Here is a 439,537-nt window from a genome sequence, read left to right on the forward strand (position 1 = left end):
TCGAGCGCCAGGACGAAGGCCCGGGCGATATCGCTCACATGGACGAAATCGCGCCGCTGGGCGCCGTCTTCGAAGATCATCGGCGCCTGGCCGTTGGCGATCCGGGCGGCGAAGATGGCCAGCACGCCGGTATATGGGTTCGAAAGCGCCTGGCCCGGGCCGTACACGTTCCAGAGCCTCAGCGCCGCGCCCTCCATGCCGTACTGGCGGGTGAGCATCAGGGTCAGCTGTTCCTGGACGTACTTGCCCAGGGCGTAGACCGACCGCAGGGCGTTGACCTTGCTCTCGGGCGTCGGAACCGGGGTCAGGGGCCGTCCCTGATCGTCGAGGGGGTCCCAAGTACCGTCGGGATTGCGGCCGGCCCGCACCACATCCTCCATCAGCCGCCCGTCGGCGGCGCGATAGAGCCCTTCGCCGTAGATGCTCATGGACGAGGCCACCACCACCCGGCGCACCGGGGCGGCGATCAGCTCCTGGAAGAGCACGGCCGTGCCGTAGTCGTTCACCGAGGTGTAGCGGTCCACCGCATACATGCTCTGGCCGACGCCCACTTCGGCGGCCAGGTGGACGACGCTGTCGACGCCTTTCAGCGCCTGGCGCACGGCGTCGGGATCGCGCACGTCGCCGACGGAGAGCTCGACCTCGCCCGCCAGCTCGGCCGGGCGGACGCGGTCGGGATGCACCTGCTCGATCAGGCTGTCGAGGACGCGCACGCGGTCGCCGCGCTGAAGCAAGGCATGGGCGAGGTGGCGGCCGATGAACCCGGCGCCCCCGGTGATCAGGACTGTTTCGGGCATGGTCCGCTCAGCGGTTCACGAATTTCGAGAAGCGGCTGACTTCGCCGCTCTTGGTCTCTTCCTGCTCCAGCAGGGCCAACTCGTTCTCGTCGAAGATCTCGAAGAACTCGTCCCAGGAAATCTCCTCGAGCCGCTCCTCCTTCTCGCCGAAGTCGAACCTCAAGATACCGCCTTCGCCGCCCCGTTCCGTACCGGCGACCTTGGCCGGGCGGCCGCCGCGGGCCTCGGCCCACGAGCGGATCTCGTCATGGTCGGTCAGCTTTCTTGCTTCGCTCATGCGTCCCTCCAAGCGTGCGGAGGGTGAACATCTTCAGCAGCTTCTTGTTCCGCAGCTTTACTGCTGGAACTTAAGTATATGGCATACCAAGCAGTAAGCTGGGATTTAAAAGGACGAATAAGTATAGATTTTAGCTTCGCTGTTCAAGAAAATAACCTGTGCGATGGGAACAAAGAAGCTCCACGGTCTTTTCTGCAGGGCCGAGCTTGCGCCGGGCGCGCTCAGATCGACGGGAAATCCATGGCACGTTCAAAGGTTCGCATCGGACTCATCGGTGTCGGCAACTGCGCCTCCTCCCTGGTCCAGGGACTTTCGCGATACGCCGGCGCTTCGCCCGAGGCGCCGCCGCCCGGCCTGATGAACGTCGACCTGGGCGGCTATCGGATCGAGGACGTGGAGGTTGCCTGCGCCTTCGACGTCAGCGCCGCAAAGGTCGGCCGCGGCCTGGCCGCGGCGATCTTCGCGCCCCCGAACAACACCTTCCGGTTCGCGGACGCACCGGCGAGCGACGTGGTGGTGCGGCGCGGTCCGACGCTCGACGGCATCGGGACCTACATGGCCGGCGACATCGAGGAATCGCCTGAAGAGCCCTGCGACGTGGCCCAGGTGTTGCGCGAAACCGGAACCGAGGTGCTGGTGTCCTATCTGCCGGTGGGCTCCCAACAGGCCAGCGAATACTACGCCCACCGAGCGCTGGAGGCCGGCTGCGCCTTCGTCAACTGCATTCCGGTGTTCCTGGCCTCCAATCCGGTCTGGGCCAAACGCTTCGAGAGCCGCGGGCTGCCGATCGTAGGGGACGACATCAAGAGCCAGGTCGGCGCGACCATCGTGCATCGGGCGCTGGTGAACCTGTTCCGCGAGCGCGGCGTGCGGGTGGACCGCACCTACCAGCTCAATTTCGGCGGCAATTCCGACTTCAAGAACATGCTGGAGCGCGAGCGCCTGGCCTCGAAGAAGATCTCCAAGACCCAGGCGGTGACCAGTCAGCTCGAGACGCCGCTGGCGGATGACGAGATCCACGTGGGGCCGAGCGACTTCGTGCCCTGGCTCTCGGACCGCAAATGGGCGCACATCCGGATCGAAGGCACCACCTTCGGGGACGTACCGCTGAACGTCGAACTGAAGCTGGAGGTGTGGGACAGCCCGAACTCCGCCGGCGTGGTGATCGACGCGGTGCGCTGCGCCAAGCTGGGCCTCGACCGACGGTTGGGCGGGCCGCTGCTGGGTCCCTCCAGCTATTTCATGAAATCGCCGCCCGAGCAGTACACCGACCACGTCGCCCACGAGCTGACCCGGCGGTTCATCGAAGGGGAGGGCGGTCAGGTCCGCGTGGGCCGTTCGGCGCGCATGGCCTCTTGACGACGACGGTGTTCCTGGTGCGGCACGGAGCGCACGACCGGCTGGGCCGGGTTCTCTGCGGGCGGATGGCGGGCGTCACCTTGAGCGCCGCCGGCTCGGCCCAGGCCGCCGCCGTGGCCGAGCGCCTGGCGGGCGAGAGCCTGGCCGCCGTCTATGCGAGCCCCCTGGAGCGCGCGATCCAGACGGCCGAGCCCATAGCTCGCCGCGCCGGCCTGGACCCCATCACCGACGACGACCTCGCCGAACTCGACTTCGGCGATTGGACCGGAATGCGCTTCGACGACCTTGAGGGCGACCCGGCCTGGGCGCTGTGGAACACCGCCCGCAGCCGCGCGCGTCCTCCAGGCGGCGAGGCCGCGGCCGAGGCCGCCGCGCGCATGCAGCGCTGGCTGTCGCGCGTCTGCGCCCGTCACCCGGAGGCGGCCGTGGCCGGGGTCGGCCACAGCGAACCGATCAAGGCCCTGGTCGCGACCGTGCTCGGCCTCGATGCGAACGCCCACGAACGGTTCGAGATCGGCCCGGGGTCCGTCACGGTGCTAGCGGCGGGGGCGTGGGGGCGAAAGGTCCATACCCTCAACGAGGTTCCGGCATGAAGGCCCTGTCTCCCGAAGAGATCCGGTCCCGCGCCCAGGCGCTCGGCCAGTGGTTCCACAATATCGACCTGAACGGCGTCCAGACCGCCCCGGACCACTTCCTCTACGACTATCCCAACATCAAATGGCGGCGGTTCCAGCACGCGGTGCCGAAGGACCTGACCGGCAAGACCGTGCTCGATATCGGCTGCAACGGCGGCTTCTATTCGCTGGAGATGAAGCGCCGGGGAGCCGAGCGCGTGCTTGGCCTGGACATGGACGAGCGCTATCTCGCCCAAGCCCGCTTCGCCGCGGAGGTGACGGGCCTCGACATCGAGTTCCGCCAGCTCTCGGTCTACGACGTGGCCCAGCTCGGCGAGCGTTTCGACGTCGTCCTCTTCATGGGGGTGCTCTACCACCTGCGCCATCCGCTGCTGGCTCTGGACCTGATCCACGAGCACGCCGCCGGCGACCTGCTGATCTTCCAATCCATGCAGCGCGGAGCGAGCCAGGTGGACGAGGTCGCCGCCGACTACGACTTCTTCGAAGCGGCGCATTTCGACAGCCCCGGCTATCCGAAGCTGCACTTCATCGAGCATCGCTATGCGGGCGATCCCACCAACTGGTGGGCGCCCAACGCGGCCTGCGCCGAGGCCATGCTGCGCAGCGCAGGCTTCGCCATCCTCGAGCACCCGGAGGAGGAGGTCTATGTCTGCCGCCGCCTCGACCGGGCGGAGCCGGGCGGGGCCGTCTATCCGGCGCGGGGGCGCAAGACCAACGGATCTGCGGCAAGGGAGACGGACCGGTGATCGAAGCGGTGAAGATCTGGAACGAGCCGAACAACAAGTCCCACTGGGACCCCGTGCTCGATCCCGAATGGGAGCTGTTCTCGCAAATGACCGTTCTGGCCGGCCAGGCGATCGCCGCTGAGAATTCCCGCCTGCCGCGGGTGCTGGGCGGGATTTCGCCCATCGATCCCGGATTCATCCGCAGGCTGGAAAGCCGGGGCGTGCTGCGTCACATCGACGTGGTGGCGGTCCACGGGTTCCCGCTCGACTGGAACCTCTGGAAGATCGACGACTGGCCGGCGAAGCTCGCCGAAGTCCGCGGGGTGACGGACAAGCCGGTCTGGGTCACCGAGGCCGGCGTCTCCTCATTCGGTTCGGAAGAGGTTCAGGCGTGGGGCGTCAGGCGCACCGCCGACCTGCTGATCGGCCAGGCGCCACGGATCCACTGGTACAGCCTCTACGACCTGCCCGCCGCCTGGGAGGCCACCACGCGGCACAAGGAGGCGGAAGGCTCCTCCTACTATCGCCATTTCCACATGGGCCTGCTGCGCGAGGACGGCTCTCCGAAGCCCGCCCTGGACGCCTACGCCGACTACGCCTCGGAGATGGGGCTCTGCCAGTGGTTCCACTTCCATGACCATCGGCTGGACGACGCCGTCGCCTGGATGCGCCGCCTGGGGGTGCGCCATGTCCGCACCGGGCTTTCCTGGGCCGACAGTTTCCGCGAGGGCGCGCTCGACTGGTTCGATCGTCAGATGGAGGCCTTGGCGGACTTCGAGGTCACCGTGACGTTCTGCTTCACGCCGGAGCATCGCGGGATCGAGCCGCATCACACCAGCCCGCCCCAGGTCGCCGAAGAATTTGCGGAGTTCTGCGCCCAGATGGTGCGCCGCTACGCCCCCGCCGCCCCGGCGACGGTGCGCCGGATGAGCGCCATGGGCGCATAAGCGTCGTCAGGCCTTTTCGACGAAGGAGTCGATCACCTTCTTCTCGCCAGCCTTGTCGAAGGCCACGGTCAGCTTGTTGCCGTCCACCGCGGTGACCGCACCATAGCCGAACTTCATGTGGAACACCCGGTCGCCGCGGCGATAGGCGCTGGAGGAGGGTTCGGAGACCGCCACCAGCCGCCCTTCGCCTTCGATCACCTGCTGGCGGCCGGGATGGCTGCCGCGATAGCTGCGCTCCTGGGCGCGCTTCCAGCCCGGCGAGGAATAGCCGGCGCCGAAGGAAGGGCTCTCGTCCCATCGGCTGCCGTGCTGCTGCATCCCGGGTCCGCCGCCGTAGTAGCCGGTCTCCGAAGAGGCCTCGACGTGGGCGAGCGGAAGCTCGTCCACGAAGCGGCTGGGCAGCTGGCTGGTCCAGCGGCCATAGACTTGGCGGTTGGCGGCGAAGGAAATCCGCGCCTCCTCCCGCGCGCGGGTGATGCCGACATAGGCGAGGCGCCGTTCCTCCTCGAGGCCCTTCTCCCCGGTCTCGTCGATGCTGCGCTGGGACGGGAAGACGCCTTCCTCCCAGCCCGGCAGGAAGACCAGCGGGAATTCCAGGCCCTTGGCCTGGTGCAGGGTCATGATCTGGACGGAATCGTCGCCGGACTCCCGCTCCAGGTCGAGCACCAGGGAGACGTGTTCCAGATAGGCCTCGAGCGTCTCGAAGGCGCCCATCGACTGGACGAGCTCCTTCAGGTTCTCCAGCCGGGTCTGGGCGGTCGGGCTCTTCTCCAGGCGGAGCGCGTCGGTATAGCCGCTCTCCTCCAGCACCTGCTCCATCAGCCGCGGGTGGGGCAGGGCGCCGGCCTGGGCCCGCCAGCGGTCGAGGTCGCGCAGGAAGTTCGAGAGCGCGGTGCGGGTGCGGGCGGCCAGTTCGTCGGTGCGGACCACTTCGCGGGCGGCGGCCACCACCGGAACCCCGTTCAGGCGCGCGATCTGCAGCAGCTTCTGCACGGTGGTGTCGCCGATCCCGCGCTTGGGCGTGTTGACGATCCGCTCGAAGGCGAGATCGTCGTCCTCCGACTGGATCAGCCTTAGGTAGGCGTGCGCGTCGCGGATCTCGGCCCGCTCGAAGAACCGGGGGCCGCCGATCACCTTGTGCGGGATCTGCAGCAGCACGAACCGCTCTTCGAAGGCGCGCATCTGGAACGAGGCGCGCACCAGTATGGCGATGTCCTTGTAGCGGCGCTTGGGCGCGTCGGCCGATCCGCGCACCGCCCGCTCGATCTCGTCGGCCACCAGCCGGCTTTCGGCCTCGCCGTCCCAGACCCCGCGCACGATCACCTTCTCGCCGCCGGGGGCCTCGGTCCAGAGCGTCTTGCCCAGCCGGCCTTTATTCGCCGCGATCAGGCCGGAGGCGGCGCCTAGGATATGGCTGGTGGACCGATAGTTGCGCTCCAGGCGAATGACCTTGGCGCCGGGGAAGTCGCGCTCGAAGCGCAGGATGTTGTCCACCTCCGCCCCGCGCCAGCCATAGATCGACTGGTCGTCGTCGCCCACGCAGCAGACGTTCTGGCGCTTCTGGGCCAGCAGCCTCAGCCACAGGTACTGGGCGACGTTGGTGTCCTGGTACTCGTCCACCAGCAGGTAGCGGAACCGCTCGTGGTACTCGGCCAGCACGTCCGGGTGGCCCTGGAACAGGGTCAGGTTGTGCAGCAGGAGGTCGCCGAAGTCGCAGGCGTTCAGCACCCGCAGCCGGTCCTGATAGATCCTGTAGAGCGCCTGGCCGCGGTTGTTGGCGAAGCCAGCGCCCTCGCCGGCCGGCAGCCGGTCCGGCGTCCAGCCGCGGTTCTTCCACTGGTCGATCAGCCCGGCCAGGTGCTTGGCCGGCCAGCGTTTGGCGTCGACGTTCTCGGCCTCCAGCACCTGCTTGATCAGCCGCTCCTGATCGTCGGTGTCGAGGATGGTGTAGTTCGACTTCAGCCCCACCAGCTCGGCGTGCCGGCGCAGGATCTGGGCGGCGATGGAGTGGAACGTGCCCAGCCACCGCAGGCCCTCGGCCTGGGGCCCGATGATGTGGGCGATCCGCTCGCGCATCTCCCGCGCGGCCTTATTCGTGAAGGTGACGGCCAGCAGCTCCCAGGGCTTGGCGCGCCCCGTGGCCAGGATGTGCGCCAGCCGCGTGGTCAGGACCCGCGTCTTCCCCGTACCGGCGCCGGCCAGCACCAGCACCGGTCCCTCGGTGGCTTCCACCGCCGCCCGCTGTTCGGGGTTCAGGCCGTCGAGATAGTCCGCGGGCCTGGCGCGCGCCAGGTCGCTGATCCGGGGGGCAGGCGAGGTTTCGAACGAGTCAGGGGCCGACATCGGAGGGGGTTTAGCATGCCCGCCGCGCGGCGGCATCCCGGCGTTCGCGGTGCGTTCCCAGCGGCAAGCGTGAAAGCCTCATTGACAATAAAATTTGTCAAAGGCATCCTCGGTGCATGCTCGACCTCGACGTCATCGACGATCCGGCGGCGGCTACCGCCGCCCTCGATCCGATCAAGGCGCGGCTGCTGGCCGAACTGGCGGAGCCGGCCTCGGCCGCGGCCCTGGCCCAGCGGGTGGGGCTGGCGCGGCAGAAGGTGAACTACCACCTGCGCGGCCTGGAGGCGCACGGCCTGGTCCGGCCTGTGGAGGAGCGGCGCTGGGGCGGGCTCACCGAACGGCTGATGGTGGCGAGCGCCGCCAGCTATGTGGTCTCGCCCGGCGCACTGGGGCCGCTGGCAGCCGATCCGGGACGCGCCGCCGACCGGCTGTCGGCCGGCTATATGATCGCGCTCGCCGCCCGCATCGTGCGCGAGGTGGGCGTCCTGTGGCGTCAGGCGCGGGATAGCGGCAAACGGCTGGCCACGCTTTCCATCGACACCGAGATCAGCTTCCGCTCGGCCGCCGAGCGGGCCGCTTTCACCGGCGAGCTCAGCCGGGCGATCGCCGCCCTGGCCGCTCGCTACCACGATCCCGACGCCTCCGGCGCGCGGCCACATCGCCTGGTGGTCGCCGCCTATCCCACGCCGGGCGAACCCCAACCCAAGGAGCCGTCATGTCACTGAAAAAGGACGCCGAGCGCCGCTACGTCGAAATCGAGCTGGAGCTGCCGGGCACGCCTGAGCAGATCTGGCAGGCCATGGCCACCGGGGCGGGCTATTCGGCCTGGTTCACCCCCACCGAGATCGAGGAGCGCGAGGGCGGGGAGATCCGCTTCCATCTCGGTCCGGACATGACCTCCTCGGGCCGGGTGACCGAATGGCGCCCCCCGTTTCGGTTCGCCTACGAGGAGATCGGCTGGAGCGGCGAGGCCCCGCCGCTCGCCACCGAGGTGGTCATCGAGGCGGCGTCCGGCGGCCTCTGCAAGGTGCGGATGGTCCACAGTCTCTTCACCAGCCGCGACGACTGGGACGACGAGATCGCCGGCATGATGGACGGCTGGCCGGCCTATCTGGGGATCCTGCGCCTTTATCTGCAGTCCTTCGCCGGCCAAGAGGGCGCCTCCGCCCGTCCGACGGTCCGCTTCGCCGGTTCGCATGACGAGGCCTGGACCGCGCTCCGCAAGGCCCTTTCTCTGGAAGGCGCCAAGGTCGGAGATCGCCGGGAGATCGCGCTCGCGGACGGACCGCGCCTCGCGGGGGCGGTGGAACGGGTCGCCGAAGCGCCGCGCAATCGGGAGTTCACCCTGCGCCTGGACGCGCCTCGTCCCGGTGTCGCCCTGATCGGGACCTATGACTGGGGCGGGCAGGTGAACGTCGCGGCGATGCTGTTCTTCTACGGCGAGGGCGCGCAGGCCGCCGCCGAGGCGGAGGGCGCCAGGTGGCAGGCCTGGCTGAACGCCCGCTTCGCCGCCGAGGCCGCGGAGGCGAAACCCGGATAGTAGCTCCCGCCCTTCGCCTGACGGCGAAACCGGGATGACAGCCGGGGTGGCGGTCTCCATCGTCCCAAGGCGCCGTCGGAACCCGCCTTGCCTGCAACCGTTTCCCAGGCTCGACGGACGGGGTCTTCAAGGGAGACCGCCATGGCGGACAACGGTGGGGGTTCGACCCCCGTTCTGGCCTTTATCGTAGGCGCCTTGGTGGTGGTGGTCGCCGCCATCGCCTTCTTCATGTACTCGGGCGGCGCGCCCGCGCCGGACGCCGGCGTCGACATCAACGTCAAGGCCCCCGACATCTCCGCACCGGCTGCGGGCGGCGGGTGATCCATGGCGAGGGAGGCCAACAACGCCGTCCCCTGGCTCGCCCTGCTGGTGGGCGCGCTGGTCGTGGCCGTGTTGGTGATAGGCTACGTCGCCTTCCGCAGCCAACCAACCCAGGTCGTTCCCGATCGGGTGGATCTGCAGGTGGAGTTGCCGGAGCCGCCCCGGATTCCGGATGCGCCGCGGATTCCCGACGCCCCAGTTCCCACGCCGAAATAGCTGATGAGCGACGACTTGCCCGGCGAACCGAGGAAAGGTCCAGGGGGGCGGCCGATCCCGGTGCTGCTCTGGGCTGCCCTCGGGGTGCTGGCGGTCGTCGCCTTCGTCTTCGTGATGCGGGCGCTCAACCCTCCGACGCCCGGCCGGACGCCGCCGATGACCGATCTGCCGGCTTCCGCGCCTCAACCTCTGCCGATGAGCCCCCGATGACCGATCCCCAGACCCCGCCTAAGCGCCCCGACCCGCCCGGCCGGCGGATTCCCCCGCTCGTCTGGGTCATCGTCGCCTTCCTGGTCGTGATCGTGGTTCTCGCGGTGATGGCCTATGGCGGCAAGCGCACCACGCCGACGGGAGAGACGGTCCTTCAGGGCGAGCCGAGCGAGGCGGTCATGCCGCCGGATCCGCGGCCGGCGACCCGCTAAGCTCCGCAAACCGCAGGGCGGCCACACGACACGCCGAGGCCAGCGGGCGGTCGGCCCGGCCTGAGTCGATGCGTCCGATCAGGGCGGCCAGGCTCATGCCTTCGGCTGCCGCCATCTTCTCCAGCACCGTCCAGAACTCCGGCTCCAGCGCCAGGGAGGTGGCGTGGCCGGCCAGCAGGACGGATCGTTTACGTAAGCGTGGCATGGAGCCCTTCTTTCGCTCACGCGGTCGTCAACGCCAAGCCATTGGCAGGGGACTTGCCAAAAGTTGACGCTAGCGTCATCTTCGATCCGAACACTGTTTGAGGGGATTTCCGCCCATGGCCATGACTGCCGACGCCTATGACCTGTCCGCCCAGCGGGAGGCCGCGCCGGCCAATCAGCCGCTGCCCAAGCCCCGGCTGCAATGGGGTGCGGCGCTCAAGGCTCTGCGCCGGCTGCTGAACGACAAGGAAGACACCGGCCAAGTGTTCGAGATCATGCGCGCTCTGAACGGCTCGGCCACTGCGCGCGCCTATCATCGCCTGCTGACCACCACCCAGGGCGGACGCATCGCGTATGAACGCCAGGAGTTCGCCCAACGGCTGATGGACGACACATGGCTCGACTCCTTCGCGCCCGGCACGGTCGGGGCGACCTATCGCGACTTCGTCCGCTCGGAAAACCTCTCCGCCGAGGGGCTCGCCGAGGTCAGCCGCGCCAGCGGCAATCAGATCGAGGTTCCGCACCCCTATGCGTGGATGGGGCGGCGAACTCGCGACGTGCACGACATCTGGCACATCCTTTCCGGCTATCATCGCGACGGCCTGGGCGAGGCGTGCCTGGTGGCCTTTTCCTACGCCCAGACCAAGGGCCTGGGCTGGGCGCTGATCGCCCTCGGCGCGGCGGCTCGCTCGCGCAAGGGCGCCTATCCCTACGCCAGGGCCATCTGGCAAGGCTACAAGCGCGGCAAGGCCGCCGCCTGGCTGCTCGGCGAGGACTATGACCGCCTAATGGCCGAACCGCTGGAGGCCGCGCGGCGGCGGCTCGGCATCACGCCGCCGACCATCTACGACTCCATCCCGCCCGAGGCGCGGGACGTCACCGCGCCGCCGCGGATGTAGCCGGCGTCTCAGGTCTCGCGCTTGGCGCCGTCGAGTTGGCGGGCGGCCTTGTCCGCCTCGGCCTTGGCTAGCGCCTTCTCGCCCTTCGCGCGCCCGAACTTCACGCGGTTGGCTTGAGCCTGCGCGGTCGCCTCCGCGCGGGCGCGGGCCTTACGCGCCTTGTTCAGATTCACGACCTCGCTCATGGGCGGCCCTCCGCTGCAGCAGGCCGGGAGCATGCGCGGATCGGAGAAGGTAGGGAAGCGCGACTCCGCGTCGCCTGGGGAATCCTCGACAGGACTCGCGCTTTCGGGCACGGAGAGAGTTCAGGCTGCGAGGGGCGCAACCTTGGCTAGAGCCGTGGATTCGAAGGCGACCAAAAGGGTGCGCCGCTGGCCGTTCGCCTTGCCCGCCGCGGTGGCGGCCGTGGGCCTGGCCGCGACGCTTGCGGCCGGGTTCCTGATCGGCCGGGCCGGGGAGGTGCGCGAGCGCCTGGAATTCGAGACCCGCGCCGAGGCGGCTTCCGACGCTCTCGCCGACCGGATGGACACCTATATGGCCGTGCTGCGCGCGGGGGCCGGTCTGTTCGCCGCCAGCGAGGCTGTCTCGCTGGAGGAGTTTCGCGCTTTCGCCGAACGGGTGGAGGTGCAGGCCCGATATCCCGGCGTGCAGGGCGTTGGCTTTTCGATCCGCATCCCGCCGGGCGGCGCCGCGGCGATAACGGCGAGGATGCGAGCGGCTGGATCAGAGGACTTCACGATCCGACCGACGCCCGGGGCGGGGCACAACCACGCCATCGTCTATCTGGAACCGATGGACGATCGCAATCGCGCGGCCATCGGTTTCAACATGCATTCCAATTCGGTTCGGCGGGAAGCCATGGACCGCGCGCGCGACACGGGCCTGCCCGCGCTTACGGGAAAGGTGCGGCTGGTTCAGGAGATCCACCCGGAGAAGCAGGCAGGTTTCCTGGTCTATGAACCGGTCTATGAGGGCGGCGCCGTGCCGGGCACCGTGGCCGAGCGCCGCACGAGGCTGACGGGCTACGTCTACGCGCCGTTCCGCGCCGGCGACCTCCTGCACGCGGTCCTGCCGCCGGAGGAGGCCGAGGGGCTGGACTACGCCATCTATGACGGGGAGCCGCAGGTGGAAAACCTGCTGCATGCGAGCTCATCAGGCCCGCCGCGCGGTGCGCTGGTCTCGACGCGGGCGCTGGAGATCGCAGGCCGGCCGTGGACCATCGTCTACTGGACGCCGCACGCCTGGGCGGGTCCCGGCCACTACACCGCGATGGGGGTGGTCCTGGCGGGGCTGGCCATCACCGGGCTGCTGGCCGTCGCCACCCTCTATCAGGGGCGGGCGCGGCTGGCGGCCGAGCGCGAGGTGGAAGCCCGACGGGTCGCGGCGGCCCGGCAGCGGCTGCTTCTGGACGAACTGAACCACCGGGTGAAGAACACCCTGGCCACCGTTCAGTCCATCGCCGCCCAGAGCTTGCGCCACGGGGCCGACGTGAACAGCGTGCGAAAGACCTTCGAGGCCCGGCTGATCGCCCTGTCAGAGGCCCACAACCTGCTCACCCGCGACAACTGGCGCGGCGCCAGCCTCGCCGATCTCGCCCGCACGGAGCTCGAGCCCTATGGGGGGGGGCGACGGGGAGCGCATGTCTTTGAACGGACCGGAAGTCTGGCTTCCGCCCAACACCGCCGTCGCGCTCGGCATGGCGTTCCACGAACTCGCCACCAATGCGATCAAGTACGGGGCGCTGTCGAACGAATTGGGCCGCGTCGTCCTGACGTGGAGCCTTGAGCCCCGGAACAGCGCGCCCGACCGGCTCTCCATCGTCTGGCGGGAAGAGGGCGGGCCGCGGGTCATGCCGCCCGCCCGGAGGGGCTTCGGCTCGCGGCTGATCCAGGGCGGCCTCGCTCACCAGCTCGACGGCGACGTTACGTTGGACTTCGCCCCCGAGGGGCTGGTCTGTACGATCGACTTTGACCTGCCCGACACTGCGGAGGTGGGTCAGCCGATGCTGCCGCTGGGGACGGCCGCCTAAAGCGCGGGCGCGCGCTTCGGCTCCGACGCAAGGGCCTGACCGAACATCAGGACAGCCCCGATCAGGTAGGCGCCGGCCATGGGCGCCCACATGATCAGTCCGCCCAACTGCTGGTCGGCAAGCGGCGTCAGGCCCCAGGCCTCGGTGGTGGTCAGGTGGGGAGCGTAGAGCGGTCGCCCCGCAAAGGTGATGAGCGCGCCAAGGAGGCCGGTCTGCATCAGGGTGGAGAGCAGGGCCGCCGCCGCGCCAAGCTCCGAGGCGCGCCGCGCCGCCGCCCAGAAGGCGAGGCCTGAACCCAGCAGCGAGGCCTGCATCAACCAATAGGCGCCGTCGTTCGACAGCGCCCAGTCATAGGCGGCCGGTGCGTGCCAAGCCCACAGCGCCACCGTCTGGGCGAGAGTCGCTGCAGCCAGCGAGGGCGCAGGGACTCGCGGAAGGCCGAAGGCCAGCAGCGGCGCGGCCACGGCGATCAGCAGGGCGTGGTGGAAGACCCGCGCCGAGAACAGGGCCGAACTCAAGGCGCAGAGCGGCGAGACAAAGGCGAGCGCCAAGACCGCCAGCCCGCCGAGAACGAGGAGATCGCGCCCTTCCCCGCCTTGCCGGCGATGCAGGGCGTAGGCGCCCGCCGCAGCGGCCAGGCCGACCATCACCCACGGATCAAGGTTCCAGCGGCTCAGCAGCTCCGAAGGGCCGGGCCCTGGGCCGCAATAGGGAATGGCGGTCGGCATCGCCTGCGATAACCGGGCGGCGGGAGGGTGGTTCCGAGAACCTGCGGCGCCTTGTCGCCAACGGCGCCGCGTCCGTGCAGGCCAGGCCGAACAGCCGCCGCCGATTCAGCCGCGGGCGGCGTCCATGTGGCCGGCGAAGCGCTCGAAGAGGTAGAGGGAGTCCGTCGGGCCGGGCGAGGCTTCCGGGTGGTGCTGGACGCTGAACACCGGCCGGTCTTTCAGCGCGATGCCGGCGTTGGTGCCGTCGAACAGCGAGACGTGGGTCTCCACCACCGGCGCGGGCAGGCTGTCGCGGTCGACGGTGAAGCCATGGTTCATGGAGACGATCTCCACCTTGCCGGTGGTGAGGTCCTTGACCGGGTGGTTCGCGCCGTGGTGGCCCTGGTCCATCTTCACCGTCCTGGCGCCGAGGGCCAGCGCCATCATCTGGTGGCCCAGGCAGATGCCGAAGACGGGCAGGCCGGACTCCACCAGCTTGCGGATCTCCGGCACGGCGTATTCGCCGGTGGCGGCCGGATCGCCCGGGCCGTTCGACAGCAGCACGCCATCGGGCTTGCGGGCCAGGATCTCCTCGGCCGAGGTGTTGGCCGGCACCACGGTGGCGCGCGCGCCGACCGAGGTGAGCGCCCGAAGGATGTTGCGCTTCACCCCGAAGTCCATGACCACGACCTCGTATTTCGGTTCGGCGGGCTTGGCGTAGCCCTCCGGCCAGGACCACAGGCCCTCGCCATAGACGAAGGGTTGCAGGCAAGAGGCGTCCTTGGCGAGGTCGAGGCCCACGAGGCCACTCCAGGCCTTGGCCTTGGCGACAAGCGCCGGGATGTCGAAGCGCCCCTCGGGCGAATGGGCGATCACCGCGTGGGGCATGCCCTGCTCGCGGATCTTGCGGGTGAGCGCCCGAGTGTCGACGCCGGCCAGGCCCACCACGCCCCGCCGCGCCATCCAGCCGGCCAGGTCGGCGTCGGCCCGCCAGTTGGCCGGAACGGTGGGGACGTCGCGGAAGATCGCGCCGCGGGCGGCGGTGGCCGCCGAACCGGACATCTGCTCGATGTCCTCCACATTCGTGCCGACATTGCCGACGTGCGGGAAGGTGAAGGCCACGATCTGGGCCATGTAGGAGGGATCGGTGAGGATCTCCTGATAGCCGGTCATGGCGGTGTTGAAGCACACCTCGCCGACCGCCTCGCCCGTGGCTCCGACGCCGATCCCCTGCAGGACGGTTCCGTCGGCCAGGACCAGGACCCCAGTGACGCCAGGAAGCAGGTCGGCGGTCATGTGCAAGGCTCCTCAACGGCTCGGCGCAGGCTCGCAGCTTCGCCGGCCCGGGTGAACCCCCGGCCGCAAGTCTGGCCTGCTTTTCGGCAAACGGCCGCGTAGGTAATGAGTCCCGAGAGGGCGGTCAATGCGGCGCGTCCACTTCGGCAGGAAAGGAACACCATGAGCGGGCATGTCGATCCCGACCGCGAGGCCTGGAGCCTCTTCAAGTCGCTGCCGCGGGATGAACCCATCCACATGCTGAACCTGATCCGGCTGAAGCCGCTGGCGGACTACCCGGCCGATCATCCGGACCACGGCAAGGGGCTCACGGGCCTCGAGGCCTATCGCGCCTATGGCCGCACCACCGCGCCGATCTTCCAGCGGCTGGGCGGGCGCCAGGTGTGGGCCGGCAAGCCGCAGGTGATGGTGACGGGGCCGCAGTCGGAGGCCTGGGACCTGGCCTTCATCGCCGAATATCCCAACGCCGGCGCGTTCCTGGAGATGGTGACCGACCCGGACTATCGCGAGCATGTGAAGCACCGCACGGCGGCCGTGGCGGACTCGCGCCTGCTGCGGCTCGCGCCGCTGGAGCCGGGCGAGGGCTTCGGCGAATAGCCGGAAAGGTGGGATCTGCGTCGTTGGCGCCGGGTGCGGCGGCGTCCAGACTGCGCGCCATCGCCAGGAGACCGCCCATGCTCGCCCTTCGCCCCAACTGCGAGTGCTGCGACCGCGACCTGCCGCCCGACAGCGAGGCGGCGCGAATCTGCAGCTTCGAATGCACCTTCTGCGCCGATTGCGTGGACACGCGGCTGGGCGGCCGCTGCCCCAATTGCGGCGGCGAGTTCGTGAAGCGCCCGGTCCGGCCGCCCGCCCTGATGGCCCGGTTCCCGGCCTCGACCGAACGCGTGCTGAAACCGGACGAGCCCTGCGCGGCGTAGGTGCACGCCGTTCCTTCCTCTCCCGCGAGCGGGAGAGGATGCCCGGAGGGCAGGTGAGGGCGAGGCGCAGCCGAGACCGCCGCAGGCGGGCGACGCGAAGCGGCGCAATAATCTGCTGCGTTTGAAAGTGTTGGCGCCTGCGGCGCCAGCGGCTCCGCCGCCCTCGCGGCCTTCGGCCGCGAGCCCTCACCTGGCCTTGCGGCCTGTCCTCTCCCGCATCGCGGGAGAGGGAGATGCGCGAGTTCGGCCGCGACAGATCGCGTCTAAAGCACCGCCGAGATCGCCTCGAACAGGGTTTCGGCGCGAACGGGCTTGGCGATGTGGCGGTCGGCGCCGGCCGACGCCGAGGCGGCCAGGTCGTCGGGGGAGGTGTTGGCGCTGATCACAATGATCGGGGCGCGGGGCAGGCCGGCGCCTTCGGCCTTGCGGATCGCCCGGATGGCCGCCAGCCCGTCCATCACTGGCATGCGCAGGTCCATCAGCACGAGGTCGAACCCGCCCGCGCGCCAGGCCTCGACCGCCTCGCGCCCGTTCTCGACGCTCACCACCTCGGCGCCGGCCGCGCCCAGCATCAGTTCCAGAACCTTGCGGTTGGTGGGATTGTCGTCCGCAGCCAGGATACGCAAGGGCGCGGCCTCGACCGTCGAGGGGAGGGCGGCCGGCGCCGCGTCCGCTTCATGGGCGGCGTCGCCATAGTCGAGCAGGCCGCCGACCAGCCCGTCGAGCTCGCGGGCGGAGGCCAGGATCTCCTGCGCCAGGGTCCGCTGCCGGGGCGAAAGTTCAGTGGCTTCCAGCGCCTGGGCCAGGCCCATCACGCCGTTCAGCGGCGTGCGCAGGGCGTGGCTCATGTCGGAAAGGAAGTCGCTCTTGGCGCGGCTGGCGACCTCGACGCGATGCAAGGCGTCTTCCAGGGCGGCGGCCTGGCGCTTCATCTCGGTGATGTCGACCCGCAGCCCCACCACCCCGCCGTCCGAGGTTCGGCGCTCCTCGATCATCAGCCAGCGCCCGTCGGCCAGGCGCTGCTCGTGCCGCTCGCCTGTGGGATTGGCGAGCTTGTCCAGCCGCGCGGCCAGCCACGCCTCCTCGCGCCCTACGGCCTCGGGATAGTCGCCTCGCGCCACCCCCATCCGCAGGGTGTCGGCCAGCCGCGCCTCTGGGGAAAACAGGTCGGCCGAGCGGTGATAGATCTCGGCGTAGCGCTTGTTCCAGAGGACATAGCGGCCCTGGGCGTCGAGGAAGACCACGCCCTCGGGCAGGAGGTCGATGGCTTCCCGCAGGCGGGCGTCGGCGGCCCGGGCCTCGGCCTCCGCGGCGGCCAGCGCCCGCCCGCCGAACATGCGCGCGAGGCTTGCCCCCAGGAAGCGCACAAGCCTCCCAAATCCGGTCCCCGACATGCTACGCCCCCGGTCGAATCGCGGGAAGGATGCGATGGGATCGGCGGCGGAAGGTGACGGCTCCGTCACATTCGCTGCAGCCCGGGATTCGTGCGAGATCGGCGCCTAAGGTTTGGGCGCCGTGCGCCGCCGGACCGGGCAGGCTGTCGAGCGGATAGGACGATGCGGATCACCACGGTCGGTTTGGACGCCGACGACACCCTCTGGCACAACGAGACCCTGTTCCGGCTGACCCAGGACCGGTTCTGCGAACTCTTGTCCGGCTACACCGAGCGGGCGGTGGTGGAGGCGCGGCTGGCGGAGGTGGAGAAGCGGAACCTTCGGCTCTACGGCTACGGCGTAAAGGGCTTCACCCTCTCCATGATCGAGACGGCCATGGAACTGGCGGGGGGCGAGGCCCCGGCGCGGATCGTGCGCGAGATCCTGGCGGCCGGCCGGGAGATGCTGAACGAGCCGGTCGAGCCGCTGCCGGGGGTCGACCAGGCGCTGGCGGCGCTCTCCGAACGCTATCGGCTGGTGCTGATCACCAAGGGCGACCTGCTGCACCAGGAGCAGAAGCTGGCCGCCTCTGGCCTCGGCGACCTGTTCGCCGCGGTGGAGATCGTCAGCGAGAAGGACGCCTCCACCTATGAGCGGGTGTTCTCGCGCCACGGAACGGGCGCGGCCCAGGCGGCGATGTGCGGCAACTCGATGCGCTCCGACGTCCTGCCCGCCCTGGAGGCCGGGTCCTACGCCGCTCACATTCCCTATCCTCTGACCTGGGCGCACGAGATGGCCGATGCGCCGATGGACCATCCGCGCTTCGCCGAGCTGGCCTCGATCCGGGACCTGCCGGCCTGGCTGGATCGGCTGACCTAGCGCTCTTTTTTTGCACTTCGCGTCACAGGCGCGCGGGCTCGGCCGTCCTCCCTTCTGAAAGTGTCGGAGGGATCGAATGTCGCGCACGCTCGCCGCGGTGCTTGCCCTGGTGCTGGGGCTGAACGCCCTGGCCATGCTGTTCGCCTCGTTCTGGTGGTACGGGGCCGTGCCGGGCGTGATCGCAACCGGCGCCTATAATCCGCATTTCGTGCGCGACATCGGCGCGGCCTATCTGGTCGCGGCCGGTGGACTGGCGTGGTTCGCCTGGCGGCCGGTCCAGGGCTGGCCGGCCCTGGCGGCTGCGGCGGCCTTCCTGACCCTGCATGCGGTCATTCACGTCTATGACGCCGGCTGCGGGCCGCGACCGGTCTCCGACGTGCTGCGCGACCTGCCGGGCGTCTACCTGCCGGCGCTGATCGCCCTCGCCCTCGTCCTTCTTCGCAAGCCTCGGGAGATCCAATGATGCTCAAACGGTTCCTCGTCCGGCAGATCGACAGGTTCGAACGCCAGTGGCGCTACGACGGCGCCTATATGCGCCGCCTGCTTGAGGACGGCGGGACGGCGCCGTTCGTGAAGTTCTGGATCGCCACCTCCATGGTCGACCGGAAAGCCGCACCGCCCGAGGCGCTGGCCGCTGCGGGGATCGTGGGGACGATGTACGAGGACTGCGGTCCCTGCACCCAGATCTCGGTGGACATGGCCGCCGCGGGCGGGGTCTCGGAAACCGTGCTGCACGCCATCCTGGCCGGCGACGAGGCGGCCATGGGGGAGGATGCGGCGCTCGCCTACCGCTTCGCCCGCGCCAGCCTGGCGCGCGACGTCGAAGCCGCCGATCCCCTGCGGGACGAGGTGGTGCGGCGCTGGGGCGAGCGCGCGCTCGTGGCGCTGGGCCTGGCGATCACCACCGCGCGGATGTATCCGACGTTGAAATACGCCCTCGGCTACGGCAAGGCCTGTTCGCGGGTGACGGTCTCCGGCGAGCCCGCCAGGATCGCCCACCTGGCCGCCGCGGCCTGATCGGAGGTCAGCCATGCCCGCCCCCGATGTCGCGATCTTCGAAGCCAATCGGCCGCGGCTGCAGCGGCTGGCCTACCGGATGCTCGGCTCGGTGGCCGAAGCCGAGGACGTGGTCCAGGACGCCTGGCTGCGCTGGACCAGGGCGGGCGACGAGGTGGCTGATCCCGCAGCCTGGCTGGTGCGGACCACGAGCCGGCTCTGCATCGACCGCCTGCGCTCGGCCAAGGCCCGGCGCGAGGCCTATCGCGGCCCCTGGCTGCCGGAGCCGCTGATCGAGGAACTGACGGAGGATCCGGTCGAGCGGGCGGAGGACGTCTCGGTCGCCTTCCTGCTGGCGCTGGAGCGCCTTTCGCCGCTGGAGCGGGCCGTCTTCCTGCTGCACGACGTGTTCGACCAGGACTATGCGGTGGTGGCTGGGACCCTCGGCCGCAGCGAGGCCGCCGTGCGCCAACTGGCCAGCCGGGCGCGCGCCCATGTGCAGGACGCCAGGCCCCGCTTCAGCGTCGACCAGCAGGCCGCTGCGCGCCTGGCTACGGCCTTCATGCGGGCGGCCTCGCAAGGGGACATGGCGGCGCTCTCCTCGCTGCTGACCGAGGACGCGATCATGGTGACCGACGGCGGCGGCAAGCGTTCGGCGGCCCTGCGCCCGCTGATCGGGCGCGAAGACGTCATGCGCATGTTCGAGGGCCTGGCCTGGCGCGGCGCCCTCACCTACGAGGACGACACCTTCCGCCCGGTGCGGATCAACGGCTATCCAGGCGTGGTGCTGAACCGGCCGGACGGGCCGATGACCATGGCCTTCCAGCCCAGCGAGGACGGCCGGCTCGCCGCCATCTACATCATGCGCAATCCCGAGAAGCTGCGCCACCTGGGCTGAAGCGGCTTCGCAGGCGGCGGAAAGCGGCGCATATGATCGAGCCGTGCGCTTCGACGAACACTTCCTGGACGAGCTGAAATCGCGGCTGCGCCCTTCCGACGTGATCGGTCGGACCGTGAAGCTGCGCAAGCAAGGCCGCGAGTTCGTCGGGCTGTCGCCGTTCAACAAGGAAAAAACGCCGTCGTTCTATGTGAACGACGACAAGGGGCAGTTCTTCGACTTCTCCTCCGGCAAGACCGGCGACCTGATCACCTTCCTGCAGGAGACCGAGCGGCTGACCTTCGTGGAGGCCGTCGAGCGGCTGGCCGCCGAGGCGGGGCTGGCCTTGCCGGCCGCCGACCCGCAGGCCGCCCAGCAGGAGAAGAAGCGCCAGGGCCTGGCCGATTGGCTGGAGCTGGCCTGCCAGTGGTTCGAAGCCGCCCTGCGCCGGCCGGAGGGCAAGGAAGCGCGCGCTTATCTGGAACGCCGGGGCCTGCCGGAGAAGGAGTGGGAGCGGTTCCGCCTGGGCTATTCCCCGCCGGGGCGTACGGCGCTGAAGGACTATCTGGTGACCAAGGGCGCGCGGCCGGGCGACCTGGTCGAGGCCGGCCTGCTGATCGCGCCGGAGGAGGGCGGCGCCCCCTACGACCGGTTCCGGGACCGGATCATCTTCCCCATCGCCGACGCCCGCGGGCGGATGCTGTCGTTCGGCGGCCGCGCCATGGACCCGCAGGCCCGCGCCAAATACCTGAACGGGCCGGAGACCCCGCTCTTCCACAAGGGGCGCACGCTCTACGGCCTGGCCGAAGCGCGGAAGATCCTGGCCGCCGCGCCGGCCGCGGAGACCCCGCCCCTGGTGGTGGTGGAAGGCTATATGGACGCCATCGCCTGCCAGCGCGCCGGCGTGCCGGCCGTGGCGCCCTTGGGCACGGCGCTCACCGAAGAGCAGATGGAGATGCTCTGGCGGCTGCATCCGGAACCCACCCTCTGCTTCGACGGCGACCGGGCGGGGATGCAGGCGGCCTCGCGGGCCATCGATCGGGCCCTGCCGCTGCTGAAGCCCGGCCGCAGCTTCAAGTTCGCCATCGTCGAGGGCGGCAAGGACCCGGACGAAGTGCTGCGCGAGCAGGGCGCGGCGGCCCTGCGGTCTCAGCTCTCGGCCACCACGCCCTTCGTGGACGCGCTTTTTTCCCGCGAGCGCGACATCGAGTCGCTGGATACGCCGGAGCGCCGGGCGGGCCTGAAGGTGCGCCTGCGCCAGGCCGCCGCGGCCATCGGCGACAAGGACCTGGCCCAGGCCTATCGCGACGAGCTCTTGCAGCGCTTCGACGCGGCCTTCGGCCGGCCCGTTCGGCCGGAGGGAGGCGGGCGGCCGTTCGCCTCGGGAAATCAACGGTTTGACAGATACGCCCCGCCGGCCCGTCCGACCCCGCAGGGGCGGGCTGCGGCGCGCCGGCTCGCCCAATCTCTGGACCCTGCGCCCGCTGCGCTCGCCCGCTACGTGTTGCTCGATCCCATGGTTCTGGACGACCATCTGGAGGATGGCTTCACCGCCGGCGGCTTCGGCGATCCGGCGCTGTCGGATTTGGCGAAGCAAATCATCCGTTTCCGCCTGGAAGCCGAGCATCTTGACTCTCAGGCCCTCGCACGCCATCTCGCGGCCTGCGGGTTTGACGCGCTCTTGACAGACATCGACCGGGCCGCTGCGACATCGGGCGCGCCCTTCCTGAAACCGGATGTCTCCCTCGAAGGCGCACGATCCCAGTGGTCGTTGGCCTTTTCCGGTCTATCCCGGCTGGCCGCGCTGGAGCATGAGATCGACGCAGCCAAGCGCGGCTTGGGCGGCGAGGCTTCGGGCGCGGCGGCCTTGATACGCCTGAAGGGTGAGCGCGACGCACTGAAACGCGCGATCAGAACGGGAACGATTTGGGCGGAAGACGGGTCGTAAAGGAAATCGACCCCTATTGGCCGTCATTAAGCATCTTCGGCCCGACCCTTGCATGGGGGGCGGGCCGGAAGTCGGAGACATAGATGAGCACCAATACGGCCGAAGCGGAAACTCCCGAGGCGACCGGCGGCGACGGGCCGCTGCTCGACCTGACGGACGCCGCCGTCAAGAAGTTCATCAAGCAGGCCAAGGCCCGCGGCTACGTCACCATGGACGAGCTGAACAAGGTGCTGCCGTCGGAGGAAGTGACCTCCGAGGCCATCGAGGACACGCTCGCCATGCTGTCGGAGATGGGCGTCAACGTCGTCGAGGCCGAAGAGGACGCCGAGGGCGGCGAAGTGGCCGTGCGCGAGGAGAGCGCCGTCGTCGAGACGACGAAGGAGCCGGCCTACGACCGCACCGACGACCCGGTGCGCATGTACCTGCGCGAGATGGGCTCGGTGGAGCTGCTGTCCCGCGAGGGCGAGATCGCCATCGCCAAGCGCATCGAAGCCGGCCGCGACACCATGATCCGCGGCCTGTGCGAAAGCGCGCTCACCTTCGAAGCCATCATGGTGTGGCGCGAGGAGCTGGGCTCGGGCCGCATCCTGCTGCGCGAGGTGATCGACCTCGAACAGACCTATGGCGGCCAGAACGCCGCGGTCGCCGCGGACGCCGAGGCCGAGGAGGAGGAAGCCGAGGCCGAAACCGAGGACGGTGAAGCCGCGGCCAAGGCCGAGGGCGAGGACGACGACGATTTCGACGACGGCGCCGGCCCGACCATCAGCGCCATGGAAGGCGAGCTGCGCGAGGGGGTCATGGCGACGCTCGACGCCATCGCCGCCGAGTTCGACTCCTTCCGCAGCCTGCAGGAGAAGCTGGTCGCCAAGCGCCTGAAGGGCGAGGACCTGTCGGACGCCGACCGCAAGGCCTACGAGGCGGCGACCACGGCTATCGTCCAGCACCTGAAGACCCTGAAGCTGAACAACAACCGCATCGAGGCTCTGGTCGAGCAGCTCTATGCGATCAACAAGCGCCTGATGGGCCTGGAAGGCCGGCTGCTGCGCCTGGCCGACAGCTACGGCATCAGCCGCGGCGAGTTCCTGAAGGCCTATTTCGGCAAGGAGCTGACGCCCGACTGGACCGACCAGGTCAAGCAACTGGGCGTGCGCTGGACCAAGTTCGCCGAGAACGACGCCGGCCAGATCGCCGATATCCGCCAGGAGATCGCGGCGCTCGCCACCGAGACCGGCGTGCCGATCGACGACTACCGTCGCATCGTCCAGACCGTGCAGAAGGGCGAGCGCGAGGCCCGTCAGGCCAAGAAGGAGATGGTCGAGGCCAACCTGCGCCTGGTGATCTCCATCGCCAAGAAGTACACCAACCGCGGCCTGCAATTCCTTGATCTTATTCAGGAAGGCAATATCGGCCTGATGAAGGCGGTGGACAAGTTCGAGTATCGCCGCGGCTACAAGTTCTCGACCTACGCCACCTGGTGGATTCGGCAGGCGATCACCCGCTCGATCGCCGACCAGGCCCGGACGATCCGCATCCCGGTGCACATGATCGAGACGATCAACAAGATCGTCCGCACCAGCCGCCAGATGCTGCACGAGATCGGCCGCGAGCCGACCCCGGAGGAGCTGGCCGAGAAGCTGGCCATGCCGCTGGAAAAGGTGCGCAAGGTCCTGAAGATCGCCAAGGAGCCGATCTCCCTCGAAACCCCGATCGGGGACGAGGAGGACAGCCATCTGGGCGACTTCATCGAGGACAAGAACGCCGTCCTGCCCATCGACGCGGCCATCCAGTCGAACCTGCGCGAAACCACCACGCGGGTGCTGGCGTCCCTGACGCCGCGGGAGGAGCGCGTGCTGCGCATGCGCTTCGGCATCGGCATGAACACCGACCACACCCTCGAAGAGGTCGGCCAGCAGTTCAGCGTCACCCGCGAGCGGATTCGCCAGATCGAGGCCAAGGCCCTGCGCAAGCTGAAGCACCCCTCGCGGTCGCGGAAGCTGCGGAGCTTCCTCGACAGTTGACGGGTTTGGCCGTCGGTATGAGCATGGCGCCATGGCCGACGGCGAACTGACCCTGAAGCTCGACGACGACACCGCCCGGCGGCTGCAGGAAGCCGCCGACGCGGCCGGCCGGCCGGTGGCCGACTATGCGGCGGGAATCATCGCGGATTCTCTTGATGGGGACGGCCATTGGCTTGCCGCGCGTGAGGCCGTGGCCGAGTTCGAGCGGACCGGCGAGAGCTACGATGCCGAAACCGCGATGGCGGAATTCCGCGCTTCCGTTGCGCGACGGGTTCGGAAGGCTTGAGGCGGCGCGTCGAGGTCCTCGCCGCCGCGCGCCGGGACCTGATCCGACTGGAGGCCTTTCTCGTCGAGCGCAATCCAGGGGCTGCGGTGCGAGCGGCGGCGGTGATTTCAGACGCCGTGCTGTCACTCGGCCAACTGGCCGAGCGCGGCCGGCGAGATCCGGAAAGCGAACTGCGCGAAATCGTCGTGCAGTTCGGGCGCAACGGCTATGTGATCCAATGTCTCGTGGAGCCCGAGCGCGTGCTCGTCGCCCGCATCTTCCACGCCCGGGAAGCCCGCTGAGGCGCCCTACCGCCACGCGTAGTTGAAGCTGACCGAGATCCGCTCCTTGCGGGCGGCGTTGGCGGGCACTTCGTGGCGCAGCCAGCTTTCCCACATGAAGATCGTGCCGGGCTGCGGGGTCAGGTAGACGAAGGCCTGGGCGTCTTCCTCCGCATCGGGCCGGCGGGGCGGGGCGGCCATCATCAGCGGCAGGCGCGGATCTTCCAGCTTGAGCGCGCTCGCGCCCGGCGGCACGGCCACATAGACGGTGCCGGAAAGCACGCTGTGCGGATGGATGTGGCCCGAATGGCCGGCGCCCGGCTTCAGGACGTTGACCCAAAGGCTGTCGAGCTTCAGCCGGCGGCCGCCCAGATCGAAGGCCAGCGCCTGGGCGTAGGCGGCGGCGTGGCGGTCGAGCCGCCGCTTCAGCTCGGCGAAGACGGTCGCCCGCTGGGGCAGGTCGTCGAGCGACGCATAGGACGTGTAGCCGCCATAGCCATGCTCGCGGCACCAGGCGCGGCCGGCCGCGTCCTCGGCCGCCAGCATTCGGCAGGCGTCCTCGAGTTCGGCGTTGAGTTCCGGAAAGCCGCGCTCCTCGGCGAGGCTGGCTTCATAGACCTGGGTGACGAACAGCGGGCGCAGAGACATGCCCGGCGGCTAGAGCACGATGCGGTCAGACGAGATCGTCTGACCGTTGAATCGTGCTCTAGATTCAAAAGTTTGAGCGCGTTCTGATCGCAAAACCGGGTCCCACTTTTGCGGAACGCGCTCTAGGCCCTGACGGACCGTTTGTCAAAGCCGCGTCAGGCCAGGATGTCCAGCAGGGCCTTGTTCATCTCGTCGGCGGTGCGGACCACGGCTGCGTTGGCGGAGAAGGCGGTCTTGGCCCCGATCTGCTCCACCGTCTCGGCGACGAGGTCGACCTGAGCTTCCGGGTCGCCCATCTGGGCGGTGCGCAAGGCCGAGGCCTCGAAACGCTTCGAGGCCTGGAACATGCCGTAGGCGGCGGTGGCGATCGGATCCATGCGAGAGCTCTCCCCTCGGAGAGTTTCGGCCATGGCTGGTTAAGCCTTCGCGTGACGACGTGGTGAAGCGGCCCCTAACGCGCGGCCCCGAAATCGGCGATGTTGCGTTCTTACGATGGGGCAGAATGTTCGAGGGAATGAAGCCATGCATCGCATCCTGATCGCAGCCGCCGGGGCGCTGGCCCTGACCGGGCCGGCGGCGGCCCAGAGCCTGGACAACCCGCCGACCGAGACCGTGCTCTGCCTGGACGTCGGCGGCCGCAGCCTGCCGCCGGTGTGCAAGGTCCCCGGCAGCCGGCTCGATCCGCGTGAGGATATCTGCATCTGCCGCGAGGGGATGCGGGTGATCGCGCCGATCTGCCCGCCGGGGGTGAGGCCGCCGGCCGAGAGCGTCGCCTATGAGAAGGCTCGCCAGCTCGCCGCCCGCGACGGGACCCTGGTCGGCGACCTCTACGAGGGCCGGCCGATGTGCGTGGCCCCGCGGACGCCGTGAGGATCAGGCCTTGGTCGCCAGGAAGACCTTTTCCCCGCGTTGAAGGCGGTAGCGTACGCTGTCGGAGCCGCCGGCTTCGTATTCAGCGAGGGTGAAGCCGGCGCGGCGGAGGCGGTCGCGGAAGTCGGCCCCGTAGAAGCGCACGTGGTCCTCCTGGCCGAAGTGGTGGAAGCGCGCCTCTTCGTCCGCGACCGCGGGGTTCTCGTAGGTGCGGCTCCAGCCCTCGATGAGCGGCACCATGGCCACCAGCCGGCCTCCGGGTCGGAGGATGCGGTGCAACTCGCCCATGGCCCGCGCGTCGTCCACATGTTCGAGCACGTGCGAGGCCACGACGACGTCGCTGGAGGCGTCGGGGCGGTCGATGGCCTCGAGATTCAGCACAAGATCGGCGCGGCCAGGCTCAATGTCCGCCGTTACGTAGCTGTTGGGGCGGTCGGCGCGGACCAGTTCGGCGATGAACCGCTCCGGTGCGAAATGCAGCACGTCGGCCCCGGCGAACCCGATCAGACCCTCGCGATGAGCCAGGTGGAACAGGCGGTGACGCTCCAGGGAGCGGCACTTCGGGCACATGACGCCGGTGCGCAACGGCCGGCCGAAGCCCTCGAACAGCCCGCCGTAGCCGCAGCAGGGGCATTCGGCGGGGCCGAGCAGGTCGCGGCTATAGAGGGCCGACAGCATCGCCGAACGCTCGGGGCGCGAAGCCATTCCCCGCAATAGCCGGACTGCGACCGCAAGCTTCGACACAGGACACCCGATCGGCTGTCATCCGTTCCGCCGGAGAAGGCTAACCCAGGCGTGTGTCGCTTTGAAGCGGTCGATCGAGCCTCACGCCTTCCCGAGCGCGCCGTAGACCAGTTTCTGGAACACCGGCAAGGCGGCGCGGCCGCCCATGCGCTGGCCGGTGGCGAGCTGGGCGGCGGCTTCGGGCCCCAGCGGCATGGAGTTCTGGATCAGGTAGATGAGGATCATGTCCTCCTCCGGATCGGCCTGCCACCAGGTGCCGAAGGCCCCGGGCCAGCCGAAGGCGCCCTTGGAGCCCGCGCCCATCCAGGCCTGCTTTTCCGGATCGACGATCGTCGACAGCCCCAGGCCGAAGCCCTGGCCCAGCCAGAAGGGGATGCCCATGAAGGGGATCTGGCGCTGCGCGTCGGTCAGCCGGTTGGCCGCCATGAGCTCGACCGTCTCCGGCTTCAGATAGCGCACGCCGTCCAGTTCGCCCTTGTTGAGCAGCATGCGGGCGAACTTCAGATAGTCGTCGGCGGTGGAGATCAGGCCGCCGCCGCCGGCGCAGAACTCCGGCGCGGCGTCCCCATGCGGGAAGGAGACGTCTTGCAGGCGGTCGGTCTCCGGGTTGATCCGATAGAGCTTGGCCATGCGGCTGCGCTTTTCCGGCGGGCACCAGAAGTCGGTGTCGGCCATGCCCAGCGGCGTCAGGATCCGCTCCATGATGAATTCGCGATAGCCGGTTCCGGCGACGCGGCCGACCAGGAAACCCAGCACCTCGGTGGCGTGGCTGTAGTGGAAGCGCTCGCCCGGCGGATAGGAGAGGGGCAGGGAGCCCAGGCGCTTCAGCCATTCGTCGGGGGTATAGGGCACGCCCAGGGGCGGCCCCAGAACCTCCTCATGCGCCTGGGCGATGGGACCGACCGAGGTGAAGCCGTAGGCAAGCCCGCTCCGATGGGTCATCAGGTCGTCCACGGTGATCGGCCGCGGAGCGGGATAGGTGTCGTCGAGAGGTCCGGTGGGCGAGGTCAGCACCCGCATCCCGGCGAGCTCGGGCAGCCACTTGTCGATCGGATCGTCCAGCGAGAGCTTGCCTTCCTCCATCAGCATCAGGGCGGCCACCGAGGTGATCGGCTTGGTCATGGAGGCGATGCGGAAGAGAGTGTCGCGGGTCATGGGCAGGCCCGCCTCCACGTCGCGCCAGCCGACGGTGTTCAGCTGGGCGATCTCGCCCTTGCGCCAGACCAGGGTCACGAAGCCGGAAAGGTCCCCGGCGTCGACCACCGCCTGCAGGCTGCCGGGGATCGCCCCAAGGCCTTCGCTCGAAAATCCGCCCGGCGCCTGATGCCCGTCCATGCCGCGTCTCCCTGCCGCCCGGCTGGAAGCGCCGGGGCTGTCGGCGCCGATATGCCCCGGGTGACGCAGGCGCCGTCAAGCGGCCTTCACTGGCGGGTGGGCGCTTCGTAGGTGGCGACCATTTCGCCCTTGGCGATGGTGGCGGCCTTCAGGGCGTTCAGCAGTTCCTCGAGCGGAGTCTCCGGCGGCATCTCCAGCCGCTCGCCCAGGGCGAAGACCTGGAAATAATAGCGATGAACGCCGTGGCCCTCCGGCGGCCGCGGGCCGAACCAGCCATGCTCGCCGTGATCGTTGCGCCCCTGGATGATCGGATGGGGCGGGTTGGCGTACATGGCGTGCGGCACGCCTTCGGGCAGGCCGCCGGCCTCGGGCGGGATGTTCCAGACCATCCAGTGCACGAAGGGCTTGTCCTGCGGGGCGTCCGGATCCTCGACGATCAGGGCGTAGCACTGGGCGTCCTCGACCTCCGTCCAGGTGAGCGGCGGCGAGATGTTGTCGTGATAGGCCGAGTGGCGGTCCGCGAGACGGCCGTCCGGCGATTGGGATGGCGAGGCGACGATCAGGCCCTCGTCGCGCCACGGATCGACCTTCAGGATGGTGATGGCTTCGCCGGAATGTTCGGGCATGGGGGGCTCCTTCGCCGCCTCAACCGCATCGCCCGCACGAAGGTTGCGGTGGCGAAGGCCGTTCGCCCAGCGCGTCAGGCTGACGCAGCGGCGCCTTGCTGCAGCGCAAGAATTGAAGCAAACGCCGTTTGCGCCTATATCCGCAGGCCGCCCACCTTCGGGCTGTTTCGGCGCCGCCGCGAGCATAAGGAAGCTTTTCGCCCCATGCTGGTGACCCTGATGAAGTCCAAGCTGCACCGGGCCACGGTGACCCAGGCGGACCTTGACTACGAAGGCTCCATCGCCATCGACCGGGACCTGCTGGACGCCTCCGGCATCCTGCCGCACGAGCAGGTGGACGTGCTGAACATTACCACGGGCGCGCGCTTCACCACCTACGCCATCGAAGCCCCCCGTGGTTCCAAGGTGATCGGCGTCAACGGCGCGGCCGCCCGCCTGGTGCAGAAGGGCGACAAGGTGATCGTGGTCACCTATGGCATGCTGCCGGCGGAGGAAGCCCGCAACTACGCCCCCACCGTCGTGCTGCTGGACGACGGCAACCTGATCAAGAAGGCCGCGTGAGGGCCGGGCTCACCGCCGCCGCCCTCCTTGCCCTGACCCTTGCCGCCTGTTCGCCATCCGCCCCGGAAGGGGTGGAGAAGGCTGTGCTTGACGAAGCCATCAGCCGGGCGGTCGGCGATCCCGGAACATGCGTGATCCTGGCCGAGCGCGGCTCCGGCAAGACGGTCTACAAGTTCGGCGGCCTGGTCGCCTGCGGTCGCGGCATGCCGGCCTGCGAAGGCCAGAAGACGCAGTCCGTCGAGGATCTGGCCAAGGCCGCAGCCGCCGACGGCCAGCCGCGCACCGCCAGCTGCCCCTCGACGGCCGACCGCTCCCGCGGCGTGGCCTGGGCGGCGGGGCCGGTGGAAGGGCGCGAACTCGTCTACGCCGCGGCGATGGAAGGGGCGAACACCCCGCCCGGGCTTGTCATCGCCGACAAGCTGGACGGCGCCTTCCGCCGGGCGGGCCTGACCCCGCCCGGATCCTGAAGGCCTTACCGCGCCAGTTCGTAGAGGCCGGTGACGTCGATCCGCACCCGCATTTCGCCGGGCGAGACCGGCGTGGCCATCATGTCGGCCTTTTCGGCCCGGGCGTAGGCCATCATCGGCATGGGCGGGGGCGGCGCATAGCCGCCACCCTCGCTCAGGCTGACCATGCGGGCGACGCGGTGGCCGGTGGCGCGGGCGTAGAGCTCGGCCTTGGCGGCCAGGGCCTTCACCGCTTCCTCGCGTGCGGCGTTCTCCGCCGCGGCCGGGTCCTTAAGGCCGAAGGAGATGCCGTTGACGCTGTTGGCGCCGGCCTGGACCGTGGCGTCGACCGCCCGCCCGAGGCGGGAGAGGTCGTTGACCGTCACGGTCACCTGGTTGGTCGCCTGGTAGCCGCGCAGGCGCGGCGGCTCGTTGGGCAGGTAGTCGTATTGGACGTGGATGTTGAGGCCGCTGGTCTGGATGTCGCGCTCGGCGATGCCGGCCCGGCGCAGGGCGGCCATGACCTGGTTCATCTTCTCCGTGTTGGCGGAGAGCGCCGCGGCGGCCGTGGGCGCCTCGGTCACCACCCCCAGATTGATGGTGGCCATGTCCGGCGCGACCTTGGTCTCGCCATAGGCCGAGAGGTTGAGGGTGGTGGCTCGGAACATGGAGTCGGCGGCCGGCGGCGGTGCTTGCGAGAACGCCGCAGGCGCGGCGGCGAGGGCGAGCGTCAGGCCAAGGGCGCCGGCGCGGACGAAGGATTTCATGGCTGTCTCCCGACTGGGGCGATTGAGCGCCGCCCCTGGCCGCCGAACGGCGGACGGAAGCGGACGGTTCCGCTTCTCTCAAAGCGAAGCTGAACGGCGGCTTTAAGGCGCATGCAGCCCATGCTAACCAGCGGTCCCTTCGCTGCAGGGGCCTGTAGCTCAATGGTTAGAGCCGGCCGCTCATAACGGTCTGGTTGCAGGTTCGAGTCCTGCCGGGCCCACCAGCGAAGGGTTTCTCGCGTTCGCCGGCTCCCGCCCACATTATAGTAAAGTATTGTTTTACAATAGCTTGATGTCAGCCTTGGCTCGGCCTTCGTCCGCGGTGTTCCAAGGATTTCCATTCAGGTTGTGGGTATCGAAGGGGATCCAAAGAGACGGCGGAACATAACAAGAACATTGCTGGTCAGCGACTCCCCTCCAAGTGTGCAGGTGCGGCTCGCTATCTCCGGTGAGCAGCGCTAGAGGCGCTGTGGTGCTCTAGACGATCGGGCCGCTCCTCATGAACGTCGCCGTGGGTTCGAAGCGCAGCGTTCCGCCTTCGGCGCGTCGCGGATAAAGAACCTCCGGCCAGGGGCCCGGCTCGAGGTGACGCAGCCGCTGGCTATCCTTCATGCCCAATAGCCACGGCTCGATCCGCAGGATGTTGAGGCGCCGGAATCCCGGCTCGATTGGCTCAGGCGGGGCCGAACGCATCCCATAGTAGACCCATAGCTTCAGGGCCTCTTCGCTTACCCGTCCCAGCTTCAACAGCGACTCGTGCCGCCAGCAACTGTCCACCTCGAAGACGATGGGCAAGCTCCCGCCCTCGCGTGGAGACCACATCACGTCGAAGCGCCCGGAATACCTGCGCCGCCTGTAGCCCGTGGCGACCTCGATCTTGGAGTCGTATCCGAAGCGGTCGCCTAACTCCGAGAGGCGGCGCTGCAGGAGATCGTGCCGCTGGAGCTTGGTGATCCGTTTGGGGAGCGGCCGGGTCAGTTCGCGATGAATGGCCGCGATGAGGGAGCGATCAAGACGCCAAGCGGCATCGGCTGCGGGCCAGAAGGTCGGCGGTGCGGAGGACATTGTGGGGAGCCTTTCGAGAGCGCAAATCCGCTCCCCCCGACTTCCCTTTGACTCGTCCGGCGATACCCGCTGAGGGGCTTTCCCGACTGCCGAGATGTTCAAGTCTGTTCGACTGGCGACAAGAGGCGCGACAGGAGTTTGGCGGCCCATTGACGGGCCCGGGGTGGCGGTGCACGGGGCTGCCGTCCTTGAGGTCTTCCCGTTCCTCGGCGGCAATTGGGAGAAGCGCCAAGTTGAAAAGCAGCTCGGGCGTCGCCTCTGACGGTGCGGCGCCATGCGGGCGGCGAGTACGTTCCCTCTGCGATAGGTTTAGTGCTCTGCCAGACCCCCTTAGTGACGCCCCCAGAGCGCTCAGGGTCTTACGCAGCCGCCGGAGCGAGGCCGTGACGAGCCGCCGGTGCAGGCCCCGTATGCCCGCTGCGGCGGCGCTAATGAGTTGACCGCATGAGGGACAATCGCGGTGATGCTGACGGAGAAGACGCTGCTGCGAGCTGGCAAGGGGCGCGCTCTAGCGAAGAATCCTCCCAGCGCAGCCCGACGACTGATGAGGGTCAGGAAACCTCAAAGATCTCATAGGCGACGCCGCCTTGGATGAGCCGACCAACTCCCACGCTGACGATGCCGTTCAACCACCTGTATGAGTGGTGTCCCGTTTCAAATACTGGAACTGTTCGAAAATAGTACCGTCGAGGATCGACCTCGTGCCGTGCTCTGCTGTCGGCGATCTGTTCCATCACCCCTGGGTCGAACCAGATGCGACCGCCATAGCTCATGTGGATTAGGGCCCCATCATCGCACTTGAGCACCAAGCGAGCGTCGATGAATCTCATTCCGCCTGCGGTCAACATCCAGTCGCCTGTTCCAGGACAGACCTGGCCGTTTAAGCGCTCCCCCAGGAAGCGCCCGCTTGAGACTGCGTTCAGCACTCGGCGACCAAGGGCGCCCTCGCCCGCGTCCAACGGACTTGCGAGCGTCGCCTCAAGGGTCAGCAAGTGACGCAGACCTGGGGGCGTGGCTTGTAAGGGGGAGGTGGGCATAGGGTTCTGTCCTGCGGGTGGAAGTCGCCGAGACGCGGCGGCACCCGAAAGCCAAGCTGGATGCAGCCCGCCTCGAAGAGGGAACAGGAGCTCAACTCGGCAGAACGCCGGCTACGCGGAACATCATGAGCCGCGGATAAGGCCTTAACTCCACGGTGGCCCAGGCGGCTCGTTCGTTTGGAAGCTCATTGAGGCGCCCAATGCTGCTTCGAAGGAAGCCCAACCCAGCAGGCTGGAGAGGCAGCGGAGGGCAGAATTCGGCATCGCTTGACTATGGAGCTGCCCATCCCTCGACGAGCACGACTATGGTATCGGTGCCGGCCCGTCGATCGGCGGCGATAGCCTGATACTCTGAGGAGTTGATCCACCGCTCAGCGGCTGCGCGGTCGTCGAACTGCAGCAACACGAGCTTTCGGCCGTCCCATTCTCCTTCGACGGGCTGCGGCTGCTCCTCGGCCACAAGTAGGCGGCCGCCATATTGCTTGAGAACCGGGAGAAAGGCGTTTGCGTAGCGTGTATACCGTTCCCGGTCGTGAATCGCGACGCGTCCGACGACGTAGGCGCTCATGACGGCCTCCTCAACCGATCAGACGCCTTGCCGGTGATGCGTTGGAGGGCGATTCGCCCGCGAGAATTGAAGTTCATGTCTTCGACGGCTCCGGTGGGGGCATCAAGTCTCAACTCGTGGCGACCCGCTCTGCGAAGGCTCTCAGCAGGCCCTTCCGCCCACAAGGACCAGAGTGGCCATTCTTGGGGTCGGATTCGCCAGACCGGTCCACGAGCAGAAGGCCAGCCCGCTCGCCGATCAGCGGGGGACGTCTTCGACTTCCTGTGAGGGGCAGTTCACAAGCCTTGCGGGAACACCGACTGCGGTGCAGCCGGCAGGCACGTCTCTCAGAACGAGCGAGCCTGCGCCGACCTTTGCGTAGTCGCCAATTGCGACGTCACCTAGCACCTTGGCGCCGGCCAACAGGGACACGCCGACACCGATCGTGGGGTGCCGTGGTTTGGCTTCCACGCCGTTTCCCCCAAGCGTAACTCCCTGCAGGATCGAGACGTCGTCGCCGATCTTCACGGTCTCGCCAATGATGATCTCAGTGCCGTGGTCCACGAAAACGCCCCTGCCAATCTGCGCAGCCGGGTGAATATCAACGTGGAAAAGCGCGCTGGCGCGGCTTTGCAGATGGTGGGCGAGCGCCCGCCGCCCGCTGCGCCAAAGCCAATGGGCGACCCGATAGGTCTGGAGCGCTTGGTACCCCTTGTAGAACAAGAAGGGTTTTAAGAAGCCCTGGCAGGCGGGGTCTCGATCCACCGCCGCGAGGAGATCGCAAGCGGCGCTCTGCACAATCGATGGCTCAGTATTGTAGGCCCGCTCGATCACATCGAGCAGGACGAGCGCCCCTACCTCCTGGTCGTCGAGCTTGCCGGCAAGGCGGCGCGCCAGCGCCACCCCCAAGTTATGGTGAGCCAGCACCGCGGCCGAGATCAGACCGGCAAGCTCGGGTTCACAAGCGGCGGCGCGCGCGCCTTCTTCTCTGAGCGCACTCCAAACGTACGCATGCGGAGGAGACCTCGAGGGTTCACTCAAGTCGAGCATCGGGCTCCTCGGCCGTAGGGGCGGGGTTCAGTTCAATAGCTCGCCACGACCGGCCACTTACCCTAGGGGAATAAGTCCCCCGCCGTGGGTGAGGGATCTTTAAGTATCGAATAGCTCGAGTGGAAGTTGGAGCTGCAAATTGGTCAAAAACCGGGGCATAATCACCTTCCGGCAAATGAAAATTCTGTTGAGATCATGACTGATTTATTCATGTTCAGTATGTCTCTATGCCTTGAACAAGGGCTAGATGCTGGCTCGAAGTGAAGCGCAGGGAGGAAGCGGATTGCTCGATGCACTCTTCATTGCTTTCCACGTGGTCGCACTTGGCGGCTGGGCGGCTTTGCTTCTCCTTCGGTCGCGGCGAGGCGCGACCATCGCCCGGGCCGCAGGCGCGCTCTTGGCGGCGGCCTATGGCGCCCTATTCGCTCTGAGCTGGACTCAAGCCGGGGTCCTGGCAGAGGGCTATAGACTTCGAAGCGTCGGAGAGTTCTTCTCAGACCCAACCTTGCGCCTTCTCGGATGGACCCACATCCTCGCGTTTGACCTTTGGGTCGGAGCCTGGATTGCCGAAGAAGCAAGGCGGATCGACATGCCGAGGCTTGCTGAAGGCGTAAGCCTTTCCCTCACAGCGCTGCTCGGCCCACTGGGGCTTCTGGCGTTCATTCTGCTGCGGGCGTTCAAGTTTCCCCCCGCCGCGCGGCTCTCCAAGCATTGATTTGGGCGCCTCGCGGGAGGCGCCGCGTCCAATCCCCCCAGAAGACAGAACCCATCGGCGCGTGGCTCATCTGGCGCCGTTCCCGGGAACCTGACGTCAGATGCGCTCCTCGGCCAGTCTGGCGAGGGCGCCCTGAACTTTGTCCTCTTTCGACCTCGTGGCCCGCAACTTGGTCCTCCAATTGTGCCGGCCCGCGTTTCGCTCGCCGAACCGCACGCAGGTGTGTGGGTCAGCTCGGCCACGTCTCTCCAGTGGGGGCGCGTGGGGCCGTGGCCTGGGAGACGCTCGCTGGAAAGAAAGAGCAGGGCTCATGTCGAGAGTTCCCACCGAAGAGGCGAAGAGCGGCGGGAATATCCGTCGCTTAACGGCGCCGGCCATCGCATCACGCAAGGGTGGTGAACCCGTCGTCATGCTGACAGCCTACACTGCGCGCACCGCCGAGCTCCTCGATCGCCACTGTGACATGCTTCTCGTCGGGGACAGTGTGGCGCAGGTGATCTACGGCCTTCCCAGCACTTTGCCGGTGTCGCTCGACATGATGATCGCTCACGGCGCCGCCGTCGTCAGAGGTTCCGCCCGGTCGCTCGTTGTCGTCGATCTGCCTTTCGGCAGTTACGAGGAAGGGCCGGAGCAAGCCTTTCGCTCCGCCGCGCGTGTGTTGCAAGAGACCGGCGCTGGCGCGGTGAAGCTGGAAGGCGGGGTGAAGATGGCTCCAACCATCGAGTACCTGACGGCGCGGGGCATCCCGGTCATGGCGCACGTCGGCCTCACGCCACAAGCCGTCAACACCTTGGGAGGGTACCGGGCGAGGGGCGGACGAAACGACGAGTTCTCGGAAATCTTCGACGACGCCGTCGCTGTAGATAAGGCTGGCGCCTTCTCGATGGTGATTGAGGCGGTGCTTGAGAGCCTCGCTGTTTCTATCACCCACGCCGTCAACTGCCCGACCATTGGGATCGGAGCCTCCGCGCGATGTGACGGCCAGGTGCTTGTCGTCGACGACATGCTTGGAATGTTTGAGCGAAACGCGAAGTTCGTTAGACGCTTCGAGAACCTGGCGAGCAGGATCGATGCTGCGGCCGAAACCTACGCGGCCACCGTTCGCGCCCGGCAGTTCCCTGATCCCTCCCATACTTACGCTGCGCGCGTTCGTTCTCGCGCAGAGGCGTGAGGCAAATCCTCCTTTGAACTTTCGCCAGGCAGCCATTGCATTCAAGACCGCGCCACCAATAATGATGATCATCATTTAAAGGTGGGGCATGAGGGAAGACGCTGACGCGGGGCTGAGGGCGGCCCTGGATGAGGATTTGAAAGAGCTTTCCTGGTGGCTCAGCTTGGGTCAGGTGCTCCGCATCAGCGAAGCTGCACGGCGCAAGTTGCTGCCCGTCGGGCCAGCCGCAGCCTCTCGGGATGTTCTCCTGGGCACAACCCCAGGCGGCCCGGTTGTCCGGATTGGCCTTGACCGCCTTCAGCTTCTGTCACCCGGCGATGCGTGGCTGACCGAACGCCCCCATATTCTCCATCGCGGCGTGCTTAGAGATCCTCACTTGGTTGCAGAGGTTGATGCTGAGACCTCCGCGACAGATGCGCTGCTTCGGTCCATTTTCGCGATCGCCCCGGGGCGCAGCCAGTTCGCCGCACTTGCCGAATTGATGCCTCTGGCCGCGCCCTGGGCGCTGAAAGCCAGCGCAAGAGCTGCGGCGCTGGTCGAACAACTCAGACCAAGTCTCCTCGGCGCGTTCGCTTCGTCGGGGCAAGCATCGTCCACGCGCTTGCTGGACTACTGGTTGCTGATCCACGTCTCCGCTCACCTCGCCCTGCTCGCCATAAGCTGCGGACCGCACGACTGGCTAAAGCCTCTCCTTGCAAGCGTGCAGCCGAAGGCCTGGACCCCCTCCCTCGCCTTTACCAGGGAGCGAACCTTGTGGCTGGCGGCTGCCGGGGCCCGCGTCGCTGCGGGGTTCGGTTCTGCCGCCGCTGACGTCTACTTTAGTGTTCTGGACGGGACGCCACCGTTGGGGCGGGTCTTCGATGCGGTTGTCGGATTGCTCGCCATCGCGAAGGCCCACCCAAAAGAGACCGATTGGATCCTGAACGCGCTTGAGGAGCGGCTTCGTGAGCGTCGCCGCGGATCCGAAGAATTTACTGAAGTGTGGACCGCGATCGCTCGGGCTATCGCCGAAGCGAGGGCGCCGACGAAGGCCGGGAAGCCGCCTGATCCCCTTTCGCTCATTGATCCTGCAGCGGTTGATTCAGGCGGGGCTCTTCCGGCGCTTCGCTGCGGCCAGAGCTTTGCTGCAAGGCCCTGCCGCGACCTCTACCCCAAAAGCAACCCCACGCGGCCCCACGCAGGGGTTCTCGCTGCGATGCTCCTCCGCAGCTGGAGGCTTAATCCAGAGGGCGCGATGCATTAGCGCGTGAAGGGCTCTGCAGGCGATTGACAACCGTCCAGCGCCCTATAATGATGATCAACATCATTATAGGGCGGGCGGTGATGAGCGAGCACTGGATTGAAGTCTGGATCGACGGGGAAAGGCGCCGCGGCCGAGTGGAAGCCCGCACCCTGCTGATCTACGCGCTGCGCGAACAGTTCGGCGTCACGGGGCCTCACATCGGCTGTGAAACGGGCCGTTGCGGAGCCTGCACGGTGCTCTTGGGGGGGCGTGCGGTGAAGGCCTGCATGGTCCTTGCCGTCCAAGCCGACGGCCAATCGATCACGACGGCTGCGGGCCTAGCAGGCGGGGAAGAGCTGCATCCGCTGCAGGCCGCATTTCACGAGCGTCATGCGCTTCAATGCGGCTTCTGCACGCCCGGCATGCTCTGTGCGGCCGCCGATCTCCTGCAAGCCAATCCTGAGCCCGACGAAGAGGCGATCCGGCAGGGCCTCCGCGGCAACCTCTGCCGATGCACGGGCTACCAGCACATTGTGGAGGCGGTCGCCTCGGCCGCAGAGGCCCTCCGGGCGCGATGAGGTCAACCATGTCGGATGAAGTTCTGGAAGACCACAACGGCAAACAGATCGGCCGACCGGTACGTCGGCTGGAGGACCGCAGATTCCTTGTTGGGCGGGGCCGATATGTCGATGACATCGTGCTGCCGCGCCAGCTCTACGCCGCCTTTGTTCGGAGCCCCCACGCGCATGCGCGTATCCGCGCGGTCCGCACCGAGGAGGCCCTGCGGGCTCCAGGCGTAGCAACGGTCTGGACTTCAGAACAGCTCGCGGGCGTTCCAGACCTCAAGCCGAACTGGATCTTTCCGGGTTCGAAAGTTCGAGGGCGGCCTCCGCTGGCGCGGGAATGGGTTCGACACGTCGGGGAGGGCGTCGCCGTCGTCGTCGCCGACAGCCTCTCTGCAGCGGTCGACGCAGCCGAATTGGTCGAGGTCGAGTATGAGGTCTTGCCCGCGATCGTGGATCAAGTCGCTGCGGCTGCCGAAGGCGCGGGGAGAATCCACCCCGACATCCCAAGAAACATCGCCACGGTGTTCGCGGCCGGGACGGGCGACTTCGACAAGTGCGCCGAAGGGGCTGACCTGCGGCTGACGATGAAGCTTCGCAACCAGCGCCTCGTACCCTTCCCGCTTGAGCCCCGGGCGGTCAACGCAGACTACGATCCAGCTACTGGGAAGCTGACATTCTACTGCTGCAACCAAATCCCGCACATGCTTCGGCGCATGCTCGCGGCCGCTATCGACTTCCCCGAGCAGAAGCTCCGAGTGATTTCCCCAGATGTCGGCGGAGGCTTTGGACCAAAGATGCACCTCTATCCCGAAGAGGTCGTGCTGGCGCGTCTCTCCCAGAAGCTTGAGCGGCCCGTAAAGTGGACGGAGACGCGCCGGGAGAATGTCGTAAGCACTACGCATGGGCGGGACCACGTGATGACGGCCGAGGTCGCAGCGCGGGCCGACGGTAAGATTCTTGCCCTCCGCGTCCGCAGCCTTGCGAACGTCGGCGCCTACCTTTCGTCAATGGGAACAGGGGTCCCGACCGTCAACGTGGGACTCTTCCTGCTCGGCGTTTACGCCATTCCCAGCTCCGAGGTGCTCATTCAGTGCGTCTACACCCACACGACGCCCGTGGATGCTTATCGTGGCGCAGGGCGGCCCGAAGCGGCCTACCTGATCGAGCGCGTGGTTGAGCGTGTCGCCCAAGAGCTCTCGCTGGATCCTGCAGAAGTACGCCGGCGAAACTTCGTGTCGCCAGAACAGATGCCCTATCGCCAACCGACCGGCACCACCCTCGACAGCGGCGACTACGCATCGACCCTAAATCTGGCGCTCGAGAAGGTGGGTTATGAGGCGCTGCGAGAAGAACAGCGGCGCGCCCGCGCTGGCGGGCGGCTGATCGGTATCGGGATTAGCAACTACACCGAGACATGCGGGATGGGAAACGCGGCGGTGTTGGGCTTTGTCGGTTTCGACCGCGGAGGATTCGAGAGCGCCATCGTGAGGGTTCAGCCCGACGGTCGGGCCACGGTGCTCTCAGGATCCCACAGCCATGGGCAGGGACATGTCACGACCTTTGCGCAGATCGCCGCAGACGAGCTTGGCATCCCGCTGGAGGACATTGAGGTGATCCAAGGCGACACCGACGTGGTGCCCTTTGGGATCGGGACGTTCAACTCGCGCTCAATTCCGGTAGGCGGGAGCGCCGTGAAGCTCGCCGCAGGTCGTGTGGCCGAAAAGATGCGTCGGATCGCGGCACACCTCCTCCAGTGTCCCGTGGAGGATCTCCTCCAGAACGACGGCCTCTTTCGGACCCGGCAAGGCAATGGGAGCGTCAGTCTCCGTGAGGTCGGCCGAGCAGCGTGGACCGGCCAGGGTCTGCCTCCCGGGATGGGGATCGGCCTCGAGGAGACGGAATTCTACCACCCGCAAGGCATGTCTTCTCCGTTCGGCAGCCACGTCGCCGTGGTTGAAGTCGATACTGAGACGGGTGACGTCCATCTTAGGCGCTATCTGGCGGTCGATGATTGCGGGGTGATTATCAATCCGCTCCTCGCGCGCGGCCAGGTCCATGGCGGGGTTGCGCAGGGCATCGGTCAGGCTCTGTGGGAAGGCGCGGCCTATGATGGGGAAGGGCGGCCTGACCCTGATCCCCCGATCCCACGCTTTGACATGCTGCCGGCGATCGAGACCGATCACACCGTGTCTCCAACGCCGACCAACCCGCTTGGAGCCAAAGGCCTGGGCGAAGCTGGGACGGTTGGGGCCCCTCCCGCGATCGTCAACGCTGTGATCGACGCGCTCTGGCGGCTGGGGGTGCGAGAACTCGACATGCCGCTTACGCCGGAGCGGGTCCTGTCGAGCATTGAAGCGGCTTTGCGGGAGCGAGCCGCATGATCCCCGCAGCATTCGATTATGTAAGGCCTAGCCAGGTCGAGGAGGTGTTCGAAGCGCTTGAGGCGCAAGCTGCCGGCGAGGTGTCGCTGCTGGCAGGTGGACAGAGTCTCCTAAGCCGCCTCAAGCTTCGCGAGGCTCGGCCGTCAACCGTTGTCGACCTGGGCGGCGTTGAGAGTCTGAGGCGCATGGATGTGTCGGGTGGCGCGATCGTCATCGGCGCGATGGTGTCTCAAGCCGAGGTGCTTCGTCACCCATTCGTCTGTGAGCACCTCAGCCTTCTCTTGCAGGCCGGCGCAGCCGCGGGCGATCCGATGATCCGCAATCGCGGGACCCTGGTCGGAGCCCTCTGCGCCGCGGAGGTCTCGGGGGATTGGGTTGCGGCCGTCTTAGCCTTGGACGCGGTGGTGCATATCGCCGGTCGAGGTGGTGTTCGTCATGTTCCAATCTCGGATTTTGTTCGGGGTCCGGGCGCGGTCGAGCTGGCCCCGGCCGAATTCGTGACAGCTGTCTCAATCCCCGCCCAGTCGAGCGCGACCAAGTCCCTATACCGCAAGCGAAAGCACCACGGCGTGGGCTGGAGCGTCGTCAGCTTGGCTCTCTCCCTCGAGATGAACGATCAGGGGCGATGCCGACAGGCGCGGGTCGCGATCTCGGGCGCCGGGACCTTTCCTCAGCGCTTACCCCATCTCGAAGAGAAACTAGTGGGCGTCGAGATGGCGAACCTCACGCAGTTCGCACGCCAGCAGGAGGGAGCCCTGCCCGATCTCGAGGCCAGAACGGATCGCTGGGCGTCGGGCGACTACCGCGCCCGCATGCTGGACGTCCTCCTTCGCCGAGCCCTGCTGGAGATCGGCGGCGACACAAACCTCATAACCTGAAGAGATCGCAATGACCGAAGAACCTTTGGTGCGACGGGAGCACCACGGCCCCGTTTGCGTGCTCACCATGGGCTATCGCCCCTACAACCTCGTCGGGCCCAAGCTCCTGGGGGCTTTGACGGCCGAGCTGAAGCTAGGGCTCGAGGCTGGCGCCCGAGCCGTCCTTCTTTGCAGCAGCCTTCGTCATTTCTCTGCCGGAGCCGATCTGGACCTCTTTGAGAGCCGATCAGAGGCGCCCCCTCCCGCGGCGGCGGCCACCACGAAATCCGGCAGGTCCTCGACGGTGGAGTTCCTGCGGAGTTTCGAACTCGCACCGGTTCCAATCGTCGCCAGCGTCCATGGGGTTTGCCTTGGCGGCGGCTTCGAACTCGCCTTGGCGTGCGACTACGTGATCGCCGCGAAGTCAGCCAAGATCGGTTCGGTCGAGGCGACGCTCGGCCTCCAACCGTTGATGGGCGGTATTCAGCGCCAGGTGCAACGGGGCGGTATGGCTAGGGCCAAGGAGATGTCGCTTCTGGGTCGACGCTACGATCCAGAGACCCTGGAGCGCTGGGGAATGATCAATCTGGCTGTCGCCGATGAACTCCTGGAGTCGACCGCCATGACCATCGCCCAAGAACTGGCGCATGGTCCGACGCTGGCCCACGGCGCAACCAAACAGCTTGCCTACATCGCCGCAAACGAGGGCGTCCTGGCGGCCGACGAGGCCATGGCCGATATCCAAAAGCCCATATGGGCGTCGGAGGATTTGAAGTTGGGCTTGGCCTCGTTTCGCAAGAACGGCCCGGGCATGGCCAAGTTCGTGGGGCGCTGAAATGCCGGGGCCTCTCGCAGGATTGAAGGTCGTCGATTTCTCACGTGTGCTGGCAGGGCCCCTCTGCGCCCGCACCTTGCTCGACCTCGGCGCCGAGGTGATCAAGGTTGAGCCGCCGCGGCCGGACGTCACCCGTTTCGCTCATCCGAGCTCCGGCACCATGTCGGGCTATTACGCACAGCAGAACGCGGGCAAACGCAACGTCAGCCTGGATCTGAACGTCCCGGCCGCCCGCGAACTGGCGCTCCGGCTTTGCGATCAGGCTGACATTGTCGTGGAGAACTTCCGCGCTGGCGCGCTTGCGTCGTTCGGCCTGGACTATGCGACTGTGTCGGCGCGCAACCCGCGTGTCATCTACGCCTCGATCACGGGATACGGCCAGGGCGGGCCGTGGCGCGCACGCATGGCCTACGCGCCGACTGTTCAAGCGGAAGCGGGTTTCACCGCCAATAGCCTGCGGCACTACGGAGAAGCGCTGCGGGAGGCCAAGACAGACAGCCTCTCTCACGCCGATGTCTATTCAGGTCTGCAGGCGACAATCGCCATCCTCGCGGCCCTTCAGCATCGCGAACGCACCGGCGAGGGCCAGTTTATCGACGTGGCGATGGCCGCGACTCTGATGGCGGTGAACGAGCGGGCGCACGTCGACCTGTCAGAGGTCGACTTGGGGGCCGAGCCGGCCGTGCTCGGCGCAACCGACTGCCCCTTCTTCTTGGGGCCTCAGGGAGAAACCCTGACGGTCGCCACGAGTCTCGTCGGCTCCCTCACGTTCCGCTCGTACCTAGCGGCGATGAGGCGCCCCGATTTGGCGGGAGATCCTCGGTTCGCGACGGCCGAGGCACGCCGTCAGAATCTGGTCGAGCTTCATGAGATCGTCCAGACCTGGATCCTGAGCTTCCCCGACCTTCCCACCCTAGACGCCCAGTTCGACGAGGCGAAGATCGCCATGGGACGCGTCCGAAGCCTCAAGGAGATCGCCGAGAGCGATTGGGCAAGCCACTGGGGCGCTGTTCAGGAGGTTTCCGATCGTGCTGGAGGCTCCTACCGACTGCCCGGTCGACCTTGGCGCTTCTCATCGCACGAGCTCGAACCCTTGGGCGAGCCGGCATTGCAGGGGGAGCACAACGGCGAGGTATTCGCCGAGCTTGGCTTGTCCGCGGCTGAGATCGAAACGTACCATCATCAAGGCGCCCTCGTCGTTCCGCCGCCCCCTCGTTCGCCAGGGCCGAGATGAGCACCGGCTCCTGGGTTCCCGGCGCTGACGGGTCCGGCTACGCGCTGAGCAACCTTCCGTACGGCGTGACTGTGGGTGAGATCCCGCGGGTTGTGGCGGCTATCGGAGACTACGCGTTAGATCTCTCCGCCTCTGCTCAAGCAGGATTGCTGGATGGATTAGGCGCGCCTCGCGAGGTCTGGGCGCAGCCTCGTCTCAACGACTTCATCGATCTTGGCCCAACCGTGCATCGCAAGGTGCGCCGAAGGCTAAAGAGCCTGCTTGGGACAGGTGCTCGGCATCGTCGGCGGGTCGAGGCTTGCCTGTTGGAGCGCTCGAAGCTTGTGCTGGGCCTTCCCGTAGCGCCTCGCGACTTCACGGACTTCTACGCCAGTGAGCATCACGCTGTGCGATCTATGCGCGTTGCAAACCCGGAGGCTGTCCTGGGGGAGAACTGGCGCTCGATGCCGCTTGGCTATCACAGTCGGGCCTCCGCCTTCCTGGGCACGCAGGCGACGATCCGCCGGCCGCAAGGTCTTCGCCGCACGAAGGATGGCCCGCAGTATGAGCAAAGCCGGTCGGTCGATTTCGAATTAGAGGCGGGGTTTGTCCTCGCCCTCGGCACCGGCTTCGGGGCGCAGACCCGCCCAGATCAATTCCCCCAGCGGGTCTTCGGGTTCGCGCTCCTGAACGACTGGAGTGCCCGCGACATTCAGGCATGGGAGGCTCAGCCTCTCGGGCCTTATCAATCGAAGTCGTTCGCCACACAGCTCGGGCCCTGGGTCACGCCCGTGGAAGTGCTCGCAGAATGCGGGACGGTGAACCAGAACCAGAGTTCGGCCGCGCTGCACCTTCGGCACGCGCATCCCTTCACGTTTGACGTGGAACTGGAGGCCGCCATCTCGACCGCCAAGATGCGCGCGAGGGCTATCGATCCGCAGGTCGTGTGCCGCACGAACCTCAAGCACATGTATTGGGACCCGGCGCAGCAGCTTTCGCAACTGACGGCCAACGGGGCTCCGAGCCGGTCGTGCGACGTCTATGGCACTGGGACGGTGTCCGGGCCTGACCCATCGTCAAGCGGCTGCCTGCTCGAGCTCACGGAAGGGGGACGTGAGCCGCTCCTTCTTCCCACGGGAGAGAAACGGGGCTGGCTTGAGGATGGCGACGAAGTGGTGCTTACGGGCCGCGTTCGACGTAGCGGCGAAGTCATCGCGGACTTGGGCGAACTCGTTGGGCGGCTTAGGGCGCCGCAAAAGTCGCATCTAGAAGGGAGGCGATAGGGGGATGGACCAGGAGTTTACCGTCTATACCCGCCCAAACTGCCGCTATTGCGATGCAGCCCTTGAGCTTCTGGCCCGCCGCGGACTGCGCTTTCGCAAGCTGGACGTCCGCGCAGATCCGGCGCTGTTGGAGGAGATGTACTCCCGTTCAGGCCGCTTCACTTTCCCGCAGATCTTCGTTGGCGAGCGTCACCTGGGTGGTTGCGACGAGGTTCTGGCGCTTGATCGCACAGGCGAGCTGACGCTGCTAGCGGCGGGAGCTGCGCAATGATCGTCGTGCTTGGCTCGCCCGTCTTCGGCGTTCCTCTGGACTCGGAGCGGAGGGGGCGGTCCAACGGCCCTGCCTCCCTCGCAGACCTCCGCGGCGGTGAGGCGTCATCTATTCGGATCCCAATGAGTTCGGGGAGGGGATTCCGGCGTCGGACGAGGGATGTCCGATGAGGTCGGAGCATCGGATGACCCCGAGGGGGCGTCTGCGGGCCCGTGGGGCCGGGGTGCCTTTGGTGGGGGAGCCAGGGCCGTGGAACGCGATCACAGACGTTGCGGGAGTCGAGGTTGGCTACTGCACGCTCATCAAAGGCGAACCCCCGTTACAGGTGGGGGTTGGACCCGTTCGTACGGGAGTGACAGCCATCTTCCCGCGCGGTCGCGCTCGGCCTGAAGCTGGCGCCTACGCCGGTTTCTTTAGCATGAGTGGAATAGGGGAGATGAGTGGTGCGGCCTTCGTCGACGAGCGAGGCCGGTTTGACGGACCCGTCACGATAACAAACACGCATTCTTGCGGGCTTGCCCGGGATGTCACGGCCCGCTGGCTCTTTGCGCGTCACGATCCCGGAGAGAAGCCGGATCAGCCATTCTATCTTCCCGTCGCGGCCGAGACCCATGACGGTGCGCTGAATGACATCAACGGGCATCACATCAAGGAAGCTCACATCATTGAGGCATTGGAAGCAGCGCGGTCCGGCCCGGTCGACGAGGGCAATGTCGGGGGCGGGACTGGTATGCGATGCTTTGAGTTCAAGGGCGGCTCAGGAACGGCGTCGCGAGTAGTGCCGTACGAAGGCGGCGTCTATACAGTTGGGGCTTTCGTCCAATCCAACTTCGGCAAACGCCACCTCCTGCGCATCGCGGGCGTTCCCGTCGGCTTGGAGATTCCTAAGGTACAGTCCACGGTGCCGGAGTGCGGTTCGATCATCGGGATTGTCGCCACCGACGCTCCGATGGCCCCACACCAACTAAGACGGATCGCCAGGCGAGCGGCATATGGGATCTCCGCCACTGGAGGAATTGCTTCCAACGAGTCGGGCGATCTTTTCCTCGCCTTCTCGACCGCGAATGATCAGGCTGTGCGGCAGCACGAGGGTCTCGTGACCACCGAGTTTCTCGGAGAGGGGGCGATGAGCGGGTTCTACGAGGCGACCATCCAATCCGTAGAAGAGGCCATTTTGAACAGCATGTTTGCGGCTGAGACGATGGTTGGAGTTGACGCCTTCACGGCCCACGCTCTTCCAGTATCCCAGGTGCAGGAGATCCTGCGCCGCTATAACCGCATTAGCGAAATGGCCTAGATCGCCGGTCTTCGGTTCGAAGCGACAAGCAATTCGAGGCGAGCACGCTGACGTGGAGCTTGAGAGCCAGATTCAGGCGCGCGGTGCCAGTCACTCTCCCACAAATCCTTGCGCGTCGCGCCACCCTGGAGCTTGCGTCTGCTTTTCGAGCGCAAGTCTCGCCGGGGATTGGTGCAGAAACGGACGGGCGCTTTAGAGCTCGGCCTCGTTGTCCGTGGCGGCCCTAATATCGTTCAGCGCTCCTGCGAGGGTTGCTGTGAGCATCTCTCGTGCAAGCTTATCCGTCGAAGGAACGCTGCGGGAGAGCATAAGCGCACCGACGCACTTCGCGACGAGGTTAATTGCGAGGGCCCGGCGCTCGGCAGCACCAGCAGGCGTCGATGCGGGAAGGCCTCGCTCGAAATCCCTGATCATGCCCTCGATCCCCCGAGCGAACGCGCGCTTGACGTCCTCGGGCTGCCGCGCCGCGTCAGCGCCGAGCGCCGCCGCGGGGCAGCCCTGGCCGATTGCAGAGCTATGTGTCCGAGTCAGGTAGCGGCGTAAGACTTCGCTGGCGTCGGCAGCTTGGGACAGGTCGGCGGACCGCTCTTGGAATGCGAAGTCAGTCGCCTTGGCGGCGAGTTCTTCCTTCGATTGGAAATGATTGTAGAAGCCGCCGTGGGTGAAGCCTGCGCTCTGCATCAGGTCCGCGATGCTCACCCCGTCAAAGCCGCGCTCGCGGAACAGCTCAGCAGCCGATTCCACCACAAGATCGTGGTTTCGCTGAACCTGCTCTTTGCTGATCCGCATGGTTTTCGAGGCCGATCTATTGCTGGCGGGTGACATCAAATAGAGGCCGCGGCTCTCTCGGGCAAGGCCGCGGCCTCTTACGGCCGGCTCGCTTAGATCGCCTCAAGGATTGTTGCGACGCCTTGACCGCCGCCTACGCACTGCGTCGACAGCGCGTAACGGCCTTTGGTGCGGCGCAAGAGCTGGGCGGCCTTGCCTGTGATCCGCGCGCCGGTGGCGCCGAGAGGATGGCCCAAGGCGATCGCACCGCCATCGAGATTGACCTTCTCTTCCGGGATCCTCAGTTCCTGGAGGCAGGCGATGGCTTGGCTCGCAAACGCCTCGTTGATCTCGACGAGATCGATGTCTTCGATGCTCAAATGCGCGCGCCGCAGCGCCTTCTCCACCGCCGCTACGGGTCCCATTCCCATGATCTCGGGCGGGCAGCCGGCGCTCGCGACCGCTTTGACGCGCGCCATCGGCTCAAGGCCTGTCTTCTCCGCGTAGGCTTCAGAACAAACCAGAGTCATCGCAGCACCATCGGTTAGGGGTGACGATGTTCCAGCCGTGACCGTGCCATCTGTCTGGAAGGCGGGCTTAAGGCCAGCTAGCGCTTCGAGACTCGTGCCTGGCCGCAGACAGCCATCGACGGCGATGACAGCTTGGTCGGTGGATATTGGGGTGAGCTCATCGTCAAGCCGACCGGCCTCGAGAGCCGCCGCGGCCTTCTGCTGAGAGCGAAGTCCGAAGGCGTCCTGTTGCTCGCGGCTTAGGCCGTAGCGGCGGGCGACATTCTCCGCCGTCGCGCCCATGGCGATATAGGCTTCGGGCATGCCGCTTTCGCCAAAGCGCGGGTTAGGCGAGGCGTTGAACCCGCCTTGAGGCACGTAGGTCATCGACTCAACCCCGCCACAGACGAATACGTCTCCCGCGCCAAGGGCGATTTGCCCGGCGGCGAGGTGAATGGCGCTCATCGACGAGCCGCAAAACCGGTTCACCGTCACGCCTGCGGTGGCCAGCGGAAGTCCCGCCAGCAAGGCTGCGATACGCGCGACGTTCGAGCCCTGCGCCGCCTCGGGATAGGCGCAGCCCATGATGACGTCTTCGATGTGCTCGGGATCTATTCCAGACCGCGCCACCAGCGCGCGCAGGGCTTCGGCCGCGAGGTCATCGGGGCGCATTCCAGCAAGGGCGCCCTTCTTCGCAAAGTGGAACGGGGTGCGGTCATAGCCGACGATTACGGCGGGTGAGGGCACGATCTGGCTCCTAATAATGAGATATATCATTATTGCAGCTGCGGGCGAGCCTGCCAAGGCGTACAAGCGGCGTGGCGAGGCCCACCCGAACTTTGTCCAGAGCCCGCCTGGAGGCGCATGATCGCCTTCCGCCATGCTCCTCTGATCGGTTTCCATTCAGGTGCTGAGGGAGAGATCGATGAGCGAGGGAGATTTCGTTCGCCTCACCCGGCAAGGTTCGCTCGCCGAGATCGTGCTGTCGAACCCTGAGCGGCGCAATGTCGTCAACTTGGCTTTCGCCCGGCAGCTTCGCGCCTGCGCCTCGTCCTGCGCATCCGACCCGGCAATCCGCGCAGTCCTCATGCGCGCTGAAGGCGCTTCCTTCTGCGTTGGCGGCGACCTTGCGGAGTTTCATGCGCTCGGGCCCGCCCGGCAAGACTATCTCTCGGAGATCGCTACCGAGTTTCACGCGGCGCAGGCGCTTTTGATGACGATGCGTCCGCCCTTAGTCGTGGCGGTGCAAGGCTCTGCCGCGGGAGCAGGCCTTGGCCTAGCACTCGTCGGCGACATCGTCCTCGCAGCGGAATCCGCAAGCTTCACCGTCGCCTATACGGCGGTTGGCCTCTCCGCTGACGGTGGATCAACCTACCTGTTGCCACGCCTGGTCGGGCTACGGCGGGCGCAGGAGCTGATGCTCACCAATCGGAGGCTCACGAGCGCTGAAGCGTTGGACTGGGGGCTTATCACCGCCTTGGCGCCCGACGATCAGCTGAGACCCGAAGCCGAGCAGATGGTTTTGCGACTGTCAGCCGGACCTGCGGCGGCGCAGGCTTCGATCAAGGCGCTGCTGGCCGAAACGCACCAGCATAGCTTCTTCGAGCAAACAGACCTCGAAACGCGAGAGGTCGTGCGGAACGCGGGGCGAGCAGATGCGGCCGAAGGGATTTCGGCCTTCGTAGGGAAGCGACAGCCCCGGTTTCGCGGGGACTGATCTATCCGCGCGGTCTGCGATCCGCTCACCGGGCCCACGAAACCCCATTGCGACTCTACTTAGAGCGCTCTAAGTAATGAGAGGGAGGTGGTGAGATGGATGCGTTGCCAAGCGCATTGCGCAGGCTTGCCGCTTGCCGCGGCCTTCCAGTCGGGCGAGCCGCGCCGGCCTCTCGCACGTTCGAGACCAGCGATGGTGTGAGGCTCCACTTCCTTGACTGGGCCGGCGAAGGGGAAACGCTCGTGCTCCTGCACGGAGGGCTGCTGTCGGCCCACACGTTTGACCTCTTCTGCTTGGCCATTGGCGCTGCGCATAGGTGCCTTGCGGTGGACCTTAGGGGCCATGGCCAGAGTGGCTGGGCTGAGGATTACAGCGTTCCCCGCATGGCCGCCGACGTCGCAGAGCTAGTTGAGGCTCTGCGCCTTCGCGATCTCCACCTGCTTGGAATGTCGCTTGGCGGCTGCGTCGCCGGCCATGCGGCGAAACTCATAGTCGATCGGTTGGGAAGCCTCACGTTCGTGGATGTCGGACCCGATGTGAACTTTGGATCCACCGCACGGATGCGAAGCTTTCTCGAGAGCGTGCGGCCAGCACCCACCATTCAGGCGGTGGTGGAAGAGGCATTGATCGTCAGCCCAGGGTCCGACCCGGATCTCGTGACATACCGCTACAGTCATCTGCTCCGTCGGACGCCTGAAGGCTATTTCTGGAAAGCCGATCGCCGGCGGCCGACGGACTTCCCCCACATCCTAGCCAAGCTTGCTGAGCTTCAAGACCTGGCCAAGGACGTGAGGTGTCCGACGCTGGTCGTCCAAGGCGGCCGCAGTCGGGTCCTAACTGAGCCCGCAGCCAAACAGTTCGCAGCTACTTTTCCGAACGGTGCGCACCGGCTGATCCCAGCTGCCGGCCACAACGTCCAGGAGGACGCCCCCGCCGAGTTGGCCCTCCTGACGCTTGAGCTCATGCAGACCACCCTCAGCAGGCGCACCAGCGCCGCCGAAGTTCCCGAGCGCCCCTGATCCGGAGATGTTCATGAGCCTCATCCCACAGTTCGTCGCCCAAAGGGCAGCCTTCGAGGAAGCTTATCAGACCGGTCAATGGCACTTGCTCTCAGGCTTCTTCGCTGACGACCTCGTCTACGAGGTGCTGAACATGCCCTTCCACTGCCGCTTGGAGGGAAGAGCCGCGGTGATCTCCGGTCTTCAGCGCTCGGTGGAGCGCTTTGATCAGCTGTGCCGACGCACCGTCGGCATCGGAGCCGTCATCCGTGAGGAAGGCGCAAATGTCCTGGTCAACAGCGGCATCCGGTTCGAGCGGGACGATGCGCCTCCGATCGAGGTGAGGCTGTGGGAGATCGCCACGTACCACGAAGGGAAGATTAGGCGGCTGATGGACATCTATGACGCGCCCGACCACGACCGGTTTGCCGAGTGGATGGCGGAGTGGGGCGAGGGGCTCGACCCAAGCTACGCTTGATCGAGCCTGCTCCCGCCGTCTGCGAAGCGGGCGGCAAGCCACTGAAGCAGATCAACATCTGCTTCTGCGTCGAGCCCAACACTCCGCATCAGCGCGTCCTTCATGAAAGCGGTGGTGAAAGCCACCGCCATCATGACAGCGACCATTCGGGCGGCGTCTGCTCGGGTCTGGCTGCGATCGGAGACGTTCGGGCTGACCTGGGAACAGTGAAGTTGATCCACGAGCCCGCCCAACATGCCTTCTCCTTCAGGCTTCCAACCTGACAGGGTGAGCCATGCAAGGAGCCTTGCGGTTTCGCCCGAACGGAAAAGTTCCGCCAGCTTCGTTGCGACGGCAGCCGGGACTTGCCCTCCTTGCTCGGATTGCGGAGCGGTCGCCGCCAGTTCGTCCAGAAACCTGCGGCCTGAACGGCGCAGCAGCGCCTCCAGAAGGCGTTCGCGACTCGCGAAGTGGTAGTGGATGGCGGCGTCCGTGAGGCCAAGATCCTGGGCGATCCGCTGAACCTTCACACCCGAAAGACCCTCGAGGACAAGGCGCTGCTCAGCAGCCTGCAGGATCTCCTCTCTTGCAACCTCTGCGCTTCGACGGACCCGCTTGCGCGCCGCTTTGTTCATAACCACCTCGGACAACGCTTCGGCCTCTCGACTGCGGCGGGCCGCGCGGCGGTCGCGATCGCACATCCCAACTTGAGAGGACGCGGAAGGCGACCTGCCATTATCCGTCTTTTGTAGCGGCGCTTGTCGCGGGCGGCCAACGCAACACGACCAGAGCGACAATGACGGCGAGCGCGCCGCCGAGAAGAAAGGCTGGCGAATAGTCGCCCGCGAAATCACGGATCAGGCCCGCCCCGGCCGCCGCCGCTGCGGCTCCCGCCTGATGACCTGTGAAGATCCATCCATACACGATCGGGGCTTCGCCTTCCCCGAAGTAAGCATTCGTCAGCTTCAGGGTGGGGGGCACTGTGGCGATCCAGTCCAGGCCGAAGAAGATGGCGAACACCAGAAGGCTTGCTGCGTCGAGGCTGAGGAACGGTAAGGCCAGCAGGGAGAGGCCGCGTAAGCCGTAGTAGGTAAAGAGCAGCTTGCGAGGATCGTAACGATCGCTCAGCCAGCCGGAGCCGGTCGCTCCGATCAGATCGAACACGCCCATCAGGGAGAGCAGGGCGGCTGCGTAGACGGGGGCGATGCCGCGGTCGCCGCAGAATGCAATCAGATGGGTGCCAACTAGGCCGTTGGTCGTAAGGCCACAAACGAAGAAAGCTGAGAACAGCAGCCAGAACGCGGGTACTCGGCTCGCACGAAACAGGACCTGAAAGGCGAGGCTTGCGCCTCGATGCGGGGGATGGGCTGGCGCGAGCCCCTTCGACTCCTCCCCTAATCGTGCCAGGCCGACATCCTCGGGCCGTTCGCGCATGAACAGCCACACGATGGGGATCAGCGCCGCCATGGTAAGGGCCACCACCCACACGACGGGCTGCCAGGCTCCGGACTGTGCAAGGCGGGCCATGGCGGGAAGAAAAACTAAGGATCCTGTAGCGGTGCTGGCGGTGAGAACACCCATCATCAGCCCCTGGCGTTTGGCGAACCAGCGGTTGACCACCGCAGCGGCAAGCACTCCGGCGACAGCCCCGCTTCCAATTCCAGAGACCACACCCCAGGTGAGGAAGTACTGCCAGGGCGAACTCATGAAGAGGCTTGCAAAGGTCGCAGCTGCCATGAGCGAAAGGCCCGCGAGCAAGACGCGCCGAATGCCGTAAGCCTGCATCAGACCAGCCGCGAACGGACCGACGAGGCCATTCATGAGGATGCCAAGGCCTGCCCCGGCCGACACCGTTCCCCTGTCCCACCCGAAGGAAAGCTGGAGGGGGATGATCAGGACGCCAGGCGCCGAGCGCAGGGCTGCGGCGGCGAGCAGCGCCAGAAACGCGGTCGCCGCGACCACATACGCATAGTGCACGGGAAGCCAAGTTCTTTGCGGACCTATCGGCATCGGCTTGCGCACCAGACTGCGCCGAGTTCAGTAGGCCCGGCCATCTTTGTGAAAGAAGCGCCAGCCGGACGGTTCGCGCTGGGCCGCCAGGTCGTCACGGGGGTATTCGACGGCATCGCCGGGGCGGCGATCGCCGACCTCGAGGTAGGCGGCCGGGCGTGCAGATCGGTTGACAATTTGGTGGGCCGTCCCACCAGCGCGAAAGGCCGCGCACATCCCGGGATAAAGGGTCTCTTCTCCCACGTCGGTGACCAGGACCACCTCACCTTCAAGGACGAAGACGAACTCGTCTTGAACCGAATGCCGGTGAAAGAGAGCAGACACGGCCCCAGGCGCAAGCTCGGTCAGATTGACGCCAAAGCCGGTTAGACCGTGCGGGTCTCCGAGGGGGCGCTTGGTGCGCCCCTGCATCTGCTCGGCGAAAACCGCAGGATAGTTGGAGCTGCGATCTCGCGTGGCGGATTGTGCCGCCTCAAAGCTGAGGCGGCGTCCGATTTGCGAGCCCGTCGGCTTGTCTTCCGGGTTCATGCGTCATCCTCAGGTGAAGCCAAGGGTGTCCAGGTTCGAGGGCGTCCGTTGCGCCGCTTCGGGTTGCTAGCCCCCACAGCGCCGTGAGGCGCGCAGCGGAGGGACTTCAAGGTCACTGCCTCAAGAGCTCAGTGATGGACGTCTTGGCCCTGGTTCGGGCGTCGACCTGTTTCGCGATCACGGCGCAGTAAGTTGCGGGCAACGAAGGATCGACCGCGTTGGGACGCGTGCCTGGAAGCACCACCGAAAAAGGCGGGACTTCGCCGGTCCAACTGCCGCCCGTGCGCCGGTCGACGATTGGCGTGCTCGCTGTGATGAAGACACCCATGGCCAGGACGCTCCCCCGTCGGACGATCACGCCCTCTGCGACTTCCGACCGAGCTCCGATGAAGCAATCGTCTTCGATGACGGTCGGCCGGGCTTGGAGCGGCTCCAAGACCCCACCGATCCCAGCTCCCGCCGAAATGTGGCAGTTTCGGCCAATCTGAGCGCATGATCCGATGCTCGCCCAGGTATCGACCATTGTTCCCCCACCGACATAGGCGCCGAGATTGACGAACGACGGCATCAGGATGACGCCAGGAGCGATGTAGGCGCCCCGCCGAACCAGGCTGCCCACCGCCGCGCGAAACCCCGCCCGGCGGAAGTCCTCGGCGCCCCAGCCCCTGAATTTCTGCGGGAACTTGTCCCAAGCAGGACCTGGCTCCTGAAGTTGCTCTTCCTCGGTGCGAAACGCCAGGAGCACCGCGGCCTTCACCCATTCATTGACCTGCCACGCTCCGCTCTTGGTGGGCTCCGCCACCCTCAGTTGGCCCGCATCGAGGCCGGAGAGCACATCACCGACGGCCTCAGCCAACTCGCATGAGACCGGCGCGCTCCAGACGTCCGGTTCGGCGATGGCGCGCTCAATGACGGTCTTCAGGTCTTGGGCCGCGAGGTTCATTCGACACGCTCAAGCTCGGCGCCGGCCTTAACCGAGCAGCCGCTCTTTAAAGAAGGCCAGGATTTCATCGCGGGCTGCGAGTGTAGGCTGTCCGGCCTCGTCGATGAGATGCACCGTCACCACGCTATGAGGCGTGGTGACGAACTGCTCAAAGAAGGGCGGCTTCGGACCTGGGTTCGCCGCGGCGTCGGGGAGCACGCGAGGCACGAAGCGGTCGCCTAGAGCTTTCTCATAGGCCGCAAACCGTTCAGCCCGGCAGAAGGAATCGCCCTCGAAGCGATAGGCGAGCACCGTCAGCTCTTCCCTCTTGAGGCGCTCGGCCACTGCCTCGAGCTCTTCGGGAGAAATCTCAAGCCCGCCTGGGTCATCCAAAGGAAGGGAGGGTTGGGACACCACTGGCGCGAGCATGGACGGCTCCAGCATCATGGTCAGAGCAAAATTGCCCGTGAAGCACATGCCGATCGCGCCTACCCCTGGACCGCCGCACTCTTCATGGGCGAGCCTCGCCAATGCACGCAGCCACTTGGTGACTGGGCTTGAGCCGCCCGCGCCGAACGCACGGAATTCCGCGCTTACACAGGCGTGGCGAAAGACCCCGGCGGCTTCCTCGGCGCTTGGAACAGCGCCATCTCGCCCAAAGAGCGAGGGCATGTAGACGGTGAAGCCAGCGTCGCGGACCCAGCGAGCGAACCTGGCGACATGAGGGCTAATCCCCGGCATCTCGGTCATGACGATCACGCCAGGGCCGTCGCCCGTCACATGCACCTTCTTTGCGACGTCGAGCAGCGTGATCTCTCGCGCGGCGAAGTCCGACAGGGAATCCGCCTCCAGCAGGCTTTCGGCCATACAGAACCTCCAACACTTGCGGAGAAACTGCGCCTGAGCGATGCTGGCGAACAGATGTCAAAAACGACTATGATCGAGGTGATTTCGCCATGACTGTCGTGGAGGTCCTGGTGCTGCGGGGCGCTTCGCCTTCAAGCGTCGCCATCACGGTCGAGCTCCTGCAGACCGCCAACCAGATCCGCATCGCGTCAGGCCGCCTGCCGCCGTTCAGCGTGCGGCTCACCGGGTCAGGAGCAAAGGCGGCGCAGAGCTATTTCGGCGTTGGGGCCGCGGCGTCTGTTGAGAAGGCGGACGTGCTCGTCGTCCCCGGCCTGGCCTTGACCAACGAGGAGGCGGTCATAGAGGGGCTCAGCCGGAAGGATGCAGTAGCCGCGAGGCGCCGCTTGATGGAGGCCTTCACCCAAGGCGCCGAGATCGCCAGTTCGTGCTCGGCGGTCTTCCTTGTCGCCGCAGCGGGCGTGCTGGACGGGCGGCGCGCCACGACGTCCTGGTGGCTGTCGCCTCTTTTTCGAAGGCTGTATCCGGCGGTGAGCTTGGATACGGACGCCATGGTGGTCACCGACGGGCGCGTCACGACAGCAGGCGCTGCAATGGCGCAGATGGATTTGATGCTCTCGGTTATCGCTCGCCACAGCGATGTCTCACTCGCCGAGCGTTGCGCCCGCTATATGCTGCTTGAAGAGCGAAAGTCGCAGGCGAGGTACATGGCGATCGGTTTCCTCAGCGGCGCCGACGAGCAGATTTCTCGGGCGGAGCGATGGGCGCGCAAGCGTCTTGAAGAGAATTTCCCGATCGGCGCCCTAGCAGAGGCCGCAGGTTTGACCGCCCGGACCTTTGCCCGGCGGCTTGAACGCACTACCGGGCTGTCGCCGGTCCGATTCCTGCAGCGCTTGCGCGTTGAGCGAGCCGTGGAGCTCTTGGAGACCACACGTCTGCCCTTCGATGAGATTGCCCGCCGGGTTGGCTATGCCGAGCCCTCGACGCTGCGGCGACTGCTCCGGCGTGAAGGGGGTTTGGGCGCTCGCGAGATCCGAAGCCTGGTCTGACTCTCCGCGGCCCCCGCCCAGGTCCCGCTGGGAGCTAATTTGACGGAGGCGTTCGCGCAAGACGCAGCGCCATGGCGCGAAGTGTCTCGTGAAGGTCCTCCAGCTCGGGGTGGTGCGGCTTACCCGGCGCCATCAGCAGCGTTGACCCGTCGATCATCACACTGATCGCCGCGGCTCGGCTAAGCGCCTCGCGCTCGCTGAGCGCGGGATTGAGGCCCCGCATCGCGAGGCCCAAGAAACCTCGGTAACGCGTCATGAATAGATCCAAGGTCTTGGCGGCGTCAGGGTCATAGGCTGCGAACGCCCAAAACTGGACCGTGAAGCTTGCCGTCGGCTCTGAGCGAATGTCGTCGAGCAGCCAGTCCAAAACGCCGAGGAAGAGGCGCTCTGGCGCATCGGGCAGGGTGCGGATCCGCTCGCTCAGGTGAAAGCCATACCAGTCCAGTCGGTGTTCGATCACCGCGTGCAGGAGATCTGCCCGAGTGGGGAAGTGGTGCTGCAGCGAAGCGAGGGTCAGTCCCACCTGCTCCGCGGCACGCCGCATGGAAAACGCTTCGAATCCGCCCTTGCGAAGGAGATCCGCCCCAGCTTCCAGGATTTCGGCGGCGCGGGGCGAAGGGATCGGCCGCCGCGCGTGAAATTCAGCAAGATAATCGAGCAACGCCTCTCGCGTGACAGGTTGCTCTGAGACTGCCCCTAAATGCATGAGATACCTTGATAAGTGGCGTGCAGTGCGCGTGCCAGCGAACTCTCTCCGTCGTTCTAGCGCAGGAGAGAGCTTGACTCACCTGTCAACTGACCGGTAACCACCTGTCACCTGACAGGGGGGGCGGCTTTGACCAGGAGAACCACGGTGTCGCGGAGAAGCCTCGCGCTTGGCGCGGTCACAGCCGTAGCGGCTGCGGCGAGCCAAGCGGGAGCGCAGCCCAGGTTGAATGGACCCTGGGATGTTCTCGTCATCGGAGCGGGGTTTGCCGGTTTGGTCGCCGCCCGTGAGGCGTCGCGTCTGGGATGTTCGGTGCTGGTGCTTGAAGCCCGGGATCGCCTCGGAGGCCGTGCGTGGTCCGAGCGCCGCCATGGGCATGTGCTGGAGCTCGGAGGCACCTGGGTGCACTGGAGCCAGCCTTTTGTCTGGACAGAGCTTGAGCGGTACGGCCTTGCTCTTGAGGAGACGCCATCGGCGGTTCCAGAGGAGGTGATCGTCGCGCGCGGTGGACGCCCAGAGCGCCTGAGCGTCCGTGAAGCGGGCGCGGCGCTCTCACAGGCGCTCGCACTCGCGCTCTCCGAGGCTGAGCGCGTGTTTCCCCGGCCTTTCGACCCCGGATTTGCAGCCTCCGAAGTCATGGGCAGGGCCAAGATGTCGCTGGCGGAACGCTTGGCCCAGCTCAATCTGCAGCCGCTACAGGCGGAGTTGCTGAGCGCTTTCTTCGCCACGCTGGGCCACTGCCACCTCGACGACCTCGCGTATGTCGAGGCTTTGCGGGGATGGGCGCTGGCGGGGCGGGATTATGAGCGGTTCAGCGACGCCCTGGCCAGGTACCGGCTTCGCGACGGGACGGGCGCTCTAATTGAGGCGATCCGTGGCGACGCCGATGCGCAAATCAGGCTCTCCTCGCCCGTCGTCAGCGTCGAGCAATCGGCCGATCATGTCCGATTGCAGATAGAAGGGGGGAAGAGCGTACTGGGGCGATCCGTGGTCGTGTCAGCGCCCTTGAACGTCCTTACGGGCATTGACTTCTCTCCACCCTTGAACGCGGCGAAGACGCAGCATGCCCTTGAGGGTCACGCCGGCCGCGGCGTGAAGGGCTATGCAGCAATCCGCCAGAATGTCGGCGTCTTCCAAGGATTCGCGGCAGACCCAGCCCCCATCACCAATGTGATGACGGATGCCTCGGGCCCGCAAGGGTCCCGACTGATCTTCTTCGGGCCAGATCCGTCCCGCTTAAACGCCGGCGATGCCCGCGCCGTCGAGGCGGCGCTAAGGGCCTTTATCCCAGACGCAGAGGTCACCGAGGTCATCTCCCACGACTGGGTGGGAGACCCTTATGCGAAGGGCACGTGGTGCCACTTCAGGCCGGGCCAGACGGCCTACTTTCCTGCCAGCCGAGACCAGGAAGGGCGCGTGTTCTTCGCGAGCGCCGACACGGCCGATGGCTGGCGGGGGTTCATCGATGGAGCGATCGAGCGGGGCCTAAAGGTGGGCCGCGAAGCGGCGCAGTTCACGCCCGGCCTCCGCCGCTGAACGCCGGCTTAAGACAGACAACCAAGGAGGGGATGATGAGCAAGTTGGGTCTCATCGCAGGGGTGGCGTATTCTAGTTTTCTGGCCTCGGCGGGTGTGTCCGCTGCCCAGCCCGCCGACACGCTCGTCGTCGAGGAAGTGGTGGTCACCGCACAGAAGCGGTCCGAACGCTTGCAGGACGTGCCCGTTTCGGTGACGGCGCTCAGCGGAGAAGCCTTGGCTGCTCAGCGCGTGACCCAGATCGATGATCTGGTGAACCGCGTGCCCAATCTCCAGCTCAGCGCCACCTCGGGCGCGAACACGCCGATCTTCGCCCTGCGCGGCGTGTCGATGTCCGACTACAGCCTCAACCAGGCCAGTCCCGTCGCGACCTATTTTGACGAGGTGTACAAAGGGAACTTCGCCCTGTTGGGGGTGGCGATGTTCGACCTTGAGCGCGTCGAGGTCCTGCGGGGTCCCCAGGGCACGCTCTATGGCAAGAACACGACCGGCGGCGCGGTGAACCTGATCAGCCGCACACCGACGTTCAATCAAGCGGCTGACCTTGAGGTCGGATACGGTGCCTACGAGCGATTTGACCTTAGCGGCGCCGTCAACCTCCCTCTCTCAGACCAAGTCGCCGCAAGAGTCGCGTTCACGCGCTCCACGGCCGAGGGGTGGTACCGAAATCGCTATCGAAGCCTGCCAGACGCCAGCGGCATCGATGAGTTCGGAGTCCGGGCGAGCCTTCTATTTGCGCCCAGCGAGGCCGCCCGCTTCGTCGTGCGCGCCTCGACGTCCCTGCAGCGTCCGATCCAGGACGGCATCTATGCTGAGCCTGGCCCGCTCGGAATTGGGGCGGGCGTCTATCAGCTGTTCGGGGAGCCTGGTTATTTCCGGCGCGATCTGGAGGCTCGGGAGATCGAGTCAAACTTCGTAGCTCGACGGCGAGCGCAAACCTACGCTTTTGCCTTGACCTCTGAGTTGCAGCTCTCCGACACCCTCGCTCTGACGGCGGTCAGCTCCTACGACCGAGGCAGTATCTCCATCCCAGAGGATACCGATGGCAGCCCGCTCTCCACACTAGAGCTGCCGTCAGGGGGGAAGGCCACGCAATTTGCCCAGGACTTGCGGGTTTCCGGCGGCGACGGCGCATTCCGCTACCTGCTCGGCGCCTACGCCCATGTGGAAGAAGTGTTCAATCGAAACGAGTTGGGGATCTTCAAGGACCTTGACGTCGACCAGGACGGGCGCGTCACGGCCGCGGACTGCGCGGTGGGCTTCCCATTGGCCTGCCGCGTGCGCAACCGCTTCGACCAGGAGAAACGCAGCTTCGCCGTCTATAGCGACATGAGGTTCGAGCTTACGCCTAGGGTGACCATTAGGGGAGGGCTCCGGTACACTCAGGACCGGGGAGAACTGCGTGGTCTCAGGTCGGAGCTTCGTGGGGTGGACGACGGCCTCGTCGGGGTGCTGATCGATGCGCCGGACGGCCGTGGCTATCGATCGCGGAACCTGTCCGGCAAGGCCGGCGTGGATCTCAAAACGCCCAACGGTGACCTCCTTTACCTCAGCTACAACCGCGGTTACCGCGGCAGCGCTTTCAACGCTCAGGCGCTTTTCGACATCTCTGAGCTCAATGTCGCGAAGCCTGAACTCATCGATGCATTCGAAGCCGGAGCCAAGACCCAGCTTCTAAGCCGCCGCGTCACGCTCAATGGCGCAGCTTTCTACTATCGCTACCGAGATCAGCAGTTTCTGGACATTGACCCAGCCAACTCAACCCAGCGGCTGGTGAACCTTGAACGCTCGCGCATCTACGGCGCTGAGCTTGAGCTTTCGGCGGTGGTGACGGACGCGCTGAGGCTTAGCGCGGGCCTGGGTCTGCTGAACTCCCGCATTGAACGTGGGTCGCTGCGGGGTGTGAGTTTGAAAGGGAAGGTGCTTCCCAATGCGCCTGCTGTGACGGCGAACGCAGAGGCCACATACATCGCCATCGATGACGACCGGGGGCGGCTCACGGGCAGCGTCCATTTGAGTTACGCATCAAGCCAGTTCTTCGAGGTGTTTAACGTGCCGCGACTAGAGCAGGACGGCTATGCCCTGATTGATGCTCGACTTTCCTACGAGCTCCCCGGCGAGCGCTGGGCGGCGTCGATCTGGGGAAAGAACCTCACCGACGAAACCTACTTCACCTCGCGTATCGATCTTCGCGACACCTGGGGCTTTGACTACAACCACCTCGGCGCGCCGCGCACGTTTGGCGTCACCCTGGCCGTCCGCAGCCGCTGAACGCCGGGGCCCCGGGAGCAGGAAGACAAAGCGCGACCGAACTTTGTCGATTGTCGACCTCTCCTCTCACCTGTTCCGCAAGGACGATGAACCAGCTTCGCGAGGAGGCGCTGGATGCGTCAATGGACCATAGATGCCTTCGCCATGCGTCCGTTCGAAGGGAACTCAGCCTGCGTGGTTGAGCCCCTGGACGCCTGGCCGAGCGCAGATTGGATGCAGGCCCTGGCGCGTGAGAACAACGCTGGAGCCACGGCCTTCCTCATGCAGGGCGAGGCTTCGCATCGCTTCGCGCTTCGCTGGTTCACCCCGGCGGTCGAAGTGCCGCTGTGCGGACATGCAACGCTTGCCGCCGCACACGCGCTGTTTGCGCACGCGCGCCTGGACGCGGCCGACCTGGAGTTTCAGACCGCCTCAGGTCTGCTGAAGGTCCGCCGCGACGGCGGCGGCTATGCGATGGCTTTCCCCTCGCAGCCTTCGAGGTCGATCCCCGCGCCGCAGGGACTGGGGGAGGCGCTTGGCGTGGAACCTCAAGAGGTTTGGGCTGGCGCCTATCTTGTGGCGCTCCTGGGCTCGGCCGGCGAGGTCAGGGCGGTTGAGCCCAAACTCGACCAGTTGCGCACGATTTCCCTGGAGTTGGGCGGCCAGGGAAACGTCGGCATCGCGGCGGTCGCGCCGCCCACTGCAGACTTCGACGTCATCGACCGCTTCTTTGCGCCTGGCTACGGGATCCCAGAGGATGCGGCCACGGGGTCCTTCCACTGCATCCTCACGCCGATCTTTGCGCGGAAGCTCGGAAGACAACGCTTGCGCTTCCACCAAGCCTCGCCAGGCCGAGGGGCGCACCTCGAGGGGCGACTCATCGACGGCGGGGTGATGATCTCCGGCTGCGCGTGCACGATCCTCGAAAGCGTACTCCAAACCCATCCCTGAAGACGGAAATCACACTGACATGCTCCCCCTGATGCTGAGAGACGAGATCCCGGACCTGAAGCCGTGGGGCGGCCCAGAGAAGCTGGGCGGCGAAACCCTTGAGGGGGACGTCCAGATCTTCGGAAAGACGATCTTCGGGGAGGGAAGGGGCCAATTGTCCGGCGGTTGGTTTTCCGCTTCCCGGGGGCGCTATCGCCTTATCTACCCCTTCCACGAGCACGGCACCCTGGCGGAGGGCGAGCTTGTACTCACCAACGAGAAGACCGGCGAGACGGTCGCTTACCGACCCGGGGACAGTTGGCTGATAGAGAAGGGTGAGCAGATCGTCTGGGACGTGAAGTCCGAACGTGCGGTCAAGCACTACCTTGTGAGCTTTCAGGAGCTATGAAATGGGGTCAGACGCAGGTGCGGCTCGGGTCCGTGTTCGAGAGGCGGGTGCCAGCGACCTCCCGGGCGTTTTGGCGATCTACAACCAGGCGATCCTTGAGACGACCGCAGTCTGGAGCAACGCGCCAGTCGACCTCAACAACCGGCGTGAATGGCTGAAAGACCGGCAGGTGAGGGGATTCCCCGTCTTGGTCGCCGAGGCTGATGGCGCGGTTTGCGGCTTCGCTAGTTTCGGAGAATTCCGAGCGTGGCCGGGTTACGTCCACACGGTGGAGCATTCGGTCTATGTGGCCCAGGACTGGCGCCGGCATGGCGTTGGCCGTGCCTTGCTCGAAGAGCTGATCGAGGCCGCCAAGACCCTGCAGAAGCACGTGCTGATCGCCGGCATTGAGGCGGAGAATTCGGCTTCACTCAAACTGCATGCCGCCTTGGGCTTCGAGCACGCTGGCCGGCTTCATCAGGTGGGGGCCAAGTTTGGGCGGTGGCTGGATCTCGTCTTCATGGAGCTGAGGCTCGACAGCCGCCCGGCTCCCGCCTGACGGTGGTGGTGAGCACCGGCGAGCTGCCCCGACTTGCGACGAGAGGGCCTCCGTTCCCCACCCAAACATCGAGAGTGTTAGATGAACATCGTCGACGTATGGGCCCAGATCCCCACAGTCCGATTCGCACAAGTTCGCTGGCTTGAAACGCTCCGGCGTTGGACCGGGGATCTGGAGGAGCGTCTCCTCGGAGGCGTCGACCTCACCCTGGAGGCGATGAACGAGGCGGGGGTCTCGATTGCACTGCTCTCGGGCTGGCACGGTCCCCAGGGCGACCTCATCTCCAACGCCGAAGTCGCAAATGCGATTGACCAGGCGCCAACGCGCTTTCGAGGTCTCGCCACGGTCGACCTGTTCGATCCCATGGGTGCGGTCCGCACGATCCGAGAACTCGCATCCGATCCCCGCTTTGTTGGCGTGCGCGTCGTTCCGTGGTTATGGGACTTGCCGCCCAACGATCGCCGATACTATCCCGTCTATGTCGCCTGCATCGAGGCTGGCCTGCCATTCTGCACCCAGATCGGCCACACGGGTCCGCTCTGTCGATCTGAGCCAGGACGACCAATTCCATACTTGGACGACGTGCTGCTCGACTTCCCCGAGCTGACTGTCGTGGGGGGACACGTGGGATACCCCTGGATCGACGAGGTCCTTTCCTTGGCCCGTAAGTATCCAAACTTTTATGTCGACACGTCGGCCTACGCCGTCTCTCGGCTCCCTGCGGCGCTTCTCGAATTCATGCGGGGGCAAGGTCGGACGCGCGTTCTGTTCGGTACCAACTGGCCGATGTTGTCTCCCTCTCGTTGTCTTGATGGCTTTGCCGGCCTCGGCCTCGATGTGGAGGCGGCCGACTTGTTCCTCAACCAAAATGCTCGGCGAGTTTTCAAACTCTCGGTGTAAGCGAAGCTGCCTCTGCAAAACTTGGCGGTAAGCTTTGCACCGCCACACCCATTGTCGACGCGAGCAGGAAGACTCTCATGCAACGAACTGCGCGGTGCCAGTGTGGTAAGGCCTCTTTAACTGTCGCTGGCGAGCCTTCCATGATCACTGCATGCAACTGCACATGGTGTCAGCGACGGTCGGGGAGTGTTTTTTCAGTGGCTTCCAGATGGCTGCTCGAACAGGTGGTCTCACGGGAGGGAGAGCTCTCGACCTTTCGACGGCTTGGGACCTCTGGCGGCCAAGTTTCGGTGAGCTTCTGTCCCACGTGCGCATCCACCGTAATGACCGAGCTAGAGGCGCTACCTGATGTTATCGGGATACCTGTCGGGGCCTTCGCCGATCCGGTGTTTCCCGCGCCTCAGGTCGCCGTTTGGTGCTCTGAAAAGGCGCAATGGGTAGAATTCCCCCGAGAAACTTTGCTGCTGTCTGACCAGTCGCACCCCTTTCATCGCAGCAGGTATTCCCCTGATGCCCAGAAGCCGCCCTGTTAGTCGGCCACTGCCGACCTGACGAGGGCCTCTGGGCCTTGATGAAGGTGTTCGTCCTCTCCGTCAGCCAATCGAAGGCCTCGTCGCGGGCGCGCCGGGGGCGGCGGCAGGGTTAGCGCGCGATGGATAAGCGCGATGAGGGGCGTGATCGACACGCCACGCATCTCAAGGGCTCAGCGGCTGAGTCCGCTCGTGCTCCTAGCGCGCCAGGTGAAGTGCCCCGGGAGGCTCCATGTTGGTACTGCTGTTGGTGCGGGGAGAGAGCGATGAAGCTAACGTGCGACTTTCGTTCAGAGAAACCCTGAAGCTTCGAGTCCTGCCGGGCCCACCAGCGAAGTATTGATTCGACAGTAATCCAGTCATAATTTGAATATATCGACTTTGACAGCGTTGCATTACGAATCGAAGTGGAAGTCAGGGAGATGATTTCTAATTAAAAGATTTGGTCTATGCGATCAGATTGGAATGCAAGTGTGCACCTGCCCTACCGTGAGCGGGGCCGAAACAATCGAAACACTCCCCAATAATTCCGCGGCGCTTCCGATACGCCAACGGCTCATTCGCTTCCTGAACGGACCCAATCAGGAGCAAAGCGATGATCCTCAAGTTTCTCACCAACGGCGCAGACAACGTGAACGGCACGCTGTTCGGCGACGAGATCCACGGCCTCAACGGCAACGACTTCATCAACGGCAAGGCCGGCGACGACCTCATCTTCGGCGATGCGGGCGCCGACGTGCTCTATGGCGAAGATGGCGCCGATTCCCTGCACGGCGGCACCGGCGACGATGTGCTGAACGGCGGCTTTGGCGCCGACCTCCTGGTCGGCGGGCCGGGCGACGACCGCTACTACGTCATCGACCAGGACGTGGTGGACACTCGCCTCTCGCTCGACGCCAACATCGTCTGGAACCCGCTGGCCGCATGGACGCAGACCAAGAACGTCTACGGCTCCCGCGACAAGGTTGTGGAGAAGCCGGGCGAGGGGAACGACACCATCTACACCACGCTGAAGGGCGCGGCCCTGCCGGCCAATGTGGAGAACCTGATCGCCTACGGCGTGCAGAACGACTGGCTCGTCTATTCCGGTAACGAGCTGGACAACCGGATCGTCACCAGCAATGGCGTCGACTTCCTCTACGGCTATGACGGCAACGACACGCTGGACGGCGGCGCCAACGCCGACTTCATGGTCGGCGGCCGGGGCAACGACACTTACATGGTCGACAACGTCGGCGACCAGGCCATCGAGAACCCAGGGGAGGGGATCGATACGGTGCTGGCCTCCATCAGCAGCTACACCCTGGCCGCCAATGTCGAGAACCTGAAGTTCACCGGGACCGGCGGCTTCACGGGCACGGGGAACGACCTGGCCAACCACATCAGCGGGGGCGCCGGCGCCGACGTGCTGTCCGGCGGCGGCGGGGCCGACACCATCCTGGGCTATGAGGGGAATGACGTGATCGAGGGCGGCGACGGCGCCGACATCCTCTTCGGCCACGGCGGGGCCGACCTGATCAAGGGCGGAAACGGCGACGACCAGGCCCTCGGCGGGGCCGGCAACGACAAGCTTCTCGGCGAGGCGGGCGACGATTCGCTCTCGGGCGACGGCGGCTCCGACCAGCTGGAAGGGGGGGCCGGGAACGATCTGCTGAACGGCGGGGAGGGCGCGGACGTGCTGATCGGCGGCCAAGGCGCCGACGTGCTGACCGGCGGGGCCGGGGCCGACGTCTTCGTCTTCACCGCGCTCTCCGACAGCCCGGTGAAGGGCGCGGACCTCATCACGGATTTCCAGGTGCGGATGGACAAGATCGACGTCTCGCGGATCGATGCGAACACCCTACGCGCCGGCGACGACGCCTTCGAGTTCATCGGCCGCTCGGTCTTCACCAAGGCCGGTCAGATTCGCGTATTCCAGGACGAGTACGGCACGCACATCCAGGGCGAGGTGAACGGCGACGGCGTGGCCGACTTCCAGATCGACCTGATGGGTCAGGTTCCCCTGACCTCGCTCGACTTCATCCTCTAACGCCGAAGCGGCCGGGCGCTTCGACTCCCGGCCGCCGCCAACCTGGGCCATACAAGGACCAAACGCCAGGATGAAGGAGCGCGCCGGTGACGCGGGCGGATCGGGATTCTCTTCACGCCGACCTCGCCGCCGCGGGGGCTGAAAACGTACTGGCGGCGATGATCGCTTCCTCGCTCGACGGGGTGGTGGTCATCGACGCCGCCGGGCGCGTGCTTGAATTCAATCCCGCAGCCGAGGAGACCTTCGGCTATGGGCGCGCCGAGGCGCTCGGCCGCCCGATCGGCGAACTGATCGTGCCGCCGGACCTGCGCGGGGCCCACACCCAGGGCCTCGCCGCCTATCTTGAAGGCCGCGCGCCGCGGGTCATCGGCCGCCGGGTGGAGGTGCGCGCCATGCGCCGCGGAGGCGAGGAATTCCCCGCCGAGCTCACCATCAACGAGGTGAGCGCCAGCGGCCGGCGGCTGTTCACCGCCTATATCCGGGATCTGAGCGCGGCGAAGGCCGCCGAGGCCGCGCGGCGGCGCACCGAGGGCCTCCTGGCCTCGCTGCTCGACCATGCCCCGGCGCCCATCTACCTGAAGGACCTGGAGGGCCGCTACGCCCTGGCCAATCCCGCCACCGGCCGTCTGCTGGGCGTGGAGGCGGCCGAGATCGTCGGCAAGCGCCCGGACGACTTCTTCACCCGAACGCTGCTCGATCCGGTGGACGCGGCCGACGCCGAGATGCTGCGAACCGGCGAGCCCGTGGTCATCGAGCAGACCATGCATGTGCCGGGCGGCCCCGCCCAGGTGCTGATGGTCCGCTTTCCCGTACGCGGGGTCGAGGGGCAGATCACCCACATCGGCGGCTATCTCGTCGACATCACCTCACTGAAGCATGCCGAGGCGGAGCTGACCCGTTCGCGTGAGGCCCTGCACCAGAGCGAGAAGCTCAACGCCCTGGGCAGTCTGCTGGCCGGCGTCAGCCACGAACTCAACAATCCGCTTTCCGTGGTGGTGGGGCAGAGCCTGATGCTGGAGGAGGCGGTCACCGATCCCCAGAGCGCCGAGCGCGCAGCGATGATCCGCCGAGCAGCGGAACGCTGCTCCCGCATTGTCCAGACCTTCCTCGCGATGGCGCGCCAGAAGCCGCCGGCGCGGACGGCGCTCGACCTGAACCAGACGGTCTCGATGGCGCTGGAGCTCGCTGAATATGGCCTTCGGACCGGCGATGTCGAGGTGCGGAGGGACTTGGCTGCGGGTCTGCCGCCAGCCGACGCCGATCCCGATCAGATCTCCCAGGTGGTGATCAACCTCGTGCTCAACGCCCAGCAAGCCTTGCAGGCCAGCGAGGGGGCGCGAGTCCTGACCGTCCGCACACGCCACGACCCTGGAGCCGCGGCCGTGGTGGTCGAGGTGTCCGACAACGGACCGGGGGTGGCGCCCGAGATCCGCTCCAGGATCTTCGAACCGTTCTATACGACCAAGCCTCAGGGGCAGGGGACGGGGGTGGGGCTCTCCTTCAGCCTCGGAGTTGTGGAGGCCCATGGGGGTCGGCTGGAGCTGGTGACCGGGGAAGGACGCGGCGCGACGTTCCGCCTGACTCTCCCGGCCGCGCAGGCGCGCGAAACCGCACCGGAGGCCTCGCAACCTGAAGGCCGTCCCGCCCGCCGCGCAACCGCCCTGATCGTCGACGACGAGCCGGACATCGCCCGCACCCTGCAGCAGATCCTCGCCGCCGACGGCTGGGAGGCGGAGGTGGCCGGCAGCGCCCGCGCCGCCATGGCCTGCCTGCAGGCGCAGAGGTTCGATCTCGTGCTCTCGGACCTGCGCATGGCCGACGGCGACGGGCCGGCGCTCTATGCGTGGCTCGAAACACACCGGCCGGAGCTGTGCGACCGCCTGGCCTTCGTCACCGGGGATACGCTCGGCGCAGCGGCGGGCCGCTTCCTGGCGCGCACCGGCCGCCCGGTGCTGGAAAAGCCGTTCACGCCCGATCGGGTGCGAGGCCTTGCCCGATCGCTTCATCAATCCGCAGGGCAGGGGGAAACGAAGTGACCGAAAAGCCGCTGATCCTGGTGGTGGACGACGAAGCCGATGTCCGCGCCACCCTGGCCGACTACCTCAAGGGGGCGGGACTCGAAGTCCGCGCCGCCTGCGACGCCGCCGAGGCGCGCGCCCAGCTGGAGCTCCGCACCCCCGACCTGGTGCTGCTGGACCTCAACATGCCAGGCGAAGGCGGCATCAGCCTGGCGCGCCATATCCGCGAGCGGTTCGGGATCGGCGTAATCATGGTCACGGCCGCCGGGTCGACGGTCGACAGGGTGGTCGGCCTGGAGGTGGGCGCCGACGACTATGTGGCCAAGCCGTTCGACCTGCGCGAACTCCTGGCCCGCGTGCGCGCGGTGCTGCGCCGGGCGCCCAAGACCCTGTCCGCGCCAGGCGGCGCCGCGCCCGTCACGCCCGGGACGCCGCCGGTGCGGATCGGCCGCTGTTGGCTCGATCTCGACGGGCGGCGCCTTCTGGGCGACGACGGCGCCGATGTGCCGATCACCGCCATGGAGTTCGACCTGCTGCAGGCCTTCGCCACCCGGCCCAATCGGGTGCTCAGCCGCGACCAGTTGCTGGATCTGGCGCACAATCGGGAATTCGAGCCCTTCGATCGCTCGATCGACATCCGGGTCGCGCGGCTGCGCAAGAAGGTCGAGGCCGATCCGGCCAAGCCTCAGGCGCTCAAGACCATCCGCGGGGCCGGCTACATGTTCGTGCCGGCCCGGCATGGTTGATCAAGCCGGCGCCGGATCGTAGGCGGCGGCGACCATGGTCTTGGCCAGGGCGCCGTAGGCGCAGGTCCAGGCTTCTCTCAGCGCTGGCGTGAAGGCCTCGCCGAGACCCGCTGCAAGCGTGGCGATCAGCGCCTGGCCCACCAGGTCGTAGTGCCGCGGCTCCACCCCGTAGGCGACGTGCCGCTGGGCGAGCGTCGTAAGCTCCGGCGCCAGAGCCTCCAGCCGGTCAAGGCCGCCGACCACCAGCGCGAGCGCGGCCATCAGCTTCTTCCCTTGAGCCGCGAGGTCGGAGCCGAAGAGGGTGCGAAGGCCCGGCTCGCGCGCGAACAGCTCGTCATAGAAGGCGGCGGCCACGGCCTCCCTTTGGGCTGCGAGGGGCGCGAAGCTCTGGCGGACGAGGGCGATCTGGTCGGGGGTCATGGTCGGTCTCCTGTCAGGCGGCGAGCCGTCGCCGCGCCGGAGGAACCTAGCCGCCGAGCTTTTCCGCCCTGCGCCGTCGGCGGGGCGGTCGGGTTTCAGTTGTCTCTGCGTTTCCGTCGGGTCGAAACGATCGAAACATCCGCGGCGCTGGCCGCCGTGCGGCTGAAAACTTCAACTTGTCTCTGCTGGCGCCTTCCCATGCTCAGGAGACAAGCCGTGTTCGTCAGAAGCTCTCGCTGCGTTTCGTTCGCCGCCGCCTGCATCGCCGTCCTTTCCATGCCCGCCCATTCCAGCGCCGCCGGCGCGGGCCTGCAGCCCGGAGCCTGGCTGATCGAAAGCCGGGTTCGGGAACTGGATGCGCCGGGCGTGCCGGCCCTGTTGGCCAAGACGCTCGCCCGCCCAACGACCGTGCGCCACTGCCTGACGGCCGAAGAGGCCGCGCAAGGGCCCGAACGGCTGCTTTCCGCCGGCCGCAGCGGCTGCCGCTATACCAAGTTGCATCTCCAGGACGGGAAGCTCGATGCGAGCTTCCAGTGCCCTGGCGACACCCACGCGGAGATGACCGGGGTCTATACACAGACCAGCTTTCGAGCCCTGAACCGCTTACGGACTGGAGCTTCAGTCGCCGTGGTCGCCGAGGTGACCGCTCGCCGCCACGGCGACTGCGGCTGACGCGCCCCGCCTATGGTAGAGCCGCATTTCCCGCAGGAGCATGACGTGAACGAACGACGCCTCATTTCATCCGGATCCTCCTTCGAGGCCGAGATCGGTTATTCCCGCGCGGTGGTGGAGGGGGACTGGGTGTTCGTCTCCGGCACCACCGGCTTCGACTACAAGACCATGACCATCGCCCCCGACATCGTCGCCCAGACCGAACAGTGCATGGCCAATATCGCCGAGGCGCTGGCGGCGGCGGGCAGCGGCTTCTCCGATGTCGTGCGGGTGCGATACGTGGTGATCGATGCGGCGGAGTTCCCCGCCTGCTGGCCGACGCTGCGACGCCATCTGGGTGAGGTGCGGCCCGCCTCGATGATGATTGAGGCCGGGCTCATGGATCCGCGCATGCGGATCGAGATCGAGGTGACGGCCCGCAAGCGCTCGGCCTGAAACATCCGAAACCTTCGGGGGGCGCGGCGGCGTCGGCGGGCAACGGCGGGGTGCGATCAGGGCTCAAATCCATGAGCCCTGGAGCCGCAAGATGTTCATCGCCCCTGAAAGCCGTTCCCTTCTGCCGGAGTCCGCCGAGCGCCTGGCCGCCGGCGCCCGCGCCCTGCAGCGGATCGATCGGTTCTTCGAAACCCTTCCTGACCGGCCCACCGGCCCGCAGCTCTCCCGCGACGAGATCCAGGCCCGGCTAGGGGCCTTCGACTTCGCCGAACCCCTGCCGCTGTCGAGCGCGATCGACGCCGCCGCCGACCTGCTGGAAGCCGGCGGGCTGCACTGTGGCCATCCCCGTTATCTTGGCCTCTTCAATCCGACGCCGGCCTATGCGGGCGTGGTCGCCGATCTCCTGACCGCCGCCTACAACCCCAACCTCGCCTGCTGGACCCACGCGCCGGCGGCGGTGGAGATCGAGGCGCACGCGATCGCCACGGTCGCCGGCCTCGTCGGCTATCGCTCCGAGGAGCGGGCCGGCCATTTCACCACCGGCGGCGCCGAGGCCAACGCCACCGCGCTCTATTGCGCGCTGACCCGAGCCTGTCCCGCCTATGCCGAGGTCGGCGTCGGCGCCTTCGAGGGTACGCCGGTCTTCTACGCCTCGGCCGATAGCCACCTGGCTTGGCTGAAGATCGCCCACCAGGCGGGGGTCGGTCGCAACGCCCTGCGCCTGGTTCCCACTGACGGCGCCGGCCGTCTTGACCCGGAGGCCCTGGCGCGGATGGTCCAGGAGGATCGCGCCGCCGGCCGCCGTCCGGTCATGGCGGCGGCCACCGCGGGCGCCACCGGCTCGGGCGTGATCGACCCGTTGCCGGAGATCGCGGCCCTGGCCCGCGTTGAAGGCCTCTACTTCCATGTCGACGCGGCCTGGGGCGGGGCCGCGCTCTTCAGCCGGTCCCTCCGCGCCTGCCTGGCCGGAATCGAGCAGGCCGACAGCGTCACCCTCGACGCCCACAAATGGCTGGCGGTCCCGATGGGAGCGGGCATGTTCCTGGCCCGCGACCGGAGCCTGCTGGCCCGCACCTTCGCCGTCTCCACCAGCTACATGCCGCCCGGCGCCACGGAGCTCGACGGCTACACCCATTCGATCCAGTGGTCGCGCCGATTCATCGGGCTGAAGCTGTTCCTCGCGCTCGCCCAGCTAGGGCTCGGCGGTTATGAGGCCATGGTCGACCGCCAGGCTAAGCTTGGACGCCTGCTGCGCGGGCGGCTGACCGCCTCAGGCTGGGCCTGCGTGAACGAGACCCCGCTGCCCGTGGTCTGTTTCGAGAAGCCCGGGCTCGACCTCGCCCGGCTCGCCGCCGAAGTCGTGGCGGGCGACTCCGCCTGGATATCCACCACCGCCTTCGAAGGCCGGACCGTCCTGCGCGCCTGCGTCAGCGGCTTCAGGACGGGAAAGGCCGACATCGCCGCGGTCTGCGATCTGATCGAGGCCTCCGCCGCCCGCCAGGCTACCGGAAACGATTGAAACCTTTCCGGCCGCGGCAGACCGCCGGAGCGATACGCGTGGCCGCCATACCAGACCTCGCCGCCACTGAAGGCGGTCCCAACCCAGAAGGCATAAACCCATGAGCACCCTTTCCATCCTCGCCGCCCTGGCCGCCGCCACGGCGGCGTCCGCGCCCTGCGCTGAAGTCCACTCCGTTCCCTGCCGCGGTCCCCATTCGCCGCCGCCCTTCGAGACCGTGGATGCCGTCATGCACAACACCGGTGTGGGCCTGAACGGCGTCATCCGCACCGGATGGGACAATGGCCCCGCCGCGACGGGTCTGATCACGGACCTGTGGGCCGCTGGCCGGTGCGATACGCCCGTGGGGGCCAACGGCGTCATCCGCACCGGATGGGACAACGGCGTCGAGCGCGTCGGCCTCGTGCTGTCCGTCCAGCCGCTCGAAGCCATCGAGCGATAACGCCCCTGCGCCGCGGTCCGGCAGGGCCGCGGCGTCTCTACCAATGGAGCTTCCCATGCGCATGCTTCTTGCCCTGATCGCTGCGACAGCGATCCCCCTGGCCGACGCCCGGGCCGAGAGCGGCCCGGGAATCACGGTGGTTGGAACCCAATTCCTGGTCGCACAACCGGACGGGTCGCAACTGTCCTCGCCCGAACTCGCCGGCCGCATACTCGACATCGAAGGCCCGGACGGCGCGGCGGTGAAGGTGCGGATTGATTCCGTCACGCCCGCCGCAGAGCGGCCCAGCGTGCTGCTGCACGCCTTCAGCGTCCTCGACGAAGCTTCCGGCCGCTGGCGGCCCGCCTGCATCCCCGACGCGAAGGGCCGCCGCGCCGGCTTCCCCGTCGCCGGCGCCTGGGACGCGCGGGATCGTTACGTGAAGGATTCCGCCCGCTGGTTCCTGACCTGCACCTCCGGATCCCAGGGCAAATGCGTGCTCTGGGGATATGATCCGTGGTCCCGTGGCCCCAACGGCGAGGACCTGGCGCCCCACTACCAGGCCTGCCAGTTCATGGCCCGGGCTGACTACGACAGCGGCGGAACGGCCTTTACCCGCGACGGCACGGTTATCTACATGACCGACGCGGCTGGGGTGAACCCCAGGTTCGAGACGGGCGACGGGCTCGATTTCGAGGCGGGCTGGGGCCCGGACGGGGCGGTCTGCATCGCCCGGTTTCGGTGGCCCGACCTGCTCACCCAGGACGCGGTGCTTGCGTTGAGCGGACGGATCACCGGCCCATGCGAGGAGCATTCGGCCAGCGCGCGAGGCGGCCTCATTTTCAGCTATCTCAGACGCGTCGCGCCTTGAGCGAGACTCGCGCTGGTACGGATGTTGGCGCACAGGCCTCCGCGCCCTGCTCACCCCCTGAAGAGCTTCGAGGAACCTGGCGAATTTCGAGTCCTGCCCCGCCCACCAGCGAAGGGTTTCGCCGGTCGCGGCGTGACAGGGGAATCTGGCTCATCAGGCGCGGGCTGAGCTTTCACGGCGTCGCGCCCGGTAGGGCGTAGGCCACGCCGGCGCCCGGGCCGAGCGGCAGGTCAAGGGCGCTCCAGCCCAGGACGAGCAGCACGCCGGCGGTCAGGAAGGCGATGGAGTAGGGCAGCATGGTCGCCATGAGTGAGCCGACGCCGAACCCCTTTTCGTATCGCTGGGCGAAGGCCAGGACGAGCGGGAAATAGACCATCAGCGGCGTGATGATGTTGGTGGCCGAATCCCCGACGCGATAGGCCGCCGTGCTCATTTCCGGGCTGACGCCCAGGAGCATCAGCATGGGCACCAGGATCGGCGCCAGCGCCGCCCACTTGGCGGAGGCCGAGCCGATCAGCAGATTGATGAACGCCGCCAGTACGACCATGGAAGCCAGCAGCAGCGGCGTCGGCAGTCCGGAGGCGCGAAGGCCCTCGGCGCCGTTGATGGCGATAATGGCCCCCAGGTTCGACCAGTTGAACATGGCCACGAAATGGGCGGCCACGAAGGCGAGCACGATGTAGGGGCCCATCTCGGCCATGGAGTCGCCGGTGAGCTTCACCACCTCCTTGGAGCTCTTCACCGTTCCGGCGGCCACGCCGTAGGCGACGCCGGTGGCGAGGAACAGCAGGAAGAAGCCGGCCACCAGCGACTGATAGAAGGGCGTCAGGCGTTCGGGACCGGGCGCCTCGGCATTGTAGAGCGGCGCGCCGGGGGGCGCAGTGAGCAGGATCCACAGCCCGACCACCGCCAGCGCGGCCAGGCCGGCGGCGAACAGGCCGCGGCGCTCGGCGCGCGCCGCCTCTTCGGTCGGGCTCTCCTCGGCGACTGCGTGAGCGCCGCCCCAGGCGCCGAGGCGGGGCTCCACGATCCTGTCGGTCACGAACCAGCCGATGGGGGTGAAGAGCACGGCCATGGCGGCGATGAACCACCAGTTGCCGGCGATGTTGGCCGTCCAGTCGGCCTGCAGCAGGCGGGCGGCGGGCTCGGTGATGCCGAGCAGCAGGGCGTCGAGATGGCCCGGGAAGAGATTGGCGGAGAAGCCGCCGGAGACGCCGGCGAAGGCCGCGGCGATCCCCGCCACCGGATGGCGCCCTGCGGCCAGATAGGCGGCGCCGGCCAGGGGCACCAGCACCACATAGGCCGCGTCGGCCGCGTGGTTTGCGACGATGGCGACAAACACGACGATCGGCGTCAGCAGGCCCTTGGGCGCGCGGGAGACCCCCGCCCGCATGGCGGCCGAGAAGAGCCCCGTGCGCTCGGCCACGCCGGCCCCCAGCATCACCACCAGGACGTAGCCCAGGGGCGCGAAACCGGTGAGGGTGCGCGGCATGTCGACGAAGAGCCGGCGCAGGTTCTCCGCGGAGAACAGGCTGATGGCCGCCAGGGTCTCGCCGGAGACGGGATTGACGGCCGAGACGCCCAGCGCCGCGGTCGCCGCGCTGGCGACGAACAGGGCGGCGATCATCCAGACGAAGATGACGATGGGATCGGGAAGCCGGTTTCCGACGCGTTCGATCGTGTTGAGGAATCCGATTCCGGTCGCCATCTGCGCGCGCACTCCTGCAGGTCCGGCGACATTCATGCGGCCTGGAGCTTGGATCGCAAGCAGTTTAGCGACGAGCGGTCAGCCCGCGCGGTGGAGCAGGCGGCTGACCGCTTCCGTGCGGTTGCGGGCGCCGGCCGCGTTCAGGATCGCCTGGACGTGCAGCTTGACGGTGGCCACGGAGATGCCGAGCAGCTTGGCGATCTCCTTGTTGGTGCGGCCCAGCCGCATGTGGCCGAGCACTTCGCGCTGGCGGGCCGACAGGCTCTCCGGAATCACCTCGCTCTCCGGCGCGGCTTCGATGATTTCCTCGAAGCAGGGGAAGTACTCGCCGCCGGCCAGGACCAGCCGGATGATGGCCGCCATCAGGGGCGGCTCCGCGCTCTTGGGAAGGACCCCGTGAAAACCCGCGCCATGAGCCATCCGCGCAAGCGTCAGGTCCCGCTGCGGCACGACCAGCAGGCGCCGCTTTCCCAGCTTCGCCGCGGCGGCGAGCTGACGGTCGCGGTGAGGGCCGGGCGGCGGCAGGTCGTAGACCAGCAGGTCGGCGACCGCGTCGGCTGGGTCTTCGATGTCCGGCGACAACAGGATCTCGGCCGAGAGTTCCGAGCGCGCCAGCGCCGCCAGGGCGTCGCGACAGAGCGGGTGATGACTGATGATCCGGATGCGCATTCGAATGGGGCGGACCTCGCCGGCCGAAAATTTGTACAAAGTAAATCCCTTTTGCCAGTAGGGGCATTCCGCGCCGCCGTCACCTGGCCGACCGGCTAGCCATACGACCGCGCCTCCGGGCGAAACCAGCGGCTGGCGCCCGGAAGAGGCGAAATCGGCATGCCTTGCGTCGATTTGGCCATCGGTATGATTCAAGCGGCGCGGAATCCTCCGGAAGCTCTTGGTTCGTTCGATGCGATTCGAGGGGCGGCGATGGGAGCAGGTTCACGATCGGCCGAGGGTTCGATCCAGCTTTCGTCCGACGTGCTGGATCCGTCGGCGAGCGATTTCCTGCGGCGCGCCTTCTCCCTGATGGTGCTGGACTTCGACGAGGCGCTGACTTTGGTGTCCGGCGCCTGCGTGACGCGCGAGGGGGACGGGCTGGACCTTCCGTACCGGCAGGGCTCGCACCTGGAGGCGTTGCTGGGGCCGGCCGACCGGGCGCAGGTGCGGCCGCTGGTGGAGGCGGCCTTGGCCGGGCGGCCCGGGATGACGAAAATCCAGGCTGGGATCCATTCGGGCGCGCGCGTGCTGCGGCTTTCCACCCTGCCCCGAATGGTCGGCCAGCGGCAGCAGGGCCTGGTGCTGACGGTGCAGGACGTCACCACCCGCCAGAGCGGGCTGACGCTGTTGAAGTCGCTCGGCGACCGCCTGCACGCCATTCTGACCCACGCTGCCGACGCCATCGTGGTGATCGACGTGGACGGCATGATCGAGGGCGCCAACCCGGCGGCCGAGGCCCTGACCGGTTGGCGGGAGGGAGAGCTGATCGGCCGGCCGATCACGCTGCTGATGGACGAGCCCTATCGCAGCGTTCACCAGGGGCAGATCGAGCGGTATCTCGAACACGGGACGAGCGGGATCCTGAACGTCGGCCCGCGGCCGCTGCCCTTGCGCCATCGCGACGGGCGCATCGTGCCTATCGAACTTTCCGTCGGCGAAGCCGTGGTGGCGGGCGAAAAGAAGTTCATCGGCGTATGCCGCGACATCACGGCGCGGCTGGAGAAGGACGAGGCCCTGCGGACGGCCAACGCCGAACTGCGCCGCAAGCTCGCCGAGCTGGAGACCCTGAGCGCCGGGCTGGAGGCTCAGCGGTGCGCCCTGCAGGAACTGGCTCGGGAGACGGAACTGGCGCGGGAGCAGGCCGAGAGCGCCAGCCAGGCCAAGTCGCGCTTCGTCGCCACCATGAGCCACGAGCTGCGGACGCCGCTGAACGGCGTCCTGGCCGTCGCCGACGCCCTGGCGCGACGCGAGCTCGCCGAGCCGGACCGCGAGCTGGTGGAGATCATCCGCACGTCGGGCCGCGGCCTGCTGTCGATCCTGAACGAAGTGCTCGACCTGGCCAAGGTGGAGGCCGGCGCCCTGCTTCTCGACCCGCGGCCCTTTTCCCCCAAGGCGGCGGTGGCGGCCGTGGCCGAGGTCTGGCGCTTCGCCGCCGAGGCCAAGGGGCTGGAGTTGAGGGTGGAGCTGAAGTCCTTGCCCGCCTTGGTGAACGGCGACGGGGATCGGCTGCGGCAGGTGCTGTCGAACCTGGTCAACAACGCCATCAAGTTCACCGAGACGGGTCGGGTGACCCTGCGCGCGCGGCGCGTGGGGCGCGGCCCGAAGCTGCGGTTCGAGGTGGCCGACAGCGGACCGGGGATTGATCCTACTCAGCGCGAACGGCTGTTCGACCCCTTCGTCCAGGCCGACGCCGGCACGACCCGGCGCTACGGGGGCACGGGGCTGGGCCTGGCGATCTGCCGTCGGATCGTCGGCCTCATGGGCGGCCGCATCTGGGTGGAGGACGGCGCCGGGGGCGGGGCCGTCATCGCCTTCGAGGCGCCGTTTGTCGCGGTCCAGGCGGCCGAGCCGTCGCCGGTCGCCGGCGAGGCTCCGCCCGCTCACCCGACGGGCGACCCGATGATCCTGGTGGCCGAGGACCACCCCTTGAACCGGCTCGTGGCCTCCCTGGTGCTGCAGGAGGCAGGCCTGCGGTTCGAGCTGGTCGAGGACGGGGAGGCGGCCGTGGCGGCGGTCCGCTCCGGCCGTTTCGACCTCGTGCTGATGGACGTGCACATGCCCAGGCTCGACGGGCTGGAGGCGACCCGCGCCATCCGTCGGCTGCCCGGGCGCGCCGGTCGGCTGCCCATCATCGCGGTCACCGCCAATGCTTCGCCCGAAGAGGCCCAGGCCTGCCGGGAGGCCGGGATGGACGATGTGGTGTCGAAGCCGATCAGCGCCGAAGCCCTGCTGCGCTGCATCGCCGAGCATTCCGAACCGCTGCGCCTGAGCGCCTGAGCCGGTCTAGCGAACTGCGGTCGCTTGTCGCAGGCGGGGCGCGGCGAGCAAGGCCAGACCCCCGAGCAGGAAGGCCACGGTCGCCGGGCACCAAGCGCAATGCGGTTCGAGCGCGCTGCCGCAAATCACGCCCAGGCGCTGAATCTCGCGCATGTGAAGCCAAGCCATCTCGGCCGAGATCGCCGCCGCGACCAGCATGGCCATGGCGGCCGCGAACCTCAGGTCCGAACCCCGGACGCGGGAAATGCGCATGAGAAACCTCCGTTGCGCAGAGGCTCGCTGCTGCGCCGCAGCATCGCCTTGATCGAAATCAAGGTCCCGATTTCCTCGGAGGTGTGTGTGGGAAGCCGGGCATCGCAGAGCGACTCGGGGACCATGACACTGCCAACCGTAAAACGGGACGACGCGCCGCCGGACGCGATCCTCCTCTACGCATTCACCGGCGTTCTGACCTTCGGCGCCTTGCTGGCGACCGCATTCTCGGACGACCGGCTGTTCCGGTTCCACGGCTGGATCTTCCTGGCCGCCGGCCTTTTGGCCATGGGCGCCATGACGGTCGCCATATCCTCGGGCCGGATGCGCTCGCCCCAGACGCAGTACGCCGACGGCGTGGTGCGGGCGGGCGTGATCGCCACCATGTTCTGGGCCGTCGTCGGCCTGCTGGTGGGGGTGGTGATCGCCGCCCAGCTCTCCTGGCCTAACCTGCTCTATTTCCCCGAGCACGGCTGGCTGAACTTCGGCCGACTGCGGCCCCTGCACACCTCGGGCGTGATCTTCGCCTTCGGGGGCAATGCGCTGATCGCCACCTCCTTCTACGTGGTGCAGCGCACCTGCCGGGCGCGCCTGGCGGGCGGAGCGTGGCCCTGGTTCGTCTTCTGGGGCTATCAGCTGTTCATCGTTCTGGCGGCGACCGGCTATCTGGCCGGCATCACCCAGTCGCGGGAGTACGCCGAGCCCGAATGGTACGTCGACCTGTGGCTGACGGTCGTCTGGGTGGCCTACCTGCTGGTGTTCCTGGGCACGATCTGGAAGCGCAAGGAACCGCACATCTACGTGGCCAACTGGTTCTACCTAGCCTTCATCGTCACCATCGCCCTGCTGCACGTGGTCAACAACCTGGCCATGCCGGTGGGCGGCCTGCACCACCGCAGCTACTCGCTGTTCGCCGGCGTCCAGGACGCCCTGACCCAATGGTGGTACGGCCACAACGCGGTCGGCTTCTTCCTGACCGCCGGCTTCCTGGCGATGATGTACTACTTCGTGCCCAAGCGCGCGGAGCGGCCGGTCTATTCCTACCGTCTGTCCATCGTCCACTTCTGGGCGCTGATCTTCATCTACATCTGGGCCGGTCCGCACCACCTGCACTACACCGCGCTGCCGCAGTGGGCGCAGACGCTGGGCATGACCTTCTCGATCATGCTGTGGATGCCGTCCTGGGGCGGCATGATCAACGGCCTGATGACCCTGTCGGGCGCCTGGGACAAGCTGCGCACCGACCCGGTGATCCGGATGATGGTGGTCTCCATCGCCTTCTACGGCATGTCGACCTTCGAAGGCCCGCTGATGTCGATCCGGGCGGTGAACGCCCTGTCGCACTACACCGACTGGACCATCGGCCACGTGCACTCCGGCGCCCTGGGCTGGGTCGGCTTCATCTCCTTCGGGGCCGTCTACTGCCTGGTCCCGTGGCTGTGGAAGAAGGAGGGCCTCTACTCCAACCGCCTGGTGGAGTGGCACTTCTGGATCGCGACCACCGGCCTGCTCCTCTACATCTGCGCGATGTGGGTGTCGGGCATCATGGAAGGCCTGATGTGGCGCGAGTACACGCCCGAAGGCTTCCTCGCCAACAGCTTCGTCGAGACCGTCGCGGCCAAGCACATCGAGAACGTCATCCGCACCATCGGGGGGCTCATGTACCTCTCCGGCGCGGTGATCATGTCCTACAACCTGTGGCGTACGATCCGCATGCCCAGCTCTGCGACCCAGAGCCAGGCGGCCGGTCCCGCCCCCGCGCTTATCGCGGCCGAGTAGGGATCGCACCCCATGTGGAAACATCACAAGAAGCTCGAGAAGAACTCGCTGCTGCTGGTCATCGGCATACTGGTCGTCGTCTCGATCGGCGGCCTGGTCGAGATCGCGCCGCTCTTCTACCTCGAGAGCACGATCGAGAAGGTGAAGGGGGTGCGCCCCTACACCCCGCTCGAGCTGGCCGGCCGCGACGTCTACATCCGTGAGGGCTGCTACACCTGCCACTCGCAGATGGTCCGCCCGCTGCGGGACGAGGTGGAGCGCTACGGTCACTACAGCCTGGCGGCCGAGAGCATGTACGACCACCCCTTCCAATGGGGCTCCAAGCGCACGGGGCCGGATCTGGCGCGGGTCGGCGGCAAGTACTCCGACGGCTGGCACCGGGACCACATGATCGACCCCCGGTCGGTGGTGCCGGAATCGGTGATGCCGCCCTACGCCTTCCTGGCCGACAAGGACCTCGACGCCCGGGACATCAAGGCCAAGCTGGTCGCCCAGACCAAGGTCGGCGTGCCCTACACCCAGGAGATGATCGACAGCGCCGCGCAGGACCTGGCCACCCAGGCCGATCCCTTCGCGCCGGCCAGCGCCTTCAAGGCCCGGTACGGCGACAAGGCGGCCCAGCGCGACTTCGACGGCGATCCCACGCGGCTCACCGAGATGGACGCCCTCATCGCCTATCTCCAGATGCTCGGCACGCTGGTCGATTTCAGCACCTACAAGGCCTCGGCGCCGGAGAACATTCGATGAGCGCGCTCACCTACGAGACGGTCGCCCGCATCGCGCAACAGGGCGGCACCATCTACTTCGTCCTGATCTTCCTGGCCGGCGTGGCCTACGCCCTCTGGCCGAAGAACGGCGAAGCCTTCAAGCGCATGGCCCATCTGCCCCTAGAGGACCGCGAGGGCGACAATGTCTGAACGTGAAGTCGACGAAGTCTCGGGCGTCGAGACCACCGGGCACGAGTGGGACGGCATCCGAGAGCTGGACAATCCCCTGCCGCGCTGGTGGCTGTGGGTGTTCTGGGCCTCGGTGGCGGCTTCGGTCGTCTACTGGGTGCTGATGCCGGCCTGGCCGGGGATCAGCTCCTACACGCCCGGCCTGCGCGGGCATTCCGACCGGGTGCAGGTGGCGCAGGAGCTGGAGAAGCTGACGGCCCTGCGTGGGGCCCAGGGCGCGCGCCTGACCCAGGCCAGCCTCGAGCAGATCGAAACCGACCCGGATCTCCAGGCCTACGCCCTGCAGGTCGGCCAGTCGGTGTTCGGCGACAACTGCGCCACCTGCCACGGCACGGGCGGCGCGGGCGCCAAGGGTTATCCCAACCTCCGCGACGACGTGTGGCTGTGGGGCGGGAGCCTGGACGACATCCACCGCACCATCCAGGTGGGCGTGCGCTCGGAGCACCAGGAGGCGCGCTTCTCGCAGATGCCGGCCTTCGGGCGCGACGGCATGCTGCCGGCGGCCCAGGTCGACGACCTGACCGAGTATGTGATGGCGCTTTCGGGGCGCAGCGCCGACAAGGCCGCCGTCTCCCGCGCGGCGACGCTCTACCAGGAGCAATGCTCCGCCTGCCACGGCGTCGACGGCAAGGGCGACGTCAAGCAGGGCGCGCCCGACCTGACCGACAGGGAATGGCTCTACGGCTCGGCCAGGGAGGATATCCATGCTCAGATCTGGAACGGCCGCGGCGGCGTCATGCCGGCGTGGGAGACCCGGTTCAGCCCCGAGACCGTCAAGGCGCTGGCCGTCTACATCCACGCCAACGCGGCGGGACGGTAGGGGCGCGTCATGACCGTTGTGATCGACCGGACCCAAAGCGCACCCGTCGCCTCACGCGCGGCGGGTCCGGTCTCGGCCGCCGCCCGGGTTCGCCGCAAGGGGGACCCGGGAGGCGGTTTGTACAAGCCGCGCGAACCGATCTATCCAAAGCTGGTCCACGGGCGCTGGCGCAACATCAAGTGGGCGCTGCTGATCCTGACGCTCACCATCTACTATGTGACGCCTTGGATCCGCTGGGAGCGCCCCGGCGCCCTGCCGGACCAGGCGGTGCTGGTCGATTTCGACGGCGGCCGGTTCTACTTCTTCTGGATCCAGCTCTGGCCCCAGGAGGTCTATTTCATCACCGGCCTGCTGGTGCTGGCCGCGCTCGCGCTGTTCCTGACGACGGCGCTGTTCGGGCGGCTGTGGTGCGGCTACGCCTGCCCGCAGACGGTCTGGACCGATCTCTACATCTATGTAGAGCGGCTGTTCGAAGGCGACCGCAACGCCCGCATGCGCCTCGACGCTGCGCCGATGTCGTTCAACAAGGCCTGGCGCAAGGGCGGAAAGCACGCCGTCTGGCTAGGCGTCGCGTTCGGCACCGGCGGGGCCTGGATCTTCTATTTCCATGACGCGCCGACCCTGATCCGCACCTTCTGGCTGGGACAGGCGCCGATGACCGCCTACGTCTCCTGCGCGGTTCTGACCTTCACCACCTATGTGCTAGCCGGAACCATGCGCGAGCAGGTCTGCACCTACATGTGCCCCTGGCCGCGCATCCAGGGCGCGATGCTGGACAAGCATTCGCTGCAGGTGACCTACCGCCTGGACCGCGGCGAGCCGCGCGGACCGCACAAGAAGGGCGCCACCTGGGAAGGTCGCGGCGACTGCATCGACTGCAACGCCTGCGTGGTGGCCTGTCCCATGGGCATCGACATTCGCGACGGGGCGCAGCTGGAATGCATCAACTGCGGCCTGTGCATCGACGCCTGTGACGAGATCATGCTCAAGGTCGGTCGGCCCAAGGGGCTGATCGCCTACGACACGGATTCCGCCGTCGCCGACCGGGCCTGCGGGCGCAAGCCCGCCTATCCGCTGATCAGGTCCCGGACCGTGTTCTACGCCGCAGCCCTGACGGTGGTGGCGGCGGTGATGCTCTACGGCTTCACCCAGCGCAAACCCATGGATCTGCACGTCCTGCGCGACCGCAATCCGACCTTCGTGCGCCTGCACGATGGCGCGGTGCGCAACGGCTACACCCTGAAGATCGCCAATCGCACCTTCGAGGATCTCGACTACGCCGTCAGCTTCGAAGGTCCTGCGAAGGCCATCGTCAAGACGCCGGGCGTTCCCGAAACAGAGGGGCCGCTCAGCATCGAGGTTCCGGCCAATACGGTGCGCGCCGTGCGCGTGCTGGTCACGGTCGAGCCCGAGGCGCTGACGGCGCCCAACCTGCCCGCCGCCTTCGTGGTCCGCGCTGGAGACGCCCAAGCCAAGGTCGGCACCACCTTCCTGTCCGGAGCTGCGAACGCCCCATGACGACGCACGCCGAAAAACCGCCCTTCCGCATCACCGGCTGGCATGTGCTGGTCGCCATGGTGGCCTTCTTCGGCGTGGTCATCGCCGTCGACGGCGCCTTCCTCGTCGTGGCCTATCGCACCCATCCGGGCCAAGTGTCGGTCACGCCCTATGAGGACGGCCTGGCTTATAACCGCACCCTGGCCCAGCGGGAGGCCCAGGCGGCGCTCGGCTGGCGCGCGGCCGCCGCCGCGGACGGCGGGGCGGTGACGGTCGAGGTCCTCGACCGCGACGGCCGGCCGGTGACTGGGCTGAAGATCACGGGGACCCTGCAGCGCCCGGCGACCGAAGCCGGCGCCCAGGGACTCGCCTTCACCGAGGCGGCGCCTGGCCGCTACGCCGCGCCCGTCGCCGACGCCGCCGGCGTCTGGGACCTGGCCTTCAAGGCGACGGGCGGCGGGGCGCAAGCCTTCGAAGGGGAGCGCCGCCTGACATGGCCGTGACCTACGACATCGCCGGACGGCAGGACTTCTCCGCCTTCCTGCGGCCGGCAGCCGACGGGCGCGAGAGCCTGGAGCTGCTGGTCAAGGGCGCGCGCTGCGCCGGCTGCCTCTCCAAGATCGAGCGCGAAGTGGGCGCGCTGCCCGGCGTGGGCGGCGCCCGGCTGAACCTGACCACCGGCAAGCTCACCGTCACCTTCGAGGCCGGCGGGAGCGACCCGGCGCGGGTGATCGAAGCTCTGGAGAGCCTCGGCTACCCCGCCAGCCTGTTCGATCCCGCCCAGGCGGCGGCGGCTTATGACCGGGAAGGGCGGCGGCTGTCCCTGGCGCTCGGCGTCGCGGCCTTCGGGGCCGGCAACGCCATGATGTTCTCGGTGCCGCTCTGGGCCGGGATCTTCGGCCAGGAGCTGGGGCCGGCCACCCGCGGCCTGATGCACTGGATGAGCGCCGCCGTGGGCGCTCCCTGCGCCATCTATGCGGGCCTGCCGTTCTTCGAATCCGCCTGGCGCTCGCTGAAGGCGGGCCGGGCCAATATGGACGTGCCGATCTCCATCGGGGTGATCCTGACCCTCGCCATCAGTTTCGTCGAAGCGGTGCTGGGCGGGCGCGACACCTATTTCGACGCCGCCGTCGCGCTGCTCTTCCTGCTGCTGATCGGCCGGTGGCTCGACCACCGCCTGCGCGCCAGCGCGCGCAGCGCCGCAGCCGACCTGCTGGCCATCCAGGCGCCGGGCGCCGTGGTTCTCGACCCGGGAGGGCGCGAACGGCGCGTGCCGCTGGGCGACGTCGCGGTCGGCGACATGCTGCTGGTGCGGCCGGGCGAGCGCATCCCCGTCGACGCGACCGTGGAGATCGGCAGTTCCGAACTCGACAACGCCCTGCTCACCGGCGAGACGCGGCCTGTGGCCATCGCGGCTGGCGACGCCTGCCGGGCCGGGGCTTTGAACCTGTCCGGAACCCTGCGCCTGCGCGCCTCGGCGCGGTCGGAAGACTCCGCCGTCGCCCAGATCGCCCGGCTGGTCGAGGCCGGCGCCCAGTCGAAATCGCTCTATGTCCGCCTGGCCGACAAGGCTGCGGCCATCTATGTGCCGACGATCCATACGGCCGCCGCGCTGACCTTCGCCGGCGGCTGGGCGCTGGGGCTGGGCCCGCGCGAGGCGCTGCTGCGGGCCGTGGCCCTGCTGATCATCACCTGCCCATGCGCGTTAGGCCTGGCGGTGCCGGCGGTGCAGATCACCGCCTCGGCGCGCCTGTTCCGCAAGGGGGTGCTGGTGAAGTCCGGCGCGGCCCTGGAGCGCCTGGCCGAGGTCGACCACGTGGTGTTCGACAAGACCGGGGTGCTGACGGAGGGGCGGCCGCAGCCGATCGACCCGCCGCCGGCCGCCGTGGCGCTCGCGGCCCCGCTGGCGCGCGCCTCGGCCCACCCGCTGGCCCGCGCCCTGGCCGAAGCGGCCGGCGCCGGCCCCATCGCCGTGGATGTCCAGGAGACGCCGGGGCAGGGGGTTGAGGGCGTCATCGACGGTCGTCGCGCCCGCCTGGGCCGCGCCGGCTTCGTCGGCGTGAAGGGCGCGCCCGCCAGCGAGACCGAGCTGTGGTTCGGGTTCGAGGGCGACACCAAGATCCGCTTCGCCTTCCAGGACCGCCTGCGCGCCGATGCGGCCGAGACCATCGCCGCCCTGCGCAAGCGCGGGGTTGGCGTGGAGATCCTCTCGGGCGACATCCCCGCCGCCGTGGCCGCCGCGGCGAGCGCCGCCGGCGTGGAAACCTGGCGCGGCGGGCTCGATCCGGCCGGAAAGGTCGAGGCGGTGAAGGCGCTTGCGGCGCAAGGCCGCAAGGTGCTGATGGTGGGGGACGGCCTGAACGACGCCGCGGCCCTCGCCGGGGCGCATGCGGCCATGGCCCCCGGCACGGCGCTGGACGCGAGCCAGAACGCCGCAGACCTGGTCTTTTCCGGTGAGCGGCTCGCCGCGGTGGTCGAGGCCATGGACATCGCCAAGGTCTCGCGGCGCCGGGCGCTGGAGAACTTCGGCTTCGCGGCCTTCTACAACGCCGCGGCGATCCCGGCGGCGGTGCTGGGCTTCGTGAACCCGTTCGTGGCGGCCATCGCCATGTCGGGATCCTCGCTCGTCGTCACGTTAAACGCCCTGCGGATGGGCGGGAAAGGCGGTCGCCCATGGGTATCGTGATGTTCCTGGGGCCGTTTTCGGTGTTGCTCGGCCTGACCGGCCTGGCGGCCTTCTGGTGGACGCTCAAGGCCGGACAGTACGAGGATCCGATGGGCGACGCCTCGCGCATTCTGGCCGACGTGCCCGATCGGCCCGACGTGGACGAGTGATCGCGCGCGGTTGACCGATGTCAGGGGCGGGGGCGGCCCGTTCCGGCATGGAGTTCCGGCAGAAATGTCGGAGCCGCCCGTGACCCTCGCCGAACGCCTGGAGCCTCAAGTCCTCTCCACCGAGGCCCTGATCGCCAAGTACGACGGCCGCGCGCCGCGCTACACCAGCTATCCCACCGCAGTGCAGTTCACGCCGCAGGTGGGGCCGGACGTCTATCGCCAGTGGCTGGCCGCTCTCCCGTCCGACGATCCGGTCTCGCTCTATGTACACGTGCCGTTCTGCGCACGGCTCTGCTGGTACTGCGGCTGCAACACCCGCGCGGTCCAGCGGCACGGCCCGGTCGCCGACTATGTGAAGCACCTGCTGGAAGAGCTCTCCCTGCTTGGCGCCGCCTTGCCGGGCCGGCTGCCGTCCAGCGCCCTGCATTTCGGGGGCGGCACGCCGAACATGCTCACGCCGGAGGAGCTGGACCTTCTGTTCGGCGCGCTCGCCGAGGTGTTCCCGCCGATCGCCGGGTTCGAAGTCGCCGCCGAGCTCGATCCGGCCCCGCTGACGCGAGACTGGGTGCAGGCGGCCGCCCGCCATGGCCTGACGCGCGCCAGCCTGGGCGTGCAGAACCTCTCGCCGCGGGTGCAGGAGGCGGTGAACCGCAAGGAGAGCTTCGAGGATGTGGCCCGCTGTGTCGGCTGGCTGCGCGAGGCCGGCGTGGGTTCGGTCAATCTCGACCTGATGTACGGCCTGCCGCACCAGACCACGGCCAACACCCTGGACACAGTCGACCAGATCCTGCGGCTGAAGCCGGAACGCATCGCGCTGTTCGGCTACGCCCATGTGCCGTGGATGAAGGCCCACCAGCAGCTGATCCACGAAGGCGCCCTGCCGGGGGCGGCCGAGCGGCTGGAGCAGAGCGAAGCCGCCGCCGAACGGCTGGCTGCGGAAGGCTATGTGCGGATCGGCCTCGATCACTTCGCCCTGCCGGAGGACGAGCTGGCGCGCGCCTTGGCCGAGGGGCGGCTGCGGCGCAATTTCCAGGGCTACACCACCGACGGCGCGCGCACCCTGCTGGGGCTCGGCGCCTCGGCCATCGGCAGCCTGCCGCAGGGCTTCGTGCAGAATGCGGCCCAGGAGCTGGCCTGGCGCGCAGCCATCGCGAAGGGGGAGCTGCCCCTGGCGCGCGGCGTGGCCCTGACGGACCAGGATCGGTTCCGCGGCGAGATCATCGAGCGGCTGATGTGCGACCTCGCGGTGGACCTCGAGGAGGTGTGCGGACGCCACGGCCGAGCGGTCGGCGACCTTGCGGCCGAGATCGAGCGCCTTTCGGATTTCGCCGCCGACGGCCTGCTCCTGATCGAAGGGGGGCGCCTGCAGGCGACCGAGACCGGGCGGCTGGTGATCCGCTCGATCTGCGCGGCCTTCGACACCTATTTCGCCGCGGCCGAGGGCCGGCATTCCAAGGCCCTCTAGCCATGCCCAAGAACATCCTGATCCTGAACGGCCATCCGGACCCCGCGCCCGAGCGCCTCTGCGCCGGCCTGGCGGTCGCCTACGCCCATGCGGCGAGCCTCGCCGGGCACAGGGTTCGCCGCATCGATGTGGGCGCGCTGGACTTCCCGCTGATCCGCAGCCAGGGCGATTTCGTGGAGGGCGAGCCGCCGGCGGCGATCCGCGACGCCCAGGAGGCCGTGCGCTGGGCCGATCACGTGGCGATCTTCTATCCGCTCTGGCAGGGCGGCCCGCCGGCCGTGCTGAAGGGCTTCATCGAGCAGGTCATGCGCTATGGCGTCGCCCTGAGCCCGCCGGGCGAGCCGGTGAAGGGGCTGCTGGCCGGGCGTTCGGCGCACCTCTTCGTGACCATGGGCATGCCGGCCTTCGCCTTCCGGCTGGTGTTCGGCTCGCATGGCGTGAAGTGCCTGACCAAAGGCGTGTTCTGGATTTCCGGCTTCCGCCCGGTGCGCGACACGGTGTTCGGCAATGTGGAGGGCGTCAGCCCCGCCAAGCGGCGCGGGTGGCTGGACCTCGTCGCTCGACTGGGCGCCGCGGCCGCTTAGTTTTCGGCCAGAAGCTCGCGGATCGAGCCCAGCAGGGCGTCTCCGAGCAGGGGTTTCTCCACCAGCCGGGCGCCGGTGGTCTCGCGCACGGCGTCGCGCAGGGTGAGCGGCGGATTGCTGGTGATGATCAGGGCGGGCGTGTCGTCGCCACGCTGGCGCAGCTGGTGCAGGGTCTCCAGACCCGTCGCGCCGGGCAGGTTGTAGTCGAGGATGACGCAGGACGGTCCCGGGTGCGCCGGACGCAGCAGGAAGGCTTCGCCGCTCTCGCAGGTCTCCACCTCGAACCCTTCGACCTCCAGGTTGAATTTCAGCGCCGTGCGCAGGGCGGCGTCGTCGTCCACCAGGATGACGGTCGGCTTGCGTGAAACGGGCGCGTGCATGGCGGGTACGAGGGCTCCTAGGCTCAAACCCTAGGATCTTCGCCAGAGGTGCGCTTTGACCGAGCGCAAAAACCGTGCCGCATCCTGAGCTTGCGGAAACCGCAAGCCGCACCGGCCGTTCATCGCTCATGACCGAAGGTTTCCAGATCCGCGAGCATATGGAGGTCGTCGGCTCCGACGGAGGCCATGTGGGCCGCGTCGACCACGTGCTGGGCGAGGAGATCGAGCTGGCCAAGCTCGATCTCGCCGCTGGCCTTCGCCACCACCTGATCCCCTTGAGCTGGGTGGACCACGTGGAGGAGGACAAGGTGTTCCTGAACCTCACCAAGGACGCCGCGCGGGCGGCGTGGAAGGTGAAGGCCTAGAATCCCCCTTTCCCGCACGGCGGAAGAGGGAAAGAGACGTTGGCTATTTCACCGCCGCGCAGAAGCGCTGGATGCGGGTGCAGGCGTCTTCCAGCACCGCGTTGGAGGTGGCGTAGCTGATGCGGAAGAAGGGCGAGAGGCCGAAGGCCGCGCCGAACACCACCGACACGCCTTCCTGCTCCAGCAGCTCCACGGCGAAGTCCTGGTCGCTCTCGATGACCTTGCCCGAGGGGCTGGTCTTGCCGATCAACTTCTCCACCGACGGATAGACGTAGAACGCGCCTTCCGGCGTCGGGCAACGAACGCCGTTGGCCTGGTTGAGCATGGAGACGACCAAGTCGCGCCGCTCTTCGAACAGCTTGGCGTTCGGCTTGATGAAATCTTGCGGTCCGTTCAGCGCTTCCACCGCCGCCCACTGCGAGATCGACGAGGGGTTGGACGTGGTCTGGCTCATCACCTTGGCCATGGCCTTGATCAGCGGCTCGGGCCCGCCGGCGTAACCGATGCGCCAGCCGGTCATGGCGTAGGCCTTGGACACGCCGTTCATGGTGAGCGTCCGCTCGTAGAGCGCCGGCTCCACCTGGGCGATCGTGAAGAACTCGAAATCGCCGAACACCAGGTGCTCGTACATGTCGTCCGTCAGGATCCAGACGTGCGGATGGCGCAGCAGGACGTCGGCGATCGCCCGCAGTTCGGCCTTGGTGTAGGCAGCGCCCGACGGGTTGGAGGGCGAGTTCAGGAACAGCCAGCGCGTCTTGGGCGTGATCGCCGCCTCGAGGTCCGCCGGCTGCAGCTTGAAGCCGGTGTCGGCGCTGGTGGCCACCGCCTTGGGCGTCCCGCCGGCCAGCAGCACGATGTCCCAGTAGCTGACCCAGTAGGGCGTGGGCACGATCACCTCGTCGCCCGGATTCAGGGTGGCGAGCATGGCGTTCCAGATCACCGGCTTGCCGCCCGGCGAGACGTTGATCTGGCTGGTCTTGTAGGTGAGCCCGTTCTCGCGCTGGAATTTGCCGACGATGGCCTCCTTCAGCTCCGGGATGCCGTCGACATTGGTGTACTTGGTCTTGCCGTCGCGGATCGCCTTGATCGCGGCTTCCTTGATGTTCTCCGGAGTGTCGAAGTCGGGCTCGCCCGCCGCCAGGGAAATGACGTCCCGGCCCTGCGCCTTCAGTTCGCGCGCTTTCGCGTCCGCCGCCAGGGTGGCGGAGGGCTTCACGCGGGCGAGCGCGGCGGATTCGAGCGACATGGCGGAGTCATCTCCCAGGGCGGAATGAAAGGAACGGCGCGGGTTTAGCCGAAGGTGCGGCGAAGGCAAGCGCGCAAAGGCCTCGGAACGCCGAAAGCGTCTTGGCCGTTGGACCCGGGACGAATTGGGGAGACTGGCCGATGAGGATCTTGGCGCCGATTGCAGCCGCCGTGCTGTTGACCGCCTGTGGAGATCGGGCCGCCCAGCCCGAACAGCCCGCGCCGCCCACCGGCCGGGTCGGCGAGGCGGAGGGGCCGGCGCCGAGCGCGCCGGCGCAGATCGACTCCAGCGCAACGGTGGCCGTGCCCGAGCAGATGCTGGGCCGTTGGGCGCCCAGCGCCGACCTGTGCGAAGGCGGCCCTTACGTGTTCGAAACCCAGAGCCTGTCGGCGCCCGGCGGCGTGCTCTGCCGGTTCGACCGGGTGACCGCCCAGGGGGCGGGGATCGACATCCTGGCCCGCTGCGCCGAGGAGCGGCCCGATCAGACCTCCTTGATCCGGCTGTCGCTGCCGGACGCGCGCACCATGAGCGTCGCCGGCGGCCCTTGGGGCGAGGCCGTGACCCTGATGCGCTGCGAAGGCTAGGCGGATGTTCGATCATGTCGGCTTCATCGTCAGCGACGTGGCTGCGGCCCGGCGGCTGTACGAGGCCGCGCTCGCGCCCCTGGGCCTGAAAGTCATCGAGGATCAGGACGACGCCTTCATCCTCGCCGGCGCCGAGAACCCGATCCCTTTCGTGTATGTTGGCGGAGGTCGGCCGACCTATTGGCGGGAAGGCGCGCGCGCCGGCGCCAGCCCTGCCCATTTCGCCTTCTCGGCGCCGGACAGGGCCGCGGTCGACGCCTTTCACGCCGCGGGTCTGGCGGCGGGCGGCCGGGACAACGGCGCTCCAGGCCCGCGGGGGGGCGGCTATTACGCCGCCTTCCTGCTCGACGGCGACGACAACAACCTGGAGGCCGGCGTTCGTGAAGCCTGAGACCTTCGCCACACTTTCGCTTGCGCTCGCCTTGGCCGCCTGTGGCGGGGAGGTGGAGGCGCCTCCGCCGCCGCCCGCGGCCCTGGAAACCGCTGCGCCGGCCGCCGAAGCCCCCCGCGCCACCTATGTCGGCCGATGGGCGGCCACGCCGGAGCTGTGCGACGACGGAGCCTGGGTGTTCGAGGAGACGGCGCTGAACACCGCCGGCGAGACGAGCTGCCGGTTCGAAGCCGCCACCTCCACGCCCACCGGCTATCTGATCGCCGCGCTCTGCACCGCGGAAGGGCCCGAACGCAGCCACGAGATCGTCCTGACCCTGACCGACCCGGCGCCGCCTCAGGCTATGACCGCGTCTGGCGGGCCTTGGAGCGGGGCGGTGACGCTGCGGCGCTGCGACGGCTGAACCCCGCCCGGCTTGACCCGCGCGGGCGAACAGGCGACGGAGCGGCATGGGCCGCATCCTGCGTTTCCTGACCGAGATGGACGCCAAGGCGTGGCGCGCCCTGGCGGTCTCCTTCGTGCTGTTCGGCGGGGTCGGGGTGGTCTTCCTGTTCGGCGCCCACGTGCTGGGCTTCGATGGGGAGGGGACGGTGGAACGGTGGCTGGGCCTGGCCGCCGATGGACCGTGGGCGCTGCCGGCGGCCGTGGCGGCCTTCGCGCTCCTGGCCTTCCTGGGCGTGCCGCAGTTCGTGCTGATCGCCGCCGCGGTGGTGGCTTTCGGCGCCTGGACGGGGTTCGCCTATAGCTGGATCGGCACCATGGTCTCGGCCATGGTAGGCTTCTACTTCGGCCGCGTGGCCGGCGCGCGCGCGCTGAAGTCCCTGTCGGGCGAGAGCGTGCGCAGCTTCATGGACCTGGTGGGCCGCAACGGCTTCCTCGCCAGCCTGATCGTGCGGCTGGTGCCCTCGGCGCCCTTCATCGTCGTCAACATGGCGGCCGGCGTGACGCCGATGCGCGCCGTGCATTTCGTGGCCGGCACGGGCCTCGGCATCATCCCGAAGATCGCGCTCACCGCCTTCGCCGGCAATTCCATCGTCAAGGCCATGCGCGGCGAGGGCGGGGGGCATGTGGCCTGGCTGCTGGGCGTGGTCGCGCTGTGGATCGTCGTCGGCTGGTACGCGCGCAAGTGGTTGAAGGCGCGCGAAGCCGCCGCCGCAGGTGAAAAGTAGCAGAATGCCGGTGTGGGAATTTTATTGCGCCGACGAGGTTTTCGCGCCCGCGGCGCGCAAGACTCTTGCGGCGAACTGCGGGTTTAGGTAGAGGAAGCGCCATGCGTATCGCCCGCGCCAACCTGCTTCTTCTTGACCTGGGGCTTAGCCGCCCCTGGGCGACCTTTTAGGCTGCGCGAGCTTCGCGGCCGGGCGTCCAGGGGATTTTCGACCCGCCGCCCGACCTGACAGACGACCCGCGAAGAGAGCTCGCATCCCATGACCCAAGTATCCCAGGACACCGCCGCCGAGGCGCGCGAACGCGTCATCGTCTTCGACACCACCATGCGCGACGGCGAGCAGTCGCCCGGCGCCTCCATGTCGCTGGAAGAGAAGCTGGAGCTCGCCAAGATTCTGGAGGAGATGCGGGTCGACGTGATCGAGGCCGGCTTCCCCATCGCCTCCAACGGCGACTTCGAGGCGGTTCGCGCGATTTCCGAGATCGTCACCGAGAGCACCGTCTGCGGACTGGCCCGCGCCGGCATGGTGGACATCGAGCGCTGCGCCGAGGCGATCCGCCCCGCCAAGCGCGGTCGTATCCACACCTTCCTGTCCACCAGCCCCTCGCACCGCGACCACATCCTGAAGGCCAGCCAGGACGACATCCTGGAGATGATCACCAAGTCGGTGAGCTACGCCCGCAATCTGTGCGAGGACGTGGAATGGTCGGCCCAGGACGCCACCCGTACCGAGCAGGACTTCCTGCGCCGCTGCGTCGAGGCGGCGATCAAGGCCGGCGCTCGAACGATCAACATCCCCGATACGGTGGGCTACACCTATCCCAGCGAATACGCCGACATCTTCCGCGACCTGATCGCGAACGTGCCGGGCGCGGACACGGTGATCTTCTCCACCCACTGCCACAACGACCTGGGCCTGGCGGTCGCCAACAGCCTGGCCGGGGTGCAGGGCGGGGCGCGGCAGGTCGAGGTGGCGGTCAACGGCATCGGCGAGCGCGCCGGCAACGCCGCGCTGGAAGAGATCGTCATGGCGCTGAAGGTGCGCGGCGACCGGCTGCCCTACTATACGGGGATCGAGACCCAGCACATCACCCGGGCCAGCCGCTACGTCTCGGCCATCACCGGCTTTCCGGTGCAGTTCAACAAGGCCATCGTCGGCAAGAACGCCTTCGCCCACGAGAGCGGCATCCACCAGGATGGGATGCTGAAGGACCGCGGCACCTACGAGATCATGACGCCCGAGGCGGTGGGGCAGGGTTCCTCCAACCTGGTGATGGGCAAGCACTCCGGCCGCCACGCCTTCCGCGAGAAGCTGAAGGCTCTGGGCTACGAGCTGGGCCAGAACGCCCTGAACGACGCCTTCCAGCGGTTCAAGGACCTGGCCGACAAGAAGAAGCACGTCTTCGACGACGACCTGATCGCCCTGGTCGACGACGCTCTGGCGTCAGGCGCCGACCGCATCCAGGTGAAGAGCCTGCGTGTCGTCGCCGGCACCGAAGGCCCGCAGCAGGCCGAGCTGACCGTCGCCGTCGACGGCGAGGAGCGCTCGGCCTCGGCCACCGGCGACGGTCCGGTGGATGCGGTGTTCAACGCCATCCACGAAGCGGTGCCGCACACGGCGATCCTGCGCCTGTTCCAGGTGCATGCGGTCACCGAGGGCACCGACGCCCAGGCCCAGGTCTCGGTGCGCCTGGAGGAAGACGGCCGGATCGCGACCGGCCAGGCGGCGGACACCGACACGCTCACCGCCTCGGCCAAGGCCTATGTGAACGCCCTGAACAACCTCTTCGCCCGCAAGGAGAAGAGCGCGCCCGACGCTCGCGTCGCCAGCGGGTTCTGAACCGCCGCATGTCATCCCGGCTTCCGCGCAGCGGAAGACCGGGACCCATGAACACGAATGACTGGAGGCTCGCGCCTGCGCGTGGGTCCCGGCTCGGCCTGCGCGGCTTCGCCGCTCCGTCGGCCGGCATGACGGATTTTGCGGAATGCTCTGGATCTTCCTGACGGCGGCCGCCGCGCCGCTGCAGGTCGCGCGCAACGCCCTGCAGCGCGGCCTGGTGGGCGACGCCGGCCCCTGGGGCGCGACGCTGGTCCGCTTCCTGTTCGGCCTGCCGTTCGCCGTCGCCATCTTCGTGGTCGTGGCCGCCCTCACGCCGGGCGCACAGCCGCAGTTCGCCGGCCGGTTCTGGCTGGCCGTCTGCGTCGGCGCCTTCGGCCAGGTGGTGCAGACGGCGCTCCTGCTCCTGGCCATGCGGCGCTCCGGCTTCGCCGTGGCGACCTTCATGCAGCAGAGCAATCTGCCGCTTGCAGGTCTGATCGGCCTCTGGGCGTTCGGCGACGCCCTCAGCCCCGGCGGCTGGATCGGGCTGGCGGTGACCACCGCCGGTCTCGCCGTGCTCTCCTGGCCCGCCCAGGCGATGGGCAAGGGTGCGCTGGCCGGTTCGGTGCTGGGGATCGCCTCGGGCGCGGCCATGGCGGTGGTGCTGAACGCCTATCGCCAGGCGGGGCTAACGCTGGAGCCGGCCCATCCGATCTACGCCGCCGCGGCCTCGGTCTGCATCGCCCAGGCCCTACAGTCGGCCGGCCTGATCGCGATCCTCGCCGCGACCCGCCCGGCGGCGCTTCGCGCGGTGGCCGCAGCCTGGCGCGAGTCCCTCGGGGCGGGCTTTTGCGGCGCGGCCGCCTCGGCCTGCTGGTTCAGCGCGCTTGCGCTGGCCCCCGCCGGGCAGGTGCGCGCGGTGGGCGTGGTGGAGCTGCCTGTAGCCGCTGCGGCCGGGCGGCGGCTGTTCGGCGAGCGGCTAACCCTGCGCCAGGCGGTCGGCGGCCTCGCCACCGCCCTAGGGGTGGTGATGACGGCCTTGGGCTGAGTATCTTTGCGGCCTGGAACCTGCCGGAGCCTCGCCATGATCGACCGCCGCACCCTTGTCGCCGCCGGGCTCGCCGCCATTCCGGGCGCGGCCTGCGCGCAAGGCGCCGCCCGCTGGGAGCCGCGGGCGGACATTCCCTGGCCCGTTCAGGAGGTCTACGGGACCGAATGGAACGGCCGGGCGGTGATCGCCGGGGGCATGGCGCCGAGGGCCGGCGGGCTGGGCGGCGGCATCAACCCGCAGGACCGGACGGGCCTTTACGACCCCGCGGCCGACGCCTGGACGGAGGGGCCGAGGCTGCCGTTCCCACGCCACCACCCGGTGCTGGCGACGGCGGCGGGCCGGCCCTACGCTTTCGGCGGCTTCCAGGTGACGGACGCCGGCGGCTGGGTGGCGATCAAGGACGCCCTGGTGCTGGACGGCGACGCCTGGCGCGCGGTCGCGCCGATGCCGGCCTTCCAGTGCGAAACCGTCGCCTTCGCCATCGGCGACCGTATCCACCTCGTCAGCGGCCGCGCGCCGAGGGGCGAGGCGAACCGCAACTGGCAGGATCAGGGAGACATCGCTCTCCACCAGGTCTACGACGCCCAGGCCGACGTCTGGTCGACGGCAAGGCCCAGCCCGCTCGCCCGCAACAGCGCCACGGGGGCGGTGATCGACGGCAAGCTCTATCTGGCGGGCGGCCGCCGGGTCGGGGAGGGCAACTCCGGCCAGCTCGACCGCTACGATCCCGCGACGGATCGCTGGGAGACCCTCGCGCCCATGCCGGTCGGGGCCGGCGGTCTGGCCGGGGCGGCGGCGGGCGGGCGGTTCTATGTGTTCGGCGGCGAGACCTCCAACAGCGTCATTCCGCACTGCTGGTCCTACGATCCCGCACGCGACGCCTGGCGCGAGGAGCTGGCCATGCGCACGCCGCGGCACGGCCTGGCGGGGGTCGCCATCGGCGACCGGATCTACGCCATCGGCGGGGGCGTGCGCGCCTCGGGCGGGCAGGTGAGCGCAGTGGTCGAGGCGCTGGTTCCGGCCTGACGCCTCAGCGCCGGCGCCGCCTGGAGCGCGATGCGGTCAGGCGGAATCTTCTGACCGTTGAATCGTGCTCCAAATTCAAGACCTTGAGCGCGTTCTGATCGCAAAACCGGGGTCCACTTTTGCGGAACGCGCTCTAGCGAGGGCGAAGGGCGCGAGCGCCGCAGCCACGCCCACGACATTGGCCGCCATGTCCTTCCACTCGAAATTGCCGGCGACCAGGCGGAAGACCTGGGCCGTTTCGAAGCCGACGCCGGCCAAGAGGTAGGCGCCGCCGATCAGCCAGGGATTCACCCGCGGCAGGGAGGCCAGGCTGAGCAGGGTCAGCAGATAGCCGTACATAACATGCTCGACCACGTCGGGCGGCGGGACGGAGCGGTTCACGTCATGCTGCGGATCGAGCGCGCCCGAGGCGCAGACGACGAGGACGACGAGCAGGGCCAGGCGCGCGGCCCAGATCAGCGCGGTTTGCATTGGGGTTTGGTAGGCGATCGCGTCAGCGAGGGAAATCCGCCTGCTGCTCGGAGAAGAATTCGTCGGGGCCTTCCACCTCGATCAACCTGCCCTTTCGGATCTCCAGGAATCGGTTCGCCGCCGTGCGGGTGAAGTATCGGTCGTGGGAGACGAAGATGCAGGCGACGTCCGCCGTCTCGAGCTGGGCCTCGAGGTCCTCCTGGCCTTCGATGTCCAGGTGGTTGGTGGGCTCGTCCAGCAGGTAGAGGTTCGGCCGGGCCAGTTTCATGCGCAGGAAGACGAGGCGCGCACGCTCACCATGGGAGAGGTCGCCGATCGGCCCCTTGATCCGCACGTAGGGAAAGCCCGCCTTGGCGAGCAGGGCGTTGGCGTCCCGTGTGGTGGCGCCTTCCGCGGCGGCCACATAATCGATCAGGCTCGCCTTCAGCGGCAGGTCGGCCATGCGCTGATCGAAATAGGCGAGCCGGGCTTGGGGGTTGAACCGGATGGGCGCCTGGCCGTCATAGTGCTCCTGGTCCGGATCCCAGGCTCGCGCCAGGGCCGACAGCAGCATGGACTTGCCGGCGCCGTTCGCGCCCAGGACGGCGATCCGGTCGCCGGCGGAGACAGCCAGGCGATCGATGGCGAACAGCGGTCGTCCGTCCGGGGCGGCCACGCGGTAGTCGCGGATCCGCAGCACGGCCTTGGCCTCGATCTCGCCTTCGTGCAGCTCCAGCCGGCGTTCGCGCGCCTTGTAGGCCTCGCTGCGGTCGGCCTCGATCCGCTCGATGCGTTTCTCCGTCGCCTTGGCGCGCTTGTGGAACTTGTCGTTCTTGACGCCCCAGACGCGATAGCGGGCGGCCACCTTCTGCAGGCGCTCGATCTCCTTGGCCTCCAGGCGGGCGCGCACCGCCTCGGCGGCGTCGCGCTGCAGCAGGGCCTCGCGGGCCTCAACGAAGGGGGCCTTGAAGGCGTGCGCGCCGTCGCTGCGCAGGAAGATGGTCCGGGTCGTGGTCCGCTGCAGGAATTCCCGGTCGTGGCTGACGATCAGCATCGGCAGGCGTGCGCTCTCGGTCAGCCAGGTCTCCAGCAGCGCGATATTGCCCAGGTCGAGGTGGTTGGTGGGCTCGTCCAGGATCAGCAGGTCGGGCTCGGCCAGGCGGATCTGGGCGGCGATCAGCATCAGCCGCCGCCATCCGCCGCTCAAGGCGCCGAAGGCGCGCTGGGCGGCCTCGTAGGGGACGCCCGTCTCGTCGAGCAGGACGTCGACTTTCCAATCTTCCGAACCGTCCTGCGAGGGGAGTGCGCGTTCCAGCACATCGCGGATCGGGAGCCCGTCGAGTTCGGCCGGCGCCTCCTGCGGCACATAGCCCACCTTCAGCCCGCGCGAGCGGACCACCTGGCCTCCGTTCAGCTCCAGCTCGCCCGTCAGGCACTTGAGGAGGGTGGACTTTCCGGCCCCGTTTTCGCCCACCAGAGCGGTGCGGGCGTCGTCCAGCTGGAAGGAGACGCCTTCGAAGATGCGGGTTACGCCGTGGAAGAAGCTGGCGTTTTCCACGCCGAGCACGGCTTGGCGAAGCGACATGGAAAGGTCTCGGAGGCGACGGGCCTGGGTGGCCACTGTATGGCGTCGGCTTCAGCGCGGCTGTAGCAGCCGGGCGACACCGGGCCGGGAGAACCCTGTGCGGCCGGAAATCACACGCCTGTCATTTGGCCTTGAAATCGGCCAAGGGTCAGGGCACTCAGAGCCCAGTCTCCAAGCGGGTTGGGGAGCGGCGAGGCGCATGGCCACGGGGCGGCGCGCAGGCGTCCTTCAATCTCCGCGATCGACCTTCCGCCCCCATACCCCCGTCAGGGCCCTGCATGATCTCTTCCCTCTTCGGCGCCATCTCCAACGATATCGCCATCGACCTCGGCACCGCCAACACCCTCATCTACATGAAGGGCAAGGGGATCGTGCTGAACGAGCCCTCGGTCGTCGCTCTGCGCAATGTGGGCGGGCGCAAGGTCGTCCACGCCGTCGGCATCGAGGCCAAGCAGATGCTGGGCCGCACGCCCGGCCACATGGAAGCCATCCGCCCCATGCGCGACGGGGTCATCGCCGACTTCGAAGTCGCCGAGGAGATGATCAAGTACTTCATCCGCAAGGTTCACAACCGCAAGGGCTTCGTGAACCCCAAGGTCATCGTGTGCGTGCCGTCGGGCGCCACCGCGGTGGAACGCCGCGCCATCAACGATTCCTGCCTGAACGCCGGCGGCCGTCGCGTCGGCCTGATCGACGAGCCCATGGCTGCCGCCATAGGGGCTGGCCTGCCGATCCACGAGCCCACCGGCTCCATGGTGGTGGACATCGGCGGCGGCACCACCGAGGTCGCCGTGCTCTCGCTGTCGGGCATCGTCTATTCCCGCTCGGTCCGCGTCGGCGGCGACAAGATGGACGAGGCGATCATCAGCTATATGCGCCGCAACCATAACCTCCTGATCGGTGAGACCACCGCGGAGCGCATCAAGAAGGAGATCGGCACCGCCCGGGCGCCGGCCGACGGCGAGGGCCTCTCCATCGAGGTCAAGGGCCGCGACCTGATGCAGGGCGTGCCGCGCGAGGTGCGGATCAGCGAGAAGCAGGCCTCCGACGCCCTTTCCGAGCCCGTGGGCCAGATCGTCGACGCCGTGAAGATGGCGCTGGAGGCCACCCCGCCGGAACTGGCCAGCGACATCGCCGACAAGGGCATCATGCTGACCGGCGGCGGCGCCCTGCTGCGCGGCCTGGACGCCGAGATCCGCGACCACACCGGCCTGCCGGTGACGGTGGCCGACGATCCGCTGTCCTGCGTGGCGCTGGGGTGCGGCAAGGTGCTCGAACATCCGAAGTGGATGAAGGGCGTGCTCGAATCCACCTTGGCCTAAGCTAAGGTTCGAGTCGGGGCGGGGGCGGTATCCTGCGCCCTGACGTGCGGCGAGCGGGGTTGCAGTGCCCTTACGCGAAAGCCCGTTGGGTGAATTGAAGGTCCCGCTGGCCTGGACGGCGGCGGTCGCGCTGGCTGTCGCCTTGCTGGCGGCGGTGATCCTGCTTCTCTCCGATCGGCGCGAGACCTTCCAGGAAGAGGCTTACGGCGTCAGCCGCCAGGTGGGCGACGCCGTGGTGGCGCCGGTGGGCGAGGTGCTGTCGACGCCGCTCGGCTGGATCCGCGGCGGCGTGGATCATGTGCGGGGCTATTTCTTCGCGGTTTCCGAGAACCGGCGGCTGAAGGCGGAACTCGCCGAGGCGCGGCGCTGGCGCGACGTGGCGCTCGCCCAGGCCGACGTCAACGAACGCTACAAGGCGCTGCTGGGCCTGAAGACCGATCCGCCGGTGCCGATGGTGGCGGCGCGGACCATCACCGACGCGCGCGGCCCCTTCGCCAACAGCCGCCTGGCCAACGCCGGCAAGGAGCGGGGCGTGCGGATCGGCAACCCGGTGATGAGCGAGACCGGCCTTGTCGGGCGGGTGGTGGGGGTGACCAACGGCGCCAGCCGCGTTCTCCTGCTCACCGACATCGCGGCCCGCACGCCGGTGATGATCGACCGCACCAACGCCCGCGCCATCCTGACCGGCGACGGCGGCCCCAACCCGAAGCTCGAGTATCTGCGCGGGCGCGATCCGGTGCGGGAAGGCGACCGGGTGGTGACCTCCGGCGACGGCGGCATCTTCCCTCGCGGCCTGCCGGTGGGCGTGGCGGTCAAGGGGTTGGACGGGCGCTGGCGGGTGGCGCTGGCCTCCGACCGCGCGCCCATCGACTACGTGCAGATCCTGCTGTTCCAGGATTTCTCCCAGCTCGTCGATCGAGAGGAGTTGAACCGCACCCAGCCTCCGTCGATGGCCGGCTATTCGCCGCCGGTCGGCATCGCGCCGACGCCGCAGGCGCCCTCTGCGGCGCCGCGGCCGCAAACGCCTTCGCCGGCGCCCGCCACGCCGGCCCCTGCGCCCCAGGCGCAGGAGGCGCAGCCTCAGCCGGCGGAGCCGAATCCGTGAGCATCGCCGCGCGCCCCCTGAACCCCCTGCGCTGGATCGGCCTGCCGCTCGTGCAGGCGATGGCCGCGACCGTGCTTTTCGCCGCGCCCATCAAGCTGTGGGGCCTGCAGCCACCGGAGCCGGTCTTCGCCCTGGTCCCGACCTTCGCCTGGCCCGTGATCCGCCCCTCCATCGCCGCCCCCTTCGCGGTGCTCCTCATGGGGCTGCTCCTGGACATCTTCTGGGGCGGGCCGCTCGGCCTCTGGGCGCTGTCGCTGCTCATCGCCTATGGGGTGGCTCTGGCCGGCCGGAACATGATGGCCGGGCAGAGCACGCCTGTGATGTGGGCCTGGTATGTGGCGATCTGCGCCATCGCCTTCGCCGCCGCCTATCTGTTCTCAATGCTGGACTCGGGCGGGCAGGCCAGCTTCGTGGCGGTGGGGTGGCAATTCCTCGCCACAATCGTCCTTTACCCGTTCGCGCATTGGCTGATCGAACGGTTCGAGGACGCCGACGTTCGGTTCCGCTAGGATCTCGGGGGCATGAGCGAGCCGTCAATCTTCTTCTCGGAAGTGAACGAACGGCAGGGGGTCTTCCATCGCCGGACGTTCCTGCTGGGTGCGTTCGCGGGGCTGGGCCTGACGGCGCTGGGCGGGCGTTTGGCGCATCTGCAACTGGTCGAGACGCAGCGCTACGAGAAGCTTTCGGCCTCCAACCAGTTCAACTTCCGCCTCGTGCCCCCGCCGCGGGGGCTGATCCTCGACCGCAACGGCGCGATTCTCGCTTCCAATCGGCCCAACTTCCGGCTGCTGGTGTCGCGCGACACCGGCATGGACCCCAAGGCGACGCTGAAGACGCTGGCCAATTTCGTGCCGCTGGACGACCGCCGTCAGGAGCGCCTGGCCCAGGAGATCGCCCGCGCGCCCCGCCGCTCGCCTGTCTCCGTAATGGAAGACATGAGCTGGGAGGAGTTCTCGGCCATCAACGTCCGCATGCCCGAACTCGACGGGGTGAGCGCGGACATGGGCGAAGTTCGGGTCTATCCGCACGGCGGGGCCTTCGCCCACGTGATCGGTTACGTCGCCAAGGTGAACAAGGAAGACGTCGCGACTACGGGTCCGAACTCCCACCCCATCATGATGCATCCGGGCTTCCGGATCGGCCGCCAGGGCGTGGAGAAGGCCTTCGACCTGGAACTGCGCGGCAAGCCCGGCGCGCGCAAGGTCGAGGTCGACGCGAACGGACGTGAAGTGCGTCAGCACGAGCAAGGCGACATCCCCGCCATTCCCGGCAAGGAGATCCAGCTCACCCTCGACGTCGACGTTCAGAACCGTGCGCTCGAGGTGTTCGGCGACGAGAGCGGCGGCGCGGTGATGGTGGACTGTCGAACCGGCGACCTGCTCTGCCTGGCCTCCGCGCCCAGCTTTGACGCCAACCGTTTCGTGCGCGGCATGACGGGGGCGGAGTATCGAGCCCTGGCCAACTACGAACGGCGGCCTCTGCTGGACAAGGCCCTGACCGGCCTCTACCCGCCGGGTTCGACCTTCAAGTGCATGACCGCCCTGGCGGCCCTCGACGCAGGGGTCGATCCCGAGGTGCGGATCAGCTGTGGCGGCGGGTGGCAATTCGGCGGGCGATACTTCCGGTGCCACAAGCGCGGCGGCCACGGCCCGCAGAACATGCGCGACGCGCTGAAGAACTCCTGCGACGTCTATTTCTACCAGGTGGCGCTGCGCATCGGCCCCGACCAGATCGCCAAGACCGCCAAGGCGTTCGGCTTCGGCCAGACCTTCGACATCGGCATTTCCGGCCAGAAGGCCGGCACCGTGCCGTCCACCGAGTGGAAACGGGCCTACTTCAAGTCCAATCCCGCGAACCAGAAGTGGTTTCCGGGCGAGTCCCTGAGCTACGGCATCGGCCAGGGCGCCCTGCAGGCCAACGCCCTGCAGCTGGCGGTGATGACCGCGCGGCTGGCCAACGGCCAGAAGGCGCTCAACCCGCGCCTGATCCGCTCCATCGGCGGGGTGGAGCTGCCCTCCGGCGCGGACGTTCCGGACCTTCCTTTCCGGGCCGACCATCTGAAGTACGTGTTCGACGGCATGGCCGCGGTGACGGAGGCGGGCGGGACCGGCTTCCGCGCCAGCCAGCTCGGCCTGGGCGACATACTGATGGCCGGCAAGACCGGCACCGCCCAGGTGCGCGGCTACGACAACGCCGGCGGCCATCGGGGCAAGGGCGGGCCCTGGCGATATCGCGACCACGGGCTGTTCGTCTGCTTCGCGCCGATCGACAGCCCGCGCTATGCGCTCTCGGTCATCGTCCAGCACGGCATGGGCGGCTCCACGGCGGCGGCGCCCCGCGCCCGCGAGATCATGCGCGTGGCCTTGCTTAAGGATCCGGAACTCAGGGCGCGGATCGAGAAACCCCTGCCGATGCCGGATATGGGGCCGGAACTGGACAGCCCCGACTTGCCCGATCCGCCCATCGTGGCCGAGGCGCCTTCCGGCGGCGGGGAAACCACATGACCGTTTCGGCCCTGACCCGCCCGGGCGAGCGCGATCGCCCGATCGTCAAGCTCGGCGAGATCGACTGGGTTTTCGGCGTGTTCCTGTGCCTGATCGCGGGCGCCGGGGCTCTGATGATGTTCTCCATCGCCGGCTCGTCTTGGGAGCCGTGGGCCTGGAACCACCTGTCGCGCTTTGGTCTGTGCTTCCTGCTGATGATCGTGCTGGCCATGGTCGACCTGCGTGTCTGGTCGATGATGGCCTATCCGATCTACGGCTTCGGCATGCTGCTGCTGGTGGCGGTGGAGGTGGCCGGCGACACCCGCATGGGCGCTCAGCGCTGGCTGGAGATCGGGCCCTTCAGCTTCCAGCCCTCGGAGATCATGAAGATCGGGATCGTCCTGGCCCTGGCGCGGTTCTATCACGGCATCTCGGCCGACAATGCGCGGCTGAGTTGGTGGCTTCTGGTCCCGGCGGCCATGATCGGGGCGCCGGTGCTGCTGGTGGCCCACCAGCCGGACCTCGGCACCGCCATGCTGATCGCGCTTACCGGCGGGGCCATCATGGTGCTGGCCGGCCTTTCCTGGAAGGTCATCGGCGTGCTCGTCGGCGGCGCGGCCGCAGCCATCCCGCCCTTCGTGCTGTTCGTGATGCACGAGTACCAGCGCAAACGGGTGCTGACCTTCCTGGATCCGGAAAGCGACCCCTCGGGCTCCGGCTACCATATCATGCAGTCCAAGATCGCCCTGGGTTCGGGCGGCTTCTTCGGCAAGGGCTACGGCCTGGGCTCGCAGAGCCAGCTGAACTTCCTGCCCGAGAAGCAGACCGACTTCATCTTCGCGACCCTGGCCGAGGAGTTCGGCTTCCTGGGCTGCATCTCGGTGCTGGCGCTCTATGCGGCGGTGATCTTCATGGCCCTGCGCATCGCCTCGATCTCGCATTCCCATTTCGGGCGGCTGGCTGCGGCCGGCGTCACGGCGACCTTCGCCCTCTATGTGCTGATCAACGGGGCGATGGTGATGGGGCTGGCGCCCGTGGTGGGCGTGCCCATGCCGCTGCTCTCCTATGGCGGCACGGTGATGCTGACGGTGATGATCGGCTTCGGCCTGGTCCAGTCGGTGCGCGTGCACCGTTACACCGAGGTCACCGGCGGCAAGGGCGCGCTGATCTAAGGCCTCAGAGCCTCAAGGCTTCGTCCGTGGCCCGAACGAGGGCGTCGACGATGCCGGGTTCGGTGGAGGCGTGACCGGCGTCCCAGACGATGTCGAACTGGGCTTCGGGCCAGGCGCTCTTCAGCGCCCAGGCGCTGGCCAAGGGGGTGACCACGTCGAAGCGGCCCTGGACGATCCAGCCGGGAATGCGCCGGATCGCCTCGATGTTGTTCAGGATCCAGTTCTCTTCCGGGAAGAAGCCGCCGTTCATGAAGAAGTGGCATTCGATCCGCGCGAAGGCGACGGCGAAGTCGATCTCGTTGAACTTGGCGGGCCTTGCCTCCGGACCGCGGATGGAAATGGTGTCGCCTTCCCACTGGCTCCAGGCGGCTGCGGCCTCGGCCTGGACCTTGCGGTCGGCGCCCGTCAGGCGGCGGTGATAGGCGCCCATCATGTCGCCGCGCTCTTCCGGGGGGATCGGGGCGCAGAACCGCTCCCAGGCGTCGGGGAACAGCATGGCCGCCCCGCCCTGGTAGAACCACTTCAGCTCCGGCTCGGTCAGCAGGAAGACGCCGCGCAGGACCAGTGCCTCGACCCGATCCGGATGCTTGATGGCGTAGGCGAGCGCCAGGGTGGAGCCCCAGGAGCCGCCGAACACGGTCCATTTCTCCACGCCCAGGTGGACGCGCAGGCGTTCGATGTCCTCGATCAGGGTCCAGGTGGTGTTGTCTTCCAGGCTGGCGTTGGGCCGCGAGCGCCCGCAGCCGCGCTGGTCGAACAGCGCCATGCGCCACTTCGCCGGATCGAAGAACCGCCGCATGGTCGGGTTGATGGCGCCGCCGGGGCCGCCGTGCAGGATCACGCAGGGCTTGCCCGAAGGCGCGCCGCACTCCTCGTAATAGATTTCGTGAGGTCCCTCGGTGGACAGCCAGCCGTGGGCGAACGGCTCGTTCTCCGGGAACAGGCCGCGGCGGGCGGAGTAGGACGAAACGGGCGAGGGCGGGGCGGAGCGGTCCATCCCCCGCACTCTACTTCGGGAAGCGGCGGTCCATCCAGTCGAGGATGATGCGGTTCACCTCTTCGGGCTTCTCCTGCTGAGTCCAGTGGCCGCTTTCGGCGACCAGCGCCTTTTCGAGATCGGAGATCACCTCCTCCATGCCGTCGGCCATGGCAGGCGACAGCACCACGTCGCGCTCGGCCATGATCATGAGGCAGGGCAAGCCGTCGATCCGGGTCGGCAGGTTCGCCGACCGCTCCCAGTTGCGGCTGAAGTTCCGGTACCAGTTGATCCCGCCGGTGAAGCCCGTCTCCTCGAAGGTCTCCACGAAGGCGGCCAGCTCGTCGGGCGAAAGAAGCTGGTGGGAGGTGTCGGACTTGTCCCAGGCGGCCAGGGCCTCGCCGAAGGCGAAGGTGGAGCCGGTGGAGCTGGTCGGCGGCGCGGCCTCGGCGATCGCCGCGGGCTTGCGCATGAAGAAGCGCATGGTCTTGTCGACGTCGGCCGCCAGCGCCGAGTCGGCCTCGCCGGGCTTCTGGAACCAGACGATGTACATGTCCTCGCCGAACACCTTGCGCATGCCCTCGATGGGATCGAGCGGCGCGCGACGCATGAACGGCGTGTTGAGGCCGATGATCCCGGCGCAGCGGTCGGGGTGCATCAGCGGCATCTGCCAGACGACGATGCCGCCCCAGTCGTGGCCGCAGAACACCGCCTTCTCCACGCCGAGGTGGTCGAGCAAGCCCACGAGGTCGCCGGTCAGGTGCTCCATGTCGTAGTCCGTCACCGCCGCCGGGCGCGAGGTGAGGCCATAGCCCCGCTGGTCCGGCGCGATGGCCCAGCGACCCGCCGCCTCGCAGGCCGCAAGCTGGTGACGCCAGGAAAAGGCCAGTTCCGGAAAGCCGTGACAGAAGACGATGGGCGCGCCTTCGCCGCGCGGTCCGACCTCGTAATAGGCCATGTCGATCCCGTTCACGGCGGCGCGTTTGACAGGCGGCATCTGGCGGGCGAGAGCGGACATGGCGGCGGTCTCCTTCGAAGCTTCGGCGTGAAGATGGCGCCTTTCCTTTGGCGGAAGGCAAGCGGCCCCGGCGTTCGTGGAGTTGAAAGTCATGGCCCAGCCGCAGACCGCGCCGGAGCGCACCCCCTGGGGGCTGGTGATCCTGCTGGGCGCGCTGACCGCCTTCGCGCCCATGTCGATCGACATGTACCTGCCAAGCCTGCCGGCGATCGGCGTCGACCTTGCGGCGACCGGCGGCCAGACCCAGGCGACGGTGGCGGCGTTTCTGGCCGGGATGGCGGTGGGCCAGTTCCTTTACGGGCCGGCTTCGGACCGGTTCGGCCGGCGGCCGCCGATCCTGGTGGGGATCGCGATCTATGTGGCGGCGTCCGTCGCCTGCGCGCTGGCGACGTCGCCGGAAGGCCTGATCGGCGCTCGGTTCGTCCAGGCGCTCGGCGGCTGTGCGGGCGGGGTGGTGGCGCGCGCGGCGGTCCGGGACCGCTTCGACCATGTGGAAACCGCCCGGATGCTGTCGCTGCTGACCCTGATCATGGGCCTGGCGCCGATCCTGGCGCCGCTGCTGGGCGGGCTGCTGCTGGAGATCGGCGGCTGGCGGCTGAACTTCTGGGTGCTGGCCGCCTTCGGCCTCGCTTGCGGCGCGGCGACCTTCTTCCGGCTGCAGGAGTCACGCTCGGCCGAGACGGCGGCGCAGGCGGCGGCGGAGAATCCTCTGCAGGCCTATCGCGCGCTTCTGAGCCAGCCGCGCCTGGTCGGCTACGCCCTGGCCGGCGCGCTGAACGGGGCGACGCTCTTCACCTATATCTCGGCCTCGCCGGAGCTGCTGATCGGGACCTACGGCATTGCGCCGACCGCCTTCGGCTGGGTCTTCGGCCTCAATGCGGCGGGCGTGATCGGGGCGAGCCAGGTGAACCGCTGGCTGCTGCGTCGGCGGACGCCCGACGAGGTGCTGGGGCGGGCGAGCCTCGTGGCGGTGGCCGCGGCGATCGCACTGGCGGCCGCGGCGGTCACCGGGTGGGGCGAGCGCTGGACCGTCCTGCCGCTGCTGTTCGTGCTGCTGGCCAGCTACGGCTTCATGCAGGGCAACACCATGGCCGGCGCGCTCAGCGTCGATCCGAGACGGGCGGGCTCCACCTCGGCCCTGATGGGCGGGGCGTCGTTCGCGGTAGGCGCTCTGGCCTCGAGCCTCGCCGGCCTATTCCACGACGGCACGCCGCGACCGATGGCGCTGGTCATGCTGCTGGCGATCGCCGGCTCGGCGGTCGCCCTGCGGACGCTGGCGCTTCCGCGTTCCTAGGCTGTGCGATCCACGTCCTGCGCCGCCCAGGCCAGGACCGCCCAGCCGATCAGGAAGAGCGTGCCGCCGACAGGGGTGATGGCGCCCAACCAGCGGGGGGCGCCCAGGGCCATGGCGTAGAGGCTGCCGGAGAACACCGCAGTCCCCGAAAGGAAGAAGGCCGGGGCGAACCGGGCGCGGCGGGCGCCGATGTTCATGAAGGTGGCGCAGGCGAAGGTCGCCATGGTGTGCATGAAGCCGTAGGTGGCGCCGGTGCGCAGCCACTCCTTGGCCTTGGGATCTGCGATCCCATGAGCGGCGAAGGCGCCCACGGCGACGGCCAAGAAGCCCAGCGCCGCGGCCAAGGTCATCCAGGTGCGGCGGTTCCAGGCCATGTCAGCCCCATAGCGGGGGCCGGCGATCCTTCCAAGGCGCTTCCTTCTCAAGCTGGGCCGCAAGACGGAAAAGCGTCGCTTCGTCCGCAAAACGGGCGGTGAACATCATGCCGATGGGCAGGCCGTTCGACGACATGGCCAGGGGCAGGGACATGGATGGCTGGCCGGAGAAGTTGAACGGCGGCGTGTAGGGGAAGGCCTCGCCCTGGCGGCGGTTCACCTCGCGCGGCTCCAGCCGGACCGGGTCGATGTGGCCGACTTCCGGCACGGGGGTTCCCAGCACCGGGCAGAGATAGACGTCCCAGTCCTCGAAGAAGGCCAGGGTCTTCCGGTTTAGGATGCGCAGGTCCTGCCAACCGCGGAAGGCCTGTTCGCCGGTCACCTTGCGGCCGCCCTTCAGCGACGCCCAGGTCAAGGGCTCCAGCTCGTGCTCCTCCGGTTCGCGGCCGATCTGTTCGATCAGGCGGGCCATGTCGGCGGCGAAATTGGCCCCCGAGACCGGGGCGCGGGCGGCGTAGAGCGCGCGGTAGTCGATGCCGAGGCCCTTCTCGACCACCTCGTGGCCGAGGCGTTTCAGGAGATCGGCCGTCGCCTCGAGCGCAGCTTGGACCTCCGGGTGGATCGGCCGCCCGGACGGTGTTTCGGACGACCAGGCGATCCGCAGGCGGCCCGGGCTTTTCTCGATCTCCTCCAGATAGGGCCGCTCCTTGGGCGGGGCGGCGAAAGGCGCGTCGGCCCGCGGCGTTCCGGTGGCGTCGAGCATGGCCGCGGAGTCCCGGACCGTGCGGGTCACCACATGGTCGACGGTGAAGCCCATGGCGTAGGCCGTGTCGTCGGCCCCGTTCGGGTTTCGGTCGCGGGTGACCTTCAGGCCGACCAGCCCGCAGCAGGCGGCTGGAATACGGATCGAGCCCAGGCCGTCGCTGGCGTGGGCGAGGGGCACGATCCCAGCCGCCACGGCCGAGGCCGCGCCACCGGAGGAGCCGCCGGAGATGTGGTTCGGGTTCCAGGGATTGCGGCAGGGGCCGAGATAGGCGCTCTCCGTCGTGCCGGTGATGCCGTATTCGGGCGTGTTGGTCTTGCCGAGCGGAATGACGCCGGCCTCTCGATAGCGGCGGGTGAGGTCGCCGTCCTGCGCATCCACGACCGAAGCGGCGAAGCGGCTGCCGAAGCTGCGCGGCCAGCCCGCCACCGGCATGCCGAGGTCCTTGATCAGGAAGGGCACGCCCTTGAACGGCCCCTCGTGCAGCGCCCCCTTGGCGCGCTCGCGGGCCTCCTCGAAGGCGGAATAGACGACGGCGTTGAGGGTGGGATTGTGTCGCTCGATCCGGTCGATGGCGGCGTCCACCAGCTCCAGAGGCCTCACCTCGCCCTTGCGGACCAGTTCGGCCAGGCCCAGGCCGTCATGTTCGGAATAGTCGTCCATCCTCGTCCCCATGGTCGGCAGGTCGGGAAGACCTTAACCTGCGGCCGCAAAGGGGCAACCGCGGAGGCAGGCATGAGAGCGGCGATCTTGGCCTGGATCTTGGCGACGGCCGCGGGCGCGGCTCAGGCGGCCGATGCGGGGTTCAAGGATTGGTGGGTCGCCTGCGACAACGTCCGGGACTGCGCCGCCTTCGGCTTCCCCGGCAATTACGAAGAGCAGGGATTCCTGAAGCTCGCCCGCGGCGGGACGCCCGACGCGCCGGTCGTCGTGGAAATCGCCGCCGACGCCGAAGGGGAAGCCTTGCGCGTCGAGGTGGACGGCCGGGCGGTGGCGGGGCTCGGAGCCCTGAGGCCGGAGGGGGAAGGCGCCTATCGCCGCGTGCGCCTGACGCCGGCGCAGAGCGCGGGCCTCGCGGCCGCCATCGCCAACGGGTCGCGGCTGGACATCCTGTCCGGCGGGCGGCGCGTGGGGGGAGTCTCGCTCTCCGGCAGCTCGGCCGCGCTGAGATGGATGGACGATCAGCAGAAGCGGGCCGGCACGTCGACCGCCCTGGTCGCCAAGGGGCCGCGCGGACCCGAAACCGTGGCGCGCCTGCCGGCCCTGCCTGTCGTGGCCGCCGCGCCGGCGGCCTCGCAGACGGGGCTTCCCAGGGCCGTGCCGCGGGCGGTGAAGGCCCTGGCCGCCGACTGCGACGAGGACATCGACAAGCTCGAGGTCGACCCGATCATCGCGCGTCTCTCGCCCGGCGTGGTGCTCTATGGGCCGCTCTGCAGCCGCGGGGCCTATAACATCATCTACAGCCTGTTCCTCGCCGACGAGCGGGGGCGGGGCGTGCGGCCGCTCAACCTGCGCTACGGCTCGGGCGAAGAGGCCGGGTCGGCCCTGATGAACGTGGAATTCGACCCGGCGACCCAGATGCTCTCCAACTTCGACAAGGCCCGCGGCGTCGGCGACTGCGGCGCCCTGAGCAGCTGGATCTGGACCGGTCACGCCTTCGAGCCGGTGGAGCAATATCTGATGGGTGAGTGCAGGGGCGTGCCGATGGAGGACTGGCCGGCGGTCTATCGCACCCGGCGCTAGAGCACGATGCGGTCAGATCGTTGTCTGACCGTTGAATCGTGCTCCGGATTCAGAAAATCTTGGGCGCGTTCTGATCGCAAAAAGCCGGGCTCCACTTTTGCGGAACGCGCTCTAGCTCAGCATCCCCGCCAGGGTGGAGAAGAAAGCCACCACCGCCGCCCAGATCGCGCGGGAGAAGAACCACAGCACGGCGATGGAGAGGATGGCTGCAATCCATCCGAAGATCGCCGCCAGCCCATCGCGCTCGGCGCCCCCGATGGCGAAGGCGGCGATGGCCAGCGAGGGCAGCATGTTGCCGAACGGGATCGGCAGGAAGACGATCAGCGCCAGGACGAAGCACAGCAGACCCGTCAGCCGGTCGCCCACCGGATTGTACATGAAGGTCAGCTGCGGTTTCAGCCGCCGCTCCAGCTTGCCGAGATAGGGCTTCAGCTTCTCCGTCAGCGACCGGAAGTCGGACTTGCTCATGGTCCGTTCGAGCAGGGCCTTGGGCAGCCACAGCGTCCGCCGCCCCAGCATCCACTGCCCGGTGATGAAGATCAGCGGCGCCCCGAGCAGGGCCGAGACTCCGGGCGGCATGGGCAGGACCAACGGGGCCGCGAAGACGAACATCAAGGCCCCGAAGGCGCGGTCGCCGAAGGTCTCCAGCAGGTCGGCCACCGAGACCTTGCGGCCGGGGCGCGCGGCGATCTGGTCGAGAAGCTCGGAGACCTTCGGGGCTGCGTGATGCTCGGTCATCTCGACCCAGGCGCTACCATGCGTCGCCCCTGGAGCGGAAGGGAAAGCGGCTTTCGAGCCGCCGACTCGCGATAGACGTCGCCCAAATGTCCCAGCCCGCCCGCCTCGGCCTCTTCTATGCGGCCCTCTTCATCGGCACGGGCGCAAGCTCGCCCTACATGCCGGTGTGGTTCGAGGGGCGGGGGCTGAACGGGGCGCAGATCGGCCTGATCCTGTCGGCGCCCATGCTGGCCCGCGCGGTGACGGCGCCGGCGATCGCCGTCTGGGCCGACAGCTTCCGGCTGCGGCGGACGCCGCTGATCCTGATGTGCCTGGCCTCGGCGGCGGCCTACGGCCTCATGGCCGCGCCGTTCGGGTTCGCCTGGTGGTTCGCGGTCTGGTTCGTCGCCTCGACGATCTTCTCCACCTGCGCGCCCCTGACCGACGTGATCGTCTTCAATCGCTCGCGGACGGACGGCTTCAACTACGGCTGGCCGCGGGGCATCGGCTCGGTCGGGTTCATCGTGGCGAACGTGGCGGTGGGGGCGCTTCTCGTCCGCCACTCGCCCGAGCTGGTGATCGTCTGGATCGTCGCCTGCGCGCTCCTGGCGGCCTGGGCGGCGCGCGCCCTTCTTCCGCCCGATCCGGTGCTGGAAGGCGGGTCGGCCAGCCGGCTTTCGGAGCGGCTGGCCGGCGTCTCCGAACTCCTCAAGGACAAGGACTTCCTGCTGGCGGTGGGATCGGTGGGGCTGATCCAGTCCGCCCACGCCTTCTACTATTCGTTCTCGACCCTCTCCTGGAAGGCGCAGGGGATTCCGGAAAGCCTGACCGGCGTGCTGTGGGGCGTGGCCGTCGCCGTGGAGGTGGCGTTCATGTGGTTCATGGAGCCATGGCGACGAGCGCTCGGGCCGCGCAATCTGCTGATGCTGGGCGGAGCTGCGGCTTTGGTGCGCTGGGGCGTGCTCGCCTTCTCGCCGCCGCTCTGGATGGTCTTTCCCCTCCAGGCCCTGCACACCTTCACCTATGCGGCCACCTTCCTGGCCTCGCTCCAGATCGTCGAACGCCTCTCGAAGCCCGCCAACGCCTCGGCGGCCCAGACGATCAATTCGGCCCTGTCGGGCGGGCTCCTCATGGGGGCGGCGACCATAGGATCCGGATGGCTGTTCGACGCCTTCGGGGCCCAGGGCTATCTGGCCATGGCGGCCATGTCGGCGGTGGGTCTGGCCGGGGCGCTCCGGCTCTACGGCGTGCGCCGGCTCGATCCCTGACCCTTACGCCACGACAGTCTTGCAGCGCCTGCGGAAGGCGCGACTATGGCGTCAAGGAAGACGAGGGAGGACGAGGCATGCGCGCGCTGCAGGCTGCTGCGCCGTGGGGCTTGGACGCCCTGCAGGTGATCGAGGCCCCAGACCCGACCCCCGGGCGGGGCGAGGTGCTGGTGCGGATGCGGGCGGTGTCGCTGAACTACCGGGACCTGTTGATGGTCGGCGGCGTCTATGGGCGCGGATCGGGGACCGCCGACAAGATCACGCCCTTCTCCGACGGCTGCGGCGTCGTGGAGGCGGTGGGGCCGGGGGTCACGCGCGTGGCGCCGGGCGACCGGGTCTCCACGCTGTTCTTCCAGAACTGGATCTCGGGGCCGCCGACGCTCGAGAAGCTGAGCTCGGCGCTGGGCTTCCCCATTCCCGGCGCGGGGCGCGAGCTGGCGGTCTTCCGCGAGGATGGGGTCTCGAAGGTCCCCGAGTTCCTTACCGACCAGCAGGTGGCGACCTTGCCCTGCGCGGCGCTGACCGCCTGGCGCGCGCTGTTCGAGGACGCCCGCCTGCAGCCCGGCGACACCGTGGTGCTGCAGGGAACCGGCGGTGTGTCGATCTTCGGCCTGCAGTTCGCCCACGCGGCGGGCTACCGCACCATCATCACCTCCTCGTCCGACGCCAAGCTGGAGCGGGCCAAGGCGCTGGGCGCCGATCATCTGGTCAACTATCGCCAGACGCCGGAGTGGGGGCGGGCGGTGCGCGAGCTGACCGGCGGCGTCGGCGCGGACTTCATCATGGAGGTGGGCGGCGCGGGCACGATGCAGCAGAGCCTGCGCGCCGTGCGCATCGGCGGCCATATCGCCATCATCGGCGTGGTGTCCGGCGGCGGCGAGGGAATCCAGCCGGCGGTGCTGATCGGCAATTCCGCCCGCATGCAGGGCGTTTCCGTCGGTTCGCGCGACATGTTCGAGGCCATGTGCCGGGCCATCGCCCTGCACGACATCCGACCGGTGGTGGACAGGACCTATCCCTGGACCGAGGCCAAGGCCGCCTTGGAGGCCATGCGCGGCGGCGAGCATTTCGGGAAGATCGTGCTGGAGTTCTGACGCAACAGCCCAAAGGAGGCGGCGATGCGGACCACGGGCATCAACCATCTGGCGCTGGTTTGCCGCGACATGGAGGAGACCGTCCGGTTCTATACCGAGGTCCTGGGCATGCCGCTCTTCAAGACGGTCGCTTTGCCCGACGGCGGGCAGCACTTCTTCTTCGACTGCGGCGGCGGGGACGCGGTGGCCTTCTTCTGGTGGCCCGACGCCCCTGCGGCGGCGCCAGGGATCGCATCGGTTCGCGACTTTCCGCGCGACGCCAAGACCGCGGTCGGCTCGATGAACCACGTGGCCTTCAACGTGCCCGAGGACAAGCTGGACGAATACCGCCGGCGGCTGGTGGAAGCCGGGGTGAAGGTTTCGCCCGACATGGTGGTCAATCACGACGACAGCCCCATGGGGGTGAGCGCCGAGAAGCACGAGGGCGTCTTCGTCCGTTCGGTCTATTTCACCGATCCGAACGGCATCATGCTGGAGCTGGCCGCGACGACCCGCGCCTTCGGGCCTGAGGACGTGCGGCACGCGCCGGCCCGGGCCGTGCGGGCGGAGGCCTAAGATGGCGCCCCGGCTGCGCCAGGTGCCGCGGGCGGAGGCGGACTCCAAGGTCGTGGCGCGGACCTACGACCTGCTGTTCGGCGCGCGCGATCCGGTCGCCGAGCCAGGCACCAGTACTGGCACGCCCGGAAACTGGTGGACGGTGTTCGCCAATTCCCCCGACATCCTGGAGCACTGCAACCGCGGCTTCGCCCTCTATCGCAGTCCCCACCGCAAGCTCGACCCCGTGCTGCGCGAACTGGCCCAGACCCGCGCCGGCTGGGCGCGCGGCAGCCAGTTCGTCTTCTCCCAGCACTGCAAGTCCCTGCGCGGCCTCGGCGTGGCGGAGGCGAAGATCGCCGCGGTGCCGCACTGGCCGGTGGCCGAGGTGTTCGACGCGAAGGAGCGGGCCGTGCTGGCCTACGCCGACTGCCTGGTTCTGGACGGCGGCCGGACGCCCGAGGCCATTTTCCAGGCGCTGCGAGGCTTCCTCTCCGACGAGGAGATCCTGGAGCTGACCTACATCACCTGTCTCTACGAGATGCACGCCGTGATGAGCCGCGCCCTGCGCACCGAATGGGACGACCGCGACGATCCGGTGACGGAGGTCGCCGCGCCGGAGGGCTTCAGCGGGCGCGATTTTCTCGACATCGGTCGCCGGGACGGCTGAGAACCGGCGGCGAACGTCGGGTACCTGCTTGACGGGCAGGCTGGACCGTGAAGGTCTGGAGCCTTGCCTTCCCCGGAGGATAAGTGGACGCGCGTTCTGCCAGCTCGCCCGGAACGACGCGTCGCGCCCCGACGGTCCGCCGAAGGCTGCTCTATATGGCGCTCAGCCTGATCGCACCTGCCTTGGTGCTGATGGTTTTCCTGACTCAACTGCAGTACGACGAAGGTCGGCGTCGGTACGAAGCCCAGCTTCTCGTGACCACCCGCGCCCTGGCCCTGGCCGCGGACGGCCAGATCGATCAGGCGCGCTCGATCGTGGAGGCGCTGGCGGTCTCGCGGTCCCTGCAGACGGGCCGCTTCGCCGAGTTCGAAATCCAGGCGCGGCAAGTCGCCGAGGACCGCTCGGGCTGGATCGTGCTGATGGACGAGCGCCAGCGGCAGATCCTCAACACGCGCGCCCAACCTGGGGCGGCGCTGCCCCAAGGCGGCTTCCCGGAGGAGGCGTGGCGGGCGATGCGGGCGGGCCGGACAGTGGTCTCGAACCTCACCACCGGTACGCTGACGGGCCAGCCGATCATCGCGGTCGACACGCCGGTGGTGATCGACGGCCGGATGCACGTGCTGAGCTACATCCAGGAGCCCAGCGCCTTCCAGTCGATTTTCGAGGCGCAAGATCTGCCCGACGCCTGGACCGGCAGCATCGTCGATCGCGAGGGGCGGCTCGTCGCCCGCAGCCGGGATGCGGCCCGCCTGGTCGGCCGGACCGCCACGGCCGACATGCGCGAAGCGATGGCCAGGAGCACCGAGGGCGTGATCGCGACCCATACGTTGGATGGGACGCCCACCTTCTCGGCCTTCAGCCGCTCGCCGATCTATGGTTGGGCCTTCATCGTCGGCGTGCCTCGCGAGGAGGTCCAGGCTGCGGCCGTGCAGGGCGCGGGCGCCATACTGGCCATCATGATCGTGCTCATCACGCTGGGCGCGGCGACGGCGGTCTATTTCTCACAGCGGATATCACAGGATATTCGCAGCCTCAGCGACGACGCGGCGGCTCTGGCGCGCGGCGAGGCCTCCGTTCGCGCGCGTCCGGGACTGGCGGAGACGCGGGAAGTCCGCCGGGCGCTGCAGATGGCGGCCGAAGCCCTCCGGGAGCGCGAGGTCGAGCGGATTCGCGCCAGCGAGCGTCAGCAACTCATGATCCACGAGCTGAACCACCGGGTGAAGAACACGCTCGCCACCGTGCAGTCCCTGGCCTGGCAGACGCTCGGGCGCGGGGCGCAGGATTCCCGTGTGGAGCGCTTCACCGAGCGCCTGCTGGCGCTTTCCCAGGCCCACGATCTGCTGACCCGCCGGGTGTGGGAGAACGCGGATCTACGCGAGGTCGTGGCGCAGACCCTTCAGCCTTACGGTGCGAGGGCCATTGTGGCTGGCGACGAGTTGCTGCTGTCGCCGACCGCAGCCGTGAGTCTGAGCATGGTGTTCCACGAACTGGCCACCAACGCCGCGAAATACGGGGCGCTTTCGCTGGACAGCGGACGGATTTCGGTTGCCTGGGAGGTCGCCGAAGGCGAGCTGCAGCTGCAATGGCGCGAGAGCGGCGGCCCGCCGGTCCGCACCCCCGCCAGGGCCGGTTTCGGCAGCCGTCTGATCCGCTCGAGCATCGGGCAGGAACTGGGCGGCTCGGCGGACGTGCGCTATGCGCCCGGCGGCCTGGAGGTGGATATCTGCGTGCCGATCTCGGCGCGGGTGACGCCCATCGCAGAGGCGGCGGTCTGAAGCCGACGGGCAGCAGCCGCGTTGCTGCGTCATGCGATCCGCCGCCAGCGTCCTGCTTGTTCCGTTCATCGCGCTCCTGGTGAGCGCCTGCGCCCGGGGGCCGTCGGAAGCCCAGCTGCGTCCGCCGGACGAGTGGCGCGGGGTCCTCAGCGACACAGCGCGAGCCTGGGGCGACCGCGCCGCGGCGGCTTCCCGCGGCCTCGCAGAGCGGCGTGCGCCGGAAGCCGCGTGGCCGGCGCTGGCCCAAGCGATCCGCTTCTCGCGCAGCCAGGCCTTGGCCTCGGATCCCCAGCCGATCCCGGACGAGATCCAGCGCACGCTGGCGCCCTATTTCGACGCGGCGGTGCTGAGCCGGACGCGCTGGACCCTCGCTGACCGCCGTCTGGGTTTGGGCTCGCTCCTGGCTGGCTGGTACTACGAAGAAGGCGCGGTCACCCTGGACGATGTCGTGGTCTTCTCCGACCACGCCATGGTGGTGAACGTCTGGCTCTGGGCGCACGAGCTGGCGCATGTGGAGCAGTATCGCCGGCGGGGGATCGATCGGTTCGCGTTCGACTACATCACCGACTGGCGCGCCCTCGAAGCCGAGGCGAACGCCCGCGCCTTCGCCGTCACCGCCGACATCCGCGCCCGGCGTTCGGCGGCGCAGCCGTCGCTTCCCGCCATAGGCGGAGATGAGGCGGAGGCCGCGCCTTAGATCTCGTAGTCGAGCACGCCTTCCAGCCAGGCGACGATCCGCTCGGCGGCCTCGGCGGGAGAAAAGGCGGTGGTGTCGACCACGATCTCGGCGTTTTCCGGGGGCTCGTAAGGGCTGTCGATGCCGGTGAAGTTCTTCAGCTCGCCGGCGCGCGCCTTCTTGTAGAGGCCCTTGACGTCGCGCTGCTCGGCCACGGCCAGCGGCGTGTCGACGAACACCTCGACGAATTCGCCTTCGCCCATCAGTTCGCGGGCCATGCGCCGCTCGGCCCGGAACGGCGAGATGAAGGAGACCAGCACGATCAGGCCGGCGTCGACCATCAGCTTGGCGACCTCGGCGACGCGGCGGATGTTCTCCACCCGATCCTCGTCGGTGAAGCCGAGGTCCTTGTTCAGGCCGTGGCGGACATTGTCGCCGTCCAGCAGATAGGTGTGGCGGCCGTTGGCGTGCAGCCGCTTTTCCACCAGGTTGGCGATGGTCGACTTGCCGGCGCCCGAAAGGCCGGTCAGCCAGACCACGCGCCCACGCTGGCCCTTCTGGGCGGCCCGGGCGGCCTTGTTCACGTCGAGCGCCTGCCAGTGGATGTTCTGGCTGCGGCGCAGGGCGAAGTGCAGCATGCCGGCGCCGACCGTTCGGTTCGAGAGCCGGTCGATCAGGATGAAGCCGCCCAGGTCGTGGTTCTCGGCGTAGGGGTCGAAGGCGATCGGCGCGTCGAGCGACAGGTTGCAGACGCCGATCTCGTTGAGCTCCAGCCGCTTGGCGGCCAAGTGCTCCAGCGTGTTCACATTGACCTTGTACTTGGGCTCCGTGACCTGGGCCGACACCGTGCGGGCGCCGAGTTTCAGGAGATAGGGCCGGCCCGGCAGCATGGGCTCGTCGTCCATCCAGACCAGCGTGGCCTCGAACTGGTCGGCGACGGCCGGGGGGGCCTTGACGGTGGCGATGACGTCGCCGCGGGAGATGTCGATCTCGTCGGTCAGCGTCAGGGTGACCGACTGGCCGGCGACGGCTTCGTCGAGGTCGCCGCGGAAGGTGACGATGCGCTCGACCGTGCTCTCCCGGCCCGAGGGCAGGGCCTTGATCCGGTCGCCCGGCCGCACGGTCCCTGAAGCGATCAGCCCAGAGAAGCCGCGGAAGTCGAGATTGGGCCGGTTCACCCACTGGACGGGCATGCGGAGGGGCTTTGCCTGCAGGTCGTCTTCGACCGGCAGGGCCTCCAGGTGCGGCATCAGGGCCGGGCCGTCGTACCAGGGGGCGGCGGGGCTGCGCTCGGTGATGTTGTCGCCCCTGAGCGCCGACATCGGGATGGCGGTGAAGGCCTTGATCCCGATGCGGGCGGCGAAGTCGTGGAACTCCTCCAGGATGGCGTCGAACACCTCCTGCGACCAGCCGACCAAGTCCATCTTGTTCACCGCCAGGATGACGTGGCGGATGCCCAGCAGGCTGACGAGATAGGCATGGCGCCGCGTCTGGGTCAGCACGCCCTTGCGCGCGTCGATCAGGATGACGGCGGCGTCGGCTGTGGAGGCGCCGGTGACCATGTTGCGGGTGTACTGCTCGTGGCCGGGCGTGTCGGCGACGATGAACTTGCGCTTGTCGGTGGAGAAGAAGCGGTAGGCGACGTCGATGGTGATGCCCTGCTCGCGCTCGGCGGCTAGGCCGTCGACCAGGAGGGCGAAGTCGATCTCGCCGCCCTGGGTCCCCACCTTCTTGGAGTCGGCTTCGAGGGCCGCCAACTGGTCCTCGAAGATCATCTTGGAGTCGTAGAGCAGCCGGCCGATCAAGGTCGACTTGCCGTCGTCCACCGAACCGCAGGTCAGGAACCGCAGCAGGCTCTTGTGCTCGTGCTGGTGCAGGTAGGCTTCGATGTCCTCGGCGATGAGGGCGGACTGGTGGGCCATCAGAAGTAGCCCTCCTGCTTCTTCCTCTCCATGGAGGCGGCCTGGTCGTGGTCGATCACGCGACCCTGGCGCTCGGAGGTGGTGGTGAGCAGCATCTCCTGGATGATCTGCGGCAGGGTGGCGGCCGTGCTCTCGACCGCGCCGGTCAGGGGATAGCAGCCGAGGGTGCGGAAGCGGACCGAGCGCATCTGCGGCGTCTCGCCCGGCTTCAGGGGCATCCGGTCGTCGTCGACCATGATCAGCGCCCCGTCGCGCTCCACCACGGGGCGCTCGGCGGCGAAATAGAGGGGCACGATCGGGATCTGCTCCAGGTGGATGTACTGCCAGATGTCCAGCTCGGTCCAGTTGGAGATCGGAAAGACGCGGATGCTCTCGCCGGGGTTCTTGCGGGCGTTGTAGAGCCGCCAGAGTTCGGGGCGCTGGTTCTTGGGGTCCCAGCGGTGCTGGGCGGTGCGGAAGGAGAAGATGCGCTCCTTGGCGCGGCTTTTCTCCTCGTCGCGCCGGGCTCCGCCGAAGGCGGCGTCGAAGCCGTACTTGTCGAGCGCCTGCTTGAGGCCCTCGGTCTTCCAGATGTCGGTGTGGACGGCCGAGCCGTGGTCGAAGGGATTGATCCCACGCGCCAGCGCCTCTGGGTTCCGGTGCACGAGGAGGTCGAAGCCGAGCTCGGCGGCCATCCGCTCGCGCATTTCGTACATCGCCCGGAACTTCCAGGTGGTGTCCACGTGCAGCAGGGGAAAGGGCGGCTTGGAGGGATGGAAGGCCTTGGCCGCCAAGTGCAGCATGACGGCCGAGTCCTTGCCGATGGAATAGAGCATCACCGGACGCTCGGCCTCGGCCACCACCTCGCGCATGATGTGGATGCTCTCGGCCTCGAGCCGCTGAAGGTGGGTGAGCGTCTGGGGGGTGAGCGCGGGCGCCTCTAGCGGCATCAGGGCTGAACCTTGCACATGAACCTCGGAAGCTGATCCTCGACCGCCGACTGCAAACGACCGCCCGCTGCGACGCCGGCGGACGGATTGGCCCTTGGCGAGGGGCTTAGGGGACCCGACCGCCGCTGACGATAGAGATTTCCTGACAGGCCGACGAGGAAATTGAGACCGAGGGCCGTGTCCGAAAACCGCCAGCGGCGGCTCGACAATGTCCGAAAACCGCGAGACAGGAATGTGGCGCGAAAGGACGATGGCGGCATGGATCTGGACGACGACGCCTGTTACCGCGCCTTTGCAACCCGCGACGCCCGCTTCGACGGGCGGATCTTCAGCGGCGTCAGGACGACGGGAATCTACTGCCGCCCGGTGTGCCCGGCGCGGCTGCCGAAGCGGGAAAACATGAGGTTTTTCCGTTCCGCGGCGGCGGCGCAAGCCGCGGGGTTCCGGCCCTGCCTGCGCTGCCGGCCGGAGACCTCGCCCGATCTCGGCTCCTGGCGCGGGACCTCCAACACAGTTTCCCGGGCGCTCGCCCTGATCGAGACCGGCGCGCTCGACGCCGGCGACGTGGAGGCCCTGGCCGACCGGCTGGGTGTGGGCGAGCGGCAATTGCGGCGCCTGTTCCGGCAGCACCTGGGCGCCTCGCCCATAGCCGTGGCCCAGACCCGGCGCGTCCTGCTGGCCAAGCAACTGCTGCACGAGACGCGCCTGCCGATGGCCGAGGTGGCGCTGGCCGCCGGCTTCGGCAGCGTCCGGCGCTTCAACGAGACCTTCCAGCAGCTGTTCGGTCGACCGCCGAGCACGCTCCGCCGCCTGGGCGGGGCGGAGATCGCCGCGGGCGAGGGCGGGGCGGTGACGATCCGGTTGCCCTACCGTCCGCCCTATGATTGGGAGGCGATGCTGGCCTTCCTGGCCGCTCGCGCCATTCCGGGCGTGGAGACGGTGGTCAGCGGACGCTACAGCCGCACCCTCGCCATCGGAGAGGACCGCGGGGTGGTGAGCGTTGAGCCGGGCGACGGCGACCACCTGCGCGTCACCTTGAGGTTCCGGAAGGTGCAGGCCTGGCCGGCCGTGCTGACGCGGGTGCGCCGCGTGTTCGACCTGGCGGCGGACCCGGAAGCCATCACGGCGCATCTGGCGGAGGATCCGTTCCTGGCGCCCCTGGTGGCGGCGCGGCCGGGGCTGCGGGCGCCCGGGGCCTGGGACGGCTTCGAGCTGGCGGTGCGGGCCGTTCTCGGGCAGCAGATCACCGTCGGCGCGGCCCGCGCCCTAGCCGGCAAGCTCGCCGAGGCTCATGGCGAGCCGCTGGAGGACGAGGCCGCCAACCGGCTGGGCCTGACGCGCTTCTTTCCACGGCCCGAGCGCCTGGCCCAGGTGGACGTCGAAAGCCTGCCCATGCCGCGGGCGCGGGGGCGGGCCTTGGCCAACCTGGCCGCCGCGGCGGCGGTCGATCCCGACCTCTTCGGCGCTCGGCGCAGCCTGGACGAGGCGGTCGCCGCCCTGCGCGCCCTGCCGGGGATCGGGGAGTGGACAGCCCAATACATCGCCATGCGCGCCCTGCGCGAGCCGGACGCCTTTCCCCACGCCGACCTTGGCCTGCTGCGCGCGCTGGAGGGGCCGGACGGCGTGCGCCCGACGCCGGCCGAGCTGCTGGCGCGGGCTGAGGCGTGGCGGCCCTGGCGCGCCTATGCGGCGTCCCACCTCTGGGCCGCCGATCCGAAGGCCCCGACGGAGAAGACCCCCAAGGAGAAGGCCCATGTCCCCCAAGCCGCCTGAAATCCTGATCCTGGATCGGATCGAGACCCCCGTGGGCGAGGGGTTGGTGGTCGTGGACCAGGGCGGCGCCCTGCGCGCCTTCGACTGGACGAGCCACGAGGCGCGGATGCGGCTGTTGCTGCGCCGCCAGAACCCGCCGACGGAGCTGCGGGAGGGGACCGCGCCCCGGCGCGTGGCCGAGGCCTTCGGCGCCTATTTCGGCGGAGACCTGCGGGCGCTCGATCCGTTGGAATGCCGCACCGGCGGCACCGGCTTCCAGCGCCGGGTGTGGGCGGCGTTGCGGAGCATCCCGGCCGGCGAGACCTTGAGCTACCGCGGGTTGGCCGAAAAGATCGAGGCGCCGGCGGCGGTGAGGGCGGTGGGGCTGGCCAACGGGGCCAATCCCCTGGGGATCGTCGTGCCCTGTCACCGCGTGATCGGCGCCGACGGCCGGCTGACCGGCTATGGGGGCGGGCTGGAGCGCAAGCGCTGGCTGCTGGAGCACGAGGGCGCCGCCTTCCGCGCGGCTTGACCGTTCAGCGCGCGTTCAGCACGGTCGCGCTTGAACGAGGCTGCAGAGCTTCAGGAGAGCCGTCCGTGAAAAAGACCGCGACCATCGCCATCCTCGCCGCCGCCGTCGCGGCGGGCGCCGTCCAGGCCCAGACCTACCGTCCGGGGCGCGAGCCCTCGGTCACGCTCTATGAGCGGCCGAACTTCCAGGGGCGGCAGACCACCATCTTCGGATCGGAAGAGAATCTGTCGCGGCGGGGCTTCAACGACCTGGCCCAGAGCGCCCGGTTCCAGGGCCGCTGGCGGGTGTGCGAGCACGCCGGTTTCGGCGGCCGCTGCGAGGACGTCAGCGGCGACATCGCCGACCTCAACCAGATCGCCATGAGCCAGCGGATCTCGTCGGTCGAGCCCTATGGCTACGGCGGGGGCGGACCGGGCTGGGGCGGGGGCGGGCCCGGCTGGGGCGGCGGCCCTGTCCGACCTGGCGGCCGCGGCGTCGAAGGCGCGACCGGCGTCTTCTTCCCGCACCCGACGCTGGACGGCATGGACATCGCCGCCGGCGGCATGTCGGCCAACGCCTTCTGCCGCGCCCAGGGCCTCGGCTCGGCGGCCTATTACGACTCCAGCCAGCGCGCCCCGCGGGCCATCGACGGCGAGGGGCGCCCGGTCAGCAACACCACCATCCTGCGCGACATCTTCTGCCGTCGCCGGTGACGGCGGGCCGGGCGGCGTTACGGTTCATGACCGAAATTTCATGTTCTGCGACGTCGCCCGACGGCTCTGCTTGACCTATAAGGATGCGACGGAATCGCAATCGGACCAGCTGGGGAGCGCTCCGATGCAGACCTTGACCGATCTTGTCGCCGCAGTGGTGGTCCATTCCTCGGCCGCCGCCTATGCGCATTTCGGCCTTCCCATGGAAGCCCAGCAGGTCAAGGAGCCGGTTCCCGCGGAGCGGACCGTCGCCCGTAGCGCCCCCGCCGCCAAGGCTTCCGAGGTCCGGCCGGACGCCCGCGCCCTGAAGGCGAGCAAGACCCCGATCGCCCTGCGCCCGGGCGAATGCCCCGATGCCAAGGTTCGCCCCGTCAAGGCCTGAGACGAAGCGTCTCGGCGGCTTTCCGAGATTCCGCGGCTTGATGCTTTGCCTCGCCGGCGTTCGCCGGTAATCCTTACGCCTGAGGCGCGAAATCGGGGGACGCGTGTTGGGCGCGCCGCCTCGCTCGCAGGGTGGAAGGCCGCTTAAGACAGGCCATGAAGATTCGGAAGCGGCATCAGCCCCTCGATCTGGAATCCCTGGGCTACGACGATCAGGAGCCGGCGCGCGCGCCGGCGGCGGAACCCGAGCGCCCTTCCGAACCGATGCTGGAGCCGGCGGCCGACGCGCCGCTCGCCCGTGAGCCGGGCGAGGCGCGGGTGACGGCGGCCGCCCCGCGCGTGCCTGCGCCTCGGCCGGCCCTGGAGGCGCCGACGGCCGATCCGCTGCCGCCGGCCTGGCCGGTCTATCTGGCGGCGCTTGTCGTTTCCGTGCTCTGGGCCTTGGCGCCGATCGCCTTTGCTTGGGGATACCGGCGGTCGATCGCGCCCTTCGATTTCGATCCGTTCGCGATCACGGTCTTCGCGATGCTGGCCCTGGGGCCGGCCCTGCTGGTCTGGCTGGGCGCCTACATGATCCGCCAGGGACAGAAGCTGGGCGCCGAGGCGCAACGCGCCAAGCGGATGGCCGACGACTTGGCCGCGCCCGCCCTGGCCGCCGGCCTTCAGACCGTCGACGTGGCGCACGGCGTGCGTGAGGAGATCGGCTTGGCCGCCGCCGCCGCCCAGGAGGCGCGGGAGACGCTGCTGGCCCTGCGCCAGGCGCTGGCGGTGGAGACCGAGCAGCTGGTCGAGGCGGCCTCGAGCTCGGCGCGCACCGCCAAGGGCCTGGCCGAGACGCTGGGGCGCGAACGATCGGAGATGGCCGGGCTCTCGGGCGTCCTTGACGGCCAGGCGACGGCCGTGGCCGATGCGATCACCCGGCAGGCGCGAATGGTGGCCGAGGCTTCGGACCTGGCCCAGACCCAGCTTCGGGAAGCCGAGGCGGCCCTGGCCGCGCGGGCGGCCGACCTGGCCGCCGCCGCAGGCGAGACCACCGATGCGGCGCGCACCGCCGCCGACGACCTGACCCGCCACATCGCCCGCCTGGAAACCGCAGGCCTGGGGGTGCGCGAGCAGATCTCGGCCGTGGAGAAGGACCTGACCGAGCAGCGGGCGGGGCTGGTGACCGTCTCCCACGCCTTGCGGGCCGACCAGGAGGCTTTCGCGGCCCAGGCGGAGAGCCATGCGGCGAAGCTGGCCGAGTTCATCGCCCAAGCCAGGCTCTCGGCCGCGGAAATGGGCGACCGGGCGGTGAAGGGCGGCGAGGCCCTGCGCCAGCTGATCGCCCAGGCGGCCGAGCAGTTCCGGGAGCTGGCGGATTCCGCCCGGGCCGAGCGCGACGAATTCGGCCAGTCGACGCTACATGCCCTGGAGGCCGTCTCCGACGCCGCCGGCCAGGAACGCGCGCGGCTGGAGGAGCAGACCCGCGCGGCGATCACCGCCCTGGCGAGCGCCGCGGAGGAGACCCGCGCGGCGGCGGCCAAGCACGCCGAGGCCGCGCGCGACCAGGTGGACCAGCTCTCGGAAGCCGCCTTCACCGCCGGCCAGCACGCCAACAAGGTGTTCGAGGCGCGGCTGGCCGAGGCCCGGGCCCTGATCGAGCAGTCCGCCCATATGGTGGAGGAAGCCGGCGCGGCCACGGCGCGGAAGCTGGAGGAGGGCGCCCGGTCGGCCCGCACCACTCTGGACGAGCTGAACCGCATCCTGGCCGATGTGGACGCCCGCGCCGCCCAGCTGCCGCAGCGGGCTCGCGGCGAGGCCGAACAGGTGCGGCGGGCGGTGACCGAGAGCCTGGAAGACCTGATGGAGCAGGCTCGCCGCACGGCCGAAGAGACCCAGGCCATCGACGAGGCCTTCCAGGAGCGGGTGCGGCGCAACTACGAAGTCCTGAGCGACGCCGTGCGGCTGATGGGTTCTGTGGCGACGCTTGCGCCGCCGCCCGCCCCGCGGGAGCGACCCGCTCGGGTTGCGGCGCCCGAGCCGGAGCGACGGCCCCTCCGCCGCGCCGAAGCCCCCGCGCCCGCGCCCGAGCCGATGGAGGAAGCCGAACTCGAACTCGAACTCGGGCTGGACCAGGCCGTTTCTCCGCCGACCGATGAAGAGCGCAGCTCACGTCCCCGATTGCGCCTGACGCCCACGGCGACGGACGAGGAGTTCTCCCAGGTCTTCGAACAGGCGAGCGGCCGCCCGCCGGCGGAGGCCGCCGAGCCCACCGAGGCCGCAGAGGGCTGGAGCTGGAAGGATCTGCTGTCCTCCCTCGACGAGGTGGACGAGGACGATGCGGAGGCGGAACTCGCCGACCTCCTGACCCACGAGATCACCGCAATGGGGATCGATCCGCTGGCGCTTCTGCCCAAGAGCCGGGTGGAGGAACTGGCGGCGACGGTCCAGACCGGCGATCTGGGAGGTGCGCGGGAAGTGGTTCGACGGCTGGCGCCCGCGGCGACCCGGCGGCTGACGCGCAGGATCATGAGCGACAAGGCGCTGGAGCGTCAGGTGGTGAAATACCTGATCCAGTACGGCGAACTGCTGGAGGACGCCGTCGAGCGCGATCCCGCCGGGTTTACCGTCGGGAGCCTGCTCGGCTCCGACGCCGGGCGGACCTATCTGCTGCTCAACGCCGCGGCCGGCGACCGGATTTGACCCGACGGCTGGCGGTCCGCGAGGAGAGCTGGCCGCTGGCGGCGGTGTTTGCGATTTCGCGCGGGGCCAAGACGGCCGCGCAGGTGATCGTGGCGGAGATTTCGGACGGGCGGGCGACCGGGCGCGGGGAGGCCGTTCCCTATGCCCGCTACGGCCAGACGCCGGCCGGCGAGATCGCCGCGATCGAGGCGCTGAGGCCGGACCTTGAGGCGGGGCTGGATCGGCGCGGGCTCCAGAACCGCCTGCCGGCTGGCGCGGCCCGGAACGCCCTGGATTGCGCGCTCTGGGACCTGGAGGCGAAGGTGGCCGGGGTTCCGGCCTGGGCCTTGGCCGGTCGGCGGCGGCTCGATCCGGTGAAGACCTGTCTCACGCTCAGCCTGGATACGCCGGAGAAGATGGCCGAGGCCGCCCGGGCTGCGGCGCGCCGGCCGATGCTGAAGCTGAAGATCGGCGGGGCCGACGACCTGGACCGGGTGATCGCCGTGCGCGAGGCCGCCCCGCGGACGCGCCTGATCGTCGACGCCAACGAGGCGCTGGATTTCGAGGCCCTGAGGCGGCTGGCGCCGGAGCTGGCCCGCCTGGAGGTCAAGATGATCGAGCAGCCCCTGCCGGCGCAGGCCGATGAGGCTCTGGAAGGCTATGAGAGCCCCGTCCTGCTCTGCGCCGACGAGAGCCTGCACACTCGCGCCGACCTGTCCCGCTGCGTGCGGCGCTATGGTGCGGTCAACATCAAGCTCGACAAGACCGGGGGCCTGACCGAGGCCCTGGCCCTGGCCGCTGAGGCGCGCGCCGTGGGCCTGCAGATCATGGCGGGCTGCATGGTGGCCACTTCGCTGGCCATGGCCCCGACCATGATCCTGGCGCAGGGCGCCGAGGTGGTGGATCTGGACGGTCCCCTGCTGCTGGCCCGGGATCGCGAGCCCGGCCTGACCTACCAGGGCTCCTTGATCCTGCCGCCGCCGCCGGAGCTGTGGGGCTGAAGGAGCCGCAGCCGGAGGCCGCGCGTTTCGTTGTCATGTCCGAGGCGAAGGACAAGGCCCATCGGGCGTGGCGCGTGGCCGAGCGCGTCAAGCGGCTGTCGGACCGGATGGTGACGGTCGGGCCGTTCGGGGTCGGGCTGGACGGGGTCCTGGCCTGGCTGCCCGGCGTCGGCACCGCCTACGGCCTTGGGGCGGGCGGCCTCCTGATCGCGCACGGCGTCGCGGCCGGCGCCTCGCCGTTCACCCTGCTGCGGATGACGGCCTATATCGGCCTGGACACGGCCGCCTCCGTGCCGCCGGTGATCGGCTGGGCCATCGACACCCTGTTCCCCGGCCATCTGATGGCGGCCAGGGCCCTGCAGAAGGACATCGAGCGCCGGCACGGCCCGTCCGAGTTGCCGGCCGGCTGGAGGCCCGGACAGGCGCGCCGCGGCATGCGCAATGTCACGCCGCGGGCCTAGCCTGCGCTCCGCGCCGGAGGCCTTCGTCAGGCCTGGCGGGCCACCAGGTCGGCATAGCGTTGCAGGTACAGCGGCCAGCCGCCGTCTCCGGCGACGCCGTCGCGTTCGCTTTCCCAGCCTTCGCCGTGGCGCTCCAGGTTCCGATGCTCGAGTTCGACCCGGGTCCGCTCGGCGGTTTCCGCGATGAAGCGGACCTCCCATTCGCTGAGCCTGGCGGGGTCGGTCTCGATCTGCCATCGCGGGCTGATGTTCCAGCTCAGGAGCACGCGGTGCGGCGGTTCGTAGGCCAGAACGCTCGCCCACCGGCATTCGCTGCCGTCGACGCCACGGTCATAGACGTGGCCGCCGACCCGAGGCTCGAACACCGTCTCGGCGATCGGCACGCCGAGCAGATTGTGTTCGGGCGGCTTGAAGCGGCCGAAGTCTTCCGTGAAGACCTTGAACGCCCGCGCGATCGGCGCGTCGACGACGATGGACTTCTTCACGGACGCGGGTGTCACGACAGTGCTCATGGGGTTTCCTTCGAGGCTTGTTCGACGGCCAGCTTGTAGGCGGCGAGAGTCTTGTCCCAGAACCGGTCGAGCCAGGCGCGCATGGCGCCCAGGCCCGCTGGGTCGATCTGGTAGACGCGGCGCGTCCCTTCAGCCCGGTCGGTCACGAGACCGGCTTCCTTCAACACCTTCAGGTGCTGCGAGACCGCCGGCCGGCTGACGGGCAGGCGCCGCGCGATCTCGCCGACCGCGGCCGGGCCGGACGCCAGGCGCTCGAACACTTGGCGCCGCGTGGGATCGGCGAGGGCGGCGAAGGCGCGTGATTGGTTAGTCATGACTTACGGTAAGCAGGTGCTTACATATGAGTCAAGCTCTTGGTGCGTGCGAACCGTTTGCGGCGCACACCCGGCCAACGAGAAGTCAGGGACTGGCGGCCGTGATCCCGCCGGCGGGCCAGCTGCGTCTAGGCGGTTTCCAGCTGGGCGTAGCCCATCTGCTCGTTCAGCCGCTCCATGACCTCGATGGCCGCATCCGGAACCGAGGTGCCGGGGGTGAAGATCGCGGCGACGCCCATGTCCTTGAGCGCCTGGAAGTCTTCCGGCGGGATGACGCCCCCGACCACCACGAGGATGTCGGGCCGGCCGAGCTTGGCGAGCTCTTCCTTCAGCTCCGGGACCAAGGTCAGGTGGCCGGCGGCGAGCGAGCTAGCGCCGACCGCATGGACGCCTTCGGCTACCGCCTGGGCGGCGGCCTCGGCGGGCGTCTGGAAGAGGTCGCCGATATCGACCTCGAAGCCCAGATCGACGAAGCCGGAGGCGATCACCTTCTGGCCGCGGTCGTGGCCGTCCTGGCCCATCTTGGCGACCAGGATGCGCGGCTTGCGGCCGTCGGCCTGCTTGAAGGCTTCGGTCATGGCGCGGGCGCGGTCGGCTTGGGGGGTCTTGCCGGATTCCCGCAGATAGACGCCCGAGACGGCCGAGGCATGGGCCTTATGCCGGTCGAACACCTTCTCCAGCGCGTCGCTGATCTCGCCCACCGTGGCCTTGGCCCGGGCGGCGGCGACGGAGAGCTCCAGCAGATTGCCGTTTCCGGCCGCGCCGTTGGTCAGGGCGGTCAGGGCCTGCTCGACGGCGACCGGGTCGCGCTCGGCCCGCAGGCGCTTGAGCTTTTCAAGCTGGCGCTCGCGCACGGCGGTGTTGTCCACCTTGAGCACCGGGATCTCGTCGGCGCCTTCGGGGCGGTAGCGGTTGACCCCCACCACGCTCTGGCGGCCGGAATCGATCGCGGCCTGGGTGCGGGCCGACGCTTCCTCGATGCGGCGCTTGGGCAGGCCGTCCTCGATGGCGCGGGCCATGCCGCCCAGGGCCTCGACCTCGGCGATGTGCTCGAGCGCGCGGGCGGCAAGGTCGGCGGTGAGGCGCTCCACATAGTAGGAGCCGCCCCAGGGGTCGATCACCCGGGTCTGGCCGCTTTCCAGCTGCAGGAAGAGCTGGGTGTTGCGGGCGATGCGGGCCGAGAAGTCGGTGGGCAGGGCCAGGGCCTCGTCCAGCGAGTTGGTGTGCAGGCTCTGGGTCTGGCCGCCGACGGCGGCCATGGCCTCGACGCAGGTGCGGGCGACGTTGTTGAAGACGTCGTGGGCCGCCAGGCTCCAGCCGCTGGTCTGGGTGTGGGCGCGGAGCGAAAGGGAGCGGCTGTCCTTCGGGTCGAAGTTTTCCTTCATCAGCTTGGCCCAGAGCAGGCGGCCCGCCCGCTGCTTGGCTATCTCCATGAAGGCGTTCATGCCCGCGTTCCAGAAGAACGAAAGGCGGGGCGCGAACTGGTCGACGCTCATGCCGGCGGCGATGCCGGCGCGCACGTATTCGATCCCGTCGGCCAGGGTGTAGGCCAGTTCCAGGTCCAGCGTCGCGCCGGCCTCCTGGATGTGATAGCCGCTGATCGAGATCGAGTTGAACTTCGGCATTTCGCGCGAAGTGTATGAAAAGATGTCGGAAATGATCCGCATCGAGGGTCCGGGCGGATAGATGTATGTGTTCCGGACCAGGAACTCCTTGAGGATGTCGTTCTGGATCGTGCCCGACAGCTTGTCGTGGCCGACGCCCTGTTCCTCGGCGGCGACGATGTAGAGCGCCATGACCGGCAGGACCGCGCCGTTCATGGTCATGGAGACGCTCATCCGGTCGAGCGGGATGCCGTCGAACAGGGTGCGCATGTCGAGGATGGAGTCGATGGCGACCCCCGCCATGCCGACGTCGCCCTTCACCCGCGGGTGGTCGGAATCGTAGCCGCGGTGGGTGGCGAGGTCGAAGGCCACGGACAGGCCCATCTGACCGGCGGCGAGGTTGCGCCGGTAGAAGGCGTTGGAATCCTCCGCGGTGGAGAAGCCGGCGTACTGGCGGATGGTCCAGGGGTTGGTGGTGTAGACGGTGGGATAGGGGCCGCGCAGGAAGGGCGCGATCCCGGGATAGCCGCCGCCGAGGCCAGCCGCGTCGGCGGGGCCGTAGGCGGGTTGGACGGCGACGCCCTCGGGCGTCATCCACGGCTCGCCGGTCACGGGGGGGCGCGGCGCGGCGGGGCTGTCGAAAGCCAGGGCGGCGAAGTCGGGGAACCGGGTCATTGGGCGGCCTCGTGGGGCTGGGCGAGGCGGATGGGCGTGAGCGGCGGACAGGCGCTGTCGGGGCCCGGCAAGCGCGGGGAAGGGGCTTCCACGGCGCGGGGCGACGGGCGCTCCACCTCCACCGGCGCGTCCTGGGCGGGCGGGAAGGCCGTCACGCCGACGATCTTCGGGGGCTCGGCCTCCCGGGCGGTGCGGGCCTTGGCCACGGCTTCGACGACGAGGCCGGCGGAGAGCGCGGCGGCGAGGCCGCCGGCCGCCTCGATCGCCTGGAACTGCGCCCAGGCGGCGCGGGCGATCTGATCGGTCAGCGCCTCCACATAGCCGGAGCCGGCGGCGGGGTCGGCTACGCGGCCGATGTGCGCCTCCTCCATCAGGACCAGCTGCGTGTTGCGGCTCTGGCGTCGGCCGAAGGCGGTGGGCAGGCCAAGGGCGTCGGTGAAGGCGCCCAGGACCACCGCGTCCGCCCCGCCGACGGCCGCGCCGAAGCCGGCGGCGGTGAGCCGCAGCATGTTGGTCCAGGGATCCTTGGCCGTCAGCATGCGTCGGGAGGAACAGGCCTCGATCATGGCCGGCATGGGCGCGCCGCAGGCCTCGGCGATGCGCTCCCAGAGGAGGCGGGCGGCGCGCAGCTTGGCGATCACCAGGAAGTAGTCGGCGTCGGCCGCAAGGCCGATCACGACGCCCCTCAGCGCCTGCTCCATGGAAAGGCCCGCGCGCACCACGGCCTTGGCGTAGGCGACCGCCGCGGCCATGGCGAAGGCGAGCTCGGCCGCTTCGCCCCCGCCGGCCTCGTGCACGACCCGGCCGGAAGCCAGGAAGAGCCGGGCCTCCGGATAGGTGTCGGCCAGGCGCGCGGCGACGGTGGCGGCGGAGACCAGGTGGCTTTCGATCGGCCCGGGGCTGGCGCCGCTCTCGGCGAAGGCGCTCAAGGGGTCGAGGTGGAACAGGAGCTTGGCGCGGGGCGAGGCCTTGGCGAGGCTTGCCAGCCAATCGGCCGCCTTTGGCCCGAGGAAGCCGGCGTCGAGCCCGACGGGGGCCAGCTCGAGGAGAACGCCCTCCAGGCTCCGGGCCAGGTCTCCGGCGGAGCCGACCGCCACGCCGGTTGCGCCGGTGGGATCGATGCGGACGAGCGCCGAGGCCGCGCCCCCCTCGAGATCCGCCAAGATCTCGCGGTTGGCCCGCGCGGGATCGGGATGAGCCGTAACGATGCGCAGGTCCCAGGCGCGCTCCACGTCGTGCGGACGGGGCGTGAAGGCGGCCGGGGCCTGGGCCATCGGATAGAGCGGTTCGATCGGCAGGCCCTCTGCGGTGGCGCGGCGCAGGCTGTCGAGCGGGGCTCCTTTAAGGGTCTTTTCCACGAGGGCGCGCCAGTCGGAGTCCTGGGCGGGCGGGAAGGCGGCGGTCAGCGAGGCGAAGTCGGCCATGGGCCGCATTGGGCCTTCCGAAAGGGGCGCGTCAAGGCGCCGCCGGGTCAGCCTCGACACGGGCTTGCGCGTGAAGCTAACATATGTATACGCTGTAAAAATAAAGCTGCCGCCATTCGAGAAAAGGACGCATTTCCATGGCCCTGCCTCCCGTGCTCGCCGAACGCCTGCGCATTCCAGTGATCGGTTCGCCGCTGTTCATCATCTCCGGACCGGAGCTGGTGATCGCCCAGTGCAAGGCCGGGGTGGTGGGCTCGTTCCCGGCGCTCAACGCGCGGCCGGCGAGCCAGCTTGACGAGTGGCTGGCCCAGATCACCGAGGAGCTGGCCGACTGGGACCGCAAGAATCCGGACCGGCCCTCCGCACCCTTCGCCATGAACCAGATCGTGCACAAGACCAACGACCGGCTCGAGCACGATGTCGAGATGGCGGTGAAGTACAAGGTGCCGATCACCATCACCTCGCTGGGCGCGCGCGAGGACGTGAACCAGGCGATCCACTCCTATGGCGGGGTGGTGCTGCACGACGTCATCAACGACCGGTTCGCCCGAAAGGCCGTGGAGAAGGGCGCCGACGGCCTGATCCCGGTGGCGGCGGGGGCCGGCGGTCACGCGGGCGGCCTGTCGCCCTTCGCCCTGATCCAGGAGATCCGCGAATGGTTCGATGGACCGGTGGCGCTGTCGGGCGCCATCGCCAACGGCGCCGCGGTCCTGGCGGCCCAGGCCATGGGCGCGGACCTGGCCTATATCGGCTCGGCCTTCATCGCCACGAAGGAGGCCAATGCCGTCCAGGGTTACAAGGACATGATCGTCGCCAGCCGCGGCGATGATATCGTCTATTCCAACCTGTTCACCGGCGTGCACGGCAACTATCTGCGCCCGTCCATCGAGGCCGCGGGGCTCGACCCCGACAACCTGCCCGAAGCCGATCCCTCGAAGATGAACTTCGGATCGGGCGGCAACACCAAGGCCAAGGCTTGGAAGGACATCTGGGGCTGCGGCCAGGGCATCGGGGCGGTGAAGAACATTCCCTCCGCCGGCGAGATGGTCGACCGGCTGGCGGCCGAGTACGAGGCGGCCAAGGCGGCCCTGGCGGCCAAGACGGCGCTGACGCGCGGCCAGGCGCTCGCCTGGGCGGCGGAGTAGTCAGCTGCCGGTCGAGGTGTATTTCGACACCCCGACGCGCCAGGCGGCGAAGGACATCGCCAGGAAGAGGAATCCTGCCGTTGGGGTCAGCGGTAGGATCCAGTCCGGCGCGCCCAGGGGGTCGGGCTTGTCCAGGATCGCCAGCACCGGGAAGTAGGCGACGCAGCCCAGGGGCACGACGAAGATCAGGAAGTCGCGGAACCAGCCAGCATAGATGCTGAGCGGGAACTGGGCGGCCTGGACGCCGCCATAGGTGAGCACGTTGGCCACCTCCAGGCTCTCCACCGTCCAGAAGGCGAGGGTGGCCTGCAGCACCAGGAGGCCGGCAAAGAGGGCGACGCCGCCGGCCACGGCGAAGAGCGCGACGGCGAGATCGCTAGCGTCCCATCGGTGGCCGGCGAGCCAGGTCCCGGCGACGAGCACCGCCAGGCCCTGGAGGATCCGCCCGAAGCGGCTGAGCCGGAATTCGTGGCCGAGTAGCTGCAGCGTGGCGGAGCGGGGCCGGAGCAGGATGCGGTCGAAGGCGCCCGTCTTGACGAACTCCGCGCCGAAGACGTCGAAGCCGCGGGTGACGAGGTCGGCCAGGGCGAAGGTGATGTTGATGAGGCCGTAGAAGAAGGCGACCTCGCCGAAGGTCCAGCCCTGGACCTGGCCGAAGCGGTCGAACAGCGCCCAGACGGCGACGATCTCGATGGCGGTGGTGGCGAGGTGAGAGGCCCCGAGCATCAGGGTGGAGGCCGGATACTGCGCCTGGGCCCGCAGGGATGCGGCGATGTAGCGGCCATAGAGGGAAAGGGCGTTCACGAGTTCAGCCTCCCTGCACCTGGAGGCGGTCCATGACCTTTTCCATCGCAAGGCGGCCGAGGAGGACGAAGGCGAGTGTCCAGAAGGCCTGCAAGGCGATCCCCGTCCAGGCGGCGCTTCCGGCCAGGTTGCCGGAGTAGATGCGGAAGGGGATGTCCACCAGGCCGGCGAAGGGCTGCGCCAGCAGGAACGTGTGCATCCAGTCCGGATAGAGGGCGAGCGGCAGGAGGCTGCCGGAGAAGACGGTGACCACCGGCATCATCACAGCATTGGCGCCGCGCGCATCCAGGCTGGCGGCCGCGGTCAGGTTGATGAGCATGATGAGGGCCGAAGACAGAAGGACCACCAGCACCATCGATAGGGTGAAGAGGGCCGCAGCTTCGAGGCTCGGGGGCGGGAGCCAGGCCCAGTCCGCCAGGCCGAGAAGGGGGAGGGCGATCCCGGCGGCTGCGAACATCAAGGCCGCGCGAGGCGCGGCGCGGGCGGTCATCCAACCGGCGGAGCGGGCGTACCAGTAGGCGTAGGTGTCGACGGGGCGCAGGCGGTCATAGGCGACCGCCCCGGTGCGGACCGACTGGCCGATTTCCGGATCGACGAACCAGGGCAGGAGGGCGAGGAAGGCCTGGGAGAGCCAGGTGTAGGTGATCGCCTGGGACAGGGTGATCGGGGCCTGAGCCGCGGCGGCCGGAGCCGCGGCGTAGAAGGCGGCATAGACCATCACCTTGATGGCGCCCCACCAGCATTGCGTGGCGAAGCCGGCCAGGGCCGCGGCGCGGTACTGCAGCATCAGCAGGAAGCGCGCGGTGAAGGCCGCGAGATACGGGCGCAGGGCGTGGGTGGTGACTCCGGACGCCGCCATCCTCACGCCTCCGCTGCGCCATGCAGGTCATAGAAGCGGGCGATAACCTCCTCGATGGCGGGCTGCTCGACGTGGACGTCCTCCACGGGATGGGCGGCGGCGATGGCGGCGATCAGGGCGGGGGCGGGGATGGCTGCAGGATCGAAGGCGAGCTCCAGGGCGCGATCCTTCCGGGCGCGGACCTCTACGCCGGGCATGGCGATCTCCGGCGCGTCGCCGGCGAAGTCCACGAACAGGCGCCGCTCGCGCAGGACGTCGCGGCGCAGAGTCTCGATGGGGCTGTCGGCGAGCACCCGGCCGTGGCCGATGACGATCACGCGCTCGGCCAGGGCTTCGATGTCATGCATGTCGTGGGTGGTGAGCAGGACGGTGACGCCGCGCTCGCGGTTGAGCCGCTTGACGAAGTCGCGCACCGCCAACTTGGACGGAGCGTCGAGGCCGATGGTCGGTTCATCCAGGAAGAGGATGCGCGGTTCGTGCAGCAGGGCCGCGCAGATTTCGGCGCGCATCCTCTGACCCAGGGAGAGCTGACGCACCGGCTGGTCGAGCAGGCGTTCCAGGCGGAGCAGGCTCACCAGCTCGTCGCGTGTACGGGCGTAGCGGGCGGGGTCGACGCGGTAGATGTCGCGCAGCAGGTCGAAGCCTTCGATCACCGGGAGGTCCCACCAGAGCTGGGTGCGCTGGCCGAACACCACGCCGATCCGAGCGACATGACGGATGCGGTCCTGCCAGGGGACGAACCCGTCCACCTCCACATGGCCGGATGAGGGGCGCAGGATGCCGGACAGGATTTTGATGGTGGTGGACTTTCCCGCCCCGTTGGGGCCGACGAAGCCGAGCAGTTCGCCGGGCTCGAGGGCGAAGGAAACGCCCTGGAGCGCTTCGACCGCGCGCCATCGGCGGCGCAGCAGGCCGCGCGCGGCGCCCAGCAGGCCGGGGTCGCGTTCGGCCACGCGATAGGTCTTGGCCAGGTCCCGAACCAGGATCTGGGGCATGGGGAACCGCCGCGATGTCAAAGAGGAAGCGGCACGCTAGGCGGGCGCCGTGGCGCCGTCAATCGCAGCGCCTGCCGAAAGGCGCAGCTATCAGCTTTTCTCACGACGCCCGGAATTCTCCGTAATGGCGTTGGAGGCCTTGACCGAGCATTGTCCAGCTCTCGAGTTCGGAGTGCGACATGGCCGAGGCGACCAGGCGGCGAAATCCCTTCACTTCGTTCGGCTTCCAGGTCCTGGCGGCCATGGTGATCGGCCTGGGGCTGGGGCTGTTGGCGCGGTCGATGGGTCCGGCCGAAGGCGAGGCGGGCTATCGCCTGGCTGAAACCCTGCGCCTGGTTGGGACGATCTTCATCCAACTCCTGCGCGTCCTGGTGCCGCCGCTGGTGTTCACCGCCATCGTGGCCTCCATCGCCAACCTGCGCGAGCTGCAGAACGCGGCCCAACTGGTCTGGCGCACCCTCGTGTGGTTCGCGGTCACCGCCCTGATCGCCGTCAGCATCGGCATCGCGCTGGGCCTGACGCTGCAGCCGGGGCTGAACACGACGGTGGAGGCGGCCGCGGCCGCCGCGCCGGCCAAGCCGGGCTCGTGGCTCGACTTCCTGACCGGGCTCGTGCCGGCGAACATGCTGGGGCTCTCGGCGGCGACGACCCTGGGCGAGGCCGGCGCGTCCACCGCCTTGAACTTCAACGTTCTGCAGATCGTGGTGGTGGCTTTGGTGACGGGAATCGCCGCAGTGCGGACCGGCGCGGCGGCCGAGCCGTTCCTGGCGTTCAACGCCTCGGCCCTGGCCATCGTGCGCAAGGTGCTGTGGTGGGTGATCCGGCTGACGCCGATCGGCACCATCGGCCTGTTCGGCAATGCGGTGGCCCGCTACGGCTGGGACGCCCTGGCCCAGCTGGGGGCGTTCGCATTCGCGGTCTATATCGGCCTGGGGCTGGTGCTGCTGGTGGTCTATCCGGCCCTGCTGGCGGCGCATGGGCTGAACCCGCTGAAGTTCTTCGCCGGCGCATGGCCTGCGATCCAGCTGGGCTTCGTTTCGCGATCCTCCATCGGGACGTTGCCCGTCACCGAGACGGTGACGGAGACTCGGCTGGGCGTGCCGCGGGCCTACGCCGCCTTCGCCGTGCCTTTGGGGGCCACGACGAAGATGGACGGCTGCGCGGCGATCTATCCGGCCATCGCGGCGATCTTCGTGGCGCAGTTCTATGGGATTTCGCTGGCCCTCAGCGACTACCTGCTGATCGTCTTCGTCTCGGTCATCGGCTCGGCGGCGACGGCCGGGCTGACCGGCGCGGTGGTGATGCTGACCCTGACGCTCTCGACGCTCGGTCTGCCGCTGGAGGGCGTCGGCCTGCTGCTGGCCATCGACCCGATCCTGGACATGGGGCGGACGGGCGTGAACGTCGCAGGCCAGGCGTTGATCCCGACCCTGGTCGCCAAGCGGCAGGGCATCCTCGACGAGAGCGTCTACAACGCCGGCGCGACGGCTGGGGATTTCGCCGGCGAGACCCCGCCGGGCTGATCGGCCGCAACTGCGGCGATTGTCGCGGGCCCCGAACCGCGCCACCATCGCCCGCCGCAGACGCGAGGGAGAGCGCATGGCCAGGGATGAGGGCGCGCAGAGGCGAGCCCTGCCGCGTCCGCAAGGCGAGGCCCTGCTGAAGGCCATGTTCGACGCCGCCGACGTGATCGCCGGCGTCTTCGAACTACTTGAGGACGACTATCGCTATGTGACCGCCAACCGGAATGCGGCGGCCTTCTACGGCAAACCGCCGGGCGGGCTGGACGGGCTGTGCGGGCGGGATCTCGGCCTCACGCCCGAGCAGATCCAGGTACGGATGGCGACCCTGCGCCACTGCTGGGCCAGCGGAGAGACGCAGACCCAGGAGTATCCGTTTCGCCTCCCGAACGGACGGTCGGGCTGGTTCCTGGGGACCTTCTCGCCGATCCGCGGGGAACGGCCCTGGGTCTCCTTCGTGGTGCTGGACATCACAGAGCGGCGGCTGGCGCAGATGGAGGCTCAGCGCCAGGGAGACCGGCTGGCGCTGGCGCTGGAGGCGGCGGACCTCGGGCTCTGGGAGTACGACCTGGCCGCCGATGTGGTGGACTGGGACGGGCGGATGCGGACGCTCTTCGGCGTGCCGGCCGACAAGCCCATCGACTTCGCGACCTATGCGGCGGCGGTTCATCCGGAGGATTTTCCCGCCGTCGAAGCCGCGTTCCGGCGGGCGGTCGCCGGCGAAAACGACGGCGGCTATGTGGTGGAGCATCGGATAGCGCCGGGCGAGGTCGGCGGCGTCCGCTGGATTCGCGGGGCCGCGCGGGTGGTGTTCGGCAAGGACGGCAAGCCGCGGCGGGTGATCGGCACCGCCCAGGACGTCACCGGGGAGGTCGAGGCGCGCGAGCGGCAGGACCTGCTGCTGGCGGAGCTGAACCACCGGGTGAAGAACAACCTGGCCGCGGTCCAGGCGATCGCCCAGCAGACCTTGAGGGCGACAGGGCGCGATCCCGAGGCGTTCCGCAAGGGATTCGAAGAGCGGCTGATGTCCCTGGCCCTGGGCCACGACCTGCTCACCCGCAACGCCTGGAGCATGGCGCCCTTGGAGGAGGTGCTGGAGGCGGCGCTGACCCCCTTCGCGGGCCAGGCGATCCGGGTCAGCGGCGGACCGGCCGGCGTTCGGGTGAAGCCGGAACTGGCGGTGAACCTGGTGATGATCCTGAACGAACTGGCGACCAATGCGGCCAAGTATGGGGCGCTGTCGGTCCCTGCCGGCGCCGTGAGCCTCGAATGGACGGCGAGCGCCGAGGGCCTGAGCGCCATCTGGCGGGAGCAGGGCGGGCCGCCGGTGGCGCCGCCCGCGCGGGAAGGCTTCGGCATGCGCATGAAGCGGCGCGCCCTGACGCCGTTTGGCGGCAAGGTCGAGGTCGCCTTCGAGCCGACCGGCCTGGTTTGCCGGTTGAGCGTCCCGCTGACGGCCGAGCCTTAGGCCTCCAGGGTCGCCTCAAGGGTGATCTCGGCTTTGAGCACCTTGGAGACGGGACAGTTGAGCTCGGCGTTGCGGGCGAGTTCGTCGAACTTCGCCTGGTCGATGCCCGGCACGCGGGCGCGCAAGGTGAGGGCCGAACGGGAGATCCTGAACCCGCCGCCTTCGGATTCCAGCGAGACGACGGCCTCCGTGGCGAGCTCCTCGGGCGTAAACCCGGCCGTCTGGAGTTGGAAGGCGAGCGCCATGGTGAAGCAGCCAGCGTGGGCGGCGGCGATCAGCTCCTCGGGATTGGTCCCCGGCTCGGTCTCGAAACGGGTCTTGTAGGAATAGGGCGTGGCCGAAAGCACGCCGGAATCGGTGGAAAGGTCGCCGGTTCCGTCCCGGCCGGTTCCGCGCCAGATCGCGCGCGCCTTGCGGTTCATGATCGCACTCCTGCTGGCCCCGACGGGATCAGGAAGGCGCAAGGCGCGCGGCGCGTCAAACGGCTTTGGCGCGCCCGTTCATCTCGTCGCCCGCGTCGCGCGGCAGGGGCAGGAAGAAGGCCAGCGAAATCAGGCTGACCAAGCCGATCACCGCGAAGGCGGGGGAGATGGCGGCGGTGGTGAGCTCGTGGTCGCCGCGCATCACCATGAAGGCGTGCATCAGGGTGGCGGCGAGGCCGACGCCGATCGACTGGACGAGCTGCTGCATCATGGAGGCGGTGGTGGTGGCGCGGCTCATCTGCGGCTGATCGATGTCGGCATAGGCCATGCCGTTGAGGCTGGTGAACTGCAGCGAGCGGAAGAAGCCGGAAACGCCGAGCACCAGCATGATCAGCCACTGGGGCGTGGTCGGCTGGAAGAAGGCGTAGGCGATGAAGGAGACCGCGACGATCACGGCGTTGATGCTGAGCACGGTGCGGAAGCCGAACCGCCGCAGGATCGGCGGGGCGGCGGTCTTCATGAGGAGGGCGCCGGCGGCCGCCACGAAGGTCAAGAGGCCGGCCTGAAAGGCCGACATGCCAAACCCGATCTGCAGCAGCATGGCCAGCATGAAGGGGGTCGCGCCCATGGCCACGCGCATGAAGGCGCCGCCGACCACCGAGGCGGTGAAGGTCTGGATGCGGAAGACCGAGAGATCGATGATCGCGTGGGGATTCCCGCGGGCGTGGCGCCAGTAGAGCGTGAGCGCCGCCAGCCCGCCGAGGAACAAGCCGGCCACGAGGGCGTCGGGCAGGAGGCCGCGGCCCAGGTTCTCGAATCCGAAGATCAGGCCGGCGAGGCCGAAGCCGGTGAGCAGGATGCCGATCCAGTCGATGGGGGAGACGTCCTGGGTCTTCACGTCGGGCACGTGGCGCAGGACGAGGGCGACGCCGACCACGGCGACCGGCAGGTTCATGAAGAATATCCAGCGCCAATCGGCGAAGGTGACGAGGGCGCCGCCGACCACCGGGCCGATCACCGGGCCGAGCAGGGCTGGCATGGTCATGATCGACATGGCGCCGACGAGCTCGGTCTTGGGCGTGGTGCGCAAGAGGACGAGGCGGCCGACCGGCAGCATCATGGCGCCGGCCATGCCCTGGAAAACCCGGGCGATGACGAGCTGGGTCAGGTCCTGCGCAAAGCCGCAGGCCGCCGAGGCGAGGGCGAAGAGCACGATGGCGACCAGGAAGACCTTCTTGGCCCCGAACTTGTCGGCCACCCAGCCGCTGACCGGCAGGAACACGGCCGAGGCGAGCAGGAACATGGTGATGGCCAGGTTCAGGCGGAGGGGCGGCTCGCCCATCGCTACGGCCATGGTCGGCAGGGCGTTGGAGAGCACCGTGGCGTTCATGGTCTGCATCAGCAGGGCCGAGCCGATGATGGCAGGCACGAGCCAGCCGCGGGGGGCAGAGGCTTCCTTCAGAGGAGCGTCGTCGAGCGGGCTCAAGGTTCGACCGCCAGCAGCTCGAGCAAGGGGCCCGTAGCCGCCTGCAGCTTTGCGCGCGCGTCGGGATCGAGCCCAGCGAGACGGCTGGCGAGCCAGTCGTTGCGCGAGCGCCGGACGGCCTCGAGCTGGGCGAGGCCGGCGGGCGTGATCTCCAGGCCGGACCGGCGTCCGTCCTCCGCATCGGCGGCGCGGGCAATCCAGCCGGCCGCTTCCAGGCGCTTCACGTGGGCCGACATGGTGGGGCGCGTGATCTGCTCGGCGTCGGCCAGATCGCAGACCCCGACGCCGGGACGGCGCCAGATCTGGCCGAGCAGGAGGGCGTCGAGCGGCGATGCGCCAGCGCGCTGGGCTTCCTGGCGCAGCCGGCGGGAGACACGCAGCAGGGCCGGCCGCAGGGCCTCGGCGAGAAGGTGGGGGTCTTGGGAAATCGTCATAGTTAGGTTGTCGAACTATCTACACACGCATCGCATCGATATCAAGGAGAAGAAATGCTCGTCATGCGGGAACATGCCGGACGGGCGCTAGTTAAGAGCGTAGGTCCAGCAGTCATCAGGCAGGTTTGCCATGCGTCTGAGCGATCATCCTGAACCGGAACTTCCCGAAACGGACCTTGCCGCCCTGGCGGCGGAGCTGCGGGCGGCGAGCCGCAGGCTCTCCCGGCGCCAGATCCTGGACTTGGCGGACCTGCTGCACGAGGTCATTCGCGAGCGGCAGGCGGAGGAGCGGTCGTGGCGGCGCCTGCAGTCGCGCTACGAGCAGGCCGAGGCGCATTGAGCGCGCCGCGAGCGGCGAGGGCGCAGGTCGCAAGCTGGCGGGCCAGGTTTTCCAGGTCTGCGGCGGCTTCCACGCAGGTCTGAAACTCCGCGGCGAAGTCGCGGGCGGCGGCGGCGCGTCCCCGATCACAGGCGGCCAGCGCCTGCTCGAGGGCTGTCTCGCAATCCGTCAGGGCTTTCGAGAACAGACCTCTTGGGGATGCCGCCCAGGCCCGGCGGAATTCCAGGGCGTCGGCGGCGCGGGCGCGGATGGCGGCTTCGGAGGGCGCGCGCATCGGCCCAGGTGAACAGGCCGCCCAGGCGACGCCGCGATGGCGGGCGGCCTCTTGGGCATGGAGTTCGACGCGGACGGCTTCGCGGCGCCGTTCGGCGGCGACCAGGGTCTCGAGCTGCATGTCCGGGTCGGCCATATGCAAATTGTATATTTAATACAAAACCTGGGCAACCGATAGATTGTAGATTTTATCCCCCGCGGGCGATGATCCTCCGCGCCTGGAAGGGCGGCACGATGGCGGTGATGTGGGCGGCCCAGCGGATCCGGGCGTCGCGCCGGGTGGGGCCGGCGACGCTTTCCAGGTCGTAAAGTCCCGCCGAGGAGCCCCGCAAGAGCCGCTTGACCAGCACCTCCTCGGTGTCGGTCTCGACCACCACGACGTGGCCCAGCATGTCCGGACTGGGCGGCGTCCGCTGGTCCTCGAAATAGATCAGGGCGCCGTCATCGGCCACGCCGCGCATGGAATGGCCGGCGACATGGAGGGCCACGGCGCGATCGGTCCCTCCCGGCGGGATTGGGGCCAGGTCTCCCGCGTCCTGGCCTGTGGCGTAGAGCACCACGCCCTCCGGATCGGCTCCGACCTTGCCGATCACCGGGACCATCCCCTGGGCGGCCTGGGGGCGCATGGCGCCCGAGGCGTCGTAGAGCCACTCCGGCCGGACCCCGAAGGCTGCGGCGTAGTCCTTGGCGCGGCGATAGGAGAAGGGGGCGTTGCCGTTCTCGTTGGAGGCGTAGGTGTTGCGGTTCCAGCCGAAGGCCTCTGCCGCGGCGGCGGCCGTTTCGTAGCCCGCCTCCAGGCGGGCGTGGCGCAGGCGTTCGGATCGTTGCTCCATCTCGATGGAGAGCTATAGGCGGTCTCTTGTGGAAAATCTACAGTTTCGGCTTGCCTGTTCACTGTATGTTCCATACACTTTCCGCCATGACCCAGTCCCAACCTTATGTGCGGCCGGTATGCGGCCAGGATTACGCGGCCCTACGACAAAGCGGGACGCCGGCCTCGCGCGCGCGAGTCGAGCTCGGCCTGGCGCCGGCGCGGTCGCTGCGGATGGAGCGGGCCTTCCGGGCTAAGGCCGGTCGTGGCGAGGGCGATCCGCAGCAGCCGAAGTTCGCGCGACACGAGGCCCATGTGGCCGCCGTGATGGCCCAGGGCGGCTTCTGCGCGCTTTCCGAACGCCGGGTGGGGCGCTCGGGCGTGTGCGTGGCGCTGCCGCTGATCTGGCCGAAGGGGGCTAAGCGTGGGTGAGGCGTCCGATGCGGTGGCGGAGTACGTGGCCGAGGCCCTGCGGCGCCGAAAGCCGGAACAGCGGCCGCTCTTCCTGCGCCAGCTGATCGCCTATGCGGCCGCGGGCCTGAGCCTGACCGAGGGCGAGGCGGCGGCGAGCGAGACGCTCTATCGCGCGGCCGACGCCGTGGTCGAACGCGGCCGGCCCTGAGACCACCTCCCATATTTCGTAGGAGTCGATCATGAGCCATGCGGCCCATCTGGCGCGGCTGGAACGCGCGCGCCTTCTGAAGATCGAGCGCCAAGCCAAGTCTCGCCAGGAGGCGCGCGAGGTCGCCGAGGGCGTGGCCGAGACGGTGGTCCTGTCGCGCGCCCGGGGCGCGGCCATCGACGATCCGCCCGCCGCGGCCGGGGGGCGGCGAGGCGCCTATCGCCGGGCGCCGGGGCTGGACTGGCTGGCGCGGCGCGGGCGGCTGACCCAGGCGCAGAAGGCGGCGGGCGAGCGTTACGGCGCCTGTTATCGCCGGGCGCTGGGGCCGCCGAGCCTAGGCTCCACCCTGGACGTCAAGCCCGGGCTGGGCGGCGGCGGGCCGCCGCTGACCGCGGTGGTCGCCCAGGCCGAGGCCAATCTTCGCGCGGCCGAGGCCCTGGCCCGCCTGCGCCGCCAGCTGCAGGGCCAGGCCGACCTGATCGCCGCCTGCGACACCGTCTGCGGCCAGGAACTGACCCCGCGCGAGGCGGCGGCCAGCGATCGCGAGGCCTATGTGCTGGAAGGCGTGCTGCGGGTCGCCCTGGATCTCCTGAGCGCGGAGGCGGCGCCGGCGAGCCTCCGATCAGGGGGATGAAGCCGGCGCGAACGGCCGAAGGTCCTCGGCGAGGCCGCCTTTGGCGTAGATGTCGTGAAGCTTCGGGTCGAGGCTGAGGGCGCGGGCGATGTCCGCCTGGCCTTCCGCCGACCGGCCGAGCCTGAGACGGGCGACGCCGCGCAGGAGGAGGGAGTCGAGGTGGTCGGGGGCGAGGGCGAGGGCCCGCTCCGCATCGGCCAAGGCCTCCTCGGACGCCGCAAGCCGCAGGAGGAGATGGGCGCGGCTGGAGAGGATGTCCGGCGAGTCCGCCTGCAGGGCCAGGGCGCGATCGCAGGCCGGGCGAGCCAGCTCCAACCCTTCCCCGGCCAGGGTTCTCGACCAGCAGAGACCGTTGAGCAGCTCCGCATTCTCCTCCCCAAGATCGACCGCTTTCTGATAGTCGCCGACGGCGCGGGAGAAGTCGTGCAAGTCGAGATGGGCGTCGCCCCGCGTCGCATAGGCCTTGCCGTAGCTTCTCAGCATGCCGATGGCGCGGGTCAGCGGCTCCAGGGCCGCCTGGGGTTCGCCCTTCTCGATCAGGACGTGGCCGCGCCGATGCAGGATGGCGGGGTCCTTCTTCAGCCGAAAGGCGTGGTCGAGATGGGCGAGCGCCTCGTCGTGGCGACCGAGCTTGCTCTCGGCGACGGCGAGATTGACCAGGGTCCAGACGTGGCGGGGATTGAGGGCGAGCGCCTGGCGGTAGTCGGCGACGGCTCTTTCCGGATCGCCGGCGTTCAGGAAGATGTTGCCGCGGTTCATGTGAGCCGAGGCGAGCTTGGGATCGAGGCGGATCGCCTCGTCCAGATCGCTCATCGCCGCCTGCGGACGCCCCTGCTTTTCGTGAATTGCGGCGCGGTTGTTGTACGCAACCGCCAGCGAGGGCGCGAAGCGAATGGCTTCGTCCAGATCGGCGCGGGCCGCGTCCAGTTCGCCCCTTTGGACCAGCAGGGCGGCGCGGTTCACGAGATAGTCGGGATTCGGCGCGGCCGCGGCGTTCGACGCCAGCATCAGGGCGAGAATGGCGATGGATGCGGCGCGCATGGCGACTCCCCGAAAGCTCTGCCGGAGCGAGCTTAGGCGGAGCCGGGAACGAGGCCAACCAGTGTAAGGGGTCGAGTAGTTGTTCTTGTTTTGTTCTTGACATGCTCGCCGGATTTCGGTAGGCTTTTCGTATTGTCGAGAGGTGCGGCCAGGGCTCTTGACGCCGAAGCGCGGGGCCGGCGGAGCACCGCCGGACGCGGCGGATCGCCTCCTTCGCCTGACGGAGTTCCAACATGATCAAGCTTGTGCCGACGCCGCCCGTGCGGCGGCGGGCGCCGGCGCGTTTCGGCGCGGCCCTGGCGGAGGCCATTTGCGAGCGGATCGCCGCTGGAGAGTCCTGGAGCCGCATCTGCGAGACGCCGGGCATGCCGGGCTATACGACCCTCTACGCCTGGCGGCGGCGCCATCCCGAGTTCGCCGCCCAGTTGGCCCAGGCGCAGGAGGCCGCGGCCGATCGGCTGATGGCGCGCGCCGTAGAGATCGCCGAGGAGGCGACCAAGGAGACCCTGAGCGAGGCGAAGCTGAAGATCGAGGCGCTGCGGGCCATGGTCCAGCGGCTGGACCGGGCGGCGGGCGAGGCGCCGGCCGGCGAAGCCCCGGCGCGCCCGGTGTTCAATGTGAAGCTTCTGAAGCTGGGCGAGGTGGACGATGCCGAAGCCGGTTAAGCCGGTGGAGGTGACCCTGCCCGAGGCCTGGCGGCCCAGGCCGTATCAGGTAGCGCTGTGGGACCACATGATGGGCGGCGGCAAACGGGCGGACGTGGCCGCGCACCGGCGCTGGGGCAAGGACGAGGTGGCCTTGCAGCTGGCCATGCGGAAGATGAGCTGGCGGCCGGGCGTCTATTGGCACCTGCTGCCGGAGGTGGGCCAGGGGCGGCGGGCGATCTGGGAGGCGGTGAACCCGCACACCGGGCGCAGGCGGATCGACGAGGCCTTTCCGCCGAAGCTGCGCCGCCGGACGCTGGACGGCGAGATGATGATCGAGCTGGAGAACGGCGCGGTCTGGCGCGTGCTCGGCTCGGACAATTACGACGCGCTGGTGGGCGCCCCGCCGCTGGGCGTGGTGTTTTCGGAATGGGCGCTCTCCAAGCCGGAGGCCTGGGCCTATCTGAGGCCGATCCTGGCGGAGAACGGCGGCTGGGCGGTGTTCCTGTGGACACCGAGGGGGCGCAACCACGCGGTCAAGGCCTTCGAGGCCCGCGCCCGCTCGCCCGGCTGGTTCACCCTGAGGGCGCCGGCCACCGAGACCGATGTCTTCACGCCCGAGCAGCTGGCCCGGGAGCGGGCGGAACTGATCGCCGAAACCGGCTCGACGGAGGAAGGGGAGGCGCGGTTCGCCAGCGAGTACCTCGTGGATTTCGAGGCCGCTGCGCCGGGCGCCTATTACGCCAGCCTCCTGAAGGCGGCGCAGGCGGCGGGGCGGATCGGCCGCGTCCCTTACGATCCGTCGCTGCCGGTGGATACGGCCTGGGACCTGGGCATCGACGACTATACGGCGGTCTGGTTCTTCCAGCGGGCGGGCCGGGAGATCCGCGCCATCGACTACTTCGAGACCGGCGGGGAGGGGCTGCAGGCCATCGTGCGCGAGGCCATCGCCGCCAAGCCCTATGTGTATGGGACCCACCACCTGCCGCACGACGTGATGGTGCGCGAGCTGGGGGCCGGCGGGCGCAGCCGGTACGAGACCCTGGAGGGCCTGGGCCTGCGGCCGATCCAGGTGGGCGCGGCCGCAGACCCGGAGGACCGGGTGAACGCCGCGCGGCTGATGATCCCGCTCACCTGGTTCGACGCCGAGGGCTGCGCGCGGGGATTGGAGCGCCTGCGCGCCTATCGCAAGCGCTGGAACCGGGCGACGGCCAGCTATGCCGGCCCGCTGCACGACGCCGCCAGCCACGGCGCCGACGCCTTCGGGGAGTACGCGCTGAACCGGCGGGGGGCGGCGACGGGTGCGGCTGCGCCGCGGCGGGCGGCGGGGGAGCCGTTGGGGTGGATGGGGTGAGGTGCTGTGCTCCGACCCCGAGTTTCACGTCGAGCTTTTTCAAACGACCGACCGCCGGCCCTGGAGGCTCGCGCGGCAGGAGATCCCATGTCCGAAGAGATCTTGAAGGACGCCCGCGCGGCGTTCGAGCTGGCGCGCGCATGCGAGGCGGAGAACCGGCGCGAGGCGCTGGACGACCTGCGTTTCGCGCGGCTGGGCGAGCAGTGGCCGGAGAAGGTGCGGCGCGAGCGCGAGTTGGACGGGCGGCCGTGTCTGACCATCAACCGCCTGCCGGCCTTCATCCGCCAGGTCGTCAACGACGCGCGGCAGAACAAGCCGGCCATCGTCTGCCATCCGGTGGACGATGGGGCGGACCCCGAAACGGCCGAGATCCTGAACGGCCTGATCCGCGCCATCGAGCAGGGCTCAGACGCGGAGGTGGCCTACGACACCGCGCTCGACTTCGCGGTGACCTGCGGCTTCGGCTATTTCCGCATCAACACCCGCTACGCCCGCGACGACGCCTTCGAGCAGGACCTGGCGATCGAGCGGGTGGCCAACCCCTTCTCCATCTATGGCGACCCGGAATCGACGGCGGCCGACAGCAGCGACTGGAACACCGCCTTCGTGGTCGACAGCCTGCCGCGCGAAGCCTTCCTGGCCCGCTGGAAGGGCGCGGAACCTGCCGACTGGGGCGGGGCGGAGCCGGTGAGGGGCTTGAGCGCCGGGGAAGGTGAGCGGGTGACCATCGCCGAATACTGGCGGCGGGAGCCGGTGGTGCGCACGATCCTGGCGCTTTCCGACGGCCAGGTGATCGAGCAGGGGCTGTACGAAACCCAGAAGGCGCTGTTCGACGCGCTCGGCGTGAGCGTGATCGGCCAGCCGCGCCAGATCCTGGGCCACAAGGTGGTGCAGCGGCTGGCGAGCGGCGCCGAGGTGCTGGAGACCGTCGATTGGGCGGGTCGCTACATCCCCATCGTGCCGGTCTATGGCGAGGAGCTGCACGTGGACGGCCGGCGGGTGCTGCGCTCGCTGGTGCGGGACGCCAAGGACCCGCAGCGGATGTTCAACTATTGGCGGACCACCACCACCGAACTGGTGGCGCTGGCGCCCAAGGCGCCGTTCATCGGCCGGCGCGGCGCCTTCGAGACCGATGCGGCCAAGTGGGCGACGGCGAACGTCCAGAGCCACGCCTTCATCGAATATGACGGGCCGGAGCCGCCGATCCGCCAGCCCTTCGCCGGCGTGCCGGCAGGCGCGCTGCAGGAGGCCCTGAACGCCAGCGACGACATGAAGGCGATCATGGGCCTGCACGATGCGAGCCTGGGGGCGCGGTCGAACGAAACCTCCGGCCGCGCGATCATGGCCAGGCAGCGGGAGGGGGACACCTCCACCTTCCACTATATCGACAACCTCTCGCGCGCGATCCGGCACGCGGGCCGGATCCTGATCGACCTGATCCCCAAGGTCTATTCGACACCGCGGGTGATCCGGGTGCTGGGGGCGGACGGAAAACCGGGCCTGGCGGCCGTCAACCAAGGCCAGAGCGGGCGAGGGGAGGCCGCGGCCGAACAGGCGCGCAAGGTCGGCCGCATCTATGAGCTGGGGGTCGGCAAGTACGACGTGACGGTGCGGTCCGGCCCCAGTTTCACCTCCCGGCGGGAGGAGGCGGCGACCCAGATGATCGAGCTGATCCGCGCCTATCCGGCGGCCGCCCCGCTGATCGGCGACCTGCTGGCGCGCAATCTGGACTGGCCGGGCGCCGACGAGATCGCCGAGCGGCTGGCCGCCCAGCTGCCGCCTGCGATCAAGGGCGCCGCGCCGGAGATGGAACAGGCCAAGGCCCAGATGGCCAAGCTCGCCCAGGCCCTGCAGGCCGCGGGCGCCAAGATCGCCGACCTGCAGCAGGACCGCGCCCACGAGGCCCGCAAGCTGGAGATCGCCGCCTTCGAGGCGGAGACCGAGCGGATGCGGGTGATGGGGCGCGGCGCGGAGGCGCGGTGAAGAACCTGAAATTGGAGATTGTGCGATGCAGAAGCCTGGCGCTTCCCCCCGTATTCCGACCGTTCGGGACGTTCTATTGGCCCCGGTGGATCTCGGCATGGTCCTGAAATGGCAGCGACCGCAGCCGGCGCCCTACACACCTCCGCCGGGCGGCGGCGCCCGGGTTCAAGTGCGTTCATACGACGTCGTGGAGAACAACCTGGGGGTCCGGCTGCCTCCGGCGCTGGAAAGGCTGCTCCCCGACCACGCCTATGTCGAATACGACGACGGACGCGAACGGTTCATTGCCCGCGGCGGCCCCTCCGCTCAAGGCAAGGCGTTCGTTGATAACGCGCGGAACGGAACCTTGAGGGTCCAGGGCGGGGTCGAACCCGCTGCGCAGAGCGTCGATAACAACAAGGGGACCAAGGTCCTCGACACGACGTTCCTCCCGGGAAGGACGGCGAACGAGGCCGCCCAGCCGGCGCGAGACTATACCCGTAGAGTCAACCAAGGGCAGAACCTCTACGGCGCGACGACGAATTCGAACAGCTTCGCCTTCGGCGCAGCCGAGAGCTCTACGGGGCGTCGAAGCCGTCATCCGGAGGCGTGGGGTCACGATACGCGTCTGGGCGACGGACGCTTGGCGCCGGACATTCAGCGATCTCGGGAGATCCTCGGGCCGGGGCTCGGTTCGACGAAGCTCGGCAGAGTGCTGAGCAAGATGGCGGAAGACGTCGACGGGCGGTTGCCGATCTTCCTCAACATGAGGGGCTATTGAGGCGGCGAGGACCGAGAGGCCGACATGGCGCCCAGCACCGCAATAACAAGCATCGCAACCCCGCCAAGTCCGACCCAGGCCAGGAGAAACAGCATCCACATCGCCCAAATGAGGACGGCGACATCGAGGTCGACGTCCCAAGTCAGGATGAGTGTGAGAAGCCCCAGGATCGCCGGCAGCACCGAAAACCAAGTCACGATACGCAAGGCGAGACGTTTGCGCGGTTGATCGTCGAGATGGCCTCGGACGGCCCAGGAGAGCGCGAGAACTTCTGGGAGGAAGAGCCCGACGATGCCGGACATCAAAACAGCCGTGCTCATTTCGCCAAATGGATCTGTGATCCTGGGAGCGAGGGCCAAGGTTGCGTGGAGGACGATCAAGGCCAGGGGCAACCAGTAGCGATTCAACAGGCATCTCCTACGGGTTAGGAAGTTCTATATTTGTTCCCGACTTGCGCCTCGGTCAAGATTGTTCCGCTGCTGATGCTCCGCCCCTGGCGAGTGCGCCGATGCGGAGTGCTGGCCGCCCCTGGGCTGCCGCGACGTTTCAGGAGAACACCATGACAATGAAGGAAAGCCGGCCCCGGAATTCTCGGGGCGGCGTGCACGGCCTGTTGGCGACGCCGCTCGAAATGGCGATGGTCGACCGGTGGCAAAAGAGCGATGGACCACAGGTTGAGCGCGACCGGCCTGGCCGCTGGGACATCGCCGATAAGATCGCCCGCGGTCGCCAGATCGCCGACGACGAGTTGAAACGCCACGCCGGACATCACAACAATCTCGGAGACGCCCGCCGTCACGCCGAATGGTCCAGGCGAATGACGACGGAGATCGGGCCGGTCTTCTCGGCCGCCGCCGGTCTGCAGCATGAGCTGCAGGGCTTGTGGGAGGGGCAGCCCCTCGGTGAAGCCGCGATGGACATGCGCAACAATATCGAAGGCATTCGCGCCGGCTTGGCCGGGCGCGCCGTGGATGAGGAGCGTCTGGTCGATCAACCCGGTTTCCGAAGAGCATACGGCCGACCCGGGCATAGAAGCTCCCGCTAGCTTTGCTCTATTGATGTTCTCCTATTGTTCCTTATAGTGCAGGTTGCATTCGAGGAGAGAACGTGTGGCGACGAGCGGGCCTAGAATTTGGAGAGGTTGGGTCTGGCTGAGGCGGGGCGCTCTCCTCCTGGCCGGCATCATCATCGGCGGGTTCCTTGCGCAGTCCAGCCGCTGGGAGGCGCCGCAACTGATCGCCGCCGTGGATGGCCAGGCGGTCTCCCGGCACGGGGGAAGCCGGATCGTTCTCTCCCACCGTAAGGGGGAGTGGGTCCAGACCTGCAACCAGGCCTGCGACGACATCGCCCTGCGCGCCTGGCCGGGAGAGGATCTGGTCAAGATCGGCGTGATCGACGCGCAGGGCCGGTCGCTCCTGGAGGAGAAGCGATACGTGACCTCCGGCCTGACGACGGAGGTCGCGCTTGGCGGCGAAGAGAAACTCACCCTCAAGGCCAGGCGCTAAGCCCGGCGCGCGAGCCAAAATGTTCGCACTTTGTTCTTGACGTTTCGTCCGGATTTTGAGAGAATTTCACTATTGAGCGGAGGTGCGCCCGGGCGTGCTTCCGCCAGGGCCGGATCGCCGGCGCGACCTTTTCAGAGCTGACCTGGAGCACGATGTGGTCAGATGGAGCCATCTGACCGTTGAATCGTGCTCCAGATTCAAAAGTTTAAGCGCGTTCTCATCGCAAAACCGGGAACCACTTTTGCGGAACGCGCTCCAATCTGCGGTCTCGGCGCTGCGGCGTCGGGGCGCGCTTGGCCCTTCGAGCGGCCGCAATCCGAGGAAGACATGCAAACCCAAGACGCGACCGAACTGGCCGCGCGCGAGATGCTGCGCGCCGATCCCGAACTGGCCGAGGCCGAAGCCGCCGTCGAGGCGGCCGAGCCGGCCGAGAGCGAGGAAGACGCCGTCGAGATCGAGCACGACGGGCGCTTCTATCGCATCCCGGCGGCCCTGAAGGGGGCGTTCCTGATGAACGCCGACTACACCCGCAAGACCCAGGACCTGGCCGAGCACCGGCGGACCCTGGAGGCCCAGCGGCGCAATTTCGAGCGCAACGCCGAGCTGGTCCACGCCACCGCCGCCGATCGGGCGCGGCTGGCCCTGCTGGACGAGCAGCTGGCGGACTTCGAAGGCATGGACTGGGAGGCTTTCGCCGACCAGGACCCGCGCAGCGCCGAGGCGCTGTGGGCGCGGTATCGGCAACTGGCCGAGGGCCGGGAACGCTATGCCTGGAGTCTGGCGCGGCTGGAAGACGAAAGCCGCCTCGCCGCCGAGCGGGACCTGGCCGAGCAGATGGCCGAGACCGGCCGGGTGCTGGCCCGCGAGATCGACGGCTGGTCCCCGGAGGTCGCCGCCAAGCTGGTGGAATACGCCGCCGCCTTCGGCGTGACGCTGGAGGAACTGCGCCAGGTGGCCGACCCCCGCCTGTGGAAGATCCTGCACAAGGCTCATCTGGGCGAGCAGATCGCCAAGGAGCGCGAGGCCGCCAAGCAGGCCGCCCAGGTGCAGGCCGTACGTCCCGCGGCCCAGGTCGGCGGCGGCCAGGGCGGCGGCGCGGCCGTTCGCGACGAGCTGGGCACCAAGGAATGGATGCGCCGGCGCAACGAGCAGGCCACGCGGGGGCGCTGAAGATAGGCCAGGGACTGGACGAGGTGGTCGTCTCCAGGCCTCATTCAAACTTGGCGGTCCGCCGTGTCGCCGCCGTCAATCCGGAGTTCTAACGCGGTCAAGGTGCGGCCCTGGTCGGAGGAAAACCGCTACAGGTCGCAGAGCGAAGGCCGGGTCGAGGGGCGGACCGCCCACGGCAAGATCCTGGTCACGCTGGAAGATCCGTTCCCCGCCTATGCCTATAGGGAGCCTGGCGGTTGATCGACGTGCTCGAGATGATCGTGCTCGAACCCTGAACCAGCCCCTTCGTCCGCCGAGCCGAGGCGGCGTGCACGCCCCCAGAGAGGACGGTTCTGCTGAGGTCGCTCCACCCCTGCAAAGGCGAGGCCCCCCTTTACTTTACGCGCCCCGACCAACCGCCGACGGCGTCGGGCCGCGCTTTCCTTGCGCCTATTCGATCTGGCCACCCGCCAGGACATCGAGCTTGCGCGCGCTCCCATCCATCCGGCTGCGGGCCGCGCCGATGCGCGCCCGCGCCTCATCCGAAAGGATATCGATGTCCAATACGCTTCTTTCCCCCACGGCGGTGACCCGCGAGGCGCTGCGCGTGCTGCATCAGAAACTGAACTTCGTCGGCTCCATCAGCCGCGAATACGACGAGAGCTTCGCTCGCCAGGGCGCCAAGGTGGGCGACACCCTGAAGGTGCGGCTGCCGAACCAGTACACGGTGCGCACGGGCGCGCCGCTGGCCGCCCAGGACACCACGGAAACCAGCGTGGAGCTGAAGGTCCAGACCCAGAAGGGCGTGGATCTGAACTTCACCTCGGTGGACCTGACGCTCTCGCTGGACGACTTCTCCGAGCGGATCCTGGAACCGGCCATGAGCGTGCTGGCGGCCCACATCGAGGCCGACGCCATGAACATGTACAAGGACGTCTACAACCAGGTGAACAACCACGGGCAGCCGGCGACCTTCAAGAAGATCCTGGATGGCCGGAAGGTGCTGGTGGACAATCTGGCGCCGCTGGCCGGGCGGACCTGCAACCTGAACACCACCGACAATGTCGACCTGGTGGACGCGCTGAAGGGCCTGTTCAACGACCGAGCCAACATCTCGCGGCAGTATCGCGAGGGCTTCATGGGCCGCACCGCCGGATTCGACTTCATGGAGAACACCCTGTGGCCGGCGCACCTGCGCGGGGCGGCGAACGGCGCCTATACGACCAGCACCCAGGTCGGCGCTCTGCCGGTGACCGCCAATCCAGTCAGCGCGATCACCGTGGCGGCCGGCGCCGGCGGCGTGGCCGCGGGCGAGGTGTTCACCATCGCCGGCGTGTTCCGGGTGCATCCGGAGACCAAGCAGTCCACCGGCGTGCTGCAGCAGTTCGTCTGCCCCGGCGGCTATGCCGGCGGCGCGGGCTCGATGACCATCTCGCCGGCCATCGTGCTGGCGGGGCCCGCCCAGAACGTGGTCATCCCTGCGCCGAGCAGCGCGGCGGCGATCACCTTCGCCGGGACCGCCTCGACGCCGCACGGGATTTCGCTCGGCTATCACAAGAGCGCCTTCGCCTTCGCCACGGCCGATATGGTGATGCCGCGCGGCGTCGACTTCGCGGCCCGCGAGGTGTTCGACGGGATCTCGATGCGGATCGTGCGTCAGTACGACATCAACAACGACAAGTTCCCGTGCCGGCTGGACGTGCTCTACGGCTACAAGACGCTGCGGCCCCAGCTGGCCGTGCGCTACGCCAACAACTGACGGCGGGGCCGCTCTTCGGGGCGGCCCTTTTTCTTTCCGACAATCGACGGCGGCGCAGATGGCTCTTTCCAACTACGCCCAGCTGCAGGCGGCCGTGGCCGACTGGCTGGAGCGCGCGGACCTTGCGGTCCGCATCCCCGACTTCATTCGCCTGGCCGAAGCCCAGATGAACCGGTCGCTGCGGCTGAACCGGATGATCCGCCGGGCCGAGGCGGAGATCGACGCGGCCCGTTTCGGTCTGCCGGCGGATTTCCTGGAGGCGATCACGCTGAAGCTCTCCGATGGAGAGGCGAGCTGGACGCTCCAGCCCGCGCCGCCGGAGGTGGTCGAGCGGCGGTCGGCGCAGAACGCGCGCGGGCGGCCCCGATACTGGAGCCTGGCCGGGAACGAAATTCGATGCGAACCCGCGCCGGAGCGGCCATTCGCGGCCGAGCTGACCTACTATGCGCGGATTCCAAGCCTTTCCGACGCAGGCCCCTCCAACTGGATTCTGGCGGAGCATCCCGACGCCTATCTGTTCGGCGCGCTGAAGGAAGCTGCGCCGTTCCTGCGCGACGCCGAGGCGACCGCGGCCTTCGAGGCCAAGCACCAGGCGGCTCTGGCCGCTTTGCGGGCGGCCGAGCGAACGGCCGCCGGCCCGCTGCGGACGGAGGATGGCCTCCGATCCATTTCCGCCCTCTGAGCCATCAACGGAGACCCCATGGCGGCCTTCAATAAATTCAACGCTTTCGTCGAGCATCTTGCCGAGAAGGTTCACAATCTCCAGGGCGACAGCCTCAAGATCCTGCTGACCAACCTGGCGCCTCAAGCGAGCCAAGCGACCCGCAGCCAATTGACCGAAGTCGCACCGGGCGCGGGCTACGCCGCCGGTGGCCAGGCCGCGGTCGTCCTCGGTTCCGGAGAGAGCGCGGGGATCTACAAGCTGACCCTGGCCGACGTCGTGTTCACCGCTGCGGGCGGCTCGATCGGCCCTTTCCGCTACGCCGTGCTCTACAACGATACGCCCACCTCGCCCGCCGACCCGCTGATCGGCTGGTACGACTATGGCTCATCCATAACCCTCGCCGATGGCGAGACCTTCACGGTGGACTTCGACGCCGTGAACGGCGCCCTGACCCTGGCCTGACGCGGACCAGACCGTCATGAGCCGGCGCGAGCATTATGCGGCGGCGACGCCGGGAGAAACCACGACCACCTCCACCGCCTGGAGCGAGGCGGCGCGGCTGACCTTCACGCCGGGCGTGGGAAAGACATATGTCGTCTTCTGGTCCGTCGAGGCGGCCAACAAGGGAAACACGACGACCGACGTGCGCCTGCGGGTGGCGGTGGACGGCGCGAGTGCGGTCGAGGCCAACATCGAGAGCCGCTCGACGCTGGAATACCCGTCCTATGCCGGGTTCTTCCCGATAGCGGGCGACGGAGCGGCCAAGGCCGTGACGATCGAGGTGGCCGCCGAGGCGGCGGGCGTGAACGTCGCCGCCCGCAACGGGAATCTCGTGGCGCTGGCCCTGACCGGGCAGGACGTCTACGCGGAGAGCCTGGGCCGGACGGCCGTGACCAGCAACGCCTTCACCACCGTGGTGAGCGCGACCTGGAATCCGCCCGCGGGGGACTGTCTGATCCTCGCCTCGTGCCTGACCGACAATTTCGCCACGACGGCGCCCGTCTACGGTCGTCTGGAGTTCGACGGTGCGGCGACACCCGACACGGGTGCGGGGCATGCGGAGGTCGCCGCCGGGCAGGCGAGCGTGGTTCCGCTGGGGATGATCTGGCGGCGCACCGTAACGGCGGAAGGCGCGAAGACCGCCGCCTGGCGGGTGCGCGCCCATACCAGCAACAACGAGATCGGCTCGACCGACAACCGGCTGCTGATCCTGGACCTCTCCGGTTTCGACCAAGCCTTCTATGGCGAAATCGCCGACGCCCATCATGCGGGAACCGAGGCGAGCTTCACGCCGGCCCTGACCGTCTCCGGATCTGCGAGCGGCAATCCGCATCTGGTGCTGGCGGCCTGGAGCATCGCGGCGCTCAACAACAGCCTGATGATGGAGACGCGGCTGGTCGAGGACGAGACGCCGATCGGCCTGAGCCCGAAGCGCACCTTTTCCGCCCTGTTCGAGCGCGGCGCCTTCCAGGGCGTCGTGGCGTTGCGGACTGGGATCGGGCCAGGCGTCAGGACCTGGTCCGTCGAGCGGCGGTCCGACGGGACCAACACCGCCGCGGTGCGGATGGGTTCGGCGCTGGCGGCGTTGGACCTGGGGGCGGACGCGGAAGCCTACGCCTTGGCTGCCGAGAGCGCGGATCTGGCCCTCGGCGGCGGGACGGCGCATCTGAGCCGAGGTTATTCGGGGCCGGCCTCCACAAGCGCGTGGAGCCTCACGGCGGCGCCGGCGAAGCTGGAGGCGCGGCGCGTTCTGCGAACCTCCGCCGCCGCGCTGGCTCTGACCCCCTGGCCGGCCGGCCTCGCGGCTCGAGGGGACTCAGCCTGGACCCCGCCGCCGTCTCCCGATGCGACCGCCTGGCTTCCGGTCGGCGGCCCGCTCACGGCCTGGACGCCAGCCCCCGCCGCAGCCGCCGCAAACTGGAGCTGACCCATGCTCGTCGCCGGATCCGACCTGCCGCCGGAAATGCGGCCGTTCGCGCTCGCGCTCGTCGAGGCCATCAAGGCCCTGCAGACGCCGCAGGCCCCGACCCCGCTCTACGCCTGCGCGACAGCCGATCTGCCGCCGCCCGGCCGCTGGCCGCGGCATGCGGTGTTCGACACGACCCTGAAGGTCCTCGTCGTCTCGGACGGCGGGGCCTGGATCCGCCAAGACACCGGAGAACCTGTCTGATGCCCTCCTCCTACACGCCGCGCCTGCGCCTGGAACAGCAGGCCGCCGGCGAGAACCTGAACACCTGGGGCGCGCCCAAGCTGAACAACGTGATCGGCCGGATCGACTTCGCCGTCGCCGGCTGGACCGTGAAGACGCTGACCGGCGATGTGACCCTGACCAGCTCCAACACCGGCGACGACGAGGCCCGTGCGGCCGTGCTGAAGTTCACCGGGGCAGGGACCTTCACCGTGACCGTGCCCAGCGTGGAGAAGGTCTACAAGGTCTGGAACGGCTGCACCGGCGACCTGACCGTGACGACGGGGGCCGGCGCAAGCGCGACCCTGGGGCCGGGCGAGATCGCCACGGTCCTGTGCGACGGGGTGAACGTGGCGCCGGAGGGCGCCGGCGGCGTGTCGATCCGCGCCTATGCCGAAGGGCTGGCCTTCGCCCAGGTCGACCTGCCCGCCCAGGCCGGCAATGCGGGCAAGTTCATCCACACCGACGGATCGGCGGCGTCCTGGAAACAGGTCGTCACCGGCGACATCGGCGACTACGCCGCCGACCAGGCCGCCCGAGCCGAGGCGCAATCCGAAACCCTCAAAGCCTTCGCCATCGCCGCGGCGGTGGCGCTCTAGGAGCCAGACATGCCCGTGACCCCGAACTCGATCATCACCCCGCAGACCCCGCGCACCGGCACGGCGGTCCTGACGACGGCGTCCACCGACATCGATGATGCGCCCAGCGCGTCGGTTCTCCTGACGATGGCGGGCGAGAACGGCGCGCGCGTGACGCGGATCCGCGCCGCGCCGCGCGCGACGGTGACCGCTACCAACCTCCTGCTCTACCTTTCGAAGGACGGCGGAGAGACCCAGCGGCTGGTCGATTCCCGCCTCATGGCCGCCCACACGGTCTCCAACACCACCGAAATCCCGAGGACCGACTTCGGATACTCGGACGGCAACCCCCTGATCTTGGAGGCGGGTGATCGCCTCTATGCGGCGGCGACGGTGGCGTCGGCGGCGGGGATCGTGGTTGCAGCTGAGTGGGCGGATTACTGATGGTGAAAAAGGGTCTTGCTGGATTCAAAGGTCAAGGAATGCTCGTCGGGCGGACGAGTTTCCCAAAACTTATAGCGACAGTAATCCAGGATCGTTCGCACGAATACACCACTCCGCTCTCCGGATCATACAATGCAAGTGAAGATCTTGTGGCAGACGTGTTTGCATACGGCGGCGGTGCGGCTGGTTCTGCTGAAAGTGCATTGTCATTTGGGGGTGGCGGCGGCGCAGCGGGACACAGTCGCCTCCTACTAGCAAGGGGGCAAACGATTTCTTGGACCGTAGGTGTAGGGGGAAGAACCGTAGGACCGGTAAGCGGAAGTGGATGGGACGGGGGAGACACTATCGTCCGCATTGATGGAGTCGTGCACGGAATAGCCCAGGGTGGTCGTCGTCCAAATGGTGCTCCGGCGCCACGCAGCTCGGCTTCCGGATTTCAGGTCAATCGATACGGGGGCGGAAGCGGTGAACGAGGTGAGCAAGGTATTATCGGTCCATTCGGAAATAATGTGATTTTCGGAGGAAGTGCGGGAGGGTTTGGGGATTTATTTGGAATAAATAGTAGTAGTGTTGGAAATCAGTTTAATAACAGCCCTCCGAATGTAGCTCCCTATGGTTCTGGCGGGCGTTGTGGTTCAGATACTGGGTATTCGGCATATGGAGGGAGCGGGTTATTAGTTTGTTTTATGTATAGATTTGGATAGATCTATATTGTGTAGCCATACCTAGAAAGGTATGGAAAATCGGCTATTGTTCGTGGCCTGCGCTCTCCTGGGATTGCTGCATTCATCTCCCAATCTGGCTGCCGCTTTTCCGATGGCGCGGCAAAAATACTAATATCCCCCCTGAGCTTCTCGGGTTGCGACCCTCGAAGAGGTGTTGGGGTAACGAAAGGCGTGTAAAACCAATATGTTGAATACCCTAATGAATTCATAGTTGCTAACACGCTCGCGTTATTTGGCGTATCTGTAGAGCTTTCTATTATCCAATATGGTCTCAATTTCCTGAGGATCTCCCTTGATCCTTTAATGACATTTAACTCATAACCCTCTACGTCTACCTTAATGACGGAAGTTCTCGGGGGGGTGATGCGGTCTAGTGTTAGCATCATTACCGGTTCTCTAGCGTAGGCCTCCGGGAGGCCAAATCCAGAGGTCCCCAGATTTCCGCTCTCAAATAACGGCATTACCGGAAATCTGGAAATGCATTCCTTATCCCCTATGGCGGCGTGTAGAACGGATACATTGTACATTCTGTTATTTAGGGCGTTTGCCGCAAGAAGATTTGCAAATCCTCTATTTGCTTCTATGGCAAGAACCATGCTTGCCCTTCGGGAAACCGGTAGAGCAATCGCTCCAATATTTGCCCCAACGTCTACAAATATTCCATTTCCAACTATGTCTAATATGAAATCTGTCTCTACCTTAGCGAACTCGCCGTAATCTAGAATTGAGGCTCCTACCCCGCTATCTCCCGGTGGGACGAGAAATTGAATTCCATATGCCTCGGCTGTCTTTAGCATACTATTTTTTACTTATTGTCCAAACAATGAGGAAGTAGAATGCGTATATCTTTGGATCTTCCTCCGGGACTTCGCGGCGATGACACCGCATACACGGCGGCCGGCGAGTGGGGCGATGCATCGAACATTCGCTTCTGGTTGGGAAGGCCTCAAGTCATTGGTGGTTGGGAGAGCATGTCCGACACCCCTCTCCCCGGCGTCTGCCGCACCGTGTTCCAATGGACGGACAAGGCCGCCGCGCTGACGGCGGCGTTCGGGACGCATTCGGCGCTGATGGTCTGGCGCTCCGGTGAGCTGGCCGACGTCACGCCCGTAGGCTTGGCCGAAGGGCCGGTGGACGGCGCCGGGGGCGCTGGGTTCGGGACGGGGGCTTATTCCACCGGAGGTTATTCGCAGCCCTCGACCGCCGATTACTTCCCGCGGACCTGGGCCCTGGCGGCCTGGGGGGAGAACCTGTTGGCTTCGCCGCGGGGCGGCCGGCTCTATCGCTGGATGAACGACACCGCGGTCGCTGCGGTCGAAGTGGACGGCGCGCCGCAGCAGATCTCGCACATGCTCGTGGCGCCGACCGACCAGGTGTTCGCCCTGGGCTGCAACGAGGAAGCCTCCGGCGTCTACAATCCGCTGTGCATCCGCCATTCTGGCGTACGCGACCTGGAGAGCTGGACGACCAGCCCCTCGACCACGGCGCGAGAATACATCCTGCCGGGCGGCGGTCGGATCGTGGCCGGGCGCGTCATCGGTCCGCATCTTTTGATCTGGACGACCCATGCCCTCTTCCTAGGCCAGTTCGTCGGTTCCGTCAGCCAGCCGTGGAAGTTCGAACGCGTGGCCGCCAATTGCGGCCTGATCGGGCCGAACGCCGCCGTGGTGGCGGGGCAGGCGGCCTTCTGGCTCGGCCCGGACCTACAGTTCCGCCGCTATGGTCTGGGCGGCGGGGTCGAAATCCTGCCGTGCCCGATCCAGGACGATATGGCGGACAATATCGCGGCCAGCCAGGGCGATAAGGTGACGGCCTCGACGATCAGCGCCTTCAACGAGGTGCGGTTCGACTATCCCGACGCCCGGGAGGGTACGGAGAACTCGCGCTACCTCGCCGTTTCGCTGCAGGACGGCGCGTGGTCACGGGGGCGTATGGATCGAACGGCGTTCGTGGACGCCGGGCCCTCGCAGCATCCGATCGGCGTCGACGCGGGCGGCCGCGTCTATTGGCACGAGCGCGGCAAGTCGGCGGACGGCGCAGCCTTCAGCTGGTTCATCGAGACCGCCGACCAGTATCTGGACGAGAACGCAAACCTGATGACGCTGGGCGTCTGGCCCGACATCGCCGACCAGGAAGGCGGGGTTTCGCTGACAATCACGAGCCGCCAGACGCCACAGGGTGAGGCGCGGACCTTCGGGCCCTATCCGATGGCGCCGGGGCAGTCGAAGGTGGATTTCCGCGCCTCCGGTCGACTGTTCCGCCTTCGGTTCTCCGGGCGGACCGCGCCGACCGCCGCGCGCATCGGCAAGCCGGTGTTCAAGGTGGTGTTCGCCGGCGAGCGGTGATGTCCGTAGCCGAAGGGCGCGGCACGCAACTCCAGATCGCGGCGGCTCCCACCGTCCTGACGCGGTGAAGTCGATCGGCGAGCGCCGGGAGGCGCAGCTTTGGCGGAGCGGCGAGCCGCTCCGGTCATGCAGATCGAACGTATCCGCAGGCGCGACTGCCGCTGTTGCGGCTCGCCGACGGAGACGAACATGAACTGAGACGGCGGCGGAAGCCAAAGGGCGGCCTTGGCTTCCACCGCGCCGTCGCCGTCGGCCGTCCGGGGTGGCCGTCCAACATCACAAACGATCGCGCGGGTGATCGAGAAGGAGCTTTGACATGAGTTTCAACTTCGGCGGAAACCGTGAAAAGACCACGAGCAGCAGTACGGAGAAATCCTGGCGTACGACGACGCCGGTGCTGCCGGACTGGATTGCGAACGCCACTCAGGACTATGCGGGACGGATCGGCAATCTCGGGCAGATCGATCCGAACCGCCTGGTTTCGCCGACCAGCGCGCTCGAGAACCGGGCGGCGGCCATGGCGGGCGGCCTGACTGGCCTGCCCTGGAATTTCGATCGCGCCGCCGACGTGTTCCGGGCCGGCACGGGGGCGCCGGCGCATCAGGGGGAAGCCCAGAGCCTGCTGACGGGCCTGGAGAAATACTACAATCCCTTCCACCAGCAGGTGACTGACGCCGCGACGGCCGATTTCGACGCCGCGGCGGGGGCGACGCGGGCGGCCCAGGACTTGGCTCTGGCGCGGGAAGGGGCCTTCGGCGGCTCGGGCGCGGCGATCACCAAGGCTTTGACCGAGGGCGAGCTGTCGCGGGCGCGCAACACCCAGATCTCGAATCTCCTGTCGCAGATGTTCACCACCAGCGCCGGGCTGTCTGCCGACGACGCCAATCGGCGGCAGAGCGCCAGCTTCGAGAACGCCCGCCTGCGGTCTGAGCAAGAGGATCGGAAGCTGCGTGCGGCCCAGGGGCTCGTGGACCTGTCGACGGCGATGGACGCCAACACCCGGGCCAATGTGGCGGCCCAGGCGGAGATGGGCGGAACCCTGCGCGGCGTCGACGATGCGCGGGCCAGGGCGCCGATCGACCTGCTCACCGCGCAGCTGGGGCTGTTCGGGAATCTGCCGCTGGAATTGTTCCGGGGCGAAACGACGAACAGCGAGACGAACTCGACGGGATCTCAGACCCGGCGGGGGACGAACTGGGGCCTCAGCGTGGATCTCGAGAAATTGCTAGCCTGAGGGAAGGCGAAATGATTACGCGAGCTTCAGATCCGTATCCTGAAACCGTCGCCGAACGAAACGCCCTGCACGAGGCGCAGGTGCTGACCCTGCGCCAGATCGGCGACAATCTGGCAGCCCAGACGAAGCGGCTGGAGAGCCTGACCGCGAAGCTCGACGACGTGCGCGAGCGCCTTGTGCGGTTGGAGGCCCAGGAGGCGGGCAAGCTGGTGGACGCCCTCCGGGGCGAGCTGAAGGGCGCGCTGGCGCGGATCGACGCACTCGAGGCCGAGCGGGATCGGGTGGCCGGCGTCGCCGCGCTCGGAAGCTGGATCTCGCGCTATGCGCCCTGGCTGGTCGCGGGCGCGGCGGCGTTCCTGGCAGGTCTCGGCCTGCGGATGCCAGACGCGCGCTGAGCTCTGCTCCCGAACACGAGAAGCAAAGGAGGCGGCCATGGCGACGTGGTTATCGCCGCACTTCACCCTGGAAGAGCTGACGGCGACCCAGCAGCGCGGCCTGGACAACACGCCCTCGGCGCAAGTGACGGCGAACCTGCGGGCCACGGCGGAGCGGATGGAGGCGGTGCGCGAACTATTGGGCGGGCATCCGATCCTTGTGTCCAGCGGCTATCGCTCTCCAGCGGTGAACCGGGCGGTGGGCGGGGCTGTGCGGAGCGCGCATTTGACCGGACAGGCCGTCGACTTCGTGTGTCACCGGTTTGGAACGCCCAAGGCGATCTGCCGCAAACTTGCGGACTCCCCTCTCGCCTTCGACCAGCTCATCGAGGAAGGGACCTGGGTGCACGTGTCGTTCGATCCCCGCCTGCGCCGCCAGGTCCTGACCAAGGCGCGGGGCGGAGGCTATCACACGGGCCTTCGCTGACGGGTCTCCGCCGCCGTTCACGGGCCGGAACTTGGGCGTGCGAAGGAGGAGAAGAGTGGTGCCGCCGGGCAGGATTGAACTGCCGACCTCAGCCTTACCAAGGATGCGCTCTACCACTGAGCTACGGCGGCGAAAAGGCGAGGCGGGGGCTATAGCCAAAGCCGGAGCCCGCGTGAAGCCCCAAATATGCGTAAAGCGCGCTTGATGGCGGAGGCGCCTCGCCGCACTCTGATTCTCATGAGCGATAAGACCAAGTCCGCACCGTCGGATCGCGAAGCGCGCCTGGCGGAGGCTCTGCGCGCCAACCTCCGTCGTCGCAAGGAGCTGAGCGCTCCGCCGCCGGAACCGCGCAAGGGCAGGGACCAGGCTTCCTGAGGCGCCGCGGCTTTGCGACGGCGCGCCCCCGCGCTAGATAGCCCGAAAGGGCCGCATCGCGGAGATCGCCGCGCAGAGCGCCTGTTCCGAGGAATCTCATTTGGATCGCATCGCCATTTCAGGCGGCGCGCAGCTTGAGGGTGTGATCCCGATCAGCGGCGCCAAGAATTCGGCCATCAAGCTTATGGCCGCCAGCCTGCTGACCGACGAACCCCTGCGGCTGACGAACATGCCGCGCCTGGCCGACACCCGCTTTCTCGCCCGGTTGCTGGAGCGGCTGGGGGTGGAAGTGGTCGAGCAGGATGGGCCGGAGGGCCCGGAAACCGTGCTCCATGCGCCAGAGATCGTCAGCGCCATCGCGCCGTACGATCTGGTCCGGCAGATGCGCGCCTCGTTCAACGTGCTGGGGCCGCTGGTGGCGCGGACCGGGCAGGCGAAGGTCTCGCTTCCCGGCGGCTGCACCATTGGGGCGCGGCCGGTGGATCTGCATCTCGAGGCGTTGCGCGCCCTGGGTGCGACGATCGACCTGCACGAAGGCTATGTCTATGCGCAGGCTCCGCGGGGCCTGACCGGCGCGGAGATCGCCTTTCCATTCGTCTCGGTCGGGGCGACCGAGCACGCCATGCTGGCCGCCGTGTTGGCGAAGGGCGAGACGGTGCTGTCCAACGCCGCCTGTGAGCCGGAGCTGGCCGACCTGGCCGACTGCCTCAATGCGATGGGTGCGAAGGTTTCGGGGGCGGGGACGCCCATCGTACGCATCCAGGGCGTAGACAGGCTGCACGGAACGGATCACGCCGTGATGCCCGACCGAATAGAGACCGGCACCTTCGCCCTGGCGGCTGCAATGACCGGCGGCGAGGTTCGCCTGACTGGGACTCGCAGCGAACTGATCGACACCCTGCTCGACAAGATGATCGAGGCGGGCGTGGAGGTGCGGCGACACGAGGATGGATTGACCGTCAAACGGAACGGATCGCGCCTGAGAGCCGTAGAGGTGACCACCGATCCCTATCCCGGCTTCGCCACCGACTTGCAGGCGCAGTTCATGGCGTTGATGACTCTCGCGGAGGGAGAAAGCGTGATCCGCGAAACCATTTTCGAGAACCGCTTCATGCATGCGCCGGAATTGATGCGCCTGGGCGCCGACATCTCGGTTTCCGGCGGCGAGGCCCGGGTGCGGGGCGTGCCCGCCCTGGACGGGGCGCCGGTGATGGCGACGGACCTGCGGGCCTCCGTGAGCCTGGTGATCGCAGGCCTAGCCGCGCGGGGCGAGACTCTGGTGAGCCGGGTCTATCACCTGGACCGTGGGTTTGAACGCCTGGAGGAGAAGCTGGGCGGTTGCGGTGCGAAGGTCCGCCGCATCCCTGGAAACGGCGAAGTGGAGGCGTGATGGTGGCTGATACTCCTTCGCAACGCCTACGCCTGCTGGCCGAAGACGCCGACGACCTGGCGGTGATCTCGGCGGCGCTGCAGGATGCCGTCGGCAAGGTCGGGGACATCGCCTTCGAACCTGGGGCGCGGCGGCTGACGCTGGCGCTGAACCGCTATCGGTGGGAAGGCCGGGGCGGCGAACGGGTGCGTTGCGCCCTGCAGATCGGTTCGGTGCTGAAAGTGCAGACGCGGCGAATCCGGCGCGGCGCCAAGGAGGCGGTGGTCGAACTGCTGGCGCTGACCTTCGAGCCGGACGAATCGCCCGGCGGGGTCGTTGTCATGCAGTTCGCCGGCGGCGGCGACCTGCGGGCGGAGGTGGAGTGCGTCGACGCTGTGCTGGCCGACATCTCCGATCCCTGGCCGACGCCGCGGGTTCCCAAGCACCAAGCCTGACGGGCCATAGCCAGGGCGGCGGGCGGCCGCTACATAGCGCCCATGCGCCGGTTCACCTTCTCCGATCCCGATTTCGAGGCCGTATTTGGGGCCTTCGCCGACGAGAGGCGCGATACGCCGGAAGACGTGGACGCGATCGTGCGCGAGGTGCTGACGGCGGTCCGGGCCGAGGGGCTGCCGGCGGTGTTGCGGTTCGCGCGGGAGTTCGACCGCGCCGAGCTGGACGAGGCCACGATTCGCGTCTCCGAGGATGAGATCGAGGAGGGCGCGGCGCGCTGCCCGCAGGATGTCAAAGACGCCATCGCATTCGCCGCTCGGCGGATCCGCGCCTATCACGAGCGCCAGCGTCCCGCCGACGCCCGATTCATCGACGAGGCCGGGGTCGAGCTGGGCTGGCGATGGACGCCGCTGGAAGCCGTCGGGATCTACGTGCCGGGGGGGCGGGCGGCCTATCCCTCGACCGTTCTGATGAACGCGGTGCCGGCGGCGGCTGCAGGCGTGGAGCGCATCGCCATGGTGACGCCGCCCGGGCGGTTGCAGCCGGCGGTGCTGGCGGCGGCGAAGGCGGCGGGTGTGAGCGAAATCTGGCGGGTCGGCGGCGCCCAGGCCGTGGCGGCGTTGGCCTACGGCGCCGGACCGATCCGGCCGGTGGACAAGATCGTGGGGCCGGGCAACGCCTTCGTCACGGCCGCAAAGCGCCGGGTCTATGGAACCGTGGGCATCGACGCCCTGGCCGGGCCTTCGGAAATCGTGGTGGTGGCGGACGCGGCCAACGATCCAGCCTGGATCGCGGCGGACCTGCTCTCCCAGGCCGAGCATGATCCGGCGGCCCAGGCCATCCTGATCACTGACAGCTCCGACTTCGCCGCCGCGGTCGAAGCCGAGGTGGCGGCCCAGTTGGAGACGCTGGCGACCGGCGAGGCTGCGGCGGCTTCCTGGCGGGACCATGGCGCGATGATCGTCGCGCCTCTGGTAGAGGCGCCGCGGCTGGTGGATCGCCTGGCGCCGGAACATGTGGAGTTCGCCGTCGAGGCGCCGAGCGTGCTGGCGGACCAAGTCCGGCACGCCGGCGCGATCTTCCTGGGACGGCACGCGCCGGAAGCGATCGGCGACTATGTGGCGGGGTCGAACCACGTCCTGCCGACCAGCCGGGCGGCGCGGTTCTCCTCCGGCCTTTCTCTCTACGACTTCATCAAGCGGACCTCGATCATCAACTGCGACGAGGCCGCGTTCCGCACGCTGGGACCTCCGACCGTGGCGCTGGCCGAGGCCGAGGGATTGCCGGCCCACGCTCGATCGGCGGCGATCCGGCTGGGGCGGAACTAGGCGGCGGACGCGGCGATGGTGGCGAGGCAAGGGCCGGCCGCACCGACAGACCCGCCGGCCGGGGCCACGGCTGCTGAACAGATCCTGGAAGGCGTGCGCCAGTCGTGGCGAGCCGTTTCCGGCCTCGATCCGCGCGACCTCCTGTTCAACCTCGTGCTTTCGGGCGTCTGCCTGGCAGCCGCATACGGCCTGATCTGGACCTTACGCCGGCTGTCCGATGCCTGGCTCCGGCGGCTGGACGCCGAGGCCAGTTCGGAGACAAAGAAGCGGGATACGCCTCAGGTCGCCGGGCTGACCTGGCTCTTGTTGCGCCTGTCGATCATCGTCGGCGCCCTGGTCCTGGTCGCCCGCATCTGGGGCGTGGACCTGTTCGCCCGGCTCGCCGGCGGAGCCGGGGCGGGCCTGCTACGCGCCGTCCTCGTGACGATCCTGGCCGTCGGCGTCGTCGAGATCGCCGGCTTCCTCATCGACCGCCTGATGGGCGGGCTGGCGCGGCGGAGCCGCAGCGCGCGCCGGGCGGCTCAGATCCGGACCCTGGGACCGTTGATCCGCGGCAGCGTGCAGGCCGTGCTGGCCGTCGTGGCGGCCCTGACCTTCCTCTCCGAGATCGGGGTGTCGGTGGGGCCTCTGCTGGCCAGCGCCGGCGTGGTGGGGGTTGCGGTCGGCTTCGGCTCCCAGACTCTGGTGAAGGACTTCCTCACCGGGCTTTTCCTGGTCGCCGAGGATGTCGTGTCGGTTGGCGACAATGTCCGCATCGGGTCGGTCGGCGGTACCGTGGAAGCCATGACCTTGCGGACCATCCGCCTTCGAGACCTCGACGGCACGCTGCATATCTTCCCCTATTCCGAAGCCCAGGTGATCCATAACCGGACGGCTTCCTACTCGTCCTATGTCGCCGACGTGATGGTGACCTATGGGACGGACGTGGATCGGGCGCTCGCAGTCATGGGCGAGGTCGGCGAGGCGTTGCGGAGGAGCCCCGAATTCTCACGCCGGATCACCCAGCCGATCGAGGTCATGGGGGTGGAGCGGCTGGACCCTCAGGGCGTTCTGCTGCGCGCGCGCGCCACCACTCGGCCAAGGGACCAGTGGGTCGTCGGCCGGGAATACAACCGCCGGCTCAAGCTGGCGTTCGAGGCTGAGGGCATCGGCCTAGCCTATCGTCCGATCGGGCCGCCGGCGCCCTCGGCGCCCAGCCGCTCGTCGGCGGGCCCGAAGGCGGCGCCTCGCCCCGCCGAAGACGACGCGGAAAGCTGAACAATTCCTGTCAAACCAGGCCCAGAGGGCGTTCAGGATCGGGTCGCTAGGGTGGTCGTCATCGGGGCTGCGAGGCCTCGGGACGAAACCTAGACGGAGACCATGCCATGCGCACCTTCAACACTTCCAAGCTGCTGCGCGGCGCGGCCGTGGCGACGCTGACCGGCGCGCTCGCGGCGGGCGCCGTCTCGACCGCCAACGCCCAGGCCTATCGTACGCCCACAGGCGGCGGCCTCGGCTCCATCGTCAGCTGCGACGCCCCTGGCGGAAAGCAGGCGGGCGGCGCGATCATCGGCGCCCTGGTGGGCGCTGCGGCGGGCTCCAACCTCGCCAAGAACGACCGCGGAACGGGCACCGCCATCGGCGCCGCGGTGGGCGCGGCCACCGGCTCCTATGTGGGCTGCAAGATGCAGCGCGACCAGCAGGCGCAAGGCGCCTATTACGGCGGCGCGCCCGCCTACGCCCAGCCGGCGACATATGCTCACGGCGGCTATCGGCTGAGCGGTCATTTGGCGCCGGCGAGGTTCGTCCGCGACGGCGGGACCTTCGTGGCGACCACGAACCTCAACCTTCGGGCCGCTCCGACCACGAACGCCGCGCGGGTCGGTACGCTGCGGCCGGGCGAAGCCTTCCAGGCCCTGGCGCGTGTCAGCGGCACCGAGTGGATCCTGGTTGGACGTGACGGCGTCGGCGTCGGCTATGTCCACGGCGCCTACGTGACCCCCGCAGGCTACCGCTACGCCAGCTATGGCTACTAAGGCGGGACCTTTTTCCGTTGCGGCCCCCGGCGCTCCGGCGCCGGGGGCTTTTTCGTTCGACGGCTTCCTGTGCGGGGCAGGATGACGTTAGGGGGTGGTTTGCAATAAACCTCGCCGCAGTCCGCTCCAGATCACGCCCAGATGGCCGAACCCGACCGCAAGACCCAGCGCCTCCAGTCCGTGGAGATCGACGAGGAATCGCTCGCCGCGGTCTCGCGCGACCAGGAACAGGAGCGGCAGATCGCCATCTACGATCTTCTGGAGGAGAATTATTTCGCGCCCGAAGGCGGCGACGGCGGGCCCTACGACCTTCGGATGGGCCTTCTGGAGAACCGGCTGGTGCTTGACGTGCGCGGCCCGAGCTACGAGCGCCGGCACATCCTCTCGCTCTCGCCGTTTCGCATGCTGATCAAGGACTACTTCCTGATCTGCGAGAGCTACTACCAAGCCATCCGCAACTCGACGCCCCAGCAGATCGAGGCCTTGGACATGGGGCGGCGCGGGCTCCACAACGAAGCTTCGCAACTGCTTCAGCAGCGCCTGGCTGGAAAGATCGAAACCGATCTCGACACCGCCCGGCGCCTTTTCACCCTGATCTGCGCCTTGCACTGGCGAGGGTAGGATGGGGGAGTCCGGCAAGCCGCCCCTGCCCGGGGCGGTGCTGTTCGCCTGCAATTACAATCTCGTCCGGTCTCCCATGGCCGAGGCGCTGCTGCGGCGCGCGTGGGGCGATCGCATCTTCGTTGACAGCTGCGGCCTCAAACCGGCGCCGGAGGGCCTGGACGACGGCGCCGATCCCTTCGTCCAGGCTGTCATGGCGGAAATCTCCTGCGACCTCTCCGACCATCGGCCTAAGACTTTCGAGGAGCTGGAGGACGAGTCCTTCGACCTGATCATCTCCTTGACGCCGGAGGCGCAGCACCGCGCCGTCGAACTGACGCGGGGCCGGGCCGCCGAGATCGAATACTGGCCGATCCTCGATCCGACCCTCACGGAGGGAGCGCGGGAGGTTCGGCTCGCCGCCTATCGCGAGGTGCGCGACACCCTGGCGTCGCGAATCGCCGAACGGTTTGCTTGAGAGCCGTGGGCGGAGGATCGCCAAAGCCTTATCGACCATGCTAGGGGCGCTGCGCTATACTTGCGCGTCTTTCGACGGCTCGCGCCTGACCGGGATCGCGGGCCGTTCGCGTATCGAACGCTATCTGGGAGCCTGCATGGCTAAGGAAGAGCCTTTGGAGTTTCCGGGCACGGTCAGTGAAGTCCTGCCCAATGCGACTTTCCGCGTGAAGCTCGAGAACGACCACGAAATCATCGCTCACACCGCCGGCAAGATGCGGAAGAACCGAATCCGCGTCTCGGCGGGCGACAAGGTGCTGGTCGAGATGACGCCCTACGACCTGACCAAGGGCCGCATCACCTTCCGCGTCCGATAGAGGGCGCTTGCCTCGAATGGAATCGCAGCGCCTGGTGTTGGCTTCTGCAAGCCCCAGGCGGCTGGACCTCTTGCGTCAGATCGGGCTGGAGCCCGACGGCGTCGTCCCCGCGGAGGTCGACGAAAGCCCCCTGAAGTCCGAACTGCCCCGCCACACCGCCCTGCGGCTGGCGACCGAAAAGGCTGCCGCCGTCGCCGCTGTTCAGCCCGACGCCTATGTCCTGGCGGCCGACACCGTCGTCGCCGTCGGGCGTCGGGCCTTGCCGAAGGCGGTATCCTCCCAGGACGTCCGCGATTGCCTGCGCCTGCTGTCGGGGCGGGCCCATCGGGTGTTCACGGGGCTCTCCGTGGCGGCGCCGAGCGGCCGGGCCGCCGCACGGCTGATCGAGACCCGCGTCCGCTTCAAGCGCCTGACCGAGCGCGAGATCGAAGCCTATCTGGCGAGCGGCGAAGGGGAGGGGAAGGCCGGCGGCTACGCCATCCAGGGACGGGCGGCGGCGTTCATCCCTTCGCTTCAGGGATCCTACCCCGCGGTCGTGGGCCTGCCGGTCTACGAGACCGTCAGCCTTCTGAAAGGGCTGGGGTTCCGGTTCCCATGAGCCGGCGTGCGCTCTTTCTGGACCGTGCGCCGGGCGAGAGCCGGGGCGTCGTGACCCTGGACGGCCGGCCGGAGCGGTTGCTGATCCTGCGGGAGGGCGAATCGCCGCTCACCCGCGCCGGCGCCCGCCTCGCCGCGCGGGTGCGGAAGGTGGAGCCGGCTTTCGTCTCCGCCTTCGTCGACCTCGGCGGGGTGGAGGCCTTCCTGCCGTACAGGCCCGAGGAGCGGCCGGTGCAGGGGCAACTCCTCGAGGTCGAGATCCGAATCGAGCCGCGGGCGGAAAAGCTGGCGACGGTGAGGGCGATCGGCCCCGCCCATGGCGAGCCGGGCCTGATCGCGCCTGCGCCGGATCTTGCCGAACAGCTGGCCGGGTTCTCCCGCGGGGCTGAGATCCTCGAGGGCCCCGAGGCCCGGCGCGTGGCGGATCAGGCCGAGGCCGAGGCCCTGGAGACCGTCCATCCGCTGCCGGGCGGCGGCAGTCTCGCGATCGAGCCGACGCGCGCCCTGGTGGCCGTGGATGTGGATCTGGGCGCCCGGACCGGCCAGGACGCCAAGCGCATCACCCGTCAGACAAACCTCGCAGCCCTGGGCGAGGCGGCGCGCCTCTTGCGGCTGAAGGGGCTGGGCGGGCTTGTCGTGGTGGATCTCGCCGGCCGCGGGCATGACGGAAACGCCCTGCTGACGGCGGCGCGCGCCGCGTTTGCGCCGGACAATCCGGGCGTCGCCATCGGGCCGGTCAGCCGTTTCGGTACGATGGAGCTCACGGTGCCCCGCCGCGTCCGCTCGGTGCGGGAAATTCTCGACGGCCCCGACGGCGCGCCTTCCGACCGCACGCTCGCCTTGCGGCTGGTCAGGGCCATGGAGACCGAAGCCCTGGCGCAGGGCGGAGCGCAGGTGGAGGGACGGTGCGCCCCGTCCGTAGCCGACGCCGCCGGACCTCTCGTGGAACGCCTCGTGGCCCGCTTCGGCGCGCGCTTCGCTCTTCATCCGGAGCCGAGGCCGAGAGAAAGCCTGGAGGCCGTCGCCCGATGAGTGGAGCTCCATGCCCGATCTGCGGCAAACCTTCCAACCCGACCTACCGCCCCTTCTGCTCCCGCCGTTGCGCCGACGTCGACCTGCAGCGATGGCTCTCCGGCGGCTACGCCATTCCGGCGGTGGAGGGCGAGGGCGGGCCGGACGACAACGACGCCCAGGACGACGCCTGAGGCCGCTGGACAGCGGCGAACGGCTCTTCTATAGACGCGGCTCCCGCGACGCGGGGCCTGCGCCTGGGTAGCTCAGTTGGTAGAGCAGCGGATTGAAAATCCGCGTGTCGCTGGTTCGATTCCGGCCCCAGGCACCATTTCCCCTGCATATTTTCTTCCTGATCCCCGGGCCGTTCGGCTTGCCTCGGCGGGGCGCCTGCGCCACATGCCGGTCCAAGTCAGGGGCCAGCGCCGATGTCCGCTAGGATCGATCCGTTTCACGCCATCGCCATCAGCGGGCTTGCGCACCGCCTGAAGACCGAGGGCCGGTCGGTGATCCACATGGAGTTCGGCCAGCCCTCAACGGGCGCGCCGGCTGCGGCGCTGGCGGCGGCGCGGCGGGTGCTCGACTCCGACCCCATGGGCTATTGGGAAAGCCCGACCCTGAAGGCTCGAATCGCTCGTCACTATGAAGACGCTTACGGCGTCGGGATCGCGCCAGGGCGGATCGTGCTCACCTGCGGGGCGTCTCCCGCCCTGGTCCTGGCCCTGTCGCTGGCCTTCAAGCCGGGGGACCGCGTGGCCTTGGCGCGGCCTGGATATGTCGCCTATCGCAACACCTTGAAGGCGCTGCACATGACGCCGGTGGAACTGCCTTGCGGCCCGGCCGAGGGGTTCCAGCTCGACGCCGCGCGCCTCGCTGCGCTCGACCCCGCGCCGGCCGGCGTGATCCTCGCCAGTCCCGCCAATCCCACCGGTTCGGTGATTCCGGCCGGGGAGCTGCAAGCTATCGCGCAGGTCTGCCGCGAGCGGGGAATCCGGATCATCTCCGACGAGATCTATCACGGCCTCACCTATGGGGAGCGGGCCCGCTCGCTGCTTGAATTCGAGCCGACGGCCCTGATCGTGAACAGCTTCTCCAAATATTACAGCATGGCCGGCTGGCGGCTGGGGTGGCTGGTGGCGGCGCCCGACGACGTCGAGGCGGCGCGGGCCTTGATGGGCGCACTCTTTTTGACGCCGCCTTCTCTCGCCCAGCATGCGGCGCTCGCCGCCATGGACTGCCGTGCGGAGCTGGACGGCCATCTGGAGGTCTATCGGCGAAATCGCGGCCTTCTGCTGGAGGCCATGCCGAGGTTCGGCCTGAGTGCGATCGCGCCGCCCGACGGCGCCTTCTACATTTATGCGGACGTGGGACATCTCACCGACGACAGCCTCGCCTTCTGCGAGGCGTTGCTGCGCGACACCGGCGTGGCGACGGCCCCCGGTGTCGATTTCGATCCTGTGGAAGGCCGGCGTTTCGTCCGCTTCAGCTTCGCCGTCTCCACCCGAGAGGTCGAGGAGGCGATCAGGCGCCTCGAACCCTGGTTCGCCGACCGGTCGGCGAAGAGGCTGTCGTAGAGCACGACGCCGTCGGACGGATCGTCTGACCGTTGAATCCTGCGGAACACTCGAGGGGCGCCATGGCGCCTGCGACACATTCGCCCGCAACCTGCGCCGGTCGAACGCCGTTTGGATTGACTCGCAAGGGGCGGGAGCCCATCTCACGCCGCATGCGCGGCTTCTGACCGAAAATCGCACATGGCGCGCTCGTCGGGCCGCCGACTCGATCGTCCTTTTTCGACCGACGTTCGATCAGTCATGCTGCAATGCAGCATATTTTTTCTTCGAAAAGTCGGTTTTCTTCCAAGAATACTTGGGTTGAGCGTTGTGCGGCGCAACAACGGTGCCAACTTGCCGGGAAGAAGCGGCGCAAAGGGGCAAGTATGCCCTCTTGACGCTTGGGGTAGGGGTTGCCAAAGGACCGATGCCGCACGTCTAACATGGCGGCAAGGCTTCGAGTTCCCCCCCAGGGAGGGCGAGGCCGCTCCCGCCTTCGAAACGCCGCTCCTTCATAATCTTGTCGGAGCCAAGCGTTACGGGTCGGGCGCAGCGAAAGCGGCTTCGGCGTCGTGGCGGGTTCCCGGCATGGCGGCGGGCTTGTTTCAACAAGGGTGGAGACGCTCTCGCGCGACGACCCTCGGTCCAAACGTGCTAGACCAATCAGGAACTGGCGACAGATGCTCGACAAAAAGAAGACCCCTTTCCTCGCTCTCCTCGGCGCCGTCGCGCTGATGACGAGCGCGCCGGCGTTCGCGCAGGAAGCCGCGGCTCCGGCCGCACCTGCCGCCGAAGCCGCCGCCCCGGCCGCTCCTGCGGCCGACGCCGCCCCCCCGGCGGCCGATGAAGCGCCCCCGCAAATGGAAGGCGCCGGCCGTCTGACGGTCATGGAGATGTTCCTCGAGGCCGACCCGGTCGTTAAGGTCGTGATGATCGGCCTGGTGATCGGCTCGATCTTCTCCTGGACCCTGCTGGCCACCAAGATCATCGAGTTCGGCTCGCTGAACCGCACCTCGGACCGCTTCACCGAAGCCTTCCGCGGCGCCAAGTCGATCAACGACGTCGGCCGTATCGCCATGTCGGAAGAGTTCGAGGGCAATCCGCTGGCCGACATGGCCGCCGCGGCCGCCCAGGAAGTCGAACTGTCCCGCCAGGCCGGGCTCGCCGTCACCGGCGAACATCGCGAAACCACCCTGCACCGGGCGGAAGCTGCGGTCGGCGCGGTTCAGGCCAACCTGGCCAAGCGCCTGTCCAACGGCATGCAGTTCCTGGCCTCCCTGGGTTCCGGCGGTCCGTTCATCGGCCTGTTCGGCACCGTCTACGGGATCATGAACTCGTTCATCGGCATCGCGAACACCAACACGACCAACCTGGCCGTCGTCGCCCCCGGCATCGCCGAGGCGCTGCTCGCCACCGGCCTTGGCCTGTTCGCCGCTATCCCGGCGGTTATCTTCTACAACTACTTCCAAACCCGTATCGCCGCCTACGGCGCGCGGACGGAAGGCTTTATCGCTGAGTTGATGAACACCATCTCCCGGCAGCTCGACAAAGGGGCCTAAGCCACATGGGCGCCAAACTCTCAGGTTCTGGGGGTGGCAAGTACGGGGTTGAGCAGAACAGCGAGATCAATGTGACGCCCTTCGTGGACGTCATGCTGGTCCTCCTGATCATCTTCATGGTGGCGGCGCCGCTCGCCACTGTGTCGGTCCAGGTCGCTCTGCCTCCCGCGGTCGCTCCGCCGTCCCCGAACCCGCCGAAACCGGTCTACATTTCGCTTCAGCGGGGTGGTAGCATCTACATCGGCGACGCGGCCACCGATCTGGCTTCCCTGGGCGATGATCTCAACAGCGCTCTCGGCGGCCGGCGGAACCCCACCCGGGAACGGATCTTCATCCGCGCCGACCAAGATGTCCTCTACGGGGACTTCATGGGCGTGATGAACATGCTCCAGGACCACGGGTTCTACAGCGTGGCCCTCGTCGGCGAAGACAAGCAGTAGGGAGGCGAGGATGGCTGAAACCGACCAAATCGCCCACCGCAGCGTCTTCGACGAGCCGGTCAAGAAGCGGAACAAGGGCGTCACCGCCGCTATCGTGGTGTCGGTCGTCGTCCACGCCGCGCTGGGGGTCTACCTCTGGAAGGCGAAGTTCGAGCCGAAGTACCGCGAGTACTCGGACGAGGTGACGGACGTGGCGCTCATCAAGCCCGCGCCGCCGCCGCCGCCTCCGCCGCCCCCTCCGCCGCCGCCGCCGAACACGCCGCCGCCGCCGCCGCCGAAGCTGCAACCGCGGCCTCCGGTGAACGTGCCGGCGAACATTCCGACGATCCCGCCCCTGCCGGTCCCGCCGGTGGAGAAGAGGATCGAGGATCCGCGGCCGCCGGCTCCGCCGCCGCCCGCGCCGCCCCGGCCGTCGGTGATCACCAATCCGGACTGGGCGCGCCGCCCGTCCGCGGAAGACATGGCCCGCTACTATCCGGACCGTGCCCAGCGGATGAGCGTCGAAGGCCGTGCGGTCCTGAGTTGCCAGGTCACCTCCAAAGGCACGCTGGAAAGCTGCAGCGTGACCGAGGAGGATCCGGGCGACATGGGCTTCGGCGACGCCGCGATGCGGATGACCCGGCTCTTCCGGATGCGGCCCAAGACCCTCGACGGCGCGCCCGTCGAAGGCGGCAGCGTGCGGATCCCGATCCGCTTCAACCTGCCGAAGTAAGGTTGCCGCAGAAGACGAACCTAAGCCCCGGCGGCGACAGCCTCCGGGGCTTTTTCGTCGCCGCATGAGCGCTTGATCGCGCCGCCCCGTCCGACTAGAAGGACGCCTCGCGATGCGCCGCCTTAGCTCAGTTGGTTAGAGCGCTAGATTGTGGCTCTAGAGGTCCCCCGTTCGAACCGGGGAGGCGGTACCATCGCAAATCCATTCGCCATCGGCTCTTGCTCGCCGCGGCGTAAACTCGTGGAGCATCCTGGCGAAGGAGCCGCTCCATGCCCGATTTCCGCACCCTAGACGCCGGCGAGGTCCGCCTGCGCGCCGCTGTGGCCGGCGAGGGGCCGCTGGTGATCCTGGTGCACGGCTTTCCGGAATCCTGGCGTTCCTGGCGCCATCAGATCGGCCCCGTCGCGGGGGCGGGCTTCACGGCCTGCGCCATCGACGTTCGCGGCTATGGCGGCTCTGACAAGCCGCATCCGGTCGAAGCCTACGCCATGGAGCGCATGATCGCCGACCTTGTCGGCGTCGCCGACGCCTTGCAGCCGCAGGCCCCTGCAATCCTGGTCGGGCACGACTGGGGCGCGCCGATCGTCTGGAACTCCGCCCTGGTCCGCCCGGACCGCTTCCGTGCGGTGGCGGCGCTCTCCGTGCCGTTCATGGGCGTGCCGAAGCAACCCTTCACCGAGGTGTTCGACGCGGTCTTCACGCGGAAGAACCGCTTCTTCTACCAGGCCTATTTTCAGAAGGAGGGGGTGGCGGAAGCCGAGCTGGAGGCCGATCCCCGCGGCTTCCTGCGCCGCTTCTACTACGCGATCTCCGGCGATGCGCCGGACGGCAGCTGGCCGAAGAAGGCGGCCGACGCCACGCTGCTGGAAGGCCTCATAGATCCCGATCCCTTCCCCGCATGGCTGCCGCCTGAGGAACTCGACTACTACGTCGCCGAGTTCGAACGCTCCGGCTTCCGCGGGCCGCTGAACCGCTACCGCAATCACGAGCGGGATTTCGAGTTCCTGCAGGCCTTCAAGCATCGCCATATCGAGCAGCCGGCGCTGTTCGTCTCCGGAACCCGCGACATGGCCTTCAATATGGCTGGGGCCGCCGATCCGATCGCGACCATGCGGCGCCACGTCCCGAACCTTGGAAACGCAGTGCTCCTGGAGGGTTGCGGGCATTGGACGCAGCAGGAGCGACCCGAGGAGGTCAACGCCTTGCTCATCCCATGGTTGGAGTCGCTGGTGTGACCGGCCGAAAGTCAAAAAGAAACAAGGGAGGAAATCGATGACCCTAGCCGATGCTCCGGTCGCGCCAACCGCGCCGCCGCCCTTCAAGCCCCTGCCTATGAAGCAGCCGGACGTTTCGGTGGAGCGCCGGCCTGACGGGTCGGTGGTCATCCGCTCGAACCATCCGCCAGGAGACGGGCCGCGCTCCATTCCCCACCTCCTGGGGGACCGGGCGGCCGAGCATCCGGACCGGCCCTACATTCTCCAGCGGGAACCGAACCACGGCCCCTGGCGCGGCGTCACCTATGGCGAGGCCAAGCGGGCGGCCGACGGGATCGCCCAGTGGCTGCTCGACCGCGGCCTCGGTCCTCAGGATAGCGTCATGGTTCTCTCGGCCAATTCGGTGGAGCACGCCCTGATGATGCTGGGCGCCTATACCGCCGGCGTCCCCATCGCCCCGATCAGCCCCGCCTACAGCCTGATCTCCAGCGACCACGCGAAGCTGAAGCACTGCTTCGCCACCGTTCGGCCCAAGGTGGTGTTCGCCCAGAGCGGGGCGATGTTCGAGCGCGCCTTCCAGACCCTGCGCGAAGTCGATCCGGATCTGGTCTTCGTGACGGTTGACGGCGCCGGCGGCGCGCCCTTCGCGGAACTCGCCGCGACGGAGCCGACGGCGGCGGTCGAGGCGGCGCGCGAACGGCTGCACCATGGCGTGGTCGCCAAGTATCTCTTCACCTCCGGCTCCACCGGCATGCCCAAGGGCGTACCGCAGACGCACGGGATGTTCGCCGGCGTCATCGCCGGCCAGGACGGCTTGCGCGACGAGGAGCCCGCCCCGGACGCCGAGCCGCCCTGCAGCCTGGAATGGATGCCCTGGAGCCACATCTCGGCGGGCAATATCGGCTTCAACGGCGTGCTGTGGGCGGGCGGGACCCTGCATCTCGACGAGGGCAAGCCTCTGCCCGGCATGTTCGAAACCACGATCAAGAACCTCTACGAGGTCTCGCCCATCGTCTTCGGCTCGGCGCCCATCGCCTTCGGCATGCTGGCCGAGGCCATGGAGCGTGATCCCGTCCTGCGCCGCTCTTTCTTCAAGAATCTCCGCTATATGGGCTATGGCGGCGCGACGCTGTCGAACGATGTCTATGAACGCATGCAGGCGCTGGCCATCGCCGAGACCGGCCATCGCATCCCGCTGACCACCATGTACGGCGCCACCGAAACCCAGGGGATCACAGTGGTTCACTGGGTGACGGAGCGCGTGGGCCTCGTCGGCCTGCCGTTGCCGGGAATCGAGCTGAAGCTGGTCCCCAACGGCTCCAAGATGGAGGTCAGGGTCAAGGGGCCGACCGTTACTTCGGGCTATCACAACGACCCCGAAAAGACCGCGGCGGCCTTCGACGAGGAGGGATTCTACAAGCTCGGCGACGCCGCCCGGTTCGTCGATCCCGAAGACCCCGCCAAGGGCCTGGTCTTCGACGGGCGGGTGACCGAAGACTTCAAGCTCGATTCCGGAACCTGGGTCTCGGTCGGCACCCTGCGGCCGGACATCGTCGCGGCCTGCACGCCGCATGTGCTGGACGTGGTGATCGCCGGACAGGACAAGCCGTTCATCGGTGCGCTGATCTGGCCCTCGCCCGCCGAGTTCCAGGCCCTGGCGGCCGAAGGAGCGCCCGCCCTGGCCCGGCTCGCCGAGACGCTGAAGGATCGGATCGGCGCCTTCAACGCCGCGGCCGGCGGTTCCTCCCGCCGGGTCGGGCGGTTCCTGATCATGACCGAGCCGCCGTCGATCGACGCCGGCGAGATCACCGACAAGGGCTATGTGAACCAGCGCGCCACCCTGGAGCGCCGCCACGCCCTTGTGGAGGCGCTCTACGCCGATCCGCCAGGCCCTGGCGTCGTGACGCTCTGAGCCTACAGGCCGAGGTTCAGAAGCGCGGGATCGCCGCCCTGGGCTGCGATGTTCACGCTCACCGCCCGCTCCACGCAGTAGCGCGAGAGGGCGTTCGGACCGCCGGCCTTCGGGCCGGTGCCCGACAGCCCCTCGCCGCCGAAGGGCTGCACGCCCACCACCGCGCCGATGATCGAGCGGTTGACATAGACATTGCCCGCCGGGATCAGCCGCCGGACCTCGGCGGCGAAGGCGTCTATGCGCGAGTGTACCCCCAGCGTGAGCCCGTATCCCGTGGCTGCGAGCTCGCCGGCCACGCGGGCGAGATCTTTCGGGTCGTAGCGCACCACGTGCAGGATCGGGCCGAACACCTCCCGCTCCAGAAACTTCGCCGAGGGGATCTCGGCCAGCACGGGGCCGAAGAAGGTTCCGCCGCCGGGGGCCTCCAGGCGGTGCAGCACCTTGGCCTCGCGCTCCAGCCGCGCCAGGTGGGCGGCGAGACCCGCGCGCGCCTCCTCGTCGATGACAGGGCCCACATCCGTGGCGGGCTGGGCCGGATCTCCGAGCGTCAGGGCGTCCATGGCCCCCTTGATCCCCTCGATCAGCAGGTCGGCCGTATCCTTCGGCAGGAACAGGATGCGCAGGGCCGAGCAGCGCTGGCCGGCCGAGCCGAAGGCTGAAAGCACCACGTCGTCCACCACCTGCTCCTTCAGGGCCGTGGTGTCGACGAACATGCCGTTGAGCCCCCCGGTCTCGGCCACGAACGGGACGATGGGGCCTTCACGCGCCGCGAGCGTTTGGTTGATCCGCCGGGCCGTGTCCGTGCCGCCGGTGAAGGCCACGCCGTCGCAGTGCGGATGGCTCACCAGCTGGGCGCCGACCGTCTCCCCCCGTCCCGGCAGCAGCGCCAGCAGGGCAGGGGGCAGGCCCGCGCCGTGGAAAAGGCGCACCGCCTCGGCGGCGATCAGCGGCGTCTGTTCGGCCGGCTTGGCGACCACCGCATTGCCGGCGGCCAGGGCGGCGGCGATCTGGCCGGTGAAGATCGCCAGCGGGAAGTTCCAGGGGCTGATGCAGACGAACACGCCGCGGCCGCGCAGCTCCAGGCTGTTGGCTTCGCCCACCGGCCCCTTCAACGTCTCGGCGGCGGCGAACTTGGTCTCGGCGAGATGGGCGTAATAGCGGAGGAAGTCGACCGCCTCGCGCACCTCGGCCACCCCGTCGGCCAGGGTCTTGCCGGCCTCGCGCGCACAGAGCCCGATCAGGTGTTCAGCGCGGGCTTCAAGCGCCTCCGCCATCGCGCGCAGCACCTCCGCGCGCGCCCGCCCGCCTCGGGCGTCCCAGGCGGGCTGGGCAGCCCGCGCCGCGGCGAAGGCGGCGTCGATTTCGACCTCCGTCGCCTCGGCGACGTAGCCGACGACCAGGGCGTGATCGGCGGGGCTGCGCAGGGCCTCGCGCTCGCCTTTCGGTTTCTTCAGCCCGGCTAAGATGGGGCCGGCCTCCACCAGCGGCAGGGCGCGAGCGGCCGCGGTCAGACGGGCCGCTTCCACCGGGGCCGAGAGGTCGACGCCCAGGGAGTTCTTCCGTTCGACGCCATAGATGTCGGCGGGGCGCGGAATCTTCGGATGCGGCCCGGCGCCTGCGGCCTCCACCTGGGAGATCGGATCGCGCACCACGTCCTCCGGCGGCACCCGCTCGTCCAGCAGGGCGTGAACGAAGGAGGTGTTGGCCCCGTTCTCCAGCAGCCGGCGCACCAGATAGGGCAACAGGTCCTCGTGCCCGCCCACGGGGGCGTAGGTGCGCACCATCGGCTTTCCATAGGCCTCGCCGGCGGCGGCGTAGAGCGCTTCGCCCATGCCGTGCAGGCGCTGGAACTCGATCTTCACCCGGGCCTCGGCGGCGAGGGCGCGCACGGCGGCCAGCGTATGGGCGTTGTGGGTGGCGAACTGCGGATAGAGATGCGGCGCGGCCTCGATCAGGGCCTTGGCGCAGACGAGGTAGGAGAGGTCGGTGGCCGCCTTGGTCGTATAGACCGGATAGTCGGGCCGTCCGTTCACCTGGGCGCGCTTGATCTCGGTGTCCCAATAGGCGCCCTTCACCAGCCGCACCATCAGCCGGCGGCCGCTCTCGCGGGCGATCTCCGCGACCTTGGCGATCGCGAGCGGTCCCCGCTTCTGATAGGCCTGTACGGCGAGGCCAAGGCCGGTCCAGCCGCCGAGGTCGTTCTCCCGCACCAGCCGGTCCAGCAGCTTCAGCGACAAGGTCAGGCGGTCGGCTTCCTCCGCGTCGATGGTGAAGTTCAGGTCGTGACGGGCGGCGATCAGGGCCAGGCGCTTGAGTCGGGGATAGAGCTCGTCCCACACGCGGGCTTCCTGCGTCGCCTCGTAGCGGGGGGATAGGGCGGAGAGCTTCACCGAAACCCCGTGGCCCGCTTCGGGGCCGGCGCCCTTGGTTGCGCGCCCGACAGCTTCCAGCGCCTCTGCATAGGCGGCTTCGTAGCGCGCGGCGTCGGCCGCCGTGCGGGCGCCTTCGCCCAGCATGTCGAACGAACAGGTCTGGTCCTCCTTGGCCGCCCGCTTCAGCGCCGCCTCGATGGTGCGGCCCAGGACGAACTGCTCGCCCATGATGCCGATGGCCTGGGCGACGGCGGCGCGGACCACCGGCTCGCCGATCCGTTCGGCAAGGCGCTTCAGGAAGCCCGGCAGGTCGCGGCGCGCCTCGTCGTCCACCTCCACCAGCTTGCCGGTCAGCATCAGGCCCCAGGTCGAGGCGTTGACGAACAGGCTGTCCGATTGGCCCAGGTGGCTCGCCCAGTCGGCCCCGCCGATCTTTTCCGCGATCAGGCGGTCCCGGGTCTCGGCGTCCGGCGTCCGCAGCAGCGCCTCGGCCAGGCACATCAGGGCCAGGCCCTCGCGGGTGCCCAGGCTGAACTCCTGCAGGAAGCTCTCCACCACGCCCTGGCGGCGCGCCGAGCGCCGGGCGGCGCGCACCAGATCCTCGGCCTCCCGCTGCACGGCTTCCCGCTGATGCGCCGTAAGGGGACGGGCGGCCAGAAGCGCCGTCACCGCCTCGGTCTCGTCGCGGAACTTGGCGGAGGGATCGTCCAGGGCGGTCCAGGTGGTCATGGCTGTTTCCGATTAGAATGCGTCCGGCGTATCTCCGATCCGGCCGAATGTGCTACGCAAGTTCAGGCGCTTCGCCGCACGAATGGTCGCACCATGCCTGATCCAGCGAACGAAACCCAGATCGACGATGTCGACCGCCGGCTCCTGCGTGTACTGCAGCGCGACGGCCGGATCAGCAATCTCGATCTGGCTCAGAGATGCAATCTCTCACCCTCGGCCTGCTCCGAGCGGGTCCGGCGCCTGCGCGAGCGCGGGGTGATCCAGGGCTACGCCGCCCAGCTCGACCCGCGCGCGGTGGGCCGCGCCCTGCTGATCTTCGTGGAGGTTCAGCTCGATCGCACCACTGGCGACACCTTCGCGGAATTCGCCGCCGCCGCCCGGCGCACGCCCGAGATCCTGGAGTGCCACATGGTGGCCGGCGGCTTCGACTACCTCATCAAGGCGCGCCTGCCCGACATGGCCGCCTATCGCAGTTTCCTGGGCGACGTGCTGGTGGCCATGCCTGGCGTGAGGGAGACGCGCACCTACGCCGTCCTGGAGGAGGTGAAGTCGGTCACCGAACTTCCGCTCTAAGGCTTGCGCCGATCCGGCGTTCGGGGCGAGGCTCGCGCGCATGAGGCTCGATCCGCAAGACTCCGCCGTCCTCGACCGTCTGGACGCCGAGGGCGACCATCTCCTCCGGCGCGCGATCGCCTGGTGCGCCATCGGCTCCGGCAGCCGCAACCTGGAGGGCCTGGAACACCAGCGCGCCGCCCTGGAACCCGTCATGGCCGAACTGCCGGGGCGAGTGGAGAGCATCCCCCTGGCTGACTCGTTGGAGGTGGGTCCGGATGGCGAGACGAAGGCCCAAGCCCACACGCCCGCCCTACGCCTGACCGTGCGCCCCGAGGCGCCGGTGCAGGTTGTCCTGACCGGCCATTACGACACCGTCTATCCGGCTGGCAGCAGCTTCACCCGCGTGGTCCCCCGCGCCGACGGCGCCCTGAACGGACCAGGCCTGGCCGACATGAAGGGCGGGATCAGCGTGATGCTGGGCGCGCTGGCGGCGTTCGAACATCATCCGGCCGCCCGCAACCTCGGCTACCGCGTGCTGCTCTCGCCCGATGAGGAAATCGGCTCCCTGGCCTCGGCTCCGCTGCTGGCCGAGCTGGGGCGCCTCGGGCATGTCGGCATGACCTACGAGCCGGCCATGGCGGAGGGCAAGCTGGCGGCCGAACGCAAGGGATCGGGCAATTTCCACGTGGTCGTTCGCGGGCGGGCCGCCCATGCGGGCCGCGACTTCGCCTCCGGGCGCAACGCGGTGGCCGCCGCGGCCGACCTCGCCGTGCGCCTGGCCTCCGCGAACGGCCGCCGGGAGGGACTGACCCTGAACATCGTCCGGATCGACGGCGGTGGGCCGCTGAACGTGGTGCCGGACCTCGCGGTGGTCCGCTTCAACATCCGCCTGCCGGACGCCGAAGCCGGAGCGTGGGCGCTCGACTTCGTACAGGCCGCCGTGGCCGCTACGGCGGCGGACGGCGTCTCCGCGGAGCTGCACGGCGGCTTCACCCGGCCAGCCAAGCCCTTCAACGCCGCCCAGCAGGCGCTCTTCGGCGCAGTTCGCGACGCCGGCGCCCTGATCGGCCAGGAGATCGCCTGGGCGTCCTCCGGCGGGGTGTGCGAAGGCAACAACCTGTTCGCTGCGGGCCTTCCGAACATCGACACCCTGGGGGTCCGCGGCGGCGACATCCACTCGGAAGCCGAATACGCTTGGCCCGACAGCTTCGTGGAGCGTGCTCAGCTCTCGGCGCTGGTGCTGGCCAAATTCGCCACCGGTGAGATCCCGGCGGCCGAGATCAGGTCGATGATGGGGTGACCGGCGTCCCCCGATAGGGCTTGGCCTCCTTCATGAGGATGTGCGAGGCGATCTTGTCGACGCCCAGCCCTTCCTGGAGCAGCCGGTCGGCCAGCTCCCCCCAGGCGCGGATGTCGGGCGTCACCGCCTTGATGAGGTAGTCGAAGGGGCCGCTGACCTGGGCGGCCTCGACGACCTCCGGGATCTCCGCCAAGGCCGCCTCGAAGACCAGCAGGTCCGCGGGGCGATGGCTCTTCAGGGTCACCTCGCCATAGACCGTCACGGTCGGCCGGATCCGCTCCACATCGAGCCGGGCGTGGTAGCCGAGGATCAGGCCCTCGGCCTCGAGCCGCCGGACGCGGGCGAGGCAAGCGCTTGGCGAAAGCGCCACCCGGTCGGCGAGCGCCTGGTTGGTGATCCGCCCCTCGGCCTGCAGGATGGATAGGATCTTCAGGTCCTGACGATCCAGCGCAGGTCGTGCGCCCATGCTCCAGCTCCTCCGCATATCCTGCGGCGCGCCCCTCGAGGTTCCGCCGCCACTTCGGCGCAATCCCTAACACAATAAGCCTCTTCCCATCGACGATTCTGCGGAGGTATCGATGACGGTCGGCGCGACCTTCGTTCGCCCCGCACGGCGAACGGACTTGGACGGGCTCCTGGCGCTCGCCCGCCAGGCCGGGCTCGGCATGACCAATCTGCCGCCTTGCGGCGACAAGCTTTCGCGCCTGCTCGCGGCCAGCGAGGCGCTGCTCGAAAGGCCCGCGCGCACCGGCGCCCAGCTCGTGCTTGTCCTGGAACATGAGGGACGAGTGGTCGGCACGGGCTGCGTCTTCCCGGCGATCGGCGTCGATTTTCCCTTCTACAGCTATCGGATCAGCCGCCTGCGGCAGACCTCCCAGGCGCTGGGGAAATCGATGGAGAACGTCCTGCTGACGCCGGTGAACGAGTATGACGGCTGCGCCGAGGTGGGCGGCCTGTTCCTCAGCCCGGATCATCGCCATGCCGGCGCCGGTCGGCTGATGGCCCGCAGCCGCTATCTCTTCATCGCCGAGCATCGGGACTGGTTCGCCGACCGTGTGATCTCCGAACTGCGCGGCTATCAGGACGAAGAGGGCCGTTTCCCCTTCTGGGAGGGCGTCGCCAAGCCGTTCTACGACATGGAATTCGCCGAGGCCGACCGGCTCAGCGTCGGACCGGGCAAGCAGGTGATCGCTGATCTCGGACCGAAATACCCGATCTATCTCAACCTCCTGCCGCCGGAAGCCGCGAAGGCGGTCGGGGCGTGTCATCCCGACGGCCGCCGCGCGAAGGCCCTGCTCGAGGAGGAGGGCTTCCGCTTCGAGGGCTGCATCGACATCTTCGACGGCGGCCCGACCCTGGCGGCCGACATCGACCAGCTGAAGGCGGTGCGCGAGCGGCGGACTTCGCGCGTCGCCGGTGTGGAGAGCTACGAGGAGGGACACGACCTCCTGGTCTCCAAGGGCTCGGGCGAAGCCTTCCGCGCGGCTCGGGGACGTTGCGCGCCCAGCAGCGAGGGCCTGGTCGTCAGCCCGGAACTTGCCGAGGCGCTGCAGATTTCGAAGGGAGACGAGGTGCGCCATGTCGCTTTCTGACGTCGCTTCCACCGACCCCTGCACCGGCGAGGTCGTCTGGCGCGGCCCGGCGACGGCGCCCGAGGCGCTGGACGAGGTCCTGCGCCGGGCGCGGGCCGGTTTCCGCGACTGGGCCCACCGCCCGCTCGAAGCGCGGATCGAGGTCGCCCGCGCCTTCGCCGCCCTGGTCAAGGCCAGGCGGGAGGAGGTGGCGCGGCTGATCTCCCGCGAGACCGGCAAGCCCTTCTGGGAGACCCTGACGGAAGCCGACAGCGTCGCCGCCAAGATCGAGGTCTCAATCACCGCCCAGGCCGAGCGCGCCGGGGAGCGGGAAGGGCAGGCGGCCGGCGCCCGCGCCCGGCTGGCGCACCGCCCCCACGGCGTGCTGGCGGTGATCGGCCCCTTCAACTTCCCCATGCACCTGCCCAACGGGCACATCGCGCCCGCCCTGCTGGCCGGCAACGCGGTGATCTTCAAGCCCAGCGACAAGACGCCCGGCAGCGGCGCTCTGCTGGCCGAGCTGTGGCGCGAGGCGGGCGTCCCGGACGCGGTGCTGCAAACCGTCACCGGCGGGGCCGAGATCGCCCGCGCGCTGGTGGGGCATCCGCAGACCGACGGCGTGCTGTTCACCGGCGGCGTGGCGGCCGGCCGGGCGATCCACAGGGCCCTGGCCGACCAGCCCCAGAAGATCCTGGCGCTCGAGCTGGGCGGCAACAATCCGCTGGTCGTGTGGGACGCCGCGGACGCCGAGTCGGCCGCCCATCTGATCGTCCAGTCGGCCTATGTCTCCTCCGGCCAGCGCTGCTCCTGCGCCCGGCGGCTGGTCGTCCCGAAAGGTCCGGAGGGCGAACGGATCGTCGAGGCCCTGACTTCGGTGATCGACCGCCTGCGCGTGGGTGCGCCTTTCGAAGAGCCCCAGCCGTTCATGGGTCCGGTCGTTGACCGGGCGAGCGCCGAGGCGCTGTTGGCCGCCCAGTCGCGTCTGGGCGGCGCCCCGATCCGCGAACTTCGCCCGCTGCACGCTCAGGCGCCCCTGCTGTCGCCAGGCCTCATCGACGTCACCGGCCTGAAGATCGAGGACGAGGAGCATTTCGGGCCGCTTCTGAAGCTCTACCGCGCCCGCGACTGGGACGAGGCGGTCGCCATCGCCAACGACACCCGCTTCGGCCTGGCCGCCGGCCTCATCAGCGATGATCCGGAGCTCTACGATCGGTTCTGGGCCGAGGTCCGGGCCGGCATCGTCAACTGGAACCGCCCCACCACCGGCGCGGCCTCCACGGCCCCGTTCGGCGGGCCGGGCCTGTCGGGCAACCACCGCCCCAGCGCCTACTACGCCGCCGACTACTGCGCCTATCCGGTGGCGAGCCTGGAGGCCGACCGGCCTGAGTTCCGCATCTCCACGGGGCTCCTGGGGTGAGCTTCGTCGAGGTCAATTTCGACGGCCTTGTGGGGCCGACCCACAACTATGCGGGTCTATCGCCCGGCAATGTGGCCTCCCAGACCAACTATGGCGAGGTCGCCTATCCCCGCGCGGCGGCCCTCCAGGGCCTGGAGAAGATGCGGGTGCTGATGGAGTTGGGCGTTCCGCAGGGCTTCCTGCCGCCGCCGCGCCGGCCGGCGGCCGACGCGCTAAGGGCCTATGGCTTCAGAGGCTCCGAGGCCGAGGTGCTGGGCGCTGCGGCCGCCGAGGATCTTGCCCTCTTCCGCGCCGCCTGCTCGGCTTCCAGCATGTGGCGCGCCAACGCGGCCACCGTGCTGGCCGCGCCGGACACGGCGGACGGCCGCACGCACCTGGTCGTCGCCAATCTCGCCAGCATGCTCCACCGCAGCCTGGAGGCCCAGGAGACCTACGCCCTGCTGTCACGGATCTTCCGCGATCCTGAGCATTTTGCGGTCCACGCCCCCTTGCCGGCGGGCCGCCACTTCTCCGACGAGGGGGCGGCCAACCACATGCGCCTGGCGACCGACCACGGGGCGAGGGGCGTGAACGTCTTCGTCCACGGCGAACCGCGCGGCGGCGCCTTTCCCGAACGCCAGAGCCGCCGGGCGAGCGAGGCCGCAGCCCGGCTGGGCGGGGTGCAGGATCCGGTCTTCGCCCTGCAGGGCATGGCGGCTGTGCAGTCCGGCGCCTTCCACAACGACGTCGTCGCCGTGGCCAACGAAACCGTGCTGCTGGCCCATCCCGAGGCGTTCGAAGACCGCGAGGGTCTGTTCGACGAACTCGCCCGCCGGCTCCCGGGCCTGCACGTCGTGGAGACCGAGGGTGTCAGCCTCGCCGAGGCCGTCTCCTCCTACCTCTTTAACTCCCAGCTTGTGAGCTTGCCCGAAGGCGGCATGGCGCTGATCCTGCCGGCCGAGAGCTGCGAGACGCCCTCGGTCTGGCGGGCGGTGGAGACGATCCTTGCGGCGAACAACCCCATCAACCGAGCGGTGGTGGTGGACGTTCGCGAAAGCATGCGCAATGGCGGCGGTCCGGCGTGTCTGCGCCTGCGCGTGCCCGTCTCGGCCGCGGCGCTGCAGGGGATGGACCGGCGCTACCTGCTGAACGCCGCGCGCTGGGAGGCGCTGATGCGGCTGGTGGAGGCCCGCTGGCCGGAGGCGATTGCGCCCGACGATCTCGCCGATCCGGCGCTGTGGTCCGAGGCCTTGGCCGCTCACGCGTCGCTGGAGAAACTGATCGAAGGCTTTGCGGACGCGCCGCGGCTCTGAACCCTCGATATCCGGCGGCGTCGGCGATACACCGGCGCCATGTCCGAGAACCTCTACGACATCCTCGCCGCCCGCTTCCCTGCCGACCGCGCCCAGCCCTGCTTCATTCGGCTCGGCGAGGCGGCGATCTCCTATGGCGACTTGGAGGTGGCCGTCGCGCAGACCGCCGGCCATCTGGTCCGCAAAGGCGTCGGCGCCGGTGACCGCGTGGCGCTGCAGGCGCCCAAGACCTGGCAGGCGGTGGCGGTCTATCTCGCGACCTTGAAGGCCGGTGCGGTCTTCCTGCCGCTGAACACCGCCTACACGCCGTCGGAGGTGGAATACTTCCTGGCCGACGCCGAGCCGGCGCTCTTCCTGACCGACGCCGAGGCTTTCGTCGCCGAGGCCGCCGACGCACCGCCCCTGGAGACCGCCGTGGCGTGCAGCGCATCCGATCTGGCGGCGATCATCTACACCAGCGGCACGACCGGACGGTCCAAGGGGGCCATGCTGACCCACGGCGCGTTGACCGCCAACGCCCTGGCCCTTCACGAGGCCTGGGGCTTCTCGCCGGACGACGTGCTGCTGCACGCCCTGCCGATCTTCCATGTGCACGGCCTCTTCGTCGCCCTGCACTGCGCCTTCCTGTCCGGCTGCCCGATGGTCTGGCTGGCCCGGTTCGAAGACGACGCCGTGCTGGAGGGGCTGGCGAAATCCACCGTCATGATGGGCGTGCCGACCTTCTACACCCGGCTCCTGGCCAATCCGGGTTTCACGCGCGAGCGGGCCAGCCACATGCGGCTCTTCGTCTCCGGCTCCGCCCCCCTGCTGGAGTCGACCTTCCTCGAGTTCGAAGAGCGTACCGGCCAGCCCATCCTCGAGCGCTACGGCATGAGCGAGGCGGTGATCATCACCACCAACCCGCTGCGGGGCGAGCGCATCGCCGGCAGCGTCGGCTATCCCTTGCCGGGCGTGGAACTGCGGATCGGCGGCGGGGCCGAGACCGGCGTCATCGAGATCCGCGGGCCCAGCGTCTTCTCCGGCTACTGGCGCATGCCCGAAAAGACCGCCGAGGAGTTCACCGCGGACGGTTTCTTCGTCACGGGCGACGTCGGCCGCAAGGACCCTGACGGGCGGGTGTGGATCTCGGGCCGCGCCAAGGACCTGATCATCTCGGGCGGCTACAACGTCTATCCGAAGGAAGTGGAGCTGGTGCTGGACGAACTGCCCGGCGTGGTGGAGAGCGCGGTGATCGGCGCGCCGCATCCGGACTTCGGCGAGGGCGTGGTGGCGGTGGTGATCGGCGAAGGGCGCGAGGCCGACCTGATCGCCCAGGCGCGCGAACGGCTTGCCGCCTACAAGTCGCCCAAGCGGGTGTTCTTCGTCGACGAACTGCCCCGCAACGCCATGGGCAAGGTGCAGAAGAACCTGTTGCGTGACCGCTTTGCTGACGCCTTCGCCTAGAGCATTTTCCGCCGAAGTGGACGCCGGTTCGGCGAAGAAAATGCTCTAAATTCAAAGTGTCTTGAGCGAAATCCGAACTAAGTGAATCAGATTTCGCTCTAAGGCTGCGCGGGCAGGGCGGCGATGTAGGCCCGCACGAGATCCAGCCCCTCTTCGTGCACCAGCGAACGGCCGAGCTCCGGCATCATCACGCCAGGTTCGGACGAGGCCATCCGGTAGTGCAGGATCGAGGCTTCGGGCCGGCCCGGCGCGATGGAGACCTCCAGCCCACCCGAACCCCGTCCGGCCGCCACCGGGCGCTTACCGATCCCCAGGGCGGCGGGGCCCGTTTCCTCCAGCTCCAGAAACAGGCCCGAATTGCTCGCCATGCCGGCTGGGCTGTGACAGTGGGCGCAATTTGCGTCGAGATAGGCCCGGGCCCGCGCCGCCACGGGCTCGGCCGGATCGTCCCACACAGCCGTCCGCGGGGCCGCATCCGGCCCCGGAGCGCCTTCCAGAAGGCCCAGCCGCGTCCAGTGGGCGAGCTGGTTCTCCCGCCCGGCCGGATAGTCGAAGGCGCCGTTCAGGTTCCGCGCCTTCGGCCCGATGGGCGTCAGCACGCCGGAGCTGGAGTGACATTCCTTGCACTGGTTGACGTTCGGCACGGCGTAGTCGACCTCGCGCCGCCGGCCCTTGTCGTCCACGAAGGCGATGTCGAGGCGCGCGCCTGCACGCTTGAGCACCGCCTCTGTCTGATCCTCGTTCCAGACATAGGCCGTGGCCGCCCAGCCGCTGGCCTTGCGGATCAGCAGGCGGGTCTCGACGTACCGAACCTTCTCCTGCGGCCGCCGGAAATCCGCCGGATAGGCGAAGGTCTTGACCAGGGTCGTCCCCACCGGAAAGTCCAGCACGCCGGTTTCGGCATAGGCGGCGTGGGTTCCCGCCGGCAGATAGGCGAAGCGGTGCTTCTCGGCGTAGTCGCTGAAGAGCGGCGTGTTGATCGTATAGGGCGTGACGCCGGCGTTCGGCCGCCGCCCGCCCGCATCCACGAACAGGCGGTAGTCCGACAGCTTCTGCGCCGGCGCCGGGGCCAGCAGCAGATCGAGGGCCACCGGCTCGGGCGGCGCCGCGCCGGTCAGCGAGAAGGCCGCGACCCCCGCCGCCAGCCAGGCGAGAATCCGCCTCAAGATGCGCCAGACGCCAGCTGGTCGGCCGGCAGCACCACGGCCGCAGGTTCCGGCAGGGGCTCGCCCATACCTTGCGCGACCGAGGGATTGGCCTGATCGGTCGCGCCCGGCTTGGGCAGGTTCAGGTTCACGACGCCGGCGTCCTTGACGTGGATGCGCACCGGATCGGAGCGGCCCTCATAGCGGGTCACCCCGTCCCACAGCACCGGCGGCAGGCCGCCGCCGAGCGCCTGGGCCAGCATCTCGCCGCCCGGGAAGGCCGGCTTCCAGCCGTTGCGCCCCAGCCGGTTGTCGCGGATCGTCACGTCGCGGGGCAGGGGGTTGTAGGTCGCATCGTCGAAATCCTGGCTGTAGGCCACCAGCATCACCGCGGCGGTCTGGTTGCCGTCGATCTCGTTGTCGAACACGTGCACGTCGCGATTGGCCAGGATCATCACACCGGCGCCCACCGGCACATTGCCGACGATGTTGCCCGGCGGGGCGAAATTCGGCGTGTCGTTGTCGACCACCTTGTTGCGGAAGATCCGGGTGGAGTGGCCGCCCATCTGCGGCAGGTTGGGCAGGTCGAACACCAGAATCCCGCCGGTGTTGCGCGTGGCGACGTTGTCGAACACGTCGGCGCTCATCGAGTTCTCGATCTCGATGCCGGCGACGTTGAACTCCGCGCGGCTGTTCTTGACGACGATGTTCTTGGACTGACCCACATAGATGCCGGCGTCGGACGCGCCGCGCACCACCGCCCCGTCGATCAGGACGTTTGTCGAAGAGACTGGATAGACGCCATAGGCCCCGTTGGTCGGCTTCGGACCGCCGGTCCATTCCACCCGCACGTTGACGAAGCTGATCCGGTCCACGCCCTTGGACTTCAGCCCGTCGCCCTTGGTGTCCTCCACCGCCAGATCGCGGACCGTGACGCGGTTGGAGGTGATCAGCAGGCCTTCGCCCGAGCCCTTCTGTCCGGCGAAGGACAGCACGGTCTTGTCGGGCCCCGCGCCCTTCACCGTGACGTTCTCCACGTCCAGCGACAGGCCGTCGGTGAACTCGTAGCGGCCGGCCTCCAGCATCACCACGTCGCCGGGCTGGGCGTCGAGCAGCGCGGTCTGCACCCGCTCCTGGGCGTCTGGCCCGGGGCCTACGGCGATGGTCTTGGCCTGCGCCGTCGCGGCGGCGGCAAGCGCCGCAAGGCTCAAGGCGAGCAATCTCATGACATCCTCCCGCGGGCGTCTGACTCGCGCCCATGTTCTAGCGGGAGGTTGCCGCCGTTCCCTTGCGGAAATCAACGGAACGGCGGCGATAGCCTCAGGCGTTGACGAGGGTCATGCCGCGTTCGTCGTAGCGCGTGCCCTTCACCTTGTCGGCGAGGCCGTCGAGCCGGGCCATCTCCTCGGAGGTGAGCGTGACGTCGGCGGCCTTCAGATTGGCTTCCAGGTTGGCGAGCTTGGTGGTGCCCGGAATGGTCACCACATTGGGTTTGGAGGCCAGCACCCAGGCCAGAGCCACCTGGCTCGGGGTCGCGCCCCGGGCCTCGGCCACCCGGCCCAGCTCCTCCACCAGCTGAAGGTTGGCCTCATAGGCCTCGCCCTGGAAGCGGGGCGAGACCACTGCGCGATAGTCCTGGCCTTCCGGGCGCCGGTCTCGGGTGAAGGCGCCGGTCAGCATGCCGCGTCCCAGCGGGGAGTAGGCCACCAGCGTGACGCCCGTGTCCCAGCACAGCGGCAGCACCTCGGCCTCCACGTCGCGTGTGAAGATCGAGTACTCCCACTGCACGGCGGCGATGGGATGAACCGCCTGCGCCCGGCGGAGGGTCTCGGCGTTCACCTCCGAAAGGCCGATCGCCCTGACCCTGCCTTCCTGGACGAGCTTGGCCATCGCCTCGACCGTCTCCTCGATGGGCCGCGAGGGGTCCTTGCGGTGCAGGTAGTAGAGGTCGACGTAGTCCGTGCGCAGCAGCCGCAGCGACTGCTCGATGGCTCGGCGCATATTGGCTTCCGAGCCGTCCACGCCGCGGACGGTGCGTTCGGCCAGGTTGCCGATCGGGCCGAACTTGGTGGCGATGAAGGCCTTTTCCCGGCGGTCGTGGAAGGCCTCGCCCAGCAGGGTTTCGTTGGCGCCGAAGCCGTAGAGTTCCGCTGTGTCGAAGTGGTCGACGCCGCGATCCAGGGCCGCGTGCAGCAGTTTCACCGCCTCATTGGTCTCCATGGGCTCGCCATAGGCGGCGGACATGCCCATGCAGCCCAGGCCGATGGCGTTCACTTCGGGGCCTCCACGGCCCATTTGACGACGGATCATGGGGAGATCTCCGCAGGCGCGATTTGTGGGGGATGTGAGCACTCACTCACAATCTCTTCATAGAACCCGCCCCGGCTGGCGTCAAGCCGGACGAACGCCGTTCAGCGCCAGGCGAGGCCGGCCTTGAGGATGGAAGGCTTGCGCAGGAGGCGGCCGAGGGGGCGGTTGCGTAGAGTGCAGGCCGCCATGGGACCGTCCGGGCCTATCGCTGTGATGCGGCAGTCCACGTCCTGGGCGAAGGCCGCCGCCATCAGCGTCCCTCGGGCGGAATCGGCCGGCGTGTCCTCCAGCCGAAGTTCGATCCATTGGGTCTGATCGAAACCCCGGGCGACGCACAGCCGCTCGCCGTCCTCGACATGCAGAACCGGTCCGCGAAGGCTGGCGCCCACCTCCGGCGCCTCGCCGCGGCAGGGGCTGGCCTGGGCGGCGGAGGCGGCGAACGCCAGGCCTGCGGCCGCTGCAAGAGCTGTCCATAGCCGGATCATGCTCCAGGCATAGGCTTGGGCGCGCGCCCTCGACAGCCCGGTCGTTTCCCTAAGTAGCGCTACTTAGGGGCGGGGCCGTAAGGGAACGCCCCGAATGGCGCAGTCTCCGCCGGCGCCCGATGGTCGCCGCCATCGCATCAGGAGGCCCACATGCCCGCTGCTCACGCCGCCCTCGTCACCCGCACCCAGTCGGTCGCCGATCCGCGCGACAGCTATCTGCTGCTCACCCCGCTCGGCCAAGCCATGTGGGTGGACGACCCCGGTGCGGCGACGACCTTCGACTCCATGCGGGAAGCCACTCGTGCGGCCATGCGCCTGCCGGCCAATCTGCGCGCCTACAGTCTGCCCCGCGAGCCTGAGCTGGCGTTGGCCAAGCTCCACTGACCCCGTTCAGCGGCGCCAGGCGTCGAGCACCGCCTCGGCGGCCTGGTCGAGCTCGGCGTCGGTCCAGCGCCGGCCGTTGAGCTCGCTCTTGAGCATGTAGCCCACCGGCGCGAAGAACAGGTTGGCCATCAGGTCGCCCGGCAGGTCCTTGAAAACGCCCTTGGAGACGCCGGCCTGGCGCAGCCGCCCCACGGCGCCGGCGATGGCCTCGTGGGCCGCGCCGCCCTCGCGCTTCGAAAGCGCCGACTCCGCGAACCTCTGGCCGAACATGAAGGCGTCCTGATCCCCGCGATAGGTCTCGTAGAGCGTGCGCCAGACGCGCTTCAGCCGCGCCTCCGGCGCTTCATCGCCGTCCTCGCCGGCGCTGATCGCCTCGAACACCTTGCCCTTCAGCCGTCGATAGGCCTCGATGAAGAGGTCGTCCTTCGACGGGAAGTGGCGGTAGAGCGTGCCCTCGGCCACCCCGGCCTCTGCGGCGATGGCCGCTGTGGTGGCCGCGCCGAACCCGTCGCGGGCGACCAGGGTCAGGGCCGCGCGCAGCAGCTTGTCCTTGGTGCTGTGCGTCTCGGTGAGCATCGGCTCACACAAGGCCGCAGGTGCGATCTGTCAAGCCCTCAGGGGCGTGTGACGTCGTCCACGGCCTCGATCCAGTGACGCACAGGCGCCGGCGAACCGTCCGCCAGATGCATCCAGCAGCCGATGTTCGCCGTGTAGATCGCCGCCGGAGAGGCGGCGTTCAGGGCTTGCAGCTTCGCCCGCTTCAGCTCGCCGGCCATCTCTGGGTGCAGCAGGGAATAGGCGCCGGCCGAACCGCAGCAGAGATGGTTGTCCGCCACCGGCTGGGGATCGTAGCCGAGGCCGCGCAGAAGCTCGGCGATCCTGCCGGTCAGGCGCAGGCCGTGCTGCAGGGTGCAGGGCTCGTGCACCGCGATCCTCGGCTCCGCCGGGGCGCGGCGGATGGGCAGGGCGGCGGCCGAGATCGCCTCCACCGGATCCCGCACCAGTGCGGCCGCCGCGCGGGCGAGTTCCAGATAGTCGGGATCGTCGCGGAGCACGTCGGGATAGTCGCGCACGAAAGTCGCGCAGCCGCTGGAGGTGATCACGATCTCCTGGGCGCCGCTTTCCAGATGCGGGCGCCAGGCGTCCAGGTTACGCCGGGCCGCGGCGCGGGCGGCCTCGGGCGCGTCCAGGTGAAAGTGGACCGCACCGCAGCAGCCCGCGATCTCCAGGCTCTCCACGCCGCCACGGTCCAGCACCCGCGCCGCGGCGGCGTTGAAGTGCGGTGCGGCGCTCGCCTGCACGCAGCCGCCCAGCATCAGTACGCGGCGCGCGTGCCGCGCCTTCGGCCATGGCCCAGGCTCGATCCTGGGCGTCACCTTGGCCCTCAGGGCCTGCGGCAGCAGCGGCCGGAGCCATCGACCGACCCTCAGGGCCAGGCCGAACAGGGCGCTGGTGGTCGCCCTGCGGATCGCCCATCGCAACAGCCGCCCGCCCCAGCCGCGTGGCGCGGCCTCGGCGACCAGCTGGTGTCCTACGTCGTAGAGACGATGGTACTGCACGCCCGAGGGGCAGGTGGTCTCACAGGAGCGGCAGGAGAGGCAGCGGTCCAGGTGGTTGAGGCTGATCTCCGAGACCGGCTCCCCCTCCAGGGCCTGCTTCATCAGGTAGATCCGCCCGCGGGGTCCGTCGAGCTCGTCGCCGGTGAGCTGGTAGGTGGGGCAGGTGGCGTTGCAGAAGCCGCAATGGACGCACGCGCGCAAAGCCTCCTCGGCCACGCGGGCGGCCTCGGTTCCGGCGATGGGGCCCCGGATCGTCGTCTGCATCCGTTTCAGAGCCCCTCGTACATGCGGCCGGGATTGAGCACGCCGGCCGGGTCGAGCCCCGCCTTTATCCGCCGGTGCAGGGCGAACAGGGCCTCCGGCAGGGGTTGGAAGATCCGATCCGATCCGCCCCGCACCAGCGCGGCGTGACCGCCCACGGCCTGGGCGGCGCCCCAGACGGCTGGATCGACCTCTTGGGCTGGCAGCCAATGCTGGGCGCCGCCCCAGTCCCAGAGGGTGGGGAAGGGCAGGCGCGCCGTCGGCGGCGTGGAGATCCGCCACAGGACCGGCGCTCGCAGGCGCGGATGGGCGAGGTCGCGGACGGCGGTCCAGAGCGAAAGGTCTTCCGCCTCCCCGCCCAGTTCGGCTTGCGCCGCCCTGACCGCCGCCTCGCCCCCGGAGAGCCGCAGGTGCAGCCGCTCGCCGTCGTGGAAGGCGCCTGACAGCGGCAGGGGCCGGCGCATCAGCTCCACGGTCCGGAGGCGCGCGCTTTCGCCTGGAAGTTCGAACGCCAGGGCCGCCTCGGCCCGCGGCCTCGGGAAGACCCGCAGCGAGACCTCCAGGATCACGCCCAGGCATCCCAACGATCCCGCCATCAGCCGGAAGGCGTCGAAGCCCGCGACGTTCTTGAACACCGTGCCGCCGAAGCTGAGCGTCCGGCCGCGGCCGTCCAGGATCTTCGCCCCCAGCACATGGTCCCGCAGCGCGCCGGAGAACGGCCGCCGCGGGCCGGAAAGCCCGGTCGCCACCATGCCGCCGACGGTTCCGCCCTGCCCGAACGCCGGCGGTTCGAAGGCCAGCATCTGACCCTGGGCGGCCAGCGCCCTCTCGATCTCGGCCACAGGCGTGCCGGCCCGGGCGGTGATCACCAGTTCGCTGGGATCGTAGGCGACGACCCCCCGGTGCCCGGCGACCTCCAGCGGCTCGCCCGCAACGGGGCGGCCATAGGCGGCGCGCGTGCCGCCGCCGACGATACGCAATGGCCGCGCGGCGGCCGCGGCTTGCGCGATCCTGTCCGCGAGCTCGCCCGCCTGGTCGGCGTCAGTGAGGTCAGAAGCGGGGGAGGTGGGCAAACGGAAGCTCCCCCCGGTGGACATGCATGCGCCCGAACTCGGCGCAGCGGTTGAGAGTCGGGATCGCCTTGCCGGGGTTCAGCAGGCCGCCGGGATCGAAGGCGCGCTTGAGGGCGAAGAAGGTCTCGATCTCGGCCGCGCCGAACTGCACGCACATCTGGTCGATCTTCTCGCGGCCGACCCCATGCTCGCCGGTGATCGTCCCGCCCACCGCGACGCAGAGCTCCAGGATCTCGCCGCCCAGCGCCTCGGCCTTGGCGATGTCGCCCTCCCGGTTGGCGTCGTAGAGGATCAGCGGGTGCAGGTTGCCGTCGCCGGCATGGAAGACGTTGGCCACGGCCAGGCCGTGCTTTTCCGCCAGCCGCCCGATCTCGGTCAGCACCTGGGGCAGCGCCCGCCGCGGAATGGTGCCGTCCATGCAGTAATAGTCCGGCGCGATGCGGCCGACGGCGGGGAAAGCATTCTTCCGTCCAGCCCAGAACCGGGCGCGCTCGGCCTCGTCGGCGGCCAGGCGAACCTCCACCGCGCCGGCGGTGTGGAGGATCTGCGAGATGCGCCCGGCCTCTTCGGCCACGTCGGCGGCCGCCCCGTCCAGTTCGCACAGCAGGATCGCTGCGGCGTTGCGCGGATAGCCGGCGCGCACGAAATCCTCGGCCGCCCGGAGCGCCGGGCCGTCCATCATCTCCAGCCCCGCCGGGATGCAGCCGGCGGCGATGATGTCGGCCACGGCGGCCGCGGCGCGTTCCACGGAGTCGAAGGCCGCCAGCATGACGCTGGTCGTTTCCGGCAGCGGGGTCAGCTTCACCATCACCTCGGTCACCACGCCCAGCAGGCCCTCCGACCCGGTCATCAGGGCGAGGAGGTCGAAGCCAGGCGCGTCCAGCGCCTCCGATCCGATCGTCAGCCGCTCGCCCTCGATGGTGACGACTTCCAGCTTCAGGATGTTGTGCAGCGTCAGGCCGTACTTGAGGCAATGCACGCCGCCGGCGTTCTCCGCCACGTTGCCCCCGATCGAGCAGGCGATCTGCGACGACGGGTCGGGCGCATAGAAGAACCCCAGCGGCCCCACGGCCTGGGAGATGGCGAGGTTGCGCACCCCCGGCTGCACGCGAGCGGTGCGGGCGTCCGCGTCGATCTCCAGGATCTTGTCGAAGCGCGCGAGGCTCAGGAGCACGCAGCCGGGAAAGGGCAGGGCGCCGCCGGAGAGCCCTGTGCCTGCGCCGCGCGCCACCACCGGCACGCCCAGTTCGCAGCAGGTCCGAAGGATCGCCTGCACCTGCTCCACCGTATGCGGCAGCGCGACGACCCCGGGCAGGGAGCGGTAGGCGGCCAGGCCGTCGGTCTCGTAGGGCCGTAGAGCTTCGGTCTCGGTGAGCAAGGCGCCCTTCGGCAGAACCTGGCGAAGCGCGCCGATCAGGCGCTGGCGGTCGACCGGCGGGAAGTCCGCGTCCAGACGGGGATCGAAGCGGTCGAGCATGCGGCGCGACCTTGGTCCGCCGCCGCCGGTGGCGTCAACCGGACAAGGCGCTACAACAGGCCGCGCAAACGAACGGGAGGACGGAATGGACCTGCAACTGAAGGGCAAGAAGGCGGTGGTCACGGGCGCCACGCGCGGCATCGGTCGGGCCATCGCCGACCTGCTGGCCGAGGAAGGCTGCGACGTCGCCATTTGCGCCCGCAACGCCGATCAGGTCGAGGCGGCCGTGGCCGACCTGAAAGCCAAGGGTGTGAACGCCTGGGGCAGGGCGGTCGACATCGCCGACGGGCCCGCCCTTAAGGCCTTCGTGAAGGAAGCGGGCGAGACCCTGGGCGGGATCGACATTCTGGTCTCCAACGCCTCGGCCCTCGTACAAGGAAGCGCCGAGGCCGACTGGCAGGCGATGTTCGAGATCGACATGCTGGGCGCGGTGCGCACCTTCGAAGCGGCCAGGCCATTCCTGGAATCCGCCGCCGCCGAACGCGGCGACGCGGCCTTCCTGATCACCTCCTCGGTTTCGGCCGCGGAGGCCACCGGCGCCTCGGCCTATGGGGCGATGAAGGCGGCCCTCATCCACTACGCCAAGGGCGTCGCGCGAGAAAACGCCGCCAAGCATCTGCGCTGCAACGTGATTTCGCCCGGAACGGTGCTGTTCGACGGCGGGGTGTGGGGCAATGTGCGCGACCACATGCCCGACTTCTTCGCCCAGATGATCAAGCGCAATCCCACCGGCCGGATGGCGACGCCGGAGGAGATCGCTGCGGCGACCGTCTTTCTCGCCAGCCCCCGGTCGGCCTTCACCACCGGCGTCAATCTGCTGGTGGACGGGGCGATCTCCAGCCGCGTCAACTTCTGACCGCCCAAGCGTGGCCTTAGGATTGCAGCCGGCCGCCTCCAGGCACCTCGTTGTGCAGCTTGGGGGCGGTCATGGGCCGAACGGCGTTTCTCATCCTGGCGCATCATCGGCCGGAGCAGTTGGCGCGGCTGGTCGACCGGCTGCGGTCGCCGATGTCCGACATCTTCATCCATGTGGATCGCAAGGCGGCCGCGCCGCCGTTCCACGCCGTGGTGGACGGCGCGCGGTTCTTGCCCGACGCCCGTCGCGTGGCCGTCCACTGGGGCGGGTTCAGCATGGTGCGGGCGACATTCGAACTCATCCGCTTCGCCCTGGCGGAGGCGCCTGAGGCCGAGCGGTTCGTTCTCCTGTCCGGCGCTCACTACCCCACACGTCCGGTTCGCGAGATCCTTGCGGCCTTAGCGGGCGACGCCGAGCACATTCGCATCGATCGCGTCCTGGATCCGGAGGGCGAGGGATGGTTCGATCGCTGCGCCAATCGCCTCTATCTTGGCGACAACGCTCTGCTAAATCCCAGGACAGGGCGCTATCGCCCCTCGCAGCTCGCACGCCGGCTCGAAGCCCTGGCGCCGCGCCGCCGCCACGGCCTGGCGGTCCATTATGGCCCGCAATGGTGGGCGCTGACCCGGCCGACCCTGGAGGAAGCGCTTGCGGCCGTCGAGGCGCAGCCCCGTCGCCTGGCGTCGTTCCGCTTCGCGCGCACCCCCGATGAGATGGTCTTCCAGACGCTCCTTAAGGCCTCTTCGCACGCCGAACGGATCGTGCAGGACGCGACCACCGGCCCGGAGGCTTGGCATCCTGCCTTGGCCGGGGTCACCTATGTCGCCTTCGACGCCCTGGACGCCGACGAACCGCGCATACTGACATTGGCCGATCTCCCCGACATCCGCGCCAGCGGCGCGCTCTTCGCCCGCAAGATGGACCCGGACGTCTCCGCGCCGCTGATGGACGCGCTGGACGCCGGCTCGGAGGCGGCCAGGGCCGCCTAATCCGCGCCGAACGCCGACCGAAGCGCCTCAAGGTCGGCGGCGAACCTGACCTCCCGGCCGCGGTTCGCCTCGCGGACGAAGTCGCGTAAGGGCGCGCTGCCGGCGAGTTCCTCGCCGAGGTCGCCTATGATCGCCACGCCGATGCGGTAGTTCACGAAGGCCTGCAGCACCTCCCCCGCCAGGCCCGAAGCCAGGCGGAAGAACTCTGCGGGCAGGCGTGTTTTCGGAACGACCACCAGCGAGGCGCCGGCGCCCAGCGCCTCGCCGATCAGATCGCCCGCCTCGCGCCGGGTGGCGATGACCGGGGCTTCCGGGTGGCAGAGGAGGGCTCGCTGGCCGCCCAACTCGGCGAGGGTCCAGGTCATGTCGTCGCGCCCTCGATGAGGAACGCGGCGATCCGCTCGGCCTGGCCGGTGACGACATGCCCGGCCTCCGGAAGCTCGACGATCTCGGCCTGCGGGACGGCGCGGGACAGCCGTCGCCGGCTGTCGGCGGAATCGATGGCTTCGTCCCTGGCGCCCACGATAAGCAGGATCGGCATGGCAAGCTGGCGCAGCGCGGCGTCGGGAAACGGCCGGAACCCGCCCGCGCGGGGCCGGAAATGGGTGAAGATCAGGCGCAGATAGTCGACCACCTGAGCCGGCATGCCGGTGCGCCCGATGGCGGCGAGCAGCCGCTCGCGCCCCCACGAGCCCCCGATCCTCAGCACCAGCCCCCGCAGCCGGAAGCCCAGCCTTGTGCGCCCCAGGCCGCCGGGCGCGATCAAGACCAGCTTCTCCACCCTCCGCGGCCGGCGAATAGCGTAGTCCAGCGCGATCCAGCCGCCCATCGACATGCCGCCGAAGGCGGCGCGCCCGACGCCGAGGCCGTCCTGCACCTCGTCCAGCCACTCGGCATAGGCCGGGCCGGTCGTATCCGGACGCGAGGCGGCGCTGAATCCCGGCTCGCCCACGATGTCGACGGCGAAGACCCGATGAGTCGCCGCCCATACGGCCACGTCGCCCAACCAGGCGGCGGCGTTGGAAGCCGCGCCATGCAGGAGGATGAGAGCGGGCCTCCCGGCCTCGCCGCAGGCGACGACGAAGGTCTCCCCCTGCCGGGTCGGGACGCGCAGAGTCTCGTGGGGGACCGGCCAGAGGCTCAGCATCCGGCCATAGGCGTCCTTCAGCAGGCGTTCGCCTTCCGGCGAGCGATAGATCGATGTCACGGCCGCCCCGCCAGCCAGGCCTCGGTCATGCGCAGCATGGCGGCCACGTCGCCGGGCGCTCCGACCATCACCACCTTGGCGGCGCGCCGGGCAGGATCGTGAGCGATGTCGACGCTCATGGGTTCGGGGTGCGCTTCGGCGCCCATCCGCGCGCCGCCCAAGAGCGCGGCCAGGCGACCTGCTGCCTCAGCGTCCACCTCGGGCACGTCCACGATGGCCGTGACGCGCGCGGCGGGAGCCGCAGGCCGCGGCGGAACGCCGGCGAAGCCGTCGAGGTCGGAGCGCAGGATGCGATAGGATTTCCCGACCTTCGTCGCCCGCAACCGGCTTTCGCGGATCAGCCGCAGCACCGTCTTGGGATGCAGTTTCAGGCGCTCCGCGGCATGTTCGACCGTGTAGAATTCTTCGGACATAGCAGAGATTCCCAATTGATCCGTAAAATTCCATTTCACGGCGAAAATTGGGAGTCAATGGGAATCTTGAGGACCTGTAGATGATCGAGCGCACCGTGGAAATCCCCACCCGCGACGGAACCACCACCACCTTCGTCGTGCACCCGGAGCGGGGCGGGCCGCATCCGGTGGTCCTGTTCTTCATGGACGCGCCGGCGATCCGCGAGGAGCTGCGCGACATGGCGCGCCGTCTGGCGACCTGCGGCTACTATGTGATGCTGCCGAACCTCTACTACCGCTCCGGCGTACTGGAGCTTGGGGCCGAAGACCTCGCCGATCCCGAGCGCAAGCGGATGTTCGCCCTGATGAATTCCATCGACATCCCCAAGGTGATGTCCGACGCCGACGCCCTGTTCGACTACGCCGACGCCGATCCGGCGGCCTCGGACGGCCAGGCCGGCTGCCTCGGCTACTGCATGAGCGGCCAGTACGCGATCAACGCCGCGGCCCGCTATCCGGCGCGGATCGGCGCGGCCGCTTCGATCTACGGAACCCAGCTCGTCACCGACAAGGCCGACAGCCCGCACATCGTGGCCTCCAAGGCGAGCGCAGAGCTCTATTTCGCCTGCGCCGAGACCGATCGGTGGGCGCCGCCGGAGACGGTGGAGGCCCTGGACGCCGCCCTGAAGACGGGCGAGGTGAACGCCGAGGTGGAGCTCTATCCCGGCACGCAACACGGCTTCGCCTTCCCGCAGCGGGCGGTCTACGACAAGGCGGCCGCCGAACGGCATTGGGAACGCCTGATCGCGCTCTATCGGCGGAACCTGGGTTAGCTCGGAGGCCAGGCCGCCCATTCTTTCCTCTCCCGCTTGGCGGGAGAGGATGCCCGAAGGGCAGGTGAGGGCGAGGCGCAGCCGAGGCCGCCGTAAGGCGGGCGTCGCGAAGCGGCGCCAAATTACCGCGTCTGAAGATTGGCGCCTGTCGGCGCCAGCGGCTCCGCCGCCCTCGCAGGCTTCGCCCGCTCGCCCTCACCTGGCCTGGCGGCCTGTCCTCTCCCGCAAGCGGGAGAGGAGAATTGAGGCGGTGGATCTAGGAGCTTCCAGCCTGCCGCGTCACGGGCGTGGTCCAGCCGTCCTCCAGGCTCTTCAGCGGGTGGGAGCCGGTTACCTGGCCCATGAAGGGCGGCCAGATGTTGTAGCCGAGGAGGTCCTGCAAGCGCGGGCTCATCGCCTTCACCTGTTCGCGCGGGACGCCGAGATAGAAGTTCTCCTGGGTGCGCGCCCAGGGCTCGCAATACTGGTTGGTGAAGGCCAGGCGCGGCGCATCGCTGCGGTTGGCCCCGCCGCGGTGGACCAGCGTCCCGGCGAACACTACGGCCGCGCCGGCCGGCATGACCATCGGCCGCGCGAGCTTCAAGGCCTCCGCCGGGTCGAGGGCTGCGATCTCCGCATCGCTCCAGGCATGGCTGCCTGGTATGATGTCTGTGGCCCCGTTGGTCTCGGTGAATTCGTCGACCGCCACGATCACCGAATAGCTGATGGCCGGCCTCGGCCGCGGCTGGCGATAGAAGCCGTCGTCGGTATGCAGGGCCTGGGCGGCCTCGCCCGGATGGATGCAGATCGCCTGGCTGGCGGTCAGCAGGAAGCCCGGCTGGAGGAAACGTTCGAGCAGGGCCATCAGCCGCGGCTCGGCGGTCAGGCGTTCGAAAACCGCCCCGCGGGCGACCAGCGTATAGACCCGTTCGGTGGTGAAGCCCTCGAAGGCGTTGCGCCCGCGATGCGAGCCGAGGTGAGGGCGCAGGGCCTCGCGCGCCTCGGCCAGGTCTTCCGGCGTGGCGAAGTCCTCGATGACCGTGAAGCCCTCGACGCGCAGCCGCTCGGCATGCGCATCGAGGTCGAAGCCGCCGGAAAGCCTGTCCATGCGGTCCTCCCTTGCCTTTGGGAGGACCTTAGCAGGCCGACCTTGCGGAAAGTCCAGGGCGTCAGGCCCGCTTCGGGATCACCACCTTCATGGACTCATAGCCCTTCACGAAGGTGGAGTAGACGCGCTTGGGCTCCTCGATCAGGACGATCTCGGGGAAGCGCTTCATGATCTCTTCCCAGACGATCTTGAGCTGCAGCTCGGCCAGGCGGTTGCCCACGCAGCGGTGGATGCCGAAGCCGAACGACAGGTGGTTCCGCGGCCGCTCGCGGTCGATGATGTAGTCGTTCGGCCGCTCAATGACCTCGTCGTCGCGATTGCCGGAGACGTACCACATGACGACCTTGTCGTTCTTGCGGATCAGCTTGCCCCCAAACTCGATGTCCTGGGTGGCGCGCCGGCGCATGTGGGCGAGCGGGGTCTGCCAGCGGATCGTCTCGGAGACCATGGACGGGATCAGGCCCGGGTTCTCGCGCAGCTTCTTGTACTGGTCGGGGTTCTTGTTCAGCGCATAGACCGAACCGGAGATAGTGTTGCGGGTGGTGTCGTTGCCGCCGACGGTGAGGAGCACGACGTTCCCGAAATACTCGCGCGGCTCCATGTTCCGGGTGGCCTCGCCATGGGCCAGCATGGAGATCAGGTCGTCCTTCGGTTCGGCGTTGACCCGCTGGTTCCAGATGTTCGTGAAGTAGGCGTGGTACTCGACGAAGATCTGCATCTTCTGTTCGAGGGTGTCGATCAGGCCCTGGCCGGGAACCGCGGTCACCACGTCGGACCAGTAGGTCAGCCGACGGCGGTCCTCCTGCGGGATGTCGAACAGGGTGGCGAGGGTCATCGCCGTCAGCTCCATCGACACCTTGTCGACCCAGTCGAACTCCTCGCCGATCGGCAGCTCGTCGAGGATCCTGGCGGCCCGTTCGCGGATCAGCGGCTCGAGCTTGGCGAGGTTCACCGGCGAGACGGCGGGGCTGACCGTCTTGCGCTGCACGTCGTGCTTGGGCGGGTCCATGGCGATGAACATGGGCAGGGGCCCCTGGTCGCCCTGCTGTTCGGCGATGGTGATGCCGGGCTCGGACGAGAACACCTGGTGGTTCGTATCCACCGCCATGATGTCGTTGTACTTGGTGATCGACCAATAGGGCCCGTACTCGCTCTCGGCGGTGAAGTGGACCGGGTCCTCCTTGCGCAGCCGCTCGAAGTTCCACCACATCTGGTCGGCCTGGAAGAGCGCGGGCTGGGCCGGGTTGAGCTGGTCCAGCGGAGTGGCGTAGGCCCGGGCCCGGGCGTCCTTGGCGAGATCGATATTGCCGTCGCTCATGTCCCGGTCCTCCCGATGGTTCTGCGGCTTGGTACGTTTCCACCCGAAAATGACGCGGGCGTCAAGTTTATCAAGGTCACGACTGCGCGAAATCAAGGCTCAGGGGAGCGTTCGATCAACTGCGCGTGGAGGCTGCAAGGACCGCTAGCCAGTTCCGCAAGCCGCGTTATGTTGAATGGAACCTTAAGGTGGGGAATCGAGTGTCGAACGGCGTTGCGACCAAACCGGCCGACGGCGCGCAAGGGGCTGCGCCCGGGCAGCCGACCATCAGCGACATCGCCTGGCTTGCCGGCGTTCCGCGCAAGACCATCTCCCGGGCCATCGACGGGACGCCGCTGGCGCGCGCCGAGGCCCGGCGCGCCATCCTGGCCTTCCTGAAGCAGGGCGCGGCCGCACCCCGGCGGTTCTCGCGCCCATCGCGGGCCGAGGGCCTGGTCGGCCTGATCTACGACGCCCACAACGCCGAACGCATCGTCGGCTGGCAGGACGGCCTGATGGAGGCCCTGGCCGCCTCCGGCCAGTCCGTGGTCATCCGTCGGGTCGACGCCGAGAGCCCCTGGCTGCTGGAAGAGGTGCGCGGCTTCGTGGAAGGCCAGCATCTGGCTGGCGTCGCGCTGGCCTCGCCGCTGTCCCGCGACGAGCGGCTTGTCGCCCTGATCGAGGGGTTGGGCGTGGCCTGCGCCGGCATCGAGGCCTCGCCGGCCCGGGCGGCGCGCAAGGCCGGTCGCGAAGCCGGCGAGCGGCTTGCGGGGCCGCGGAACGGCTGAGCCCCTGCGCCGTTCCCCTCGGCGCAGCAGTCACGGAGCCGCCGATGAAATCCTTCGTTCCCGCCCTCGGCGTTGCGGCGCTTGCGCTTGCCGCCATCGCCTGCAGTCCGCGCGACACCACGGCGCCGGAGCCCCAGGGCGAAAGCGTCGGCGCGGCCATGCCCGACACCAGCCAGCCCACCGCGACGCCGAACGCCCCGGGCGGCGTCGCCGCGCCCGACGCCGGCGCCACAGGCGTGGTCCCGGCCGACGGCTCGCCGCCGCCGGTGCAGTCGGAGCCTGCGCCGCCGCGCTAGCATTGTCCGGTGAGCATCTTCCCTTAGCCGCTCGCCCCGGCGAAGGCCGGGCCAGTTCGCGGAGCATCGAAGTGGGCTGGAGAGGCTCGCCGGCCGTCGAACCCGCTTCTGAGCTTTTCCATCTGGACCCCGACTTTCGTCGGGGTGAGCGGGGGACAGGTTCAAACCGGCCGCACCCTGTTCTAGGGGTGGCGCATGGCCGCCCCGATCCGCATCGACGATCCCGAAGACCCGCGCCTAGCGCCCTATCGCGACGTGCGCGAGCGCGACCTGGTGGGCCGGCTGGGCGGTTTCATCGCCGAGGGCGAGGTGGTGGTGCGCGCCCTGGCCCGGTCGCGCCTGCACCGGCCGGATTCGCTGCTCCTAGCGGAAAAGCGTGTGGACGCCCTCGCCGACGTGATCGAGCGCCTGCCGACGGAAACGCCGGTCTACGCCGCATCCCAGGCGGTGATGGACGCCGTGGTCGGGTTTCCGATCCACCGCGGGATCCTGGCGGCGGGGCGTCGCGGCGCGCCGGTGGACCCGGGGGGCTTGTTGGCCGGCCTGCCGTCCCGGGCGCTGGTCCTGGTCCTGTGCGGCATTTCAAACCACGACAATGTGGGCGGCCTGTTTCGCAACGCCGCGGCCTTCGGCGCCGATGCGGTGCTGCTCGACGCCCGATGTTCCGACCCGCTCTATCGCAAGGCAATCCGGGTTTCAGTGGGCGCGGCGCTCAACGTGCCCTTCGCCCGACTGGCTGACGGGGCCGATCCTTTAGGCCTGCTCGCCGCGCACGGTTTCGAGGCGCTTGCGCTCAGCCCCCGCGGCGAGATGCGGCTGGCCGAACTCTCGCCCGCGCCGCGCACCGCCGTCCTAGTCGGGGCGGAAGGACCGGGCCTTTCGGACGAGTTTCTGGCGCGCGCCCGAACGGTGCGCATCCCCATGGCGAAAGGGTTCGATTCGCTGAACGTCTCGGTCAGCGCCGGGATCGTCCTGCACCACCTGCGGCCCGACGATCCCCAGGGGGAGAGGGGTTAGCGGGCCCGCTTTGCCGCCGGCGCGACGTCCGACTCCTCGATGAGCGAGCGCGTCAGGTTCAGGATCGCGGTCCGGAGCGAGGGCTGCTGCACGCTCGCGAACGCGTCGAGCAGCTGTACGGCGCCAGGAACGGCCAGCTTCTCGAACAGGCTCTCGTCCCCTTCGGGGCCGGCGGTCTCGCCCACCAGTTCTGCGACCGTGGTGTCCAGCTTCTGGGCGATCTTCACCAGCATTGAGGCGGACACGCGGTTGGCGCCGCGCTCGTATTTCTGAACCTGCTGGAAGCTGACGCCCAGGTGATCGGCCAGCGCCGACTGGGAGATGCCCAGCCACTTGCGCCGAACGCGAATGCGATGACCCACCGCGATGTCGATGGGGTCGGGGCCTTGGTCTTCCGGTCTCTCGGTCACCTGATACAGATCCTCAACACGCGGCAGATCCGCGATATCGAGTTGTCGCATATGCTCAAGCTCGCCCGCCACAGCTTTGTCGCAGGCGGGACAACCGGTCGCAGCAGAGGGTTGATTTTTCGCTTTCACGGTGTGCCCAGGCGCGGCGGTTCGCCTCAAGCGCGAACTTGACCAGGTCTGCCTGCGGCTAAGAGCCGCTTAACCTTGATGGCGGAGGCTCATCTTCCTGAAAGACTGCGGTTTTCATGGGGGAGGGCCGTATGGACCACGCACCGGGCCGGTCGTGGCCGGACGCGCGCCGGCTTGGGCTGGATCTTTCCCGCGACGTCTGCGACCGGACCACGCGTCTGGCGCGCAGTATGTTCGACGCCGTGGATTCCCAGATCGTCCTGATGGGCGGCGGGGCGGTCTGGCGCAGCCGCGACCCGGCCGATCACTTCGGCCCGCGGGAAGATCCGGCCGCCCGAATGGTGATGGAGAGCGGCGAGCCCCTCTGGGTGGAGGACGCCTCGGCCGATCCGCGCTTCTGCGATCTGCGATCGGTCGCCGGCCCGCCGCATATCCGCTTCTACGCCGCCGCGCCGGTGCGGCTGAGCGACGGGTCGGTGCCCGGCGTCCTGGCGGTGGGCGGCCCGGCTCCGCGCCCCCGGGACGAGCGCATGGTGCGGCGCCTGCAGGACCTGGCCGACTTCGTCGCCGACGAGTGGGAGCGGGCTCAGGCCCGGAAGGCCCGCGAGGAAAGCCGGCGCGAGCGGGACGCCATGCGCGACACGCTCGGCGCCATCGTCGGCGCCTTGCCCGTCGCCCTGGTCCTGACGGATCGGGAGCTGCGGGTGATCGCCTGCAGCGCCCGCTGGTTGGAGATGGTCGAAGCCGGCGGCGAGGCGGTAATCGGCAAGACCCTCGATGAATTGGCCCCGCATCTCTACAGCCGATGGAGCGCCACCTACGCCCGCTGCCTGGCCGGTGAGACCGTGCGGGCGGACCGGGTTCCAGCCGAAGGCGCGGACGGCCGCCTGCGTTGGTTCAAGGCCGAAGTCGCCCCCTGGCGCGGCGTGGACGGCGAGGTGGCCGGCCTGATCATCGGCAGCCATGAGATCACCGACATGGTCGAGGCCCTGGAGGCGGCCACCCGTTCGGAGGAGCGGCTGACCATGGCCATGGAGGCGGCTGACCTCCACGTCTACGAGATCGACTATGTGCGGCACGAGCTCATCAAAGCGGGCGCGGAGGATACGTTCTTCAGCGAGCCCAAGACCTATGAGGAGTTGTTCCGCGACATCTGGGCCACGATAGACCCCCGCGATCTCCCTGAGGTGCAGGCGGCGTGGGAACGTCATCTGAAGGAGGGAGCGCCCTATCGCCCCGAATACCGCGTCGTGCGGCGGGACGGTCGGGAGGTGTGGGCGGCGGGGTCCTGCCGACTGGTCGAGGACGCGGAGGGGCGCCCGCTCCGCCTGATCGGCGCCTTGCAGAACGTCACCGCGCGCAAGGCGACCGAGCGGGCCCTACTGCAGGCCAAGGAGGACGCCGAGGCGGCCAACCGCGCCAAGTCCACCTTCCTGGCGACCATGAGCCACGAGATCCGCACCCCCCTGAACGGCGTGCTCGGCATGGCTCAGGCCATGGCCGCCGACAACGACCTGACCCAGGTGCAGCACGACCGCCTGGAGGTGATCCGCCAGTCGGGCGAGACCCTGCTCGCCATCCTCAACGACGTGCTCGACCTCTCCAAGATCGAGGCCGGCAAGCTGGAGCTGGAGGAGCGGCCCTTCGACGTCGTCGATCTGGCTCGCGGCGCGCACGCGGCCTTCACCGCGATCGCCAACAAGAAGGGACTGTCCTTCGATCTCTCGGTCGAACCGCTGGCGCAGGGCGTCTATCTGGGGGATTCCACACGGGTGCGGCAGATCCTCTACAACCTGGTCTCCAACGCCCTGAAGTTCACCGAGTTGGGCGAAGTCCGGGTGGTGGTCGGCCGCGCCGGCGAGGCCCTGCGGCTGACCGTGTCGGACACCGGCATCGGCATTCCGCCCGATCGCCTGGCCGGCCTCTTCCAGAAGTTCGAACAGGCCGACGCCTCCACCACCCGCCGGTACGGCGGCACGGGCCTGGGCCTGGCCATCTGCCGGGAACTGGCGGGCCTGATGGGCGGCGCCATCGAGGCGCAGAGCTCGGTTGGGCGGGGAACCACCTTCGTCGTCACCTTGCCGCTGAGGCGGCTGGGCGCCAGTGCGCCGCTGCCGGCGCCTCCGCCTTCGCCGGCGGAGGATTCGGAAGCGGTGCAGCGGCTGGGCCTGCGCGTCCTCGCCGTCGAGGACAACACGGTGAACCAGCTGGTCCTCAAGACCCTGCTCACCCAGATCGGCATCGATCCCGTCATTGTCGGCAATGGCGCTGCCGCCGTGGAGGCCTGGTCGCGCGAGCCGTGGGACGTGGTCCTCATGGACGTGCAGATGCCCGAGATGGACGGCCCCGCCGCCACGGCGGCGATCCGCGCCCGCGAAGCCGCCGAGGGCCGCCCCCGCACGCCGATCATCGCGCTCACCGCCAACGCCATGTCGCACCAGGTGGCCGAATACATGGCCGCAGGTATGGACGGCTTCGTCGCCAAGCCGATCGAGGTGGGGCGGCTCTACGAAGCCCTGATGCAGGCCATCGACGGCGCCGGGCTGGACACCGCCGCCGATGTGCGGATCAATGAACGCTGATCAGCTTGGCCAGAACCGGGACGATAGCCGAATGCCCTGGGCGGATGCGGACCCGACGCGGCGGCGCAGCTACCACGTAGGCAACCTGCGCGCCCTGCTTCTCGCCGAGGCCCGCGCCATACTCGCCGACGGCGGGCCGGCGAGCCTGAACCTGCGCAATCTCGCCGCGCGGGCCGGCATCGCGGCCGGTTCGGTCTATCACCACTACGCCAGCAAGAACGCGCTTCTGGCCGGGCTCGCCGCCGAGGGTTTTCGCGAGCTGGAGGAGGCCCTGCGCCTGGCCGCCGGCTCGGAGACCCCGATCCGGGACTCCGCCCTGGCCTATTTCGCCTTCGCTCATCGGCAGCCCGGCATCTACGCCCTGATGTTCGACCCGCCGATCCTGCGCGCGCCGGAGGTGACCGCCGCCCGCGACAGCGCCTTCTCCGTGCTGGAGCAGGTCATCGGCGCCTCGGCCAGCCAGCAGGACCGCACCCCCGACCAGATCCACCAGGTGGCGCTGGCCGTCTGGGCGTGTGGACACGGGGCGGCGTCCATGACGCTGGCGGCTGGCGGGGAGGGGGAGCAGCCTCTCATGGAGGACGTGATCCAGGGGCTGGAGGTCCTGTTCCGCCGCCGGTGACGGCGAAGGGCGATTGTCCCTCGGCTAACCCTATCCTTTAGCGAGCCGGTAGCCACGGGGCGCCTAGGGTCGCGCCCCGTGAGCCCGCGCGCCCAGGCCATCCTCGCCCGCCTGTTCTGCCTGGCCGCCTTCGCCGGCGGCCTCGGCCTGACGGCATGGCGGCTGGTCGTCGGGGTGGCGGCGGGCACAATGCCGGGGCTGGCGCTTCACGACTACGACCTGGAGGACGATCCCCTCGGCTTTGCGCTCGCGGCGGGGGCCTGGACGGCGGCGGCGCTGTTCTGCTTCGTCGCCAGCGCCGCCTTCCTCTCCTCGCTGCTGGCGCGGCCCCGGGCCGAACGGCGACCGGAACGCAAGCCCTCGCCCTGAGCTCAGGCCGCCGTGGCCGGGCGGTGGATCAGGCGCTCGCGGATCATGCCGAGCGCGACGCGCAGGCAGGCCAGCCGCACCTCGGCGCGCCCGATCTCGCCGAACCGCCGGACCTGATGGAGCGTCGGCTCCCCCTGCCGGGCGCTGGCGAAGTGGACCAGGCCGGCCGGGCCGCCGTCGGGGCTCGCTTCCGCATAGCCTGTGATCGAAAGCGCCACGTCGCCCTCGGAACGCGCCAGCGCCCCTGCCGCCATGGCGCGCGCGCAGCGTTCGGAGACCGCCCCGTCGCGTTCCAGGATCTCCCGATCGACTCCCAGAAGTTCGTGCTTGGCCGCGTCGGTATAGGTGACGAAGCCCCGCTCGAAGGCGTGGGAACAGCCGGGGATGTCGGTCAGCAGGGAGGCCAACAGCCCGCCGGTGCAGCTCTCCGCCGTCACCAGCTTCAGCCCGCGATCACAGGCCTCCTGCAGCACCTTCAGCGCCAGGTCGTCGATATCGTCGGGCAAGGCGCCGTCGAGGGCTTCGGCCATCGGGGATCGCCTAGTGCTTCGCTTCGCCGCCGAGCTGGGCCATCAGCTCCTTCTTGCGCTCGGCCATCCGCGTGCCGATCGCCTCGAGGTCCATGTCGGACTTCTGCACCTGCGGGAAGTACTCCTTCTCTTCCTCCTCCACGTGGTGCTCGATCATTTCGCACAGCACCGTAACCTTGGCGTCGTAGAGTTCATCGCCGACCTCGCCGGCCTCCAGTTGGGCGATCAGTTCCTTGGCCGAGGCGTGTTCGACGATCGCCTCGTCGACGATGTCCTCGCTCTTCACGAACTCCCGCGAGGCCGGATAGAAATATTCCTCCTCGATCTGGGTGTGGACCTTCAGAGCCAGGCAGATCTTCCGCACCAGCTCCGTCTTTCGCGCGTCGCTGCGGGCCTTCTGGTACTGCGAGAACAGGTCTTCCACCTCGCGGTGGTCGTCCTTCAGGAGCTTGATCGCCGAAGGGGTCTTTGCGCTCGACTTCGAGGCGGCGGTCTTGGTCGAGGTCTTCTTCGAGCTCGATTTCTTGGTCGTCGGATGCGTGGCCGTGGCCATGGCGAACTCCTGGATGCGGTGAGGTCCCCACCCGTCTTCCAGCAGAACACGCCGCCGGCTGCGCGGTTCCTCGCTTGATTTTCGCCGCGAAGCCCGTTGCTTAGGGCCATGGCCAAGCCCCTCACCATTACGGTCGCCGGCGCAGGCGCGCTGGGCCTCGCCACCGCCCTGGCCCTGGCCGATACGGGTGCGCGGGTGACGGTCTTCGATCCGGCCGGCGAGGCGCAGAACGCCTCCGGCGTCGCCGCCGGCATGCTGGCGCCGGCCTTCGAGGCGGCGCTCGACCCTGCCGCCGCGCCCCATTTCGACCTGCTGCTCGCCGCGAGGGACCTCTGGCCGGCCCTGGAGGCGCAGCTTGGGATCGTGCTGGACCGGTCCGGGGCCGTGGCGGTCGGTGAGACCGCCTTCCTGGCCCGCGCCCACGCGGGCCTGCGCAAGGCGGGACTGCACCCGGCCGAACTTTCCCGCGGCACCCTGGAAAGCCTCGCGCCTGGCCTCGACACATCATGGGCCGCGGGCCTGCTGACGCGGGAAGACTGGCGGCTGGAGGCGGCCGAGGCCCTTGCGGCCCTGCGCCGTGCGGCCTCGGCGGCGGGGGTGGAGTTCCGAGACGTCCCCGCAGCCGGCTTCGAAGGCGCCGACCGCCTGGTGATCGCCACCGGAGCCGCGCACGGCCTGGCGGTAGTGGCGCCGGAACTGGCCCACCTGGCGCCCATCAAGGGCCACATCCTGCGCATCGAGAGCCAGGCGCCCTACGAAGGCGTCGTGGTGCGCGGCGAGGGCGCCTATGTCACGCCTTCGACGGGCGGCTTCACGGTCGGCGCGACCATGCAGCCGGGCGTCGCCGATCCGCAGGTGGTGGAGGCCGAGGCGGCGCCCCTCAAAGCCGCCGGCGCCAAGCTCTTTCCAGCCTTGGCGAAGGCGCCGCACCAAGCCTTCGCAGGCGTGCGGGCGGCCACGCCCGACGGCCTGCCGATGGTCGGGCGCGGTCGCCATCCCGGCGTGCTGCTGGCGGTGGGCGCGCGGCGCAACGGCTGGCTGCTGGCGCCCCTCGTCGCGCGGGTGATCGCCGCTTGCGTGACGGAGGGGGAAGCTGGTCCTTTCGCCCAAAGGCTGGATCCGGCGCGGTTCGGCTGACCATCGAGGGAGGGCGGCTTGATCCCGTTCGGGTTCACCGAGGACCAGCAGGAGATCTTCGACGGCGTCAGCCGGCTCTGCGCCCGGTTCGACGCCGATTACTGGCGCCGCACCGACGAGACGGGCGAATTCCCGGAAGCCTTCGTCGCGGCCATGGCCGAGGGCGGCTGGCTGGGCACCGCCATGCCGGTCGAACTCGGCGGGGCGGGCCTCGGCCTCACCGAGGCGGCGCTGATGATGCAGGCGGTGGCCCAGTCCGGCGCAGGCTTCTCGGGCGGCAGCGCGATCCACCTGAACATCTTCGGGCCCATGCCCATCGCGAAGTTCGGCTCGGAGGAGCAGCGGCGGCGGCACATCCCCCGCATCATCTCCGGCCAGGACAAGATGTGCATCGGCATCACCGAGCCGGACGCCGGCCTCGACACCACCAGCCTGACCACGCGCGCCACCCGGACCAACGACGGCTATGTGCTGAACGGCCGCAAGACGTGGACGACCTCGGCCCAGCGCGCCAACAAGATGCTGATCATCGCCCGCACCACCCCGCGGGAAGAGGTCCAGAAGTCCACCCAAGGGCTGTCGCTGTTCTACATCGACTTCGACCGCACGAAGATCGAGGCCAAGCCGATCCCGAAGATGGGCCGCAAGGCGGTGGAGTCGAACCAGGTGTTCATCGACAACCTGGAGATCCCGGCCGACGCCCTGATCGGCGAGGAAGGGCGGGGCTTCTACTATCTGCTGGAGGGCCTGAACCCTGAGCGGGTGCTGTTCGCCGCCGAGGCCGTCGGCCTGGGGCGGGCGGCCCTGGCGCGGGCCAGCGCCTACGCCAGGGAGCGGGTGGTCTTCGGCCGTCCCATCGGCCAGAACCAGGGGGTGGCCCATCCCCTCGCCAAGGCCTGGGTGGAGCTGGAAGCGGCCAACCTGATGGCCTTCAAGGCCGCGGCCCTGTTCGACGCCGGCCGGGAATGCGGCGCGGAGGCCAACGCCGCCAAGTATCTTGGGGGCGAGGCCGGGTTTCACGCCTGCGAGGCGGCGGTCCTCGCCCACGGGGGCATGGGCTACGCCAAGGAATACGACGTGGAGCGCTACTTCCGCGAGGCGATGATCGCGCGTATCGCCCCGATCAGCCGCGAGATGGTCCTGAACTACATCGCCGAACGGGTGCTGGGCCTGCCGAAGTCATATTGACGCATTTGAGGGCGTTAGCCGGAATGCAACCCTGCCCGGGCCATGCTCCACCTTCGAACGGAGGGGGGAGGCGCCATGTCGGGGCCGGGAAAGAGGCCGCCTGCGACGCCGCCGGCCGAGGTGGCGGCGGTCTATACGCCGCTGGCGCGCGCTTATCTGGCGATCGTCGGCACCTACTACGCCATCGTCGCCGTCCTGCACCCGGCCTATCGCACGGGCCCGGAAATCTGGAGCCTGACAGCGACCGCGGGCATCGCCGCCGTCGTCTGCCTGGGGCTCGCCTGGCGCCTGCGACGGCCGGCGAATCTCGGCCTCCTGGAACTGGCGATCCTGACCGGGAACCTGTTCATCCTCTCCAATGTGCTGCTCGACCAGGCCTTGAGCTTCGAGGAGCACCAACTCCTCTACCAACTGCTGATGGCGCTCTGCTTCGCCACGGGCGGGCCGACGCGGCGCGTAGCCTATCCCAGCGTGGCCGTCGCCCTGGGCGCCTTCCTGGCCCTGGCGCCCGCCGCCTCGCCGATGCTGCGCGACAACGCCGGGTTCCTGGCGCTGGCGACGGGCTTCGTCGCCTTGGGGATATCCTATTTGATGCGCGGCGCGCTGCTGAGGGAGCTTCGCGCCCGGCTGGCCGCCGAAGCCTTGAACGACCAGCTCAAGGCCGAGCTCGACCGCAACGAGACGCTCCGCCGGACCGCCGACGAACTGGCGTTGCGGGAGCGGGCGGCCAACCGCACCAAGACCGAGTTCCTGGCCACCATCACCCATGAGCTGCGCACGCCGCTCAACGGCGTGCTGGGCATGGCCCAGGTGATGGCGCTGGACGATCTTCCCGACCATCAGCGCGAGCGCCTGGACGTGATCCGTGCGTCGGGCTCGGCCCTCCTGGCGACCATCAACGACGTGCTCGACATCGCCAATATCGAGACCGGGCGGCTGGCCCTGGCGCCGGCGGACTTCGACCTCGGCCGCCTGGTCGACGACCTGGGCTCGCTCTATGCAGCCCTCGCCGCCGAGAAGGACCTCGATTTCCGCATCTTCGTCGATCCCGCCGCCCGGGACTGGCGTAGCGGGGACGAGGTGCGGCTCCGCCAGGTGCTGTCCAACCTCCTGTCCAACGCGCTCAAGTTCACCGAGGAAGGCGCTGTTTCGGTCTATGTCCGTTGCGAGGGCGAGCGCGTGCGCTTCAGCGTGGCCGACACCGGCGTTGGCGTCCGGGCGGATCAGGCCGCCACCCTCTTCGAGGCCTTCGTCCAGGCCGACGGCGGCGCCACGCGGCGGTTCGGCGGCGTCGGGCTCGGCCTTTCGATCAGCCGCGAGCTGGTCGCCCTGATGGGCGGCGACATCGACTTCACCAGCGCCGCGGGTGAAGGCTCCTGCTTCACGTTCCAGGTCCCGCTGCCGCGGGCTCGGGGCGACCGGTCCGGTGAGCTCGGCGGGGCGATGGAGGACCTCTCACGGCTGCGGGTGCTGGCGGCCGACGACAACGAAACCAACCGGATCGTCGTCCGGACCTTGTTGGAAGGCGTAGGGGTTTCGGTGGACTGCGCGGTGGATGGCGACGCGGCGATAGCCGCCTGGGAGGTTGCGCCCTACGACCTGATCCTGATGGACATCCACATGCCGGGCCGCGACGGCGTGGCCGCCGCCGCCGAGATCCGCGCCCGCGAGCGCGCCGCCGGCCGGGCGCGCACCCCAATCATCGCCCTGACCGCCAGCGTGCTGCCGGGCGAGCAGGGGCGCTACGCCGCCGCGGGCATGGACGGCTGCATCCCCAAGCCCGTGGAGCTCGCCCGCCTCATCGAGGCGCTGCGGTCGCTTTCGGAAGCGCAACCGCAGGCGATCGCTCGGGCGGTCTGATCCTGCGGCGCCGCGCCGCGCCGGCTTATGGTTAGCGCGCCGTTAACCATGCGCGCCGGACTCTGGCGCCATGACCGTCAATGGAATCAGGGGAGTCGTCGAGGCCGCGATCCAGCGCGCTTCAAACGCCACGGGCGTCGACTTCGGTTTCCTGATGAAGACGGCGCACCGGGAGAGCGGCTACAATCCCAAGGCCAAGGCGCAGACCTCCTCGGCGGCCGGCCTCTTCCAGTTCGTGGAGCAGACCTGGCTCTCGACCCTCAAGCAGCACGGGGCCAAGTACGGCTATGCGCGCTATGCCGACCTGATCGCCAAGGGCGCGGACGGCCGCTACTACGTGCGCGGCGACGAGGCGCGCCAGACGGTGATGAACCTGCGCTTCGATCCCCACGCCGCCTCGCTGATGGCCGGCGAACTGACCGCGGGGCATGCGGCCTACCTGCAGGGTCGGGTCGGGCGTCCGCCGACGGCCGGCGAGCTCTACGCCGCCCATTTCCTCGGGCCGCAGGGCTCGGCCAAGCTGATTGAGGCCATGCAGACGCGGCCGGCCGCCAGCGCCGCCTCGCTGTTCCCGGACGCGGCCCGGGCCAATCGTTCGATCTTCTATCGCGAGGGCCGCCCGGCGACGGTGGCGGAGGTCTATGCGAACCTCACCCGCACCGGCGGCGCCTCGCGGCCTGTCGCGCCGTCGCCGGCCCAAACCCCTGCGCTCGAGGGCGGCTTCGTGCAGTACGCTTCGGCCCGCCAGCAGTCGCTCCAGCGCGATCAAGCCGCCCTGGTGGAGCTCATCCTCCGCGGCAGCCAGGCGACCGACGACGCCGGCGCCGGTCGCGCGACCGGCTCCATCTTCAGCAGCGAAATGCTGCGCGTTCTGGCCGAGGCGCGCGACAAGGCCGGTTAGGCGGCCGCGACCCCGCAGATCGCCTCGATCTCCTCGCGGGAATAGCCCAGCTCCGCCAGCACCTCTTCCGTGTGCTGCCCGAGCCCTGGGAAGGGCGGCCTCGAACTGCTGAGCGCGCCGGGGAACAGGGCGGGCGCGGCGGGCGAGCGATAGGCCCCACCTTGGCCGTCCTCCACCTCGACCCAGGCCCCGGCGGCGGCGGCCTGCGGGTCGGCGGCGACTTCGGCCGGGGTCTGCACCGGCGCCCAGACGAGATCGGCCTCGTCCAGCCGGCGGGCGATCTCTTCGAAGTCCATCTCGGCGAAGGCCGCGTCCAGTTCGGCCACCAGGGCCTTGTTGTTGTCCTTGCGCGCGCGACCGGTGGCGAACCGCTCGTCCTGGGGCAGGTCGGGCCGGCCGCAGGCGGCCGCCAGAGTCGGCCAGTCGCTGGCCCCGCCGCGGGGGTTGAGCACGAACCAGCGCTCGTCGCGGCTCTTGTAGAAATTGGCCAGCGGGTCGAACGGATCGCTGCGCGGCCGGTTGGAAACGAGCCGGCCGTAAGCCAGCTGCACGGCCAGGTCCGAGCCCACCACATAGGTCCCGGTCGCCAGCAGCGAGGTCTGAACGAAACGGCCCTGGCCGGTCCGTTCCCGCTCGTAGAGGGCCGCGAGGGTCGCCGAGACGGTGGCCAGCGAAGTCACGTGGTCGCCGACGCCGGTGCGCAGGATGAATGGGTCCTGGCCCTTGGGGGCGTGCATCCGCGCCACTCCCGCCCGCGACCAGAAGGCGGTGACGTCGAAGCCGGGCTTGTGGGCTTCCGGTCCGTCCAACCCGTAGCCGGTGATCAGGGTGTAGACGAGCCGTGGATTGGCGGCCCGCAGGGTTTCGTGGTCCAGGCCCGCGCGCTTCAGGGCCGCCGGCCGCACATTGGTGAGGAAGACGTCCGCATCCGCCGCCAGCCGCGCCAGCGCCTCGCGCCCCTCGGGCCGGGAGATGTCGAGCACCACGCTGCGCTTGCCGCGGTTGTCGAGGGCGAAGGTGGGGTTGCCGGTCAGCGCGCTCTTGGCGTCGCCGAAGACGTTGCGCATCGGATCGCCCTCGGGGCGCTCCACCTTGACGACCTCGGCGCCCCAGTCGGCGAGGATTCCGGCCGCGCCCGGCCCGGCGATATAGGTGGCGAACTCGACGACCTTCAGGCCCTTCAGCAGCACGGCGTCCTCCCAGACATCTGCCGGGCCATACTGGCGGGCCGCTCGGCCGGCCTCAAGGACGAACGGGCGTTTAAGCCACCCGGGCCGTGGTCTGCAGACGCTCGATCGCCACCGCGTCGGCCACGGCGCGGGCCACGGCGGCCACGCTGACCGGCTTGCGCAGCACCGCGTCGGCGCCGGCGTCCAGGCATTCGCCGGCTTCCTCGGCGTCGCCGCCGATCACCGCCACGATGGGCGTGCGGCCGGCGCGGCCCTCCAGGGCGCGCACGGCGGCGATGGCGGCCGGGCCGTCCAGGTTGGGCATGCGGCCGTCGATCATCAGGAGGTCGAATTCGCAAACCTTGGCCAGGTCCACCGCACGGCGCCCGTCGATGGCGTGGACCACCAGGTGCCCCAGCTGCTCGACCACGGCGCGCAACATGGCGGCGTTCAGGGTGTCGTCCTCGGCGATCAGCACCCGCAGGCCCTTGCGACCGGCGAGGGCCGGGGCGGCCTCGGGCGTGTCGGCTTCCTCGTCGCGCTCGGGCGACAGGGTCTCGTCATAGGGCAGTTCGAGGCGGAAGCAGGAGCCGACGCCGACGGCGCTGTGGGCGGCGAGCTCTCCGCCCATCAGCCGCGCCAGCCGCCGGGAGAGCGACAGGCCGAGGCCCGCGCCCGAGGTTCCGGCGCTGGTCCGCTCGATGCGGGCGAAGGGCTCGAAGGCGCGCGCCAGCTCCTCGGCCCCCAGGCCGGGTCCGGTGTCGGCGATCTCGATCGCCAGGGCGCCGGCGGGCGTGCGCTCGATCCGCACCTCGATCCGCCCGCGCACGGTGAACTTCAGGGCGTTGCCGAGCAGGTTGGCCAGGATCTGACGGGCTCGGTGTGCGTCGGCGATCGCCGCGCCGGCGGCTCGGCCGACCAGGTCGGCGTCGACGTGCAACGTGAGCTCCAGTCCCTTTGCCGCCGCGTTTGGCCGGTGCAGCAGCACAAGGTCGCGGGCCAGCGCCACGGCGTCGAAGGGGCGGGTCTCCACATCCAGGCGGCCGGCCTCGGCGGTCTCGGAATCGAGGGTGGTGTTCAGCACCGAAATCAGGTCGTTGGCGGCGTCGAGCGCGGCCGAGAGCTGTTCCCGCGAGGGGGCCGAGCGCCCGTTGCGTCCGGCCGCGGCGGCCAGCACGTGAGCGACGCCCGTCAGGCCGTTGCGGATCTCATGGCTCAGGGTGGCGACAAGGTCGGACTTCGACTGGGCGAGGCGGCGGGCCTCCTCCACCTTGCCGGCCCGCTCGGCGATGAGCTGCTCCCGCTCGGCGGCCAGGGCGAACTGGCGGCGCAGCACGCGGTTGAGGATCAGCGACAGCGCCATGGCCAGGGCCACCGCCCCCCAGGCCGGGTCGAACAGGTTGCGGCTCTCTGGATCGACGAAGAGCAGGAACAGCGGCCCGGCCGCGGCCGCGGAACCGACGATCAGCAGGCTCGGCAGCCAGGGCGAGGCGAAGAAGATGATCACGACCGCGGCGGCGACCGCCGTCAGCATCAGGGCCTCGCGCGCCGGCCCGGCGCCGTCGGCGAAGGCGGCGATCTGCGCGACCGCCCCGGACCACAAGAGGCCCGCGAAGATGTGGACCTTGCCACGCAGGGCGACGTTGGCGCGCGCCTCCGGCCGCTTCAGCCAGTTGACGACAGCATAGAACACCCCCCAGGCGCCGGCGAAGATGGCGAAGGAGGCGGTCATCCAGACCGCGTTGGGCGCGAAGGATCCGGCCCAGACATAGGCCGGCAGGCTGATCACGAAGACTGCGATGGCGTAGGGCAGGAGGGCTGTCTGGGCCTCCAGCGCCTGCTGGGCGGTCGACATCCCGCCGCGCGGCGCCTCGCCGGCGCGATACTCCGTCTCAACCCGCATGAAAGGCCCTTCAACTGACAGTCGCGAGAGTAGGGCCGTCAGGGTTGGCGAGGGGTTACGAGGCAGCGTTAATCCACAGGCGCATCGGCAACCGGTCATTAAGCCTAACCGTGCATGTTCACCTTGAGGGCCTGCCGGCCCGAATCCGGGGGTGTGAAGGCGCAAGATGGCGACGACGCGGGCGGCGCTCACCGAATACGATATCCGCACGCTGCTGAAGGGCGCGACCCCGGACGAGCGGGCCGCCGCCGCGCGCAAGGTCTGCCAGCGCATCGACCGCTCGAAGCTCTCGGACGAGGATCGCGAAAAGGCCCACGAAATCCTGCGCGTCATGGCCGAGGATGCGGTCGAGCTGGTGCGCAAGGCGCTGGCGGTCACCCTGAAGCACTCCACAGTGGTTCCGCGCGACGTGGCCCTTCGCCTGGCCCGCGACGTGGAGAGCGTCGCCCTGCCGTTCCTGGGCGCTTCCCCGGTCTTCACCGACGAGGACCTCTGCGAGATCGTCCGCCTGGGCGGGCCGGTGCGCCAGGTGGTGATCGCCAAGCGCCCCCGGGTCTCGCAGACCGTGACCCGCGCCATCGTCGAGCATGGCGTGGAGCGCGCGGTCGAGGCCGTCTGCGCCAACGACAACGCCGACTTCGCCGAACAGACCCTGCACAAGGTGGTCCAGCGTTTCGAGGCCTCGGAGCGGGTGCTGGCGGCGGTGGCCTATCGCAACGCCCTGCCGGTCTCGGTGACGGAGAAGCTGATCGGCCTGGTGGCCGACAGCGTGCGCGACCACCTGCTGAACACCCAGGCCGTCTCCCCCGAACTGGCCCTGGAGATCGCGCTCGGGGCGCGGGAGCGGGCGACCGTCGACCTGGTCGACCAGGCGGGGCTCGCCCAGGACATGAAGGCCTTCGTCGCCCATCTGGCCAAGCACGAGCGGCTGACAGCGTCCCTCCTGCTGCGCGGCCTGGCGCATGGCCACATCAGCTTCTTCGAATGGGGCCTGGCTGAGCTCGCCCAGGTGCCGCACCATCGCACCTGGCTGATGATCCATGACGCCGGCCCCCTCGGGCTGAAGGCGGTCTACGATCGGGCTGGCCTGCCGGCGCGGCTCTATCCGGCGTTCCGCGCCGGGGTGGACACCTATCACTCCATGGAGTTCGATGGCGGCGCGCGCGATCGGGAACGCTTCCAGGAACGGATGCTGCAGCGGTTCCTGACCCAGCCGAGCCCCGCCTCCCGGGACGACGTGGACTACCTGCTGGACAAGGTCGACCGCGTCTCGGCCACGATCCGCCGTTCGGCGCGGGTGGCGCAGGGCGCCTAGACCCGCAGGCGCCGTGGGGGAAGGCTTGCTTCGGCCCCGGCCGGCTCGCAAGCTGACGCCATGACCGACGAGATCAAGCCCGCCGCGACCATCCTGCTGCTGCGCGATGCGCCGCAGTTCGAAGTGCTGATGGTCAAGCGCCACCACCAGATCGACTTCGCCTCGGGCGCCCTGGTCTTTCCCGGCGGCAAGAGCCATGCGCGCGACCACGACCCGGCCTGGGCCGAGCACGCTCTGGGCTGGGCCGATTTTGATGTCGAGCAGCGCGCCTTGCGCATCGCCGCGATCCGAGAGGTTTTCGAGGAGGCCGGCATCCTGCTGGCCCGCCACCCGGGCGGCGCGATGTTCTCGGGCGGGGCCTGCAGCCTCGAGCTTCGCCAGTCGGTGGATGTGGGCGAGACGCCTTTCCTCGACGTGGTGCGGGATCTGGGCGTGCGCCTGGACCTGACCGCCCTCACGGTCTTCGCCCGCTGGATCACCCCGCCCCTGACGCCCAAGCGGTTCGACACCTGGTTCTACGCGGTCGAGGCGCCGGAGGATCAGCTGGCCGCCTGCGATGGGCGCGAGACCGTGGATGCGGAATGGATCCCGCCGGCGGAGGCCTTGCGGCTGGCGGAGGCGGGCGAGCGCAAGGTGATCTTCCCCACCCGCATGAACCTGCAGCTCCTGGCCGAAGCCGACAGCGCCGACGACTGCGTGGCGCGCGCGCGGGCGCGGACGCTGGTCACCGTACAGCCGCAGATTCAGGACAGGGCGGGCGGCAAGGTGCTGGTGCTGCCGCCGGACGCCGGCTACGGCGAGGTCGCCGAGCCTCTGGAACGGGTGATGTAGGGGGGATTCAGGCGGCCGCTTCGGCGACCCGACGCTCCAGTTCCTCGACCAGCACGCGGCCGACGGGATGGTCGTCGGTCTTGATCTCGTCGCGCACGGCGGCCTTGATCGCGTCGATATGGGCGTCGACCAGGGCGATCGAGACCGAAAGCCGCTTTTCCTTGTCGTCGATCAGCTTGCAGAGCGAGGCGCCGATGCGGGTGATGATCGGGAACTCGTAGGTGGTTCCCAGCCCCTTCAGGTCGTGGGCGCGCAGATAGAGGAACTCCATCGTCTCGGCGCTGACGCCCTCGTCGCGCACCCGCTGGCGCGCGCCTTCGAGCTTGGCGACTTCATCGCGGAGCCATTGCGAGAAGTTGCCCGAGAGGCTCTTCAGGGCCGCCTCGGCCTTGGCGATGGCCGCCGGGTCTATGGCCCCGAAACGCCCGCCGACCTTCAGGCGAAGGCTGTTCTGAGGCGGAATGACCTGACCGGAATTCTGGGTCACGACGGGACCTCCTGATGCGTCAGCAGAAAGGCTAGTCTTCATCCGTTAACAACGGATGGACCCTGCAAGTCACGGTTTTCAAACCGAAAACTGTTCCGCTAGCACGCGCTCTTCGAGGCTCCGCCCTGCGTCGAACAGCATGTAGAGCGAGATGTCGCGGCTTTCCGAGATGTGGACCTCGAGCACGTCGCGGACCTCGAAATTGTCCGCCACGGCGCTGACCGGCCGCTTGTCGGCCTCCAGCACTTCGATGGTCACCCGGGCGGTGTGGGGCAGGAGCGCCCCGCGCCAGCGGCGGGGCCGGAAGGCGCTGATCGGGGTCAGGGCCAGGACCTTGGCGTCCAGCGGAATGATCGGCCCGTGAGCGGAGAGGTTGTAGGCCGTCGAGCCGGCCGGGGTGGCTACCAGCGCGCCGTCGCAGGAGAGCTCGCCCAGCCGGACCTTGCCGTCGATGGAGATGCGCAGTTTCGCCGTCTGCCGCGTCTGGCGCAGCATCGAGACCTCGTTGATGGCGAGCGCCCGGTGCTGGCCGCGGCGGATGTCGATCGCCACCATCGACAGGGGATGGATGACGGCGCGTTCGGCGGCGTTGATCCGCTCCAGCAGCGCCTCCTCGCTGTACTCGTTCATCAGGAAGCCGACCGAGCCGCGATTCATGCCGTAGATCGGCTTGCCGCCCTGAAGGTTGGCGTGCAGCGTCTCGAGCATGAAGCCGTCCCCGCCCAGGGCGACGATCACCTGGGCCTCCTCCGGGGAGACCTCGCCATAGCGGGCGGCCAGCGCCGCCTTGGCCTCCTGGGCCTCCGGCCGCTCGCTGGCCGTGAAGGCGAGTCGCGTCACGAAGGGCTCGGGCTTGAACATCGCCGGCCACAAGCCAGCGAAACCGGGGCTGCGTCAACCAGCCTTGATCGCGTACCGGAAGGCGTTGGCCGCGTCTTCCGGCGCAAACCGGCCAAAGGCGTTCAGGGCCTGGCGGGCGCCGTCCGCCCCGCCGGCGGGGCGGCCGGCGTTCAGCTCGCGCACCAGTTCCAGGATGGTCGGAAAGACGCTGCGGTCGAGGCCCACCGCCGCGCAGGCGAGCGCCAGGACCTCCGGCTGGTCGGCGTCGACCGCCTGGCGGACCTGGCTCGCCTCCAGCCGCCCGAGCGTCGCCAGCCCGATCACGAACAGGGAGAGCTTCTGTTCGCGCAACGCCCGCAGCAGATAGCCCGGCCGGAGCTGACCTGCGGCGTTCAGCTTGGCGATCAGCAGGCGGTCCATGCCCTCGCGGTCGGCGGGCTTGGGGCGGACGGACCCGGGATCGGGCCGGTGGCCGGCATGAGCCTCCTTCACCGACTCGGCCAGCGCCGCGCCCAGCGCCTCCGGATCGAGCCGGAAGCGCTCGACGAGCTCCCCCCGCAGGGAGCGGCCGACCCAGACATAGAGCAGCTTGGCCAGATCGTCGGTGAGGGCGGGGTGGACCGCCAGGGGCGAGCGCAGCGTCTCGACATGCTCCGAGGCCCGCACCAGCGCATCCATCGCCGCCTCGTCGACCGCCGCGGAATGGTTGCCGGCCAGGGCGGTCATCACCGCCGGATCCTTCTGCTTCAGGATCTGCGCCACCACCGGCGCGCCGATGTTCGGCCGGCGCGCGACCTCGATCTGGTGTTCGATGGTCGCCTCGATCAGCAGCCGGACGAGGTCTTGGTCTTGCAGCGCCGGGCTGGCGGCGATCACCGGCCGGGCGATCTCGATGTCGTCCAGGGCCAGCACGTTGATCAGGGCCACCGAAGCCCAGGGCGCGCCGGCCAGCTTCTCGGCCAGCCGCCGCCGGATGTCGCGCTCGGCCTCTACGACCAGATTCATGAGGATGGAGTTCAGCAGCCCGCGCACGGCGGCCGCATTGGGGGCGTCCTCGTCGCCCATGCCGGCCCCGCAGAGATCGACCACCGCCATCAGCAGGCGTTCGCGGTCGGCCGGCGACCGGCTCTTGGCCAGGCCGAGGATCTGTTCGGTCTTCGCGACCACGCTCACGGCCCGGATTCTCCGCCCGCCTGAATAGCCCGGATCGAATCTCGCCGCAGCAGATGAAAACATGGTTACAAGGCGCTCGGCGCCCGCGAGCGCCCGAAGCGGACGAGGGGAGACGATGGCCGAACCGCTGATCCTGGCCCTGGACCAGGGAACCACCTCCACGCGCGCAATCCTGTTCGATGCGGCGGGGCGCGCTGTTTCCGAAGCCGCCCGGCCGCTCACCCAGCACTATCCGGAAGACGGCTGGGTAGAGCACGACGCCGAGGAAATCTTCGAGGCGTCCGTCGCCGTGATGCGCGAGGCCCTGGAGCGCGCGGGGCGGACGGCCGGCGAGGTGGCGGCGATCGGCATCACCAACCAGCGCGAGACGGTGGTGGTCTGGGACCGGGCCAGCGGCAAGCCGATCCATCGCGCCATCGTCTGGCAGGACCGGCGCACGGCCGCCACCTGCGAGCGGCTGCGGGCGGCCGGATCGGAGCCGCGGGTGACGGAGATCACCGGCCTGCTGCTCGATCCTTACTTCTCAGGGACCAAGATCGCCTGGCTGCTGGGGGAGGTGGAGGGCGCCCGCGCCGCAGCCCAAGCTGGCGAGCTCATGGTCGGGACCATCGACGCTTGGCTTATCTGGAAGCTCTCCGGCGGCGCGCGGCACGTAACCGACGCCACCAACGCCTCTCGCACCCTGCTGTTCGACATCAAGACCGGCGCCTGGTCGCCGGAGATGCTGGACCTCTTCGACATCCCCGCCGGCGTCCTACCGACGGTCTGCGACTGCGCGCACGATTTCGGCGAAACCCTGCCGGAACTGCTGGGGGCGCCGGTTCCGATCCGCGGCGTGGCCGGCGACCAGCAGGCGGCGCTGATGGGACAGGGCTGCGTCCGGGCGGGCGAGATGAAGGCCACCTACGGCACCGGCTGCTTCATGCTGGTCAATACCGGCGAACACCTGGCGCCGTCGCGCTCGCGGCTGCTCACCACCGTCGCCGCCCGGCTCGGCGGGCGCACCACCTATGCGCTGGAAGGCTCGATCTTCATCGCCGGTGCGGCCCTGCAGTGGGTGAACGAGGGCTTCGGCGTCGAAGGCGGCGGCGCGGGCGCGGAGCGCCTGGCCCAGACCGCGCGACCCGATCACGGGGTGGTGCTGGTGCCGGCCTTCACCGGCCTCGGCGCGCCGTGGTGGGACGCCGGCGCCCGGGGCGCCGTCTTCGGCCTGACGCGGGACTCAGGGCTGGCGGAGATCGCGCGGGCGGCCTTCGACTCCTGTGCGCTGCAGACCCGGGACCTGATCGAGGCGATGCGCGCGGACGCGCCGGGCGCCTTCGGCAAGGCCACGGAGCTTCGGATCGACGGCGGCATGAGCCGCTCGGCCTGGTTCGCCCAGCGGCTCGCGGACCTGACCGGCGTGGCTGTCGGGAGGGCGAGCTATCAGGAGACCACGGCGCTGGGCGCGGCGCTGTTCGCCGGGCTCGGGGCCGGCGTCTATCCCGACGTCGAGGCGGCCGTGGCGGCGCGACCCTCGACCGAGCGACTGGAGCCGCAGCTCGACGGCCATGGGCGCGAAGCGGCCTACGCCCGCTGGCTGGACGCCGTCGCCCGGGTCCGCACGCGGATGTGATCGGAAGGGCGTAGGCGAATTTCCCGGCATTGCGGATTAGGCGCGGCGCCAGCCGTGTCTGCCCACCGATGCCCAACGACGACCGCTTCGATCCGCTCGCCCACCTACCGGTGCTTCGCCGATACGCTCGCGCGCTGACGCGCGACGCGGCTGCGGCCGACGACCTCGTCCAGGACGCCCTGGTGCGCGCCTACGACAAGCGCCACACCTTCCGGGGCGGCCGGCTGGGCGGCTGGCTGCTTTCCATCGTCTATTCGACCTTCCTGAACAACCGCCGCAGCCGGCTGGCCGAACAGGCGCGGGCTGAGCGCCTGGCGGAGGTTTCGCCGCAGTCGGCGGAGCCGGCCCAGGAGCACGCGGTGCGGCTGGCCCAGATCCAGACGGCTTTTCTCGAACTGCCCGAGGACCAGCGTGCGGCCCTGCACCTCGTGGCGGTCGAAGGGCTCGCCTACGCAGACGCCGCGGCGGTGATGAACGTACCCCTTGGGACCCTCATGTCGCGGCTGGCGCGGGCGCGCGCGACCCTTCGCCGGGTCGAGGCGGTGCGCGGGGAGGCTGCATCCGGAACGCGCCTGCGGGTGGTGGGAGGAAACGATGACTGACGCCGACGCCGTGACCGCCTTCGACCTGGAAGCCTTCGTGGACGGGCAGCTGGACGCCCAGCGCCGGTTCGAGGTCGAGGATTACCTGGCGCGCAATCCCGACGCCGCCGCACGGGTGATGGCCGACCTGCGCTCGCGCGAGGCGGTGCGGCTGCTGGCTGCGGCGCCCGCCGGCCCCCCGCCGTCCGTCCAGCTCGAGGCCGTCGGGCGGCTGGAACGCGGGCTTCGGCGTGCAGACCGGGCGCGCAAGGCCGGGCGCATCGCGGCCCTGGCTGCGCTGGTGGTGCTGGGCGGGGCCGTCGGCCGACTGGCCGCGCCGGGGCCGCTGAAGCCCGACGTCGCCTCGGAGTTCGTGGCCGAGGCCGTGGCCGCCCATCGCACGGCCCGGATCCGGGCGGCCATGGGGTCGCAGCCGGAGGCCGTCTACTACAATCCGGCCGAAATCCGCTCGGCCACCCGCATCGACCTGCCGCGCCTGCCGGACGCCTGGCAGGTCACCGACGTGCAGGTCTTCCCCTCCGACGACGGGCCGACAGTGGTGATCGCCCTGGCCGCCCAGGAACTCGGGGCCATCAGCCTTTTCGCCGCTCCGGCGCCCGAGTTCGCCGAAACTCATCCCCGCACCGTCGAGGCGGAGGGGCGCGCCGTCTCGTACTGGCAGGTGGGGCGCCAGGCCTACGCCCTGACCGGGCGCAGCGATCCTTCGGCGCTCGAGGCCGCCGCCGCGCGGCTGTCACGCGCCATGCGCGAGCGCCCCGCCGAGGACCGGATCATCGCGATCCGGGTGCAGGAGACCGCCCACCCATGAGTCACCCACCGGCGGAGCCGGCGGCTATCGACGAGCCTCGTCGGCCGGCTTCGCCGCCGCGCCTCCGCCGTCCGCATCCGGCGGAGGCGCGGGTCTTTTCCAGTCTTCGCATTCCCTAGGAGTCTTCGATGCCGTTGCCTGCAGGGGCGCCCGCGCCCTGGTTCAAGGCGCCCACGCACAGCCGTCCGGATTACGCCTTCTCCAGCCTCGGCGGCCGCTATGTGCTCCTGGCCTTTCTGCCGGCCGACGGCGCCGAGGCCGATCGGGCGGTCGCCTGCCTGGAAGCGCACAAGGACCTTTTCGACGATCTGCGCCGGGTGGCGTTCGGCGTGGTGCGCGACCCGGAGCGCTTCGCCAGGCTTCGCGAACAGGCGCCTGGCCGGCGCTGGTTCTTCGATCCGGACGGCGAGATCTCGCGGATGTTCGAGCTTCTGGACGAGGCCGGCGCCACGGTCGCCCAATGGGTCCTGATCGATCCGATGCTGCGCATCCTCTATTCGGCGTCCTTCGCCGACACCGACCGGGTGTTCCAGGACCTGGCGGCGCGCGGCGATCCCGAGGCGCACGCCGGCGCGCCGCTGCACGCCCCAGTGCTGATCGTGCCCAGGATATTCGAACCGGCGATCTGCCAGCGCCTGATCGACCATTACGAGGCCGACGGCGGGCGAGTCTCCGGCGTGATGCGCGAAGTCGACGGCAGGACCGTGCCTGTCGTGGACGACTTCAAGAAGCGCCGCGACGCCGACATCCTCGACGAGGCGTTCCGCAACGAGCTGCGGACCCGCATCCGCGTGCGCCTGCTGCCCCAGATCGAGAGGGCCTTCCAGTTCAAGGTCACCCGGATGGAGCGCTACATCGTGGCCCGCTACGCCGCGGAGGAGGGCGGCTACTTCCGCGCCCACCGCGACAACACCACCAAGGGCACGGCCCACCGCAAGTTCGCCTGTTCGATCAATCTCAACGCCGAGGCGTTCGAAGGCGGCGACCTGCGGTTCCCGGAGTTCGGCTCGCGCACCTACCGGCCGCCGACCGGGGGGCGGTGATCTTCTCCTGCTCGCTCCTGCACGAGGCCACGCCGGTGACGCGCGGCGTGCGCTACGCCTTCCTGCCGTTCTTCTACGACGACGAAGGCGCGAAGGTGCGTGAAACCAACGCCCAGTTCCTGACGCCCGCCCCGGAGGCGCAGAAAACGCCCGAGCCGGTCGTCGAAGCCGAGTGAGGGTCAGGCCGGGACCGGCCGCGGGCGCCCGCGGAGGGCAAGGCCCGCCAGGCCGAAGCCGGCGATCATCAGCATCCAGGCCTGGGGTTCGGGCACGGCGGTGAAGAATCCGCGGATCTCCCCGGCCGGGAACTGCTGGGTGTGGATGTTCAGATAGGCCTGCCCGCCATTGAGGGCGGCCACAAGCGCGTCGCGCGCGCCGGCGGCCGTTCCGCCGTTGGCGGTCACGAAGGCCGGGTTGTAGCTTCCCGTCGACAGGAGATCGAAGGTGTTGGAATAGCCGCCTGCCGTGACCCCGGCGGGAAAGCCGACGAAGGTCGGGAGCTGGGTCATGACGCCGGCCGTTCCGGTGTGGGGCGCCGCGGTAGGCCCGTGGATGTGGGCGATCGTGGTGTCGGAGAGAAGCCCGGAGAAGCTGACCTCCAGGAACAGCGTATCGGGATCGACCAGGGTGACCTTCGCCCAGCCCGTCCCGGGGCTGGCGTTGGGCGGGTCTTCGGCCGAGCCGGACAGGCTGGCGACGAACACGGTGGCGGCCTGCGCCGCGCCGGCAAGGGAAAGCGTCGCGGCGGCGATTGCGGCCGCAAGCAAGGACCTGAGCATTCCGACCTCCATCTATTCGGTTGTACGCAGACGAAAGAAGTAATCCCGGTCGATGCCCCCTTGGTCGGCCGAAACAGAAGAACAAGCTCTGCTTTACTGGGGGAATTTACCATTCGTGACCTTGCGCCGCCCCCCGGCGAAGTCAAGCGCGCGATCTCGCGCCCAGCGCCGCTTGACGCGGTCCCCTCCCGGCGCGACGTTGATGAACAACGATCAGGCAATGTCCGTCAGCAGGGAGGCCGCCGATGGCCGATGGTTCGCTCGCGAACGTGGGTTCGCTCAAGGGCAAGGTTAGCGCGCAGGAGTGGCAGGCGCGGGTCGACCTGGCGGCCCTCTATCGCCTGGTGGCCCTGCACGGCTGGGACGACGCCGTCTACACGCACATTTCCGCCCGCATCCCTGGGCCGGAGCACCATTTCCTGATCAATCCCTACGGGCTCTATTTCGGCGAGATCACCGCCTCGTCCCTGGTGAAGATCGACCTGGACGGCGCCATCCTTCAGGAGACGCCCTACTTCATCAATCCGGCGGGCTTCACCATCCACTCGGCGGTGCATGCGGCGCGCGAGGACGCGATGTACGTCATGCACCTGCACACCGACCAGGGCGTGGCCGTCTCGGCCCAGAAGGAAGGGCTCCTGCCGCTCACCCAGCACGCCCTGATCGTGCGGCCGATGCTGGCCTATCACGACTATGAGGGCATCGCGCTCAATCTGGACGAACGCGAGCGGCTGGTGGCCGACCTCGGCGACAAGCACGTCATGCTGCTGCGCAACCACGGCACCCTTTCGGTCGGCGAGACGGCGGGCGACTGCTGGAACCGCATGTTCTTCCTGGAGCGCGCCTGCAAGCAGCAGATCATGGCCCTGTCGGCGGGGCGCGAGAACGTGCTGATCGCGCCGGAGGCGGCCCAGGCCGAGGTGAAGAGCCAGACCAGCCGCGGCATCGGCGGCGGCCTCGCCTGGCCCGGCGCCCTGCGCAAGCTCGACCGGGAACTCCCCGGCTACGACGCGTGACGCGCTTACCGATTCGAAGTCATTTCCCTCTACAGGCGCCTGCGGGCGCCTGTTTCGTATGCGTTCCGGGTTCGCCGGGCGCGTTTGCGCAGGCGTCCGGCCCATAGGCTGCGCGCCGCCGGCTCTGTTTCAAGGCGGACACGCGCAGCCATCGTTCTGTTACTGGACGGCGCCTAGTAGCACGCATAAGACGCCGCGCGTTTGAATCCCCCTGTTTTCCGCCTCCCACATCGAGGCGCTGGAGCATCCAGAGCTTTGTTGAGACGTCATTTCTTCCTGGCCGGTGCGATCGTCGCCCTCATCCTGATGGTGCTCGTGGGCGGCTGGAAGCTGACGCTCGGCAAGAAGGAAGGCCCAGGCGCCGGCGGCGGCCCCGCCATGGCCCAGGGCGGACCGCCCGGCGGCGGAGGCGGGCGCGGCGGGCCAGGCGGCCCCGGCGGCGGCATGCCCGTCTCGGTCACCGCGGTCGAAGCTCGGACCTTCATCGATTCCATCGACGTGATCGGCGTGGCCAAGGGCCGGCAGTCGGTCACCCTGACGGCCGCCGCCACCCAGCTGGTCGAGCGGGTGCGGTTCTCGGACGGCCAGCAGGTGGCCCGGGGCGCAGTGCTGGTCGAGCTCAAGGGCACCGAGCAGAACGCAGCCCTCGCTCAGGCCCAGGCGCGCCTCGTCCAGGCCGAGCGGGAGTTCCAGCGCTGGCGCACCCTCGCCGACCAGGGCTTCGCCTCCAAGGCCGCGCTGGACGAGCGCGAAGCGGCCTACCTCTCCGCCCGGGCCGACGTCGACGCGGCCCGCGCCCGGCAGGCCGACCGGGTGATCCGCGCGCCGTTCGCGGGCGTGGTGGGCCTGACCGATATCGCGCCGGGAGCCCTGATCAACCCCGGCGCGCCGATCGTCACCCTCGACGACATCAGCACCGTGCGCGTCGACTTCGAGGTGCCCGACCGCTACCTCGCCGCCCTGCGCGAGGGGCAGCCGATCTACGCCCGCGCCGACGCCTATCCGGGCGAAACCATCCAGGGCCGCATCGCCAAGCTGGACACGCGGATCGACGAGCGTACCCGCTCCATCACCGCCCGGGCGGAATTCCCGAACCCCGGCGGGCGCCTGAAGCCGGGCATGATGCTGCGGGTCTCGATCGCCCAGGGCCAGCGGCAGAACCTGGCGATTCCCGAAGCCGCCCTCTCGGTCCAGGGCGACTCCGCCTTCGTCTACGTGCTGAACGCCCAAGGCGAGCGCACCGTCGCCGAGCAGCGGCCGGTGCGGACCGGCGCCCGCCAGGAGGGCTTCGTCGAGGTGCTCGACGGCCTGCGCGTCGGCGAACGCCTGGTCGCCGACGGCCTCAACAAGATCCAGCCCGGCCAGCCCGTGCAGCCCCTCGGCGCGCGGCAGGCCAATGGCGCGCCGGGAGCGGGGACCCAGGGCCCCCGGCCGCCGGCATGATGCTCTCCGACCTCTCGGTCCGCAGGCCGGTCTTCGCCGCGGTCGCGGCGATCATCCTCTGCGTGATCGGCCTGGCCTCCTTCGCAGCGCTGACCGTGCGCGAGCTTCCCAGCGTCGACCCGCCGGTGGTCTCGATCTCCACCACCTATCGCGGGGCCTCGGCCGAGGTGGTGGAGGAGCGCATCACCGAAGTGATCGAGCGCCAGGTGTCCGGCATCCAAGGCATCGACCGGGTCAACTCGTCCTCGCGCGACGGCCAGTCGCGGATCAACATCTCCTTCACCCTCGACCGCGACCTGGACGCGGCCGCCAACGACGTGCGCGACGCCGTCAGCCGGGTGGCCAGCAACCTGCCGCTGCAGGCCGACCCGCCGCAGATCGCTAAGGCCAACGCCGACGCCCAGCCGATCATCTTCCTGTCGTTCAACTCGACGACCCTGAACCGGCTGCAGCTTTCCGACTACGCCAACCGCTATCTCGTGGAGCGCTTCTCCACAGTGCCGGGCGTGGCCAATGTGGGCGTGGGCGGCAGCCAGCTCTATTCCATGCGCATCTGGCTCGATCCCGACGCCATGGCCGCACGCGGGATCACGGTCGACGATGTCGAGACCGCGCTCAACCAGCAGAACCTGGAACTGCCCGCCGGCGCGCTGGAAGCGCCCGCCAAGGACTTCACCATCCGCGTGGCGCGCGGCTACTCGACCCCGGAAGAGTTCGCCGACCTGCCGATCATCGCGGCGGCCAGCCGGTCGACGGCCGCCGCCTCGACCGCCGCTGCGGGCGCCCAGGTGACCCCGGCCCCCACCGGCGGCTACGTCACCCGCCTAGGCGACATCGCGCGGGTGGAGGAGGGGCCGGACGAGCGGCGACGGATCTTCCGCTCCAACGGCCGCGAGCAGGTCGGCATCGCCATCACCCGCCAGTCCCAGGCCAACGACCTGGAAATCTCCGACGGCGTGCGGGCGGTGCTGCCGGAGATCAACAGGTCGCTGCCGCCGGGCACCAAGCTGGAGGTGGCGGTCGACTTCACCATCTTCACCCGGCACGCCATCGAGGAGGTCTGGGCCACCATGGGCATCTGCCTGGCCCTGGTGGCGCTGGTGAACTACCTGTTCCTCGGCACCTGGCGCGCGGCGCTGATCCCCTCGATCGTGGCGCCGATCTGCATCCTTTCGACCTTCATCGTCCTGGCGCCGCTGGGCTTCTCGCTGAACCTGCTCACCCTGCTGGCCCTGGTGCTGGCCATCGGGCTGGTGGTCGACGACGCCATCGTCGTGGTTGAGAACATCCAGCGGCGGATCGACGAGGGCGAACCGCCCGTGGTGGGCGCCCAGCGCGGGGCGCGCCAGGTGTTCTTCGCCGTGGTGGCCACCACCATCGTGCTGATCTCGGTCTTCGCGCCGCTGATGTTCCTGCCGGGCTATATCGGCAAGCTGTTCGTGGAGCTGGCCGTCGCCATCGCCGCGGCCATCGCCTTCTCCTCGCTGCTGGCGCTCAGCCTCTCGCCGATGCTGGCCTCCAAGCTGCTGCGCCCCTCTCGGGGCGGCGGCTTCATGGCCCGGCTGGTGGACAATGCGATGAGCCGGCTGAAGGCGTCCTACCACGCCACCCTGGAGGCGATGCTGGGGCGGAAGGAAGCCTCGATCGCCGCCGCCGTGCTGGTCGTCGTGCTGGCCGCCGCCGCCGGCGGCCTCTTCGCCGCCCTGCCGCGCGAGCTGGTGCCCGACGAGGATCGCGGCCGGGTCGACATCTTCATCAACGGCCCCGAGGGCGCCGGCTACGACTATACCCAGGTCGCCACCCGCCAGGTGGAGACGCGCCTGCAGGAGCTGCTCGAGGAAGGGGTGATCCAGCGCTACATCCTGTCGGCGCCCCGCTTCGGCAACAATCAGTTCAATACGGCGGGCGGCAACGCGACCTTGGCCGAGGACGCCAAGATCACCTCCAACGAGCTTGCCGCGCAGTTGAATCGCGAGCTCTCGTCCATCACCTCGGTCCGCGCCATCGCCTCGGTGCGTGGCGGGTTGCAGCGTGGCGGCGGCGGGGGCGGAGGCGGCGTCGAGCTGATCGTCGCCGGCACCGAATATTCCGAGATCGAGCGCTGGCTGCAGCCGATCTACACCGCCGCCCAGAACAATCCCGGCCTGGCGCGGGCGCGGATCGACTATGAACCCACCAGCCCGCGCGTGCTGGTCGACATCGATCGTGAAAAGGCCGCTGCTCTGGGCGTCTCGGCCCAGGCCGTCGGCCGGGCGCTGGAGACCATGTTCGGCTCGCGCCGGGTGACCACCTACATCCGCAACGGCCAGGAATACGACGTCATCCTGCAGACCGACCGCGAGCGGCGCCAGACCGAGAACGACCTGGAAAGCCTCTATGTGCGCACCAGCTCCGGCGGCCAGGTGCCGCTGTCGGCGGTGGTCACCACCCAGGTGCGCGGCGACACGCCCGATCGTTCGCGCGTCGACCGCCTGCGCTCCATCAGCCTGCAGGCGCAGCTCAATCCCGGCTACACGGTCGGCGAGGCGGTGCAGTTCTTCGAGCAGGAGATCGCCAAGCAGCCGCCCGGCTTCCAGATCAAATGGGGCGGAGCGGCGCGGGACTATCTGGAGGCAGGCGGCGCCGTGGGCATAGCCTTCGCCCTGGCGCTGATCCTGGTCTTCCTCGTGCTGGCCGCCCAGTTCGAGAGCTGGATCCACCCGGCGGTGATCATGCTCACTGTGCCGGTGGCGGCGCTCGGCGGGCTGTTCGGCCTGCTGATCGCCGACTCCACCATCAACACCTACAGCCAGATCGGGCTGATCATCCTGATCGGCATCGCGGCCAAGAACGGCATCCTGATCGTGGAGTTCGCCAACCAGCTGCGCGACGAGGGGTTGTCGGTCCGCGAGGCGGTGATCGAAAGCGCCTCCCTGCGCCTGCGCCCGATCATCATGACCTCCATCGCCTCGGCGGCCGGCGCCATCCCGCTGATCGTCTGGGGTGGGGCGGGCGGCGAGGCGCGGCGCACCATCGGGGTGGTGATCTTCTCGGGCGCGATCTTCGCCACCCTCGTCACCCTGTTCATCGTGCCGGTGTTCTACAACCTGCTGGCGCGGTTCACGAAGTCGCCGCAGTCGACCGCCCGGCGGATCGAGGCTTTCGAGGAGGCCGAGCAGGCCCGCGCCGCCAACGCCGCGGAATGAAAAAAGACGCCTCCCGCGGGGGGAGGCGTCAGGATCTTTAGCGACAGATCGGCGCCGAATAGGGGGCATAAGGCGCCGACGATCCCGACGCCGGGGGAATGGCGACGGGATCAGAGGGGCGCAGCTGGGCGCCCGCCTCAGAGATGGTGCGCCCCGACGCTCCCGTCAAGATTGTAACGAGATTGTCAGCGCCTCAAAGGTTGTCTCGCTCTAGAGACTGTTAGGGCCGGTAGCCGGTCTCGACCTTCAGATAGGCGATCAGGTCGATCCGGTCCTTCTCGTTCTTCAGGCCGGCGAAGGACATCTTGGTGCCCGGCAGGAAGGTCCGCGGCTCGGCCAGCCATTTGTCGAGATGCTCGGCGTCCCAGACGAAGCCGGCGTTCTTCACCACCTCCGAATAGTTGTAGCCCTCCAGCGCCCCGGCCTTGCGCCCGAACACGCCGTGCAGGTTCGGCCCCGTCAGGTTTGCGCCGCCTTCCACGATGGTGTGGCAGGACCGGCACATGCCGAACTTGCGCCGCCCGTTCTCCAGGTCGGCGGTGTTGTAGGGCGCCGGCAGGCTGGCCAACAGCGCCTGGACCTCTTCGGGAGAGGCTTGCGGCGCGGGGGCCGCGGCCGCCGGCGTGGCGGCCGGCTCAGCGCCCGGCTCCGCACTCGTGGGCGCGCTGCCCCCGCCCTGGCCGCAGGCCGCCAGCAGGGCGCAGGCCCCGGCCACCGCCGTCACCGACACGATACGCATGGATTATCCCCTCAAGCTAAGCTCGCCGGAAGCTAGTGCCGATACGGCCCGATGCAAGGGCGGTTTTGGCGCGGAGCTTGTGAGGGAAAGGCGCGAACCTGATCAGAACGCCCAGCGCGCCAGGGCGATGATCCCCCACCACATCAGCGCGCTCGCCACGATGACGAACCACGCAGCCCAGTTCGGCCGCCAGACGGGCCGCCGCCGCCGCGCCGGGCGGGCCGCCACGCTGTCGGTCGGGGATGCATAGGCCATCGGGAATGCTCTCCACACGGGCGGGTTCGTTGGAACTTGAGTGCAATCCCTGGGCGCGTCACCTGCGACCCACCCGCGCAGGGGGAGCGGCGGTGCGGGTGCGGCGGGGGCGGAGGGCGTGGAATCCCCAAACTCGTTGGAGGTGCTGGCGATCTCCACCGACCCGTCCCGGCGAATTTGTCGCACGCCGAGAGGACCTGGTGCCGGCTGCAGGGCTCGAACCCGCGACCTTCGGTTTACAAAACCGCTGCTCTACCAACTGAGCTAAGCCGGCGCTCCAGGCGGCGGAGCGATGCCACGGCGGGCGGAGGCTGCCAAGCCCTTCGTTCCGCGCCATCAGCCCCAGGCCTGCAGCAGCCTCTGGCACCCGAAGCCGACGCCGATCCAGAAAGCCAGGCAGAACAGGATCACGGCCACCCGAATCCAGCGGATGCGACGCACCCAGAGCGGCAGTCGCAGCCTCCCGCGGCGCCCCGGCTTTCCGTCTTCCTTGCTCCCTCTGAAGGGGATCAACCGATTCACAGACACGCCCTCGTCCGATAGGCTTCGACGGCTCCGCGGGAGCGGGCGGCCGGAACGCGGGCATGATGCGGCCGGGGCAAGCGTCTGGGCAAAGGCGCCGCTGCTCAGGATGGGCTGGTTAACCGGCCTTAGGGGCGATACGCCCTGAGCGCGTGAGATCTATCGCGCAACTTTAACGCGCGGTTCACTTCGGGTGCGGCATAAGGGCTTATGGCTCAGGTTGTCCGCTTCCTCACGACGCTTCGAACCTCGCCGCGCCGGGCGATCCTGCTCGAACTGGCGTTCATCGCGACGGGCGCAGCCCTGCTGGGTCTCGGCTTCCTGGCGCTCGGCTGACGATCACTGCTGCTGCTGTTGCTGCTGGTCGTAGGCGAGGCCGCCGGCTCCGGCGCGGCGACGGCCCCCGCGAGCGAAGGCGGGCTGGGCCACGCGGATGAACTCCGGCTCGGTCAGGGCCGCCCGGGCGCGCCGCACCGACACCCCCACCGCAAGCTGACTCTCCGCATCGCCCTTGTAGACGCCGCGCGAGGGCGGCACGTCGTCGTAGTCGCGGCCGACGGCGGCGGCGATGTGACGCTCGCAGGCCTCGACGTTGTTGGTGGGGTCGAGGCCGATCCAGCGCACCGAGGGCAGGAACACCTCCACCCAGGCGTGGGTGGCGTCGGGATCGGACCGGTCGCCCGCCTCGCGGTCGGTGAACAGGTAGCCGGAGACATAGCGCGCCGGCACGCCCCAGCTGCGGCAGATCGCGATCATGATATGGGCGAAGTCCTGGCAAACCCCGCTGCGGGCCTCCAGGGCCAGGTCGATCGGGCTGTCGGCGTGGGTGACGCCGGTCTCGTAGCTGAAGGATTCGTAGATGGTGCGCGAAAGCGCCCGCACGGCCGTCAACGGGTCGCGCGCCTTGAGTTCGTCGAGGCGACGCTCGGCTGCGAAGGCGCGCAGGGCCTCGGTCTCCACGGCGAAGCCGTGGTGATGCAGGAAGTCGAAATGCTCCCCGCGGACGAAGTCGCTCCGCAGCCGATCCCATTCCCCCATGTCCAGCGCGTCGGGCAGGGGCGGCGAGGCCTGGGTCTCCACGGCCGAGCGGGCGACGATGTTCAGCCGGTCGTGCGGCTGGGGCACGTCGAAGTGATAGACGGCGTTGCCGAAGGCGTCGGCGTAGGAGAACAGCTGGGCCGGCGGATCGAGCTCCAGGTCGAAGGAGACCAGGCGTTGGCGCGCGCCCTTCTGGGGCTGCATCCACACCTCCATGACGCTTTCGCGCACCGGCTCGGCGTAGTGGTACTGGGTGACGTGGCGGATCTCGAGCAGCATCAGGCGGGCAGCCGAAGTTCTAGGGGATAGGCGACGAAGGTCTCATGGACCGCGCCGTGGATGGCGGCGCACTCGTCGAGCAGGGTGGCGAGGAAGCCGGCCGCGCCGGCCGCCGCCAGCTCCTCCATGTCGGCATATTGCAGCCGCGCGCGCAGCCGCCCGGCCAGGCGCTCGGGCCCGGCGTGGCCGGCGGCCTCCACATAGCGGCTCAGGGCCGAGACATGCTCCTCGATGCGCGCGGTGCAGAAGCGCAAAGAGCGGGGGAAATCGTCGTCCAGCAACAGGAACTCCAGGATCCGCTGCGGCCGGATGTCGGCCGTGTAGCGCCGCAGATAGGGCTCCAGCGCGCAGCTCATCCGCAGCACGCTGACCAGGGCCAGATGGTCGTCCAGCGGGCGGCGGCGGTCGCCGAAACAGACCTCCAGCAGCCGCCCGATCAGCTGGGCCCGCTCCAGATAGATTCCGGCCACCAGGAACCGCCAGCCGTCGCCGTGGCTCATGGTGGCGTCGGCCGCGCCCTTGAAGAGGTGCAACTCGGCGATCGTCTCGTGCAGGAAGGCCGAGGAGCCCTCCGCGAACTGCTTGGCGGCGTCCGGCCCGCTCATGCGCAGGTGGATGAGGTTCAGCCGCTCCCAGGTTTCCGTGGTGATCTGGTCGCGTACCTGGCGAGCGTTCTCCCGGGCGCGGGCGAGCGAACTTGTGACCGAGCCCAGGTCCTCTCGGTCGAGCGTCAAGGTCCTGGCCGCCTCGTAGGGGGAGAGCGCCCTGACCGGGTCGGGATCGCCCACGGCGGTCAGCGCGATCCGCGCCACCTGCGCCGCGCCGTCCGACTGGTCGAGGGTGGCGTTCAGCATCACGTCCGACAGGCGGCACAGGTGCTCGGCGCGCTCCACATATCGGCCGATCCAGTAGAGGCTGTCGGCGACCCTGGCGAGCATCATGCGAGCGATCTCCGGAAAGACTCCACGAGCATCATGGCTGCACCTCCTGCGGCCGGTCGGCCAGCACCCAGGTGTCCTTCGATCCGCCGCCCTGGCTGGAATTGACCACCAGCGAGCCCTTGCGCAGCGCCACGCGGGTAAGCGCGCCGGGCGTCACCACGATCTTCTCGCCCGACAGGATGAAGGGGCGCAGGTCCACGTGCCGCGGCTCGATCTTGCCGTCCACCAGGCAGGGGGCGGTGGAGAGCTGGATGGTCGGCTGGGCGATGTAGTTGTCGGGATTGGCCTTGATGACCTGGGCGAAGGTGTCGCGCTCCACCTGGCTGGCGTGGGGCCCGATCAGCATGCCGTAGCCGCCGGACGCCCCCACCGCCTTGACCACCAGCTTGTCCAGATTGGCCAGCACGTGGTTGAGCTGCGAGGGTTCCCGGCAGAGGAAGGTCTCGATATTGGGCAGGATCGGATCCTCACCCAGATAGTAGGTGATGATGTCCGGGACGTAGGCGTAGAGCGCCTTGTCGTCGGCCACGCCCGTGCCGGGCGCATTGCAGATCACCACGTTGCCGGCCCGATAGGCGTTGAAGAGACCCGCCGCGCCCAGGCCGGAATCCCGCCGGAAGGTGAGGGGGTCGATGAAGTCGTCGTCCACCCGGCGGTAGATCACGTCGATCCGGCGAAGGCCGGTGGTGGTGCGCATGTAGACCATGTTGTCGTGCACCACGAGGTCGCGCCCCTCGACCAGCGGGCAGCCCATCAGCCGGGCCAGGTAGGCGTGCTCGTAATAGGCGGAATTGTAGACGCCGGGCGTCAGGACCGCGACCTGCGGGTTCGGGCGCCAGTCGGCCGCCATGCTCTTCAGCGTCGCCAGCAGCATGTCCGGATAGCGGTCGATGGGGCGCACATTGGCCGCCCGGAAGGTGCCGGGGAAGGTTCGCTTGGCCGCCTCGCGGTTGGCCAACATGTAGGAGACGCCGGAGGGGACGCGCAGATTGTCCTCCAGCACCGCGAACGAGCCGTCGGTCTGGCGGATCAGGTCCGAGCCGCAGACATTGGCGTAGGCCTGATGCGGCACGAAGAGGTTCTGCATCTCCCGCCGGTAGGAGGGCGCACGCAGCACCAGCTCGCGCGGGACGACGCCGTCCATCAGGATCCGCTGGTCGCCGTAGATATCGGCCAGGAACATGTTCAGCGCCCGCAGGCGCTGGGTCAGGCCCGTCTCGATCTTCTCCCACTCCGCCGCCGGTATGATGCGGGGCAGGAGGTCGGTGGGGATGATCCGCTCCGTGGAGCTCTCGCCGCCGTAGACGGTGAAGGTGATGCCCTGCAGCAGGAAATAGCGTTCCAGCGTCCGCTGCCGCTCGGCCATCTCCGCGGAGGCGAGCGTGGTCATCCGGTTGTGCAGGGCGGCGTAGTGCGGCCGGACCCGCCCGTCCGGAGCCAGCATCTCGTCATAGGGCCGGTCGGCCGACGGCGCATCCGGCCCCGAATCCGCAGTCACGTCCGACCTTTGCGCATCCGCCACGCCGTACTCCACCTGAGCTCCCCTCGACCTGAGACTGCCCCGACCTTAGGAAGCCTGGCCTGCGAGCAAGCGGCTTTGTCGGAATCGATGAAGGCTCAGGCGAGAACTGCCCAGCATTTGGGCAAGTTTCTGCGCATCGCGAAAGCACCTTGAGCGTTCGAAGGGTGACATCCCGGCGCGAGGCGGGCTACACGCCGATTTCGGGGGCTCTGTAAGGAAGACTGGCTTGGGACGAGCGGTCCTCGTGTTCGCCGCCGCAGCGGCGCTCTGCGCCTCCGAAGCTCGGGCCCAGGCGCCGCGCGCGACGGTCGAGGGCGAGCTGGACGCCGACCTGCGCGAAGCCGTCGTCCAGGCGATCGGGGAAACCGACCGCCCGATCGCCAATCGCTTCGAGGCACGCCGCCGGGCGCGCGAGGCGGGCGAGGACGCCATCGCCGTGCTTCGCTCCGAAGGCTATTACGCCCACGAAGTGGAGCCGGACGTCTCGGAGGGCGAACCGCCGAGGCCCATCGTCCGCATCGCCCCGGGCGAACGCTTCACCATCGCCGATCCGAAGATCGACTGGATCGCGCCGGAGCCGGAGCCGCAGGTGCGCCGGGCCGGCGAGGCGGTGATGGGCCTGGCCGAGGGGCAGCCGGGCCGGGCCGCCGACGTGATCGGCGCCGAAGGGCGGATCGTGGCCGCCGTCCAGAAGCGCGGCTACGCCGATGCGGCCTCGCGTCCGCGGCAGGTGATCGTCGACCATGCCGACCACACGATGCGGCCGACCTTCCGCATCGAGTCAGGGGCGCTCGTCCGGCTCGACGGGCTGTCGCTGGTGACCGAGGGGCGCACCAACCGGGCGTGGCTCGAGCGTCTCGCGCCCTGGACCTCCGGCGACCGGTACGACCCCGAAGACGTCGCCGAGCTGGAACGCCGCCTGCTGGACACCGGCGTCTACGACTCCGTCACCGTCGGCCTGGCGCCGCGGGAGGAGACGACGGAGGACGGGCTGCGGCCGGTGGTGGTCTCGCTTTCGGACCGCCGGCGCCGGACGCTGGAACTGGGCGCCAGCTACTCCACGACCGAGGGCCTGGGCGCGGACGCGCGCTGGACCCGCTACAACACGCTCGGCCGAGCGGACACCCTCTCGGTCTTCGCCCGCGCCTCCAATGTGGACAGCCGTTTGGGCTCGGAGCTGACCCTGCCGCACTGGCGGCGGCCCCAGCAGACCCTGAAGGCCCGCGCGGCGGCCTACCGCACCCGCACCGACGCCTATGACGAAACCGGCGTGGGGGTTAGCGCCGACGTGCAGCGGCGGTTCGGCAAGACCTCCTACCTCACCGTGGGCGCCTCGCTCGACTACAGCGAGACTGAGGAGGTGCAGGCGGCGCTCCTCACCCCTCTAGGCCGCGAACTCATCACCGTGGCGGGTTTCGCCGCCATGTCGCTCGACCGCTCGGACGATCCGCTCGACCCGCGGCGCGGGTGGCGCCTGGAGGCGCGGGGCGAGCCCACCTACATCGCCGGGGACGAAAGCCTCCCCTACCTGAAGGTCCAGAGCCAGGGCACGGCCTATCTGCCGCTCGATCCGCTGGCGCGGACGGTGGTCGCAGGCCGCGTGCGCGCCGGCGCCCTGGTGGGCGGGTCGGTTCCCGAGGTTCCAGCCTCCCGTCGCTTCTACGCCGGCGGCGGCGGCTCGGTGCGCGGCTACTCCTACCAGGCGATCGGCCCACGGCTCGCCGACAACACACCCATTGGCGGCGCATCCCTGTTCGAGGCCTCGCTGGAGCTGCGGCGCAAGGTCACCGACCGCTGGGGCGTGGTGGCCTTCGTCGACGCCGGCGCGGTGGGGACCGGCCAGATCCCTACCGGCGACGACCTCAGCGTCGGCGCAGGGCTGGGCGTGCGCTACGATCTCGGCTTCGGGCCGATCCGCGCCGACATCGCCATTCCGCTCGACCGGCGTTCCGGCGACCCGGCCTTCCACATCTATCTCAGCATCGGCCAGAGCTTTTGAGCGAGACGACGGACCATACCGAGGCTCCGGCCGAGGCGATCTCCAAGGCGGCGAAAAGCTCGCGCCTGCCCAAGGTGATCCTGATCGTCTGCGCGGTTCTGGGGCTGCTGCTGGGCGGCTTGCTGCTGACGGCGCGCTACGGCGTGGTCCTGCCGCAGGGGCGGCTGCTGCTCGAAGCGCAGCTGGAGGGACTGAAGATCGGGCGTTTCGGCCGCCTGAAGATCGAGGGGCTGGAGGGCGACGTCTGGCGCAACTTCACCGTCCGTCGGCTGACCGTGGCCGATGAGCAGGGGGTGTGGCTGGAGGCGAGAAACGTCGCCGTTTCATGGCGTTATCTAGAACTCCTGCGCCGCCGGATGCATGCCGATGAGATCTCGGCCGAGCAACTCACCCTCATCCGCCGGCCGACCCTGACACCCAAGACCGAATCCCGCGGCCTGCCGATCAGCTTCGTGCTCGACAAGGTGACCGCGCGGGTCGAGATGCTGCCGGAGTTCAGCTATCGCCGCGGGCTCTACGACCTTTCCATGAGCCTGGACGTCCAGCGGCGCAACCGCGGCCAGACGGGGGAGATCGCCGCCCGCAGCCTGCTGCACGAGGGCGACCGGCTGAACTTCGTCTTCGACATGGGCAAGACGCGGCCGCTGCTGCTCGAACTCGACGCGGTGGAGGCGCAGGGCGGCGCCCTGGCCGGCGCCTTGGGCTTCCCGGCCGACCAGCCCTTCGCCCTGCAGGTGCGCGCCCAGGGCCAGAACGGGCGCGGCGACTTCCGGGCGCTGGCGAGAACCGGAGAGACGACGCCCCTGGAGGCGCAGGGCGCATGGGCGCAGGCCGGAGGCGCAGCGCAAGGGCGGCTGCTGCTGACCGCCTCGCAACTCACCCGCGGCCTGGCCGAGCGGCTGGGGCCGGAGGTCAGCTTCAACGCCGTCGGGCGCGAGGCGGGCGGCGGACTCCATCAGATCGAGCTGGACGCCGCCTCGGCCAATCTCCGTCTCGTCGCCCGCGGGCGCGCCGATGTGGGCGCCCGGCGCACAGGCCCTGCGGGGCTGGCGGTGACGCTCTCCACCGCTGAACTGTCGCGCCTGACGGGCGGTCCGGAGATGGGCGCGACCCAACTCTCCGGAACGCTCCGCGGATCGCTGGAAGACCTGCGGTTCGAGGGGGCCGGCGAGGTCGCGCGCCTGCGCCTCGGCGGCTACGGCCTGGAGCGGGTCAGCGGTCCCGTCGAACTCACCCGCCGTCGCGGCGAACTCAGCCTCGCCGCCCGGCTGTCCGGAGCCGGCGGCCGCGGCGAAGGCTATCTGGCCGCCCTGCTGGGCGCGCGGCCGACGGCCACGGTGCAAGGGGCGCGGCTGGGCGACGGGCGGTTGATGCTGCGCGACATCCAGGTCACGGGGCCGGGCCTTCGCGTCCAGGCCAGCGGTGGGCGCAGCCTGCTGGGCGGCCTGAATTTCCGCGGGACCGCGGACGTCTCAAACCTCGCGGCCGCGCGTGCGGGGGCCTCCGGAACGCTCCGCGCAGAATGGAGCGCCGCCCAGGGCGGGGCGGGCAGGCCCTGGAACCTCTCGGTCGATGCACAGGGACGTCAGCTCGCCCTCGGGTTCTCCGAACTCGACCGGCTGCTGGGGGCCGCGCCTCGGCTCACCGCGCGCGGTGAGATCCAGGGCCGGCGCCTGGCGCTGTCCCAAGCGCGCCTCGACGGCGCGGAACTGAACGCGGCTGCGGCCGGGGTCTGGGACCGCGGCGAGGGCATGCGCTTCAAACTCGACTGGGACGCGAACGGCCCGTTCCGCGCCGGCCCGGTGGAGATCACCGGCCGCGCCAGCGGGTCCGGCGCGATCACCGGCGTGGCTGCGGCTCCGCGGCTGGACATGACCGCCGATCTGGAAGCCGTCGACGTGCCGCGCCTGCCGCTGCGCGACGGCCGGCTTACTTTAAGCTTCATGCGCCGCCAGGACGGTTCGGCCGGAGTGGCGGCTCTGGAGGCGCAGAGCGCCTATGGGCCGGCTCGCGCGCGTTCGGCCTTCCGGTTCCCGCGCGGCGGCGTCGACCTGACCGAGCTGTCGCTGGACGCGGGCGGCGTGACGGCGGAAGGCGCCCTGTCCCTGCGACGGGGAGCGCCGTCCGCCGCCGACCTGCGGGTGCGGGTGGCGCGCGGCGCCTTCCTGGAAGGCGGCGAGATCGCCGGGACCGCACGGATCGTCGACGCCGCCGGCGGTCCCACGGCCGACATCGACCTCGCCGCCCGCAACGCCGTGCTGCCCGGGGCGCGGCTCGCCATCCGCGACGGTCGCGTGAGCGCCGAGGGGCCGATGGCTCGATTGCCCTATACCGCAGCCCTGGCCGGCAACTCCGCCGAGGGGCGCTGGAGCCTCGCCGGCCGCGGCCTGCTCGCCGAGGAGGAGGGCGGCCGCCTCGTCACCTTCGACGGCTCCGGCCGGTTCGGGCGGCGGGAACTGCGTACGGTGGAGACCGCTCAGATCCGTTTCGGCGAGGCGGGGCGTAGCGCCCGGCTGAGGATGGCGGCCTCGGACGGCGGCCGGATCGAACTGGACGCGCGACTCGCCCGCAACGACGCCGACATTCGTGCGCGCCTCGACGGCCTGGGGCTTGGGCTTCTCAATGAGGATCTCAGCGGTTCGGCCGATGCGGTCCTGACCCTTACGGGCGAAGGCGGGCGCCTGCAGGGCGTGCTGGATGCGCAGCTCACCGACGCCCGCGGGCGCGGTTCGCCGGCGATCCAGGGCCTGGACGGCGTATTCCAGGCGCGTCTGGGCGGCGAACGGCTTCTCATTCAGGCGGCCCTGAGCAACGAACAAGGGCTCCGCGCCACCGCCGACGTGATCCTGCCGACGGAGACCTCGGTCGCACCGTTGCGCCTGGCCATCGTGCGCAACCGGCCCATCGACGGCCGCTTCTTCGCCGACGGCGACGTCCGCCCGCTCTGGGACCTGTTCGTTGGGGGCGAGCGGGAGCTGGCGGGCCGGGTGCGCCTGTCGGGGAACCTTGGCGGCACCCTTGCCGATCCGACCGCGACGGGCGAGGCCCAGGTCGACGGCGGCCGCTTCTCCGACGGCGCGACGGGGCTGGTTCTTCAGGACGTCACCTTGCGCGCCGCCTTCACCGACAACGTGGTGGACGTGACCCAGGCGCGCGGAACCGACGGCGCCGGCGGTTCGCTGTCCGGGGCGGGGCGGATCAGTCTTCTGCGCCAGGGCGCGAGCACCTTCCGCCTGGACTTGCGGAATTTCCGCCTCATCGACAACGACCTGGCGACGGCCTCGGCCTCGGGCCAGGCGACCTTGAACCGTAACGCCGAGGGGCGCGTGCGGCTTTCCGGCGACCTCACCATCGACCGCGCCGACGTGACCGCCCGGGTCACCGGAACCTCGGGCGTGGTGAATATGGACGTGATCGAGATCAACAAGCCGGTCGACGTCTCCGGCGCCCTGCAGCCGGTGCGGACCGGCGGCCCGGCCGTGGCTCTGGACGTGCGGCTGCGCGCGCCCCGCCGGATCTTCGTCCGCGGCCGGGGCCTGGACGTGGAGCTTTCCCTCGACGCCCAGGTCGGCGGTACGACGGCGCGCCCGGCCCTGAGCGGCACGGCCCGGGTGGTGCGGGGCGACTACGACTTCGCGGGCAAGCGGTTCGAGTTCGACGAGCGGGGCGTGGTCTATCTCGCCACTTCGCCCGAGGCGATCCGCCTCGACTTGACCGCCACCCGCGAAGATCCGGCGCTGACGGCGGTGGTGCGGGTGCGCGGCACGGCCGCGCGACCGGAGATCACCCTGACCTCGGAGCCGGTCCTGCCGAACGACGAGGTGCTCTCCCAGGTGCTGTTCGGCCGCTCGGCTTCGCAGCTCTCGGCCCTGGAGGCGGCCCAGCTCGCCTCGGCGCTCTCGGCGCTGGCGGGCGGCGGCGGCTTCGACGTGATCGGCAACCTGCGCAGCTTCGCCGGTCTCGACCGCCTCGCCCTGGCCGGCGGCGACGAGTCCGGCGTCACGGTGGCGGGCGGCAAGTACCTGACCGACGATGTCTATCTGGAGCTGATCGGCGGCGGCCGCGAGGGGCCGGTGGCCCAGGTGGAATGGCAGGTCCGGCGCAATCTCTCGATCATCTCGCGCATCGCCGGCCAGGGCGACGGGCGCTTGGCGGTGCGCTGGCGTCGGGACTATTGAGCCGCAGAGCGCGTTCCGCAAAAGTGGAACCCGGATTTGCGATCAGAACGCGCTCAACTTTTTGAATCTAGAGCACGATTCAACGGTCAGACGGTTCCGTCTGACCGCATCGTGCTCCCGCCAGCCGACCCCCAGCCGCGGCGTAGGCCTGGGTCCCGCGGGTGAAGATGCGGTCCTCCGGCACGATCTCGGCTATGGAAATGTCGGAGGCTTGGGCGAGTCTCGCATAGATCGGGCCGAAGTCCTGCAAGGTCGCGTCCAGCAGCGACTGCAGCGACGGGATCACGAAATAGACCTGCTGGAAATCGTCGATGCGGTAGGGGGTGCGCATCGTCCGCTCCAGGTCGAAACCCAGGCGGTTGGGCGAGGGATCGTCCAGGGCGAAGATCGATTCCGCATGGCTGGAGACGATGCCGGCGCCATAGATCCGCAGGCCTTGCGGCGTTTCGAGCAGGCCGAACTCCACCGTGTACCAGTACAGGCGCGCCAGGTTGTGTAGCCGCCCGAGGCCCAGCGCCCGGCGCCCGCCCTCGCCATAGGCCTGCATGTAGTCGGCGAAGACCGGGTCGGTCAGCATGGGCACGTGGCCGAACACGTCATGGAAGACGTCCGGCTCCTGCAGGTAGTCCAGTTCCTCCGGCTTGCGGATGAACTGCCCGGCCGGGAATCGGCGGTTGGCCAGGTGATCGAAGAACACGTCGTCGGGCACCAGGCCCGGAACGGCGACCACGCTCCAGCCGGTCAGCCGCGTCAGCTCTTCGTTGATGCGGGCGAAGTCCGGGATGCCGCCGCGATGCAGGTCGAGCGCGTCGAGGCCTTTGAGGAATGGATCGCAGGCGCGGTCGGGGAGCAGCTTCACCTGGCGCTCATAGAGCGTCGTCCACACCTCGTGCTCGGCCGGGGTGTAGGAGTCCCAGTCCTGATCGATCGTCCAGTCGGCCCGCGCGCCCGGCGGCGGGCCCCCGGTGAAACCATCGGCGCTCATGGGCTCAGAATGAGCCCGAATCCCTGAAAGTTCCGTTCGGATTAGGCCCGAAAACCGACCCGCGGCGGTGGAAATTTGCGCGTATGGCCGGCGCATTCGAACGCCTATGCGCGGTCAGCCGCGATACCAGCCGCCGACCACGCAAGCCACCTCTCCACCGGAAATCGTCACGGTCGCCGCATGACCGACGCCGGGCTTGAAGACCTTCGTGCCGCCAGCGGCGGATACGGCCACCACATCTGGCGCGGTGAACTGGCAGATGCGCCGAACTTGCTTGTTCCAAGGCGGGCCTTCCACCACGGGGATGCAGGCGACGTGGCCGAACCGGCGGGCGAAGGTCGCGCCGCCATAGTCGAACACCAGCGGATCGCGTGAGCCGTAGATCGCCGGCGTCGGCTTGGAAATTGCGGGGCAGGGCGGGCCGGAGATGGACCAAGCAGCGCGCATATCCTGCTCGCCCGACCAATGGAGGTAGCCGACCAGCGCCGGGACCGCCGCCACGAGCGCGAAGACGCCTGTTATGCCAAGGAGGTGGAAGGGAACGAGGGCGCCCGCGGTCTGCGTCAGTCCCCGATTGGCCATGGCGGCGCCCTCATCGCTTGCGCGGCAGCATGACTCTTCGACCTAAAGGCGTAAACCCGGCGCGGCTTAGTGGCTGACGCGCGGCTTCAGGGTGTAGTGGCCGTCGGAGAAGCTTTCGAAGATCAGCGAGGCCTGCGGGTGGCCGATGGGCTCGCCGCTCTCGTCGGGCAGCAGGTTCTGCTCGGACACGTAGGCGACATAGGCCGTCTCGTCGTTCTCGGCCAGCAGGTGATAGAACGGCTGGTCCTTGCGCGGGCGGATGTCCTCGGGGATCGACAGCCACCACTGCTCGGTGTTCGCAAAGGTGGGATCGACGTCGAAGATCACGCCCCGGAAGGGGAAGTGGCGGTGGCGGACGACCTGGCCGATCGCGTACTTGGCCACGCGCGGCTCGGCGAGAACCGCCGGGTGGCTGGTCAGATCGCGTCCAAATTTGACGGTGCGAGCTTCCATGATCCCGAATCTAGCCCGGCGCACATAACCGGGAGGTGAACGTAATGATCACGGGCCCGTGTGCAAGGCTGCGCCTTCCGGCGCGCGAACTGGCTTGCTACAGTCGCCTGTGAAACGAGGCGCTGTTGTCCGCGCCTGCGAAGGACGGGTGGCGGTCCATGTCTGAGGCGCCGAGGGCGCCCGGCGCCATGAGGAATGGCCTGGGAAGGTCGGGATCCGGGGATTCGCCGCTGTACGGCGCCCTTGATCTGGGCACCAACAATTGCCGGCTCTTGATCGCCACGCCCGCGGGCCGCAGCTTCCGCGTGGTGGAGGCCTATTCGCGCATCGTCCGCCTGGGCGAGGGCCTGACCCAGAGCGGGCGGCTCTCGGAAGCCGCCATGGAGCGGGCGCTCGCCGCCTTGAAGGTCAGCGCCGAGAAGGTCCGCCGACGGCGCGTGATCAAGCTCAAAGCCATAGCCACTCAGGCCTGCCGCATGGCGGAGAACGGCCAGGAGTTCATCGACCGGGTGGCGGAGGAGACGGGCCTGCGCCTGCAGATCATCTCGCCGCGCGAGGAGGCGCAACTCTCGGTCGCCGGCTGCCTGAACCTTCTCGACCGCGGCGCCGACGCCGCCCTGGTGGTCGATGTGGGCGGCGGCTCGACGGAGCTTTCCTGGGTCGACCTGAAGGCCGGCGGCCTGCCCCCCGACCTGACCCGTTTTGCGCCGGGTCGGTTGCCGATCCGCGCCTGGCTCTCGATCCCGATCGGCGTCGTCACTCTCGCGGAGCGTTTCCCGGAAGGGGAGGCGGCGACGGAGGGCTGGTTCCGCGCCATGGTCGAGACGGTGAAGGCCGAGCTTGCGGCGTTTCGCCGCGCCGATCCCCTGCGCGAGGTGTTCGACGCCGATCGGGCGCACCTGATCGGCACGTCCGGCGCCATCACCAGCCTGGCCGGCATGCACCTGGGCCTGCGCCGGTACGACCGCAGCCGCGTGGATGGGATCTGGATGACGCGGGAGGAATGCGACGCGGCCGCGGGCCTGCTGCTCAACCTTTCCCCGCGAGAGCGGGCCGACCAGCCTTGCATCGGCCCCGACCGCGCCGACCTCGTGCTCGCCGGCGCCGCCATACTGCAGGCTGTGCAGGAACTGTGGCCCTGCACGCGGGTGCGGGTCGCCGACCGTGGCTTGCGCGAGGGCATCCTGATGTCGCTGATGTCGCCCGACGGCGGTGCACGCCGCCGCCGCCGCCGCCGCAACCGCCGGGCCTCGCCGGCGCCTCAGGCCGAGGCTGCGGAATGAGCGAGCCGCCCCGCAAACGCATGGTCCGCCCCCCGACGGGCGGCACGGAGGAGGGCAGGGGCCGCCCCGCCCGCCTGAAGACCGCCAAGGAGCGCACCGCCTCGTCCCAGGCCTGGCTGGAGCGCCAGATCAACGACCCCTTCGCCGCCAAGGCGCGCGCCCACGGCTATCGCAGCCGCGCCGCCTACAAGCTGAGTGAGATCGACGACCGCCTCCGCCTGCTGAAGCCCGGCGTGCGGGTGGTGGACCTGGGCCTCGCCCCCGGCGGCTGGACGCAGGTGGCGCTGGAGCGCGGGGTGACGAACATCGCAGGCGTCGACCTGCTGCCCGTGGACCCGCTGCCGCCGGCCCAGATCCTGGAGATGGACTTCACCGATCCCGCCTGCGGGCCGAAGCTGATCGAGCTGCTGGGCGGGCCGCCGGACGTGGTGCTTTCCGACATGGCTCCCAATACGGTGGGGCACAGGGCCACCGACCACCTGCGGATCATCGGCCTGATTGAAGCGGCCGCGGATTTCGCCATCGGCGTGCTGAAACCCGGCGGCGCCTTCGTCGCAAAGGCCTTCCAGGGCGGCGAGACGGCCCAGATCATCGCCGAGCTGAAGCGCCACTTCCGCGAAGTTCGCAACATGAAGCCCAAGGCCAGCCGGGCGGATTCCTCGGAGGTCTATCTGGTGGCGACGGGGTTCAAGGGGCGGTAGGCGCCGGCGGCGTCTTCGCGCCTTCTTCCACCAGCCAGTCGGCGAACTGATCCACGGCCTTCGGCAAGGCGCCGGGGCTGCGCAGCAGGGCGAAGGCGCTTTCGGCCTTGCGGAACCCGAGCGGGGCGGCGAGGCGGCCCGCCAGCACGTCTTCGGCCACCAGCGGCCACGGCAGGATGGCCGCGCCCAGGCCCGCGAGCGCCGCGTCCATGGCGAAATGGAGGTGCGCGAAGGGCCTGACCGGCGCCGGGCCCAGCTCCACGCCCGCCAGGGCCGCCCAGATCGCCCAGCCCTGCGGATGGGTCTGGGCCGCCAGGCGCGTCGCGCGCAGGGGCTCGGCGGCCAGCGCCGGGACCATCACGGGCCCGATATGGTTGTCCATGAAGCGGGTCACGCCCGGTTCCGACAGGTGGCTGGAGCCCAGGATCCGCACCACCGCATGGGCGCCGCGGTGGGACGTGGCGTGGGACGGGAGCTCCGCCAGGTGCAGGCGCACGCGCGGTCGCGCCTCTCCGAAGGCGGCCAGGCGCGGGATCAGCCACTTCACCGAGACCGAGGCGTTGACCGCGACATGCAGGTCCTCGCCCTCGGCGCCCCGCACGCGCAGGGCCGCCGCGGCGATGGAATCGAAGGCCTCGGTGAGGGCGGGCAGCAGGTCGCGGCCGGCCTCGGTCAGCTCCAGCCTATGCTTGGGTCCGGTGAAGAGCCGCACGCCCAGGCTCTCCTCCAGGGCCTTCACCTGGCGGCTGACCGCGCTGTGGGTGACGGCGAGCTCCTCCGCCGCCAGGGTCGCACGCCCCGTCCGCGCCATGGCCTCGAAGGCGCGCAGGGCGTTCAGCGAGGGCAGGGCGCGCCTGGATGTGAGATTTTCGAACATCTCAGATCCTATAGATCGTTTTCTTTCCAGCGCGAAGGCGGGCATAGGCTCGCCATGTCGGCGGATCGCTTCTCCAAGGCGCGCATCGTCCTGGTCCTGGGTGTGGGCCAGATCTTCGCCTTCGGCTCGAGCTTCTACTTGCTGGGCGTGCTGGGCGATCCCATCGCCCGCGATCTTGGTCTGCCCCCAGCCTTCGTCTTCTCGCTGATGTCCGCGGCGCTGCTGATGTCGGGCCTGCTAGCCCGACGCGCCGGGCGCTGGATACAGACTTACGGCGGCAAGCCGGTGCTGCTGGCCTCCAACCTCGTGTTCGCAGGCGGCTTCGTGCTCATGGCCATCTCCCCGGGAGCGGTCGGACTCGTGGCCGGCATGCTGGTCGTCGGCGCCGCCATGGCGTTCGGCATGTACGAGACGCCCTTCGCCATCCTCGTGGGGCTGTACGGCGAGGGCGCAAGGCGCCCGATCACCGGCGTGGCCTTGCTGGGCGGGCTGGGCTCCACCATCGGTTGGCCGACGACGCTGGCCTTCGAACAGGCCTTCGGCTGGCGGGGAGCGTGCCTCGCCTGGGCCGCCGTCCACATCGGGCTTTGCCTGCCGATGGCCCTGGCCTTCGTCCCGCAGGCGCGCCCGGGCCGAACGGCGCGTTCGGCGGCCGTCGCCGTCGCCTGGGATCGGCCGATGGTGCAGCTCGCCGCGCTCTTCGCCGCCACCTGGTTCGTCTCCACCTGCATGAGCGCCCACCTGCCGCGGCTGCTTCAGGCCTTCGGGCTTGCGCCCGCTGCGGCGGTGGGCGCGGCTTCGCTCGTAGGCGTCGCGGCGGTCTCCATGCGGCTGGCGGAGTTCACGGTGTTCCGAAAGTTCGATCCGCTGCTGACGGCGCGGGCCGGGACCCTGATGCATCCGCTGGGCGCGGCGGCCCTGGCGGCGGGCGGCCCGACCGCCGGGGCGGCGCTGGCGCTCGGCCAAGGCGCCGGCAACGGCCTCCTGACCGTCGCCAAGGGCGTCCTGCCGCTCAGCCTCTATGGATCGGAGAACTACGCCCTTCGCTCGGCCATGCTCTCGGCGCCCGCACGATACCTGCAGGCGGCGGGTCCGGCTCTGTACGGGCTCGTCCTCGACCGCTCGGCCGGGGCGGCTCTGCTCGCCTCCTCGGCGCTTTGCCTCTTCATGTTCGCCATGACCTTTGGCCTGGCCCCCCGTTCCGCTCACATTCCGGAGACCGCCCGATGACGATCCAGACTCCGCTTGCCGCCTCCGGGTCGGCGCCGTTATACGCGGCCCGCAAAATGGAGAGTCTCATGGAGATTCGCGAAGGTCTCACCTTCGACGACGTTTTGCTCGAACCCGGGGCGTCCGAGGTGATGCCCACCCAGGTGGACACCTCCACCCAGTTCACACGCGAAATCCGTCTCAATATCCCGCTGGTGTCCTCGGCCATGGACACGGTCACCGAGAGCCGGCTGGCCATCGCCATGGCCCAGGCCGGCGGCATCGGCGTCCTGCACCGCAACCTCACCATCGAGGAGCAGGCCGACCAGGTCCGCGAGGTGAAGCGCTATGAAAGCGGCATGGTCATCAATCCGGTGACCATCCATCCGGACACCACCTTGCGCGAAGTGCGCGAAATCAAGGCCCGGCGCAGGATCTCGGGCTTCCCCGTGGTCGAGCCGGGCTCGGGCAAGCTGGTGGGCATCCTCACCAACCGCGACATGCGCTTCGAAGCGGCCGACGACGTGCCCGCCAAGGCGCTGATGACCCGCGAGAACCTGGTCACTGTGAGGGAAGGGGTCAGCCAGGCCGAGGCCCGCGATCTGCTGCGCCGGCACAAGATCGAGCGGCTGATCGTGGTCGACGACGACTACCGCGCCGTGGGCCTCGTGACCGTCAAGGACATGGAGAAGGCCCAGGCCTATCCGAACGCCGCGAAGGACGTGCAGGGGCGCCTGCTGGTCGGGGCGGCCTCGACCGTCGGCGACGCCGGTTTCGAACGCTCTATGGCTCTCGTCGAGGCAGGCGTGGACGTGGTGGTGATCGACACCGCCCACGGGCACAACGCCGACGTCTCCAAGGCGGTCGGCCGCCTGAAGCGCGAGACCAACCGCGTGCAGATCGTCGCCGGCAATGTCGCGACCTATGATGGCGCGCGCGCCTTGATCGACGCCGGCGCGGATGCGGTGAAGGTGGGGATCGGACCTGGCTCCATCTGCACCACCCGCATGGTCGCAGGCGTGGGTGTGCCCCAGCTCACCGCCATCGCCGATGCGGTGCGCGCGGCGCAGGGCACGGACGTCCCGGTGATCGCCGACGGCGGCATCAAGTATTCGGGCGACCTCGCCAAGGCGCTGGCCATGGGCGCCCAGGTGGCGATGATGGGCTCGGCCTTCGCCGGCACGGACGAGGCTCCGGGCGAGGTGTTCCTCTATCAGGGCCGCTCCTACAAGGCCTATCGCGGCATGGGATCCCTGGGCGCCATGGCCTCAGGTTCGGCCGACCGCTACTTCCAGAAGGAGGTCTCGGCCCTGAAGCTGGTGCCCGAAGGCATCGAGGGGCAGGTGGCCTACAAGGGGCCGATCGGCGCCATCCTTCACCAGATGGTCGGCGGCCTGCGCGCGGCCATGGGCTATACCGGCGCGGCCAATCTGGCGGAGTTCCGGCAGAAGGCGCGGTTCATCCGCATCACTGGGGCTGGCCTGCGCGAAAGCCACGTCCACGATGTGATGATGACCCGCGAGGCGCCGAACTATACGAGCCCGGTCTAGGCCATGACCCCGGCGATAGAGCTCTATCTCCTGGCGGTCGCCGTGGTCATCGGCCTGGTCCAGTTGGCCTGGGCCGCGGTCGCCGCGCGCCGCCAGCAGGACTTGAAGTGGGCGACGGGCCCGCGCGACGAGCCGATGCCGATCACCGGCGTCGCCGCCCGCCTAGACCGCTCGTTCCGCAACTTCATGGAGACCTTTCCGCTGCACGCGGCCGCCGTGATCGTCGCCTATCTGTCGGCCCGGCTGGGCGATCTGACGGTGATCGGTTCGGTGCTCTATGTGGCGGCGCGGGCTCTGCATCCGGTGCTCTACGCGCTCGGCGTTTCCTACCTCCGCACTCTGGCCTGGCTGGCCGGGTTCGTCGGCACCCTGCTGGTGCTGGCGGCCATCTTCCTGTGACGGCGGGGCGGGCCCTTGCGTGACGGCGGACGCCTTTCCGCAGCCATAGAGGTTCTGACCGAAGTCGAGGCGCGCCGCCGGCCCGTCCGGCTGGCGCTGAAGGCCTGGGGCGACGGCGCCCGCTACGCCGGGGCCAAGGACCGCGCCTGGGTTTCGGGCCTGGTGCTGGACGTCTTGCGCAAGCGGCGGTCGCTGGCCTGGCGCATGGGCGACGACGGCGTCCGCGCTGCGGCGCTCTGCGCCCTACGCGTCCTCTGGAACTGGCCGGTGGAGCGCGTGGCGGAGGCGGCGGCCGACGCGCCCCACGGGCCAGGGCCGCTGAGCGAGGCCGAACGCACCGCTCTGGTCCAGCCGCGGGATCTCGCCGACGCGCCGCCTCCAGTGCGGGGCGACTATCCGGACTGGCTGGAGCCTTCGCTCTCGCGTGCCTTCGGAGACGCCGCACCCCTGGAAGGCGCGGCGCTGGCCGAGCGGGCGCCCGTCGACCTGCGCATCAACACCCTGAAGACCGATCCGGAACACGCGCTCAAGGCCCTGGCGCCGCTGCACGCCGAGCCGACGGGCGTGCTGCCGACCGCGGTGCGGATCCCCGCGCCCGACCCGACCCAGAGGGGCGGGGCGGTGGAGACCATCCCCGCCTTCTCCAAGGGCTGGTTCGAGGTCCAGGACCTGGCCTCCCAGATCGCCGCCTCGGCCGCGGGCGAGATCGCCGGGCGCCAGGTGCTCGACCTCTGCGCCGGCGGCGGCGGCAAGACCCTGGCGCTGGCCGCCATGATGGGCGCCACCGGCCAGATCTACGCCTATGACAGCGACGCGCGGCGCCTGGCCGACACCGTCCGGCGGGCCGACCGGGCCGGAGTGCGCAACCTGCAGGTCCGCTCGCCCGTCTATCCCGACCCCCTGAAAGGGCTGGCCGGACGGATGGACGTGGTCTTCATCGACGCGCCCTGCACCGGAACCGGGTCCTGGCGGCGCCATCCGGACACCAAGTGGCGGCTGACCCCGGAAGCTCTCGCCCGGCGGATCGCCGATCAGGACGCTGTGCTCGACCAGGCGACGCAGTTCGTGAAGCCCGGCGGCCGCATGGTCTATGTCACCTGCTCGATCCTGCCGGAGGAGGATGAGGACCGCGTCGCGGCCCTCCTTCAGCGCCGGACCGATTTCAAAGTGCTTCCAGCCACGTCGAACGACAGGCTGCGCCGCCACCTGACCGCCGAAGGGTATCTGCGCCTTTCGCCCTACAGCTCCGCGACCGACGGCTTCTTCGTCGCCGTGCTGGAGCACACCTCATGATCCGCCGGATGACCCCATGACCGAACCCGCCCACGAACGCGTCCTGATCGTCGATTTCGGCAGCCAGGTGACCCAGCTCATCGCCCGCCGCCTGCGGGAGAGCGGCGTCTATTGCGAGATCCACCCCTACGACAAGGTCGAGGGCATGATCGACGCATTCGCCCCCAAGGCGGTGATCCTCTCCGGCGGTCCGGCCAGCGTGCACGAGGACGAGAGCCCCGCGGTGACCCACAAGGTCTTCGAGCTCGGCGTCCCGGTGCTGGGCATCTGCTACGGCGAACAGACCATGTGCGCCGAGTTGGGCGGGGTGGTGGAACCTGGCCAGACGCGCGAGTTCGGCCGCGCCGAGATCGAGATCGTCCGCGAAAGCCCGCTGCTGGCGGGCTTCGGCGACATCGGCGCCCGTGAGCCCGTCTGGATGAGCCACGGCGACAAGGTCACGGCCCTGCCGCTCGGCTTCGAGCCGGTGGCGGTGTCCGAAGGCTCGCCGTTCGCCGTGATCGCCGACGAGGGCCGCAGGCTCTACGGCATCCAGTTCCACCCCGAAGTGGCCCACACGCCGCGCGGCGCCCTGATGCTGCGCAACTTCACCCACAGGATCGCGGGCTTGAAGGGCGACTGGACCATGGCGGCCTTCCGCCAGGAGATGGTCCAGAAAATCCGCGACCAGGTCGGAAGCGAGCGGGTGATCTGCGGCCTCTCCGGCGGCGTCGATTCCTCGGTGGCCGCAGTGCTGATCCACGAAGCTATCGGCGACCAGCTGACCTGCGTCTTCGTCGACACGGGCCTGCTCCGTCTGAACGAGGCCGAGCAGGTCGTGACCATGTTCCGCGACCACTACAACATCCCGCTGATCCACGTGGATGCGCGCGAGGAGTTCCTGGGAGCCCTGGCCGGCGTCTCCGAGCCGGAGCAGAAGCGCAAGATCATCGGCGCCAAGTTCATCGACGTGTTCGACCGCGAGGCCGGCAAGATCGAGGGCGCGACCTTCCTGGCCCAGGGCACGCTCTATCCCGACGTGATCGAGAGCGTTTCGGCCCGCGGCGGCCCCTCGGCGGTGATCAAGAGCCACCATAACGTCGGCGGCCTGCCGGACTACATGAAGCTGAAGCTGGTGGAGCCCCTGCGCGAGCTCTTCAAGGACGAGGTGCGCGCGCTCGGCGTCGAGCTCGGCCTGCCCCCCGCCTTCGTCGGCCGCCACCCGTTCCCGGGGCCAGGCCTGGCCATCCGCATCCCCGGAGAGGTCACGCCCGAGAAGGTGGCGGTGCTGCAGAAGGCCGACGCCATCTATCTGGACGAGATCCGCAAGGCGGGCCTCTACGACTCCATCTGGCAGGCCTTCGCCGTGCTGCTGCCGGTGAAGACCGTCGGCGTCATGGGCGACGCCCGCACCTACGAGGACGTTCTGGCCCTGCGCGCCGTCACCTCCACCGACGGCATGACCGCCGACTTCTTCGAGTTCCCCTGGGAGGTCCTGGGCCGCTGCGCGACCCGGATTATCAACGAGGTCCGCGGCGTGAACCGCGTCGTCTACGACGTGACCTCGAAGCCGCCGGGCACCATCGAGTGGGAATGAGAGAGCGGCGCTGAGACGCGGCCGGCCGCAGCCGCCTAACCGGCGGACTTCTCGGAGGTATTGGTGAGGATGGAATTTACGCCGGTTCAGCGGCGGAAGGAATGGTGGATGCGACAGGGATTGAACCTGTGACCCCCTCGGTGTGAACGAGGTGCTCTCCCGCTGAGCTACGCATCCGCCGGAAGGGGTGCGCCTATAGCCCGCCCGCTTGCCCGGGGCAAGGGGGCAGAAGACGCAGGCAGGCCAGCGGGATCTCGGCGAAGCTGTCCACCAGCACGTCTGGGGCGAGGTCGGCTGCGGGGATCTCGGTGTAGCCGAAGCTGACCAGCACCAGCGGCGCGCCGGCCGCCCGGGCGGCGCCGGCGTCGGTGGCCGCGTCGCCGATCATCACCGCCCGGTCGATCCGACCGCCGGCGGCCTCAACCGCGGCGATCAGGTGGCGGGCGTCGGGCTTGGCGGCTGGCGCGGCGTCGGCGCCCACCACAGCGTCGAACAGATGGGCCATGTCGAGCGCGCGCAGCACGTTGTTGGAAAGCCCTGTGAGTTTGTTGGTGCAGACGCAGAGCCTGGCCCCGGCGGATTTCATCGCCTCCAGCGCCTCCAGCGCGCCGGGGAAGGGCCGAGTCTCGTCGGCGATGTGGGCGTTGTAATGGGCGATGAAGCGCTCGAAGAGGCCGGGCATGGCCTCCGGCGCCACGGCGAGCCCCTGGGCGGCGAAGCCCCGTTCGATCAGTCGCCGGGCGCCGTGGCCGATGAAGTCGCGGGCTTCGACCAGCGGCAGGGGCGCGATCCCTTCCTCGCGAAGGATCACGTTCAGCGTGCCCACCAGGTCGGGGGCCGAATCCACCAGGGTGCCGTCGAGGTCGAAGGCGAGGGTTGCGCCCCGCAGGGCCGAAAGATCGCTCAAGGCTTGAATGGCTCCGTCGAAACCGCTCGCCGTTTCGGCTAAAGGCCGCAAGATTGCAATCTCGCCGACTCGCGAAGGATCCTCCATGACGCCACGCGCCGCAGTGATCATGGCCGCCGGCCAGGGAACGCGCATGAAGTCGCCGATCCCCAAGGTGCTGCACAAGGTGGGCGGCCGGGCGATCCTGGACCGGGTGATCGACACCATCGAGGCCGTCGGCTGCGAGCGGATCGTGGTGGTTGTGGGAAACCACAGCCCCGGCGTGCGGGCCCTGGTGGAGAAACGGCTCGGTCCGGGCGCCGTCGCCGTGCAGGATCCGCCGCTCGGCACGGCGCATGCGGCCCTGGCCGCCCGCGAGGCCCTGGACGGCTTCCGCGGCGACGTTCTGGTGCTGAACGGCGATTGCCCGCTCCTGGAGCCCAAGGACCTGGAGCCGCTCTTCAAGCTGCGCGGCGAGGGGGTGGCGCTCGCCATGCTGGCCTTCGAACCGGCCGACCCGCTGCTCTACGGCCGGGTGATCCGCGGCGCCGACGGCCACGTAATCCGCATCGCAGAGGCCAAGGACGCCACGCCCGAGGAACTGGCCGTGCGCGTCTGCAACGCCGGCATGATGTGCGCCGACGCCCAGCGCCTGTTCGGCTGGCTCGCCAAGGTCGACAACCACAACGCCAAGGGCGAGTACTACCTGACCGACATCGTGAAGATCGCCGCGGCCGAGGAGGCGTTGGTGAAGGCCTCCATAGCGCCGGAGAGCGCGGTGATGGGCGCCGACACCCCGCTTCAGCTCTCCCAGGCCGAGGCCGTCTTCCAGCAGCGCCGCCGCGCCCACTTCCTGTCCGAGGGCGTGGCCATGCCGGCGCCCGACACCGTCCACTTCGCCTGGGACACCGAGGTCGCGGCGGGCGCGACGATCGAGCAGTTCGTGGTCTTCGCGCCGGGCGTGCGGGTGGAGACCGGGGCGGTCATCCGCGCCTTCAGCCACCTGGAAGGCGCGGTGGTGAAGGCCGGGGCGCTGGTGGGCCCCTATGCTCGCCTGCGCCCGGGCGCCGAGATCGGCGAGGAGGCGCACATCGGCAATTTCGTGGAGGTGAAGAAGGTCAAGGTGGGGCCGGGCGCCAAGGCCAACCACCTGGCCTATCTCGGCGACGGCACGGTGGGCGCCAAGGCCAACATCGGCGCCGGCACGATCTTCTGCAACTACGACGGCTTCGACAAGTTCGACACCCATGTGGGGGAGGGCGCCTTCATCGGCTCCAACAGCGCGCTGGTGGCGCCGGTGCGGATCGGGGCGGGCGCCTATACGGGCTCGGGCTCGGTCATCACCCGCGACCTTGCCGACGACGCGCTCGGCCTCGAACGCGGCCAGCAGGTGGAGAAGCCCGGCTGGGCGGCTCGCTTCCGCGCCGCCAAGCTCGCCAAGAAGGGAAAAGGTTAGGCTGGGGCGCCCGTTCGAACGCGTCTTCAACAGATGCGTTCGCCTTGCATCTCCACAACCTCGGACTAGCATCGCTCCGGTTGGGGGGAACACGCATGGGGCTGAATATCTGGGCTGGCCTGGCTGCGGCCCTGGTCATCTTCGGACCACAGGTTGCTGCAGCGGAGGCGGCTCCCGGACTTGCCGAAATCGAACGGCGCGGGGCAGCCCTTTACGCCTACGATCAGGCCGGCTGGGTGGTCTCCGACCTCGCCGTCGAGCAGCCGGAACACCTCAGACGCCAGTTTCGGGGGTGGGTGGTCGAACCCGACGGCGATCTGTTGAAGGTCACCTTCTATGGGGTGAAGGGCAGGAAGCCTCATGCCCTCTTCATCGGTCATGTGCGGGGCTCGGAGGTGCTTTCGAGCAGCGTGGTCGAAGAAAGCGGCGGCGGCGACGTGCTGTCGCCTCTTGCGTTGCGCCTTATCAGAGCGAGGGACGCGGCCGTGAGGCATGGCTTGAGCGGCTACTGTGCGCCCGCTCAGTTCAATCCGGTGATGCTCCCGCCGGAGTCCTCCGATGGAACGATCTTCGTCTATTTCCTGACGCCGCAAACAAAGCTCAATGTCTATCCGGCTGGGGGGCACTACAGGTACGACGTCAACGCCGCCGGGCGCGTGGTTTCGAGGCGAGCGTTCACGCGCAGCTGCATAGATCTGAGCGTCGACGGGCCGCCGCCACTACCCGATGGAAAGCCGGTCGCCGCTGCGGTGGCCCACTTGCTTGATCCGCATCCGACGGAGATCCACGTCTTCCTATCCTTGTGGATGAAGATGCCGGTGCTGGTCATAATTCCGGACAAGGGAGTCTGGCAGGTCGATGGCGCGCGAATCTCCCAGGAGCAGATCGCGCCTAGCCCGGAGGAAGCTTCGGCTCCGCTTCCGGCGGACCAAGCGCCCGACGAACACTGATCCTGCGGCTGCGGGCGACCTGCCCCAAAAACTAGGGTCGCCCCGCGCGGCGTCATCGCCTAAGGGTCGGCTATGAGCTCAGACGTCGAGGATCAGAAGCGGGTCGCGGGCGAGGCCGCGGCGGCCCTGGTGGAAAGCGGCATGACGGTCGGGCTCGGCACCGGCTCCACCGCCGCCTGGTTCGTCAAGGCGCTGGCCGCCCGGAAACTCGACATCCTGGGCGTGCCGACATCGCAGACGACGGCTGAGCTGGCCCAGAGCCTGGGTATTCGGCTCGGCGAACTCGGGCCGGTCAAGGATATCGACCTCACCATCGACGGCGCCGACGAGATCGGACCGGGTCTCTCGCTCATCAAGGGCGGCGGCGCGGCCCTGCTGCGGGAGAAGCTGGTCTGGGAGGCTTCCAAACGCTGCGTGGTCATCGCCGACGCCGCCAAGCGGGTGGCGGTGCTGGGCAAGTTCCCCCTGCCGATCGAGGTGGTGGCCTTCGGGCACGAAACCACGGCCCTGCGCCTCTGCGACGCGCTCGCCCTCTGCGACCTGGGCGTCGCGCCCCGGCTTCGCATGAGGGACGGGGCGCCGGTGAAAACCGACGGCGGCAACCTCATCTATGACGCAGCTTGCGGGCGGATCGAGGAGCCCGCGGCGCTCGCCGACGCGCTGAAGAGCGTCACCGGCGTGGTCGATCATGGCCTGTTCCTCGACCTGGCCGACCAGGCCCTGGTGGGCGCGCCGGAAGGCGTGATCGTGCTGGAACCCTAAGGAGTTTCGAGTGGCGAACTACGACTACGACCTCTTCGTCATCGGGGCCGGCTCGGGCGGCGTGCGGGCCGCGCGACTGGCCGCCCTTTCCGGCGCGCGGGTGGCGGTGGCCGAGGAGCACCGCGTCGGCGGAACCTGCGTCATCCGCGGCTGCGTGCCCAAGAAGTTCATGGTCTATGCCTCGGAGTTCGCCCATTCGGCCAAGGTGGCCGAGGGCTACGGCTGGTCGGAAAGCCAGGCGAGCTTCGACTGGAAGCGGTTCCTGGCCGCCAAGGACCGCGAGATCGCCCGGCTCTCGGGCATCTACGTCACCAACCTCAACAACGCCGGCGCCGAGGTGATCCACGGCCGCGCCAAGCTCGTGGACGCCCACACCGTCGAGGTGGAGGGCAAGGGCGTTTTCACCACTGAGAAGGTGCTGATCGCCACCGGCGGCCGGCCTTGGCTGCCTGAGACCCTGCCGGGAGTGGAGCACGCCATCACCTCCGAGGAGGCCTTCCACCTGCTGGAGCTGCCGAAGCGGATCATGATCGCCGGCGGCGGCTATATCGCCGTCGAGTTCGCCGGGATCTTCGCCGGGCTCGGCGTCGACACCACGCTCGTCTATCGCGGCGCCAATATCCTGCGCGGCTTCGACGACGACGTGCGCGCCCACGTCACCGACGAGATGAAGAAGCGCGGCGTGAAGATCGTGCTGGGCTGCCAGCACGAGCGGATCGAGAAGACCGAGGCCTGCATCGTCAACCACATGAACTCCGGCGCGGCCATCGAGACCGACCTCGTCATGTTCGCCACCGGCCGCGCGCCCTATACCGCGGGCCTTGGCCTCGAAGCCGCGGGCGTGAAGCTGGCCGAGAACGGCGCGGTGGCGGTGGACGCCTATTCGAAGACCAGTGTCGAAAACATCTGGGCGGTGGGCGACGTGACCGACCGAATCAATCTGACGCCGGTGGCGATCCGCGAAGGCGCGGCCTTCGCCCAGACCGAGTTCTACGGCAATCCCACCACCTTCGATCACGACATGGTCGCTTCCGCGGTCTTCTCGCAGCCGCCGGTGGGTTCGGTCGGGCTTTCGGAAGCTGACGCGCGGCACAAGCACGGCAAGATCGATATCTATCTCTCCCGCTTCCGGCCGATGAAGACCACCTTCTATGGCGGCGACGAGCGCTGCCTGATCAAGCTGGTGGTGGAGCAGGGGAGCGAACGCATCCTGGGCTGCCACGTGGTAGGCCCCGACGCGCCGGAGATCATCCAGATGGCCGCCGTCGCCCTGAAGATGGGCGTGACCAAGCCGCAGTGGGATTCCACCTGCGCGGTCCACCCGACGCTGGCCGAAGAGCTGGTCACCATGCGCGAGAAGCACGTCCCGCAGGGCCTCGGCGCGGCGGCATGACCACGGCTCCCTCCGGCGAGGAGACGCGCTGGGCGGCGTGGTGCGGCTGGGTCCTGGTGGGAGTCTCTGCGCTGTCGGTGCTGGCCGGCTATCTCGGGCCGCTGGCCTTCGCGCCCGTCGCTGCGCTCGGAGGGCTCCTGACCCTGCCGGCCCTGCGGGTCCCGTCGGCCCACCGCTGGACCGCGGCCGGCCTGCTGGCCGTGCTGATCTGGGCCGTCGGCTCCGTCGTCTGGAGCCCCTACCAGCCCAAGGACCTGGAAGGCGCCACGGCGGTCAAGCTGCTGGCGCAGACGCCGATCTACGCGGCCCTGGTCTGCGCCGCGGGCCTCGCCGCCGCCCGACCGCGGCAGGTCGCCCTGCGCATCCTGGCCTGGGGCGTGGCGGGGCTGGGCCTCGTCCTGACGCTCGAGGCCATGACCGGAGCGGCGGGCTACTACGCCCTGCGAGAGGCCATCGGCGACCCGACCCGGCCCGACCTCGCCGCCCGCAACGTCGCCCAGGGCGGCTTCGTCCTGGCGATCCTGGCGCCCGCGGCCACGCTCGCCGCCTGGCGGGTGGAGGCCAGGCCGTGGCTCGCCGTCCCGATGGTCACGGGCCTCGTCGGACTGGCGCTGGCCTTCGGCTACGACGCCCTGCTGATCGCGCTGCTGGCCGGCGTCCTCGCCGCCGCCGCCACAGTGCGGTGGCCCAAGGGCGCGCCCCGGCTGATGGGCGCGGGCGTTGCGCTCTACATCGCCGCCGCCCCGGCGATCGTCCATGCCGTGCGCGCCGGCGGCTGGTACGCGGCCCTGGAAAGCCAGGTCCCGCTTTCCTGGTCCATGCGCATGAGCTACTGGTGCCACGCCGTCGACTGGATCGGCGACCATCCCTTGCGCGGCTGGGGGCTGGACGCCAGCCGCATGTTCTCGCCCGGCATCGAACTGCACCCCCACAACGCCGCCCTGCAGATCTGGCTGGAGCTGGGCCTGGTCGGCGCCCTGGGGGCGGCGCTGTTCTGGGGGGCGCTGCTCGCCGGCTTCGCGCGGGAAAAGGCCGACGCTGGCACGGCCGCGGGCGCGGCGACGGCTTGCGTCTATCTCGTCTTCTCCGCCGTCTCCTTCGGCGTGTGGCAGGACTGGTGGTTGGCGCTCGGCGCCGTGGGGGCCGCCGTCTGCCTCGCCGTCCAGCGCCAGCCGGCGCTTGCGAGGCGCAAGGCCGCGGCGCGTCAGGCCTTGCGCCCATCGACGCCGGCGGTGTTCTCGGAGTAGAAGGCGCCTCGCCGCCTCGTGGGGCGGCGCGGAGTTGAGCCATGACCGAACACTGGACGCCTGCTTCTTGGCGCAAGAAGCCGGCCAAGCATCTGCCGACCGACTATCCCGATCCCGCCGCGGTTTCGCGGGTGGAGCAGACGCTGCGCGCCATGCCGCCGCTGGTGTTCGCCGGCGAAGCCCGCCAGCTGAAGGGCCTCCTGGGCGAGGTCGCCGCCGGCCGGGCCTTCCTGCTGCAGGGCGGCGACTGCGCCGAGAGCTTCAAGGAGTTCCACGCCGACAACATCCGCGACACCTTCCGCCTGATCCTGCAGATGGCGGTGGTGCTGACCTTCGCCGGCGGCAAACCGGTCGTGAAGGTTGGCCGCATGGCCGGCCAGTTCGCCAAGCCGCGTTCCGCGCCGGTGGAGACGATCGGCGGGGTGGAGCTGCCCTCCTATCGCGGCGACATCATCAACGGCATGGAGTTCGACGCCGAGACGCGCGCGCCGGATCCGGAGCGGATGCTGAAGGCCTACGGCCAGGCGGCCTCCACCCTCAACCTGCTGCGCGCCTTCGCCGGCGGGGGCTATGCCGACCTCTACAACATCCACCGCTGGACCCTCGGCTTCGTCGCCGACAGCCCCCAGGGCGCCAAGTACCGCGAACTGTCGGAGAAGATCAGCGAGGCGCTCACCTTCATGGCCGCCATCGGCGTCACGCCGGAAAGCCAGCCGCACCTCCACCGGGTGGACTTCTTCACCTCCCACGAGGCCCTGCTGCTGGGTTTCGAGGAGGCGCTGACCCGCATCGATTCCACTTCGGGCGAATGGTACGACACCTCCGCCCATCTGATCTGGATCGGCGAGCGCACCCGCGAGCTCGACGGCGCGCACGTGGAGTTCTGCCGCGGGGTGCGCAATCCCATCGGCGTGAAGGTCGGCCCCACCGTGGAGCCGGATGAACTGATCCGGCTGATCGACGTGCTCAATCCGAAAAACGAGGCCGGCCGCCTGACCCTCTACGGCCGCTTCGGGCACGACAAGATCGCCGAGCGCCTGCCGCGCCTGCTGCGCGCCACCAAGGAGGCCGGTCGCACGGTGGTCTGGGCCATCGACCCGATGCACGGCAACACGCTGACCGCCGCCAACGGCTACAAGACCCGGCCCTTCGACCGGATCCTGTCGGAGGTGAAGAGCTTCGTGGAGATCTGCAAGGCCGAGGGCGTCCACCCCGGCGGCGTGCATCTGGAGATGACCGGCCAGAACGTCACCGAATGCCTGGGCGGCGCGCGGGCCCTGACGGAAGGCGATCTCGCCGACCGCTACCACACCCACTGCGACCCGCGGCTGAACGGCGAACAGGCCCTCGAACTCGCCTTCCTGGTGGCCGAGAAGCTGAAGGAAGAGCGCGCCGACCAGGCCCTGCGCGCGGCGGTCTGACGGCTGTTGTGTTCTTGCGGTCACCCGGCGCCTGAATTTGCGGCGCCGGGCGGCCGGCCGCTTGCTCAGCCCTCGGCGAAGCCCCACCTTCGCCGCTTCTTTTGAAAACCGGTGTTCCCATGGCCGATACGGCCCAGGCGCCTCTTCCTGCGGAGGGGCGCGCAGACGTCGTCCGCAAGGAAACGGCCGAGCTCTTGAAGCTCTCCTGGCCTGTCGTCCTCGCGCGCCTGGGCATCATGGTCATGGGCCTGTCGGACGCCATCGTCGTCGGGCGCTATTCGGCGGTCGAGTTGGGCTACCACGCCCTGGGCTGGGCCCCCACCAGCGTCATCGTGACCATGGTCGTCGGCCTGCTGACCGGGGTGCAGGTGATGACCGCCCGCCGCATCGGCGAGGGGCGTCGCGACCTAGCCGGGGCGGTGCTGCGCCGGGGGCTCTCCTACGGCTTCTGGATCGGCCTCGTCTCGATGGCGGTGACGGTGGTCGCCGGACCGCCCTTCCTGCACGCCATCGGCCTGGAGAAGGATCTGGCGGACGGCGCCAGCCGGGTGATGATCATCTTCGCCTTCTCCCTGCCGGGCTACGCCTTCAGCGTGGCCGCCAGCTTCTGGCTCGAGGGCCTGGGCCGCCCCGGCCCTGCGGCGGTGATGATGTGGCTCGCCAATGCGGTGAACCTGGCGCTCCTGCTGCTGCTGGTCCCGGGAAACTTCGGCCTTCCGGCCCTGGGGGCGGTCGGCGGCGGCTGGGCCACGACCGGCGCGCGGACCTTCCTGGCGCTGGCGGTCATCGGCTACATCCTGGCCATGAAGGACGCACGCGCCCTGGGCGTCTTCGACAAGCCCGAGCGCGACCGCGCCGCCGAGCGCGAGCAGCGGCGGATCGGCTACGGCGCCGGCGCCTCCAACTTCTTCGAAGTGGCGGCCTTCGCCTCCATGAACATCTTCGCCGGCTGGATGGGCGGCCTGGCCGTCGCCGCCTGGGCCGTAGTGCTGAACGTAGCCGCCCTGGTCTTCATGGTGCCGCTGGGCCTGGCCACCGGCACGGCGGTGCTGGTCGGCCGCGCCTATGGCGCGCGCGACTCCGCCGGCGTGGTCCGCGGCGGCCTGATCGGCTTTGCGGTCACGGCGGCCTTCGGCCTGGTCATATCCCTGGCCATCTGGCCGGCGGCGGGCCTGATCACCAAGGCCTACACCTCCGATCCGGTGGTGATCGCGATGGCCACGACCGCCCTGGTGCTCTCGTGCCTGTTCTTCCTGGTCGACGCCCTGCAGGTGGTGATCGCCCAGGCGCTGCGCGCCCGCGGCGACGTCTGGCCGCCCACCTTCACCCACCTCGTCAGCTACGTGGTGGTGATGATGCCGCTCGCCTGGTGGCTTTCGATCCCGATGGGGCTCGGCCTCAACGGCATCGTCTGGGCTGTGATCGCCGCCAGCGTGATCTCCGCCGCCCTGCTGAGCGGCCGGTTCTGGATGCTCGCTCGCCGCGGAATCTGACGCCGGGTGAACGGTCGATTCACGGCGATGGGCGAGGGTGGGGCATGGTCCGATCGCCCGCCTTCGCCGCCCGCATCCTGCTCGCCGCCGGCTTCCTCGTCTGCGCCGTCGGGATGGTGGGGCCGTTCCAGGGCGTCGAAGAGGCCCTGATCCCCTGGGACAAGGCCGCCCACTTCGTGGCCTTCTATGTCCTGACCAGCCTGCTCTATGTGGCCTTTCCCCGTCGGCGCCGCGTGGACCTCACCTTGCTTGCGGTCTTCGTTGGCGCCGGGCTCGAGATCGCCCAGGGCCTCTCCGGCCGCGACATGGGCCTGGGCGACATGGCCGCCAATGCGCTGGGCGCCGGGGCGGTGCTGCTGCCCATGTACCTGCAGGACCTGCGCGCGCCGCGAAGGGTGGAGCGGCGGCGGTCGCGGACGGTCGAACGACCGACCGCCCAGCCCTCCGCCGAGAGGGCTTAATCCAGTGCGCATGGGTCCCGGTCTTGCTTCGCAAACCGGGACGACGTCGTAGCGCGCGGCTAGGCTTCCACGCCCAGGATCCAGCCTTCCTCCCGCTCGGCGTCGAGCAGCATGTCGGCCGCCGCCGTCTTGCCCGCCGCGAAAGCCGCGCCCAGCTTGCCGGCCTCGTCCAGGCGGGCGAAGTGCTCGGCGGTCACCCGCACCTGGGCCGCGTCCTTCACCTCGCCGGGCTGGGGCTGGGCCTTGTAGAGCGAGGGATAGACCTCGGCGATCACGACCTCCACCTCGGCCAGGTCGGCTTCGGCCAGAACCTTGAAGCCGGTCTCGAAGGGCCAGACCTTCAGCGCTTCGCCGCGGGCGAGCTTGAGGCGCCGCACCGCCGGGATGCCCAGGATCGCCTGCCCGCCGACCGAGCCGTTGTAATAGAGCTTCCAGATCGAGGCCGCGCCCTTGGCCGCCAGGTCCGCATGGCGGAATTCCGGCAGGTCCTCCGGGCCGTGCGCCCGCGTGCGCTTGGGCTGCAGGGTGGTCAGGGCGTCCTTCGGCGGGCAGCCCCAGAAGGGGAAGGGGCCGCCCGTCAGCCGGCGATTGATCTCCGATCCGACGCCGAAGCGGTTGTTGGTGTTGTCGGCCTTGTCCTTGACCATCCTGTCCAACTGGTCCCAGACCGCGCGCCAGGGCGGATCGCCCGCCAGGTTCAGGGCCGCGGCGAAGCCGCGCGGGAAGCCCAGCGGGAAATCGAAGCCCAGCAGCACCCGCTCGCCGCGCTTGCGGTGGTCGTCGAGGATGGCGGCGAGCTTCTTCTCGGCCTCGGCCCGGGTCGGCGGGTTATGGCTCTCATAGGTCAGCCGAAAGCGCACGTCGCGCTTGAGCACGCCGATCCACACGGAATCCGCCCCCGTCGACGGCTTGGCCGCCGCGCTCCAGTCGACGATCACATAGGCGCTGAACAGGCGGGACAAGGCGATGCTCCGAGGGGATTCCCCGGGGGTTCTAGCGGTTCGGCCCCGGCGGGCCAACGCGGGAAGCAGTCACAAACCGGGGATTGCGCTCCGACATGGCGTCCGGGCGCTTTCCTGTGTAAGGGGCGCCCAGAACTTCTGACGAGCGGTGAGTCCATGGCCGAAAGCCTGCGTGGCGGCGTGATCGGGGCCGGAGTGTTCGGCGGCCATCATGCGCGCAAATATGCCGGCGCGGCCGGGGCCGTACTTTCGGGTGTGTTCGACCCCCACCATCCGGACCGGGCGGCCGCGCTCGCCATGCCGCTCGGCGCGCGCGCCTTCGCCACGATGGACGAATTCCTCGAAGCCGTGGACGTGGTGACCGTCGCGTCCCCGGCCACCGCCCATGCGGAGGGCGCGATCGCCGCCCTGAAAGCCGGCAAGCCGGTCTATGTGGAGAAACCGCTGGCGATCTCGCTCTCCGACGCCGACGCCATCATGTCCGAAGCCGCCCGCCGCAAGCTCGTGGTCGCCTGCGGGCATCAGGAACGGGTGGTGTTCCAGGCCATGGGCCTGTTCGACATACCCGAGCAGCCGCTGCGGCTGGAGTCGGTGCGCCACGGCGCGCCCTCGCAGCGCAGCCTCGACGTCTCGGTGGTGCTCGACCTGATGATCCACGACCTGGACCTGGCCCTGGCTCTCTCGGCCGCCGCGCCGCTGGCGGTGGAGGCGGAGGGTGCGGTCGACTTCTCGGGCGGCTGGGACCGCGCCCGGGCGGAGGTGACGTTCGACGACGGCTTCACCGCCGTCTTCGACGCCTCCCGCATGGCCGAGGATCGCAGGCGCTCCATGCGGCTCGTCTATCCCTCCGGCGAGGTGGAGATCGATTTCGTCAGCCGCGCCTTCCGCAACACCACCGGCTATCCGCTCAACCCCGACTACGCCGACACTCCGGCGGTGCAGGACACGCTGGCCACCAGCGTCGAAGCCTTCCTCGCCGCCGTGCGGGGGCAGGCGCCGCGGCCGATCGTGACCGCCGAGGAGGCGGCCCGCGCCCTCGACCTGGCGCTCGCCGTCGAACGGGCTCTGGAGGCCGGCGCCTGACGGCGTTAGGCTTCGCCCCGACCCCCGGAGGAGCCGCCATGACCAAGTTCGCCTACGACTTCGAGTTCAAGTCCATCGACGGCGATCCGCTACCGCTGGAGACCTTCCGCGACAAGGTCCTGCTGGTGGTGAACACCGCCTCGAAGTGCGGGCTCACCCCGCAGTACACCGGACTGGAAAAGCTCTATTCGGAGTACAAGGACAAGGGCCTGGTGGTGCTGGGCGTGCCCTGCAACCAGTTCGCCGGCCAGGAGCCGGGCACCGAGGCCGAGATCAAGAGCTTCTGCGAGACCAACTTCGCCGTCGACTTCCCGCTCGCCCACAAGACCGACGTGAAGGGCGAGACGGCGCACCCCTTCTACAAGTGGGCCAAGGAGGTCCTGGGCGAACCGGCCGAGCCGGTGTGGAACTTCCACAAGATCCTCGTGGGCAAAGACGGCAAGCTCATCGGCGCCTTCGGCCCCCGGACCGAGCCGACCGATCCGGAGGTGACAGGGGCGATCGAACGGGCGCTCTAAAAGCCGCTCAGCTCGCGGCTCCGCACGTCTTCCACGCGAGCCGTCGCATGAAGCTCTCCCGAGCGGACCTTCGCTCGCCAGGGGCGCGCCAGGTTCAGTGAGACCTGGAGCGAGGGAGCCGCCTGGTCCAGGTCGGCGATCACGAGAGCAGGCGTGTGGCGGCTTGCGGGGCTTGGGCGATCCACCGGCCGTCGGGACCCGCTAGGCCGGATGACGCTGCGTCGCCGCACTGCGCCGGCACGGCGAAGCCGATCCAGTAGGCGTTGCAGGCGGCATGTCCCTGGACCTGAATGGCGAACATCGGATCGCGCGAGAACGACGACAGCAGCAGGCAATCGATGCCTAGCCGCGCGTACTCGACAAAGATCTCGGGGAACTGGATTTCGATACAAAGCGCACATCCGAAGCGGAAACCATCCACCTCGAACACCAGCGGCTCCGCGCCCGGCGCGTACCAGTCGGCGAGTTCGCTGAAGGAAAGCAGGCGCTTGTCGTAGCGAGCGACTAGGCGGCCCGTGTCGGAGATCACATAGAGGCTGTTGTGCGGGCGGTTTGGCGCAGTCAGGGCATGGCTAGAGCCGACCACCGTCCAGAGGCTGAGTTCGGCGGCGAGCGCGGCGATCTCCTCCAATTCCTCGCGCAGGGCGGCCCAATCCACAGCCCAGCCGGCGAGCATGGCCTTGGCCGCGCCGGACGGATAGCCGGAGGCTGCGCCCTCCGGGAACTGGATCAACCGCGCGCCCGCGCCGGCTGCGGCGCGCATCGCCGCCCGGATTTCGCGCCCGTTCGCCCGCGCATCGGTTGTTACCGGAATCTGAGCGACCGCGATGCGGAGACAATCTTCCACTTGAAGACTCAGAACTGCTGGGAGTTCTCGAAGTGTTCACGATCAAGGCGCGGAGCGTCAATCAGATTTCACCCCATCCCGACCGCCGCCATCTGGCGTCCGGCGCGCTATCGGCCTATTTGAAGCCCGGCCTCGCAAGGCCAGTTTCCAGGACGACCCATGCCTCCGTATCGCTCCCGCACCTCGACCCACGGCCGCAACATGGCTGGCGCGCGCGGCCTCTGGCGCGCCACCGGCATGAAGGACTCCGACTTCGGCAAGCCGATCGTCGCCGTGGTCAACTCCTTCACCCAGTTCGTGCCGGGCCACGTGCACCTGAAGGACCTCGGCCAGCTTGTGGCGCGGGAGATCGAGCGGGCCGGCGGGGTGGCCAAGGAGTTCAACACCATCGCCGTGGACGACGGCATCGCCATGGGCCACGACGGCATGCTCTACAGCCTGCCGTCGCGCGAGCTGATCGCCGACAGCGTGGAATACATGGTCAATGCGCACTGCGCCGACGCCATGGTCTGCATCTCCAACTGCGACAAGATCACCCCCGGCATGCTGATGGCGGCCATGCGGCTCAACATCCCGGCCGTGTTCGTCTCCGGCGGCCCGATGGAGGCCGGCAAGGTGGTGCTCCAGGGCAAGGAAGTGGCCCTCGACCTGATCGACGCCATGGTGGCGGCCGCCGATGACAAGGTGAGCGACGAGGAGGTGAAGGTCATCGAGCGTTCGGCCTGCCCGACCTGCGGCTCCTGCTCGGGCATGTTCACCGCCAATTCCATGAACTGCCTGACCGAGGCCCTGGGCCTGTCGCTGCCCGGCAACGGCTCGGTCCTGGCCACCCACGCCGACCGCGAGCGGCTGTTCCGCGAGGCCGGGCATCTGATCGTCGACCTGACGCGCCGCTATTACGAGCAGGACGACGGCAGCGTCCTGCCACGCGCCGTCGCCAGCTTCGAGGCGTTCGAGAACGCCATGAGCCTGGACATCGCCATGGGCGGCTCCACCAACACCGTCCTGCACCTGCTGGCCGCCGCCATCGAAGGGGAGGTGCCCTTCACCATGGCCGACATCGACCGGCTGTCGCGCAAGGTGCCCTGCCTCTGCAAGGTCGCGCCGGCCAAGAACGACGTGCACATGGAGGACGTCCACCGCGCCGGCGGCATCATGGCGATACTGGGCGAGCTGGACCGCGCCGGCCTGCTGCATACCCACACGCCCACCGTCCACGCCCCGACCCTGGGGGAGGCCATCGCCCGATGGGATATCCGCCAGACCAACAGCGAGGCGGTCTCCACCTTCTACCGCGCCGCGCCTGGCGGAGTGCCGACCCAGACCGCCTTCAGCCAGTCCCGGCGCTGGGACGAGCTCGACCTCGACCGCACGGACGGGGTGATCCGCGACGCCGAACACGCCTTCTCGAAGGATGGTGGTTTGGCTGTGCTGTTCGGCAACCTGGCCGAGGACGGCTGCATCGTGAAGACCGCCGGTGTCGACGACAGCATCCTGGTCTTCAGCGGCCCGGCCAAGGTCTATGAGAGCCAGGACGACGCGGTCTCGGCGATCCTCACGGGCAAGGTGGCCGAGGGCGACGTGGTGGTGATCCGCTACGAAGGCCCCCGCGGCGGGCCGGGCATGCAGGAGATGCTCTATCCGACCAGCTATCTGAAGTCGAAAGGCCTGGGCAAGGCCTGCGCCCTGATCACCGACGGGCGGTTCTCCGGCGGCACCTCCGGCCTCTCCATCGGCCACGTCTCGCCGGAGGCCGCCGAGGGCGGACTGATCGCGCTCGTTCAGGACGGCGATCTGGTCGAGATCGACATCCCCAGCCGCAAGATCGCCCTAGCCGTGCCGCAGGCCGAGCTGGATCGCCGCCGCACGGCGCTGGAAGCGGGCCACGGCTACCGCCCCGCCAAGCCGCGGAGCCGGAAGGTCTCTACGGCGCTCAAGGCCTATGCGGCGTTCGCCACCAGCGCCGCCAGGGGCGCGGTGCGGGACCTGTCGCGCCTCTAGCGGGAAGCGCCGTGCGCATCATAGGCCTGCTCGGCGGCATGAGCGCCGAAAGCACCACGCTCTACTACCAGGCCATGAACCGGCTGGTGCGCGAGCGGCTGGGCGGGCTGCATTCGGCCCAACTCCTGATGTGGTCGGTGGACTTCGCGCCGATTGCGGAGATGCAGGCGCAGGGCGCGTGGGAGGCCGCGGGCGAGGTCTTGGCCCAGGCGGCGGGCCGGCTGGAAGGCGCCGGGGCCGAGGCGATCCTGATCTGCGCCAACACCATGCACCTCGTCGCCGACCAGGTGCAGGCGGCGATCGGGGTTCCGCTGATCCACATCGCCGACGCCACGGCCGCGGCGGTGAAGGCGGCGGGCTGTTCGCGGCCGCTGCTGCTGGCCACGCGCTTCACCATGGAGAAGGCCTTCTACCGCGACCGGCTTCGGGCGCAGGGCGTCGAGGCGGCGGTTCCGGATGCGGCCGACCGCGACCGGCTGCACGCCATCATCTACGACGAGCTCTGCCAGGGGGTGGTGACGCAAGCCTCGAAAACCGACGTCTTGGCCATGATCGAGAAGGCGCAGGCCTGCGACAGCGTCATCTTCGGCTGCACGGAGGTGGGCCTGCTGCTCTCGCCGGAGGATCTCGCCCTGCCGGTGATCGACACGGCGCTGGTGCATGCGCAGGCGGCGGTGGATTTCGCGCTGAGCTAGGCCGGCAGGGCCGGAACCCCAAAAGCGTAAGGGTGCAGCCAGAGCAGGGCGGCGTAGATCACCAGCGCCAGCAGGATCCGCCACCAGCCGACCTCGCCCAGCTTTAAGGACTGGCGGCCGGCCAGGATGGCGGCGAAGGGCACGTTGGAGGTCTGGGCGGCAAAGGCGTCCCAGCTTGCGCCCAGGGCCCGCTTGCGCTTGGCGTCGATGCTGGCCGTGCCGAACAGGGCGAGCACGAGCAGCGAGCCGAAGAGGATCAGGCTCGCCCGGTCGCCATTGACCACCAGATGGCCCAGCGCCCAGATCGCCACGCCCCAGAGGAACGGATGGCGGGTGATGCGCAGCATGCCCTTGATCACGTCGGGGCGCTCCAGCGCCCCCTCCTGGCGCACGCTGGTGGGATTGGGCGTGGTCAGGCCCGGTACGATCAGCAGGATGGCGAAAAGCTGCAGGACGAGTTGGATGTTCCGTGTGGCGGGCCCCACCGTCCAATAGGCGGCGTTCTCCGGCGCGGCGCGGGCGGCGCCGAACGCATAGATCAGCCAGACGAGCCCTGCGATCGAAGCCAGCGAGAAGAGGCCCATATAAGGGCCTTGCCCGATCTTCCCGGTAATTGCATCGCGCAGGCGGGTGCCGGAGACGAGCAGGTGCAGCAGCACGAAGAAGGCGGCGGCGGCGATCAGATGGGTCATGCTGTCCTCCCCCAGATGCCGTGAGCCTGAACCCGCCGATTTACAACGTCAACGACCTGGCGCGTCTCCGTCGTTGTCGTCGTCCTCGTCCCACGGCGGCCCCTCATCCTCCTCAAAGGCGTCTTCGAAGTCGTCGCGCTGCGGCTCCGGCTCGGGCGGCGGGGCAGGGCGTGCGGCGACGGCCGGCGCGGCGCGCGGAACGCCGGGGCGGCGCAGGATCGCCTCGATCCGGGCGAGCCAGCGGTTGGCCTCCTGCAGGGCGGCCCGGGGCGATGCGCCGGCGCGCCGCGCTTCGTCGCCGGCGACCCAGAGGTCGAGGTCGAAGTCCGGGTGGGCAGGGTCGTCGAAGACAAGGCGCAGGGTCACCTGACCCGCCACTTCGGTCGCGCGGTCCAGCGCCCGGCGCGGCTCGTCGCGATAGGCGCGGGCTACCACCTCGCCGTCCAGCAGGATCTCGGCGCCGGCGATCTCGTCGAGCCTATAGACCAGGCACCAGCCTCCGGAGTCCCAGGCCACCGCCGCCCGGCCGCTCTGCAGGGCCAGGCCCGCGCCCCGCCCGCGGCCAAGCGCCAGGACCACCGCGTCGGGCTTGGCGCCCAGGACCTTGGCGAGCGCCCGGCGCAGCCGGCGCTCCTCGGCCATGAACCAGATGACGGCCGATCCGCCCAGCGTCACCACGACGCCGGCGAAGCCCAACAGCAGGAGCAGGCGGGCGAGCTCGTCCATGTCCGGACGCTAACGGTGTTCGCCCGCCTCCGAAAGCCAAGCCTAGAGGTCGAGCTCGATCACCAGCGGCACGTGGTCGGAGGGCTTGTCCCAGCCCCGGGCGTGGCGGTGGATCTCGCAGCCCCGCAGAAGATCGGCCGCCTGGGGCGAGAGCAGAGCGTGGTCGATGCGGATGCCGTTGTTCCGCTGCCAGGCGCCGGCCTGGTAGTCCCAGAAGGTGTAGGCGTCCGGCGCGCCGTCGGCGGCGAGATACGCCTCGGTCAGGCCGATCCATTTCAGCGTGCGGAACGCCTCGCGGCTTTCGGTCTGGAATAGAGCGTCGTCGGTCCAGTTTTCCGGATGGGCGGCGTCGCGCGGCTCCGGGATGACGTTGTAGTCGCCCATCAGCGCCAGCGGTTCCTCATAGGCCAGCAGCTCGCGGGCGTGGGCGGTCAGCCGCGCCATCCAGCGCAGCTTGTAGGCGAACTTGTCGGTCCCGATCGGATTGCCGTTGGGCAGGTAGATCGAGGCCACCCGCACCGGCCGGGGGCCGGAGACCACCGCCTCGATATAGCGCGCCTGCTCGTCGGTCTCCTCGCCGGGCAAGCCGCGGCGCACGTCCTCCAGCGGCGCCTTCGAGAGGATCGCAACCCCGTTATAGGTCTTCTGGCCGTGGACGGCGGCGTTGTAGCCCAGGCGCTCGAAGGCCTCGGCGGGGAACTTTTCGTCGACGCACTTCAGCTCCTGCAGGCAGGCGACGTCGGGCTTCGCCTCCTCGAACCAGCGCAGCACGGTCTCCAGCCGGGCGTTGACCGAATTGACGTTCCAGGTGGCGATCTTCATGCGCGGCTCCGTTGGCGGGGGGACGCTAGAGGCAGGCCGGCGGCGGCTCAAGCCTCCGGACGCGGTTGACGACGGGGCTGCGACCCGGAACCCTGGGCGCCGGATGGAGGGACGCATGGGCAGGACGATCCTCGGGCTGGGAGCTCTGGCCGCGGCGGCGCTGTGGGGCGCGAACGTGTCGGCGGCCGAGTGCGCGCCGCCGCAGATGGCCAAGGTGGTGTTCTCGAACGTCACGCCGGGGATCGATCCCGCATCGTTCGCAGCTAGGCCTAAGACCATGTACCGGCACACGGAACGCTACGGCCGGGTCGAGGAGGAGCCGAACCCCGCCACCGGCGCCCATCTGCTGGTGGTGGTCAACGAGCCCGACGTCTGGTTCGTCAACCTCGCCGACCGGACCGGCCGCCATGCGGTGGACCCGGGGCCGGAGTTCGAGTTCCGCGCCCCGATCTTCTCCGGCGCCGACCTGCCGGCGGTGCTGGGCAAGCTCGAGACCGGCTGCGAGCTGGATTTCGTGGCCCAATACGCCCCGCGGCCGGTGGAGCGGGTGACGCTCGACGGTCAGGCGCTGGACAAACACCAGGTGTCGGTCGGCATCGACCGGATCGAGGTGCTGGTGGCGCCGAACGCACGGCGCGTGGTGTCCGTGGGCCGCTACAGGAACGACCGTCCGGTGATGGTGCTGCGCTACTTGGATTACGCCGTGGACCTGCCGCCCGACCTCTCGCTGTTCGCCAAGCCGGAGGGGATCGCCTTCCGCTCCGCGGCGGAGGCGGGGCGACAACCCTAGGCCGGTTCGGACGCCTTCACGCCGGCTGCGCGCGCCGCCGCGCTCTCCTCCCACCAGTCGCCGAGCGCGTCGATCAGCGGCACGAGCCGCCGGCCGGTTTCGGTAAGGTCGTACTCGACCCGCAAGGGATAGCCGGGGAAGGCGGTGCGCTGAACGATCCCGGCCTCCTCAAGCTTGCGGAGCTCGAGGGTCAGGATCCGGTGCGAGACGGTCGGATTGTCCCGTCTCAGGTCGCTGAAGCGCTTGGTTCCGTCCTTCAGATAGTAGAGCAGCAGCGTCGGCCAGCGGCCGCTGAGCACGCGCATGGCCTCTTCGATGGGGCAGCGCGAAACGACGTCCTTCATGGAGCGGCGGCCTGGTTACATTTCTGTGCGTAATTCACATGGGCCGCGGGGTCCCTAAGTTCCAGTCTCGCTGCGCAGCGTGATCCCTCGAAATCACGGAACGAGATCATGGAACCTATTCTTGTCTACGGCTTCCCGGAGGGAAGCTCGATGGGGCTCGTCGCGGCTTTGGAATGGCTGGGGCGGCCCTACCGCCTGTGCCGCGTCGACATGCTGGGCGAGATGCGCGAGGCCGCCTATGCGCGGATCAACGCCCGCCACGAGACCCCTGCGCTGATCACCGATGAAGGGCGCGCGCTCACCGAGACCATGGCCATCGCCGCCTGGCTTGAAGCCCGAGACGCCGAGCGCAGGATCAGCTTCGATTCGCGCTCGCCGGAGGCTGACCGGATGCATCAGCTCATGGCCTTCGTGAACACCGGCTTCACCGGCGCCTTCGGGCCGCTCTGGGCGGCCCTGGAGATGGATCCGCCCGAGCCGGAGCGTCAGGCGCATCTGCGCGCCTTCGGCCGGGCGGCGGTGATCGAGCGGCACGACAAGCTGGAGGCGATGGTCGGGGAGGGCCCCTACCTGGTGGGCGACAGGCCGACCCTGGCCGACGCGATCCTGGTCGGCGTCGCCCGCTGGCTGGAGTTCCATGAGGTGGCGGAGGTGGCGCGCTGGCCGAGGCTCGCGGCGCTCCGCCAGCGCCTGGAGGCCGATCCGGCGGTGGTGTTCGCGCGCGCGGTCGAGGCTGGAGAGACGCCTCGGGGTTCCGGCGTCTGCCTGGGCCACGTGCCTCTGGCGGAGGTGATCGAACGCTTCGGCGGCTAGATCGAGAAGCTGACGCCGCAGCCGCAGCTGGACTTGGCGTTGGGGTTGCGCACGCGAAACTCCGCGCCGGCCAGTTCGTCGACGAAGTCGATCTCCGACCCCTTCAGGAAGGGGATCGACACCTCGTCCACCAGGGCCGCGGCGCCGTCGCGCTCCACCTTCAGGTCGTCGGGCTGGGCGGCCTCGACCAGGTCGAACTGGTACTGGAAGCCGGAACAGCCGCCGCCTTCCACCGCCACGCGCAGCATGACGGGGCGGCCCTCGGCCTCCGAGATCGAATGCAGGCGCCGCGCGGCGGCAGGAGAGAGCGTGATGTCGGACGTGGTCATGCTGCGGTAAACCTCACCCTGGACTATATGAGTTCTCCCCAGGCTTCCACCAAGAGGCCGTTCAAGCAGAGACGTCATGGCCCTTCCGCCGCGCGCGCCCTACGCCGAAGATCCCGCCCGTTCGCTGGGGCGCAAGGTCCAGGAGCCCGAGAGCCGCACCCGCACCCCGTTCGCCCGCGACCGCGACCGGATCATCCACTCCACCGCCTTCCGCCGCCTGAAGGAGAAGACCCAGGTCTTCGTGGCGCACGAGGGCGATCACTTCCGCACCCGACTGACCCATTCGCTGGAGGTGGCGCAGATCGCCCGCTCCCTGGCCGCCGCCATGGGGCTGGACGCCGACCTGGCCGAGACCATCGCGCTTGCCCACGACCTGGGGCACCCGCCCTTCGGCCACGCCGGGGAGGACGAGCTGCAGGTGCAGATGGAGCCGTATGGCGGCTTCGACCACAACGTCCAGACCTTCCGCGTGGTCACCAAGCTGGAGCGCCGCTATCCGCGCTTCGACGGGCTGAACCTGACCTGGGAGACCCTCGAGGGGGTGATCAAGCACAACGGTCCGGTGACCGAGAAGCTGGCCAAGCCCTCCTGGAGCGCCATCGCCGAGTTCGATGCGGAATACGATCTCGGCCTCTCGACCTGGGCTTCGGCCGAGGCCCAGGTGGCGGCGCTGGCCGACGACATCGCCTACAACAACCACGATGTGGACGACGGGGTGCAGGCCGGTCTCTTCGACCTGGACGAACTTCGCGACGTGCCCCTCATCGGCCCGATCGTCGTCCAGGTGCGGCGGGACTATCCCGACATCGAGCCGCGGATCGTGCGGCTGGAGGCCGTGCGGCGGATGATCGGCGCCATGGTCGACGACGTCCTGGCCGAGACCCATCGTCGCGCCACGGAGGCCAAGGTCGCTTCGGCCGAGGATGTGCGCAATCTCGACCACGCCCTGGTGGCCTTTTCCCGCGACATGCTCGAAGACCTCGGCCGCCTGCGCGAGTTCCTGATGAGCCGCATGTATCGGCACTGGAAGGTGAACCGCACCCGCAGCCAGGCTCGCCGCATTCTGGCCGAAATGTTCCAATTGTTCATGGCCGAACCCGACGTCCTGCCGACCGAGTGGTTCGCAAGGTCGCAGAACCGCGACGAGGCCGGCAGGGCCCGGGTGGTGTGCGACTACATCGCCGGCATGACCGACCGATTCGCCATCGAAGAGCACCGCAGGCTGTTCCACCTCGACGTCTGGAACTGAGCGCCGGGCGTCCTGGCGGCCGTTTTCCACAGGGGAATGGCCCAAGGTGACCGGAAGCCTGCGGGCTTCGTTAAACTGACCTGCGCCGCGCGCGATTCGCGCGGCGCCCGAGACCGTTCGGAGCCTTTCATGTCCGATCCCGATCGCGGCGCCTACACGCCCCCGACCGACGCGCCGCTCGCCTTCGACGCGCGCCAGCCCGTGCGTGGCTCGCGTCCGGCCCCCGTCATGCTGATCGTCAGCGCCATCGTGCTGCTGCTGCTGATCGTCGCGATCGTGATGTTCTACCGCTCGGGCGTGCGTGAGGCCGGCCAGCCGCCGCAGACGGTGGGCGCGCCGGTGGGCGACCTGAAGGCGCCGGCGCCCGCCGGGGCCCAGCCGGTCGACCCGGCCGCGGGTTTGCAGATCTATCAGTCGCGCGACGGCGAGGTTCCCCCCGCCGAGCCCACCTTCATCCCGCCGCCGGAACAGCCGCAGCCGCGTCCTGCGCCGGTGGAGGCTCCGCCGCTGCGGCCGACGCCCACGCCGCCGGTGACGGCCGCTCCGGCGCCGCCGGTGGTCGCCCAACCGGCTCCGCCGGCCCCGAAGACGGCCCCGGCGCCGACTCCGCAGGCCCAGCCCACCACGCCTGCGCCGCCGCCCGCCAAGGCGCCGGCGCCCGCCGCATCCGGAGTCGCCGCCGTCCAGATCGGCGCGGTGTCGTCTGAAGCCCTGGCCGACCGCGCCTGGAACGAAGCGATCCGCGCCGCCCCCACCCTGGGCGCCGGCAAGGGGAAGCGGGTTGAGCCGGTCGAGCGGGACGGGACCACGCTCTACCGCACCCTGGTCACCGGCTTTTCCAGCCGCGGCGACGCCCAGGCCTTCTGCGACCAGCTGAAGGCCGCCGGCAAGAGCTGCTTCGTCCGGTGACGCTCGCCGCTATCTTCGGCTGCAAAGGCTCGAGACTCGGCGCGGAGGAGGCCGCCTTCTTCCGCGACGTGCGGCCCTGGGGTTTCATCCTCTTCGCCCGCAATGTCGAGACGCCCGACCAGGTGCGCCGCCTGGTGGACGACCTGCGCGCCACGGTGGGCCGCGCCGACGCGCCGGTGCTGATCGACCAGGAGGGCGGGCGCGTGCAGCGGCTCGGGCCGCCGCACTGGCGGCGCTATCCGCCCGGGCGGGCCTATGGCGAGCTGCCGGCCAACGATCCGCTGCTGCGTCGGGAAATCACCCGGCTCGGCGCCCGGCTGCTGGCCCACGACCTGGCGGCGCTCGGGATCAATGTCGACTGCGTGCCGGTCCTGGACGTGCCGGTTCCCGGCGCCCATGACGTGATCGGGGACCGGGCCTATGGCGCGACGCCCGAGGCGGTGGCCGCGCTCGGCCGCGCCGCGTGCGAAGGCCTGATCGCCGGAGGGGTCCTGCCGGTGATCAAGCACATACCGGGGCACGGACGCGCCACGGCCGACAGCCACCTCGCCCTGCCGGTGGTCGACGCCGCCTATGAGGATCTCGACGCCTGGGACTTCGCGCCCTTCCGGGTGCTTTCGGACATGCCCATGGCGATGACGGCTCACGTCGTCTACACGGCCGTGGATCCCAAGCGCCCGGCGACGACATCGCGCAAGGCTATGCGTCAGGTGATCCGCGGCGCGCTCGGCTTCGATGGCCTCGTCATGAGCGACGATCTCTCCATGAAGGCCCTGGGGGGCTCGTTCGAAGAGCGCGCGCGCGCCTCGCTCGCCGCCGGCTGCGACGTGGTCCTGCACTGCAACGGCGACATGCACGAGATGATGGCGGTGGCCGCCGGGGCTAAGAGGCTGGCCGGCCAGGCCGCCCGGCGCGCTGCGGCGGCGCTCGGGCGCATCGCCCGTCAGCCGGAGCCGTTCGACGCCGAGGAAGGCTGGGCGCGTTTCGAGGCGGCCTTCGCCGGGAGGGCTGCGTGAGCACCTTCCAGCCCACCCTCGACTTCGAGGCCGTCCGCACGGCGGCGGAGGACGGCGAGGCGCTGGTGGTCGATGTCGACGGCTACGAAGGTCCGCTGCACGTGCTGCTGGCCCTGGCCCGCACGCAGAAGGTCGACCTCCTCAAGATCTCGATCCTGAAGCTCGCCGAACAGTATCTGACCTTTGTACACCAGGCTCGGCGCGTGCGGTTCTCGTTGGCCGCCGATTATCTCGTCATGGCGGCTTGGCTGGCCTATCTGAAGTCGCGCCTCTTGCTGCCCAAGCCGGAGCGGCCCAAGGCCGAAGAGCCGCCGGCCGAGGAGATGGCCGCCCAGCTCGCCTTCCGCCTGGCCAAGCTCGACGCCATGCGCAAGGCGATGGAGGCCCTGCGCGATCGACCGCAACTCGGGCAGGCGGTGTTCGGTCGGGGCGATCCACAAGCGATCAAGGTCATTCCCTCGACACGGATCGAGGGGGACCTCTATGGACTGATGACCGCCTATATCGAGCAACGGCGCAGGGAGCAGGCCCGGCACTACACGCCTCGGGTGCACGCCCAGCAGGCCTATCCGCTGGAAGACGCGCGCGAGCGCCTGCGCTCCATGCTGCCCGACCTGGAACGCTGGACCCCGCTCACCGGCGTTGCGCCCGTGCGGCCGCGCGGGGAGGGGCCGAGCCAGGCCTCCTATGTGGCCTCCACCCTCTCGGCCAGCCTGGAGCTGGTGAAGGAGGGCGCCATGGACATGCGCCAACTGGAAGCCTTCGCCGACGTCTATCTGCGCGCCAAGCGGCAGGTGCTGGTTTGACGCCCGTGTCGCGCCCCCTTTTCCTCCCCCGTAAACGGGAGAGGAAAAGCTGCCTCTGGACGAGCTAGCCCGCCATGAACGCCTCAGACACCGAACGCCAGGTCGAGGCCCTGCTGTTCGCGGCCGCAGGCCCTTTGAGCCTGGAGGACATCGCCGGGCGGTTACCGGCCAACGCCGATGCGGAAGCCGCGCTGGCGGCCCTGGCCCAGCGCTATGCCGGGCGGGGCGTGGAGCTCGCCTGCGTCGGCGGGCGCTGGCGGTTCCAGACCGCCGCCGACCTCGCCTTCCTTATGACCGAGGAGCGGGAGGAGCCGCGGCGGCTCTCGAAGGCGGCGCAGGAAACCCTGGCCATCATCGCCTACCACCAGCCGGTGACGCGGGCGGAGATCGAGGCCGTGCGCGGGGTGCAGGCCAGCAAGGGCACGCTGGACGTGCTGCTGGAGCTTGGTCTCGTGCGGATGCGGGGCCGCCGTCGCACGCCGGGCCGGCCGGTGACCTACGGCACCACCGACGCATTCCTGGAACACTATGGGCTGGCCAGCCTGGGCGATCTGCCCGGCATGGCGGAGATGAAGGCCGCGGGCCTGCTCAGCCTGGACCTGCCGCCCGACTTCGCCGTCCCCAATCCGGAGGGCGCCGCCCTCGACGAAGATCCGCTGGAAGGCGACGAGGCGCCCGAATTCCACACCGATTTCCTGGGATCTGCGGAGGAATGAGGCCCTGCCCATTTGACGCGTCGGCTCACGTTGGCGAGTCGCGGCCCAAACGATTATATGTGGCGCGAACAATGCGGAGCGCCGGCCTGGCTTTTCCGCTGAAGGAGTCGCTCACATGAGTCCTGGCCTGTGGCAGATAATCATCGTCGTCGTCCTGGCCGCCCTGCTGTTCGGCGGCCGCGGCAAGATCTCGTCCATCATGGGCGACACCGCGAAAGGCATTCGCGCCTTCCGTGACGGCCTGAAGGGCGAGCCCGAAACCGCCGAGAAGTCGAAGACCCTCCCGGGCGAACGCGAAAAAGACGAAGCGCGCGGCTGATCGCCCGCATCCCGCTTGACCTTCGCCCGCGCCGGTTCGCCGGCGCGGGCTCTCGCATCTAGGCTTTCCGAATGCTTCCGGACATCGGCGGTGTCGAACTTCTGCTGATCGCCGTGGTCGCCCTGATCGTGGTGGGACCCAAGGACCTGCCCGTCATGCTGCGCAAGCTGGGCCAGTTCATGGGCAAGCTGCGGGCCATGGCCGCCGAATTCCGCGCCAGCTTCGACGAGATGGCCCGCCAGTCGGAGCTCGACGAACTGCGCAAGGAGGTCGAAGCCCTGCGCCGGGGCCAGATCCCCGACCCCGAGGGCCAGTTCGACGCCTCCAAGGCCGAGGCCGAGCAGGTGATGCGTGAGATCGGCGACAGCCTGCAGGGCGGCGGCGTTCAGCTCCATCCGCCGATGAGCCATCAGTACGCCGCACCGGCGGCTGAGCCGGAGCCCGCGCCAGCGGTCGAGGCCAAACCCCGCGCCCGGCGCGCCAAGCCCAAGGCCGAAGGGGAGGCGGCGCCGAAGCCCCGCCGCAAGGCCGCGCCGAAAGCGGACGCCAAGGCATGAGCGAGCTTCCCGACGACGAAGCCGAGATCGAGTCCTCGCGCGCACCGCTGCTCGATCACCTGACCGAACTGCGCTCGCGGCTCATCGTCTGCGTGGCCGCCCTGACGGCCGGATTCGTCCTCTGCTTCGTCTTCGCCACCCAGATCTACAATTTCCTTCTGCACCCGTTCGAGGTGGCCGCCCACATGTTCGCCGCCCAGCAGAGCGGCGGCGAGAACGGGCCGTTCGACCTGCTGGCCGTGCTGGTGGGCCTGAAGGACGTCGCGCCGGAAGGCGGCGAGAACCTGCGCCTGGTCTTCACCGCGCCGCTGGAGTTCTTCTTCACCAAGATGAAGCTCGCGGCCTTCGGGGCGGTGGTCGTCACCTTCCCGGTGCTGGCCTGGCAGGTCTACGGCTTCGTGGCGCCGGGGCTCTACAAGCGCGAACGCCGCGCTTTCCTGCCGTTCCTGGTGGCCTCGCCCAGCCTGTTCCTGCTGGGCGCGGCCATGGTCTATTTCGTGATCCTGCCCTTCGTGCTGTGGTTCTCGCTGTCCCAGCAGATCGTGGGCTCCGGCTCCATCTCGGTGGAGCTCCTGCCGAAGGTCTCGGACTATCTGACCCTGGTCACCACCCTGCTGCTCGCCTTCGGGCTCTGCTTCCAGTTGCCGGTGGTGCTGACCCTGCTTGGCATGGCGGGAATCGTCTCCTCCGAGGCGCTGCGGACCGGACGGCGCTATGCTATCGTCGGCGTCTTCGTGGTGGCGGCGATCCTGACCCCGCCCGATCCGATCAGCCAGACCTTGCTCGCCCTGCCCATTCTTCTGCTCTACGAGGTCTCGATCTGGTGCGTGCGCCTGATCGAGCGCCGCCGTGCGCGGGAAGACGCCGCCCACGACATCGTGCCGGTCTGACCGGTTCCGCCGGGGCTTTCCCCCTCCGCCGACGCGCTCTAGAGAAGGCCGCCTAGCTCCACAGACGGCCAGCCATGCACGACATTCGAGCCATTCGCGAAACCCCCGAGCTCTACGAGAAGCATTGGGCGGCGAAGGGACGGTCCGGGGCGGCGGCCGAGGCCCTGGCGCTGGACGAGAAGCTGCGGGCCGCCCAGACCGCCCTGCAGGCGGCCCAAGCCGAGCGTAACGAGAGCTCCAAGCTGATCGGCCAGGCCAAGGCCCGCAAGGACGAGGCCGAGGCCGCCCGTCTGATCGCCCATGTGGAGGTCCTGAAGACCACCCTGGCCGAGCAGGGCGAAGCCGAACGCAGCCTCGGCGAGGCCCTGCGCGAGCTGCTGGCCGGACTGCCCAACCTGCCGGCGGCCGACGTGCCGGCCGGCGCCGACGAGAACGACAATGTCGAGGTTCGCCGCTGGGGCGAACCCTTCGCCATCGCCGCGCCGAAGGATCACGCCGACCTGGGCGAGGGCCTTGGTCTGATGGACTTCGAGGCGGCCGCCCGCATGAGCGGCTCGCGCTTCGTGGTGCTGAAGGGCGAGCTGGCGCGCCTGGAACGTGCGCTCGGCCAGTTCATGCTCGACCTGCAGACGCGCGAGCATGGCTATACGGAAGTCTCGCCGCCCATGCTGGTGCGCAGCGAGGCGATGTTCGGCACCGGCCAGCTGCCGAAGTTCTCCGACGATCAGTTCGTGGCGGTTCCGGGCCTTGAGAACACCCGCGCCTTGAAAGGCGCCGATCTCCCCGAGGCTCCGGAGATCCGCTGGCTCATCCCCACCGCCGAGGTCTCGCTGACCAACCTCGTGCGAGAGCAGATCGTGGCGGAGGAGGAATTGCCGCTGCGCCTGACCGCGCTCACCCACTGCTTCCGCGCCGAGGCCGGCGCCTCGGGCCGCGACACCCGCGGCATGATCCGCCAGCACCAGTTCCAGAAGGTCGAGCTCGTCTCCATCACCACGCCCGAGCAGTCGGAGGCGGAGCACGAGCGCATGGTCTCCTGCGCCGAAGCGGTGCTGAAGGCCCTGGAGTTGCCCTTCCGCACGGTGCTGCTGTGCTCTGGCGACATGGGCTTTTCGGCCCGCAAGACCTACGACTTGGAGGTCTGGCTGCCGTCCGAGGGGCGCTACCGCGAGATCAGTTCCTGCTCCAACTGCGGCGACTTCCAGGCCCGGCGCATGGACGCGCGCGCCAAGAAGGCCGGGGAGAAGGGAACCCGCTTCGTCCACACCCTGAACGGCTCGGGCCTGGCCGTCGGCCGCGCCCTCGTGGCGGTGATGGAGAACTACCAGGACGAGAACGGCCGCATCGCCATTCCCCAGGCCCTGCATCCCTATCTGCCGGGCATGACGCATATCGGGGGCGGGCGGTGAGGATCCTCCTCACCAACGACGACGGCATCCACGCCGAAGGCCTCGTGGCGCTGGAGAACATCGCCCGCGTGCTCTCCGACGACGTCTGGATCTGCGCCCCCGAGTACGAGCAGTCGGGCGCGTCGCGCGCCCTGACGCTGTCCGACCCGATTCGGGTCCGGCGGCTGGACGAGCGGCGGTTCTCGACCACCGGCACGCCCACCGACTGCGTCATGCTGGCGGTGCACGAACTTGTGACCGGGGCGCGGCCCGACCTCGTTCTCTCCGGAGTGAACCGCGGCGCCAATCTCGCCGAAGACGTCACCATGTCCGGCACGGTGGCCGGGGCCATCGAGGGCATGGCGCTCGGCATCCCCTCCATCGCGCTCTCCCAGACCGGCTGGCCCGAACTCGACCAGTCGATGTACGCGCCCGCCGAGCACTTCGCCCCGGGCATCATCCGCAAGCTGGTGGAGACCGGCTGGGCGAAGGACGTGGTGATGAACGTCAACTTCCCGGCCCGGCCGGTGGAGGAGATCCGCGAGGTCGAGGTCACGCGCCAGACCTTCCGCGACGTGCACGTGCGCCACGCCGAAAAGCGCGTCGACCTGCGGAACCGCGAATACTACTGGATGGGTTTTCGGCAGGAGCGGTCCATACCCGCCGACGGCACGGACCTGAAGGCCATCTACGAGGGCCGGATTTCGGTCACCCCCTTGCATATCGACCTGACTCACGCCGAAACCGTCTTCCGCCTGAAGGGCGTGCTGGGCGGCGCGCCGCCGAAGGCTTGAGGGGGGCGATGGCCGGGCAAGAGCACGAACGGGAAGAAGACTCCGCCGAAAAGCGCGCGCGCCTGATCCTGTCGCTGCGCTCGCAAGGGGTGACCGATCCGGCGGTGCTGGACGCCATCGAAAGCACGCCCCGCGACATTTTCACGCCGGACCTCTTCAAGGAACGCGCCTGGGAGGATTCGGCCCTGCCGATCGCCTGCGGCCAGACGATCAGCCAGCCCTTCATTGTCGGCCTGATGAGCCAGGCCCTGCAGGTCGAACCGCGCGCGCGGGTGCTCGAGATCGGCACGGGTTCCGGCTACCAGACCACCATCCTCTCCAAGCTGGCGCGGCTGGTCTATACGGTGGAGCGCTATCGCACCCTGCTGGCCGAGGCCGAGGCGCGGTTCCGGCGGCTGGAGCTCACCAACGTCATCACCCGGTTCGGCGATGGCGGCCTGGGCTGGCCAGAGCAGGCGCCTTTCGACCGCATTCTGGTCACAGCCGCGGCGCCGGAGGAGCCCAAGGCTCTGCTCGCCCAGTTGAAGCCGAAGGGGATCCTCGTCGCGCCGATCGGGAAGGGGCCGGTTCAGAGCCTTCGCCGCTATGTGGGCGACGGCCACGGCGGGTTCGCGGTCGAGACCCTGACCGACGTCCGCTTCGTTCCCCTGCTCGAAGGCGTCGCGAAAGAACCCTGAACGACGACGACTTTGGGTTGGCTTCGGCGTCGGCCGTAACCCATCATTAACCCTGACGCCTCGACTGATTCCGGCATCAAAACGGAGCGGCGATGACGCTTTCCATTTCGCGGACCATTCCCATTCTGGCGGCGGCGGGGCTGCTCGGCGCCTGCACCACCATGCCCGAGGGGCCGCGCCCGAACTTTCCGATCACGGCCCCGCCGCCGTCGGGCGGGCAGCCGCCGCCGCCTGCCGCCGCGCCGCCGGCGCCGACGCCGGGTCCCGACGCCCGCCCGACCGCGCCGGTGGGCAGCACCCAGCTTCCCGCCATCGGCGGCGCGACGACTGCTCCGCCGGCTCAGCGTACGCCCGCGCCGGCTGCGACCACGACCCGCGAAGTCACCACCCTCAGCGTCACGGGCCAGGTGGTGGACGCCTCGGGCCCGGCAGTCACCTATACCGTCAAGTCCGGCGACAACCTCGACGCCATCGCCCGGACGCTCGGCACGACGCGCAAGCAGCTGGCCGACGACAACGGGCTGGAAGCGCCTTATCGCCTGCGTCCCGGCCAGACGCTGAAAGGGCCGCAGTCGCGGGGCAAGGCCTATGTGGTGACGCCCGGCGACACCCTGTTCGCCATTTCGCGCCGCTTCGGCGTGACGCCGGCCTCCATCGCCGAGGCCAACAGCATGGACCTCAACGCGCCGATCCGGCCGGGCCAGCGCCTGCTGCTGCCGGCGGGCTTCGCCGACCGCGGGCCGGTGCGGACCACGACCACCCAGACCGTGCCCGCCGCTGCGCCGCCGCCTGCGACCAGCGTGCCGCCGCCGCCTCCGCCCCCGCCGCCCCGGCAGACTCAGCCGGAGCCGGCTCCGCAGCCGACCCCGCGGCCGCCGGCTCAGACGCCGCCGGCGCGGACGCCCCCCGCCACCACTCCGCCGCCGGCCACGACGCCGCCCGGCGTCGCGCCGATCATTCCCAGCGCCGGCCCGCTGCCCGACGCCCAGATCGCCGAGCTCGGCCGAGGGCGCTTCATCTGGCCCGTCCGCGGCGACGTGATCTCCGACTTCGGGCCCAAGGGCACCGGCCAGCGCAACGACGGCGTCAACATCCGCACGCCTGCCGGCACGACCGTTCGCGCCGCTGCGGCCGGCGACATCGTCTATGCCGGCGACCAGGTGCCGGGCTTCGGCAATCTGGTGCTGGTCAAGCACGCCGACGGCTGGGTGACCGCCTATGGCCACCTCTCCCGTGTCGACGTGAAGATGACCGACAAGGTTGTCCAGGGGCAGCAGATCGGCCAGGCCGGCTCCACGGGCGGGGTCTCCGAGCCTCAGCTGCACTTCGAGGTTCGCTATGCGCCGACACCGGCGGACCGGGCCCGTCCGATCGATCCGAAGCTGGTGCTGCCGCGGTAGCGCCCGCGCTTTCCTTCCCCTTCATGGGGAGAGTGATCGCAAGCGAAATCGTCCTCTCCCGCACGGCGGGAGAGGGGTGAGGAGAGGGAAGTTCCCCTACAGCGGCAGAGGCTTGCCCAGTTCTCCCGCCAGGTCGCGGATGAACTGCCAGGCCACGCGGCCGGAGCGGCCGCCGCGCAGCTGGGCCCATTGCAGGGCGCGGCGGTCCAGGTCCACGACCGCAAGGCCGTAGCGCTCGGCGTAGCCGGTCACGGCCGCCAGATAGGTCGGTTGGTCCATGGGCGGGAAGCCGACCCACAGGCCGAAGCGGTCGGAGACGCTGACCTCCTCCTCGGCGTCCTCGGCCGTGGCGATCAGGCCCCGGTCTTCCGTATGGCCGCGCGGCATCAGGTGGCGCCGGTTGGAGGTGGCGACGAAGAGGACATTGGCGGGCGGGCCGGAGACGCCCCCCTCCAGGGCCGACTTCAGCGCCTTGGCCGCCGCGGCGCCCTCCTCGAAGGAGAGGTCGTCGCACAGCACCACGAACCGTTCGGAGCGGGCGCGCAACTCGTCGAACAGGGCGGGCAGGGCGGTCACCTGGTCGCGGTCCACCTCCACCAGCTTCAGGTCGGGAGCCTCCTGCGCCGCCGCCATGAACGCCGCCTTGGCGAGCGAGCTCTTGCCGGTGCCGCGCACGCCCCACAGCAGGGCGTGGTTGCAGGGCAGGCCGCGGGCGAACCGCTGCAGGTTCTCCAGGAACCGCGCCTTCTGCCGGTCCACGCCCATCAGTGAATCCAGGGGGAGGGGATAGTCCGGCGCGGGGTGGAAGGCGCCGGTCGCCGGATCGTGACGGAAGAGCCGGGCGCCCTCGAAGGCCGGCGTCGCCCGCGGCGGCGGGGCCAGGCGCTCCAGGGCGGCGGCGATGCGTTCGAGGGCAGGCTTCAGCGTCTCGTCCATGGCCCGGTGCTTAGCCGCAGGGGCGTTCCATTGCAAAACCGGGACGCAGCGCATAGCTTCCGCCGACTTGAAAAAAGGGCGCGCCGTCCGCGCCCGACCACGCCTATCCGGAGAGGCCATGTTCGCCACCCCCGCATTCGCCCAGACCGCCGGCGCCGCCGGCGGCGGCCCTGGAGATATGCTGATCCAGTTCCTGCCGCTGATCGGCCTGATCGTGCTGTTCTACTTCCTGATGATCCGTCCGCAGCAGAAGCGGATGAAGCAGCACGCCCAGATGATCGGGAACCTGAAGCGCAACGACACGGTGGTGCTGAACTCCGGCATGATCGGCAAGGTCGTGCGCGTCGAGGACAAGGAGATCGGGCTGGAGATCGCCCAGGGCGTCACCGTGAAGGTGGTCAAGGGCATGATCGCCGAGGTCCGCACCCGCGGCGAACCCGCCGCCGCCAACGATTCCAAGGCCTAAGGCCCCACGCCCATGCTCGCCCTGTCGCGCTGGAAGGTCCTGGCGGTCGTCGCCTCGCTGATCTTCGGCGTTCTCTTCGCCCTTCCGACCTTCCTGCCGGCCAATGTGCGCGAGGCGCTTCCCGGCTTCATGCCGCGGCAGACCCTGAACCTCGGCCTCGATCTGCAGGGCGGCTCGCACCTCCTGCTCGAGGTCGACACCCAGGCCCTGCGCGCCGAACGTCTGACCAACGTCCTGGAGGACGTGCGCACCATCCTGCGCCAGGAGCAGATCGGCTTCAGCGAACTGCGCGTCACCGACGGCGCGATCACCGTCCAGATCACCGATCCGGCCCAGGTGAACACCGCCATCAACACCCTGCGCAATTCCGTGGGCGCGCCGCTGGCCGGGGTCGCCGGCGGGCGGGACATCACCGTCTCGGCGTCCGGCGGGCGCATCCGCCTGGCCTTCGTGCCCGAAGCCTTGAACGCCGAGGCGGCCAAGGCGGTGGACCAGTCCATCGAGATCATCCGCCGCCGGGTCGACGAGCTGGGCACGCGCGAACCGACCATCGTGCGCCAGGGCGTGAACCGCATCGTGGTCCAGGCGCCGGGCGAGAGCGATCCCGAACGGCTGAAGGACGTGATCGGCCAGACCGCCAAGCTGACCTTCCAGATGGTGGACGAGAGCGTCACCGCCGCCGAGGCCGCCGCCGGCCGCATTCCGCCGGGCTCGGAACTGCTGCCCAGCGAGGACCAGTACGCGCCGGCCTATGTGGTGCGCCGCCGGGCGCTGGTGACCGGCGAGATGCTGACCGACGCCCAGCAGGCCTTCGACCAGCAGACCGGCCAGCCGGAAGTCTCCTTCCGCTTCAACAGCCAGGGCGCGCGGCGCTTCGGCGACGCCACCACCCAGAACGTCGGCAAGCGTTTCGCCATCGTGCTGGACGGCAAGGTGATCTCGGCGCCGACCATCCAAGGCCCGATTGTCGGGGGCAACGGCCGGATCACCGGCAATTTCTCGGTCGAGAGCGCCAACAACCTGGCCATCCTGCTGCGGGCGGGCGCCCTGCCGGCGCCCCTGAACGTCGAGGAACAGCGCACCGTCGGGGCCGAACTCGGGGCCGACGCGGTGCGCGCCGGATCGGTCTCCATCGTCATCGGCTTCGTCTCGATCCTGGTGTTCATGGTGCTCGCCTACGGCCTGCTGTTCGGCGGCATCTCGGTGATCGCGCTGCTGTTCAACGGGGTGCTGATCCTGGGGATCATGTCGGCCTTCCAGGCGACGCTCACCTTGCCCGGCATCGCAGGCCTGATCCTGACGCTCGCCATGGCCGTCGACGCCAACGTGCTGATCTACGAGCGGATGCGCGACGAGATGCGCAGCGGGCGCAACGCGCTCTCGGCCATGGACGCCGGCTTCTCCCGGGCCATGAGCACCATCATCGACGCCAATGTCACCACCATCCTGGCGGCGCTGATCATGTTCCAGTTCGGCTCCGGCCCCGTCCGCGGCTTCGCCTGGACGCTCTCCATCGGCGTGGTGACTTCGGTCTTCACCGCCGTCCTGGTCACCCAAGTGCTTCTGGCCGTGTGGTTCCGCACCACACGCCCGAAGGCCCTGCCGATCGTTTAGGAGGCGTTCGACATGTGGCCCCTCATCCGCATCCTTCCGGTCAAGACGAACTTCCGGTTCGTCGCCTTCGCGCGGCTCGCCGCCATCATCTCCGCCCTGGCGGTGATCGGCTCGCTGGCCGCCACCCTGCTGCCTTTCCAGCCGCCCTGCGCCGGCCTGGCCTGCGGCATCGACTTCCGCGGGGGCACGCTGATCGAGCTCTCGACACCGGAGCCGGTGGATCTGGCCAAGGTGCGAAGGACGCTCGAGGCCCAGAACCTCGGCGACGTCCAGGTGCAGGCCTTCGGCGCCCCGACCTCGGCCATGGTCCGGTTCCAGAATCCGGAGAATGTCGCGCCCGCTCAGGCGGTCGACCAGGTGCAAGGCGCCTTGCGCCAGGCGCTTGGCGAGGTGTCGTTCGACAAGGTCGACGTGGTCGGGCCGAAGGTTTCGGGCGAGCTCTTCCGCAGCGGTCTGCTGGCGCTCGGTCTCGCGATCGGCCTCATGCTGCTCTACATCTGGTTTCGCTTCGAACTTCAGTTCGGCGTCGGCGCGGTCGTGGGCCTGTTCCACGACGTGATCCTGACCTTCGGCCTGATCGCGGTGTTCCAGCTGGAGTTCAGCCTGACCACCATCGCAGCCATCCTCACCATCATCGGCTATTCCATGAACGACACGGTGGTGGTGTTCGACCGGCTGCGGGAGAACCTGCGGAAGTACAAGCGGATGCCGCTGGGCGAGGTGATCGACCTTTCGATCAACGAGACCCTCTCGCGGACGATCATCACCGGCCTGACGACCGTGCTGGCGCTCACAGGCCTGGCCGTCTTCGGCGGTCCGACCCTGTTCGGCTTCTCGGTGATCATGATCTTCGGCATCGTGATCGGCACCTACTCCTCGATCTATGTGGCCGCGCCCGTGATCCTGCTCTGGGGGGTCAAGCGCGACGAGGAGGAGCCCCAGCCCATCAAGCCCATGGGCGCGACGCGCTGAGCCCATGGCCCGCGACGCGCCCCAGGTGGACGCCTATGGCGACGGCGGCTTCCGTCTGTCGGGCGCGCGCCACGAAGGTTCGGTGCTGATCCTGAACGACGAGGCGCGGGCCTGGTCCGTCGCCTCCATGGCCGAGCTGACGCCCGAGGCGTTCGACCCCGTGATCGCAGCCGGCCGCGAGGCGGTGGAATTCGTGCTGCTCGGCACGGGCGGGGCGAACGCCCTGCCGCCGCGGCCGGTGCGCGACGCCCTGCAACGCGCGGGCATCGGCCTGGAGTTCATGGACACCCCTTCGGCCGCGCGCCTCTACAACATTCTCACCGCCGAGGGCCGCCGCCTGGCCTGCGCCCTGATCGCGGTCTGAGCCGTCCAAAGCCCAACAGCCCCGCTGCGGCTTTCCGCCTCAGGCGAAAGGCCCTATACCGAAGCCACAGGGCAGGAATCGTGAGGGCTTCCGATGGCTGGACTTCTTTCCAATTTCCGAAACACGATGATCGTGAGCGTGATCCTCGCGATCGTGATCGTGGCGGGCTATTTCGCACACAACGGCGCGGCCGACGCCATCTTCTGGCAGGCGGTGTTCCGCTGGATGCACACCTTCTTCGGCATCCTCTGGATCGGACTGCTCTACTACTTCAACTTCGTCCAGATCCGGAAAATGCCGGACATCCCGGCCGAGCTGAAGCCGGCGGTCTCCAAGTACATCGCGCCCGAGGCGCTGTTCTGGTTCCGCTGGTCGGCGCTCGCCACCTGGGTGATGGGCGTGCTGCTGGCCTGGAACCGCGGCTTCCTCGTGGAGGGCTTCACCCTCGGCGCGCTGGAAGGCTTCTCGGTGCCGCAGCACACCTTCATCGGCCTGGGCATGTGGCTGGCGACGATCATGTTCATCAACGTCTGGGCCTTCATCTGGCCGAACCAGAAGATCGCGCTGGGCATCGTCGAGGCCGACGCCGACGCCAAGGCCAAGGCGGCGCGCACCGCCATGCTGTTCTCCCGGACGAACCTGCTGCTGTCGATCCCGATGCTGGTCACCATGACCATGAACCAGACCATCTTCGGCTGACCGCCGAAGCGGCCTAAGATCGGAAGGCCCGCCTCACCGGCGGGCCTTTTGCTTTGGCGGAACGCATGATGGCTCTGGAAGACGATCCTTCCGATCTCGACGCGCTGGTCCGGCGGGTCGATCCCGACCGCTGGCTCTCCAGCCGGTTCGTCGCCGATCCGGCCGCTCGCGCCGACCTGATCGCCATCTACGCCTACGACTACGAGCTCGCGCGCGCGCCGCGGACAGCGTCCAATCCCTTGCTGGGCGAGATCCGCCTCACCTGGTGGCGGGAGGTTCTGGACGAGATCTACGAGGACCGCCCCGTCCGCCGGCATCCGACCGCTGAGGCCCTGGCTGCGGCCGTGAGGCGCCGCGGCCTCGCACGGGCGCCGCTGGAAGCCATGATCGACGCCCGCTATCGCGAACTCGAGCCGGAGCCCATGAACCTGCCTGAAGCGCTCGCCTGGGCGGAAGGGACGGGCGGGGCGGCCGCGCAAGCCGCCGCCGAGGTGCTCGATCGGTCGGCGGACGCCGCGGCGGTCCGCTCCGCCGGCTCAGCCTGGGCGATCGGGCGGCTGATGGCCACCGCCGGCCTTTCCGGCGCCGACAGCCGGGCGGCGCTGGACGCGGCCCTGGCCGGCGCGCGAGGCGTGAGCGTGGCGGCCTTCCCGGCCGTGGCCCACGCAGCCCTCTCCCGGCCGCGATCGAAGGGGAAAAAGGTCACGGGCCTGACCGCCCGGATAAGGCTGCTGCTCGCCGTGCTGCGCGGGCGAGTCTGACGCGCCCTACCGCGCCGAGACCATCAGCTTCACGATCTCTTCGGTGACCTTCGGCTCCAGGCCCTCGGTGTGGCCCTTGTCGATGCGCACGAGGTCGGCGACCACGCGGCCGTCACGGCAGCCGGGATAGGCGTAGACCTCGGTCCGGCCCGGACCAGGCAGGCGACCCCAGGACTTGGTGGCCGGGTCTTGGCGACCGGAATCGTAGATATAGCCCGCCTTCGTATCGACGATGTCGGGACGTCGCTCGCGCGCGGCGCAGCCGTACTTCTCCGCCCAGTCGGAGGTCGCGGGCAGGGCGACGATCTCGTGTTCGCCGGTGGTGTAGATGTGCGAGAAGTCGCAGTTCAACGGCTGGGCCATGATCCGCGCCAACTGGGCTCTCATCTCGGGCGAGGGTCCACCCGCCCCGCCGCCGCGCGGGGCCGGCGGGCCGAAGTCGGGCGCACGCTCCGGCTGGCCCCCGACGCGCCCGCCCGAGAGACTGAGAAAGCCGGTCACCTTCGGCGCGAAATAGTCCGAACAGACGATCCGCCGCGAGGTCGCCCCGCCTTGGGAATGGCCCGCCAGCCAGAAGGCGCCGATGTTTTCGCGGCCGAAGCGCTCATAGACCTGTTCGACGATGTTCTGCAGGTGCGCATCGTCGCTGGGCTGCCAGACGCGCGGCGGCGCGTTGGGCGTGGCGACCACCAGGCGGTACTTGTCCACATAGTCGACGATGGGGAAGTAGTGCCGCTGCCAGTTCCCGAAGCTGCCGCCGCCGTGCAGGTTGAGCACGAAGGTCAGCGTCTCGCCGGGCTTCACGTCGCTGGGAAAGTCCAGGAAGTATTTCCGGCCGGTCTTCGGATCTTCGACCGTACCGGTGTGGATGACGAGGTCGACCGGACAGCCGGCTTCCGGACAGCGCAGCTCGCCGGCCGGCGCGCGGGCGGCTGCCCCTGTGGCGAACAGCATCGTTCCGGCCATGGCGGTTGCCGCGACGGCGGTCTTTGCATGCGACATCTTCGTTTCCCCAGCCCAGCGCCTTCCTTAAGGAGGGCGTCCCTATCGTTGCTAGGCGATCTCTATCAGTGCTAGGGAGCGAGTCAACCACCTGGGACGTCCATGAGCCTCGACCGCCGAACCATCGCCGCCGCCGCCCTCGATCTGCTGGACGAAGTGGGGCTGGAAGGCGTCACCACGCGCCGCCTGGCCGAGCGGCTGGGGGTGCGCGGGCCGTCGCTCTATTGGCACTTCAAGACCAAGGACCTGCTGTTCGACCACATGGCCGACGCCATGTTCGCAGACGCCATCGCTGTCGACGACGCCGTGCTCAAGACCCGGGCCTGGGACGAATGGCTGGCGGCGGGGGCGCGGGTGATCCGGCGTGCGGCCCTGTCTCGCCGGGACGGCGCGCGGCTGCTGGCCGGGCGGCGACCGGCCGAGAGCGTGGCGATCCTCGCCGTCCGGCCGATGGTCGAGCGGCTGGCGGCGGCGGGGTTTCCCGCGCCCGAAGCGCACTACGCCTTCCAGACCCTCTCCCGCTTCGCCATCGGCTGGGCTCTGAACGAGCAGGCGGCGCAGGCGAGGGGAGGCGAAGAGCCAGAGGCGGGCTTCGAATACGGGCTGGCGGTGATCCTGGAGGGGTTTCGCGGCCGGCTGGCGGCGGGCCTCAGTTCGCGCGGAAGCGCGCGGGCGTGACGCCGAAGGCGCGCTTGAAGGCGGCGATGAAGGCCGAGGGGCTCTGATAGCCCGCGTCGAGCGCCGTCTGGGTGACCGAGGCGCCGGCGCTCAGGGACACCACCGCCTGCTGCATCCGCGCCCGGGCGCGCCAGGCTTCCAGGCTGAGCCCCGTCTCGGCCTGGAAGAGCCGCTGCTGGGTGCGGAGGCTGGCGCCGGACGTCGCCGCCAGAACCTCCAGCGAAGCCGCTGCACCGGGATCGCCTAGGATCCGTTCGGCCAGGCCGCGAGCGCGGGCGTCGCCCGGCAGGGGCAACTGCAGCGGCGCCGTCTCGCCCGCCGCCAGCAGGTCGAGCAGCAGGGCTTCCAGTCGGTCGTGGTCGGCGCGGCCGGCCTCAAGCCTCTCAAGCCGCACGATGTGCAGGATGAGCTCGCGCAGCAGGGGCGCGACCTCAATGGCGCGGCAGGCCTGAAGCCTGGGATCCGGATCGGGGGGCGCCAGATAGAGGGTGCGCATGGCCACGCGCCCGCGCATCTCGATTTCGTGGGGCGTGCCGCCCGGCACCCAGATGGCGCGGGTCGGCGGCACCAGCCAGGCGGCCGCAGGCGTCGACACCCGCATCACCCCGCTGGCGGCGTAGACGAGCTGGGCCCAGGGGTGCGTGTGTCGCTCCAGCCGCTGCCGGTCGCCATAGGTGACGGCCAGCCCACGCACCGGAAAACCGTCGGGATCACGGGCGTTTTGGCGTGTCAGCGACATAACTCGTCAGTATAGCGCAAGCGCGACCATGAGCGAACGACCTAGCGTATGGGTCGAAGGAGCGCCGCATGCCCGCCACCCTGCGCCATTTCGCGATCAACGCCGACGACGTCCCCCGCGCCCGAGCCTTCTACGAGAAGGTGTTCGGCTGGACCTTCACGCCCTGGGGTCCGCCGGGATTCTACCAGGCCCAGGGCGCCGGCAAGGGCTATCGCGGCGCCTTGCAGGGGCGTCGCGAGATCGCCGGCCGGCCCATGCCCGGGATCGAAGTCACCTTCGGCGTCGACGACCTGGCGGCGACCATCGCCGCCATCGAGGCCCAGGGCGGCCGGGTGATCATGCCGCCGTTCCGCATCGAGGGCGTGGGCGAGCTGATCTTCTTCCAGGACACCGAAGGCAATATCGCCGGAGCCATGCAGTACGAGGCCCCCCAATGGGAATGACCGTCCTATCCGACCCGACCATGCAGGCGCGTATCGACGATCTCCACGCCCGCAGCGCGGCCCAGGACCCGGAACTCTTCGGCTATTTCGCCAAGCGGGCCGAGCAGGGCGATCTGGACTGGGACGGCCTGGACGACGACGCCAACCGCTTCATGGCCGACAAGATGGTGGCGCTGGAGCCCGCCAAGGCCGAGCTCTGCTACCTGCTCTGCCGAGCGCTGGGCGCGCGGCGGGTGGTGGAGGTGGGCACCTCGTTCGGCGTCTCCACCCACTATCTGGCCGCGGCCGTGCGCGACAACGGCGGCGGCGTGGTGATCGGGACGGAGTACGAGCCGGCCAAGGCCGCCCAGGCCCGCGCGAACTTCCAGGCCGCCGGGATCGCCGATCTGGTGGATCTGCGCGAAGGCGACCTGCGCGAGACCCTCAAGGTCATCGAGGGGCCGATCGACTTCGTACTGATGGACATCTGGACGGAGATGGCGCGGCCCGCCCTGGAGCTGGTTTCGCCCCATCTTCGACCCGGCGCCGTGGTCGTCGCCGACAACACGACCCAGTTCCGGCATGCCTACCGGCATTTCTTCGAGTTCGTCGCGGACCCGAAGAACCGCCTGCGCAGCCTGACCCTGCCCTACGACGGCGGGCTGGAGCTCTGCGTGCGCTGCTGACTATTCGGCCGCAAGCGCCGGCGCGCCGGCCAGCCAGGCGTCGAGGTCGGCCAGGGCGCGCTCGCCGACGGCGCGCTTCTTGTTGCGGCCGCGCTCTTTGGCGCCCAGCCGGCGGCCCTCGGCGTCGCGCTTGGCGACCTCCAGCGGCGGCAGCAGGCCGTAATTGATGTTCATCGGCTGGAACGACCCCGCGCCGGCGTCCAGGTGCCCGCCGGTGATGTGGCCGATCAGGGCGCCGTGGGCGGTGGTGGCGGGCGGCGCCTCCACGGGCCGGCCCAGGCGCTCGGCGGCGGCGAAGCGGCCGGCCATCAACCCCATGGCGGCGCTTTCCACATAGCCCTCCACGCCGGTGACCTGGCCGGCGAAGCGCAGGCGCGGCTGGGCCTTCAGGCGAAGCTGGCGGTCCAGGAGGCGCGGGCTGTTCAGGAAGGTGTTGCGGTGCAGGCCGCCCAGCCGCGCGAACACCGCCTTCTCCAGCCCAGGAATGGTGCGGAAGATCTCGGTCTGGGCGCCATGCTTAAGCTTGGTCTGGAAGCCGACCATGTTCCACAGGGTGCCCAGCGCATTGTCCTGGCGCAGCTGGACGACCGCGTGGGGCTTCTCGTCGGGCTTGTGGGCGTTGGTCAGGCCGACCGGCTTCATCGGACCGTGGCGCAGGGTCTCACGGCCGCGCTCGGCCATCACCTCGATCGGCAGGCAGCCGTCGAAATAGGGGACGTTCTCCCAGTCCTTGAATTCGGACTTCGGCCCGGCCAGCAGGGCGTCGATGAAGGCCTCGTACTGGGTCCTGTCCATCGGGCAGTTGATGTAGGCCGCCGCATCGCCGCCGGGGCCGGGCTTGTCGTAGCGCGACTGGCGCCAGCAGACGCCCATGTCGATGGAATCGAGATGCACGATCGGGGCGATGGCGTCGAAGAAGGAGAGCTGGCCCTCTCCGGTCAGGTCCAGGATAGCCTCGGTCAGGGCGGGGGAGGTGAGGGGGCCGGTGGCCACGATCACGCTGTCCCAGTCCGCCGGCGGCAGGCCCGCCACCTCCTCGCGGACGATGGTGACCAGGGGATGGGCCTCCAGCCGCTCGGTGACCGCCCTGGAAAAGCCGTCGCGATCGACGGCGAGGGCCCCCCCCGCCGGCACCTGATGGGCGTCGCCCGAAGCCATGATGATGGAGCCCAGGCGCCGCATCTCGGCGTGCAGCAGGCCGACCGCATTGCCGGCCCAGTCGTCGGCGCGGAAGGAGTTCGAACAGACCAGCTCGGCCAGGCCATCGGTCTGGTGGGCGTCGGTGCCGCGCACGGGGCGCATCTCGTGCAGCACCACAGGCACGCCGGCCTCCGCGATCTGCCAGGCGGCTTCCGATCCGGCGAGGCCGCCGCCGACAACGTGAACAGGGGGTATGGACATGCGTGACTAACTAGCAACGATCGCCGGACTTCGCGAGCCGGGCCTTGCGGGCGCGGGACGCTTGGCCAATCTTCGCAGCCGAAGCGCCGGCCGACTCGTTATCGACTGCGAGCGAGCTTTCCGGCCTTGGGGATTGAGATGACGGCCTTTTCGCCGACCGACGCCGCCTTCGAAGGATATCGCATCACCCGGGAGAAGCCCAAGGCGATCCTGGTCTGGGCCGGCATCTACCTCGCCATCAGCCTGATCATGCCGCTGCTGCTGGTGTCGGTGGGCGGCGAGAACCTGGCCGCCCTGGAGGAGATGGCCGAAACCCAGAGCCCCGATCCGGAGACGGCGCTCGCCAACCTGCGGGCGCTCGCGCCGGTCTATGCGATCATGATTCCGGTGGGGCTGCTGATCCAGGCGGCCTTGGCCGCCGCCGTCTATCGCATCGTGCTTCGTCCGTCCGACACGGGTTTTGCGTATCTGCGGCTGGGGCGCGACGAACTCCGCCTGGTGGCGCTCACCCTGATCTATGCGGTGCTGCTGGTCTTCGCCGTCGTCGCCCTGGTGATCGTGGGCGGTGTCGCCGCCGGCATCGTCAACGCGCCGCTCTTCGGGCTGGGGCTCGGGGTCTTCCTGATCGGGCTTCTGATCTATGCAGCGGTGCGGCTCAGCCTGGCGCCGGTGATCACCTTCGCCGAACAGCGGATCTCGGTCTTCGACTCCTGGTCCCTCACCAAGGGGCAGTTCTGGCGGCTGTTCGGCGCCTATGTCCTGGCCGTGGCCAGCGTGATCGTGGTGCTGTTGCTGGCCCTGGTGCTGTTCGTGGCCATCGCCGCGATCCTGTTGGGCGGGGACATCGAAGCGGTGGGACGGCTGTTCTCGCCCGACCTGCGCTCGATCCAGACCTATTTCTCGCCGGCCATGCTGGCCTATCTGGTCTTCGCGGCCCTCCTGAACGTCGTCTACTACGCCGTGCTGATCGCGCCGGCGGCGGTCGCCTATCGCGCGCTCGCCGACCGGCCGCCTGTTCCTGAAGCTTAAGCCGAGGCGCTGGGCCGCGCCGAGACCTGGGCGCGCCAGGCGGCCAGGTTCTCGTGCGCCGGATCGAGCGGCAGTCCGATCCACTCGGCGAAGTCCACCGTCGAAAGCAGGCAGATGTCGGCGACGGTGAAGCGATCGCCGGCGACGAACTCCCGGTCCGCCAGCTCGCGGTCCAGCCACTTCTGGGCGCCGGCATAGGTTTCGCGGTTGGACTCGCCGAATTCCTTGTGCTGGGTCAGCAGGGCCGCCGTGCGGGGATGGGCGTGGCGCCAGTAATTGCCCACCGGCATCATGACCACGAACTCGATGCGCCGCACCCACATGTCGACCAGCGCCTTCTCGACCGGGGTCGCGCCGAACAGCGGCGGCTCGGGCTGGGTTTCCTCGAAATAGCGGCAGATGGCGACGGTCTCCGAAATTGCCGTGCCGTCGTCGAGCTCCAGGGTCGGGATCTGGCCGAGCGAGTTCTTGGCGCGGTATTCCGGGCTCTTGTGTTCGCGCTTGAACAGGTTCACCGGAGTTTCGGGCAGGTCGATCCCCTTCTCGGCCAGGAACATGCGCACCCGGCGCGGGTTCGGCGCCGGCATCGGCGCGCCATAAAGGATCATGCTCGTCTCCATCCCTAAATCTATGAGGCGAAGCTAGGTTGAACGCTTGTTTGAATGCAAGGACTCTTGGAGTCCGAAAGCCGCGAGGCGCTTGGATTTGCGGGTGATAGGATCGGCGAGATGGAAAAGGGCCTGGTCCTCTTCGACACGACGCTAGGCGAATGCGGGCTCGTCTGGAGCGAACGCGGCCTGCTTGGCGTCGCCTTTCCGCCCCAGGCCGAGACACGCCTGAAGCGGCTGCATCCCGACGCACGGGCGGGCGAACCGTCGCTGGCGGTCGCCGCCGCCGTCGCGGGCATCCAGGCCCTGCTGGCCGGCGAGAAGCGGGACCTGGCGGAGATCGAGATCGACCTCTCCACCGTTCCGCCCTTCCAGGCCCGCGTCTATGAGATCGCCCGCGCCATCCCGCCGGGCCGCACGCGGACCTATGGCGAGATCGCCGCCGAGTTGGGCGATCTGGCCCTCTCGCGCGCGGTCGGCCAGGCGTTGGGCGCCAATCCCTGGCCCATCGTGGTGCCCTGCCACCGGGTGCTGGCCGCCGGCGGCGGCAAGGGTGGCTTCTCGGCCCCGGGCGGAACGGATACCAAGCTTCGCCTCCTGGAGATCGAAGGCGCGCTTGCGCCCGAGACCCTGCCGTTGTTCGGCGGGGGTTAGGCTGACGAAGGCCTAGGCCCGCTTCAGCGCCTTCCCCCGACGCGCCTCGTGACGCTTCAGAAGTTCGTCCAGATAGCGGCCGGTCCAGGATCGTGGATTGGCCGCCACCTGTTCGGGCGTGCCCTGGGCCACGATCTCGCCGCCGCCGTCGCCGCCCTCCGGGCCGAAGTCCACCAGCCAGTCGGCGGTCTTCACCACGTCGAGGTTGTGCTCGATGACCACCACCGTATTGCCCTGATCCACAAGCTCGTGAAGCACTTCCAGCAGCTTCTTCACGTCCTCGAAGTGCAGGCCGGTGGTGGGTTCGTCGAGGATGTAGAGCGTGCGCCCGGTCGCCCGGCGCGACAGTTCCTTGGACAGCTTCACCCGCTGGGCCTCGCCGCCCGAGAGCGTCGTCGCCTGCTGGCCGACCTTGACGTAGCTCAGGCCGACCCGCTTGAGCGTCTCCATCTTGTCGCGCACCGGCGGGACCGCCTTGAAGAACTCGGCGGCCTCCTCGACGGTCATGTCGAGCACGTCGGAGATCGACTTGCCCTTGAACAGGATCTCCAGGGTCTCGCGGTTGTAGCGCTTGCCGTGGCAGACGTCGCAGGTGACGTAGACGTCCGGCAGGAAGTGCATCTCGATCTTGATCAGGCCATCGCCCTGGCAGGCCTCGCACCGCCCGCCCTTGACGTTGAACGAGAAGCGCCCGGGGCCATAGCCGCGCGCCTTCGCCTCGGGCAGGCCGGCGAACCAGTCGCGGATCGGCTGGAATGCGCCCGTATAGGTCGCCGGGTTCGACCGCGGCGTGCGGCCGATGGGCGACTGGTCGATGTCGATGACCTTGTCGAAGTGCTCCAGCCCCTCGATCCGCTCGTGCGGGGCCGGGGCGTCGGAGGCGTTGTGCAGCCGCCTCGCGGCGGCCTTGTAGAGGGTCTCGATGGTGAAGGTGGACTTGCCGCCGCCGGACACGCCGGTGATGCAGGTGAAGGTGGCGGTGGGGATCTCCGCGGTCACGCCCTTCAGGTTGTTACCGCTCGCCCCGACGACCCGCAGCACCTTCTTCTTCGAGATCGGCCGGCGGTCGAGCGGGACCTCGATCTCGCGCACGCCGGAGAGATACTGGCCGGTGACGCTGTTCGGGTTGGCGGCCACGGCCTCCGGCGTGCCCTGGGCGACGATCTCGCCGCCGTGGAGGCCGGCGGCCGGCCCCATGTCGATCACATAGTCGGCGGTGAGGATCGCCTCCTCGTCGTGCTCGACCACCAGCACCGAATTGCCGAGATCGCGCAGGCCTTTCAGGCTTTCCAGCAGGCGGGTATTGTCGCGCTGGTGCAGACCGATGGAGGGCTCGTCCAGCACATAGAGCACGCCGGTCAGCCCCGAGCCGATCTGGCTGGCCAGGCGAATGCGCTGGCTCTCGCCGCCCGACAGGGTGCCGGAGGCGCGCGACAGGTTCAGATAGTCCAGGCCCACATTGACCAGGAACCGCAGGCGGTCGTTGATCTCCTTCAGGATCCGCCGGGCGATCTCCATCTGCTTGTCGGTGAGCTGGTCCTCCAGCCCTGAGAACCATTCGCCGGCGTGCTTGATGGACAGGCGGGAGACCTCGCCGATGTGCTTGCCCTGGATCTTCACAGCGAGGGATTCGGGCTTCAGGCGATAGCCTTCGCAGGCTTCGCAGGGCGTCTCCGACTGATAGCGGCCCAGCTCCTCGCGCACCCAGGACGAATCCGTCTCGCGCCAGCGGCGTTCCAGGTTGGGCAGCACGCCTTCGAAGGTCTTGTTGACCTCGTACTTCCGGGCGTTGTCGTCATAGACGAACTTGATCTTCTCGCCCTTGGAGCCGTGCAGCACGACCTGCCTGGCCTCGTCCGACAGCTTCCACCACGGCTCGTCCATGGAGAAGCCGTAGTGGCGCGCCAGCGCCTGAAGGGTCTGGGTGTAGAGCGGGGAAGGACCCTTGGCCCAGGGGGCGATGGCGCCCTTGTGCAGGCTCTTGTCCTTGTCCGGCACGACGAGGTCGGCGTCGAAGGCCAGCTTGGCCCCCAGGCCGTCACAGACCGGGCAGGCGCCATAGGGGTTGTTGAACGAGAACAGCCGCGGCTCGATCTCGCTGATGGTGAAGCCGGAGACCGGGCAGGCGAACTTCTCGGAGAAGATCAGCCGGCGGGGTTCGGTCTCGCCCTCTTTCATATCGGCCCATTCGGCCACGGCGATGCCGTCGGCCAGGCGCAGGGCGGTCTCGAGGCTGTCGGCGTAGCGGCTCTCAAGCCCGCCCTTGGTGACCAGCCGGTCCACCACCACGTCGATGTCGTGCTTGAACTTCTTGTCGAGCGCAGGCGCGTCCTCGATGGGATAGAACTCGCCGTCGATCTTCAGCCGCTGGAAGCCGGCCTTCTGCCATTCGGCGATCTCCTTGCGGTACTCGCCCTTGCGGCCGCGGACCACGGGCGCCAGCAGGTAGAGGCGCTCGCCGTCGGGCAGGGCGGTCAGCTTGTCGACCATCTGGCTGACGGTCTGGCTCTCGATGGGCAGGCCGGTCGCCGGCGAATAGGGCACGCCGACCCGCGCCCACAAGAGGCGCATATAGTCGTGGATCTCGGTGACCGTGCCGACGGTGGAGCGCGGGTTGCGGCTGGTGGTCTTCTGCTCGATCGAGATGGCTGGCGACAGCCCCTCGATCAGATCCACGTCCGGCTTGCTCATCAGCTCCAGGAACTGGCGCGCATAGGCCGACAGGCTCTCCACATAGCGGCGCTGGCCCTCGGCGTAGATGGTGTCGAAGGCGAGCGAGCTCTTGCCCGAGCCGGACAGGCCGGTCAGCACGACCAGCTCCCCGCGCGGGATGTCGACGTTGACGTCCTTCAGATTGTGCTCGCGCGCACCGCGCACGCGGATGGAGTTCAGCTGGTCGGCCATGTTGTTCCGGGAACGCAAATCTGCCGGAGAGGGATCTCGGCGGCGGCTCCTAATGTAGTTCGCAGACTCACGGATAACACAGGAACAATTGGCGAACAAACGCCGCCGCGCGCTTTCCCGTGCGAGCCGTTCGCCCACCTAGCCCAGCGACGCGTCAAAACATGTCAGCAGGTGCGGGGCAGGTCAGGTCGGCGCCGGTTCGAAGCCGTTGATGAGCTCGAGCGCCCGTTCCGCCGCATCGGCGAAGGGAGTGAGCACGAGGTCGGCGCCCGACTCGAGCACGAAGTCGCTCTCGGCTTCCTCGGTCGAGGCGACGGCGATCCTCCCTTCGTAGCCAAGTTCACGAAGCTGCTGGATAAGCACGATGCGGGCGTCTGCGTGGCCGACGCCGGTGTCTCGAAGCCGCATGGTCGCAATGACCCATCTGGCCTGGGCGAGCGGCAGGGTCGTAAGGAACTCTGGGTCGGAGAGGTCGCCATAGGCGCCCTCGTAGCCTTCGTCGCGCCAGCGACGGACCGCGTGGGGGCTGATGTCGATGCCGAAGACGCGGCGACCCGACGCCGCTAGGTGCCGCCCGAGCGCACCCCCATAGCGCCCGAGCCCGAACACCACCACCTCCGGTCCGCGGTCGGACTGGGCGCCGTGCCCCTCGGCGGCTCTCACCCGCTCGCCGATCTTCAGGCGCGCGAGCAGAGGCTCGCACAAGCGATAGAGCTGGTGCGAGTAAGTGATCATGTAGGTCGAAGCGGCGATGGTGATCAGACCGACCAGCGTCACGAGCCCCAGCGAGTCGCCCGAAACGTGGCCGAGACTGACGCCCATGGCCATGAAGATGAGGGAAAACTCACTGATCTGGGCCACCGTCAGACCGGCCAGGAATCCGGTGCGGCGGTGATAGCCCAGCCCAGCCATGATCAGGACCACGATCAAGGGATTGCCCACCAGCACGAACAGCGAGAGCACGACGGCCGCGAAACCGCTGTCTCCCAACCCACGCAAGTCCAGCTGCGCGCCAAGGGCGATGAAGAAGAAGAGCAGGAGGAAGTCGCGCAGCGGCGCCATTCGCGCCGCGATGGTGTCGCGAAAGGGTGTGGACGCCAGCGCCACGCCCGCAAGCAGGCCGCCGAGCTCCTTGCCGAACCCAAGGCCTTCGCCGACCGCGGCGAAGGCGGCGGCGAGCGCGATGGCGAAGCCGATCAGCAGCTCGGGAGTGCGCGCCAGGCGCTCGGTCAGGGGATTGGCGGCGAACTTCACGAACAGGATCACGACGCCCAGCATGGCGAACCCGGAGGCCATCACCCGCAGCACGTCGCCGGGGCCGGCGCCGCTGCGCGCGCCGACGCCGACGGCGGAGAGGGCGATCATCGCCAGCACCACGACGATGTCTTGGACGATGAGGAACCCGAGCGCGATCCGCCCGTGAAGCGTCTCGATCTCCCGCTTATCCGAGAGAAGCTTCACGATGATGATGGTGCTGGAGAAGGTCAGCGCCACTGAGATGTAGAGGCTGGTGATCGGATCCAGGCCCAAGGCGAGGCAGATCAGGAAACCGAAGACGGAGGTGAAGATCACCTGGCCGAGGCCGGTGGCCAGCGCCACCATTCCCAGAGTGCGGACCAGTTTTACGTCAAGCTTCACCCCGACCAGGAACAACAGGACGGCGATGCCGAGTTCGGCGAGCAAGTCGATCGGCTCGGCCGACCGGGCGATATTCAGCACCGAGGGGCCGGCCAGGATGCCGACGGCGATGAAGCTCACGATCAGCGGCTGGCGAAGGACGAGTCCCAAGAAACCCACGCCCGCCGCGAGCACCAGCAGCGCAGCGATCTCGTTAAACACCGAGGAGACGATCCACTCCGTCAGCATGGGGTGCGGCAGCTCGCGTGCAACCCCTGGCCGGCGTCAGAGACGGTGTGCTTGTCGCAGGTCATCGGAGCTTCTTAGGGTAAGGTTTCGTCACTGGGTATCCGAAACCCGGCGACCGCGGACGAAGCGTGCAGGACCTCCAATGAAGCGAATTCTGGCTGCGACCGACTTTTCGACTCGCTCTGATCGCGCTTTGCGCAGGGCCACTCTGCTGGCCCAGGCGGTTGGCGCAGAGCTGGTGCTGGCGCACGTCGTGGACAGCGACGGGTCTCCTGAGACCTTGGACGACCAACGGCGCGAGGCGGAGGTGATTTTGGAGGATCTGGCCGCGACCGTTCGCGAGACGGACCGGGTCTCCTGTCGCGCCATCGTACTTTCCGGGGAAGCGCCGGAGCAGATCGCCGCCCTGGCGGCCGAAACCGGCGCCGACGCCATCGTCGTGGGGCCGCCCCGGCGCAACGCCGTCCGAAACCTCTTGGTCGGAGCGACCGCCGCGCGTTCCGCCCGCGCCGGCGGGGCTCCCGTAATACTCGCCGCCGGCGTCCCGCGGGGCGGGTATCGGCAGATCCTCATCGCCACCGACCTCTCAGACGCTTCGGCCACTGCAGCCCGGGCGGCGCGGGACCTGGGCATGCTCAACGGTGTTCGGACAGCGGCGGTTCATGCCTATGAAGCGCCAGGCCAGGGCCTGCTCCTGCGGGCGAACCTGACCCAGGCGCAGTTCCGCGCCTATCTCCTGGAGGAAGGCGCCAAGGCCCGTGGGGAACTGGCCGAATTCCTGAATGCGGCGAACCTTTCTGCGAACGAGCAGATCGTTGAACTGATCGAATCCACTCCTGCCGCAGCGATCCGCTCGGTCGCCAGCCGAATCCGCGCCGATCTTCTCGTTGTCGGCGCGCGGGGTCGGAGCGCGGTGGAGTCGCTTCTGCTGGGAAGCGTTACGACGGAACTCGTCGCGGCCTCCGACATCGATCTCTTCATTGCGTCGGGCGGGTGAGGGGCGAAGGCGAGGCGCGACGCTTCCTCTAGGAGGCGCGGTTTCGAGTCTCACTCACGCCGTTCGTAGCGGGGCGGGCGCTTCTCCAGGAAGGCTTGGACGCCCTCGGCGAAGTCGCCATCCTGGCTGGCCAGGATCTGGTTGCGGTCCTCCATGGCGATCACCGCCTCCAGCCCTTGGGCGTCGAGGGCGTGGTTCAGGGCTTCCTTGGTGAGGCGCAGGCCGAGCGGCGTGGCCGCCAGCATGTCGTCCACATAGGCCTTGGCTTCGCGCTCGATCACCTCGGGCTCGACGATGCGGCTGACGAGGCCGAGGCCATAGGCGCGCTCGGCGTCGATGAAGCGCCCGGTCAGCATGTATTCGGCGGCCACCGAGGCCCCCACCATCCGCGGCAGGAAGTAGCTGACCCCGATGTCGCAGGCCGACAGCCCGATGCGGATGAAGGCGGCGTTCATCCGCGTGCGCGGCGTGGCCAGGCGGATGTCGGAAGCCAGCGCCAGGGCGAAGCCGCCGCCGCTGGCCGCGCCGTCCACGCAGGCGACGATCGGCTGCGGGCATCGGCGCATGGCGATGACGATCTCGCTGATCTGGCGCTGGGCGGTGAGGCCGGCGCCGACCGAGCGGGCGCCGTTCGCCTCGTTGGTCCGCTCCTTCAGGTCGAGGCCGGCGCAGAAGGCGCCGCCGGCGCCGTTCAGCACCACCACCCGCACGTCGCGGCGCCAGTAGAGCCCGACGAAGAAATCCCGCAGCTCCTCCACCAGCTTGCGGTTCAGCGCGTTCAGGCGCTCGGGCCGGTTCATGGTGGCCCAGATCACGTCGCCGTCGACGCGCAGCTCGAGGTGTTCGTACATGGCCAGGCCTCCCTTCGCCGCGGGAGGGCAGTTGAGCGCCCCGCCGCCGCGTCAGGCAAGCTGTGGCCGCTACGGAGCGTCCTTCAGCCGGTCGGCTTCCTTCAGCACCCGAAGCGCATTGCCGCCCCAGAACTTGACCAGGTCCTCTTCGCTGAAGCCCTCGGCGATCAGACGTTCGGTAAGCGCCGGGAAATCTGTGACGTCCTCGAACCCCGTCACGCCGCCGCCGCCGTCGAAGTCGCCGGAGATGCCGATGTGGTCCTTTCCGGCCACCTTGGCGGCATGGAGGATGTGCTTGACGAGATCGTCCATGTTGGCCCGCGGCAGCGGCCACTTGGCGTCGATCTCCCGCCGGGCGGCGCGATAGGCCTCGCGCCTTTCGACCGGAACCTGGCGCACGTCACCATAGGTGCGGGCGAGCTCGGCGAGGGCCGCTTGGCGCTCGGGGATGCGCGGTGTGTCGATCATGTAGCCGGAGAAGGCGTTGATCTGGATGACGCCGCCCTTGGCCGCCAGCGCCCGCAGCCGGTCATCGTCGATGTTGCGCGGATGGTCGTAGATCGCCTTCAGGCCGGTGTGGGAGAGGATGATCGGCGCCTTCGAGAGCGCGATCATCTGGTCGAGAGCGGCGTCGGAGGAATGGCTGGCGTCGATCGCCACGCCCAGACGATTGGCCTCGGCCACGAACTGCCGCCCGAGCGGCGAAAGCCCGCCCCACTCGGCGCCCTTGGGGTCGGTGGAAGAGTCGGCGAGGTCGTTGTTGAGGGTGTGGACCGGTCCCATCATCCGGACGCCGAGATCATAGAAGGTCTTCATCAGCGTCAGGTCGCCGGCCACGGGCGAGCTGTTCTCCAGGCTGATATAGACGAAGCGCTTGCCGGCCTTGGAGATCGCCTCGGCGTCCTCGGCCCGGGTCGCCAGGGCGAACAGGTCGTCGTGCTTGGCCAGCATCCGGTGGATCACCACCGCCCGCCGCAGGGCGTGGTCGCGCGCCTCCGCATTTCCGGCCGCGCCCCGCGCGCCCTGGGCCGTGAAGATCACGAACACCCCGCCGTCGACGCCGCCCTCCACCATGCGGGGATAGTCGACCTGGCTGCCGTCTTCCGGCGCATGGCGGGCGGTGATGTCGAAACCGTCCACGGCCAGGTTGGCCGGCGTGTCGAAGTGGGTGTCCAGCACGATCAGGTTCTCGTGCAGGATCCGGTGGGGCGGCTTGGCCGCGGCGGGCGGCGTGGCGGCGAAGGCGAGACTGGCGCTGGCCATGAGGACGGCCAGCGTGGACGCGAACTTGAACAAAACGACCCCTCCGGTGGACGAAAGCGGGGCGGACCGTGCGGCCAACACCCATCTTGCGCAAGCCTCAACAGCGGTCGATGCGGGCGGCGTAGCAGCCTCTGCCGGCGTTGTGGGCGTGGAGATAGGCCGTCCGCGGTTCGGCGAGCAGCCGCCGCACCAGCGGCTCGAGCTCGGGGCCGGGGGCGAGGGCCGCGTCCAGCATCATGCCCTGTTCGTCATAGGCCCGGAGAGCGATAGCCGGGCGCGCCGTTAGGCAGGGCGGGATCTCGTTGACGTAACGGGCGGTCTCCCGCGCGCTTTCGTTGACGAAGATGGCGTGGCGCGCGCGGTAGGGCGTTTGCGCCGGCTGGTGCTCGTAGTTCAGGAGAAGCAGGCTCTCGCCGGGCCTCGCGTCCTCCAGGGTGACCCGGCAGGGAAAGCCCAGGGGCGCGTCGGCGACGTATCTGAGGACGCCGCGGGCGGCCAGGTCGTCGTCCGGCAGGCCGAACAGGCGACGGAAAGTCTCGACCGGCAGGCCGGTTACGACGAACGACATCGGGAATTCTCCGGATTTCAGAGGGCGTCGTGGAAGATGACGCCGAGGGTGTGGCGGGCGCCGCTGCGGACTTCGCTCACGCCGTGCCGCATCACGACGCGATAGGGCCCGCGGGCGCCCTGGACCGGACGCTGGGCGACAGCGAAGACCAGGGCGTCGCCCTGGCGCAGGGGCGCCACCTCCGCACGGGACTGCATGCGCGGGCGCTGCTCGGTGAGGACGAACTCGCCGCCGGTGAAGTCGCGCCCCGGCTCCGACAGCAGGACGACGGCCTGCAGGGGAAAGACGTGCTCGCCATAGAGGTCCTGGTGCAGGCAATTGTAGTCGCCCGGCCCGTACTGCAGCAGCAGCGGCGTGGGACGGACCTGGCCCGCCGCGTGACAGCGGGCCAGGAACTCGGCGTGATCGGCCGGATAGCGGATCGCCATCCCCATCAGGGCGGTCCAGCGGTTGGCGAGCGGGACCAGCCGCGGATAGAGGCCGGCGCGCAGCGCGGCCACCGTGGCGGGCAGGGGATAGTCGAAATAGCGATACTCCCCGCGGCCGAACCCGTGCCGGGCCATCACCACCCGGCTGCGGAAACCGGTCTCGGCGGTGTAGAGGCCGGCGATGGCCTGACATTCGGCCGGCGTCAGCAGGCCGGGAAGCATGGCGCAACCGCGCGCGTCGAGTTCGGCCTCGAGCGCCCGCCAGTCGAAGGCGGCGAGCCGGCGCTCGAGACTGCGGAGGACGGGCGCGTTCATGCCGCGGCCTCGCGCGCCAGCAGGGCCGCCTTGCGCTCCACCCCCCAGCGGTAGCCGGAGAGCGCCCCGTCGGTGCGCACCACCCGGTGGCAGGGGATGGCGACCGCCAGCTCGTTGGCCGCGCAGGCGCCGGCGACTGCGCGCACGGCCTTGGGCGCGCCGATGGCCGCGGCGATCTCGGCATAGCTCGCCGTACGCCCCGCCGGGATCTCGCACAGGGCGCGCCAGACCCGCTGCTGGAAGGCCGTGCCGCGGATGTCGAGGGGCAGGTCCAGGCCCTGGCCAGGCGCCTCCACCAGGGCCGCGACGCGGGCGACCGTGGCCTCGAACGCTGGGTCGCCGCCGACCAGCTCGGCCTGGGCGAATCGGTCCTGCAGCTCGCGCACCAGAACCTCCGGATCCTCGCCCAGCTGGATCGCACAGACCCCCTTCTCGGTGGCCGCCACCAGCAGCGCGCCCAGCGAGCACTGGCCGACGGCGAAGCGGATCTTCGCCCGCGCCCCGCCGGCGCGGAAGCGGCTCGGCGTCATGCCCAGCACCTGGCCGCTCTGGGCGTAGAAGCGGCCGCTGGAGTTGAAGCCGGCCTCATAGAGCGCCTCGGTGACGCCCGCGCCCTCGGCCAAGGCGGCGCGCACCCGTTTCGCGCGGCAGGCGTCGGCATAGGCCTTGGGCGTCACCCCGGCCACGGACTTGAACACCCGGTGGAAGTGATGCGGGGAGAGCCCGGCCTCACGGGCGAGTTCGTCCAGGGTCGGCGGGGTTTCGGCGGCCTCCATCGTCCGGCAGGCTTGCGCCACGGCCGCACCGTAACGCTCGGCGAGCGAGGTTTCAGTGGGACGGCAGCGCTTGCAGGGACGGAAGCCGGCGGCCTCGGCCTGCGCCGGGGTTTCATGGAAGGCGACGTTTTCGCGCCGCGCCAGCCGGGCGGCGCAGGAGGGGCGGCAATAGACGCCGGTGGTGCGGACGGAATAGACGAACCGGCCGTCGGCGGCCCGATCGCGGGCGACGACGGCCGCCCAGCGGGCTTCCTCCTGGGGGGTCTGCGCAAGCATCTTCATGGCTCCTTCGGATGTCTTGCGGGCACGGTAGGGGCGGAGCCGGCGGCGCGAACTCCGTCCCTTGCGGTCAAATTCGAACGATGAGGGCCGATCGCAAGCGGGGCTGCGATGCTGCGTCCGAAAGCCGCCAGTTTGCGCCGGGCGTCGGGCGAGCCTATATGCACGGCCTTCGTCAGAAGGAGGCCCGAACCATGGAACGCGCAACGGACATCCGCCTCGTCCGCAATGCTTCGCAATCCATGGGTCCGCATGCCCGCCTTCCTGACGCTCGACGGCCTTTCGTACAAAACCCCTGACGGCCGCACCCTCTTCGACAACCTGACCCTGGCCTTCGGGCCTGAGCGCACCGGCCTCCTCGGGCGCAATGGCGTGGGCAAGACCACGCTGGTGCGGCTGATGCTGGGCGAGCTTGCGCCCAGCGCCGGCGCGGTGGCCGTGCGCGGCCGCATCGGCGTGCTGCGCCAGGCCTTGAGCCCGCCCCCGGGCGCCAGCATCGCCGATCTGGCGGGCCTTTCCAGCGAACTCGCGCGCCTGGCGCGGATCGAGGCCGGGGAAGGGACGGAGGAAGACTTCGCCGAAGCCGACTGGGCGGCGCCCGTCCGGCTGGAGGCCGCGCTCGCCGAGGTCGGCCTGGCGGGGCTCGATCCTGGCCGGCCCGCGGCCAGCCTGAGCGGCGGGGAGGCGACGCGCGTGGCGCTCGCCGGCCTGATCGCCGCCGAACCGGATCTGCTGCTGCTGGACGAGCCGACCAACAACCTCGACGCCGAGGCGAGGGGGCTGGTCGCCGACGTGCTGGCGCGCTGGCGCGGCGGGGCGGTGGTGGTGAGCCATGACCGCGAGTTGCTGCGGCGCATGGACCGGATCGTCGAGCTGACGAGCCTGGGCGCCGCAGTCTATGGCGGGAACTACGACCTCTATGCCGAACGCAAGGCGGCCGAGAGCGCTGCGGCGGAGGATGCTCTGGCCGAGGCGGAACGTGCGGCGGCTCGGGTGGCGCGCGAAACCCAGGTGGCCCGCGAGCGCAAGGCCCGGCGCGACGCCGCCGGTCGGCGCTTCGCCGCCAGGGGGAGCGAGCCGAAGATCCTGCTCGGCGCCCGCGCCGACCGCGCCGAGGATTCGGGCGGGCGAGAGAACCGGCTCGCCGAACGGCTCAGGGCCGAGGCCGATGCGGCGCTGGTCGACGCCCAGACGCGGGTCGAGCGGGTGCGCAAGCTCGCCTTCGACCTGCCGCCGAGCGGCTTGGCCGCCGGCAAGACGGTGCTGGCCTTCGAGGAGGTCGGCTACGCCCTCCCGGACGGGCGACAGCTCTTCTCCAACCTCTCGTTTCGCATGACCGGCCCCGAGCGGATGGCCGTCGTCGGCCCTAACGGAGCCGGCAAGACCAGCCTGATCCGGCTGGCGATAGGCGAAGCCGAGCCGAGCGCCGGGCGCGTCGTCCGCGGCGTCCGCGCAGCCTTTCTGGACCAGCAGACGGCCATGCTGTCGCCGGACGAAACGCTCGTGGAGGCCTTCCTGCGCCTGAATCCCGAGGCGACGCCCAACGCCGCCCGGGCGGCCTTGGCCAGGTTCCTGTTCCGGGCCGCGGCGGGCGACCGGCGGGTCGGCGACCTGAGCGGCGGCGAGCGCCTGCGCGCGGCGCTCGCCTGCACCCTGATGGGCGCTTGCCCGCCCCAGCTGCTCGTCCTCGACGAGCCGACCAACCACCTCGACCTCGACTCCATCGCCGCGGTCGAGGCGGCCTTGCGCGGCTATGACGGGGCGCTCCTGCTGGTCAGCCACGACCGGGACTTCCTGGAAGCCGTCGGCGTGGAACGCGAGGTCCGCCCGGGGCGCAGCGCCTAGTCGATCCCTTGCACGAGCAGGACCACGCCCTCCGTCGCAGCGATCCTGTCCTTCGAAATCTCCCGGTATTCGGGGGACTGCGCCCAGCGAAGCGCCGTCGCCCGGTCGGGAAAGGCCAGGAGAACCAGCTTGTCGCGCCCCCAATCGCCCTGCAGGACTTCGGCGGCTTCATCTGTCGCCAGCAGGCGGCCGCCGTACTTCTGCAGCACCGGCATGAAGGCCGACGCATAGCGCTCGTACCGCGGCCGGTCGTGGATCGAGATCTGGGCCAGGATATAGGCGCTCATGCCGCGGCCTCCCGCGCCACCGTACGGAACACCCCGTTGGCTCGCGCGCAGACCTCGCCGTCGGCGGTGACGAAGGCCTGGGCGAAGCAGAGCGTCCGCCCGGGCTTTACGAAGACCGTATCGAACTCCAGCCACTGGCCGGCGCGCGCCACGCCCAGATAGTCGAGGGCGAGGTTTACGGTCAGCAGGCTTGAGCCGTCGCCCAGGCGCCGCGCGCAGGACAGGCCCATGGCGTTGTCGGCAAGCGCGCCGATCAGGCCGCCATGGACGAAGCCGCGGCTGTTGGTGTGCGCCGCCTCCGCCACCAGGCCGAGAATCACGGCGCCCTCGGTCTTGCGGGCGTAGATCGGCTCCCAGGCCTCGGTGACCGGGCTCCTGCGGTCGTGCCGCGCAAAGCCGGGCGGGATTTCGAGGGTCTCGCGCATCATCCCGCGCCTCACGCCGCCGCCGCGAGTTTGGCGAGGCTTTCCAGCGTCTGGGCGCACGCCCGGGCCGCCTCCGCGCCCTTGGTCAGGAAGTGATCGAGGAAGAAGCCGTGATGGACCTCGTGCTCATGGAAGTGATGCGGCGTCAGCACGACGGAGAAGATCGGTGTCTCGGTGGCGAGCTGCACCTGCATGAGCCCCTGCACCACCGTGGAGGCCACGAAGTCGTGCCGATAGATGCCGCCGTTGACGACGAAGGCCGCCGCCACGATGGCGGCGTAGCGGCCCGAGCGGGCCAAGGTCTGGGCGTGCAGCGGGATCTCGAAGGCGCCCGGGGTGTGGAACCGGTCGATGGCGCTTTCCGAGAAGCCGAGGCCGGCGATCTCGCGGATGAAGCCCTGATAGGCGTTGTCGACGATGTCGGCGTGCCAGCCGGCCTGGATGAAGGCGATGCGTGCGACGCGGAAGGCGCCGTTGGCGGTGGGCAGTTCGTAGTGAGCTTGGGTCATGGTCTTTGTCCCTGAGTTGGGTTCGAACCACGACTCAGGGAGACGCCGTCGGACGTATTCCGTGCGCAGGCGCGCAACGGGAACGCCGCTGGCGGTTCTCATAACCGGACTCTAACCGTCGGCTCCGGGATCGCACCGGATCTGCTGTCCCTAGCGAGCCTTTCGGCTGGCCAGGCGCCCGCGGGCTCATGCGGCGCTCATCCTGGAGAGAAGCACGCCGCCATCACCGCCGGTGGGGACTTTCACCCCGCCCTGAGAACGCGGCCGCCGGAACGGCCCGACGGCAGGATCAGGCTAACGCCGTTCCGCAAGGTCAAACAAGTGTTTTAATCGGGATCGCGAACGTTGAGGCTGTCCAGGCGCTTCGCGCGCTCCATGAGCCTTCGGTCGAATGTGACGAAGGCTTCGCAATCGGCGGCCGCCGCCAAATGCAGAGCGTCGGCGAAATCGAGGCCCCGTTCGGCCCAGTCCATGGCCTGGGCCACGCGTTCCGGCTCCTGAAGCGAAAGGTTCCGCAGGCCGGAGAAGGTGCGCAGCGCGCGAAGGACCTCCTCTTTCGAGAAGCCGTATCCGCTGCGAAGCACCCATTCCGCCTCGAGCAGGACGGTCGAACTCGCCATTACCCGATGGTTTTCGATGAGAGCTTTCGCGCGCCGGGCCTGATCGGGATCGTCCGCTGTCAGGAATCGAACAACGACGTTCGTATCAATCGCGAGCACGCCGGGCGGCCTCGGCGGCGACCGCCGCGTCCATGTCTTCGATAGAAAGCGTCCGCTCGGCCTTCAGCATGCCGAACGCCTCATCCAGCTCTGCAGCAGGAAACAAGGGGACCCGCCGGAGCATGACGCCGTCGTCAGTGTTCTCCACGGTCAGCCGCGTCCCTGGCCGCCACTTGCGTTCGTCGCGTACGGCCTTGGGCAAGATCACCTGCCCCTTCGTGGAGAGTATAGTCGTCAGTTGGGTCATGACGTGCGCTCGCCTCGGTAAGACGATCGTAAGATAGTGCGTCTTGAGAGGTTATGCAAACGAGCTCACGCCCGTTTGTTCAGCGTCAGCGAGGTGGCCTTGGCGGGGGCCGCCGCGGCGCCGCCCTTGGCGTAGCCGACCCCGGTCACGCGAGCCGAGGCGGCTTCCTCGGCGATGGCCTTGACCAGGCCTTCGGTGATGGTCCGGGCGGCTTCCAGGGCGCGGCCCTGGCGGGCGAGCACGGCGTCGAACGCCTCGGTGGCGCGCATCAGCCGGGTGCGTTCGGCCAGCGGCGCGCCGGCCACGAGTTCCGGATTGGCGCGGACGCGGGCGGATTCATGCCGATAGATGTTGGCGAGCTGTGAGGTTTCCTCCAGGTGCGCCGCGGCGTCCTGGGGCCTCCGCTGTTCGAAGGCCTGCGCCTCCAGGGCGACGAGTTCGGTCAGCCGCTCGGTCAGCTCGATCAGTCGTTGGACGCGCTCGACCGCGTCGGCGGCATGGATCGCCATCGTCTTACTCCGCACTCAGGCCCTGAAGTTTCAGCATTTCGCGGGCGACCGTGTCGGCCAGCCCGACTCCCCCCGCCTGGGTCACCTGCTTGGCGACCGCCTCGGCGTAGAAGGACTTGAACATCTCTTCGCCCTGACCGCCGCCGAATGGGGCGGAGATCTCGGCCGTCTTGAACATCTGGCCGAACATGATCGCCAGGAACGAGGTCTCGAAGTCCTTGGCGGTCTTCTCGATCTCGCCGCGGCGGGCGAGGTCGGCCGTGCTCGTCTGCGGCGTCCGCGCCAGCAGGGAAGGGGAGGCGGCGAGGTCGGCCATCACATCACCTCGATGTCGGCCTGCAGGGCCCCGGCGGCCTTGATGGTCTGCAGGATCGAGATCATGTCGCGAGGGGTGACGCCCAGGGCGTTGAGGCCGGCCACCAGGCTCTGCAGCGAGGCGCCGTTGCGTACGGTCAGGAACTGCTTGCCCTTCTCCTCGTCGACCTGAACCTGGGTCTGGGGCACGACCACGGTGTCGCCGCGGCCGAAGGGGGCGGGCTGGCTGACCGCCGGGCTCTCGCTGACGGTGATGGTCAGATTGCCCTGGGCGATGGCGACGGTGGAGACCCGCACATGCTCGCCCATCACGATCACGCCGGCGACCTCGTCGATGACCACCTTCGCTGGGCCGTCGGGCTCGACGGTCAGGTTCTCCACCTGGGAGAGGAAGGCGACCATGTTCTGGCCGCCCGGCGGGCGCAGGGTGACGATCGTCGGGTTCTCGGCGAGGGCCGCGCCCGGGAACTTGGCGTTCACCGCCGCGGCGATCTTGTTGGCGGTGGAGAAGTCGGGATTGCGCAGGGTCATGCGCATTTCGCCCATGCTGGCCAGCTGGAAGCCGATCTCGCGCTCGACGATGGCGCCGGCGGCGATGCGGCCGGCGGTGGGCACGCCCTTGGAGATCGAGGAGCCGGAGGCTCCGCCCGCGGCGATCGAGCCGGTGGCGACCGTGCCTTGCGCCACCGCATAGGCCTGGCCGTCGGCGCCCAGCAGCGGCGTCACCAGCAGGGTGCCGCCCTGCAGGCTCTTGGCGTCGCCCATGGCCGAGACCGAGGCGTCGATCGGCGAGCCGGACGCGGCGAAGGCCGGAAGGCGGGCGGTGACCATCACCGCGGCGACGTTCTTGGTGTTGAGGTTGGCGTCGCGGGTGTTGACGCCCAGCCGCTCGAGCATCGCCTCCAGGCTCTGGCGGGTGAAGGGGGCGTTGCGCAGGGAATCGCCGGTGCCGTTCAGGCCGACCACCAGGCCGTAACCCACCAGCATGTTATCGCGAACGCCCTCGAACTCGACGATGTCCTTGATCCGCGAGGCTGCGAAGGCCGGGCTGGCCGCCATCAGGGCGGCGGCGAGGGCGGAGATCAGGCGGATCGAGCAGCGCATGGGACCCCGATGACAGGCGGCGAAATCTTCTCACCTGCGCCCATGCGACAGGCGTGCCAGCTCAAAATCGACGAAAAGTGCAACGAAATCAGGCGACGGGAATTCTGCGACTGCGGGTCGCGGCGCCCGGCGGCAGAAATTGCCCGGCATTAACCATACCCTAAGCCTGGCCCGCGAGAGTCGCGGTGTGAGATGAGCGGGAACGCGCCGGATGAAGGTCAACGGACCCAGCGGAATCGGATCGGCGGCCGGACCTGGCAAAGCCAAGCCCGCCAGCGGCGGCGGCTTTAGCCTGCCTTCGACCGCGACGAGTTCCGGCGCCGCCCAGACCGCGCCGGCCGCCGCGACGACGAGCGTGATGAGCGTCGACGCCATCCTCGCCCTTCAGGACGTGGGCGGCCCGCTGGAGCGCCGCCGCCGCGCCGTCGGCCGGGCGAGCCGAATCCTGGACATGCTCGAAGATGTGAAGGTCGGCCTCTTGTCGGGAGAGGTCGCCCCGGAGCATCTGGAAAAACTGCAGGCGGCGGTGCGCGACCAGCGCGACGCCACCGACGACGAAAAGCTGGAGGGCGTTCTCAATGAGATCGAGACGCGGGCCGCGGTCGAAATGGCTAAGCTTGAGCGGGCGAGGAGAACGACTTAAACGCGCCTCGGAAACGAGGTTCGTTGAAAGCGTGTTCGGTTCTGTTATAAGCGCCCCGCGTGTTGACGGGGCGGTTTCCCAGGGGGCGTGAGGCGTCAATGAGCACAGCCGTGTTGGCTGAAAAGCCCGAGTATCGTCCTTCCGAGGACGAGGAGTTCATGAACGAGCGTCAGCTCGAGTATTTCAAGCAGAAGCTGCTGAACTGGAAAGAGGACATCCTGCGGGAATCCCGCGAGACCCTCGCCCATCTGCAGAGCGAGACCGAGAACCATCCCGACCTCGCCGATCGTGCGACGTCGGAGACGGACCGGGCGCTGGAGCTTCGCACCCGCGACCGCCAGCGCAAGCTGATCTCCAAGATCGACGAGGCGCTGCGGCGGATCGAGGACGGCTCCTACGGCTTCTGCGAGGACACCGGCGAACCGATCGGCCTGGCGAGGCTGGAAGCCCGGCCCATCGCCACCCTGAGCCTGGAGGCCCAGGAACGGCACGAAAGGCGCGAGCGGGTCCACCGCGACGACTGAAGAACCTCCAGGCGGCTCCCGAAGCCGCCTTTTTTGTTGGCCCTTCCAACGCCTCGGAGAGTGGCGGCTGCCGCGTGGCCGGGCTACATGAACGGTCATGTCAGACCGTCTGGTGATCGCCGCCGTCCAGGCCAACCCGACCTTGGGCGCCATCGAGAAGAACGAGGCCTTGGCGCGGGAGCGCCTGGCCCAGGCCCGTGAGGCGGGCGCGGACATCGCGCTCTTCTCCGAACTGTTCCTGAACGGCTATCCGCCCGAGGATCTGGCGCTGAAGCCGGCCTTCTGGACCGCCGGCAAGGCTGCGGTCGAGCGGCTGGCCAAGGAGACCAAGGACGGTCCCGCGGCCCTGATCGGCGTCATCTGGCCCGCCGAGGCGCCGGGGCTGAAACCGCGCAACGCCCTGGCTTTCCTGGCGGATGGCGAGGTCAAGGGCGTGGCCTTCAAGGTCGATCTGCCCAATTACGGCGTCTTCGACGAGAAGCGGGTTTTCGCGCCCGGCCTCGGCCCTGAAGTGTTCGAATGGAAGGGCGTCAAGCTGGGCGTCCCGATCTGCGAGGACATCTGGTCGGGCGAGGTTTGCGCCGACCTGAAGGCGAAGGGGGCCGAGATCCTGCTGGTCCCCAACGGCTCGCCCTATCGCCGCACCGCCGACGACGAGCGCCTGGCGGTGGCGCGGGCTCGCGTGGCCGAGACGGGGCTGCCGCTGGTCTATGTGAACGAGGTGGGCGGCCAGGACGAGCTGGTCTTCGACGGCGGCTCCTTCGCGCTGTCCGCGCAGGGCGAGTTCTGCATGCGCTTGCCGATGTTTGAGGAAGCCTTTGCGCTTTCGGTCTGGGAGCGGCGCGAGGCCGGCTGGGCCTGTGCGAAAGCCCCGATGGCCGAGTGGCCGACGGGGCCGGAGGAGATCTACCGGGCCATGGTCATGGGCCTGAGAGATTATGTGAGGAAATCGGGTTTTCCCGGTGTATTGCTTGGGCTTTCCGGCGGGGTGGACTCGGCGATCAGCGCCGTGGTGGCGGCCGACGCCCTGGGACCGGAGAATGTCCGCTGCTTTATGCTGCCGTCGAAATACACCAGCCGCGAGAGCCTGGAGGACGCCGCCGACTGCGCCCGGCGGATCGGCTGCCGGCTCGACGAGATCTCCATCGCGCCTGCCGTCGAGGCCTTCACCCAGATGCTAGCGCCGCAGTTCGAAGGTCTCGCGCCCGACATCACCGAGGAAAACCTGCAGGCCCGCGCCCGCGGCGTGACCCTGATGGCGCTCTCCAACAAGTTCGGCCTGATGCTGATGACCACCGGCAACAAGAGCGAGATGGCGGTAGGCTACGCCACCCTCTACGGCGACATGAGCGGCGGCTACAACGTGCTGAAGGACGTTTACAAGACCGACGTCTATGCGCTCTGCGAATGGCGCAACGCCAACGATCCCTATGGCGTGGCGGCCGAGCCGATCCCGCGCCGGATCATCACCAAGGCCCCCTCGGCCGAGCTGCGACCCGACCAGAAGGACCAGGACAGCCTGCCCGAATATGCCGAGCTCGACGCCATCCTGCACGGGCTGGTGGAAGAGGAGGCGACTCTGGACGAGATCGTCGCCCGAGGTCACGCTGCCGAAACCGTGGAGCGCGTGCAGCGGCTGCTCTATTCCTCCGAATACAAGCGCCGCCAGGCGCCGCCGGGGGTGAAGATCGGGGCCCGCGCCTTCGGCCGAGACCGGCGCTATCCCATCGTCAACGGCTTCCGGGACCGCGTGACCGCCCGATGAGCGCCGCGCCCGTGATCGAGACCGCCCGCCTGGTGTTGCGTGGCCACCGGACGTGCGACCTGGAGGAGTGCGTCGCGCTTTGGGCCGATCCCGGCGTTACTCGCTTCATCGGTGGCAAGCCCTCCACGCGCGAGGAGACCTGGAGCCGCGTGCTTCGCTATGCCGGTCACTGGTCGCTGATGGGGTACGGTTATTGGGCGGCGCGGGAGAAGGGCACCGACCGCTTCGTGGGCGAGATCGGCTTCGCCGATTTCAAACGCGAGCTCGACCCGCCGTTCGGTGACACCCCGGAAATGGGTTGGGCGCTCTCGCCGGCCTTCCACGGCCAGGGCTATGCGACCGAGGCGGTTTCGGCGGCGCTGGCCTGGGCCGACGCACGGTTTCCGCGGGCGGTCTGCATGATCTCGCCGGAGAACGCGCCGTCCCTGCGGGTGGCGGCGAAGGTCGGGTTCGCCGAGTACGCCCGCACCACCTATCGCGATCCGGTGATCCTGTTCGAACGGTTCAGGCCAGCTTGACCACGGTCTCGTCCCGGTCGGGGCCGGGCCGCGGATAGCTGCGAAGGGTCGTCACGACCTCTTCGATTCGTTCGACCGTGCGCCAGCTCCCCATGAAGGCCGGCGGCGTCAGCTTGTGGTCGACCGTGTGCTGGAAGAGCGCGAACAGCGGGTCCCAGAACCCGCCGGGGCTGTGGAACACCACCGGCTTGCCGTGCAGGTCGAGCCGGCGCCAGGACAGGAGTTCGACGATTTCCTCCAGCGTGCCGACCCCGCCCGGCAGCACCACGAAGGCGTCGGACTGGTCGAACATGATCTGCTTGCGCTCGTGCATGGAGGAGACGGTGATCGTCTCCACCACGTCGAGGCGACGCTCGCGCTCCTTCAGGAAATCGGGAATCACGCCCAGCACCTTGCCGCCGGCCTCGTGCGCCGCGCGCGCGCAGGCGCCCATCAGACCAACGCCGCCGCCGCCATAGACGAGCCGCAGGTCCGCCTGGGCCAACGCCCGGCCCAGAACTGCGGCGTCGGCGAGGTAGCCGGGATCGGCGGCGTCGGACGATCCACAGAACACGCAGACCGAGTCGAGACGTTCGGGCGTGAGGCCCATGGGCGAGCGCACTCCTGACGGCGAAAGGGACCACGCTTGCAGTCGCGCGGGGAAAGCCCGATTAGCTAGGTCCTGGATCGAGGAGTTGCAAGCCGACCGTGCGCGCCGCCGCCCTGCCATTCGCAGTCGTCCTCGCCCTGCTCGCCGGCTGCGGAGAGGGCGGGACGCCCATCGTGCCCAAGGCGCCCCCCCCGTCCGCCGAAAGCGCCTATCTGGCCGCGCCGTCGGTGACCGCCGCCGAGCCGGGGCGGGAGGCCCTGATTCTGTCCGGGGCGGCCCCCGCCGGGGCGCGGGTGCGGCTGGCCACACCGGCGGGCGAAGCCCTGTTCGCCGAGGCCGACGACCAGGGGCGCTGGCGCCTGGCCCTGCCGGCGGGCGACGAGGCGAGGATCTTCGGCCTCTCGGCCTTCTCCGGCGGGCGCACCGCCCAGGCCGAGGGCTACCTGCTGGTCACCGGCGCGGGCGAGGCCGTCATGCTGCGGGCCGGCGCCGGCGCGGTCCGCATCGGCCGCGAAGGCCGCGCCCAGGTCGACGCCGTCGACTTCGACCGCGAGGGCGGAGCTGTGATCTCCGGCCGCGCCCCGGCCGGGGCGACGCTCAGCATCCATGTGGACGGCGACCAAGTGGTGGACGGCCGAGCCGACGCCGCCGGCCGCTACGCCATCCCCCTGCCGCAGCCGATCACCGGCGCCTCGCACCTGATCGATGTGTTCGGGGACGCGGCCGAGAACCCGGTGACCATCGACGCGCGGCCGGCGGCGCCTATATCCGATGGGCCCTTCCGCATCGCGCCCGTTTCGGGGGGCTTGCGCATCGACTGGCTGACCCCCGGGGGCGGGGTCCAGTCCACCCTGTTGCTGGAGTGACCTGAGGCCTTGGCATTCACCCACGCCCACGGGCGCCACGTCGCCGGGCCCGTCGCGCCGGCGCAGGCGAAATTCCATTTCTGGCGCTCGATGGCCGATCTCGGCCGCCTGGTGCTGAGATCCGGCGCGCCGGGCCTCTCCTGGCGGATCGCCGCGTCGCTGGCCCTGGTGTTCGTCGGCAAGCTGGCCGGGGTGGGCGCGCCCGTCGCGCTGGGCGAGGCGATCAACCGCCTGGCGCCCAAACTGGGGACGGATGCGGCCGCGCTCGGCGCCGATTTCCTGATGCTGGCTCTGGCCTTCGCGGGCCTGCGGCTGGTGGCGGCCTGCGCGCCCTATGCGCGGGATGCGATCTTCACCATCGTTTCCCAGGCAACCATGGCCAAGGCGGCGACGGAGACCTTCGGCCACGCGCTCAGCCTCTCGCTCGACTACCACCAGGGCAAGCAGACCGGGACCCTGTCGCGGATCATCGACCGCGGCGCGCGATCCACCGACTTCCTGATGCGCAGCGTGGTCTTCAACCTGGGGCCTACGGCGATCGAGCTCGTCCTGGCCATGATCGTGCTGACCGTGCGGCTGGACTGGCGGTTCGCGCTCGCCGCCTTCGTCACCGTCGTCTTCTACGCCGTCCTGACCTTCAAGATCACCGACTGGCGCCTGGCGCATCGGCGGCGGCTGAACGAGGCCGACAGCCGCACCGCCGGCCTCTCCGTCGACGCCCTGATCAACTACGAGACGGTCAAGACCTTCGGTTCGGAGGCGCGGACCGTCGAGGCCTATCGCGAGGCCATGGCCGACTATGTGCGCGCCGGCGTCACGGCCAACACCTCGCTGTCGCTGCTGAACGCCGTCCAGGCTGTGGTCCTGAACCTGGGCCTGGCCCTGCTCACCGTCATGGCCGGGTACGAGGTGATGCAGGGCCGGATGCAGATCGGCGACGTCACCATGGCCGTGCTGCTGCTGATCGGCATCTATCAGCCGCTGAACATGCTGGGCTTCAACTATCGGGAGATCCGGCAGGCCTTCATCGACATGGAGCAGATGACCCAGCTGACGGCCATCCGCCCCGACATCGTCGATGCGCCCGACGCGTGCGACCTGCCGCCGGCGACGGGGCAGGGGGCCGAACTCGCCTTCGAGGACGTGGATTTCCGGCACGACGCCAGGTCGGCGGGATTGCTGGGCGTCAGCTTCCGCGCCGCGCCGGGGGAAACCGTGGCCTTGGTGGGGCCTTCCGGCGCCGGCAAGACCACGGCGGTGCGCCTGGCCCTGCGGCTGATCGATCCCCAGGCCGGGCGCGTCTCCATCGACGGGGTCGACCTGCGCCAGGTGAAGCAGGCGGCGCTGCGCCGGGCGGTGGCGCTGGTGCCGCAGGACGTGGCGCTCTTCAACGACACGCTCTACGCCAATCTCGCCTTCGCGCGCCCCGAGGCGACGCCGGAGGCGGTGCGCGCGGCCGCCGAGGCGGCGGAACTGGGCGGCTTCATCGACAGCCTACCCCTGGGGATGGACACCCTGGTCGGCGAGCGTGGCCTGAAGCTTTCCGGCGGGGAGCGCCAGCGGGTGGGCATCGCCCGCGCCCTCCTGGCCGATCCGCGCCTGCTAATCCTGGACGAGGCGACGAGCGCGCTGGACGGTCCAACCGAAGAGGCCATCCAGGCGACCTTGCGAAAGGTCAGGACCGGGCGCACGACCTTGGTCATCGCCCATCGCCTCTCCACCATCGTCGACGCCGATCAGATCCTGGTGCTGCGGCGCGGCCGCGTGGTGGAGCGCGGCCGCCACGCCGAACTCCTGACCAGGGGCGGGGAGTACGCCGCGCTTTGGCGGCGCCAGACGCGCGAAGCCTGACTTACTCCGCCGCGCGCGGCACGTCGTCGTCGCCGAAGGTCACCGTGGCGGGCCGGCTGGGCTTGCGGCGGGCCAGAACCTTGCCCCCGGTGCGCGCCCAGACCCAGCCGAAGCGGCGGGCGAAGACCTTGGGCGCGGCCAGCAGCACCGGCGTCAGGATCAGGGTCAGCAGGGTGGCGAAGGAGAGCCCCCAGACCACCGCGCCCGAGAGCTGCACCCACCATTCCGAACCCGGCGCATGGAATTCGATGTGGCCGGAGCGGAAATTCGGGTGCACCTGGAACATCAGCGGCAAGAGCCCCACCACCGTCACGGTGGTGGTCAGCATCACCGGCCGGAACCGCTGGATGGCGGCGCGGACGGCGGCCTCATCGGCCGGGAAGCCGGCGCGCCGGAGCTGGTAGTAGGTGTCCACCAGCACGATGTTGTGGCCCACCACCACTCCGGCCAGGGCGACGATCCCTGTGCCCAGCATGATCACCGAGATGTAGTCGAAGGTGTGGGCGATGTTCACCACCACACCCAGCAGCACGCCCACCGTGGAGAGCGCCACCGCCGAGAGGGTGACCACCACGCCGTAGAACGAGTTGAACTGCCAGAGCAGGATGACGCCCATCAGGAACAGCGAGACGGCCATGGCGGTCATGAAGAAGGCCGCGGCCTTGGCGCCTTCCTCGTCGGCCCCGCGGAACTTCCAGCGCACCGAGGGATCGATGTCGGCCTTTTCCAGCCAGGGACGCAGTTCGGCGATCTTGTGGTTGGCCGCCACGCCGCCCACGGTGTTGGCCTGCACGATCACCACCCGCTGGCCGTCGCGGCGCTGGATGGTGGTCACCTGCTGGCCGGGCACGTGGTCGACGAAGTAGCTGGCCGGCACCGGGCCGAACTGGGTCGGGATCTTCAGGGTGTCGAAGGCCGCCAGGTTCCGATGCTCGGGCGTGAACCGCATTCGGATGTCGAGCTCGTCATCGGCGTCGTCGGGCCGGAATCGGCCCACCAGCACCCCGCCGGTGACGAACTGGATCGCCTGGCCGACGCTCAGCACGTCGGCGCCGTAGCGGCCGGCCGCCTCGCGGTCGACGGTCAGGTTCCATTCGATGCCCGGGGAGGTGCGATTATCCTCCAGCTCGTGCAGCTGCGGATCCTCGGCGAGCTTGGCCTTCACGAGGTCGGCCGCGGCGTTGAGCGCCGCCGGGTCGTTGGAGCGCATCTCGACCTGCACGTCCTTGCCAGTGGGCGGGCCGCCCTGGGGCAGGCGCACCTCCACCAGCACGCCGGGGATGTTGGCGACGCGCCGGCGCACCTCATCGGCGATGTCGCGCCCGCGCAGGCCCAGCTCCTGCCGCTCCTCGTACTCGGCGAAGTCCAGGTTGATGCGGCCGATGGTGTCGTTGGGCGGGCTGTTGGGGCCGCCGCCGGGGCTGCTGGTCCCGGTGCGGACATAGATCGAGCTGACGCCCTTGATCCCCTGCAGCCGTTGCTCGACCTGGCGTACGATCTGGTCCTGGCCGGCGGGCGAGAGGTTGCCGCGGGCCTTGACGTAGACGTTCACGAACTCCGGGTCCTGCCGCAGGAAGAACTCCGACGGCTTCTTGGCGGCGACGAAGGCGGCCACGACGGCGACGATGATCGCCAGGGTCGCAGCCAGCGTCCGGGTCGGGTGGCGGCCCAGCACGTCGAGCGTGCGGGCGTACCAGCCCATGAAGCCGCGCATCTCGCGCGGATCGCCGCGCTCGGACTTCTCGATCTCGGCCAGGTGCTCGGCGTCCACCGCGGCCTTGCGCCCGAAGATCGAGCCCAGGGCCGGCGTGAAGATCAGGGCGATGAAGATCGAGGCGCCCAGCACGTAGAACAGGGTCAGCGGCAGGAAGCTCATGAACTTCCCGGGGATCGAGTTCCAGAACATGAAGGGCACGAAGGCGCAGAGCGTCGTCAGCGTGCCGTTCATCACCGGCCAGAACATGCGCTTGCCGGCGGCGGCGAAGGCCTCCTCCTTCGGCATGCCCTCGGCCATCTTCCGGTCGGCGTATTCGACCACCACGATGCCGCCGTCGACCAGGATGCCCACCGCCAGCACCAGGCCGAACATGACCATCTGGTTCAGGGTCACGCCCATGGCGTTCAGCATCAGGAAGGCAAGCATGAAGCAGGCCGGGATCGCCGCGCCCACCATCAGGCCCTGGCGCACGCCCAGGCTCGCCACGATGATGAACATGACCAGGATGGTGGCGATGATCAGGCCGCTTTCCAGCACCACCAGGGTGCGGCCGATGAAGTCGCTTTCATCGTAGATGTAGCTGGCCTGCACGGTCTCGGGCCAGCGCGTCTGCTCCTCCTCCACGACCTTGCGGACCTCGGCGACGGTGTCGAGGATGTTGGCGCCCGAGCGCTTGGCGACGTCCACCGAGAAGGCCGGATGGCCGTTGAAGCGGGTGATGTAGGTGGGCTCCTTGAAGGTCCGCCGCACGTCGCCGATGTCGCCCACGGTGATCAGCCGGTCGCCGTTGCGCTTCACCGGCAGGGCCAGGATGTCCCTTGGCTCCTCCACCACGCCCGGCACCTTCACCGCGAACTTGCCTTCCCCGGAGATCAGGTTGCCGGCGGGCACCAGCTGGTTGTTGCGGGCGATCACCTGGGCGAGCTCGCCGGTGGTGACGTTGGCCGCTTCCATCCGCACCGGATCGATGGTGACTTCCAGCAGCTCCTCGCGGCCGCCGTTCAGATAGACCTCGAGAACCCCGGGCGCGGCCTCCAGCCGGTCCTGCAGGTTGCGCGAGATCTGGAACAGGGTGCGTTCGGGCGCGGCGCCCGACAGCACGATGCCGATGATCGGTTCGCCGGAGAAATTGGCCTCCTGGATGATCGGCTCTTCGGCGTCCGGCGGGAACTTGCCGCGCGCCAGGTCGACCTTGGCGCGCACTTCGGCCAGGGCCTTGTCCTTGTCGAAGTCGGCCTCGAACTCCAGGTTCACCGCCGCCATGCTCTGGCGGGCGACGGCGTTCATCTCCTTGATGCCCTCGATCGACTGCAGCTCCGTCTCCAGTGGACGCACCAGCAGGCGCTCGGCGTCCTCCGGGCTGACGCCCGGATAGGGGACGACCACCGAGATGAACGGGAAGTCGATGTTCGGCTGCGACTCGCGTGGCATGGACAGGTAGGCGCCCAGGCCGAAGAGGCCGGCGATCAGGGTGACCGCCAGGACCACCTTGCGCCGTTTGATGGCGCCGTCGATGAGGGGTCCGATCATGTCAGCCTCCTGGCGGACCGGCGCCTAGCGCGCGGCCGCCACCTTAACCTTTTGACCCTCGGCCACATAGGACTGGCCGACGATGATGACGCGGGCCTCGCCCCGGAGGCCGGAGATCCACAATCCCTCGGGGGTCTCCTCCAGCACCGTGACCGGCGTGAAGGCGACGACGTCCCCGGGCAGCACGTGGCGCACGCCCTGGCGGCCGTCGGCGTCCAGCACCAGGGCCGAGACCGGCACGCGGTGGGCCGGGCCGGTTCCGGCGCCGATGTGCAGCGCCGCCGAGAGGCCCGAACGGGCCTGACCCGGATTGCTGGCGGCCACTTCCACGCGATAGGTGCGGGTCTGGGCGTCGGCGTCGCGGGCGGCGTAGCGCACCCGGCCCGACAGGGTCTCGCCGGAGACGAGCCGGGCCGTGGCGGTCGCCCCGACCTTGACCTTGCCCGCGTCGCTTTCGGCCAGGTCGCCGACGATCAGCAGGGGATTGAGCTCGATCACCGTACCGCAGGCCTGGCCGGGCGACAGATAGGTCCCGATCTCGGCGTCGCGGCGGTCGAACACGCCGTCGAAGGGGGCGCGGATATTCATCTGCTCCAGCGCGATCTCGGCCTGGCGCACCGAGGCGGCGGCGGAGTCCAGGTTGGCCTGGTCCTGCAGCAGCTGGGTCTGAGAACGATAGCCCTTCTCGGCCAGGTCGGCGGAGGCCTTCTGCTGCAGTTCGCGCGAACGCAGATTGGCCCGGGCCTGGGCCAGCGTCGCCTCGCGGGCGTCGACGTTCAGGCGGCAGAGCACCGCGCCGCGACGGACATAGGAGCCTTCGGCCACCGGCGTGGCGGCCACCACCCCGGCGGTCTCCGACCGGACCACGACGGCGCGGGCGGCCTCGGTGCGGCCGCGCAGATTGACCGTGTACTCGCGCACGATCTCCGGAGCCGTCACGACCTGGACGGTGGGCGTGTCGCTGCGCTGGGCGGTGTTGGCCTTGGCCTGGCCGGCCTTCTCCCCGCCGCCGCCGAAAATCCCGGCGATCACGAAATAGAGCACCACCGCGCCCAGCAGGCCGGCGGCGAACAGATAAGACGACTTCAGGCGCATGAGGCCTTCCCCCGAACGCGCACCGCTGTACGCGGCGCGACCCTGCGCCGCCCGGCACCGCTCTGCGATAGTTGAACGGCGTTGATATGCCACCGTTTTGCGAGCGCAAATGAAATCGCGGACATGTGGGCCATTCGCCGCATATTGTGCCCCCGGCGCCGCAGGAACGGGGGCCATGCTCTTGCGCCTCCGGTTAATACCAGGCCAATTCGCGCACCGAAAAATGGGTAGGGAGCCGCCGTCGTGAGATATCTTCACACCATGGTCCGGGTGAAGGACCTGGACGCCTCGCTCGACTTCTATTGCAACAAGCTGGGCCTGAAGGAGGTCTCGCGCAGCGAGAACTCGGGCGGGCGGTTCACGCTGGTCTTCCTCTGCGCGCCCGGCGACGAGGAGATGGCCCGCCAGGCCAAGGCGCCGATGGTGGAGCTGACCTACAACTGGGATCCGGAGGACTATGGCGGCGGCCGCAACTTCGGGCATCTGGCCTACGCCGTGGACGATATCTACGAGACCTGCCGGCGGCTGCAGGACGGGGGCGTGACCATCAATCGCCCGCCGCGCGACGGGCGCATGGCCTTCGTCCGCTCGCCCGACGGGATTTCGGTCGAACTCCTGCAGGCGGGCCCAGCCCTGGCGCCGGCCGAGCCCTGGGCTTCCATGCCGAACGTGGGGTCGTGGTGAGCGGCCGCCTGGCCGGGCGGACGGCCCTGATCACCGGCGCGGCGGGCGGCATCGGCCTGGGCTGCGCCGAGGCCTTCGCGGCGGAAGGCTGCGACCTGGTGCTGCTGGACATCGACGGCGCGCGGCTGGGACTGGCGGCGGCCGATCTGGCGGACCGCACGGGCCGGCAGGTCTATTCGGTGGTCTGCGACCTTGCGGACGCCAAGGCCGCCCAGTCCGCGGTGATCAAGGCCGCAGCCCTGCTCGGACGCATCGAGATCCTGGTGAACAACGCCGGCGTGCTGGCGCCAGGCGATATCCTCGACGCCGAGCTGGAGGATTTCGATCGGGTGCTGGCGGTGAACCTGCGCGCGCCCTTCGTGGTCGGCCAGACCGTCGCCCGGCACATGGTCGACGCCAGGATCAAGGGGGCGATCATCAACATGTCCTCGATCAACGCCGTCCTCGCCATCCCCAACCAACTCGCCTACGTGACCTCCAAGGGCGGGATCGCCCAGATGACCAAGGCCATGGCCTTGGCCCTGGCGCCGCACGGGATCCGCGTGAACGCCATCGGGCCCGGCACCATCGTCACCGACATCCTGCAAGGCGTGATGGAGGACGAGGCCGCACGCCGCAGGGTCCTGCAGCGCACGCCGCTGAAGCGTTTCGGCGAGGCCATCGAGATCGGCCGGGTTGCGGTGTTCCTCGCCTCCGACGACGCCTCCTACATGACCGGCCAGACGGTCTATCCCGACGGCGGGCGGCTGGCGCTGAACTATACGGTGCCGGTCGACTAACGCCGGGCGAAGGCCAGCAGATCGGCGTTCAGTCGGTCGATGTGGGTGACGAAGAGCCCGTGCGGCGCGCCTTCGTAGACCATGAGCTTCGCGCCGGGGATCAGCTCTGCGGTGCGTTGGCCGGTCAGGGGCAGGGGGGCCGAGGCGTCCTTGTCCCCGTGGATGACCAGGGCGGGGACCCGAATACGGGCGAGCTCGGCCCTGAAATCGGCGGCGACCATGGCCTTGTTGCAGTCGACGACGGCTCTCATGGAACAGCTCAGCATCATGTCCTTCAGCCAGGCGACCATGGCCGACGAAGTGTCGGGCGTGACGAAGGGCGCCGCATTGGCGTCGATCCAGGCCGGGAAGTCGCGCATCCAGGCCTTCCGGGTCTGCTCGAAGAACTCGGCAGGCGCGCCCATCGGATTGTCGGCCGTGCGCGTCAGGAACGGGGTGGTGGGCGCCAGATAGACGATGTCGCGCACCCGCGCGCCGCCGTGGCGGCTCATGTAGCGGGTGATCTCGCCGCTGGCCATGGAGTGGGCGACCACGGTCACGTCCCGCAGGTCTCGCGCCTCAAGCACGGCGGCGAGGTCGTCGGCCAGGGTGTCGTAGTCGTAACCGCGGCCGGGATCGTCGGAGCGTCCGTGGCCGCGCCGGTCGTAGGCGACACAGCGGAATCCCTGGTCGGAGAGTTCGGCCGCCTGATAGGCCCAGGCTTCCGAGGTCAGGGTCCAGCCGGCGAGGAAGACGATCGGGCGGCCTTCGCCCCAGTCGCGGACGAAGAGCTCGGCGCCGTCGCGGCCGAACACCGGGCTGCGCGTGGAGCGGCGCGCCGCGGCGGCCGGGCGGGAGGAGAGGGCGGCGCCGGCTGCGGCGGCGAGGAAGAGTTGACGGCGTTGCATGGCGGACCTCCAGGGCGTCGATGGCCCGGTGATCGCCTGGTCGACGGCGCGAAGCGATTACGTTGGGGTAACGGTCGCCGTTCCATATCGACCCGTGCGGCGCCGGCGGTTAGGAACGGACAAGTCAGTAGTCTTCCGAAGGCCCCGTTTCATGAAGTCCGCGTTCCGGGCGCTGGCGCTCGCCGCCGTCCTCGCCCTCGCTGCGCCGCTGGCGCAAGCCGCCCCCGCCAGGGTCGCCCCGATCCTCACCACCCCCGAGGCCAAGGACGAGAAGACCTTCGCCCGGCCGCAGGTCGCCCGAGTGACCCATGTCGATCTCGATCTCGCCGCGGATTTCGAGGCCAAGAGCTTCTCGGGAACCGCCGCCCTCGACGTGCTGGCGGCCCCCGGCGCCGGCGAGATCATCCTCGATTCGCTCGGCCTGCAGGTCTCCCGGGTCACCGACGCGCGCGGGCGCGACCTGCCGTGGGCGATGGAGGCCAGGGTGAACGACGAGGTGGGCGCGCCGCTCACCGTGCAGCTGAAGGGCGCCCGACGGATCGTCGTCCACTATGTCTCCGCGCCCGGCGCGCGAGCCCTGCAGTGGTTGCCGCCGGAACTGACGGCCGGCAAGCAGAAGCCGCTGCTGTTCAGCCAGGGCCAGGCGATCCACAACCGCACCTGGATTCCCACCCAGGACAGCCCCGGAATCCGCCAGACCTGGTCGGCGCGGATCGTCGTGCCGGAGGGCCTCGTCGCGGTCATGAGCGGCGACAAGCTGACGCCGGAGGGCGAACCCGCCGGCCCCGGCAAGCGGGCCTTCCGCTTTCGGATGGACAACCCGGTTCCGCCCTATCTGATCGCCATCGGGATCGGCGACCTGGCGTTCCAGCCCCTGGGGCCGCGCACCGGCGTCTATACCGAGCCCTCCATGATCGCCGCCGCCGCCGCCGAGCTCGCCGACACCGAGAAGATGGTCGAGGCCGCCGAGGCGCTCTACGGCCCCTATCGCTGGGGCCGCTACGACGTCCTGGTCCTGCCGCCGGCCTTCCCGCTGGGCGGCATGGAGAACCCGACGCTGACCTTCCTGACCCCCACCTTCATCACCGGCGACAAGGCCAATGTCAGCCTGGTGGCGCATGAGCTGGCCCACTCCTGGTCCGGCAACCTGGTGACCAACGCCACCTGGCCCGACGGCTGGCTGAACGAGGGCTTCACCACCTATTTCGAGAACCGGATCATGGAGGCGCTCTACGGGGCCGAACGCGCGGCCATCGAGGCCGAGCTCGACTGGGACGGGCTGCAGGCCGACATTGCAGAGGCGGGCGGCCCGGACACTGAAGGGACCAAGCTCTATGGCCAGACCGCCGGCCAGATCGAGTACTTCAAGGGCGCCATCTTCCTGCGGACCCTCGAATCGATCGTCGGCCGCGAACGCTGGGACGCCTATCTGCGCGGCTATTTCGACCGCCACGCCTTCCAGCCCCAGACCACGGCGGGCTTCCTGCGCGACATCCGCGAGCACCTGGTGGCGGGCGATGCGGACCTGGAGGCGAAGCTCGATCTCGACGCCTGGGCCTACGCGCCCGGCGTGCCGGCCAATGCGCTGCATACCCGCTCCGAGGCGCTGGCCCGGGTCGACGCCCACGCGGCGGCCTTCCTCCGGGGCGGGGCGGCTTCGGCGATTCCCGCTGCGGCCTGGACCACTCAGGAGTGGCAGCGGTTCCTGAACAACCTGCCGCGCAAGCTGAGCCGCGAGCAGCTGGCCGAGCTGGACCGCGCCTTCGCGCTCTCCGATTCGCCCAACGGCTATATCCGCTCGGCTTGGCTGGAGCTTGCGATCGCCAACCGCTACGAGCCGGCCCTGCCGTCCCTGGAGACGTTCCTGATGAGCGTCGGGCGCGGCCTGTTCATCCGGCCGCTCTACGCCGGGCTGATGCGCGACGAGGAATGGGGGCGGCCCATCGCCCGCCGGATCTTCGCCCAGGCGCGGTCGAGCTATCACCCGACGGTGGCCTCAGGGATCGCCCGGCTGGTGGAGCCATAGGGCGCGACAAGCGGAGCCTGCGTCAGGCCGTCGCAACAAAGCTGTCATCCAAGCGTCGGGTCCCTGTCATACGCCGGGCCTAAAGACCGCGCCGGGCAGGGCGACGGTTCGGGTCGCGACGGGGCAGGGGTCTCGGTCGCGCATGTTCGCCTCGCCAAGGAAACAAGGCGGCGGAGAGCACGATGACCGGCTTCAAGACCCTCAGGGCGCTTCTGATCACTTCGATGAGCGCGTTTGCGCTCGCCGCCTGCGGCGGCGGGGCGGACAACGTGGCCTCGCCGGGCGAAGGCGCCTTCCCGCCGGGCACGGGCGGCGGCGGCGGTACGGGCGGCGGCGGCGGCGGCGGCGGCACCGCGGCGACCGACTGCCCGGCCGGCTTCGCCAATGTCGGCACCATCGCCAACGGCACCCTGCGCGCCTGCCAACTCCCGTCGAAGATCGTCGGCAACCTGGTGGTTCCGGCCCGCGCGGGCACGGCCTATTCGATCAGCGGCCGCGTCGACGTGGGCGACGATCGCGGCGCCGATCCGAACAGCCCGATCCCGGGCTCACAGCAAGGCATCCTGACCATCGAGCCTGGCGTGCGCCTCTATGGCTCGGGCGGCCTGGACTACATCAACGTCCAGCGCGGCAACCAGATCTTCGCCGAGGGCACGGCGTCCAATCCGATCATCTTCACCAGTCGCCAGAACCTCGAAGGCCAGACCGGCGAGGACAGCATCGGCCAGTGGGGCGGCATCGTGATTTCCGGGCGCGCGCCCATCGCCAGCTGCCCGGCCGGCACGACGCCTCCGAACATCAACTGCGTGGCCACCTTCGAGGGCGGCGTCGCCCTCTATGGCGGCAATAGCCCCACCGACAACTCCGGCCGCCTGCGTTATGTCCAGGTTCGCTTCCCCGGCTTCGAGGTGCAGCCGAACCGCGAGCTCAACGGCATCACCCTGAACGGCGTCGGCTCGGGCACTACCATCGAATACGTCCAGGTGCACAACAGCTCCGACGACGGCATCGAGTTCTTTGGCGGCACGGTCAACGCCCGCTACCTGGTCATGACCGGCATCGACGACGACAGCATCGACACCGACGAGGGCTGGCGCGGGGGCATCCAGTTCCTGATCGCCCGCCAGCGCGCCAACGGGGGCGACCGCGTGTTCGAGATGAGCTCGGCGGGCGTCCAGTCGGCGCTCAACTCGCGGCCGATGATCGCCAACTACACCGCCATCGGCTCGGGCCGCACCGGCGCCGGCGACGTGCAGATCCTCAACACTGGCACCGGCGGCCGGTTCATGAACGGGATCCACGTCTCCGCCAATCCGGCGACCGCTTGTCTGGACGTCGACACCGCCTCCACCGTGGCCGCCGCGCCCCGCTGGGACTCGGTGGTTCTCGCCTGCGCCACGGCCTTCCGCAACGACAGCGACGTGGACGGCGCGGCGGCTCAGACGCTGTTCAACGCCGGAACCAACAATGTCGCGAACCACACCTCGACGCTGAACGGCTTCGTCAACGGGGCCAACGAGGCGGCGCGGCCGGCCTTCAACGCCTCGACGGTCAGCTCGTTCTTCGTGAACACCAGCTACATCGGCGCGGTTCGCGATGCGAACGACACCTGGTGGCAGGGCTGGACCTGCGGCCTGGCCAGCGGAAGCAGCTGCTGATGCGGCGGCGGGGCCGGGAGGCCCCGCCATTCCCGCCCGGCGCTCGTGAATTCCCAGAGACGAAGATCCCCACATGAACAAGCTCTTCCGCCCGCTCTCGGGGCTGCTGCTTTGCACCACCGCGCTCTTCGCGCCCGCCCTGGCCTGCGCCCAGGAGGTCGAGGTCGAGGAGCTGCTGGTCCGCGGCCGGTTCATTCCGGACGTGATGCGCGAAACTTCCGAGGTGGTTTCGGTCGTCACCAGCGAAGACCTGGCGCGCCAGGGCGACGGCACCGCGGCCGAGGCCCTGACCCGCCTGGCGGGCCTGAGCCTCGTCAGCGGACGCTTCGTCTATGTGCGGGGGCTGGGCGAGCGCTATTCCTCGGCCCTGCTGAACGGTTCGCCCCTGCCGAGCCCGGAGCCCTTGCAGCGGGTGGTGCCGCTTGACCTCTTCCCGTCCAGCGTGCTCGCCGGCGTCAATGTCCAGAAGACTTTCTCGGCCAAGAACCCCGGCGAGTTCGGCGGCGGCCTGATCGACCTGCGCACCGTCGCGGTCCCTGACGAGCCCTTCTTCTCGATCAGCGCCAGCGTCGGGGCCAATGACGAGACCACGCTGAAGCGCGGCCTGACCCATTACGGCGGCGATTGGGACTTCACCGGCGTCGACGACGGCACGCGCGAAATGCCGCTACTGCTGCGCCAGGCGATCGCGACGGGCAAGCGCGTCGACTCCTCGAACTTCGACAGCGCCCAGCTGACAGCCATCGGCCGCAGCTTCCAGAACGCCAACATCAACCTGCTGCAGTCGACCAACGACGTGCCGTTCAACGGCGGGTTCAGCGTCTCGGGCGGGCGCTCCTTCGTATTCGACTGGGCGACGCTCGGCGCCGTGGCGGTGGTCGGCTACGACAACAGCTGGCACACGCGCCGCGCGGTCCAGCAGGAGGGCGTGGTCAGCCTCGACCGGTTGTCCGTCACGGAGGACATGTTCTCCGACTCCACCCAGAACGACGTCACGCTCAACGCGCTCACCAGCGTGGCGCTCGACCTGGACGGTCATACCTTCAAGTGGACGAACTTCTACGTCCGCAACGTCACCAAGGAGACGCGGTCGGTCGAGGGCGAGAGCAGCCGGGCCAGCAACTTCGTCCGCGACGACTACACCGCCTGGTACCAGCGTGAGCTGATCAACACCCAGCTGACTGGCGAGCACCGGTTCGGCGATCTGCAGATCGACTGGCGGGGATCCTATGCGCGCACCGAGCGCGACGCCCCCTACGAGCGCCAGGTCCGCTACCGCAAGGTGGGTGGTGTCTATTACCACAACCCCCAGTCGGACGCGAACTTCATCCGGTTCAGCGAGCTGGAGGACAAGGCTTCCGGCTTCGGGGTCGACCTGAACTACCGCCTGGCCAATCCGTGGATCGCCGACTTCACCGTCTCGGCCGGCTACGCCTGGCTGGACAACGAACGCTATTCCGACCAGCGCGTCTTCCGCTTCATTATGGACTTCACCCCGTCGCTGGCCTTCCAGACCCAGCGGGTGGACTTCCTCTATTCGGACTTCAACATCGGCCCGGACGGCCTGATCCTGCGGGAAGTCACCGGTTCGGAAGGCGCCGCCGCCTATGAAGCGAGCCTGACCACCCACGCCTTCTACCTCCAGGCCGAGGGCGAGATCTATCCGGCCGTACGGGCCACTCTCGGCGCCCGCTTCGAGAGCGGCGAGCAGTCGGTGCAGGCGATCGACCTGTTCTCGGCCAACCGGCTGGAAGGGCGCACCCTGAAGAACGACTACCTGTTGCCCGCCCTGACGGTGACCTGGAATTTCGCCGAGGATCAGCAGCTGCGTCTGGGCGTCTCCAAGACGATCGCCCGGCCCCAGTTCCGGGAACAGGCTCCGCAGCTCTATCTCGACCCGGAATCCGACCGCCTGTTCATCGGCAACCCCTACCTGCAGGATTCCGAGCTGCTGAACGTCGACCTGCGCTACGAGCGCTACTTCGACCGCGGTCAGTTCGTCACCCTCGGCGTGTTCTACAAGGACATCGACAAGCCCATCGAGTCGGTGGTGAACGAGTCCGGCTCGGGCTTGCAGCAGAGCTTCCTGAACGCGCCGCGGGCGGTGCTCTACGGGGCCGAGGCGGAGTTCAAGAAGTACTTCGAGCCGGAGTTCGGGATCGCGATCCTGGACGACAAGCGCTGGCTGCTGGGGGCCAACTACACCTACACCAAGGCCGAGGTGGTGGTGGAGGACGGCGACGTGGTCTTCCCGCGCACCGGCCTCGGCCAGCCGGCGCCGGCCCGCAACTTCGTGATCGACGGCAGCCGCCTGCAAGGCCAGTCGGAGCATCTGGCCAACCTGCAGTTCGGCTTCGAAACCCTGGACGGCGCCACCCAGGCGACCGTGCTGGTGAACTACGCCAGTGAGCGGACCACCGCCCGCGGCCAGGCCGGCGCGCCGGACTTCGTGCAGGATCCGGGGGTGCTGGTCGACCTCACCGTGCGGCGCAAGCTTGAGGTGTGGGGGATGGACTACACCCTGAGCTTCGAGGCGCGGAACCTGCTGGGCGAGGAATTCGACGAGTCGCAGAAGCGTAACGGCGACAAGATCCGGCTGAACAATTACGAGCTCGGCCGGTCCTTCTCGCTCGGCCTGAGCGCCCGATTCTGACGGATGCGGGCGGGCGCGTTCGAGGGGCCGGCGCGGCGTCACAATAGTGTCGCCCAAGCTACACGCCAGCGTCGCCCGCCCGTCATATAGCCCCACCCGACGCCGCATTCGGGGGCGTTTCGGGGACAGAACGCAGATGTTGCGCGCGCTTCAGGACCGGAGCTGGACCGCCTGGCGGCCGCCCCTCGGGGCGGTGGTCCGGTGGGCGGAGATCGGCCTCGTCCTGATCCTCGCCTGGCAGGCGGCGCGGCTGGTCTGGATCGTCCTCGCCCCCGCCGGGCCGCTGGGCGCGGCGACCGTGGCCGCCAAGCCTGCACCCCAACCAGATTATGCGGTCTTCGCCCGGTTCGACCCCTTCTTCCGCAACCTCGACGCCGGGGCTGCGCCGGCCGCCTCGGCGCCGGGCGGCCTCGCCCTCTACGGAGTGCGCGCCGACGGGCGCGGTGGCGGTTCGGCGATCATCGGCGCGGCCGACGGGAGCCAGGCGAGCTACGCCCTGGGCGAAGACCTCGGCGGCGGGCTGATGCTGACCGCGATCGCCGCCGACCATGTGATCCTGACCCGCGGCGGCGGCCGCACCCGGCTGGAGTTCGTCGCCGGCGAAGCGCCGCCGCCTCCGCCCCCGCCAACCTTCGGCGCCGTACTGCCGGCCGCCACGCCGGGCGCTTCCGCCGCCCCGGGGCTCGACCCTCGGCAGTTCCTCGCCGCCGCCGCCCTGACGCCGGAGAGCCGCGACGGCCGCGTCGTCGGCTATCGGGTGATGAGCCGCGCCCGCGGCGGCGGAGCCTTGCGCGAGGCCGGCCTCCAGGAGGGCGACCTCGTGCTCGCCATCGACGGCTCGCCGCTCAACCCCGAGCGGATGAGCGAGCTTCCCGACCTGCTGGCCGCCGCCCAAGGCGAGGTGGAGGTCCGCTTCGAGCGGAACGGCCAGCCCATGACCACCCGCCTGCGTACGGTGACCCGTTGAAACGCCTTCTCCCCCTTGTGCTGAGCGCGGCCCTGGCCCTCCACGCCCCGGCGGCCGCCCAGGAGCAGGTGCTGAACCTGCGCGACGCGGACATCCGCGCGTTCATCCAGGACGTGGCGCGCGCCACCGGCCAGACCTTCATCATCGATCCGCGCGTCCAGGGCCGTGTCACCGTGGCGAGCCAGGAGGCCCTGTCGCGCGCCGAGCTCTTCGAGGTGATGCTCTCGACCCTTCGGGCCAACGGCCTGGTGGCGATCCCCACCGGGACCGGCGGCTACCGCATCGCGCCGGAGGAGGGGGCGGCCCAGCAACCGGCCAGCGCCGGGACCTCCGGCGGCTACGGCTTCGCCACCCAGGTCTTCCGCCTGCGCACCCTGGAGGCCGAGGCCGCGGCCGAGACCCTGAAGCCCCTGGTCGGCCGCCAGGGCGTGGTGCTGCCCAGCCGCCGCGGCAATCTGCTGATCGTCGCCGACTACGCCGACAACCTACGCCGGATCGGCGCCCTGCTGGCCCAGGTCGATCAGGAGCGCGGGATCACCGAGACCGTCAGCCTCCGCGCCAGCTCCGCCCGCGAGATCGGCAAGGTGATCGACGATCTTCTGAAAGGCCCCGGCGCGCCGGCCGACGCCCGCAACGGCGTGGTCTCGGTGGTGGTGGTGGAAAGCAGCAACTCCCTGCTGATGCGGGGCGATGCGGCCGCCGTCCGTCCGCTGCTGGCCATGATCGAAGACCTCGACCGCCGGGCGGAGGAAAGCAGCGACATTCGCGTGGTGCACCTGCAGCACGCCAACGCCGACCAACTCCTGCCGGTGCTCCAGCAACTCGTCGGCCAGACGCCGGCGAGCGGGGAGGGCGCGCAGGCCCCGCCGGCGCCCGCGACCTCCGACAACGGCCGCCGGGCCAGCATCGCCCGCTTCGCCGGCGCCAACGCCATCGTCGTCTCCGCCGACCCGGACACCCAGCGGATGCTGGCCGAAGTGATCCGCCAGCTCGACGTCCGTCGCCGTCAGGTTCTGGTGGAGGCCATCGTGGTGGAGGTCTCCGACGACACCGCCAAGCGCCTGGGCGTCCAGTTCGCCCTGGCGGGGATCAACAATTCCAGCGTCCCGTTCGCGGCGACCAACTATTCCAACGCCGCGCCGAACCTGATGGCCCTGGCCGGCGCCGCGGCCGGGGAAAAGAACCTGCCGGCCGACTCCGCGGCCCTCGACTCCCTGCGCGACACCGCCATTCGGTCCCTGCTCGGCGCCAGCGGCGCTCTGATCGGCGGCGCCGGCCAGATCGGCGACGACGCCCTCTTCGCTTTCATCGTGAACGCGGTGAAGAGCGACACGGCCTCGAACCTGCTCTCCACCCCCTCGATCCTCACCCAGGACAACCAGCAGGCCACCATCCTGGTCGGTCAGGAGGTGCCGATCACCACCGGCGAGGTGCTGGGCGCCAACAATTCCAACCCCTTCCGGACCATCCAGCGCCAGAACGTCGGCGTGCAGCTTGAGGTGAAGCCGCAGATCAACGCCGACGGCGAGATCACCCTCTTCCTGCGCCAGGAAGTCTCCAGCGTGGCCGGGCCGGTCACCAGCAATTCCGCCGAGCTGGTCTTCAACAAGCGAGAGATCGAGACCACGGTCAGCGTTGACGACGGCGACATCGTGGTGCTGGGCGGGCTGCTCGACCAGAACGAACGGCTCTCGGTGGAGCGCACGCCCCTGCTGGGCGACGCCCCGGTGATCGGCAACCTCTTCAAGAGCACCTCGCGCCAGGGCGGCAAGACCAACCTCATGGTCTTCATCCGGCCGACCATCGTGCGCAGCGCCGCCGAGGCCCGCGCCATGACCGCACCGCGCTATGGCTACATGCGCGACCTGGAGCGCGCCGCCAGCCGCGACGGCATCAGCCAGCTCGACCGCCTGGTGCGGGAATACATGCAGGCCGCGCCGCCGGCGCCGCAGGCCGCGCCATGACCGCCGAGGAGCCCCTGCGCCTGGCCTACGCCTTCGCCAAGCACGAGGGCGTGCTGCTGCTGGACCTGGACGAAATCGCGCTGGTGGGTCTGCGCGAGGGCGCAGATCCGCTCGCCCTCACGGAGGTGCGCCGCGCCCTGCGCCGGCCCCTGAAGGTCCAGCCCCTGTCGCGGGCGGAGTTCGACCGACGCCTGTCGGAGGCCTACGCGGGCGAGGGGCTGACCAACGGCGCCGAGGACATCGACCTGCCCGGCGGTCTCGAGGGCCTGGCCGAGGAGATCCCCGCCGCCGCCGACCTCCTGGACACCGCCGACGACGCCCCGATCATCCGCCTGATCAACGGCCTGATCGCCGAAGCCGCCCGGCAAGGCGCCTCCGACATCCACATCGAGCCGTTCGAGACGGCGCTCACCGTCCGCCTCCGGATCGACGGGGTGATGGGCGAGGTGCTGTCGCTCTCGCCTCGCCTCGCCCCCCTGATCGTCAGCCGGGTGAAGGTGATGGCCCGGCTCGACATCGCCGAGAAGCGCGTGCCGCAGGACGGCCGCATCGCCCTGGCCCTGGGCGGCCGCTCGCTCGACGTGCGGGTTTCGACCCTGCCGTCCCGGGCGGGCGAGCGGGTGGTGATGCGGATCCTCGACCAGAGCCAGGCCGGGCTGGCGCTGGAGGAGCTGGGCATGACGCCGGCGGTGCTCTCGATGTTCCGCGCCGCCCTCCGCGAGCCGAACGGCATCGTGCTGGTCACCGGCCCCACGGGGTCCGGCAAGACCACCAGCCTCTATGCGGGCCTTTCCCTTCTGAACGACGCCTCGTGCAACATCCTGACGGTGGAGGACCCGGTCGAATACGCTGTCACCGGGATCGGCCAGACCCAGGTCAACCCCAAGGTCGGCATGACCTTCGCCGCGGGCTTGCGCGCCATCCTGCGCCAGGACCCCGACGTGGTGATGGTGGGCGAGATCCGCGACGTCGAGACCGCCCAGATCGCCGTGCAGGCGAGCCTCACCGGTCACCTCGTCCTTTCCACCGTGCACACCAACGACGCCGCCGGCGCGATCACCCGCCTGCGGGACATGGGGGTGGAGCCGTTCCTGCTGGCCTCGACCCTGCGGCTGATCATGGCCCAACGGCTGGTGCGGCGGCTATGCCCGCACTGCCGCCGCCAGGAGGCCGCCGACGCCGCCACGGCGCGGCTCGTCGGCCTGGAGCCCGGCGCGTCGGTCTTCCGCGCCGTCGGCTGCCCCGCCTGCAGCCATACCGGCTATGCCGGCCGCATCGGCGTCTATGAAGCGATCCGCATCGACGAGCGCATCCGCCGGCTGATCGGTGAGGAGGCCGACGAAGCGGCCATCGCCGAACTCGCCTTCGCCGATGCGCCCACCCTGGCCGAGCAGGCGCGCGCCTATGTCGCCCAGGGGCTCACCACCGTCGAGGAGGCGGTGCGGGTCACCCGCCAGGAGAGCGCCGAACATGTCGGCGTTTGAGTACCATGCGCTGGACGCCGCCGGCCGCGCCCGCCGGGGCGTGCTGACCGCGCCCACTTCCCAAGCCGCCCGCCAGGAGCTGGAGAGCCGCAGGCTCACGCCGCTCCGCCTGGAGCCGGCGAGGGAAGGCGCGCGCGCGCGCGGCCTGCTCGCCCCGCGGCTGAACCCCAAGGCCCTGACCCTCGTCACCCGCCAGCTCGCCACCCTGGTCGCGGTCTCGCCGCTGGAAGAGGCGCTGCGCACCATCGCCCTGCAGTCCGACCGCCCCGCGGCGCGCCAGGTGCTCGCCAACGTCCACGCCGCGGTGCTGGAAGGGCAGAGGCTGTCGTCGGCGATGGGGCGCGAACCGCGCTCCTTCCCGCCGCTCTATCGGGCGATGGTCGCCGCCGGCGAGAGTTCCGGCGCCTTGCCCGCCATCCTGGAGCGCCAGGCGGACCTTTTGGAGAAGCAGCAGCAGGCGCGGGGCAAGATCGTCACCGCGCTGGTCTATCCCGCCGCGCTCGCGACCGTCGCCGTGCTCGTGGTCATGGCTTTGATGGCCTTCGTCGTGCCCAAGGTGGTCGAGCAGTTCGATTCCATGGGCCAGACCCTGCCGCTGCTGACGCGGATCGTCATCGGCCTTTCCACCGCGATCCGCGACTTCGGCTGGCTCCTGGCGCTCGTCCTGATCGCCGGCGGCGCAGCCTTCGCCTTCGCCCTGCGGCGGCCGGCGTTCCGCTACCGGGTGGACGGCGCGATCCTGCGCCTGCCGATCGTCGGCAAGCTTGTGCGCGACCTGCACGCCGCGAGCCTCGCGCGCACGCTGGCCACCATGATCGCCGGGGGGCTGCCGGTCCTGGAGGGCCTGACCACCACGGCGCCCACCATCCACAACCGCGTGCTGCGCGCGGCGACGCAGGAGATGGCCGCCACCATCCGCGAGGGCGGCGCGCTGTCGACCGCCATGCGCCGGGCCGAGGTCTTCCCGCCGCTCCTCATCTACATGACCGCCGGCGGCGAGAGCAGCGGCCGGGTGGAGCTGATGCTGGAGCGCGCCGCCGACTATCTCGAACGCGAGTTCAACACCTTCACGGCCGTGGCGCTGAGCCTGCTGGAGCCGGCGATCATCGTCGTCATGGGCGCGATCGTCGCCCTGATCGTGCTCTCGATCCTGCTGCCGATCCTCCAGATCAACACCCTGGCCCTGCACTGATGGAGCTTCCCATGACCCCGCGCGCGCAAGGCCGCCGCCCCAAGGGCGAAGACGGTTTCACCCTGCTGGAGCTGATGGTGGTGATCGTCATCCTCGGCCTGCTGGCCACCGTGGTGATGATCAATGTCCTGCCGAGCCAGGACCGGGCCATGCGCGAGAAGGCCCGCGCCGACGTCGCGGTGCTGGAACAGGCCATCGAAGCCTATCGCCTGGACAACCTGGCCTTCCCGACCACCGAGCAGGGTCTGAAGGCGCTGGTCAGCCCGCCGACCGGCCTGGCGCGCGCCGACCGCTATCGTGAGGGCGGCTACATCCGGCGCCTTCCGCAGGATCCGTGGGGCAATCCCTACCAGTACGCCCTGCCGGGCGAGCACGGGCGGTTCGACGTCTATTCCTTCGGCGCCGACGGGGCCAAGGGCGGCGAGGGCGAGAATGCCGACATCGGCAACTGGAGCTAGGCCCCGCGCCGAACAGGGCTTCACCCTGGTGGAGCTGATGGTCTGCCTGGCCATCGTCGGCCTGTTGGCCGGCGCCGTGGTGCTGACCGTACCCGACCCCCGGCCGCGGCTGTCGGACGAGGCCGAGCGCCTGGCCGTGCGGCTGACGCGGGCGCGGGAGGAGGCGGTGCTGACCAACCGCGCCGTCGAGGCGGCGCTGGACGCCCGCGGCTACCGCTTCCGCAGCCAAACCCGCGGCGGCTGGGCCGACTTCGAGGAACCTCCCTTCGAGGCCCAGGCCTGGAGCGAGGGCGTGACGGCGGCCGTCGCAAGCGCCGACGGCTCGGCGACCGTGCGCTTCGACGCCACCGGCGGAGCGGGCCCGGTCCGCATCTTGCTCAGTCGCGAGGGCCGGGAGGCGGGGCTCTCCGTCGACGAGGCGGGCAATGTCCGGATCGACCATGCGCCCGGCCGCTGACCCGAACGGCTTCACCCTGCTGGAGCTGATGGTGGCCCTGGCGGTCTTCGGCCTGGCGGCCATGGCGCTCCTGAACCTCGCGGGCGAGAACACCCGCACAGCCGCTTCCGTCGAGACGCGGGCCTTCGCCGCCGTGGTGGCCGAGAACCGGGCGATCGAGGCCCTGACCGATCCGGCGCCGCCAGCAATCGGCACGATCGAGGGCGTGGAGCCGCTCGCCGGGCGCGATTGGCGTTGGACGCGGCAGGCGGCCCGCACCGACGATCCCGAGATCCTGCGCATCGAGGTGCGGGTGTTGGACGGCGCCCGCACGGCCGCCGAGCTGACCGTCTTCCGGGTGTCGCGATGAAGGGCTTCACCCTGGTCGAGATGCTGGTGGCCCTGTTCGTCTTCGCCCTGCTGGCGGCGGCGGGGGTGGCGATGATGGGGTTCGCCGCCGACAACCAGGCGGCCGTCCGCGGCCGTATGGATCGACTGGCGGATTTCCAGCGGGCGCGGGCCCTGCTGAAGGCCGATCTGGAGCAGGCCGCCGTTCGGCGCACGCGCGACCCGGCTGGTGCGGCGGCGCGGGACGCCTTCATGGGCGCCGATCCGAAATCCGGCGCGCTGCTGGCCTTCGTGCGCCGCGGTTGGGACAATCCCGACGCCGCGCCCCGGGCCTCGCTGCAATATGTCGAATACCGGGTCACCGAAGGCCGGTTGGAGCGCCGCGCCCGCCCGGCTCTGGACGGCGCGCCGCTCGGCGACGCGCAGGTGCTGGTCGACGGCGTCGAGACCGCCCAGGTCGAGTTCTATGCGCAGGGCGCCTGGCGGCCGACCTGGACCACCTCGGGCGAGGTGGCCCTGCCGCAGGTGGTTCGCCTGGACCTGACGCTGAGATCCATCGGCGAGGTGCGCCAGCTCTTCCTGCTGCCGGGAGGCGCCTCGTGAACCGGCCGGGGGAGGAGGGGATTGCGCTGCTGACCGTGCTGCTGCTGGTGGCGGTGCTGTCCACCCTGGCGGTGGGGATGCTGGACGACATCCGCTTCGGCCTGCGTCGCCAGTCCAACGCCGAGACCACCGCCCAGGCGCGCTGGTACGCCATTGGGGCCGAATCCCTGACGGCCGTCCAGCTCGCCAGGCTGACGGAAACCGACGCCCTGAAGCGCGCGGAGTGGAACGGCCGGGTCTTTCGATTCCCCATTGAGGGCGGGGCGATCCAGGCGCGCCTTCGCGACGGCACGACCTGCTTCAACCTGAACAGCGTGGTCGAGGGCGCGGGCGAGGTGCTGCGCCGGCGCGAGCGGGGCGCGGCCCAGTTGCAGGCGCTCCTGATCGCCCTCGACGTCGCGCCGCGCCAGGCCGAGATGCTGACGGCGGCCCTGATCGACTGGATCGACAGCGACCAGATGCGCGAGGCCGGCGGCGCCGAAGACGAAGCCTATGGTCGAGGCCCGCGGCCCTATCGCACGGGCGGGACCCTGCTGGCCGAGACGAGCGAGCTTCGCGCGATCCAGGGTTTCGACGCCCAGACCTATGCACGGCTCAGGCCCCATGTCTGCGCCCTTCCGAGCCCGGAGCTCTCCCCGATCAACATCAACGGCCTCGCCGAGGCCGATGCGCCGCTGATCGCCATGCTGACCGACGGCGCGGTTTCGCCCGCCGCCGCCCGCCAACTGATCGCCGAGCGCCCGCCCGCCGGCTGGAGCGCCGCCGGGTTCTGGGACGCGGTGAAGCGCAGAAGCGACCTGCCGCCGAGCGTCGACCCCGGCCAGATCGCCGTGACGCCGCGGTTCTTCGTGCTGGAGACCGAGGTCGCCTATCTCGACGCCGAGGTTTCGGCGAGCGCCTTGTTCGAAGACCGGGCCGGCCGCCTGCGGCTGGCCGCCCGTCGCTGGACCCCCGAAGAATGACCCGAACCCGCATCATATTCGCCCCACGCGCGCCGGCCGATCCGCCGACCTACTGGCTGCTCGGCCCCCTGGGGGAAGTGGCCGAGCGCGGCGAGCTGCCTGTGGGCGCCGCCGCGCCGCCGGACGTGCGCGACGTCCTGGTGGTCCCCGGCGAGGAGGTCGCCTCCCGCTGGCTGAAGCTGCCGGTCGGCCATCAGCGCCAGGCGCGCGCGGCCGCCGCCCTGATGCTGGCCGACCGACAGGCCCTGGCCGCCGAAGACCTGCATGTCGCTGTCGGCTCTGCGGAAGCCGATGGCCATCGCCTGGTGCTCGCCATATCGCGCGGGGCGCTGCAGGGGCGGCTGGCGGCCGCGGCGCTGCACGGCGTCCGGCCCGTCGCAGCCCTGCCGGACTATCTGCTGCTCGCAGAGCCCGAGGCGGAGGGAGCGGTCTCGACGGCCGCCTTCGGCCCGATCCTGGCCGCCCGCGGACGTCGTTTCGCCGCCGGCCTGGAACCTGAACTCGCCGAGGTGGTGCTGCACGGACGGGAGGTGCAACGGATCGAGGAGCGGGCGTTGGAAGCCATGGCGCGCCAGGCTTGCGCTGCGCCGCCCGTGGATCTGCTGCAGGGCGAGTTCGCGCCCGGCGGAAGGCTGGAGATCGCGCCGTCGCGCCGCCGCCGGCTCCTCGCACTGGCCGCGCTCGCGCTGCTCAGCCCCGTGATCCTGTTCGCCGCCCAGGCCCTGCGTCACGACCTGGCCGCCCGCCGGCTGGAAGCCGAGACCGCCGCCAAGGTCGCGGCCGTGCTGCCCAAAGGAACGTCCGTGCAGGACCCTCTCCGTCAGGCGGCCGAGCGCCTGGCCCGAGCGGAGCTGGCGACCGGGGGCGGGCCGGCCGGATTGGCGGCGCGTTTCTTTACGGCCCTCGAAGGCCTGGAGGGCGTGCAGCTCGAAAGCCTGATCCTGGACCCAGGCGGCGGGCTGCGGGCGCAGATCCTCTGCCTCAACGCCTCCGATCTCGAGCTGCTTCGGACGGCCCTGCGTCGGGACGGCGTGGCGCTGCGCGAGGCGGGGGTTCGCGAAGCCGGCGGCGGGGTGCTGGCCGACGTCATCGTGGGGACGCGCGGATGAGAGCTTGGTGGGACGAAAGATCGCCGCGCGAGCGGGTGCTGCTTGCGGTGATGGCCGGAGGGCTGCTGCTCTTCGCCCTGTGGTTCGCCGTGGCCGCGCCGCTGCTGGCGGCGGGCCGTGCGGCCGAGGCGCGCCATGCCCGCGCGGTCGAGACCCGGACCGGCGTCGACCGGGCGCTGGCCGAGCTCGCGCGCCTGAAGCCCCCGCCGGAGCCGGCCTCGGCCGGCCGGGCCCTCCAGGCGGTGGTGAGCGAGACTGCCGCCGCTGGCGGCGTGGAGATCGCTCGCATCGAGCCCGATCCGGCCGGCGGCCTGCGCGTCGCCGTAGCCTCGGCGGCGCCCGCGGCCCTGTTTCCCTGGCTGGCGCTGTTGCAGCGGGAACATGGGGTGGCGCTCGAACACCTCAGCGTGATGAAGAACGAGACCGGCGGCCTGGCCCTCGACGCCACCCTGAAGCGGGTCGGTTCGTGAGCCGCCGCGCCCTGATCGCACTCTTCGCCCTGGCCTTCCTCGTAGCGCTGGCGGCGACGGCGCCGCTCTCGGTCGCTCTGGCCGTAAGCGGAGCGCCGGCTCGCGGGCTGTCGGCGCAGACGGTCAGCGGCGGCGTCTGGCGCGGCGAACTTCGCGGAGCGGCTTTCGGAGGTCTGCCGTTGGGCGACCTGCGTGTCGGCCTTGATCCTTTGAGCCTTGTCGTCGGCCGCGCCAGCCTCTGGTTCGAAGGCGAGACCTCCGCCGCGCCGAAGGGGCGGCTGCAGGCGACGCGGTCGGGTCTGTCCCTTCACAAGCTGAACGGCGCGGTTCCGGTGGAGCGCGTGCTGACGGGTCTGCCCCTCGAAGGGCGTCTGGTCTTCCAGGACGCGCGGGTCGCCTTTTCCGGCGGCGCCTGTCGAGAGGCCGGGGGCCGCGTGGCGCTGAGGGGCGTCCCTGTCGGCGGGCTGGGCGTCGAACTGGAGGCCGACGGGCCCCTTGCCTGCGTAAATCAAGACCTGGTCGCCGCCCTGACGGGGCCGGTCGTTTCGGTGGAGGTGCGGATTGCCGGTGACGGCGGCTACCGGGCGCGGACGACTGTCCAGGCGGCCGATGCGGCGATCCGGGGTTTCGAACGGACCGCGACGGGACAGGTCCGCACCGACGAAGGCCGAATCGGCCGCTAGAACCGCCCCAGCGGGCCATAGAGCCAGGCGAGCCATGTCCCGATGGCGAGGAACACGCCGAAGGGCAGGCGTGCGTCCAGGGCCAGCCGGCGGCCGAAGAGGGCGCTCGCCGCCGCCAGGCTGAGGCCGGCCAGGCAGGCCCAGACGAGCACGGTCGGCAGGGCCGCCCAGCCGGTCCAGGCGCCGGCGCCGGCGAGGAACCAGGGATCGCCGCCGCCTAGTCCTTCGCGGCCGCGGATGCGGCGGTAGCCTTCGCCGATCAGGGCCAGGGCCGCAAAGCCCGCCGCCGCGCCGATCGCGCTGTCGCGGAGGGCTTCCAGGCCCTGCGGAAGGGCGGCGGCCAGCCCCGATCCGATCAGGCCGAGCGTGAGCGCCCGCGGAAGCCAGAAGTGCTCGGCGTCAAGGACCGCCAGCAGCAGGAGTTGCCAGCCGAGCAGGGCGCCGGCCAGGCCGAGCCATCCCGGCTGAGCCAGCCCCGCCCAGACCCCGATGGCGGCACAGCCGGCCTCCAGCGCCGGGTAGCGCCGGGGGATCTGTGCGCCGCAGGTGCGGCACCGGCCGCGGAGCAGGAGAAAGCTCGCCAGCGGAACGAGATCGGCCACGCCGAGCCGCCGCCCGCAGGCGGCGCAGGCCGAGCGCGAGGCCGCCACGGGCGCGCCTTGCGGCAGGCGCAGGGACATAAGCCCGAGGAAGCTCCCCACCGCCAGCCCCGCAAGGCCTTGATAGAGCGGCCAGACCAGGTCCGGCATCTAGCGGCCCACGATCTGCCAGACCTCGTCCGGCGTGGCTTGGAACAGGAGCCCGATGGCGCGGGGCGAGGCGCCCTCGGCATAGAGCTTGCGGGCGTAGTCCACCTGATAGTTGGTGAGCTCGAGCCGCCGGCCGGCCGCGCCCCGGCGGCGGCGGTACGCTTTCTCGCCCACCGGGCGTCGGGTCTCGTGCTCCGCCAGGAGCGAGACCAGCGCCACGACGGGATCTTCGGGGGCTAGCAGCGTCTCGTCGTCCTCGGCCGCCACGACCCGCACGCCGACACCGATCTGGAAGAGGTTGCGCAGCAGAACCGCCAGTTCGCCGGTGGTCTTGTCGAAGACGTCGAGGCTTTGGACCACGACCTCGTCGCCGCGCTTGAGGGTCAGCAGCAGGCGGTGGAGCCGCCGGCGGACATCCGGCGTCATCCGTTCTTCCTGGGCGATGACGCTGCAGGCCCGGGCCGCGAGAAGGGCCCGCTGGACGTCCGGCGGCGGCAGGTGCGGTCCCTCCAGGATGACGCCCAGACGCATCGCCTGCCCTTCGATTCGCTCGCGCCGCCGACAGTCCGGACGGCGCGTGCACCTATGTCGGGCTCACGTGACGGTTACATGAAGCTTTCGTGAGGAGTGGGCGACGCCCGCGAAGCCTTGTCGGCGACTTCGATCCCGCCTTGCGCGCAAAGCCATGTCGCGTCTTATGTTCCGTGCGCTGACGAGCCGCGGCGGGACAAGGTCGCCGCCGCGGAGCGCCGGCGCCGGCGGCGCGACAGTCATAAAACTGTGACGCCCCGTCTCTAGCAGTCGGCCCGAACGCGGCCGGAGCGGCCGCTCCGGGGTTCTAGAGAGACATCCATGATGCAGAAGCTTCTCCTGGCGGGCGTCGCTGTACTGGCCCTGACGGCCTGCGGGCAGGGCGGCGGGACGCAAAAGGCAGACGGCGGCGGCGCTGTCGTGCTGATCGACGGGTCCAGCACCGTCTATCCGATCTCCGAAGCCATCGGCGAAGAATTCCAGAAGACCTCCGGCACGCGAGTGACCATCGGCCTGTCGGGCACCGGCGGCGGCTTCAAGAAGTTCTGCCGCGGCGAGACCGACATCTCCGGCGCGTCGCGGCCGATCAAGGAAGAGGAGATCGCGCTCTGCCGCGAGAACGGCGTGGAGTTCATCGAGCTGCCGGTCGCCCTCGACGCCCTGGCGGTGATCGTCCACCCGGGGAACAGTTTCGTCGACTGCCTGTCGGTGGACGAGCTGAAGACCATCTGGCAGCCGAGCGCCCAGGGGAAGGTGACGAACTGGAATCAGGTGCGGCCGGGTTTCCCGAACCTGCCGATCAAGCTGTTCGGCGCCGGCACCGACTCCGGCACCTTCGACTACTTCACCAAAGCGGTGAGCGGGGAGGAGGGCGCCTCGCGCGGCGACTATACGGCGACGGAAGACGACAACGTCACGGTCACCGGCGTGGCCGGCGATCCGGGCGGCCTTGGCTATCTGGGCCTGGCCTATTTCACTGAGAACGCCGAGCGGGTGAAGGCTGTGCCGATCCGCCAGCCCAACGGCGCCTGCGTCGCCCCGTCGGTGGAGACCGCGCGCAACGCCGCCTACCAGCCTCTCTCGCGCCCGCTCTTCTATTACGTGAACAGCAAGCACGTGGACGAGCGGCCGCACCTGCGCGCCTTCATCGAGTTCGCCTTCGATGCGACGCACAGCGAACCGTTGGTCGCCGAGGTGGGCTACGTGCCGCTGCCGACCCAGGCCTACAGCCTCGCGGCTGCGAAGGTTCAGGCGCGCCGCACCGGCACCTTCTTCGAAGGCGGCTCCAAGATCGGCGTGACGGCGGAAGAGCTCCTGGCCGACGCGGGCGGGCAGCCGGCCGGCGCCCGCTGATCGAAGGCTAGCCCATTCTATGGCCGGGCCTTAGAAGGGCCCGGCCGCTCATTTGGACGAAGGGCGCTTCGCGTGTCGGCCTTGGGTCATGAACTGTCGGAATACGAACGGCTGAAGGGCAGCCCATTCCTGCGGCGCGGGCGCGTCCTGGCCGCCGTCATGCAGGTGGTGCTGTTCGTCTGCGCCGCGCTTTCGGTGCTCATCACCGCGGCCATCGTCTGGGTTCTCGTCTCCGAATCCCTGGTCTTCTTTCGGCAGGTTCCGCTCTTCACCTTCCTGACCGACACCGAGTGGACGCCGGTCTTCACCAACGCCCGCTACGGCATCCTGCCCCTGCTCAGCGCCACCTTCTGGGCGGCGGGAATCGCCATGCTGGTGGCCACGCCGCTCGGCCTGGTGCTCTCGATCTATCTCAGCGAGTTCGCTCGCCCGCAGGTGCGCGAGGCGCTCAAGCCGGTGCTGGAACTGCTGGCCGCCGTGCCGACGGTGGTGTTCGGCTATTTCGCCCTGCTGTTCCTGACGCCGCTCGCCCGGCAGTTCATTCCAGGGCTGTCCGGCTTCAACCTGCTGATCCCCGGCTTCGTCATGGGGATCATGATCCTGCCCTATATCGTCTCGATCAGCGAAGACGCCATGCGCGCGGTGCCCATGAGCCTGCGGGAAGGCGCCTTCGCGCTGGGCATGAGCCGCTGGCGGATGTCGTTCTCGGTGGTGATCCCGGCGGCCTTCTCGGGCGTAACGGCGGCCTATCTCCTGGGCTTCTCCCGCGCGGTGGGCGAGACCATGGTGGTGGCGATCGCCGCCGGCCAGAATCCCAACCTGACGCTCGACCCACGCGAGGGGGCGGCGACCATCACCGCCTATATCGTGCAGATGAGCCTGGGCGACCTGCCGCATGGCTCTCTGGCCTATGCGACGATCTTCGCCGCCGGCCTGGTGCTGTTCTTCATCACGCTCGCCTTCAACGTGCTCGGCTTCTTCCTGCGCAAGCGCTTCCGGGAGGCCTACTGATGACCGATCGGGCTCACGTGCTCGGGTCTTCCAAGGCCGCCGCCGGCCTGGTCTGGAAGATGAAGACCCAGGATCTCGTCTTCGGCGTGATCGGGATCGCCGTGCTGGTCTTCGTGATGGGCCTCCTCTTCACCCTGGTCATCGACCTGATGGGCGACGGCCTGGGCCGGATCGATGGGGCGTTCCTCACCGAGTTTCCCTCCCGCCGGCCCGCCTCGGCGGGGATCCTGTCGGCCTGGGTTGGCACCAGCCTGGTGATGTTCGTCACCGCAGTGCTGGCGATCCCGCTCGGGGTCGGGGCCGGGATCTATCTCGAGGAGTACGCGCCCAAGAACGTGCTGACGGACATCATCGACATCAATGTCAGCAATCTCGCCGGCGTGCCCTCGATCATCTACGGCCTGCTGGCGCTGGGCTTCTTCGTCTACTTCCTGGGCCTCGGCCAGACCGTGCTGGTCGGCGGCATGGTGCTGGCCCTCCTGATCCTGCCCATCGTGATCGTCGCCACGCGGGAGGCCATCCGCTCGGTGCCGGCGGGCCTGCGCGAGAGCGCCTACGGCGTCGGCTGCAACAAGTGGCAGGTGGTCTGGGGCTATGTGCTGCCCTCCGCCCGGCCCGGCATCATCACCGGCGCCATCGTCGGCCTGTCGCGGGCCATCGGCGAGACGGCGCCGATCATCACCATCGGGGCGCTCACCTTCATCGCCTTCCTGCCGCCCAGCCCCGTGCAGCCGGACTTCCCCTGGCTCAACTTCGACTGGCTGAACTCGCCGTTCACGGTGATGCCGATCCAGATGTTCAACTGGATCTCTCGGCCCCAGGCGGCCTTCCACGTCAACGCTGCGGCCACCGGCGTCCTGCTGCTGGCCATGACGCTGGCGATGAATGCTATCGCCATATTCATCCGCTACAGGCTGCGGCGGAACCTTCGGACCTGAGGATCTCGTCTTGAACGCCCAAGCTCCCACCCCCGCCCAGTTCGGCCAGGCCGCCGAGGCCGCCAACGTGCGGGCGCGCGTGAAGGACCTGAAGTTCTGGTACGGCAAGTTCCAGGCCCTGCACGACATCTCCATGGAGATCCGCAACCAGCGGGTCACCGCCATCATCGGCCCCTCGGGTTGCGGCAAGAGCACGCTGCTGCGCTGCTTCAACCGCATTCACGACCTCTATCCGGGGGTGCGTTACGAAGGCGCCATCGAGCTGGAGCCCGACAAGCTGAACCTGGTCAGCCGCTCGGTCGACCCGATCCTGGTGCGGCTGCTGGTGGGCATGGTGTTCCAGAAGCCCAACCCGTTCCCGAAGTCGATCTACGAGAACGTCGCCGCCGGCCTCTATGTGCGCGGCATCCGCAACAAGGGCGAGATCGACGGCCGCGTCGAGCACGCCCTGCAGCAGGCCGCCCTCTGGAACGAGGTGAAGGATCGGCTGAACAAGTCCGCCCTCGAGCTCTCCGGCGGCCAGCAGCAGCGCCTCTGCATCGCCCGCGCCCTGGCGCCGGAACCCAAGCTGCTGCTGCTGGACGAGCCGACCTCCGCCCTGGACCCCATCGCCACCGCCAAGATCGAGGAACTGATCGACGGGCTGGTGGAGGACGTCACCGTCCTCATCGTCACCCACAACATGGCTCAGGCCGCGCGGATTTCGCACCACACCGCCTTCATGCACCTGGGCAAGCTGATCGAGTTCGGCGAGACCCAGCAGGTCTTCACCAACCCGCGGGTGCCCCAGACCCAGGACTACATCACCGGCCGCTTCGGCTGACGGGACCCTCAAGTCCGCGCGCTTTCGCCGCGGGCTTTTTCGCGCCGCTTAGATCACGGGTTCGTGATCAGTGTGTCATGTAAACTTCAATTTCGTGACGACCGGCGTATCGTTCCCGAAAGGCCCCGCTCCAGGGGCCACATTCCAAGGGAGCGAAAGCCTTGCGTTACATCGTGCTGGGGGCGGCCCTCGCCACGCTTTCATTCGCCTCCGCCGGCGCGGAAGAGGCCAGGCCCGCCAAGGCGGCCCAGGCCGAGCCGGCGAAGAAGCTCTACATCTGCGACCAGGACGAGATGACCCGCCGCGCCTTCGTGCGCGAGTACGGCGCGATCGAGTTCGTGAAGGCCGAAGACGCCGCCCAGGCCGAAACCTGGGCGACGCCCAAGTGCATCACCGTGGTCGAGCACCAGCGCCTGAAGCGGATGGCGCTCGCCCAGGCCCGCTAGACGGTGCGCGACGGCCGCCTCAGTTGGCGGCGGCCGTCTGCTCGGCCCAGCTCTTCACCCCGCTCTCGCCGTTCAGGAACGGCAGGGCGGTGCGGACCAGTTCCGGGGCCATGAAGATCTCGTAGTGGGTCAGGTCCGGCAGGATCGCCAGCCGGTTTGGCGACATGTTCTCGCGCATCCAGCCGGCGTCGCGCTGGCCGCCGCCCAGCAGCTTGTAGAACTCGACCACGTGCTCGGGGCGGTACATGTCCGAATCGCCGAACACCAGCATGACCGGCATCTTCAGGCCCCTGGCGTCGTCGGCCCAATTGTAGGGCCGGCGCATCAGTTCGCCCATGGCGTCCAGCAGCCGCGGGAACTCCGAAACGTCCGGCGCCACGGCGGCGTAGGACTGGTACATGGGCGTGTCCTTCATCATCTCGGCCATCCCGGCCCCCACGCTGGCCTGCATGGGCAGCATCTCCGGATAGAAGCCATCCTGGGCGAACCCGCCCGAGACCAGGACGAGCCGGCGCACCTTGCCGGGATGCTGGGCCGCCAGGCGGAAGGCCGCTCCGGCGCCGAAGGAATAGCCCAGCGCGTCCACCTGCTCGTAGCCCAGGGCGTCGAGCACGACGGCCAGATCGTCGCCGATGTCGACGAGGTCGATCTTCCGGTTCCCCAGTTGGGTCCGGCCGTGGCCGTGCAGGTCCACGGCGATCACCTGCCGCCCGGCGGCGAGCTGGGGCAGGAGCGGGCCGAACATGTCGATGGAACCCAGGCCGCCATGCAGCAGCAGCAGCGGTTCGCCCTGGCCGTGGACCTCGTAATAGTAGTTCAGGCCGTTCGCCGGCACGTGGCCGCTGCGGGCAGGGAGGGGCTTGGCGGGGGCTTGCATCTCGGGCTTGGCTCCTTGGACCTGGGCGAACACGGGCGCCGACAGGCAGGCCGCGGCGGCGATCAGGGCGATCAGCGGGGTCTTCATCGACCGGTCTCCATCGTGGCGACCGAACCCCTCGGCGCCTTCCTGGCCCAAGGACGCGCAAGCTCGGCCGACGCCGACATCGGTTGACGAAAAAAGCGCAGCCGAAAGCCACGGATTTGATGGAGGAGGGGCGCCCTCGAGCGGAACGCAGAGCCAAGATGGCTCCCCGAGCAGGACTCGAACCTGCGACAAGCCGGTTAACAGCCGGCTGCTCTACCAACTGAGCTATCGGGGATCAGCTTGGAGCCGGGCGTATACGCCGCGTCGCGCGGCCGCGCAAGCATATCGGACGCGATGTCGCGCGTCGGCCTGTGAAAAAAAAGAGCCCGGCCGGAGCCGGGCTGTTCGAAGTGGGTGATGGTGGGGTGTCTTCGTGGAAGACCCCTGCAGGTTCCCGCCTTATGGTTAAGCGAAGGTTAAGGCTTTGGGCGGCAAGTCGGCGGAACGCTGCGACTTCGGGCGGGCTCGACGCGCCCTGCGCCGGAGGGTAGCAGCGCCGAGGCGGCGGATCCTGGGGAGGCCATGCGTATCCATTTCACCGGCGTGGCCGGGGCGGGCATGAGCGCCGTGGCCCTGATGATGCGCGATGCGGGCCACCAGGTCTCCGGGTCCGACGAGGACGTCTTTCCGCCGATGTCCACCTATGTGGAGGGCCTGGGCTTTCCCTTCCATCGCCGGTTCGATGCGGCGAATCTGCCTCAGGACCTCGATCTCCTGGTGCTCGGGACCAGCGCCAAGCTGGGCGCCGAGTCGAATCCGGAGGTCGCCGCCGCCCGGGCGCGCGGCGTGCGCGTCACCACCTTCGCCGAACTGCTGGGGGAGGCGACGCGGGATCGCGACGTCACGGTGGTGGCCGGCTCCTTCGGAAAGTCCACCTGCGCGGCCCTGATGGCCCACATCCTGGCGCAAGGCGGGCGCGATCCGGGCTGGATGGTGGGGGCGATCTCGCCGGCTCTCCCGCAGACCGGGCGCTGGGGCGCAGGCCCCGTGGTGCTGGAGGGCGACGAATATGTGGTGTCGGCGTCCGACCGGCGCTCCAAGTTCGACCTCTACCGGCCCGATCACCTGCTGCTGACCTCGCTGGTCCACGACCACGTCAACGTCTTCCCGACCTTCGCTGAATACGAAGCGCCGTTCCGGCGGCTGCTGCGGGCGGTCCCGGAGACCGGCGTGGCGGTGCTGCGCGACCATCCGGCGATCCGCGCCGTCGCAGGCGAGACCACCGCCCGCCTGGTCTGGTACGGGGCTTCGCCGTGCGAGGGCTGGTTCGCTCGCGACGTGGCCTTCGGCGAAACCACCCGCTTCGTACTGGCCGGCCCCGGCGGCCGCGAACTGCCCTTACGCACCGGACTGCTGGGCGCGCACAATGTGGAGAACATCGTCGGCGTGGCCGCCTTCCTGTTGGAGCGTGGCCTCGTGGAGCCCGACGTGCTCGCGCGGGCGGTTAAGAGCTTCTCCGGCATCCGGCGGCGGCTCGACCGGCTGACCGCCGCCTCTCGCGTGCCGGTGGTGGAAGGCTTCGGCTCGTCCTACACAAAGGCCCGCTCGGCCATCGAGGCCATGCGCCTGCACTTCCCGCAGCGCCCGCTGACCGTGGTCTTCGAGCCGCACGCCTTCTCCTGGCGCAGCCGCGACGCGCTCGCCTGGTACGACACGGTGTTCGAAGGCGTCGACCGGGTGCTGGTCATTCCGCCGCCGACTCACGGCGCGGGCGGGCACCACCAGTCCACCCATGCCGAGATCCTCGACCGCATCGCCGCGGCCGGCGTGGCGGTGGAGGGCGTCGTCACCGCCGACCAGGCGGTCGGTGCGCTGTCGCATCTCACGGGCTCCGAGGCGGTGCTGCTGCTCTCCTCCGGGCCGCTGCTGGGGCTGCCGGACAGCCTGCCGCCGGTGTTCGACCGACTCTACGGGCAGGTCGTTCCAGCCTGAGGCTCGATTCCGGGCTTCCCCTGAAGGCCGCGGGTCGCGACAATCCTCCCAAGGTTGAACGCCGAAGGGAGGCTGCGCCATGTGCGACGACGACATCCACCAGGGCCTGACTTACGATCCCACCGTCTCGCGCCGCGCCTTCGGCCTGATGGCGGTGGCGAGCGCCGGGATCGCCTCGGCCGCGCGTGCTGCGCAGAAGGTGGTCGAGCGCGACGTGGAGGTGAAGACGCCCGACGGCGTGGCCGACGCCGCGCTGTTCTATCCGGAAGGGCAGGGGACCGGGCCTGCCGTGCTGATCTGGCCGGACGTGGTCAGCCTGCGCCCCGTGTTCCGGGAAATGGGCCGTCGGCTCGCGGGCGAGGGCTATGTGGTGCTGGTCCCCAACCTCTATTACCGCGTCAAGCGCGCGCCGGTGGTGGAGAGCGGCTTCAATTTCGCGAACGCCGAGGACCGCGCGAAGCTCACCCCCATGCGGGCCAGCGTGACGCCGGAAGGCACCGATCGGGATTCGGTCGCATACCTCGCCTTCCTCGATGCGCAAGTCCAGACCGACAAGACCAGGAAGGCCGGCGTGCAGGGCTATTGCATGGGCGGTCCGCTCTCCGTCCGCACCGCCGCGGCGGTTCCGGACCGGATCGGGGCGGTGGCCAGCTTCCACGGCGGCGGCCTGCACACCGAGGCGCCGACCAGCCCCCACCTGCTGCTGCCCCGGACCAAGGCCGAGTACCTGATCCTGGTGGCCGACAACGACGACAAGCAGGATCCGCAGGCCAAGGAGAACTTCCGGGCGGCGCTGGCCGCCGCCGGCCGGCCGCACAAGGTCGAGGTCTATGAGGGCGCCAACCACGGCTGGACCGTCCGCGGCAGCCAGGTCTACGACGAGGCCGCCGCCGAACGCGCCTGGACCGAACTCCTGGCCCTCTACAAGCGGGCCCTGGTCTAAGTCACCCGCTGCCTCCTCTCCCGCCGTGCGGGAGAGGATGCCTGAAGGGCAGGTGAGGGCGAGGCGAAGCGGCGCAAGAACCTGCTGCATCTGAAGTTGGCGCCTCCGGCGCCAGCGGCTCCGCCGCCCTCGCAGGCTTCGTCCGCGAGCCCTCACCTGGCCTGACGGCCTGTCCTCTCCCGCAAGCGGGAGAGGAGGAGAGCTCACTATCATCCCCTCTCCCGCTTGCGGGAGAGGGTGCCCGGAGGGCAGGTGAGGGCGAGGCGCAGCCGAGGCCGCCGTCAGGCGGGCGGCGCAAAGCGGCGCAAGAATCGGCTGCGTTTGAAAGTGTTGGCGCCTCCGCCGCCCTCGCAGGCTTCGCCCGCGAGCCCTCACCGGCCCTTGCGGGCCACCTCTCCCAAAGGAAGAGGATGTCGGAGGACTCCGCCCTAACCGTCCGCCGCGGCGATCCGCGCCTCGACCATCGGCTCCAGCCAGGCGCCGCGCTCGATGATGTTCATGTGGGTGGTGTCCGGCAGGATGGCGAGCTTCGCGCCGGGGATCAGCCGGTACATGTCGGCGGCGTGCTCGATGCGGGTGAAATCGTTGTCGCCGATGGCGATCAGGACCGGGCTGCGGATCGCGCGGAGCTGCGCGTCGGTCCAGCCGGTCCATCCGCCCAGCATGGCGTTCAGCCGTTCCAGGACCGACTCGAAGCTGGCCGGGTCGGGATTGTGCCGGTCGAAGTTCGCCTTCCAGGCCGCGAAATCCTGCTCGGTGGGCAGCAGCGGGACGATCTCGGGCGAAGGCACATGGTTCGGATCGGTCTGCATCTTCACCAGTTCGGGCAGCATGCCGTCCAGGCGATAGAAGGCCGAGACGACGGCCGCGCTGGCGGTCAGGTCCGGATGGCGGATCGCCATGCCGGTGGCGATCATCCCGCCCAGGCTGTGGCCGAAGAGGTGCGCCCTCGGCACGCCCAGATGCTTCAGCACGCCCGCGGTGTCGTCCACCATCCGCTCGACCGCGAACGGCCCCGGCCGGTCGCCGGTGTGGCCGTGGCCCTGCTGCTCGATGGCGATCACCGGGCGCGTCTTGGAAAAGCGCGGGATCAGGTCACGGGTGAAGGCGGTGTCGATGGCCATCATGCCGCCGTGCAGCAGCACCAGGGGCGTCCGCCCGCCGGTGGGCGAGCCGCCATGGACCTCGTAATAGACCTTCAGACCGTCGACTGCGGCGTAGCCAGTGGCGTTGGGCTGCATGATGGTTCCTCAGCTTGGGTCCTTAGGACGCGCCAAGACGCGGGGATCCGACAATGTCGACCGATTATCAACCCGCGTGCAGGGCTCCGGCCTCGACCTTCGGCGCGCGCAGCAGGATCCAGGAGGCGCCGACGATCAGCGCGGCCGCGACAAGGATGGCCGGGCTCCACGCGTCGCCAAACAGGAGAACCGCGAGGAGGATGGCGTATATCGGCTCCATGGAAACCGCGGCCCCGCAGGCGGCTGCCGGCAGACGGGCCAAGGCGAAGAGGAAGAGCTGGTGGGTGAGGGCGGTTCCGATGATTCCCAGGGCGGCGATCGCGAGCCAGTCTGAGGCGGCTTGAAAGCCGGGAACGAAGGGCAGGGCGGGCGCCAGCAACAACGCCACGAAGATGCACTGCCAGAACGACAGAACGAGAGGCGCGAGTCGCCGCCCGAGATTTTGCGTCGTTAGCGAAAAGACCGCGAAGGAAACGGCCGACGCCAAGCCGATCAACGCTCCCGTCTGAGCATTCGGCGCAACCTTCACGCCAGGGCCGGCGATCAGGGCCACGGCGCCGACAATGGCTAGCCCGGCGATCAGCTCCCAGAGGCTCGGCCATTGGCGGCGCAGCCCCGCCTGCAGCAGGATCGTGAACAGCGGAAAGGTGGACACGGTCAGCGTGGCCACCGCCACGCCGGCCACCTGTACGGATCCGAAGAAGGTCGCCCAGTGAAAGGCGAGGAGGGCGGCGGCGCGCGCGACCCGGATCGCGTCACGTCGCTCCAGCCTCAGGGAAACCCGCCGGAGCGCCGCCACCAGGGCGAGGGCCGCGGCGGCGAACATCACCCGGCCGGCCACGATCCACAGCGGCGAGGCGGCGATCTTTCCGAAGAGCGCCGTGGCCCCGAAGATCAGCGCTGCGAGATTCACGGCGACAAGGGCGCGCCACCGCTCGGGCGTCGAGCCCGCAGGTCCCACGGTCATGCGCGCGCCCCCCCGAGGCCGCGCCTAACACGGCGCAGGCTGGCCGCCTACTCCGCCGCCGCCAGTTCCTTGAACGCCGCCCGCTTGGGCCCGAGGTAGCCGAACAGGAAAGCCGCGACCTTGCGCATCTGGATCTCCTCCGAGCCCTCGGTGATCCGGTAGCGGCGGTGGTGGCGGTAGATGTGCTCGAAGGGCTTGTGGCGGGAATAGCCGATGCCGCCGTGCACCTGCATGGCTCGGTCGGCCGCCTCGCAGACCAGGCGGTTCGCCCAGTAATTGCACATGGAGACCTTGTCGGAGATCTGCCGCTCGATCTCCTTGTGCTCCATCCGATCCATCTCCCAGGCGGTCTTGCGGATCAGGAGACGCAGCATCTCGGCCTGGGTCGCCAGCTCCACCAGCGGCCACTGGATGGCCTGGTTCTCGGCCAGGGCCTTGCCGAACGGCTTGCGCTGGCGGGCGTACTTGACGCTCTCCTCGATGCAGAAGACCGCCGCGCCCAGGGACGAGGCCGCCTGGCGGATGCGGTTCTGGTGCACGAAGCTCTGGCCGAGCCCCAGCCCGCGGTCGATCTGGCCCCAGTAGCTGTCCTCCGGCACCCAGACGTCGGTGAAGCTGACCCGCGGGTGGTCGGTCGGCATGTTGAAGGTCCAGAGCCACTCCTCGACTTTCACCCCCGGCGCGTCGGCGGGCACGATGAAGCAGGTGATGCCGTGGGCGTCGCCGTCCTCGCCGCTGGTGCGGGCGAAGACCATGCAGTGGGTGGCCACGTGCATGCCGGTCGACCACATCTTCTCGCCGTTGATCAGCCAGCCGGGCTGGCCGTCGCGGTCCTGCCGGACGGCCCGGGTCTCCATGTGGGTGGCGTCGGAGCCGTGGTTCGGCTCGGTCAGGCCGAAGATGGTCCGCATCTTGCCCGACAGCAGCTTCTCGGAGTCGCGCTCGTACTGGGCGTTGGTCGCGAACTCCTTGAACATCAGGATGAAGGGGTTGTTGCCGACGATGGAATGCTCGTTCTGCAGGTCGTTGTGCAGGCCCAGGCCCTTGGCGGCCAGGTGCTCGCGGATCACCGCCATGTCGAGGTTCGAGCCGCCCTTGCCGCCCATCTCCTTGGGCCAGGCATAGCGGAGGTGGCCGGCCGCGTCGGCCCGGCGGCGCGCCTCGGCCAGCAACTCCTCCCATTCCTTCTTGGGCAGGCCGCCGGCGTCCCAGTCGGTGCGGGCGTATTCGCGCCGGTGGTCGAAGAAGCGCATGTTGTCGTCGGCCTGTTCGAGCGGCTTGATCTCGGCCTCGATGAAGGCGTCGAGCTCGGCGAGATAGGCTTCCAGGTGCGCAGGCAGGCTGAAGTCCAAGGCTGTGTCCTCCCAAATCGGCCGTTCGATTGACGGTTTACAAGCCGGCCGGCGACGCGGCAGATCGTATTTTCCATAAGCATTTCAGGGTTCCGCGGCGTCATGGCAAACGAGATCGCAGAGGCGCTTTCGCGCCTCGCCCCCCGGCTGGGCGGGGCGGGCGCGCAGGTGGCCGACCTCCAGCGCCTGTCCGGCGGCGCCAGCGCCGAGACCTGGGCTTTCGCCCTCGAAGGCGGGGCCGGAGGACGGCGGGAAATGATCCTGCGCCGGCGTCCCAACGCTGCGGCCGCCGAGGACTCGCGGTCGGTCACCATCGCGACCGAAGCGGCCCTGATCCGCGCGGCGGCGGCGGCCGGCGCGCCCGTGCCGCCGGTGGTGCATCTCGCAGGGCCCGAAGACGGCCTGGGCGAAGCCCACATCACCGGCCGCATCGCCGGCGAGACCCTCGGCCGCAAGATCGTCGCCGATTCCAAGTTCGAGGCCGTGCGTCCCCGGCTCGCGCGCCAGTGCGGCGAGATCCTGGCCCGCATCCATGCGGCCAAGTGCGAGGCGCCCCTGAAGAGCGTCGATTTTCTGGAGGAGCTGGCGCGATACGAGGCGGTCTATCGCGCGTCGGGCGCCGAGCGGCCGATCCTGGAACTGGCCTTCCAGCACCTGAAGACCAAGGCGCCGGAGCCGATCGCCCCGGTGCTCCTGCACGGCGACTTCCGCAATGGGAACCTGATCGTCGATCCGGAGGCGGGCGTCGTCGCCGTGCTCGACTGGGAGCTCGCCCATCGCGGCGACCCGGCCGAGGATCTGTCGTGGATCTGCGTGAACTCCTGGCGCTTCGGGCGCAACGACCGTCCGGTGGGCGGGTTCGGCGGGTACGAAGACCTGCTGGAGGGCTACGCCGCCGCCGGGGGCGTGGAGATCCCCTTGCGCCGCCTGCGGACCTGGCAGGCGCTCGGCTCGCTGAAATGGGGCGTGATGTGCCTGATGATGTACACAAGCTATGCGTCCGGCGCCGAGACCTCCGTGGAGCGGCCGATGATCGGCCGGCGCGTTTCGGAAACCGAGATCGACCTGATCGCCCTGATGGAGGCTGGCCTGTGATCACCCATCCGCGCACCGAGGAACTGGCCGAGGCCGTCGCCGGCTGGATCGACAGCGTCCGGCCCTCGCTCGACCCCCGCAACGCTTTCCTGGCCCGCGTGGCGGTGAACGTGTTGGGCGTGGTCGGGCGTGAGCTGGTCCATGGGCCTGCCGCCGAGGCTGCGGCCCGCGCGCGCTTCGCCGAACTTCTGGGCCATGACGGCGGCTTCGAGGCCCTGAACGCCGAACTGTGCGAAGCCCTGCGCGACGGCCGCATGGACGCCGCGACGCCCGGCCTTCTGGCGGCCCTGAAGGCGACGGCGCTGGAGCGTATCGCCATAGACCAGCCCAACTACGCCTACGAAGGTCGCCGATGACCCTCAGCCGCGAGGCCTGCGAGGCGCTGGACCGCGCCGATCCCCTTGCGGACCGCCGCGCCCTGTTCGACCTCCCGGAAGGCGTGATCTATCTCGACGGCAATTCCCTGGGCGCCCTGCCGCGGGCGGTGAAGGCCAGGCTCGACGCCGCCGTGACCGTCGAATGGGGGCGCGACCTCATCAAGAGCTGGAACACCGCCGGCTGGATCGACCTGCCGGCCCGCGTGGGCGCGAAGATCGCCCCGCTGATCGGCGCCGGGGCCGACGAGGTGATCGCCGCCGACTCCACCTCGGTCAATCTCTTCAAGCTGGCGGCCGGCGCCCTGAAGCTGCGTCCCGGCCGCCGCGTCATCGTCACCGAGCCAGGCAACTTCCCCACCGACCTCTATATCCTCCAGGGCTTGCGCGACTTCCTGCCGGACGTGGAGCTGCGGGTGGTCGCGCCCGCCGACCTGCCCTCCGCCCTTGACGAGGACGTCGCTCTCCTGCTGCTCACCCACGTCCACTACAAGTCCGGCGCCGTCCACGACATGGCCGCCCTGACGGCGAAGGCCCACGCGGCCGGCGCCTTGACGCTCTGGGACCTCAGCCACTCGGCCGGGGCTTTGGAGGTGAATCTGGCGGGGTGCGGCGCCGATCTGGCGGTGGGGTGCGGGTACAAGTATCTGAACGGCGGGCCGGGCGCGCCAGCTTTTCTGTTTGTAAGCAGGCGCTTGCAAGCGGAATTTCAGACGCCGCTTTCGGGCTGGATGGGCCATGCCGCGCCCTTCGCCTTCTCCGACGACTACCGGCCGGCGCCGGGGGTCCTGCGCACGCTTTGCGGCACGCCGTCGGTGCTCGGCCTCACCGCCTTGGAGGCGGCGCTGGAGGCGTTTTCCGGAGTGGATCTCTGCGATCTTCGCGCCAAGTCCATGAAACTCGGAGATCTTTTCCTCGAGCTGATGGAGCGGCGGCGCCTGCCGTTCGGCCTGGCCTGTCCGCGGGCTTCGGCGCAGCGTGGGAGCCAGGTTTCGCTCACGCACCCAAATGGCTACGCCATCGTCCAGGCGCTGATTGCCCGCGGTGTCATCGGCGATTTCCGCGCTCCCGACGTGCTTAGATTCGGTTTCGCGCCGCTTTACGTGCGCTATGTGGACGTCTGGGACGCGGTCGAGCATCTGGCCGCGGTGATGGTTCGTGAGGAGTGGCGCGAACCGCGCTTCAACGAGGTGGCCGCCGTAACATGAGCGAGAAGCTGCATACGCCGCCGGACATGAGCTATGGCGACTATCTGGGCCTGGGCGTTCTGCTTTCCGCCCAGAAGCCGTTGTCGGGCGAGCATGACGAGCTCTTGTTCATCGTCATCCACCAGGCCTCCGAGCTGTGGCTGAAGCTGTCGCTGCACGAGCTGCGCGCCGCCCGCGCCTGGATCGCCGAAGATGATCTGGGACCGGCCTTCAAGGCCATTGCGAGGGTCAGCCGCATCCAGGGCCAGCTCATCCAGTCGTGGGACGTGCTGGGCACCATGACCCCTTCGGATTACCACGCCTTCCGGCCGCATCTGGGGCAGAGCTCGGGGTTCCAGTCGCATCAGTACCGGGCGTTGGAGTTCCTCCTCGGGGCCAAGGACGCGGCCATGCTGCGCGTGCATGAGGGGACGCCCTTTCACGCCGGCCTCGCCGAGGCCCTGGCCGAGCCCAGCCTCTACGACGAATGCGTCCGCCTGCTGGCTCGCCGCGGCTTCGCCCTGCCGGCAGATGCGGTCGAGCGCGACTGGCGCGTCAGGCGGGCCGAGCATCCGGCGGTGGAGGCCGCCTGGCTGGAGGTCTATCGCGACCCCGAACGCCACTGGGACCTCTACGAACTGGCCGAGAAGCTGGTGGATCTGGAGTTCCGGTTCCAGCAATGGCGCTTCGCCCATCTGAAGACCGTCGAGCGGATCATCGGCTTCAAGGCGGGCACCGGCGGCAGTTCGGGCGCGGCCTATCTGGCGCGGGCGCTGCAGGGCTCGTTCTTTCCAGAGCTCTACAAGGTGCGGACTGACCTATGAGCGAGCGCGACGAACTCGGCCGCCGGATCTGGGACATCAGCCAGCCCCTGCGGCCCGGCCTGCCGGTCTGGCCGGGGGACACCCCCTACGAGGAGGCGCGCACCTGGCATCTGGACGAGGCCTGCCCGGTCAATGTCAGCCGCATCGTGCTCTCCACCCACAGCGGGGCGCATGCCGACGCGCCGCTTCATTACGATCCGGCCGGCGAGCCGATCGGTTCGGCGCCGCTGTCGCCCTATCTCGGGCCGGCGCAGCTGATCGAGGTGCGGCCTGCGGCCGAGCGGATCGCCTGGGCCGAGATCGAAGGCCGCCTGGCCGACGGCGTGCGCCGCGTCCTCCTGCGCACCTATGAGCGCTTCCCCCACGAGGCCTGGCGATCGGATTTCGCCACACCCTCGCCGGAGCTGATCGACGAGCTGGGCGCGCGGGGCGTCGTGCTCATCGGCCTGGACTCGCCCTCGCTCGATCCTGAGACCGCCAAGGACCTGGTCAGCCACAAGGCCGTGCGCCGCCACCGCATGGCGATCCTGGAAGGGCTGGTTCTGGACGGGATACCGGAGGGCCTCTACGAGCTCATCGCCCCGCCGCTGAAGCTCGCCAACGCCGACGCCGCGCCGGTGCGGGCGCTGTTGCGCGAGCTTCACCCCTCGGCCGCAGCCAGCCTCTCGACCTCGGCGACATAGGCTTCAGCGTCGAAGCTCTTCAGGCTGTTGGCCCCCATCGACCGCACCGTGCCGAACACCGGCCGCGGCCCCCAGGGCCGGTCGTGCAGGCCGAAGATCCAGCCGACATTGGCGTAGGAATTCGGGTCGCGCCCGTCGAGGAAGTACCGGTTGTTGAGATGGAGGATCCGCCGCCAGGCCTCCTCCGGGCTCGGCGACCATTCCAGGATCTTCTTGCCCCAGTACATGCGCAGGCGGTTGTGCATATAGCCGGTGGCCCGCATCTCAAGCTGAGCGGCGTTCCAGTAGCGGTCGTGCGTGCGGCCCGCCTCCAGCGTCTCCAGGTCGTAGAGATGCGGCCGCGGCGCGTCGCCTTGAGCGGCCAGGGTCGCCCGCGCCCACTCGGGAAGGCAGTCGTAACGGTCGTACTGGGGTTCGTAGAGCGCGTGGTTCATGGCCAGTTCGCGCCTCACGATCAGCTCCTCCAGGTAGGCCGCCCTGTCGGCGCTTCCTGCGGCTGCCGCCGCCCTGACCCGCAGCGCGATGTCGACCGGCGAGATCTGGCCGAAGTGCAGGTAGGGACTCAGCTGCGACGCGGCGTGCGCCTCCGGCCGCCCTCGATCCTCGGCGTAGCGGGTCAGGCCATCGGCGAGGAAGGCGTCGAGACGCCGCTGAGCCTCGTCTTCTCCGCCCCGGAACCGGCGGACCGGGCGAACCGACCGGTCGACATCGAGCGCGGCGAGCGCGGCGTCCAGATCGTCCAGGTCCACGTCCCCGCGCGGGAGATCTTCGCCGGCGCGGCGTTCGGGCGCGATGGGCTCGAGCGGCTGGACATAGTCCTCCCACAGGCGATGCAGCTTGGGGCGCAAGGTGCGCGCGGCGTATTCGTGCTTGGGCGAAGCGGTCTCCACCGGGACCACCACGTCGCCCTCGACCTGCAGCAGGCGGCAGCCGATCGCCTGGGCGAGGGTTTTGCGCCAGGCGCGCTGGATCCGCAGATAGCCGCGGTCGCAGACCACCAGGGCCGCGTCCTGCGACAGCTCCAGCGCCACGGCTTCGGGAGAGCCCCGTCGGACGGCGAATCCCACGCCGCGTTGCGCAAGATTTCGCGCCGCCTGCACAAGGCCCTGGAGCATGAAATGGTAGTGGCGTGCGTTCGCCTCCGGAAAGCCGTCCGTCAGGCCGAAGGCCGCAAGCACCGGCAGGCCGAGCGCATTGGCCTCGGAGATCGCCAGCTCCAGGGACGGGTTGAACCGCGTCCTCTGCGACTGCTGCATCCAGTAAAGCACATAGCGGCCCCCTTTTCGGATCGGCTCGCGGCTTCGCAGGCGGATGCGCGTGGTCTGGATCATGGCGGCTCCTCCCGCGCGATCTATGCAGATCGCCGCGATTCGGAAGGGGTTGCGGCTCGACCGCCGCTGCGGTTGCTGGCAAACGAGGGCTAGCAGGCAGAGCCGAACGACCCGACGGAGACCGTGGTGGCCACGCGCAGAGCCCTGGCCTGGATGAGCATCGCCCAGGGCAGCTTCTTCGTTCTGCAGTTCGCCGGCTCGGTGATTCTGGCGCGCCTGCTCACGCCTTACGAAATGGGCGTCTACGCCATCGCCATGGCGGTGGTGGGCCTGTTGGGGATCGTCCAGGCCACCGGCTTGCGTTCCTTCGTGGTGCGGGAGCCGGACCTGTCCGAGGCGACCGCCGCGACGGTCTTCACCGTCAACGCCGGCGTGGCTGCGGCGCTGTCGGCGGCGATCCTCGGCCTGGCCGTGGCGGGCGCGGCTCTGCTGCGCGAGCCGGGCGTGCGCGACGTGCTGCTGATCCTCACCCTCCTGCCGCTGATCGGGGCGCTGGAGTTCCTGCCCGCGGCCCGGCTGGAGCGGGAAGGGCGGTTTCGCACCATCGCGGCCGTGGGCATGGTGCGGCACCTGACCTCCACCGTGCTGACCGTGGCGCTGGCCTTCGCGGGCTACAGCTATCTCAGCATGGCCTACGGCTCGCTTGCAGGCGCGATGGTCAGCCTGACGGCCATGAACCTCGTGGGCCGCCAGTTCGTCAGCTTCCGGCTGCGGCTGGCGGAGTGGCGACGGATCCTGCAGTTCGCGACCCACATGCTGGCCATCTCCGGCGTCAACGCCGCGGCGGGCCGGCTGACCGAACTGATCCTGGGCCAGACCCTCGGCCTGGCGGCGCTCGGGCTCTATGGGCGCGCCTCGACCCTGAACAACCTCCTGTGGGAAAACATCCACATGGTGATCGGCCGCGTCCTGCTGGTCGATTTTTCCCGGCGCAAGCAGGAGGGGCAGTCCCTGCGCGAGGCCTATATCCGCACCGTGGACCTGCTGACGGCGCTGCTTTGGCCGGCCTTCGCGGGGCTTGCGGTGCTGGCGGGGCCGCTGATCCAGATCGTCTATGGCGAGCGGTGGGTCGCCGCCGCCGCGCCGCTTTCGATGATGGCGCTCGCCGCCATCGTGCTGGTCTCCATCACCCAGACCTGGGAGATCTTCGTGGTCAGCCGCGAGACGGGCCGCCAGGCGCGGCTGGAGGTGGTGCGCACAGGATTCGGCCTCGTGCTCTTCACCCTCGGTTGCCTGGTGAACCTCACCGTCGCGGCGGCCAGCCGGATCGGCGAGGCGATCTTCTCGCTCATCCTCTATCGGCCGCACCTCAGCCGGATGACGGAGACCCGCACCGCCGACTTCCTGGCGATCTATCTGCGCAGCGGGCTGCTGACCCTGGCGGCCGTGGGACCGGCGCTTAGCCTGATGCTTGCCCACGGCTGGTCGCCGGCCGTCCCGCCGGCCCAGGTGGCGCTGGCGATTCTGGCCGGCGTCGCCGCCTGGACGGTGCTGGTCGAAGTCTTGCGCCATCCCTTGCGCGACGAAGCCAGGCGCCTGTTGCGCAGAGGCGCGGCGCCGGCCCCGGCCGCGCGCCTCGACTGACCCGCGGTCTGGGCGCCGCCGTCGGCGCATGGCAATCAGGCTTCGCCGCAGCCATTTCGCGGTCCGGTTCGAGATTTCGGAGTTCATGATGTTCGGCACCGCATTTGGGCGCCTGTCGCGCCTCCTCCTCGTCGGCGTCCTCGCCCTGGGGCTGCAGGCGCCGGCCCTGGCCCAGGCGCCGGGCGCCCGGCTGGGCGGCGGCGGGGACGTGGTCGGCTATGGTTCGATCCACCATCCGACCATCGGCCGCGGCGGCATGGTCACTGCGCAGAGCAAGCTCGCCGCGGAGATCGGCGCCCAGATCCTGCGCCAGGGCGGCAATGCGGTGGACGCAGCCGTGGCGGTCGGCTTCGCCGAGACCATGACCTTGCCGCGGGCCGGCAATATCGGCGGCGGCGGCTACATGCTGATCTACGACGCCAAGAGCCGGACCACGACCGCAATCGAATATTACGGCCAGGCGCCGCTCGCCACCACGCCCGACCTGCTGCCCCCCTCCGGCGGCGGTGGCCCGGACGCCAGCCTGTCGTTCAGAGGCGTGACGGTTCCCGGCACGGTGGCCGGCCTCTATGAGGCGCACCGGCGTTTCGGCAAGCTGCCTTGGGCCAAGCTCGTCCAGCCCACCATAGACCTGGCCGCCAAGGGCATGGTCATGACCGACGACGAGGCGCAGTCCCTGGCCGAGCGGCGGGAGGTCCTGAGCCGCGACGCGGAGGCGCGGCGGATCTATTTCAAGGCCGACGGCTCGCCCTACCGGCCCGGGGAGATCTTCAAGAACCCCGACCTGGTCTGGACGCTGAAGCACATCCAGCGGCGCGGGGCCGACGGCTTCTATCGCGGCCCGGTGGCCGAGCGCGTCGTCGCCGGCGTTCGGGCCGGCGGCGGGATCATGTCGCTGGAGGACCTGGCCGGATACCAGGCCAATGTGCTGGAGCCGATCTGGTCCACCTATCGCGGCTACAGCATCGCCTACATGCCGCCGACCTCGGCCGCCTCCAGCGTCGCCGAGGCGATGAACATCCTCGAGCACTTCCCCATGGCCGACTATCCCTGGGGCGGGGCGCAGAGCATGCACCTGATCGCCGAAGCCCTGAAGATCGCCAGCTTCGACCGGCGCTATTCCGGCGGCGGGCCGCAATGGCGCACGCCGGCCGCAGGCCTGGCGTCCAAAGCCTTCGCCGCCGAGCGCGCCAAGCTGATCTCCATGGACCGGACGCTGGACGCCGCCCTGCCGCCGCTCGACCCGCACGACTACGAAAGCCCCGACACCACCCACTATTCGGTGGCCGACAAGGACGGCAACGTCGTCTCCAACACCTATACGCTCAGCGCTTCGTTCGGCGCGCACGTGGTCGCGCCGGGAACGGGCTTCCTGCTCAACAATTCGATGGGGAATTTCGACTGGGGCGGGCGCGGCCAGAGCCTGGGCAACAAGCCCGAACCCGGCAAGCGGGCGCAGTCGACCATCTCGCCGGTGATCGTCTTCAAGGACGGCAAGCCCTGGCTGGTGACCGGCACGCCAGGCGGCGGGACGATCCTGTCGACCATGGTCCATGTGCTGGTGAACGTGATCGATTACGGCCTGAACGTCGCCGAGGCGGTGCAGCGGCCCAGGTTCTCGCAGTCGGGGCCCAACGCCCCCATGCAGATCGAGACCGCCGTCCCTCAGGACCTGGTCCCGGCCCTGGAGGCCAAGGGGCACCGGGTGGAGCGCTCGCAGATCATCGGCAGCACCCAGTCCATCGTGCTGGGCGAGGACGGGCTGTTCTACGGCGCGGCCGACACCCGGCGGCCGGGCGCCGCCGCCGTGGGCGTGACCATGTATTGATCCCGGCCGGCGGACGGGGCCAGGATCGAAGGCGACGTCCCCAGGAGCCGCCGCCATGTTCGCCATGGTGCTCGACGCGCCGGGCGCGCCCTTGCGCCCCGACCATCGCCCCGATCCGGAGCCCGGCCCGGGCGAGGTGCGGCTGAGGGTCTGCGCCTGCGGGGTCTGCCGCACCGATCTGCACGTGGTGGACGGCGACCTGCCCCAGCGGCGCGCACCTGTCGCGCCTGGCCATGAGGTGGTGGGCGTGGTCGATGCGGTCGGCCCCGGCGTCGAGGGGCTCTCGCCTGGCGACCGGCTAGGGGTCCCCTGGCTGGGCGAGACCTGCGGCCGTTGCCGCTATTGCCTGGAAGGCCAGGAGAACCTCTGCGACGCGCCGGGCTTCACCGGCTGGACGCGCGACGGCGGCTATGCCGACGTCATCCTGGCGCGCGCCGACTTCTGCTTCCCCATCCCCGAAGGGCTGTCGGATGTCGAGGCCGCGCCGCTGCTCTGCGCGGGCCTGATCGGCTATCGCTGCTGGCGTAAGGCGGAGGAGGGGCGGCCGGTCCGCAGGCTCGGCCTTTATGGTTTCGGCGCGGCCGCGCACCTGCTGGCCCAGCTCGCGGGCTGGGCGGGGCAGGAGGTCTACGCCTTCACCCGCAAGGACGACGAGCCCGCCCAGGCGCTGGCTCGCGAGCTCGGCTGCCGCTGGGCTGGCGGTTCGCACGAAGCGCCGCCCGAGCCGCTGGACGCCGCCATCATCTTCGCGCCGGTCGGCGATCTGGTCCCCGCCGCGCTGCGGGCGGTGCGCAAGGGCGGCGCGGTGGTCTGCGGCGGCATCCATATGAGCGACATCCCGGCCTTTCCCTATTCCATCCTGTGGGAGGAGCGGCGGCTGGTGTCGGTGGCCAACCTCACCCGCGACGACGCCCGCGCCTACCTGCCCCTGGCCGCGCGGGCCGGCGTGCGGCCGAGCGTCACGACCTATCGGCTGGAGGAGGCCAATCTGGCGTTGGACGATCTGCGCCGCGGCGCCTTCGCCGGCGCGGCGGTTCTGGTCCCGGGGGATTAAAGTCCCACGATGCGGTCAGGGTGGGAGAACACCTCGAAGCCGTCGTCGCGGGCCACGGCGACGAGCGTGACGCCCGCCGCCTCGGCGGTCCGCACGGCCAGGGAGGTGGGGGCCGAGATCGCCACCAGGATCGGGGCGCCCATGGCCGCAGCCTTCTGCACCATCTCCACCGAGACCCGGCTGGTGAGGACCAGCAGGCCCTCGGGCCGCGCAGCCTCGCGCCGCGCCAGCGCGCCGGCCAGCTTGTCCAGGGCGTTGTGGCGGCCCACGTCCTCCCGCAGGCAGACATAGCCCTCGCCCGGCGACCACCAGCCGGCCGCGTGGACGGCGCGGGTGACCGCGCCGAGCGCCTGGGCCGCCGTCAAGTCGCTCAAGGCCGCCTGGACGTCGGCGGCCGAGGCCTCGCCGCCGGGAGGCGCCGGCCGGGCCGCGCGGGCGGCTTCGGCCAGGCTTTCCACCCCGCAGAGCCCGCAGCCCGTCGGCCCGGCCAACCGCCGGCGTCGCGCCGTCAGGGCGGCCGAGCGCCGGGCGGCGAGCCAGATGCGCGCCTCCCAGCCGTCGGCGCGCTCGACCACATCGAGATCGAGGATGTCGTCCAGGCTCTCGATCACGCCTTCAGTCAGGCTGAAGCCTATGGCGAAATCCTCCAGGTCGGCGGGCGTGGCCATCATCACCGCCGTGGTCGAGGCGTCGTGGACCAGCGCCACTGCGGCCTCCTGCGGCACCGCCCGCCGGTCCAGGGCCGCGCGGCCCTTGCGCACCCGCAGGGCCGCCACGGCTGCGGCTCCGGCTCCGGTCGACTGCGGCTCGCGGCCGGCTTCGATCTGCATCATCTTCCGCTCACCCGAACCTTGCGGGCCGCCGCCCGTTAGACCCTCACGCTCAAGTTCTACGCGGAGGGGTCATGAGCCGTTCCAGGCCGCGCACCGTCGGCAGGGTGAAAATCGGACGCTACAAGGGCCCCGCCGGAGGCTGGGGTTCGCTCCAGGGCATGGCCAAGGTCATGCGGCGCTCAGGCGACGCGCCTCTCGACCAACTCGCCCGGCAGAACAAGCCGCGGGGTTTCATGTGCGTCAGCTGCGCCTGGGCCAAGCCCGCCGAGCCGCATCCGGCCGAGTTCTGTGAGAACGGCGCCAAGGCGACCATCTGGGACCTGACGCCCCGGCGGGCGACGCCGGACTTCTTCGCCAGGCACACGCTTTCGGAGCTTCTGGACTGGAGCGACTACGATCTGGAGCAGAGCGGCCGCCTGACCGACCCGATGCGCTACGATGCGGCCAGCGACCACTACGTTCCCTGCGACTGGGACGAGGCGTTCCGCGGGATCGCCGAGGCCTTGCGCGGGGTCGATCCGATGTCGGCGGTCTTCTACTGCTCGGGGCGGGCCTCGCTGGAGACCTCCTACATGTACGCCCTGCTGGCGCGCATGTACGGCAGCCAGAACCTGCCCGACAGCTCCAACATGTGCCATGAGTCGACCTCCGTGGGCCTGAAGCAGTCCATCGGGGCGCCGGTCGGCACGGTCACGCTGGAGGACTTCGAGAAGACCGACTGCATCCTGTTCTTCGGTCAGAACGTCGGCTCCAATAGCCCCAGGATGCTGCATCAGCTGCAGCAGGCGGCGCGGCGCAACGTGCCGATCATCGTCTTCAACCCCTTGCGCGAGCGGGGGCTGGAGAGCTTCGTCAATCCCCAGGCGCCGTTCCAGATGCTGAGCCAGCGGGAGACGCGGATCGCCACCCAGTACCACCAGGTCAAGGCCGGCGGGGACATCGCGGCGATCACCGGCCTCTGCAAATGGCTGATCGAGGCCGACGACAAGGCCAGGGCGTGCGGCGACCCGCCGGTGCTGGATATCGACTTCATCGCCGAGCACACCCGCGGCTTTCCGGAATTCGCCGCCTTCTGCCGTGGGACCTCGTGGTCGGAGATCGAGCGGGAGTCGGGCCTCACCCAGGCGCACCTGGCCATGGCGGCGGAGACCTATGCCGAAAGCAAGGCCGCCATCGGGATCTACGGCATGGGCCTGACCCAGCACCGGTTCGGGGTCTCCAACGTCAACATGGTCTGCAACCTGATGCTGCTGAAGGGCAATGTCGGGCGGCCTGGGGCGGGCCTTTGTCCGGTCCGAGGCCATTCCAACGTCCAGGGGCAGCGGACGGTGGGGATCACCGAGAAGCCGGAACTGGCGCCGCTCGATCGGCTGAAGGAGCTCTACGGATTCGAGCCGCCCCGCGAGGAGGGGATGAGCACGGTCGATGTCTGCGAAGGCGTGCTGAACGGCAAGGTGCGCGCCTTTATCGGGCTGGGCGGCAACTTCCTGCGCGCCGCGCCCGACGGGCCGCGGGTGGAGGCGGCCTGGCGCGGGCTGGAGCTGACGGTGCAGGTCGCCACCAAGCTCAACCGCAGCCACCTTGTGAAAGGCAAGCGCGCCTATCTGCTGCCGTGCCTCAGCCGGATCGAGCGCGACCTGCAGGCCTCAGGCCCCCAGACCGTCTCCATGGAGGATTCCACCAGCTGCATCCACGCCTCCGACGGCGAGCGGCCGCCGGCCAGCCCGAACCTGAAGTCCGAACCCGCCATCGTCGCCGGGATCGCCCAGGCCTTGCTGCCGCCTAATCCGCGGGTCGATTGGACCGGATGGGTGGCGGACTACAGCCGCGTCCGCGACGCCATCGAGGCGACCTATCCGCAGTGGTTCCGGAATTTCGAGGCCCGCTTCCGCAAGCCGGGCGGCTTTCACCGTGGGAACAAGGCGCGCGAGCGGGACTTCGGCGAAGCGCCGGGTGGCAAGGCGAACTTCCTGCTCCCGCCGGCCCTGTCGGCCACGGGGTTCGAGGACGGGGCCGAGGTGTTCCGGCTGATGACCCTAAGGTCGAACGACCAGTTCAACACCACGGTCTATGGCTACGACGACCGGTTCCGTGGCGTGCTCGGCACCCGCGACGTGGTGCTGATGAATCGGCGGGACATGGCCAGGCTCGGCCTGGCGGAAGGGGACGTGGTGGGCTTGAGCACCGTCAGCAACGACGGTCTCGCGCGCACCCAGCCGGGCCTGCGTGTCACCGCCTACGACATTCCCGAGGGCTGCCTCGGCGCCGACTATCCGGAGTGCAACGTCCTGGCGCCGATCTGGCACCACGCCCGCGAGAGCAAGACCCCGGCGGTCAAGAGCATCCCCGTGCGGATCGAGCGGGAGGCCGGGGCAGGGCAGGCTGGATAGGCCCGCCTGGTCGCGGACCAGCCTTGGCGAAGCCCCCTCTAGCCTCGCAGGATTTTCTCCATCGCCTTTCCCTCGGCGCCTCGGCAAAGAAGGTCACGAAGACCGACTCCTTCAAGCTGGGCGGCGAACGCCTCGTCGCTGAAGCCCGTGAGCCCGCGAACGATCTCGTCGACCTCGGCCTTGGTGCGCCCCTTCCGCTCGGCCTTGGCGACTAGTGCGGATAGACGCCGGCGAAGCTGGTCGCGTAGATTCTGTGTTTCGGCGCCAAGGGTCCGATCCGTCTTGGGGCCTGCCGATACGATGAGCACCTTCGATACGCCGGCGCCGCCCGCCACTCGAAAGACCTAGAATCCGGATGCCCCTCTCCGGGGAGCTGTCGGCAGGCCCGAGACCCCCGAGGTCTCCTACCGCCCGGCGCCGCCGAGATCGTCCGAGCACCCGGCCTTCAAACGAGGCCACTGAGCGGTAGGGCGTCCATCGGTGGTCATTCCTTCCGGAACCTGCGGCCATCCGGGCGGCGAGTCCTCCCAGTCCTGCTGGCGGCCGTAGAGGGTCAGGTCGAGAAGCCGGTAGTTGTTGTCCATGGCTTCGACGCCGCGGCGCGTCGTCCAATAGGTTTCGAAGACGTCCGATCCCCGTCGCAGATAGCAGATGAGGTACATCGTGCGCGCCGGCCGCCCCGCCAGGAGAGCCTCAAGGGAGGTGTCCGGGACGGCGTACCAGGGCAGCTCCCACCCCATGAAGTCGCGATACCGGGCGCTTTCCTCGTACGGGCCCTGGCAGAACGTCGCATAGGTGACGTCCTTGGCATGCAGAGTGGAAAGCTCGCGAACCTGCGCGGTGAAGAACGTGCATCCCTCGCATTGCTGCGCCGCCGGCCGGCCCTGGTACCACATGAAATAGTAGGCGATCAGCAGGCTGCGGCCCTCGAACGCGTCGAGCAGGGTGGCGGCGCCGCCAGACCCGATCAGGGGCGTGGAACCATCGACCTGGACCATCGGAAGGCGCCGGCGGGCGGCGGCGATCGCGTCGCCCTCCCTGGTGTGGGCCTTTTCGCGAAGGCGCAGGGCGTCGACTGCGCTCTGGAAGGCGGCTCGATCGACGATGTCGGGGATCGCGGAATTCTTGTCGCGCATCTTTTGGGCTCCATGGCCCCCGCAACGCAGTATCGGATCGTGCGGCGGCGGGGGCCATGTCAAAGACCCCCCGATTTCTGCCAGCCCCAAAAACAAAAGCGGCCCGGATCGCTCCGGGCCGCTTCGACATCCGGCGGGTGACCGCCGAGGTCCTTAGTACTTGAAGCGCAGGGTGGCGCCGAAGGTGCGCGGGGCGCCGAGGAAGGCGTTCACCTGGTTCGGCTGGAAGGTGCCGTCGAACGCGACCTGCAGGTAGGTCTCGTCGGTCAGGTTGTTGCCCCACAGCTCGAACATCCAGCGCTCGTCCGCGTCGCCGAGGCCGATCCGGGCGTTGAACAGGGTCAGGTCGCCCTGGCGCTTCTGCGGCGCGAGGTCCGAGCCGGTGTTATAGGCCGAGGTGTACTTGGCCCCGGCGTTAGCGCGGAACAGCATGTTCTCGCCGATGTCCCGCTCATAGGTGCCCGACAGCGAGGCCGACCACATGGGCGCGAAGCTCATGCGCGAACCCGGCAGGCGCCAGGAGCCGCCGCCGGCCGGCGTGCGGGCCGAGCCCGGCAGGTCGAAGGCCGGGAGGTCCGGACGATCCGAGCCGTACTCGGTGATGGCGTAGGTCACGCCGCCCTGCATCCGGAAGCCCTCGATGGGCGAGAACCAGATGAAGTCGGCGTCGACGCCGGTCGACTTCACTTCCGGCACCGACAGGACGACGAAGGCGACGCCCGTGAAGGTGTTGAGCTGGAAGTTCTCGTACTCCTGATGGAACGCGGTGGCGTTCAGGATCAGCGAGCGGTCGAACAGGCGGGACTTCACGCCCAGCTCGTAGCTGTTGACGAACTCGGCCGGGAAGCTGGTGTCGAGGTTCGGTTGGCCGAAGGTGATCCGGGACCGGTCGAGGTTGAAGCCGCCGGCCTTGTAGCCCCGCGCGTAGGAGGCGTAGGCCATGATCCCGTTGTCGAAGCGGTAGGAGATCTTGGCGGTGCCGCTGAACTCCTCCTCGCTGCGCGACTGGGTGTTGTAGAGGCTGTTGAACGCCCGGTCGCCGCCGGCCGCGCAGACATAGCCCGCATAGAGGCGGAAGGCGGTGGAGTTGGCGCCGCCGCCTGCGATCACCGCCGGATTGGCCAGCACCGCGCCCAGGGCCGCGGGCGAGCAGGGGTTGGGGCCGGCGCCGCCGATCCCGCCGGTCAGGTTCCGGTAGGCGGTGGCGAGGTCCTTCTCCTCGGAAGTGTAGCGCAGGCCGACGGTCAGCTCGAGCTTGTCGGTGATGCGCAGGCTGTTGTTGGTGAACAGCGCCCAGGTGTCCGAGGTCTGCTTGTGGAAGTCGCTCTGGCCGGGGCCAGGGACGTAGGCCGGGACCACGCCGTTGACGCCCAGCGCGCCGAACAGGGCGGTGAGGTACGGCTGCATCTGTGTGCCGATGTTCAGCGTGTCGCGGCTGCGCAGCAGCTCGCGGGCGTAGAAGGCGCCGACGAGCCACGACAGCCGCTCGGTCTCGCCGGCCAGGCGCAGTTCCTGGCTGAACTGCTCGAACTCGCGCATGAACGAGCCGTCGGCGTCGCGATAGAGGATGTCGGCGCTGGTGAAGTCGGAGTCCTGGCCGTTCACCGTGCGCCAGTTCCGCGCGGCGGTGACCGAGGTCAGGGTGGTGCCGCCGAGCCAGGGGGTGTCCCAGTTGGCTTCGACCGACAGGCCCTTGTCCTCGACATATTGTTCGGTGCCGCGGTTGGAGAAGGTGCGGCGGCTATCCGGATCGGGCGTGCCGATGACGCCGGCTCCCGGCGAGAGCGCGCGGACGATGCCCGAGAACGGGCCGTTCACCAGCTGCACCGCGGCGCAGCAGTACTCGTCGCGCTCGGTGTAGTCGCCGATCACCCGGACGTCGAAGCCGGCGGTCGGCGCCCACAGCAGCTGGCCGCGGATGGTGTAGTAGTCCTGGTTGTTGTCCTCACGTTCGCCGCGGGTGGCGGTGACGCCGCCGGTCTCCACGTCCTGGAAGCCGTCGCGCTTGCGCACCGCCGCGTAGATGCGGCCGGCGAGGTTGTCGGTGATCGGACCCGTCACCGACTGCGAGAACCCGACCGCGCCATAGTTGCCGACGGTGGCCTCCGAGGTCGCGCCGAAGGTCAGGCTGGGGGCCTGGGTGATGATGTTGATGACGCCGGCCGAGGTGTTCTTGCCGAACAGGGTGCCTTGCGGGCCCTTCAGCACTTCGATCCGCTCCATCTCGCCCAGGTCGCCGAAGCCGACGCCGTTGCGGGGGCGGTAGACGCCGTCGATCACCACGCCGACGGAGGATTCGAGGCCAGGGTTGTCGCCGACCGTGCCGACGCCGCGCACCCGCGCGGTCGTGACCGATTCGTTCGAGGTGGAGGTGACCAGCAGGCCGGGGGTCAGGACGGTGAGGTCCTTGATGTCCCGCACGCCGGTGTCCTGCAGCAGCTGGCCGCTGACGGCCGTCACCACGATCGGCACGTCCTGCAGGCTCTGCTCGCGCTTCTGGGCGGTGACGACGATCTCCTCGATGTAGCGGGACTCGTCCTGGGCGTGCGCGGCGCTCGCGCAGGCCATGGCCGTCAGCACGGCGAGCGACGCCGTGCTGCGAAGCAGGTGTTGGGTACGCATAGGAACTCCCTCTGGATTATCCCCGCCGCGCGAGATGGGGAGGCGCGGAGGCTTGATTAGCGCGCCGGTGGTACGCCCCGGGGGAGGGCGCATCAATGGTTGCGGGGAGGCGCGATCACGTCTGTAGATCGCCGTGTCGCCGGCGCCACAAAAGCTTAACAAGCGTGGGTTTGTGCGGGGGGCTCGTATCGGGAGTGTTTGGAGGCCTGGCCCGGAATCGAACCGGGGTGCACGGATTTGCAGTCCGCTGCGTAACCACTCCGCCACCAGGCCGCCGCCGGCGCGCCGCGCCAGGGAGGCGGATGGCTAACAGAACCGCCCGCCCGCGGCAATGTCTCTTAATGGCCTGGATTGCGTTGCCTGCGGCCGCGGACCTATAAGCGCCCCGCAGTCACGCCAACGCCTTCGCCCGAGGAATCATGGCCATCGATTTCGCCGCCGCCCGGCTCAACATGGTCGAGAGCCAGGTCCGCATCAACGACGTCACCGACGTGCGCCTGCACGACGTCATGCGCACCCTGCCGCGGGAAACGCTGGTCCCGGCCGACAAGGCTTATGCGGCCTATGCCGACGTGACGGTGGAATATGCGCCGGGCCGCTACATGCTGCGCCCGCGCGAAGTCTCCAAGCTGCTGCAGGCCCTGAAGGCCAAGACGGGCGAGCGGGCCCTGGCCATCGCCGCCCCCTATGCCGGCGCGGTGCTGGAGGCGCTGGGCCTGAAGGTGACCCGGGTGGACGGCGAGGACCTGACCGCCTTGCCGGGCGGGACCTTCGACATCGTCGTGGTGGAAGGCGCCGTGCCGCGCGCGCCCCAGGCCTGGATCGACGCCCTGGCCCCCGCTGGCCGCCTGGCCCTGGTCGAGCAGGAAGGCCCGGCTGGCCGTGCGGTGATGTACGTCCGCGCCGAGGACGGGGTCGGCCGCCGGGTGCTGTTCGACGCCACGTCGCCGATCCTTGCGGGCTTCGAGCCGCAGCCCGGATTCACATTCTAGGCGACCCTCGCGGCTCGCCTGTTTCCCGCTCACCCCGGCGAACGCCGGGGCCCAGATGGAAGGGCACAGAAGCGGATTCGACGGTCGCCGAGGGCCCCCAGCCATATTGTCCGTGCGGGATCTGGATCCCGGCCTTCCCCGGGGCGAGCGGAGTGGGGGCGACACCGACTCGCCTCCGCTGAGGGAGCGAAGAGGGGGCGACGCCTTGCCCCTTGCGGCATATGCTCAATCTTAAGGATTTGTTCGCCATAGCTCGGCTGCGCACGGCCGTGGTGAAACACGCTCGAAACCGGCGGGTGAAAAAAGCTTAAGGTGACGCCCCCTGGTCTCGATCCGTTTCGCCGGTCATATAGGGCGCGGTCGATTTATGTCGTGGCTTGGGGATAAGCATGTTCGATAGCCTTCGCGGAGGTCTGCTGGCCGGCGTTTGCAGCATCGGGATCGTTTGCAGCCTGGCCGCAGCGCCCGCCTCCGCCGAAACCCTGGCCGACGCCATCGCGCTCGCCTACGAAACCAACCCCACCCTGCAGGCCCAGCGCGCCACCCAGCGAGCGCTGGACGAGACCTGGGTGCAGGCGCGCACCGGCTACCGCCCGACGCTGAACGCCTCGGCGACGGCCCAGTGGCGCGAGACCCGGGTTCCCGGCGGCGTCCCTCAGGCCAACGGCACGACGCTCTACGGCCCGCAGGAAACCGACGCCGGCAGCGCGGGCTTGACCCTGACCCAGCCGCTCTACACCGGCGGGCGCGTCGCCGCGGCCCTGTCGGCGGCCGAGGCCGACATCCTGAACGGCCGCGAAAACCTGCGGCGCATCGAAACCCAGGTGCTGGCGCTGGTCATCACGGCCTATGTGGATGTGCGCCGCGACCAGGAGGCCCTGCGCATCCGCGAGGAGAATGTCCGGGTCCTGCAGCGCCAGCTCGAGGAATCCCAGGCCCGCTTCGACGTGGGCGAGATCACCCGCACCGACGTCGCCCAGTCCGAGGCGCGGCTCGCCGCCGCGCAGGCCCAGCTTTCCCAGGCCCAGGCGCAGCTAGCGATCAGCCGCGCCAACTACGCCCAGGTGGTGGGGCAGAACCCCGGCGACCTGGAGCCCGAGCCGTCGCTCGCCCCCCTGTTGCCGGCCGACGTGACCCAGGCCTTCGACGCCGCCGACACCGACAACCCGCAGATCCGCGCCGCGGAATACGCCCAGCAGGCCAGCCGCGCCCGGGTCGCCGGCGCCCGGGCCGAGCGGATGCCGCGCCTGGACCTGCGCGGGACGGTGGGCTTTTCCGGCGAGCTCGATCCGCTCGACACCGACCGCTATGCGCGCGAAGTCGTCGGCCAGGCGACGGTCAGCGTGCCGCTGTTCACCGGCGGCCTCACCAATTCGCGGGTCCGGCAGGCGATCGAGCGCAACAACGCCGACCGGATCAGCGTGGAGACGGCGCGCCGCTCGGTGCTGCAGGCCCTGACCCAGTCCTGGAACCAGCTCACCGCCGCCCGCGCCAACATCGTTTCCACCGAGACCCAGGTTCGCGCCGCCCGCATCGCCGCCGAAGGCACCCGTCAGGAGCAGCAGGTCGGCCTGCGCACCACGCTCGACGTGCTGAACGCCGAGCAGGAGCTGCGCGCCGCCGAGCTCTCCCAGATCACCGCCCGGCGCGACGAGTACGTCGCCGCGGCCTCGGTGCTCGCCAATATGGGCCGGCTGGAAGCGCCGTTCCTAGTTTCCAGCGTCGATCGCTACGATCCCAAGGCCAACGCCGACGGCCTGCGGATGACCTGGGGCTGGGTGCCCTGGGAGGAGCCGATCGCCATCGTCGACGGCGTCGCCACGCCCCGGACGAAGCAACTGCCGCTGGAAACCCCGCCGCCGGGCTCGAACTGAGCCGCAACCGAATCGCCGCCGAGCCCTTCGGCCTCGGAATCGCCTCGATTCGCGCCGCCGGTGCGCGCCAGCGGCGAGGGATTGCGAAGAGCTGCGCTATCTGTTTGCCGCTTCACGGGATTTTCCGGCTCCGAGGTGTGCGAGCTTCGCCTGTGAGGCGAATTCATCTCTTGCGAAGCTTGGTGGAAATTGCACCATCGGCCCGTCGCGCCTACCGTGGCGCGTAAGATTCTCTTAAGCCTCCAGCGACGGCCCCGCCCATGTCCGATCAGACCTCGCAAGAACCGACGATGGAGGAGATCCTGGCCTCCATCCGGCGCATCATCTCCGAGGATGAGCCCGGCGGGGAGGGCGCGCCTGCGGCCGAGGCCGAGGAGGAAGCGTCCGCCGAAGCCGCGGCGGATATCCCGATTCCCGAGCCCGAGCCGGAACCGGAGGATGACGGCGTTCTGGAACTGACCGAGCGCGTCGAGACGGTCGGAGACCTCGACGTCTATACGCCGGCGCCGGAACTCGAGCCGGAACCTGAACCGGCGGCCGCCTTTGAGGCGCCCGAGCCGCCGCCGGCGCCCGTCGGCGAGGGGCTGGTGGGCGATCCCGCCGCCGCCGCGGCCGCCGCCGCCTTCGGCAAGCTCTCCTCCAGCATCCTGATGCCGGCCGAGGGACGCACCCTGGAGGACGTGGTGCGCGAACTGCTCCGCCCGCTGCTCAAGCAGTGGCTGGACGACAACTTGCCGGCCATCGTCGAGACCGCGGTCCAGGCCGAGGTCGAGCGCATCGCCCGCAGCCGGGTACGCTGAGGGGGCGAAGCTCCCGCATCCTCCAGATCCTCCCCTTCGGGGGAGGTGGATCGGCGCGTCAGCGCCGAGACGGAGAGGGTTCAGCTGAGTCAAAGTCCCCCTCAGGCGCTTCGCGCCAGCTCCCCCAGAGGGGGAGCATCTTGGCTTGATCGCCCCCCAAACCCGGAAATTCCCGCTGCCCGCTTTCGCGAGAATGAGCAGGCATGTAATGACCGCCCACATCGCCATGCTTGAAAAGACCTTCGATCCCAAGACCGCCGAGCCGCGCCTCTACGCCCAGTGGGAGGCCGCCGGCGCGTTCGCCCCGACCGACGACCCGGCCGCCGAGCCGTTCTCCATCGTCATCCCGCCGCCGAACGTCACCGGCTCCCTGCACATCGGCCATGCGCTGAACAACACCCTGCAGGACGTGCTGACCCGCTTCGAGCGGATGCGAGGCAAGGCGGCGCTCTGGCTGCCGGGCACCGACCACGCCGGCATCGCCACCCAAATGGTGGTGGAGCGCCAGCTCGCCGCCGCCGGCAACCGCAGCCGCCGCGACATGGGCCGTGAGGAGTTCGTCGCCAAGGTCTGGGAGTGGAAGGCGCAGAGCGGCGGGACGATCATCAACCAGCTGCGGCGCCTGGGCGCCTCCTGCGACTGGAGCCGCGAGCGCTTCACCCTGGACGAGGGGCTGTCGGCCGCCGTCCGCAAGGTGTTCGTGGCCCTCCACAAGCAGGGGCTGATCTACCGCGACAAGCGGCTGGTGAATTGGGATCCCCATTTCCAGACGGCGATTTCCGACATCGAGGTCGAGCAGCGCGAGGTCGACGGCCACTACTGGCATTTCGCCTATCCGCTGGAGGACGGCTCGGGCGAGATCGTCGTGGCCACCACCCGCCCGGAGACCATGCTGGGCGATACGGCCGTGGCCGTGCATCCCGACGACGAGCGCTACAAGCATCTGATCGGCAAGGCCGTGCGCCTGCCGATCGTGAACCGGCCCGTGCCGATCATCGCCGACGACTACGCCGACCCGGAGAAGGGTTCCGGCGCGGTGAAGATCACCCCGGCCCACGACTTCAACGACCATCAGGTCGGCAAGCGCCACAACCTGCCGCTGATCAACATCTTCACCGAGGATGCGAAGATCAACGCCGCCGCCCCGCGCGAGTACCAGGGCCTGGACCGGTTCGCCGCGCGCAAGAAGGTGGTCGAAGCGTTCGAGGCGCTGGGCCTGCTGCGCGGGATCGAGAAGACCCGCCACATGGTCCCGCACGGCGACCGTTCCGGCGTGGTGGTCGAGCCCTATCTGACGGACCAGTGGTACGTGGACGCCAAGGTCCTGGCCCAGCCGGCCATCAAGGCCGTGGAGGAGGGGCGCACGGTCTTCGAACCCCGCCATTGGGAGAAGACCTATTTCGAGTGGATGCGGAACATCGAGCCCTGGTGCATCTCGCGCCAGCTCTGGTGGGGGCACCGCATCCCGGCCTGGTACGGCCCGGACGGCAAGATCTTCGTCGAGGAGACCGAGGAGAAGGCCAAGGCCGCCGCCCTGGAGCACTACGGCCACGAGGAGCCGCTGCGCCAGGACGACGACGTCCTCGACACCTGGTTCTCCTCGGGCCTCTGGCCCTTCTCCACCCTCGGCTGGCCGGAGAAGACGCAGGACCTGCAGCGCTTCTATCCCACCAACGTGCTGGTGACCGGCTTCGACATCATCTTCTTCTGGGTCGCCCGGATGATGATGCTGGGCCTGCATTTCATGGACGACGTTCCCTTCGAGCGGGTCTTCATCAACGCCCTGGTCCGCGACGCCGAGGGCAAGAAGATGTCGAAGTCCAAGGGGAACGTCATGGACCCCCTGGAGCTGGTGGACGACTACGGCGCCGACGCCCTGCGCTTCACCCTGACGGCGATGTCGGGGCAGGCGCGGGATATCAAGCTGTCGCGCCAGCGGATCGAGGGCTACCGCAACTTCGGCACCAAGCTGTGGAACGCCACCCGCTTCGCCCAGATGAACGGCTGCGCCCGGGCCGAGGGCTTCGACCCTGCGGCGGTCAAGGGCGTGCTGAACCGCTGGATCGTCGGCGAGACGGCGAAGACCGCTCGGGCGGTCACCGCCGCGCTGGAAGCCTGCGCCTTCGACGATGCGGCTAGCGGCCTCTATCGGTTCGTCTGGAACACCTTCTGCGACTGGTATGTGGAGCTCGCCAAGCCGATCCTGAACGGCGCGGATGCGGCCGCCAAGGTCGAGACCCAGGCCACCGCCGCCTGGGCGCTGGACGTGATCTTCAAGCTGCTGCACCCGGTCATGCCGTTCCTGACCGAGGAGCTGTGGGACAAGACCGCCGAGCTGGGCGCCGCGCGGGGCGAGGGGCTCCTGATCTCCGCCCGCTGGCCGGACCTGGCGGAGGGCCTGGTCGACCGCGCCGCCGAGGCCGAGATCGGACTGATCGTCGCCGCCGTCAGCGAGGGGCGCTCGGTGCGGGCGGAGCTGAACGTGCCGCCCTCGGCCAAGCCGGCCCTGCTGGTGATCGAGGCTTCGGACGCGCAGCAGCGGGTTCTGGAGACGAACGCGGCGGTCATCGCCCAGACCCTGCGGGTCTCGGAGGTCCGCTTCGAGGCCCAGGCGCCGGAGGGCGCGATCCCCTATGTGGTCGAAGGCGCGACGCTGGCCCTGCCGGTGGCGGAGTTCATCGACCTAGCCGCCGAGCGCGCGCGCCTGGCCAAGGAGATCGGTGCGCTGAGCTCCGACATCGACCGCACGGCCAAGAAGCTCGCCAACGCCGATTTCGTCGCGCGCGCGCCTGAAGAGGTGGTGGAGGAGAACCGCGAACGGCTGGCGGAAGCCGAGACGGCGAAGGCCAAGCTGGAGGGCGCGCTGGCGCGGCTGGAGGCGGTGGCCTGATATCCCGTTGAAATCGGCGTGTGGGCTCGAACAGCCGTTTGCGCCTGCCGCCAGGTTATGCTTGTTCACCTAGGACGACGCGGACGCCTGTAACGCCGCGCGAAGCTTAGGAGGAACGCCCATGACCGAGGCTGAGCTGCCGCCCGGTTGGCCCGCCATGACCATCCAGCAGGCCCACGCCCTGATGACCCAGCCGGGAACGCCGCTGGAGATCGAGGAAAAGGTCATCCGCGGCGTCAAGATGAAGGTCTGGAAGCACGCGCCGCCCTCCCTGCGCGCCGTCGTCGAGGCCGGCCGGGCCCACGGCGAGAAGATCTTCCTGGTCTATGAGGACGAGCGGGTCAGCTTCGAGGCCTTCTATCGCGCCGTCTCGACCTTCGCCCGGGAACTGCAGGCGCAAGGGGTGGGCAAGGGCGATCGCGTCGCCGTCATCATGCGCAACCTGCCCGAATGGGTGGCGACCTTCTATGCGGCCGCCAGCCTGGGCGCGATCGTGACGCCGCTGAACGCCTGGTGGACCGGGCCGGAGCTGGAATACGGCCTGACCGACTCCGGGACCAAGGTCGCGATCATGGACGCCGAGCGCTACCAGCGGCTCAGCGAGCACTTCGCCAACTGCCCGGACCTGGTGCGGGTCTATGTCAGCCGCGAGGTCGATGAGATCGCCCACCCGTGGGTGACCAAGCTGGAGGACGTGCTGGGCGGCGCCAACGACTGGGCCAAGCTGCCCGACCAGCCGCTGCCGGAGGTCGAGATCGACCCCGAGGACGACGCCACCATCTTCTACACCTCCGGCACCACGGGCAAGCCGAAGGGGGCGCTCGCCACCCAGCGGGCCGTGAACTGCAACATCCTGACGGCCGGCGCGGCCGGCGCCCGCAACTTCCTGCGCAAGGGCGAGATGCCGCCCGCGCCGGACCCCAACGCGCCCCAACGGTCGTCGCTGATCTCGGTGCCGTTCTTCCACGTCACCGGCTGCTTCGCGGTGCTGAACCCCAGCCTGTTCGGCGGCGCCAAGCTGGTGATGATGCACAAGTGGGACGTGATCCGCGCCTTCGAGCTGATCGAGCGCGAGAAGATCCAGTCGGCCGGCGGCGTGCCCACCATCGCCTGGCAGCTGATCGAGCATCCGCTGCGCAAGAACTACGACCTCTCCTCGCTGGAGAGCGTGGCCTATGGCGGCGCGCCTTCGGCGCCGGAGCTGGTGCGCCGCATCCGCGAGACCTTTCCGAAGTCGCAGCCCGGCCAGGGTTGGGGCATGACCGAGACCTGCGCCACGGTCACCTCGAACGGCGCGGAAGACTATATCAATCGCCCCGACAGCTGCGGTCCGGCCGCAGCCGTGGCTGAGATCCAGATCCGCGATGCGGCGGACGGCAGGACGGTCCTTCCCGCCGGCCAGGTGGGCGAGCTGTGGTCGTTCGGGCCGATGAACTGCAAGCTCTATTGGAACAAGCCCGAGGCCACCGCCCAGACCTTCGTCGACGGCTGGGTGCGGACTGGCGATCTCGCCCGCATGGACGAGGAAGGCTTCTGCTTCATTATCGACCGGGCCAAGGACATGCTGATCCGCGGCGGCGAGAACATCTACTGCGTCGAGGTCGAGAACGTTCTCTACGACCATCCGGCGGTGATGGACGCCGCCATCGTCGGCGTGCCGCACCGGACCCTGGGCGAGGAGCCGGCCGCCGTGGTGACGCTCAAGCCGGGCGCCGAGGCCACCGAGGACGAGCTGCGCGCCCATGTCGCCGAGCGCCTGGCGGCCTTCAAGGTGCCGGTGAAGGTGCGGTTCTGGAACGAGACCCTGCCGCGCAACCCCAACGGCAAGATCCTGAAGAACGAGCTGAAGAAGCTGTTCGAAGAGGAGGCGGCCTGACCCGCAAGCGCGCCGACGTCCTGCTGGTCGAGCGCGGCCTGTTCGAAAGCCGCGCCAAGGCCCGCGCGGCGATAGAGGCCGGCGGCGTCGCCGCAGACGGCCGGCCGCTCGCCAAGGCCTCGGAGCTGGTGGATGAGGGCGCGGCGATCTCGGCCGCGCCCGCCCATCCGTGGGTGGGCCGCGGCGCCCTGAAGCTTGTCGCGGCGCTGGATCTCTGGCCCGTGGCCGTCGAGGGGCGAGTCGTGCTGGACGTGGGCGCGTCCACCGGCGGCTTCACCGAGGTCTGCCTGGCCGACGGCGCGGAGTGGGTCTACGCCGTCGATGTTGGGCGCGGGCAACTACATCCGAAACTCGCCGGCGATCCGCGGGTGGTTTCTCTGGAAGGCGTCGACGCGCGCGATCTCTCGCCGGCGCTCGTACCCGAGCCGCCGGGCCTGATCGTGACCGACGTCAGCTTCATCGGCTTGGCCAAGGCCTTGCCTGCGGCCCTGGCGCTCGCCGCGCCCGGGGCGGACCTGATCGCGCTCGTCAAACCGCAGTTCGAGGTGGGGCCTGAGCGCGTGGGGAAGGGCGGGCTGGTGAAGGACGAGGCGGCCCGGCTCGAGGCGCTGGCCGGCGTTAGGGCTTTCTTGGAGGCTAGCGGCTGGCCTGTGCAGGCGACGGCGGAGAGCCCGATCGCCGGCGGCGACGGAAACCGCGAGTTCCTGCTTTGGGCGCGGAAGGCCTGATGAAAAGCCGCCGGAGCGGGTCCGGCGGCTTCATGGTGATGTCCGACTTCAGGCCTTAGTCGACGACCTGGAAGTTCCCGGCGGAGTCGCGGCAGACGCGGACGAAGCGCTTCTGGACCCGACCGTCGGGCAGGTAGATCGGGCTTTCGGCCAGGGTGCAGCTGTCGGCCGACGGGCGCTCGGCTACCGGATAGCGCGGGGCGCGGTGGTCGTAGGCGTATTCGTCGCGATAGCCGCCGGCGTAATAGCCGTTGTCGTAGGAGCCGCCGTAGTAGCGGTCGCCATAGTAGGAATTCTGCGTCCGGTGGCTCGGGGCGCAGGCCGCAGAGTTCTTGCCGACCGCAGCGCCGCCGAGAGCGCCCAGGGCGCCGCCGAGCAGGGCGCCTTCCGTCCGGGCGTTTCTCGCCGCGGCGTTGGAGCCGATCGCCGCCCCCAGCGCGCCGCCCACCAGGGCGCCGACCGTGCCGCGATTGGTCGAGTCGCGGCGGCAGGGATCGTAATAGGCGTCGCCGCCGTAATAGCCGGCCGACTGCGCGGCGGCGAAGCTCGGGATGCTGGCGGCTGCGGTCAGGGCCATCACGCCGGCGATCCCGGCCGCCGTGGTCTTGGCGAAGGTGGAGCGGAAGGTCATCGGTCTATCCCCTGGGGCTGATGATGCTTGGTTTATCGGCCGCCCTTAGGAGCGGCCGCTGGGCCGCCAGACCCCGTCGGGGCTGCGGCAGACTTCGAAACTGTGGGTGCGGCCGCCGTACTGATCCTGCACCCAGCGGCAGTTGGAGGGCTGGGCGTAGACGTTCCGCTGCTGGCTGCTGCGCTGAACGGCGGCGCCCTGCGTGGCGACGCGACGCGGGGGCGGCGGGGCGCACTTGGTGTTGTTCTTGGCGATCTGGTGGCCGGCGACCGCGCCGACGGCGCCGCCGAGCACCGCGCCCTCGGTCTTCACGCCCCGAGCGGCGACGCCCGAGCCCAGAAGCGCGCCGGCCACGCCGCCGACGATGGTGCCGGTGGTGGCCTGGCGGCGCTGCTGCTCGTGGCAGGAATCGGCATAGCGGGATTGGGCCGCGGCGTAGCTCGGGACGGCCAGCAGCGATCCGGCGACGGCGGCGGCTGCGGCGATGGTGAGAGCCTTTTGCATGGGGCCTTCTCCTTTCGTCTGCTAAGGCGCGCAGACGCCCGCCTTAGGATGCGACCTTGGCTGAACGAACCTGAACGAGGCTTGAGCGCTCCGTTCATCTTCGTTCATCTGCCAGGAACCCAAGGCTGGCTTCGGTTTGTGGCGGCAGAGCGGCGAGAACGGGCGAGGATTATGCGAGGTTCCAGACGGCCGCAGCGGGGTCGCCCGAGCGAGCGCCCGGCCGGTCCTGCGGTGGAGACGACCATCCATGCCATGGGCGGGGAGGGCGACGGCGTGGCGCCGGGCCCGCTCTATGCGCCCTTCACCCTGCCCGGCGAACGGGTGCGTCTGGCCCCCGGCGGCGACCGGCGCGAACTGGAGGCCGTGCTGGAGGCGAGCCCGGAGCGGGTGACGCCGCCCTGTCCGCACTTCTTCGCCTGCGGGGGGTGCGCCCTGCAGCACTGGGAGCACTCGGCCTATCTCGCCTGGAAGGTGGAGCGCCTGCGCGCGACGCTCGCCCGCGAGCGGATCGAGACCGAGTTCCTGCCCGCCTTCGCCGCCGCGCCGGAGACCCGGCGACGGGTGGCCCTGCACGCCCGGCAAGGCCGCAGGGACGTCGCACGCCTCGGCTTTAAGGAGCGCAAATCCTGGAACGTGGTGGAGATCGAGGTCTGTCCGATCTCCGATCCGCGGATCGTCGCGGCCCTGCCGGCCCTGCGCCGCCTGGCCGCGCCGCTGTTCGAGCATCCGAAGTCCGCGCCGACCCAGCACGTCACCGTCACCGACACCGGGCTGGACGTCGAGATCACCGGGGTGGAGCGCAAGAGCGGGGGGCTTTCGGGCGACGCCCGGATGCAGGTGGCGGAACGGGCGGCGGAGGCCGATCTCGCCCGTGTCACCCTCGATGGCGAGATGGCCTATCTGGCCCGTCAGCCTACGGTGCGCCTTGGCCCCGCCACCGTGGCCTTGCCGCCCGGCGCCTTTCTGCAGGCCACGCCCCAGGCTGAGCAGGCCCTGGCCGACTTCGCGGTGGACGCCGCGGCGGGGGCGAGCCGCATCGCCGACCTCTTCTGCGGCGTCGGCACCTTCACCTTCCGCCTGGCGCAGATTGCGCCGGTCCATGCGGCGGACGGCGCTGCGCCGGCGATCCGGGCGCTGACGGCGGCGCTGGCCGGCGCCCCGGGGCTGAAGGGCGTCGCCGCCGAAGCGCGCGACCTGGTCCGCCGCCCGGTGCTGGCCGAGGAGTTGAAGAAGATCGACGTGGCGGTGTTCGATCCGCCTCGGGCCGGAGCCGCCGAGCAGGCGGCGGAAATCGCCCGCTCGCAGGTGTCGCGGGCGATCGGCGTCTCCTGCAATCCGGCCACCTTCGTGCGCGACGCGCGGCTCCTGATCGACGCCGGATTCCGGCTGGAGCGCCTGCTGCCGGTGGACCAGTTCCTCTGGTCGCCGCACATCGAGCTGGCGGCGGTGTTCACGCGCTGAGCCCTCAGCCGACGAACAGATCCATCTGGTCGCCGGACTTGGGCGGGACGCGGAACTGGCTGAGGTCCATGTCGTCGAACCGGCGTTCCAGGCCGTAGCGCTTCTTGGCGGCCGCGAACCTACGGCTCATCAGCTCGGCTAGCGGGCCGTCGCCGCGCATCCGCTTGCCCCATTCGGTGTCGTAGTCCTTGCCGCCGCGCATCTGGCGCACCAGCGACATGACGCGTGCGGCCCGATCGGGATGATCGCTCGCCAGCCATTCCCGAAACAGGTCCTTGATCTCCAGCGGCAGGCGCAGGGCGACATAGCCCGCCCCCTGGGCCCCGGCCTGTGCGGCGCGCTCCAGCACCGCCTCCATCTCATGATCGTTCAGGCCGGGAACGACAGGAGCGAACATCACGATCACCGGCACGCCCGCCGCCGAGAGCGCCTCGATGGCGGCGATCCGGCGCTCAGGCGTGGCGGCGCGCGGCTCCATGCTTCGGGCGAGCCTGCGGTCCAGCGTGGTCACCGAGATCGCCACCCGGCAGAGGTTCGCCGCGCCCATCTCCGACAGGATGTCGAGATCCCGCAGGATCAGGGCTGACTTGGTGATGATCGAGAAGGGGTGCCGAAAACGCGCCAGCACCTCCAGCACCTGGCGCGTCAGGCGGGCGCTGCGTTCCTGGGGCTGGTAGGGGTCGGTGTTGCCGCCCACATGGATCATGGCCGGCCGGTAGCGGGGGGCCGAAAGCTCGCGTTCCAGCAGGCGCGCAGCTTCGGGCTTGAAGAAGATCTTGCTCTCGAAGTCGAGCCCCGGGGACAGGCCCATATAGGCGTGAGCGGGCCGGGCGTAGCAGTAGATGCAGCCGTGCTCGCAGCCGCGATAGGGGTTGATCGACTGGGAGAAGCCTATGTCGGGGCTGTCGTTCCGGGCGATGATGGTCTTGGCCCGCTCTGTCATGAGCTCGGTCTTCAGCTGGGCGGGCTCAGGGTCCTCGGCCGTCCAGCCGTCGTCGAAAGCCTCGCGCACTTGGGACTCGTAACGTCCGGTGGCGTTGGAGCGGGCCCCGCGGCCGCGGGCGCCGATCTGCTGGGTGAAGGTCGTCACGCCGCCATCCTAGCGTCGGTATAGAACAAAACAAGAACTGTCTTGACGCGGCGCGTCGGGAAGGGTGGGTGAGCCCATGGTCACGGTCATCGTGGAAACGGGAAAGAGTCGGGTGCTTCCGGCGCTGTTGGCGGGGCTTGTGCCGGCGGCCTTGGACGGGATCGTGCGGCAGGTGGTGGTGGTCGCGGCCGAGCCTTCACCCGCAACCCTCGAGATATGCGATGACGCCGGCGCAGACCTGGCGGAAAGCTATACGCAGGCGGTCGAGATGGCCCGAAGCGAGGTGCTGCTGGTGCTGGCCGAGGACATGCGTCTGCCGCCGGACTGGAGCGAGCGCCTTGCAGCCCACCTGAGCGGGGGCGGTCGGGCGGGGCGGCTCAAGGGCCCCCGCCAGGGCTGGTTGCGGCGTGGTCCGGATGGCGTGCTGGTGAAGCGGGATGCGGCCGGAGCCGGTCTTGCGCAACTGCGGCGTCGCGCCGGCCTGCCGCGGATCTAACCCGCCGGCGCGAAGTCCAGCCGGGCGTCGGCGGAGGCTGCGCCCAGGGCGAGCGCGTCGAGGGTCGGGGTCTCCTGGCCGAACATCTTCCGATAGGTCCAGTAGCCGGCCATCACCTTTTCCACATAGGCGCGGGTCTCGAGGCTTGGCAGGCTTTCGATGATCAGCAGGCTGTCGTCCTCGCCCACGCGCTCGGCGGTCTTCGCCAGGGTGGAGGGGCCGCCATTATAGGCCGCCACCGCCTTGAGAAGGTCGTAGCCGACGCCGCGCTCCATCAGCCAGGCGAAGTAGTCCTGACCGACCCGCAGGTTGAAGGCGGGGTCGAACAGCGGGGTCATGTCAGCCTTCAGCTTGTCGTCGCCGGCGGCGCGGGCCGCGGCCTCTGGCATCAGCTGCATCAGGCCGACCGCCCCTGCGGGGGACACGGCGAGCGGGTTGAAACGGCTTTCCTGCCGGACGATGGCGTAGACCAGGGCCTTGTCGACCGTGAAGCCCCACTTCGGTTCCAGGTCCGGAGTCGGGAAGTCGGCGAAGTTCGGGGTCAGGCGGGTCGCCGTGCGGACCAGCTCGGCGCCGGTGGTCAGCGGGCCGTTCAAGGTCGCCACCAGCTCCATCCAGCGGTCGCGTTCGACGGGCGTGCGGGCGAGCGTCAGGCCGGCCCGCAGTTCGAGGCCCGCCTCGGTGACGCGGCCGATCTGGGCGAGCGCCGCGGCGCGGTGAGCACGCGGTTCCTCGCGGACGAATCGGAGGAGGTCGGTCGACGGGATCGCGAAGGAAGCCGGGACGATATCGCCCGTCGGTGCGCCCTGGGCCGTGGCGCGGGCCTGCAGCTCCACCCGGCGGCCGGCGATCATGCCGTAGAAGGTGTCCGGGTGCCGGGCCGCCAGCACCAGGAAGTGCCGGCTGCGGGCCGGATCGCCGATCTGGTCGGCGGCGCGGGCGGCCCAGAAGGCGGCGCCGGCGCGCAGCCATGCGTCTTCGCCCTCGTCGCGGGCGACCTGATCGAAGAAGGCTTCGGCCAGGGCGTAGTTCTTCAGGCGGTAGGCGGCGAGGCCCGCGATCCAGCGCTCGCCGGAAGCCTGCGCCAAGGGCAGGGCGCGGGCGACGTCGCCCGAATAATAGGCCTCGCGGGCGGCGCGTCCCTTGTCGGCCGAGGCCTTGGGGACCACGCCCTTGGCGGCGTTCTCGACCTTCCGCCAGTCGAGGCCGGCGAGCAGCGGCGCGCGCGGGGCCGGGGCGCCCACGGGGCGGCGGCTCTCGGCCAGGGCGTGGACGCGGTCGGCGCCGGGCAGGTCGGCATAGCGGTCGAGCCAGCCGGCCAAGTCCTCGAAGGTGGCCTTGTAAGCCGCGTGCAGCAGCCGGCGCAGCGCCACGTGGCCGGCCAGGGCCTTGTCCTGGACCTCGGCGGCCTTCAGTTCGGCCTCGATGAAATCTCCACGCTCGGCGGCGTCGAAGGCGAGCGCATAGCGCTGGGCGTCCGTGGGGTTCAGCGGTTGCGGGGCGGCGGCCGCGGTCCCGGCGACGAGCGCGCAGAGGACGCCAAGAAGTGCGGTCCGCAGACTCGTTTTGCGCGGCATGCCATCTCCGCAGCGGCCGCCTCTTGCGGGCGATCTGGCCGCGGCCCTTGTCTCGACCGGGGGTAGTCTTAGGCGCCGCGTTCGGGGCGATCAAGCCGCTCCATCAGGGTCAGAAGGTCGCTCCAGGCTTTCTTCTTGGCGCCGGGCTGGCGGAGCAGGAAGGCCGGATGCAGGGTCGGCATGGCCGGCAGTTCGAGCCGCCCGTCGGACGAGCGCCATTCGAACCAGCGTCCGCGCAGGGAGAGAATGCCTTCCTCGCGCTTCAGCATCGACTTGGCGGCCGCCCCGCCGGCCAAGAGCAGCATCTTGGGCGCCACCAGCTCGATGGCCCGCTCGACGAAGGGGGCGCAGACCAGCTGTTCGCTCGGAGCCGGCGTGCGGTTTCCGGGCGGCCGCCAGAAGACGGTGTTGGTGATGAAGACCCGGTCGGTCAGGCCTGCGGCCGCCAACATCCGGTCCAGGAGCTGGCCCGCCCGGCCTACGAACGGTTCGCCGCGGGCGTCCTCCTCGCCGCCGGGGCCTTCGCCCACGATCATCAGGGGCGCGTCTGGGGCGCCTCGAGCGAACACCGCCTGGCGCGCCCCGGCGAATTTCAGCGGACAGCCGTCGAAGGCCGCGATGGCGGCCTTCAGGGCGTCGAGGTCCTGGGCCTGAGCGGCCAGCTCCCGCGCCTCGGCGACCGCCGCGGCGATGTCGGGCGAAGGCGCTGCGGCCCGCGCCGCCGCGGGATTCGTGGCGGCCTTCCGCTCCGGCGGCCGGGGGGCGACGAACTTGCCCGCCTCGATGCGGTCGACGGGCTCGTCCAGCAGCATGGCGTCGACCCCCGCCTCGGCCCAGAAGGCGAGCAGGCTCTCGGCGGCTCTGTCGGCGGCGGCTGGGCTCATCGAATCCCTGGAAATCCCGTCGTTTGCGGAGAACGCGCTTGACCGCGCTCGGGCAAGCTTCGGATAAGTCGCCCGTCGGATCAACGCCGCGCGACAATAAGGGGATAGGGGATGCCCCGCGCGTGTGCAGGGAAAAAAGGAGTGGGCCGATGACCGAAGCCATCGAACGGGATGCGATGGAGTACGACGTCGTCATCGTGGGGGCTGGCCCCTCCGGGCTTTCGGCGGCCATACGGCTGAAGCAGCTGGCGGCCGAGGCCGGGGCGGAAGTCTCGGTGGCGGTGCTTGAGAAGGGCTCGGAAGTCGGCGCCCACATCCTGTCGGGGGCGGTGATCGACCCGATCGGCATGAACGAGCTGTTCCCCAACTGGCAGGAGCTGGGCGCGCCGCTCGAGACCAAGGTCACGCGCGACAAGTTCGTGATGCTGGGGCCGCAGGGCGACCTGGACATCAGCTTCCTGCCGTTCCCGAAGTGGATGCTGAACCACGGCAACTACATCGCCTCGCTGGGCAATGTGTGCCGCTGGTTGGCCGAGCAGGCCGAGGGCCTGGGCGTCGAGATCTATCCCGGCATGGCGGCCTCGGAAGTCCTCTACAACGAGGACGGCTCGGTGAAGGGCGTGGTCGCCGGCGTGTTCGGGATCGGCAAGGACGGCCAGCCCGGCCCGGACTTCCAGCCCGGCGTCGAGCTGCACGCCAAGTACACCTTCATCGGCGAGGGCGTGCGCGGCTCGCTCGCCAAGCAGATCCAGGCCAAGTACGGCCTCTGCGCCGGCCGTGACCCCCAGAAGTTCGGCATCGGCATCAAGGAGCTGTGGCAGGTTCCCGACGAGGTGTTCGAGCCCGGCCTGACCCAGCACACCTTCGGCTGGCCGCTGGACAACGCCACCGGCGGCGGAAGCTTCATGTACCACTTCGGCGACAACTACGTGGCCATCGGCTTCGTGGTGCACCTGAACTACAAGAATCCTTGGATTTCGCCCTTCGACGAGTTCCAGCGCTTCAAGACCCATCCCTCGATCAGCTGCTATCTGGAGGGTGGCAAGCGCATCGCCTATGGCGCGCGGGGCATCACCGAGGGCGGGATCCAGTCGCTGCCCCAGCTCTATTTCCCTGGCGGCGTGCTGCTGGGGTGCTCGGCCGGGATGGTGAACGTGCCGCGCATCAAGGGCAGCCACAACGCCATCAAGTCCGGCATGCTGGCCGCCGAGGCGGCCTTTGCGGCGATCCAGTCCGGGCGGGCCGGCGACGAACTCACCGCCTATGAGGAGACGTTCCGCGCCTCGTGGGTGGCCAAGGAGCTCCGCACGGTGCGCAACTTCAAGCCGCTGTGGTCGAAGTTCGGCACCGTGCCCGGCCTGGTCCTGGGCGGCATCGACGCCACCATCGCCAACATGATGGGCGGCTGGTCGCCCTGGGGCACGCTGAAGCATGGCAAGAGCGATGCGGAGTCCACGGGCCTCGCCAAGGACTTCAAGCCCATCGTCTATCCCAAGCCCGACGGGGTCTACAGCTTCGATAAGCTGTCCTCGGTGTTCCTGTCGTCGACCAACCACGACGAGAACCAGCCGGCGCACCTGAAGCTGAAGGACGCCAGCATCCCGATCGAGGTGAACCTGCCCAGGTTCGGCGAGCCGGCGCGGCTCTATTGCCCGGCCGGGGTGTACGAGGTGCTCTACGACGAGCAGGGGCAGAACCCGAAGTTCCAGATCAACTTCCAGAACTGCGTCCACTGCAAGACCTGCGACATCAAGGACCCGTCGCAGAACATCAATTGGACGACGCCCCAGGGCGGCGACGGGCCGAACTACCCCAATATGTGACGCCTATGGCGAGGCGCTGCGGCCGATCGCCGTCGCGCCTTGCCCTTGGCCGCAAAAGCGGGGATTCTGCCGCCATGCGTTTCCTGTTCGCCGCGGTCGCCCCGCTCGCCCTTCTCGCCGCCTGCGCGACCACCGATGGGGGGAGCGCGTCCCGCGTCACGCTTCCGCCCGGCATGGGGGGCTCGGCCTATGGCGCCTTCCTGGCGGGCCAGGGAGCGCTGAACAACGGCCAGGGGGCCGAGGCCGCCGCCTACTTCCAGCGCGCCGAGGCGCAGGGCGGGGCCGAGGCGATGATCCAGGACCGGGCGTTCACCGCCGCGGTCCTGGCCGGCGACATCGCCAAGGCCGCTTCGCTCGCCCCCGAGTCGGAGGAGGCCTCCGAAGCCGCCAAGCGCCTGGGACGGCTGGTCAAGGCCGTGGAGATGATGGCCCAGGGCGACGGCAAGCGCGCCCACGCCATCCTCGCCGGCGACGGCATCGGCTTTCCCCATCGCAGCGCCGCGGCCCTGCTGGCCCCCTGGGCCGCGGCCATGGCGGGCGACGCGGAGGGCTCCATCGTGCGCCCGCTGGTGCGCGGCGACCGGGCCGTGGACTATTTCGGCCAGCTCGGGCAGGCGCAGCTCTTCGAGCGCGCTCGCCGCTACGACGAGGCGGAGACGAACTACAAGGGCCTCACGGCCGGAGACGTGTCACTCGACATGGTGACGCTGGCCTACGGCGCCTTCCTGGAACGCCGTGGGCGGCGGGCCGAGGCCGTCGAGCTTTATGACAAGGCGCTCGCGAACGCCCCAGGCTCCGGCTCGGTCCGGGCGGCGCGGGAGCGTGCGGCCGCCGGCAAGGCGCCGCCGCCCCTGCCGAGCCTGAAGGCCGGCGCCGCCCAGGCGATGGTCGCCCCGGCCGCAGGGCTGCTGGCGGCCAAGCAGGACCAGCTGGGCCTGGCCTATCTGCGGCTGGCCCTGCGGCTCGATCCCGGCCGCAACGACGCCTGGCTGATGGTGGGCGACCTGATGGAAGGCGCGGGCGATCTCGAGGCCGCGCGGCAGGCCTATTCCAAACCCAAGCCCGGGGCGCCGGAATACAACATGGCGCTGGCCAAGCTCGCCTGGAGCCACCAGAAGGCCGACCAGCCGGAGCTGGCGCTGAAGCTGGCGGCCGACGCCGCAGCAGCCGGCGACCTGGAGGCGCAGGTGACCTATGCCGACCTGCTGCGCGTCAACGAGCGCTACGCCGAATCGGCCGAGGTGCTTTCGGCGATCATCGCCCGGTCGGACCAGCCGGACTGGCGTCTGCTCTATGCGCGCGGCGTCGCCTACGAGCGTTCCGGCCGCTGGCCGGACGCCGAGCGTGACCTGACGGCGGCCCTGGAGCAGAAGCCCGATGACGCCGAACTGCTGAACTATCTGGGCTATTCCTGGATCGACCGCGGCGAGCGCCTGCAGGAGGCGCTGGAGATGGTCCAGAAGGCGGTGGCGGCCAATCCGCAGTCCGGGGCGATGATCGATTCTCTCGGCTGGGCGCACTACCGGCTGGGCGAGTACGAGAAGGCCGTGGAGCGGCTGGAGCAGGCCGTGGAGCTCGAGGCTGGTGATCCGGAGATCAACAGCCATCTGGGCGACGCCTATTGGAAGGTCGGCCGCCGCATCGAGGCCGAGTTCCAGTGGCGCCGGGTCCTGACCCTCGATCCGCCGGAGAAGATCCGCCAGGAGGTGGAGGCCCGGCTCGCCGGCGGGCTGGGCCCCGATGGCCCGGCCAAGGCGCCGCGCGTCGCCGAGCACTGAGGCGCGCCGTGGCCCTGGAGGCCTTCGCGCCGGCCAAGATCAACCTGTTCCTCCACGTCGGGCCGCCGGCGGAGGACGGCTATCACCCGCTGTGCAGCCTGATGGTCTTCGCCGACGCCGGCGACAGGGTGCGGCTGCAGGCGGCCGACGCACCGACCTTCCAGGTCCACGGGCCGTTCGCGCGCGAGCTGGCGGGGGAGGGTGACAACCTCGTCGTCCGCGCCGCCCGCGCCCTGTTCGCCCAGGTGAAGGGCCCGCAGCCGCCCCTGGCCCTGTCGCTGGAGAAGCTGCTGCCGGTGGCCGCGGGGCTGGGCGGCGGTTCGGCCGACGCCGGCGCGGCCCTGCGCCTGCTGCGTCAGGCCCTGGAGCTGCCGGTGAGCGACGCCGAGCTGGGGGCGATCGCGGGCGGGCTGGGCGCCGACGGCGCGGCCTGCCTATGGGGCGCGCCGGTGGTGGCGCAGGGGCGGGGGGAGAAGCTGTCGCCCGCGCCCGCCATGCCCCCGATGGATGCGGTGCTGGTCAATCCGCGGGTCGCTGTGTCGACGCCGGCCGTCTACCGCGCCTTCGACGCCGCAGGACGGTTCGGCGAGATTGAACCTCCGCCCCTGCCGGAGGCGTTCGAAAGCGTCGAGGAGGTCGCCGCCTGGGCCGGAACGATGCGCAACGACCTGGAGGCGCCGGCGATCGGCCTGGCTCCCGAGATCGGCGACGTGCTGGATCTGCTCGCCGGGGAACCCGAGGCGCTGCTGGCGCGGATGTCCGGCTCCGGCGCCACCTGCTTTGCGCTGTGCGCCGGCGACTTCGAGGCGGAAACGCTCGCCGAGCGGATCGAGGCGCTTCGCCCCGGCTGGTGGGTCCGGCGCTGCCGCCTGGGCGGTCCCTGGACCTGAAACGAAAACGGGGGCCCCGAAGGACCCCCGTTCCCAACCCCTGCGGTCACGCGCTCAAGGGTGCAGCGCCTCTCCATGGGTCGAGGTGTCGAGGCCTTCGACCTCGGCCTCGTCCGACACCCGCAGGCCGATGGTGAACTTCAGGACCATCAGGATCGCGAAGGTGGCGACCGCACACCAGACGATGGTGCCGATGATGCCGAAGAACTGGCTGCCGAGGCTGGCGCCTTCCGCCGCATCGCCCGCCACCGCAGCGTCGGCCAGGACGCCGGTGAGCAGGGCGCCGGCGATGCCCGCCAGGCCGTGCACGCCGAAGACGTCGAGGCTGTCGTCGTACTTCAGCAGCTTCTTCAGCCAGACCGCGCCGAAGTAGGCCACCGCGCCGCCCACCAGGCCGATGATCAGCGCGCCCTGCGGGGTGACGAAGCCAGCCGCCGGGGTGATGGCGACGAGGCCCGCCACCGCGCCCGAGGCCAGGCCCAGCATGCCAGGCTTCTTGCGTTCGACCCATTCGATGACCATCCAGGTGACGGCCGCGGCGGCCGTGGCGACCTGGGTGTTCAGCATGGCGACGGCGGCCAGGCCGTTGGCGGCCACGGCCGAGCCGGCGTTGAAGCCGAACCAGCCCACCCACAGCAGGCTGGCGCCGATCATGGTCAGCACCAGGTTATGCGGCGCCATGTTGTCGGAGCCGTAGCCCTTGCGCTTGCCGAGCACGATCGCGCAGACCAGGCCGGCGATGCCGGCGTTGATGTGAACCACGGTGCCGCCCGCGAAGTCGAGCACGCCCGCCTCCGAGAGGAAACCGCCGCCCCAGACCCAGTGGCAGACCGGCGCATAGACGATGAGCGACCAGGCGATCATGAAGAGCAGGATGGCCGAGAACTTCATGCGTTCCGCGAAGGCGCCGACGATCAGGGCCGGGGTGATGATGGCGAAGGTCATCTGGAAGATCACGAAGAGGTACTCGGGGATGGTCCCCGACAGCCCCTCCATCGAGATCCCGTTCAGCATGGCCGCGCCAAGCCCGCCGACATAAGGCTGCAGGCCGCCGCTGGGGTTCTCCGAAAAGGCCAGGGAGTAGCCCGCCACCATCCACACGATGGTCATGACCGCGGTGATGGCGAAGCACTGGGCGACCACCGAGATCACGTTCTTGCTGCGCACCATGCCGCCGTAGAACAGCGCCAGGCCCGGAATGGTCATCATCAGCACCAGCGCCGTGGAGGTGAGCATCCAGGCGGTGTCGCCGGTGTCGAGCGTCGCCTCCTCCTCCTCGGCGGCGGCTTCCGGAGCCGGCGCCTCGGGCGGGGCTTCGGCCGGGGCGGCCTCGGCGACGGGGGAGGCGGCCTCGGCGGGCGGCGCCTCCTGGGCGAGGGCGGGCGCGGCCAGCGGCGCGCCTGCGATGGCGGCGGCGAGCAGGAGGCCCGCCACACTGTTCAATCCGAAGAGCTTCATTTCGTTTGTCCCCTTGTCCCGATGAGTTCGGCCGCCCGTCACAGGGCCGCCGGGCCGGACTCGCCGGTCCGAATGCGCAGAGCTTCCTCGACATTGAGGACGAAGATCTTGCCGTCCCCGATCTTGCCGGTGGCGGCCGCGCCCTTGATGGCCTCGACGGCCTTGGCGGCCGCGGCGTCGTCGACGACGCATTCCAGCTTCACCTTGGGCACGAAGTTCACCTGGTACTCGGCGCCGCGGTAGATTTCCGTCTGGCCCTTCTGCCGGCCGTAGCCCTTGACTTCCGAGACCGTCAGCCCCTCGACGCCGGCGGCCACGAGCGCTTCGCGCACGTCGTCCAGCTTGAAGGGTTTGACGACCGCCATGATCAGTTTCATCCGCTCGCTCCCGCGCGGTCCCAAAGCCTGGCCGCGCCCCCAAAGAAGTTTTCCCGCAACCGGCGGCGACGCGGCTTTGCGCCCCCCTCCGACGGTCTGGCGACGCTAGCCATCGGGGCCCGGCGAGAGGGCGGCAGGTAACCTTCGATCAAGGAAAAGGCGCGCGGCGCCCAAAGCGTGAGCGTAAGGCGAGGCATCTGCCTGTAATTTGAGCGAAACCGGCGCCCAGGCGGCGGATCGGGGGCGGAATTCGGGCGGCCGCCGCGTCGAGGTCACGAAGCCGTGAGCGCACGAAACTGCGAGCTTCGCCACGCGTAGAAAGCGCAACCGCGACGGCCTGCGACCGGCGCGGAGACGGGACAGTCCGAAGAGGGCCTTATGAGACTCAAACTCCTGCTCGCCGCGACGGCCGCGACGGCGCTCACGGCCGGGGCCGCCGCTGCGCAAACGCCGCCGGCGTCGCCCGCGCCGGCCCAGGCGCCCGCCGTCCCGGCGCCCGCCGCCGAGGCCGCGTCGGCCGGCGACATCGTCGAGACCGCCAAGGCCTCGGGCCAGTTCGACACCTTCCTGAAGGCGGCGGAGGCGACCAATCTGACCGGTCTGCTCAAGACCCAGCCGAACATCACCGTGTTCGCCCCCACCGATGCGGCCTTCGCGGCCCTGCCGCCAGGCGAGCTGGACAAGCTGATGCTGCCGGAGAACCGCGCCGAGCTTCAGCGCCTTCTGGTCTACCACCTGGTCAACGCTCCGGTGCGCAGCACCGACTTCGAGGGCGTGAAGCGCTCGGCGGCCACAGTGGCCGGCCCGTCGGTGGAGCTGGAAGGCGGCGAGCCGCCCAAGGTCAACAATGCGACCATCGTCCAGGCTGATGTCGCCGCCTCCAACGGCGTCATCCACGTGATCGACAAGGTGCTGCGGCCGGAGGGGGCGGCCTCGGCGCCTGCCGCCGCGGCGACGGCCTCCGACACCCAGCCGGCGCGGGAGCCGCCGAACTGATTTCAGGCCCGGGCGGGGGCGACGGGCTTCATCCAGGAACGACCGGAAGACGACCAGGAGCGAAGACCATGAACCTCAAGATCCTTCTTTCCGCGACCGCCGCCGCAGCCTTGGCGGCCGGCGCGGCCCACGCCCAGCTCGGCACCGCTGCGCCCTTGCCGAGCGAGGACATGACCTCCAACCAGGCGAGCCCCGCCGACCCGAAGGAGGCCCAGACCGGCGTGCCCTCGGTCGACTCCACGCGGCCGACCGGCGCCGATGCGGGCCGCACGACCCTGCCCGACGGCCAGGTGAGCGGCGGCGCGGCGACCAGCGCGACCGCCACGGGCGCCGACGCGTCGGCCGACGCCCATGCGGGGCATATGGCTTCGCCGTCGGGGACCGAGGCCGATGCAAGCGCGCGGACCGGGACCGCCGGCGACACCGCCGCCACCTCGGGCGCCGCTACAGGCGCGGCCGCCGACACCTCGGCGACCCTGAGCACGAACGTGGTCGCCAACGAACCGGTGCCGGACACCGCCGAGAACCGGTCCAAGTACCGGCCGCTGTCGGCCGCCGGCCGGGCCACCGCCGCGCGCGGCAACTAGAAACCCCGAACGGCCCGCAGGGTGGGGGCGCCTGTGGGCGCAAGCACGACAGGAGCAAGCAACATGCGCATCCCCACCCTGATCGCCGCCTCCGCCGCCCTGGCGCTGGCGGCCGGCGCCGCCCATGCCGGCGAAGGCGCCAAGAAGCACAAGGACCAGACGGCTGCGACGCCGCCCGCGACGACGTCGTCGGCTCCCTCCACCGCCATGACCGACGACATGTCGCTGGACAACCGCGCCGCGGCGAGCCCGCCCTCGGTCTATGCCGGTGCGGCCGACGCGACGAGCGTCGGGGCCGACGCCTCGGCCGTGACGACCACCCGCCTGATCACCAACGGGCCGATTCCCGACACGGCGGAGAACCGCGCCCGCTATGGCCAGCCCATGTCTCGCGCCGGGCGGATGACAGAGCCTGCGGGCAACTGAACCAAGGCCTTGAGCCTTGAAGCGAAGGTCGGCGGGCCCTATGGTCCGCCGACTTTTTTTGCGCCTGCGAAACCGCCCCTTCATGTCCGCCGAAAAGCCGCTTTCGTTTCAGGGTCTTATCCTGAAGCTTCACGACTATTGGAGCCGCCAGGGCTGCGTGATTCTGCAGCCTCACGACGTCGAGGTGGGGGCCGGCACCCTGCACCCGGCCACCGTCCTGCGCGCGCTCGGCCCCAAGCCGTGGCGGGCGGCCTATGTGCAGCCCTCGCGGCGGCCCGCCGACGGGCGCTATGGCGAGAACCCCAACCGCCTGCAGCACTACTACCAGTACCAGGTGATCCTGAAGCCTAACCCCGAGAACCTGCAGGAGCTCTATCTGGGCAGCCTGGAAGCCATCGGGCTCGACACTCGCCTGCACGACATCCGCTTCGTCGAGGACGACTGGGAGAACCCCACCGTCGGCGCCTGGGGCCTGGGCTGGGAGGTCTGGTGCGACGGCATGGAGGTGACCCAGTACACCTACTTCCAGCAGGTGGGGGGGCTGGACGTCTGGCCGGTGGCCGGCGAATTGACCTACGGCCTGGAGCGCCTGGCCATGTACATCCAGGGCGTCGACCACTTCACCGAACTCGCCTTCAACGATCCGGACGGGCCGGAGCCGATGACCTATGGCGAGGTCTTCCTGGAGAACGAGCGCCAGCAGTCCGAAGCCAACTTCCACCTCTATGACGTGGACACCCTGAAGCGTCAGTTCGAGGACATGGAGCGGCAGGTGCCGCGCCTGCTGGAAGGCCGCGGGCCGCAGGGCCAGCGGACGGTGCTGCCGGCCTACGACCACGTGCTGAAGGCCAGCCACCTGTTCAACCTGATGGACGCCCGCGGCGCGATCGCCGTGGCCGAGCGCCAGAGCTATATCGGCCGGATCCGCGACCTGACCAAGATGTGCGCCGAGGCCTGGGTGGCGAACGAGGGCGGGAACGCCCCGGTGAAGGCCTAGTCCATGCCCCAGCTTCTCGTCGAACTGTTCTCCGAAGAGATCCCCGCGCGAATGCAGGCCCAGGCCGCGCGCGATTTCGAGCGCATGGCGCGCGAGCGCCTGGCGGCCCAGGGCCTGCTGCCCGAGGGTCTGACCACCTTCGCAGGCCCCCGCCGCCTGACCCTGGTTGCCGAGGGCCTGCCGGCGGCCCAGGGCGACCGCCACGAGGAGCGGAAGGGCCCCCGCGTCGGCGCGCCCGACGCGGCGGTCGAGGGCTTCCTGCGCTCCACCGGCCTGACGCGCGACCAGCTGGTGGAGAAGGACGGGGTCTATTTCGCCCACATCCACCGCGCCGGCCGGCCGACGGCGGAGATCGTCGCCGAGATGGTCCCGGACATCGTGAAGAGCTTCCCGTGGCCCAAGTCGATGACCTGGGGGCGGGGGACCCTGCGCTGGGTGCGGCCGCTGCGCCGGATCGTCTGCCTGTTCGACGGGGAGGTGGTCCCGTTCTTCGTCGACGAGACCGAGAGCGGCGACGTCACCGAAGGCCACCGGTTCATGGGCGACGCCCAGCCCTTCCGCGTGAAGGATTTCGACAGCTATCGGGACGGGCTCGCCAAGCACTTCGTGATCCTCGATGCGGAGGAGCGGAAGGCCAAGATCATGGATGCGGCGCGCACCCTGTGCTTCGCGCGCAATCTGGAGCTGGTGGAGGACGCGGGCCTCCTGGACGAGGTCGCGGGCCTGGCCGAGTGGCCCACCCCGATCCTTGGCGAGATGGACCCGGCGTTCCTGGACCTGCCGCCGGAGGTGATCCGCACCTCCATGCGCACTCACCAGAAGTATTTCGCCGTCCGCGACGCGGCCACGGGCAAGCTCGCCCCGCACTTCGTCACCGTCGCCAATATCGAAGCCGCGGACGGCGGCAGGGCCATCGCCGCCGGCAACGCCAGGGTGCTCTCGGCCCGCCTGAACGACGCCCGCTTCTTCTGGGACGAGGACCGCAAGGTCCAGCTCGAGGACCGGCTGGAAAAGCTGAAGGGCGTCACCTTCCACGCCAAGCTCGGCACGCTCCATGAGCGGGTCGAGCGGATCGAGGCGCTCGCCGCCGACCTGGCCCTAACGGTGGGGGCGGAGCCGGAAACCGCGGCCGAAGCCGCGCGGCTCGCCAAGGCCGATCTCGTCACCGGCATGGTGGGCGAGTTCCCCGAACTTCAGGGGCTGATGGGCGGCTACTATGCCCGCGAGCAGGGGTTGCCTGGCGAGGTGGCCGACGCCATCCGCGATCACTACAAGCCCCAGGGGCCGAGCGACGAGGTTCCGACCGCGCCCGCCTCGGCGGCCGTGGCTCTGGCCGAGAAGCTGGACACCCTGGTGGGCTTCTTCGCCATCGGCGAGAAGCCGACCGGCTCGCGCGACCCCTTCGCCCTGCGTCGTGCGGCGCTCGGGGTGATCCGGATCGTGCTGGAAGGTAAGCTGCGCCTGCCGCTGAGGTCGGTTTTCGCCGGCCACGGCCGCCGGATCGCCGCTAGCGGGTTGGAAGGCGCCGACCTCCTCGACTTCTTCGCCGACCGGCTGAAGGTGTCCTTGCGCGACCAAGGCAAGCGCCACGACCTCGTGGATGCGGTCTTCGCGCTCGGCGACGACGACCTGGTGCGGATCGTCGCGAGGGTCGAGGCGCTGGATTCCTTCCTCGCCACCGAAGACGGCAGGAACCTGCTGGCCGGCTACAAGCGGGCCGGCAACATCCTGAAGGCCGAAGAGAAGAAGGGGCCGCTGCCCGAAGGTCCGGCGACGGCCATGGCCGGCGCGCCGGCGGAGGAGGGGGCGCTGATCGCAGCCCTCGCCGCCGCCGCCCCGCAGGTCGAAAAGGCCTTGGCGGCCGAGGATTTCGCCGGCGCCATGCTGGCCCTGGCGGCCCTGCGCGCGCCGGTGGACGCCTTCTTCGAGGCGGTGTTGGTCAACTCTGAAAACGATGCGGAACGCGAGAACCGGCTGCGGCTTTTGGTGCAGGTTCGCGACCTGATGGCTCAGGTGGCGGATTTCTCGCAAGTGAACGGCTAAGGAGGCCCAAGAGGATGGCGACCGAAACGCTGAGCAAGACGCGGTGGGTCTATTCCTTCGGTGGCGGCGGCGCCGATGGCGACGCCTCCATGAAGAACCTCCTGGGCGGCAAGGGCGCCAACCTCGCCGAGATGTCGTCCCTGGGCCTGCCGGTCCCGCCCGGCTTCACCATCACCACCGAGGCCTGCACTCACTACTACGCCAACGACCGGAAGTACCCCGCCGACCTGCGCGAGCAGGTGGCTGCGGGCCTGGCGCGGGTGGAGGAGCTGACCGGCAAGCGGTTCGGCGACCCGGCCAATCCGCTGCTGGTCTCGGTGCGCTCGGGCGCGCGGGCCTCCATGCCGGGCATGATGGACACCGTCCTCAACCTCGGCCTCAACGACGAGACGGTCGCGGGGCTGGCCAAGCTGTCGGGCGACCGGCGCTTCGCTTTCGATTCCTATCGCCGCTTCATCCAGATGTATTCGAACGTGGTGCTCGACCTCGACCACCACATGTTCGAGGAGATCCTGGACGAGCATAAGGAGCGCCTGGACGTCACGGTCGACACCGCGCTCTCCGCCGACGACTGGGAGAAGGTGGTCGCCGATTACAAGGCCGCCGTGGAGCAGGAGCGGGGCGAGCCGTTCCCGCAGGATCCGCAGGACCAGCTCTGGGGCGCCGTCGGCGCCGTGTTCGCCAGCTGGATGAACGACCGGGCCAAGTTCTACCGCCGTATGCACGACATCCCCGAAAGCTGGGGCACGGCGGTGAACGTCCAGTCCATGGTGTTCGGCAACATGGGCGACTCCTCGGCCACGGGCGTCGCCTTCACCCGCAACCCCTCCACGGGCGAGGCGCGGCTCTATGGCGAGTTCCTGATCAACGCCCAGGGCGAGGACGTGGTCGCCGGTATCCGCACGCCCCAGGCCCTGACCAAGGCCGCTCGCGAGGAGATGGGCGAGAAGGCGCCTTCCATGGAGGAGGCGCTTCCGGAGGTCTTCGCCCAGTTCAAGGCGGTGGTCGAGAAGCTCGAGCGCCACTACCGGGACATGCAGGACATCGAGTTCACGGTCGAGCAGGGCCGGCTCTACATGCTGCAGACCCGCAACGGGAAGCGCACCGCCAAGGCCGCGCTCAAGATCGCGGTCGACCTTGCCAGCGAAGGCGTCATCGACGAGCGCGAGGCGGTGATGCGGGTGGAGCCCGCCAGCCTCGACCAGCTGCTGCACCCGACCATCGACCCGGCCAGCCCGCGCGACGTGATCACCACCGGGCTTCCCGCCTCGCCGGGGGCGGCGACCGGCAAGGTCGTCTTCGACGCCGACGAGGCCGAGCGCCTGGGCGCGGCCGGCGAGTCGGTGATCCTGGTGCGCGACGAGACCTCGCCGGAGGACATCCACGGCATGCATGCGGCCCGCGGCATCGTCACCGCCCGCGGCGGCATGACCAGCCACGCGGCCGTGGTCGCCCGCGGCATGGGCCGGCCTTGCGTCTCCGGCGCCGGCGAGCTGCAGATCGACATCAAGGCCGGCGAGTTCCGGGTGCGCTCGCGCACCTTCAAGGCCGGCGAGGTCATCACCGTCGACGGCTCCAAGGGCGAGATTCTGGCCGGCGCGGTGAAGATGATCGAGCCGGAGCTGACCGGCGACTTCGCCACCCTGATGGCCTGGGCCGACGCCACGCGGCGCCTGAAGGTCCGCGCCAACGCCGAGACCCCGCTCGACGCCCGCCAGGCCCGGCAGTTCGGCGCCGAAGGCATCGGCCTTTGCCGCACCGAGCACATGTTCTTCGACGAGGATCGAATCGCCGCCGTGCGCGAGATGATCCTGGCCGACGACGAGAAGGGCCGCCGCGCGGCGCTGGAGAAGATCCTGCCCATGCAGCGGGCCGACTTCGTCGAGCTCTTCACCATCATGGAAGGGCTGCCGGTCACCATCCGGCTGCTCGACCCGCCGCTGCACGAGTTCCTGCCCCACACCGAGGCGGACCTCGTGGCCGTGGCCGAGGCGACGGGGCTGGACCCCACCAAGCTGATGCGCCGCGCCAAGGAGCTGCACGAGACCAACCCCATGCTCGGCCATCGCGGCTGCCGCCTGGGGGTCTCCTATCCCGAGATCTACGAGATGCAGGTCCGCGCCATCTTCGAGGCCGCCTGCGAGATGGCGGAGAGCGGCAAGGCCGCGCCGATCCCGGAGATCATGCACCCGCTGGTGGCCAAGGGCGAGGAGATGCGGTTCCTGCGCCAGCTCACCGACAGGACCGCCCAGGCGGTGATGAAGGAGCGCGGCAAGACCATCGAATATCAGGTCGGCACCATGGTCGAGCTGCCGCGGGCGGCCTTGCGCGCCGGCGACCTGGCGGAGAACGCCGAGTTCTTCTCCTTCGGCACCAACGACCTGACCCAGACCACCTTCGGCATCAGCCGCGACGATAGCGGTCGGTTCCTGAACGCCTATATCGAGAAGGGGATTTTCGAGAAGGACCCCTTCGTGAGCCTGGACCAGGAAGGCGTCGGCGACCTGATCCGCATCGCCGCCGAGCGCGGCCGCGCGGCGCGGCCGAACGTGAAGCTCGGCATCTGCGGCGAGCACGGCGGCGATCCGGCCTCCATCGATTTCTGCGAACAGATCGGCCTCGACTACGTCAGCTGCTCGCCCTTCCGCGTGCCGATTGCTAGGCTGGCGGCGGCCCAGGCCGCCATCGGCGGCGCCGAGAAGGACAGATGACCCAACAGCTCCGCTTTCAGACCGCACTCGACGCCATCCGCCCCCGGGGCGCCCCCACCGCCGCGGCCGGCGCCGGCGGTCTCGGCATCGGCTTGATGGGAGCCTTTGCGCTGGGCGCGATCAGCATGGGCGCCTTCGCCGTGGGCGCCATGGCGATCGGCCGGCTGGCGGTCGGGCGCGCCACGGTGCGGAAGATGAAAATCCGCAAGCTGGAGATCGACGACCTCACGGTCCGGCGCTTGACCGTGCTCGACCAGGGCGAGCCGGAACGGGAAGCCAACGCCGCCAAGCCGCCGCCCTATTACGAATAGGCTGACCCCATGCCGGTCCTGGCGACCATCGGCTATGAGGACTCCACCCAGGACGCGGTGATCGGCCGGCTGAAGGCCGCCGGCGTGGAGACGGTTGTCGACGTGCGCGCCGTGGCCTCGTCGCGCAGGGCTGGGTTCTCCAAAAGCCTGCTGGCCGCCAGCCTCGCCGAGGCGGGCATCGGCTATGTGCATCTCCGCCAGCTCGGCACGCCCAAGCCCGGCCGCGAGGCCGCGCGCAAGGGCCGGATCGCCGAGATGCGCGAGATCTTCGAGGGCCACCTCGCCGAACCCGCCGCCCAACTGGAGCTGGCTCAGGCCACCGAGCTCGCCCGGGAAAAGCCGATCGCGTTGCTCTGCTACGAGGCCGACGCCTGCGGCTGTCACCGGCGCGTCCTGGCCGAACGCATATCGGGCGCCTTGGCCTGCGAGGTCGTCGATCTCTGAGGCGCCGGCCTTTCGGAGAATTCACCTGACAAGCTTCGGCGTCTCTGGCCACTCTGCGCGTCGGTAAGGGGAGGGGATATGGCCCAGGGGTTCGATCCGGCGGCGGCGACGGCCGCCTATCTGGCGCAACTGCCGCCCGAGGCGCACGCCAAGGCGCAGGCCTATACGCAAGGCGGGCACTGGCTGCTGTTGTGGGGCGCGCTGGCGGCGATTTTCGTCGCGTGGCTGGTGCTGAGATCCGGCGTTCTCGTCCAGCTGCGCGAACGGATCGAAGCGCGGAAGGCGAGGCCCTGGCTCGTCGCCTTCGCCGTCCTGGCCGTCGACGCGGTGATCGAGGCGGTCCTGAGCCTGCCCTGGACGGTCTATGCCGACTGGTGGCGCGAGCGGTCCTACGGCCTGACCAGCCAGTCGTTCGGCGGCTGGTTCGGGGAATGGGCGCTGCTCTCGGCGATCTCCATCCCGATCACCGTTCTCTTGGTGGCGCTGCTCTACGGGCTGATGCGGCGGGCGCCGCGGACCTGGTGGCTGTTCGGCGGCGGCGTGGTCTCGGCCTTCTTCGTCGTCGTCATGGTGCTGGGGCCGGTCTTCATCGAGCCGCTCTTCAACACCTATCGCGAGGCGCCGCCCGGACCGGTGCGCGACGCCGTGGTGGCGTTGGCGCAGGCCGAAGGCGTGCCCACCGGCAAGATCTACATCTATGACGGTTCGCGCCAGTCGAACCGTTACACCGCCAATGTGTCGGGCATGTTCGGATCGGCCCGCATCGCCATGAGCGACGTGATGTTCGCCAAGGGCGCGGATCTGGCCGAGGTCCGGGCGGTGGTGGCCCACGAGATGGGGCACTACAAGTTCATGCACCCGCTGCGCATGGCCGCCGCCTTCGGCCTGCTGGCCCTGGTCGCCTTCTTCCTGGTCGACCGGCTGTTTCCGCGGGTGCTGAGCTGGACCGGCGCCAAGGGCGTGAAGGGCCTGGCCGACCCGGCGGGCTTCCCGGTGATCGGCATCATCCTGGCGGTTCTGGGCCTCCTGGGCACGCCGCTGATCGTCTCGATCACCCGCATCGGCGAGATCGAAGCCGACCGCTATTCCCTCGAGGTCGCGCGCGAGCCGGACGGCCTCGCCCGAGCCCTGGTCAAGACCATCGAGTACCGCGCGGCCACGCCCTCGGCGCTGGAGGAGACGCTGTTCTACACCCACCCCTCGGTCGGAAACCGCATCCGGCGGGCCATGGAGTGGAAGGCGAAGCATGGGGCGGGCTCCGAACCGACGCCGTGAAACCGGCTCTTCCGGGACTTCCCAAGGGGCTCGTGTTTCTGGCTCCCGCGCATCCGGATTGGCCGGCGCTGTTCGACGCCGAGGCGACTCGCTTGCGTGCCGCGCTGGGCTCGCGCGTGATCGCGATCGAACACTATGGCAGCACCGCCGTGCCAGGTCTTGCCGCCAAGCCGGTGATCGATTTGCTCGCGGGGGTCCAAGATCTGGAGATCGCGGCGGCTTGTTCGCCCACCATGATCGCGCTCGGCTATGAGGATGCGGGGCCTGGGGTCGTGCCGGGCCATCACATCTTCGGGCTTGGCGAGGCGCGCACCCACATCTGCCATTTCGTTCGCCATGAAGGGCCGGAATGGCGGGCTTGCCTCGCCTTTCGGGACGCCCTGCGCGGCGACCCGGACCTCACGGCCGCCTACGCCGCCCTCAAGCAAGACCTCGCCGCGCGGCACCCGAACGACCGTGCAGCCTACACCGCGGCGAAGACCGATTTCGTCGCTAGAGCTCTCGGCGCGTCCTGACGGATGGGTTCAGGCCGTCTAAGAGGCCGGAGAGTTGGCTTCCTGGCGAGGACCTTCCTGACTCCCGCTCCTCTCGACGCAAGCCGGGATCCAAGCTGAAGCCGGCATGGTGCGAACGCCGCTTTGGCTCTGGCCTTCGCCGGGGTGAGCGGTTGGAGCCTCACCGCTTCCTGACGAACACCGTCCCGGCCGAGTAGCCCGCGCCGAAGGAGCAGATCAGGCCCGTATCGCCCGCGCCGAAACCGTCGTTGTGCTTGTGGAAGGCGATGATCGAGCCGGCCGACGAGGTGTTGGCGTACTCGTCGAGGATGATGACGTTCTCTTGCGGCGTGGGCTCGCGGCCCAGCACACGCCTTCCGATCAGCTCGTTCATATTGATGTTGGCCTGGTGCAGCCACAGGCGCTTCAAGGCCGTCGGGTCGAGGCCGAGGTCGCGGGCGTGCTCGACGATCATCTCCGAGACCATCGGCACCACCTCGCGAAAGACCTTGCGGCCCTCCTGGACGAAGAGCTTGTCGGGCTGGCCGATCCCTTCGGGCGCGGCGCGGTTCAGGAAGCCGAAATTGTTGCGGATGTTGTTGGAGAACACGGTCTTCAGCCGCGTCCCCAGGATGTCCCAGCCCCCCGTGGCGTCCTCGGCCCGCTCCACGATCACCGCCGTGGCCACGTCGCCGAAGATGAAGTGGCTGTCGCGGTCGCGGAAATTGAGGTGGCCGGAGGTGATCTCCGGATTGACCATCAGCACGGCCCGGGCCGAGCCGGTGGCGATGTAGTCGGCCGCGGTCTTGATGCCGAAGGTGGCCGAGGAGCAGGCCACGTTCATGTCGTAGCCGAAGCCGTCCATCCCCAGCGCCTGCTGGATCTCCACCGCCATGGCCGGATAGGCGCGCTGCATGTTGGAGGCCGCGCAAATCACCGCGTCGATCTGCGAGGCGGGCTTGCCCCAGCGGGCGATGGCCTGCTCGGCCGCCTTCACGCCGATCTCGGCGAGGATCGAGATCTCCTCGTTCGGCCGTTCCGGAATGATCGGCCGCATCACCTCCGGATCGACCAGGCCCGACTTGTCGACCACATAGCGCGACTTGATGCCCGAAGCCTTCTCGATGAACTCCACCGAGGAGGGGACCAGCGGCTGGACCTCGCCGGCCTCGATGGCCGCGGCGTTGGCGGCGTTGAAGCGCTCTACATAGGTGTTGAAGGTCTCGACCAGCTCGGCGTTCGAGAGGCTGTGCGGCGGGGTGTAAAGCCCCGTGGCCGCGATCACGGCGTGATGCAAATCCGGTCTCCGACGACTGCGCGCCCCTCTTCCGGCAGAGCCTTCGGGAGCTTCGACTCCACTGATAGCACGGGCGCTGGCGGCGTCATTCGTCGATGTGGCCGCAGGGCAACAGGAGAGGCCGGCCTCGGCATTGTCGGCGAACCGACCTTTTCCCGCCGCGTTTGGACGCGAACCAGGCAGGGCTGGGGAGCTGTACTGTAGTTGGAGTAACAAAATGAAAGCTCTCATCGCCACGGCGGCCACGGCCGCTCTCGCCGCCGCCTTCGCCCCCGTCGCCGCTTCCGCCCAGGAAGCCACCGGCGCCTACGGCTCGATCGGCTACAGCCACCACGACTTCGACGGCGCCAATGTCGGCGCGATCCAGGGCCGCCTCGGCTATCGCTTCACGCCCTATCTCGGCGTCGAGGGCGAACTCGGCGGCGGGGTGAAGGGCGACGACATCTCTGTCGGCGGCGTGCCGGTGGAGGTCGATCTGAACCACTCGGCCGCCATCTACGGCGTGGCCTTCCTGCCGGTGGCGCCAAACGCCGACCTCTACGCCCGCCTCGGCTACGGCACGAGCGAGGCCGACGCCAAGGGCCCGGGCGGCGTCTCCGCCCGCATCGACGGCGACAGCTGGAACTACGGCGTCGGCGGCCAATACTTCTTCGACGGCCTGAACGGCGTGCGCGCCGACTACACGCGCCACGACTTCAAGGACAGCGGCGAAGCCAACGTCTGGTCGATCGGCTACGTGCGGAAGTTCTAAGCCGCTCGAACGTCTGAGTCAGGAGCACGATTCCACGGCCGGAGGGTTCCCTCCGGCCGCATCGTGCTCCAGGAACGTTCCGAACGCGGACGACTTTACAGCCGGGGAGGGTGGGCCTAGCCCTTTGCGCCCGCCCTCTCCATCCGCAAATTGAGTCGATGTCCGCCAAGCCTCTGAGACTGACCGCCGAACCGGATCGGGAGCCGCGCGCCCAGTACGCGGCCCTGCCGTGGCGGCGCGGGGCGGACGGCGCGGTCGAGGTGCTGCTGATCACCTCGCGCGAGACGCGCCGGTGGGTCATCCCGAAGGGCTGGCCGATCAAGGGCATGAAGTCGCCGAAGTCCGCCGCGCGCGAAGCGCTCGAGGAAGCCGGCGTCGTCGGCGAGGTGGCCAAGAAGCCGCTGGGCGCCTTTCACTACGACAAGCGGCTCAGATCCGGCCGGCTGCAGCGCGTCGGTGTGGACGTCTTCGCCCTGAAGGTAGTCGAGGAGCGTCAGACCTGGCCGGAGATGAACGAGCGCGAGAAGCTCTGGACCACGCCGGACCAGGCCGCCGACCACGTGGACGAGCCGGAGCTGAAGGCGATCTTCCGTCGTTTCCGGGCCGAATAGGCGCTATTCCGCCGCTGGGGCGTGGGTCGCTGCGGGGATGTCGCCGGCGCCGCGTTCGGCTTCCCACTGCGCGCGCAGCATCTTCGAGGTCTCGCGCGAGCCGTCCGGGCTCCAGCCGGGTGGCCCGAAGACGTAGCCTGCGGCTTCGCGCAGCGATCGCGCGCCCGCCAGGTCCCGGAACATCGCGCCCCATTCGTGGAAAACGGCGCGCAGGATGTTGAAGTCGCCGAGGTTCTTCACGATGCCATAGCGGCACCTCTCCTCGTCCAGCTCCGGCTGGAAGGTGCCGAACAGCTTGTCCCAGACGATGAGGATGCCGGCGTAGTTGCGGTCGAGATATCGCGGATTGCGCGCATGGTGCACGCGGTGATGCGAGGGCGTGTTGAACACCGCCTCGAACCAGCGCGGCATCCGGCCGATGGCCTCGGTGTGGATCCAGAACTGGTAGACGAGGCTGATCCCCTTCTGGATCGCGATCATCGCCGGCGGGAAGCCCAGGAAGGCCAGCGGCAGCCACAGGGCCCAGGTCCCGACCCAGTTCCCCGTCCAGGTCTGCCGAAGCGCCGTGGAGAGGTTGTAGTGCTGGGAAGAATGGTGGTTCACGTGGCTGATCCACCAGAACCGCCGCTCGTGGCTCAGGCGGTGGAACCAGTAATAGGTCAGGTCTTCGGCCAGGAACACCAGGACCCAGGCCCACAGGGCCGTCACCGGAATGTCGAAGAGCCGGTGCTGATAGACCCAAAGCATGGCCACGGCCGGGGCGGCGCCGACCAGCAGTCCCGTCACCCGGCTACCCAACCCCATGCCCAGCGAGACCAGGGTGTCGCGGGTCTCGTAGTTCGCCTTGGCCTTCTTGAACCGTCCAAGCGCGATCTCCAGCACGATGGCCAGCACGAAGAACGGCGTGGCGAGCGTGACGGGATTGATGTCTTCCAGCCTCATGCGGCCATGTCTTGCGGCGGCCAGGCGGTGAGCGCCAGCCGGGCCTGGGGCGCGGCGATGTCCGAGAGGTCGAGCTTCAGCACCCCGTCGCGGAAGCTGGCGGAGACCGCCTGGGCCCAGGGAATGTGCCGCGCCACGTAATGGTCGCCGACCTCGCACAGCACCAGGGCCGAGGCGCCGGAACGGGCTAGCGCGCCGCGCCCGTCCACAGCCACCCAGATCCGGTCCAACCGCCGCCCGGGAAACTCCTCGGCGAACAGCTGCTCAGCCCGCTGGTCGGTGAGCGGCGACATCGGCTTTGCGATCTTCGCCCAGGCGGCCAGCGCCACCAGAACCATGACCGCGGCGGCCGACATGGCCATCTGCATCAGGAACGCTTGCGACACGCGATCTTCTCTCCCCCTGATGCAATGGTCCGCCCGGGCGGAGAAGAGGTCAAGTGCGACGGAGCGCGCCCTATTGCTCCCCTGCGCAGCGGGGGAGGAAGACGAGGTCGAGGCTTCCTGTTCCGCCCCCATGAACGCAGGTTGATCGCCTACGGAGTCCCCCTCTCCCGCACGGGGGGAGAGGGATGAAAGGTGAGGAAAGCGACGCCTAATCCCGCAGCAGCGGCAGGGAGAGCCCCGAAACCGGCCGGGCGCTGAGGAGTTCGCGGCGGAAGCGGTGAAGTTCGGCGGGGCGGCCGCCGGTGTCGGCGTCAAGGCGGCCGAGACCCTCCACCAGTTCGGCCCGTTCCAGGGCGCGGCGGAAGTTCTGCTTGTGCAGGGGCACGCCGGCGATGGCCTCGACGGCCCGCTGGAGGGCCGACAGGGTGAAGGCCTCGGGCATCAGCTCGAACACCACCGGACGGTACTTCAGCTTGCCGCGCAGGCGGGAGAGGGCGGTGGCCAGGATCCGCCGGTGGTCGGAGATCATGGGTTCGCCCAGCGCCGCCGCCAAGGCCTCGTGCTCGGCCGCTTCGCCGCGGTCGCGGGAGGCTTCCGGCGCAAGGCCGGCCTCGTAGAGCAGCTCATAGCGCTCCAGCACCCGCTCCTCGTTCCAGGGCGAACCGTCGAGCGCGAAAAGGAGGCGCGCCCGCGCCAGATGTTCCGGCGAGCTTCCGGCCCAGTCGCGCAAGGCGGGTTCGATGGCGGCGAGCGCCGCCGGGCGGCCCTCCCGCCAGTCCTCATAGGGGAAGAAGCGCGACCAGGCCGCCCAGGCGGTGTCGGGGGCGTCGGTGTCGACGGCCTGGGGCGTCAGGGCCAGATAGCCCACCGAGATCACCCGCTTGGCCCCGCCGTCGCCGTCGCCGAGGTCGGCGAGCGGCGCGTCCCGGCCCTTGTCGCCGAAGGTGTAGAGCTGTTCCACATAGCCGAGGTCGAAGCGCGTCTGGGCGGTCACGAAGGCGCGCAGGGCCAGTTCGAAGGTGCGGTGCCCGCCGGGGTCGAACGGACCGAAGGGCAGGCCGGCCAGCTGGCCTCTTGGTCGCACGGTCAGCACCACGGCGTCGCCGTCACGTATGGCCACCACGACGGCGGAGAGGCCGATGACGACGCCCGCGGCCGCCTCCATCAGAACCGCACCGCAAAGTCGAACGGGCGGGCGACCATGTGATCGTAGTCGCCCATGGCCTCAACGGCGTCGACCATGCGCCCCCCCCGGGCCAGCAGGTCGTCGGCCAGGGCGACGATGCGGCGGTTGGGGCTGGCGTGCGGCGCGGCCTGGCGCAGGGCCCGCGCGATGGCCGTTTCGTCCGCCTCGGGATTGCGCTCGCAGGCGAGCACGAAGGCGGACGCCGTCGACCGGCTGATGCCCGCCCAGCAGTGCACGATCATCGGCGCCGCCTCGTCCCAGGCGCGGCCAAAGGCCAGCAGGTCCGCCACCAGGGTCTCCGTCGGGAGGACCATGCCGTCCGTCGGCTCGGCGATGTCGTTGACCGGAAGCCGCAGGTGCCGATCGGCCGCAAGACCCGGCGGTGTCCCGATCATCGAGGCGGGATCGAGCAGGGTGACCATGTGGGAGGGCCTGCGGGCGGCGATCAGGCCGGCCACGTCCGCCAATCCGCACACGATCAGGGTCACGCCGCTACTCCGTATCGAAGGCCGCATCGACGGCGGAGAATCCGGCCGCTTCCGACAACACATGGTAACGCTGAACGTAACGCATTTGCGCCTGGGCCGGGGCGAGGGGTTCGATGTGCAGCTGGTAGCCGGCTGGCGGGGCGCCGAAGAAGTCCAGCGCCTCGGGATGGGCGAAGCCGGCCAGCTGGGTGGCTTCGAAGAAGGCGCAGGCGCGATCGGCCTGCTTGATCAGCTTCTTGATCTCCAGCGGCGTCTTGGCCGGAATGCCGAAACGGATGTGGATCGCCGTTTCCAGCCGCTCCTCGAAACGCTTGTAGTCCAGGCCGAGCGCGGCCTTGAACGGACTGATCATGTCGCCGATCACGTATTCGGAGGCGTCGTGCAGCAGGGCGGCCAGGCGCCAGCGGGGCTCCAGGTCCGGCTGGATATGGGCGCAGATCTCCTCCACGACGAGCGAGTGCTGGGCGACGGAGAAGGCGTGCTCGCCCACCGTCTGGCCGTTCCAGCGCGCCACCCGGGCCAGGCCGTGGGCGATGTCCTCGATCTCGATGTCCATGGGCGAGGGGTCGAGCAGGTCGAGCCGGCGGCCCGACAGCATCCGCTGCCAAGCCCGCGGCTCCTTCGCCGATCGACGCAGCCCTTTGCGCACCCGTGCGTTCCTTTCATAGTGAAGGTCGTGAACTGACCGACACCTTGGCAAAGATCAATGCATGTGCGGAAGTTCGCTTCCAGATGTTCACAACATGGAGGGGCGCGGCGTGAGTTGGGCGAGAATCATGGCGCCGCTTTCGGGCGGCGAGGGGGATGCGACGGCGCTGGCTGCGGCCGTGCGCCTTGCCGAGCCGTTCGGCGCCGAGGTGGCGGGCGTCTATACGCCGGCCGATGTGGCCGACGTCATGCCCTGGATGGGCGAGGGGTTTCTGGGCGGGGTGCAGACCACGGCGCTTGAATCCCTGAAGGAGGCCGCCGCCGCGGGCGAGGCCAAGGCGCGCGAGGCCATGTCGCACGTCACCTACGGCAAGAACGCCTTCGTCTCCCTGCAGACACCGGTCTGGTCCGGGCTTTCGGCCGAAAGCCGGCTGTCGGACGTGATCGTGTTCAACGGAGATTCCGCCCGCGGTCGGGGGCCGCTGGCCGAGGCGTTCCAGCAGATGGTGGCCGACGAGCAGCGCCCGGTGCTGGTGGCGCGCGGCGAATTCTCCGTCGGCGGCCCGATCGCCGTGGCCTGGGACGGCGGCAAGGAGGCCAGCCGTGCGGCGCGCCTGGCCCTGCCGCTCTTGGAAAAGGCTTCCCGCGTGGTCATCCTGGCCGCGCCCAAGGCCTCGTCGCGCACCTTCGACCCTACACGGCTGCAAGCCTATTACGCGGCGCGGGGCGTCACCGCCGAGATCGACATCCTGCCGGATTCCGGCGATGCGGCGCCGCTGCTGCTCTATGCGGCCGGCAAGGTCGGGGCGGAGATCCTTGTCGCGGGCGCCTTCGGCCATCCGCGGCTGCAGGAGTTCATCTTCGGGGGGACCACCCGGTCGCTGCTGGCGGCCGAGGCGCCGACCCTTTTCCTGTCACACTGAAGTCACGAGGTCATCGACATGGCTCTGTCGCGCATCGTCATGCGCCTGGCGCGCAACCCTGGCACCGAGTTCGCCGGCGGCGACGATCGCCGTGGCTACGCCCTGACCGCGCCCCTGACCTCGGACGGCCACCTGGACGAGGCGGCCTATTCCAAGGCCAAGGCCGAATGCATGGTCCGCCGCTTCGCCCCCGACGAGGACGCGGTCGACGGCCGGCTGGCGCGGCGCGGCCAGCGCTGGTTCTTCGACTATGACGACGAGGATTCGGCCGACGACGAGCCGGTGCACCGCCTGGGCGACCATCGCTTCGCCGTGGGCGAATACGTCACCGTCACCGACGAGGACGGACGGCCCCTGACCTACAAGGTGGTCGACGTCCAGCCGGTGCAGTAGCGGGTCCGGGGTCTGCCGAGTCAGAGTTCCCCTCCGGCGGCTTCGCCGACAGCTCCCCCAGGGGGCATCTGGGTCCCAGGTCCTCCCCCAGAGCGCAGCGCGTCCTGGGGGGTGGCTCGGCGCGTCAGCGCCGACACGGAGGGGGTTCGGCGGAGTCGGACGTCCCTCTCAGGCGCTCCGCACCAGCGCCCCAGCGGAGAGTGCGCGATCACACTCCCGCATTGCGCCGCACCAGCTTTTCGACGTCCTGGTTGATGTTGTCGCCGGACTCCGTGTCGAGCTTGCTGCGGACCACACCCACCACCAGGGGGCCGGTCTTGGGGCCGCCGGCCTGATAGCCGACATAGCGGTAGCCGGCGGGCAGCTCCTTGCCGGTGTAGATGAAGACGGCTCGCACGCCGCGCTTCTCACGCGAGAGCTGCTCGCCCTTCATGCGGACGTTTCGGAACATCCGCACGGTGGCCTTGTCGTCGCTTGCGTCCACATGCAGCGATCCGATGCGGATCTGGGCGTCGTCGTCCTTGGCGCTGATGTGGATGCCCGGCAGGTCCACTCGGGTGACTTCGCCTTCCGGTGTGTCGAGCGTGACCGTGCCGGTGGCCTTCAAGGCCCTGCGCCGCGAGCCTGTGTCGGCGCCCGAATCGGCCTCGGCTTCGGCGCGGGCCGCCGCCGCCGCGGCGGCGGTGTCGGAAGACGGGGCCTGGGCCGGCGCCGTTTCGGCCTCCGGCTCCATTGGAGCCGCCGGCTCGTTCGCAGCCGCCAGCAGGGAGGTCTCCAGGGCTTCCAGGGTCTCCTTCGCGTCGCCCTGCAGCGGCAGGATCTGGAGCTCGACCTCGGCGCCTTCGGCGGAGCGATAGGCGCAGCTGCGGCCGTCCTCGGCCACGGAAACGCGGGTCAAGTCACCCTCGCTCGAGGGGCAGTCCAGTTTCGCAATGGCCGTCGGTGGGCCGTTCCCGCAAGCCGCCAGGGCGAGCGCAGAAGCCGCGGCGATGATCTGCAATTTCATGAGGTTGCACTCCCATCCGTCGACTGCGAACCTGAGCCCGCGGCCGACGAAGGTCGAGTGAATTCGCCGTAAGCCCTAGAGCGCGTCCGCAAAAGTGGAGCCCGGTCTTGCGACAAGACCGCGCTCGAACTCTTGGATTTCGGAGCACGATTCAACGGCCAGACGAGTCCGTCTGACCGCGCGCCCTATTGGCCGGGGCGGGAGCCGGCGCCTTCGCGGCGGGCCAGGAAGGCCAGCCGTTCGAACAGGTGGACGTCCTGCTCGTTCTTCAGGAGCGCGCCGTGCAGGGGCGGGATCAGCTTGGTGGGATCCTTTTCCTTCAGCGCATCGCCGTCGATGTCCTCGACCATCAGCAGCTTCAGCCAGTCGAGCAGCTCGGAAGTGGACGGCTTCTTCTTCAGGCCCGGCACCTTGCGCATGTCGTAGAAGATGCGCAGCGCCTCGGCGACGAGCTTCTGCTTGATGCCCGGATAATGCACCTCGACGATCTCGTTCATCGTGTCGGCGTCGGGAAAACGGATGTAGTGGAAGAAGCAGCGGCGCAGGAAGGCGTCCGGCAGCTCCTTCTCGTTGTTCGAGGTGATGATCACCACCGGCCGCACCTTGGCCTTGATGGTCTCGTTGGTCTCGTAGACGTAGAACTCCATCCGATCGAGCTCCTGCAGGAGGTCGTTCGGGAACTCGATGTCGGCCTTGTCGATCTCGTCGATCAGCAGGACGGGGCGCTTGTCGGAGGTGAAAGCCTCCCAGAGCTTGCCCTTCTTGATGTAGTTGCGGACGTCCTTGACCCGCTCGTCGCCCAGCTGGCTGTCGCGCAGGCGGGTGACGGCGTCGTACTCGTAGAGACCCTGCTGGGCCTTGGTGGTCGACTTGATGTGCCAGGTGATGAGCTCGGCGTTCAGGGCCTTGGCCACCTCGTAGGCCAGCACGGTCTTGCCGGTGCCGGGCTCGCCCTTGATCAGCAGCGGGCGCTCCAGGGCGATGGCGGCGTTGACCGCGACCTTCAGGTCTTCCGTGGCGACGTAATCGTCGGTGCCTTCAAAACGCTGGCTCATGCAGGCTCCTTGAGGGGCGGGCTATGAATCGCGCCCACGTTCGAACAATTGTTTCAACCTGGAGCCAAACTAAAGCGCCGGCCGCGACATTCAAGCGGCTTGAACGTCGCGCGCCCCTCAAGCTGCGCTATTTCTCGCCGCGGCGTCAGTCTTCCCGGCGGGTGACCGACACCGGATCGGAGGCGGGGAAGGTGCCCTTCAGGCCTTCGTCGAGGGCGCGATCGGCCTCGTCGCGACGGCCATAGCCCAGGCGCTCGATGTCCTCGTCGCTCAGGCCCTTGGCCTGGAAGTTGGTGAAGTCGTCCTCGCCGCCCTCCACCAAGTCGGCGTCGGCCACCTCGTCCAGGCCCTCGATGGACTCGTCGCCCGCGTCGTCGTCGTCGAAGGCGTCGGCCTCGAAGGCCATCTCCTCCTCGTCGCCCTCGTCGCCTTCCGTCGCGCGATAGTCGAGTTCGTGGTCCTCTTCGAGGTCGTTGTCGTCGAAGGCGCCTTCGTCGAATTCGTCGGCGTCGAGCGCCAGGGCCTCGTCCTCGTCGCGGTCGCCGTCGGCGCGGGTGACGTCCAGAACGTCGGGGAGTTCCTCGAAGGTGCGCATCTCGTTGACTTCTTCCTTGTCGTCGAGAAGCGCCTCGTCGAAGGCTTCGGCCCCGTCCTGTTCGTCGTAGCCGTCGAAGTCCTGGTTCACGCCTGGCATGGGACCGCTCCTTTGTCCGAGGGGCCGTCTCGACGCCCTCCAGGCGATCAACCCGCGGCGCGAAGCAGTGTTCCGCCGTTCACGCGCTCGCTCAGGGCTTCGGTGATCCGGGCCATGGTCGGGCTCCAGTCGTTGTAGTCCTGGTTCTCGAACACCCGCACCTGGCTGTACCAGGGATAGTGATCGGTCCCCAGGCGGGTCCAGGAGCGCCGACCGGTGACCAGCCAGCAGGGCGTGCCGCAGGCGGCGGCGATGTTGAAGCTGGCGTTGGAGATGCCGATCACCAGGTCGAGCGCGCTGGCCAGGGCGGCGACCTCGTCCAGGTCGTTGCGCAGGTCGATCCCCGGCGGGTCGAAGATCTCCACCCCGAAACGCTCGCGCGCCAGGGCGAGGTCGGCCGAGCGGTCGCCGTACTGCAGGTTGACGAAGGTGACCCCGGGCGTGCGCAGCAGCGGCTCCCATTCCTCCATGGCGGCGAAGAAGCGCTGGCGGTGGTTGTTGATGACGAGGCTGGTCCAGAGCAGGCCGATCTTGGGGCCGGGCAGGGCGTCCATCACGCCGCGCCAATAGGCGACGCGCTCCGGATCGGCCCGCATGAAGCCTTCCGGGCGATCCGGGAAGTCCTCGAGGCTGAGCCGGAACTGGCGCACCGGCTCGGCCATCGGGGCCCAGAGGTCGATGTCCTCCCAGTTCTCGATGAAGGGAGCCGAACGGATGTTGTGGCCGCGGTGCTTGACCGTCTTGTGGAGGCCGAAGTTCACCTCCGGGAACGAACGGCGGAACAGCGGCAGGAGGCGGTCCGTCACCGCCATCGTCAGACGGCCGCCGGGCCCAAGCTCGCGCAGAACGTCGGGCAGCAGGCTGGCGAACATGATCTCGTCGCCCAAGCCCTGTTCGCCGAACAGGAAGAGGTGGCGGCCGGCGATGTCGGCGCCCGGCTCCCACCGGGGGCGGTTGCAGACGAAATGGATGGGCTCGTGATAGTGCGGATCGAGCCGCGCGTCGTAGTTTTCCCAGCCCCGCGCTATGTCGCCGCGGGTGAGGCGGCCGACCGCCAGGGCGAACCGCATCATGGCCGCATCGGAAGGATTTTCGGCGTCGGCCAGCGCGCTCTCTCCGAGGGCGATGGCCTCGTCCAGGTCGCCGTGGGTGTAAAGCACGTGCGACAGGTTGTAGCGGGCCTTGGCGTTCATCGGCTCGAGCCGGATCGCCTCGCGATAGAAAGCCTCGGACGATTCGATCTGCCCCATGTCGCCGACCACCGTGCCGAGGGTGATCCAGAGCAGGGTGTGGTCCGGGTGCGCCTGCACGGCGGGTTTCAGGATGTCGATGGCGTCCTGGAAGCGCATCTGGGCGCGGAGCAGGCAGCCGAGATTGTTGGCCGCCTCGGGGCTGTTGGGCCGGTGGGCGAGATAGTGGCGGAAGAGCGCCTCGGCCTGGGGCAGCATCTCCAGCCGCATCGCGAGGCGCCCCAGGTCGTTGGCGATCGGCGGATTGGTCGGATCGAGCACCAGGCCCTTTTCATAAGCGTCCAGCGCGCCTTCGAAATCGTCCGTCTTCTCCAGCGCGATGCCGAGGACGTGCCAGCCGATCACCAGGCGCGGATCGGCTTCGACGGCGCGCCGCGCCGCATCCCGAGCCTTCTCGAATTCCTTCGACTGGCAGAAGGCGACCGCCCGTTTCATATGGGGCAGGGCGGCCTTGGTCGCCTTGAGCGACGAGATCTGTTTGGACAGGGCCGAAAGCGCCTGGCGCGACGCCGCGTCCCCCGCCGGCCCGGAATCGAGCGGGGCGTGGACCTTGATCGGGATCGCGTCGGTCGAAGCCCCGATCATGGCAGGCCCTTTCCTTCTGTGGAGCGCCCCCGGACCTTGAAAAAACATGCTTAACGGTCTGCTAATATCGATCCTGGGGTTCCGTGAAAGAAGCGGTTAACTCCTGCCATCTAGCGTGAGCTCGACTGCAGCGGGGGCTGCCAGGGGAGTTGGGCGACGCGCCTCAATCGGAGACCGAGGAATGCCGCTGAAGCTGTCCCTGAAACCCGGCGAGAAGTTCGTATTGAACGGCGCCGTGGTGCAGAACGGCGATCGCCGGACCACGCTTGTCTTGCAGAACAAGGCCTCGGTCCTCCGCGAGAAGGACATCATGCAGCCGGAGGAAGCCGTTACGCCTGCGCGGCGCATCTACTTCCCGATGATGATGATGTACCTCGATGAGGCGGGGGCCCATCGCTATTACGACGAGTTCGTCCAGCGCCTGACCGAGTTCATGGGGGCGATCCGGAATCCCGAGATCCTGGCCGACTGCGTCGCCATCTCCAAGCACGCCATGGCCAAGGAGTTCTACAAGGCCCTGATGCTGTGCCGGAAGCTCATTGAGTACGAAGACGAGAGGTTGGGGAATGTCGCTCCGAGCGTACCAGCAGGCGGCCACCCGGGCTGAGCCGCCCCGGGACGTCGAGTACCGTCTGTTCGGCCAGGTGACACGGGCCTTGATCGCGGCCAGCGAGGCGCCGGCGACCGACTATGCGACGCGCATCGACGCCCTGGATTGGAACCGGCGCCTGTGGTCGACCTTGGCGCTGGACTGTTCCAGCGAAGGCAACCAGCTGCCGCCCCAGGTGCGCGCCAGCATCATCTCCTTGAGCCTCTGGGTCGGCCGCCAATCCAGTCTGGTGATGCGCGGCGAGGACGACTTCGAGGCGCTGATCGACATCAACCGGACCATGATGCAGGCGCTGAGCCAGAAGCCGGAGGCGCCCGCCGCCGCCTGACGGCGCCGACCCTCTCTCGGGCTTCGCACCGACGCCGGCCGCAAGGCCGGCGTTTTTCGTTTTCCGGCTCCGGCGTCCCGGCAAAATCTGCCGAGCGGACCGGCAGATTTTGCCGGGCTTCGGTCGAGGGGCGGCAGAAAACACCGGCCCCGCTCGCGGGAAATCCCCGCCGAAACAAGGGGTCCCGGGTGCGCCGGAGGGTGGCCCGCGGCTTGCTTGGACCTCCCCCGGGCAAAACGCCCCCGGCCGTCAAAATGACGCCGGTCCCTGAGAAAAGGACTGAAGTGCTATGGCGATGAATTCCGTCAACACGAACAACGGCGCGATGGTCGCGCTGCAAAACCTGAACTCCACCAACAAAGACCTGGGCGTCGTCTCCAACCGGATCAACACCGGCCTGAAGATCGCGACCGCCAAGGACAACGGCGCCATCTGGGCCATCGCCCAGAACCAGCGCGCCGAATCCGCGTCTCTGAACTCGGTGGTCTCCTCGCTCAACCGCGGCCAATCGGTCGCCGAAGTTGCGATGACCGCCGGTCAGGCCATCTCCGACATCCTCGTTCAGATGAAGGAAAAGGTCCTGGCGGCGACGGAAGCCGGCCTCACCTCCGCCTCCAAGCAAGCCCTCAGCGACGAATACACGGCCCTGCGCGATCAGATCGACACGATCGCCAACAACGCCACCTTCGACGGCGTGAACCTGATCTCGTCCACCACGGTGAACAGCGCCAGCATCGCTGCGATCGCCAACGCCAAGGGTGACGCGACCATCGACATCGCCCACGCGGACCTGTCGAAGTCGAACACGGTCATCGCCGCCACCACCTCCTCGCTGACCGGCACCATCACGTCGACGCACGTCGGCGAGATCGAGGCCGCCATCCAGGAAGTCTCGGCGCAGCTGTCGAAGATCGGTACGGGCGCCAAGGCGCTCGACACCCACCTGACCAACATCATGAAGCTCCAGGACACCCTGGACGCCGGTGTCGGCAACCTGGTGGACGCCGACCTGGCGAAGGAAAGCGCGAAACTGCAGGCCTTGCAGACCAAGCAGCAGCTTGGCGTGCAGGCCCTGTCGATCGCGAACCAGTCGTCGGGCATCCTGCTCGGCCTGTTCCGATAAGGCCATCCGGGCGCGGTTTTCGCCGCGTCCTGCGGCGGCGGCGGGGAGGGGAACCTTCCCGCCGTCTTCGCCTCAGAGGATCGCCGCGTCCTTAAGACGCAGCGAGTGGAACGATGGAGAACAAGCTCGCGATCAATCCCGCGCCGCCTCCCGAACCGCTTCAGAGCGCTCGCCCGCCCCAGGCGGCGTCCGCGCCTCCGCCGGCCGCATCGGCCGAACCGGACCTGAGGCTGATCATCGAGGAGCAGGCCGGAACCTTCGTCTACAAGACCATCGACCGCCGCACCGGCGAGGTGGTCCTGCAGCTGCCCCGGGAAGACGTGGTGCGGATGCGCGAAGAAGAGACCTACGCCGCAGGCGACGTGATCTCGGCTCAGGTCTGACGGGCGGCCCCTAGGCGCCGCAACTGGATTGGCTCCGCGAGGAGCTCGACCGCCTCCGGCCGCGCCGGCGGGCGGCGCTCGGCGTTAACCTTCTGAATACCATACGCCCCTAAGCGTTAACCATGTCGGAGGGGCGAGTCGGCCTCGTCCGCAGGGTCTCTGAAGGAGATGCGCCGTGGGAATGAGCGTCAACACCAATAAGTCTGCGCTGATCGCGCTGCAGCAGCTCACAGCCACCAACGAGCGCCTTTCCGACGTCCAGAGCCGGATCAACACCGGCCTCAGGGTGGCGAACGCCAAGGACTCGGCCTCGATCTACGCCATCGCCCAGAAGCAGCGCGCCGACTTCAACTCGCTCTCGGCCGTGAAGATGAGCCTCGACCGGGCGACCTCGATCGCCGACGTGGCGCTGACCGCCGGCACACAGATCTCCGATATCCTGATCCAGATGCGCGAGAAGGTCGTCGGCGCGGCCGAAGGCTCGGCGACCGATCAGACCCGCAAGGCCTTCAACGACGAATACCAGACCCTGCTCAGCGCCATCTCGCAGTTCGCCTCCTCGGCGGCCTTCGACGGGGTCGGCCTGCTGAGCGGCATGTTCTCGGCGGAACTGAACTTCCTCGCGAACGCGGACGGCGACAGCTACATCCGCCTGATGCCCCAGAACTTCACGATCTCCGGCCCGGTGATCAATCTGGCGGGCACCACCCTGACGGGGTCGACGACCACCATTCTCGGCGTGCGCTCGGCGCTCGACATCGCGATCTCCAACGTGACCTCGGCGCTGGCGGAACTGGGCGCGCAGGCCAAGCAGATCGAAAAGCACGTGACCTTCGTCACCAAGCTGCAGGACGTGCTCGAGACCGGGATCGGCAACCTGGTCGACGCCGACATCGCCAAGGAAAGCGCCCGCTTGCAAGCCCTTCAGGTACAGCAGCAGCTGGGCGCCCAGGCGCTCTCCATCGCCAACTCGCAGCCGCAGGTCATCCTGAAGCTCTTCCAGTAGCGGTGGGAACAAGTTTGTTGGGGGAGCGAAGAGGCCCCGGGCCCAGGCGGCCCGGGGCCTTTTTGTCGCCTCGAAGCGGCGCCTTAACCTCTCGTCAGCCCTTGGGCGGCAAGGTTCGGATGGGGCGCTTGCAGCCTTCGGACGAGCGATTTGATCAGTTTCGATTCCAATCTGCTGCTCGGGTATTTCCAGGCCCGGAACGGGACCGCGGTCGGCGGCTCGGTCCTGGGCTCGACTGCGGGCGCCAAGAAGGCCCCGACCCCGCCCTGGAGTACGCTTTCCAAGGCGCCGAAGGTCGACGAGATCGTCGGCAACGTCCTGCGCGGCCGCAAGTTCGTCGATGAGGACCTGGCCAAGCTCGACGTCAAGGGCGCCAGCGAGGACTACAAGAAGCTGTTCGCCATGCACCAGGCGCTGGCGACGCTCGAGAGCCTGGCCAAGCGGGCCGACAGCAAGGACACCTCGACCGCCGAGCTGAAGCGGATCCAGACCGCCTTCGACCGCGGCATGGCCGAGGTCTCGGCCTATATCGACGCGGCCAAGTTCGAGAAGCTGCGCCTCACCCACGGCGACGCGGCCGACAAGGCCAAGATGGCCGTGGGCGTGCCCAAGACCAGCCCGCGCTATGTCACCGCCGTCCTGCACGAAGGATCGGAAACCGACGAGGTCGAGGCGTTCAAGGGCGACATCCGCTTCCAGGTCAGCGTCAAGCAGCCGAACAACGTGACGGGCGTGGTCGACTTCGATCTTTCGGAGATGGGGTCGACGCCGCGCACCATGGCCAATGTCGTCAAGTACATGAACGACAAGCTGGCCCAGACCTCCTACACGACCCGCTTCGCCGTCGAACGCACCAAGGGCGAGGACAAGACCGCCCAGATCAACGGCCGGACCGTCACCCTCGCCAAGGGCAAGGACCAGTTCGCTCTGAAGATCCAGGGCGATTCGACCGAGAAGCTGACCTTCTCCGCGCCGGTCACGTCTCCGGCGGTCTATGTCACCCAGAAGGCGGGCGACCCGAATCCCGACGGCAAGGTCTCCACCGACGACGGCGTCTTCCAGCAGGAGCTGCTGAAGTTCGAGACCGGGACCACGGCCGACGCCGTGCGCCGGCCGGGCGACACGAACTGGGTCGAGGGGCGCGTCTTCGGCGGCGCCTTGCCGGAAAGCGTGAAGTCGGTTCGCACTCAGGTGATGGGGTCCGACGGCTTTATCTACATGCTCGCCGACGTCGACGGCGCCATCGACGGCCAGGAGATTAAGGGCTCGACCGACGTCGCCCTGCTCAAGCTCGATTCGGCCGGGAACATCGTCTACACGCGCACGCTCGGCGCCTCGGAGAACGCCAGCGGCCTGGCGCTGTCCGTCGCCGACGACGGGCGCGTGGCGATCGCCGGCTCGGTGACCGGCGGCCTCGACGCCACCGACAAGTTCGCCAGCGCCAGCGTCTCCGACAGTTTCGTGACGGTGTTCAACTCCAAGGGCGAGGAGCTCTGGACCGAACGTCGCGGCGCGAGCGCAGAGGACGAGGCCACCGGCGTGGCCTTCGGCGCCGACGGCTCCGTCCACGTCCTGGGGCGGACCCGGAGCGCCATGCCCGGCGCGGCCGGGCTCGGCGGCTGGGACAACTATCTCCTGACCTACAGCGACGCAGGGACCCTGCGCTCGACCCTGCAGTTCGGAACCGCCGGTGAGGACAAGCCGGCAGGCCTGGTGGTGGACGGCTCCAGCGTCGTCGTCGCCAGCATCGAGGGCGGCGAGATCAACCTGCGCCGGTTCGACATGAGCGATCCGTTCGCCCCGACGCTGCAGGCGACGCGCAACCTGGGCTCGCTCGGCGGCGGCAATGTCGCCGGGATCGCCATCGAAGGCGGGAACATCATTCTCGCCGGCTCGACCGGCCCGAACCTGTCCGTGGGGACCACCACGCGCGCCGCGTCGGGCGGCGTCGACGCCTTCGCGCTGAGGGTTTCGGCTGGTCTCTCAGCCGGGGCGTCCGACGCCATCGCCTATTACGGCGGCGCCGGCGACGACCGCGCTACGGCCATGACCATCGCCGGCGGCAAGGTCTGGCTGACCGGCACGAGCAAGACCGACCTTCCGGGCATGACCGAGGCGGTCGGCAAGGCGGACGGCTTCATCGCCGAACTGGACCTCGACACCGGCGCCGTCGGCTGGTCGCAGCGCTTCACCGGCCAGGACAAGTTCGGCGCGCCCAACTCCATCTCGGTCGACATGACCGGCGCCAGCGCCCTTGACCGCCTGGGCCTGCCCAAGGGCTATGTGGACTATACCGACAGCCAGCTGGTCACCTCGGGCACCGCCGCCCGCGCCGGCGACCAGTTCCAGATCCGGGTGCGGCCCGGCGCACGGCCGGTGACCATCACCATCGAGGCCAACGACACCCTGGACACCCTGGCTCAGAAGGTCCGCCGGGCCACCGGCTTCCAGGTGCGCGTGGACCTCCCCTCCGACGGCGAGCGGCGCATGCTGCAGATCCGGCCGCAGAATTCGCGCCAGAGCCTGGAGATTTTGGGCGGGAAGGGCGGGCGCGACGCGCTGGAGGCGCTCGGCCTGAAGGAAGGGTTCGTCCGCACCACCACCTTCAAGGACGGCAAGAGCGTGCCGGCCGACGGTGGAAACCCGATGTACGGCCTGAAGCTGCCGCGCGACCTGCACCTTAATTCCCCCGAGGCGATCAAGGCCGCCATCGACCGCCTGACCATGGCGACCTCGACCCTGCGCACCGCCTATCGCGACCTGCAGGCGGGCCTGAACCCGCAATCCACGGCGAAGAAGGCGACCGGCGAGGCGCCGGCCTATCTGAAGGCCCAGATCGCCAACTACCAGGCCGGCCTCAACCGCCTCCTCGGCGGATGATGCAGCGCGCTTGAAACCGTCACCTGCGCAGTCTAGCCAGGGGCCATGGAATTCCTGAAAGACCGGCGGCTCGTCCTGATCCTGCTCGGCGGCGCCGTCGCGGTGGCCGCGGGCATCGGCGGGGCGGCCTGGCTGGCGGCCAGCGGCCGTGGCGCGCCGGCGGAGGCGCCTCCGGCCTCGCAGGGCGGGCTGGTGGTCGAGACGGGCGATCCCGACGAGGGTCGGCTCGATCCGGCCCGGCCGCTGCGCTGCTTCGTGGCCGGCCAGTATGTGGGGGATCTGACCCTGGCCGAGTGCGCTCAGCGCAACGGCGTGGCCACCGGCGCGCTGGACGTGGGGCTCGATGAAAGCGGCGCCCTGGCCGCCGCAGGCGAGGCTGGGACCATGCTGACGCCCCTGCCGCCGGAGGAGGTGACGTCGCTCGCCCCGGCTCCCGCGCCGACGCCGGCGCCCGCCACCGGGTCGGCCGCAGCGCCCCAGGCGCCGGTCGGAACCTGCTGGCGCTACGCCGACGGCCGCTGGCGGGACCTGCCGGGGGAAACCACGCTGAACGCCTGCGTCCAGACGCTGTTCGCCGGGCGCTGCGAACGGCCCGGCGCGGCGACCTACGGCCGCTGGGGCCAGCAGACCCTGCGGCTGGTGGCCGGCAAGGTCGAGATCTCCGGCGACAATCGCAGCTTCCGCACCCTGGTGGAGCAGGGGCCGGGCTGCGCCTTGCCGACCGTGGGCTGAACAGGCCCTCGCAAGGCCGCAATCGCGCATATAAGGCTTGAAGCCATGAAGCTCCGCACCGCCCTCGTCCTTGGCCTCGCCGCCGTCTCCGTCGCCGCCTGCGCCCAGCGCACCCGGCCGCCGGGGGAGCCCGGCGTCTGCTATCATGTGGTCCAGGGCGCGGACGGAAAGCTGAAGTACAACCGCCTGGCGGGCAGCCAGCCGACCCTAGAGAACTGCGCTGCGGAGCTGGAGGGGATGCGGATCCGCTTCCTGCGCATGGGCGGCAATCAGCGCAAGATCGTCGGCGCCTATCAGGGCAACTTCCTGTTCCTGCAGCGGGAAGGGATCTTCACGGGCCCTACCCTGGAAGGGCACCGCTACCTCGCCTTGGTGCGCACGGGCGACGGGCGCCTGGCGATCCCCGGCGCGGTGGCCATGCCGCCGGAAGGGCAATAGGCCGCGGCGATTCCCTTGTGGACGAAGCGCAGACCGGCGCGAACATAAGCAGAACATTAACTTGATCGCCGCGATCCGCTCGGCTAGCGTCCGCGGCTGGGCGACAGCCCGCAGCTACGGAAAGCTAAGGACATCGACATGGCGGGCAGCGTCAACAAGGTCATTCTGGTCGGCAATCTCGGCGCCGATCCGGAAATCCGCACTCTCAATTCCGGTGATCGGGTGGCCAACCTGCGGGTCGCCACGTCCGAGACCTGGCGCGACCGCGGGTCTGGCGAGCGCAAGGAGCGCACGGAGTGGCACCGGGTCGTGATCTTCAACGACAACCTGGTGAAGGTGGCCGAGAGCTATCTGCGCAAGGGCTCCAAAGTCTATATCGAAGGCGCGCTCCAGACCCGCAAGTGGACCGACCAGTCGGGCCAGGAGAAGTATTCCACCGAGGTGGTGCTGCAGAAGTTCCGCGGCGAATTGACCATGCTGGACGGTCGCGGCGGCGACGCCGAGCGGGAGTCGGGCGACTACGGCGGCGGCTATTCGGGCGGCGGCGGCTTCGGGGGCGGGCAGCGCAACCAGAGCTCCGGCCCGCGTGAGGATTTCTCCGCCGATCTCGACGACGAGATCCCGTTCTAAGCACGGCGACGAGGATGCTTCCCCGGTGGGGGAGCTGTCAGCGAAGCTGACTGAGGGGGACTTTGATTCAGGAAGCCCCCTCCGTCTCGGCGCTGACGCGCCGATCCACCTCCCCCAGATCGCCCTCCGCGCTGGGGGAGGATCTATGAGCCCGGATGCTCCCCTGCGAAGCGGAGGAGGAAGAGGGGCCAGACGCCGCTCCGCGCCCCTCAGCCTGCCGGCGGGATGACGCCGCAGGCCACGCGGGCGCCGGCCCCGCCGATGGGCTGGCTCTTGTGGTCGTCGGGGTTGGCGTGAATGACGATGGCCGAGCCGTCGGCGTCGCGCAGGTTCTCGCGTCCGGCCTTGCCGCTGAGGGACACGAATCCGGAAAACACCTCGGTCCGCGCCGAACCGTCGGCTGCGGCGTAGAGATTGGGCAGGTCGCCGGCCTCATTGGCGTCGGGGTTGAGCAGGCCGTGCACCATGGTCGGCTTGCCGTGCACGTGCCCGCCGGCGGAGGTGAAGTCCGACTTCGAGCAGTCGCCGGTCTCATGGAAATGCAGGCCGTGCCAGCCGGGCGTCAGGCCCTGGACCTCGATCCGCATCAGCACGCCTGACGGCCCCTCGGCCATGGTGGCCGATCCGATCGCTGCGCCGGACGAATTCTTCAGCTCCACCCGCAGGTTGGCCGGCTCGTCCTGGGCGAGCGCCGCGCCCGCGGCGAGGGTGGCGAAAACGGCGGCGAGAGCATATTTCATGGAGAACCTGCCTGGTTGAAAACGGTCGGGGGGCGTTGGCCTTGCGGCTCCAGGGATGGTAACAACCGAAGTCAGCTTTGTGTCCGATTCTAACGGCTAAATCCCTCTCTTGACCGACGAGACCCACACCCCGCCGGATGACGGCCGGCGCGGGGGCATCGCCCCTATCGCCATCGAAGACGAGCTGAAGCGCTCGTATCTCGACTACGCCATGAGCGTGATCGTCAGCCGCGCCCTGCCGGACGCGCGCGACGGCCTCAAGCCCGTGCACCGCCGCATCCTGTTCTCCATGAACGAACAGGGCCACACGCCCGACCGCGGCTATGTGAAATCCGCCCGCGTGGTCGGCGACGTGATGGGTAAGTACCACCCGCACGGCGACGTCGCGATCTACGACACCCTGGTGCGGCTGGCCCAGCCGTTCTCCATGGGCCAGCTCCTGATCGACGGCCAGGGCAATTTCGGCTCGGTGGACAACGATCCGCCGGCGGCCATGCGCTACACCGAGTGCCGGCTGACCAAGGCGGCCATGGCGATCCTGGCCGACCTCGACAAGGACACGGTCGACTTCAAGGACAATTACGACGGCTCCGAGAAGGAGCCGGTGGTTCTGCCCTCGCGCATCCCGAACCTGCTGGTGAACGGGGCAGGGGGCATCGCCGTGGGCATGGCCACCAACATCCCGCCGCACAATCTGGGCGAGGTGGTCGACGCCTGCCTGGCTTATGTGGACAATCCCGAGATCGCGCTGGACGAGCTTTTGGACATCGTGCCGGGGCCGGACTTCCCCACCGGCGGCGAGATCATCGGCCGCACCGGCGCGCGCAACGCCCTGATGACCGGGCGCGGCTCGGTGATCATGCGCGGCAAGGCCGAGGTCCAGGAGATCCGCAAGGACCGCGAAGCCATCGTCATCACCGCCATCCCCTACCAGGTGAACAAGGCGGCCATGGTCGAGCGCATCGCCGAACTGGTGCGCGAGAAGAAGATCGAGGGCGTCTCCGATCTGCGCGACGAGAGCGACCGCGACGGCATGCGCGTGGTCGTGGAGATGAAGCGGGACGCCTCGGCCGACGTGGTGCTGAACCAGCTCTACCGCTTCACGCCCCTGCAGACCTCCTTCGGGGTCAACATGCTGGCGCTGGACCGTGGCCGCCCGCGCCAGATGGGCCTGCGCGACCTGATCGCCGCCTTCGTCGACTTCCGCGAGGACGTGGTCGTCCGCCGGATCAAGTTCGAGCTGTCCAAGGCCCGCGACCGCGGCCACGTCTTGGTCGGCCTGGCCATCGCCGTGGCCAATATCGACGAGTTCATCCACATCATCCGCTCGTCCAAGGACCCGGCCGAGGCGCGCGAGCGCCTGGTGGCCCGCGACTGGCCGACCGGCGACATGATGCCCCTGGTGGAGCTGATCGCCGATCCGCGCACCGTCGTCGTCGACGGCGACAAGATCCACCTGACCGACGAGCAGGCCCGCGCCATCCTGGCCCTGACGCTCTCGCGCCTCACCGGGCTTGGCCGCGACGAGATCTTCGGCGAGGCCCAGGAGCTGGCCGGCACCATCCGCGGCCATCTGGAGATCCTCTCCTCGCGCGACAACGTCATGGCCATCGTCCGCCAGGAGCTGGTGGACGTGCGCGAGGCCTTCGCCGTGCCGCGCCGCACCGAGATCGTGGAAGGCGACGCCGACGTCGAGGACGAGGACCTCATCGCCCGCGAGGACATGGTCATCACCGTGACCCACGGCGGCTATGTGAAGCGCACGCCGCTGGCCACCTACCGCACCCAGCACCGGGGCGGGAAGGGCCGCTCGGGCATGTCGACCAAGGAAGAGGATGCGGTCACCCGGGTCTTCTCGGCCAACACCCACACGCCGATGCTGTTCTTCTCCTCGGGCGGCAAGGCCTACAAGCTGAAGGTCTGGCGCCTGCCGGTGGGCACGCCCACATCGCGCGGCAAGGCTTTCGTGAACCTGCTGCCGATCGAGCCGGGTGAGAGCATCACCTCCATCCTGCCGCTGCCGGAGGACGAGGCGAGCTGGGACCAGTACGACGTGATGTTCGCCACCCGCTCGGGCAATGTCCGGCGCAACAAGCTGTCGGACTTCGTCGACATCCGCCGCAACGGCAAGATCGCCATGAAGCTGGACGAGGGCGACTCGATCATCGGCGTCGGAGTGTGCAACGCCGGCCAGAACGACATCCTGCTGACCACCGCGCTCGGCCGCTGCATCCGCTTCGCCACCGAGGAGGTGCGGGTGTTCGCCGGCCGCGATTCCACCGGCGTCCGCGGCATCCGCCTGGCCGAGGGCGACAGCGTGATCTCCATGGCGATCCTGCGTTCGGTGGCTGCGACGGCGGCCGAGCGCGCGGCCTATGTGCGTCACGCCAACGCCATGCGCCGCGCCGCCAGCGGCGAGGCCGCCGACGCCGAGGACGCGCCCGCGGTCGAGGAGGACGAAACCGAGGGCGAGGCCCAGGTCACCCTCAGCGTCGAACGCATCGCCGAGCTGGGCGCGGCCGAGGAGCAGATCCTCACCGTCTCCACCGAAGGCTTCGGCAAGCGCACCTCGGCCTACGAGTTCCGGCGCACCGGCCGGGGCGGGCAGGGGCTGCTGGCCCAGGACCTCTCCAAGCGCGGCGGCAAGCTCGCCGCTTCCTTCCCGGTGGAGGAGTTCGACGAGATCCTGCTGGTCACCGACCAGGGCCAGCTGATCCGCACCCCCGTGGCCCAGGTCCGCATCGTCGGCCGCAACAGCCAGGGCGTGACCATCTTCCGCACCAGCAAGGACGAGCACGTGGTCTCGGTCGAGCGCCTGGCCGACCAGGGCGAGGGCGATGTGGCCGAAGCCGCCGAGGGCGGGGAGGCTTAAGGCGCATTCGCGCGATTAGGGCTTGCTTTCCCTCCAGGCGCCGGTGAAATCCGTTGCACTGCAACAAAGGGGGAGACGCCGAATGGCGCGCGTGGGGCTTTATCCGGGGACGTTCGACCCGATCCACAACGGCCACACCGACATCATCGGCCGCGCCGTGAAGCTGGTCGACCGGCTGGTGATCGGGGTCGCGATCAACGCCGGCAAGGGGCCTCTTTTCGATCTGGAGGAGCGGGTGGCCATCCTGCGGGCCGAGACCCAGCACCTGGAGAGCCGCGCCGAGATCGTGGTCCAGCCGTTCCAGGGGCTCCTGATGCATTTCGCGCGCGAGGTCGGCGCCGGCATCATCGTGCGCGGCCTGCGCGCCGTGGCCGATTTCGAATACGAGTTCCAGATGACGGCCATGAACCAGCAGCTGGACCGCGAGGTCGAGACCGTCTTCCTGATGGCCGACCCGCGGCACCAGGCCATCTCCTCCAAGCTGGTCAAGGAGATCGCCCACCTCGGCGGCGATGTGGCGAAGTTCGTCAGCCCCCGGGTGAAGGACGCCCTGATGGCCAAGGTCGACGGATGACAGGCGTCTCCGGCGACGAATGGATCGCCGCCTGGAACAGCCACGACCTGGAACGCATCCTCTCCCACTATGCCGAAGACGTGGTGTTCCACAGCCCGGCCTCGACCCGGATCACCGGAGACGTCTCGGGGCGGGTGGTGGGAAAGCCCGCCCTGCGCGCCTATTGGGGCGAGGCCCTGCGCCGGGCGCCGGACCTGACCTTCACCAAGCTCAAGGAATTCCGCGGGGCCGGCGGGCTGGCCATCCACTATCTCAGCTCCCGGACGGGCGGGGAGGTGGTGGAGGTGCTGCGTTTCGGCGCCGACGGGCTGGCGGTGGAGGCCTCGGCCTATTACGAGTGAGCCCATGATCCGAACCCTTCTCGCCGCCGCCGCGGTTGCGGCGCTCGCCGCTACGCCCGCCGCCGCCCAAAGGTCCCGCCCCGCCGCCGCAGCCGAGCCGCCGCCGGCCCCGGGCGAACCCGCCGCCGCCGACTGGCGCACCCCCAATCCCGACGACGTGCTGGTCATCGACACCAACAAGGGCCGCGTCTTCGTGGAGATGACGCCCGAGGTCGCGCCGGCCCATGTGCAGCGCATCAAGGAGCTGGCCCGCGCCGGCTTCTATGACGGGCGCAGCTTCTTCCGGGTGATCGACCTGTTCATGGCCCAGACCGGCGATCCCAACGACACCGGCACGGGTGGGTCGGACAAGCCGAACCTCGACCAGGAATTCCTGTTCCGCCTGGCCCCCAGCGACCCCTTCGTGCAGGTGGCCGACCAGAACGTCAGCCAGACCGGCTTCATCAAGTCCCTGCCGGTGATGAGCCAGAGCCCGATGCTCGCCCCGCTCACCGCCGACGGCAGGATCTCCGCCTGGGCGCTCTACTGCCCCGGCGTCGCCGGCATGGCCCGCGGCGAGGACCAGAACAGCGCCAATTCCCAGTTCTTCCTCATGCGCCAGGCCTATCCCTCGCTGGAAAAGCGCTACACCGCCTGGGGCCGGGTGATCCACGGCCTGGAGGCCGTGCGCGCCATCAAGACCGGCGAACCGGTCGAGCCGCCGCAGGACCGCATGGAGCGCGTCCGCATCCTGGCCGACATGCCCGCCGGGGATCGGCCGAAGGTGGTCCGCGTTGTCGATCCGGCCGGCGCCTGGTTCAAGGCCGAGGTCGAGCATGTTCGCGCCCGCATGGGCGCCGATTTCACGCCCTGCGCGATCAGGGTTCCTTCGGAGGTGAAGTGATGGATCCCGAAAACACCCTGATCATGACGCTGGAAGGCGGGCCGGTGACGATCAAGCTGCGGCCCGACCTGGCGCCCGGCCATGTCGAGCGCATCAAGGAGCTGGCCCGCGAGGGCTTCTACGACGGCGTCGTCTTCCACCGCGTGATCCCGGGCTTCATGGCCCAGGGCGGCGACCCCACCGGCACCGGCACCGGCGGCTCCGACAAGCCGAACCTGCAGGCCGAGTTCAGCCGCGAACCGCATGTGCGCGGCGTCTGCTCCATGGCCCGCACCTCTGCGCCGCACTCGGCCAACAGCCAGTTCTTCATCTGCTTCGACGACGCCACCTTCCTCGACGGCCAGTACACGGTCTGGGGCGAGGTGACCGAGGGGATGGAGCACGTCGACGCCCTGCCCAAGGGCGAGCCGCCGCGCAATCCGGGCAAGATCGTCTCCATGAAGGTCGCGGCCGACGCGTGACGCCGGCGCTGGAGGCCGCCTATGCCGAGCCGCACCGGCGCTATCACACGCGCCGGCATATCGAGCAGTGCCTGGCCCTGCTCGATGCGGTTCCGGACCTCTCGGAGGGCGAGCGCCGGGTGCTGACCTGGGCGATCTGGTGGCACGACGCGATCTATGACCCCAAGGCCGCCGACAACGAGGCCCGCAGCGCCGAGCTCGCCCGCCAAGGCTTGCGCGAGCTCGGCGCCTCGCTGCACGAGCGCGACGAGGTCGCCCGGCTGATCCGCCTGACCGCCGGCCACAGCGTCGAGCCGGGCGACCGGCTGGGCGAGATCCTGGTCCCCATCGACCTTTCCATCCTCGGCGCCGCGCCGCAGGACTACGACGCCTACGCCCGCGCGATCCGCGAGGAGTACGCCCACGTGCCCGAGGACCTCTGGCGCGCCGGCCGCGGGCGGGTGCTGCAACACTTCCTCGATGCGCCGGTTATCTTCCCCGACCCGGCCTTCGCCGGCCGGTTCGAGGCGCAGGCGCGGGCGAACCTCTCGCGGGAGCTCGCGTCTCTCAACTAGGGAGCGCGGCTTGGCCCCTCGGCTGAAGGTCTTCGTCACCTCCGACGGCCTGACCGACTATGTGGTGGCGACCAGCTCGCGCCCGAAGGCCTTGGCCGCCTGGGGCGCCAACCAGGACCTCTTCAAGACCGGCGGCGCGCGCGAGACCGACGATCCGGACCTGGTGGAGGCCGCCCTGGCCGAACCCGGCGAGGTGCTGCGCCGCCCGGCCAACACCAAGGGCGCGCTGGCCAGCCTCGCCAAGACCAGGCCGCCCAAGCCGAAAGGCCCCTCCAAGGCCACCCTCAAGCGGATCGCCCAGCTCGAAACCCGCCTCGCCGAGGTGGCCGAGCGGAAGGCCGCCGCAGCTGCGAAGCTGGAAGCCGACCGCGCGGCGCTGGAAGCGCGCCACGAGCGGGAGATGGCGCGGCTTGAGGCGGAGGCGCGGAAGCTGAGGGACGATCTGGCGGCGGTGAAGAGGGGGAAGTGAGCGGGGGGCTGAACCACCGAGAGGGGCTCGAAGCCGACGTTGGGAACGTCAGCTTTCGGGCGCTCGGCCCAGGGCGAGCCCGGATGACCGCAATGGCGCAAGACCGAACTAGGGCCGGGCTTCAGTGACGCGAATCCCCTGCGCCTCGGACTCGCCCGGCAGGGCTGCGGGCCAAGTCTGGTTTGCATCGAGGACGGTCCGAAGGCTCAACCGTATGATGTCATCCGCTCGTCTCGAGGCGTTTTCAGGAAAGGTCGCGCGCACCGCGTCGGGCAAGCGCTTCGATGATGCGCTCAAGCAGAAGCACTAATCGATCTGAGCCGCTGGGCTTCACACATCAGGAGCGGGCGGCGAAAGGCTCCGGGAATAAACTACGGGCTGACCTAAAGAAAACTCCTTGCACCGAGGGCTGTGGAACGACTTGATGCCGAATACTTCTACGCATCCAAGAAACTCATCAGCCCGAAGTCGCCCTTCCATCTGAAGATATGTGCACTGCGCGACTGTCCCAATTGCATAGGTCGCAATAGGTGCGCCTTTGATATTGTCACCTATGCCGTCATCCCTGGGCGTCGTATCTGTAAATACGCTTTGGCGGGGATCGTCTTTCAGGAACACAGAATGCGATAGCTCATGCGCCATTGTGTTTATCGCGCATGAACGCTCAACAATATCCGCGCTGTCGAATTCCGATAAATTGCCGCGCCCAATATAAATCCTCACGTGCTTGGTTAGATAGCCACCGGGAGAGGTCGCGGCGCGATACCAGTCGCTGCTGTTCCGGTCTTGCCCTACAATAACAAATTTGACTGGCACGGGGCGTGCGAGAGAATCGAAGCGTAAAGATTCAAGAACTTCACGCGGCGACATATAGATGGGTCCCCGACGGGTGTATAGAACGTCGTTATTGGTCTCCAATTTGATGAAGTTGTTCGCGAACTCATCCGATTTCAATATTCGATAACTGACCTCAACTAATTTCAAAATCTCTTGCGCCTCTTCGGGCCCTGATGCTCCCAACACGTCTGGAGTGGAGGCTTCAGCGCTCTTGTCAAGTTTACGCACGACCATCAGACAAGCAGCGACGAGCGCAAGGAATATGACAAGCACGCTCCTCATGCTATCCGCCCTTCTTCGTGCTGAGTATGGAAACGAAATGTTGTCCGCCCGCCCGTCGTAGGCTCAGGCGAGCGCCTCCGTCCGGACGAATCTGGGGTTCTGTCATTCCCGAACG

Annotated in this window: 447 protein-coding genes, 8 tRNA genes and 1 riboswitch (1 of these 456 running past the window's edge); of the genes, 299 read left to right on the top strand and 156 right to left on the bottom strand. The window is 69.2% G+C overall.

Annotated elements, in window-relative coordinates; all coding sequences use genetic code 11:
• Both ACK41C_RS11965 and ACK41C_RS11970 read right to left on the bottom strand, forming a co-directional pair.
• Positions 1 to 797, bottom strand: the 5' portion of a protein-coding gene (locus ACK41C_RS11965) for an NAD-dependent epimerase/dehydratase family protein (protein ID WP_409654437.1). It extends 316 nt beyond the left edge of the window; 797 of the gene's 1,113 nt are visible here — the first part of the coding sequence; the start codon lies at positions 795 to 797; its stop codon lies beyond the left edge, outside the window.
• Between the two features lie 7 nt (positions 798 to 804).
• A complete protein-coding gene (locus ACK41C_RS11970; RefSeq protein WP_409654440.1) occupies positions 805 to 1,074 on the bottom strand; it encodes a hypothetical protein in 270 nt (89 codons plus the stop codon).
• Between the two features lie 240 nt (positions 1,075 to 1,314).
• Between ACK41C_RS11970 and ACK41C_RS11975 the strand changes: the two genes are divergently transcribed.
• From ACK41C_RS11975 to ACK41C_RS11990, 4 genes are read left to right on the top strand one after another with little or no spacing between them, the layout of a single operon-like run.
• Entirely contained in the window at positions 1,315 to 2,433 is a 1,119-nt protein-coding gene (locus tag ACK41C_RS11975; RefSeq protein WP_409654443.1) for an inositol-3-phosphate synthase, read from the top strand.
• Positions 2,430 to 3,026, top strand: a complete 597-nt coding sequence (locus ACK41C_RS11980; protein WP_409654446.1) for a histidine phosphatase family protein — start codon at positions 2,430 to 2,432, stop codon at positions 3,024 to 3,026. Before ACK41C_RS11975 ends, ACK41C_RS11980 begins: the two co-directional genes overlap by 4 nt.
• On the top strand, positions 3,023 to 3,814 hold the full coding sequence (locus tag ACK41C_RS11985) for a TIGR04290 family methyltransferase (RefSeq protein ID WP_409654449.1): 792 nt from the start codon (positions 3,023 to 3,025) through the stop codon (positions 3,812 to 3,814). Before ACK41C_RS11980 ends, ACK41C_RS11985 begins: the two co-directional genes overlap by 4 nt.
• Positions 3,811 to 4,740: a beta-xylosidase gene (locus ACK41C_RS11990; RefSeq protein ID WP_409654452.1), complete on the top strand. Its 930-nt coding sequence runs from the start codon at positions 3,811 to 3,813 to the stop codon at positions 4,738 to 4,740. Before ACK41C_RS11985 ends, ACK41C_RS11990 begins: the two co-directional genes overlap by 4 nt.
• Positions 4,741 to 4,746: 6 nt before the next feature.
• Here ACK41C_RS11990 and ACK41C_RS11995 read toward each other — a convergent pair whose 3' ends face one another.
• Positions 4,747 to 7,083, bottom strand: coding sequence for an ATP-dependent helicase (locus ACK41C_RS11995; RefSeq protein ID WP_409654455.1), 2,337 nt, complete (start codon positions 7,081 to 7,083; stop codon positions 4,747 to 4,749).
• 116 nt (positions 7,084 to 7,199) lie between these two features.
• Between ACK41C_RS11995 and ACK41C_RS12000 the strand changes: the two genes are divergently transcribed.
• From ACK41C_RS12000 to ACK41C_RS12025, 6 genes are all read left to right on the top strand, one after another.
• Positions 7,200 to 7,808: a helix-turn-helix domain-containing protein gene (locus ACK41C_RS12000; protein WP_409654458.1), complete on the top strand. Its 609-nt coding sequence runs from the start codon at positions 7,200 to 7,202 to the stop codon at positions 7,806 to 7,808.
• Positions 7,799 to 8,623, top strand: a complete 825-nt coding sequence (locus ACK41C_RS12005) for an SRPBCC family protein (RefSeq protein WP_409654461.1) — start codon at positions 7,799 to 7,801, stop codon at positions 8,621 to 8,623. Before ACK41C_RS12000 ends, ACK41C_RS12005 begins: the two co-directional genes overlap by 10 nt.
• A gap of 141 nt (positions 8,624 to 8,764) precedes the next feature.
• Positions 8,765 to 8,944 (top strand): hypothetical protein, encoded by a 180-nt coding sequence (locus ACK41C_RS12010; protein WP_409654464.1) that lies wholly within the window; start codon positions 8,765 to 8,767, stop codon positions 8,942 to 8,944.
• Between the two features lie 3 nt (positions 8,945 to 8,947).
• Entirely contained in the window at positions 8,948 to 9,160 is a 213-nt protein-coding gene (locus tag ACK41C_RS12015) for a hypothetical protein (RefSeq protein ID WP_409654466.1), read from the top strand.
• A 3-nt stretch (positions 9,161 to 9,163) separates the two neighbouring features.
• Positions 9,164 to 9,370, top strand: coding sequence for a hypothetical protein (locus tag ACK41C_RS12020; protein WP_409654469.1), 207 nt, complete (start codon positions 9,164 to 9,166; stop codon positions 9,368 to 9,370).
• Positions 9,367 to 9,582: a hypothetical protein gene (locus ACK41C_RS12025; RefSeq protein WP_409654471.1), complete on the top strand. Its 216-nt coding sequence runs from the start codon at positions 9,367 to 9,369 to the stop codon at positions 9,580 to 9,582. The genes ACK41C_RS12020 and ACK41C_RS12025 overlap by 4 nt, the downstream gene beginning before the upstream one ends.
• Here ACK41C_RS12025 and ACK41C_RS12030 read toward each other — a convergent pair.
• Complete coding sequence (locus ACK41C_RS12030) at positions 9,548 to 9,787, bottom strand: ribbon-helix-helix domain-containing protein (protein ID WP_409654474.1); 240 nt, start codon at positions 9,785 to 9,787, stop codon at positions 9,548 to 9,550. The genes ACK41C_RS12025 and ACK41C_RS12030 overlap by 35 nt on opposite strands.
• A gap of 115 nt (positions 9,788 to 9,902) precedes the next feature.
• Here ACK41C_RS12030 and ACK41C_RS12035 point away from each other — a divergent pair, with 115 nt between their 5' ends.
• Positions 9,903 to 10,685 (top strand): Coq4 family protein, encoded by a 783-nt coding sequence (locus ACK41C_RS12035; protein ID WP_409654477.1) that lies wholly within the window; start codon positions 9,903 to 9,905, stop codon positions 10,683 to 10,685.
• 8 nt (positions 10,686 to 10,693) lie between these two features.
• Here the strand turns inward: ACK41C_RS12035 and ACK41C_RS12040 are convergent, their stop codons facing one another.
• The gene (locus tag ACK41C_RS12040; RefSeq protein ID WP_409654480.1) at positions 10,694 to 10,870 is read right to left on the bottom strand and encodes a DUF4169 family protein; all 177 of its coding nucleotides are present in this window, start codon (positions 10,868 to 10,870) and stop codon (positions 10,694 to 10,696) included.
• Positions 10,871 to 11,048: 178 nt separating this feature from the next.
• Between ACK41C_RS12040 and ACK41C_RS12045 the strand changes: the two genes are divergently transcribed.
• Together ACK41C_RS12045 and ACK41C_RS12050 are read left to right on the top strand one after the other, a co-directional pair.
• Entirely contained in the window at positions 11,049 to 12,470 is a 1,422-nt protein-coding gene (locus tag ACK41C_RS12045; protein ID WP_409654483.1) for a CHASE domain-containing protein, read from the top strand.
• Positions 12,439 to 12,714, top strand: coding sequence for a hypothetical protein (locus tag ACK41C_RS12050; RefSeq protein ID WP_409654486.1), 276 nt, complete (start codon positions 12,439 to 12,441; stop codon positions 12,712 to 12,714). Before ACK41C_RS12045 ends, ACK41C_RS12050 begins: the two co-directional genes overlap by 32 nt.
• On the opposite strand, the gene ACK41C_RS12055 is transcribed toward ACK41C_RS12050, so the two are convergent.
• The gene (locus ACK41C_RS12055; RefSeq protein ID WP_409654489.1) at positions 12,711 to 13,442 is read right to left on the bottom strand and encodes a cytochrome c oxidase assembly protein; all 732 of its coding nucleotides are present in this window, start codon (positions 13,440 to 13,442) and stop codon (positions 12,711 to 12,713) included. The genes ACK41C_RS12050 and ACK41C_RS12055 overlap by 4 nt on opposite strands.
• A gap of 105 nt (positions 13,443 to 13,547) precedes the next feature.
• Positions 13,548 to 14,717: a glutamine-hydrolyzing carbamoyl-phosphate synthase small subunit gene (gene carA / locus ACK41C_RS12060; protein WP_409654492.1), complete on the bottom strand. Its 1,170-nt coding sequence runs from the start codon at positions 14,715 to 14,717 to the stop codon at positions 13,548 to 13,550.
• Positions 14,718 to 14,879: 162 nt separating this feature from the next.
• Between carA and ACK41C_RS12065 the strand changes: the two genes are divergently transcribed.
• Positions 14,880 to 15,314 (top strand): DUF1330 domain-containing protein, encoded by a 435-nt coding sequence (locus ACK41C_RS12065; protein ID WP_409654495.1) that lies wholly within the window; start codon positions 14,880 to 14,882, stop codon positions 15,312 to 15,314.
• Positions 15,315 to 15,391: 77 nt separating this feature from the next.
• Complete coding sequence (locus tag ACK41C_RS12070) at positions 15,392 to 15,637, top strand: DUF1272 domain-containing protein (protein ID WP_409654497.1); 246 nt, start codon at positions 15,392 to 15,394, stop codon at positions 15,635 to 15,637.
• 263 nt (positions 15,638 to 15,900) lie between these two features.
• On the opposite strand, the gene ACK41C_RS12075 is transcribed toward ACK41C_RS12070, so the two are convergent.
• Positions 15,901 to 17,031: a response regulator gene (locus ACK41C_RS12075; RefSeq protein WP_409654499.1), complete on the bottom strand. Its 1,131-nt coding sequence runs from the start codon at positions 17,029 to 17,031 to the stop codon at positions 15,901 to 15,903.
• Between the two features lie 162 nt (positions 17,032 to 17,193).
• On the opposite strand from ACK41C_RS12075, the gene ACK41C_RS12080 reads away from it, so the two are divergent.
• The 8 genes from ACK41C_RS12080 to ACK41C_RS12115 all read left to right on the top strand — a co-directional run bounded on the left by ACK41C_RS12080 (position 17,194) and on the right by ACK41C_RS12115 (position 24,295).
• Positions 17,194 to 17,889: an HAD family hydrolase gene (locus ACK41C_RS12080; RefSeq protein ID WP_409654502.1), complete on the top strand. Its 696-nt coding sequence runs from the start codon at positions 17,194 to 17,196 to the stop codon at positions 17,887 to 17,889.
• Positions 17,890 to 17,965: 76 nt separating this feature from the next.
• Positions 17,966 to 18,352 carry a hypothetical protein gene (locus ACK41C_RS12085; protein WP_409654505.1) on the top strand — a complete coding sequence of 129 codons (387 nt, stop codon included), beginning with the start codon at positions 17,966 to 17,968 and terminating at the stop codon, positions 18,350 to 18,352.
• Positions 18,349 to 18,906 carry a hypothetical protein gene (locus tag ACK41C_RS12090; RefSeq protein WP_409654507.1) on the top strand — a complete coding sequence of 186 codons (558 nt, stop codon included), beginning with the start codon at positions 18,349 to 18,351 and terminating at the stop codon, positions 18,904 to 18,906. The genes ACK41C_RS12085 and ACK41C_RS12090 overlap by 4 nt, the downstream gene beginning before the upstream one ends.
• 13 nt (positions 18,907 to 18,919) lie before the next feature.
• Positions 18,920 to 19,783: a sigma-70 family RNA polymerase sigma factor gene (locus ACK41C_RS12095; protein WP_409654509.1), complete on the top strand. Its 864-nt coding sequence runs from the start codon at positions 18,920 to 18,922 to the stop codon at positions 19,781 to 19,783.
• 43 nt (positions 19,784 to 19,826) lie between these two features.
• Positions 19,827 to 21,710: a DNA primase gene (dnaG, locus tag ACK41C_RS12100; protein ID WP_409654512.1), complete on the top strand. Its 1,884-nt coding sequence runs from the start codon at positions 19,827 to 19,829 to the stop codon at positions 21,708 to 21,710.
• An 83-nt stretch (positions 21,711 to 21,793) separates the two neighbouring features.
• Positions 21,794 to 23,728, top strand: a complete 1,935-nt coding sequence (rpoD, locus tag ACK41C_RS12105; RefSeq protein WP_409654515.1) for an RNA polymerase sigma factor RpoD — start codon at positions 21,794 to 21,796, stop codon at positions 23,726 to 23,728.
• Positions 23,729 to 23,759: 31 nt separating this feature from the next.
• Entirely contained in the window at positions 23,760 to 24,014 is a 255-nt protein-coding gene (locus tag ACK41C_RS12110; RefSeq protein WP_409654518.1) for a hypothetical protein, read from the top strand.
• Complete coding sequence (locus ACK41C_RS12115; protein WP_409654522.1) at positions 24,011 to 24,295, top strand: type II toxin-antitoxin system RelE/ParE family toxin; 285 nt, start codon at positions 24,011 to 24,013, stop codon at positions 24,293 to 24,295. The genes ACK41C_RS12110 and ACK41C_RS12115 overlap by 4 nt, the downstream gene beginning before the upstream one ends.
• Positions 24,296 to 24,301: 6 nt before the next feature.
• On the opposite strand, the gene ACK41C_RS12120 is transcribed toward ACK41C_RS12115, so the two are convergent.
• Both ACK41C_RS12120 and ACK41C_RS12125 read right to left on the bottom strand, forming a co-directional pair.
• Complete coding sequence (locus tag ACK41C_RS12120; RefSeq protein WP_409654525.1) at positions 24,302 to 24,922, bottom strand: TIGR02466 family protein; 621 nt, start codon at positions 24,920 to 24,922, stop codon at positions 24,302 to 24,304.
• Between the two features lie 155 nt (positions 24,923 to 25,077).
• Positions 25,078 to 25,299, bottom strand: coding sequence for a flagellar basal body rod C-terminal domain-containing protein (locus ACK41C_RS12125; RefSeq protein WP_409654529.1), 222 nt, complete (start codon positions 25,297 to 25,299; stop codon positions 25,078 to 25,080).
• A gap of 145 nt (positions 25,300 to 25,444) precedes the next feature.
• Between ACK41C_RS12125 and ACK41C_RS12130 the strand changes: the two genes are divergently transcribed.
• On the top strand, positions 25,445 to 25,792 hold the full coding sequence (locus ACK41C_RS12130; protein WP_409654531.1) for a hypothetical protein: 348 nt from the start codon (positions 25,445 to 25,447) through the stop codon (positions 25,790 to 25,792).
• Positions 25,793 to 25,795: 3 nt separating this feature from the next.
• On the opposite strand, the gene ACK41C_RS12135 is transcribed toward ACK41C_RS12130, so the two are convergent.
• The 3 genes from ACK41C_RS12135 to ACK41C_RS12145 all read right to left on the bottom strand — a co-directional run bounded on the left by ACK41C_RS12135 (position 25,796) and on the right by ACK41C_RS12145 (position 28,497).
• A complete protein-coding gene (locus ACK41C_RS12135) occupies positions 25,796 to 26,497 on the bottom strand; it encodes a methyltransferase domain-containing protein (protein WP_409654534.1) in 702 nt (233 codons plus the stop codon).
• Between the two features lie 120 nt (positions 26,498 to 26,617).
• The gene (locus tag ACK41C_RS12140) at positions 26,618 to 27,871 is read right to left on the bottom strand and encodes a serine hydrolase domain-containing protein (RefSeq protein WP_409654536.1); all 1,254 of its coding nucleotides are present in this window, start codon (positions 27,869 to 27,871) and stop codon (positions 26,618 to 26,620) included.
• 86 nt (positions 27,872 to 27,957) lie between these two features.
• Positions 27,958 to 28,497 (bottom strand): YbhB/YbcL family Raf kinase inhibitor-like protein, encoded by a 540-nt coding sequence (locus tag ACK41C_RS12145; RefSeq protein ID WP_409654538.1) that lies wholly within the window; start codon positions 28,495 to 28,497, stop codon positions 27,958 to 27,960.
• Positions 28,498 to 28,701: 204 nt separating this feature from the next.
• Between ACK41C_RS12145 and panD the strand changes: the two genes are divergently transcribed.
• Entirely contained in the window at positions 28,702 to 29,058 is a 357-nt protein-coding gene (gene panD / locus ACK41C_RS12150; RefSeq protein ID WP_409654541.1) for an aspartate 1-decarboxylase, read from the top strand.
• Positions 29,059 to 29,141: 83 nt separating this feature from the next.
• On the top strand, positions 29,142 to 29,525 hold the full coding sequence (locus tag ACK41C_RS12155; protein WP_409654543.1) for a hypothetical protein: 384 nt from the start codon (positions 29,142 to 29,144) through the stop codon (positions 29,523 to 29,525).
• 5 nt (positions 29,526 to 29,530) lie between these two features.
• Here the strand turns inward: ACK41C_RS12155 and ACK41C_RS12160 are convergent, their stop codons facing one another.
• Entirely contained in the window at positions 29,531 to 30,271 is a 741-nt protein-coding gene (locus tag ACK41C_RS12160; protein WP_409654545.1) for an SIMPL domain-containing protein, read from the bottom strand.
• Between the two features lie 148 nt (positions 30,272 to 30,419).
• On the opposite strand from ACK41C_RS12160, the gene ACK41C_RS12165 reads away from it, so the two are divergent.
• A tRNA-Ile gene (locus ACK41C_RS12165) sits at positions 30,420 to 30,495 on the top strand.
• A 253-nt stretch (positions 30,496 to 30,748) separates the two neighbouring features.
• Here the strand turns inward: ACK41C_RS12165 and ACK41C_RS12170 are convergent.
• From ACK41C_RS12170 to cysE, 4 genes are all read right to left on the bottom strand, one after another.
• On the bottom strand, positions 30,749 to 31,336 hold the full coding sequence (locus ACK41C_RS12170) for a hypothetical protein (RefSeq protein WP_409654548.1): 588 nt from the start codon (positions 31,334 to 31,336) through the stop codon (positions 30,749 to 30,751).
• Between the two features lie 551 nt (positions 31,337 to 31,887).
• Positions 31,888 to 32,373, bottom strand: a complete 486-nt coding sequence (locus ACK41C_RS12175) for a DUF3237 domain-containing protein (RefSeq protein WP_409654551.1) — start codon at positions 32,371 to 32,373, stop codon at positions 31,888 to 31,890.
• Positions 32,374 to 32,644: 271 nt separating this feature from the next.
• A complete protein-coding gene (locus ACK41C_RS12180) occupies positions 32,645 to 32,941 on the bottom strand; it encodes a DUF1330 domain-containing protein (protein ID WP_409654553.1) in 297 nt (98 codons plus the stop codon).
• A gap of 237 nt (positions 32,942 to 33,178) precedes the next feature.
• The gene (gene cysE, locus ACK41C_RS12185; RefSeq protein WP_409654555.1) at positions 33,179 to 33,970 is read right to left on the bottom strand and encodes a serine O-acetyltransferase; all 792 of its coding nucleotides are present in this window, start codon (positions 33,968 to 33,970) and stop codon (positions 33,179 to 33,181) included.
• 283 nt (positions 33,971 to 34,253) lie between these two features.
• On the opposite strand from cysE, the gene ACK41C_RS12190 reads away from it, so the two are divergent.
• From ACK41C_RS12190 to ACK41C_RS12240, 11 genes are all read left to right on the top strand, one after another.
• On the top strand, positions 34,254 to 34,685 hold the full coding sequence (locus tag ACK41C_RS12190; protein ID WP_409654557.1) for an abscisic acid-deficient protein Aba4 family protein: 432 nt from the start codon (positions 34,254 to 34,256) through the stop codon (positions 34,683 to 34,685).
• A 310-nt stretch (positions 34,686 to 34,995) separates the two neighbouring features.
• Entirely contained in the window at positions 34,996 to 35,856 is an 861-nt protein-coding gene (gene panB / locus ACK41C_RS12195; protein WP_409654559.1) for a 3-methyl-2-oxobutanoate hydroxymethyltransferase, read from the top strand.
• Positions 35,857 to 35,992: 136 nt separating this feature from the next.
• A complete protein-coding gene (locus ACK41C_RS12200; protein ID WP_409654562.1) occupies positions 35,993 to 37,099 on the top strand; it encodes a hypothetical protein in 1,107 nt (368 codons plus the stop codon).
• Between the two features lie 47 nt (positions 37,100 to 37,146).
• Positions 37,147 to 37,656, top strand: a complete 510-nt coding sequence (locus ACK41C_RS12205) for a (2Fe-2S)-binding protein (protein ID WP_409654565.1) — start codon at positions 37,147 to 37,149, stop codon at positions 37,654 to 37,656.
• A gap of 8 nt (positions 37,657 to 37,664) precedes the next feature.
• The gene (locus tag ACK41C_RS12210) at positions 37,665 to 40,025 is read left to right on the top strand and encodes a xanthine dehydrogenase family protein molybdopterin-binding subunit (RefSeq protein ID WP_409654568.1); all 2,361 of its coding nucleotides are present in this window, start codon (positions 37,665 to 37,667) and stop codon (positions 40,023 to 40,025) included.
• On the top strand, positions 40,022 to 40,903 hold the full coding sequence (locus tag ACK41C_RS12215) for an FAD binding domain-containing protein (protein ID WP_409654570.1): 882 nt from the start codon (positions 40,022 to 40,024) through the stop codon (positions 40,901 to 40,903). Before ACK41C_RS12210 ends, ACK41C_RS12215 begins: the two co-directional genes overlap by 4 nt.
• A 10-nt stretch (positions 40,904 to 40,913) precedes the next feature.
• Complete coding sequence (locus ACK41C_RS12220) at positions 40,914 to 41,717, top strand: enoyl-CoA hydratase/isomerase family protein (protein WP_409654573.1); 804 nt, start codon at positions 40,914 to 40,916, stop codon at positions 41,715 to 41,717.
• A 22-nt stretch (positions 41,718 to 41,739) separates the two neighbouring features.
• The gene (locus ACK41C_RS12225) at positions 41,740 to 42,951 is read left to right on the top strand and encodes a CaiB/BaiF CoA transferase family protein (RefSeq protein WP_409654576.1); all 1,212 of its coding nucleotides are present in this window, start codon (positions 41,740 to 41,742) and stop codon (positions 42,949 to 42,951) included.
• Complete coding sequence (locus ACK41C_RS12230) at positions 42,948 to 44,213, top strand: fumarylacetoacetate hydrolase family protein (RefSeq protein ID WP_409654578.1); 1,266 nt, start codon at positions 42,948 to 42,950, stop codon at positions 44,211 to 44,213. The genes ACK41C_RS12225 and ACK41C_RS12230 overlap by 4 nt, the downstream gene beginning before the upstream one ends.
• 4 nt (positions 44,214 to 44,217) lie before the next feature.
• Positions 44,218 to 44,484: a glutaredoxin 3 gene (gene grxC / locus ACK41C_RS12235; protein ID WP_409654581.1), complete on the top strand. Its 267-nt coding sequence runs from the start codon at positions 44,218 to 44,220 to the stop codon at positions 44,482 to 44,484.
• A gap of 184 nt (positions 44,485 to 44,668) precedes the next feature.
• Positions 44,669 to 45,781 carry a P1 family peptidase gene (locus ACK41C_RS12240; RefSeq protein WP_409654582.1) on the top strand — a complete coding sequence of 371 codons (1,113 nt, stop codon included), beginning with the start codon at positions 44,669 to 44,671 and terminating at the stop codon, positions 45,779 to 45,781.
• A 192-nt stretch (positions 45,782 to 45,973) separates the two neighbouring features.
• Here the strand turns inward: ACK41C_RS12240 and ACK41C_RS12245 are convergent, their stop codons facing one another.
• Positions 45,974 to 46,570 carry a TetR/AcrR family transcriptional regulator gene (locus ACK41C_RS12245; protein WP_409654584.1) on the bottom strand — a complete coding sequence of 199 codons (597 nt, stop codon included), beginning with the start codon at positions 46,568 to 46,570 and terminating at the stop codon, positions 45,974 to 45,976.
• Positions 46,571 to 46,662: 92 nt separating this feature from the next.
• Positions 46,663 to 47,835, bottom strand: a complete 1,173-nt coding sequence (locus ACK41C_RS12250) for a thiolase family protein (protein WP_409654587.1) — start codon at positions 47,833 to 47,835, stop codon at positions 46,663 to 46,665.
• Positions 47,836 to 47,983: 148 nt separating this feature from the next.
• Between ACK41C_RS12250 and ACK41C_RS12255 the strand changes: the two genes are divergently transcribed.
• From ACK41C_RS12255 to ACK41C_RS12265, 3 genes are all read left to right on the top strand, one after another.
• Entirely contained in the window at positions 47,984 to 48,775 is a 792-nt protein-coding gene (locus tag ACK41C_RS12255; RefSeq protein ID WP_409654590.1) for an enoyl-CoA hydratase/isomerase family protein, read from the top strand.
• 95 nt (positions 48,776 to 48,870) lie between these two features.
• Positions 48,871 to 49,794, top strand: a complete 924-nt coding sequence (locus ACK41C_RS12260; protein ID WP_409654592.1) for an alpha/beta fold hydrolase — start codon at positions 48,871 to 48,873, stop codon at positions 49,792 to 49,794.
• Between the two features lie 13 nt (positions 49,795 to 49,807).
• Positions 49,808 to 50,251, top strand: coding sequence for a hypothetical protein (locus ACK41C_RS12265; protein ID WP_409654595.1), 444 nt, complete (start codon positions 49,808 to 49,810; stop codon positions 50,249 to 50,251).
• Here ACK41C_RS12265 and ACK41C_RS12270 read toward each other — a convergent pair.
• The 5 genes from ACK41C_RS12270 to ACK41C_RS12290 form a co-directional block, all read right to left on the bottom strand.
• Positions 50,242 to 50,931 carry a TetR family transcriptional regulator gene (locus tag ACK41C_RS12270; protein WP_409654597.1) on the bottom strand — a complete coding sequence of 230 codons (690 nt, stop codon included), beginning with the start codon at positions 50,929 to 50,931 and terminating at the stop codon, positions 50,242 to 50,244. The two genes, ACK41C_RS12265 and ACK41C_RS12270, sit on opposite strands and share 10 nt — an antisense overlap.
• Positions 50,932 to 50,965: 34 nt before the next feature.
• Positions 50,966 to 52,252 (bottom strand): MFS transporter, encoded by a 1,287-nt coding sequence (locus ACK41C_RS12275; RefSeq protein ID WP_409654600.1) that lies wholly within the window; start codon positions 52,250 to 52,252, stop codon positions 50,966 to 50,968.
• 15 nt (positions 52,253 to 52,267) lie between these two features.
• On the bottom strand, positions 52,268 to 52,768 hold the full coding sequence (locus ACK41C_RS12280) for a cupin domain-containing protein (protein ID WP_409654603.1): 501 nt from the start codon (positions 52,766 to 52,768) through the stop codon (positions 52,268 to 52,270).
• A 112-nt stretch (positions 52,769 to 52,880) separates the two neighbouring features.
• Positions 52,881 to 53,711 (bottom strand): 2,3,4,5-tetrahydropyridine-2,6-dicarboxylate N-succinyltransferase, encoded by an 831-nt coding sequence (locus ACK41C_RS12285; protein ID WP_409654605.1) that lies wholly within the window; start codon positions 53,709 to 53,711, stop codon positions 52,881 to 52,883.
• 27 nt (positions 53,712 to 53,738) lie between these two features.
• A complete protein-coding gene (locus ACK41C_RS12290) occupies positions 53,739 to 54,557 on the bottom strand; it encodes a dienelactone hydrolase family protein (RefSeq protein ID WP_409654608.1) in 819 nt (272 codons plus the stop codon).
• Between the two features lie 89 nt (positions 54,558 to 54,646).
• Between ACK41C_RS12290 and ACK41C_RS12295 the strand changes: the two genes are divergently transcribed.
• Positions 54,647 to 55,603 (top strand): GlxA family transcriptional regulator, encoded by a 957-nt coding sequence (locus tag ACK41C_RS12295; protein ID WP_409654611.1) that lies wholly within the window; start codon positions 54,647 to 54,649, stop codon positions 55,601 to 55,603.
• 34 nt (positions 55,604 to 55,637) lie between these two features.
• Here ACK41C_RS12295 and ACK41C_RS12300 read toward each other — a convergent pair whose 3' ends face one another.
• Positions 55,638 to 56,264 carry a TetR/AcrR family transcriptional regulator gene (locus ACK41C_RS12300; protein ID WP_409654613.1) on the bottom strand — a complete coding sequence of 209 codons (627 nt, stop codon included), beginning with the start codon at positions 56,262 to 56,264 and terminating at the stop codon, positions 55,638 to 55,640.
• 270 nt (positions 56,265 to 56,534) lie between these two features.
• Between ACK41C_RS12300 and ACK41C_RS12305 the strand changes: the two genes are divergently transcribed.
• The 10 genes from ACK41C_RS12305 (at position 56,535) to ACK41C_RS12350 (ending at position 68,194) form a co-directional block, all read left to right on the top strand.
• On the top strand, positions 56,535 to 57,845 hold the full coding sequence (locus ACK41C_RS12305; RefSeq protein ID WP_409654616.1) for a flavin monoamine oxidase family protein: 1,311 nt from the start codon (positions 56,535 to 56,537) through the stop codon (positions 57,843 to 57,845).
• 35 nt (positions 57,846 to 57,880) lie between these two features.
• Positions 57,881 to 60,115, top strand: a complete 2,235-nt coding sequence (locus ACK41C_RS12310) for a TonB-dependent receptor (RefSeq protein WP_409654618.1) — start codon at positions 57,881 to 57,883, stop codon at positions 60,113 to 60,115.
• Positions 60,116 to 60,229: 114 nt separating this feature from the next.
• The gene (locus ACK41C_RS12315; RefSeq protein WP_409654621.1) at positions 60,230 to 61,045 is read left to right on the top strand and encodes a PhzF family phenazine biosynthesis protein; all 816 of its coding nucleotides are present in this window, start codon (positions 60,230 to 60,232) and stop codon (positions 61,043 to 61,045) included.
• A 19-nt stretch (positions 61,046 to 61,064) separates the two neighbouring features.
• A complete protein-coding gene (locus ACK41C_RS12320) occupies positions 61,065 to 61,433 on the top strand; it encodes a cupin domain-containing protein (RefSeq protein ID WP_409654624.1) in 369 nt (122 codons plus the stop codon).
• Position 61,434: 1 nt separating this feature from the next.
• Entirely contained in the window at positions 61,435 to 61,971 is a 537-nt protein-coding gene (locus ACK41C_RS12325) for an N-acetyltransferase family protein (RefSeq protein ID WP_409654626.1), read from the top strand.
• Positions 61,972 to 62,052: 81 nt separating this feature from the next.
• Positions 62,053 to 62,871, top strand: a complete 819-nt coding sequence (locus ACK41C_RS12330) for an amidohydrolase family protein (protein WP_409654628.1) — start codon at positions 62,053 to 62,055, stop codon at positions 62,869 to 62,871.
• A 140-nt stretch (positions 62,872 to 63,011) separates the two neighbouring features.
• Positions 63,012 to 63,404: a GFA family protein gene (locus ACK41C_RS12335; protein ID WP_409654631.1), complete on the top strand. Its 393-nt coding sequence runs from the start codon at positions 63,012 to 63,014 to the stop codon at positions 63,402 to 63,404.
• A 592-nt stretch (positions 63,405 to 63,996) separates the two neighbouring features.
• Positions 63,997 to 65,430, top strand: coding sequence for a calcium-binding protein (locus ACK41C_RS12340; protein WP_409654634.1), 1,434 nt, complete (start codon positions 63,997 to 63,999; stop codon positions 65,428 to 65,430).
• An 86-nt stretch (positions 65,431 to 65,516) separates the two neighbouring features.
• The gene (locus tag ACK41C_RS12345; RefSeq protein WP_409654637.1) at positions 65,517 to 67,466 is read left to right on the top strand and encodes a PAS domain S-box protein; all 1,950 of its coding nucleotides are present in this window, start codon (positions 65,517 to 65,519) and stop codon (positions 67,464 to 67,466) included.
• Positions 67,463 to 68,194: a response regulator gene (locus ACK41C_RS12350; protein ID WP_409654640.1), complete on the top strand. Its 732-nt coding sequence runs from the start codon at positions 67,463 to 67,465 to the stop codon at positions 68,192 to 68,194. Before ACK41C_RS12345 ends, ACK41C_RS12350 begins: the two co-directional genes overlap by 4 nt.
• On the opposite strand, the gene ACK41C_RS12355 is transcribed toward ACK41C_RS12350, so the two are convergent.
• Positions 68,195 to 68,614 carry a globin family protein gene (locus ACK41C_RS12355; RefSeq protein ID WP_409654643.1) on the bottom strand — a complete coding sequence of 140 codons (420 nt, stop codon included), beginning with the start codon at positions 68,612 to 68,614 and terminating at the stop codon, positions 68,195 to 68,197.
• A 216-nt stretch (positions 68,615 to 68,830) separates the two neighbouring features.
• On the opposite strand from ACK41C_RS12355, the gene ACK41C_RS12360 reads away from it, so the two are divergent.
• The 5 genes from ACK41C_RS12360 (at position 68,831) to ACK41C_RS12380 (ending at position 72,532) form a co-directional block, all read left to right on the top strand.
• Complete coding sequence (locus ACK41C_RS12360) at positions 68,831 to 69,286, top strand: DUF3617 domain-containing protein (protein WP_409654646.1); 456 nt, start codon at positions 68,831 to 68,833, stop codon at positions 69,284 to 69,286.
• Positions 69,287 to 69,331: 45 nt separating this feature from the next.
• A complete protein-coding gene (locus ACK41C_RS12365; RefSeq protein WP_409654648.1) occupies positions 69,332 to 69,721 on the top strand; it encodes a RidA family protein in 390 nt (129 codons plus the stop codon).
• 91 nt (positions 69,722 to 69,812) lie between these two features.
• Positions 69,813 to 71,240 carry a pyridoxal phosphate-dependent decarboxylase family protein gene (locus ACK41C_RS12370; RefSeq protein ID WP_409654651.1) on the top strand — a complete coding sequence of 476 codons (1,428 nt, stop codon included), beginning with the start codon at positions 69,813 to 69,815 and terminating at the stop codon, positions 71,238 to 71,240.
• 100 nt (positions 71,241 to 71,340) lie between these two features.
• Positions 71,341 to 71,682 (top strand): hypothetical protein, encoded by a 342-nt coding sequence (locus ACK41C_RS12375; RefSeq protein WP_409654654.1) that lies wholly within the window; start codon positions 71,341 to 71,343, stop codon positions 71,680 to 71,682.
• 55 nt (positions 71,683 to 71,737) lie between these two features.
• Positions 71,738 to 72,532 (top strand): ADYC domain-containing protein, encoded by a 795-nt coding sequence (locus ACK41C_RS12380; protein ID WP_409654656.1) that lies wholly within the window; start codon positions 71,738 to 71,740, stop codon positions 72,530 to 72,532.
• Between the two features lie 172 nt (positions 72,533 to 72,704).
• Here the strand turns inward: ACK41C_RS12380 and ACK41C_RS12385 are convergent, their stop codons facing one another.
• Complete coding sequence (locus tag ACK41C_RS12385) at positions 72,705 to 74,240, bottom strand: AbgT family transporter (protein WP_409654659.1); 1,536 nt, start codon at positions 74,238 to 74,240, stop codon at positions 72,705 to 72,707.
• 78 nt (positions 74,241 to 74,318) lie between these two features.
• Positions 74,319 to 74,909 (bottom strand): response regulator transcription factor, encoded by a 591-nt coding sequence (locus ACK41C_RS12390; protein ID WP_409654662.1) that lies wholly within the window; start codon positions 74,907 to 74,909, stop codon positions 74,319 to 74,321.
• 252 nt (positions 74,910 to 75,161) lie between these two features.
• On the opposite strand from ACK41C_RS12390, the gene ACK41C_RS12395 reads away from it, so the two are divergent.
• Positions 75,162 to 77,228, top strand: coding sequence for an ATP-binding protein (locus tag ACK41C_RS12395; RefSeq protein WP_409654664.1), 2,067 nt, complete (start codon positions 75,162 to 75,164; stop codon positions 77,226 to 77,228).
• A 6-nt stretch (positions 77,229 to 77,234) separates the two neighbouring features.
• Here ACK41C_RS12395 and ACK41C_RS12400 read toward each other — a convergent pair whose 3' ends face one another.
• Positions 77,235 to 77,480 (bottom strand): hypothetical protein, encoded by a 246-nt coding sequence (locus ACK41C_RS12400; protein WP_409654667.1) that lies wholly within the window; start codon positions 77,478 to 77,480, stop codon positions 77,235 to 77,237.
• A 288-nt stretch (positions 77,481 to 77,768) separates the two neighbouring features.
• Here ACK41C_RS12400 and ccoN point away from each other — a divergent pair, with 288 nt between their 5' ends.
• From ccoN to ACK41C_RS12450, 10 genes are all read left to right on the top strand, one after another.
• Complete coding sequence (gene ccoN, locus ACK41C_RS12405; protein ID WP_409656656.1) at positions 77,769 to 79,259, top strand: cytochrome-c oxidase, cbb3-type subunit I; 1,491 nt, start codon at positions 77,769 to 77,771, stop codon at positions 79,257 to 79,259.
• Between the two features lie 12 nt (positions 79,260 to 79,271).
• Positions 79,272 to 80,006 (top strand): cytochrome-c oxidase, cbb3-type subunit II, encoded by a 735-nt coding sequence (gene ccoO / locus ACK41C_RS12410; RefSeq protein WP_409654670.1) that lies wholly within the window; start codon positions 79,272 to 79,274, stop codon positions 80,004 to 80,006.
• On the top strand, positions 80,003 to 80,176 hold the full coding sequence (locus ACK41C_RS12415; RefSeq protein ID WP_409654673.1) for a cbb3-type cytochrome c oxidase subunit 3: 174 nt from the start codon (positions 80,003 to 80,005) through the stop codon (positions 80,174 to 80,176). Before ccoO ends, ACK41C_RS12415 begins: the two co-directional genes overlap by 4 nt.
• Positions 80,169 to 81,035 (top strand): cytochrome-c oxidase, cbb3-type subunit III, encoded by an 867-nt coding sequence (ccoP, locus tag ACK41C_RS12420; protein WP_409654675.1) that lies wholly within the window; start codon positions 80,169 to 80,171, stop codon positions 81,033 to 81,035. Before ACK41C_RS12415 ends, ccoP begins: the two co-directional genes overlap by 8 nt.
• Before the next feature lie 9 nt (positions 81,036 to 81,044).
• Positions 81,045 to 82,553 carry a cytochrome c oxidase accessory protein CcoG gene (ccoG, locus tag ACK41C_RS12425; RefSeq protein WP_409654678.1) on the top strand — a complete coding sequence of 503 codons (1,509 nt, stop codon included), beginning with the start codon at positions 81,045 to 81,047 and terminating at the stop codon, positions 82,551 to 82,553.
• Positions 82,550 to 83,035 (top strand): FixH family protein, encoded by a 486-nt coding sequence (locus ACK41C_RS12430; protein ID WP_409654681.1) that lies wholly within the window; start codon positions 82,550 to 82,552, stop codon positions 83,033 to 83,035. The genes ccoG and ACK41C_RS12430 overlap by 4 nt, the downstream gene beginning before the upstream one ends.
• Complete coding sequence (locus ACK41C_RS12435) at positions 83,032 to 85,218, top strand: heavy metal translocating P-type ATPase (RefSeq protein ID WP_409656658.1); 2,187 nt, start codon at positions 83,032 to 83,034, stop codon at positions 85,216 to 85,218. Before ACK41C_RS12430 ends, ACK41C_RS12435 begins: the two co-directional genes overlap by 4 nt.
• On the top strand, positions 85,206 to 85,367 hold the full coding sequence (gene ccoS / locus ACK41C_RS12440; RefSeq protein WP_409654684.1) for a cbb3-type cytochrome oxidase assembly protein CcoS: 162 nt from the start codon (positions 85,206 to 85,208) through the stop codon (positions 85,365 to 85,367). The genes ACK41C_RS12435 and ccoS overlap by 13 nt, the downstream gene beginning before the upstream one ends.
• Before the next feature lie 79 nt (positions 85,368 to 85,446).
• Entirely contained in the window at positions 85,447 to 86,832 is a 1,386-nt protein-coding gene (gene hemN / locus ACK41C_RS12445) for an oxygen-independent coproporphyrinogen III oxidase (RefSeq protein ID WP_409654686.1), read from the top strand.
• Positions 86,833 to 86,834: 2 nt separating this feature from the next.
• Positions 86,835 to 87,416 carry an NAD(P)H-dependent oxidoreductase gene (locus tag ACK41C_RS12450; RefSeq protein ID WP_409654689.1) on the top strand — a complete coding sequence of 194 codons (582 nt, stop codon included), beginning with the start codon at positions 86,835 to 86,837 and terminating at the stop codon, positions 87,414 to 87,416.
• Here the strand turns inward: ACK41C_RS12450 and ACK41C_RS12455 are convergent.
• Complete coding sequence (locus ACK41C_RS12455; protein WP_409654692.1) at positions 87,413 to 87,796, bottom strand: response regulator transcription factor; 384 nt, start codon at positions 87,794 to 87,796, stop codon at positions 87,413 to 87,415. The genes ACK41C_RS12450 and ACK41C_RS12455 overlap by 4 nt on opposite strands.
• A 128-nt stretch (positions 87,797 to 87,924) precedes the next feature.
• Between ACK41C_RS12455 and ACK41C_RS12460 the strand changes: the two genes are divergently transcribed.
• Positions 87,925 to 88,161 carry a DUF2171 domain-containing protein gene (locus ACK41C_RS12460; RefSeq protein WP_409654694.1) on the top strand — a complete coding sequence of 79 codons (237 nt, stop codon included), beginning with the start codon at positions 87,925 to 87,927 and terminating at the stop codon, positions 88,159 to 88,161.
• A 43-nt stretch (positions 88,162 to 88,204) separates the two neighbouring features.
• Here ACK41C_RS12460 and ACK41C_RS12465 read toward each other — a convergent pair whose 3' ends face one another.
• Positions 88,205 to 89,407 (bottom strand): pyridoxal phosphate-dependent aminotransferase, encoded by a 1,203-nt coding sequence (locus tag ACK41C_RS12465; RefSeq protein WP_409654697.1) that lies wholly within the window; start codon positions 89,405 to 89,407, stop codon positions 88,205 to 88,207.
• Positions 89,408 to 89,547: 140 nt separating this feature from the next.
• On the opposite strand from ACK41C_RS12465, the gene ACK41C_RS12470 reads away from it, so the two are divergent.
• The 7 genes from ACK41C_RS12470 (at position 89,548) to ACK41C_RS12500 (ending at position 95,446) form a co-directional block, all read left to right on the top strand.
• On the top strand, positions 89,548 to 89,991 hold the full coding sequence (locus ACK41C_RS12470) for a hypothetical protein (protein ID WP_409654700.1): 444 nt from the start codon (positions 89,548 to 89,550) through the stop codon (positions 89,989 to 89,991).
• Positions 89,992 to 89,995: 4 nt separating this feature from the next.
• Positions 89,996 to 90,382, top strand: a complete 387-nt coding sequence (locus ACK41C_RS12475; protein ID WP_409654703.1) for a VOC family protein — start codon at positions 89,996 to 89,998, stop codon at positions 90,380 to 90,382.
• Complete coding sequence (locus ACK41C_RS12480) at positions 90,372 to 90,785, top strand: hypothetical protein (RefSeq protein WP_409654705.1); 414 nt, start codon at positions 90,372 to 90,374, stop codon at positions 90,783 to 90,785. The genes ACK41C_RS12475 and ACK41C_RS12480 overlap by 11 nt, the downstream gene beginning before the upstream one ends.
• A 46-nt stretch (positions 90,786 to 90,831) precedes the next feature.
• Positions 90,832 to 91,551 carry a TVP38/TMEM64 family protein gene (locus tag ACK41C_RS12485; RefSeq protein WP_409654708.1) on the top strand — a complete coding sequence of 240 codons (720 nt, stop codon included), beginning with the start codon at positions 90,832 to 90,834 and terminating at the stop codon, positions 91,549 to 91,551.
• A 258-nt stretch (positions 91,552 to 91,809) separates the two neighbouring features.
• On the top strand, positions 91,810 to 93,390 hold the full coding sequence (locus ACK41C_RS12490) for a 2-isopropylmalate synthase (RefSeq protein ID WP_409654711.1): 1,581 nt from the start codon (positions 91,810 to 91,812) through the stop codon (positions 93,388 to 93,390).
• A 145-nt stretch (positions 93,391 to 93,535) separates the two neighbouring features.
• Positions 93,536 to 94,417: a DMT family transporter gene (locus tag ACK41C_RS12495; RefSeq protein ID WP_409654713.1), complete on the top strand. Its 882-nt coding sequence runs from the start codon at positions 93,536 to 93,538 to the stop codon at positions 94,415 to 94,417.
• Positions 94,418 to 94,453: 36 nt separating this feature from the next.
• Positions 94,454 to 95,446 carry a Kelch repeat-containing protein gene (locus ACK41C_RS12500; protein ID WP_409654716.1) on the top strand — a complete coding sequence of 331 codons (993 nt, stop codon included), beginning with the start codon at positions 94,454 to 94,456 and terminating at the stop codon, positions 95,444 to 95,446.
• Positions 95,447 to 95,521: 75 nt separating this feature from the next.
• Here ACK41C_RS12500 and ACK41C_RS12505 read toward each other — a convergent pair whose 3' ends face one another.
• Both ACK41C_RS12505 and ACK41C_RS12510 read right to left on the bottom strand, forming a co-directional pair.
• Positions 95,522 to 95,917 carry a hypothetical protein gene (locus ACK41C_RS12505; protein ID WP_409654718.1) on the bottom strand — a complete coding sequence of 132 codons (396 nt, stop codon included), beginning with the start codon at positions 95,915 to 95,917 and terminating at the stop codon, positions 95,522 to 95,524.
• Between the two features lie 22 nt (positions 95,918 to 95,939).
• Positions 95,940 to 97,481, bottom strand: coding sequence for an ABC-F family ATP-binding cassette domain-containing protein (locus ACK41C_RS12510; RefSeq protein ID WP_409654721.1), 1,542 nt, complete (start codon positions 97,479 to 97,481; stop codon positions 95,940 to 95,942).
• A 278-nt stretch (positions 97,482 to 97,759) separates the two neighbouring features.
• On the opposite strand from ACK41C_RS12510, the gene ACK41C_RS12515 reads away from it, so the two are divergent.
• The 5 genes from ACK41C_RS12515 to rodA all read left to right on the top strand — a co-directional run bounded on the left by ACK41C_RS12515 (position 97,760) and on the right by rodA (position 103,563).
• Entirely contained in the window at positions 97,760 to 98,803 is a 1,044-nt protein-coding gene (locus tag ACK41C_RS12515) for a rod shape-determining protein (RefSeq protein WP_012522835.1), read from the top strand.
• Positions 98,804 to 98,867: 64 nt separating this feature from the next.
• Positions 98,868 to 99,908, top strand: a complete 1,041-nt coding sequence (gene mreC, locus ACK41C_RS12520; RefSeq protein ID WP_409654723.1) for a rod shape-determining protein MreC — start codon at positions 98,868 to 98,870, stop codon at positions 99,906 to 99,908.
• Between the two features lie 59 nt (positions 99,909 to 99,967).
• On the top strand, positions 99,968 to 100,417 hold the full coding sequence (locus ACK41C_RS12525; RefSeq protein ID WP_409656660.1) for a hypothetical protein: 450 nt from the start codon (positions 99,968 to 99,970) through the stop codon (positions 100,415 to 100,417).
• Between the two features lie 12 nt (positions 100,418 to 100,429).
• Positions 100,430 to 102,412: a penicillin-binding protein 2 gene (gene mrdA / locus ACK41C_RS12530; protein WP_409654725.1), complete on the top strand. Its 1,983-nt coding sequence runs from the start codon at positions 100,430 to 100,432 to the stop codon at positions 102,410 to 102,412.
• Complete coding sequence (rodA, locus tag ACK41C_RS12535; RefSeq protein ID WP_409654728.1) at positions 102,409 to 103,563, top strand: rod shape-determining protein RodA; 1,155 nt, start codon at positions 102,409 to 102,411, stop codon at positions 103,561 to 103,563. Before mrdA ends, rodA begins: the two co-directional genes overlap by 4 nt.
• Positions 103,564 to 103,567: 4 nt before the next feature.
• Here rodA and pip read toward each other — a convergent pair whose 3' ends face one another.
• Both pip and ACK41C_RS12545 read right to left on the bottom strand, forming a co-directional pair.
• Positions 103,568 to 104,560: a prolyl aminopeptidase gene (gene pip, locus ACK41C_RS12540; protein WP_409654731.1), complete on the bottom strand. Its 993-nt coding sequence runs from the start codon at positions 104,558 to 104,560 to the stop codon at positions 103,568 to 103,570.
• A gap of 10 nt (positions 104,561 to 104,570) precedes the next feature.
• A complete protein-coding gene (locus tag ACK41C_RS12545; protein WP_409654734.1) occupies positions 104,571 to 105,557 on the bottom strand; it encodes an alpha/beta fold hydrolase in 987 nt (328 codons plus the stop codon).
• Between the two features lie 91 nt (positions 105,558 to 105,648).
• Here ACK41C_RS12545 and ACK41C_RS12550 point away from each other — a divergent pair, with 91 nt between their 5' ends.
• On the top strand, positions 105,649 to 106,851 hold the full coding sequence (locus tag ACK41C_RS12550) for a multidrug effflux MFS transporter (protein ID WP_409654737.1): 1,203 nt from the start codon (positions 105,649 to 105,651) through the stop codon (positions 106,849 to 106,851).
• On the opposite strand, the gene ACK41C_RS12555 is transcribed toward ACK41C_RS12550, so the two are convergent.
• Complete coding sequence (locus ACK41C_RS12555) at positions 106,848 to 107,225, bottom strand: DUF423 domain-containing protein (protein WP_409654739.1); 378 nt, start codon at positions 107,223 to 107,225, stop codon at positions 106,848 to 106,850. The genes ACK41C_RS12550 and ACK41C_RS12555 overlap by 4 nt on opposite strands.
• Before the next feature lies 1 nt (position 107,226).
• The gene (locus ACK41C_RS12560) at positions 107,227 to 108,651 is read right to left on the bottom strand and encodes an amidase (protein WP_409654742.1); all 1,425 of its coding nucleotides are present in this window, start codon (positions 108,649 to 108,651) and stop codon (positions 107,227 to 107,229) included.
• Positions 108,652 to 108,723: 72 nt separating this feature from the next.
• Here ACK41C_RS12560 and ACK41C_RS12565 point away from each other — a divergent pair, with 72 nt between their 5' ends.
• Entirely contained in the window at positions 108,724 to 109,731 is a 1,008-nt protein-coding gene (locus ACK41C_RS12565) for a DUF1176 domain-containing protein (RefSeq protein ID WP_409654745.1), read from the top strand.
• A gap of 111 nt (positions 109,732 to 109,842) precedes the next feature.
• Here ACK41C_RS12565 and ACK41C_RS12570 read toward each other — a convergent pair whose 3' ends face one another.
• Positions 109,843 to 110,469, bottom strand: a complete 627-nt coding sequence (locus ACK41C_RS12570) for an exopolysaccharide biosynthesis protein (protein ID WP_409654748.1) — start codon at positions 110,467 to 110,469, stop codon at positions 109,843 to 109,845.
• Positions 110,470 to 110,555: 86 nt separating this feature from the next.
• Between ACK41C_RS12570 and ACK41C_RS12575 the strand changes: the two genes are divergently transcribed.
• From ACK41C_RS12575 to ACK41C_RS12600, 6 genes are all read left to right on the top strand, one after another.
• Entirely contained in the window at positions 110,556 to 111,716 is a 1,161-nt protein-coding gene (locus ACK41C_RS12575; protein ID WP_409654751.1) for an MFS transporter, read from the top strand.
• Positions 111,717 to 111,793: 77 nt separating this feature from the next.
• Positions 111,794 to 112,810, top strand: coding sequence for a zinc-dependent alcohol dehydrogenase family protein (locus ACK41C_RS12580; RefSeq protein WP_409654754.1), 1,017 nt, complete (start codon positions 111,794 to 111,796; stop codon positions 112,808 to 112,810).
• Positions 112,811 to 112,834: 24 nt separating this feature from the next.
• Positions 112,835 to 113,365 carry a VOC family protein gene (locus ACK41C_RS12585; RefSeq protein ID WP_409654756.1) on the top strand — a complete coding sequence of 177 codons (531 nt, stop codon included), beginning with the start codon at positions 112,835 to 112,837 and terminating at the stop codon, positions 113,363 to 113,365.
• A 1-nt stretch (position 113,366) separates the two neighbouring features.
• Positions 113,367 to 114,014, top strand: coding sequence for a carboxymuconolactone decarboxylase family protein (locus tag ACK41C_RS12590; protein WP_409654758.1), 648 nt, complete (start codon positions 113,367 to 113,369; stop codon positions 114,012 to 114,014).
• Between the two features lie 83 nt (positions 114,015 to 114,097).
• Positions 114,098 to 115,789 (top strand): sensor histidine kinase, encoded by a 1,692-nt coding sequence (locus tag ACK41C_RS12595; RefSeq protein WP_409654761.1) that lies wholly within the window; start codon positions 114,098 to 114,100, stop codon positions 115,787 to 115,789.
• 31 nt (positions 115,790 to 115,820) lie between these two features.
• Positions 115,821 to 116,486: a hypothetical protein gene (locus tag ACK41C_RS12600; protein WP_409654764.1), complete on the top strand. Its 666-nt coding sequence runs from the start codon at positions 115,821 to 115,823 to the stop codon at positions 116,484 to 116,486.
• Here the strand turns inward: ACK41C_RS12600 and cysN are convergent.
• On the bottom strand, positions 116,483 to 118,387 hold the full coding sequence (gene cysN, locus ACK41C_RS12605) for a sulfate adenylyltransferase subunit CysN (protein ID WP_409654767.1): 1,905 nt from the start codon (positions 118,385 to 118,387) through the stop codon (positions 116,483 to 116,485). The two genes, ACK41C_RS12600 and cysN, sit on opposite strands and share 4 nt — an antisense overlap.
• Complete coding sequence (cysD, locus tag ACK41C_RS12610) at positions 118,387 to 119,316, bottom strand: sulfate adenylyltransferase subunit CysD (protein ID WP_409656662.1); 930 nt, start codon at positions 119,314 to 119,316, stop codon at positions 118,387 to 118,389. The genes cysN and cysD overlap by 1 nt, the downstream gene beginning before the upstream one ends.
• Before the next feature lie 258 nt (positions 119,317 to 119,574).
• Between cysD and ACK41C_RS12615 the strand changes: the two genes are divergently transcribed.
• The 7 genes from ACK41C_RS12615 (at position 119,575) to ACK41C_RS12645 (ending at position 126,796) form a co-directional block, all read left to right on the top strand.
• A complete protein-coding gene (locus ACK41C_RS12615) occupies positions 119,575 to 121,089 on the top strand; it encodes an AlkA N-terminal domain-containing protein (RefSeq protein WP_409654770.1) in 1,515 nt (504 codons plus the stop codon).
• Positions 121,070 to 121,600 carry a methylated-DNA--[protein]-cysteine S-methyltransferase gene (locus ACK41C_RS12620; RefSeq protein WP_409654773.1) on the top strand — a complete coding sequence of 177 codons (531 nt, stop codon included), beginning with the start codon at positions 121,070 to 121,072 and terminating at the stop codon, positions 121,598 to 121,600. Before ACK41C_RS12615 ends, ACK41C_RS12620 begins: the two co-directional genes overlap by 20 nt.
• A 65-nt stretch (positions 121,601 to 121,665) precedes the next feature.
• Positions 121,666 to 122,292, top strand: coding sequence for a beta/gamma crystallin-related protein (locus ACK41C_RS12625; RefSeq protein ID WP_409654775.1), 627 nt, complete (start codon positions 121,666 to 121,668; stop codon positions 122,290 to 122,292).
• Between the two features lie 124 nt (positions 122,293 to 122,416).
• A complete protein-coding gene (locus ACK41C_RS12630; protein ID WP_409654778.1) occupies positions 122,417 to 122,674 on the top strand; it encodes a hypothetical protein in 258 nt (85 codons plus the stop codon).
• 155 nt (positions 122,675 to 122,829) lie between these two features.
• Positions 122,830 to 125,355: a polar localization protein TipN gene (locus ACK41C_RS12635; RefSeq protein WP_409654780.1), complete on the top strand. Its 2,526-nt coding sequence runs from the start codon at positions 122,830 to 122,832 to the stop codon at positions 125,353 to 125,355.
• Positions 125,352 to 126,335: an N-acetyl-D-Glu racemase DgcA gene (gene dgcA, locus ACK41C_RS12640; RefSeq protein ID WP_409654783.1), complete on the top strand. Its 984-nt coding sequence runs from the start codon at positions 125,352 to 125,354 to the stop codon at positions 126,333 to 126,335. The genes ACK41C_RS12635 and dgcA overlap by 4 nt, the downstream gene beginning before the upstream one ends.
• 35 nt (positions 126,336 to 126,370) lie before the next feature.
• Positions 126,371 to 126,796: a DUF4112 domain-containing protein gene (locus tag ACK41C_RS12645; RefSeq protein WP_409654785.1), complete on the top strand. Its 426-nt coding sequence runs from the start codon at positions 126,371 to 126,373 to the stop codon at positions 126,794 to 126,796.
• 26 nt (positions 126,797 to 126,822) lie between these two features.
• On the opposite strand, the gene ACK41C_RS12650 is transcribed toward ACK41C_RS12645, so the two are convergent.
• The 4 genes from ACK41C_RS12650 to ACK41C_RS12665 form a co-directional block, all read right to left on the bottom strand.
• Positions 126,823 to 127,308: an SRPBCC family protein gene (locus ACK41C_RS12650; protein ID WP_409654788.1), complete on the bottom strand. Its 486-nt coding sequence runs from the start codon at positions 127,306 to 127,308 to the stop codon at positions 126,823 to 126,825.
• On the bottom strand, positions 127,305 to 127,622 hold the full coding sequence (locus ACK41C_RS12655) for an ArsR/SmtB family transcription factor (protein ID WP_409654791.1): 318 nt from the start codon (positions 127,620 to 127,622) through the stop codon (positions 127,305 to 127,307). Before ACK41C_RS12655 ends, ACK41C_RS12650 begins: the two co-directional genes overlap by 4 nt.
• Positions 127,623 to 127,750: 128 nt before the next feature.
• A complete protein-coding gene (scpA, locus tag ACK41C_RS12660; RefSeq protein ID WP_409654793.1) occupies positions 127,751 to 129,901 on the bottom strand; it encodes a methylmalonyl-CoA mutase in 2,151 nt (716 codons plus the stop codon).
• Positions 129,898 to 131,334, bottom strand: a complete 1,437-nt coding sequence (locus ACK41C_RS12665; protein ID WP_409654796.1) for a methylmalonyl-CoA mutase family protein — start codon at positions 131,332 to 131,334, stop codon at positions 129,898 to 129,900. Before ACK41C_RS12665 ends, scpA begins: the two co-directional genes overlap by 4 nt.
• Before the next feature lie 128 nt (positions 131,335 to 131,462).
• Between ACK41C_RS12665 and ACK41C_RS12670 the strand changes: the two genes are divergently transcribed.
• On the top strand, positions 131,463 to 132,470 hold the full coding sequence (locus tag ACK41C_RS12670; protein WP_409654799.1) for an NAD(P)H-dependent flavin oxidoreductase: 1,008 nt from the start codon (positions 131,463 to 131,465) through the stop codon (positions 132,468 to 132,470).
• Here ACK41C_RS12670 and ACK41C_RS12675 read toward each other — a convergent pair whose 3' ends face one another.
• Genes ACK41C_RS12675 through ACK41C_RS12685 form a run of 3 tightly spaced genes read right to left on the bottom strand, consistent with a single transcriptional unit; the run spans position 132,471 to position 135,128 of the window.
• Positions 132,471 to 133,274, bottom strand: coding sequence for an ABC transporter permease (locus ACK41C_RS12675; protein ID WP_409654801.1), 804 nt, complete (start codon positions 133,272 to 133,274; stop codon positions 132,471 to 132,473).
• Between the two features lie 4 nt (positions 133,275 to 133,278).
• Positions 133,279 to 134,133, bottom strand: a complete 855-nt coding sequence (locus ACK41C_RS12680; protein WP_409654804.1) for an ABC transporter permease — start codon at positions 134,131 to 134,133, stop codon at positions 133,279 to 133,281.
• A gap of 2 nt (positions 134,134 to 134,135) precedes the next feature.
• The gene (locus ACK41C_RS12685) at positions 134,136 to 135,128 is read right to left on the bottom strand and encodes an ATP-binding cassette domain-containing protein (RefSeq protein WP_409654807.1); all 993 of its coding nucleotides are present in this window, start codon (positions 135,126 to 135,128) and stop codon (positions 134,136 to 134,138) included.
• 179 nt (positions 135,129 to 135,307) lie between these two features.
• Here ACK41C_RS12685 and ACK41C_RS12690 point away from each other — a divergent pair, with 179 nt between their 5' ends.
• Positions 135,308 to 136,651 (top strand): dicarboxylate/amino acid:cation symporter, encoded by a 1,344-nt coding sequence (locus tag ACK41C_RS12690; protein WP_409654809.1) that lies wholly within the window; start codon positions 135,308 to 135,310, stop codon positions 136,649 to 136,651.
• Between the two features lie 76 nt (positions 136,652 to 136,727).
• Entirely contained in the window at positions 136,728 to 138,116 is a 1,389-nt protein-coding gene (locus tag ACK41C_RS12695) for a sensor histidine kinase (protein WP_409654812.1), read from the top strand.
• Here ACK41C_RS12695 and ACK41C_RS12700 read toward each other — a convergent pair.
• The 5 genes from ACK41C_RS12700 to ACK41C_RS12720 form a co-directional block, all read right to left on the bottom strand.
• Entirely contained in the window at positions 138,113 to 138,538 is a 426-nt protein-coding gene (locus ACK41C_RS12700) for an OsmC family protein (RefSeq protein WP_409654815.1), read from the bottom strand. The two genes, ACK41C_RS12695 and ACK41C_RS12700, sit on opposite strands and share 4 nt — an antisense overlap.
• Positions 138,539 to 138,593: 55 nt before the next feature.
• Positions 138,594 to 140,024 carry an MFS transporter gene (locus tag ACK41C_RS12705; RefSeq protein WP_409654818.1) on the bottom strand — a complete coding sequence of 477 codons (1,431 nt, stop codon included), beginning with the start codon at positions 140,022 to 140,024 and terminating at the stop codon, positions 138,594 to 138,596.
• Positions 140,021 to 140,458 (bottom strand): MarR family winged helix-turn-helix transcriptional regulator, encoded by a 438-nt coding sequence (locus ACK41C_RS12710; RefSeq protein WP_409654821.1) that lies wholly within the window; start codon positions 140,456 to 140,458, stop codon positions 140,021 to 140,023. The genes ACK41C_RS12705 and ACK41C_RS12710 overlap by 4 nt, the downstream gene beginning before the upstream one ends.
• A 263-nt stretch (positions 140,459 to 140,721) precedes the next feature.
• Complete coding sequence (locus ACK41C_RS12715; RefSeq protein WP_409654823.1) at positions 140,722 to 141,207, bottom strand: hypothetical protein; 486 nt, start codon at positions 141,205 to 141,207, stop codon at positions 140,722 to 140,724.
• A 52-nt stretch (positions 141,208 to 141,259) separates the two neighbouring features.
• The gene (locus ACK41C_RS12720; protein ID WP_409654825.1) at positions 141,260 to 141,904 is read right to left on the bottom strand and encodes a helix-turn-helix transcriptional regulator; all 645 of its coding nucleotides are present in this window, start codon (positions 141,902 to 141,904) and stop codon (positions 141,260 to 141,262) included.
• Positions 141,905 to 141,990: 86 nt separating this feature from the next.
• Between ACK41C_RS12720 and ACK41C_RS12725 the strand changes: the two genes are divergently transcribed.
• Genes ACK41C_RS12725 through ACK41C_RS12735 form a run of 3 tightly spaced genes read left to right on the top strand, consistent with a single transcriptional unit; the run spans position 141,991 to position 143,138 of the window.
• Positions 141,991 to 142,314: a hypothetical protein gene (locus tag ACK41C_RS12725; protein ID WP_409654828.1), complete on the top strand. Its 324-nt coding sequence runs from the start codon at positions 141,991 to 141,993 to the stop codon at positions 142,312 to 142,314.
• Entirely contained in the window at positions 142,307 to 142,504 is a 198-nt protein-coding gene (locus ACK41C_RS12730) for a hypothetical protein (RefSeq protein ID WP_409654830.1), read from the top strand. Before ACK41C_RS12725 ends, ACK41C_RS12730 begins: the two co-directional genes overlap by 8 nt.
• A gap of 31 nt (positions 142,505 to 142,535) precedes the next feature.
• The gene (locus tag ACK41C_RS12735; protein ID WP_409654833.1) at positions 142,536 to 143,138 is read left to right on the top strand and encodes a hypothetical protein; all 603 of its coding nucleotides are present in this window, start codon (positions 142,536 to 142,538) and stop codon (positions 143,136 to 143,138) included.
• Here the strand turns inward: ACK41C_RS12735 and ACK41C_RS12740 are convergent.
• Positions 143,127 to 144,179: a tetratricopeptide repeat protein gene (locus ACK41C_RS12740; RefSeq protein ID WP_409654836.1), complete on the bottom strand. Its 1,053-nt coding sequence runs from the start codon at positions 144,177 to 144,179 to the stop codon at positions 143,127 to 143,129. The two genes, ACK41C_RS12735 and ACK41C_RS12740, sit on opposite strands and share 12 nt — an antisense overlap.
• A gap of 233 nt (positions 144,180 to 144,412) precedes the next feature.
• Between ACK41C_RS12740 and ACK41C_RS12745 the strand changes: the two genes are divergently transcribed.
• From ACK41C_RS12745 to ACK41C_RS12760, 4 genes are all read left to right on the top strand, one after another.
• Positions 144,413 to 144,844, top strand: a complete 432-nt coding sequence (locus ACK41C_RS12745; protein ID WP_409654839.1) for a hypothetical protein — start codon at positions 144,413 to 144,415, stop codon at positions 144,842 to 144,844.
• Positions 144,828 to 146,177 carry a hypothetical protein gene (locus tag ACK41C_RS12750; protein ID WP_409654842.1) on the top strand — a complete coding sequence of 450 codons (1,350 nt, stop codon included), beginning with the start codon at positions 144,828 to 144,830 and terminating at the stop codon, positions 146,175 to 146,177. The genes ACK41C_RS12745 and ACK41C_RS12750 overlap by 17 nt, the downstream gene beginning before the upstream one ends.
• Positions 146,178 to 146,264: 87 nt before the next feature.
• Positions 146,265 to 148,160, top strand: coding sequence for a portal protein (locus ACK41C_RS12755; RefSeq protein WP_409654844.1), 1,896 nt, complete (start codon positions 146,265 to 146,267; stop codon positions 148,158 to 148,160).
• Between the two features lie 25 nt (positions 148,161 to 148,185).
• The gene (locus ACK41C_RS12760; RefSeq protein ID WP_409654846.1) at positions 148,186 to 148,920 is read left to right on the top strand and encodes a hypothetical protein; all 735 of its coding nucleotides are present in this window, start codon (positions 148,186 to 148,188) and stop codon (positions 148,918 to 148,920) included.
• Here the strand turns inward: ACK41C_RS12760 and ACK41C_RS12765 are convergent.
• The gene (locus ACK41C_RS12765; RefSeq protein ID WP_409654849.1) at positions 148,914 to 149,327 is read right to left on the bottom strand and encodes a hypothetical protein; all 414 of its coding nucleotides are present in this window, start codon (positions 149,325 to 149,327) and stop codon (positions 148,914 to 148,916) included. The genes ACK41C_RS12760 and ACK41C_RS12765 overlap by 7 nt on opposite strands.
• Positions 149,328 to 149,485: 158 nt before the next feature.
• On the opposite strand from ACK41C_RS12765, the gene ACK41C_RS12770 reads away from it, so the two are divergent.
• The 11 genes from ACK41C_RS12770 (at position 149,486) to ACK41C_RS12820 (ending at position 157,207) form a co-directional block, all read left to right on the top strand.
• Positions 149,486 to 149,965: a DUF6973 domain-containing protein gene (locus ACK41C_RS12770; RefSeq protein WP_409654851.1), complete on the top strand. Its 480-nt coding sequence runs from the start codon at positions 149,486 to 149,488 to the stop codon at positions 149,963 to 149,965.
• Positions 149,966 to 150,029: 64 nt separating this feature from the next.
• A complete protein-coding gene (locus ACK41C_RS12775) occupies positions 150,030 to 150,425 on the top strand; it encodes a hypothetical protein (protein ID WP_409654854.1) in 396 nt (131 codons plus the stop codon).
• Positions 150,426 to 150,752: 327 nt separating this feature from the next.
• Positions 150,753 to 151,595, top strand: a complete 843-nt coding sequence (locus tag ACK41C_RS12780; protein WP_409654857.1) for a hypothetical protein — start codon at positions 150,753 to 150,755, stop codon at positions 151,593 to 151,595.
• A 102-nt stretch (positions 151,596 to 151,697) separates the two neighbouring features.
• On the top strand, positions 151,698 to 151,835 hold the full coding sequence (locus ACK41C_RS12785; RefSeq protein WP_409654859.1) for a hypothetical protein: 138 nt from the start codon (positions 151,698 to 151,700) through the stop codon (positions 151,833 to 151,835).
• Between the two features lie 295 nt (positions 151,836 to 152,130).
• On the top strand, positions 152,131 to 153,333 hold the full coding sequence (locus ACK41C_RS12790; protein WP_409654862.1) for a P22 phage major capsid protein family protein: 1,203 nt from the start codon (positions 152,131 to 152,133) through the stop codon (positions 153,331 to 153,333).
• 58 nt (positions 153,334 to 153,391) lie between these two features.
• Complete coding sequence (locus ACK41C_RS12795) at positions 153,392 to 154,015, top strand: hypothetical protein (RefSeq protein WP_409654865.1); 624 nt, start codon at positions 153,392 to 153,394, stop codon at positions 154,013 to 154,015.
• 18 nt (positions 154,016 to 154,033) lie between these two features.
• A complete protein-coding gene (locus ACK41C_RS12800; protein ID WP_409654868.1) occupies positions 154,034 to 154,459 on the top strand; it encodes a hypothetical protein in 426 nt (141 codons plus the stop codon).
• A gap of 16 nt (positions 154,460 to 154,475) precedes the next feature.
• Positions 154,476 to 155,924 carry a hypothetical protein gene (locus tag ACK41C_RS12805; protein WP_409654870.1) on the top strand — a complete coding sequence of 483 codons (1,449 nt, stop codon included), beginning with the start codon at positions 154,476 to 154,478 and terminating at the stop codon, positions 155,922 to 155,924.
• Positions 155,925 to 155,927: 3 nt separating this feature from the next.
• Positions 155,928 to 156,167, top strand: a complete 240-nt coding sequence (locus ACK41C_RS12810; RefSeq protein WP_409654873.1) for a hypothetical protein — start codon at positions 155,928 to 155,930, stop codon at positions 156,165 to 156,167.
• The gene (locus ACK41C_RS12815; RefSeq protein WP_409654875.1) at positions 156,167 to 156,784 is read left to right on the top strand and encodes a hypothetical protein; all 618 of its coding nucleotides are present in this window, start codon (positions 156,167 to 156,169) and stop codon (positions 156,782 to 156,784) included. The genes ACK41C_RS12810 and ACK41C_RS12815 overlap by 1 nt, the downstream gene beginning before the upstream one ends.
• A 9-nt stretch (positions 156,785 to 156,793) precedes the next feature.
• Positions 156,794 to 157,207 (top strand): hypothetical protein, encoded by a 414-nt coding sequence (locus ACK41C_RS12820; RefSeq protein WP_409654877.1) that lies wholly within the window; start codon positions 156,794 to 156,796, stop codon positions 157,205 to 157,207.
• A 706-nt stretch (positions 157,208 to 157,913) separates the two neighbouring features.
• Here ACK41C_RS12820 and ACK41C_RS12825 read toward each other — a convergent pair.
• Positions 157,914 to 158,729 carry an FkbM family methyltransferase gene (locus ACK41C_RS12825; protein WP_409654880.1) on the bottom strand — a complete coding sequence of 272 codons (816 nt, stop codon included), beginning with the start codon at positions 158,727 to 158,729 and terminating at the stop codon, positions 157,914 to 157,916.
• 174 nt (positions 158,730 to 158,903) lie between these two features.
• Here ACK41C_RS12825 and ACK41C_RS12830 point away from each other — a divergent pair, with 174 nt between their 5' ends.
• From ACK41C_RS12830 to ACK41C_RS12845, 4 genes are all read left to right on the top strand, one after another.
• Entirely contained in the window at positions 158,904 to 160,277 is a 1,374-nt protein-coding gene (locus ACK41C_RS12830) for a hypothetical protein (RefSeq protein ID WP_409654882.1), read from the top strand.
• Between the two features lie 316 nt (positions 160,278 to 160,593).
• Complete coding sequence (locus tag ACK41C_RS12835) at positions 160,594 to 161,511, top strand: hypothetical protein (protein WP_409654885.1); 918 nt, start codon at positions 160,594 to 160,596, stop codon at positions 161,509 to 161,511.
• 11 nt (positions 161,512 to 161,522) lie between these two features.
• Positions 161,523 to 161,906 carry a hypothetical protein gene (locus ACK41C_RS12840; RefSeq protein ID WP_409654888.1) on the top strand — a complete coding sequence of 128 codons (384 nt, stop codon included), beginning with the start codon at positions 161,523 to 161,525 and terminating at the stop codon, positions 161,904 to 161,906.
• Between the two features lie 37 nt (positions 161,907 to 161,943).
• Positions 161,944 to 162,372 (top strand): D-Ala-D-Ala carboxypeptidase family metallohydrolase, encoded by a 429-nt coding sequence (locus tag ACK41C_RS12845; RefSeq protein ID WP_409654891.1) that lies wholly within the window; start codon positions 161,944 to 161,946, stop codon positions 162,370 to 162,372.
• A 56-nt stretch (positions 162,373 to 162,428) separates the two neighbouring features.
• On the opposite strand, the gene ACK41C_RS12850 is transcribed toward ACK41C_RS12845, so the two are convergent.
• Positions 162,429 to 162,503: transfer RNA gene (locus ACK41C_RS12850), tRNA-Thr, on the bottom strand.
• A 344-nt stretch (positions 162,504 to 162,847) separates the two neighbouring features.
• Between ACK41C_RS12850 and murA the strand changes: the two genes are divergently transcribed.
• The 19 genes from murA to ACK41C_RS12945 all read left to right on the top strand — a co-directional run bounded on the left by murA (position 162,848) and on the right by ACK41C_RS12945 (position 178,343).
• Complete coding sequence (murA, locus tag ACK41C_RS12855) at positions 162,848 to 164,137, top strand: UDP-N-acetylglucosamine 1-carboxyvinyltransferase (RefSeq protein ID WP_409654893.1); 1,290 nt, start codon at positions 162,848 to 162,850, stop codon at positions 164,135 to 164,137.
• Positions 164,137 to 164,571 carry a DUF2948 family protein gene (locus ACK41C_RS12860; protein WP_409654896.1) on the top strand — a complete coding sequence of 145 codons (435 nt, stop codon included), beginning with the start codon at positions 164,137 to 164,139 and terminating at the stop codon, positions 164,569 to 164,571. The genes murA and ACK41C_RS12860 overlap by 1 nt, the downstream gene beginning before the upstream one ends.
• Positions 164,572 to 164,613: 42 nt before the next feature.
• Positions 164,614 to 165,897 carry a histidinol dehydrogenase gene (gene hisD / locus ACK41C_RS12865; RefSeq protein ID WP_409654899.1) on the top strand — a complete coding sequence of 428 codons (1,284 nt, stop codon included), beginning with the start codon at positions 164,614 to 164,616 and terminating at the stop codon, positions 165,895 to 165,897.
• A 15-nt stretch (positions 165,898 to 165,912) separates the two neighbouring features.
• Complete coding sequence (locus ACK41C_RS12870) at positions 165,913 to 167,154, top strand: mechanosensitive ion channel family protein (protein WP_409654901.1); 1,242 nt, start codon at positions 165,913 to 165,915, stop codon at positions 167,152 to 167,154.
• A 107-nt stretch (positions 167,155 to 167,261) separates the two neighbouring features.
• Positions 167,262 to 167,912 carry an SH3 domain-containing protein gene (locus tag ACK41C_RS12875; RefSeq protein ID WP_409654904.1) on the top strand — a complete coding sequence of 217 codons (651 nt, stop codon included), beginning with the start codon at positions 167,262 to 167,264 and terminating at the stop codon, positions 167,910 to 167,912.
• A 141-nt stretch (positions 167,913 to 168,053) separates the two neighbouring features.
• Entirely contained in the window at positions 168,054 to 168,533 is a 480-nt protein-coding gene (locus ACK41C_RS12880; RefSeq protein WP_409654907.1) for a UPF0262 family protein, read from the top strand.
• A gap of 1 nt (position 168,534) precedes the next feature.
• The gene (locus ACK41C_RS12885) at positions 168,535 to 168,990 is read left to right on the top strand and encodes a low molecular weight phosphatase family protein (protein WP_409654909.1); all 456 of its coding nucleotides are present in this window, start codon (positions 168,535 to 168,537) and stop codon (positions 168,988 to 168,990) included.
• Between the two features lie 136 nt (positions 168,991 to 169,126).
• Positions 169,127 to 169,345: a translation initiation factor IF-1 gene (gene infA, locus ACK41C_RS12890; RefSeq protein WP_409654912.1), complete on the top strand. Its 219-nt coding sequence runs from the start codon at positions 169,127 to 169,129 to the stop codon at positions 169,343 to 169,345.
• Positions 169,346 to 169,361: 16 nt separating this feature from the next.
• Complete coding sequence (locus tag ACK41C_RS12895; protein ID WP_409654914.1) at positions 169,362 to 169,943, top strand: Maf family protein; 582 nt, start codon at positions 169,362 to 169,364, stop codon at positions 169,941 to 169,943.
• Complete coding sequence (locus ACK41C_RS12900; protein ID WP_409654917.1) at positions 169,940 to 170,974, top strand: ribonuclease E/G; 1,035 nt, start codon at positions 169,940 to 169,942, stop codon at positions 170,972 to 170,974. The genes ACK41C_RS12895 and ACK41C_RS12900 overlap by 4 nt, the downstream gene beginning before the upstream one ends.
• On the top strand, positions 170,971 to 171,147 hold the full coding sequence (locus ACK41C_RS12905) for a DNA gyrase inhibitor YacG (protein WP_409654919.1): 177 nt from the start codon (positions 170,971 to 170,973) through the stop codon (positions 171,145 to 171,147). Before ACK41C_RS12900 ends, ACK41C_RS12905 begins: the two co-directional genes overlap by 4 nt.
• 61 nt (positions 171,148 to 171,208) lie before the next feature.
• Positions 171,209 to 171,284 (top strand) — tRNA-Phe (locus ACK41C_RS12910).
• Positions 171,285 to 171,381: 97 nt separating this feature from the next.
• The gene (locus ACK41C_RS12915; protein WP_409654922.1) at positions 171,382 to 172,527 is read left to right on the top strand and encodes a pyridoxal phosphate-dependent aminotransferase; all 1,146 of its coding nucleotides are present in this window, start codon (positions 171,382 to 171,384) and stop codon (positions 172,525 to 172,527) included.
• Between the two features lie 659 nt (positions 172,528 to 173,186).
• The gene (locus ACK41C_RS12920; protein WP_409656664.1) at positions 173,187 to 174,065 is read left to right on the top strand and encodes a MotA/TolQ/ExbB proton channel family protein; all 879 of its coding nucleotides are present in this window, start codon (positions 173,187 to 173,189) and stop codon (positions 174,063 to 174,065) included.
• A gap of 5 nt (positions 174,066 to 174,070) precedes the next feature.
• Positions 174,071 to 174,505 (top strand): biopolymer transporter ExbD, encoded by a 435-nt coding sequence (locus ACK41C_RS12925; protein ID WP_409654925.1) that lies wholly within the window; start codon positions 174,071 to 174,073, stop codon positions 174,503 to 174,505.
• A gap of 10 nt (positions 174,506 to 174,515) precedes the next feature.
• Positions 174,516 to 175,217 carry an energy transducer TonB gene (locus ACK41C_RS12930; RefSeq protein ID WP_409654928.1) on the top strand — a complete coding sequence of 234 codons (702 nt, stop codon included), beginning with the start codon at positions 174,516 to 174,518 and terminating at the stop codon, positions 175,215 to 175,217.
• A gap of 116 nt (positions 175,218 to 175,333) precedes the next feature.
• Positions 175,334 to 175,410: transfer RNA gene (locus ACK41C_RS12935), tRNA-His, on the top strand.
• Positions 175,411 to 175,486: 76 nt separating this feature from the next.
• Entirely contained in the window at positions 175,487 to 176,452 is a 966-nt protein-coding gene (locus tag ACK41C_RS12940; RefSeq protein ID WP_409654931.1) for an alpha/beta fold hydrolase, read from the top strand.
• Positions 176,453 to 176,489: 37 nt separating this feature from the next.
• Positions 176,490 to 178,343, top strand: coding sequence for an AMP-binding protein (locus tag ACK41C_RS12945; protein ID WP_409654934.1), 1,854 nt, complete (start codon positions 176,490 to 176,492; stop codon positions 178,341 to 178,343).
• A gap of 2 nt (positions 178,344 to 178,345) precedes the next feature.
• Here ACK41C_RS12945 and putA read toward each other — a convergent pair whose 3' ends face one another.
• Positions 178,346 to 181,444, bottom strand: a complete 3,099-nt coding sequence (gene putA, locus ACK41C_RS12950) for a bifunctional proline dehydrogenase/L-glutamate gamma-semialdehyde dehydrogenase PutA (RefSeq protein ID WP_409654937.1) — start codon at positions 181,442 to 181,444, stop codon at positions 178,346 to 178,348.
• Between the two features lie 93 nt (positions 181,445 to 181,537).
• On the opposite strand from putA, the gene ACK41C_RS12955 reads away from it, so the two are divergent.
• Both ACK41C_RS12955 and ACK41C_RS12960 read left to right on the top strand, forming a co-directional pair.
• On the top strand, positions 181,538 to 182,017 hold the full coding sequence (locus ACK41C_RS12955; protein WP_409654940.1) for an Lrp/AsnC ligand binding domain-containing protein: 480 nt from the start codon (positions 181,538 to 181,540) through the stop codon (positions 182,015 to 182,017).
• Positions 182,018 to 182,057: 40 nt separating this feature from the next.
• Complete coding sequence (locus ACK41C_RS12960; protein WP_409654943.1) at positions 182,058 to 183,299, top strand: hydrolase; 1,242 nt, start codon at positions 182,058 to 182,060, stop codon at positions 183,297 to 183,299.
• Here the strand turns inward: ACK41C_RS12960 and ACK41C_RS12965 are convergent.
• The gene (locus ACK41C_RS12965) at positions 183,280 to 183,765 is read right to left on the bottom strand and encodes an Lrp/AsnC family transcriptional regulator (RefSeq protein WP_409654945.1); all 486 of its coding nucleotides are present in this window, start codon (positions 183,763 to 183,765) and stop codon (positions 183,280 to 183,282) included. The genes ACK41C_RS12960 and ACK41C_RS12965 overlap by 20 nt on opposite strands.
• 112 nt (positions 183,766 to 183,877) lie before the next feature.
• Here ACK41C_RS12965 and ACK41C_RS12970 point away from each other — a divergent pair, with 112 nt between their 5' ends.
• From ACK41C_RS12970 to ACK41C_RS12985, 4 genes are read left to right on the top strand one after another with little or no spacing between them, the layout of a single operon-like run.
• Positions 183,878 to 184,891, top strand: coding sequence for an arginine N-succinyltransferase (locus tag ACK41C_RS12970; protein ID WP_409654947.1), 1,014 nt, complete (start codon positions 183,878 to 183,880; stop codon positions 184,889 to 184,891).
• Entirely contained in the window at positions 184,878 to 186,287 is a 1,410-nt protein-coding gene (gene astD / locus ACK41C_RS12975) for a succinylglutamate-semialdehyde dehydrogenase (protein ID WP_409654949.1), read from the top strand. Before ACK41C_RS12970 ends, astD begins: the two co-directional genes overlap by 14 nt.
• Complete coding sequence (locus ACK41C_RS12980; protein ID WP_409654952.1) at positions 186,284 to 187,579, top strand: N-succinylarginine dihydrolase; 1,296 nt, start codon at positions 186,284 to 186,286, stop codon at positions 187,577 to 187,579. The genes astD and ACK41C_RS12980 overlap by 4 nt, the downstream gene beginning before the upstream one ends.
• A gap of 39 nt (positions 187,580 to 187,618) precedes the next feature.
• A complete protein-coding gene (locus tag ACK41C_RS12985) occupies positions 187,619 to 189,022 on the top strand; it encodes an AMP-binding protein (protein ID WP_409654955.1) in 1,404 nt (467 codons plus the stop codon).
• Between the two features lie 98 nt (positions 189,023 to 189,120).
• On the opposite strand, the gene ACK41C_RS12990 is transcribed toward ACK41C_RS12985, so the two are convergent.
• The 4 genes from ACK41C_RS12990 to ACK41C_RS13005 all read right to left on the bottom strand — a co-directional run bounded on the left by ACK41C_RS12990 (position 189,121) and on the right by ACK41C_RS13005 (position 192,962).
• A complete protein-coding gene (locus ACK41C_RS12990) occupies positions 189,121 to 190,188 on the bottom strand; it encodes an SO2930 family diheme c-type cytochrome (protein ID WP_409654958.1) in 1,068 nt (355 codons plus the stop codon).
• The gene (locus tag ACK41C_RS12995; protein ID WP_409654961.1) at positions 190,185 to 191,393 is read right to left on the bottom strand and encodes a parallel beta-helix domain-containing protein; all 1,209 of its coding nucleotides are present in this window, start codon (positions 191,391 to 191,393) and stop codon (positions 190,185 to 190,187) included. Before ACK41C_RS12995 ends, ACK41C_RS12990 begins: the two co-directional genes overlap by 4 nt.
• Positions 191,394 to 191,487: 94 nt before the next feature.
• On the bottom strand, positions 191,488 to 192,477 hold the full coding sequence (locus ACK41C_RS13000) for an aldo/keto reductase (protein ID WP_409654963.1): 990 nt from the start codon (positions 192,475 to 192,477) through the stop codon (positions 191,488 to 191,490).
• A gap of 101 nt (positions 192,478 to 192,578) precedes the next feature.
• Positions 192,579 to 192,962: a hypothetical protein gene (locus tag ACK41C_RS13005; protein ID WP_409654966.1), complete on the bottom strand. Its 384-nt coding sequence runs from the start codon at positions 192,960 to 192,962 to the stop codon at positions 192,579 to 192,581.
• Positions 192,963 to 193,112: 150 nt separating this feature from the next.
• Here ACK41C_RS13005 and ACK41C_RS13010 point away from each other — a divergent pair, with 150 nt between their 5' ends.
• Positions 193,113 to 193,346 carry a hypothetical protein gene (locus ACK41C_RS13010; protein WP_409654968.1) on the top strand — a complete coding sequence of 78 codons (234 nt, stop codon included), beginning with the start codon at positions 193,113 to 193,115 and terminating at the stop codon, positions 193,344 to 193,346.
• 6 nt (positions 193,347 to 193,352) lie between these two features.
• On the opposite strand, the gene ACK41C_RS13015 is transcribed toward ACK41C_RS13010, so the two are convergent.
• Genes ACK41C_RS13015 through ACK41C_RS13030 form a run of 4 tightly spaced genes read right to left on the bottom strand, consistent with a single transcriptional unit; the run spans position 193,353 to position 197,716 of the window.
• A complete protein-coding gene (locus ACK41C_RS13015; RefSeq protein WP_409654971.1) occupies positions 193,353 to 193,922 on the bottom strand; it encodes a TetR/AcrR family transcriptional regulator in 570 nt (189 codons plus the stop codon).
• Between the two features lie 38 nt (positions 193,923 to 193,960).
• A complete protein-coding gene (gene glcF / locus ACK41C_RS13020; RefSeq protein WP_409654973.1) occupies positions 193,961 to 195,169 on the bottom strand; it encodes a glycolate oxidase subunit GlcF in 1,209 nt (402 codons plus the stop codon).
• 5 nt (positions 195,170 to 195,174) lie between these two features.
• A complete protein-coding gene (gene glcE / locus ACK41C_RS13025) occupies positions 195,175 to 196,239 on the bottom strand; it encodes a glycolate oxidase subunit GlcE (RefSeq protein ID WP_409654975.1) in 1,065 nt (354 codons plus the stop codon).
• The gene (locus tag ACK41C_RS13030; RefSeq protein WP_409654978.1) at positions 196,217 to 197,716 is read right to left on the bottom strand and encodes an FAD-linked oxidase C-terminal domain-containing protein; all 1,500 of its coding nucleotides are present in this window, start codon (positions 197,714 to 197,716) and stop codon (positions 196,217 to 196,219) included. Before ACK41C_RS13030 ends, glcE begins: the two co-directional genes overlap by 23 nt.
• An 85-nt stretch (positions 197,717 to 197,801) precedes the next feature.
• On the opposite strand from ACK41C_RS13030, the gene ACK41C_RS13035 reads away from it, so the two are divergent.
• Positions 197,802 to 198,572 (top strand): SDR family NAD(P)-dependent oxidoreductase, encoded by a 771-nt coding sequence (locus ACK41C_RS13035; RefSeq protein ID WP_409654981.1) that lies wholly within the window; start codon positions 197,802 to 197,804, stop codon positions 198,570 to 198,572.
• A 71-nt stretch (positions 198,573 to 198,643) separates the two neighbouring features.
• The gene (locus tag ACK41C_RS13040; protein ID WP_409654984.1) at positions 198,644 to 199,561 is read left to right on the top strand and encodes a beta-1,6-N-acetylglucosaminyltransferase; all 918 of its coding nucleotides are present in this window, start codon (positions 198,644 to 198,646) and stop codon (positions 199,559 to 199,561) included.
• Here the strand turns inward: ACK41C_RS13040 and ACK41C_RS13045 are convergent.
• Genes ACK41C_RS13045 through ACK41C_RS13055 form a run of 3 tightly spaced genes read right to left on the bottom strand, consistent with a single transcriptional unit; the run spans position 199,558 to position 201,181 of the window.
• Positions 199,558 to 199,926 (bottom strand): DUF4180 domain-containing protein, encoded by a 369-nt coding sequence (locus ACK41C_RS13045; RefSeq protein WP_409654987.1) that lies wholly within the window; start codon positions 199,924 to 199,926, stop codon positions 199,558 to 199,560. The two genes, ACK41C_RS13040 and ACK41C_RS13045, sit on opposite strands and share 4 nt — an antisense overlap.
• Positions 199,923 to 200,768 carry an alpha/beta fold hydrolase gene (locus ACK41C_RS13050; RefSeq protein WP_409654990.1) on the bottom strand — a complete coding sequence of 282 codons (846 nt, stop codon included), beginning with the start codon at positions 200,766 to 200,768 and terminating at the stop codon, positions 199,923 to 199,925. The genes ACK41C_RS13045 and ACK41C_RS13050 overlap by 4 nt, the downstream gene beginning before the upstream one ends.
• The gene (locus tag ACK41C_RS13055; protein ID WP_409654993.1) at positions 200,765 to 201,181 is read right to left on the bottom strand and encodes a helix-turn-helix domain-containing protein; all 417 of its coding nucleotides are present in this window, start codon (positions 201,179 to 201,181) and stop codon (positions 200,765 to 200,767) included. The genes ACK41C_RS13050 and ACK41C_RS13055 overlap by 4 nt, the downstream gene beginning before the upstream one ends.
• An 80-nt stretch (positions 201,182 to 201,261) precedes the next feature.
• Between ACK41C_RS13055 and ACK41C_RS13060 the strand changes: the two genes are divergently transcribed.
• Positions 201,262 to 201,993, top strand: coding sequence for a dienelactone hydrolase family protein (locus ACK41C_RS13060; RefSeq protein ID WP_409654995.1), 732 nt, complete (start codon positions 201,262 to 201,264; stop codon positions 201,991 to 201,993).
• Between the two features lie 256 nt (positions 201,994 to 202,249).
• On the opposite strand, the gene ACK41C_RS13065 is transcribed toward ACK41C_RS13060, so the two are convergent.
• Both ACK41C_RS13065 and ACK41C_RS13070 read right to left on the bottom strand, forming a co-directional pair.
• Complete coding sequence (locus ACK41C_RS13065; RefSeq protein WP_409654998.1) at positions 202,250 to 203,080, bottom strand: phytanoyl-CoA dioxygenase family protein; 831 nt, start codon at positions 203,078 to 203,080, stop codon at positions 202,250 to 202,252.
• A gap of 61 nt (positions 203,081 to 203,141) precedes the next feature.
• Complete coding sequence (locus ACK41C_RS13070) at positions 203,142 to 204,398, bottom strand: cytochrome P450 (RefSeq protein ID WP_409655001.1); 1,257 nt, start codon at positions 204,396 to 204,398, stop codon at positions 203,142 to 203,144.
• A gap of 200 nt (positions 204,399 to 204,598) precedes the next feature.
• Between ACK41C_RS13070 and ACK41C_RS13075 the strand changes: the two genes are divergently transcribed.
• The 3 genes from ACK41C_RS13075 (at position 204,599) to ACK41C_RS13085 (ending at position 206,478) form a co-directional block, all read left to right on the top strand.
• Entirely contained in the window at positions 204,599 to 205,165 is a 567-nt protein-coding gene (locus ACK41C_RS13075) for a hypothetical protein (protein ID WP_409655004.1), read from the top strand.
• Between the two features lie 44 nt (positions 205,166 to 205,209).
• On the top strand, positions 205,210 to 205,461 hold the full coding sequence (locus ACK41C_RS13080) for a hypothetical protein (protein WP_409655006.1): 252 nt from the start codon (positions 205,210 to 205,212) through the stop codon (positions 205,459 to 205,461).
• Between the two features lie 195 nt (positions 205,462 to 205,656).
• A complete protein-coding gene (locus ACK41C_RS13085) occupies positions 205,657 to 206,478 on the top strand; it encodes a TrmH family RNA methyltransferase (RefSeq protein ID WP_409655009.1) in 822 nt (273 codons plus the stop codon).
• Here the strand turns inward: ACK41C_RS13085 and ACK41C_RS13090 are convergent.
• Positions 206,475 to 206,939: a helix-turn-helix domain-containing protein gene (locus ACK41C_RS13090; protein WP_409655011.1), complete on the bottom strand. Its 465-nt coding sequence runs from the start codon at positions 206,937 to 206,939 to the stop codon at positions 206,475 to 206,477. The genes ACK41C_RS13085 and ACK41C_RS13090 overlap by 4 nt on opposite strands.
• Positions 206,940 to 207,148: 209 nt before the next feature.
• On the opposite strand from ACK41C_RS13090, the gene ACK41C_RS13095 reads away from it, so the two are divergent.
• The 3 genes from ACK41C_RS13095 (at position 207,149) to ACK41C_RS13105 (ending at position 210,590) form a co-directional block, all read left to right on the top strand.
• Positions 207,149 to 209,599, top strand: a complete 2,451-nt coding sequence (locus ACK41C_RS13095; RefSeq protein WP_409655014.1) for an ATP-binding protein — start codon at positions 207,149 to 207,151, stop codon at positions 209,597 to 209,599.
• A 31-nt stretch (positions 209,600 to 209,630) separates the two neighbouring features.
• Positions 209,631 to 210,221: a TetR/AcrR family transcriptional regulator gene (locus ACK41C_RS13100; protein WP_409655017.1), complete on the top strand. Its 591-nt coding sequence runs from the start codon at positions 209,631 to 209,633 to the stop codon at positions 210,219 to 210,221.
• A gap of 78 nt (positions 210,222 to 210,299) precedes the next feature.
• A complete protein-coding gene (locus ACK41C_RS13105; protein ID WP_409655019.1) occupies positions 210,300 to 210,590 on the top strand; it encodes a hypothetical protein in 291 nt (96 codons plus the stop codon).
• A 2-nt stretch (positions 210,591 to 210,592) separates the two neighbouring features.
• Here ACK41C_RS13105 and ACK41C_RS13110 read toward each other — a convergent pair whose 3' ends face one another.
• Both ACK41C_RS13110 and ACK41C_RS13115 read right to left on the bottom strand, forming a co-directional pair.
• The gene (locus ACK41C_RS13110; RefSeq protein WP_409655022.1) at positions 210,593 to 211,120 is read right to left on the bottom strand and encodes a CinA family protein; all 528 of its coding nucleotides are present in this window, start codon (positions 211,118 to 211,120) and stop codon (positions 210,593 to 210,595) included.
• Positions 211,121 to 211,130: 10 nt separating this feature from the next.
• Positions 211,131 to 211,673: a hemerythrin domain-containing protein gene (locus tag ACK41C_RS13115; protein WP_409655024.1), complete on the bottom strand. Its 543-nt coding sequence runs from the start codon at positions 211,671 to 211,673 to the stop codon at positions 211,131 to 211,133.
• A gap of 108 nt (positions 211,674 to 211,781) precedes the next feature.
• On the opposite strand from ACK41C_RS13115, the gene ACK41C_RS13120 reads away from it, so the two are divergent.
• The 4 genes from ACK41C_RS13120 to ACK41C_RS13135 all read left to right on the top strand — a co-directional run bounded on the left by ACK41C_RS13120 (position 211,782) and on the right by ACK41C_RS13135 (position 216,759).
• On the top strand, positions 211,782 to 212,810 hold the full coding sequence (locus ACK41C_RS13120) for an NAD(P)/FAD-dependent oxidoreductase (RefSeq protein WP_409655026.1): 1,029 nt from the start codon (positions 211,782 to 211,784) through the stop codon (positions 212,808 to 212,810).
• Positions 212,811 to 212,828: 18 nt separating this feature from the next.
• Positions 212,829 to 213,998, top strand: a complete 1,170-nt coding sequence (locus tag ACK41C_RS13125; RefSeq protein ID WP_409655029.1) for an acyl-CoA dehydrogenase family protein — start codon at positions 212,829 to 212,831, stop codon at positions 213,996 to 213,998.
• Between the two features lie 75 nt (positions 213,999 to 214,073).
• The gene (locus tag ACK41C_RS13130; protein ID WP_409655031.1) at positions 214,074 to 215,858 is read left to right on the top strand and encodes an ATP-binding protein; all 1,785 of its coding nucleotides are present in this window, start codon (positions 214,074 to 214,076) and stop codon (positions 215,856 to 215,858) included.
• 70 nt (positions 215,859 to 215,928) lie between these two features.
• A complete protein-coding gene (locus ACK41C_RS13135; RefSeq protein WP_409655033.1) occupies positions 215,929 to 216,759 on the top strand; it encodes a transglycosylase SLT domain-containing protein in 831 nt (276 codons plus the stop codon).
• Here the strand turns inward: ACK41C_RS13135 and ACK41C_RS13140 are convergent.
• Both ACK41C_RS13140 and ACK41C_RS13145 read right to left on the bottom strand, forming a co-directional pair.
• Positions 216,756 to 217,949 (bottom strand): CaiB/BaiF CoA transferase family protein, encoded by a 1,194-nt coding sequence (locus ACK41C_RS13140; protein ID WP_409655036.1) that lies wholly within the window; start codon positions 217,947 to 217,949, stop codon positions 216,756 to 216,758. The two genes, ACK41C_RS13135 and ACK41C_RS13140, sit on opposite strands and share 4 nt — an antisense overlap.
• A 70-nt stretch (positions 217,950 to 218,019) precedes the next feature.
• Positions 218,020 to 219,831, bottom strand: a complete 1,812-nt coding sequence (locus ACK41C_RS13145; protein ID WP_409655039.1) for a hybrid sensor histidine kinase/response regulator — start codon at positions 219,829 to 219,831, stop codon at positions 218,020 to 218,022.
• Positions 219,832 to 219,997: 166 nt separating this feature from the next.
• Between ACK41C_RS13145 and ACK41C_RS13150 the strand changes: the two genes are divergently transcribed.
• Complete coding sequence (locus ACK41C_RS13150) at positions 219,998 to 221,146, top strand: DUF2336 domain-containing protein (RefSeq protein WP_409655042.1); 1,149 nt, start codon at positions 219,998 to 220,000, stop codon at positions 221,144 to 221,146.
• Positions 221,147 to 221,206: 60 nt separating this feature from the next.
• Positions 221,207 to 221,977: an NUDIX hydrolase gene (locus tag ACK41C_RS13155; protein WP_409655045.1), complete on the top strand. Its 771-nt coding sequence runs from the start codon at positions 221,207 to 221,209 to the stop codon at positions 221,975 to 221,977.
• 7 nt (positions 221,978 to 221,984) lie between these two features.
• Here ACK41C_RS13155 and ACK41C_RS13160 read toward each other — a convergent pair whose 3' ends face one another.
• Genes ACK41C_RS13160 through ACK41C_RS13170 form a run of 3 tightly spaced genes read right to left on the bottom strand, consistent with a single transcriptional unit; the run spans position 221,985 to position 224,477 of the window.
• Positions 221,985 to 222,506, bottom strand: coding sequence for an Hpt domain-containing protein (locus ACK41C_RS13160; protein ID WP_409655048.1), 522 nt, complete (start codon positions 222,504 to 222,506; stop codon positions 221,985 to 221,987).
• 36 nt (positions 222,507 to 222,542) lie between these two features.
• Complete coding sequence (locus ACK41C_RS13165; RefSeq protein ID WP_409655050.1) at positions 222,543 to 223,325, bottom strand: NAD kinase; 783 nt, start codon at positions 223,323 to 223,325, stop codon at positions 222,543 to 222,545.
• 33 nt (positions 223,326 to 223,358) lie between these two features.
• Positions 223,359 to 224,477, bottom strand: coding sequence for a DUF2336 domain-containing protein (locus ACK41C_RS13170; RefSeq protein ID WP_409655052.1), 1,119 nt, complete (start codon positions 224,475 to 224,477; stop codon positions 223,359 to 223,361).
• Between the two features lie 115 nt (positions 224,478 to 224,592).
• Here ACK41C_RS13170 and glpK point away from each other — a divergent pair, with 115 nt between their 5' ends.
• The 5 genes from glpK (at position 224,593) to ACK41C_RS13195 (ending at position 228,721) form a co-directional block, all read left to right on the top strand.
• Complete coding sequence (gene glpK / locus ACK41C_RS13175) at positions 224,593 to 226,092, top strand: glycerol kinase GlpK (protein WP_409655055.1); 1,500 nt, start codon at positions 224,593 to 224,595, stop codon at positions 226,090 to 226,092.
• A 68-nt stretch (positions 226,093 to 226,160) separates the two neighbouring features.
• The gene (locus ACK41C_RS13180; protein WP_409655057.1) at positions 226,161 to 226,694 is read left to right on the top strand and encodes a sigma-70 family RNA polymerase sigma factor; all 534 of its coding nucleotides are present in this window, start codon (positions 226,161 to 226,163) and stop codon (positions 226,692 to 226,694) included.
• Complete coding sequence (locus tag ACK41C_RS13185; protein WP_409655060.1) at positions 226,687 to 227,502, top strand: anti-sigma factor family protein; 816 nt, start codon at positions 226,687 to 226,689, stop codon at positions 227,500 to 227,502. Before ACK41C_RS13180 ends, ACK41C_RS13185 begins: the two co-directional genes overlap by 8 nt.
• 128 nt (positions 227,503 to 227,630) lie before the next feature.
• Positions 227,631 to 228,545, top strand: coding sequence for a 2OG-Fe(II) oxygenase (locus tag ACK41C_RS13190; RefSeq protein ID WP_409655062.1), 915 nt, complete (start codon positions 227,631 to 227,633; stop codon positions 228,543 to 228,545).
• Positions 228,542 to 228,721, top strand: coding sequence for a hypothetical protein (locus tag ACK41C_RS13195; protein ID WP_409655064.1), 180 nt, complete (start codon positions 228,542 to 228,544; stop codon positions 228,719 to 228,721). Before ACK41C_RS13190 ends, ACK41C_RS13195 begins: the two co-directional genes overlap by 4 nt.
• Positions 228,722 to 228,724: 3 nt before the next feature.
• On the opposite strand, the gene ACK41C_RS13200 is transcribed toward ACK41C_RS13195, so the two are convergent.
• Positions 228,725 to 229,324 (bottom strand): CHRD domain-containing protein, encoded by a 600-nt coding sequence (locus ACK41C_RS13200; protein WP_409655067.1) that lies wholly within the window; start codon positions 229,322 to 229,324, stop codon positions 228,725 to 228,727.
• A gap of 245 nt (positions 229,325 to 229,569) precedes the next feature.
• On the opposite strand from ACK41C_RS13200, the gene ACK41C_RS13205 reads away from it, so the two are divergent.
• The 3 genes from ACK41C_RS13205 (at position 229,570) to ACK41C_RS13215 (ending at position 234,968) form a co-directional block, all read left to right on the top strand.
• Entirely contained in the window at positions 229,570 to 230,340 is a 771-nt protein-coding gene (locus ACK41C_RS13205) for a class II aldolase/adducin family protein (RefSeq protein WP_409655070.1), read from the top strand.
• A 258-nt stretch (positions 230,341 to 230,598) separates the two neighbouring features.
• Positions 230,599 to 231,783, top strand: coding sequence for an efflux RND transporter periplasmic adaptor subunit (locus ACK41C_RS13210; protein WP_409655071.1), 1,185 nt, complete (start codon positions 230,599 to 230,601; stop codon positions 231,781 to 231,783).
• On the top strand, positions 231,783 to 234,968 hold the full coding sequence (locus ACK41C_RS13215; protein WP_409656666.1) for an efflux RND transporter permease subunit: 3,186 nt from the start codon (positions 231,783 to 231,785) through the stop codon (positions 234,966 to 234,968). Before ACK41C_RS13210 ends, ACK41C_RS13215 begins: the two co-directional genes overlap by 1 nt.
• 220 nt (positions 234,969 to 235,188) lie before the next feature.
• Here the strand turns inward: ACK41C_RS13215 and ACK41C_RS13220 are convergent, their stop codons facing one another.
• The 3 genes from ACK41C_RS13220 to ACK41C_RS13230 all read right to left on the bottom strand — a co-directional run bounded on the left by ACK41C_RS13220 (position 235,189) and on the right by ACK41C_RS13230 (position 236,236).
• On the bottom strand, positions 235,189 to 235,707 hold the full coding sequence (locus ACK41C_RS13220; RefSeq protein WP_409655074.1) for a c-type cytochrome: 519 nt from the start codon (positions 235,705 to 235,707) through the stop codon (positions 235,189 to 235,191).
• A 102-nt stretch (positions 235,708 to 235,809) separates the two neighbouring features.
• Positions 235,810 to 235,962, bottom strand: a complete 153-nt coding sequence (locus tag ACK41C_RS13225) for a hypothetical protein (RefSeq protein ID WP_409655077.1) — start codon at positions 235,960 to 235,962, stop codon at positions 235,810 to 235,812.
• Positions 235,963 to 236,160: 198 nt separating this feature from the next.
• Positions 236,161 to 236,236: transfer RNA gene (locus ACK41C_RS13230), tRNA-Thr, on the bottom strand.
• A gap of 458 nt (positions 236,237 to 236,694) precedes the next feature.
• Between ACK41C_RS13230 and ACK41C_RS13235 the strand changes: the two genes are divergently transcribed.
• Positions 236,695 to 236,820, top strand: a complete 126-nt coding sequence (locus ACK41C_RS13235) for a hypothetical protein (protein WP_409655080.1) — start codon at positions 236,695 to 236,697, stop codon at positions 236,818 to 236,820.
• A 3-nt stretch (positions 236,821 to 236,823) separates the two neighbouring features.
• Here the strand turns inward: ACK41C_RS13235 and ACK41C_RS13240 are convergent, their stop codons facing one another.
• The 3 genes from ACK41C_RS13240 to ACK41C_RS13250 are packed head-to-tail and all read right to left on the bottom strand — an operon-like array spanning position 236,824 to position 240,186.
• Positions 236,824 to 237,801 carry a transglutaminase N-terminal domain-containing protein gene (locus ACK41C_RS13240; RefSeq protein ID WP_409655083.1) on the bottom strand — a complete coding sequence of 326 codons (978 nt, stop codon included), beginning with the start codon at positions 237,799 to 237,801 and terminating at the stop codon, positions 236,824 to 236,826.
• Positions 237,801 to 238,742: an alpha-E domain-containing protein gene (locus ACK41C_RS13245; RefSeq protein WP_409655085.1), complete on the bottom strand. Its 942-nt coding sequence runs from the start codon at positions 238,740 to 238,742 to the stop codon at positions 237,801 to 237,803. The genes ACK41C_RS13240 and ACK41C_RS13245 overlap by 1 nt, the downstream gene beginning before the upstream one ends.
• A gap of 31 nt (positions 238,743 to 238,773) precedes the next feature.
• The gene (locus ACK41C_RS13250; protein WP_409656668.1) at positions 238,774 to 240,186 is read right to left on the bottom strand and encodes a circularly permuted type 2 ATP-grasp protein; all 1,413 of its coding nucleotides are present in this window, start codon (positions 240,184 to 240,186) and stop codon (positions 238,774 to 238,776) included.
• A gap of 304 nt (positions 240,187 to 240,490) precedes the next feature.
• On the opposite strand from ACK41C_RS13250, the gene ACK41C_RS13255 reads away from it, so the two are divergent.
• Positions 240,491 to 242,263, top strand: a complete 1,773-nt coding sequence (locus ACK41C_RS13255) for an autotransporter assembly complex protein TamA (RefSeq protein WP_409655088.1) — start codon at positions 240,491 to 240,493, stop codon at positions 242,261 to 242,263.
• A complete protein-coding gene (locus ACK41C_RS13260; RefSeq protein ID WP_409655090.1) occupies positions 242,260 to 246,441 on the top strand; it encodes a translocation/assembly module TamB domain-containing protein in 4,182 nt (1,393 codons plus the stop codon). Before ACK41C_RS13255 ends, ACK41C_RS13260 begins: the two co-directional genes overlap by 4 nt.
• A gap of 79 nt (positions 246,442 to 246,520) precedes the next feature.
• Here ACK41C_RS13260 and phhA read toward each other — a convergent pair whose 3' ends face one another.
• The 3 genes from phhA to hspQ form a co-directional block, all read right to left on the bottom strand.
• Positions 246,521 to 247,426 carry a phenylalanine 4-monooxygenase gene (phhA, locus tag ACK41C_RS13265; RefSeq protein ID WP_409655092.1) on the bottom strand — a complete coding sequence of 302 codons (906 nt, stop codon included), beginning with the start codon at positions 247,424 to 247,426 and terminating at the stop codon, positions 246,521 to 246,523.
• Positions 247,427 to 247,540: 114 nt separating this feature from the next.
• Positions 247,541 to 248,008, bottom strand: a complete 468-nt coding sequence (locus ACK41C_RS13270; protein ID WP_409655095.1) for a hypothetical protein — start codon at positions 248,006 to 248,008, stop codon at positions 247,541 to 247,543.
• Positions 248,009 to 248,074: 66 nt separating this feature from the next.
• Positions 248,075 to 248,461, bottom strand: a complete 387-nt coding sequence (hspQ, locus tag ACK41C_RS13275; protein ID WP_409655098.1) for a heat shock protein HspQ — start codon at positions 248,459 to 248,461, stop codon at positions 248,075 to 248,077.
• A 158-nt stretch (positions 248,462 to 248,619) separates the two neighbouring features.
• On the opposite strand from hspQ, the gene ACK41C_RS13280 reads away from it, so the two are divergent.
• Both ACK41C_RS13280 and ACK41C_RS13285 read left to right on the top strand, forming a co-directional pair.
• A complete protein-coding gene (locus tag ACK41C_RS13280; RefSeq protein WP_409655101.1) occupies positions 248,620 to 249,744 on the top strand; it encodes a Ppx/GppA phosphatase family protein in 1,125 nt (374 codons plus the stop codon).
• On the top strand, positions 249,741 to 250,445 hold the full coding sequence (locus ACK41C_RS13285) for an RlmE family RNA methyltransferase (RefSeq protein WP_409655104.1): 705 nt from the start codon (positions 249,741 to 249,743) through the stop codon (positions 250,443 to 250,445). The genes ACK41C_RS13280 and ACK41C_RS13285 overlap by 4 nt, the downstream gene beginning before the upstream one ends.
• On the opposite strand, the gene ACK41C_RS13290 is transcribed toward ACK41C_RS13285, so the two are convergent.
• Positions 250,432 to 251,322: a LysR family transcriptional regulator gene (locus tag ACK41C_RS13290; RefSeq protein WP_409655106.1), complete on the bottom strand. Its 891-nt coding sequence runs from the start codon at positions 251,320 to 251,322 to the stop codon at positions 250,432 to 250,434. The two genes, ACK41C_RS13285 and ACK41C_RS13290, sit on opposite strands and share 14 nt — an antisense overlap.
• Before the next feature lie 54 nt (positions 251,323 to 251,376).
• Here ACK41C_RS13290 and ACK41C_RS13295 point away from each other — a divergent pair, with 54 nt between their 5' ends.
• The 5 genes from ACK41C_RS13295 (at position 251,377) to guaA (ending at position 257,349) form a co-directional block, all read left to right on the top strand.
• The gene (locus ACK41C_RS13295; RefSeq protein WP_409655109.1) at positions 251,377 to 252,552 is read left to right on the top strand and encodes an MFS transporter; all 1,176 of its coding nucleotides are present in this window, start codon (positions 251,377 to 251,379) and stop codon (positions 252,550 to 252,552) included.
• A 68-nt stretch (positions 252,553 to 252,620) separates the two neighbouring features.
• On the top strand, positions 252,621 to 254,081 hold the full coding sequence (gene guaB, locus ACK41C_RS13300) for an IMP dehydrogenase (protein ID WP_409655112.1): 1,461 nt from the start codon (positions 252,621 to 252,623) through the stop codon (positions 254,079 to 254,081).
• Positions 254,082 to 254,084: 3 nt separating this feature from the next.
• The gene (locus tag ACK41C_RS13305) at positions 254,085 to 254,480 is read left to right on the top strand and encodes an MAPEG family protein (protein WP_409655115.1); all 396 of its coding nucleotides are present in this window, start codon (positions 254,085 to 254,087) and stop codon (positions 254,478 to 254,480) included.
• Positions 254,481 to 254,495: 15 nt separating this feature from the next.
• The gene (locus ACK41C_RS13310; protein WP_409655118.1) at positions 254,496 to 255,773 is read left to right on the top strand and encodes an RsmB/NOP family class I SAM-dependent RNA methyltransferase; all 1,278 of its coding nucleotides are present in this window, start codon (positions 254,496 to 254,498) and stop codon (positions 255,771 to 255,773) included.
• Between the two features lie 16 nt (positions 255,774 to 255,789).
• On the top strand, positions 255,790 to 257,349 hold the full coding sequence (gene guaA / locus ACK41C_RS13315) for a glutamine-hydrolyzing GMP synthase (protein ID WP_409655121.1): 1,560 nt from the start codon (positions 255,790 to 255,792) through the stop codon (positions 257,347 to 257,349).
• A 102-nt stretch (positions 257,350 to 257,451) separates the two neighbouring features.
• On the opposite strand, the gene ACK41C_RS13320 is transcribed toward guaA, so the two are convergent.
• Together ACK41C_RS13320 and ACK41C_RS13325 are read right to left on the bottom strand one after the other, a co-directional pair.
• Positions 257,452 to 257,526, bottom strand: a tRNA-Val gene (locus tag ACK41C_RS13320).
• 16 nt (positions 257,527 to 257,542) lie between these two features.
• On the bottom strand, positions 257,543 to 258,256 hold the full coding sequence (locus ACK41C_RS13325; RefSeq protein WP_409655124.1) for an HAD-IA family hydrolase: 714 nt from the start codon (positions 258,254 to 258,256) through the stop codon (positions 257,543 to 257,545).
• Positions 258,257 to 258,341: 85 nt separating this feature from the next.
• Here ACK41C_RS13325 and glmU point away from each other — a divergent pair, with 85 nt between their 5' ends.
• The 8 genes from glmU to ACK41C_RS13365 all read left to right on the top strand — a co-directional run bounded on the left by glmU (position 258,342) and on the right by ACK41C_RS13365 (position 267,418).
• A complete protein-coding gene (gene glmU, locus ACK41C_RS13330) occupies positions 258,342 to 259,691 on the top strand; it encodes a bifunctional UDP-N-acetylglucosamine diphosphorylase/glucosamine-1-phosphate N-acetyltransferase GlmU (RefSeq protein ID WP_409655126.1) in 1,350 nt (449 codons plus the stop codon).
• A 95-nt stretch (positions 259,692 to 259,786) separates the two neighbouring features.
• Positions 259,787 to 260,641: a hypothetical protein gene (locus ACK41C_RS13335; RefSeq protein ID WP_409655129.1), complete on the top strand. Its 855-nt coding sequence runs from the start codon at positions 259,787 to 259,789 to the stop codon at positions 260,639 to 260,641.
• A gap of 72 nt (positions 260,642 to 260,713) precedes the next feature.
• A complete protein-coding gene (rpiA, locus tag ACK41C_RS13340; protein ID WP_409655131.1) occupies positions 260,714 to 261,403 on the top strand; it encodes a ribose-5-phosphate isomerase RpiA in 690 nt (229 codons plus the stop codon).
• Between the two features lie 10 nt (positions 261,404 to 261,413).
• On the top strand, positions 261,414 to 262,796 hold the full coding sequence (gor, locus tag ACK41C_RS13345) for a glutathione-disulfide reductase (RefSeq protein WP_409655134.1): 1,383 nt from the start codon (positions 261,414 to 261,416) through the stop codon (positions 262,794 to 262,796).
• Positions 262,793 to 264,043, top strand: a complete 1,251-nt coding sequence (locus ACK41C_RS13350) for an O-antigen ligase family protein (protein ID WP_409655136.1) — start codon at positions 262,793 to 262,795, stop codon at positions 264,041 to 264,043. The genes gor and ACK41C_RS13350 overlap by 4 nt, the downstream gene beginning before the upstream one ends.
• A gap of 41 nt (positions 264,044 to 264,084) precedes the next feature.
• Entirely contained in the window at positions 264,085 to 265,464 is a 1,380-nt protein-coding gene (locus ACK41C_RS13355; protein ID WP_409655138.1) for a class II 3-deoxy-7-phosphoheptulonate synthase, read from the top strand.
• Positions 265,465 to 265,583: 119 nt separating this feature from the next.
• Entirely contained in the window at positions 265,584 to 266,957 is a 1,374-nt protein-coding gene (locus ACK41C_RS13360; protein ID WP_409655140.1) for an MATE family efflux transporter, read from the top strand.
• Between the two features lie 44 nt (positions 266,958 to 267,001).
• Positions 267,002 to 267,418 (top strand): hypothetical protein, encoded by a 417-nt coding sequence (locus tag ACK41C_RS13365; RefSeq protein WP_409655142.1) that lies wholly within the window; start codon positions 267,002 to 267,004, stop codon positions 267,416 to 267,418.
• A 59-nt stretch (positions 267,419 to 267,477) separates the two neighbouring features.
• On the opposite strand, the gene ACK41C_RS13370 is transcribed toward ACK41C_RS13365, so the two are convergent.
• Positions 267,478 to 268,380 (bottom strand): cobalamin biosynthesis protein CbiG, encoded by a 903-nt coding sequence (locus tag ACK41C_RS13370; protein ID WP_409655145.1) that lies wholly within the window; start codon positions 268,378 to 268,380, stop codon positions 267,478 to 267,480.
• Positions 268,381 to 268,536: 156 nt separating this feature from the next.
• On the opposite strand from ACK41C_RS13370, the gene ACK41C_RS13375 reads away from it, so the two are divergent.
• Together ACK41C_RS13375 and ACK41C_RS13380 are read left to right on the top strand one after the other, a co-directional pair.
• Positions 268,537 to 269,463, top strand: a complete 927-nt coding sequence (locus tag ACK41C_RS13375; protein ID WP_409655148.1) for a Gfo/Idh/MocA family protein — start codon at positions 268,537 to 268,539, stop codon at positions 269,461 to 269,463.
• 38 nt (positions 269,464 to 269,501) lie between these two features.
• Complete coding sequence (locus ACK41C_RS13380) at positions 269,502 to 269,981, top strand: glutathione peroxidase (protein ID WP_409655150.1); 480 nt, start codon at positions 269,502 to 269,504, stop codon at positions 269,979 to 269,981.
• 139 nt (positions 269,982 to 270,120) lie between these two features.
• Here the strand turns inward: ACK41C_RS13380 and ACK41C_RS13385 are convergent, their stop codons facing one another.
• A complete protein-coding gene (locus tag ACK41C_RS13385; RefSeq protein ID WP_409655153.1) occupies positions 270,121 to 270,828 on the bottom strand; it encodes a carbon-nitrogen hydrolase family protein in 708 nt (235 codons plus the stop codon).
• 159 nt (positions 270,829 to 270,987) lie between these two features.
• Here ACK41C_RS13385 and ilvD point away from each other — a divergent pair, with 159 nt between their 5' ends.
• A complete protein-coding gene (gene ilvD, locus ACK41C_RS13390) occupies positions 270,988 to 272,829 on the top strand; it encodes a dihydroxy-acid dehydratase (protein ID WP_409655156.1) in 1,842 nt (613 codons plus the stop codon).
• An 11-nt stretch (positions 272,830 to 272,840) separates the two neighbouring features.
• A complete protein-coding gene (locus ACK41C_RS13395; RefSeq protein ID WP_409655158.1) occupies positions 272,841 to 273,524 on the top strand; it encodes an aspartate/glutamate racemase family protein in 684 nt (227 codons plus the stop codon).
• Here the strand turns inward: ACK41C_RS13395 and ACK41C_RS13400 are convergent.
• Genes ACK41C_RS13400 through xth form a run of 3 tightly spaced genes read right to left on the bottom strand, consistent with a single transcriptional unit; the run spans position 273,521 to position 275,764 of the window.
• Positions 273,521 to 274,216: an NnrU family protein gene (locus tag ACK41C_RS13400; RefSeq protein ID WP_409655161.1), complete on the bottom strand. Its 696-nt coding sequence runs from the start codon at positions 274,214 to 274,216 to the stop codon at positions 273,521 to 273,523. The genes ACK41C_RS13395 and ACK41C_RS13400 overlap by 4 nt on opposite strands.
• Positions 274,217 to 274,264: 48 nt before the next feature.
• Positions 274,265 to 274,942 (bottom strand): hypothetical protein, encoded by a 678-nt coding sequence (locus ACK41C_RS13405; protein WP_409655163.1) that lies wholly within the window; start codon positions 274,940 to 274,942, stop codon positions 274,265 to 274,267.
• 42 nt (positions 274,943 to 274,984) lie between these two features.
• The gene (gene xth / locus ACK41C_RS13410; RefSeq protein ID WP_409655166.1) at positions 274,985 to 275,764 is read right to left on the bottom strand and encodes an exodeoxyribonuclease III; all 780 of its coding nucleotides are present in this window, start codon (positions 275,762 to 275,764) and stop codon (positions 274,985 to 274,987) included.
• 115 nt (positions 275,765 to 275,879) lie between these two features.
• Between xth and ACK41C_RS13415 the strand changes: the two genes are divergently transcribed.
• Positions 275,880 to 276,554: a hypothetical protein gene (locus ACK41C_RS13415; protein WP_409655169.1), complete on the top strand. Its 675-nt coding sequence runs from the start codon at positions 275,880 to 275,882 to the stop codon at positions 276,552 to 276,554.
• Here the strand turns inward: ACK41C_RS13415 and ACK41C_RS13420 are convergent.
• Positions 276,551 to 276,898, bottom strand: a complete 348-nt coding sequence (locus tag ACK41C_RS13420; RefSeq protein ID WP_409655171.1) for a winged helix-turn-helix transcriptional regulator — start codon at positions 276,896 to 276,898, stop codon at positions 276,551 to 276,553. The two genes, ACK41C_RS13415 and ACK41C_RS13420, sit on opposite strands and share 4 nt — an antisense overlap.
• 108 nt (positions 276,899 to 277,006) lie before the next feature.
• On the opposite strand from ACK41C_RS13420, the gene ACK41C_RS13425 reads away from it, so the two are divergent.
• A complete protein-coding gene (locus ACK41C_RS13425) occupies positions 277,007 to 277,711 on the top strand; it encodes a glutathione S-transferase family protein (RefSeq protein WP_409655174.1) in 705 nt (234 codons plus the stop codon).
• Here ACK41C_RS13425 and erpA read toward each other — a convergent pair.
• Positions 277,708 to 278,040 carry an iron-sulfur cluster insertion protein ErpA gene (gene erpA, locus ACK41C_RS13430; RefSeq protein WP_409655176.1) on the bottom strand — a complete coding sequence of 111 codons (333 nt, stop codon included), beginning with the start codon at positions 278,038 to 278,040 and terminating at the stop codon, positions 277,708 to 277,710. The two genes, ACK41C_RS13425 and erpA, sit on opposite strands and share 4 nt — an antisense overlap.
• A gap of 76 nt (positions 278,041 to 278,116) precedes the next feature.
• Here erpA and ACK41C_RS13435 point away from each other — a divergent pair, with 76 nt between their 5' ends.
• The 12 genes from ACK41C_RS13435 (at position 278,117) to ACK41C_RS13490 (ending at position 288,761) form a co-directional block, all read left to right on the top strand.
• The gene (locus tag ACK41C_RS13435; RefSeq protein ID WP_409655179.1) at positions 278,117 to 279,289 is read left to right on the top strand and encodes a deoxyguanosinetriphosphate triphosphohydrolase; all 1,173 of its coding nucleotides are present in this window, start codon (positions 278,117 to 278,119) and stop codon (positions 279,287 to 279,289) included.
• Between the two features lie 129 nt (positions 279,290 to 279,418).
• On the top strand, positions 279,419 to 280,198 hold the full coding sequence (locus ACK41C_RS13440; RefSeq protein ID WP_409655182.1) for an SPOR domain-containing protein: 780 nt from the start codon (positions 279,419 to 279,421) through the stop codon (positions 280,196 to 280,198).
• Positions 280,195 to 281,214, top strand: a complete 1,020-nt coding sequence (nagZ, locus tag ACK41C_RS13445) for a beta-N-acetylhexosaminidase (RefSeq protein ID WP_409655185.1) — start codon at positions 280,195 to 280,197, stop codon at positions 281,212 to 281,214. The genes ACK41C_RS13440 and nagZ overlap by 4 nt, the downstream gene beginning before the upstream one ends.
• Positions 281,211 to 282,020 carry a segregation and condensation protein A gene (locus ACK41C_RS13450; protein WP_409655188.1) on the top strand — a complete coding sequence of 270 codons (810 nt, stop codon included), beginning with the start codon at positions 281,211 to 281,213 and terminating at the stop codon, positions 282,018 to 282,020. The genes nagZ and ACK41C_RS13450 overlap by 4 nt, the downstream gene beginning before the upstream one ends.
• A 74-nt stretch (positions 282,021 to 282,094) precedes the next feature.
• Positions 282,095 to 282,736: an SMC-Scp complex subunit ScpB gene (scpB, locus tag ACK41C_RS13455; RefSeq protein WP_409655191.1), complete on the top strand. Its 642-nt coding sequence runs from the start codon at positions 282,095 to 282,097 to the stop codon at positions 282,734 to 282,736.
• A gap of 115 nt (positions 282,737 to 282,851) precedes the next feature.
• The gene (locus tag ACK41C_RS13460) at positions 282,852 to 283,055 is read left to right on the top strand and encodes a twin-arginine translocase TatA/TatE family subunit (RefSeq protein WP_409655194.1); all 204 of its coding nucleotides are present in this window, start codon (positions 282,852 to 282,854) and stop codon (positions 283,053 to 283,055) included.
• 71 nt (positions 283,056 to 283,126) lie between these two features.
• Positions 283,127 to 283,612: a Sec-independent protein translocase protein TatB gene (gene tatB, locus ACK41C_RS13465; protein ID WP_409655196.1), complete on the top strand. Its 486-nt coding sequence runs from the start codon at positions 283,127 to 283,129 to the stop codon at positions 283,610 to 283,612.
• Positions 283,609 to 284,502, top strand: coding sequence for a twin-arginine translocase subunit TatC (gene tatC, locus ACK41C_RS13470; RefSeq protein WP_409655198.1), 894 nt, complete (start codon positions 283,609 to 283,611; stop codon positions 284,500 to 284,502). Before tatB ends, tatC begins: the two co-directional genes overlap by 4 nt.
• A 74-nt stretch (positions 284,503 to 284,576) precedes the next feature.
• The gene (serS, locus tag ACK41C_RS13475; RefSeq protein ID WP_409655201.1) at positions 284,577 to 285,911 is read left to right on the top strand and encodes a serine--tRNA ligase; all 1,335 of its coding nucleotides are present in this window, start codon (positions 284,577 to 284,579) and stop codon (positions 285,909 to 285,911) included.
• On the top strand, positions 285,908 to 286,684 hold the full coding sequence (surE, locus tag ACK41C_RS13480) for a 5'/3'-nucleotidase SurE (RefSeq protein ID WP_409655204.1): 777 nt from the start codon (positions 285,908 to 285,910) through the stop codon (positions 286,682 to 286,684). Before serS ends, surE begins: the two co-directional genes overlap by 4 nt.
• A gap of 8 nt (positions 286,685 to 286,692) precedes the next feature.
• On the top strand, positions 286,693 to 287,361 hold the full coding sequence (locus tag ACK41C_RS13485; RefSeq protein WP_409655207.1) for a protein-L-isoaspartate(D-aspartate) O-methyltransferase: 669 nt from the start codon (positions 286,693 to 286,695) through the stop codon (positions 287,359 to 287,361).
• Positions 287,362 to 287,453: 92 nt separating this feature from the next.
• Entirely contained in the window at positions 287,454 to 288,761 is a 1,308-nt protein-coding gene (locus tag ACK41C_RS13490; protein ID WP_409655210.1) for a peptidoglycan DD-metalloendopeptidase family protein, read from the top strand.
• Between the two features lie 96 nt (positions 288,762 to 288,857).
• Here the strand turns inward: ACK41C_RS13490 and ACK41C_RS13495 are convergent, their stop codons facing one another.
• Complete coding sequence (locus ACK41C_RS13495) at positions 288,858 to 289,697, bottom strand: ATP-binding protein (RefSeq protein WP_409655213.1); 840 nt, start codon at positions 289,695 to 289,697, stop codon at positions 288,858 to 288,860.
• Positions 289,698 to 289,875: 178 nt separating this feature from the next.
• Between ACK41C_RS13495 and yajC the strand changes: the two genes are divergently transcribed.
• The 6 genes from yajC (at position 289,876) to ACK41C_RS13525 (ending at position 294,573) form a co-directional block, all read left to right on the top strand.
• Entirely contained in the window at positions 289,876 to 290,163 is a 288-nt protein-coding gene (gene yajC / locus ACK41C_RS13500) for a preprotein translocase subunit YajC (protein ID WP_409656670.1), read from the top strand.
• A 12-nt stretch (positions 290,164 to 290,175) separates the two neighbouring features.
• Entirely contained in the window at positions 290,176 to 291,777 is a 1,602-nt protein-coding gene (gene secD, locus ACK41C_RS13505; RefSeq protein ID WP_409655216.1) for a protein translocase subunit SecD, read from the top strand.
• Between the two features lie 12 nt (positions 291,778 to 291,789).
• A complete protein-coding gene (secF, locus tag ACK41C_RS13510; RefSeq protein ID WP_409655218.1) occupies positions 291,790 to 292,749 on the top strand; it encodes a protein translocase subunit SecF in 960 nt (319 codons plus the stop codon).
• Between the two features lie 4 nt (positions 292,750 to 292,753).
• Positions 292,754 to 293,113 (top strand): Mth938-like domain-containing protein, encoded by a 360-nt coding sequence (locus tag ACK41C_RS13515; RefSeq protein ID WP_409655221.1) that lies wholly within the window; start codon positions 292,754 to 292,756, stop codon positions 293,111 to 293,113.
• A 93-nt stretch (positions 293,114 to 293,206) separates the two neighbouring features.
• A complete protein-coding gene (locus ACK41C_RS13520) occupies positions 293,207 to 293,812 on the top strand; it encodes a urate hydroxylase PuuD (RefSeq protein ID WP_409655223.1) in 606 nt (201 codons plus the stop codon).
• 65 nt (positions 293,813 to 293,877) lie between these two features.
• Positions 293,878 to 294,573, top strand: a complete 696-nt coding sequence (locus ACK41C_RS13525) for a squalene/phytoene synthase family protein (protein ID WP_409655225.1) — start codon at positions 293,878 to 293,880, stop codon at positions 294,571 to 294,573.
• 6 nt (positions 294,574 to 294,579) lie between these two features.
• Here ACK41C_RS13525 and ACK41C_RS13530 read toward each other — a convergent pair whose 3' ends face one another.
• A complete protein-coding gene (locus ACK41C_RS13530; protein ID WP_409655228.1) occupies positions 294,580 to 295,575 on the bottom strand; it encodes a hypothetical protein in 996 nt (331 codons plus the stop codon).
• Between the two features lie 102 nt (positions 295,576 to 295,677).
• Here ACK41C_RS13530 and ACK41C_RS13535 point away from each other — a divergent pair, with 102 nt between their 5' ends.
• Positions 295,678 to 296,253 carry a TetR family transcriptional regulator gene (locus ACK41C_RS13535; RefSeq protein ID WP_409655230.1) on the top strand — a complete coding sequence of 192 codons (576 nt, stop codon included), beginning with the start codon at positions 295,678 to 295,680 and terminating at the stop codon, positions 296,251 to 296,253.
• Here the strand turns inward: ACK41C_RS13535 and ACK41C_RS13540 are convergent.
• A complete protein-coding gene (locus ACK41C_RS13540) occupies positions 296,225 to 296,992 on the bottom strand; it encodes an AraC family transcriptional regulator (protein WP_409655233.1) in 768 nt (255 codons plus the stop codon). The genes ACK41C_RS13535 and ACK41C_RS13540 overlap by 29 nt on opposite strands.
• Positions 296,993 to 297,060: 68 nt before the next feature.
• Between ACK41C_RS13540 and ACK41C_RS13545 the strand changes: the two genes are divergently transcribed.
• Positions 297,061 to 297,435, top strand: coding sequence for a VOC family protein (locus ACK41C_RS13545; RefSeq protein WP_409655236.1), 375 nt, complete (start codon positions 297,061 to 297,063; stop codon positions 297,433 to 297,435).
• Entirely contained in the window at positions 297,432 to 298,100 is a 669-nt protein-coding gene (locus ACK41C_RS13550) for an O-methyltransferase (RefSeq protein WP_409655238.1), read from the top strand. Before ACK41C_RS13545 ends, ACK41C_RS13550 begins: the two co-directional genes overlap by 4 nt.
• On the opposite strand, the gene trmFO is transcribed toward ACK41C_RS13550, so the two are convergent.
• Positions 298,101 to 299,501, bottom strand: coding sequence for a methylenetetrahydrofolate--tRNA-(uracil(54)-C(5))-methyltransferase (FADH(2)-oxidizing) TrmFO (gene trmFO, locus ACK41C_RS13555; protein WP_409655240.1), 1,401 nt, complete (start codon positions 299,499 to 299,501; stop codon positions 298,101 to 298,103).
• Positions 299,502 to 299,639: 138 nt separating this feature from the next.
• On the opposite strand from trmFO, the gene ACK41C_RS13560 reads away from it, so the two are divergent.
• On the top strand, positions 299,640 to 300,530 hold the full coding sequence (locus tag ACK41C_RS13560; RefSeq protein ID WP_409655243.1) for a hypothetical protein: 891 nt from the start codon (positions 299,640 to 299,642) through the stop codon (positions 300,528 to 300,530).
• Here the strand turns inward: ACK41C_RS13560 and ACK41C_RS13565 are convergent.
• The gene (locus tag ACK41C_RS13565) at positions 300,527 to 301,138 is read right to left on the bottom strand and encodes a glutathione S-transferase family protein (protein ID WP_409655246.1); all 612 of its coding nucleotides are present in this window, start codon (positions 301,136 to 301,138) and stop codon (positions 300,527 to 300,529) included. The two genes, ACK41C_RS13560 and ACK41C_RS13565, sit on opposite strands and share 4 nt — an antisense overlap.
• A gap of 120 nt (positions 301,139 to 301,258) precedes the next feature.
• Between ACK41C_RS13565 and ACK41C_RS13570 the strand changes: the two genes are divergently transcribed.
• A complete protein-coding gene (locus ACK41C_RS13570) occupies positions 301,259 to 301,792 on the top strand; it encodes a methylated-DNA--[protein]-cysteine S-methyltransferase (RefSeq protein WP_409655249.1) in 534 nt (177 codons plus the stop codon).
• Between the two features lie 12 nt (positions 301,793 to 301,804).
• On the opposite strand, the gene uvrA is transcribed toward ACK41C_RS13570, so the two are convergent.
• Together uvrA and ACK41C_RS13580 are read right to left on the bottom strand one after the other, a co-directional pair.
• The gene (gene uvrA / locus ACK41C_RS13575) at positions 301,805 to 304,696 is read right to left on the bottom strand and encodes an excinuclease ABC subunit UvrA (protein WP_409655252.1); all 2,892 of its coding nucleotides are present in this window, start codon (positions 304,694 to 304,696) and stop codon (positions 301,805 to 301,807) included.
• A gap of 183 nt (positions 304,697 to 304,879) precedes the next feature.
• A complete protein-coding gene (locus ACK41C_RS13580; protein WP_409655254.1) occupies positions 304,880 to 306,562 on the bottom strand; it encodes a cation:proton antiporter in 1,683 nt (560 codons plus the stop codon).
• Between the two features lie 142 nt (positions 306,563 to 306,704).
• Here ACK41C_RS13580 and ACK41C_RS13585 point away from each other — a divergent pair, with 142 nt between their 5' ends.
• Entirely contained in the window at positions 306,705 to 307,559 is an 855-nt protein-coding gene (locus tag ACK41C_RS13585) for a universal stress protein (protein WP_409655257.1), read from the top strand.
• 50 nt (positions 307,560 to 307,609) lie between these two features.
• Here the strand turns inward: ACK41C_RS13585 and ACK41C_RS13590 are convergent, their stop codons facing one another.
• The 5 genes from ACK41C_RS13590 to ada form a co-directional block, all read right to left on the bottom strand.
• Entirely contained in the window at positions 307,610 to 308,410 is an 801-nt protein-coding gene (locus ACK41C_RS13590) for an enoyl-CoA hydratase/isomerase family protein (protein WP_409655259.1), read from the bottom strand.
• A gap of 69 nt (positions 308,411 to 308,479) precedes the next feature.
• Positions 308,480 to 309,706 carry a dipeptidase gene (locus ACK41C_RS13595; protein WP_409655262.1) on the bottom strand — a complete coding sequence of 409 codons (1,227 nt, stop codon included), beginning with the start codon at positions 309,704 to 309,706 and terminating at the stop codon, positions 308,480 to 308,482.
• 64 nt (positions 309,707 to 309,770) lie between these two features.
• The gene (locus tag ACK41C_RS13600; RefSeq protein WP_409655265.1) at positions 309,771 to 310,241 is read right to left on the bottom strand and encodes a DUF1203 domain-containing protein; all 471 of its coding nucleotides are present in this window, start codon (positions 310,239 to 310,241) and stop codon (positions 309,771 to 309,773) included.
• Between the two features lie 17 nt (positions 310,242 to 310,258).
• Entirely contained in the window at positions 310,259 to 310,984 is a 726-nt protein-coding gene (locus tag ACK41C_RS13605) for a 2OG-Fe(II) oxygenase (RefSeq protein WP_409655268.1), read from the bottom strand.
• Entirely contained in the window at positions 310,981 to 312,036 is a 1,056-nt protein-coding gene (gene ada, locus ACK41C_RS13610) for a bifunctional DNA-binding transcriptional regulator/O6-methylguanine-DNA methyltransferase Ada (protein ID WP_409655270.1), read from the bottom strand. Before ada ends, ACK41C_RS13605 begins: the two co-directional genes overlap by 4 nt.
• A gap of 255 nt (positions 312,037 to 312,291) precedes the next feature.
• On the opposite strand from ada, the gene ACK41C_RS13615 reads away from it, so the two are divergent.
• On the top strand, positions 312,292 to 313,884 hold the full coding sequence (locus ACK41C_RS13615; RefSeq protein WP_409655272.1) for an ABC-F family ATP-binding cassette domain-containing protein: 1,593 nt from the start codon (positions 312,292 to 312,294) through the stop codon (positions 313,882 to 313,884).
• On the opposite strand, the gene ACK41C_RS13620 is transcribed toward ACK41C_RS13615, so the two are convergent.
• From ACK41C_RS13620 to ACK41C_RS13655, 8 genes are all read right to left on the bottom strand, one after another.
• A complete protein-coding gene (locus ACK41C_RS13620) occupies positions 313,881 to 314,171 on the bottom strand; it encodes a DUF1330 domain-containing protein (protein WP_409655275.1) in 291 nt (96 codons plus the stop codon). The two genes, ACK41C_RS13615 and ACK41C_RS13620, sit on opposite strands and share 4 nt — an antisense overlap.
• On the bottom strand, positions 314,168 to 314,599 hold the full coding sequence (locus ACK41C_RS13625; RefSeq protein ID WP_409655278.1) for a PaaI family thioesterase: 432 nt from the start codon (positions 314,597 to 314,599) through the stop codon (positions 314,168 to 314,170). The genes ACK41C_RS13620 and ACK41C_RS13625 overlap by 4 nt, the downstream gene beginning before the upstream one ends.
• Positions 314,600 to 314,607: 8 nt before the next feature.
• A complete protein-coding gene (locus ACK41C_RS13630; protein WP_409655281.1) occupies positions 314,608 to 315,105 on the bottom strand; it encodes a 6,7-dimethyl-8-ribityllumazine synthase in 498 nt (165 codons plus the stop codon).
• A gap of 89 nt (positions 315,106 to 315,194) precedes the next feature.
• Positions 315,195 to 315,369: riboswitch (FMN riboswitch) on the bottom strand.
• A 62-nt stretch (positions 315,370 to 315,431) separates the two neighbouring features.
• On the bottom strand, positions 315,432 to 315,824 hold the full coding sequence (locus ACK41C_RS13635) for a type II toxin-antitoxin system VapC family toxin (RefSeq protein WP_409655283.1): 393 nt from the start codon (positions 315,822 to 315,824) through the stop codon (positions 315,432 to 315,434).
• Positions 315,811 to 316,071, bottom strand: coding sequence for an AbrB/MazE/SpoVT family DNA-binding domain-containing protein (locus tag ACK41C_RS13640; protein ID WP_409655285.1), 261 nt, complete (start codon positions 316,069 to 316,071; stop codon positions 315,811 to 315,813). The genes ACK41C_RS13635 and ACK41C_RS13640 overlap by 14 nt, the downstream gene beginning before the upstream one ends.
• A gap of 65 nt (positions 316,072 to 316,136) precedes the next feature.
• Positions 316,137 to 316,580 (bottom strand): flagellar basal body protein, encoded by a 444-nt coding sequence (locus tag ACK41C_RS13645; RefSeq protein ID WP_409655288.1) that lies wholly within the window; start codon positions 316,578 to 316,580, stop codon positions 316,137 to 316,139.
• Positions 316,581 to 316,584: 4 nt separating this feature from the next.
• Entirely contained in the window at positions 316,585 to 316,896 is a 312-nt protein-coding gene (locus tag ACK41C_RS13650; protein ID WP_409655290.1) for a rod-binding protein, read from the bottom strand.
• Positions 316,896 to 317,999: a flagellar basal body P-ring protein FlgI gene (locus ACK41C_RS13655; protein WP_409655293.1), complete on the bottom strand. Its 1,104-nt coding sequence runs from the start codon at positions 317,997 to 317,999 to the stop codon at positions 316,896 to 316,898. Before ACK41C_RS13655 ends, ACK41C_RS13650 begins: the two co-directional genes overlap by 1 nt.
• Positions 318,000 to 318,210: 211 nt before the next feature.
• On the opposite strand from ACK41C_RS13655, the gene ACK41C_RS13660 reads away from it, so the two are divergent.
• The 4 genes from ACK41C_RS13660 (at position 318,211) to ACK41C_RS13675 (ending at position 321,449) form a co-directional block, all read left to right on the top strand.
• Positions 318,211 to 318,642, top strand: a complete 432-nt coding sequence (locus tag ACK41C_RS13660; protein ID WP_409655295.1) for a flagellar assembly protein FliX — start codon at positions 318,211 to 318,213, stop codon at positions 318,640 to 318,642.
• Positions 318,643 to 318,740: 98 nt separating this feature from the next.
• The gene (gene dksA, locus ACK41C_RS13665; protein ID WP_409655298.1) at positions 318,741 to 319,166 is read left to right on the top strand and encodes an RNA polymerase-binding protein DksA; all 426 of its coding nucleotides are present in this window, start codon (positions 318,741 to 318,743) and stop codon (positions 319,164 to 319,166) included.
• A 97-nt stretch (positions 319,167 to 319,263) separates the two neighbouring features.
• Complete coding sequence (locus tag ACK41C_RS13670; RefSeq protein ID WP_409655301.1) at positions 319,264 to 320,931, top strand: NAD+ synthase; 1,668 nt, start codon at positions 319,264 to 319,266, stop codon at positions 320,929 to 320,931.
• Positions 320,928 to 321,449 carry a GNAT family N-acetyltransferase gene (locus tag ACK41C_RS13675; RefSeq protein WP_409655304.1) on the top strand — a complete coding sequence of 174 codons (522 nt, stop codon included), beginning with the start codon at positions 320,928 to 320,930 and terminating at the stop codon, positions 321,447 to 321,449. Before ACK41C_RS13670 ends, ACK41C_RS13675 begins: the two co-directional genes overlap by 4 nt.
• Here the strand turns inward: ACK41C_RS13675 and ACK41C_RS13680 are convergent.
• A complete protein-coding gene (locus ACK41C_RS13680) occupies positions 321,436 to 322,038 on the bottom strand; it encodes a TIGR00730 family Rossman fold protein (RefSeq protein WP_409655306.1) in 603 nt (200 codons plus the stop codon). The two genes, ACK41C_RS13675 and ACK41C_RS13680, sit on opposite strands and share 14 nt — an antisense overlap.
• 98 nt (positions 322,039 to 322,136) lie before the next feature.
• Here ACK41C_RS13680 and ACK41C_RS13685 point away from each other — a divergent pair, with 98 nt between their 5' ends.
• A complete protein-coding gene (locus tag ACK41C_RS13685; RefSeq protein ID WP_409655308.1) occupies positions 322,137 to 322,904 on the top strand; it encodes a hypothetical protein in 768 nt (255 codons plus the stop codon).
• A gap of 90 nt (positions 322,905 to 322,994) precedes the next feature.
• The gene (locus ACK41C_RS13690) at positions 322,995 to 324,755 is read left to right on the top strand and encodes an ABCB family ABC transporter ATP-binding protein/permease (RefSeq protein WP_409656672.1); all 1,761 of its coding nucleotides are present in this window, start codon (positions 322,995 to 322,997) and stop codon (positions 324,753 to 324,755) included.
• A 1-nt stretch (position 324,756) separates the two neighbouring features.
• On the opposite strand, the gene ACK41C_RS13695 is transcribed toward ACK41C_RS13690, so the two are convergent.
• Together ACK41C_RS13695 and ACK41C_RS13700 are read right to left on the bottom strand one after the other, a co-directional pair.
• Entirely contained in the window at positions 324,757 to 328,002 is a 3,246-nt protein-coding gene (locus tag ACK41C_RS13695) for an efflux RND transporter permease subunit (RefSeq protein WP_409655311.1), read from the bottom strand.
• A gap of 24 nt (positions 328,003 to 328,026) precedes the next feature.
• Positions 328,027 to 329,097, bottom strand: a complete 1,071-nt coding sequence (locus tag ACK41C_RS13700) for an efflux RND transporter periplasmic adaptor subunit (protein WP_409655314.1) — start codon at positions 329,095 to 329,097, stop codon at positions 328,027 to 328,029.
• A 243-nt stretch (positions 329,098 to 329,340) separates the two neighbouring features.
• Between ACK41C_RS13700 and ACK41C_RS13705 the strand changes: the two genes are divergently transcribed.
• Complete coding sequence (locus ACK41C_RS13705; protein ID WP_409655316.1) at positions 329,341 to 329,781, top strand: VOC family protein; 441 nt, start codon at positions 329,341 to 329,343, stop codon at positions 329,779 to 329,781.
• A complete protein-coding gene (locus tag ACK41C_RS13710; RefSeq protein ID WP_409655318.1) occupies positions 329,778 to 330,560 on the top strand; it encodes an SDR family NAD(P)-dependent oxidoreductase in 783 nt (260 codons plus the stop codon). Before ACK41C_RS13705 ends, ACK41C_RS13710 begins: the two co-directional genes overlap by 4 nt.
• On the opposite strand, the gene ACK41C_RS13715 is transcribed toward ACK41C_RS13710, so the two are convergent.
• A complete protein-coding gene (locus tag ACK41C_RS13715) occupies positions 330,557 to 331,447 on the bottom strand; it encodes an alpha/beta fold hydrolase (protein WP_409655321.1) in 891 nt (296 codons plus the stop codon). The two genes, ACK41C_RS13710 and ACK41C_RS13715, sit on opposite strands and share 4 nt — an antisense overlap.
• Positions 331,448 to 331,598: 151 nt before the next feature.
• Between ACK41C_RS13715 and ACK41C_RS13720 the strand changes: the two genes are divergently transcribed.
• From ACK41C_RS13720 to gspN, 15 genes are all read left to right on the top strand, one after another.
• Positions 331,599 to 333,473: a M1 family metallopeptidase gene (locus ACK41C_RS13720; RefSeq protein WP_409655323.1), complete on the top strand. Its 1,875-nt coding sequence runs from the start codon at positions 331,599 to 331,601 to the stop codon at positions 333,471 to 333,473.
• Between the two features lie 182 nt (positions 333,474 to 333,655).
• Entirely contained in the window at positions 333,656 to 335,131 is a 1,476-nt protein-coding gene (locus ACK41C_RS13725; RefSeq protein ID WP_409655325.1) for a hypothetical protein, read from the top strand.
• Between the two features lie 73 nt (positions 335,132 to 335,204).
• Complete coding sequence (locus tag ACK41C_RS13730) at positions 335,205 to 337,784, top strand: TonB-dependent receptor domain-containing protein (protein ID WP_409655328.1); 2,580 nt, start codon at positions 335,205 to 335,207, stop codon at positions 337,782 to 337,784.
• Positions 337,785 to 337,920: 136 nt separating this feature from the next.
• A complete protein-coding gene (locus ACK41C_RS13735; protein ID WP_409655330.1) occupies positions 337,921 to 338,751 on the top strand; it encodes a type II secretion system protein N in 831 nt (276 codons plus the stop codon).
• The gene (gspD, locus tag ACK41C_RS13740) at positions 338,748 to 340,715 is read left to right on the top strand and encodes a type II secretion system secretin GspD (RefSeq protein ID WP_409655332.1); all 1,968 of its coding nucleotides are present in this window, start codon (positions 338,748 to 338,750) and stop codon (positions 340,713 to 340,715) included. Before ACK41C_RS13735 ends, gspD begins: the two co-directional genes overlap by 4 nt.
• A complete protein-coding gene (gene gspE, locus ACK41C_RS13745) occupies positions 340,712 to 342,199 on the top strand; it encodes a type II secretion system ATPase GspE (protein WP_409655335.1) in 1,488 nt (495 codons plus the stop codon). The genes gspD and gspE overlap by 4 nt, the downstream gene beginning before the upstream one ends.
• On the top strand, positions 342,186 to 343,391 hold the full coding sequence (gspF, locus tag ACK41C_RS13750; protein WP_409655337.1) for a type II secretion system inner membrane protein GspF: 1,206 nt from the start codon (positions 342,186 to 342,188) through the stop codon (positions 343,389 to 343,391). Before gspE ends, gspF begins: the two co-directional genes overlap by 14 nt.
• A gap of 11 nt (positions 343,392 to 343,402) precedes the next feature.
• Positions 343,403 to 343,849 carry a type II secretion system major pseudopilin GspG gene (gspG, locus tag ACK41C_RS13755; RefSeq protein WP_409655340.1) on the top strand — a complete coding sequence of 149 codons (447 nt, stop codon included), beginning with the start codon at positions 343,403 to 343,405 and terminating at the stop codon, positions 343,847 to 343,849.
• A complete protein-coding gene (locus tag ACK41C_RS13760) occupies positions 343,824 to 344,306 on the top strand; it encodes a GspH/FimT family pseudopilin (protein ID WP_409655342.1) in 483 nt (160 codons plus the stop codon). The genes gspG and ACK41C_RS13760 overlap by 26 nt, the downstream gene beginning before the upstream one ends.
• Positions 344,290 to 344,655: a type II secretion system minor pseudopilin GspI gene (gspI, locus tag ACK41C_RS13765; protein ID WP_409655344.1), complete on the top strand. Its 366-nt coding sequence runs from the start codon at positions 344,290 to 344,292 to the stop codon at positions 344,653 to 344,655. Before ACK41C_RS13760 ends, gspI begins: the two co-directional genes overlap by 17 nt.
• Entirely contained in the window at positions 344,652 to 345,236 is a 585-nt protein-coding gene (gene gspJ, locus ACK41C_RS13770; RefSeq protein ID WP_409655347.1) for a type II secretion system minor pseudopilin GspJ, read from the top strand. The genes gspI and gspJ overlap by 4 nt, the downstream gene beginning before the upstream one ends.
• Positions 345,233 to 346,198 carry a type II secretion system minor pseudopilin GspK gene (gspK, locus tag ACK41C_RS13775; RefSeq protein ID WP_409655350.1) on the top strand — a complete coding sequence of 322 codons (966 nt, stop codon included), beginning with the start codon at positions 345,233 to 345,235 and terminating at the stop codon, positions 346,196 to 346,198. The genes gspJ and gspK overlap by 4 nt, the downstream gene beginning before the upstream one ends.
• Positions 346,195 to 347,307: a type II secretion system protein GspL gene (gspL, locus tag ACK41C_RS13780; protein WP_409655352.1), complete on the top strand. Its 1,113-nt coding sequence runs from the start codon at positions 346,195 to 346,197 to the stop codon at positions 347,305 to 347,307. Before gspK ends, gspL begins: the two co-directional genes overlap by 4 nt.
• The gene (gene gspM, locus ACK41C_RS13785; protein ID WP_409655354.1) at positions 347,304 to 347,777 is read left to right on the top strand and encodes a type II secretion system protein GspM; all 474 of its coding nucleotides are present in this window, start codon (positions 347,304 to 347,306) and stop codon (positions 347,775 to 347,777) included. The genes gspL and gspM overlap by 4 nt, the downstream gene beginning before the upstream one ends.
• Positions 347,774 to 348,460, top strand: a complete 687-nt coding sequence (gene gspN / locus ACK41C_RS13790; protein ID WP_409655357.1) for a type II secretion system protein N — start codon at positions 347,774 to 347,776, stop codon at positions 348,458 to 348,460. Before gspM ends, gspN begins: the two co-directional genes overlap by 4 nt.
• Here gspN and ACK41C_RS13795 read toward each other — a convergent pair.
• Together ACK41C_RS13795 and ACK41C_RS13800 are read right to left on the bottom strand one after the other, a co-directional pair.
• Entirely contained in the window at positions 348,457 to 349,209 is a 753-nt protein-coding gene (locus tag ACK41C_RS13795; RefSeq protein WP_409655360.1) for a prepilin peptidase, read from the bottom strand. The two genes, gspN and ACK41C_RS13795, sit on opposite strands and share 4 nt — an antisense overlap.
• Positions 349,210 to 349,740: a recombinase family protein gene (locus ACK41C_RS13800; RefSeq protein ID WP_409655362.1), complete on the bottom strand. Its 531-nt coding sequence runs from the start codon at positions 349,738 to 349,740 to the stop codon at positions 349,210 to 349,212.
• 321 nt (positions 349,741 to 350,061) lie between these two features.
• Between ACK41C_RS13800 and ACK41C_RS13805 the strand changes: the two genes are divergently transcribed.
• From ACK41C_RS13805 to ACK41C_RS13825, 5 genes are all read left to right on the top strand, one after another.
• Entirely contained in the window at positions 350,062 to 351,093 is a 1,032-nt protein-coding gene (locus ACK41C_RS13805) for a PstS family phosphate ABC transporter substrate-binding protein (RefSeq protein WP_409655364.1), read from the top strand.
• 72 nt (positions 351,094 to 351,165) lie between these two features.
• A complete protein-coding gene (gene pstC, locus ACK41C_RS13810; protein WP_409655367.1) occupies positions 351,166 to 352,104 on the top strand; it encodes a phosphate ABC transporter permease subunit PstC in 939 nt (312 codons plus the stop codon).
• Entirely contained in the window at positions 352,104 to 353,042 is a 939-nt protein-coding gene (pstA, locus tag ACK41C_RS13815) for a phosphate ABC transporter permease PstA (RefSeq protein ID WP_409655370.1), read from the top strand. The genes pstC and pstA overlap by 1 nt, the downstream gene beginning before the upstream one ends.
• Positions 353,043 to 353,052: 10 nt before the next feature.
• On the top strand, positions 353,053 to 353,865 hold the full coding sequence (gene pstB, locus ACK41C_RS13820; RefSeq protein ID WP_409655373.1) for a phosphate ABC transporter ATP-binding protein PstB: 813 nt from the start codon (positions 353,053 to 353,055) through the stop codon (positions 353,863 to 353,865).
• A 161-nt stretch (positions 353,866 to 354,026) separates the two neighbouring features.
• Positions 354,027 to 354,311: a hypothetical protein gene (locus ACK41C_RS13825; protein ID WP_409655375.1), complete on the top strand. Its 285-nt coding sequence runs from the start codon at positions 354,027 to 354,029 to the stop codon at positions 354,309 to 354,311.
• A gap of 19 nt (positions 354,312 to 354,330) precedes the next feature.
• Here ACK41C_RS13825 and ACK41C_RS13830 read toward each other — a convergent pair whose 3' ends face one another.
• Entirely contained in the window at positions 354,331 to 355,275 is a 945-nt protein-coding gene (locus ACK41C_RS13830) for an alpha/beta fold hydrolase (RefSeq protein ID WP_409655378.1), read from the bottom strand.
• A gap of 159 nt (positions 355,276 to 355,434) precedes the next feature.
• Positions 355,435 to 355,510 (bottom strand) — tRNA-Asn (locus tag ACK41C_RS13835).
• Between the two features lie 287 nt (positions 355,511 to 355,797).
• On the opposite strand from ACK41C_RS13835, the gene ACK41C_RS13840 reads away from it, so the two are divergent.
• Together ACK41C_RS13840 and ACK41C_RS13845 are read left to right on the top strand one after the other, a co-directional pair.
• The gene (locus ACK41C_RS13840; protein WP_409655381.1) at positions 355,798 to 357,207 is read left to right on the top strand and encodes a Mur ligase domain-containing protein; all 1,410 of its coding nucleotides are present in this window, start codon (positions 355,798 to 355,800) and stop codon (positions 357,205 to 357,207) included.
• A 79-nt stretch (positions 357,208 to 357,286) separates the two neighbouring features.
• Positions 357,287 to 358,150, top strand: coding sequence for a dienelactone hydrolase family protein (locus ACK41C_RS13845; RefSeq protein ID WP_409655384.1), 864 nt, complete (start codon positions 357,287 to 357,289; stop codon positions 358,148 to 358,150).
• A gap of 428 nt (positions 358,151 to 358,578) precedes the next feature.
• Here the strand turns inward: ACK41C_RS13845 and ACK41C_RS13850 are convergent, their stop codons facing one another.
• From ACK41C_RS13850 to ACK41C_RS13860, 3 genes are all read right to left on the bottom strand, one after another.
• The gene (locus tag ACK41C_RS13850) at positions 358,579 to 359,391 is read right to left on the bottom strand and encodes an alpha/beta fold hydrolase (RefSeq protein WP_409655387.1); all 813 of its coding nucleotides are present in this window, start codon (positions 359,389 to 359,391) and stop codon (positions 358,579 to 358,581) included.
• 67 nt (positions 359,392 to 359,458) lie between these two features.
• Complete coding sequence (locus ACK41C_RS13855; RefSeq protein WP_409655390.1) at positions 359,459 to 360,358, bottom strand: DMT family transporter; 900 nt, start codon at positions 360,356 to 360,358, stop codon at positions 359,459 to 359,461.
• A 47-nt stretch (positions 360,359 to 360,405) separates the two neighbouring features.
• Positions 360,406 to 361,710: an acyl-CoA dehydrogenase family protein gene (locus tag ACK41C_RS13860; protein WP_409655392.1), complete on the bottom strand. Its 1,305-nt coding sequence runs from the start codon at positions 361,708 to 361,710 to the stop codon at positions 360,406 to 360,408.
• A gap of 102 nt (positions 361,711 to 361,812) precedes the next feature.
• On the opposite strand from ACK41C_RS13860, the gene ACK41C_RS13865 reads away from it, so the two are divergent.
• From ACK41C_RS13865 to kynB, 5 genes are read left to right on the top strand one after another with little or no spacing between them, the layout of a single operon-like run.
• Positions 361,813 to 362,805, top strand: coding sequence for a phosphotransferase family protein (locus ACK41C_RS13865; protein WP_409655394.1), 993 nt, complete (start codon positions 361,813 to 361,815; stop codon positions 362,803 to 362,805).
• Positions 362,802 to 363,161, top strand: a complete 360-nt coding sequence (locus tag ACK41C_RS13870; protein ID WP_409655397.1) for a DUF6285 domain-containing protein — start codon at positions 362,802 to 362,804, stop codon at positions 363,159 to 363,161. Before ACK41C_RS13865 ends, ACK41C_RS13870 begins: the two co-directional genes overlap by 4 nt.
• A complete protein-coding gene (kynU, locus tag ACK41C_RS13875) occupies positions 363,158 to 364,387 on the top strand; it encodes a kynureninase (protein ID WP_409655400.1) in 1,230 nt (409 codons plus the stop codon). The genes ACK41C_RS13870 and kynU overlap by 4 nt, the downstream gene beginning before the upstream one ends.
• Positions 364,384 to 365,190 carry a tryptophan 2,3-dioxygenase gene (kynA, locus tag ACK41C_RS13880; RefSeq protein WP_409655402.1) on the top strand — a complete coding sequence of 269 codons (807 nt, stop codon included), beginning with the start codon at positions 364,384 to 364,386 and terminating at the stop codon, positions 365,188 to 365,190. The genes kynU and kynA overlap by 4 nt, the downstream gene beginning before the upstream one ends.
• On the top strand, positions 365,187 to 365,873 hold the full coding sequence (gene kynB / locus ACK41C_RS13885) for an arylformamidase (protein WP_409655404.1): 687 nt from the start codon (positions 365,187 to 365,189) through the stop codon (positions 365,871 to 365,873). Before kynA ends, kynB begins: the two co-directional genes overlap by 4 nt.
• Here kynB and ACK41C_RS13890 read toward each other — a convergent pair.
• Complete coding sequence (locus tag ACK41C_RS13890; RefSeq protein WP_409655407.1) at positions 365,831 to 367,204, bottom strand: deoxyribodipyrimidine photo-lyase; 1,374 nt, start codon at positions 367,202 to 367,204, stop codon at positions 365,831 to 365,833. The two genes, kynB and ACK41C_RS13890, sit on opposite strands and share 43 nt — an antisense overlap.
• 126 nt (positions 367,205 to 367,330) lie before the next feature.
• On the opposite strand from ACK41C_RS13890, the gene ACK41C_RS13895 reads away from it, so the two are divergent.
• Genes ACK41C_RS13895 through ACK41C_RS13905 form a run of 3 tightly spaced genes read left to right on the top strand, consistent with a single transcriptional unit; the run spans position 367,331 to position 371,670 of the window.
• Complete coding sequence (locus ACK41C_RS13895) at positions 367,331 to 368,788, top strand: oligosaccharide flippase family protein (RefSeq protein ID WP_409655410.1); 1,458 nt, start codon at positions 367,331 to 367,333, stop codon at positions 368,786 to 368,788.
• Positions 368,789 to 368,816: 28 nt separating this feature from the next.
• On the top strand, positions 368,817 to 370,616 hold the full coding sequence (gene ggt, locus ACK41C_RS13900) for a gamma-glutamyltransferase (protein ID WP_409655413.1): 1,800 nt from the start codon (positions 368,817 to 368,819) through the stop codon (positions 370,614 to 370,616).
• 55 nt (positions 370,617 to 370,671) lie between these two features.
• Positions 370,672 to 371,670, top strand: a complete 999-nt coding sequence (locus ACK41C_RS13905; protein WP_409655415.1) for a zinc-dependent alcohol dehydrogenase family protein — start codon at positions 370,672 to 370,674, stop codon at positions 371,668 to 371,670.
• On the opposite strand, the gene fdhD is transcribed toward ACK41C_RS13905, so the two are convergent.
• A complete protein-coding gene (gene fdhD / locus ACK41C_RS13910; RefSeq protein WP_409655418.1) occupies positions 371,667 to 372,503 on the bottom strand; it encodes a formate dehydrogenase accessory sulfurtransferase FdhD in 837 nt (278 codons plus the stop codon). The two genes, ACK41C_RS13905 and fdhD, sit on opposite strands and share 4 nt — an antisense overlap.
• 71 nt (positions 372,504 to 372,574) lie before the next feature.
• Between fdhD and ACK41C_RS13915 the strand changes: the two genes are divergently transcribed.
• Complete coding sequence (locus ACK41C_RS13915) at positions 372,575 to 374,893, top strand: FdhF/YdeP family oxidoreductase (RefSeq protein ID WP_409655421.1); 2,319 nt, start codon at positions 372,575 to 372,577, stop codon at positions 374,891 to 374,893.
• A gap of 38 nt (positions 374,894 to 374,931) precedes the next feature.
• On the opposite strand, the gene ACK41C_RS13920 is transcribed toward ACK41C_RS13915, so the two are convergent.
• From ACK41C_RS13920 to ACK41C_RS13935, 4 genes are all read right to left on the bottom strand, one after another.
• Positions 374,932 to 375,228, bottom strand: coding sequence for a DUF2200 family protein (locus ACK41C_RS13920; RefSeq protein ID WP_409655424.1), 297 nt, complete (start codon positions 375,226 to 375,228; stop codon positions 374,932 to 374,934).
• Between the two features lie 69 nt (positions 375,229 to 375,297).
• Positions 375,298 to 376,029, bottom strand: a complete 732-nt coding sequence (locus tag ACK41C_RS13925) for a DUF899 family protein (protein ID WP_409655427.1) — start codon at positions 376,027 to 376,029, stop codon at positions 375,298 to 375,300.
• A gap of 153 nt (positions 376,030 to 376,182) precedes the next feature.
• The gene (locus ACK41C_RS13930; RefSeq protein WP_409655429.1) at positions 376,183 to 378,651 is read right to left on the bottom strand and encodes a TonB-dependent receptor; all 2,469 of its coding nucleotides are present in this window, start codon (positions 378,649 to 378,651) and stop codon (positions 376,183 to 376,185) included.
• Positions 378,652 to 378,850: 199 nt separating this feature from the next.
• Positions 378,851 to 378,924: transfer RNA gene (locus ACK41C_RS13935), tRNA-Cys, on the bottom strand.
• Positions 378,925 to 379,070: 146 nt separating this feature from the next.
• Here ACK41C_RS13935 and ACK41C_RS13940 point away from each other — a divergent pair.
• The 6 genes from ACK41C_RS13940 to ACK41C_RS13965 all read left to right on the top strand — a co-directional run bounded on the left by ACK41C_RS13940 (position 379,071) and on the right by ACK41C_RS13965 (position 387,811).
• Positions 379,071 to 379,643 carry a protein-L-isoaspartate O-methyltransferase family protein gene (locus ACK41C_RS13940; RefSeq protein WP_409655432.1) on the top strand — a complete coding sequence of 191 codons (573 nt, stop codon included), beginning with the start codon at positions 379,071 to 379,073 and terminating at the stop codon, positions 379,641 to 379,643.
• Positions 379,644 to 380,032: 389 nt separating this feature from the next.
• The gene (locus ACK41C_RS13945) at positions 380,033 to 381,517 is read left to right on the top strand and encodes a TolC family outer membrane protein (RefSeq protein ID WP_409655435.1); all 1,485 of its coding nucleotides are present in this window, start codon (positions 380,033 to 380,035) and stop codon (positions 381,515 to 381,517) included.
• A gap of 260 nt (positions 381,518 to 381,777) precedes the next feature.
• Positions 381,778 to 382,317, top strand: coding sequence for a DUF2497 domain-containing protein (locus ACK41C_RS13950; RefSeq protein ID WP_409655438.1), 540 nt, complete (start codon positions 381,778 to 381,780; stop codon positions 382,315 to 382,317).
• Between the two features lie 226 nt (positions 382,318 to 382,543).
• Positions 382,544 to 385,207: a valine--tRNA ligase gene (locus ACK41C_RS13955; RefSeq protein ID WP_409656674.1), complete on the top strand. Its 2,664-nt coding sequence runs from the start codon at positions 382,544 to 382,546 to the stop codon at positions 385,205 to 385,207.
• Between the two features lie 121 nt (positions 385,208 to 385,328).
• The gene (locus ACK41C_RS13960; protein WP_409655440.1) at positions 385,329 to 387,083 is read left to right on the top strand and encodes a class I adenylate-forming enzyme family protein; all 1,755 of its coding nucleotides are present in this window, start codon (positions 385,329 to 385,331) and stop codon (positions 387,081 to 387,083) included.
• A complete protein-coding gene (locus ACK41C_RS13965) occupies positions 387,080 to 387,811 on the top strand; it encodes a TlyA family RNA methyltransferase (protein ID WP_409656676.1) in 732 nt (243 codons plus the stop codon). Before ACK41C_RS13960 ends, ACK41C_RS13965 begins: the two co-directional genes overlap by 4 nt.
• Positions 387,812 to 387,866: 55 nt before the next feature.
• On the opposite strand, the gene ACK41C_RS13970 is transcribed toward ACK41C_RS13965, so the two are convergent.
• Entirely contained in the window at positions 387,867 to 388,442 is a 576-nt protein-coding gene (locus ACK41C_RS13970; RefSeq protein ID WP_409655443.1) for a hypothetical protein, read from the bottom strand.
• 45 nt (positions 388,443 to 388,487) lie between these two features.
• The gene (locus tag ACK41C_RS13975) at positions 388,488 to 388,946 is read right to left on the bottom strand and encodes a glycine zipper 2TM domain-containing protein (RefSeq protein WP_409655446.1); all 459 of its coding nucleotides are present in this window, start codon (positions 388,944 to 388,946) and stop codon (positions 388,488 to 388,490) included.
• A gap of 252 nt (positions 388,947 to 389,198) precedes the next feature.
• Here ACK41C_RS13975 and ACK41C_RS13980 point away from each other — a divergent pair, with 252 nt between their 5' ends.
• The gene (locus ACK41C_RS13980; protein WP_409656678.1) at positions 389,199 to 390,407 is read left to right on the top strand and encodes a class I SAM-dependent RNA methyltransferase; all 1,209 of its coding nucleotides are present in this window, start codon (positions 389,199 to 389,201) and stop codon (positions 390,405 to 390,407) included.
• A gap of 4 nt (positions 390,408 to 390,411) precedes the next feature.
• On the opposite strand, the gene ACK41C_RS13985 is transcribed toward ACK41C_RS13980, so the two are convergent.
• Complete coding sequence (locus tag ACK41C_RS13985; RefSeq protein ID WP_409655449.1) at positions 390,412 to 391,497, bottom strand: PA0069 family radical SAM protein; 1,086 nt, start codon at positions 391,495 to 391,497, stop codon at positions 390,412 to 390,414.
• A gap of 76 nt (positions 391,498 to 391,573) precedes the next feature.
• Between ACK41C_RS13985 and ACK41C_RS13990 the strand changes: the two genes are divergently transcribed.
• Positions 391,574 to 391,993, top strand: coding sequence for a hypothetical protein (locus ACK41C_RS13990; protein WP_409655451.1), 420 nt, complete (start codon positions 391,574 to 391,576; stop codon positions 391,991 to 391,993).
• Here ACK41C_RS13990 and ACK41C_RS13995 read toward each other — a convergent pair.
• Positions 391,990 to 393,570, bottom strand: a complete 1,581-nt coding sequence (locus ACK41C_RS13995) for a transglycosylase SLT domain-containing protein (RefSeq protein WP_409655454.1) — start codon at positions 393,568 to 393,570, stop codon at positions 391,990 to 391,992. The two genes, ACK41C_RS13990 and ACK41C_RS13995, sit on opposite strands and share 4 nt — an antisense overlap.
• Positions 393,571 to 393,638: 68 nt before the next feature.
• Entirely contained in the window at positions 393,639 to 394,454 is an 816-nt protein-coding gene (locus ACK41C_RS14000) for a uracil-DNA glycosylase family protein (protein WP_409655456.1), read from the bottom strand.
• A gap of 149 nt (positions 394,455 to 394,603) precedes the next feature.
• Here ACK41C_RS14000 and ACK41C_RS14005 point away from each other — a divergent pair, with 149 nt between their 5' ends.
• The 3 genes from ACK41C_RS14005 to ACK41C_RS14015 all read left to right on the top strand — a co-directional run bounded on the left by ACK41C_RS14005 (position 394,604) and on the right by ACK41C_RS14015 (position 398,945).
• On the top strand, positions 394,604 to 396,277 hold the full coding sequence (locus ACK41C_RS14005) for an electron transfer flavoprotein-ubiquinone oxidoreductase (RefSeq protein WP_409655459.1): 1,674 nt from the start codon (positions 394,604 to 394,606) through the stop codon (positions 396,275 to 396,277).
• A 74-nt stretch (positions 396,278 to 396,351) separates the two neighbouring features.
• The gene (locus ACK41C_RS14010; RefSeq protein ID WP_409655461.1) at positions 396,352 to 398,055 is read left to right on the top strand and encodes a tetratricopeptide repeat protein; all 1,704 of its coding nucleotides are present in this window, start codon (positions 396,352 to 396,354) and stop codon (positions 398,053 to 398,055) included.
• 8 nt (positions 398,056 to 398,063) lie between these two features.
• A complete protein-coding gene (locus tag ACK41C_RS14015) occupies positions 398,064 to 398,945 on the top strand; it encodes a 4-(cytidine 5'-diphospho)-2-C-methyl-D-erythritol kinase (protein ID WP_409655463.1) in 882 nt (293 codons plus the stop codon).
• A 54-nt stretch (positions 398,946 to 398,999) separates the two neighbouring features.
• On the opposite strand, the gene ACK41C_RS14020 is transcribed toward ACK41C_RS14015, so the two are convergent.
• Both ACK41C_RS14020 and ACK41C_RS14025 read right to left on the bottom strand, forming a co-directional pair.
• Positions 399,000 to 400,403, bottom strand: coding sequence for an ammonium transporter (locus tag ACK41C_RS14020; protein ID WP_409655466.1), 1,404 nt, complete (start codon positions 400,401 to 400,403; stop codon positions 399,000 to 399,002).
• 38 nt (positions 400,404 to 400,441) lie between these two features.
• Complete coding sequence (locus tag ACK41C_RS14025; protein ID WP_409655469.1) at positions 400,442 to 400,780, bottom strand: P-II family nitrogen regulator; 339 nt, start codon at positions 400,778 to 400,780, stop codon at positions 400,442 to 400,444.
• A gap of 378 nt (positions 400,781 to 401,158) precedes the next feature.
• On the opposite strand from ACK41C_RS14025, the gene ACK41C_RS14030 reads away from it, so the two are divergent.
• From ACK41C_RS14030 to ACK41C_RS14075, 10 genes are all read left to right on the top strand, one after another.
• Positions 401,159 to 401,776, top strand: coding sequence for a fasciclin domain-containing protein (locus tag ACK41C_RS14030; protein WP_409655472.1), 618 nt, complete (start codon positions 401,159 to 401,161; stop codon positions 401,774 to 401,776).
• 68 nt (positions 401,777 to 401,844) lie between these two features.
• Complete coding sequence (locus ACK41C_RS14035) at positions 401,845 to 402,363, top strand: hypothetical protein (protein ID WP_409655475.1); 519 nt, start codon at positions 401,845 to 401,847, stop codon at positions 402,361 to 402,363.
• Between the two features lie 63 nt (positions 402,364 to 402,426).
• Positions 402,427 to 402,789, top strand: a complete 363-nt coding sequence (locus ACK41C_RS14040; RefSeq protein WP_409655477.1) for a hypothetical protein — start codon at positions 402,427 to 402,429, stop codon at positions 402,787 to 402,789.
• 82 nt (positions 402,790 to 402,871) lie between these two features.
• Entirely contained in the window at positions 402,872 to 403,786 is a 915-nt protein-coding gene (locus tag ACK41C_RS14045) for a glycine--tRNA ligase subunit alpha (protein ID WP_409655480.1), read from the top strand.
• 3 nt (positions 403,787 to 403,789) lie between these two features.
• Positions 403,790 to 405,829 carry a glycine--tRNA ligase subunit beta gene (gene glyS / locus ACK41C_RS14050; RefSeq protein ID WP_409655483.1) on the top strand — a complete coding sequence of 680 codons (2,040 nt, stop codon included), beginning with the start codon at positions 403,790 to 403,792 and terminating at the stop codon, positions 405,827 to 405,829.
• A 14-nt stretch (positions 405,830 to 405,843) separates the two neighbouring features.
• Complete coding sequence (gene ppdK / locus ACK41C_RS14055) at positions 405,844 to 408,540, top strand: pyruvate, phosphate dikinase (protein ID WP_409655486.1); 2,697 nt, start codon at positions 405,844 to 405,846, stop codon at positions 408,538 to 408,540.
• The gene (locus ACK41C_RS14060; RefSeq protein WP_409655488.1) at positions 408,537 to 408,851 is read left to right on the top strand and encodes a hypothetical protein; all 315 of its coding nucleotides are present in this window, start codon (positions 408,537 to 408,539) and stop codon (positions 408,849 to 408,851) included. Before ppdK ends, ACK41C_RS14060 begins: the two co-directional genes overlap by 4 nt.
• 9 nt (positions 408,852 to 408,860) lie before the next feature.
• Positions 408,861 to 409,295 carry a DUF488 family protein gene (locus ACK41C_RS14065; RefSeq protein WP_409655490.1) on the top strand — a complete coding sequence of 145 codons (435 nt, stop codon included), beginning with the start codon at positions 408,861 to 408,863 and terminating at the stop codon, positions 409,293 to 409,295.
• 78 nt (positions 409,296 to 409,373) lie between these two features.
• Positions 409,374 to 410,570 carry a M48 family metallopeptidase gene (locus tag ACK41C_RS14070; RefSeq protein ID WP_409655491.1) on the top strand — a complete coding sequence of 399 codons (1,197 nt, stop codon included), beginning with the start codon at positions 409,374 to 409,376 and terminating at the stop codon, positions 410,568 to 410,570.
• Positions 410,567 to 411,085: a GrpB family protein gene (locus ACK41C_RS14075; protein WP_409655494.1), complete on the top strand. Its 519-nt coding sequence runs from the start codon at positions 410,567 to 410,569 to the stop codon at positions 411,083 to 411,085. Before ACK41C_RS14070 ends, ACK41C_RS14075 begins: the two co-directional genes overlap by 4 nt.
• Positions 411,086 to 411,245: 160 nt before the next feature.
• Here the strand turns inward: ACK41C_RS14075 and ACK41C_RS14080 are convergent, their stop codons facing one another.
• Positions 411,246 to 412,361: a beta-ketoacyl-ACP synthase III gene (locus ACK41C_RS14080; RefSeq protein WP_409655496.1), complete on the bottom strand. Its 1,116-nt coding sequence runs from the start codon at positions 412,359 to 412,361 to the stop codon at positions 411,246 to 411,248.
• 217 nt (positions 412,362 to 412,578) lie between these two features.
• Here ACK41C_RS14080 and ACK41C_RS14085 point away from each other — a divergent pair, with 217 nt between their 5' ends.
• Entirely contained in the window at positions 412,579 to 413,112 is a 534-nt protein-coding gene (locus tag ACK41C_RS14085; protein ID WP_409655498.1) for an outer membrane beta-barrel protein, read from the top strand.
• A 158-nt stretch (positions 413,113 to 413,270) separates the two neighbouring features.
• Positions 413,271 to 413,723, top strand: a complete 453-nt coding sequence (locus tag ACK41C_RS14090) for an NUDIX hydrolase (protein WP_409655500.1) — start codon at positions 413,271 to 413,273, stop codon at positions 413,721 to 413,723.
• 3 nt (positions 413,724 to 413,726) lie between these two features.
• On the opposite strand, the gene ACK41C_RS14095 is transcribed toward ACK41C_RS14090, so the two are convergent.
• From ACK41C_RS14095 to ACK41C_RS14115, 5 genes are all read right to left on the bottom strand, one after another.
• The gene (locus ACK41C_RS14095; protein ID WP_409655503.1) at positions 413,727 to 414,665 is read right to left on the bottom strand and encodes a sterol desaturase family protein; all 939 of its coding nucleotides are present in this window, start codon (positions 414,663 to 414,665) and stop codon (positions 413,727 to 413,729) included.
• Complete coding sequence (locus tag ACK41C_RS14100; RefSeq protein WP_409655506.1) at positions 414,662 to 415,051, bottom strand: hypothetical protein; 390 nt, start codon at positions 415,049 to 415,051, stop codon at positions 414,662 to 414,664. The genes ACK41C_RS14095 and ACK41C_RS14100 overlap by 4 nt, the downstream gene beginning before the upstream one ends.
• Before the next feature lie 208 nt (positions 415,052 to 415,259).
• Positions 415,260 to 416,216 (bottom strand): NUDIX hydrolase, encoded by a 957-nt coding sequence (locus tag ACK41C_RS14105; RefSeq protein ID WP_409655508.1) that lies wholly within the window; start codon positions 416,214 to 416,216, stop codon positions 415,260 to 415,262.
• Entirely contained in the window at positions 416,216 to 416,725 is a 510-nt protein-coding gene (locus ACK41C_RS14110) for a tyrosine phosphatase family protein (RefSeq protein ID WP_409655510.1), read from the bottom strand. Before ACK41C_RS14110 ends, ACK41C_RS14105 begins: the two co-directional genes overlap by 1 nt.
• A gap of 4 nt (positions 416,726 to 416,729) precedes the next feature.
• Positions 416,730 to 417,374: a YfbR-like 5'-deoxynucleotidase gene (locus ACK41C_RS14115; RefSeq protein ID WP_409655512.1), complete on the bottom strand. Its 645-nt coding sequence runs from the start codon at positions 417,372 to 417,374 to the stop codon at positions 416,730 to 416,732.
• Between the two features lie 109 nt (positions 417,375 to 417,483).
• Here ACK41C_RS14115 and ACK41C_RS14120 point away from each other — a divergent pair, with 109 nt between their 5' ends.
• Positions 417,484 to 418,296 (top strand): universal stress protein, encoded by an 813-nt coding sequence (locus tag ACK41C_RS14120; protein WP_409655515.1) that lies wholly within the window; start codon positions 417,484 to 417,486, stop codon positions 418,294 to 418,296.
• A gap of 18 nt (positions 418,297 to 418,314) precedes the next feature.
• Entirely contained in the window at positions 418,315 to 418,689 is a 375-nt protein-coding gene (locus ACK41C_RS14125; RefSeq protein WP_409655517.1) for a hypothetical protein, read from the top strand.
• A gap of 208 nt (positions 418,690 to 418,897) precedes the next feature.
• Here ACK41C_RS14125 and ACK41C_RS14130 read toward each other — a convergent pair whose 3' ends face one another.
• The 4 genes from ACK41C_RS14130 to ACK41C_RS14145 form a co-directional block, all read right to left on the bottom strand.
• Positions 418,898 to 419,587, bottom strand: a complete 690-nt coding sequence (locus tag ACK41C_RS14130; RefSeq protein ID WP_409655519.1) for a hypothetical protein — start codon at positions 419,585 to 419,587, stop codon at positions 418,898 to 418,900.
• 293 nt (positions 419,588 to 419,880) lie between these two features.
• A complete protein-coding gene (locus ACK41C_RS14135) occupies positions 419,881 to 420,750 on the bottom strand; it encodes an AAA family ATPase (RefSeq protein WP_409655522.1) in 870 nt (289 codons plus the stop codon).
• Between the two features lie 145 nt (positions 420,751 to 420,895).
• Positions 420,896 to 421,444 (bottom strand): hypothetical protein, encoded by a 549-nt coding sequence (locus tag ACK41C_RS14140; protein WP_409655524.1) that lies wholly within the window; start codon positions 421,442 to 421,444, stop codon positions 420,896 to 420,898.
• 47 nt (positions 421,445 to 421,491) lie between these two features.
• Positions 421,492 to 423,279 (bottom strand): tetratricopeptide repeat protein, encoded by a 1,788-nt coding sequence (locus ACK41C_RS14145; RefSeq protein WP_409655527.1) that lies wholly within the window; start codon positions 423,277 to 423,279, stop codon positions 421,492 to 421,494.
• A 181-nt stretch (positions 423,280 to 423,460) separates the two neighbouring features.
• Here ACK41C_RS14145 and flbT point away from each other — a divergent pair, with 181 nt between their 5' ends.
• The 9 genes from flbT (at position 423,461) to ssb (ending at position 431,409) form a co-directional block, all read left to right on the top strand.
• Positions 423,461 to 423,886: a flagellar biosynthesis repressor FlbT gene (gene flbT / locus ACK41C_RS14150; RefSeq protein WP_409655530.1), complete on the top strand. Its 426-nt coding sequence runs from the start codon at positions 423,461 to 423,463 to the stop codon at positions 423,884 to 423,886.
• On the top strand, positions 423,846 to 424,217 hold the full coding sequence (gene flaF / locus ACK41C_RS14155) for a flagellar biosynthesis regulator FlaF (RefSeq protein WP_409655533.1): 372 nt from the start codon (positions 423,846 to 423,848) through the stop codon (positions 424,215 to 424,217). Before flbT ends, flaF begins: the two co-directional genes overlap by 41 nt.
• A 289-nt stretch (positions 424,218 to 424,506) precedes the next feature.
• Entirely contained in the window at positions 424,507 to 425,340 is an 834-nt protein-coding gene (locus ACK41C_RS14160; protein WP_409655536.1) for a flagellin, read from the top strand.
• Positions 425,341 to 425,453: 113 nt separating this feature from the next.
• Positions 425,454 to 425,723, top strand: a complete 270-nt coding sequence (locus ACK41C_RS14165; RefSeq protein ID WP_409655538.1) for a hypothetical protein — start codon at positions 425,454 to 425,456, stop codon at positions 425,721 to 425,723.
• Between the two features lie 181 nt (positions 425,724 to 425,904).
• A complete protein-coding gene (locus ACK41C_RS14170) occupies positions 425,905 to 426,729 on the top strand; it encodes a flagellin (protein ID WP_409655541.1) in 825 nt (274 codons plus the stop codon).
• A 150-nt stretch (positions 426,730 to 426,879) separates the two neighbouring features.
• Positions 426,880 to 429,609 (top strand): hypothetical protein, encoded by a 2,730-nt coding sequence (locus ACK41C_RS14175; protein WP_409655544.1) that lies wholly within the window; start codon positions 426,880 to 426,882, stop codon positions 429,607 to 429,609.
• 45 nt (positions 429,610 to 429,654) lie between these two features.
• A complete protein-coding gene (locus tag ACK41C_RS14180) occupies positions 429,655 to 430,341 on the top strand; it encodes a hypothetical protein (RefSeq protein WP_409655546.1) in 687 nt (228 codons plus the stop codon).
• A gap of 45 nt (positions 430,342 to 430,386) precedes the next feature.
• On the top strand, positions 430,387 to 430,779 hold the full coding sequence (locus ACK41C_RS14185; protein WP_409655549.1) for a hypothetical protein: 393 nt from the start codon (positions 430,387 to 430,389) through the stop codon (positions 430,777 to 430,779).
• Between the two features lie 138 nt (positions 430,780 to 430,917).
• A complete protein-coding gene (gene ssb, locus ACK41C_RS14190; protein WP_409655551.1) occupies positions 430,918 to 431,409 on the top strand; it encodes a single-stranded DNA-binding protein in 492 nt (163 codons plus the stop codon).
• Positions 431,410 to 431,618: 209 nt separating this feature from the next.
• Here the strand turns inward: ssb and ACK41C_RS14195 are convergent, their stop codons facing one another.
• Positions 431,619 to 432,149, bottom strand: coding sequence for a superoxide dismutase family protein (locus tag ACK41C_RS14195; protein WP_409655554.1), 531 nt, complete (start codon positions 432,147 to 432,149; stop codon positions 431,619 to 431,621).
• Positions 432,150 to 432,258: 109 nt separating this feature from the next.
• Here ACK41C_RS14195 and gyrA point away from each other — a divergent pair, with 109 nt between their 5' ends.
• From gyrA to ACK41C_RS14230, 7 genes are all read left to right on the top strand, one after another.
• Positions 432,259 to 435,021 carry a DNA gyrase subunit A gene (gyrA, locus tag ACK41C_RS14200; RefSeq protein ID WP_409655557.1) on the top strand — a complete coding sequence of 921 codons (2,763 nt, stop codon included), beginning with the start codon at positions 432,259 to 432,261 and terminating at the stop codon, positions 435,019 to 435,021.
• A gap of 82 nt (positions 435,022 to 435,103) precedes the next feature.
• A complete protein-coding gene (gene coaD, locus ACK41C_RS14205; protein WP_409655560.1) occupies positions 435,104 to 435,595 on the top strand; it encodes a pantetheine-phosphate adenylyltransferase in 492 nt (163 codons plus the stop codon).
• Positions 435,592 to 435,936: a nuclear transport factor 2 family protein gene (locus ACK41C_RS14210; RefSeq protein WP_409655563.1), complete on the top strand. Its 345-nt coding sequence runs from the start codon at positions 435,592 to 435,594 to the stop codon at positions 435,934 to 435,936. Before coaD ends, ACK41C_RS14210 begins: the two co-directional genes overlap by 4 nt.
• A 4-nt stretch (positions 435,937 to 435,940) precedes the next feature.
• Entirely contained in the window at positions 435,941 to 436,819 is an 879-nt protein-coding gene (locus tag ACK41C_RS14215; RefSeq protein ID WP_409655565.1) for a peptidylprolyl isomerase, read from the top strand.
• Positions 436,819 to 437,280, top strand: a complete 462-nt coding sequence (locus ACK41C_RS14220; protein ID WP_409655567.1) for a peptidylprolyl isomerase — start codon at positions 436,819 to 436,821, stop codon at positions 437,278 to 437,280. The genes ACK41C_RS14215 and ACK41C_RS14220 overlap by 1 nt, the downstream gene beginning before the upstream one ends.
• Positions 437,277 to 437,834, top strand: a complete 558-nt coding sequence (locus ACK41C_RS14225; protein WP_409655570.1) for a phosphohydrolase — start codon at positions 437,277 to 437,279, stop codon at positions 437,832 to 437,834. Before ACK41C_RS14220 ends, ACK41C_RS14225 begins: the two co-directional genes overlap by 4 nt.
• A 10-nt stretch (positions 437,835 to 437,844) precedes the next feature.
• Positions 437,845 to 438,303, top strand: coding sequence for a hypothetical protein (locus ACK41C_RS14230; protein WP_409655572.1), 459 nt, complete (start codon positions 437,845 to 437,847; stop codon positions 438,301 to 438,303).
• A 330-nt stretch (positions 438,304 to 438,633) separates the two neighbouring features.
• On the opposite strand, the gene ACK41C_RS14235 is transcribed toward ACK41C_RS14230, so the two are convergent.
• Entirely contained in the window at positions 438,634 to 439,422 is a 789-nt protein-coding gene (locus ACK41C_RS14235; RefSeq protein ID WP_409655575.1) for a hypothetical protein, read from the bottom strand.
• Between the last annotated feature and the right edge of the window lie 115 nt (positions 439,423 to 439,537).

It is taken from the genome of Phenylobacterium sp. (assembly GCF_046290725.1).
Classification (GTDB): domain Bacteria; phylum Pseudomonadota; class Alphaproteobacteria; order Caulobacterales; family Caulobacteraceae; genus Phenylobacterium.

Bases quoted from the DNA above. Each gene is read 5' to 3' on its own strand.
- ACK41C_RS12170 (WP_409654548.1), bottom strand. From the start codon at position 31,336: ATGTCCTCCGCACCGCCGACCTTCTGGCCCGCAGCCGATGCCGCTTGG.
- ACK41C_RS12015 (WP_409654466.1), top strand. From the start codon at position 8,948: ATGGCGAGGGAGGCCAACAACGCCGTCCCCTGGCTCGCCCTGCTGGTG.
- ACK41C_RS12545 (WP_409654734.1), bottom strand. From the start codon at position 105,557: ATGTCCGCTCTCGCCCGCCAGATGCCGCCTGTCAAACGCGCCGCCGTG.
- ACK41C_RS13055 (WP_409654993.1), bottom strand. From the start codon at position 201,181: ATGTCCGAAGAATTCTACACGGTCGAACATGCCGCGGAGCGCCTGAAA.
- ACK41C_RS12780 (WP_409654857.1), top strand. From the start codon at position 150,753: ATGCAAACCCAAGACGCGACCGAACTGGCCGCGCGCGAGATGCTGCGC.
- ACK41C_RS12340 (WP_409654634.1), top strand. From the start codon at position 63,997: ATGATCCTCAAGTTTCTCACCAACGGCGCAGACAACGTGAACGGCACG.
- ACK41C_RS13205 (WP_409655070.1), top strand. From the start codon at position 229,570: ATGGCCGATGGTTCGCTCGCGAACGTGGGTTCGCTCAAGGGCAAGGTT.
- ACK41C_RS13760 (WP_409655342.1), top strand. From the start codon at position 343,824: ATGCCGACATCGGCAACTGGAGCTAGGCCCCGCGCCGAACAGGGCTTC.
- ACK41C_RS13305 (WP_409655115.1), top strand. From the start codon at position 254,085: ATGACCCCGGCGATAGAGCTCTATCTCCTGGCGGTCGCCGTGGTCATC.
- ACK41C_RS13565 (WP_409655246.1), bottom strand. From the start codon at position 301,138: ATGATCCTTTATGGCGCGCCGATGCCGGCGCCGAACCCGCGCCGGGTG.
- ACK41C_RS13980 (WP_409656678.1), top strand. From the start codon at position 389,199: ATGGGCGGGGAGGGCGACGGCGTGGCGCCGGGCCCGCTCTATGCGCCC.
- ACK41C_RS14185 (WP_409655549.1), top strand. From the start codon at position 430,387: ATGAAGCTCCGCACCGCCCTCGTCCTTGGCCTCGCCGCCGTCTCCGTC.
- ACK41C_RS13080 (WP_409655006.1), top strand. From the start codon at position 205,210: ATGAAATCCTTCGTTCCCGCCCTCGGCGTTGCGGCGCTTGCGCTTGCC.
- ACK41C_RS12210 (WP_409654568.1), top strand. From the start codon at position 37,665: ATGTCGGATGAAGTTCTGGAAGACCACAACGGCAAACAGATCGGCCGA.
- ACK41C_RS12820 (WP_409654877.1), top strand. From the start codon at position 156,794: ATGCCCGTGACCCCGAACTCGATCATCACCCCGCAGACCCCGCGCACC.
- ACK41C_RS12250 (WP_409654587.1), bottom strand. From the start codon at position 47,835: ATGATATATCTCATTATTAGGAGCCAGATCGTGCCCTCACCCGCCGTA.
- glcF (WP_409654973.1), bottom strand. From the start codon at position 195,169: ATGCAGACGACGATCCGGGGCCCCATCGCCGGAACCGAGGCCGCCCGC.
- ACK41C_RS12130 (WP_409654531.1), top strand. From the start codon at position 25,445: ATGCATCGCATCCTGATCGCAGCCGCCGGGGCGCTGGCCCTGACCGGG.
- ACK41C_RS12285 (WP_409654605.1), bottom strand. From the start codon at position 53,711: ATGAACCTCGCGGCCCAAGACCTGAAGACCGTCATTGAGCGCGCCATC.
- ACK41C_RS12655 (WP_409654791.1), bottom strand. From the start codon at position 127,622: ATGACTAACCAATCACGCGCCTTCGCCGCCCTCGCCGATCCCACGCGG.
- ACK41C_RS14235 (WP_409655575.1), bottom strand. From the start codon at position 439,422: ATGAGGAGCGTGCTTGTCATATTCCTTGCGCTCGTCGCTGCTTGTCTG.
- ACK41C_RS12230 (WP_409654578.1), top strand. From the start codon at position 42,948: ATGAGCACCGGCTCCTGGGTTCCCGGCGCTGACGGGTCCGGCTACGCG.
- ACK41C_RS14060 (WP_409655488.1), top strand. From the start codon at position 408,537: ATGACCCAACAGCTCCGCTTTCAGACCGCACTCGACGCCATCCGCCCC.
- ACK41C_RS12955 (WP_409654940.1), top strand. From the start codon at position 181,538: ATGCCTGATCCAGCGAACGAAACCCAGATCGACGATGTCGACCGCCGG.
- ACK41C_RS13040 (WP_409654984.1), top strand. From the start codon at position 198,644: ATGGGCCGAACGGCGTTTCTCATCCTGGCGCATCATCGGCCGGAGCAG.
- ACK41C_RS12735 (WP_409654833.1), top strand. From the start codon at position 142,536: ATGAGCCATGCGGCCCATCTGGCGCGGCTGGAACGCGCGCGCCTTCTG.
- ACK41C_RS12930 (WP_409654928.1), top strand. From the start codon at position 174,516: ATGGCTGAAACCGACCAAATCGCCCACCGCAGCGTCTTCGACGAGCCG.
- ACK41C_RS13010 (WP_409654968.1), top strand. From the start codon at position 193,113: ATGCCCGCTGCTCACGCCGCCCTCGTCACCCGCACCCAGTCGGTCGCC.
- ACK41C_RS13235 (WP_409655080.1), top strand. From the start codon at position 236,695: ATGGCTCAGGTTGTCCGCTTCCTCACGACGCTTCGAACCTCGCCGCGC.
- ACK41C_RS13540 (WP_409655233.1), bottom strand. From the start codon at position 296,992: ATGTCGCTGACACGCCAAAACGCCCGTGATCCCGACGGTTTTCCGGTG.
- ACK41C_RS12895 (WP_409654914.1), top strand. From the start codon at position 169,362: ATGGAATCGCAGCGCCTGGTGTTGGCTTCTGCAAGCCCCAGGCGGCTG.
- ACK41C_RS12380 (WP_409654656.1), top strand. From the start codon at position 71,738: ATGCGCATGCTTCTTGCCCTGATCGCTGCGACAGCGATCCCCCTGGCC.
- ACK41C_RS12905 (WP_409654919.1), top strand. From the start codon at position 170,971: ATGAGTGGAGCTCCATGCCCGATCTGCGGCAAACCTTCCAACCCGACC.
- putA (WP_409654937.1), bottom strand. From the start codon at position 181,444: ATGACCACCTGGACCGCCCTGGACGATCCCTCCGCCAAGTTCCGCGAC.
- ACK41C_RS12985 (WP_409654955.1), top strand. From the start codon at position 187,619: ATGTCCGAGAACCTCTACGACATCCTCGCCGCCCGCTTCCCTGCCGAC.
- flbT (WP_409655530.1), top strand. From the start codon at position 423,461: ATGCCGCTGAAGCTGTCCCTGAAACCCGGCGAGAAGTTCGTATTGAAC.
- ACK41C_RS13830 (WP_409655378.1), bottom strand. From the start codon at position 355,275: ATGAAGACCCCGCTGATCGCCCTGATCGCCGCCGCGGCCTGCCTGTCG.
- ACK41C_RS13840 (WP_409655381.1), top strand. From the start codon at position 355,798: ATGCGTATCCATTTCACCGGCGTGGCCGGGGCGGGCATGAGCGCCGTG.
- ACK41C_RS12290 (WP_409654608.1), bottom strand. From the start codon at position 54,557: ATGGCCGAAAGCCTGCTGGAGGCGGATTCCCTGTCGGACTTCGCCGCG.
- ACK41C_RS12020 (WP_409654469.1), top strand. From the start codon at position 9,164: ATGAGCGACGACTTGCCCGGCGAACCGAGGAAAGGTCCAGGGGGGCGG.
- ACK41C_RS14215 (WP_409655565.1), top strand. From the start codon at position 435,941: ATGATCCGAACCCTTCTCGCCGCCGCCGCGGTTGCGGCGCTCGCCGCT.
- erpA (WP_409655176.1), bottom strand. From the start codon at position 278,040: ATGACCACGTCCGACATCACGCTCTCTCCTGCCGCCGCGCGGCGCCTG.
- ACK41C_RS12915 (WP_409654922.1), top strand. From the start codon at position 171,382: ATGTCCGCTAGGATCGATCCGTTTCACGCCATCGCCATCAGCGGGCTT.
- gspF (WP_409655337.1), top strand. From the start codon at position 342,186: ATGTCGGCGTTTGAGTACCATGCGCTGGACGCCGCCGGCCGCGCCCGC.
- ACK41C_RS13535 (WP_409655230.1), top strand. From the start codon at position 295,678: ATGAGCCTCGACCGCCGAACCATCGCCGCCGCCGCCCTCGATCTGCTG.
- ACK41C_RS13425 (WP_409655174.1), top strand. From the start codon at position 277,007: ATGGAACCTATTCTTGTCTACGGCTTCCCGGAGGGAAGCTCGATGGGG.
- glmU (WP_409655126.1), top strand. From the start codon at position 258,342: ATGACGCCACGCGCCGCAGTGATCATGGCCGCCGGCCAGGGAACGCGC.
- scpB (WP_409655191.1), top strand. From the start codon at position 282,095: ATGAACGCCTCAGACACCGAACGCCAGGTCGAGGCCCTGCTGTTCGCG.
- ACK41C_RS13990 (WP_409655451.1), top strand. From the start codon at position 391,574: ATGGTCACGGTCATCGTGGAAACGGGAAAGAGTCGGGTGCTTCCGGCG.
- ACK41C_RS13015 (WP_409654971.1), bottom strand. From the start codon at position 193,922: ATGCTCACCGAGACGCACAGCACCAAGGACAAGCTGCTGCGCGCGGCC.
- ACK41C_RS13805 (WP_409655364.1), top strand. From the start codon at position 350,062: ATGATGCAGAAGCTTCTCCTGGCGGGCGTCGCTGTACTGGCCCTGACG.
- ACK41C_RS13065 (WP_409654998.1), bottom strand. From the start codon at position 203,080: ATGGACAGGCTTTCCGGCGGCTTCGACCTCGATGCGCATGCCGAGCGG.
- ACK41C_RS13200 (WP_409655067.1), bottom strand. From the start codon at position 229,324: ATGCTCAGGTCCTTGCTTGCGGCCGCAATCGCCGCCGCGACGCTTTCC.
- rpoD (WP_409654515.1), top strand. From the start codon at position 21,794: ATGAGCACCAATACGGCCGAAGCGGAAACTCCCGAGGCGACCGGCGGC.
- cysE (WP_409654555.1), bottom strand. From the start codon at position 33,970: ATGCTCGACTTGAGTGAACCCTCGAGGTCTCCTCCGCATGCGTACGTT.
- ACK41C_RS13590 (WP_409655259.1), bottom strand. From the start codon at position 308,410: ATGTACGAACACCTCGAGCTGCGCGTCGACGGCGACGTGATCTGGGCC.
- ACK41C_RS13150 (WP_409655042.1), top strand. From the start codon at position 219,998: ATGGCGACGACGCGGGCGGCGCTCACCGAATACGATATCCGCACGCTG.
- ACK41C_RS13650 (WP_409655290.1), bottom strand. From the start codon at position 316,896: ATGGCCGACCTCGCCGCCTCCCCTTCCCTGCTGGCGCGGACGCCGCAG.
- ACK41C_RS12575 (WP_409654751.1), top strand. From the start codon at position 110,556: ATGTCCCAGCCCGCCCGCCTCGGCCTCTTCTATGCGGCCCTCTTCATC.
- ACK41C_RS12740 (WP_409654836.1), bottom strand. From the start codon at position 144,179: ATGCGCGCCGCATCCATCGCCATTCTCGCCCTGATGCTGGCGTCGAAC.
- astD (WP_409654949.1), top strand. From the start codon at position 184,878: ATGTCGCTTTCTGACGTCGCTTCCACCGACCCCTGCACCGGCGAGGTC.
- ACK41C_RS13100 (WP_409655017.1), top strand. From the start codon at position 209,631: ATGCCCTGGGCGGATGCGGACCCGACGCGGCGGCGCAGCTACCACGTA.
- cysN (WP_409654767.1), bottom strand. From the start codon at position 118,387: ATGGCCCACCAGTCCGCCCTCATCGCCGAGGACATCGAAGCCTACCTG.
- ACK41C_RS11985 (WP_409654449.1), top strand. From the start codon at position 3,023: ATGAAGGCCCTGTCTCCCGAAGAGATCCGGTCCCGCGCCCAGGCGCTC.
- ACK41C_RS12095 (WP_409654509.1), top strand. From the start codon at position 18,920: ATGCCCGCCCCCGATGTCGCGATCTTCGAAGCCAATCGGCCGCGGCTG.
- ACK41C_RS12040 (WP_409654480.1), bottom strand. From the start codon at position 10,870: ATGAGCGAGGTCGTGAATCTGAACAAGGCGCGTAAGGCCCGCGCCCGC.
- ACK41C_RS12140 (WP_409654536.1), bottom strand. From the start codon at position 27,871: ATGGACGGGCATCAGGCGCCGGGCGGATTTTCGAGCGAAGGCCTTGGG.
- ACK41C_RS13800 (WP_409655362.1), bottom strand. From the start codon at position 349,740: ATGCGTCTGGGCGTCATCCTGGAGGGACCGCACCTGCCGCCGCCGGAC.
- gspM (WP_409655354.1), top strand. From the start codon at position 347,304: ATGAGAGCTTGGTGGGACGAAAGATCGCCGCGCGAGCGGGTGCTGCTT.
- ACK41C_RS13645 (WP_409655288.1), bottom strand. From the start codon at position 316,580: ATGGCGATCCATGCCGCCGACGCGGTCGAGCGCGTCCAACGACTGATC.
- ACK41C_RS13165 (WP_409655050.1), bottom strand. From the start codon at position 223,325: ATGTTCAAGCCCGAGCCCTTCGTGACGCGACTCGCCTTCACGGCCAGC.
- ACK41C_RS12310 (WP_409654618.1), top strand. From the start codon at position 57,881: ATGAGCAAGTTGGGTCTCATCGCAGGGGTGGCGTATTCTAGTTTTCTG.
- kynA (WP_409655402.1), top strand. From the start codon at position 364,384: ATGAGCGAGAAGCTGCATACGCCGCCGGACATGAGCTATGGCGACTAT.
- ACK41C_RS12700 (WP_409654815.1), bottom strand. From the start codon at position 138,538: ATGAACCGCAAGGCGCGCGCGATCTGGCGCGGAACCGGCCGGGACGGA.
- ACK41C_RS13490 (WP_409655210.1), top strand. From the start codon at position 287,454: ATGACGCTTTCCATTTCGCGGACCATTCCCATTCTGGCGGCGGCGGGG.
- ACK41C_RS12265 (WP_409654595.1), top strand. From the start codon at position 49,808: ATGAGCCTCATCCCACAGTTCGTCGCCCAAAGGGCAGCCTTCGAGGAA.
- ACK41C_RS12460 (WP_409654694.1), top strand. From the start codon at position 87,925: ATGACCGAAGGTTTCCAGATCCGCGAGCATATGGAGGTCGTCGGCTCC.
- ACK41C_RS12840 (WP_409654888.1), top strand. From the start codon at position 161,523: ATGATTACGCGAGCTTCAGATCCGTATCCTGAAACCGTCGCCGAACGA.
- ACK41C_RS13270 (WP_409655095.1), bottom strand. From the start codon at position 248,008: ATGGCCAATCGGGGACTGACGCAGACCGCGGGCGCCCTCGTTCCCTTC.
- ACK41C_RS12710 (WP_409654821.1), bottom strand. From the start codon at position 140,458: ATGACGATTTCCCAAGACCCCCACCTTCTCGCCGAGGCCCTGCGGCCG.
- ACK41C_RS12090 (WP_409654507.1), top strand. From the start codon at position 18,349: ATGATGCTCAAACGGTTCCTCGTCCGGCAGATCGACAGGTTCGAACGC.
- ACK41C_RS13435 (WP_409655179.1), top strand. From the start codon at position 278,117: ATGGCCCTTCCGCCGCGCGCGCCCTACGCCGAAGATCCCGCCCGTTCG.
- pstA (WP_409655370.1), top strand. From the start codon at position 352,104: ATGACCGATCGGGCTCACGTGCTCGGGTCTTCCAAGGCCGCCGCCGGC.
- ACK41C_RS13045 (WP_409654987.1), bottom strand. From the start codon at position 199,926: ATGACCTGGACCCTCGCCGAGTTGGGCGGCCAGCGAGCCCTCCTCTGC.
- ACK41C_RS13145 (WP_409655039.1), bottom strand. From the start codon at position 219,831: ATGCGGGTTGAGACGGAGTATCGCGCCGGCGAGGCGCCGCGCGGCGGG.
- ACK41C_RS13220 (WP_409655074.1), bottom strand. From the start codon at position 235,707: ATGCGTATCGTGTCGGTGACGGCGGTGGCCGGGGCCTGCGCCCTGCTG.
- panB (WP_409654559.1), top strand. From the start codon at position 34,996: ATGTCGAGAGTTCCCACCGAAGAGGCGAAGAGCGGCGGGAATATCCGT.
- ACK41C_RS12385 (WP_409654659.1), bottom strand. From the start codon at position 74,240: ATGGCGACCGGAATCGGATTCCTCAACACGATCGAACGCGTCGGAAAC.
- ACK41C_RS12835 (WP_409654885.1), top strand. From the start codon at position 160,594: ATGAGTTTCAACTTCGGCGGAAACCGTGAAAAGACCACGAGCAGCAGT.
- ACK41C_RS13515 (WP_409655221.1), top strand. From the start codon at position 292,754: ATGGCCCGCGACGCGCCCCAGGTGGACGCCTATGGCGACGGCGGCTTC.
- ACK41C_RS13240 (WP_409655083.1), bottom strand. From the start codon at position 237,801: ATGCTGCTCGAGATCCGCCACGTCACCCAGTACCACTACGCCGAGCCG.
- ACK41C_RS14195 (WP_409655554.1), bottom strand. From the start codon at position 432,149: ATGAAATATGCTCTCGCCGCCGTTTTCGCCACCCTCGCCGCGGGCGCG.
- ACK41C_RS12335 (WP_409654631.1), top strand. From the start codon at position 63,012: ATGATCACTGCATGCAACTGCACATGGTGTCAGCGACGGTCGGGGAGT.
- ACK41C_RS12800 (WP_409654868.1), top strand. From the start codon at position 154,034: ATGGCGGCCTTCAATAAATTCAACGCTTTCGTCGAGCATCTTGCCGAG.
- ACK41C_RS13375 (WP_409655148.1), top strand. From the start codon at position 268,537: ATGGCCGAAAGCCTGCGTGGCGGCGTGATCGGGGCCGGAGTGTTCGGC.
- ACK41C_RS13130 (WP_409655031.1), top strand. From the start codon at position 214,074: ATGTCGGGGCCGGGAAAGAGGCCGCCTGCGACGCCGCCGGCCGAGGTG.
- ACK41C_RS13930 (WP_409655429.1), bottom strand. From the start codon at position 378,651: ATGCGTACCCAACACCTGCTTCGCAGCACGGCGTCGCTCGCCGTGCTG.
- ACK41C_RS12220 (WP_409654573.1), top strand. From the start codon at position 40,914: ATGACCGAAGAACCTTTGGTGCGACGGGAGCACCACGGCCCCGTTTGC.
- ACK41C_RS13420 (WP_409655171.1), bottom strand. From the start codon at position 276,898: ATGAAGGACGTCGTTTCGCGCTGCCCCATCGAAGAGGCCATGCGCGTG.
- ACK41C_RS13715 (WP_409655321.1), bottom strand. From the start codon at position 331,447: ATGCAACGCCGTCAACTCTTCCTCGCCGCCGCAGCCGGCGCCGCCCTC.
- ACK41C_RS13660 (WP_409655295.1), top strand. From the start codon at position 318,211: ATGAAGGTCAACGGACCCAGCGGAATCGGATCGGCGGCCGGACCTGGC.
- ACK41C_RS12680 (WP_409654804.1), bottom strand. From the start codon at position 134,133: ATGGCGGCGTCCGGAGTCACCACCCACGCCCTGCGCCCGTATCTCGCG.
- ACK41C_RS12030 (WP_409654474.1), bottom strand. From the start codon at position 9,787: ATGCCACGCTTACGTAAACGATCCGTCCTGCTGGCCGGCCACGCCACC.
- ACK41C_RS13335 (WP_409655129.1), top strand. From the start codon at position 259,787: ATGGGGCTGAATATCTGGGCTGGCCTGGCTGCGGCCCTGGTCATCTTC.
- ACK41C_RS13120 (WP_409655026.1), top strand. From the start codon at position 211,782: ATGGCCAAGCCCCTCACCATTACGGTCGCCGGCGCAGGCGCGCTGGGC.
- ACK41C_RS13520 (WP_409655223.1), top strand. From the start codon at position 293,207: ATGGCTGGACTTCTTTCCAATTTCCGAAACACGATGATCGTGAGCGTG.
- ACK41C_RS13155 (WP_409655045.1), top strand. From the start codon at position 221,207: ATGACCGACGAGATCAAGCCCGCCGCGACCATCCTGCTGCTGCGCGAT.
- ACK41C_RS13570 (WP_409655249.1), top strand. From the start codon at position 301,259: ATGGAAAAGGGCCTGGTCCTCTTCGACACGACGCTAGGCGAATGCGGG.
- ACK41C_RS12830 (WP_409654882.1), top strand. From the start codon at position 158,904: ATGTCCGACACCCCTCTCCCCGGCGTCTGCCGCACCGTGTTCCAATGG.
- ACK41C_RS13090 (WP_409655011.1), bottom strand. From the start codon at position 206,939: ATGCGACAACTCGATATCGCGGATCTGCCGCGTGTTGAGGATCTGTAT.
- ACK41C_RS12580 (WP_409654754.1), top strand. From the start codon at position 111,794: ATGCGCGCGCTGCAGGCTGCTGCGCCGTGGGGCTTGGACGCCCTGCAG.
- ACK41C_RS12695 (WP_409654812.1), top strand. From the start codon at position 136,728: ATGGCCAGGGATGAGGGCGCGCAGAGGCGAGCCCTGCCGCGTCCGCAA.
- ccoG (WP_409654678.1), top strand. From the start codon at position 81,045: ATGACCGTTGTGATCGACCGGACCCAAAGCGCACCCGTCGCCTCACGC.
- ACK41C_RS12745 (WP_409654839.1), top strand. From the start codon at position 144,413: ATGATCAAGCTTGTGCCGACGCCGCCCGTGCGGCGGCGGGCGCCGGCG.
- ACK41C_RS13955 (WP_409656674.1), top strand. From the start codon at position 382,544: ATGCTTGAAAAGACCTTCGATCCCAAGACCGCCGAGCCGCGCCTCTAC.
- ACK41C_RS13115 (WP_409655024.1), bottom strand. From the start codon at position 211,673: ATGGCCACGGCCACGCATCCGACGACCAAGAAATCGAGCTCGAAGAAG.
- kynU (WP_409655400.1), top strand. From the start codon at position 363,158: ATGACCCTCAGCCGCGAGGCCTGCGAGGCGCTGGACCGCGCCGATCCC.
- ACK41C_RS12940 (WP_409654931.1), top strand. From the start codon at position 175,487: ATGCCCGATTTCCGCACCCTAGACGCCGGCGAGGTCCGCCTGCGCGCC.
- ACK41C_RS11970 (WP_409654440.1), bottom strand. From the start codon at position 1,074: ATGAGCGAAGCAAGAAAGCTGACCGACCATGACGAGATCCGCTCGTGG.
- ACK41C_RS12795 (WP_409654865.1), top strand. From the start codon at position 153,392: ATGGCTCTTTCCAACTACGCCCAGCTGCAGGCGGCCGTGGCCGACTGG.
- ppdK (WP_409655486.1), top strand. From the start codon at position 405,844: ATGGCGACCGAAACGCTGAGCAAGACGCGGTGGGTCTATTCCTTCGGT.
- ACK41C_RS12515 (WP_012522835.1), top strand. From the start codon at position 97,760: ATGATCTCTTCCCTCTTCGGCGCCATCTCCAACGATATCGCCATCGAC.
- kynB (WP_409655404.1), top strand. From the start codon at position 365,187: ATGAGCGAGCGCGACGAACTCGGCCGCCGGATCTGGGACATCAGCCAG.
- ACK41C_RS12215 (WP_409654570.1), top strand. From the start codon at position 40,022: ATGATCCCCGCAGCATTCGATTATGTAAGGCCTAGCCAGGTCGAGGAG.
- ACK41C_RS12455 (WP_409654692.1), bottom strand. From the start codon at position 87,796: ATGCACGCGCCCGTTTCACGCAAGCCGACCGTCATCCTGGTGGACGAC.
- ACK41C_RS13695 (WP_409655311.1), bottom strand. From the start codon at position 328,002: ATGATCGGACCCCTCATCGACGGCGCCATCAAACGGCGCAAGGTGGTC.
- coaD (WP_409655560.1), top strand. From the start codon at position 435,104: ATGGCGCGCGTGGGGCTTTATCCGGGGACGTTCGACCCGATCCACAAC.
- ACK41C_RS13290 (WP_409655106.1), bottom strand. From the start codon at position 251,322: ATGTTCGAAAATCTCACATCCAGGCGCGCCCTGCCCTCGCTGAACGCC.
- ACK41C_RS12490 (WP_409654711.1), top strand. From the start codon at position 91,810: ATGACCCAAGTATCCCAGGACACCGCCGCCGAGGCGCGCGAACGCGTC.
- infA (WP_409654912.1), top strand. From the start codon at position 169,127: ATGGCTAAGGAAGAGCCTTTGGAGTTTCCGGGCACGGTCAGTGAAGTC.
- ACK41C_RS12880 (WP_409654907.1), top strand. From the start codon at position 168,054: ATGGCCGAACCCGACCGCAAGACCCAGCGCCTCCAGTCCGTGGAGATC.
- uvrA (WP_409655252.1), bottom strand. From the start codon at position 304,696: ATGGCCGACCAGCTGAACTCCATCCGCGTGCGCGGTGCGCGCGAGCAC.
- ACK41C_RS12025 (WP_409654471.1), top strand. From the start codon at position 9,367: ATGACCGATCCCCAGACCCCGCCTAAGCGCCCCGACCCGCCCGGCCGG.
- ACK41C_RS12430 (WP_409654681.1), top strand. From the start codon at position 82,550: ATGACGACGCACGCCGAAAAACCGCCCTTCCGCATCACCGGCTGGCAT.
- pip (WP_409654731.1), bottom strand. From the start codon at position 104,560: ATGGACCGCTCCGCCCCGCCCTCGCCCGTTTCGTCCTACTCCGCCCGC.
- ccoS (WP_409654684.1), top strand. From the start codon at position 85,206: ATGGGTATCGTGATGTTCCTGGGGCCGTTTTCGGTGTTGCTCGGCCTG.
- ACK41C_RS12925 (WP_409654925.1), top strand. From the start codon at position 174,071: ATGGGCGCCAAACTCTCAGGTTCTGGGGGTGGCAAGTACGGGGTTGAG.
- ACK41C_RS13030 (WP_409654978.1), bottom strand. From the start codon at position 197,716: ATGCTCGACCGCTTCGATCCCCGTCTGGACGCGGACTTCCCGCCGGTC.
- ACK41C_RS13855 (WP_409655390.1), bottom strand. From the start codon at position 360,358: ATGACCGTGGGACCTGCGGGCTCGACGCCCGAGCGGTGGCGCGCCCTT.
- ACK41C_RS13365 (WP_409655142.1), top strand. From the start codon at position 267,002: ATGGTCCGATCGCCCGCCTTCGCCGCCCGCATCCTGCTCGCCGCCGGC.
- ACK41C_RS11995 (WP_409654455.1), bottom strand. From the start codon at position 7,083: ATGTCGGCCCCTGACTCGTTCGAAACCTCGCCTGCCCCCCGGATCAGC.
- ACK41C_RS13350 (WP_409655136.1), top strand. From the start codon at position 262,793: ATGACCACGGCTCCCTCCGGCGAGGAGACGCGCTGGGCGGCGTGGTGC.
- ACK41C_RS13380 (WP_409655150.1), top strand. From the start codon at position 269,502: ATGACCAAGTTCGCCTACGACTTCGAGTTCAAGTCCATCGACGGCGAT.
- ACK41C_RS12510 (WP_409654721.1), bottom strand. From the start codon at position 97,481: ATGTCGCTTCGCCAAGCCGTGCTCGGCGTGGAAAACGCCAGCTTCTTC.
- mrdA (WP_409654725.1), top strand. From the start codon at position 100,430: ATGAGCGAGCCGTCAATCTTCTTCTCGGAAGTGAACGAACGGCAGGGG.
- ACK41C_RS12920 (WP_409656664.1), top strand. From the start codon at position 173,187: ATGCTCGACAAAAAGAAGACCCCTTTCCTCGCTCTCCTCGGCGCCGTC.
- ACK41C_RS13225 (WP_409655077.1), bottom strand. From the start codon at position 235,962: ATGGCCTATGCATCCCCGACCGACAGCGTGGCGGCCCGCCCGGCGCGG.
- ACK41C_RS12630 (WP_409654778.1), top strand. From the start codon at position 122,417: ATGCAGACCTTGACCGATCTTGTCGCCGCAGTGGTGGTCCATTCCTCG.
- ACK41C_RS12180 (WP_409654553.1), bottom strand. From the start codon at position 32,941: ATGAGCGCCTACGTCGTCGGACGCGTCGCGATTCACGACCGGGAACGG.
- ACK41C_RS12320 (WP_409654624.1), top strand. From the start codon at position 61,065: ATGCTCCCCCTGATGCTGAGAGACGAGATCCCGGACCTGAAGCCGTGG.
- ACK41C_RS12900 (WP_409654917.1), top strand. From the start codon at position 169,940: ATGAGCCGGCGTGCGCTCTTTCTGGACCGTGCGCCGGGCGAGAGCCGG.
- ACK41C_RS14070 (WP_409655491.1), top strand. From the start codon at position 409,374: ATGGCCCAGGGGTTCGATCCGGCGGCGGCGACGGCCGCCTATCTGGCG.
- ACK41C_RS13580 (WP_409655254.1), bottom strand. From the start codon at position 306,562: ATGCTGACGGAGTGGATCGTCTCCTCGGTGTTTAACGAGATCGCTGCG.
- ACK41C_RS12145 (WP_409654538.1), bottom strand. From the start codon at position 28,497: ATGCCCGAACATTCCGGCGAAGCCATCACCATCCTGAAGGTCGATCCG.
- ACK41C_RS12825 (WP_409654880.1), bottom strand. From the start codon at position 158,729: ATGCTAAAGACAGCCGAGGCATATGGAATTCAATTTCTCGTCCCACCG.
- ccoO (WP_409654670.1), top strand. From the start codon at position 79,272: ATGTGGAAACATCACAAGAAGCTCGAGAAGAACTCGCTGCTGCTGGTC.
- ACK41C_RS13670 (WP_409655301.1), top strand. From the start codon at position 319,264: ATGTCAGACCGTCTGGTGATCGCCGCCGTCCAGGCCAACCCGACCTTG.
- carA (WP_409654492.1), bottom strand. From the start codon at position 14,717: ATGACCGCCGACCTGCTTCCTGGCGTCACTGGGGTCCTGGTCCTGGCC.
- ACK41C_RS13215 (WP_409656666.1), top strand. From the start codon at position 231,783: ATGCTCTCCGACCTCTCGGTCCGCAGGCCGGTCTTCGCCGCGGTCGCG.
- ACK41C_RS14085 (WP_409655498.1), top strand. From the start codon at position 412,579: ATGAAAGCTCTCATCGCCACGGCGGCCACGGCCGCTCTCGCCGCCGCC.
- ACK41C_RS13355 (WP_409655138.1), top strand. From the start codon at position 264,085: ATGACCGAACACTGGACGCCTGCTTCTTGGCGCAAGAAGCCGGCCAAG.
- ACK41C_RS11975 (WP_409654443.1), top strand. From the start codon at position 1,315: ATGGCACGTTCAAAGGTTCGCATCGGACTCATCGGTGTCGGCAACTGC.
- ACK41C_RS12885 (WP_409654909.1), top strand. From the start codon at position 168,535: ATGGGGGAGTCCGGCAAGCCGCCCCTGCCCGGGGCGGTGCTGTTCGCC.
- gspL (WP_409655352.1), top strand. From the start codon at position 346,195: ATGACCCGAACCCGCATCATATTCGCCCCACGCGCGCCGGCCGATCCG.
- ACK41C_RS13690 (WP_409656672.1), top strand. From the start codon at position 322,995: ATGGCCGATCTCGGCCGCCTGGTGCTGAGATCCGGCGCGCCGGGCCTC.
- ACK41C_RS12500 (WP_409654716.1), top strand. From the start codon at position 94,454: ATGATCGACCGCCGCACCCTTGTCGCCGCCGGGCTCGCCGCCATTCCG.
- ACK41C_RS13795 (WP_409655360.1), bottom strand. From the start codon at position 349,209: ATGCCGGACCTGGTCTGGCCGCTCTATCAAGGCCTTGCGGGGCTGGCG.
- secF (WP_409655218.1), top strand. From the start codon at position 291,790: ATGTGGCCCCTCATCCGCATCCTTCCGGTCAAGACGAACTTCCGGTTC.
- gspI (WP_409655344.1), top strand. From the start codon at position 344,290: ATGCGCCCGGCCGCTGACCCGAACGGCTTCACCCTGCTGGAGCTGATG.
- ACK41C_RS13975 (WP_409655446.1), bottom strand. From the start codon at position 388,946: ATGCAAAAGGCTCTCACCATCGCCGCAGCCGCCGCCGTCGCCGGATCG.
- hisD (WP_409654899.1), top strand. From the start codon at position 164,614: ATGCGCCGGTTCACCTTCTCCGATCCCGATTTCGAGGCCGTATTTGGG.
- ACK41C_RS12075 (WP_409654499.1), bottom strand. From the start codon at position 17,031: ATGTCGGGGACCGGATTTGGGAGGCTTGTGCGCTTCCTGGGGGCAAGC.
- guaA (WP_409655121.1), top strand. From the start codon at position 255,790: ATGACCGAACCCGCCCACGAACGCGTCCTGATCGTCGATTTCGGCAGC.
- ACK41C_RS14040 (WP_409655477.1), top strand. From the start codon at position 402,427: ATGCGCATCCCCACCCTGATCGCCGCCTCCGCCGCCCTGGCGCTGGCG.
- ACK41C_RS12330 (WP_409654628.1), top strand. From the start codon at position 62,053: ATGAACATCGTCGACGTATGGGCCCAGATCCCCACAGTCCGATTCGCA.
- ACK41C_RS13250 (WP_409656668.1), bottom strand. From the start codon at position 240,186: ATGCTGGCTCCGGACGGGCGGGTCCGGCCGCACTACGCCGCCCTGCAC.
- ACK41C_RS12005 (WP_409654461.1), top strand. From the start codon at position 7,799: ATGTCACTGAAAAAGGACGCCGAGCGCCGCTACGTCGAAATCGAGCTG.
- ACK41C_RS12870 (WP_409654901.1), top strand. From the start codon at position 165,913: ATGGTGGCGAGGCAAGGGCCGGCCGCACCGACAGACCCGCCGGCCGGG.
- ada (WP_409655270.1), bottom strand. From the start codon at position 312,036: ATGCTTGCGCAGACCCCCCAGGAGGAAGCCCGCTGGGCGGCCGTCGTC.
- ACK41C_RS14210 (WP_409655563.1), top strand. From the start codon at position 435,592: ATGACAGGCGTCTCCGGCGACGAATGGATCGCCGCCTGGAACAGCCAC.
- gspE (WP_409655335.1), top strand. From the start codon at position 340,712: ATGACCGCCGAGGAGCCCCTGCGCCTGGCCTACGCCTTCGCCAAGCAC.
- dksA (WP_409655298.1), top strand. From the start codon at position 318,741: ATGAGCACAGCCGTGTTGGCTGAAAAGCCCGAGTATCGTCCTTCCGAG.
- ilvD (WP_409655156.1), top strand. From the start codon at position 270,988: ATGCCTCCGTATCGCTCCCGCACCTCGACCCACGGCCGCAACATGGCT.
- ACK41C_RS12945 (WP_409654934.1), top strand. From the start codon at position 176,490: ATGACCCTAGCCGATGCTCCGGTCGCGCCAACCGCGCCGCCGCCCTTC.
- ACK41C_RS13085 (WP_409655009.1), top strand. From the start codon at position 205,657: ATGGCCGCCCCGATCCGCATCGACGATCCCGAAGACCCGCGCCTAGCG.
- ACK41C_RS13865 (WP_409655394.1), top strand. From the start codon at position 361,813: ATGGCAAACGAGATCGCAGAGGCGCTTTCGCGCCTCGCCCCCCGGCTG.
- grxC (WP_409654581.1), top strand. From the start codon at position 44,218: ATGGACCAGGAGTTTACCGTCTATACCCGCCCAAACTGCCGCTATTGC.
- ACK41C_RS12720 (WP_409654825.1), bottom strand. From the start codon at position 141,904: ATGGAGCAACGATCCGAACGCCTGCGCCACGCCCGCCTGGAGGCGGGC.
- ACK41C_RS13675 (WP_409655304.1), top strand. From the start codon at position 320,928: ATGAGCGCCGCGCCCGTGATCGAGACCGCCCGCCTGGTGTTGCGTGGC.
- ACK41C_RS12070 (WP_409654497.1), top strand. From the start codon at position 15,392: ATGCTCGCCCTTCGCCCCAACTGCGAGTGCTGCGACCGCGACCTGCCG.
- ACK41C_RS14180 (WP_409655546.1), top strand. From the start codon at position 429,655: ATGGAATTCCTGAAAGACCGGCGGCTCGTCCTGATCCTGCTCGGCGGC.
- ACK41C_RS14105 (WP_409655508.1), bottom strand. From the start codon at position 416,216: ATGGAGGCGGCCGCGGGCGTCGTCATCGGCCTCTCCGCCGTCGTGGTG.
- ACK41C_RS12035 (WP_409654477.1), top strand. From the start codon at position 9,903: ATGGCCATGACTGCCGACGCCTATGACCTGTCCGCCCAGCGGGAGGCC.
- ACK41C_RS13950 (WP_409655438.1), top strand. From the start codon at position 381,778: ATGTCCGATCAGACCTCGCAAGAACCGACGATGGAGGAGATCCTGGCC.
- ACK41C_RS13845 (WP_409655384.1), top strand. From the start codon at position 357,287: ATGTGCGACGACGACATCCACCAGGGCCTGACTTACGATCCCACCGTC.
- ACK41C_RS12120 (WP_409654525.1), bottom strand. From the start codon at position 24,922: ATGTCTCTGCGCCCGCTGTTCGTCACCCAGGTCTATGAAGCCAGCCTC.
- ACK41C_RS12260 (WP_409654592.1), top strand. From the start codon at position 48,871: ATGGATGCGTTGCCAAGCGCATTGCGCAGGCTTGCCGCTTGCCGCGGC.
- ACK41C_RS13620 (WP_409655275.1), bottom strand. From the start codon at position 314,171: ATGAGCGCCTATATCCTGGCCCAGATCTCGATCCACGACCGGCCGCGG.
- ACK41C_RS12000 (WP_409654458.1), top strand. From the start codon at position 7,200: ATGCTCGACCTCGACGTCATCGACGATCCGGCGGCGGCTACCGCCGCC.
- ACK41C_RS12685 (WP_409654807.1), bottom strand. From the start codon at position 135,128: ATGCCCCAGATCCTGGTTCGGGACCTGGCCAAGACCTATCGCGTGGCC.
- ACK41C_RS12395 (WP_409654664.1), top strand. From the start codon at position 75,162: ATGGGAGCAGGTTCACGATCGGCCGAGGGTTCGATCCAGCTTTCGTCC.
- ACK41C_RS13460 (WP_409655194.1), top strand. From the start codon at position 282,852: ATGAGTCCTGGCCTGTGGCAGATAATCATCGTCGTCGTCCTGGCCGCC.
- ACK41C_RS12175 (WP_409654551.1), bottom strand. From the start codon at position 32,373: ATGCCCACCTCCCCCTTACAAGCCACGCCCCCAGGTCTGCGTCACTTG.
- rodA (WP_409654728.1), top strand. From the start codon at position 102,409: ATGACCGTTTCGGCCCTGACCCGCCCGGGCGAGCGCGATCGCCCGATC.
- ACK41C_RS13640 (WP_409655285.1), bottom strand. From the start codon at position 316,071: ATGACCCAACTGACGACTATACTCTCCACGAAGGGGCAGGTGATCTTG.
- ACK41C_RS13995 (WP_409655454.1), bottom strand. From the start codon at position 393,570: ATGCCGCGCAAAACGAGTCTGCGGACCGCACTTCTTGGCGTCCTCTGC.
- ACK41C_RS12240 (WP_409654582.1), top strand. From the start codon at position 44,669: ATGACCCCGAGGGGGCGTCTGCGGGCCCGTGGGGCCGGGGTGCCTTTG.
- ACK41C_RS12810 (WP_409654873.1), top strand. From the start codon at position 155,928: ATGCTCGTCGCCGGATCCGACCTGCCGCCGGAAATGCGGCCGTTCGCG.
- ACK41C_RS14125 (WP_409655517.1), top strand. From the start codon at position 418,315: ATGGCTCTGTCGCGCATCGTCATGCGCCTGGCGCGCAACCCTGGCACC.
- ACK41C_RS12390 (WP_409654662.1), bottom strand. From the start codon at position 74,909: ATGCGCATCCGGATCATCAGTCATCACCCGCTCTGTCGCGACGCCCTG.
- ACK41C_RS12125 (WP_409654529.1), bottom strand. From the start codon at position 25,299: ATGGATCCGATCGCCACCGCCGCCTACGGCATGTTCCAGGCCTCGAAG.
- ACK41C_RS12585 (WP_409654756.1), top strand. From the start codon at position 112,835: ATGCGGACCACGGGCATCAACCATCTGGCGCTGGTTTGCCGCGACATG.
- ACK41C_RS12415 (WP_409654673.1), top strand. From the start codon at position 80,003: ATGAGCGCGCTCACCTACGAGACGGTCGCCCGCATCGCGCAACAGGGC.
- ACK41C_RS14160 (WP_409655536.1), top strand. From the start codon at position 424,507: ATGGCGATGAATTCCGTCAACACGAACAACGGCGCGATGGTCGCGCTG.
- ACK41C_RS12615 (WP_409654770.1), top strand. From the start codon at position 119,575: ATGGATCTGGACGACGACGCCTGTTACCGCGCCTTTGCAACCCGCGAC.
- ACK41C_RS13630 (WP_409655281.1), bottom strand. From the start codon at position 315,105: ATGACCCAAGCTCACTACGAACTGCCCACCGCCAACGGCGCCTTCCGC.
- ACK41C_RS12400 (WP_409654667.1), bottom strand. From the start codon at position 77,480: ATGCGCATTTCCCGCGTCCGGGGTTCGGACCTGAGGTTCGCGGCCGCC.
- ACK41C_RS12770 (WP_409654851.1), top strand. From the start codon at position 149,486: ATGAAGGAAAGCCGGCCCCGGAATTCTCGGGGCGGCGTGCACGGCCTG.
- ACK41C_RS12085 (WP_409654505.1), top strand. From the start codon at position 17,966: ATGTCGCGCACGCTCGCCGCGGTGCTTGCCCTGGTGCTGGGGCTGAAC.
- ACK41C_RS13485 (WP_409655207.1), top strand. From the start codon at position 286,693: ATGGCCGGGCAAGAGCACGAACGGGAAGAAGACTCCGCCGAAAAGCGC.
- ACK41C_RS12010 (WP_409654464.1), top strand. From the start codon at position 8,765: ATGGCGGACAACGGTGGGGGTTCGACCCCCGTTCTGGCCTTTATCGTA.
- ACK41C_RS13655 (WP_409655293.1), bottom strand. From the start codon at position 317,999: ATGCGCTGCTCGATCCGCCTGATCTCCGCCCTCGCCGCCGCCCTGATG.
- serS (WP_409655201.1), top strand. From the start codon at position 284,577: ATGCACGACATTCGAGCCATTCGCGAAACCCCCGAGCTCTACGAGAAG.
- flaF (WP_409655533.1), top strand. From the start codon at position 423,846: ATGTCGCTCCGAGCGTACCAGCAGGCGGCCACCCGGGCTGAGCCGCCC.
- guaB (WP_409655112.1), top strand. From the start codon at position 252,621: ATGGAGATTCGCGAAGGTCTCACCTTCGACGACGTTTTGCTCGAACCC.
- ACK41C_RS14005 (WP_409655459.1), top strand. From the start codon at position 394,604: ATGACCGAAGCCATCGAACGGGATGCGATGGAGTACGACGTCGTCATC.
- ACK41C_RS14135 (WP_409655522.1), bottom strand. From the start codon at position 420,750: ATGAGCCAGCGTTTTGAAGGCACCGACGATTACGTCGCCACGGAAGAC.
- glyS (WP_409655483.1), top strand. From the start codon at position 403,790: ATGCCCCAGCTTCTCGTCGAACTGTTCTCCGAAGAGATCCCCGCGCGA.
- ACK41C_RS12755 (WP_409654844.1), top strand. From the start codon at position 146,265: ATGTCCGAAGAGATCTTGAAGGACGCCCGCGCGGCGTTCGAGCTGGCG.
- ACK41C_RS13550 (WP_409655238.1), top strand. From the start codon at position 297,432: ATGACCGTCCTATCCGACCCGACCATGCAGGCGCGTATCGACGATCTC.
- ACK41C_RS13295 (WP_409655109.1), top strand. From the start codon at position 251,377: ATGTCGGCGGATCGCTTCTCCAAGGCGCGCATCGTCCTGGTCCTGGGT.
- ACK41C_RS12080 (WP_409654502.1), top strand. From the start codon at position 17,194: ATGCGGATCACCACGGTCGGTTTGGACGCCGACGACACCCTCTGGCAC.
- ACK41C_RS12315 (WP_409654621.1), top strand. From the start codon at position 60,230: ATGCGTCAATGGACCATAGATGCCTTCGCCATGCGTCCGTTCGAAGGG.
- ACK41C_RS12860 (WP_409654896.1), top strand. From the start codon at position 164,137: ATGGTGGCTGATACTCCTTCGCAACGCCTACGCCTGCTGGCCGAAGAC.
- ACK41C_RS13070 (WP_409655001.1), bottom strand. From the start codon at position 204,398: ATGAGCGACGGCAATATCGATCTCGCCAAGGACGCCCGGGCCCGGGCC.
- ACK41C_RS14025 (WP_409655469.1), bottom strand. From the start codon at position 400,780: ATGAAACTGATCATGGCGGTCGTCAAACCCTTCAAGCTGGACGACGTG.
- ACK41C_RS12620 (WP_409654773.1), top strand. From the start codon at position 121,070: ATGTCCCCCAAGCCGCCTGAAATCCTGATCCTGGATCGGATCGAGACC.
- cysD (WP_409656662.1), bottom strand. From the start codon at position 119,316: ATGCCGCTAGAGGCGCCCGCGCTCACCCCCCAGACGCTCACCCACCTT.
- ACK41C_RS12465 (WP_409654697.1), bottom strand. From the start codon at position 89,407: ATGTCGCTCGAATCCGCCGCGCTCGCCCGCGTGAAGCCCTCCGCCACC.
- ACK41C_RS12355 (WP_409654643.1), bottom strand. From the start codon at position 68,614: ATGACCCCCGACCAGATCGCCCTCGTCCGCCAGAGCTTCGCGCCCCTC.
- ACK41C_RS12590 (WP_409654758.1), top strand. From the start codon at position 113,367: ATGGCGCCCCGGCTGCGCCAGGTGCCGCGGGCGGAGGCGGACTCCAAG.
- ACK41C_RS13680 (WP_409655306.1), bottom strand. From the start codon at position 322,038: ATGGGCCTCACGCCCGAACGTCTCGACTCGGTCTGCGTGTTCTGTGGA.
- ACK41C_RS13060 (WP_409654995.1), top strand. From the start codon at position 201,262: ATGATCGAGCGCACCGTGGAAATCCCCACCCGCGACGGAACCACCACC.
- ACK41C_RS13725 (WP_409655325.1), top strand. From the start codon at position 333,656: ATGACCGGCTTCAAGACCCTCAGGGCGCTTCTGATCACTTCGATGAGC.
- ACK41C_RS12450 (WP_409654689.1), top strand. From the start codon at position 86,835: ATGCCCAAGAACATCCTGATCCTGAACGGCCATCCGGACCCCGCGCCC.
- ACK41C_RS13405 (WP_409655163.1), bottom strand. From the start codon at position 274,942: ATGGACGAGCTCGCCCGCCTGCTCCTGCTGTTGGGCTTCGCCGGCGTC.
- ACK41C_RS12805 (WP_409654870.1), top strand. From the start codon at position 154,476: ATGAGCCGGCGCGAGCATTATGCGGCGGCGACGCCGGGAGAAACCACG.
- ACK41C_RS12715 (WP_409654823.1), bottom strand. From the start codon at position 141,207: ATGGCCGACCCGGACATGCAGCTCGAGACCCTGGTCGCCGCCGAACGG.
- ccoP (WP_409654675.1), top strand. From the start codon at position 80,169: ATGTCTGAACGTGAAGTCGACGAAGTCTCGGGCGTCGAGACCACCGGG.
- ACK41C_RS12135 (WP_409654534.1), bottom strand. From the start codon at position 26,497: ATGGCTTCGCGCCCCGAGCGTTCGGCGATGCTGTCGGCCCTCTATAGC.
- ACK41C_RS13605 (WP_409655268.1), bottom strand. From the start codon at position 310,984: ATGAACGCGCCCGTCCTCCGCAGTCTCGAGCGCCGGCTCGCCGCCTTC.
- ACK41C_RS12475 (WP_409654703.1), top strand. From the start codon at position 89,996: ATGTTCGATCATGTCGGCTTCATCGTCAGCGACGTGGCTGCGGCCCGG.
- ACK41C_RS12690 (WP_409654809.1), top strand. From the start codon at position 135,308: ATGGCCGAGGCGACCAGGCGGCGAAATCCCTTCACTTCGTTCGGCTTC.
- ACK41C_RS13940 (WP_409655432.1), top strand. From the start codon at position 379,071: ATGGCCATCGATTTCGCCGCCGCCCGGCTCAACATGGTCGAGAGCCAG.
- tatC (WP_409655198.1), top strand. From the start codon at position 283,609: ATGAGCGAGCTTCCCGACGACGAAGCCGAGATCGAGTCCTCGCGCGCA.
- ACK41C_RS13850 (WP_409655387.1), bottom strand. From the start codon at position 359,391: ATGCAGCCCAACGCCACTGGCTACGCCGCAGTCGACGGTCTGAAGGTC.
- panD (WP_409654541.1), top strand. From the start codon at position 28,702: ATGCTGGTGACCCTGATGAAGTCCAAGCTGCACCGGGCCACGGTGACC.
- ACK41C_RS13700 (WP_409655314.1), bottom strand. From the start codon at position 329,097: ATGCGCCTGAAGTCGTCTTATCTGTTCGCCGCCGGCCTGCTGGGCGCG.
- ACK41C_RS12295 (WP_409654611.1), top strand. From the start codon at position 54,647: ATGACTGTCGTGGAGGTCCTGGTGCTGCGGGGCGCTTCGCCTTCAAGC.
- ACK41C_RS12790 (WP_409654862.1), top strand. From the start codon at position 152,131: ATGTCCAATACGCTTCTTTCCCCCACGGCGGTGACCCGCGAGGCGCTG.
- ACK41C_RS12245 (WP_409654584.1), bottom strand. From the start codon at position 46,570: ATGCGGATCAGCAAAGAGCAGGTTCAGCGAAACCACGATCTTGTGGTG.
- ACK41C_RS12485 (WP_409654708.1), top strand. From the start codon at position 90,832: ATGGGCCGCATCCTGCGTTTCCTGACCGAGATGGACGCCAAGGCGTGG.
- ACK41C_RS12280 (WP_409654603.1), bottom strand. From the start codon at position 52,768: ATGAACCCGGAAGACAAGCCGACGGGCTCGCAAATCGGACGCCGCCTC.
- ACK41C_RS13415 (WP_409655169.1), top strand. From the start codon at position 275,880: ATGGGCAGGACGATCCTCGGGCTGGGAGCTCTGGCCGCGGCGGCGCTG.
- ACK41C_RS14065 (WP_409655490.1), top strand. From the start codon at position 408,861: ATGCCGGTCCTGGCGACCATCGGCTATGAGGACTCCACCCAGGACGCG.
- ACK41C_RS13735 (WP_409655330.1), top strand. From the start codon at position 337,921: ATGTTGCGCGCGCTTCAGGACCGGAGCTGGACCGCCTGGCGGCCGCCC.
- ACK41C_RS13095 (WP_409655014.1), top strand. From the start codon at position 207,149: ATGGACCACGCACCGGGCCGGTCGTGGCCGGACGCGCGCCGGCTTGGG.
- glpK (WP_409655055.1), top strand. From the start codon at position 224,593: ATGGCCGAACCGCTGATCCTGGCCCTGGACCAGGGAACCACCTCCACG.
- gspJ (WP_409655347.1), top strand. From the start codon at position 344,652: ATGAAGGGCTTCACCCTGGTCGAGATGCTGGTGGCCCTGTTCGTCTTC.
- ACK41C_RS13245 (WP_409655085.1), bottom strand. From the start codon at position 238,742: ATGATGCTCGCCAGGGTCGCCGACAGCCTCTACTGGATCGGCCGATAT.
- ssb (WP_409655551.1), top strand. From the start codon at position 430,918: ATGGCGGGCAGCGTCAACAAGGTCATTCTGGTCGGCAATCTCGGCGCC.
- ACK41C_RS12670 (WP_409654799.1), top strand. From the start codon at position 131,463: ATGGCCCTGCCTCCCGTGCTCGCCGAACGCCTGCGCATTCCAGTGATC.
- ACK41C_RS14010 (WP_409655461.1), top strand. From the start codon at position 396,352: ATGCGTTTCCTGTTCGCCGCGGTCGCCCCGCTCGCCCTTCTCGCCGCC.
- ACK41C_RS13000 (WP_409654963.1), bottom strand. From the start codon at position 192,477: ATGATCCGTCGTCAAATGGGCCGTGGAGGCCCCGAAGTGAACGCCATC.
- ACK41C_RS12565 (WP_409654745.1), top strand. From the start codon at position 108,724: ATGAGAGCGGCGATCTTGGCCTGGATCTTGGCGACGGCCGCGGGCGCG.
- ACK41C_RS13180 (WP_409655057.1), top strand. From the start codon at position 226,161: ATGCCCAACGACGACCGCTTCGATCCGCTCGCCCACCTACCGGTGCTT.
- ACK41C_RS13730 (WP_409655328.1), top strand. From the start codon at position 335,205: ATGAACAAGCTCTTCCGCCCGCTCTCGGGGCTGCTGCTTTGCACCACC.
- ACK41C_RS13585 (WP_409655257.1), top strand. From the start codon at position 306,705: ATGAAGCGAATTCTGGCTGCGACCGACTTTTCGACTCGCTCTGATCGC.
- ACK41C_RS12160 (WP_409654545.1), bottom strand. From the start codon at position 30,271: ATGAAATCCTTCGTCCGCGCCGGCGCCCTTGGCCTGACGCTCGCCCTC.
- ACK41C_RS13110 (WP_409655022.1), bottom strand. From the start codon at position 211,120: ATGGCCGAAGCCCTCGACGGCGCCTTGCCCGACGATATCGACGACCTG.
- ACK41C_RS12470 (WP_409654700.1), top strand. From the start codon at position 89,548: ATGAGGATCTTGGCGCCGATTGCAGCCGCCGTGCTGTTGACCGCCTGT.
- ACK41C_RS12570 (WP_409654748.1), bottom strand. From the start codon at position 110,469: ATGACCGAGCATCACGCAGCCCCGAAGGTCTCCGAGCTTCTCGACCAG.
- ggt (WP_409655413.1), top strand. From the start codon at position 368,817: ATGGCAATCAGGCTTCGCCGCAGCCATTTCGCGGTCCGGTTCGAGATT.
- ACK41C_RS13190 (WP_409655062.1), top strand. From the start codon at position 227,631: ATGCCGTTGCCTGCAGGGGCGCCCGCGCCCTGGTTCAAGGCGCCCACG.
- ACK41C_RS13960 (WP_409655440.1), top strand. From the start codon at position 385,329: ATGACCGAGGCTGAGCTGCCGCCCGGTTGGCCCGCCATGACCATCCAG.
- ACK41C_RS14165 (WP_409655538.1), top strand. From the start codon at position 425,454: ATGGAGAACAAGCTCGCGATCAATCCCGCGCCGCCTCCCGAACCGCTT.
- ACK41C_RS12525 (WP_409656660.1), top strand. From the start codon at position 99,968: ATGGCCGCGACCGTGCTTTTCGCCGCGCCCATCAAGCTGTGGGGCCTG.
- ACK41C_RS12995 (WP_409654961.1), bottom strand. From the start codon at position 191,393: ATGAGATTGCTCGCCTTGAGCCTTGCGGCGCTTGCCGCCGCCGCGACG.
- xth (WP_409655166.1), bottom strand. From the start codon at position 275,764: ATGAAGATCGCCACCTGGAACGTCAATTCGGTCAACGCCCGGCTGGAG.
- ACK41C_RS12875 (WP_409654904.1), top strand. From the start codon at position 167,262: ATGCGCACCTTCAACACTTCCAAGCTGCTGCGCGGCGCGGCCGTGGCG.
- ACK41C_RS14000 (WP_409655456.1), bottom strand. From the start codon at position 394,454: ATGAGCCCAGCCGCCGCCGACAGAGCCGCCGAGAGCCTGCTCGCCTTC.
- ACK41C_RS12055 (WP_409654489.1), bottom strand. From the start codon at position 13,442: ATGCCGACCGCCATTCCCTATTGCGGCCCAGGGCCCGGCCCTTCGGAG.
- ACK41C_RS13905 (WP_409655415.1), top strand. From the start codon at position 370,672: ATGTTCGCCATGGTGCTCGACGCGCCGGGCGCGCCCTTGCGCCCCGAC.
- ACK41C_RS14145 (WP_409655527.1), bottom strand. From the start codon at position 423,279: ATGATCGGGGCTTCGACCGACGCGATCCCGATCAAGGTCCACGCCCCG.
- ACK41C_RS13615 (WP_409655272.1), top strand. From the start codon at position 312,292: ATGCCCGCCTTCCTGACGCTCGACGGCCTTTCGTACAAAACCCCTGAC.
- ACK41C_RS12550 (WP_409654737.1), top strand. From the start codon at position 105,649: ATGGCCCAGCCGCAGACCGCGCCGGAGCGCACCCCCTGGGGGCTGGTG.
- ACK41C_RS12725 (WP_409654828.1), top strand. From the start codon at position 141,991: ATGACCCAGTCCCAACCTTATGTGCGGCCGGTATGCGGCCAGGATTAC.
- ACK41C_RS14030 (WP_409655472.1), top strand. From the start codon at position 401,159: ATGAGACTCAAACTCCTGCTCGCCGCGACGGCCGCGACGGCGCTCACG.
- ACK41C_RS13135 (WP_409655033.1), top strand. From the start codon at position 215,929: ATGACCGTCAATGGAATCAGGGGAGTCGTCGAGGCCGCGATCCAGCGC.
- trmFO (WP_409655240.1), bottom strand. From the start codon at position 299,501: ATGTCCATACCCCCTGTTCACGTTGTCGGCGGCGGCCTCGCCGGATCG.
- ACK41C_RS12325 (WP_409654626.1), top strand. From the start codon at position 61,435: ATGGGGTCAGACGCAGGTGCGGCTCGGGTCCGTGTTCGAGAGGCGGGT.
- ACK41C_RS14045 (WP_409655480.1), top strand. From the start codon at position 402,872: ATGTCCGCCGAAAAGCCGCTTTCGTTTCAGGGTCTTATCCTGAAGCTT.
- ACK41C_RS12845 (WP_409654891.1), top strand. From the start codon at position 161,944: ATGGCGACGTGGTTATCGCCGCACTTCACCCTGGAAGAGCTGACGGCG.
- ACK41C_RS12555 (WP_409654739.1), bottom strand. From the start codon at position 107,225: ATGGCCTGGAACCGCCGCACCTGGATGACCTTGGCCGCGGCGCTGGGC.
- ACK41C_RS12560 (WP_409654742.1), bottom strand. From the start codon at position 108,651: ATGGACGACTATTCCGAACATGACGGCCTGGGCCTGGCCGAACTGGTC.
- ccoN (WP_409656656.1), top strand. From the start codon at position 77,769: ATGGGCGCCATGACGGTCGCCATATCCTCGGGCCGGATGCGCTCGCCC.
- ACK41C_RS14020 (WP_409655466.1), bottom strand. From the start codon at position 400,403: ATGAAGCTCTTCGGATTGAACAGTGTGGCGGGCCTCCTGCTCGCCGCC.
- ACK41C_RS13560 (WP_409655243.1), top strand. From the start codon at position 299,640: ATGACGGCCTTTTCGCCGACCGACGCCGCCTTCGAAGGATATCGCATC.
- ACK41C_RS12110 (WP_409654518.1), top strand. From the start codon at position 23,760: ATGGCCGACGGCGAACTGACCCTGAAGCTCGACGACGACACCGCCCGG.
- ACK41C_RS12205 (WP_409654565.1), top strand. From the start codon at position 37,147: ATGATGATCAACATCATTATAGGGCGGGCGGTGATGAGCGAGCACTGG.
- ACK41C_RS13005 (WP_409654966.1), bottom strand. From the start codon at position 192,962: ATGATCCGGCTATGGACAGCTCTTGCAGCGGCCGCAGGCCTGGCGTTC.
- ACK41C_RS13925 (WP_409655427.1), bottom strand. From the start codon at position 376,029: ATGCGCGACAAGAATTCCGCGATCCCCGACATCGTCGATCGAGCCGCC.
- ACK41C_RS14090 (WP_409655500.1), top strand. From the start codon at position 413,271: ATGTCCGCCAAGCCTCTGAGACTGACCGCCGAACCGGATCGGGAGCCG.
- scpA (WP_409654793.1), bottom strand. From the start codon at position 129,901: ATGACCCGGTTCCCCGACTTCGCCGCCCTGGCTTTCGACAGCCCCGCC.
- ACK41C_RS13530 (WP_409655228.1), bottom strand. From the start codon at position 295,575: ATGTCGCATGCAAAGACCGCCGTCGCGGCAACCGCCATGGCCGGAACG.
- hspQ (WP_409655098.1), bottom strand. From the start codon at position 248,461: ATGGAAGCTCGCACCGTCAAATTTGGACGCGATCTGACCAGCCACCCG.
- rpiA (WP_409655131.1), top strand. From the start codon at position 260,714: ATGAGCTCAGACGTCGAGGATCAGAAGCGGGTCGCGGGCGAGGCCGCG.
- fdhD (WP_409655418.1), bottom strand. From the start codon at position 372,503: ATGATGCAGATCGAAGCCGGCCGCGAGCCGCAGTCGACCGGAGCCGGA.
- ACK41C_RS13720 (WP_409655323.1), top strand. From the start codon at position 331,599: ATGAAGTCCGCGTTCCGGGCGCTGGCGCTCGCCGCCGTCCTCGCCCTC.
- ACK41C_RS14095 (WP_409655503.1), bottom strand. From the start codon at position 414,665: ATGAGGCTGGAAGACATCAATCCCGTCACGCTCGCCACGCCGTTCTTC.
- tatB (WP_409655196.1), top strand. From the start codon at position 283,127: ATGCTTCCGGACATCGGCGGTGTCGAACTTCTGCTGATCGCCGTGGTC.
- ACK41C_RS12600 (WP_409654764.1), top strand. From the start codon at position 115,821: ATGCGATCCGCCGCCAGCGTCCTGCTTGTTCCGTTCATCGCGCTCCTG.
- ACK41C_RS13400 (WP_409655161.1), bottom strand. From the start codon at position 274,216: ATGACCCATCTGATCGCCGCCGCCGCCTTCTTCGTGCTGCTGCACCTG.
- ACK41C_RS13970 (WP_409655443.1), bottom strand. From the start codon at position 388,442: ATGACCTTCCGCTCCACCTTCGCCAAGACCACGGCGGCCGGGATCGCC.
- ACK41C_RS13495 (WP_409655213.1), bottom strand. From the start codon at position 289,697: ATGGACGAGACGCTGAAGCCTGCCCTCGAACGCATCGCCGCCGCCCTG.
- ACK41C_RS12965 (WP_409654945.1), bottom strand. From the start codon at position 183,765: ATGGGCGCACGACCTGCGCTGGATCGTCAGGACCTGAAGATCCTATCC.
- ACK41C_RS13360 (WP_409655140.1), top strand. From the start codon at position 265,584: ATGGCCGATACGGCCCAGGCGCCTCTTCCTGCGGAGGGGCGCGCAGAC.
- ACK41C_RS12760 (WP_409654846.1), top strand. From the start codon at position 148,186: ATGCAGAAGCCTGGCGCTTCCCCCCGTATTCCGACCGTTCGGGACGTT.
- ACK41C_RS13545 (WP_409655236.1), top strand. From the start codon at position 297,061: ATGCCCGCCACCCTGCGCCATTTCGCGATCAACGCCGACGACGTCCCC.
- ACK41C_RS12065 (WP_409654495.1), top strand. From the start codon at position 14,880: ATGAGCGGGCATGTCGATCCCGACCGCGAGGCCTGGAGCCTCTTCAAG.
- ACK41C_RS13285 (WP_409655104.1), top strand. From the start codon at position 249,741: ATGAGCGAGCCGCCCCGCAAACGCATGGTCCGCCCCCCGACGGGCGGC.
- ACK41C_RS13890 (WP_409655407.1), bottom strand. From the start codon at position 367,204: ATGATCCAGACCACGCGCATCCGCCTGCGAAGCCGCGAGCCGATCCGA.
- ACK41C_RS12960 (WP_409654943.1), top strand. From the start codon at position 182,058: ATGAGGCTCGATCCGCAAGACTCCGCCGTCCTCGACCGTCTGGACGCC.
- ACK41C_RS13160 (WP_409655048.1), bottom strand. From the start codon at position 222,506: ATGAAGACTAGCCTTTCTGCTGACGCATCAGGAGGTCCCGTCGTGACC.
- ACK41C_RS13035 (WP_409654981.1), top strand. From the start codon at position 197,802: ATGGACCTGCAACTGAAGGGCAAGAAGGCGGTGGTCACGGGCGCCACG.
- ACK41C_RS12505 (WP_409654718.1), bottom strand. From the start codon at position 95,917: ATGCAAACCGCGCTGATCTGGGCCGCGCGCCTGGCCCTGCTCGTCGTC.
- ACK41C_RS14035 (WP_409655475.1), top strand. From the start codon at position 401,845: ATGAACCTCAAGATCCTTCTTTCCGCGACCGCCGCCGCAGCCTTGGCG.
- ACK41C_RS12650 (WP_409654788.1), bottom strand. From the start codon at position 127,308: ATGAGCACTGTCGTGACACCCGCGTCCGTGAAGAAGTCCATCGTCGTC.
- ACK41C_RS13945 (WP_409655435.1), top strand. From the start codon at position 380,033: ATGTTCGATAGCCTTCGCGGAGGTCTGCTGGCCGGCGTTTGCAGCATC.
- ACK41C_RS12255 (WP_409654590.1), top strand. From the start codon at position 47,984: ATGAGCGAGGGAGATTTCGTTCGCCTCACCCGGCAAGGTTCGCTCGCC.
- ACK41C_RS12495 (WP_409654713.1), top strand. From the start codon at position 93,536: ATGCTCTGGATCTTCCTGACGGCGGCCGCCGCGCCGCTGCAGGTCGCG.
- ACK41C_RS14220 (WP_409655567.1), top strand. From the start codon at position 436,819: ATGGATCCCGAAAACACCCTGATCATGACGCTGGAAGGCGGGCCGGTG.
- ACK41C_RS12645 (WP_409654785.1), top strand. From the start codon at position 126,371: ATGTCCGAGGCGAAGGACAAGGCCCATCGGGCGTGGCGCGTGGCCGAG.
- ACK41C_RS13185 (WP_409655060.1), top strand. From the start codon at position 226,687: ATGACTGACGCCGACGCCGTGACCGCCTTCGACCTGGAAGCCTTCGTG.
- ACK41C_RS12970 (WP_409654947.1), top strand. From the start codon at position 183,878: ATGACGGTCGGCGCGACCTTCGTTCGCCCCGCACGGCGAACGGACTTG.
- phhA (WP_409655092.1), bottom strand. From the start codon at position 247,426: ATGAGCGCCGATGGTTTCACCGGGGGCCCGCCGCCGGGCGCGCGGGCC.
- ACK41C_RS13915 (WP_409655421.1), top strand. From the start codon at position 372,575: ATGAGCCGTTCCAGGCCGCGCACCGTCGGCAGGGTGAAAATCGGACGC.
- ACK41C_RS12665 (WP_409654796.1), bottom strand. From the start codon at position 131,334: ATGCGGCCCATGGCCGACTTCGCCTCGCTGACCGCCGCCTTCCCGCCC.
- ACK41C_RS13440 (WP_409655182.1), top strand. From the start codon at position 279,419: ATGTCCGATCCCGATCGCGGCGCCTACACGCCCCCGACCGACGCGCCG.
- ACK41C_RS12635 (WP_409654780.1), top strand. From the start codon at position 122,830: ATGAAGATTCGGAAGCGGCATCAGCCCCTCGATCTGGAATCCCTGGGC.
- ACK41C_RS12270 (WP_409654597.1), bottom strand. From the start codon at position 50,931: ATGTGCGATCGCGACCGCCGCGCGGCCCGCCGCAGTCGAGAGGCCGAA.
- ACK41C_RS13625 (WP_409655278.1), bottom strand. From the start codon at position 314,599: ATGATGCGCGAGACCCTCGAAATCCCGCCCGGCTTTGCGCGGCACGAC.
- ACK41C_RS12370 (WP_409654651.1), top strand. From the start codon at position 69,813: ATGTTCATCGCCCCTGAAAGCCGTTCCCTTCTGCCGGAGTCCGCCGAG.
- ACK41C_RS13600 (WP_409655265.1), bottom strand. From the start codon at position 310,241: ATGTCGTTCGTCGTAACCGGCCTGCCGGTCGAGACTTTCCGTCGCCTG.
- ACK41C_RS13280 (WP_409655101.1), top strand. From the start codon at position 248,620: ATGTCTGAGGCGCCGAGGGCGCCCGGCGCCATGAGGAATGGCCTGGGA.
- gspG (WP_409655340.1), top strand. From the start codon at position 343,403: ATGACCCCGCGCGCGCAAGGCCGCCGCCCCAAGGGCGAAGACGGTTTC.
- ACK41C_RS13525 (WP_409655225.1), top strand. From the start codon at position 293,878: ATGATGGCTCTGGAAGACGATCCTTCCGATCTCGACGCGCTGGTCCGG.
- ACK41C_RS12375 (WP_409654654.1), top strand. From the start codon at position 71,341: ATGAGCACCCTTTCCATCCTCGCCGCCCTGGCCGCCGCCACGGCGGCG.
- yajC (WP_409656670.1), top strand. From the start codon at position 289,876: ATGCTGATCCAGTTCCTGCCGCTGATCGGCCTGATCGTGCTGTTCTAC.
- ACK41C_RS12815 (WP_409654875.1), top strand. From the start codon at position 156,167: ATGCCCTCCTCCTACACGCCGCGCCTGCGCCTGGAACAGCAGGCCGCC.
- ACK41C_RS14170 (WP_409655541.1), top strand. From the start codon at position 425,905: ATGAGCGTCAACACCAATAAGTCTGCGCTGATCGCGCTGCAGCAGCTC.
- ACK41C_RS14140 (WP_409655524.1), bottom strand. From the start codon at position 421,444: ATGCCAGGCGTGAACCAGGACTTCGACGGCTACGACGAACAGGACGGG.
- ACK41C_RS12750 (WP_409654842.1), top strand. From the start codon at position 144,828: ATGCCGAAGCCGGTTAAGCCGGTGGAGGTGACCCTGCCCGAGGCCTGG.
- secD (WP_409655216.1), top strand. From the start codon at position 290,176: ATGCTCGCCCTGTCGCGCTGGAAGGTCCTGGCGGTCGTCGCCTCGCTG.